Source organism: Bdellovibrionales bacterium (assembly GCA_018266295.1).
Classification (GTDB): domain Bacteria; phylum Bdellovibrionota; class Bdellovibrionia; order Bdellovibrionales; family Bdellovibrionaceae; genus JACMRP01.
Genome location: JAFEAQ010000008.1, coordinates 1 through 367,716 on the forward strand (window position 1 = coordinate 1; position 367,716 = coordinate 367,716).

At 47.6% G+C, this 367,716-nt stretch carries 350 protein-coding genes and 1 pseudogene; 199 read left to right on the forward strand and 152 right to left on the reverse strand.

All coding sequences use genetic code 11. The features are described from left to right. From JSU04_05990 to aroF, 3 genes are all read right to left on the reverse strand, one after another. A partial coding sequence (locus JSU04_05990; protein MBS1969836.1) for a hypothetical protein occupies nucleotides 1-1,415 on the reverse strand: 1,415 nt, incomplete at its 3' end. Nucleotides 1,416-1,594: 179 nt separating this feature from the next. Next, nucleotides 1,595-2,308 carry a bifunctional demethylmenaquinone methyltransferase/2-methoxy-6-polyprenyl-1,4-benzoquinol methylase UbiE gene (gene ubiE, locus JSU04_05995; GenBank protein MBS1969837.1) on the reverse strand — a complete coding sequence of 238 codons (714 nt, stop codon included), beginning with the start codon at nucleotides 2,306-2,308 and terminating at the stop codon, nucleotides 1,595-1,597. A 10-nt stretch (nucleotides 2,309-2,318) separates the two neighbouring features. Next, nucleotides 2,319-3,158, reverse strand: coding sequence for a 3-deoxy-7-phosphoheptulonate synthase (aroF, locus tag JSU04_06000; GenBank protein MBS1969838.1), 840 nt, complete (start codon nucleotides 3,156-3,158; stop codon nucleotides 2,319-2,321). Between the two features lie 388 nt (nucleotides 3,159-3,546). On the opposite strand from aroF, the gene JSU04_06005 reads away from it, so the two are divergent. The 5 genes from JSU04_06005 to JSU04_06025 all read left to right on the forward strand — a co-directional run bounded on the left by JSU04_06005 (nucleotide 3,547) and on the right by JSU04_06025 (nucleotide 9,203). Further along, nucleotides 3,547-4,359, forward strand: coding sequence for a chorismate-binding protein (locus JSU04_06005; GenBank protein MBS1969839.1), 813 nt, complete (start codon nucleotides 3,547-3,549; stop codon nucleotides 4,357-4,359). Further along, nucleotides 4,356-5,927: a 2-succinyl-5-enolpyruvyl-6-hydroxy-3-cyclohexene-1-carboxylic-acid synthase gene (menD, locus tag JSU04_06010; protein ID MBS1969840.1), complete on the forward strand. Its 1,572-nt coding sequence runs from the start codon at nucleotides 4,356-4,358 to the stop codon at nucleotides 5,925-5,927. Before JSU04_06005 ends, menD begins: the two co-directional genes overlap by 4 nt. Then, complete coding sequence (locus JSU04_06015; GenBank protein ID MBS1969841.1) at nucleotides 5,903-6,667, forward strand: alpha/beta fold hydrolase; 765 nt, start codon at nucleotides 5,903-5,905, stop codon at nucleotides 6,665-6,667. The genes menD and JSU04_06015 overlap by 25 nt, the downstream gene beginning before the upstream one ends. Nucleotides 6,668-6,771: 104 nt before the next feature. Further along, complete coding sequence (locus tag JSU04_06020; protein MBS1969842.1) at nucleotides 6,772-7,614, forward strand: S1 family peptidase; 843 nt, start codon at nucleotides 6,772-6,774, stop codon at nucleotides 7,612-7,614. 95 nt (nucleotides 7,615-7,709) lie between these two features. Continuing rightward, a complete protein-coding gene (locus tag JSU04_06025; GenBank protein MBS1969843.1) occupies nucleotides 7,710-9,203 on the forward strand; it encodes a hypothetical protein in 1,494 nt (497 codons plus the stop codon). 79 nt (nucleotides 9,204-9,282) lie between these two features. Here the strand turns inward: JSU04_06025 and JSU04_06030 are convergent, their stop codons facing one another. The 4 genes from JSU04_06030 to add all read right to left on the reverse strand — a co-directional run bounded on the left by JSU04_06030 (nucleotide 9,283) and on the right by add (nucleotide 13,817). Further along, complete coding sequence (locus JSU04_06030) at nucleotides 9,283-10,116, reverse strand: trypsin-like serine protease (GenBank protein ID MBS1969844.1); 834 nt, start codon at nucleotides 10,114-10,116, stop codon at nucleotides 9,283-9,285. A 129-nt stretch (nucleotides 10,117-10,245) separates the two neighbouring features. After that, nucleotides 10,246-11,199: a prolyl aminopeptidase gene (gene pip, locus JSU04_06035; protein ID MBS1969845.1), complete on the reverse strand. Its 954-nt coding sequence runs from the start codon at nucleotides 11,197-11,199 to the stop codon at nucleotides 10,246-10,248. A 428-nt stretch (nucleotides 11,200-11,627) separates the two neighbouring features. Continuing rightward, nucleotides 11,628-12,773, reverse strand: coding sequence for a metallophosphoesterase (locus JSU04_06040; GenBank protein MBS1969846.1), 1,146 nt, complete (start codon nucleotides 12,771-12,773; stop codon nucleotides 11,628-11,630). Nucleotides 12,774-12,782: 9 nt separating this feature from the next. Beyond that, entirely contained in the window at nucleotides 12,783-13,817 is a 1,035-nt protein-coding gene (gene add / locus JSU04_06045; protein ID MBS1969847.1) for an adenosine deaminase, read from the reverse strand. Nucleotides 13,818-13,900: 83 nt separating this feature from the next. Between add and JSU04_06050 the strand changes: the two genes are divergently transcribed. Continuing rightward, on the forward strand, nucleotides 13,901-15,919 hold the full coding sequence (locus tag JSU04_06050; GenBank protein MBS1969848.1) for a transketolase: 2,019 nt from the start codon (nucleotides 13,901-13,903) through the stop codon (nucleotides 15,917-15,919). A 65-nt stretch (nucleotides 15,920-15,984) separates the two neighbouring features. Here JSU04_06050 and JSU04_06055 read toward each other — a convergent pair whose 3' ends face one another. Next, nucleotides 15,985-16,470 (reverse strand): chemotaxis protein CheW, encoded by a 486-nt coding sequence (locus tag JSU04_06055; GenBank protein MBS1969849.1) that lies wholly within the window; start codon nucleotides 16,468-16,470, stop codon nucleotides 15,985-15,987. Between the two features lie 335 nt (nucleotides 16,471-16,805). Between JSU04_06055 and JSU04_06060 the strand changes: the two genes are divergently transcribed. From JSU04_06060 to JSU04_06080, 5 genes are all read left to right on the forward strand, one after another. After that, entirely contained in the window at nucleotides 16,806-18,782 is a 1,977-nt protein-coding gene (locus JSU04_06060) for a chemotaxis protein CheA (GenBank protein ID MBS1969850.1), read from the forward strand. Continuing rightward, nucleotides 18,779-19,663, forward strand: a complete 885-nt coding sequence (locus tag JSU04_06065; protein MBS1969851.1) for a protein-glutamate O-methyltransferase CheR — start codon at nucleotides 18,779-18,781, stop codon at nucleotides 19,661-19,663. The genes JSU04_06060 and JSU04_06065 overlap by 4 nt, the downstream gene beginning before the upstream one ends. A gap of 7 nt (nucleotides 19,664-19,670) precedes the next feature. Next, the gene (locus tag JSU04_06070) at nucleotides 19,671-20,729 is read left to right on the forward strand and encodes a chemotaxis response regulator protein-glutamate methylesterase (GenBank protein MBS1969852.1); all 1,059 of its coding nucleotides are present in this window, start codon (nucleotides 19,671-19,673) and stop codon (nucleotides 20,727-20,729) included. A gap of 9 nt (nucleotides 20,730-20,738) precedes the next feature. After that, nucleotides 20,739-21,833 carry a DUF2914 domain-containing protein gene (locus JSU04_06075; GenBank protein MBS1969853.1) on the forward strand — a complete coding sequence of 365 codons (1,095 nt, stop codon included), beginning with the start codon at nucleotides 20,739-20,741 and terminating at the stop codon, nucleotides 21,831-21,833. A gap of 127 nt (nucleotides 21,834-21,960) precedes the next feature. Then, nucleotides 21,961-22,572 carry a hypothetical protein gene (locus JSU04_06080; protein MBS1969854.1) on the forward strand — a complete coding sequence of 204 codons (612 nt, stop codon included), beginning with the start codon at nucleotides 21,961-21,963 and terminating at the stop codon, nucleotides 22,570-22,572. 65 nt (nucleotides 22,573-22,637) lie between these two features. On the opposite strand, the gene JSU04_06085 is transcribed toward JSU04_06080, so the two are convergent. Then, nucleotides 22,638-23,834, reverse strand: coding sequence for a poly(A) polymerase (locus JSU04_06085; protein ID MBS1969855.1), 1,197 nt, complete (start codon nucleotides 23,832-23,834; stop codon nucleotides 22,638-22,640). Nucleotides 23,835-23,919: 85 nt separating this feature from the next. Here JSU04_06085 and JSU04_06090 point away from each other — a divergent pair, with 85 nt between their 5' ends. Both JSU04_06090 and JSU04_06095 read left to right on the forward strand, forming a co-directional pair. After that, nucleotides 23,920-24,735, forward strand: a complete 816-nt coding sequence (locus tag JSU04_06090; protein ID MBS1969856.1) for an alpha/beta hydrolase — start codon at nucleotides 23,920-23,922, stop codon at nucleotides 24,733-24,735. 106 nt (nucleotides 24,736-24,841) lie between these two features. Next, nucleotides 24,842-26,539 (forward strand): DEAD/DEAH box helicase, encoded by a 1,698-nt coding sequence (locus JSU04_06095; protein ID MBS1969857.1) that lies wholly within the window; start codon nucleotides 24,842-24,844, stop codon nucleotides 26,537-26,539. Between the two features lie 16 nt (nucleotides 26,540-26,555). Here JSU04_06095 and JSU04_06100 read toward each other — a convergent pair whose 3' ends face one another. The 26 genes from JSU04_06100 to JSU04_06225 form a co-directional block, all read right to left on the reverse strand. Beyond that, nucleotides 26,556-27,491 carry a ThiF family adenylyltransferase gene (locus tag JSU04_06100; GenBank protein MBS1969858.1) on the reverse strand — a complete coding sequence of 312 codons (936 nt, stop codon included), beginning with the start codon at nucleotides 27,489-27,491 and terminating at the stop codon, nucleotides 26,556-26,558. Continuing rightward, the gene (locus JSU04_06105; protein MBS1969859.1) at nucleotides 27,484-28,716 is read right to left on the reverse strand and encodes an MFS transporter; all 1,233 of its coding nucleotides are present in this window, start codon (nucleotides 28,714-28,716) and stop codon (nucleotides 27,484-27,486) included. The genes JSU04_06100 and JSU04_06105 overlap by 8 nt, the downstream gene beginning before the upstream one ends. Before the next feature lie 12 nt (nucleotides 28,717-28,728). Continuing rightward, nucleotides 28,729-29,916 carry a hypothetical protein gene (locus tag JSU04_06110; protein ID MBS1969860.1) on the reverse strand — a complete coding sequence of 396 codons (1,188 nt, stop codon included), beginning with the start codon at nucleotides 29,914-29,916 and terminating at the stop codon, nucleotides 28,729-28,731. A gap of 2 nt (nucleotides 29,917-29,918) precedes the next feature. Next, complete coding sequence (locus JSU04_06115) at nucleotides 29,919-30,869, reverse strand: cupin-like domain-containing protein (protein ID MBS1969861.1); 951 nt, start codon at nucleotides 30,867-30,869, stop codon at nucleotides 29,919-29,921. A gap of 47 nt (nucleotides 30,870-30,916) precedes the next feature. After that, nucleotides 30,917-31,069, reverse strand: a complete 153-nt coding sequence (locus tag JSU04_06120) for a hypothetical protein (protein MBS1969862.1) — start codon at nucleotides 31,067-31,069, stop codon at nucleotides 30,917-30,919. 139 nt (nucleotides 31,070-31,208) lie between these two features. Continuing rightward, nucleotides 31,209-31,838, reverse strand: a complete 630-nt coding sequence (locus JSU04_06125) for an ankyrin repeat domain-containing protein (GenBank protein ID MBS1969863.1) — start codon at nucleotides 31,836-31,838, stop codon at nucleotides 31,209-31,211. A gap of 63 nt (nucleotides 31,839-31,901) precedes the next feature. Beyond that, on the reverse strand, nucleotides 31,902-33,206 hold the full coding sequence (locus JSU04_06130) for a hypothetical protein (GenBank protein MBS1969864.1): 1,305 nt from the start codon (nucleotides 33,204-33,206) through the stop codon (nucleotides 31,902-31,904). Next, on the reverse strand, nucleotides 33,176-34,237 hold the full coding sequence (locus tag JSU04_06135; GenBank protein MBS1969865.1) for a hypothetical protein: 1,062 nt from the start codon (nucleotides 34,235-34,237) through the stop codon (nucleotides 33,176-33,178). The genes JSU04_06130 and JSU04_06135 overlap by 31 nt, the downstream gene beginning before the upstream one ends. Beyond that, nucleotides 34,225-34,992: an outer membrane beta-barrel domain-containing protein gene (locus JSU04_06140; GenBank protein MBS1969866.1), complete on the reverse strand. Its 768-nt coding sequence runs from the start codon at nucleotides 34,990-34,992 to the stop codon at nucleotides 34,225-34,227. Before JSU04_06140 ends, JSU04_06135 begins: the two co-directional genes overlap by 13 nt. Continuing rightward, nucleotides 34,992-36,074, reverse strand: a complete 1,083-nt coding sequence (locus JSU04_06145) for a hypothetical protein (protein MBS1969867.1) — start codon at nucleotides 36,072-36,074, stop codon at nucleotides 34,992-34,994. The genes JSU04_06140 and JSU04_06145 overlap by 1 nt, the downstream gene beginning before the upstream one ends. Nucleotides 36,075-36,084: 10 nt before the next feature. Further along, entirely contained in the window at nucleotides 36,085-37,326 is a 1,242-nt protein-coding gene (locus JSU04_06150; GenBank protein ID MBS1969868.1) for an energy transducer TonB, read from the reverse strand. A gap of 12 nt (nucleotides 37,327-37,338) precedes the next feature. Then, complete coding sequence (locus JSU04_06155) at nucleotides 37,339-37,641, reverse strand: hypothetical protein (protein ID MBS1969869.1); 303 nt, start codon at nucleotides 37,639-37,641, stop codon at nucleotides 37,339-37,341. After that, nucleotides 37,638-40,580: a tetratricopeptide repeat protein gene (locus JSU04_06160; GenBank protein ID MBS1969870.1), complete on the reverse strand. Its 2,943-nt coding sequence runs from the start codon at nucleotides 40,578-40,580 to the stop codon at nucleotides 37,638-37,640. Before JSU04_06160 ends, JSU04_06155 begins: the two co-directional genes overlap by 4 nt. 20 nt (nucleotides 40,581-40,600) lie before the next feature. Continuing rightward, a complete protein-coding gene (locus JSU04_06165; protein ID MBS1969871.1) occupies nucleotides 40,601-41,083 on the reverse strand; it encodes a biopolymer transporter ExbD in 483 nt (160 codons plus the stop codon). A 6-nt stretch (nucleotides 41,084-41,089) separates the two neighbouring features. Then, a complete protein-coding gene (locus tag JSU04_06170; protein ID MBS1969872.1) occupies nucleotides 41,090-41,533 on the reverse strand; it encodes a biopolymer transporter ExbD in 444 nt (147 codons plus the stop codon). Between the two features lie 42 nt (nucleotides 41,534-41,575). Continuing rightward, nucleotides 41,576-42,250: a MotA/TolQ/ExbB proton channel family protein gene (locus JSU04_06175; protein MBS1969873.1), complete on the reverse strand. Its 675-nt coding sequence runs from the start codon at nucleotides 42,248-42,250 to the stop codon at nucleotides 41,576-41,578. A gap of 196 nt (nucleotides 42,251-42,446) precedes the next feature. Beyond that, the gene (locus JSU04_06180) at nucleotides 42,447-43,766 is read right to left on the reverse strand and encodes a HAMP domain-containing histidine kinase (GenBank protein MBS1969874.1); all 1,320 of its coding nucleotides are present in this window, start codon (nucleotides 43,764-43,766) and stop codon (nucleotides 42,447-42,449) included. Next, on the reverse strand, nucleotides 43,759-44,772 hold the full coding sequence (locus tag JSU04_06185) for a YcaO-like family protein (protein ID MBS1969875.1): 1,014 nt from the start codon (nucleotides 44,770-44,772) through the stop codon (nucleotides 43,759-43,761). Before JSU04_06185 ends, JSU04_06180 begins: the two co-directional genes overlap by 8 nt. Next, nucleotides 44,745-46,175 (reverse strand): hypothetical protein, encoded by a 1,431-nt coding sequence (locus JSU04_06190; protein ID MBS1969876.1) that lies wholly within the window; start codon nucleotides 46,173-46,175, stop codon nucleotides 44,745-44,747. The genes JSU04_06185 and JSU04_06190 overlap by 28 nt, the downstream gene beginning before the upstream one ends. Nucleotides 46,176-46,266: 91 nt before the next feature. Further along, nucleotides 46,267-46,509 carry a hypothetical protein gene (locus tag JSU04_06195; protein ID MBS1969877.1) on the reverse strand — a complete coding sequence of 81 codons (243 nt, stop codon included), beginning with the start codon at nucleotides 46,507-46,509 and terminating at the stop codon, nucleotides 46,267-46,269. A 398-nt stretch (nucleotides 46,510-46,907) separates the two neighbouring features. Then, entirely contained in the window at nucleotides 46,908-48,878 is a 1,971-nt protein-coding gene (locus tag JSU04_06200) for a hypothetical protein (GenBank protein ID MBS1969878.1), read from the reverse strand. After that, nucleotides 48,879-50,693 (reverse strand): hypothetical protein, encoded by a 1,815-nt coding sequence (locus tag JSU04_06205; protein MBS1969879.1) that lies wholly within the window; start codon nucleotides 50,691-50,693, stop codon nucleotides 48,879-48,881. It lies immediately after the preceding gene. A gap of 142 nt (nucleotides 50,694-50,835) precedes the next feature. Then, nucleotides 50,836-51,717 (reverse strand): trypsin-like serine protease, encoded by an 882-nt coding sequence (locus JSU04_06210; protein ID MBS1969880.1) that lies wholly within the window; start codon nucleotides 51,715-51,717, stop codon nucleotides 50,836-50,838. A gap of 585 nt (nucleotides 51,718-52,302) precedes the next feature. Continuing rightward, nucleotides 52,303-52,845, reverse strand: coding sequence for a hypothetical protein (locus JSU04_06215; protein ID MBS1969881.1), 543 nt, complete (start codon nucleotides 52,843-52,845; stop codon nucleotides 52,303-52,305). Beyond that, the gene (locus JSU04_06220) at nucleotides 52,842-53,849 is read right to left on the reverse strand and encodes a PD40 domain-containing protein (protein MBS1969882.1); all 1,008 of its coding nucleotides are present in this window, start codon (nucleotides 53,847-53,849) and stop codon (nucleotides 52,842-52,844) included. Before JSU04_06220 ends, JSU04_06215 begins: the two co-directional genes overlap by 4 nt. Then, complete coding sequence (locus JSU04_06225) at nucleotides 53,846-54,838, reverse strand: A/G-specific adenine glycosylase (protein MBS1969883.1); 993 nt, start codon at nucleotides 54,836-54,838, stop codon at nucleotides 53,846-53,848. The genes JSU04_06220 and JSU04_06225 overlap by 4 nt, the downstream gene beginning before the upstream one ends. A gap of 94 nt (nucleotides 54,839-54,932) precedes the next feature. On the opposite strand from JSU04_06225, the gene speB reads away from it, so the two are divergent. The 3 genes from speB (at nucleotide 54,933) to JSU04_06240 (ending at nucleotide 58,195) form a co-directional block, all read left to right on the forward strand. Beyond that, nucleotides 54,933-55,871, forward strand: a complete 939-nt coding sequence (gene speB / locus JSU04_06230) for an agmatinase (protein ID MBS1969884.1) — start codon at nucleotides 54,933-54,935, stop codon at nucleotides 55,869-55,871. 173 nt (nucleotides 55,872-56,044) lie between these two features. Further along, complete coding sequence (locus JSU04_06235) at nucleotides 56,045-57,109, forward strand: hypothetical protein (protein ID MBS1969885.1); 1,065 nt, start codon at nucleotides 56,045-56,047, stop codon at nucleotides 57,107-57,109. A 90-nt stretch (nucleotides 57,110-57,199) separates the two neighbouring features. Further along, entirely contained in the window at nucleotides 57,200-58,195 is a 996-nt protein-coding gene (locus tag JSU04_06240; protein ID MBS1969886.1) for a DUF1402 family protein, read from the forward strand. A 26-nt stretch (nucleotides 58,196-58,221) separates the two neighbouring features. Here JSU04_06240 and JSU04_06245 read toward each other — a convergent pair whose 3' ends face one another. Then, nucleotides 58,222-58,473 carry a hypothetical protein gene (locus JSU04_06245; protein ID MBS1969887.1) on the reverse strand — a complete coding sequence of 84 codons (252 nt, stop codon included), beginning with the start codon at nucleotides 58,471-58,473 and terminating at the stop codon, nucleotides 58,222-58,224. 265 nt (nucleotides 58,474-58,738) lie between these two features. Here JSU04_06245 and JSU04_06250 point away from each other — a divergent pair, with 265 nt between their 5' ends. Continuing rightward, complete coding sequence (locus JSU04_06250; protein MBS1969888.1) at nucleotides 58,739-59,113, forward strand: hypothetical protein; 375 nt, start codon at nucleotides 58,739-58,741, stop codon at nucleotides 59,111-59,113. A 396-nt stretch (nucleotides 59,114-59,509) separates the two neighbouring features. Here JSU04_06250 and JSU04_06255 read toward each other — a convergent pair whose 3' ends face one another. From JSU04_06255 to JSU04_06275, 5 genes are all read right to left on the reverse strand, one after another. Further along, on the reverse strand, nucleotides 59,510-60,913 hold the full coding sequence (locus JSU04_06255; protein ID MBS1969889.1) for a sigma-54-dependent Fis family transcriptional regulator: 1,404 nt from the start codon (nucleotides 60,911-60,913) through the stop codon (nucleotides 59,510-59,512). A 90-nt stretch (nucleotides 60,914-61,003) separates the two neighbouring features. Next, a complete protein-coding gene (locus JSU04_06260) occupies nucleotides 61,004-62,845 on the reverse strand; it encodes a HAMP domain-containing histidine kinase (protein MBS1969890.1) in 1,842 nt (613 codons plus the stop codon). Nucleotides 62,846-62,931: 86 nt separating this feature from the next. Beyond that, on the reverse strand, nucleotides 62,932-63,507 hold the full coding sequence (locus tag JSU04_06265) for a hypothetical protein (protein MBS1969891.1): 576 nt from the start codon (nucleotides 63,505-63,507) through the stop codon (nucleotides 62,932-62,934). A 115-nt stretch (nucleotides 63,508-63,622) separates the two neighbouring features. Continuing rightward, nucleotides 63,623-64,306, reverse strand: coding sequence for an HAD hydrolase-like protein (locus tag JSU04_06270; protein MBS1969892.1), 684 nt, complete (start codon nucleotides 64,304-64,306; stop codon nucleotides 63,623-63,625). A 6-nt stretch (nucleotides 64,307-64,312) separates the two neighbouring features. Next, nucleotides 64,313-65,026, reverse strand: coding sequence for a DUF2817 domain-containing protein (locus JSU04_06275; GenBank protein MBS1969893.1), 714 nt, complete (start codon nucleotides 65,024-65,026; stop codon nucleotides 64,313-64,315). A 48-nt stretch (nucleotides 65,027-65,074) separates the two neighbouring features. On the opposite strand from JSU04_06275, the gene glmU reads away from it, so the two are divergent. Together glmU and glmS are read left to right on the forward strand one after the other, a co-directional pair. Next, nucleotides 65,075-66,511, forward strand: a complete 1,437-nt coding sequence (glmU, locus tag JSU04_06280; protein MBS1969894.1) for a bifunctional UDP-N-acetylglucosamine diphosphorylase/glucosamine-1-phosphate N-acetyltransferase GlmU — start codon at nucleotides 65,075-65,077, stop codon at nucleotides 66,509-66,511. Between the two features lie 3 nt (nucleotides 66,512-66,514). Beyond that, complete coding sequence (glmS, locus tag JSU04_06285; protein MBS1969895.1) at nucleotides 66,515-68,398, forward strand: glutamine--fructose-6-phosphate transaminase (isomerizing); 1,884 nt, start codon at nucleotides 66,515-66,517, stop codon at nucleotides 68,396-68,398. A gap of 16 nt (nucleotides 68,399-68,414) precedes the next feature. Here the strand turns inward: glmS and JSU04_06290 are convergent, their stop codons facing one another. The 3 genes from JSU04_06290 to JSU04_06300 form a co-directional block, all read right to left on the reverse strand. Next, on the reverse strand, nucleotides 68,415-69,278 hold the full coding sequence (locus tag JSU04_06290) for a hypothetical protein (GenBank protein ID MBS1969896.1): 864 nt from the start codon (nucleotides 69,276-69,278) through the stop codon (nucleotides 68,415-68,417). 194 nt (nucleotides 69,279-69,472) lie between these two features. Next, nucleotides 69,473-70,831 carry a membrane-bound lytic murein transglycosylase MltF gene (gene mltF / locus JSU04_06295; GenBank protein MBS1969897.1) on the reverse strand — a complete coding sequence of 453 codons (1,359 nt, stop codon included), beginning with the start codon at nucleotides 70,829-70,831 and terminating at the stop codon, nucleotides 69,473-69,475. Nucleotides 70,832-71,079: 248 nt separating this feature from the next. Next, nucleotides 71,080-71,547 carry a low molecular weight phosphotyrosine protein phosphatase gene (locus JSU04_06300; GenBank protein MBS1969898.1) on the reverse strand — a complete coding sequence of 156 codons (468 nt, stop codon included), beginning with the start codon at nucleotides 71,545-71,547 and terminating at the stop codon, nucleotides 71,080-71,082. Between the two features lie 95 nt (nucleotides 71,548-71,642). On the opposite strand from JSU04_06300, the gene tadA reads away from it, so the two are divergent. Then, entirely contained in the window at nucleotides 71,643-72,767 is a 1,125-nt protein-coding gene (tadA, locus tag JSU04_06305) for a Flp pilus assembly complex ATPase component TadA (protein MBS1969899.1), read from the forward strand. A gap of 181 nt (nucleotides 72,768-72,948) precedes the next feature. Here tadA and JSU04_06310 read toward each other — a convergent pair whose 3' ends face one another. Together JSU04_06310 and JSU04_06315 are read right to left on the reverse strand one after the other, a co-directional pair. Continuing rightward, nucleotides 72,949-73,293, reverse strand: a complete 345-nt coding sequence (locus JSU04_06310) for a rhodanese-like domain-containing protein (protein MBS1969900.1) — start codon at nucleotides 73,291-73,293, stop codon at nucleotides 72,949-72,951. After that, nucleotides 73,293-74,537 (reverse strand): MFS transporter, encoded by a 1,245-nt coding sequence (locus tag JSU04_06315; protein ID MBS1969901.1) that lies wholly within the window; start codon nucleotides 74,535-74,537, stop codon nucleotides 73,293-73,295. Before JSU04_06315 ends, JSU04_06310 begins: the two co-directional genes overlap by 1 nt. Before the next feature lie 41 nt (nucleotides 74,538-74,578). Here JSU04_06315 and JSU04_06320 point away from each other — a divergent pair, with 41 nt between their 5' ends. Beyond that, a complete protein-coding gene (locus tag JSU04_06320) occupies nucleotides 74,579-75,742 on the forward strand; it encodes a hypothetical protein (GenBank protein MBS1969902.1) in 1,164 nt (387 codons plus the stop codon). On the opposite strand, the gene JSU04_06325 is transcribed toward JSU04_06320, so the two are convergent. The 6 genes from JSU04_06325 to JSU04_06350 all read right to left on the reverse strand — a co-directional run bounded on the left by JSU04_06325 (nucleotide 75,743) and on the right by JSU04_06350 (nucleotide 80,715). After that, the gene (locus JSU04_06325; GenBank protein ID MBS1969903.1) at nucleotides 75,743-76,090 is read right to left on the reverse strand and encodes a hypothetical protein; all 348 of its coding nucleotides are present in this window, start codon (nucleotides 76,088-76,090) and stop codon (nucleotides 75,743-75,745) included. It abuts the gene before it with no gap. Next, nucleotides 76,087-77,604, reverse strand: coding sequence for a pre-toxin TG domain-containing protein (locus tag JSU04_06330; GenBank protein ID MBS1969904.1), 1,518 nt, complete (start codon nucleotides 77,602-77,604; stop codon nucleotides 76,087-76,089). The genes JSU04_06325 and JSU04_06330 overlap by 4 nt, the downstream gene beginning before the upstream one ends. Next, on the reverse strand, nucleotides 77,601-78,431 hold the full coding sequence (locus JSU04_06335) for a hypothetical protein (GenBank protein ID MBS1969905.1): 831 nt from the start codon (nucleotides 78,429-78,431) through the stop codon (nucleotides 77,601-77,603). The genes JSU04_06330 and JSU04_06335 overlap by 4 nt, the downstream gene beginning before the upstream one ends. After that, the gene (locus tag JSU04_06340; GenBank protein MBS1969906.1) at nucleotides 78,419-79,150 is read right to left on the reverse strand and encodes a hypothetical protein; all 732 of its coding nucleotides are present in this window, start codon (nucleotides 79,148-79,150) and stop codon (nucleotides 78,419-78,421) included. The genes JSU04_06335 and JSU04_06340 overlap by 13 nt, the downstream gene beginning before the upstream one ends. 200 nt (nucleotides 79,151-79,350) lie before the next feature. Continuing rightward, nucleotides 79,351-79,749: a hypothetical protein gene (locus JSU04_06345; protein MBS1969907.1), complete on the reverse strand. Its 399-nt coding sequence runs from the start codon at nucleotides 79,747-79,749 to the stop codon at nucleotides 79,351-79,353. A gap of 105 nt (nucleotides 79,750-79,854) precedes the next feature. After that, on the reverse strand, nucleotides 79,855-80,715 hold the full coding sequence (locus JSU04_06350; protein ID MBS1969908.1) for a TIGR02147 family protein: 861 nt from the start codon (nucleotides 80,713-80,715) through the stop codon (nucleotides 79,855-79,857). Nucleotides 80,716-80,857: 142 nt separating this feature from the next. Between JSU04_06350 and JSU04_06355 the strand changes: the two genes are divergently transcribed. Then, nucleotides 80,858-81,328, forward strand: a complete 471-nt coding sequence (locus JSU04_06355) for a hypothetical protein (protein MBS1969909.1) — start codon at nucleotides 80,858-80,860, stop codon at nucleotides 81,326-81,328. 1 nt (nucleotide 81,329) lies between these two features. On the opposite strand, the gene JSU04_06360 is transcribed toward JSU04_06355, so the two are convergent. The 5 genes from JSU04_06360 to maf all read right to left on the reverse strand — a co-directional run bounded on the left by JSU04_06360 (nucleotide 81,330) and on the right by maf (nucleotide 84,422). Continuing rightward, a complete protein-coding gene (locus JSU04_06360; protein ID MBS1969910.1) occupies nucleotides 81,330-81,614 on the reverse strand; it encodes a YggU family protein in 285 nt (94 codons plus the stop codon). Nucleotide 81,615: 1 nt separating this feature from the next. Continuing rightward, entirely contained in the window at nucleotides 81,616-82,146 is a 531-nt protein-coding gene (locus JSU04_06365) for a DivIVA domain-containing protein (protein MBS1969911.1), read from the reverse strand. Between the two features lie 65 nt (nucleotides 82,147-82,211). Continuing rightward, complete coding sequence (gene proC, locus JSU04_06370) at nucleotides 82,212-83,042, reverse strand: pyrroline-5-carboxylate reductase (protein MBS1969912.1); 831 nt, start codon at nucleotides 83,040-83,042, stop codon at nucleotides 82,212-82,214. Between the two features lie 10 nt (nucleotides 83,043-83,052). Continuing rightward, the gene (locus JSU04_06375; protein MBS1969913.1) at nucleotides 83,053-83,739 is read right to left on the reverse strand and encodes a YggS family pyridoxal phosphate-dependent enzyme; all 687 of its coding nucleotides are present in this window, start codon (nucleotides 83,737-83,739) and stop codon (nucleotides 83,053-83,055) included. Continuing rightward, entirely contained in the window at nucleotides 83,736-84,422 is a 687-nt protein-coding gene (gene maf, locus JSU04_06380) for a septum formation protein Maf (protein MBS1969914.1), read from the reverse strand. Before maf ends, JSU04_06375 begins: the two co-directional genes overlap by 4 nt. Between maf and JSU04_06385 the strand changes: the two genes are divergently transcribed. From JSU04_06385 to JSU04_06410, 6 genes are read left to right on the forward strand one after another with little or no spacing between them, the layout of a single operon-like run. Next, the gene (locus JSU04_06385) at nucleotides 84,385-85,278 is read left to right on the forward strand and encodes a type II secretion system F family protein (GenBank protein MBS1969915.1); all 894 of its coding nucleotides are present in this window, start codon (nucleotides 84,385-84,387) and stop codon (nucleotides 85,276-85,278) included. The two genes, maf and JSU04_06385, sit on opposite strands and share 38 nt — an antisense overlap. 3 nt (nucleotides 85,279-85,281) lie before the next feature. Next, nucleotides 85,282-85,629 carry a DUF192 domain-containing protein gene (locus JSU04_06390; GenBank protein MBS1969916.1) on the forward strand — a complete coding sequence of 116 codons (348 nt, stop codon included), beginning with the start codon at nucleotides 85,282-85,284 and terminating at the stop codon, nucleotides 85,627-85,629. Then, the gene (locus JSU04_06395; GenBank protein MBS1969917.1) at nucleotides 85,616-87,289 is read left to right on the forward strand and encodes an FHA domain-containing protein; all 1,674 of its coding nucleotides are present in this window, start codon (nucleotides 85,616-85,618) and stop codon (nucleotides 87,287-87,289) included. Before JSU04_06390 ends, JSU04_06395 begins: the two co-directional genes overlap by 14 nt. Beyond that, complete coding sequence (locus tag JSU04_06400) at nucleotides 87,289-88,446, forward strand: FHA domain-containing protein (GenBank protein ID MBS1969918.1); 1,158 nt, start codon at nucleotides 87,289-87,291, stop codon at nucleotides 88,444-88,446. Before JSU04_06395 ends, JSU04_06400 begins: the two co-directional genes overlap by 1 nt. Then, the gene (locus tag JSU04_06405; protein MBS1969919.1) at nucleotides 88,446-90,440 is read left to right on the forward strand and encodes an FHA domain-containing protein; all 1,995 of its coding nucleotides are present in this window, start codon (nucleotides 88,446-88,448) and stop codon (nucleotides 90,438-90,440) included. Before JSU04_06400 ends, JSU04_06405 begins: the two co-directional genes overlap by 1 nt. Next, nucleotides 90,440-91,126 (forward strand): hypothetical protein, encoded by a 687-nt coding sequence (locus tag JSU04_06410; protein MBS1969920.1) that lies wholly within the window; start codon nucleotides 90,440-90,442, stop codon nucleotides 91,124-91,126. The genes JSU04_06405 and JSU04_06410 overlap by 1 nt, the downstream gene beginning before the upstream one ends. On the opposite strand, the gene JSU04_06415 is transcribed toward JSU04_06410, so the two are convergent. Beyond that, on the reverse strand, nucleotides 91,123-92,979 hold the full coding sequence (locus JSU04_06415; GenBank protein ID MBS1969921.1) for a sulfatase-like hydrolase/transferase: 1,857 nt from the start codon (nucleotides 92,977-92,979) through the stop codon (nucleotides 91,123-91,125). The two genes, JSU04_06410 and JSU04_06415, sit on opposite strands and share 4 nt — an antisense overlap. A 54-nt stretch (nucleotides 92,980-93,033) precedes the next feature. On the opposite strand from JSU04_06415, the gene JSU04_06420 reads away from it, so the two are divergent. Both JSU04_06420 and JSU04_06425 read left to right on the forward strand, forming a co-directional pair. Then, on the forward strand, nucleotides 93,034-93,669 hold the full coding sequence (locus JSU04_06420) for a MotA/TolQ/ExbB proton channel family protein (protein ID MBS1969922.1): 636 nt from the start codon (nucleotides 93,034-93,036) through the stop codon (nucleotides 93,667-93,669). 8 nt (nucleotides 93,670-93,677) lie between these two features. Then, nucleotides 93,678-94,079 carry a biopolymer transporter ExbD gene (locus JSU04_06425; protein ID MBS1969923.1) on the forward strand — a complete coding sequence of 134 codons (402 nt, stop codon included), beginning with the start codon at nucleotides 93,678-93,680 and terminating at the stop codon, nucleotides 94,077-94,079. 2 nt (nucleotides 94,080-94,081) lie between these two features. On the opposite strand, the gene JSU04_06430 is transcribed toward JSU04_06425, so the two are convergent. Beyond that, nucleotides 94,082-94,774, reverse strand: a complete 693-nt coding sequence (locus tag JSU04_06430; GenBank protein ID MBS1969924.1) for a Crp/Fnr family transcriptional regulator — start codon at nucleotides 94,772-94,774, stop codon at nucleotides 94,082-94,084. Nucleotides 94,775-94,940: 166 nt separating this feature from the next. Between JSU04_06430 and JSU04_06435 the strand changes: the two genes are divergently transcribed. Further along, on the forward strand, nucleotides 94,941-96,512 hold the full coding sequence (locus JSU04_06435; GenBank protein MBS1969925.1) for a DUF3365 domain-containing protein: 1,572 nt from the start codon (nucleotides 94,941-94,943) through the stop codon (nucleotides 96,510-96,512). On the opposite strand, the gene JSU04_06440 is transcribed toward JSU04_06435, so the two are convergent. Genes JSU04_06440 through JSU04_06455 form a run of 4 tightly spaced genes read right to left on the reverse strand, consistent with a single transcriptional unit; the run spans nucleotide 96,509 to nucleotide 98,965 of the window. Next, nucleotides 96,509-97,240: a putative DNA-binding domain-containing protein gene (locus JSU04_06440; GenBank protein ID MBS1969926.1), complete on the reverse strand. Its 732-nt coding sequence runs from the start codon at nucleotides 97,238-97,240 to the stop codon at nucleotides 96,509-96,511. The genes JSU04_06435 and JSU04_06440 overlap by 4 nt on opposite strands. After that, nucleotides 97,218-98,096, reverse strand: a complete 879-nt coding sequence (locus JSU04_06445) for a DUF692 domain-containing protein (protein ID MBS1969927.1) — start codon at nucleotides 98,094-98,096, stop codon at nucleotides 97,218-97,220. Before JSU04_06445 ends, JSU04_06440 begins: the two co-directional genes overlap by 23 nt. Next, nucleotides 98,072-98,353 (reverse strand): hypothetical protein, encoded by a 282-nt coding sequence (locus JSU04_06450; protein MBS1969928.1) that lies wholly within the window; start codon nucleotides 98,351-98,353, stop codon nucleotides 98,072-98,074. Before JSU04_06450 ends, JSU04_06445 begins: the two co-directional genes overlap by 25 nt. 30 nt (nucleotides 98,354-98,383) lie before the next feature. Further along, on the reverse strand, nucleotides 98,384-98,965 hold the full coding sequence (locus JSU04_06455; GenBank protein ID MBS1969929.1) for a polyisoprenoid-binding protein: 582 nt from the start codon (nucleotides 98,963-98,965) through the stop codon (nucleotides 98,384-98,386). 105 nt (nucleotides 98,966-99,070) lie between these two features. Between JSU04_06455 and JSU04_06460 the strand changes: the two genes are divergently transcribed. The 9 genes from JSU04_06460 (at nucleotide 99,071) to rpsI (ending at nucleotide 106,584) form a co-directional block, all read left to right on the forward strand. Further along, entirely contained in the window at nucleotides 99,071-99,661 is a 591-nt protein-coding gene (locus JSU04_06460) for a hypothetical protein (GenBank protein ID MBS1969930.1), read from the forward strand. A gap of 113 nt (nucleotides 99,662-99,774) precedes the next feature. Further along, nucleotides 99,775-100,440 (forward strand): hypothetical protein, encoded by a 666-nt coding sequence (locus JSU04_06465; protein ID MBS1969931.1) that lies wholly within the window; start codon nucleotides 99,775-99,777, stop codon nucleotides 100,438-100,440. Nucleotides 100,441-100,463: 23 nt separating this feature from the next. After that, nucleotides 100,464-101,318: a CDP-diacylglycerol--serine O-phosphatidyltransferase gene (gene pssA / locus JSU04_06470; protein ID MBS1969932.1), complete on the forward strand. Its 855-nt coding sequence runs from the start codon at nucleotides 100,464-100,466 to the stop codon at nucleotides 101,316-101,318. Beyond that, nucleotides 101,302-102,324, forward strand: coding sequence for an aspartate-semialdehyde dehydrogenase (locus JSU04_06475; protein MBS1969933.1), 1,023 nt, complete (start codon nucleotides 101,302-101,304; stop codon nucleotides 102,322-102,324). Before pssA ends, JSU04_06475 begins: the two co-directional genes overlap by 17 nt. A gap of 12 nt (nucleotides 102,325-102,336) precedes the next feature. Beyond that, on the forward strand, nucleotides 102,337-103,797 hold the full coding sequence (locus tag JSU04_06480) for a hypothetical protein (protein MBS1969934.1): 1,461 nt from the start codon (nucleotides 102,337-102,339) through the stop codon (nucleotides 103,795-103,797). Next, a complete protein-coding gene (locus JSU04_06485) occupies nucleotides 103,794-104,816 on the forward strand; it encodes a hypothetical protein (protein ID MBS1969935.1) in 1,023 nt (340 codons plus the stop codon). The genes JSU04_06480 and JSU04_06485 overlap by 4 nt, the downstream gene beginning before the upstream one ends. Before the next feature lie 25 nt (nucleotides 104,817-104,841). Continuing rightward, the gene (gene truA, locus JSU04_06490) at nucleotides 104,842-105,627 is read left to right on the forward strand and encodes a tRNA pseudouridine(38-40) synthase TruA (GenBank protein MBS1969936.1); all 786 of its coding nucleotides are present in this window, start codon (nucleotides 104,842-104,844) and stop codon (nucleotides 105,625-105,627) included. A 100-nt stretch (nucleotides 105,628-105,727) separates the two neighbouring features. Further along, nucleotides 105,728-106,171: a 50S ribosomal protein L13 gene (rplM, locus tag JSU04_06495; GenBank protein MBS1969937.1), complete on the forward strand. Its 444-nt coding sequence runs from the start codon at nucleotides 105,728-105,730 to the stop codon at nucleotides 106,169-106,171. 14 nt (nucleotides 106,172-106,185) lie between these two features. Next, nucleotides 106,186-106,584, forward strand: a complete 399-nt coding sequence (rpsI, locus tag JSU04_06500) for a 30S ribosomal protein S9 (GenBank protein MBS1969938.1) — start codon at nucleotides 106,186-106,188, stop codon at nucleotides 106,582-106,584. 474 nt (nucleotides 106,585-107,058) lie between these two features. Here rpsI and JSU04_06505 read toward each other — a convergent pair whose 3' ends face one another. Continuing rightward, on the reverse strand, nucleotides 107,059-107,451 hold the full coding sequence (locus JSU04_06505) for a hypothetical protein (GenBank protein MBS1969939.1): 393 nt from the start codon (nucleotides 107,449-107,451) through the stop codon (nucleotides 107,059-107,061). A 260-nt stretch (nucleotides 107,452-107,711) separates the two neighbouring features. Here JSU04_06505 and JSU04_06510 point away from each other — a divergent pair, with 260 nt between their 5' ends. Further along, the gene (locus JSU04_06510) at nucleotides 107,712-108,326 is read left to right on the forward strand and encodes a hypothetical protein (protein MBS1969940.1); all 615 of its coding nucleotides are present in this window, start codon (nucleotides 107,712-107,714) and stop codon (nucleotides 108,324-108,326) included. Between the two features lie 118 nt (nucleotides 108,327-108,444). Here JSU04_06510 and alaS read toward each other — a convergent pair whose 3' ends face one another. The 3 genes from alaS to JSU04_06525 all read right to left on the reverse strand — a co-directional run bounded on the left by alaS (nucleotide 108,445) and on the right by JSU04_06525 (nucleotide 112,391). After that, nucleotides 108,445-111,162: an alanine--tRNA ligase gene (gene alaS, locus JSU04_06515; GenBank protein ID MBS1969941.1), complete on the reverse strand. Its 2,718-nt coding sequence runs from the start codon at nucleotides 111,160-111,162 to the stop codon at nucleotides 108,445-108,447. Continuing rightward, on the reverse strand, nucleotides 111,149-111,640 hold the full coding sequence (locus tag JSU04_06520; GenBank protein MBS1969942.1) for a RecX family transcriptional regulator: 492 nt from the start codon (nucleotides 111,638-111,640) through the stop codon (nucleotides 111,149-111,151). Before JSU04_06520 ends, alaS begins: the two co-directional genes overlap by 14 nt. A gap of 145 nt (nucleotides 111,641-111,785) precedes the next feature. Continuing rightward, nucleotides 111,786-112,391 (reverse strand): hypothetical protein, encoded by a 606-nt coding sequence (locus JSU04_06525; GenBank protein ID MBS1969943.1) that lies wholly within the window; start codon nucleotides 112,389-112,391, stop codon nucleotides 111,786-111,788. Nucleotides 112,392-112,493: 102 nt separating this feature from the next. Here JSU04_06525 and JSU04_06530 point away from each other — a divergent pair, with 102 nt between their 5' ends. The 3 genes from JSU04_06530 to recA are packed head-to-tail and all read left to right on the forward strand — an operon-like array spanning nucleotide 112,494 to nucleotide 114,736. Beyond that, complete coding sequence (locus JSU04_06530; protein ID MBS1969944.1) at nucleotides 112,494-113,000, forward strand: phosphatidylglycerophosphatase A; 507 nt, start codon at nucleotides 112,494-112,496, stop codon at nucleotides 112,998-113,000. Beyond that, nucleotides 112,997-113,503 carry a CinA family protein gene (locus JSU04_06535; GenBank protein ID MBS1969945.1) on the forward strand — a complete coding sequence of 169 codons (507 nt, stop codon included), beginning with the start codon at nucleotides 112,997-112,999 and terminating at the stop codon, nucleotides 113,501-113,503. Before JSU04_06530 ends, JSU04_06535 begins: the two co-directional genes overlap by 4 nt. A 51-nt stretch (nucleotides 113,504-113,554) precedes the next feature. Continuing rightward, nucleotides 113,555-114,736, forward strand: a complete 1,182-nt coding sequence (recA, locus tag JSU04_06540; protein ID MBS1969946.1) for a recombinase RecA — start codon at nucleotides 113,555-113,557, stop codon at nucleotides 114,734-114,736. Nucleotides 114,737-114,898: 162 nt separating this feature from the next. Here the strand turns inward: recA and JSU04_06545 are convergent, their stop codons facing one another. Further along, complete coding sequence (locus tag JSU04_06545; GenBank protein ID MBS1969947.1) at nucleotides 114,899-115,684, reverse strand: ricin-type beta-trefoil lectin domain protein; 786 nt, start codon at nucleotides 115,682-115,684, stop codon at nucleotides 114,899-114,901. A gap of 248 nt (nucleotides 115,685-115,932) precedes the next feature. On the opposite strand from JSU04_06545, the gene JSU04_06550 reads away from it, so the two are divergent. The 3 genes from JSU04_06550 (at nucleotide 115,933) to JSU04_06560 (ending at nucleotide 118,646) form a co-directional block, all read left to right on the forward strand. Further along, the gene (locus JSU04_06550; protein ID MBS1969948.1) at nucleotides 115,933-116,388 is read left to right on the forward strand and encodes a hypothetical protein; all 456 of its coding nucleotides are present in this window, start codon (nucleotides 115,933-115,935) and stop codon (nucleotides 116,386-116,388) included. Between the two features lie 96 nt (nucleotides 116,389-116,484). Then, nucleotides 116,485-118,089: a hypothetical protein gene (locus tag JSU04_06555; protein ID MBS1969949.1), complete on the forward strand. Its 1,605-nt coding sequence runs from the start codon at nucleotides 116,485-116,487 to the stop codon at nucleotides 118,087-118,089. A 26-nt stretch (nucleotides 118,090-118,115) separates the two neighbouring features. Continuing rightward, complete coding sequence (locus tag JSU04_06560) at nucleotides 118,116-118,646, forward strand: GNAT family N-acetyltransferase (protein MBS1969950.1); 531 nt, start codon at nucleotides 118,116-118,118, stop codon at nucleotides 118,644-118,646. Between the two features lie 27 nt (nucleotides 118,647-118,673). On the opposite strand, the gene JSU04_06565 is transcribed toward JSU04_06560, so the two are convergent. Next, complete coding sequence (locus tag JSU04_06565) at nucleotides 118,674-120,689, reverse strand: hypothetical protein (GenBank protein MBS1969951.1); 2,016 nt, start codon at nucleotides 120,687-120,689, stop codon at nucleotides 118,674-118,676. A gap of 202 nt (nucleotides 120,690-120,891) precedes the next feature. Here JSU04_06565 and JSU04_06570 point away from each other — a divergent pair, with 202 nt between their 5' ends. Continuing rightward, nucleotides 120,892-122,520 carry a hypothetical protein gene (locus JSU04_06570; protein ID MBS1969952.1) on the forward strand — a complete coding sequence of 543 codons (1,629 nt, stop codon included), beginning with the start codon at nucleotides 120,892-120,894 and terminating at the stop codon, nucleotides 122,518-122,520. Nucleotides 122,521-122,526: 6 nt separating this feature from the next. Here the strand turns inward: JSU04_06570 and JSU04_06575 are convergent, their stop codons facing one another. Then, nucleotides 122,527-123,018 carry a glutathione peroxidase gene (locus JSU04_06575; protein ID MBS1969953.1) on the reverse strand — a complete coding sequence of 164 codons (492 nt, stop codon included), beginning with the start codon at nucleotides 123,016-123,018 and terminating at the stop codon, nucleotides 122,527-122,529. A 151-nt stretch (nucleotides 123,019-123,169) separates the two neighbouring features. Between JSU04_06575 and JSU04_06580 the strand changes: the two genes are divergently transcribed. After that, entirely contained in the window at nucleotides 123,170-124,693 is a 1,524-nt protein-coding gene (locus JSU04_06580) for a hypothetical protein (GenBank protein ID MBS1969954.1), read from the forward strand. 355 nt (nucleotides 124,694-125,048) lie between these two features. On the opposite strand, the gene JSU04_06585 is transcribed toward JSU04_06580, so the two are convergent. Continuing rightward, nucleotides 125,049-126,251: an aspartate kinase gene (locus tag JSU04_06585; protein MBS1969955.1), complete on the reverse strand. Its 1,203-nt coding sequence runs from the start codon at nucleotides 126,249-126,251 to the stop codon at nucleotides 125,049-125,051. Nucleotides 126,252-126,260: 9 nt separating this feature from the next. Next, the gene (locus tag JSU04_06590) at nucleotides 126,261-127,235 is read right to left on the reverse strand and encodes a lytic transglycosylase domain-containing protein (GenBank protein ID MBS1969956.1); all 975 of its coding nucleotides are present in this window, start codon (nucleotides 127,233-127,235) and stop codon (nucleotides 126,261-126,263) included. 252 nt (nucleotides 127,236-127,487) lie between these two features. On the opposite strand from JSU04_06590, the gene flgF reads away from it, so the two are divergent. The 15 genes from flgF to JSU04_06665 all read left to right on the forward strand — a co-directional run bounded on the left by flgF (nucleotide 127,488) and on the right by JSU04_06665 (nucleotide 139,925). Beyond that, nucleotides 127,488-128,309 (forward strand): flagellar basal-body rod protein FlgF, encoded by an 822-nt coding sequence (gene flgF, locus JSU04_06595; protein MBS1969957.1) that lies wholly within the window; start codon nucleotides 127,488-127,490, stop codon nucleotides 128,307-128,309. Between the two features lie 16 nt (nucleotides 128,310-128,325). Continuing rightward, the gene (gene flgG / locus JSU04_06600; protein ID MBS1969958.1) at nucleotides 128,326-129,111 is read left to right on the forward strand and encodes a flagellar basal-body rod protein FlgG; all 786 of its coding nucleotides are present in this window, start codon (nucleotides 128,326-128,328) and stop codon (nucleotides 129,109-129,111) included. Between the two features lie 5 nt (nucleotides 129,112-129,116). Continuing rightward, complete coding sequence (gene flgA, locus JSU04_06605; protein ID MBS1969959.1) at nucleotides 129,117-130,052, forward strand: flagellar basal body P-ring formation protein FlgA; 936 nt, start codon at nucleotides 129,117-129,119, stop codon at nucleotides 130,050-130,052. After that, nucleotides 130,049-130,795 (forward strand): flagellar basal body L-ring protein FlgH, encoded by a 747-nt coding sequence (locus JSU04_06610; protein MBS1969960.1) that lies wholly within the window; start codon nucleotides 130,049-130,051, stop codon nucleotides 130,793-130,795. Before flgA ends, JSU04_06610 begins: the two co-directional genes overlap by 4 nt. Then, nucleotides 130,788-131,780, forward strand: coding sequence for a flagellar basal body P-ring protein FlgI (locus tag JSU04_06615; GenBank protein ID MBS1969961.1), 993 nt, complete (start codon nucleotides 130,788-130,790; stop codon nucleotides 131,778-131,780). The genes JSU04_06610 and JSU04_06615 overlap by 8 nt, the downstream gene beginning before the upstream one ends. A gap of 299 nt (nucleotides 131,781-132,079) precedes the next feature. Continuing rightward, the gene (locus JSU04_06620) at nucleotides 132,080-132,772 is read left to right on the forward strand and encodes a rod-binding protein (protein ID MBS1969962.1); all 693 of its coding nucleotides are present in this window, start codon (nucleotides 132,080-132,082) and stop codon (nucleotides 132,770-132,772) included. 54 nt (nucleotides 132,773-132,826) lie between these two features. Beyond that, nucleotides 132,827-133,177 (forward strand): flagellar biosynthesis anti-sigma factor FlgM, encoded by a 351-nt coding sequence (gene flgM / locus JSU04_06625; protein MBS1969963.1) that lies wholly within the window; start codon nucleotides 132,827-132,829, stop codon nucleotides 133,175-133,177. Between the two features lie 46 nt (nucleotides 133,178-133,223). Next, nucleotides 133,224-133,754 (forward strand): flagellar protein FlgN, encoded by a 531-nt coding sequence (locus JSU04_06630; protein MBS1969964.1) that lies wholly within the window; start codon nucleotides 133,224-133,226, stop codon nucleotides 133,752-133,754. Nucleotides 133,755-133,803: 49 nt separating this feature from the next. Further along, nucleotides 133,804-135,216, forward strand: coding sequence for a flagellar hook-associated protein FlgK (gene flgK, locus JSU04_06635; GenBank protein MBS1969965.1), 1,413 nt, complete (start codon nucleotides 133,804-133,806; stop codon nucleotides 135,214-135,216). A 36-nt stretch (nucleotides 135,217-135,252) separates the two neighbouring features. Beyond that, nucleotides 135,253-136,323, forward strand: coding sequence for a flagellar hook-associated protein FlgL (gene flgL, locus JSU04_06640; GenBank protein MBS1969966.1), 1,071 nt, complete (start codon nucleotides 135,253-135,255; stop codon nucleotides 136,321-136,323). Nucleotides 136,324-136,429: 106 nt separating this feature from the next. Next, nucleotides 136,430-136,657: a carbon storage regulator CsrA gene (gene csrA, locus JSU04_06645; protein ID MBS1969967.1), complete on the forward strand. Its 228-nt coding sequence runs from the start codon at nucleotides 136,430-136,432 to the stop codon at nucleotides 136,655-136,657. Nucleotides 136,658-136,843: 186 nt separating this feature from the next. Continuing rightward, nucleotides 136,844-137,374, forward strand: a complete 531-nt coding sequence (locus tag JSU04_06650; protein MBS1969968.1) for a flagellar assembly protein FliW — start codon at nucleotides 136,844-136,846, stop codon at nucleotides 137,372-137,374. A 122-nt stretch (nucleotides 137,375-137,496) separates the two neighbouring features. Beyond that, a complete protein-coding gene (locus JSU04_06655) occupies nucleotides 137,497-138,156 on the forward strand; it encodes a TetR/AcrR family transcriptional regulator (GenBank protein ID MBS1969969.1) in 660 nt (219 codons plus the stop codon). An 8-nt stretch (nucleotides 138,157-138,164) separates the two neighbouring features. Continuing rightward, nucleotides 138,165-138,944: a methyltransferase domain-containing protein gene (locus tag JSU04_06660; protein ID MBS1969970.1), complete on the forward strand. Its 780-nt coding sequence runs from the start codon at nucleotides 138,165-138,167 to the stop codon at nucleotides 138,942-138,944. 81 nt (nucleotides 138,945-139,025) lie between these two features. Further along, on the forward strand, nucleotides 139,026-139,925 hold the full coding sequence (locus JSU04_06665) for a hypothetical protein (GenBank protein MBS1969971.1): 900 nt from the start codon (nucleotides 139,026-139,028) through the stop codon (nucleotides 139,923-139,925). Between the two features lie 210 nt (nucleotides 139,926-140,135). Here JSU04_06665 and JSU04_06670 read toward each other — a convergent pair whose 3' ends face one another. Further along, nucleotides 140,136-141,299: a DNA recombination protein RmuC gene (locus JSU04_06670; protein MBS1969972.1), complete on the reverse strand. Its 1,164-nt coding sequence runs from the start codon at nucleotides 141,297-141,299 to the stop codon at nucleotides 140,136-140,138. Nucleotides 141,300-141,358: 59 nt separating this feature from the next. Between JSU04_06670 and JSU04_06675 the strand changes: the two genes are divergently transcribed. Genes JSU04_06675 through JSU04_06690 form a run of 4 tightly spaced genes read left to right on the forward strand, consistent with a single transcriptional unit; the run spans nucleotide 141,359 to nucleotide 144,717 of the window. Beyond that, the gene (locus JSU04_06675; protein MBS1969973.1) at nucleotides 141,359-142,240 is read left to right on the forward strand and encodes a 1,4-dihydroxy-2-naphthoate polyprenyltransferase; all 882 of its coding nucleotides are present in this window, start codon (nucleotides 141,359-141,361) and stop codon (nucleotides 142,238-142,240) included. Beyond that, nucleotides 142,237-143,229 carry a hypothetical protein gene (locus JSU04_06680; GenBank protein ID MBS1969974.1) on the forward strand — a complete coding sequence of 331 codons (993 nt, stop codon included), beginning with the start codon at nucleotides 142,237-142,239 and terminating at the stop codon, nucleotides 143,227-143,229. The genes JSU04_06675 and JSU04_06680 overlap by 4 nt, the downstream gene beginning before the upstream one ends. Beyond that, entirely contained in the window at nucleotides 143,205-144,392 is a 1,188-nt protein-coding gene (locus tag JSU04_06685; GenBank protein MBS1969975.1) for an AMP-binding protein, read from the forward strand. The genes JSU04_06680 and JSU04_06685 overlap by 25 nt, the downstream gene beginning before the upstream one ends. Further along, entirely contained in the window at nucleotides 144,382-144,717 is a 336-nt protein-coding gene (locus tag JSU04_06690) for a (2Fe-2S) ferredoxin domain-containing protein (GenBank protein MBS1969976.1), read from the forward strand. Before JSU04_06685 ends, JSU04_06690 begins: the two co-directional genes overlap by 11 nt. On the opposite strand, the gene JSU04_06695 is transcribed toward JSU04_06690, so the two are convergent. The 4 genes from JSU04_06695 to JSU04_06710 form a co-directional block, all read right to left on the reverse strand. Beyond that, nucleotides 144,718-145,455, reverse strand: a complete 738-nt coding sequence (locus tag JSU04_06695; protein MBS1969977.1) for a transporter substrate-binding domain-containing protein — start codon at nucleotides 145,453-145,455, stop codon at nucleotides 144,718-144,720. 69 nt (nucleotides 145,456-145,524) lie between these two features. Next, entirely contained in the window at nucleotides 145,525-146,574 is a 1,050-nt protein-coding gene (locus tag JSU04_06700) for an AI-2E family transporter (protein ID MBS1969978.1), read from the reverse strand. After that, a complete protein-coding gene (locus JSU04_06705; GenBank protein ID MBS1969979.1) occupies nucleotides 146,571-147,023 on the reverse strand; it encodes a YkgJ family cysteine cluster protein in 453 nt (150 codons plus the stop codon). Before JSU04_06705 ends, JSU04_06700 begins: the two co-directional genes overlap by 4 nt. Next, nucleotides 147,016-147,441 (reverse strand): acyl-CoA thioesterase, encoded by a 426-nt coding sequence (locus JSU04_06710; GenBank protein MBS1969980.1) that lies wholly within the window; start codon nucleotides 147,439-147,441, stop codon nucleotides 147,016-147,018. The genes JSU04_06705 and JSU04_06710 overlap by 8 nt, the downstream gene beginning before the upstream one ends. Nucleotides 147,442-147,530: 89 nt before the next feature. Between JSU04_06710 and JSU04_06715 the strand changes: the two genes are divergently transcribed. From JSU04_06715 to JSU04_06735, 5 genes are read left to right on the forward strand one after another with little or no spacing between them, the layout of a single operon-like run. Beyond that, nucleotides 147,531-148,487: a polyprenyl synthetase family protein gene (locus JSU04_06715; GenBank protein ID MBS1969981.1), complete on the forward strand. Its 957-nt coding sequence runs from the start codon at nucleotides 147,531-147,533 to the stop codon at nucleotides 148,485-148,487. Then, nucleotides 148,484-149,569 (forward strand): prenyltransferase, encoded by a 1,086-nt coding sequence (locus JSU04_06720; GenBank protein ID MBS1969982.1) that lies wholly within the window; start codon nucleotides 148,484-148,486, stop codon nucleotides 149,567-149,569. Before JSU04_06715 ends, JSU04_06720 begins: the two co-directional genes overlap by 4 nt. Then, complete coding sequence (locus JSU04_06725; protein MBS1969983.1) at nucleotides 149,557-150,288, forward strand: class I SAM-dependent methyltransferase; 732 nt, start codon at nucleotides 149,557-149,559, stop codon at nucleotides 150,286-150,288. Before JSU04_06720 ends, JSU04_06725 begins: the two co-directional genes overlap by 13 nt. 2 nt (nucleotides 150,289-150,290) lie before the next feature. Then, complete coding sequence (locus JSU04_06730; GenBank protein MBS1969984.1) at nucleotides 150,291-151,487, forward strand: hypothetical protein; 1,197 nt, start codon at nucleotides 150,291-150,293, stop codon at nucleotides 151,485-151,487. A gap of 1 nt (nucleotide 151,488) precedes the next feature. Further along, nucleotides 151,489-151,947 carry a GNAT family N-acetyltransferase gene (locus JSU04_06735; GenBank protein ID MBS1969985.1) on the forward strand — a complete coding sequence of 153 codons (459 nt, stop codon included), beginning with the start codon at nucleotides 151,489-151,491 and terminating at the stop codon, nucleotides 151,945-151,947. Nucleotides 151,948-152,050: 103 nt separating this feature from the next. On the opposite strand, the gene JSU04_06740 is transcribed toward JSU04_06735, so the two are convergent. Continuing rightward, the gene (locus JSU04_06740) at nucleotides 152,051-152,341 is read right to left on the reverse strand and encodes a hypothetical protein (GenBank protein ID MBS1969986.1); all 291 of its coding nucleotides are present in this window, start codon (nucleotides 152,339-152,341) and stop codon (nucleotides 152,051-152,053) included. 146 nt (nucleotides 152,342-152,487) lie between these two features. Here JSU04_06740 and JSU04_06745 point away from each other — a divergent pair, with 146 nt between their 5' ends. Continuing rightward, complete coding sequence (locus tag JSU04_06745) at nucleotides 152,488-154,074, forward strand: carboxylesterase family protein (GenBank protein ID MBS1969987.1); 1,587 nt, start codon at nucleotides 152,488-152,490, stop codon at nucleotides 154,072-154,074. Here the strand turns inward: JSU04_06745 and JSU04_06750 are convergent. Genes JSU04_06750 through JSU04_06765 form a run of 4 tightly spaced genes read right to left on the reverse strand, consistent with a single transcriptional unit; the run spans nucleotide 154,071 to nucleotide 157,676 of the window. Beyond that, nucleotides 154,071-156,089 carry a response regulator gene (locus tag JSU04_06750; GenBank protein ID MBS1969988.1) on the reverse strand — a complete coding sequence of 673 codons (2,019 nt, stop codon included), beginning with the start codon at nucleotides 156,087-156,089 and terminating at the stop codon, nucleotides 154,071-154,073. The two genes, JSU04_06745 and JSU04_06750, sit on opposite strands and share 4 nt — an antisense overlap. A gap of 34 nt (nucleotides 156,090-156,123) precedes the next feature. Continuing rightward, nucleotides 156,124-156,504: a hypothetical protein gene (locus tag JSU04_06755; GenBank protein MBS1969989.1), complete on the reverse strand. Its 381-nt coding sequence runs from the start codon at nucleotides 156,502-156,504 to the stop codon at nucleotides 156,124-156,126. An 11-nt stretch (nucleotides 156,505-156,515) separates the two neighbouring features. Further along, nucleotides 156,516-157,208 carry a hypothetical protein gene (locus JSU04_06760; protein ID MBS1969990.1) on the reverse strand — a complete coding sequence of 231 codons (693 nt, stop codon included), beginning with the start codon at nucleotides 157,206-157,208 and terminating at the stop codon, nucleotides 156,516-156,518. Between the two features lie 12 nt (nucleotides 157,209-157,220). Beyond that, nucleotides 157,221-157,676 (reverse strand): hypothetical protein, encoded by a 456-nt coding sequence (locus JSU04_06765; protein MBS1969991.1) that lies wholly within the window; start codon nucleotides 157,674-157,676, stop codon nucleotides 157,221-157,223. Nucleotides 157,677-157,848: 172 nt separating this feature from the next. Between JSU04_06765 and JSU04_06770 the strand changes: the two genes are divergently transcribed. Next, nucleotides 157,849-158,550 (forward strand): response regulator transcription factor, encoded by a 702-nt coding sequence (locus tag JSU04_06770; protein ID MBS1969992.1) that lies wholly within the window; start codon nucleotides 157,849-157,851, stop codon nucleotides 158,548-158,550. Here JSU04_06770 and JSU04_06775 read toward each other — a convergent pair. Then, nucleotides 158,531-159,376 (reverse strand): CPBP family intramembrane metalloprotease, encoded by an 846-nt coding sequence (locus JSU04_06775; GenBank protein MBS1969993.1) that lies wholly within the window; start codon nucleotides 159,374-159,376, stop codon nucleotides 158,531-158,533. The genes JSU04_06770 and JSU04_06775 overlap by 20 nt on opposite strands. After that, complete coding sequence (locus tag JSU04_06780; GenBank protein ID MBS1969994.1) at nucleotides 159,373-159,876, reverse strand: transposase; 504 nt, start codon at nucleotides 159,874-159,876, stop codon at nucleotides 159,373-159,375. The genes JSU04_06775 and JSU04_06780 overlap by 4 nt, the downstream gene beginning before the upstream one ends. Before the next feature lie 274 nt (nucleotides 159,877-160,150). Here JSU04_06780 and JSU04_06785 point away from each other — a divergent pair, with 274 nt between their 5' ends. The 9 genes from JSU04_06785 to JSU04_06825 all read left to right on the forward strand — a co-directional run bounded on the left by JSU04_06785 (nucleotide 160,151) and on the right by JSU04_06825 (nucleotide 170,972). Next, complete coding sequence (locus JSU04_06785) at nucleotides 160,151-161,044, forward strand: SpoIIE family protein phosphatase (GenBank protein MBS1969995.1); 894 nt, start codon at nucleotides 160,151-160,153, stop codon at nucleotides 161,042-161,044. Nucleotides 161,045-161,114: 70 nt separating this feature from the next. Beyond that, nucleotides 161,115-162,254, forward strand: a complete 1,140-nt coding sequence (locus JSU04_06790; protein MBS1969996.1) for a citrate synthase — start codon at nucleotides 161,115-161,117, stop codon at nucleotides 162,252-162,254. Nucleotides 162,255-162,428: 174 nt separating this feature from the next. Beyond that, the gene (locus JSU04_06795; protein MBS1969997.1) at nucleotides 162,429-162,749 is read left to right on the forward strand and encodes a hypothetical protein; all 321 of its coding nucleotides are present in this window, start codon (nucleotides 162,429-162,431) and stop codon (nucleotides 162,747-162,749) included. A gap of 97 nt (nucleotides 162,750-162,846) precedes the next feature. Beyond that, nucleotides 162,847-164,397, forward strand: a complete 1,551-nt coding sequence (locus tag JSU04_06800) for a L,D-transpeptidase family protein (GenBank protein MBS1969998.1) — start codon at nucleotides 162,847-162,849, stop codon at nucleotides 164,395-164,397. Between the two features lie 75 nt (nucleotides 164,398-164,472). Then, the gene (locus tag JSU04_06805; protein MBS1969999.1) at nucleotides 164,473-164,868 is read left to right on the forward strand and encodes an HIT family protein; all 396 of its coding nucleotides are present in this window, start codon (nucleotides 164,473-164,475) and stop codon (nucleotides 164,866-164,868) included. A 371-nt stretch (nucleotides 164,869-165,239) separates the two neighbouring features. Further along, entirely contained in the window at nucleotides 165,240-166,973 is a 1,734-nt protein-coding gene (locus JSU04_06810; GenBank protein ID MBS1970000.1) for an Hpt domain-containing protein, read from the forward strand. Continuing rightward, the gene (locus JSU04_06815) at nucleotides 166,970-167,737 is read left to right on the forward strand and encodes a chemotaxis protein CheW (GenBank protein ID MBS1970001.1); all 768 of its coding nucleotides are present in this window, start codon (nucleotides 166,970-166,972) and stop codon (nucleotides 167,735-167,737) included. Before JSU04_06810 ends, JSU04_06815 begins: the two co-directional genes overlap by 4 nt. Beyond that, on the forward strand, nucleotides 167,730-169,298 hold the full coding sequence (locus tag JSU04_06820) for a response regulator (GenBank protein MBS1970002.1): 1,569 nt from the start codon (nucleotides 167,730-167,732) through the stop codon (nucleotides 169,296-169,298). The genes JSU04_06815 and JSU04_06820 overlap by 8 nt, the downstream gene beginning before the upstream one ends. Before the next feature lie 273 nt (nucleotides 169,299-169,571). Next, on the forward strand, nucleotides 169,572-170,972 hold the full coding sequence (locus JSU04_06825) for an aldehyde dehydrogenase family protein (protein MBS1970003.1): 1,401 nt from the start codon (nucleotides 169,572-169,574) through the stop codon (nucleotides 170,970-170,972). Nucleotides 170,973-171,014: 42 nt separating this feature from the next. Here the strand turns inward: JSU04_06825 and JSU04_06830 are convergent, their stop codons facing one another. Beyond that, a complete protein-coding gene (locus JSU04_06830) occupies nucleotides 171,015-171,206 on the reverse strand; it encodes a hypothetical protein (GenBank protein MBS1970004.1) in 192 nt (63 codons plus the stop codon). Nucleotides 171,207-171,387: 181 nt separating this feature from the next. On the opposite strand from JSU04_06830, the gene JSU04_06835 reads away from it, so the two are divergent. Next, the gene (locus JSU04_06835; GenBank protein ID MBS1970005.1) at nucleotides 171,388-172,092 is read left to right on the forward strand and encodes a hypothetical protein; all 705 of its coding nucleotides are present in this window, start codon (nucleotides 171,388-171,390) and stop codon (nucleotides 172,090-172,092) included. A gap of 44 nt (nucleotides 172,093-172,136) precedes the next feature. On the opposite strand, the gene JSU04_06840 is transcribed toward JSU04_06835, so the two are convergent. The 4 genes from JSU04_06840 to JSU04_06855 all read right to left on the reverse strand — a co-directional run bounded on the left by JSU04_06840 (nucleotide 172,137) and on the right by JSU04_06855 (nucleotide 175,933). Next, a complete protein-coding gene (locus JSU04_06840; protein MBS1970006.1) occupies nucleotides 172,137-173,234 on the reverse strand; it encodes a D-alanine--D-alanine ligase in 1,098 nt (365 codons plus the stop codon). Continuing rightward, the gene (elbB, locus tag JSU04_06845) at nucleotides 173,231-173,884 is read right to left on the reverse strand and encodes an isoprenoid biosynthesis glyoxalase ElbB (GenBank protein MBS1970007.1); all 654 of its coding nucleotides are present in this window, start codon (nucleotides 173,882-173,884) and stop codon (nucleotides 173,231-173,233) included. Before elbB ends, JSU04_06840 begins: the two co-directional genes overlap by 4 nt. A 67-nt stretch (nucleotides 173,885-173,951) precedes the next feature. After that, nucleotides 173,952-174,845 (reverse strand): hypothetical protein, encoded by an 894-nt coding sequence (locus tag JSU04_06850; GenBank protein ID MBS1970008.1) that lies wholly within the window; start codon nucleotides 174,843-174,845, stop codon nucleotides 173,952-173,954. Further along, a complete protein-coding gene (locus JSU04_06855; protein MBS1970009.1) occupies nucleotides 174,842-175,933 on the reverse strand; it encodes a GNAT family N-acetyltransferase in 1,092 nt (363 codons plus the stop codon). Before JSU04_06855 ends, JSU04_06850 begins: the two co-directional genes overlap by 4 nt. Before the next feature lie 167 nt (nucleotides 175,934-176,100). Between JSU04_06855 and JSU04_06860 the strand changes: the two genes are divergently transcribed. From JSU04_06860 to JSU04_06890, 7 genes are all read left to right on the forward strand, one after another. Then, entirely contained in the window at nucleotides 176,101-176,340 is a 240-nt protein-coding gene (locus JSU04_06860; protein MBS1970010.1) for a ferredoxin, read from the forward strand. Between the two features lie 11 nt (nucleotides 176,341-176,351). Next, a complete protein-coding gene (gene nth, locus JSU04_06865; protein MBS1970011.1) occupies nucleotides 176,352-176,987 on the forward strand; it encodes an endonuclease III in 636 nt (211 codons plus the stop codon). Between the two features lie 8 nt (nucleotides 176,988-176,995). After that, nucleotides 176,996-177,478, forward strand: coding sequence for a DoxX family membrane protein (locus JSU04_06870; GenBank protein MBS1970012.1), 483 nt, complete (start codon nucleotides 176,996-176,998; stop codon nucleotides 177,476-177,478). Nucleotides 177,479-177,485: 7 nt separating this feature from the next. Beyond that, nucleotides 177,486-178,526 (forward strand): thiamine ABC transporter substrate-binding protein, encoded by a 1,041-nt coding sequence (locus tag JSU04_06875; GenBank protein ID MBS1970013.1) that lies wholly within the window; start codon nucleotides 177,486-177,488, stop codon nucleotides 178,524-178,526. Beyond that, on the forward strand, nucleotides 178,523-179,983 hold the full coding sequence (locus tag JSU04_06880; GenBank protein MBS1970014.1) for an iron ABC transporter permease: 1,461 nt from the start codon (nucleotides 178,523-178,525) through the stop codon (nucleotides 179,981-179,983). Before JSU04_06875 ends, JSU04_06880 begins: the two co-directional genes overlap by 4 nt. Further along, nucleotides 179,958-180,608: an ATP-binding cassette domain-containing protein gene (locus JSU04_06885; protein ID MBS1970015.1), complete on the forward strand. Its 651-nt coding sequence runs from the start codon at nucleotides 179,958-179,960 to the stop codon at nucleotides 180,606-180,608. The genes JSU04_06880 and JSU04_06885 overlap by 26 nt, the downstream gene beginning before the upstream one ends. 158 nt (nucleotides 180,609-180,766) lie before the next feature. Beyond that, nucleotides 180,767-181,447 (forward strand): murein transglycosylase, encoded by a 681-nt coding sequence (locus tag JSU04_06890; protein ID MBS1970016.1) that lies wholly within the window; start codon nucleotides 180,767-180,769, stop codon nucleotides 181,445-181,447. An 8-nt stretch (nucleotides 181,448-181,455) separates the two neighbouring features. Here JSU04_06890 and JSU04_06895 read toward each other — a convergent pair whose 3' ends face one another. Then, nucleotides 181,456-181,737, reverse strand: a complete 282-nt coding sequence (locus tag JSU04_06895) for a helix-turn-helix transcriptional regulator (GenBank protein MBS1970017.1) — start codon at nucleotides 181,735-181,737, stop codon at nucleotides 181,456-181,458. 260 nt (nucleotides 181,738-181,997) lie between these two features. Between JSU04_06895 and JSU04_06900 the strand changes: the two genes are divergently transcribed. The 8 genes and pseudogenes from JSU04_06900 (at nucleotide 181,998) to JSU04_06935 (ending at nucleotide 189,818) form a co-directional block, all read left to right on the forward strand. Then, nucleotides 181,998-183,251 carry a D-alanyl-D-alanine carboxypeptidase gene (locus tag JSU04_06900; protein MBS1970018.1) on the forward strand — a complete coding sequence of 418 codons (1,254 nt, stop codon included), beginning with the start codon at nucleotides 181,998-182,000 and terminating at the stop codon, nucleotides 183,249-183,251. Continuing rightward, nucleotides 183,248-184,073: pseudogene (locus JSU04_06905) on the forward strand (hypothetical protein). The gene JSU04_06900 and the pseudogene JSU04_06905 overlap by 4 nt, the downstream one beginning before the upstream one ends. A 161-nt stretch (nucleotides 184,074-184,234) precedes the next feature. Then, entirely contained in the window at nucleotides 184,235-185,059 is an 825-nt protein-coding gene (locus JSU04_06910) for a flagellin FliC (GenBank protein ID MBS1970019.1), read from the forward strand. A gap of 368 nt (nucleotides 185,060-185,427) precedes the next feature. After that, nucleotides 185,428-185,904 carry a cupin domain-containing protein gene (locus JSU04_06915; GenBank protein ID MBS1970020.1) on the forward strand — a complete coding sequence of 159 codons (477 nt, stop codon included), beginning with the start codon at nucleotides 185,428-185,430 and terminating at the stop codon, nucleotides 185,902-185,904. 242 nt (nucleotides 185,905-186,146) lie between these two features. Then, on the forward strand, nucleotides 186,147-186,446 hold the full coding sequence (locus JSU04_06920; GenBank protein MBS1970021.1) for a hypothetical protein: 300 nt from the start codon (nucleotides 186,147-186,149) through the stop codon (nucleotides 186,444-186,446). 682 nt (nucleotides 186,447-187,128) lie between these two features. Next, nucleotides 187,129-187,953 carry a flagellin FliC gene (locus JSU04_06925; GenBank protein ID MBS1970022.1) on the forward strand — a complete coding sequence of 275 codons (825 nt, stop codon included), beginning with the start codon at nucleotides 187,129-187,131 and terminating at the stop codon, nucleotides 187,951-187,953. A 336-nt stretch (nucleotides 187,954-188,289) separates the two neighbouring features. After that, entirely contained in the window at nucleotides 188,290-189,303 is a 1,014-nt protein-coding gene (locus JSU04_06930) for a hypothetical protein (protein MBS1970023.1), read from the forward strand. Nucleotides 189,304-189,314: 11 nt separating this feature from the next. Next, on the forward strand, nucleotides 189,315-189,818 hold the full coding sequence (locus tag JSU04_06935; GenBank protein ID MBS1970024.1) for a DUF4442 domain-containing protein: 504 nt from the start codon (nucleotides 189,315-189,317) through the stop codon (nucleotides 189,816-189,818). On the opposite strand, the gene JSU04_06940 is transcribed toward JSU04_06935, so the two are convergent. Next, nucleotides 189,815-190,261, reverse strand: coding sequence for a hypothetical protein (locus JSU04_06940; protein ID MBS1970025.1), 447 nt, complete (start codon nucleotides 190,259-190,261; stop codon nucleotides 189,815-189,817). The two genes, JSU04_06935 and JSU04_06940, sit on opposite strands and share 4 nt — an antisense overlap. 421 nt (nucleotides 190,262-190,682) lie before the next feature. Between JSU04_06940 and JSU04_06945 the strand changes: the two genes are divergently transcribed. The 16 genes from JSU04_06945 (at nucleotide 190,683) to JSU04_07020 (ending at nucleotide 205,108) form a co-directional block, all read left to right on the forward strand. Continuing rightward, nucleotides 190,683-191,516, forward strand: a complete 834-nt coding sequence (locus JSU04_06945) for a flagellin FliC (protein ID MBS1970026.1) — start codon at nucleotides 190,683-190,685, stop codon at nucleotides 191,514-191,516. Nucleotides 191,517-191,682: 166 nt separating this feature from the next. After that, on the forward strand, nucleotides 191,683-192,063 hold the full coding sequence (locus tag JSU04_06950) for a hypothetical protein (GenBank protein ID MBS1970027.1): 381 nt from the start codon (nucleotides 191,683-191,685) through the stop codon (nucleotides 192,061-192,063). A 235-nt stretch (nucleotides 192,064-192,298) separates the two neighbouring features. Continuing rightward, nucleotides 192,299-193,252 (forward strand): hypothetical protein, encoded by a 954-nt coding sequence (locus JSU04_06955; GenBank protein ID MBS1970028.1) that lies wholly within the window; start codon nucleotides 192,299-192,301, stop codon nucleotides 193,250-193,252. Nucleotides 193,253-193,572: 320 nt separating this feature from the next. Further along, a complete protein-coding gene (fliD, locus tag JSU04_06960; protein ID MBS1970029.1) occupies nucleotides 193,573-194,922 on the forward strand; it encodes a flagellar filament capping protein FliD in 1,350 nt (449 codons plus the stop codon). A gap of 47 nt (nucleotides 194,923-194,969) precedes the next feature. Then, a complete protein-coding gene (fliS, locus tag JSU04_06965) occupies nucleotides 194,970-195,362 on the forward strand; it encodes a flagellar export chaperone FliS (protein ID MBS1970030.1) in 393 nt (130 codons plus the stop codon). Between the two features lie 8 nt (nucleotides 195,363-195,370). After that, complete coding sequence (locus JSU04_06970) at nucleotides 195,371-195,796, forward strand: hypothetical protein (protein ID MBS1970031.1); 426 nt, start codon at nucleotides 195,371-195,373, stop codon at nucleotides 195,794-195,796. Between the two features lie 180 nt (nucleotides 195,797-195,976). Then, nucleotides 195,977-197,050 (forward strand): tetratricopeptide repeat protein, encoded by a 1,074-nt coding sequence (locus tag JSU04_06975; protein ID MBS1970032.1) that lies wholly within the window; start codon nucleotides 195,977-195,979, stop codon nucleotides 197,048-197,050. A gap of 3 nt (nucleotides 197,051-197,053) precedes the next feature. Then, a complete protein-coding gene (locus JSU04_06980) occupies nucleotides 197,054-197,677 on the forward strand; it encodes a hypothetical protein (protein MBS1970033.1) in 624 nt (207 codons plus the stop codon). Nucleotides 197,678-197,742: 65 nt separating this feature from the next. Further along, nucleotides 197,743-198,924 (forward strand): glycosyltransferase family 9 protein, encoded by a 1,182-nt coding sequence (locus JSU04_06985; protein MBS1970034.1) that lies wholly within the window; start codon nucleotides 197,743-197,745, stop codon nucleotides 198,922-198,924. Continuing rightward, nucleotides 198,875-199,048, forward strand: a complete 174-nt coding sequence (locus JSU04_06990) for a hypothetical protein (GenBank protein MBS1970035.1) — start codon at nucleotides 198,875-198,877, stop codon at nucleotides 199,046-199,048. The genes JSU04_06985 and JSU04_06990 overlap by 50 nt, the downstream gene beginning before the upstream one ends. Continuing rightward, entirely contained in the window at nucleotides 199,020-200,474 is a 1,455-nt protein-coding gene (locus JSU04_06995) for a glycosyltransferase family 9 protein (protein MBS1970036.1), read from the forward strand. Before JSU04_06990 ends, JSU04_06995 begins: the two co-directional genes overlap by 29 nt. Then, nucleotides 200,455-202,503 carry a PAS domain-containing sensor histidine kinase gene (locus JSU04_07000; protein MBS1970037.1) on the forward strand — a complete coding sequence of 683 codons (2,049 nt, stop codon included), beginning with the start codon at nucleotides 200,455-200,457 and terminating at the stop codon, nucleotides 202,501-202,503. The genes JSU04_06995 and JSU04_07000 overlap by 20 nt, the downstream gene beginning before the upstream one ends. Next, nucleotides 202,500-202,865 (forward strand): response regulator, encoded by a 366-nt coding sequence (locus JSU04_07005; protein ID MBS1970038.1) that lies wholly within the window; start codon nucleotides 202,500-202,502, stop codon nucleotides 202,863-202,865. Before JSU04_07000 ends, JSU04_07005 begins: the two co-directional genes overlap by 4 nt. Further along, on the forward strand, nucleotides 202,862-203,431 hold the full coding sequence (gene rsmD / locus JSU04_07010; protein MBS1970039.1) for a 16S rRNA (guanine(966)-N(2))-methyltransferase RsmD: 570 nt from the start codon (nucleotides 202,862-202,864) through the stop codon (nucleotides 203,429-203,431). Before JSU04_07005 ends, rsmD begins: the two co-directional genes overlap by 4 nt. Continuing rightward, a complete protein-coding gene (gene coaD, locus JSU04_07015; protein MBS1970040.1) occupies nucleotides 203,424-203,912 on the forward strand; it encodes a pantetheine-phosphate adenylyltransferase in 489 nt (162 codons plus the stop codon). The genes rsmD and coaD overlap by 8 nt, the downstream gene beginning before the upstream one ends. Then, nucleotides 203,912-205,108, forward strand: coding sequence for a pyridoxal phosphate-dependent aminotransferase (locus tag JSU04_07020; protein ID MBS1970041.1), 1,197 nt, complete (start codon nucleotides 203,912-203,914; stop codon nucleotides 205,106-205,108). The genes coaD and JSU04_07020 overlap by 1 nt, the downstream gene beginning before the upstream one ends. Before the next feature lie 41 nt (nucleotides 205,109-205,149). Here JSU04_07020 and JSU04_07025 read toward each other — a convergent pair whose 3' ends face one another. Beyond that, nucleotides 205,150-206,487 carry a hypothetical protein gene (locus tag JSU04_07025; GenBank protein ID MBS1970042.1) on the reverse strand — a complete coding sequence of 446 codons (1,338 nt, stop codon included), beginning with the start codon at nucleotides 206,485-206,487 and terminating at the stop codon, nucleotides 205,150-205,152. Between the two features lie 185 nt (nucleotides 206,488-206,672). Beyond that, complete coding sequence (locus JSU04_07030; protein ID MBS1970043.1) at nucleotides 206,673-207,911, reverse strand: hypothetical protein; 1,239 nt, start codon at nucleotides 207,909-207,911, stop codon at nucleotides 206,673-206,675. A gap of 151 nt (nucleotides 207,912-208,062) precedes the next feature. Here JSU04_07030 and JSU04_07035 point away from each other — a divergent pair, with 151 nt between their 5' ends. The 7 genes from JSU04_07035 (at nucleotide 208,063) to JSU04_07065 (ending at nucleotide 215,590) form a co-directional block, all read left to right on the forward strand. Next, nucleotides 208,063-208,914: a DUF2802 domain-containing protein gene (locus JSU04_07035; protein ID MBS1970044.1), complete on the forward strand. Its 852-nt coding sequence runs from the start codon at nucleotides 208,063-208,065 to the stop codon at nucleotides 208,912-208,914. 111 nt (nucleotides 208,915-209,025) lie between these two features. After that, nucleotides 209,026-210,384 (forward strand): hypothetical protein, encoded by a 1,359-nt coding sequence (locus tag JSU04_07040; protein ID MBS1970045.1) that lies wholly within the window; start codon nucleotides 209,026-209,028, stop codon nucleotides 210,382-210,384. 26 nt (nucleotides 210,385-210,410) lie between these two features. Continuing rightward, nucleotides 210,411-211,490 carry a polysaccharide deacetylase family protein gene (locus JSU04_07045; GenBank protein ID MBS1970046.1) on the forward strand — a complete coding sequence of 360 codons (1,080 nt, stop codon included), beginning with the start codon at nucleotides 210,411-210,413 and terminating at the stop codon, nucleotides 211,488-211,490. 12 nt (nucleotides 211,491-211,502) lie between these two features. After that, a complete protein-coding gene (locus JSU04_07050) occupies nucleotides 211,503-211,895 on the forward strand; it encodes a YkgJ family cysteine cluster protein (GenBank protein ID MBS1970047.1) in 393 nt (130 codons plus the stop codon). 535 nt (nucleotides 211,896-212,430) lie between these two features. Continuing rightward, nucleotides 212,431-213,507, forward strand: a complete 1,077-nt coding sequence (locus JSU04_07055; GenBank protein MBS1970048.1) for a hypothetical protein — start codon at nucleotides 212,431-212,433, stop codon at nucleotides 213,505-213,507. Nucleotides 213,508-213,539: 32 nt separating this feature from the next. After that, a complete protein-coding gene (locus tag JSU04_07060) occupies nucleotides 213,540-214,274 on the forward strand; it encodes a hypothetical protein (GenBank protein ID MBS1970049.1) in 735 nt (244 codons plus the stop codon). Between the two features lie 92 nt (nucleotides 214,275-214,366). Next, complete coding sequence (locus JSU04_07065; protein MBS1970050.1) at nucleotides 214,367-215,590, forward strand: sorbosone dehydrogenase family protein; 1,224 nt, start codon at nucleotides 214,367-214,369, stop codon at nucleotides 215,588-215,590. Here the strand turns inward: JSU04_07065 and rfaE2 are convergent, their stop codons facing one another. From rfaE2 to JSU04_07110, 9 genes are all read right to left on the reverse strand, one after another. Continuing rightward, nucleotides 215,591-216,058, reverse strand: a complete 468-nt coding sequence (rfaE2, locus tag JSU04_07070; protein ID MBS1970051.1) for a D-glycero-beta-D-manno-heptose 1-phosphate adenylyltransferase — start codon at nucleotides 216,056-216,058, stop codon at nucleotides 215,591-215,593. 6 nt (nucleotides 216,059-216,064) lie between these two features. Continuing rightward, complete coding sequence (locus JSU04_07075; GenBank protein MBS1970052.1) at nucleotides 216,065-216,847, reverse strand: RDD family protein; 783 nt, start codon at nucleotides 216,845-216,847, stop codon at nucleotides 216,065-216,067. A 30-nt stretch (nucleotides 216,848-216,877) separates the two neighbouring features. Then, nucleotides 216,878-217,636: a 16S rRNA (uracil(1498)-N(3))-methyltransferase gene (locus JSU04_07080; protein MBS1970053.1), complete on the reverse strand. Its 759-nt coding sequence runs from the start codon at nucleotides 217,634-217,636 to the stop codon at nucleotides 216,878-216,880. Nucleotides 217,637-217,638: 2 nt separating this feature from the next. Beyond that, nucleotides 217,639-218,553, reverse strand: coding sequence for a 50S ribosomal protein L11 methyltransferase (locus tag JSU04_07085; GenBank protein ID MBS1970054.1), 915 nt, complete (start codon nucleotides 218,551-218,553; stop codon nucleotides 217,639-217,641). Between the two features lie 60 nt (nucleotides 218,554-218,613). Beyond that, nucleotides 218,614-219,213 (reverse strand): hypothetical protein, encoded by a 600-nt coding sequence (locus JSU04_07090; GenBank protein MBS1970055.1) that lies wholly within the window; start codon nucleotides 219,211-219,213, stop codon nucleotides 218,614-218,616. A gap of 87 nt (nucleotides 219,214-219,300) precedes the next feature. Next, on the reverse strand, nucleotides 219,301-219,624 hold the full coding sequence (locus JSU04_07095; GenBank protein ID MBS1970056.1) for a hypothetical protein: 324 nt from the start codon (nucleotides 219,622-219,624) through the stop codon (nucleotides 219,301-219,303). A 111-nt stretch (nucleotides 219,625-219,735) separates the two neighbouring features. Further along, nucleotides 219,736-220,482, reverse strand: a complete 747-nt coding sequence (locus JSU04_07100; GenBank protein MBS1970057.1) for a hypothetical protein — start codon at nucleotides 220,480-220,482, stop codon at nucleotides 219,736-219,738. 206 nt (nucleotides 220,483-220,688) lie between these two features. Beyond that, nucleotides 220,689-223,439 (reverse strand): hypothetical protein, encoded by a 2,751-nt coding sequence (locus JSU04_07105; protein MBS1970058.1) that lies wholly within the window; start codon nucleotides 223,437-223,439, stop codon nucleotides 220,689-220,691. A gap of 11 nt (nucleotides 223,440-223,450) precedes the next feature. After that, nucleotides 223,451-224,713, reverse strand: coding sequence for a collagen-like protein (locus JSU04_07110; GenBank protein MBS1970059.1), 1,263 nt, complete (start codon nucleotides 224,711-224,713; stop codon nucleotides 223,451-223,453). Nucleotides 224,714-225,003: 290 nt separating this feature from the next. On the opposite strand from JSU04_07110, the gene JSU04_07115 reads away from it, so the two are divergent. The 3 genes from JSU04_07115 to JSU04_07125 all read left to right on the forward strand — a co-directional run bounded on the left by JSU04_07115 (nucleotide 225,004) and on the right by JSU04_07125 (nucleotide 229,757). Further along, nucleotides 225,004-226,617: a S8 family serine peptidase gene (locus JSU04_07115; GenBank protein MBS1970060.1), complete on the forward strand. Its 1,614-nt coding sequence runs from the start codon at nucleotides 225,004-225,006 to the stop codon at nucleotides 226,615-226,617. A gap of 150 nt (nucleotides 226,618-226,767) precedes the next feature. Next, entirely contained in the window at nucleotides 226,768-228,648 is a 1,881-nt protein-coding gene (locus tag JSU04_07120; protein MBS1970061.1) for a hypothetical protein, read from the forward strand. 2 nt (nucleotides 228,649-228,650) lie between these two features. Continuing rightward, nucleotides 228,651-229,757 carry a cyclic nucleotide-binding domain-containing protein gene (locus JSU04_07125; protein ID MBS1970062.1) on the forward strand — a complete coding sequence of 369 codons (1,107 nt, stop codon included), beginning with the start codon at nucleotides 228,651-228,653 and terminating at the stop codon, nucleotides 229,755-229,757. Between the two features lie 108 nt (nucleotides 229,758-229,865). Here the strand turns inward: JSU04_07125 and JSU04_07130 are convergent, their stop codons facing one another. Next, nucleotides 229,866-230,429: a hypothetical protein gene (locus JSU04_07130; protein ID MBS1970063.1), complete on the reverse strand. Its 564-nt coding sequence runs from the start codon at nucleotides 230,427-230,429 to the stop codon at nucleotides 229,866-229,868. A 294-nt stretch (nucleotides 230,430-230,723) separates the two neighbouring features. On the opposite strand from JSU04_07130, the gene JSU04_07135 reads away from it, so the two are divergent. The 3 genes from JSU04_07135 to JSU04_07145 are packed head-to-tail and all read left to right on the forward strand — an operon-like array spanning nucleotide 230,724 to nucleotide 234,579. Continuing rightward, a complete protein-coding gene (locus JSU04_07135; GenBank protein ID MBS1970064.1) occupies nucleotides 230,724-231,410 on the forward strand; it encodes a response regulator transcription factor in 687 nt (228 codons plus the stop codon). After that, a complete protein-coding gene (locus tag JSU04_07140; protein ID MBS1970065.1) occupies nucleotides 231,400-232,761 on the forward strand; it encodes a HAMP domain-containing histidine kinase in 1,362 nt (453 codons plus the stop codon). The genes JSU04_07135 and JSU04_07140 overlap by 11 nt, the downstream gene beginning before the upstream one ends. Further along, on the forward strand, nucleotides 232,762-234,579 hold the full coding sequence (locus JSU04_07145; protein MBS1970066.1) for a hypothetical protein: 1,818 nt from the start codon (nucleotides 232,762-232,764) through the stop codon (nucleotides 234,577-234,579). 1 nt (nucleotide 234,580) lies between these two features. On the opposite strand, the gene JSU04_07150 is transcribed toward JSU04_07145, so the two are convergent. From JSU04_07150 to JSU04_07160, 3 genes are all read right to left on the reverse strand, one after another. Beyond that, nucleotides 234,581-235,096 carry a DUF2231 domain-containing protein gene (locus JSU04_07150; protein ID MBS1970067.1) on the reverse strand — a complete coding sequence of 172 codons (516 nt, stop codon included), beginning with the start codon at nucleotides 235,094-235,096 and terminating at the stop codon, nucleotides 234,581-234,583. 101 nt (nucleotides 235,097-235,197) lie between these two features. Further along, nucleotides 235,198-236,364 (reverse strand): hypothetical protein, encoded by a 1,167-nt coding sequence (locus tag JSU04_07155; protein ID MBS1970068.1) that lies wholly within the window; start codon nucleotides 236,362-236,364, stop codon nucleotides 235,198-235,200. A 115-nt stretch (nucleotides 236,365-236,479) separates the two neighbouring features. Next, nucleotides 236,480-237,559 (reverse strand): hypothetical protein, encoded by a 1,080-nt coding sequence (locus JSU04_07160; GenBank protein ID MBS1970069.1) that lies wholly within the window; start codon nucleotides 237,557-237,559, stop codon nucleotides 236,480-236,482. A 103-nt stretch (nucleotides 237,560-237,662) separates the two neighbouring features. Here JSU04_07160 and JSU04_07165 point away from each other — a divergent pair, with 103 nt between their 5' ends. Next, nucleotides 237,663-238,472, forward strand: a complete 810-nt coding sequence (locus JSU04_07165) for a TIGR02147 family protein (GenBank protein ID MBS1970070.1) — start codon at nucleotides 237,663-237,665, stop codon at nucleotides 238,470-238,472. On the opposite strand, the gene JSU04_07170 is transcribed toward JSU04_07165, so the two are convergent. The 3 genes from JSU04_07170 to JSU04_07180 are packed head-to-tail and all read right to left on the reverse strand — an operon-like array spanning nucleotide 238,473 to nucleotide 241,236. Further along, on the reverse strand, nucleotides 238,473-239,351 hold the full coding sequence (locus JSU04_07170) for a DMT family transporter (protein MBS1970071.1): 879 nt from the start codon (nucleotides 239,349-239,351) through the stop codon (nucleotides 238,473-238,475). Then, nucleotides 239,348-240,256, reverse strand: a complete 909-nt coding sequence (locus JSU04_07175; protein MBS1970072.1) for an rRNA pseudouridine synthase — start codon at nucleotides 240,254-240,256, stop codon at nucleotides 239,348-239,350. The genes JSU04_07170 and JSU04_07175 overlap by 4 nt, the downstream gene beginning before the upstream one ends. Further along, complete coding sequence (locus JSU04_07180) at nucleotides 240,211-241,236, reverse strand: hypothetical protein (protein MBS1970073.1); 1,026 nt, start codon at nucleotides 241,234-241,236, stop codon at nucleotides 240,211-240,213. The genes JSU04_07175 and JSU04_07180 overlap by 46 nt, the downstream gene beginning before the upstream one ends. A gap of 46 nt (nucleotides 241,237-241,282) precedes the next feature. Between JSU04_07180 and JSU04_07185 the strand changes: the two genes are divergently transcribed. Then, complete coding sequence (locus JSU04_07185) at nucleotides 241,283-241,822, forward strand: hypothetical protein (protein ID MBS1970074.1); 540 nt, start codon at nucleotides 241,283-241,285, stop codon at nucleotides 241,820-241,822. 37 nt (nucleotides 241,823-241,859) lie between these two features. Here the strand turns inward: JSU04_07185 and JSU04_07190 are convergent, their stop codons facing one another. After that, the gene (locus JSU04_07190; protein MBS1970075.1) at nucleotides 241,860-243,680 is read right to left on the reverse strand and encodes a thioredoxin family protein; all 1,821 of its coding nucleotides are present in this window, start codon (nucleotides 243,678-243,680) and stop codon (nucleotides 241,860-241,862) included. Nucleotides 243,681-243,812: 132 nt separating this feature from the next. Between JSU04_07190 and motA the strand changes: the two genes are divergently transcribed. Together motA and JSU04_07200 are read left to right on the forward strand one after the other, a co-directional pair. Continuing rightward, nucleotides 243,813-244,679: a flagellar motor stator protein MotA gene (gene motA, locus JSU04_07195; GenBank protein MBS1970076.1), complete on the forward strand. Its 867-nt coding sequence runs from the start codon at nucleotides 243,813-243,815 to the stop codon at nucleotides 244,677-244,679. Between the two features lie 6 nt (nucleotides 244,680-244,685). Beyond that, a complete protein-coding gene (locus JSU04_07200; protein ID MBS1970077.1) occupies nucleotides 244,686-245,672 on the forward strand; it encodes a chemotaxis protein MotB in 987 nt (328 codons plus the stop codon). 273 nt (nucleotides 245,673-245,945) lie between these two features. Here JSU04_07200 and JSU04_07205 read toward each other — a convergent pair whose 3' ends face one another. After that, nucleotides 245,946-246,665 (reverse strand): hypothetical protein, encoded by a 720-nt coding sequence (locus JSU04_07205; GenBank protein MBS1970078.1) that lies wholly within the window; start codon nucleotides 246,663-246,665, stop codon nucleotides 245,946-245,948. A 63-nt stretch (nucleotides 246,666-246,728) separates the two neighbouring features. Here JSU04_07205 and JSU04_07210 point away from each other — a divergent pair, with 63 nt between their 5' ends. Beyond that, nucleotides 246,729-247,559: an exonuclease gene (locus tag JSU04_07210; protein ID MBS1970079.1), complete on the forward strand. Its 831-nt coding sequence runs from the start codon at nucleotides 246,729-246,731 to the stop codon at nucleotides 247,557-247,559. Here JSU04_07210 and JSU04_07215 read toward each other — a convergent pair. Continuing rightward, nucleotides 247,534-248,460 (reverse strand): signal peptidase II, encoded by a 927-nt coding sequence (locus JSU04_07215; GenBank protein ID MBS1970080.1) that lies wholly within the window; start codon nucleotides 248,458-248,460, stop codon nucleotides 247,534-247,536. The genes JSU04_07210 and JSU04_07215 overlap by 26 nt on opposite strands. Nucleotides 248,461-248,539: 79 nt before the next feature. Between JSU04_07215 and dacB the strand changes: the two genes are divergently transcribed. The 6 genes from dacB to JSU04_07245 all read left to right on the forward strand — a co-directional run bounded on the left by dacB (nucleotide 248,540) and on the right by JSU04_07245 (nucleotide 256,369). Next, nucleotides 248,540-249,955, forward strand: coding sequence for a D-alanyl-D-alanine carboxypeptidase/D-alanyl-D-alanine-endopeptidase (gene dacB / locus JSU04_07220; GenBank protein ID MBS1970081.1), 1,416 nt, complete (start codon nucleotides 248,540-248,542; stop codon nucleotides 249,953-249,955). Nucleotides 249,956-250,061: 106 nt separating this feature from the next. After that, nucleotides 250,062-251,450, forward strand: coding sequence for a lytic transglycosylase domain-containing protein (locus JSU04_07225; GenBank protein ID MBS1970082.1), 1,389 nt, complete (start codon nucleotides 250,062-250,064; stop codon nucleotides 251,448-251,450). 86 nt (nucleotides 251,451-251,536) lie between these two features. Beyond that, entirely contained in the window at nucleotides 251,537-253,084 is a 1,548-nt protein-coding gene (locus tag JSU04_07230; protein ID MBS1970083.1) for a hypothetical protein, read from the forward strand. A gap of 7 nt (nucleotides 253,085-253,091) precedes the next feature. Next, nucleotides 253,092-254,798, forward strand: a complete 1,707-nt coding sequence (locus tag JSU04_07235) for a hypothetical protein (protein MBS1970084.1) — start codon at nucleotides 253,092-253,094, stop codon at nucleotides 254,796-254,798. Between the two features lie 2 nt (nucleotides 254,799-254,800). Continuing rightward, complete coding sequence (locus JSU04_07240) at nucleotides 254,801-255,550, forward strand: DUF4423 domain-containing protein (GenBank protein ID MBS1970085.1); 750 nt, start codon at nucleotides 254,801-254,803, stop codon at nucleotides 255,548-255,550. 135 nt (nucleotides 255,551-255,685) lie between these two features. Further along, entirely contained in the window at nucleotides 255,686-256,369 is a 684-nt protein-coding gene (locus JSU04_07245; protein ID MBS1970086.1) for a DUF4423 domain-containing protein, read from the forward strand. On the opposite strand, the gene JSU04_07250 is transcribed toward JSU04_07245, so the two are convergent. The 5 genes from JSU04_07250 to JSU04_07270 form a co-directional block, all read right to left on the reverse strand. Beyond that, nucleotides 256,366-257,604: a zinc carboxypeptidase gene (locus JSU04_07250; GenBank protein MBS1970087.1), complete on the reverse strand. Its 1,239-nt coding sequence runs from the start codon at nucleotides 257,602-257,604 to the stop codon at nucleotides 256,366-256,368. The two genes, JSU04_07245 and JSU04_07250, sit on opposite strands and share 4 nt — an antisense overlap. Nucleotides 257,605-257,683: 79 nt before the next feature. Beyond that, nucleotides 257,684-258,001, reverse strand: a complete 318-nt coding sequence (locus JSU04_07255) for a PilZ domain-containing protein (protein ID MBS1970088.1) — start codon at nucleotides 257,999-258,001, stop codon at nucleotides 257,684-257,686. Nucleotides 258,002-258,215: 214 nt separating this feature from the next. Then, a complete protein-coding gene (locus JSU04_07260) occupies nucleotides 258,216-258,644 on the reverse strand; it encodes a hypothetical protein (GenBank protein ID MBS1970089.1) in 429 nt (142 codons plus the stop codon). A gap of 165 nt (nucleotides 258,645-258,809) precedes the next feature. Then, nucleotides 258,810-259,304, reverse strand: a complete 495-nt coding sequence (locus JSU04_07265; GenBank protein MBS1970090.1) for a dihydrofolate reductase — start codon at nucleotides 259,302-259,304, stop codon at nucleotides 258,810-258,812. After that, entirely contained in the window at nucleotides 259,301-260,095 is a 795-nt protein-coding gene (locus JSU04_07270; GenBank protein MBS1970091.1) for a thymidylate synthase, read from the reverse strand. Before JSU04_07270 ends, JSU04_07265 begins: the two co-directional genes overlap by 4 nt. Nucleotides 260,096-260,256: 161 nt before the next feature. On the opposite strand from JSU04_07270, the gene JSU04_07275 reads away from it, so the two are divergent. The 8 genes from JSU04_07275 (at nucleotide 260,257) to JSU04_07310 (ending at nucleotide 269,548) form a co-directional block, all read left to right on the forward strand. Beyond that, nucleotides 260,257-261,825: a DUF4080 domain-containing protein gene (locus tag JSU04_07275; protein MBS1970092.1), complete on the forward strand. Its 1,569-nt coding sequence runs from the start codon at nucleotides 260,257-260,259 to the stop codon at nucleotides 261,823-261,825. Between the two features lie 38 nt (nucleotides 261,826-261,863). Beyond that, entirely contained in the window at nucleotides 261,864-262,574 is a 711-nt protein-coding gene (locus JSU04_07280) for a hypothetical protein (protein MBS1970093.1), read from the forward strand. Between the two features lie 98 nt (nucleotides 262,575-262,672). Then, nucleotides 262,673-263,881 (forward strand): DUF1669 domain-containing protein, encoded by a 1,209-nt coding sequence (locus tag JSU04_07285; GenBank protein MBS1970094.1) that lies wholly within the window; start codon nucleotides 262,673-262,675, stop codon nucleotides 263,879-263,881. 242 nt (nucleotides 263,882-264,123) lie between these two features. Beyond that, the gene (locus JSU04_07290) at nucleotides 264,124-265,821 is read left to right on the forward strand and encodes a DUF1592 domain-containing protein (GenBank protein ID MBS1970095.1); all 1,698 of its coding nucleotides are present in this window, start codon (nucleotides 264,124-264,126) and stop codon (nucleotides 265,819-265,821) included. A 4-nt stretch (nucleotides 265,822-265,825) separates the two neighbouring features. Continuing rightward, nucleotides 265,826-267,211 (forward strand): DUF1552 domain-containing protein, encoded by a 1,386-nt coding sequence (locus JSU04_07295; protein MBS1970096.1) that lies wholly within the window; start codon nucleotides 265,826-265,828, stop codon nucleotides 267,209-267,211. A 39-nt stretch (nucleotides 267,212-267,250) separates the two neighbouring features. Continuing rightward, entirely contained in the window at nucleotides 267,251-268,021 is a 771-nt protein-coding gene (locus tag JSU04_07300) for a hypothetical protein (protein MBS1970097.1), read from the forward strand. Nucleotides 268,022-268,036: 15 nt separating this feature from the next. Further along, the gene (locus JSU04_07305) at nucleotides 268,037-268,783 is read left to right on the forward strand and encodes a hypothetical protein (protein ID MBS1970098.1); all 747 of its coding nucleotides are present in this window, start codon (nucleotides 268,037-268,039) and stop codon (nucleotides 268,781-268,783) included. A gap of 87 nt (nucleotides 268,784-268,870) precedes the next feature. After that, entirely contained in the window at nucleotides 268,871-269,548 is a 678-nt protein-coding gene (locus JSU04_07310; GenBank protein MBS1970099.1) for a hypothetical protein, read from the forward strand. Between the two features lie 403 nt (nucleotides 269,549-269,951). Here JSU04_07310 and hpt read toward each other — a convergent pair whose 3' ends face one another. From hpt to JSU04_07325, 3 genes are read right to left on the reverse strand one after another with little or no spacing between them, the layout of a single operon-like run. After that, nucleotides 269,952-270,479: a hypoxanthine phosphoribosyltransferase gene (hpt, locus tag JSU04_07315; protein MBS1970100.1), complete on the reverse strand. Its 528-nt coding sequence runs from the start codon at nucleotides 270,477-270,479 to the stop codon at nucleotides 269,952-269,954. A gap of 10 nt (nucleotides 270,480-270,489) precedes the next feature. After that, entirely contained in the window at nucleotides 270,490-271,278 is a 789-nt protein-coding gene (locus JSU04_07320; protein MBS1970101.1) for a uracil phosphoribosyltransferase, read from the reverse strand. A 3-nt stretch (nucleotides 271,279-271,281) separates the two neighbouring features. Further along, the gene (locus JSU04_07325) at nucleotides 271,282-272,208 is read right to left on the reverse strand and encodes a hypothetical protein (protein ID MBS1970102.1); all 927 of its coding nucleotides are present in this window, start codon (nucleotides 272,206-272,208) and stop codon (nucleotides 271,282-271,284) included. Between the two features lie 268 nt (nucleotides 272,209-272,476). Here JSU04_07325 and rsmH point away from each other — a divergent pair, with 268 nt between their 5' ends. The 3 genes from rsmH to JSU04_07340 are packed head-to-tail and all read left to right on the forward strand — an operon-like array spanning nucleotide 272,477 to nucleotide 275,648. Next, on the forward strand, nucleotides 272,477-273,355 hold the full coding sequence (rsmH, locus tag JSU04_07330; protein ID MBS1970103.1) for a 16S rRNA (cytosine(1402)-N(4))-methyltransferase RsmH: 879 nt from the start codon (nucleotides 272,477-272,479) through the stop codon (nucleotides 273,353-273,355). Further along, entirely contained in the window at nucleotides 273,336-273,683 is a 348-nt protein-coding gene (locus JSU04_07335; GenBank protein ID MBS1970104.1) for a histidine kinase, read from the forward strand. The genes rsmH and JSU04_07335 overlap by 20 nt, the downstream gene beginning before the upstream one ends. Continuing rightward, a complete protein-coding gene (locus JSU04_07340) occupies nucleotides 273,684-275,648 on the forward strand; it encodes a transpeptidase family protein (GenBank protein ID MBS1970105.1) in 1,965 nt (654 codons plus the stop codon). Here the strand turns inward: JSU04_07340 and JSU04_07345 are convergent. Next, the gene (locus JSU04_07345) at nucleotides 275,629-276,300 is read right to left on the reverse strand and encodes a serine esterase (GenBank protein MBS1970106.1); all 672 of its coding nucleotides are present in this window, start codon (nucleotides 276,298-276,300) and stop codon (nucleotides 275,629-275,631) included. The genes JSU04_07340 and JSU04_07345 overlap by 20 nt on opposite strands. 37 nt (nucleotides 276,301-276,337) lie before the next feature. On the opposite strand from JSU04_07345, the gene JSU04_07350 reads away from it, so the two are divergent. From JSU04_07350 to JSU04_07365, 4 genes are all read left to right on the forward strand, one after another. Beyond that, nucleotides 276,338-277,822 carry a UDP-N-acetylmuramoyl-L-alanyl-D-glutamate--2,6-diaminopimelate ligase gene (locus JSU04_07350; protein ID MBS1970107.1) on the forward strand — a complete coding sequence of 495 codons (1,485 nt, stop codon included), beginning with the start codon at nucleotides 276,338-276,340 and terminating at the stop codon, nucleotides 277,820-277,822. Further along, nucleotides 277,819-279,240 carry a UDP-N-acetylmuramoyl-tripeptide--D-alanyl-D-alanine ligase gene (locus JSU04_07355; GenBank protein MBS1970108.1) on the forward strand — a complete coding sequence of 474 codons (1,422 nt, stop codon included), beginning with the start codon at nucleotides 277,819-277,821 and terminating at the stop codon, nucleotides 279,238-279,240. Before JSU04_07350 ends, JSU04_07355 begins: the two co-directional genes overlap by 4 nt. Nucleotides 279,241-279,256: 16 nt before the next feature. Further along, entirely contained in the window at nucleotides 279,257-279,766 is a 510-nt protein-coding gene (locus tag JSU04_07360; GenBank protein ID MBS1970109.1) for an NAD(P)H-dependent oxidoreductase, read from the forward strand. 170 nt (nucleotides 279,767-279,936) lie between these two features. Then, entirely contained in the window at nucleotides 279,937-280,845 is a 909-nt protein-coding gene (locus tag JSU04_07365) for a collagen-like protein (GenBank protein ID MBS1970110.1), read from the forward strand. A gap of 78 nt (nucleotides 280,846-280,923) precedes the next feature. Here the strand turns inward: JSU04_07365 and JSU04_07370 are convergent, their stop codons facing one another. The 3 genes from JSU04_07370 to JSU04_07380 all read right to left on the reverse strand — a co-directional run bounded on the left by JSU04_07370 (nucleotide 280,924) and on the right by JSU04_07380 (nucleotide 283,346). Next, a complete protein-coding gene (locus tag JSU04_07370; GenBank protein ID MBS1970111.1) occupies nucleotides 280,924-281,292 on the reverse strand; it encodes a hypothetical protein in 369 nt (122 codons plus the stop codon). A 211-nt stretch (nucleotides 281,293-281,503) separates the two neighbouring features. After that, nucleotides 281,504-281,773, reverse strand: a complete 270-nt coding sequence (locus tag JSU04_07375) for a hypothetical protein (protein ID MBS1970112.1) — start codon at nucleotides 281,771-281,773, stop codon at nucleotides 281,504-281,506. Nucleotides 281,774-281,900: 127 nt separating this feature from the next. Beyond that, a complete protein-coding gene (locus tag JSU04_07380) occupies nucleotides 281,901-283,346 on the reverse strand; it encodes a hypothetical protein (GenBank protein MBS1970113.1) in 1,446 nt (481 codons plus the stop codon). Nucleotides 283,347-283,448: 102 nt separating this feature from the next. Here JSU04_07380 and JSU04_07385 point away from each other — a divergent pair, with 102 nt between their 5' ends. The 7 genes from JSU04_07385 (at nucleotide 283,449) to murB (ending at nucleotide 290,998) form a co-directional block, all read left to right on the forward strand. Next, a complete protein-coding gene (locus JSU04_07385) occupies nucleotides 283,449-284,525 on the forward strand; it encodes a phospho-N-acetylmuramoyl-pentapeptide-transferase (GenBank protein MBS1970114.1) in 1,077 nt (358 codons plus the stop codon). Between the two features lie 6 nt (nucleotides 284,526-284,531). After that, the gene (murD, locus tag JSU04_07390; GenBank protein MBS1970115.1) at nucleotides 284,532-285,920 is read left to right on the forward strand and encodes a UDP-N-acetylmuramoyl-L-alanine--D-glutamate ligase; all 1,389 of its coding nucleotides are present in this window, start codon (nucleotides 284,532-284,534) and stop codon (nucleotides 285,918-285,920) included. A gap of 52 nt (nucleotides 285,921-285,972) precedes the next feature. Continuing rightward, complete coding sequence (locus JSU04_07395) at nucleotides 285,973-286,383, forward strand: hypothetical protein (protein MBS1970116.1); 411 nt, start codon at nucleotides 285,973-285,975, stop codon at nucleotides 286,381-286,383. A gap of 68 nt (nucleotides 286,384-286,451) precedes the next feature. Beyond that, complete coding sequence (gene ftsW / locus JSU04_07400) at nucleotides 286,452-287,597, forward strand: putative lipid II flippase FtsW (GenBank protein MBS1970117.1); 1,146 nt, start codon at nucleotides 286,452-286,454, stop codon at nucleotides 287,595-287,597. Beyond that, nucleotides 287,594-288,688 carry an undecaprenyldiphospho-muramoylpentapeptide beta-N-acetylglucosaminyltransferase gene (gene murG / locus JSU04_07405; GenBank protein MBS1970118.1) on the forward strand — a complete coding sequence of 365 codons (1,095 nt, stop codon included), beginning with the start codon at nucleotides 287,594-287,596 and terminating at the stop codon, nucleotides 288,686-288,688. Before ftsW ends, murG begins: the two co-directional genes overlap by 4 nt. A gap of 52 nt (nucleotides 288,689-288,740) precedes the next feature. Next, on the forward strand, nucleotides 288,741-290,102 hold the full coding sequence (locus tag JSU04_07410; protein ID MBS1970119.1) for a UDP-N-acetylmuramate--L-alanine ligase: 1,362 nt from the start codon (nucleotides 288,741-288,743) through the stop codon (nucleotides 290,100-290,102). Then, complete coding sequence (gene murB / locus JSU04_07415; protein ID MBS1970120.1) at nucleotides 290,102-290,998, forward strand: UDP-N-acetylmuramate dehydrogenase; 897 nt, start codon at nucleotides 290,102-290,104, stop codon at nucleotides 290,996-290,998. Before JSU04_07410 ends, murB begins: the two co-directional genes overlap by 1 nt. Nucleotides 290,999-291,758: 760 nt before the next feature. Here the strand turns inward: murB and JSU04_07420 are convergent. Then, on the reverse strand, nucleotides 291,759-292,415 hold the full coding sequence (locus JSU04_07420) for a recombinase family protein (protein ID MBS1970121.1): 657 nt from the start codon (nucleotides 292,413-292,415) through the stop codon (nucleotides 291,759-291,761). 119 nt (nucleotides 292,416-292,534) lie between these two features. On the opposite strand from JSU04_07420, the gene JSU04_07425 reads away from it, so the two are divergent. Further along, nucleotides 292,535-293,467, forward strand: a complete 933-nt coding sequence (locus tag JSU04_07425) for a hypothetical protein (protein MBS1970122.1) — start codon at nucleotides 292,535-292,537, stop codon at nucleotides 293,465-293,467. 267 nt (nucleotides 293,468-293,734) lie between these two features. Next, on the forward strand, nucleotides 293,735-294,562 hold the full coding sequence (locus tag JSU04_07430) for a hypothetical protein (GenBank protein ID MBS1970123.1): 828 nt from the start codon (nucleotides 293,735-293,737) through the stop codon (nucleotides 294,560-294,562). A 4-nt stretch (nucleotides 294,563-294,566) separates the two neighbouring features. Here JSU04_07430 and JSU04_07435 read toward each other — a convergent pair whose 3' ends face one another. Both JSU04_07435 and JSU04_07440 read right to left on the reverse strand, forming a co-directional pair. Beyond that, nucleotides 294,567-296,534 (reverse strand): hypothetical protein, encoded by a 1,968-nt coding sequence (locus JSU04_07435; protein ID MBS1970124.1) that lies wholly within the window; start codon nucleotides 296,532-296,534, stop codon nucleotides 294,567-294,569. Between the two features lie 200 nt (nucleotides 296,535-296,734). Further along, complete coding sequence (locus JSU04_07440; protein ID MBS1970125.1) at nucleotides 296,735-297,433, reverse strand: hypothetical protein; 699 nt, start codon at nucleotides 297,431-297,433, stop codon at nucleotides 296,735-296,737. Nucleotides 297,434-297,691: 258 nt separating this feature from the next. Here JSU04_07440 and JSU04_07445 point away from each other — a divergent pair, with 258 nt between their 5' ends. The 5 genes from JSU04_07445 (at nucleotide 297,692) to JSU04_07465 (ending at nucleotide 302,855) form a co-directional block, all read left to right on the forward strand. After that, complete coding sequence (locus JSU04_07445; protein ID MBS1970126.1) at nucleotides 297,692-298,438, forward strand: cell division protein FtsQ/DivIB; 747 nt, start codon at nucleotides 297,692-297,694, stop codon at nucleotides 298,436-298,438. A 111-nt stretch (nucleotides 298,439-298,549) separates the two neighbouring features. After that, nucleotides 298,550-299,812 carry a cell division protein FtsA gene (gene ftsA, locus JSU04_07450; GenBank protein MBS1970127.1) on the forward strand — a complete coding sequence of 421 codons (1,263 nt, stop codon included), beginning with the start codon at nucleotides 298,550-298,552 and terminating at the stop codon, nucleotides 299,810-299,812. A gap of 68 nt (nucleotides 299,813-299,880) precedes the next feature. Then, entirely contained in the window at nucleotides 299,881-301,632 is a 1,752-nt protein-coding gene (ftsZ, locus tag JSU04_07455; protein ID MBS1970128.1) for a cell division protein FtsZ, read from the forward strand. A gap of 3 nt (nucleotides 301,633-301,635) precedes the next feature. Then, on the forward strand, nucleotides 301,636-302,382 hold the full coding sequence (locus tag JSU04_07460) for a UDP-2,3-diacylglucosamine diphosphatase (GenBank protein ID MBS1970129.1): 747 nt from the start codon (nucleotides 301,636-301,638) through the stop codon (nucleotides 302,380-302,382). Between the two features lie 41 nt (nucleotides 302,383-302,423). Continuing rightward, a complete protein-coding gene (locus JSU04_07465) occupies nucleotides 302,424-302,855 on the forward strand; it encodes a hypothetical protein (protein ID MBS1970130.1) in 432 nt (143 codons plus the stop codon). Nucleotides 302,856-302,913: 58 nt separating this feature from the next. Here JSU04_07465 and JSU04_07470 read toward each other — a convergent pair whose 3' ends face one another. Further along, a complete protein-coding gene (locus tag JSU04_07470) occupies nucleotides 302,914-303,528 on the reverse strand; it encodes a hypothetical protein (GenBank protein MBS1970131.1) in 615 nt (204 codons plus the stop codon). A gap of 211 nt (nucleotides 303,529-303,739) precedes the next feature. Between JSU04_07470 and JSU04_07475 the strand changes: the two genes are divergently transcribed. Continuing rightward, nucleotides 303,740-304,297 carry an NUDIX hydrolase gene (locus JSU04_07475; GenBank protein MBS1970132.1) on the forward strand — a complete coding sequence of 186 codons (558 nt, stop codon included), beginning with the start codon at nucleotides 303,740-303,742 and terminating at the stop codon, nucleotides 304,295-304,297. Between the two features lie 94 nt (nucleotides 304,298-304,391). Continuing rightward, a complete protein-coding gene (locus tag JSU04_07480) occupies nucleotides 304,392-304,748 on the forward strand; it encodes a hypothetical protein (protein ID MBS1970133.1) in 357 nt (118 codons plus the stop codon). On the opposite strand, the gene JSU04_07485 is transcribed toward JSU04_07480, so the two are convergent. Beyond that, nucleotides 304,745-305,095: a hypothetical protein gene (locus JSU04_07485; GenBank protein MBS1970134.1), complete on the reverse strand. Its 351-nt coding sequence runs from the start codon at nucleotides 305,093-305,095 to the stop codon at nucleotides 304,745-304,747. The genes JSU04_07480 and JSU04_07485 overlap by 4 nt on opposite strands. 108 nt (nucleotides 305,096-305,203) lie before the next feature. Further along, complete coding sequence (gene hemB, locus JSU04_07490) at nucleotides 305,204-306,187, reverse strand: porphobilinogen synthase (protein ID MBS1970135.1); 984 nt, start codon at nucleotides 306,185-306,187, stop codon at nucleotides 305,204-305,206. A gap of 140 nt (nucleotides 306,188-306,327) precedes the next feature. Between hemB and JSU04_07495 the strand changes: the two genes are divergently transcribed. The 9 genes from JSU04_07495 to hemH all read left to right on the forward strand — a co-directional run bounded on the left by JSU04_07495 (nucleotide 306,328) and on the right by hemH (nucleotide 316,021). Beyond that, complete coding sequence (locus tag JSU04_07495) at nucleotides 306,328-307,197, forward strand: hypothetical protein (protein MBS1970136.1); 870 nt, start codon at nucleotides 306,328-306,330, stop codon at nucleotides 307,195-307,197. Continuing rightward, on the forward strand, nucleotides 307,188-308,678 hold the full coding sequence (gene hemC, locus JSU04_07500) for a hydroxymethylbilane synthase (protein MBS1970137.1): 1,491 nt from the start codon (nucleotides 307,188-307,190) through the stop codon (nucleotides 308,676-308,678). The genes JSU04_07495 and hemC overlap by 10 nt, the downstream gene beginning before the upstream one ends. Next, nucleotides 308,654-309,949: a glutamate-1-semialdehyde 2,1-aminomutase gene (locus tag JSU04_07505; protein ID MBS1970138.1), complete on the forward strand. Its 1,296-nt coding sequence runs from the start codon at nucleotides 308,654-308,656 to the stop codon at nucleotides 309,947-309,949. The genes hemC and JSU04_07505 overlap by 25 nt, the downstream gene beginning before the upstream one ends. Before the next feature lie 80 nt (nucleotides 309,950-310,029). Beyond that, entirely contained in the window at nucleotides 310,030-310,797 is a 768-nt protein-coding gene (locus JSU04_07510) for a HAMP domain-containing histidine kinase (GenBank protein MBS1970139.1), read from the forward strand. Continuing rightward, nucleotides 310,794-311,465 (forward strand): response regulator transcription factor, encoded by a 672-nt coding sequence (locus JSU04_07515; protein ID MBS1970140.1) that lies wholly within the window; start codon nucleotides 310,794-310,796, stop codon nucleotides 311,463-311,465. The genes JSU04_07510 and JSU04_07515 overlap by 4 nt, the downstream gene beginning before the upstream one ends. Before the next feature lie 12 nt (nucleotides 311,466-311,477). Beyond that, entirely contained in the window at nucleotides 311,478-312,500 is a 1,023-nt protein-coding gene (locus JSU04_07520; GenBank protein ID MBS1970141.1) for a uroporphyrinogen decarboxylase, read from the forward strand. After that, nucleotides 312,497-313,861, forward strand: a complete 1,365-nt coding sequence (gene hemN / locus JSU04_07525; protein MBS1970142.1) for an oxygen-independent coproporphyrinogen III oxidase — start codon at nucleotides 312,497-312,499, stop codon at nucleotides 313,859-313,861. Before JSU04_07520 ends, hemN begins: the two co-directional genes overlap by 4 nt. Beyond that, entirely contained in the window at nucleotides 313,858-315,063 is a 1,206-nt protein-coding gene (locus JSU04_07530) for an FAD-dependent oxidoreductase (protein MBS1970143.1), read from the forward strand. Before hemN ends, JSU04_07530 begins: the two co-directional genes overlap by 4 nt. Beyond that, nucleotides 315,050-316,021 (forward strand): ferrochelatase, encoded by a 972-nt coding sequence (gene hemH, locus JSU04_07535; protein ID MBS1970144.1) that lies wholly within the window; start codon nucleotides 315,050-315,052, stop codon nucleotides 316,019-316,021. Before JSU04_07530 ends, hemH begins: the two co-directional genes overlap by 14 nt. Here the strand turns inward: hemH and JSU04_07540 are convergent, their stop codons facing one another. Continuing rightward, nucleotides 316,022-317,236 carry a hypothetical protein gene (locus JSU04_07540; protein ID MBS1970145.1) on the reverse strand — a complete coding sequence of 405 codons (1,215 nt, stop codon included), beginning with the start codon at nucleotides 317,234-317,236 and terminating at the stop codon, nucleotides 316,022-316,024. It abuts the gene before it with no gap. A 104-nt stretch (nucleotides 317,237-317,340) separates the two neighbouring features. Further along, on the reverse strand, nucleotides 317,341-318,003 hold the full coding sequence (locus JSU04_07545; protein ID MBS1970146.1) for a hypothetical protein: 663 nt from the start codon (nucleotides 318,001-318,003) through the stop codon (nucleotides 317,341-317,343). 410 nt (nucleotides 318,004-318,413) lie between these two features. Between JSU04_07545 and JSU04_07550 the strand changes: the two genes are divergently transcribed. The 3 genes from JSU04_07550 to JSU04_07560 are packed head-to-tail and all read left to right on the forward strand — an operon-like array spanning nucleotide 318,414 to nucleotide 321,922. Beyond that, a complete protein-coding gene (locus JSU04_07550) occupies nucleotides 318,414-318,911 on the forward strand; it encodes an ankyrin repeat domain-containing protein (GenBank protein ID MBS1970147.1) in 498 nt (165 codons plus the stop codon). A gap of 2 nt (nucleotides 318,912-318,913) precedes the next feature. Beyond that, complete coding sequence (locus tag JSU04_07555) at nucleotides 318,914-320,350, forward strand: catalase (GenBank protein MBS1970148.1); 1,437 nt, start codon at nucleotides 318,914-318,916, stop codon at nucleotides 320,348-320,350. A gap of 60 nt (nucleotides 320,351-320,410) precedes the next feature. Further along, a complete protein-coding gene (locus JSU04_07560) occupies nucleotides 320,411-321,922 on the forward strand; it encodes an alkaline phosphatase family protein (protein MBS1970149.1) in 1,512 nt (503 codons plus the stop codon). A gap of 48 nt (nucleotides 321,923-321,970) precedes the next feature. Here JSU04_07560 and recN read toward each other — a convergent pair whose 3' ends face one another. The 6 genes from recN to JSU04_07590 form a co-directional block, all read right to left on the reverse strand. Continuing rightward, entirely contained in the window at nucleotides 321,971-323,668 is a 1,698-nt protein-coding gene (gene recN, locus JSU04_07565) for a DNA repair protein RecN (protein MBS1970150.1), read from the reverse strand. Nucleotides 323,669-323,691: 23 nt separating this feature from the next. Further along, nucleotides 323,692-324,579 carry an NAD(+)/NADH kinase gene (locus tag JSU04_07570; GenBank protein ID MBS1970151.1) on the reverse strand — a complete coding sequence of 296 codons (888 nt, stop codon included), beginning with the start codon at nucleotides 324,577-324,579 and terminating at the stop codon, nucleotides 323,692-323,694. Then, nucleotides 324,579-326,618, reverse strand: coding sequence for a M3 family metallopeptidase (locus JSU04_07575; protein ID MBS1970152.1), 2,040 nt, complete (start codon nucleotides 326,616-326,618; stop codon nucleotides 324,579-324,581). The genes JSU04_07570 and JSU04_07575 overlap by 1 nt, the downstream gene beginning before the upstream one ends. Before the next feature lie 77 nt (nucleotides 326,619-326,695). After that, the gene (locus tag JSU04_07580; GenBank protein MBS1970153.1) at nucleotides 326,696-327,253 is read right to left on the reverse strand and encodes a hypothetical protein; all 558 of its coding nucleotides are present in this window, start codon (nucleotides 327,251-327,253) and stop codon (nucleotides 326,696-326,698) included. A 164-nt stretch (nucleotides 327,254-327,417) separates the two neighbouring features. Continuing rightward, nucleotides 327,418-328,302, reverse strand: coding sequence for a polysaccharide deacetylase family protein (locus JSU04_07585; GenBank protein ID MBS1970154.1), 885 nt, complete (start codon nucleotides 328,300-328,302; stop codon nucleotides 327,418-327,420). Nucleotides 328,303-328,313: 11 nt separating this feature from the next. Next, nucleotides 328,314-330,500 carry a phosphatidylserine/phosphatidylglycerophosphate/cardiolipin synthase family protein gene (locus tag JSU04_07590; GenBank protein ID MBS1970155.1) on the reverse strand — a complete coding sequence of 729 codons (2,187 nt, stop codon included), beginning with the start codon at nucleotides 330,498-330,500 and terminating at the stop codon, nucleotides 328,314-328,316. A 175-nt stretch (nucleotides 330,501-330,675) separates the two neighbouring features. On the opposite strand from JSU04_07590, the gene JSU04_07595 reads away from it, so the two are divergent. Further along, complete coding sequence (locus JSU04_07595; protein ID MBS1970156.1) at nucleotides 330,676-331,479, forward strand: TIGR02147 family protein; 804 nt, start codon at nucleotides 330,676-330,678, stop codon at nucleotides 331,477-331,479. Nucleotides 331,480-331,496: 17 nt separating this feature from the next. Here the strand turns inward: JSU04_07595 and JSU04_07600 are convergent, their stop codons facing one another. The 4 genes from JSU04_07600 to JSU04_07615 are packed head-to-tail and all read right to left on the reverse strand — an operon-like array spanning nucleotide 331,497 to nucleotide 334,474. Beyond that, on the reverse strand, nucleotides 331,497-331,982 hold the full coding sequence (locus JSU04_07600; GenBank protein MBS1970157.1) for a hypothetical protein: 486 nt from the start codon (nucleotides 331,980-331,982) through the stop codon (nucleotides 331,497-331,499). Between the two features lie 47 nt (nucleotides 331,983-332,029). Beyond that, nucleotides 332,030-332,830, reverse strand: a complete 801-nt coding sequence (locus JSU04_07605; protein MBS1970158.1) for a hypothetical protein — start codon at nucleotides 332,828-332,830, stop codon at nucleotides 332,030-332,032. A gap of 6 nt (nucleotides 332,831-332,836) precedes the next feature. Continuing rightward, nucleotides 332,837-333,211, reverse strand: coding sequence for a hypothetical protein (locus tag JSU04_07610; protein MBS1970159.1), 375 nt, complete (start codon nucleotides 333,209-333,211; stop codon nucleotides 332,837-332,839). 12 nt (nucleotides 333,212-333,223) lie between these two features. Then, entirely contained in the window at nucleotides 333,224-334,474 is a 1,251-nt protein-coding gene (locus JSU04_07615) for a hypothetical protein (GenBank protein ID MBS1970160.1), read from the reverse strand. Between the two features lie 381 nt (nucleotides 334,475-334,855). Between JSU04_07615 and JSU04_07620 the strand changes: the two genes are divergently transcribed. Further along, on the forward strand, nucleotides 334,856-335,725 hold the full coding sequence (locus tag JSU04_07620; GenBank protein MBS1970161.1) for a sterol desaturase family protein: 870 nt from the start codon (nucleotides 334,856-334,858) through the stop codon (nucleotides 335,723-335,725). Here the strand turns inward: JSU04_07620 and JSU04_07625 are convergent, their stop codons facing one another. Beyond that, nucleotides 335,726-335,968 (reverse strand): hypothetical protein, encoded by a 243-nt coding sequence (locus JSU04_07625; protein MBS1970162.1) that lies wholly within the window; start codon nucleotides 335,966-335,968, stop codon nucleotides 335,726-335,728. It abuts the gene before it with no gap. A 3-nt stretch (nucleotides 335,969-335,971) separates the two neighbouring features. Next, on the reverse strand, nucleotides 335,972-336,682 hold the full coding sequence (locus tag JSU04_07630) for a DNA alkylation repair protein (GenBank protein MBS1970163.1): 711 nt from the start codon (nucleotides 336,680-336,682) through the stop codon (nucleotides 335,972-335,974). 106 nt (nucleotides 336,683-336,788) lie between these two features. Between JSU04_07630 and JSU04_07635 the strand changes: the two genes are divergently transcribed. From JSU04_07635 to JSU04_07645, 3 genes are all read left to right on the forward strand, one after another. Continuing rightward, complete coding sequence (locus JSU04_07635; protein MBS1970164.1) at nucleotides 336,789-337,328, forward strand: hypothetical protein; 540 nt, start codon at nucleotides 336,789-336,791, stop codon at nucleotides 337,326-337,328. A gap of 47 nt (nucleotides 337,329-337,375) precedes the next feature. Next, nucleotides 337,376-338,077, forward strand: coding sequence for a hypothetical protein (locus JSU04_07640; GenBank protein ID MBS1970165.1), 702 nt, complete (start codon nucleotides 337,376-337,378; stop codon nucleotides 338,075-338,077). A gap of 105 nt (nucleotides 338,078-338,182) precedes the next feature. Continuing rightward, nucleotides 338,183-338,395 (forward strand): hypothetical protein, encoded by a 213-nt coding sequence (locus JSU04_07645; GenBank protein ID MBS1970166.1) that lies wholly within the window; start codon nucleotides 338,183-338,185, stop codon nucleotides 338,393-338,395. Between the two features lie 49 nt (nucleotides 338,396-338,444). Here the strand turns inward: JSU04_07645 and JSU04_07650 are convergent, their stop codons facing one another. Both JSU04_07650 and JSU04_07655 read right to left on the reverse strand, forming a co-directional pair. Further along, nucleotides 338,445-340,244: a long-chain fatty acid--CoA ligase gene (locus JSU04_07650; protein MBS1970167.1), complete on the reverse strand. Its 1,800-nt coding sequence runs from the start codon at nucleotides 340,242-340,244 to the stop codon at nucleotides 338,445-338,447. A 3-nt stretch (nucleotides 340,245-340,247) separates the two neighbouring features. Beyond that, nucleotides 340,248-342,320: a serine/threonine protein kinase gene (locus JSU04_07655; GenBank protein ID MBS1970168.1), complete on the reverse strand. Its 2,073-nt coding sequence runs from the start codon at nucleotides 342,318-342,320 to the stop codon at nucleotides 340,248-340,250. A gap of 70 nt (nucleotides 342,321-342,390) precedes the next feature. Here JSU04_07655 and JSU04_07660 point away from each other — a divergent pair, with 70 nt between their 5' ends. Continuing rightward, a complete protein-coding gene (locus JSU04_07660) occupies nucleotides 342,391-343,002 on the forward strand; it encodes a dephospho-CoA kinase (protein MBS1970169.1) in 612 nt (203 codons plus the stop codon). On the opposite strand, the gene JSU04_07665 is transcribed toward JSU04_07660, so the two are convergent. After that, nucleotides 342,999-343,661, reverse strand: coding sequence for a thermonuclease family protein (locus JSU04_07665; protein ID MBS1970170.1), 663 nt, complete (start codon nucleotides 343,659-343,661; stop codon nucleotides 342,999-343,001). The genes JSU04_07660 and JSU04_07665 overlap by 4 nt on opposite strands. A gap of 38 nt (nucleotides 343,662-343,699) precedes the next feature. Further along, nucleotides 343,700-344,098, reverse strand: coding sequence for a hypothetical protein (locus JSU04_07670; protein MBS1970171.1), 399 nt, complete (start codon nucleotides 344,096-344,098; stop codon nucleotides 343,700-343,702). Between the two features lie 216 nt (nucleotides 344,099-344,314). Here JSU04_07670 and JSU04_07675 point away from each other — a divergent pair, with 216 nt between their 5' ends. Continuing rightward, nucleotides 344,315-345,505 (forward strand): hypothetical protein, encoded by a 1,191-nt coding sequence (locus JSU04_07675; GenBank protein ID MBS1970172.1) that lies wholly within the window; start codon nucleotides 344,315-344,317, stop codon nucleotides 345,503-345,505. Nucleotides 345,506-345,643: 138 nt separating this feature from the next. On the opposite strand, the gene JSU04_07680 is transcribed toward JSU04_07675, so the two are convergent. Continuing rightward, nucleotides 345,644-346,366, reverse strand: coding sequence for a hypothetical protein (locus JSU04_07680; protein ID MBS1970173.1), 723 nt, complete (start codon nucleotides 346,364-346,366; stop codon nucleotides 345,644-345,646). A gap of 234 nt (nucleotides 346,367-346,600) precedes the next feature. On the opposite strand from JSU04_07680, the gene JSU04_07685 reads away from it, so the two are divergent. From JSU04_07685 to JSU04_07705, 5 genes are read left to right on the forward strand one after another with little or no spacing between them, the layout of a single operon-like run. Next, nucleotides 346,601-347,641 carry a hypothetical protein gene (locus JSU04_07685; GenBank protein MBS1970174.1) on the forward strand — a complete coding sequence of 347 codons (1,041 nt, stop codon included), beginning with the start codon at nucleotides 346,601-346,603 and terminating at the stop codon, nucleotides 347,639-347,641. A gap of 17 nt (nucleotides 347,642-347,658) precedes the next feature. Next, nucleotides 347,659-348,492 (forward strand): hypothetical protein, encoded by an 834-nt coding sequence (locus JSU04_07690; GenBank protein MBS1970175.1) that lies wholly within the window; start codon nucleotides 347,659-347,661, stop codon nucleotides 348,490-348,492. Continuing rightward, entirely contained in the window at nucleotides 348,489-349,595 is a 1,107-nt protein-coding gene (locus JSU04_07695) for a hypothetical protein (protein MBS1970176.1), read from the forward strand. Before JSU04_07690 ends, JSU04_07695 begins: the two co-directional genes overlap by 4 nt. Nucleotides 349,596-349,613: 18 nt before the next feature. Beyond that, complete coding sequence (locus JSU04_07700) at nucleotides 349,614-352,355, forward strand: PD-(D/E)XK nuclease family protein (GenBank protein ID MBS1970177.1); 2,742 nt, start codon at nucleotides 349,614-349,616, stop codon at nucleotides 352,353-352,355. Beyond that, nucleotides 352,331-355,432, forward strand: a complete 3,102-nt coding sequence (locus tag JSU04_07705; protein ID MBS1970178.1) for a UvrD-helicase domain-containing protein — start codon at nucleotides 352,331-352,333, stop codon at nucleotides 355,430-355,432. Before JSU04_07700 ends, JSU04_07705 begins: the two co-directional genes overlap by 25 nt. Nucleotides 355,433-355,556: 124 nt before the next feature. Here the strand turns inward: JSU04_07705 and JSU04_07710 are convergent, their stop codons facing one another. From JSU04_07710 to JSU04_07720, 3 genes are all read right to left on the reverse strand, one after another. Further along, nucleotides 355,557-357,173: a phosphoenolpyruvate carboxykinase (ATP) gene (locus tag JSU04_07710; protein MBS1970179.1), complete on the reverse strand. Its 1,617-nt coding sequence runs from the start codon at nucleotides 357,171-357,173 to the stop codon at nucleotides 355,557-355,559. 159 nt (nucleotides 357,174-357,332) lie between these two features. Beyond that, nucleotides 357,333-362,267, reverse strand: coding sequence for a hypothetical protein (locus JSU04_07715; protein MBS1970180.1), 4,935 nt, complete (start codon nucleotides 362,265-362,267; stop codon nucleotides 357,333-357,335). A gap of 4 nt (nucleotides 362,268-362,271) precedes the next feature. Further along, complete coding sequence (locus JSU04_07720; protein ID MBS1970181.1) at nucleotides 362,272-363,114, reverse strand: hypothetical protein; 843 nt, start codon at nucleotides 363,112-363,114, stop codon at nucleotides 362,272-362,274. A gap of 245 nt (nucleotides 363,115-363,359) precedes the next feature. Here JSU04_07720 and JSU04_07725 point away from each other — a divergent pair, with 245 nt between their 5' ends. The 4 genes from JSU04_07725 to JSU04_07740 form a co-directional block, all read left to right on the forward strand. Continuing rightward, nucleotides 363,360-365,150: a hypothetical protein gene (locus JSU04_07725; protein ID MBS1970182.1), complete on the forward strand. Its 1,791-nt coding sequence runs from the start codon at nucleotides 363,360-363,362 to the stop codon at nucleotides 365,148-365,150. A gap of 20 nt (nucleotides 365,151-365,170) precedes the next feature. Continuing rightward, a complete protein-coding gene (rnhA, locus tag JSU04_07730) occupies nucleotides 365,171-365,899 on the forward strand; it encodes a ribonuclease HI (protein MBS1970183.1) in 729 nt (242 codons plus the stop codon). Nucleotides 365,900-365,904: 5 nt separating this feature from the next. Then, a complete protein-coding gene (locus JSU04_07735) occupies nucleotides 365,905-366,681 on the forward strand; it encodes an SDR family NAD(P)-dependent oxidoreductase (GenBank protein MBS1970184.1) in 777 nt (258 codons plus the stop codon). 424 nt (nucleotides 366,682-367,105) lie between these two features. After that, the coding region (locus tag JSU04_07740) for a hypothetical protein (GenBank protein MBS1970185.1) at nucleotides 367,106-367,716 on the forward strand (611 nt) is incomplete at its 3' end.

Genomic DNA, 367,716 nt, shown 5'->3' on the forward strand with positions numbered 1-367,716 from the left:
CTAATAGTTGGAAGCATTGCTGATTGGCTCGCCCATGAAAGATTGCCTGCACCATCAGTTTGTAAGAACTGATTGGCAGTCCCACTCGTTGTAGGCAAGTTCATTGTCATGTCCGTAGAACCAGTGAATCTTAATTTTGCTGTGGCACTGGATCCTTTAATATCAACACCAGCCACATAAGCATTCCCTGAAGAGTCTAATTGAAGAATCTTACTAGCTTGAGCTGTCTGAGTTTTATCAACTGTGACGTTACCAGAAGCAGAAACCGTCGCATCCCCGCTCAAAGTCTGAGCTTGTGCGCCGTTAGAAGCATTACCGATCCACACCTGGCCAGAGCCCAATGAAGAAGACTGCTTACTATTAAATGTATTCCAATCCGTTTGAGTCAAAAGACCTGAAGCACTTGAAGAAGCATTACTAATGTTAAACGTGTGAGTAGAGCCTGCAGAAGAGATTGTTAATGGCGTCGTACCAGAAGCAAAAGACTGAGTCGCGTTCGTTAAGCCATTCAAGCTCGTAATAGCACTCGTTGCAGCCGACTGCCACACGAGGTTTGTACCATTATATGTAAGTACTTTACCAGTATCACCCGTTGTTGGAGCAGTGACGGCTACGTTTTGGATTTTGCCAACCGTCGTAGAACCCGTCGCACCAGTTACGTCACCAGCTAAATTAGGAATCGTAGAAATATAAGCCGTGCCTGGGTTGTTCACCAAACGGAAGAACTCAGCCAGCTGAGTTGCATTGATATCGCTGTTCACTGGAGAAGCGATCGACTGATCGATTCTCAAGAAGTGGTTCTTGTCATAACCATTTACTTTTACAGAGTTGATCGCTTGCATTGCTAGTGGCACAGGAGTGATGCGCAACACAGGCAAAGCTTGGTCCGTACCAGTTGCACCAATACGGAAGTAGATAGCCATCGCACGACCTTCGTTTTTATCAGTCGACGTAGATGGATTGTAAGCACCGCCAGGGCAAGTGTAAGTGTTTGGAGCTAAACTCGTGAACGACTTACTGTTATCAAAGATATCAGCGAACGTAGCAGGGCCACCGCCCAATGGATTGTTCAATGAAGGAGTGCCATACAAAGTTGTTGGATCGTTAGAACCTACTTCGAATGCAAAGTTACCAGCAGAAGTAGACATATCTACTAAGCGTTGTTCCGTATATAACCAACATTTTTGATCAGGGTCCGTGATAGTGATTGTGAAATAAACTTGTGATGCAGTTACAGGTTGATCATTAGAATCAAGAATACGACCAGTATACGTAATACCTGAAGATGGTGCAGCCGCTTGAGTTTGTTGGGTTAACAAAAGCAACGTTAGCGTGAGGATAATCTTGATGTGGTTTATACATCCCGTTGCGATTCGGTTAAGATTCTCTGTAAACGTGCATGTAAGTGTTTTCATGTAATAAATATCGGCAAAGACATGAGATTTCTTGACCGCACGTTAACAAAAAGTCCCAAATTGGACCGAATTTATTTAATTCTCTGCTCCAGAAGGTCGGGGGAATGGGGGGCGGTCTCGATTTTGGACGTGTTCCCATGGTGTCCCAAGAAGAAACTTGGACCACCTCAGAATGAAACTTATTTCACTGTTCCTTGATAGATGTAAGCGATGCCCCCGGTGAGTCCTGTAAAAGACATTTCACTAAAGTCACCGGTCTGCTTCATCAAATTGAGAAACTCTTCGCGACACGGAAAAGCCGCTGAAGATTTTTGGAGGTACTCATAGGCTTCGCCCTGACCTGTGACCAGGCCGCCAATTTTTGGAAGGATTTTTTCAGAATAGAAATTGTACAGAGGCCCGAATACAGGCATTTGCACCTGACCGAACTCAAGAACCATCACACGGCCGCCGGGTTTCACCACGCGAGCCATTTCTTTCAAACCTTTCACTGGATCACCGACATTGCGGATGCCGAATGAAATGCTGGAAATATCAAAGCTGTTATCCGCGTATTGAAGTTGCGTGACATCGGCTTGTTCAAAGCGAATATCTAAGCCACGAGCCGCTGCTTTTGCAGGCGCCGGGATCAACATCTCCGCACAGAAATCAGTGCCTACAACCGAGCCTGAAGCTCCTACGGCCTTTTTGAACTCAATCGCCAGATCCCCAGTGCCCGTAGCACAATCCAAAACCGCCTGACCTGCACTCGCACCGCTCAACTTCACGAGCTTTTTGCGCCACAAGTGGTGGATGCCCATCGACAAGACGTTATTGCCTTTATCGTAGTTCGCCGCAACTTTGCTGAACATGCTGCGGATGACTTCTGGGTTTGGAGAGTGTTTTTGTTGCACGGGTGATTCCTTAAACGAAAGAAGCTTTTTGAAGGGGACGATCAAGAGCGCCAAGCACTCTTTCGATCTTACTCATCATCGTCGTGAAATCATCGAAAGTCAGAGCTTGAGGTCCGTCAGACAGAGCCTCTGCCGGACGAGGATGAACTTCGACGATGATACCATCGGCACCCGAAGCCGCCGCTGCAATCGCGAGGTCCGGAACCAAGGCACGAATTCCTACTGCATGAGAAGGATCCACGATCACTGGAAAGTGCGTGTTCTTTTTCACGTAGACAACAGCATTCAAATCCAAAGTGTTGCGAGTCGCCGTCTCAAAAGTACGGATACCGCGTTCACACAAGATCACGTTCGGATTACCACCAGCGGTGATGTACTCAGCTGCTTTAATCCACTCGTCGACCAAAGAGGCAAAACCGCGCTTCAAAAGAATCGGCTTATTGGTGCGGCCGAGCTCTTTCAACAAAGAGTAGTTGTGCATATTGCGAGAACCGACTTGGAACATGTCGACAACGTCAGCAACCTCTTCGATTTGACGAGGATCAGTCACTTCAGACACGAGGCCCATTTGCGTTTCACGGCAAACAGACTTGATAAAATCAAACGAGGATTCGCCCAAGCCCTGGAAGGTTTTCGCAGAGGTGCGCATTTTCCAGATGCCGCCACGGAGCATGCACGCTCCTTGAGCTTTGACAGCTTTCGCCGTTTCTAAAAACTGTGCGTGGCTTTCGATAGAGCATGGGCCAGCCAACACAGAGAATTGCGGCCCCCCCACTTCAATAGTCCCATAAGCCGTCTTGATCTTGACGATTTGGGTTGAGGGAGTTGTTTGCATACTTTCAATTTCCATATTACGAACTTCTTTTAACCAGTTAAGGTACTTAAGTTAAGCAAAGCAAAAGACTTTAGCAACGAACACCAATTCCTACCATGTTATTGACCCAAAGGGTCGAAAAACCGGGGTTTTTGTGGAAACGCAGACTAGCATGAAGCCATCAAATTTTACAAACTTTTTAGAGTCAGGAGCTGTCCTTCGCTCCGGTCCAAACAACTGGTTTTTATTGGAAGGTCCTTTCCGCGAAAGCGTTGACAAGCCCCACGACAAAGTGGCTCTGTTCCATCCGGACTTCTTCGCTGATGGCTCCGAGAAATATTGGATTCCAGAGTCCTTCTATAGACTTACCGATGAAGCTCTGTCGGCGTTATTGAACTCCTACTCGGCAGACTCCTTACCAGCGATGACTTGGGAGCCCGCAGAGCTTGAAAGTTTTTCGGCTTCATACAGAACGATTTTAGAGCGTATACACCATGGTCCCCTCCGCAAAGCGGTCCCGATTGTTTTCGAAAAATCTACAGAGACTCTCAGCCCGGCGCGGATGATTGCGATTCTCAAAGATTTACTCAAGGCCCCGCCGAACCTGTACGTGTTTGGTTCGTGGCAGAAGGGGAAGGGCATTCTGGGGGCGACACCGGAAGTACTGCTAAAGCAAGAAGGCCACACGCTCAAGACGATGGCGCTTGCGGGAACTTGTCCGAAGGAAGATGCCGCCGATAGAACGTCGTTACTTGAAGATGCAAAAGAGCGCCACGAACACGATCTTGTGGTGCAAGATATTGTGCAGAGTCTCGAGATCTACGGAAAGCTGCAAACGCAAGGACCGACGATTTTAGAATTGCCGGCACTTTTCCATCTGAAGACCGACATTCAATGTGAGATTCCTTCACTCAAAGATTTTTCGTTTTTTAATGCCTGCCGTGCGCTTCATCCAACGCCGGCCTTGGGAGTGTCGCCGCGTGATTATGGTTATGAGTGGATGAAGAGTTTACCGGAGCAAAGAGATCGTCGTGGCTTCGGCGCGCCTTGGGGATTATCTTGGAGCAAAGACGAAGCTCTGTGCCTAGTGGCTATTCGGAACATTCAGTGGGATCCTGCAGGGTCCAGAATTGGTTCCGGATGTGGTATCGTTGCACAGAGTGATTTAAAACAAGAGTGGAGAGAGCTCTTCCAGAAACGCAATTCAGTGAAGCAAGCTCTAGGATTGGAATCATGACAAATATGCAGTTGGCAGCCAAAGTGCTGCAAGGTTTGGTGTCATCAGGAATTCGTGAGTTCTGTCTTTGTGCCGGAGCTCGCAACAGTCCGTTCGTACACATCTTGGAAGAAAACAAAGACGTTAAGGTCTATTCCTTTTTCGAAGAGCGCTCAGCGGCGTTCTTTGCTTTGGGCCGTATGGCGAAAACGCAAAGGCCGATGGCTGTGATCACGACGTCAGGCACGGCTGTTGCCGAACTTTTGCCCGCTGCAGTTGAAGCGACTTACTCTTCATTGCCGCTGGTAATGGTGTCTGCCGATCGTCCGAAATCTTATCGTGGCTCCGGAGCTCCTCAGAGCATTGAGCAAGTCGGTATTTTCTCTTACTACATTGAAGCGTCGTTGGATATTGACTCTGAGAACAGTCACTTCTCAATGAAGGGACTGACTTGGAAAAAGCCGGTGCACATCAACGTGTGCTTTACGGAGCCGTTAATCGACGGCCCGGTGGCGAAGCTGGATCTGCAGATGAACTGCGAGTGGGTGAAATTCCCAGAGCAAGCAGAGCCAACGGCGGGTCATGATACGACTCACTTCTTGAAAATCTATAATCCGATTGTGATCCTCGGCACTTTGCCGCCGAAAGCGCAAGCTCCGATGGTGGGCTTTCTTAAAAAAATCCAGTGCCCGATTTACGCCGAAGGCATTTCAGGCTTGCGTGGCCATCCGGAGTTAAAACATCTCGAGATCCGTTCGGGTGAAAATTATCTGAATTATCTTTTAGACAAGGGTATTTGCAATGCGATATTGCGAATCGGCGGAGTGCCGACGATTCGTCTCTGGCGTGATCTTGAAGATAAGCGCAAACATTTGCCGGTTCTTTCTGTCGGATTTAATCACTACTCGGGTTTAAGCCGTGAAGTGAATCACTTTACTCACTTGGCGTCGCTCGCGATGATTCAAAGCCCTGAGCACTTTAAAGATCTTGGCCCGATTTTAAAAGAAGACCTGCAGCTTTCTCATCAAAAAGAAGAGTTGATGAAAAAGTATCCGCGCTCTGAGCAGGCGCTGGTGTGGGCCCTCTCTAAAAAGCTCAAAGGTCAGTCGGTCTATGTCGGTAACAGTTTGCCGATCCGTCACTGGGATATTGCTGCGGACTTTGAATCTTATCCTTCACGTGTCGTCGGTAACCGCGGTGCGAATGGGATTGACGGACAGGTTTCGACATTCCTCGGCTGGGCCGAGCGCGAGACTGAGAACTGGTGTATTGTTGGTGACCTCACTGCGATGTACGATTTGGCCTCTCTATGGATTACGCCGCAGCTCGAGGATAAAAAAATGCGCATCGTGGTGATTAACAATCGTGGTGGGCGGATTTTCCAACGCATGTTCAAAAAGGACATCTTCTTGAACCGTCATGAACTGGAGTTCAGTCACTGGGCGAAGATGTTTAACTGGGGTTACAACACGTGGGAAACAATTCCTGAGTCACTGAACCTTGGCGATCACGAAGTGATTGAACTCATTCCGGATGCAGAACACACCGATGGCTTCTTGAAGGAGTGGGAACAGGTTTGGAAAAAGTAGCGCCGAAGATCAAGATCATCTGTCTTCATGGTTTCTTGGGGCTCCCGGCGGATTGGGACCTCGTGAAAAGCTACTTTATGATCTCTCCACTGGCTCACCAGTTTGAGTGGTGGAATGTCGATTACATGAATACACCGGGCCTGGATCCTAGCAATGACTTTGCAACGTGGGCCCGCAATTTCAACGCGAAAGTTCGTCAGCAGTTTCCCGAAGGTCCGCGTATTTTGGTGGGCTATTCTCTTGGGGGGCGTTTGGCACTCCATGCCCTTCAAGCGGATTCAGCGCTGTATGAAAAAGCCATTTTCGTTTCAGCAAACCCGGGTCTTCAGCGCGACAAAGATAAAGAAGATCGTGCGCAGATGGATCTCAGTTGGTCACAGAAATTTTTAGAAATGCCGTGGGCCGCCCTCATGAAAGAGTGGGGCTCACAAGCGGTTTTTAAAGACAGCCTTTCGGAACCTCAGCGTTCAGAGGCTGCCTACAGCCGGGCCCTTTTATCCCAGTCGCTTTTGCAGTGGTCGCTGGCTCAACAGGGGGACTTCCGGAATTTGATTGCCGGCCTCAGCGAAAAAATTCTCTGGGTTGCGGGCGAAAAGGACATTAAGTTTGCGAGCATCTCGATGGACCTCAAGAAACGGTCGCCGGCGCTGGAATCGCTTCTATTGCCGAAGGCTTCGCACCGGGTGATGTTTGACCAGCCCCATGAGCTTGCTCAAGCCATGATTCAGTTCATAGAGTGATCAAAGTTTTGACAACCCTGTAGGGTCTTCATGGCCCATTTTTGCCATCTTTCGGGCCCTCACAGAATCGACTAGAATACTGTAACTTTGGAGAGGTTCCCACTGTGACAGTACGGACACTTATCACATTCTTAGTTCTGCAGCTGGCTTTGGTGGCCTGCACTTCCAAGAAGTGGGACCAGCCCGATGCCCAGCTTCAACATGAAGACGCCATCGTCGGCGGTTACGAAGTCACTCCTGAAAATCCAGAAGCCGCTTATGTCGTCATGATCTATGGTGAAAAGGCCAATGGTCAGTCGTATGTTTGTACCGGGACTTTCATTTCAGACTCGGTGATCTTAACCGCGGCTCATTGTCTGTCAGACCGACTTGAGTTGATGTCTGTGTTCTTTGGCGTAAAACCGTTTGAAGTGGATGCGACGACTCTGACGTTAACTGATATGAAAGCCTATGGTGCTGATTTGGAAGATTATAAGCCGGATGAGCGCGAAGATATGGCTCTCATCGCGTTCAGTGGCGGGCTCCCAAAAGGCGCGAAGATCGCTGAGCTTCCTGAAGCCGTCGATGGGCTCGAAAAAGCCGGCAACCTGCTGGCTCTTGGTTATGGCCGCACGGATGGCCTCGGTGACTCCGAGACCATGGGCCAAGATATCGGCATTCTTCGTGAGGTTTTGTTGAGACAAAAGAATGTTCTCATCAAAGAAAACGATTTTACCGTGAGCCAGACCGATAAGCGCGGAGTTTGTTACGGAGACTCTGGCGGTCCTGCGTTCGCGGTTTCAAATCACGGTAAGTCCGTGCGCGTGGTCGGTGTTGCTTCTGGAGTTTTTGGCTCCAACGGCAGCGGTGTCAAAACGGATGAGTGTCAGGGAAGTTCCATCTATATGAGAACGAATCATTACCTCGAATGGATTACGGGATACGTGGCCAAACAAGGAACGAAATAGACCTCGGCCATTGTCGTGATTGAGGTTGAGCCATCTTGGAGGCCCTCAGAGCAAGTGCTTTAATGAAACAGAAGCACTAATGCTTAGAGGTGAATGTGAAAAAGCGCTCCGTATCCCTGCTGCTTGTAGGAAGTCTCCTTTCCAGTCTAACAGTTCATGCAAAACCAACAGAAAAAAGAAAGCCCGATGCGATGGTGGATCGTCCGCCTCAGTTTGTCTTGCTGGCTTTTGACGGATCAAAAGATATCAGTTTCTGGGATGAGTCGATGGCGGCTGCTGAAGGCATTCCGACGATCGATAGCACTCGTAAAGTGCGTTTCACCTACTTCGTAAATCCGACTTATTATTTGGGCCCTGAGAATAAGAAGACTTATAAAACTCCTTATCTCGGCCCGGGCCATAGCTGTATCGGTTGGTCCAACGCGACGGGCGATATTCCGGCGCGTATTGCTCGCACCAATAAAGCTTTTGAAACAGGTCACGAAATCGGTTCCCACGCAAATGCTCACTGTGACCAATCTGGTAAAGACTCTGCCGATCCAATGTTCGGTCATCCTTGGGACGAAAGCGCTTGGAACTCAGAGTTTGATCAGTTCAACTACTTGCTCTTCAATGCTTTCCAGATCAACGGTGTGAAGCCGCTAACTCCGGGCAAGCTTGGTAACGGGTTCTCATTCGGGCAAGACGAAATTGTTGGTTTCCGTGCACCGAAATTGGCGGTGACTGCGGGTCTTTGGCCGACGCTCGCGAAGTTCAAATTCCGCTATGATACTTCAAGAACAAGTTCTCCTGACTACTGGCCACAAAAACAAACTTGGGGCGGGTGGAATTTCCCTCTAGCTCAAATCAAGATCGCAGGAACGAATAAGAAAACTCTTTCAATGGATTACAACTGGCTCTTCTATCACTCTGGTGGCCAAACAAAACCGGGAATTACTCCGGCGGAAGCTCAGAAGATGACGGACCAGATGCTCGATAGTTATAAGTACTATTTCAAAACGAACTACTTCGGTAACCGTGCGCCGGTTCATATCGGTCACCACTTCTCGAAGTGGAATCTGGGCGCATACTGGACAGCCATGCAAGCGTTTGCGAAGTTCGTTTGTAATAAACCGGAAGTGCGCTGTGTGACTTATAAAGAATATGCGAACTGGCTTGATTCTTTGTCTCCGGCAACTTTGGAGTCTTACCGCCAAGGTCAGTTTGACCGTTTGAAAGACGATAAAACAATTAAAGACATCGCAACTCCGATCTTAGCGGATGTTCGCGTAGAGTCTGATGCAAATCACTTCTCAGCAGTTGTTGCCGATGCTGATAAGATGAAAGTCAAAGCTCTCGGTTGGAAGCCTCAGTTGCAAATCAACTTCGTGAATCAGCCGGATATGAAAGTGGATCGCGCTGCTTTGATGGAGCAATATAAAGGCAAAAACATCATGGTGCGTGCGACTCTCGTGAACCGTTCGGGCAACGAGATGAACTGGCAGACGTATAAAGTGAATAACTTCGGAACTCCGCAAGAAACTACGGTGGGACCTCTCGAGGATAAATTGCTCGAAGGGGAAGGTGCTGAAGCTCACGACGGCGAGTAATTTCGAGATCAAAATTCGCACATAAAAAAAGGCCTGCTTATTACAGCAGGCCTTTTGTTTTTTTGAATATTGATAAAGACTAGAGGCTTTTCTTAACAAGCTCCATCCACGTAATGAACAGAGTTGCATTGGTGTAGATCACGCTCTTGTTGCAGAGGTTATCGACATCGTCTTTTGATGAGTGATTCGTGATACCCCAAAGGTAGTAGCTGCCGACACCTTGCTTATTCTTAAGGTAAACGAACGCGGGACCGCCGGAATCGCCGTGGCACGCACCCGTACCTTTGCTTTGATCGAGTAACAATTCTGTCGGACTGAACTTCGGATCGCTGATCTGCAAAGTCGTAAAGCGCAGCATGCCCGCACCTGTTTGAGTGGTCGCATTGTCGATGCCATAACCCAAAATGATCGCTGTCGTGCCTTTTTGCAGAACGGAATCATCTTCGAGGAACTTCACGGCTTCATAACCTTTTGGCAAACCATTACCGTCGAATTTAATCACGGCGATGTCGCTGGTGTTCTTATCTTCGTTTTGGCGAAGCTCCCAGTAAGGAGAAACTTTCGCTTTTAAGACTTGGCGGCGTTCTGTGTTCTTATTTGGTTTTGCCGCGAAGAACACATACATGTTTTCAGGATTGTCGACATCAATGCAGTGAGCAGCCGTGACTGCGAAATTTCCACCGATCAAAGCCGCTGAGCAGACTTCACGTGTGAGGGCATTGACCAGCAATACAACATTGCGAGAAAGATCTGAACCATCGGCGACGTTTTGGCCACCGATAATGCCGGTCTGGTGAGTTGTGGTTTTAGTGTCTGTGGCGTTGAATGAGGACTCTTTCGTTGGCGTACAAGCCGCCAATGAAAGGCCGAGTGTCAGACTAGTCAGAGCTGCGAACTTGTTAAAACCCCTCATGGCGATCCCCATTAATACCCCTCAAAACGCCCCACTTTATGCAAAGCGTTACGAGAGTTTCGCCGATCTTAGGGCTTTTCTCAATAGTAATGTAAAGGCCCGTAAAAACAGGCCTTTTTAGCATGAAACCTAGTAAACTTTACAAGCGTCCGAGAACTCCACTAGGGTGCTGCGGGTGCCGGGCTCCGCGGCCGCGTGGCCTGCGTCTGGAGTCATTATTAGCTTCGCTTCCGGCCATGCTTTATGCAGGTCCCAAGCGCTTCGGGCAGGGCAGACGACGTCGTAGCGGCCTTGCACGATAAAGCCCGGGATGTGGCGGATTTTATGGACGTTTTCGAGGATCCAGTTGTTGGTATCAAAGAACGCATTGTTGATGAAGTAGTGGCACTCAATGCGGGCAAAACTCATCGCATGATCAGGGTCATCGAACTCATCAATGGCCTCGCGGCTAACTATCAGTCGAGACGTCGCGGCCTCCCACTTACTCCAGGCTTTGGCGGCCTCTAAACGGACGTTGTAATTAGTATCTGTCAAACGTTTGTAGTACGCCTTGACGAGGTCATTTTGCTCTTCTTTTGGGATGGGTTTGAGGTATTCGTCCCAGATATCCGGGAAGATTTGCGAAGCACCTTCTTGGTAGAACCAGTGAATTTCTGAAGGACGGCAGAGGAAGATGCCTCTTAAGATGAGGGCAGACACGCGTTCTGTGTGCTTGATCGCATAGGTCAGCGCCAGGGTGGAGCCCCAGCTGCCACCGAAGACGACCCATTTCTCAATACCCAGTTTTGTGCGAAGAGTTTCGATGTCTTTGACGAGGTTCCATGTGTCGTTCTCGCGAAGCTCTGCAATCGGTGTGCTTTTGCCGGAACCGCGTTGATCAAAAAGAATAATGCGATAGTGGTTCGGATCGAAGAACCTGCGATGATCCGGATGAATGCCGCCGCCAGGTCCGCCATGTAAAAACACAACCGGTTTGCCTTTCGGATTTCCGACTTGCTCGTAGTAGAGCTCATGGATTTCAGAAACTCTCAGTCGGCCTGTTTCGTAGGGTTCAATCTCTGGATAGTAATCGCGTAATGCCATCTTCATTCTCCTTCGCGGCCTCTGAATTTTTCAGATTTTCTCTGGGGAGTCTAGCGAATCTTGTCCGCCAGCGAGAAATGCAGCACCGAGAAACGGACAGAACTTTGCTGTAGCATTATTAGTTTTCCTTTAGAGCTGAGACGACTTTTGCAAACAAAAAAAAGCGGCCCTAGAAGCCGCTTTTAAGGATGAGAGACTCCCTTAGCGAAGGAGACTCTTATGAGAAGAAAACCAAACATGATTTCTTTTCGGCTATTTGATAAAAAACTGCAGGTCCTGCTTTTAATGTTGTTATTACTGCTAAGCTGCTGCAGTTAGGTTTAGATGGATCCCCGATGGGCTTAGTTTAGAACTATAGTCCTGGTGAGTGGGCAACCAGGCTCTAAACTTGGAGTGCGATGCAAGGACGAAGCTTCTGGGGCCACCTCTTATTCGCGGCCTAAACGAATCTCCGCCAGTTCGCAGTAAGTTCCGAGGCGCAGACTAGGTCCCCAGTAACCTGTGCCTTGATTCACATAGAGTTGCAAATTCTGAATGTGGTAAAGACCCTTGCCGTATTTTTGAAAGAATCCAATCAGTAAATTCCATGGAAAGAACTGACCGCCATGGGTATGACCTGAAAGTTGTAACTGAATTCCCAGCGGAGCTGCTTGATCAGCCAGCGTCGGTTGATGCGAGAGCAGAATTTTAAACGCCGAAGGGTGCAAGGCTCGCGCGAGCTTTTCAAAATCAGGGCCTTCGAGCTGAAAGCCGTGGGCTGCGGGATCTGGAATGCCGCAGATTTGGAGCTCGGCATTTCCAAACTGCAGACTGCGAGCTTCGTTCAGCAAAACATTGAATCCAATATTGCGGAAGGCACCGATGGTTTGCGTACCTTGCCAGTAGTACTCGTGATTGCCAGGCACATAGAAGCTGCCATGCTTGCTCGGAATGTCTTTAAGCAAAGCGATGTCGGCTGCATAACGTGCCGGGATGTCATCGAGGATGTCGCCGGTAAAGACAACGAGATCTGCAGGGTTCTTCTTTGACAGCGCAACAAGCTTTTCGACGAAGCGAGTGGGGAGGCTGCGACTAATGTGCAAGTCGGTGATATGGAGAATGCGTAGACCTTCCAGCTCTTTTGGCAGGTCTTTGAATTTCAGATCTACTTTGAGTAGGCGAGGCCCTGCGCGCACAACGAGAGTGCCAAGTAAAATACAGAGAAACGGAATAGCCAGCATGACACCCATGGCGTTTGCGTCGTAGAGAGAATCCGTGCTGAAACCCACCGGTACGTAGTTCAACACGAACGCAGCAAGATCGCGTAAAATGATGAACACCATCAGGAAGTTCACATAGCCAATGCAAATATGTGTCAGCCTAAAAAACGTATCATGCCATGGCTTGTGGTCATTGCGATCTTGAGCCCAAAAGTAAAGCGGCAGCGCCAAAACAGCGCCAAAGACGAGAGCAAGAAAAAGCAGAACCGCTGCGTTCGCCAAAAAAGGCAAATCCGCAAAGCGAGTCAGCTGATGGGCCGAGTAAAAGAACAATCCAGAAAACAGAATGAGAACAATCGCGCGAAATAAGCCCATGAGAAGTCCTTAAACGAGAATTTTTCTTGGCCAGTGTTTCTGTTTTTCTTCAAGTTTAATAAAGCTCGCCGAAGCCGCCGTATCATTGGCTTTGTCAAAATCCGGCACGGTGAAGCCGTGCACGCGGTTCAAAACTTCGTAGTCGTCTGAAAGCTGCGTGGCAAAAATACCCGGATCATCTGAGTTGATGGTCACTTGAATCCCGGCATTGATAAGCGCGCGGATTGGATGCTCTTCATAAGTTTTAAAAGCCTGAGTCAGCCAGTTGCTAATCGGGCAGACCTCTAATGGAATGCGCTTAGAGCGGACGAACTCAAGAATCTCTGGATTTTTGATAATCTGAATCCCATGACCGATGCGCTCAGCCCCGAGAATTTCGATCGAGTCCTTCACCCATTGCGGGGCCACAGGATCGTTGGCTTCGCCGGAGTGAATGGTCGCGTGCAATCCGGCTTTACGCGCTTTTGCAAAGAGCGGCGCGAAAGGTTTTGGGTCAAAGCCCTCTTCGTTATCGGCGAGGTCTAGCGCTAAGAAAGAATCCTTATGCTCGATGGCGAAATTGCAAACAGCTTCGGCTTCCGCCAGAGGTTTAATTCTCTGCATGATGCAAATCAGCCCCACAGCCATAGGGAAGTTCTTCTTCGCCATCTCGACGCCTTTGTGGAAAGCTCTGTGGATTTTCTCATAAGTCAGTGCGCTATGCCCATCGGCAATAAAGCCCGGTGCATAACGGAGTTCGAGAATGCGAATTCCGTCGTTGTAAGCGTCTTCGCAGGCTTCATAGGCTAAGCGCGTAAGTACTTCTTCCGAATGGAGAATCTTCTGCGCTCGTAAGAATTTGTTTAATACTGCACCGAGATCTTTCATCTGTCCCGTTACAAGGAGCATTTCTCTTTGAGCAGAGTAATCTTTTGGAAGGTCGATGCCGACGTGGGGTGCAAGTTCCACCATCGTGCTCCAACGCATTGAGCAGTCGAGGTGGCGGTGCAAATCGACCTTAGGGAGAGCTCGCAAATCATGGGAATAAAGTTTTGTTGAATTCATGATTATTAAGCTATCACTCCTGCCCCGTCCTAAGCATCTCTTTTTGTTGACGCAAATATGAGTTCTATCAGAGTATATCGCCTATGACAGAACCAATGAAAATTCCGACGAAGCTTGCTGGAAATCCAACTCAAGAACCTCTCTTCAAAACTTACATTAGTGTTAACGACGGTAAGAAGATTCCGGCAGTCGACCCGCGAGCGACCCGCGCTTTGATTTCTTTGATGGATATGAATGCAGTGCTTGGTGGAGCCGCTTCGCACTACGGCGGCCCTGCAGCGATGGCTGAATTGATGTCAGCACTTCACGCTCTTGTTTTCCAGGAGGCGAAATCTTCAGGTAAACAATGGCATGAGCTCTACAACTTGGTGAACGACGCCGGCCACTGCGAAAATGGTTTGTACGCACTCAAAGCAAACTATGGCATGGCAGGTTTGAATATTAATTCTTTGAAAAAATTCCGCTCGATCGAAAGCCCGCTGACAGGCCATGGTGAAGTTCATTGCTTCCCACAGGGCGTGTTTATCAGCAACGGTCCTTTGGGTTCTGCGTTCCCGCAAACTCAAGGGGTGGCGATCGGCGATGCTTTGGCAGGCCGCAATCGCGTGACTGTGACTGTGGTTTCTGACGGCGCCAGCATGGAAGGCGAGGCGAAGGAGTCTTTCGCAGCCATTCCGGGTTTGGCAAAAACAGGTAAGGTTGCTCCTTACGTGATGATTATTAGTGATAACAACACGAAGCTCACAGGCCGTATTGATACGGAGAGCTTCTCGATGGTTCCGACGTTTGAATCATTGACGACTTTGGGTTGGAACGTGATCGTGCTTGAAAAAGCTCACGATCTTCAAGCGTGCTACGACACGTTGGTGAAGGCGATTGATCTTGCTCGTAAAAATCCAAAACAACCGGTGGCAATTCATGCAAAAACGATCAAAGGCATTGGCACCAAGAAAACGGCTGAGTCCGCAAGTGGTGGTCATGGTTTCCCACTGAAGAGCCCGACGGAATTGCCGGCGTTTTTGAGTGAAATCTACAATGGCGAAACTTATCCGACAGAATTTACAGCTTGGATTGAAGAGCTCAATAAACTGGAAGCTCACATCAAGGCGACGGCGGCTAAAGACACCGGCGAAAAAATCCAGAATGGTGTGGCGAGCGCCTTGATCCGTGCCCGCAAAGAAAACATGCCAGTGGTTTCTGTAACTTCTGATTTGCCGGGTTCAACAGGTGTGGCTTCTTTCCGTAAGGAGTTCCCAGCAGATTCTATCGACGTCGGTGTTGCGGAAAGTAACATGGTTTCAACGGCGGCCGGTCTTTCAAAAGTCGGTTATATTCCGGTGGTTGATACTTTTGCTCAATTCGGGGTTACTAAGGGCGCATTGCCTTTCATCATGAGCTCTTTGTCTGAAGCTCCGGTGATTGCGATCTTCTCGCACACGGGCTTCCAAGATGCGGCGGACGGTGCTTCTCACCAAAGCTTGAGCTACATGGCGATGCTGGCTTCAATCCCACATGTTGAAACGTATGCTTTGACTTGCAGTGAAGAGGCCGACGCTTTGGTTTACCAAGCGATCCGCAAAACGGCGGATGCGCGTCGTCAGGGTAAAGTGCCGCCTTCTTATGTGTTCTTCTTGGGGCGTGAGAACTTCCCTAAGTCTTATGCGGCCGGTTTGAAGTATGAGCTTGGCCGTGGCCAAGTTATTTTCGATAACACCGATAAATTCCCGAATGCGGTGACTCTGATTGCCGCGGGTTCGATGGTTCCTGAGACGTTAAAGGCGACTCAAGAGTTAGTGAATCATAAAATCGGCGCGGTGGTTTTGAATCCATCATGCTTGAATCATCTTGATTTGGCACTGATCGAGGAATGTCTCGAGAAAACTGACAACAAGTTTGTGACTATTGAGGATCACCAGTTGATCGGTGGCTTGGGCCAAATGGTTTGTCATGCTCTGGCAGAAGAGGGGATGACCTTCAAGTGTCATACTCTGGGTGTGCGTGGTGAATTCGGTCAAAGTGCCTACACGGCGTTGGACCTTTACAAGAAACACGGCATCGATAGCGAATCTATTGCAGACAGTGCCGTCGAACTTTTCGATTAGTTCTTAATAAAAAAGGAAGATCCTTTTGGGATCTTCCTTTTACTTTTTCAGTCTAGAAACTAAAACTAAGCAGCTTCTTGAGTGATATTAGACATACCAGTCAATTGCTCGTGTGAGAATGCGGATACGATATCCACCAAGATAATAACACGGTTGTCGACCTTACCCATGCCGCGAACGAAAGACATTGTGTGTTCGTTGCCGAGCACTGGCGATGGCTCGATTTGGCCGTCGTTCAAGTCCACAACTTCTTTGACAGAGTCTACGATCATGCCCACCTGACCGATTTCTGTATCAAGAACGATGATGCAAGTGTCACGAGTATGTTCTTGCGCTTCCATTCCGAATTTCACACGAAGGTTTACAACCGGAATGATTTTACCGCGAAGATTCATGACGCCTTTAACGTACTCAGGGGTCCGTGGAACCGGAGTAATCTCAACCACACGGTTGATCTCACGAACTGTTTCTATTGGTACGCCATATTGTTCATTTTTCAATTGGAAGGTCAGGTACTGGCCTGCTTTAGCTTTCTTATTCATTTCACTCATGGTCTTGCGCCTTTCATATAATCTCTCAATGCACCCCTATCTTTTCGATGGATTGAGCCGCGTACTTGAGCGATTTCCTGATGTTTTTCTGTTAAAATAATCCCATTCTCAGAATGAGACACTCCAATTAAACAAGCGAACAGTGAGTCTTGGAAAACGCTCAGATGTAAGGAAATCTTGACAAGTTTAGGTCCCCCAGACCAAGGGACATTTTCAGTCTTTTCAAGAAGTTGGACGGTAAGTTTCAGTCCAAAAGAACCGATACAAAACATGAGATTTTTAAGTACAGGAGTCACTACATGAGTGAAGACAATAATTTTTTTGCTGAACTTCAAATGGAGTTTTTGAATGAGTCAGCATTCCTTCTCGAGTCCTACGAAGAGTCTATGATGAGCCTCGAGACAGGCGCCAAGCCTTCAGAAGATCTTTCGCAAATTTTCCGCGTCGCTCACTCGGTAAAGGGTGGTGCCGCTGCTGTCGGACTGCAGGATCTCGGCAAGTTCGCCCATGTGATGGAAGACCTCCTTTCTGCTTTGCGCGCGAATCCTGATCTTGTGAATTCAAATTTGATTTCACTTTTACTTCGTTCAGGCGACGAGTTAAAAAAACGCATCTCTTCACTGCAAAAAGGTGAAGACACTCCGTGGGACCCTTCTGAGTTGAAGCAACAACTGATCGTTGCGCTAGAAGAAACAACGGGTGCAAAGATGGCTCATCATGATGGTCCTGCAGCTCCAGCTGCTGACGAAGTGAAGCTCGAAGTTCCAGATGATTTCTTCGCGGCAGCGACTCCAGCTCCGGCGGAGCCTGCTGGTGATGTAGCAAATCTTGATTTGATGGCTGAACTCTTAGCACAGATGAGTCCCGAGGCCCGTGCAGCGTATGAACAAGAGGAGGCGGCGAAAGCAGCTCCTGCTCCTGTTGCAGCACCTGCACTGAAAGTGGCTGCCCCTGAGCCAGCTCCGACTCCGGCGGCGAAGCCAACGACACCTGCAGCAGCAGCTAGTGGCGGTAATGGCGGTGGCGCTGCAAAATCCGGCACACCAATGAAGCAACAAAATGCGGTGATCAAAGTGGATACGGGTCGTGTGGACTCGGTATTGGATGCCGTGGGTGAGCTCGTCGTTCTTAAGAATCAGATCGTCCATGATGAGTATATTAAGGCAGGCGGTAACGTTCGCCTTGAAGCGATCGTGGACCAATTAGATAAAGCGGTTCGTGAGCTTTATGAAAAAACTCTCAGCATTCGTATGACTCCGCTGAAGTCTTTGTTCGTCAAGATCCAGCGTATCGTGCGTGACGTGTCTTTGACATTAAATAAGCCAGTTGATCTGCAACTCATCGGTGAAGAGACCGAGGTTGAAAGAACGGTTTTTGAACTTTTGAACGATCCATTGGTTCACTTAGTGCGAAATGCGATGGACCATGGAGTTGAAAATGGCGACCTCCGTAAGGAGCGCAACAAACCTGCGACGGCGAAGGTCACAGTTTCTGCAAAACAGTCGGGTGGTAACGTTCTTATTGAAATCGTCGATGACGGTGGCGGTATTAACCGTGAGAAAGTCCTCAAAAAAGCTATCGAGAAAAACTTAGTTCCAGCGGGTGTAGACCCTCAGACAATGTCAGATGAATCGGTTTTCCAATTCATCTTTGCTGCGGGCTTCTCGACAGCAGACAAGGTCAGCGATCTTTCAGGTCGCGGCGTAGGTCTTGACGTTGTGAAATCAAACTTAGAAAAGATCAACGGTAAGATCAATATCTCTTCGAAATTGGGTCACGGAACAACGTTCCGTCTGACAATCCCACTGAGCACAGCAATTACTGACGGTATCGTGGTTGCATTGGATGGCGAAAGATACATTCTGCCGATTCACTCGATCCGCGAAATCGTGCGTGTGATGCCGAAGGATTACACCGAGATTCCAAGTGCCGGCAAAGTAGCTAAAGTTCGCGAGGTTCTGGTGCCTGTTATCAGCATCGAGAACACTCTTGGTCACATCGCTCGTGATTTGAATAATAAAAATCCTTCTTGGGGTCAGCGTAAGACGGAATCTCTCAGCTCACGTCGTGAAGAGACTATGCTCGTGATCATTGAATCTATTACTGGCCAGATGGCTTTGCCCGTGGACGATGTCCTCGGTCAGGCTCAAGTGGTCGTGAAGCCATTAACAACAGGAAACAACATTCCGGAAGTCGCAGGGGCTGCAATCCTCGGTGACGGCCGTACAGTCTTAATTTTGGATCCTTCTATGATCGTAGCGAAAGCTGCGCGTGGTGGAAAAGACTTCGATATTAAGGAGCAGGCTGCATGAGTGCTGCCAAGAAAATCGACCCTAAGGCGTTCACTCAAGGTATCTTTGATTACCAAGAGCTAGAGCTTTCGAATAAATGCTACGAGCATTTTGCACAGAAGATGTATGACATCGCTGGCGTGGATTTGCCATTTTCTCCAAAGAATCATGCGCTTCTTAGAAACCGTCTTATTAAAATCCTTCGTCGTCGCGGTATTGCCTCTTACGAAGAGTACTGGGATATGGTGAAGGACGGCTCTCAGGAAGTGATTTCAGAGTTCGTGTCGGCATTGACGACGAATATGACTTCTTTCTTCCGTGAGTCCGCGCACTTTGATTTCCTAACAAAGATTTTGCCAGAACAGTTCAGTAAGGCTGAACTTCGCATTTGGTGCTGCGCGAGCAGTACGGGCCAAGAGCCTTATACGATCTCCATGACTTGTCGTGAGAGTCTTCCGGATGTACAGCTTGCTCGGACAAAGATCCTTGCGACGGATATTGACCAGCAAGTTTTGAAAAAAGCGTCCATCGGAGTTTACGATGAGAAGGACTTGCAGGGTTTAAGCCCGACTCTTCGTCAGAAGTATTTTACGAGAGTCAAATCGACGGATAAAAAACATGTCGATGATTATTTCCAGGCAAACGATGATATTCATAAACTGATTCGCTTCGCTTATTTTAATTTGATGAATGAAACTTACGTTTTCCAGAATAAGTTTCATGTGATTTTCTGTCGTAACGTTTTGATCTACTTCGATGAAGAGACGACAAAAAAAGTCATTAACAACCTGACGTCTGTGCTTGCGCCGGGCGGTTACTTGATTTTGGGGCACTCTGAGTCAGGTAATGTAAAACACGCAGGTTTAAAACCGCTTTCCAGAGCTATTTACCAAAAGTTGTAGGTGATAAATGAGTAAAATACGCGTTCTCATCGTCGATGATTCTGCCGTCATTCGCCGCCTTTTGGAAAAGTTCCTGACCTCTTCGCCGGATATCGAAGTCGTCGGTTCTGCGGCGGATCCTTACATTGCTCGGGACAAACTGGTGCAGTTAAAACCAGACGTCATGACTTTGGACGTTGAGATGCCTCGCATGGACGGTATTAGCTTCCTTGAAAAAGTCATGCAGCACATGCCAACACGAACCATCATCTTTTCGAGCTTGGCAAAGACGGGCTCAGAGACTTACTTCCGCGCTTTGGAAGCCGGTGCCATCGAGATCATGGAGAAGCCTTCGATCGACGTCAGCCAGTCTATGGAAAATCTTGCGGCTGAAATCGTTGAAAAAGTAAAAGTCGTTGCTCGCGCCCGTATTAGCCCGGTTAAAAAAGTGGCGGCGACGTCAGGTCCGGTTGTGAAATCAACAGGGACATCTCTGGCGCGCACAACGCATCAGTTAATCGCCGTTGCGTCTTCAACAGGTGGTACAGAAGCATTGAAAGTCTTCCTTTCGGGAATGCCGGCAAATATTCCGGGAACTCTGGTGGTTCAACATATGCCTCCAGGCTTCACGAAATCATTTGCTGACAACCTCAATAAGATGTTCCCCTTCGAGGTGAAAGAGGCGCAGGAGGGCGATCAAGTCGTTCCGGGCCGGGTGCTGATCGCTCCGGGGAACTATCATATGGAACTCTACAGAAGTGGTGCTTACTATCACGTAAAACTTCACCAAGAAGCTCCACTCCACTCAGTTCGCCCGGCGGCGGACTATATGATGAAATCGGTTGCGAAATTCGTAGGTAAAAATGCCTGCGGCGTGGTTCTGACAGGCATGGGTAAAGACGGCGCTGAAGGCCTTCTTGAAATGCACAAAGCGGGCGCTTACTGCGTAGCTCAGAACGAAGAAACTTGCGTGGTTTACGGAATGCCGCAAGCGGCGTTCAATTTGGGTGCAACCGACAAAGTCTTGGCGTTGGATAAAATTGCCGGGGACTTGCTCGCGAAAATCCAAGCTAAAGACGCGGCTTAGGGGAAACCCATGTTCGCAAGCCTCAAACAAAGGTTCGACCACATCCGTGAAAAGTACGAGCATCAGCTCGATATCGTATTTTTCATCGGAGGATTCATCTTCGATGCCTTCATGGTGGCGGAACCTGACGAGGTCTTTTCCATCGTTCAACAGATTGCGTACATTTTTATCGTTGCAGCGTTGATTCATTTTGAATTGCTGTTTCGGTTGCAAAAGTGGCATCCCACGGGACGTTGGGCAAAGCTCTGGGGCTATCGCAATCTTTTATTGCACTTCTTGCTCGGAACCATGCTCAATATCTATTCGCTTTTTTATATTAAAAGCGCCTCGGTTCTGAATAGCATTCTTTTCCTGGTGCTGATGGCGGGAATGATCGTCGCTAATGAGCTGCCATTCGTTAAAAAATCCCATGTGAGTTTCAAAGTTGGGCTCTATGCGATTTGCGTGTTCTCATTTTTCTCGATTTTAAATCCGGTCTTGCTGGGGTTCGTGGGTTGGATTCCTTTTGGCTTGGCCATCGCCGCAACTTTGTTAGTCTTTTTCATCCAGTTCAAGCAACTTAAGAAGCATGTTCCTGATGACAAGACTCTTTTCCGCGCGATTTTGTTTCCGGGGATTTCGGTTTTAGTGGTGTTTGGTATTTTCTATTTTATGAAGTGGATTCCTCCTGTCCCACTCAGTGTGCGAGAGCAGGGTGTTTATCACTTGATTGAAAAGAAAGAGGGCGAGTATTTGCTCTCGACTGAAAAGCCATGGTGGAAATTCTGGCAATCCGGCGATCAGGAATTTAAAGCCGAACCCGGTGATAAGATCTACTTCTACGCGCAGATTTATTCACCGGCCAAGTTTTCGGACCATGTCTATGTGCAATTCGCTTGGGATAATCCTAAGCTAGGTTGGCAAGGGGCGGATCGCATTCCGCTTAAGATCGTCGGTGGCCGTAAAGAGGGCTATCGAGGTTATGCCATCAAATCCAATTACACTCCGGGGGACTGGCGCGTTCAGGTTGTCACAGAGGGTGGTCTTGAGATTTCACGATTGTATTTCACCGTCGAGAGCGTCCCCAAAAACGAAACCCGCAGTTTTGAAGTCTTGAAAAAATAGAGCGCCCATCCCGTTCCCTTGACGATGGTGGATCACTAATGTTTGGCGTGAACATAGGTTCGAGCCCGTGGGCTTGCATTCCTATGACTGTGCGATTACGGATATTGCGAAGTCATAGGAGAAAAATATGAAATACATTTTATCGTTTGTTGCCATCGTCCTGGTGAATTTCGATGTCGCCCTTGCCGTAGATTTGAATCAATGTAGAAATCTTTTATCCTCAGTTCTAAAACAGCCAGCGGGCTACTATATTGTGTCGCAAGGAAAAGGCGAGCCTGCGAGCAGATTAAATATTTCTTCTGATTCGCTTCCTGTTTTGAGCCTTGCAAATGGCTGGAATGGGCAGCAGCCGCAAGGCTTAGGTCAAATTGCATTTGATTGGCAGACTCTGCTCAAGTACGCACCTCTTGCGAACTTTAAAGCTAGCAGTCAGGAGGGTCATCCCGGTACGAAAGTGAATCAAAAATTCTACAACGAGGTTATTAGCTGTGGGATTTCGTCTGATGGAGCTTTTTCAATGGAAGTTAAAGCTCGTGCGACAAGTACGGACTTTTCAAGTTGGCCCGTTTTCAAAGAGCTCTACAGATCTTCGCAGGTAGTTCGGATTAGCAAAATTTCGAATGATACTGTTCTATTACAGGGACAAGTTGATTATGTTGAAAATGGAAGATCGCAACATTATCAAAACGCAGTTCAGGGAACTCTCAAAAAAGTCGGCAAAGCGGATTTCTTTTATTAGTTTCTAGATAGCTATTTCGCTCAAAAGGCACGGTCTAGATAGACTGTGCCAGCAGCCCTAGGGCCCTAGTGCTGAGTCTCGGTGTTTTCGTGATTGCGAGGCTGAGGCTTGTTCTCGAAGCGCTTAAACTGACCAACCCAGAACGACAGCAAAGAACCTGATACGGTGTAATCTAGCTGAGCGAGTTTCAAAGCCAAAGGCAGAGCCTCGTTACGAAGGAAGCCCAGCTGACGGCGTTCTCCCTTACGCAAATAAGTATCCACTTTTTGCAAATTGTGAATCAATTGCAGAGCTTTAAAGAACGTGGCTTGTTCTTGTTTGAACATGCCAAGCTCTTCGCGCAAGAAAAACTGCAACTTATCTTCGTTTTGGATTCTTTCGAGATCCCAGCCGTCTTCTCCGTAGTGTGCCTTTAAGAAGGCAAACATGAAGCCAGAAAGAAGTTCTGTTGGATCTTCGAAACGGAATCCGCAAGCTTTCATGCGACGAAGGTGCGCTTCAAAGACGGCAAGTTTATCACTGTCTTTGTAAATTGCATCCAAGCCCGAAAGAATATTTTCAAGTACCTGGAGATCATGCAACTCCATGAAAGTCAGAGTCGGATCCGGCAGGCGCAAAATTTTGAGATATTCTTCGCGGCGGCGAGGAAGAACCGCCCGCTTTAACTCCGGAGCGCATTGCACGATGGCCGCGCGCATTTCAGGATCAATGGTGAAATTCAATTTATGAGTCAAACGAACCGCACGCAAAATGCGGATCGGATCCTCGATGAAACGCTCCACCGAGTTTCCGATCATGCGGAGAGTGCGGCTGGCGATGTCTTTTTGGCCTTCGCAGTAGTCGATGATTTTTTGCTGAATCGGATCGTAGAACAAAGCATTGATGGTGAAATCGCGGCGTTTCGCGTCTTCTTCGCAGGTGCCGAAGTAGTTATCGCCGACAACTTCTGATTCACCATCTTCGAGTTCTTCAGCGCTCACAGTACGGCGGAAAGTGGCAACTTCAAACTGTTGGTCACCGCGGCGGACAAGCACCAGACGGAAACGTTTGCCGATCACATAGGCATGAGGAATTTTACGGCGAACCTGATTCGGGTGAGCATTGGTCGCAATATCGAAGTCTTTCGGATGAATGCCGGCCAACAAGTCACGAACGCAACCTCCTACGAGGTAGGTTTCAAAGCCTTCATCCTGAAGGATGCGCACGATCTCGCGGGCATAAGGATCAATCCAGTCTTCGTGCAATTGGGGTCTAGTCGTCAAATTTCTCACCGTTTTCAATTATGTAGGAACTTTGGTTTTAACGGAAGGGCTAGACCGTGTCAATTTTTGGGGTATAATCCCGGCCATGTCTTACCTTGATTTGTATAATTATCAGCTGACGGGCCCCGAAACAGGGCGCAAATGGGTTTTCGTTCATGGTCTCATGGGATATGGAGCCAATTGGCGTAAAGTTATCGCGGGGTTAGAGAACACGGAACACGTTCTGGCCTATGATCAACGCGGTCACGGTCGCTCGCAAAAGCCGCCCACCGGCTACACTCCCGAAGACTATGCCGATGATATTTATAAACTCACCGAAGAACTCGGCTGGGATCGTTTTATTCTTGTCGGTCACTCCATGGGAGGCCGCAATGTTTTGAACTTTGCCTCTCGGCATCCTGAGAAATTGATCAAGCTCGTGGTCGAGGATATCGGTCCTGAGTCCGACCCAAACGCGGCCGAATACTATGAAACACTGCTGGGAATGGTGCCGACGCCGTTCCCAAATCGTGAGGCTGCGCGCGACTTTTTCCAGAAGGATTTTTTAGAGAAAGCCGCGACTCGCGACAAGCCTCAGGTGCTTGCTCAATTCTTGTATGCCAACATCGAGGATAAGCCGGATGGAACAGCCGACTGGCGTTTTTCTAAACAAGGGATTCTAAAGACCGTGGTCGATGGCCGAGCTTCCGAACGCTGGCATGAAGTGGAGTCCTTGAAGGTTCCAACATTGTGGATTCGTGGAGCCCAATCGCGCGAGCTGACCCATGCAAGTTATGAACGAATTCTTCAATCAAATTCGCTAATTACCGGCGTTGAAATCCCTAATGCGGGGCATTGGGTGCATTCTGAGCAACCTGCCGCATTTTTGCAAGCCTTGAAAGACTTTGCGGGAGGCTTTTAGGCTGTCGGGATAGAGGCCGTGAAACTGCCTGTTTCTTTGACTTTCCTAGAAGTTCTCATTACTTTGGGGCTTTTAAGACCTAATCCTGTCTCTTTGGAGTAAGAAATTGAATTTTTCTGAGTTTAATCTAGATCCTGTCCTGAATTCCGCTATTGAAAAACTCGGTTACACTTCGTGCACTCCGATTCAAGAATTGTCGATTCCAGTTGCCTTAGAAGGCCGTGATGTCGCTGGTTTAGCTCAAACGGGCACCGGCAAAACGGCCGCCTTTTTGATTCCGATGATGGAAAGAATTCTGCGGGCTCGTCCTTTGCCTCCTGATGCGAGTGAGGAAACCAAAGCTCTCGTGGCTCAGCGTGCTTTTACCGACTGGAAACCACAAAACTTCATTCTGATCTTGGTTCCGACGCGCGAATTGGCTGAGCAAGTTCAAGAAAACATTGAAAAACTGACTGAAGCTTCGGGCCTTCGCGGTTTTGCTATTTATGGTGGCACTGGTTACGACAAGCAAAAAGAGGCCCTCAAAAACGGCGTCGAGTTCATCGCTGCGACTCCGGGCCGATTGATTGATTTGTACAAAGAACACCTCGTTGATTTGAAGCAAGTTCGCGGCATTATCTTTGATGAAGCCGATCGCATGTTTGATATGGGCTTCAAAGACGACATGAAATACATCCTTCAGCGCGTTCCTAAAGAGCGCCAATTCTTGGTGTTCAGCGCGACTTTGAACTTCGATGTTTTGAATACCGCTTACCAATTCGGTGCAGATCCTGTTGAAGTCAACATTAGCCGTGACCAAGCAAAAGCTGAAAACGTGAAAGATGAAATTTTCCACGTCGGTCAGGATGAAAAGCCTCAGCACTTGTTGTCTTTGCTGAAGTTGCACAAACCTCGTCAGGCCGTGATCTTCACCAACTTCAAACTCAACGTTGATAAAATCACTCGCTTCTTGAATGACAACGGAGTGCCAGCAATGGCGATCTCGAGTTTGTTGACGCAAGCTCAGCGCACGAAAGTGATGCAGCAGTTTAAAGCCGAGAACGATCTCAATATCCTTGTGGCGACAGACGTTGCGGCTCGTGGTTTGGATGTTCAAGGTGTCGATATGGTTGTGAACTTTGAATTGCCGATGGATGCAGAGTCTTACGTTCACCGTATCGGTCGTACCGGCCGCGCCGGCACAACAGGGATTGCATTTAGCTTGGTGAGTGACCGTGATGTGGACTCACTCTCTCGTGTTGAGGAGTACCTCAAACACAAAGTGACGGTGGGTTTCCTCGAAGACAAAGATTTAATTAAAGATTACAAACCGTTTGTTTGGTCTGATTCTGCTTATCGTTCTTTTGATCGCGAAGGCGGTGGAGATCGTCCGAGCCGTCCACGCCGTGAAGGTGGTGGCGGTGATCGTCGCGGACCTCGTGGTGGTCAGCGCTCTAACGACCGTGGCCCACGCAGAGAAGGCCAAGGCCGCGGCGGAGATCGCGATCAACAACGCCGTGAGCACGGGCCTCGCCGGGAAGGCGGGGGCGATCGTGAGCATCGCAATGAAGGACGTGAGCCACGCAAAGAGGGTTCACACCAAAATCGCCCGCACCAAAAACGGGGACCTGAGCAACGTGGTTCTGAACAGCGCGGAGACCAACGCCGCAATCAACAGCACGGTAAGGGTCAACAGCATAGCGGACCAAGAAATCAGTCTCACGCAAATCGTGGACCTAAAAAACCACACACTTCACCACAAGTGGCGAAGCAAAAAACCATTGGCCAAAAAGTCAGCGGTTTCTTCAAAAAGCTTTTCAGTTAGTCTTTAGAGACAAATTTTAAATAGAATAAGGCACGATGAGTGCCTTATTTTTTATCGTCAGCTCGCCACCATACCCACTGAGGAACTTAAAGGCCTCAAGGCCCATCTGTGCCGCCGCAAGAGTGTTTGTAAAACACAGGCTTCCACGAACGATCTGTTGCTGAAAATGGGCAGCGTCTTTTGCCAAATTTCTGAAATTTGCATTTTGCTTTTGTAGCTCTACGGGATCCGTAAAGAGAGGGCCGATCACAGCATCTGAAATACCCACGGCACCAAACAGCACGGCGGTTTCGAGCTGCAAAGCGGTCTCGCCAACGATAGCTTGGATGGTATACATGGGCTGATCCACGGCGCACACAATGAGCTGAAGCGAGAAGCCTTTTAACATTCCAGTGAGTTGATCTGTGGATGACAGAAGTTCGTGGCGGGTGTGAAGTTCAAGGTCCGGTTGAATTTCAAGAAGTCGCTCTTTGAGCGCTTGAACCTTCGGCTTTCCCAAATCTTTTTTTGTAAAGTGCAGCTGGCGATTCAAATCCGGCTCATCGACAAGTCCCCCATCCACAAGCACCAGCGAACGAATGCCGGCGCGAACAAGGTGTTCTGCAATCAGGCCGCCGGTTCCACCGCAGCCGATAATTCCCACGGGCTTCGATTGCATCTTTGCAAAGACCTCTTCCGCATTCTGTGTTTGGTAAGAAAGCCAGTGGAGGGTTCTGTGATGAGAGTCTTCTTTGAAATCCTGAACTTTAAAAATCAGTCTTTCCTTTAAAAGGAACTCCTGAAATTTCTGTGAAGGCAAAGTAGCAAAAGACTTTCCTGCAGCAACGATTTCCAAGCTCTGAACGACAGAATCCGATAGTTGCTGGAATGTCCATAGACGTGTGCCCTCGCGAAGTTCTGCGGGTGCATTTGCTGATAAATGAACTCGGAGTGTTTCAACAGGTCTAAACATGAGAGATCTTTCCTGCTTTTTTGAAATAAACCCCGAGCAACACTAGGCAAAGCAAAGGTGGAATGCTCAAAAGAGACATCGCCTTCACGCCGAAGCCGTGATCCATAAAGTAGCCAAGTGCCATATAAGAGCAGGCGATACTAAGAGAGTTCACCAATGACTGAATGGAGATCAAACTGGCGCGAATATTCGACGGGACTTGTTGGTGCAAATAAGTATCCGTGAAAACAAACACCAAATTGGGAAAGCTCGCCAAGAAAATAAAAAGTCCGACATGAAGAGTAAGATTATAAGGCAGGGCATAGCCCAGCACGAGCAATGCAAAGAGCGACACACCACCAAGGATAATGTTCTTAAGCTCAAATCGCTTAAAGAACGATGTAAAAGTGTACCAGAACGAGTTCGCCAAGCTCGCTAGAGACATGATCAGGCCAATAGTTGCGACGTCCAATCCCTGAGCCTGGAAGTAAGATTGTGAAAAGATATAAAGGGGCGTCGCGCCGGCTTCGAAAAAACAAAGTGCGGCGATAAGTAACAGGAGGTATTTGCCGGTTGTCGAACTGAGATACTCCTTGATGCTGGCCGTGACTGAAGGGCGCTCTTCGTGAGAGTGCGATTCATGAGGTGTCTCTTGGAAGAAAAGAATGCAAAACCCGGCCAGGAAATAAGCGACGATGGCGGCGCCATAAGCATACGACCAGCCTTGCTGCTTTTCTAGGACACCGCCCAGCCAAATTGCAAAAGCCAGGGTCAAATTGCCGATGTTTCGAGACTTTGCCGACACCTGAAGATAGGTTGATTTGGCCTTTGAACCTTGAGTTTTAAGGTAATCATAGAGAAGGGCTGTGTTTGCACCGCTCGAGAAAGCCATGCCCAGGCCTTTCAATGCGAAAAGACCTGCAACAACGTAGAAATTTTTTGAAACAAGGACGCCGATAAAGCCGACAATCACCGTGGCTATGCCAACAAGAACACTCCATTTGCGGCGGTAGCGATCAGCGAACATTCCAGAGGGGAGCTCAAATAAAAGAATACTGCCAAAAAGGATGCTTTGGAAAAGACCGATTTGGGAATGATCAAAGCCTCTGCTTAGGAAAAAAAGGATAAAGATTCCACGCGTGAAATCCATGCTCGAGAACGCTGCAAAGAGGTAATAGAGCCAGATATTTTTCGTGAAGGTGTCAGTCGTTGTCTTGGTCAAACTTTGTACTCCGATGGTCTGCATACTAGCCTCTCATTATTTTAGGAATTTGAGCAGGGGGTTTTCGCTCAGGGTCCTGTTTAAGCTCAAGGATGGAATTTTAAAAAGGGGAATAAACGATGCCGCATCTTCAAGAAGGTGGTCGCATAGATAAATGGCTCCGGCGTCATCGATTTCGGCTCTTTCCCAGGAATCATAAACACGTGCTAAAGACTTTAAGGTGGCTTTGTTGTCATAAATGCCGGGCTCTTTAATTAGAGAAAGATATCTAAAGTAGGGATGTGCTCCTAGGCCTCTACGAATAATAAACTTCAAGTCATACTCTTGATAAGGTTGATAATAGTCATCAACGGCGAGTTCAACCTTGAAGCCTTTTGCAGTCAGTTTTTCCTGAACGGCCGTGCAGATCTCTTTATTGGGATAGAAGGGATCGAAAGCAATTTTGATTGAGCAGGGCTCTATTTTTCCATTGCTCTCTGAAGGAAGCGTCCAGGAATCGTATTTGCCGAAATGGATGTGTTCAAAGGAGACTGAAGAGATAAGATTCTGAAGAGATTTTCTACTATCGAGAGAAGTTAAATCATAAAATCTGCGAGACATTTCAAATCCTGCAAAGAGCCCGGTTTCATGCCTTTGAACCGGCAAGCCTTGAAAGTCCAAATGGAGTGGCAAAGCTGTATCTGAAGTAATATCGATCTCTCCCAGAAGAAAGGCCTTCATATTGTCCTCGGGGCTTTGAATGTGACGAAGAAGAATTTCTTGCGGGCCTGGCACACTTCTTTGTTTGGAAAATAGAAACTGATCCTCATTCTGTGAATCAAGTCGATAAGCTCCACTGGAGCCGCGAAGTTGGGATTGGGCTGGCGTCAGGAAGGGCATCTTTAGTATCTCAGAAAAGAAACTATTCTTCTTTTTTAAGAAAAAGCGAATTTTATCGTCTTTGCATTCCATCATTTTGAGGTCTTTAAAGAGGAGTTGCCTCAGCAAAGGTTTCTCAGCAAAGAGATGCTTAAAACCCAAAAGAAAATCGCTGCCAGTGACGGGGCTACCATCATCCCATTGCATCGTGCTTGGTAAACGGCATTCGTAGGTGAGTGAGTTCACTTCTGTGATCTCACTCTCTGCCAGGGCTGAATGACTCAAACTAAAAAATTGAATGCCGCTGTAGTCTGTCGACTGCGACAACGATTTTTTTAATGGAAGAGAGTCAATCGCGAGTTTCATGACTAGTTGGCCTTTGGCAGGCGGTTCAGGATATGATCATGCTTTGTGTGCATTTGTTGAATGTACTTTAAGAACGCCTTTTCGTTATCGACGTAACGGCAACTCTCCAGGGAGTCTTCACAATAGGCGAATTCACTATTGAGAATTTCTTGGCTTAGTTTTTCTAGTTTCACCAGCGGTGTCAGAATACGTCCACGAATCTGTTGTTCGAAGGGAAGATAGTTATTAGGTGATACAAAATTGCAAGAAAGGGCAATCGACTCATCATGATTGATCACATGATGCCACCAACCAGAAGGCATGAACAAAGTATCGCCTTCTTCAATTTTGGCTTCATAGACGGAAACGCCCTTTGCGATGAGATTCTCGACGATAGTGTCATTAAAGACATCAAGGCCATTGGTAATTCCAGGAGTGTCTCCGGGAATAAGACGAACTGTCTTAGAACCACGAATACAAGTCAGCCACGTCGATACGAAAAATGAGTCCGTATGAAGCGGGCTTTGCGAATACGCGTGACCGATGAAAAGAGACATCCAGTCGTACTGCATAATGGGCTGAATTTTATCAATCAGGTTGTTTTGAAAGAACTCCGGAATAACGATGTCTTGCGTGAGGCTCGAGAAGCTCTTGGCAAAGTGCCAGCCCGCCGCATACATGGGCTCACCTGTTGGCGGAGCGGTTCTCAAGGACTTAACATAGTCGACATACTCTTTCATATTTATGCGAGTTTTGTCTTTGTACTTCTGGTGAGCATTTGATTGGTAGTAACTCACAGGAAGCTCGGCAGAGCCGTAAGTTTCACTGAAGTAATCAAGGCTCCATTTTGAAAATGCCGGCCACTCTTTGCAGAGGCCTTTTAAGAGGGCAGGTCTATTTTCAGCAATGTATTTGCTGCGAAAGAGATTTTCTGTTTGAGATTTATTGAGGGAATCAACAGAGATGAGGTTCATAACGACTCCAAAAAAGAGGCCCCTGGGATTTCCAGAGGCCTTTGGGATTAGCAGCGACGGCCGCCCATTTCCATACCTACGAAATCAGACGTGTTTGTGAGGATGATTGAGAAATCATCTGGCTCATTCGTGACGTTGAAGATTTCAGTAGAAAACTCGATTTCTTCTTGGATCGGTTGTTGTTCGTTAGTGATTTCCATAGAACCTCCTAAGGTTTGTGCCAGCCCTCTATCGCAAGAGAGGTGCCACGAATTTGGAGGTTTTAAATGGCTTTAATTCGATTTGAAGGCTCTTGCCAGTCTGAATTCTGAATTTTAGGACTCAGTTTTAAGAAAAAGCCTATTTTAACAGCTTAGCTGCCGCTTCGTTTTGAATAGAGTTGGCGATGTCGAGGGGGATTTTCCCTTCGTTATTTTTAAGCGCTTTGTCGGCTCCGGCATTCAACAAAATCTGCAGGGTCTTTTCACTGCCGTAGCGAGCCGCCTCGTGCAGCGGGGCTTCGCCTTTTTGATTTTTCTGATTGATCTGCTCCGGAGCTTTCTTGGTCAGAAGCTCTAAGGTTTTAGTCGCATTCGTCGAAGCGGCGATGAACATTAGAGTGTTCTTATTCTCACCGCCAAGGACGTCGGTCTTGGCGCCGGCATTGATAAGGCTCGCGGCGATTTGATCGTGATCATTTCCCAGGGCCATCGCGAGAGCGGTATCGCCATTCTCATTTTTAAGCTCGAGATTTACTTTTTGCGACAGAAGATAGTCCACAGCCTTTCGCTGGCCATTCGCCACGGCTTGCATCAGGGGTGTCAGCCCATGTGAATTCTGGGTGTTCAAGTCGCCCTTAGAGGTCTTAAATTTCTTCAGAGTCACGACGTTCCCCACAGCAGCTGCTTCAAGAGCTTGCTCGGGAGTGACTTTGCTGCCTGCATAGGCGGAAACAGAGAGGATTACAGAGAAGATGATTTTTGCGAGCATGAGGCCATCCTTGTGATGCATTCAAAGAACAACGGCCCCATCTTTGGAGCCGTTTGATAATTACTAATTTAGGATAGCAGCTTTTAGGTCGACTGCGAAGCGTGCTCCGTCTTTATACTGATAATTAACATCACCAGAAAGGCGAACTGAGTTTTGATCCGGGTTGTACAACCATCCGCCTTTACCTTGCGGGATGATTTGGCCTTTGCCTGCGGCCAACTCCTCTGGAGTGCCGTAACGAACGCGAAGTTGAATCACGCCGTTTTCAACAACCGGCACACCGCGAGTGAGGAAGATCTCTTTAGCCATCGTTCTCACTTTAATATCAGCACCGATATTTGCCAAATCTGTACCGAAGTTACGGCTGATGATGCTCATGATGTACTTGTTTTTAATTTGGTCGTCGTTCGTGAGATCCGCACTTCTGTTAGCGCTTGCGATCAATTGCTCTAAACGTGTTGGACCGAAACCTGTTTGGCAACCAGGTTCGCTTTTATTCGTGATGCGCACTGGAGTTTTCTTCTTCATATCAAAACACTCAGAGTGATACTTTGGCAAAATACGAAGACCGTAATCCTTGTATTGATCTGAGTCTTTTGCGTTCACAAGAACGCCATAAACCGAGTACTTGTCTTTACGACCACCTTTGAAATCCAACAGGCGACGATCCACTTCATCCGGAGTGATGCTGGCGCTGCCATCATCTGCATCCGTCAAGAAGATCACAACAAGCTGAGCATCAGGACGGAAGAATCCGTCATTCACTTGGCCGTTGCCGGATTTATCAAGAGCTGCGAGAAGTGGAGAGAAGAACTCTTCATTCTCAGGACCGCCCTCAGCAAAAGGAGCCACACCGATGTCCAAAGTCGAGGCCATCAAGTCTTTTTCAGTGCGAGTGACGAAACGCTTATTGAAAGACTGATTTTTGCCGTCTTTGATAAAGCGCAATTCGCCGATACCGTATTGGTCTTTTTTAGTTGTAATAAAACGCTCAGAGCTGTCCCACGTAGAAACCACACCGATATGGTAATCGATCATTTTGTTACGAACGATGCCGTCAGAGAATTTGTCCATGTTACGCACAAGGTTCGCCTGCGCGGTTTTCATACTGTCTGAATTGTCTGTAACGAACAAAATATCAACCTGTGGATTGAAGTCGAGCTGGCTATTGCCACCATCTTCAGTGATCCAACCGGCTTTTTGTTCCGCAACGCGGGAATAGGTCGGTGGAGTTGGTTGAACAATCGGTTGTTGTGCTGACATGGAAGCCGTTTCGGGGCTGCAAGCCGCAAACAATGAAGTTGCTAGGATAAGGCTGCCGATTTTAAATGAAGTTCTCACATCTTCCTCCGAATGTTCTGAGGGCATGCTTTCGTACGTACTTGGTATTTATCGAGTTCATCGATCCAAGGACGGCCGTCGTCTACGAACACGAGCTGGTCAGAGTTCGTTTCGCTAAAGTCACCTTTTTTGAAGAGAGCTTTATCCATTTCAACGTCCGCATGGAGTCTTTGGATGGCTTCAACTTCGACAAGGTTTAATTTCTGAACGATTTTAAAGTTGTCATTGGTTTCAAGAGCCGCCAATTGCTTCATACGATTTTGCAATTTAGCTTGTGCGGTTGCTTTTGTTTTCTCGAAAGAAGCCTGAAGACTTTCCGATTTGCCTTCTGCTTTCAAGATGGCCAAAGCTTTTTCAGTGAGTTTCAATCTCATCAATTGGCGTTGGAATTCGATATCTTTGTAGAAAAGCTGTGGCAAATGGTTCGCGGCTTCACCGACTTCAGAGAATTGCATAGGGAACGTCTCAGCCGTCACCATGATTTTCGCCATGGAATCGTTCATGCCTGTTTTAGACAAGTTTTGGATTTCAACCAAACGTGGCTTTTGCTTATCTTTAAAGAGCTTATTTGTTTCGAAAACTTCTTTATAGTTGCAAGTCTTCAGGTTCGCCAAAGATTGCAAGAAGTAAGCTTCAGAACCGACGTAGCCCGCAAACTGAGGAGCCAGCAATGTTTTGGTCTGGCCCAAAGAAGCGTCCATTTGATTTTGACGGAAGTAAGTCCAAGCTTTTTCTTCAACGGCTTGCAACCAGTAAGCACTGCCTTTAGCGACTTGGTCGTAAAGAGCACGGGCCTCCTCGTATTGGCCTTTTGCGTAGACCTTACGAGCTTTTTCCATCAATGCTTTGTCAGCGCAATCGCTGCAGGTGTTGAGGTATTTCTTATCGAGTTTATCGAAGTCCACCATTTGCAGTGTTGCAGCGGTGTTTTTAGACTTCAAAGCTGCTGCGAAATCTTCGGACCATTTCTGCGCTGAAAGACGATCTTCAGCACGGGCGCCGATAGCAGCAAGAACTACTAAAGATGCTAAGATCGATTTGATCATCATAAGATCCATCCAAGGCCGATAGTGGCCGCAGCAGAGTTAATATCACGTGAACCCGTCACGATTTGGTCTTTGTAAGCTTGGTAACGGATTTCTGCGCGAGCAGAAACGTGTTTCGTCATCCACAAACCAAAACCAAGGCCCGCCGTCGCGATACCGGTAGGACCGCTCTCGAGGACGATTTGTCCACCACCTGCAAGCAAGTAGAAGTCGAATTGCGCAATCGCTTTATCAAAGAAGTTGATTTTACCGTAAACAGGGTACCAGTTGATCGTGCCCATAGTCGCATTTTGTGGTCTGTCGATATCTACGATCGTAGAGCTAAGACCATTGTTTTTATTTGCAAGAGCTTCATCGTAAATACGCTTACCTTCTGGAGTCTCTTGATTTTGGTAAGAGTAGTAACGAGCGCCGATCGACCAGCGTGGAGTCAAATGGAAGTCCAAGGTCGCACCGATATTTTGCGTTTGTACATACGTAGTCCCACCCATGACCCCGCCATAATTGATTCCTACTTCGAGGCGGTTGTGACGATCTACGATGCGATCTTGGACAATACGAGATTTAGTTTCAGGATTGAGTCTCTCTGACATTTCCATCAAAGCATCGTTACCACCAAGGCCGTCGACGTCTTTGTTGAAGTCGATTTGCTTAGCTTGTTGCTGTTGAGGAGCTGGAGCCGTTTTCTTTGTGGTTTTAGGGGCTGCAGCTACAGAGAGAGAAGCCAACAAAAGAGTACTGAGGGTTAAAACTTTGAGGGTTTTCATTACTTCTTACCTCCAGCTGTCTTTACGTTTTGTGGCTTTGCTTCAGAAGCCGGCGGGGTTGTAGGAGTAGCTGGTGTCGCCGGAGCTTCTGGTGTTGGACGATTGATTTTTACGCGGATCACGGTGCTTGGGCTTGCGTTGAAAGCAGAAACCACTCTCAAAGCAATGCGAGTTTGAGTGAAGTTGACGTTGGCAACAGTGCCATTTTTCAACTTTTGGTTTTCAACCGGCATGTTCTTCGTGTCGAAAACACGGTTGAACTTCCATTTGTAGTCACCGAGGTATTCAAGAGAAGGGCGGCTTGGGTCTTTAGAGACGTAGCGGGCCCCATCCATTTCCATATAGTCGGAGCCCACCACCTGAGTTGTTTCATCTTCGGAAGGTGACAAGCTTGGTTTTACAGCAGAGTTAGCATCAACACCTGGAAATTTCACTGTGATAGAGAAAGGAACAACGTCGCCTTCTTTAACTTCTTTATCCAAACCAGTCACCGTCAACTGAGAAGGCTTTTCTTGGTTTCTAAAGAGAGAGAAGAAAACAGTTTTTTCAAGAGACAAACCTTTAACTGTGTTTGCTTTTTCTTGTGTCTTAGCAGAGACAAGAACAGGAACTAAAGTCGCATTATAGACTTTAGGAGGTTGTTCGTCGTAAGAGATTGTGTTTGTCGCTGGAGTCCAGCGAAGCTCATAGGTGTTAGGTGATTGAGCTGTTGAAATGTCGCGGAATTCTGCTCCTGTTGGAAGACCTTTTGCAGTCAGCTTCATTTGGATATCAGAATCTTGTACGCGAAGAGTGATTTTGTATGAAGTTTGCTGGCCTTCGTAGAAAGCCATCATCTTATCGCCCAAGTCGATTTTGAAGTAGTTGTCGTTCAAAGTCGCTTGTTCTTTGATCACTTCTTTGTCTTTCGTGACATAGACGATCTTTTCAGGAACAGGAGTCGGGCCCGTTTGGAGTTGTTGTTTTGCGTTTTCACGGATTTGTTTGATTTCCGCTTCGCGAGAATCTCCGTAGTTGCTGCTGCCGCAGGCTGCGAACGTCAAACTAGCTGCCATCAGAGTGTAAGATAATACGTTCTTCATAAAACTCTCCTTATCGACTGCTCACGCGTGTCAGGTTGAACGGGTAGAGGACGTCGACATTGACCTTTCCTACAGGTTTAGGGAACTGCCATGTTCTCATTTTATCTAGCATGCAATTTTCAACGAGCTTCGAACCAAGGGAAGACTGAGCTACTTTCGCAACTGTGATTCTTCCAGCAGGGCCGATAGTGAAATCAACCGCGACGCGTCCGCCAATTGAAGGTTGCGCTTGCAATCCTTTTTCATAGCAGTAAGTGATTTGACCTAAGTGTTTGTTAATAACAGCGAGGATTTGGTCCTGATCCAAACCACCTTCAACAGTGGCTTCGTCATCAAGAGGCAAACTGATTGGAGACATACCACCAACCATCGAGATCTTACCGTAACCAGCGCGACCGCCACCAGCGCCACGAGTGCCGTAACCGCCAGCACTTTCAGCACGGCCACCTTCACCAGCGCTGCCGGCGATAAGACCGTTACCCGGCATCATTCCTTTTACGCCACCACGGCCAGTAGAACCAACACCGCCACCACCTTGGCCTTGGCCAGCAGAGCGGATGTTTTTCAAAGAGTTCATATCCAAGCCTTCAGCACCTTTGTGACCTTTTGCAACGCCACCCAAAGCTGCCAACGCACCGACACGGTGAACGTCCGTTGCTTTTGCAGTTTTCACTTTATATGGCTTCGTCAAAAGTTTCTTCGTCGCAACTGGACGGTAGACTTTGTTTGTCGGCTTGATTTTCTTTTCAGAAACTTTCACATGAGGAGCTGGAGCCGGTTTTTCAACAACCGGAGTTTCTTTCTTAGGAACGACGATTGTTACCAAAGCTGGTTCTTCAGGTTTTTGTGAGAAGTATTTAGCAGAGATCCAAGAACCCAACATTAAAATCAAAACGATGGCGATGTGGCCGATCATTGTTTTTTCGAGGATTGTCTTAAGTTCTTTCTCGTCTTGTTCCTTTGTCAGTTGATGGTCTGGGCTGTTGATAGCCGTTTCATCCATCAAGCGGAGTTGGCCTAAGCCAGAGAGCTTTACAGGCTTTTCGAGATCAGAAACAGTCAGAGTTTTCAGCAGAGTGTACTCAAGCTCGTTGTCCTCAAGAGTTTTGAGGTTTGCGACCGCTTCAACGCGGCGCTGGTCTTTCAAGAAGACGATATTCATTGAGCGTGAGTCCACCGCAAAGGTTCTTACCTTTTGGCCCAGCATATTCTCTAGGATCAGCAGTTGTGTGTTTTTCTTTGCAGTGCTCATGACTTTACGTCCTTAGTTTCTTTCAGTTTCTCTTTGGCTGCGGTCTTCAAACTGAGTTCTGCCGCCTAAGAGATCTTCCATAAATTTATCGTTCTCGACCGTCGCTGTAGAGCTCAGTGAGCTCTGGTACTTACCGCGGAGATTGGAACCGTTAAACTTAAACGAGGTTCCGAGCTTCGCTTGCGGGGCCGAGGTCCCCTTCGGAGCCGCCTTCTTGGCAGCAGCTCTTTTGTGAGCTGCCCCAGTTTCAGCGTGTGCTCCATTTACCGCGAATATACAGAGCAAGATCAGGGCCAGAGTTTTTGAATTTTTCATAGGCTTTTTCCTCTCTGAATTCGACTTAAACGAGCTTCCAGGTACGAAGGCATCAGCGGGTGGCCGATTTTCGTCTCTAGATTTTTCAATTTTTCAATATCACTCACGTTATCAGGGTTTTGCGCCACCGTTTTGCGCGCAGAAACCAAGTCATCCCAACTCAAAGTGCCTTCGTTCAAAGCTTTCTCGACGGCGCTGTGGTTGCGGCTATTGCTAGGCAAAGCAGCCAGCAAGTTCATTTCGCGGCGAAGAAGTTTTTTGATCTCAGGACGAACTGTGGAGAAATCTGTGAGTAACTGTGAAATCGCTGGAGAGCGTTCCCAGATCTCAGACTCACGTTGTTGCGAGAACTTCGCTTTCACATAGTAAGGTTTTGATTGTTGCTTCAAGATATCGAGGTATTGCTTTTGCTCTGCAGCAGTTAACTTCTTAGGAACCGGCAATGCCACGAGGTCACGGACCATGCGGTCGTTCTCAGAAGAAACCACGTTCAAAGCCAGCAATTGAGCTGTCACGTCTTTGAACTTCAAGCTTTCAGCCAATGTTTTATCAGCTTCTTTCAGGAGCTTAATACGCTCTTTGATCGTTCTCTGCATGGCAGAATCTGATTTAACGTTCAACTGGTGACGAGCGATACGTGCTTTAAACGAAATAACGTCAGAGTAGAAATCCTGTTTAGCAATGAAGTTCGGAGCCGATTGACGGCGGAGTTCCTTCATCGCAAGAACCGACTTCAAACCCTTTTTATCGCCTGTGCGAGCATAAACCAACAAAGTGATTTCGTTTAAAAGGCCTGCGTCTTTAGCCAATTCAGGAGCTTGAGCTTTCAACTCACGAACTGGGTTTGGCGAGAGCAATACCAGGCGTGATCTGACAGAGCGAGCGCTCTGACCTTTAAGACCAGAAGCCAAGGCTTTCTTATAGTGGCCAGTTGGGTTCAAATTCGCCAGATCAGCAAGAGTCCCCAAGCGCAATTCTTTATCCGCAGACTTCATACCTTTGAATTTCATTTTCAAAGCAGTGAGGTAAGCGTTTTTGAAATCGAGTTTCTTTTCGTGGAAAGCAACGATTTTACCGAGGCTTTCTTCACGACGTTCTTCCGACAAACCAGGTTGAGCCATCAAAGACTGCAATGAGCGAACGTAAACGTCGTCATTGTTCAAGCGTTGAGCCACGATGCTCATATTTGTATAGAGCAAAGTCTTCTCAGCAGCCGTTGCGCCCGCCATATTAGCTTTTTGCATTTGCTCCAAAGACTTGCTCAGGTCTGAGTTGCTTGCGTTCTTGTCATTTGCAATGCGAGCGACACGGTTCATCAAGGCCTTACGAGCCATTGTTGAATACTCGGTACGATCTTTCGGAAAGGCCTCAGCATATTGCCAAGCCCAGTCTTCTAGGCTGTCTTCGTATTTCATTTGCGCTAAGCAATCGAGTGAAAGATCCGCAGACTTCTTACGAAGGTTCGCAGGACCCGATTTATCCATCGCGAGCACATAGAAGGCTTGTGAAGCATCACGATGATTCTTCTGTCGGTAAGTTAAGTAAGCCATTTGGTAACGAACTTCAAAGCTCTTATCGCCTTTAGGCGCCACTTCGAGGTAGTGTTCGTAAGCAGCTTTTTGCAATACAGGATTTTGAGATTTCTCAGCCGTTGAGATCTCGCTCAACAGAGCGGTCTTTTGCACTTCAGGTTTTGTTTCTTTGTTGTTACTGACTGAACGGAAGAACTGCATTGCAACCGCATGTTTTCCCATATTGTCAGCGACTTGAGCCCCACGCTGAGCCATCTCCGTATCATTCGGGAATGTCTTGCTGTAGATGAGGTAAGAGTTCAGCAAATCGGCATCGGGTTTGAGTTTTTTAGAACGGTGAAGCTCCGTAACATAACGTTTCATTGTCTTTTCGAGTTCTTGGCACTTCGAAGCGTCTTTGCAATTCTTTTGGTATTCCTGAGCAGCTTTAGCGAAGTCTTGAGTCGACTTGCTTGTTTCGCCACCATCGTAGTTGACTTGCGCAAGCTTCACGAAAGCTGCAAGACGTTCTTCTTGAGTCAGAGTTGTGTCTTCCAAGTAGCGGTTGTAGATCGTTGCAGCGGCTTTCTTCTGACCGAGACGATCGGCTTCAGAAGCAAAGTGCAAGAGCAAGTCTTTACGGCTCTCTTTTGGTGAGAAGGCTTCGTAGCTTGTGATTTCTTTAGAGGTGATCGGACGGCGAGCATAGAACGTCGCTAAGTCCTTGATGATGTCGTTGTGGAAAACAGGGTCGTACTTAATGCCTTCGTTGTTTTCGCGAACGATGAGCTCAGGCTTTTTCAACAAGCCTTCCATTGTCGCGATACCAGCATTGAGTTGATCCAAATTCAACTGGCACCAAGCCATGTTATAAATCACTAAGCCGCGGCCTTCGAGGTTTTTATATTTAAGAGCCACTTCATAATGGCCGAGAGCTTCTTTGTATTTTGCTTTTTGGAAAAGAAGGTCACCAAGGCTTGAATGAGAACGAGCGACGATCTCTTCAGAGGTATTCTTGGTTTTAGCTTCTTTCAAGATGCGTTCGTACAGAGCGATCGCTTTATCCGATTGACCTGCCATCTCTTGCAAGTGGGCAAGCTGGAACAAAATTGGACCGTGATCGTTCAATTTAACTTCTTTTAAAAGGTCTTCATAGATTGCAACGGCTTTCAGGCGATCTGCTTTCGAGCCTTTGCAAGATTCGCAATTGGCTTCAACTTCTTGCATGAAGCGGAGGCGGGCGCGCTCTGAGAGCAAGTCCGCAAGACGTTGCTCCGTCGGCAACCAAGAAGCATCGGTTTTGTCCATGGCAGAAAGGACGCGTTCGAGTCTGTCTATAACCATGTCCTGAGTTTGCGCGCTCATTTTCTCAGCGTTAGCCACAGAGAGGCCGCCCAGGAAGATACCGCCAAAGACTGCACTAAAAATAAGGAGATGGTTTAAAGTTTTCATTTTGTGGGAATGACCGCAAAGCGGAGTTTTTCAATACCGGCCTCAGAACCTGCTCTCAAGAGAGGATCGAGGTCTGCGTATTCCATGTTTGTGTCGGCTTGAACCAAAAGTTCCATAGCCTCTTTCGTCGATTTTTTAAGTTCAGCGAGCTTTGTGCCCAATGAAGTGCGAGGCACAGGCTTTTCATTCAAGAAGTAATTGCCTTTCTCGATTTTGAGAGTGGCAATTTCTTTCTCGAGTGCCTGGCTGTGCTCAGCCGTTGGCAAGCTCATTTGGCCAGGGATCTTGCTCTCAACACCCGTCGTTTGTGTGCCGATGAGAAGATAAATCACGATAATACAAAAAGCGTCGATCAAAGAAGTCAAAGGCAGCGCAAGACCGAGTTCTTTGCCATGCGAAGTTTTCTTACCGTCTTTCTTCAAAGACATGGCTTGCATGAGGGGTGAACGACGTTGTGTGATGAATGTATTGGTATTCATGTGATCCTACCCAAGTGGGGACAAGCCCACTCCGTCGAATTGATTTTTCTTAAGCTGATCCATGATACGGATCACATCGCCGTAAGAAGCGCGGGCTTCGGGGCGAACGATACTTGTTTTCAGTTCCGGCACCTGAGCACGGAGCGCTTGAATCTTAGCTTCAAGCGCCGTCCAGTTTACGCCGGTAGCTGTTTTCACGATCGTGTCTTCCAAGTTTTTGATTTGGGGTACGTCACGAAGAGAAAGTTGAACGTTACCGTCCTTCGTTAAAACAACCCAGAGCGACGGAGGATTTTTCTGTCCAGCCGTGGAATTGTCGCCGATGGCTTGCTTCGTATCGATCGATCCGAGTTGCAACCAAACTGCGGTGAGCAGCAAGAAGCAGATCAGAACCGAAAGGATATCGAGAACTGGCAAGATGTTTAATTCGAAGTTAAGTTCTTTTTTCATACCGGACTCCATGCCCATTAACGTGAAAGAGAGAGTCTTAAATTAGTTCTTTGATTTCTTGTCTGTTACTGGGGAGTAGTGAAAGCCCAATTGAATGAAAAGGTTCAAAGCGGCTTTGTTAAGATCCTCAGTTAAACGAGTCGCACGGTTTTGCAAAACGGCGTACATGATCAAAGCAGGGACTGCGACGACCAGACCGTAAGCTGTCGTGTTCATTGCCAAAGAGATCCCTGATGACAGGATCGTTGCTTTTTCAGCAGCATTGGCGTTGGAGATACCAGCGAATGAGTGAATCAAACCAGTGATTGTACCCAAGAGACCCATCAGAGTTGCAACGTTGGCGAACATCGCCAAGAAGCCGATGCGTTTTTCTACGCGAGTCGTTTCCTCGAGAAGAATTTCGTCCATCTTGAGTTGGATCTCTTCTTTGCCGCCCATATCGATGGCAGCTTGGATACCGGCAGCAGCAACCACACCGAGGGGTTCTGTTTGACCGATTTGCTGAGATCTGCGAAGAGCTTTCTCAAGGTTACCGGCTTTGATATCGTCGGCGATGACCTTAGAAAGGGCCTTCTGGTTGTCTTTGCGTTTCATGAAGAGAGCGACCGCTCTTTCGATGATGATTGCCATGGACACGATCTGAGCGGCTAAAATAGCCCACATCCAGATAGCGTCAGATGATGTAAATGCGCGACCAAGTGATAAAAAGAATTCCATTGTAATCCTCCATTACGTTCCTCAACAGCCGGAATACAGCAACGGAGGTGCCAGCCCTGAGAGCGCATATAGAGGACCTGATAGCGCAAATTAGCCTTGAGAGCACAGAAGTGCCGCAAAAAGGCAGCCGCTGTACGGGAATTGGTCACCGGAGGGTAAAGGCGGCTTTAACTTGGGAGAGGAAAATGGTGGAAAATTATTTGGGGCGAAGGGGAATGGTAAGGGTTACGTTAGTGCCTTGGCCAAGCTGAGAAGTGATTGTGAATTTGCCTTGGATGCTATTGAGATAGTTTTTGGCATGGTAGATACCTAAGCCGGAACCTGAAATCTTTCCGTGAGATAAGCCTTTAGTACCAAGGTTTTTTAGAATTTCAGCCTCAATCCCCGGACCATTATCAATGATAGTTACCTGAGCAAAATCATTATAAAAACGGGTAAATACGGAAAGCTCTCCGTCTACTTTCGTATTGATAGCTTCAATGGAGTTATTGAGCAAATTTGAAAGTACCCTAGAAAAATCGCCTTTATTTCCGACGACTGTTCTATTATTAGAATTTGCATCTAAGTCCATCGTAATTTTCGAAAAAATCAATTTTTTCTCCATTACAATTTCACTAACAGTCGCATTTAGATCGAGAAATAGATCGTTCTTAGAATGGAGCTCCACTTTAGGATTAACCTTGGCCTTCGTTAGAAGGTCGTTGGCAATTTGCTCTATTCGCTTGCTGGCGTTAATTATTAGATCCTTTTCTTCAGCTTTTTCGTCAAGACTTCTAACTGCGATAGTAAGTGCGGAAAGTGGAGAACGAATATCATGTGCAACCTGACGGGAGACATCTAAAAGAGTATTTAATTTTGTCTGATCTTCAATTTGCAGATTGAGTGTTTGAACCTTTTGAAGGAGAGACTGAATTGGCTTTGATACAAGTTGGAAGTCCTCGGGCACAATCAAATTAGTTTTTTCTTCGCCAAAGGAGAGGCTCGTTAGGTAAACCAGAAGACCATCAAGATAAATTTTCAGGACCGAAATAAAGAAAAAGATAAATGCACATGCAAATAGAATGTTTGCAATAGCGATAGTTAAAAATAATGGATTTTTAAATAAAATAAAACTGTGTAGCTCGATATTAAACTGTACTGCAATTGACGTATTCGGATAAAGACAGATCAGCAAATTGTCTTTCTGAAATTCATACTCTTTGCCATCACATACAAAACTATCAGAATTAGATTGAGATTCGATGATTGTATTATCGATGTTATTTTTAAGGACTATATTTTTAACAAAGCCAAAATCTGTCTCACGATTACTTAAAGTCTCGAGATATTTTCTATAGTTTCCTTCATTCAAATCTGTGATTAATGAATCACTTAACAATGAAATAGTACCTCTGGCATTTTTTGCCAGTTGTGTCTTTTCGTAAAAGAACACTGTCGCCAACATAAAAAGAGCGTAACAACATGCGATTGATACTATTAAAAAGAGAGCTGCACGCTGGCGACTTAGATTAAGCAATGGGATGTACCTCTCCTAAAACTCTTTTGTAAAAACCGGTTTTTAGCTTACCTGATGTAAAAGGATGAAAATCATTGCGTTGAACTTTTAAGCTATAGCCAGCATATCCGATACCACTAAGATCAAACCAAAATAGGTCATCTATTTTAAGCGGTGGCGCAGTCATCGGAGATGCAGAGCCCAAAGCAAAAACTTCACTTGGATCAATTTTGTTATAGCAATAATAATCAAAGTGATCCTCACACGTAATAACATTTTTGGGTGCCCCAGTTTTCGAAGACTCTGTCTGAATTTGGAAGTTCCAAAAAAATCTCCATGCCTCCAAAAAAGCTTTTTCCATTGCTGAATCTATATTTTCGCTGCTGCCATAACCAAATATATTATATGGAGGCCGATCGTTGCGATGAAGGTTACAAACCACTACATGAAATCCCAGATCATTTTTCAAATTGAGAAAACGACATTTAATGTGTGCTTGGTATTTATAAAGAAATGAATCGACTGAGTACCTATTAAATTTAGTAATTTTTTGAACTGGAGTTTTTTTGCCCCAGTAATCGAGCACTACATGTCTCTCAACAAGTTCTTTGTAGCTCCTTAGTAAAGCCTCTTTAATGTTCAATCCAAAACTTAGGCCATTGGAATCCATTAAAACTGGAACTTTTCTTAGGTAAGTACTACCATCACCAACGGAGTGAGCTTCTTCCAAACCCTTGAAAATGGGGATTCTTTCGTAAAGCTCACCAAGTGCTCTAATAATCGCTTTATTTCTATGAAATGCTTCACCGCTGGAAGCGTGCGTGTTTAAAGAGCAACCATACCAATGAAATTTTGGTTTAAAAGGTGAATTGTAATACTCAAAGAGCTTAATACTGCCGCTATCCAGGTGTGTATTAAAATTCTCTTTGAATTCGCCAAATGCCGTCTTGTATTTCTCTATTCCTTGGAATTGATCAAGATAGGCATTTAATTGGAGGCTTATTGGTTGGCTTGAACCCAATCCCAAAGGTTGAATCCTCCGTCAAAGTGGTTCAGTTCTTTCATTTTATAATCGCCCTTTGCGAGATAGATCATACGTGTGTGAAGCAAAGGCAAAATTCGATAGTCTGCAAGTAAGTTGAAATGAATTTTCTTAATAGTTTCCAAATATTTTTGGTGATTGGTTTCTACTTTAGCGCTTTCTAGAAGCTGAGCGTTTTCTTGGTTTTTATAATTAAACTGAGTGATTGGATGTTTGAATAGATACACTAGCTCCGCAATTGGATCTAAAGCGCTAACTCCAGAATAAATGTACACAAAATCATATTCTTTCTTTCCAATCAGGTCCAATCCTTCGGGAATAGAAACAACTTTAATATTAAGATCGATGTTTTGTTTCGCAAGCATATCACGAAGCTGATATGGCAAAGGGGATTTTTTCATCCAATCAAAGAGAAGCATAGTATATTGCTCTTTATTAGAATTTTTTGGGACCTCGTAAAGTTTAGATACGGCCTCTCTGTCAACTCTTGCCACAGAATTAGTGACAAATATCTGATCAGCATGATCGGCAATATTATTATTGAATGAAAATTTTGATTTCAAATTTTGCAAAAGACTGAAGATATCTTTTCTCTTTTTTACCGAATTCAATTTGGGACTATCAATATTTGATACAATAAACTCGGTAAGTGCCGGTGCGCTAACATATTTTTTACCTTCAAGTTTATCTAACTCGGCCGCGCTCGAATAGTCCGAGCCAACTAATACAACATTTGAGTGACTATTGTAATAGTTAATAGAATCAGCAAAGTCCTTAATTTCGATAATGGATACTTTTTGTACGCTTGTAGGCGATAACAATGGATGTCCTGAAAAAGAACTTAGATCCATTCTTTCTTTTGTGAAGGAATCTACTTTATAAGGCCCGGAAAGGTTTTTGAGCCTTTCGTGGGTAACTACTTGGCCTTTGTAATAGGCTGGCGGAATAATTCCAAACTCAGGTGATGATAAACTATAAGTTAGTCCATTGACGGGTCTATTTAACCGGATGGTCACTTGGCCATCTTCAGCTTTAACGCCTTCACATGTACTATCCGAACAGATTGAGTCAAATAAATCTGAATGAGCAGCTTTTTGGGTGACGATAAGCCTTTTAATGCTCTCAGCAACGTCAATAGGAGTTATAGAGGTGCCATCATGAAATTTATAATTGCTACTTATTTTTAGTTTTAAAGTTTTCTTGTCGTCAGAATATACCCAGGACTCAGCAATGCCAGGAATATAATTAGATTGAGCGCCGATTCTTAGTGGACTTTCTACGATGTTATTAGCAATAAAGAGAGTCCACAAGCTACGTCCATTTGAAACGTCCCAATCTGCATCAAAATGAATATTTGGAAAAACAAATTCGAGACGTGTTTGATTCATAGGTTTTTTCCTAGAAAAAAAAATTGTAGCTGCTATTAGACAAATAATACCAACTGCAAACCAAAAGTATAGCCTAGGAACTCTCATTATATTAATTCTCTTTAACCACCGAGATTGTTGTTGGCTGAGACATATTTGCTTCACCCTTTTGGATGATAACTTTTGGATTCTTAACAAGATCGCTATTCAAAATTTCTTCAATTTCTTTTTCATCGGTTGTTGTATATTCGTGGCCGTCCCAAATAACTTTAATAAATTTTGGAAGCTGTGTGACTGCTGCGAAGCTAGTTGTGGCAGCCAGCATAACTGAAATAATCCCCAATAATTTCTTCATGAATAACCCCTTGTGTTGGTCAAAGTGACACTAGTTTACGTATTTGACTCCATTTATACACTATCTATGCCAAAATTTATGGTTCTGGATTGAATATGGAGTATTAGAAGGCAGTCTGATGAAAAATTTATAGTGCCGTCTTGGTATGCGTATAATTTGGGCATTTAGAAAAAATTGAACTTTCCCAATCCTTAAACCGATCCCCCTCGGGTTTAACGCTCTTTCGTAGGCCGGTGATTACGTTGGAGCCTTGAGAAGTAACTAACCAGTTTAGAAGCAATCCATGAGATTTTGATTGGGAAAGCCCAACTGGCTTTTTGCATTTCCGGGGCCAGGGTAGGGAAAAATTTAAATGATTGCAATGTCCGACGGGGCCGGTGATCGGATGAGAGAGTCCGTTAAGCAGCCTTAGCGTGCTTCTGCGCGACTTCGTAAAGACCCAACCACTTCTGCAGATTCGGGTTGGTGTGATCGAGCTTACGAATACCTTGATCCATCAGCTTAAAGTTCGGATTCAGTTGAATGTACTCGGGGCGCGCTTCGGCCCAATAATTATAGATCTTATAAGCCGCATACAGGCCCGAGAGCTGGAAGGCACTGCTATTGGAGCTAAACCAACCCATAATGCGCTTCACGTGATCGTCAGTCAGGCCTTCGATTTTCACGAGATCAATCAAGGCATCGGCAGCGACACGGTTGTCGTCGTTTCTAACGAACGCAGGCAGGTCGATGACTTCGGGCTTAAGACTTTGCAACGCCTCGCGGGTATTTGAAACCACGCGCTTATTCAGCGACTTCAGGCACTGCTGCAGAAGGCTCACGATCTCTCCATCGACGGACTCCATCGTTAGCAGATTCTTCGCAAGCAAGGTAATTCCCGAGAGAGCCTGCATGTTCTCGGACTTCATACCGATTTTCAGGAGGTTGCGGTATTGCTCGACGACCGCGTGACTCACGCGATGAATTTTCAGAGACGAAATATGCGCCCGCAACTGATGGAAAACGTGATTCTGATCATTCAGAACGGCGTTGGACATCTCTCGCAGCATCGCTGCTAAGTCATGGTCTGTGCGGAAGTATTTTAAGCGTGTCAGGCTGTCGACCGGGTTCTGATAGCCTTTAATAGAGCGAATGTATGCCAGGTGGAAAGGCTCATCGTAGTTCTTAACTTTCACGACATTTTCAAACTGTGTAGAGGCATGGCCATCAAACTTGCTCATCGCCTCACTTGGCAGAGTCAGCATCGAGAACTGCTTCTCATCGATGGTCGTCAGAAAACGAGCCGTGTTGATCAGCGGCTGACCTTCGGTTTCAGAGTTGCCTCCGAGTTTTTCAAGCTCCACAGAACCTGCATCGAGGGCAGCCTTCACAGTTAATTTGAGTTCCGGTAACGTGAGCTCATGCCCGAGGTCTTGAAAGATCTCAAACATCCCACGCACAGCGTGCAGGGCCATCAGCTCCGCATCCGGAGTTTCATTTTTAGGAACAAAGAACGAGATCTCATCGCCAGCAGCATTTTCTTTGTAGGCTCCGTAGCGCGCAAGATACTCGCCACCGCGATTAAAGAACGTTTGAACGATATATTGCAAAAGCTCCGCAGAGATTTTCTGCTTGAGGACTGTGTAGCCGTTGATATCAACACGTGCAGCGGTGATTTCAACACTCTTGGCACCGGCCTGGATCTGCTCGTGAGCCCAGTTAAGACCGCTGTACGAGTTCGCTCTGTACTCCTGCGCGAGTTGTTCGGCAAGCTGGCGTTTCTGTTCCACGCCGTGGATGTATTCTTTAAGGCGAAGGGCATCCTTCGAGATGATCTCGGAGCTACCGGCAGGGGAGCGTCCTTTGAACCACTGAATGATGTTCTTCACATCGAAGTTCAGGAAGTAAGAGGCCACCTGCTGGATGAGCAGGATGATGCCGAGAACGAAGATGATGAGGACTTCTTTTTGATCCTTCAGCACTTGCAAGAGGAGCGTTTGGAAAGGCACATCGTCTTTACCGAAGAAGACAATATAGTCTTGTCCTTGCACTCGGATACTGCGCTTTGTTTGATAGAGATCTTTAGGATCGTATTTGGACTCTTTGATCAGGGCATTTTCACTCGAAGGATAAATGAGCTGCCCTTTGCCATCACGAATAGTGTAGTAAGCAATAGTCTCGGTCTGGCGATAAGTATCAAACATATTCTGGAAAAGATCATCGGCCTTTTGGTCACTACTATGATCGAGCATCTGAGCGATAGCTTCGATGCGCGCCTCGTCTCTGTGATCAACGAGAGTCTTCATGCGCCAATACTGAACAACATAAAGAATCGGATAACCGATGAAGAAGGCGATAAGAAAGATGTATGTCTTCTTAAGGAGTCCCAATTACTTACCTCTCACGAGAACACCGTTCTTCTCAGTGTAGAGGACTTTAGTGCTCGGGGTTTCAAACTTATAACCATCCGCAAACTCAATCTGAACGCCCTTGTTACGGAGCTCCGTACGGTAAGCATTATCAGAAAGAAGTTTCTTACGAACTTTCAGCGCATACGCATTGTCGAGGCCTGGATCTGAGGAGAGACGGTTCGCGCTCTTGTTCACAGAGGCTACGTTACGTGAGCCACCTGATAAGCCAGAGCTTCCAAGGTTGGCAGTGTTACCGCTAGTAACCTCGCCACTACTGCTTCCGGAAGAAGAACCAGATGCAACTTCCCCAGTACGGCCAGTAGTCGCCGCAGCTTTGTTAACGGCTGCGGATTTCGCGACCGTAGTTGCGCTGCCAACGGCAGCAGAAGTGTCGCCGCGGTTGCCATTTTCAAAACTAGTTGGAGGAAGAGTTTGAGCGAAAGCCGGGCTCTCAACATAGCTCACAATTGGAGCAATTTTCTTCGCTACAGTGTTAACTGAAGCATCAACGTAAGTTTTTACGTTTTGATACTGAGCTTGTTGTTGAAGCGAAGGGAGCTTAGTATTTACTGAAGAACTTGAGCTAGTATTCACGGTGCCTAAGCTTGCAATACTACGTTGTTGAACAGTAGTGGAAGAGGATCCGGAGTAGTTATTGCCGCCAGCCGCCTCTGTTGCACCTGAAGTATCGTTAGCAGCAACTGCTGTGCCTTGATTCGTTACGGGTGTCGTAGCGCGCTCAGCGAAGGAGCTATAAGGGTTTGCAACATCACCAGCAAGTGTTTTCGCGCCGGTGCTCTTTGCATTTTCATCGGCAATGAATTTATTCTTTGATTCATCGATTTCGCGATTTCCAACGAACATTACATCCATTGGATTACAGTTGCCCTTTTCAAATTCCTTAATTTGTTTTTCTTTGAACGGATCAGGATCCCTAACTGTGTGCGCGAATTCATGTACGATAGCTTCCTGAGCTTTTTCTCTAAATTTATCTGGATTTTTTGTCAGGCAAGCAACATTAAGATGAATTTTAGTTTTGATACCTTCTTCAGTGATTCCACAAACATCACTAGTTGAAGGCGTCAAACTACAATTAATCGGGAATGGATTATTAATCTTTTCCTTCACTGCATCTTTGCTGTCAGTCTCAGAAAGTAAATTTCCTACCTTTGCGCGGAGGCTCGTAAATGGACTGAATAATAAGCTATTTGCGCTTTGTTTTTGAGTGCAACTCAAAATTGGAGGCTCTCTAATTGCTTCTAATGTATCTTCACTGGCTGCGAGAATTTCATAGGCCGCTACCGATAGAGCATCAAAATTCTTTTGTCCCAGCTTTTCTAAGCAGTCTTTTTCAAAAAAGAGCTGCTCAAACTTTGGCATTTTCTGATTATTATAAATGTCTAATAAACTATTTTGATTTTTAATGGCTGGAGGCACGGTGCAAGAATTTGTTTCGTCATCTAAATCTTTATTAAATTTCTCATATGGACGAAATGTGATTCCTGTATTTTCCCAAATGCTCTTATTTGCTACATACTTAAACTTTAGAAAACCAAGTTTTGTCCGCTTTTCCACCCACATGATAGATTCATGAGATGTTCTATCGACAACTATGCGAATAGCATTTTTCTCAACAGTTTCCCGAGAACCATTTCTTGTTTTGGTGAAGTTGTAAGAAAAATTTAGGTCGCCAGTTATAAAAACATTGGATGTGGCATTTCTAGTATTTTTATAATAGAAGTTTGCAGCGAATGCTTGATGCGCTGTAAATAAAACTGCAAAAAGAAGATTCAAAATTGCTTTAATACTGAAATCCCTTAAATGCTGACAAATCAATTAGTTAATTAACTATTAGATCGGCATTTAAGGGTAAATAGTTGAGAGGTGAACGGAATAAATCGGTTGTCTCAATTTGAGATTAAGTCGGTCCTAGGGTCTAGTTACAAGTGTCTTTATACTTTTGGTAGGCAGCCTTTGCGTTTGCCCAGTCAGCTGTGAAATTTACTGCTAAGCCTCTTGTCGCCGAAGCAACTTGCTGATTCATTACGCCGATTGCTCTTAACGAACCATCAGCTTCTCTGCAAAGCAGAGGACCGCCAGAGTTGCCTGGTGTTACAGGACAACTAACATTGAATGCTGTAAGTCCACTCATAGATGTATCTAAAGAACAGTTGCCTTGCCACCAGAGATTTTTTACTGATTTTTCACCTGGGTAGCCTGCTACTTCAAGAGTTTTGCAAGTTTGTGCGTCTTCAACACTATATTGGGCAGTTGTGATTTTTGGGATTCTTTGGCTAATACCTTTTTCTAACTTATCATTGAAAGATTTTTTGAGCTTAATAAGTGCCCAATCCTCTGCGCCATTGTCGGCACGATTAGCATCAGGGTTACCAGAAGCAACAACCTCACCCTCAATTGAATATTCAAAATCTTTGCCGGGAGTTTGACTTTGACCAACGTTGAAAGTCACTTTTTGACCGAGTACTTTCTGATTTCTGCCAAGAACATGCTTTGCAGTCCAAACAAGGCATTCATTTCCTAACCACGCAGAGCCACGACCAAGTTTCGTGTCAATCGCTCCAATACCGTTGTATTCTGGATTCTTGATTCTATCGAGAGGTTGGCGCTGATCATTGTCCAAGTGACCAACTGGTCCTTTGAATTCAGATACAACATAGTAGCTCTTCAAAGCAGGCAACTTCGAAAGACCGCTTTTCACAGTGAGGTTTTGAGCACAAGTTTTAGTGTCTCCAAATGATACACTTGCAGTGCCGATCAGAGTTGCCAAGATTGTGATAACTAAAGCTGTGTTTTTCATAACGACCTCACTTGCAAATAGGTATTTCAAGAATCGTGCAGTGCCAGATGCAAATGAGTGATAGTTTAAGACAAATAGAACTGTCAAGGACCCGAATCGAGGACCAAAATTGGCGCCTAAGTTATTGGAATTATTTCAGAGTGAGACACTTTGTGCGTTCGGTGAAATGCTAAAAAGCATGGCACTGAAGGGGGCTCTCCAATCCGTCCCTGGCCGATTTCTCCTCGGGGGTTCAACGCCCCTCTTAGGCGTGTACACGCTGGAGCCTAAAATTACCGGAAAAGTTTTAGCAAACGTTCAATGATCTCAATAGCCAAAAGAACCAGCCTTAAGAGCCGTTGAGCTATATTCAAAAAACGACGAACCTTACTATGCTTTGTAGTTAGATTCTGCATGGGACCTCCTAGGTAACGAGGAGACCTCTGCCCAAAAAGCGAAATTGGAAAGCCCAGTTTCGCTTTTTGCATTTTGTGCGCCGATGTCGGTGATTTCTATTTTGGATTTGAGATTGCAAGAAGGGCAACTTTCGGACGGAGAGACCGAGTTTTAGGATTTAGCGCTGCGTCCGGAAACAGGGCCTGGCACCTATTTCTTATTCCACTCAAAATTCTTCACGAGCTGGTTGCAGCTGGTGAGGGTTTTTTGGAAGCTCGTTTGGTTGTCCAAGCAGGTGAGGATCGCGACGTGCTGACCACGTTGCAAAATCACTTGGCGGATTTGCTTGCTCTTGCTTCTTTGAACCATGTCGACGACGAGGCCCGGGCTGCCAGAGACGGCGAAAGATTTTGCGCCTAAAACTTCAAAGCCGTAGCTTGGGTAATCGCGCATCCATTTTTTTGCGTAGTTTTCTAAAGTGCCCTGCTTCGACAATGTGTCAGTACGAACTGATAGAGAGGCTGTTGATTCGATCGAGCCCTTCGGAGTGAAGCGCACAGCCTCAAACATCGAGTCCTTATTTTGCGGAGTCGGTAGCCAATCCGTGCCCAAAGTGCGCAGATTAAATCCCTGACTCTGGAAGTATAGACCTTGCTGTGGATTGGTTAATACAGAAGTGCTGGTCGCAGGATGAGGTGCCGCCACCGCTACTTTCGCCATCAAAAAGAGAAGACTGATGATTGGGTATTTCACTTTTTCAGTGTATCTTGCGGCGCTTGCTCATTGCAAGGGCCAAGATCCACCGGCAAATCCCAGCGATACACCTGACTCTTATCAGCCCCCGCCACGCGGAAAAGCATAAGATTCGGATTTTTCACTGAAAACTGCATTTCAGAAAAGTTGAGTTTGTTTTTCAAAAGGGTCTGGGTGCAGAGCTTCGCTTCTTCGTACAAATCAATCTGGCTGTATTCCGCCCCCTCAGGGGTCCAGCTATACACGAGCTCGTTTTTCTTATTCATCACCACACTGTGAATAACGCCCTTCAGATTACGAACCACCGCGCGGTTCTTGCCCCACACCGTGCTCGTCACAATGTTCTGAGTCTTATCGACGAGATCTTCTTCGACCCAGTACAAAGTCTTGCCGTCCGGAGCCAGCGAAGCGCTTCGTTGCGGGCGAGCTCGGTCGAACTGGAAAATAATCACCTTATCTGTATCAAGGTCTAGCCAATAGAGGCCCGGAGTTTCCTGACGAGTTGAGGTGAAGAGCATTTGTTTTTTTGCAGGGACATACAGCATCTCGCCATCAAACCCCGGAGAGTTCGTTAAACGGCCAATGTCGTTCCCATAGGGATCGCTGTGATAGATTTCAGCCTTCGGATAACGAGGATCCGCATCGACTGCAAAAGGTTGCTCTTTGATTTCATCCGTCGTTGATGAATAGAGGATCTGATCTTTTTCTAGCGGAAACACGCTGAGCACTTCGCCGTCTTGGAAAGTAATGCGGCGATCCCGTTGCATCGTCAGATCGTATTCATGAATCTGAGTGTTCTTGTGGCCTTTGCGATTTTGGCTGACGTAGTAAATTTTTTCTCCATCGGGAGAAAAGACAGCCGAACGATTATAACCTTGTGATAATACCACGCTGGCATCTTTGCTTCGTAGGTAATCAACTTCCGCCGGAAGTTCTGGCTTTTTGGTTTTGGATTGGCAGGCGAGAAGGGCCATGCACAATCCAGTCAAAAAGAAAAATCTCACAAGGTCTCCACTTTTTTTAAAACTTTTGTCAATAAGCTCGAAGGATTCACTTGTTTCAGATTTCCGAGCTCCACCCACTGAGTTTCTTTGGAAACTTTCGGAGTGCGCGAATCCTTTTTAATCTGAATGTAAATATCATGATGAGTGATAAAGTGTTTAACATCAAAGTTTTTTGGCTTTTCTTCCTGAGTCAGGACTTTCCCCGGGAAAATCCACTGACCTTTTAAGAAAGGAGCATAATTGTTTTGGACCAAAGCCACCTGAAGTGAAGATTTATTTTTTCGAATATGGACTTCCGGCTGCCATACCCAAACTTCGCTTTCTTTACGCGGTTTTTTCAGAGGCAATTTTTCTACCAGATTTTTTTCACGAGCGACACAATCAGAACTCCACGGGCACAACAAGCAGCTGACTTTTTGAGGAGTGCAAACTGTGGCACCTAATTCCATCAGTGCCTGATTGATGTCTGCCGGTGAACCGGCTTCAGCCAAAGCATCTGACATTTTTTGCAACTCATCGCGAGCGGCAGAATTCCACCACTCGAGTTTCTTGCCATACTTACGTGACAGTACGCGAATCACATTGCCATCAAGAACGCCGACGGCTTCATCGTAAGCAATACTTGCAACTGCACGCGACGTGTAGGGACCAAATCCTGGCAGCTCCAAAAGACCGGCCGCCGTTTTTGGAAAGCCATTTTCCGCAATGGCTTTGGCCGCTTTATGAAGATTGCGCGCGCGCGAGTAATACCCAAGACCGGCCCACGCTTCAAGCACGTCCGATTCAGGAGCTTTAGCCAGAGCTTCGACTGTGGGGAAGCGCTTTAAAAACTTCTCGTAATAAGGAATCACGGCAACAACAGTGGTTTGTTGCAGCATCACTTCCGAGATCCAAATGCGATAGGCATCTTTGCTGCGACGCCAAGGCAAATCACGTTTGTTTTCCTGGTACCATTTCAGAAGTTTTTTGTGGTCCGTCATAGTCTTCATAGAGCGAGATCCTAGAGTATAAAGCCATTGTTTCCAAATGCTTTTTATCAGATAATCAGGACCTAGCCGGAGTGCTAAAAAGGGGAGTTTCATCATGGAATATAAACCGCTCAGTGGCCGTGAGTTTCCGCGTTTTTCAGGTATTAAAACTTTTTTCAGATTGCCCCATGTGCCTGTCGATGCGGACTACGAAGTAGGTATCTTCGGTATTCCTTACGATGGCGGCGTTTCTTATCGCCCAGGCCCACGCTTTGCGCCGACCGAAGTGCGTGAGATGTCGAGCCTCGGCCGTGGCTTTCATATGAGCCGCGAACTCAATTGGATTGAAAAATTAAAAGTGGCCGATATCGGCGATTGCTCGACAGTTCCTATTGATCAAGGTCAAACCTACGCAAACATCGAAAAGTTTGTCAGTGGCGTTCTTTCGAAAAATAAAAAATTCATCGCGTGCGGTGGAGATCACTCAACAACACTTCCGGTTTTGCGGGCGCTTCGCAAGCATTACGGCAGACCGCTTCAGTTTATTCACTTCGATGCACATTTAGATACTTATCCAGCGGCTTGGGGCTGCGAGTATCATCACGGAGCTTTCGCCCGTCACGCAGTGGAAGAAGGCCTTGTAGATCCTCGTAAGATGATTCAGATCGGTATCCGTGGGCCTCTTGCGGGCGGTGATGATTTGAATTTCGTGAACAACAATGGCATCCGTGTTTTCACAATGGATGATATCCGCGAGCTGCCAATCAATGAGTTCGTAAACCAACTTCCGGTTTGCGACGACACCCCAACTTATATTAGCTTTGACGTGGATTGCCTGGATCCAGCTTACGCTCCAGGGACGGGGACTCCGGTTCCAGGTGGAATGACAAGCTACGAAGCCCAACGCATTTTGCGTGCTTTGAAAATTCCGAATCTTGTCGGTGGGGACGTGGTCGAGATTTCTCCGCCGTTTGATCACTGCGGTATTACTTCCCTCATCGGCGTGGATGTCATGTTTGAGTTTCTTTGCATGATGGCCGGGAATAAAAAGTAGCTAGACTAAAGTCTTTGACACTTTCTTAGACCTCCATAATGGCGGGTCTAGTTGTGCTTATTTTTTGTACAAAACAGAGTGAAATTCGGATGCTTATTAAATAAACATCCCGATTTTGCTGGCCGTTTGTCTTTTTTCCGAAAGTTTTTCCTGGATCTGACGAAGAGACAGGTATGAAAACACAATACCTAAATCCTCAAAGACTTTTGGCCTGTTTATTAACCCCTCTGGTGGCGGTCTCTTGTGCCCAGACACGATTCTTACCTGTCGATCAAGGACAAGACGCTTCCAGCGTCGATGTTCCTAATAAGGTCGTGAACTCGACGGAAGTCGTGGCGGCCGGAAATAAGCAAGTAGACTTCCTCCTTGTCCTCGATGACTCCAATTCCATGTTGCCGGAGTTGAAAAAACTTTCTGCACGGATGGAAAGCTTCGTGACCTTCCTCGAGGCAAGTCAAATTGATTGGCAGATGTGTGTGGCGACGACTCGAGCTTCAATGTTCGGGACTCACTTACCTTGGAAAAACTATTCTCCCGCTTCGGGAACTCCTTCTTATGTATTGAAGAGAGGCGGCGGCGATCTGAATACGATCTTCACCTCGACGATCAATTCCATCACTATTGGTGGCGGGGACTCCGGTGATGAACGGGCGATTAAATCTGCTTATGTGAGCTTCCAAAATTTGGGGCCGTGCTATCGACCGGGTGCTGCAGTTTCTGTGATTGCGATCTCGGATGAAGACGAACGCTCTGTGGGTGGTGACCCATCGAAAGTAAAAGCAAAGGATGCCGCAGGTTCTTACCAGCCGCTTGAGAATGAAGACATGCCACTCAATCTTGTGGCGCGTGCACAAGCGTCGTTCGGTGCGGGTCTTCGCTTTACATTTAACTCTATTATTGTGAAGCCGAACGACAAGGCTTGTGAGGCGGAACAAGATATTGATACATCACCAAGTCATCCTGGATATGTTTACTCTGTGATGTCGAGTCTCACCGATGGTGGTGTCGGAAGTATCTGTGATGCTGATTACAGTGCGAACTTAAATACTTTTAAAGATAAAATCGTCAACTCACTCAACCAAGTTACTTTGCAATGTGATCCGGTAGCAGGATCTCTAAAAGTAAAGGTTAATGGCCAACTGATTTCAAATTTCAAAACAGACAAGAAGCTCTTGAAGTTTGCGAAATCCCTGGTTGAGGGCACACGTATCGAGCTGACGTATCAGTGCCAGGATTAAGTAACATGTAAATGATTTCTACACGGAGAGGGACAGGGAAGCCCTCTTCTTCATTTAGACGCGGCATAATTTCTGCTCTGAATGAAAGTCATGAAAAAGCTTCTCTTGTTCCCTTGTCTCTATTTGGTTTTTGGTAACATAGCGATGGCATCGGAGAATCCCTATCTCCAGTTGAAATCTCGCGATTGCCGCCAGAATCTCATCACCTTAAAGCCTGGGAATACCTTACCAAATATCCCTGAGCTGCCGGCCTTCACAATTGGCCGCGTTGCTGTTTTTGACCACACAGTTTTGAGAAATGCTCAAGACGAAGAAAGCACCCGCCAAGTGGTTCAATATGCCCGTAAGAAAATTCCCGGAGTTCTTTCTGCTTTACGCGCCAAAGGCCTTTTATCAGAGATTAATCGCGTGGCAAAAATCTACGGAGTCGATCCGTTACAAGTCTTAGCTCCGATCTTGGGTGAAAAAGTCTTTAATGGGTTCATCGATGCGGCTCTTCAGGACTCAGTCTCTAACTTCTTAAAGAGCGATCTCGATCGCATTGGCGGCGATATTCGTAAGCTCGGTGAAAAGCCCGAAGTGCAGGCGTGTATGCGCTCTTCGATCAGCAATTACTGGAAGTGGCAATGCGCTGTTTTCTACAATGCCGACGAGGTCGGAAATCCTCTGTTAGTGAAGGTCAAAAAAGCGGGAACATGCGGTATTGCTCAGTTCAACCCCGTTTTGCTGTGGTCTTTGAATGACGTGGTTGTTCGCGTTGGCCATCAGGAGCCGATTGTTTTTGGCGATATCAAAAAGTCTTTGGATGTGGTCTTAACTCCGCAGAAAATTCTGCACTACCTTGCAGCTTATGCGCTGGTGGCTCGCCAGGTTTACTTAGATGTGGCTTGTGTCGATATTTCGAAAAATGCGGGGATCGTGGCGTCGCTCTATAATTTAGGAGGAGAATACACTCGGGCGTATTACTTATCCCGGGCCCGTGCGGAATTTCCGGCAGAAAACCGCCGCCCTCAGGAGAACTATTTTGGCTGGTTCATTAATTACTTCGAAGGAGATCTTCGGAAGGAACTGCAAAAGGAGCTGTGAAACACAGCCCCTTTGCCAGCGTCGAATTACTTCTTAAGAACGCAAGTTGCAGAGATAGTAGAACCTTGACCGAAAGGTCTTTCAGTCAAACGGCACTCTTCAGTTTGCTGTTTGCAAACCGCTTTTACGTACAGTTGGCCTTGAGCATCTTCAGAAATAACGCTGTTGCCATCGCACCAAGAAAGGTAACGAACAGAAGGTTCAGTACGGCCGTCACCGATAGTCAAAGCCATTGCAGGAGCGGACGCCAATACTGCTAACATCAGGATAGATTTCATCTTTACGATCCTTTTTAATTGGTTGTTATTAACCTGTTGAAATTTGAAAATGCAATCTATCATCCCCGGGACACCTCCACAATGACCTTGAAAATTTTGGAGGTCTTTCGGTGTTTAAGCCTTTGACAGGGGCCTTTTTACGGCGGCTTTTCAGGGGTTTGGGGATCTTCAGGTCGTTTTAAATCGCCCTCCAGTGCCGTCCCGATTGGTCCGCGGATTGCTTTACCAGATATCGACTTTTTAATTTTTTTAGTTCGGAGGCATTATGAAGAACATGGTTGTTTCCCTGGCTTTGTTGCTCAGTACATCGTCTGCATTTGCGCTTACTCAGGATGTGAAAGTTTGCAGTGTGGGACGTGAAGGGCAAGTCTATACAACGGAGTTTCGTGTAGACGGCTCACAAGCGACAATGATCGTCGACGGAGAGGTTTTACCTTATACGGTAGACTCAGTGAGAGGTGCGGACTTGAAGCGCGCATCTGCCATTGCCGGAGAAAAAGTGGTCCAAGCTACGCAGTATGTAATCAGCTCGCCTCAAGGAACTACAACGCTTCAAATTGCCAAAGGCGTTTCAGGCGTCGACTATATGTTGTTCCCTCAGAACGGCATCTTGGGCGCAAGCTCTGACAACTGCCGATAGTATTGATTGAAATTTTTAAATGAAAGGGTCTGGAGAAATCCGGGCCCTTTTTTTATTTTCTGGTTGGTGGTGGCTCCGCATTTCCTCCTGCATCCTGCAATCGGGGCTTCCGCCCCGAACCCCGCTTCCTGACGGCCATCCGGGCCGTCAGGTTCCCATACACTGGGACCCTTCGAGTCGTATCTGCAACGCTTACACTTCAAGTACTTGTCTTCCGTCTTCATTCCCAGACGACCACGATGGTCGTCTGGTCCCGTTCTCACGGACGGATGGCCGTCGAGCAATCCGCGACTGGGCGAGCGAAGACGCACATTACGCGAAGAACATGCGCAAAATAAAAAACCCCACATCTCGTCAAAGATGTGGGTCCATTTCAGAGCAATATACGCGCTCAAACTAAACTTCGATCGTTCCATCCGGCGGGCGAAGACCCTTTTTCTTGATCTTCTCTACCAGGGTTGTGCGATTGAGCTTCAGCAACATCGCGGCTTGATTGCGATTCCAGCCGGTTTTTTCAAGTGCTCTTAAGATCAGAGCATTTTCGTAGGTATCAACGGCTGTATTGAAATCCAAACCGGCTTCCGGGATATCGACAACGCCGACTTCCTGAGCGATCGCTTTGCCGGCTTTGTATTTGAGCGGAAGGTCGACCACTTCTAATTGGCCTTGGCCCTTTAGAATCGTCATGCGCTCCATGAGATTTTCTAACTCGCGGATATTGCCTGGCCATGGATAATGGACAAGACAATCGAGGGCTTCTTCCGAAAAACCAGTCAGGCCACGGCCTTTGTTTTTGCCGAAAGTATCCATGAAGTGTTTCAGTAACAACGGAATATCACTCTTACGTTCACGAAGAGCCGGGATGGTAATAGGAATCACGTTGAGGCGGTAGTACAAGTCTTCGCGGAACTTTCCGGTCTCAACGGCTTCCTCGAGGTTCACGTTGGTTGCAGCAATCACGCGGACATTCACTTGAACGGTTTTTGTGCTGCCAACGGGTTCAAAGCTTTTTTCTTGAAGGGCGCGGAGGAGTTTCACTTGCAGAGTCGGGTCCATATCGCCGATCTCGTCGAGGAAAATGGTTCCTCCGTCAGCCATTTCAAAACGGCCCACACGATTGGCGATGGCGCCGGTGAAAGCACCTTTTACGTGGCCAAAGAGTTCACTCTCAAGCAATTCGCCGGGAATCGCGCCACAGTTAATAGGAATAAACGGACCTGTCGCGCGCGGGGAATTGTAGTGAATCGCGCGAGCGATCAACTCTTTACCAGTGCCTGTTTCACCATGCACAAGCACGGTTGAATCAGAATCAGCGACCCGCTCAACCAGGCGAAGAACACCTTGGATTTGCTCGCTGGTGCCGATGATTTGGTCAAATTTATATTTGCGATTGAGTTCACTGCGTAGCTGCTGGTTTTCTTGCTGCAAGTGTTTGTGCGCCAAAGCTTTATCAACCAGACTGATGAGCTCATCCAAGTTGAAAGGCTTGGTGACAAAATGAAACGCGCCTTTTTGAGTGGCGCGAACTGCGGCCTCGATAGTTGCATGACCAGTCAGGATCACGACTTCAATGGCAGGATACAGAGATTTCAGGAACGACATGAATTCGATGCCGTCACCGTCGGGAAGATTCAAATCGACGATAGCGAGATCAATAGCCGTATCACCTTGGCAGAGAAGTTTTGCTTCTTCGATGCGGTTTGCGGTGATGACATTAAGTCCTTTTCTGTCTAACACCCTAAAGAGAGCAGTACGTAAGCTTGATTCATCATCCAGAATAAGCACGCGATGAGTGCGCATGAACCTTCCTTCCTTGGTGGGTTCTCGTTACATTCTTAGAGTAGATGATTTCTGACAGGACTGTCAAAAAATCCGCATGGGAGCTGTGTTTCAGGACCTCAAAACTGGACGAGGGAAGGAAATTTTTGCCAGAGTCTCGAAGTTAGTCGAGGAAGAAATTTCCAACTTACCACCATGGTCCTCGACGATCTGCGAGGCCACCGGAATGCCAAGACCGGCACTCTCTTTTTCATAATTAATTCCGTTATTTTTAACCGAAATAACATACTTATCCGTCGTCAGCTGCAGACTCAAATCCAACTGTCCTTTAAAGTCCGCAGTGGATTTTTTCGCACGCACTTGGATGGAATCGACGGCCATCTGTAAAATATTTTTGATCGCTTGTGACAGCAAATTTAAATGCCCACGGGCTGCGCAAACTCCGTCCGGCAAATTCAAAGTCACTTCGATAGCTTGCGACTTGATCTGTAGCTCCATGATTTTGTAAGCACGCTTAATCACGTCACGCAGATCAAGATCTGTAATCTCATCGACGTTTGGATTTCGTGTGAAACCTAACAAGTTTTGAATAATATCTTTGCAACGAAGAGCGCCGGCTTCCATCTCGACGATGTCTGGGTACATCGGATGATCTTTTGGCAGGTCCATTTTTATCAGCTGCGTGAAAGAGAGAATTCCCCCCAAAGGATTGTTGAGTTCGTGCGCAATACTGCTGCCGATCGTACCAAGCTCGGCAAGCTTCGCTGTTTCAAGCAGCTGCTTTTCCATCAACAGGCGTTGAGTGATGTCGTGATAGATATTTACAAACACCGGCGGCTTTTGCGGTTCGAGCGACAGACTTTGGCTATAGACTTCAAAAGATTTTGTCGCTTTGCCGCTGTCATGATCGAGACGGAAGTTCTTACCGCGCTGGCAGCGTTCGCAAGGGCTTGTACGTCCATAGAGAACTTCATAGCACTTCTTCGCAATGACACTTCCCGAAGCGCGCTGATTGGTGATTGCGGAGTTTGCCTGAATGATGTCGTAATTACTATCAATGATCGCGACCGGATCCGAAACGGCGTTAAAGGTGGTTTCCCATTGCGTTTTGATTTCTTCAGATTCTTCGAGCTTCTGAATACGTCCTAACGCCAGGGATACGGCCTCAGCCACGCGATTGAGAAAGTCCACTTCATCACGTAAAAACGGGCGGTCCGGAGCGCGCATAAAGAAAATACTGCCGATACGGTCGTGCTGACGGAAGAGTGGCACGCGCTGCTGAGTAAAATTCAACTTCGTTTCAACTTGCTCCGAGAACAAATTATCTTGAGGCGCAAAGAAAATCCGAATCCAAGAAGTCTGAACGGTTGAAGCCATGGCCTCATTCAGAAATTTTTCGATTTCAACCAGCGAGCCCGCTTTATGCACGGCCATCAGGGCATTCTTCAATCCCTCAATGCGCACATTTGTTTGATAAAGCTTACGGCGGGCTTCGGTCAGGAACTTCGTACGCTTTTCAACACGCTCTTCAAGCTCGGCCTGCAGGCGAACCAGCTTTTCTTTTTGTTCGCGGATCAGCTTTTCGAGATTCTTATCTTGCTTCTGGCGATTGACCTCTTCAAGGGCGCTAAAGAAGTGCGCTTCGATGTCAGTTTCTTGATAAGAAGAAATCACACGGAAGAGTGGATAAAGCTCGTGAATATCGGCGAGTTGCTCAGGCGCGAAGTCTTTGGGAACCACCGCAATCCACTGAGCCGCCGGGTTATGATCCAGAACTTGATGATAGAATTGGCCGAATTTCTTTTCGAGGATCGACGTGATAGACAAAGCTACCACGTCGCAGAGCGCGTCCTTACTCCACAGGAGAGCCTGTGAAAGGTCGGGCAGGATTTGGGCGCCGAGGTCGACAAGTCGTTCTTCCCACGGCCCAATCAGCAAAAAACTGGTTTTCATTGCGCGCATGAATGGATTTTATGCCATTTCATACGCGCCGTCCAACAAAGACCCGCGAGAAAAACCCGCTAGATGAACGTCTAGCGCTATCTGCAGAGCTGTGGCGCGATCGAGCGCAAATACGCACGGATGGCTTCCATCGGGACTTTTTCGCGATCGAGATTTTTGAGTTCGCCACCGGCAACAATCAAGTCACGAGTCGAGTGGGCTGTCACGCGCTCATAGACAAGGCCCTTCGAAGCAAGAACGGCTTGGCAAGCACCTTCGCCCGTTTGCTTGTAACGGCAGCCTTGGATTTTCGCGATACCGAAAGTAAATTCTGTGATTGTGGTTTGGTTGTAGAAACCTGTAGAGCCACTGGTGTAAAGCTCGCCAAGGAAAACTTTTGGCAGCTCTTGGCCCTTCATCACTAAGAGATAGTTAAAATTCTCGCGTTCATTGATATATTCCGGAACTTCCTCAAATGGAGTCGGATAATCATTGACGCCCGCTTCATTGGCGAAGAGAACCTTGACGCCTTGAGAGGCGAGTTCGCTGCGGATTGTTTCACGAAGTTCGTCTTTGAAGCGGGAACTCGCCAGAATAGAGCATTCTTGCGCGAGGGCCGAACTGCCAATCATTGCCACGCACGCACCGATAAAGAGCTTTTTAAAAACAGTCATGAAATCACCTCAAAAATGGGAATGAAAAGGCGACTTTACCGGCTCGGACCGCGGAGTTCCAGAGCTGGCTTGGGACTATGAAGAAGATACCAAGCTGTCAAAGCTTTGGACGGGGCTACAGGCCGCAGGCGCGCATAAATTCGCTATGCTTGTAGATGGTAAAATCCGGGTAATCTTCGCGCTGAGCGGGCTGCTCGCCGACGTGCTCGCCGTGGCAGAAATAGCAGGTTTTGGCTCCGCAGAGTTTGGCGTGACGGATCTCTTGTGACAGACGGTTGCCAATGCTGAGCAGTTCTTCAGGCTGAATATTTTCTGTTTTCAGAATATCGAGAAAGGCGCCCTTTTTTTCTTCTTTTTTGAAGTTATTCACAAGATAGATCTTCTTGAAGAAGCGCTCAATCCCGGCGGCTTGAATCTTGCGCTCTTGAGCGACAGGTTCGCCGGAGGTGACCAAAAACAACGTGTACTTTTGCGAAAGCTGGCGCAGATTTTCCTCGGCGCCCTCCATCAGGGGCAGGCGCTCGGGAACTTCCGGATTGTAGAAAGCCTTCAAAGCCGCTTGCAGAGCCACATTCGGGGTGGTGCTGCCGTATTTATCAATAAACGCTTGGAAGATTTCCTGATGAGTGAGCTCGGCGGCTTTGCTCGCGCGCCAAGCTAAACAAGTATCGATATCGCCTTGGACGCCGTTATTAATCATGGCTTCGCAGGCATGGCGTGCCGCTAAGGGGACGAGCAACTGGCTGGTGTCTACCAGAGTATCGTCCAAATCAAAAGCGATGCACTTGATCGAGGTCATGGAGCCTTACACTGAAAAATCAGATGTCATGAGTTGAGTGAGGCCGGGTTCGAAATGAGGCCACACTTGATCCAAATGAATTCTCTCTTGTTCTTCGATACAGATCACGGGAATTTTTCGATCCAGCCAGCCATATTGACCAAGGCTGCCGGGAGTTGGATAGCCAATGTCCTCGCGGACTTCGTAGCCGGTTTTTCCGGCAATAATCGTTGAAGCTTCCTTACCGGGCGCTCCTGTATAAACAACGCAAGGCTCCCAGGAGTGGAAGTGAACAATCAGTTTTGGTTTTTCACTATCGATCAGCTGTACGAGGGCCTGGACCTCGGGCTCGCTACCAGCTTTAGCGCCAGGGAAGTAACGCGGGCCTTTGGCGTTGGGACTCCAGTCCGACGAAGGAAAGTTGCGGTTGAGATCCACGCCGTTGTCGTTGGTGCGCACATTGCGGAGGAAACCATCGACATTAATGCAGGGAACAAGCAGCCAGGAGTGCAGAATCTGCTCCGGTGAGGTCTCTTCTGTTTTCTGCAACCATTTCAGGAATTCCTGAGCAAGGCGCACGCCTTCGGGCTCATCACCGTGAACGCCGCCAATGAAGAGGATGGGAGCCGGATTTTTCGGTGTGGCTTTTCCATCACTGTTGTGTGTTTTTTTATACAATTCTATGGGAGTGCCGCGGGAGCTTCGAGCCCAAGAAGTTTGGTGAAAAATTTTTGCTTGCATATGATAATTAAGCCTGATTTTTAGAAGCTTGAAAAGGACAGAAACTTCATGGCAAAGAATGACAAAAAAGAAGCTATAGAACCCAACAAGTTGGCGATGATTATTTTGGCGGCGGGTAAAGGCACACGTATGAAGTCCCCACTTCCAAAGGTCCTTCATCCAGTGGCAGGTCGTCCCATGATCGAAAAGGTCATCCAGGCTTCTAAAAAGGCCGGTGCCACAGACCTGCGTGTGATCGTGGGCCATGGACAAAACCTCGTGCGTTCTGTGGTTGAACCCATGGGTGTGAACTGCTTCGTTCAAGAAAATCAGTTAGGCACGGCCGATGCAGTGAAATCTGCGAAGGTCGATGATATCGAAGGCGATGTTGTGATCATGAATGGCGACCATCCTTTGATCGAGGCCGAAGACATCATGAAGTTTGTTAAAATGTTCCGCGATGAAGGCTGCGACCTCGCAGTGGTCACTTCTGTTGTCAAGAAACCGGGTGTGTTTGGCCGTATCATTCGCCACAAAGGGGATTTGAAAGCCATCGTTGAAGCCAAAGATGCTTCTGCCGATACTTTGAAAATCCGCGAGATCAACACAGGCATCTACATCGCAAAAGCAAAGATCTTGGCTGAGTATTTGCCACAAATTAAAAATCATAATTCAAAGCAAGAGTACTACATCACGGATTTGATTTCTTTATGCATCGAAGACGATTGCAAAGTGATGGCGATCAAAGCGTCGCCAAAAGTGGCCGTGGGCGTGAACGATCAAATCGAATTGGCGCATGCAACGAAATTGCTGTTCAAGCGAAAAGCAAAGCGCTTGATGGAAGAAGGCGTTTTGATGATTGATCCAAATGCCACTTACATTGAAGAGTCTGTCAGCATTGGCGCGGGCTCTGTGATTTATCCAAACGTGGTCTTGCGTGGAGCGACTCGCATTGGTTCATTCACGGTGATTGAGCCGAATGTGTTCATGTCGGACTCAGACGTCGGTGACAGTGTGCAAGTGCGTGCGGGCAGCTATCTTGAACAGGCTGTGGTTCATAGCCGTGCTTCTGTGGGGCCTTACGCGCGTCTTCGCCCAGAGACCACTATCGGCGAAGAAGCTCACGTGGGTAACTTCGTGGAAATGAAGAAAGTGAAGTTCGGTAAGAAGTCCAAAGCAGGACATTTAACTTACCTCGGTGATGCAGAAGTTGGCGAAGATGTGAACATCGGTTGTGGCACCATCACTTGCAACTACGCTGCGGATAAAAAGAAATACAAAACGAAAATCGGGAACCGCGTCTTTGTTGGTAGTGACACTCAGTTTGTTGCTCCCATCGAAATTGGCGATGATGTGGTGATTGGTTCTGGCTCGACCATCACAAAGAGCGTGCCGGCGAAAGCTTTGGCCGTGGCTCGTGGTAAGCAGATCATTAAAGAAAATTACACTCCGAAGGCGCCGGGCGCTGAAGCTCCTCAACCAAATAAAGAACAAGAGCAGGGATAAACTATGTGTGGAATCGTTGGTTACTTGGGTCCGCAAAACCCAAAAGATGTTATTATTTCCGGCCTTAAAAAATTAGAATATCGTGGTTATGACTCTGCCGGTTTGGCAATCCTTGATGAAGGTAAAACCAAGCGCGTGCGTGCTTCTGGGAAATTGAAAGCCCTTGAAGACAAACTCGCGACTGAGAAGTTCGATGGTCACATCGGAATCGGCCACACTCGTTGGGCGACTCATGGCGCTCCGACCGAGCGTAATGCCCATCCACATCAAGTCGGTGGCATTAGCCTTGTTCACAACGGTATTATCGAAAACTACGTTGAGATCCGCGAAGAGCTTTTGGCAAGTGGTGCAAAGATCACTTCGGACACAGACTCCGAACTTGTCGCACATTTGATTGCGCGGGAGATTGAGCAGACCAAAGATCTCTTTAAAGCCGTTCAAAGAATCCTTGGTAAAATCCGCGGTGCTTTCTCGATTGTGGCGCTGTGGGAAAAGAATCCAAACCAACTCGTGGCTTTCAAAGATGGACCGCCCCTCGTGGTCGGTCTTGGTGCGAAGGAAAACTTCGTGGCCAGCGACGTGCAGGCCCTCCTTCAGTACACTCGTAAGTTCATGTATCTTGATGATCGCGAAGTCGCTGTCATTGACGGCACAGACGTGAAAATCTTCTCGGCAAAGGGAGAGCCCATTCAGAAAAAAGTTGTGGAGCTGAACTGGGATCCACAAATGGTTGAGAAGCAGGGTTTCTCTCACTTCATGCTAAAAGAGATCTATGAGCAGCCGCGTGCGGTGGCTGCTGCGATGGAGCCGCATCTGAATCCTGAAAACTTCACGATCAAATTGAAAAACGTCGGCTTCGGCGCGGCAGTGAACAAGCTCGACGAACTTGATAGCCAGCAAGACTGGGCAAAAACGCAGGATGTACTAAAAGGCATTGAGCGTATTTTCATTATCGCCTGCGGGACTAGCAGCTACGCCGGCAACGTGGGTAAATACTTGATCGAAAACATCGCGCAAGTGCCGGTTGAAATCGATATCGCGAGTGAGTTCCGTTATCGCAATCCGGTCATTCCACCAAAGTCTTTGGTGATGACGATTTCTCAAAGTGGCGAAACGGCCGACACATTGGCGGCGATTCGTCTTGCTAAAGAAAAGGGTGCGACCACATTGAGTATCTGCAACGTGCGCAGTTCGACAATCGATCGCGAAGCTCATGGCCACTTGTACATGAACTCCGGCCCTGAAATCGGCGTCGCCAGCACGAAGGCCTTTACGAGCACGCTCGCGGTTCTTAACTGCTTCGCAGTGGCTCTCGGTCGCGTGCGTGGCGCGATCAATGATAAACAAGAAAAAGAATTCGTTCAGGCTTTGTTGGGCGCTCCAAGCCAGATGGAAGTCGTTCTTTCTTACGACAAGTACTTCGATGAAGCTGCTCATAAACTCCGCGCGTTCCGTGGTTTCTTATACCTCGGTCGTGGCGTGAGCTTCCCGATTGCGATGGAAGGGGCTTTGAAACTTAAAGAGCTCGCTTACATGCACGCCGAAGGTTATGCCGCCGGCGAAATGAAGCACGGTCCTTTGGCTTTGATCGATGAAGACATGGCGATTGTGATGCTCGCACCAAGCGATGAGCTTTATGAGAAATCTATCAGTAATTTGGAAGAAGCCCGCGCTCGTGGCGGTAAAATTATTGCGATCGGAACCGGGGATAATGAGAAGCTGAAGGCGATCAGTCAGTATTACCTGTCTTTGCCGAAGGCTCACTGGACGATCAATCCGCTCTTGGAAGCAATTCCTTTGCAATTGATGGCGTTTCACCTGGCAAACAGCTTAGGTTACGACGTCGACCAACCTCGCAATCTCGCGAAGTCGGTCACCGTCGAATAAGGTGTAAGGCAGAGGATTACTTTTTAAGGCTGTAAGTTGCAGAGAAGGTCTTTTTCATCACAGATCCTGTTTTCTCGTCTTTGATAGACTTTTGAATACGGATCGTGATGTCAGAAGAATCTGAGTGCTTAAGAAGCAAAACTTTTCGGCCCTCAGCTTCTTTCTCAACGAGATTCGTCAAGTTACCTTCTTTGGCTTTCAACACTGTCAAAGCCGTGCTTTGGTTTTTATTTTTCAGCTCCACTTTATCGAAACGAAGAACTTTGATCGCACCGTCAACTGTGCTGATTTCATAAGGAACAACCAATTCACCAATCATTGTTTGTGACGAATCGTCTGCCAAATTGATGGTGTGGCAGTTCACCATGACAGCTTGGCCTTGAGCCGTGTCTTTAAAGTCTTTAGGCAAATCAAACGAAGAACCTGCCAAAACCATTTGATTTAAAATCTTAGAATCTTTGTCTGTACGCTCAGCAAAGAGGTCTGTGGATTTAAGAACGTAAGAGCCTTTTTCTTTCGTGATGATATCTTTAAGTTGAATTTCTTCTTCTTTATCATCTTTATTTACTTCCATAGCGAGCTTGTTTTCGCAAGAGTCCGCGTAGGTTTGCTCAAGATCACCTTTATAAGCATTTGCAACTGCTGATGACTTATCTTTTTCTTCAGTCTTTTTAGTGCCATCGGGATTTGTTGTCACGGATGTATCAGCGGTATCTTTTCCAGTCGGAGAAGGGGTCGGTGTTGGCTGTCCGGCTTTTTGTTGGGCTGCTTTTGCTTCGCCGGCTTTTTTCGCAAAGTTATTATCGCGTTTTGCACATGCGACCATCGCGAGAACCAACAACGGGGCCATATAGTAGTAGCGCATTCTGAATGAGTTCATATCCTCTTCTCCTTTTTGGGGCCTTTTCCGCTTTTCAACCGTCGACGAGTTCGACAGAGAGTCGCTGGTGATCGGATCCCAAGTCCACCTTATAGAACTTGGAATCTCAGGCCATATATAAGAAGAGGTTATTTCAAGGGATGTGCCGGAAAGATGTCTCAGAATGAGACAAGAACGAAGGCTGAATTCAGAGCTTAAATCTGGGTTGCAACCATCAGATTATAGAAGCCGGTGACGCGCTCAACGAACTCCACCGTTTCAGTGCCACGCGCACAACCATATTCGAGTTCGCTTTCATAAGAGCGATCTTCTAATAAAGGAAGAACTTCGCGCAGGTGACGCCAAGAGTTCGGATTCATGCCTTTGCGCTCAGCTAACTTCTGAGCGTCACGCAAGTGAGCATAACCGATATTGTAAGCGGCGAGTGCCAAATACAAACGATCTTTAAAGTTCATGTAGTTCGGCGTCTTATTAAGCAAGTAGCGCAAGTACTTCGCTCCTCCATGAATGCTCTGAAGCGGATCCGTGCGATCTTCAACGCCCAAGTGATCTGCCGTGTCCTGAGTCAACTGCATGAGGCCTTTAACGCCGGTGTAGCTGACAGCTTCGTTATTCCACTGAGATTCCTGATAAGCCACGGCGGCAATGAGTTGCCATGGTAGCTTGTGCTCGCGAGCAGCATTGCGGAATTCAGTTTCGAAATCCGGCAAAGTGCGACGGCTGCGCTTCATAAAGTGAAGGACATCATGACGATCCAGCTCAGACAGATACAGCTTATAGCGATCGTGCACGCGCATGATTTCATCATCACGGCTCGCTTTTTGGAACCAAGCCTGCAGCAGGCGATTCAGATCTTCTTGGCCCGGACGAATCAACCAGCTGAGCGAGTACTCGTCTGTGAGAGATGTCACCTTTTCAATATTGCGGTAGTAGCGGGTGAAGAACTCACCTTCGAGATTTTCGGCAATCACGCAATCCAAGGCCTTCGCAGCCATGCGCTCAAATAAGACCTTTGGCGACGAAGAGGTCATCATTTCGATACGAGTCTCAGGAGCCAATTGGGTCAAACGGTCTGTCAGGCCGCCGATATTGTCTTTTGAAAGGATGCCGATGTTCTTGTTGCGGAGATCGGAGATGTTCGCAACCTGGGATTTCGTTTGGCAGAACAAACCGAGGAAAGTCTCTTCATAGCTCGGTCCGACCAGGAAGCCCGAGTTGTTACTTGGTGTGGCCAGGCGGCCGGCCGCAATGTCACCCATGCCGTCGATGAGGGCTTTCTTCATTTCGATTTCGTTGGCAACCGTGATGAAGCGGATCTTCAAACCGTAGTGGTGTGCGAAGTTTTCCAGCAGATCGTGGTCGATGCCAAACTTGTGGCCCGTCCGATCGGTGGAATATGTTAACGGGTTCTTAAGGGTCAGAACCTTGATTTCAGATTGGCTATTTACCTGATTCAAGCTCGCTGTTTCATCCCAATAAATGGCATCGCAGCCATTCATTGCCAATGTCGCGAAACCGAGAATACTGGCAAATATCAAATGCTTGAACTTCATCATGTAGGGTCGGTCTAGTCGCTAGGGGCCCTGGGCGCAAGCTTTAGAAGGTGAATTCTTGTGCATTTATGGTCAAAAGCGGACAAATCCAGCGTTCTCGACCCCAATTCCTGAAAAAAATATAGAGGGAACAAGGAGTTAGAGTGCGGACGAAAGTGATCTTCTTTGTTTAGAATTACGCGCATGCTCTTTGTTTTGCCCTGCAGAATCCGGGGATTTATGGCGGCGCAAGGAAACGACGAAGTTGTCTAAGATTGCGCCCAGACAAGGATTCCGTGGCAGGCGTCTTCGCAATAATCGATCACTTTTTCGAAAATAGCGGCGTCGGAGTAGTACGGATCGGGAACTTCGCGAGCCGGATTCTTGGTTGCAAACTCCATCAAGAGCTTCACTTTATGGGAATACTTGCCCTGTGGATCGAGCTTCTTCACGTTGGCGAGGTTGGTTTGATCCAAACAAAGGATCAGATCGAAGTGCTCAAAGTCGCGTTTCGGGTTGAATTGCTGGGCGAGGCTTTCAAATCGGTACCCGCGTTTTTTGCCGTGGGCTTGAGTGCGCGGGTCCGGCTCTTCACCGATATGGTAGCCGGCTGTTCCCGCACTCTCGCAGGAAAGCAGATGGTCTAACTTCGCGTCAGCAATGAGTTTGTTGAGAACCGCTTCGCCGGTCGGGGAGCGACAGATATTTCCGAGGCAGACAAAAAGAACTCGTTTCATTCACTCATTTAAGAGCTTTTCTGGGTGACAATCAACACAGACATTGGCCGAGGTCTGAATTGACAATGGATAATAACGGATAATTAATATTATCCATGGACAATGAATACCTGGACTTTGACGAAGCCGTTAGTTTTTTAAAGACAACTCCCAGCACGCTCTACAAGTGGCTGCAATCCGGAAAGGTGCCGGCGCATAAGCTCGGCCGTCAGTGGAGATTTTTGCGGGACGAGCTAGACCTCCACGTTTCTGGGAAGGCGCCAAAGATTCAGCTGCAGAAAGAAGTTTTGCAATTAACAGAGTTCTTAGGAAAGAGAGCTCATTTACGTTCCAAGGAGGGACCCACCATGAACCTACAAAATGAATTGCCCGAGAAGTTGATCTGGGATGCCTTTGATCACGGCTGCAGCGAAATCCATTTTTCGCCAAGCCTTGGCAAATACGAGATCACTTATCGCAATACTAAGAGCGGTTATGAGAAGCTCACCAAAATCGAAGAAGGCGTTTTCCGCCTGATGGATGATTTCTGGGTGGATCATTCCACACCGATTAAGAACGAGCACTCGCGCCGTATTTATCTTCATCGCAGTGAAGAAGACGTGCTGCAAATTCGCTATCAGAAAGTAGAAACGGTGTCAGGTCCTTGTTTGACGCTGACTTTGTTGCAGCCGAAGCTTGCTTACTTTGACTTTGAACAGCTCGGTTTGGAGCGCGAGCAGAAGGATCTTTTAAAGAAATGGTCTGAGGCTCCGAAGGGTTTGATCATCGTCAGTGGCCCAACAGGCTCCGGAAAAACGACAACGGTTTATTCATTGATGAACGAGATGAAAAAACAAAACCGCGTGATTTACACTCTCGAGAATGCAACGTCTCTGGTGATCGACGGGATCAATCAGGTAGAGTACTCTTCGCGCGACAAAGAAGACTTTGGCCGAAACTTCGAGGCCATTACGTTAGCAAATCCAAGCGTTATTTGCTTGGGGCTTGGTTTGACATTTGGCCTAGAGAAAGACATTTACTCCGCCGCTTATCATGCGGCTTCGACAGGAACCCTGGTGATTTTGCAGATCCACTCGGATTCGGCAAAAGAAGCCGTTGAGATGTTTGAAAAAGAAGTCGGGCAACCGGTAAAGAAAATCCTCGTCGGCGCCAGCTGGCAAAAGCTTGTGAGCCAAGGGGGTAAGATCAAAGCTCATTACGACTTTATCGAAAGAATCTAAACTAGTTATGTTCATGTGATGCGCCCTATGTGTAGGAGATGAACATGCTCTAGGGCAAGGTAGCGCTATTCGCACCACGGGGGCGTATGGTGCTACCTAGCGTTGGAGAGTCTTGGCGATATACGCAAGCTACGCCAAAGGCTCGAAGAGCTTCTATTTTTATAAAAGAGAGAAGCGTTTTTTAAGTGCGGTCTTTGAGGAACTGGTCCCAGCCGCCTTTGACGTAAAAAGTATTGATAAATCCGGCGGCTTCAAGGGCATTGGCCAGTTTCTCAGAGCGGACGCCTTGTTGATCCAACACAATCACGGCGGATTCTTTCGGCTGCTGTGACATCACCGAAAGAATCTGCTCGTCAGTGGCGGTTGAAAGGTCGCCTTCTGGCAATTGCAAAAGCTTTTGTTCTAAGTGCATTTTGAAAACGTGTGGATAGACGGCGTTTGTATCAATCCCGAGGTTGACGAAGATAAAACCCACGCGCCCGCGGACGAGATTATCAAACTGGAAAAAACCAATGGATTGAGCCATTATGTTGCCGCCTTTTTGCCAGAATCAGGCAAGTTTTTGGAAACTAAAATCACCGTCACAAGACCCGCCAGGGCCAAGCAGCCAGAAATAATAAATGGCGAAGAAATTGAAATCTTCTCATAGACAAGGCCGCCGAGAGCCGGGCCCAAGATACGTCCCAGTGATGCCAAGCTTTGCGCGACACCCATGGTAATGCCTTGTTCAGCAGCGCCAGCGAGCAAGCTAATACTTCCTAACGCGGAAGGGTTCGTGAAGCTGGTGCCGATCGCTAAGAAAGTCATGGTCACGCCCATCCATGGAATGGTTGGCGCAAAGGCGATTCCAGCAAGACCAATCGCAAAGCTTGTGAGGCCGATGCGCAAGGTTTTACGCTCTCCCAAGATGGGAATCAAACGGCGCACGAGGAAGCCCTGACAGAACACGGTGATCACACCGATGTAAGCAAAACCGAAACTAACCTGTTTGAGTTCCCAGCCGAATTTTTCGCCCATGAACAAAATCAAAGTTGCTTCCATCCCTGACATCGCAAGGGATGAAAGGAAATAAACAGAGAGCATCGCACCCATGGTTTTTTGTCCCAGATAGTGAGCGAGCAATTGAAAGCGTTTCTTGTTGTGAGTGTTTTTATTTTTCTCAGTCAGTGATTCTTTCAAGAACTTCAAACCGAAGAGGAAGTTGCCGATACAAAGAGCTCCGACCCACAAAGCGCAGAAGCTCATCTGGAATTGGTGAACATTTGTTTGCAACTCGTAAGCTTCCACAATGTGCTGGCCCCAAATTGCCAAGCCGCCACCGAGAGCTGGGCCAACAACAAAGCCGAGACCAAAAGCGGCGCCGATCAAAGCCATGCCCTTAGAGCGTTCATTTGGGGGAGTGATGTCGGAAATATAGGCAGAAGCTGTGGAAATGCTTGCGCCAAAGAAGCCCGCAAGAATGCGGGCAACGAAGAGCAGCTCCAGATTTTTTGCGTACGCAAACACCACGTAAGAGAAGGCTTCGCCGACGAGACAGAAAAGCAAGATCGGGCGGCGGCCCATACGGTCGCTGAGCTTTCCCCAGAACGGAGCAAAAATAAATTGCATAAACGAATAAACCGACATGAGAAGGCCGGTTTGCAGAGCGGTTGCGCCAAATTCACGACTAAGGATGGGGATGATTGGAATTAATATTCCAAAGCCCACGAGGTAGATGAAAACGGTGAAAAATATGATACCAAGTAGGGATTTATTAGGGGGCGTGGACAAGTGCTTTACCTCGTTTCTATTCCTGTTAATATGGGAGAGTTATGAAAATTGCAATGATGTTATGCCTGCTAGTACTCACCGCGGAAACCTCCTGGGCGGCCTTTGACGATTACCAACGTTTTCGTAAAGGAACGTACGAGTTTGAGTTTGAAACGCAGTATTTTAAGACGGATGCAAATTATACCGATGGCGGCGGCTCTTACCAGAAGCTGCTCTACGGGCAATCTTATGAAATTTTCAATTTTTATCTGAAATCCAGTTACGATTTGAGTAAAAACAGCTCTTTCTATGGCAGCCTCAATTTAGCCAATGCGACAAGTAATGGTATTACGACGACTCGTTCGAACTCGTCGGTGACGGGGGCGTACTTGGGTTACGCGTATCGTCCTTACAATGAATCCTTTGATCTCGTCACGGATTTCAATGTTTTGATTCCTTTTCAGAAAGTTGATCAGAACACGGACACGGTGATTAACGCTGAGGGCGTGATTGAGGCCACGGGTTTGTTGCGTGCGCAAAAGGACTTTACGACTTTTTCAGCCTTGGGTTACATCGGGGTGACTTATCGCCAGGCACGTTCCTCTTTGGTCCCGTGGGGCGTCGGGGTTGAGGCCAATTACGCGAAATGGGCGTGGGGCGGAAAAGTTTTTGGTTATCAAAGTGTGACCGATGATCCAGATACCAATAATAAAATCCAAAGAACCATCGTTACGGATCGCGTGAATGCTTCGAGTTTGTATTTCTATTCTGTGAATCCTTCGGTTGTAGATTCCGAAGCTTGGGTGCGTTTTAAGTTTGATAATGCATGGGCCCTGACTGTGGGCGGTGGTACGACAATCACTGGTTCGAACACGGCGGCGGGATTTCACGCCGGCGCAGCGATCAGGTATACTTGGGATAGTGAGCCGAGCTACTACATGAAGCCGGGGATTTCGACCCAAGAAGATAGTCTGAGTTCTGAAAGAAAAGTTCCGAAGTTTAAAGAAGAGACCGATGACGGTGTGAACCAGAAGCTCTTCCAGAAAAAGGGAATCACTCCGGGGGCGCCAGCGCCCCGTCCGGGCGGAGACATCACTCCGGCGGCAGACAATGTCGCAATGAAAAAGACCGGCCCACAGCCGACGCCATCGCAGATCGAAGCCAACGATGGCGGCGAAGTTCAGTTGAAACTAAAACGGAAGCGTAAGAAAAAACCGACGACTTAGTTACTTTTCGAAAGTTCCAGGAATGAATTCAACTTTTCCGGTATTGATGTCGAGATAAAAGGGTCTGCCGCGACTTCCTACCATGAGCTTACCTTGAACCTCCAGTGCTCCAATATAGGCACCTTCATATCCCTGGTCACCATGTTTAAAGAATTCTGCTTTTTCGATCTGCCATAATAGATTTCCATCAGCATCAAAACAAAATACGTTTCTTCGTCCAAAATCTGGGTCGAGAGTAACAATGCATTTATTTTTGTATTCTAAAACGGACCAGATCTTGTCTTGCAAATCGATTTCTCGATCATTGATCTTGATTGTTTTAGCGCCTTCTACGTATTCGATTTTCATTTTAGACCTCTAAATACCTCAGTGATAGGTTTTGGATTTTTAAAGAAGCTGGGTGAAGACTTAGGAATAAAATATTGAATTGCATTCTCATTTCCTCCCCACTCATTCTTGCCAACAAAGCCTACATGCATTTCGGTTCCCTGTGGAATAGTAGCAGTTGAGTGATAGTCCGGTACATGTTCTAGAGCAAACATTTCCTTAATTTCTTCTGGGGTTTTCCCAACGACATCTTTTGCATCAGCCACCCAAGAACCATGCATGTCTTTTCCATTCTGAAAGAATCGAACAAACTGCTGCTCAGATTTGGTTTGAGCTGATACTACTGGTTTGCTCTCTGACCATGCAAGTTTAACATAGTTTCGCTCTTTGATTAGCCTTTGATTCTCTTTAGCGCCGTCCAGAAATTTAATGTTTTTGAACCGATCTTTTAAGCGCTTGGCTAAGGCTTCAAATGAAGATCTATTCTTGGCATTTCTGGCGACTAAGTTTATTTCTTCTTCTGCTGGATGGGCTATTTTGGCTATTGCTCGAACCCAAGGCTTTGCGGCATTGCTACCTCCGAGAGTTACAATTCCTACGACAAAGAAGCCTCCAGCTACAGCTCTCTCCCAGGTAGCAAGAGGTTCCCCTGTCATAGGATCTTTGCCGACAAATGCTCTGTAGAAGTCCTTTGGTGCCGATGTGAGCGGGATCATATCGGTTGCGATATCAACGAGTATTTTGCCAGCGTTTAAAAGGCCATTACCAAGTTCTTGATCGTTCTGGGTGTAAGCATTGTCCGCTTCATTCAGAACAGAATAGCCGACTCGTTTTGCGTCTTCCTGTTGGGGCGTTTGAGATTGATGGTTGTTTAAGCGGTCGCGCAACTTGTCGAGTTCATCTTTATGATCGCTTTGGTAATCGTGATCATCGTGTAACTGCCAGCCGGCTTGATCGGGCGAAAAGCCTCTTCCAGGGTATTTTCCCTGGATAGAATCATAGATAGAAAACGCCGGATCGGTAGAGTTCAGTTGCCCATTTGAGCGAGGATCTGCCACCTGACCTGCGTTTTGAATTGCTTGATTTAGATCACCAACCTGTTTTTCAAGTTCGGTTGTGGTCGCGCCAGCATCTGCGGCTGTTTCTGCATTCAGCCGATTGACGATTTTTTCTTGGATTCTATGGAGGCGTTCACGTTCTTCTTTTGTGAGCCGATCTGAATCTTCAAAGCCTGTCAGATCTCGACCAGTGAGGCGTTCGCTACCCGGCGGCTCGTGATCAAAGGGTGCACCGGCGACATCCCCACCACGGTTGAAGACAGGATGAGCCTCCCACATAGGAGTTCCTTCCGGGTCATGAAGTTTATCCAAAACCCAGGTTCTTCCGTCTACTTCAACTTTGGATCCAACTGGTGAATTTTTATCGACACAATTTTGGCAAATCACATTGTTTTCGTCGACAGCGCTATAAGCTCGCAGAGAAGAGAATTGGATCAATAATACCACTGCCAAAAGATTTGTAATAAAGAATCTCATGAACGGCCTCCGGCGATTTCGAGCCATTGGATTGAGTAAGGAGTCAGTGGCAATTTGCCGCAGGTTTCAGTCGTAAGGCCAGATTTCACTGATGGTTTACTACAAACGACTTTTTTGTAAGCGCTGAATGCATTCGGAGTGAGTTGAGCGCTGAGTTGTTTTGAGACTAACTCAAGATTTGCAGTATTGTAAGATTTCTTGCAAACAGGAGCGATCTCTCTAGATAGTATCAATGTATTTTGAAGTCTTAAGTTTTGTTTGTACAACAGAACAAACGAAGACTTGGCTTTCGAGGCGAATTGCGCGAGTTGTACTAACGTATCTATCTCTGCCTGTAAATTTCCACAATATTGATTTAGCTTTGCATTTGCATTCGCATCACGGCGGGTTTGTTCAAATTGCTTTTGCACGTAAACCGAGTTCATTGCAAAAAGGGCATTTGCTGTTTTCAAAGGAGTCTCAATGACTAGAGATAGTATTTTGTCGGTCTCAGCAAGCGCACTGCTAAGAGAAGTTTTCGCAGTGGAAAAACTACTTGGCAAGGCGGCAACTACTTGTTGGGTATTTGCTTGAGATATTTTTAATGATTGTAGCTCGAGATTCATTTGCAGATAATTCTGACCGCATCCCAATAGAGCTGGTTGTGTATCGATATTTTTTGGTGCACAAGCCTCAGTTAGTTTTTTAAACCTAGCTTGTGCTTCTCCGACTTTAATGACATGCGCTTTTGTTGCCGCCACTGCATTGGTGTGAAGATTGAGCATTGAACGAAACTCGCCACCGGCGAAGGCCATGTGCATAACACCGAGATAAATTAGAAGTTGCATGACTTACGTTCCTCTTGAGCGGACCAATCGCCATTCAGCTGGTTGATACTTCCTTGAAGTTGATTGACTCTATCTGTGTGATAGCTGATTTCGGTTTCTGCTTGTGTAAGTGAGGAGGCATTGTGAGCTTTTTCCTCTGCTAGCATCACCTGTGTGGTTCCTATTAAAATGCTCATTTGTTGAACGAGCGCTTGGCCTTGATTATTTTTTAAAAGTTCGTCTATCTCAGTAGCGTTTCTGCTAGTCATACTTCGGATCAAAGATGCAAGTTGCGTCATCTGAGGATGGCTTGGATCATTTTCCATCGAGGAAAGAATTTCGTTGAGTGATTGTGCAGTTGCACTTGATTGAATGTTGGAAAGCCCTTGGCGTAATGAAGCTTCGCTAAAGATAAGTCCTTGATTGATATTTTGAAACTGATTTAAAAGGCTTTCTTGTTTGAACAGAACTGTCTGTCTTTGCGTAAGGTCTTCTTTTCGTTTTACAGCTGAATTCAATGAGTAGTTGGCGTCATTTAAGTTCTGGCTTGCGATATCTAGATTTTGACGAATAGTAGCTTGGTGGCGGTTGGCATCGTTACGAATATCTTCGCATTTTATGGATCTAGGACTTATAGGGGCTGCGTTTTCAATACCCCGGCGGATATCTTCAAAGAGGCCTGCATGCGCATTTGGATGCAATGTCAGTAATAGAGAGGCTAAAAGGATGCTTTTTTTCATAGAGATCTCCAGTTTCTTTGTTAATGGAGAGGTCTATGAGCAACTGATATGCCTAAGGACTATAGAGATGAGATCAAATATAGACGTTTTAAGGCCATTTTAATCGCAAACAGTCTAGAATTTAAGAATTCAGATTCCAGCTTTTAAGACAAGAACCCGGTGTAGCCGGGTTCTTTAAAGGTATAATTGGAAAACGCTAATTACTTCAGCTGGCAGTTGTATGAAAGCAGCCGCACAGACTTCGTATTGCCCGAGATCATCTTCACATCGCGAGTAGAAGCAATCACGTGAACCTGAGAAGCGCCCTTCAAAACCGCAGGTGACACCAAGATGTCTACCTTTGTGCGGCCTGTGATTTTGAGGCTAGAATCCTTAATCACCACAAAATCGCCCATGAAAGGGATCTGCATTTTGCTGAGGTTCGCAACCGACGACTTGTAAACTGTGGAAGTCTTCAGGTTCGGGGTGAACTCCAGAGTTTTGTCGCCGACCACTTTGAGTTGGCCGTAGTCGTTGTTGGCAGAAGTGCAATTGTAAGTCGTGTCGGCGAAAGCAACACGCGCAACGAAGAAAGCGATGATAGCTAAGACGATTTTCATTTTGGGGGCTCCTGAAAAAGGAGCCCTTATTTAGTGGAAATTCCTAAACACCGCAAGGAAAACACAAAGTCCCTCTCGAGCGGCGGTTGTCGGCAGCTAAATTTTTCAAGCTGGGGCTTCTGGTTCAGCGGGGACCGCCGGTTTGGTCACACTATGAACGTTGAAATTCACCTGGTAAAGCTTGCGCCCGCGGTACTCGTTGGCCTGAAAGCGGGCCAGTTGCTCAGAGGCAAAGGTATTCATCAGCTCATAGAACTCAGTCAGCTCATCCGGGGACAGCGGCAGCAAAAGGCTGCGGTAGCGGCGCTCCTCCTTAGGTTTGTGGAAGGCTTGGATCGACTCGAGCAGGCTTTGCTCATGAAAACGCATGAGGGGAACACTGCCGATATTGTCAGGCACTCGGAAGAGGTTGTGGGTGGTCTTCCACAGAGTCTTACCTGTCGTGGAATCTGGAGCTGCGAGCTCCATTTCTGACAGCTTATGAAGGGCCTCTTCGACAACCAGAACTTCTTCATCCAAAAGTGACGCTAAGTTTTCAGTGGTCGCTTCGATGTCGTTAAAACCAAGCATCGTGAGAAGGCGCACGTACAAGGGCTTTGCCACGAAGTCGACGTGATTGTTGATCTCGCTTCTGGCCATGACGGATTTTAAAATCTGTACAAGCTTGGTTCCGTACATCTGCTTTTCGCTCGGAGTGCCTGACTGCGAGTATCTGACTAGAACATAGAAGTACTCTTCTTCTTGCTCATTCAGTCCGGCGTTGCGAAGAAAGCTCACGCAGAAGTCCGGAGAGATCTTTCGCTGACCGTACAAAATCATGCGAAGGCTAGAGCGACTTTTAAGATTGAGTTCATGCGCCCAAGTTTCGTAGGAGAAGCTGCTCCCGGAGTTTTTTCGGAAGCTGTAGTAGGCACGCAGAAACTGAAAAGCATCGAGGAAATCAAAGATGACGGGTTTCTGATTCATAGCCCATTTGACTGAGAGAAACCTATGTCGGTCAAAAGTTTTTTTGTGCTCATCAATGAACACGGAACAGTTGTCTGGCAAGGAAAAGCGGGTTTTAGATTTTTCTTGCAAGGAACTTTAGAGCCTGAGTTAATTCAAAAATATGAAATACATCATTGTTTTGTCGACACTCATTTTTGCGACTTCTTTGAAATCATTTGCAGGTAACGGAGACGTTGGATCCGCCGACGACAATGTCTTTTCACGAACCACGATGTTGCATGAGCCTTACAATTCGCAAACCGAGGCCCTGCGGATGAGTGAGCTCTGTCAGAAGCTTGAGTCTGGAAAAATCACAGCAGGCACTTGTCTGGTGCAATGCCGACGCATTAGTGAAAACGTTCTCGGAATGTTTGTCGCTAAAGAGGGGCTTCCTCCGATCGTCGTTGAATTTCAGCCGGAAGATCAGACTTTGATGACTTTTTGGGGGGCCGGCCAGCAGCACGAGTATCTGAATTCAAAAAATACTTATATGAATATTTGGCTTTACGGACAAACAGGTGCAAGTATTTCCATGGATATCAGGAAGGGCACCGAGTTTCAGCGCTCTTGTGGAAAGACGATCGCTCACTAAATTACTTCATCCCAAGTTTTGCAGCGACTTCTTCAGCAGTGAGTCCGGTGATTTCAACGGTTTTATTGCGGCCAGTTTCACCTTTTAAGATTTCAATTTGGCGTTTGGGAATTTCGAGAATTTCAGACAGAAATTCAACGAGTTCGGCATTGGCTTTGCCATCGACGGGCGGAGCTGTGATCTTAACTTTAAGGGCCCCGTTGTGGGGCCCTATAATTTCGTTTTTTGAAGCTTTCGGTTGAATGAAGAGGGTGAGTTTCACTCCTCTGTCAGTCTTCGTGATCATTTTAGCGAGCAGAAAGCGGAGAAATCTCTGTCGATTTATCGCCTGTTGGCGCCATATTCATGTTCGGAAGCTGCATTTGCGGCATGTATTTCTCGCCTTGATCCAAAAGGGTCAAGTGAGCTTGAACAAGCGCCTTCAAGTTGGCTTCGAATTGCATACGAGCACGCTTCAACTCAGTGATTTCTTGGTACATTTTCTTTAGTGAATCACGAGAGTCGCGCATGATGATCTCAGCTTTTTGGTTCGCATCAGCGATGATGAGCTTGGCCTCGCGCTCAGAATCCTGGCGAAGACGCTCTGTCATTTGTGAAGCTGTCGCGATCGTGTTTTTCAAAACTTGGTCGCGCTCTTTGTATTCCAAAAGGTTGAGCTCTTTTTCACGAAGAGCTTCTTTCAAAGAATTGCGCTCTTGAATCAAGGCTTCCATTTGCGACGCAATTTGCGCCATGAACTCGTTCACTTCTTCGGCATCGATGCCCATCATTTTTTTACTGAAAGATTTGTGAACGATATCGATAGGAGTAATTTTCATCCTGAGTTCCTCCATGAAACTTTAACGAAAAGGTATTGAAATCTACTTTTTTAGGATACGGCCTGTTACTTGATTTCGCGAGAGATTTCTTTACTTCGCATCGCCGCTTTTTCGAAGCTGATACGCAAAGCACGTTCAATCTCGAGCTCTCTCATGGACTGAAGTCCAGCTGCCGTCACACCCTTCTTAGAGGTTACGCGGGCTTGCAGCTCTTCAAACGGAATGTCCTTTGATTGAGCGGCGAGCATGGAAGCTCCCATAAAGGTCTCAAGTGTCATGCGTTTAGCAGTTTCTTCATCAAATCCATGTTCGATGATCCAATCCTGCCAGTACATCATCATTTCGAGAACGAAACCTGTTCCTGATGAGCAAGACACCATCAAAGCTTCGAATTGATCTTCGTCTTCTACTTTGAGGGTGTAACCGAGCGGTGAACACATATCGTCCATCATCGCTTCGAGGGCTTCGTCGACTTCATTGAGGAGGTAACCGATCACACCACGGCCGATGATTGAAGGAGTATTCGGCATCATGCGCACAAGGCGTGCATTTGGAAGATACTTTTCAAGTGTTTCCATCTTAATACCGGCAGCAAGGCTGATTACAATCTGATCGTCATTGAATGAACTGGCGATCGGTTCAATGGCCGTGAGCAAATCCTGCGGTTTTACCGCTAAGATGACGATGTCAGAGTTTTCAACGAGAGATTCGTTATTATCGATAACTTGGATCTTGTATTGGTCCGCAAGCTTTTGCAATTTTCCTGGAGTGCGGTTTGAAGCCAGAATCTGGTCGCTTGTGGCAACACCACTTTCGAGCATACCCTTCATGATCGCTTGGGCCATATTGCCGGCTCCGAGGAAGCCGATCTTTTGGCGCTTTAAGAGTTGATTCATTGTTGGTCCTTTAGTTCTTCCTTGGCCTCTCTCCGAAGAGTATCGTCCCCAGTCTAACAATGGTAGCTCCTTCCTCTATAGCCACATGATAGTCGTGGCTAGTTCCCATGGATAGCTCGTGCAGTTGATGCCTGCCCGCGCCATGCTTTTGTAATTCCAATTGTAGTTCTCGCAGCTCCCGAAAATACGGTCGAACATCTTCGGGATTATCTGTCAGAGGAGGCATGGTCATCAATCCGGTTATTTCCAAACCCGGAAGAGCGGAGACTTCTGACCATTGAGCCATCAGGGTTTCGCGACTGTAGCCACCTTTGGTGACTTCTTGTGCGAGGTTGACCTGAAGAAGAATTTTCTGAGTTGTTTTGATTTTTTCCGCGTGGTTTGAAATGGCACGTGCTAACTCAAAAGAGTCTACGGAATGAATCAGCACGAATTTTCCGACCACTTGCTTCACTTTGTTTTTTTGCAAACTGCCGATGAAATGCCACTCGATATCGAGGTCCTTCAACGTATCTTGTTTTAAAAGAGCCTCTTGCACGTAGTTTTCAGCAAACAGCCTGTGCCCGGCAGAGTACAAACGACGCATTTTCTCAACGGTCTGCAGTTTTGAAACCGCGAGGATCTTCAAACTCTCCCGGGTGCGGTGGAGTTTTTTCAGAAGGTCGTTGCATTCTTGATGGATAGCTTCGAGACTCATTTTCCCACTCTTTCGACAGACCACTTCATTTTCGCCAACATATTTTCGAAAGCTTTGACGGGAAGTCCGACGACATTGTCATAATCGCCGATAAATTCTTTCACAAACTTGCGTCCCAGACCCTGAATTGCGTACGCACCGGCTTTATCCATGGGTTCACCAGACTGGATGTAGGTCCAGATTTCATCATCACTCAAATCACGAAATATCACTCGGGAAGTCTCAATGTGAGACACCTGCTGGCCGGCTAGACTTTCGACAAGGCACAAACCTGTTTTCACTTCGTGGGTTTTCCCAGACAAAAGTTTTAGAAATTCGTACGCCTCCTGGGTATTCTGAGGCTTTCCGAGGGTCTGAGTGTGGTAAACTACCATTGTGTCCGCTGTCAGCAGTAGGAAGTTCTTATGGGATGCAGATTTCAGCTCGGAAAAAGCCGCCTTAGCCTTACGTCCAGCTATGTCCAAAATCTGCTCATCAATATTCAGGTTTTTATCAGGTGTTTCCGATACTTTAACTGGGTGTACGTCAAAGACAAAACCAGCGGTTTGGAGAAGTTGTCGGCGGCGTGGAGACTCAGATGCCAAAATTAATTGGTACATAACATAACTTGAACACAAAGAGAGATAAATGGGAAGCGCAGATTTAATGCTTATCGCAGGCTTCGTGTTGGGAGGACTCAGCATCTATCTCTTTATTTCTGCTTTGTTTTCAAGCAATCAAGATACGCAACAACTCTCTTGGGCAAACAACAGTGAGCCTGCAACTTCGAAATCGCCAATTATAAATTTCTCTCGTCCGCTTGTTCACCAATTTACTCTGCAACACGCGCTCCGAATTAAGAGCGTGAGTTATCGTAAGCGCGTTCGTAAATACATTCTTACTTCCGGCTTGTCATCGGAGTTGAACGAAGATGAGTTCATCGGCTTGCAAATCCTTTGGGGTTTCATGTTCCCGGTGTTCTTAGGTGTGATGAACTTTGCTTTGGCGTTGGACTTGCCAGTGCCACTTTTGATCGTGATGGGTTTTGCCGGTTTCTTGTTCCCGCAAATGCATGCGTCCGCGGAAAAGAAACGTCGTGAGATTTCAGTTCGTGGCGACTTACCGTTTTTCATCGACCTCCTGGCGTTGTCGGTGGAAGCAGGCCTTGATTTCTTTGCCGCGATCCAAAAGATCGTCGACAAGGCCAAAGGCACGGATAGTGTTTTGGCGGATGAGTTTGCAACCGTACTCAAAGACGTAAAGATCGGTGCTTCAAAGACTCAAGCTTTGAAAGACATGTCTGAGCGCTTAGATATTTCTGAGATCACAAGCTTCGTGGCGGTCTTGATCGACGCTGAAGCCAGCGGCGCGAGTATTTCCCGCGTTTTAAAAGACCAATCGATTCAAATGAGACTGGAACGCTTCGTGAGAGCCGAGAAAGCCGGTGCGAAGGCTTCGCAAGCGATTCTGATTCCGTTGATGTTATTTATTTTGCCGGCGGTATTTATCATGGTTTTTGGACCGGTTGCCGTGAGTTTCATTTACGGTGGCGGGAAATAGAGGATGGCAGTGTTAACTAGTAGAACGCGTAACCAACAACTTATAGGTGACTTAGAAGTCGCTGCGACCGAATGGGCTCGCGGCAAGGGACTTCTTGGCCGTAAGTCATTGGGGGCTGAGCAAGCTCTGTGGATTAAGCGTTGTAACTCCATCCATACGTACTTTATGAAATTTACGATTGATTGTGTGTTCTTGGACAAACAGCAACGTGTGAAAGCGATTTACCCTCAGGTAAAACCTTTCCGCATTGTCTGGCCAGTGTGGGGAGCGAGCTCAGTGATTGAGTTTCCCGCAGGTCGCGCTCAAGAATTGGGGATTCAAGTAGGAGAAGAGCTTCATGTGGGCAATTAGGGTCTTAACAGGCCCGCTTGCGGGTCAAATATATGACTTAAAGTTAGGCCGAAATCTTGTCGGTCGGGCTCCGCATTGCGATGTGAAGATCTCCAGCAATGGCGTTTCGAAAGAACATGCCGAAATTCACGTTTATAAAGACAAGATCATGATCACGGATTTGAAATCCAGCAACGGAACCTATATTAACGGTGTTCGGGCACAAAACGGTCTCATCCGTTTGGGTGACAAGGTCAGCGTGCATGACGTGATCTTTGATATTATTCCAGCTCCGGATATTCGTCCGACGCCGCAGGCAAGCGCGCCGGCACGGGCCGCCGGAAATCCGCGAGGGATGCCAGTTCCAGTGAACGGCGGCAATGCGGCTCCGAACTATTATCCACAAGGTTATCAACAGCCCTATCCGCAGCAAGCGCCGCAGATGATGGGGGCGATGCCTGCGGGAATGCCGGAACCAGCGGAAATGCCAGAGGTGGAACCTCCTCAGGGCTTCCTTCAGAATCTTTTGTTTCAAGCGCAAGACTATATGGAGCGCGTGGCTCTTCCGGGCGTCTATAAGCTGCCGCAATTGGCGGAGTTTAAATACGTTCTCGGTGGTTTTGTCGGTGTATTTATTTTTGCGGTGACATTATTGTCGATGATTCCGATGGTGCAGATCACAAGATCCAGTATCTTGGCTGAAAGTAAGCGTCGGGCGCAATCCATTGCCAGAAACGTGGCGATGGCGAATCAGCAAATGCTTCTCCAAGGCAATGTTTCGGCCCTGAGCACTCATTCAGCTGAAACCGAAGACGGCGTAAAACAAGTGATGATCGTACAGCAATCCGACGGGATGATTCTTGCGCCGGCAAGCCGTGCAGGGGTGACTCCGGATATTCCGTTTGTCCATGTAGCCCGACGTGAAATGAAAACTCAGGTCGAGCAAGTCGATAGTCAAACGATCGGAGCGAGCTTCCCAATTGGTCAGTACGATCCAAATACCGGTGAGCCTTCGGTGAAAGCCCATGCGATTGTCCTTTATGATATCGGTAGCTTGGCGTTTGATGACGGCCATGTCTTGAGCTTGTTCTTCCAGACACTGATCTTAGCGTGCTTGGTGGGTCTGTTACTCTTCTTCTTTATGTATAAGCTAATTGAGTATCCGATTGTGAGCCTCAATAAGCAGCTCGACATCGCCATGCGCGAGAAGAAAGATGCTGCCGACGTGGAATTCCAATTCCCGGCATTGCAAAACTTGATCGCGAACATCAATAGTCTATTAACTCGCTACTTACATGGTGGCGACGAGGCTGGTGGCCAAGTGAACATGGTCAGCCGTGATTCCGAAGCTGAAAATCTGGTGCAGCTGATGGGTTATCCAACAGTAGCTGTCACAGGCGAAGGCCGCATCGTCTCTGTCAATGCGAACTTTGAGCAGCTTGCGCATGCTTCGGCTTCGCAACTGGTAAATCAGACGGTTTCAGCCATTCCAGACATAGCTTTGCAGCAAAATATGCAGCACTTGATGGAGAAATCTCGTGTGGCACCTGGTTCGATCCAAAGCGATCAGCTCGAGTTTAGCGGTCATAACTGCCAAATTCACTGTCACGCGATGGGAGTAGAGAACGGCACGATTTCTTACTTCGTTATTTCTATCACGCCAGTTGAAGGGGGAGAGTAATGTCAGCAGCTCCTCAGTTAAAGACTGGCTTGCAGTTTAAAGTTCAAATCCAGCGCGGTCCGCTGGCAGGGCAAAGCTTTAGCTTTAACAAGGCGATTGTTGAAATCGGCCGAGGATCTGACAATGATTTGATTCTTTCAAATGATATTCGTGCGAGCCGTAAGCATGCTGAAATCCATTGGGATGGGCATCAGCTTCGGATAGTGAATATCAGCTCGAAAAGCTTCTTGGCTGTCAATGGCAGCCAAGTCGAGAGTGCGACACTGGAACCGGGTTCTATCATTCACATTGGTGAAACGGAGTTCCGTATTGATTTCCGTCCGCCGGCTCCCGAAGTCCCAGAGGACATGAACCTGAATGAGCCGCCAGTGCCAAGTGATCTTGCTGAGCCTAAAACCAAAGTGCAATTTGAACCAGAAGCCGTCGTCGTGCAAATGCCGATCCTTCAGGCGAATCGTCCGTATCCAGTTCAGCAATCTCCGATGTCACCGATGCCTCCCTCTGGAATCTTGGGCGGCGCCGCTGGCGGACATCCGAACTATGGTACGAATTTGCCGGGGCCGATGGGGATTCCAAGCCCACGTCCGCGCAGCAGTGGTCGTCGCCGTAAAGTCGCCGGTGGTGGCAGCTCCGGCCGAGTTCGCTTCTATGCGATCGTGGCTGTGATCGGTATTTTCTTCTATTGGATGATGACTTCGACTCCGGCAAAGAAGAAGGAATTAACATTCCGTTCGTCGGAGCAAATTGAAAAAGACATTGAAACCTCGAAAGAGGATCTTAAAGAGTTCGAAGCACGTCGTGAAAAGTTGGATAATGTTCAATACCGCCGCGCTCAAGAGAACTATATCCGTGGCTTCCGTGATTACAAACAAGGGAATTACGGTCGCGCACGTGAATCTTTCCAAGTCGTTTTGAATCTGGATCCTGATAACGAGCTGGCAAAGCGTTACTATCAGCTCGCGAAACTGAAATTTGATGAGACTGTGAAAGCCCATATGCTGCAAGGAAATCGTTATCGTGAAAAGAAAAACTGGCGTATGTGCTCTTCGGCTTACTTTAACGTCATGACCATGGTTGCGAATAACCAGGATCCGATTTTTAAAGAAGCCAAGCAATACTACAATGAATGCATCTTAGCGCAATCGGGGAGATACTAATGGCCCGTTTGCGCGTCCGTCTTCGCGGTAAAGTCACTCAAGATTTGCAGTTAGCTCCCGATCGTACATACCTTGCCGGTCGTAAGGACGATTGCGACATCGTTCTAGTGAACGAAAAAGGTATTTCTCGCGAACACTTTAAAATCTTCTTCGCTGGCGATAAGTGGAACCTTGAAGTTCTTTCTCGTTTCGGCGATGTGCTTGTGAACGGAGAAAAGATTCAGCAAGAAACTCTCGAAGGCTCAAAATTGTTCTACCTAGGCCCTTATGAGTTTGAATACTCTGAAGTTTCGTCAGACCTCGTGGCAGTGGCGGCTCCAGGCTTGCCTGAGGCGGCGGGCCCGGCGTATGCAGAAGTCGACGTGCACGAGAAGACTTTCATTGGCTCGAATAATACGGTTCCTTACATTAAAGTCGTGAACTCTGAAGGCGATGTCAAAGAGCTCTTTAAGCTTGAGGGCGGAGACACTTGGATCGCAGGTCGTGAATCATCGTGCGATATCGTGATTCGTGACCAACGCGTGAGCCGACGCCAATTTGAAGTCCGCCGTCAAGGCAGCTTCTTCCAGATTATGGATTTAGGCAGCGTGAATGGAACTCTGGTGAACGGGAATCCTGTTCCTGCAACAGATCCGATCATGATTAAAAGCGGTGATGCGATCAGCGTTTTAGATAATCATTTGTATTTTGAATTGCACGATCCTGATTTTAAAGCGCGCATGGAACTCGTGAAGTCCCAAGCGCCAAATCCGCTTGTGGCCATTCATCAAGAGGCCGTGCCGATGCACGCTCAGTATGGTCAGCATGTTCCAATGCCGATGCCAATGGGCGAAATGCCGCCGGCGCATCTTGGTTATGGCTATCCGGCGATGGGGCCGGGCGGTTATCAGCAGACTCCAGAAAATAAAAAATTCGATTTTGAAAAGCACCGTGTGAAGCTCATCGCTGGCGCGGTTCTTTTATTGGGATTCGCGTACTTCTTCAGTGATCAAGGCGAGAAGCCACCTCCAACTCAGCAGCAACAAGGGGTTGCGATGAAGCCGGGCGAAGCTTTCAATAAGCTTTCTCCGGAGCAGCAGATTTTGGTGAAGCAGACTTATATGCTTGCGAAAAACCTTTATATGCAGGGTAAGTACGAACTTGCGAAAGCCGAAGTCACAAAGATCTACGAGCTCGTTCCTGACTATGAAGATACCAAGGATATTGAGCGCCTGGCGAATGAGGCCCTCGTTATTCAAGAGCAGAAGCGTCAGCAAGAGCAGCTCGAGCAAAAAATGGCAGAGAACCGCGAAAAGATCGAAAAGCAGACAGCGGTGTGCCAGGCAAAGATCACTCCTGAGTTTACAATGGCTCAGTTAGATGAGTGCTTGGCTCCAGTCATTGAGTTTGACCCTGCCAATGCTAAATTTACGGATCTTCGTCGCCAGGTGGAAGAATTTGCAACGCAAAAGCAAGTGCGTGATGCACAGAAGGCTGAATACAATACTCAGGTGGCAAGGCTTCGCGGCCTCTTTAGCCGTGCAGAAAGCAGTCACAAAGAAAATCAGTATTTGCGTGCGATTAAAGAATACCAAGCTGTCACGACTTCGAGCTTGCCGGACCCGAGTGAGTTAAAACCGCAGGCCCGCCGTCAGATAGCGGCGATTCAGCAGACACTCAAACAGAAAATCGACCAGCTGACAACTGAAGCGGATACTTTCTATAAAGATCAAAAATTGAAAGATGCTATTTTGACTCTCAGAAAAGCGGTGGATGTGGATCCTGGGAATGAAGACACCAAGGACAAAATCAACCGCTACGTTCTTGAACTCAAGAAGCAGATGATGGTTCTTTATCAAGAAGGCGTGCTTGAAGAGAGCTACGGCAACGTCGAGGGCAATGAAAATCGTCCTGGCGCCAAAGACAAGTGGAAAAAGATCATGGATTTGGATATTCCAGACGGCGAGTACTATGGTAAAGCTAAAATCAAGCTTAAGAAGTATGGAGCTCTGTAATGAGAATTACCGAACGTTCATACTCCACCAAGAACTTTCGCCCGCGTCCTGAAATCTATGTCGAGCCGGATGGTTCCTTTATTGTTGTAACCACTTCCTGGGGCAGCCCAGAGCATGCGGCTCGACTCAATGAAGACGTGGCGAAATATGTTCAAGCGGCGAAGGCCGACGTTGAAGTGACTTCTCCCTTTGAGTTTTTGACTTCTCTGACGAACCAGGCAAATTACTTGCGCATTGCGACCCTGATCGCCAATGAGTCTTTCTACCGTAGCGAGAACAAGGCAGACTATCAAGCGGGCCTTGAAACATTGCTTTTGCTTCGGACTGGATCACAGATGGCTTATGCCCAAGTGGGATCTCCGCACCTGCTCATTCAAAAATCTGATAAAGTGATGGCGCCGATTTCGGTGAACTTCGATTCCAGTCTCGAGATGAGCGGAGAAGATGGTGCTTTGATGCCGCCATTGCCGCAAACTCTTGTGGGCATAGATACAAGCCTTAATATCCGTGTGGGTGATTTCCGAATTGAAGACAGTGATCGTTTGATTCTATATGCCGGTGGTATTTGGCCGGAATCTATTTGGAACTCGAGTTACTCAGCTGATTTGCAGCAGATGACTCAAAAACTCGTTCAGAAAAACCCCGATGCGCCATTCTGGCTCGGGATCGTCGAGCTCGGCGATTAGTCTTCGTCCTGCCAAGTATTGCTGTTTTGGAGTGCCTTCATCAGGCTTGCACGTTGCTTTTGAAACTCCGGTAAGCTCAACACTAAGTCCACAAGTTCCGGCTTCAACTGAGCCTTCGTCGACGTATCCCAAATCAGCGACGTTGCGAGATTGCCTTGCTTGATATTCTGGTCGACGAGGTAATTCAAGTAAGCCCGCTCAAAGCGGCGCTTCTGGGTATCACGCGAAAGACCACGAAGGTCCGAACGTTGCCAGTCAATGAAATCCAGGAATAACGAATCGTCGCATTTCTTGATGTCTGCTGAATCGAGGTGCGGCACCTCCAGTAAACGCAAGCAGGTATCCTGAAACATGTTAAAGTGTGAACTGTTGCCACTCGCGCCATTGCGTTCAGCAACGTATTGCCAAAAAGGCTGTTCGGCTTTTTGCCCAAGGCTCTTGAGGGTGCTCCAGTCTTTCAGCTCAAACGCCAAGAAACCGGCCCAGCGAAGCGTGTCGGCATCCGGATTTTTCCCGCTGGCACGTGCTTTCAAATCTCGGAGTAACGCGGGCTTTTGATCTACTCGCAGCCAGCGATAAAATCCCGGAGTGTATTTTCTAAAAGTGTCTTTATCAAGACCCAGCCAGGGCTCACCCTCAACCGCATCGAGTGCTGCAAGAATCTGATTGCGCTCTTCTGTCGACATCTCGGTGCTACGAAGGGGATTGGTTTCAAGCCGGTCGGTGAGTGTATTAAAGAACTGCGGTTCTTTATCATAAATCAACAGCGTATGGCCGCTCAGCACGGCGGAACGGCGATTGCTAAAGCCGCGCCACTGAGCCCAGTCAGACTCCATCAAGATAAGACGGTTTTCAGGCCACTCCATCTGATTTTTTTGCACGAGCTGTTTGAGAGATAAAACAGGAAAGACGCCAACAGGTTTATTCGGATTGCTGCCGTTGCCGATCAGTTCAAACAAACTTTGCCCGAGATCCACGAGACTGACGTTACGGTCGATCTTCCACTGCAAAGCTTCGTCACGGACTTTTTGCGCCGGCTTTACAAACAACGCCACCTGGGTGTTTTCACTGTGCAGATTCAGCGGTGTGAGTTCTCCGGGACGGTCATCACTGGTGTGACCATTGAGTCCCACAACCACCAAAGTCGTCGAGTTCCAGCGATGAGTAGACTTAAGCTCGCTAAAAAGCTGATAGAGATTGCTGTCGAGTTCATCGAGCTGGCTTTCGTGCGACAGATTTCTTGCTTCGCCGAACTCATTCATGGTGACGGTATTGGTAAATATCAAGTCCGGCGCATAGATCATCGCAAAGAAGGAGCTATGCCCGACATCCTGACGCAACCACTGCATCAAAGACTTTGTGGAAGATGAAAACGGACGATAGAGGTTTTGCCGAGTGGGAATGATATTATCGTCAAAGAGTTCAAAGCCCTGATTCAGTCCAGACTTTCTCCACACTGGCGGACCGCCGGAGAAAAAGGCCGTTCTATAGTTTTTTGACAAAGCATATTCGGCCACCGTGGTGAATTGTGGATCCAAACCCGGAAAGCCATTATTGCGGACGCGGTGTTGAAACGGATAGACGCCGGTTAAAATGCTCGCAAGCGTAGGAACCGCTAAAACCGAAGGATTAAACGCGTGGGTAAAGCGCACTGATTCTTTGCAAAGAATTTCAAAGCCGGATCTATTGGCATTTGTCATATCTTCGTTGCACAAAATATCCAAAACACTGAGATCATCGACGGCGATGACCAAGACCGAGGGGCTTGATGAAGGTTGGCAAGAGGTCTGGACTAGACTTGCCGCCAGTAACAATACAGTTGCAATGATAGAGGATGCCTTGACCGGTCTCATTTGATCTAGTGATAATGATTTAATTATTGAAGAGAGTCAAAGAAAGGACCATCCATGCCAGTACTTAGCGAGAAAATTTTTGCCGTCGCGCATTTGGCGGATCAAGTTGTTTTATGGATCTTGGTTATCTTGAGCGTCCTCAGTATCGGCATGATTTTAGAGCGCTTTTTCGCACTTCGTAAAGTAGGCAATCAATCGGCTCAGATCCGTGCTCGCATCCGCATGGCTTTGCAAAGCAATAGCGTAGAAGACGTTGAAACGATCGCGAAAGATATCGATAGCCTTGAAGGTCGAGCAGCCAGCTACGCGTTGAAGCATATGAAAGACAGTGGCAGCAAAGGTTTGGAAGAAGTCTTCAACACATTCTCACTAACTGAGCGCCCGGAGCTGGAAAGATTTTTAAGCTTCCTCGCAACCGTGGGTTCGAACGCTCCTTACATCGGTCTTTTGGGGACGGTTTTGGGTATCATGAAAGCCTTCAATGATTTGGCTCAGGCTCCAGAAGCAGGTCAGCAAACCGTGATGGCGGGGATTTCTTTGGCCCTTGTTGCGACGGCAGCGGGTCTTTTTGTGGCGATCCCAGCGGTCATCTCTTACAACTACTACAGCAAAAAAGTTCGTGGTGTGATGCAAGGTCTTGAGAGTGTGAAAGAGCTCTGCCTTGCGTACGCTAAGAAAAAAGGTGTGTAGTCATGGGGATGAAGTATGATGTAGAAAACAATGAATCCATCGCGGACATTAACGTTGTCCCGCTCGTGGATATCATTCTCGTGGTTCTGATCATCTTCATGGTGACAGCACCGATGTTCATTAAGCCGACGATCAATGTGAACTTGCCAAAGGCGGCGAGCGGCGATCAAACGGCCCCAAGCAAACTCAATATTGCCCTGACTGCGGACGGTCGTATCAACCTCAACGGGACTTTTGTTGATGAAGCCACCGTAAAGCAGAAAGCGATGGACGAAGTGGCAAAGAACGCCGACATCCAAGCCATCATCTCTGCGGATAAAGACGTTCCCCACGGAAAAGTGGTAGGGCTCCTCGACATCGTCAAATCAGCCGGCGTTAAAAAATTCGCCATTTCTATCGATAAGAAATAATCTTACAGGCGGGATTTGGCTAAGAGCTTCTCCCGCTCAAGAATTACAATCGATCGTCCTTCACGGCGGATGATATGCTCAGATTCTAATTCGCTAAGTTGTCTAGACAGGCTTTCAATGACAGTGCCTGCGAGCTTGGCGATTGTATCGCGGTCGACCTTTACGTCGATACGAATGCCTTCTTTGCTTTCTTTGCCAAATTTTTCCGAGAAACTCAGTAGCACGGAAGCAACCCTGTTTCCAACCGAGTGATTTTCCAGTGCTGAGATACGCTCATCCTTGATGGAAAGAATATCACAGAGAACTTTTATCATCGCCTCTTGGAGGGTTGGTGAACTATGCAAGAATTTCTGAAAGCTCTCTCTTTGAAAGATAATGGCTTCGATAGGATCCAGCGCCTCTGCAGTATGGCGATGCTTGAAATTCCATTCGCCATAACCCAAAAAGTCTCCAGGGCCACAGATCCGAACCGGGTGAAGGGTGTGTGTTTGATATCCCAGCCTTGCATGTCCTTTTAGGAGGACGTAAAAACAAAACTCATTTTTATTTGATAAAAATAACAACTCTTCTGAGGGTTCAAAGAGAACACGCGTGGCCAATGTAGACAGGTGAACAATCTCATGTTTTGAGAAATGAGAGAACGCAGGAATCGTCGAGATGCAGTCTACAAGTGAGCCGGTTGTTATTGTCTTCATAAGCGAACTCTAACATATGTGTGTAGCGCTGTTAAATACTCAACAAGATGTCCCGAATTATTCAGCGAACTGTTCAAAGTCGCTGGCATAAATAGCGAATCGTTGTAATTGATTTATATCAATCTTGTCATAACCGGCTCTTTCGAATTTGCAAAAGGCCGATCTAATGAGTGTTGGTTCAAGCAAAAGAATTTCAAAGGTGGTTGGAGTGAAGTTCGCAAATCGTGTTCTCTTAAGTATCATCGTGGCTTGTGTTATCTGTGTTGGAACTGCCATTGTGGTATCGACAGAACAAATTCAAAAAAGCGGTAACAAAGCACTCATTGAAAAGGCTCAGGCAATTCTAAGTCGGCTTGAAGTGGTTCGCTCCTATATTGCCCAGCAGGGTGGGCTTGATGTCGCCATAGCGGACTCGGTTCAGAAGTATCCAGATGGAAACTTATCCAAAGAAACTAAGCTTTCTGTTCTCAAACAGGTCCCTATCTTTGCATCAATGAAAGTCGGGATGGAGGGCGCCGAGAAAGAACATTATAGTTTCCGCGTCTTTTCAGATGAACCGAGAAATTCTAATAACAAAGCAAATGAATCAGAGCTAGAGATTCTCAAACGATTTGGCAGCAGTCCGGACCTAGGCGAGATTGTGCAGGAGACTGACGACGTGGTGATCGTCTATCGCCCGGTTCGCCTTTCCGAAGCCCAAGGATGTTTAAGATGCCATGGAGATCCGCAAACAAGTCCATGGCATAACGGTAAAGATATTCTCGGTCATCAAATGGAGAACTGGAAAGACGGCAAACTTCATGGTGTCTTTGCTGTGACTGCGAGTAAAGCAGATGCGAAGCAAGCGGCAATGACGACCTCGTTGAGTATTGTCGGATGGGCTGGCGGGATTTCACTGGTGGTTATAATTGCCGTTTACTTCCTGTTGAAAGGGCCGCTGGCGAATCTCACGGAAGTGGTGCGCCAGTTGCGCGAGTCCGGCACGAATGTTTCTCAGGCTAGTTCAGAGATCGCACGTGCCTCTCAGAGTTTGAGTTCATCGGCAACGGACGCTGCGGCTTCGATTGAAACAACGTCTGCTTCAGCAGAGCAGGTTTCAGGCATGATCGAGATCAATTCAAAAAATGCCGAAGAGGCAAAGAACCTGTCGCAATCAGCTCAGGACCGAGCGAACAAAGGCAAGGAAGAGGTTGGAAATTTAATTCACTCTATGAACGAGATTGCCGAAGGTTCTAAAAAAATCGAGGAGATTGTTTCGGTGATAGATGACATTGCTTTCCAGACAAATTTACTGGCTTTGAATGCCTCCGTTGAAGCCGCCCGCGCGGGAGAGCAAGGCAAAGGGTTTGCAGTGGTGGCCGACGCCGTTCGTACGCTCGCTCAAAAGAGCGCGGTTTCTGCAAAGGAAATTGATGAGCTGATTAAAGACAGCAGCGTCAAAATTGCCCGTAGCTGCTCAGTGGCAGAACATAGTGGAAAAGCGCTCACTGAGATTGTGAGTGTTGTTGAAAAGGTCAATCACCTGAACGCCGAAGTTTCTTCTGCAAGCAGAGAACAGTCCGCGGGAGTTTCCTCTATTAACAAGGCGATTGTCGATTTAGATAAAACAACCCAGACAAACGCTGCCGTTGCCGAAGAGTCTGCCGCCGCGGCAGAGGAGTTGTCTAATCAATCGCAAAAGCTGCATACACTGGTTGAGTTACTAGATAGTTTTATTGTGGGCCGCAAAGGCGCTTAAGTCATCTTAGCCCAAATAAGACAGCGCGCACTTCCCAGGAATTCAAACAAGGCCGTGATTTCCTGGGGAGAAAGCTTCTCGCAAGCCTCTAGAATATTCATTCCGGCCTGCAGGTTTTCGAAGAATTCTGTTTCACCCGCAGAGATCTCACGTACATAAACCTGATTGTCCATTTTGTAGAGCGCGAGGTTCTGAGGCTCTTGCCAGTTTTCCGGCAAAGGACCTTCTTCTTTTAAAACTTTCCAAATATCAAATAAGCGATAGGCAGATTTCAGAATGGCAAAGTTGGGCGTGAGCTTCACATCCTCAGCGCGCTCACTTAAAGCGCTCATCAGCTCTTCACCACCAAGGCCGATATCACCCATGCCATGAAAGACTTCTTTGTGAAGCCAACCAAGATGCGCAAGATCCGGTAAGAATGGAAAGTCTGCCGTCGCTTCATGCGAAATCATAAAATCGATAAATTTCACAGAATAGTCTGACAAGTTATAGGATTGCGAAGGGCTTCTAGTAATAAACTCTTCGCAAGCTTCAAAGAACAAATCATCGCCAAGCACGCGCCAAACGGACTCGTAGGTATCGCCCAGTGTCTCAGTCAGGCGCGCGATGTAACCACGCTGATAGACAGCAAAGCCACCTTCAACACTCAAAGAGCCTGCCGCCTTGAAGCCCTCCGTAGGAGCCTTCTCCGCACCAGTCACAACATTATAAAAGAACCGGTTTTTCATGGGCTCCTTTCGTTGCATGCGCGAGCTTCCAGTGGGCCTCGGCTTTTAAGAGTTCATTCTCAAGACGGTTAAAATTCGGAATATCATCATCCCACTCTATCAACACCGGAGTGTTAGAAAGTTCGCGGGCTTTATACTCAAATAAAGTCCAAACGTCGTCATGCACAGCTTTAGAATGAGTATCAAACAAGTAGTCGCCCATGTCGGTGAAGCCGGCCAAATGGATCTGGCCAATCAATTCCGCTGGGATGGCTTTTAAATAAGTTTTTGGATCAAAACCAAAATTCGAAGCGTTGACATAGATATTGTTAATATCGAGAAGAATCTTACATCCCGTACTGCGTGCGACTTTCACGAGGAAATCCCATTCCGTGTAATCAGCTTCAGAGGATTGGATATACGCGGAAACGTTTTCGATCAAAATCTGACGACCCAAGAAGTCTTGAGCATGATCGATATTGCGGATCAAACCGCGGAGGCTTTCTTCGGTGTACTCCACCGGCAAAAGATCATGCGAGTAATGTGAGCCGAATTTGCTCCAGCACATGTGATCAGAAACGATCATCGGATCAATTTCATGCACGAGAGTTTTCAAACGAGAAAGATGTTCGTAGCTCAAACCCTCAGGCGAGCCCAAAGACATTGAAACGCCGTGGAGAGCCACAGGAAAGTCTTCGCGGATTTTGTGGAGAATTTCGCGGGGACGGCCGAAGGAATCCATGTAGTTTTCAGAAATCGCTTCGAACCACTGAACAGAACCCGCACCTTGAGAAAGCAAATGCGGATAGTGGGTGGGCCGTAGACCCACACCACCGAAAAAATCATCAGAAATTACATGTACGTTCCGGCTTTCCATTTGCCTTTCTTCGCGACACAGTCTTTCTCTGACATTTTCATCCAGCCTTGACCTTTGCAAGCATTTTTACCAGCGCACTCGTGGCCTGAACCGCCGCATTCGCCTTTACCTTTGCAAGAGTTTACGCCAGTGCATTCGCCCATTGCTACAGCTTTAGTGTCCGCTGGAGCTGCTTTTTTTGCCGCATCTGCTGCTGAAGCAGTGCTTGCTGCCATAAGCCCAGCTGCTGCTGCGCCAAGAATCATCATCTTATTCATAAAGTTCCTCCTTGATAGAATAAGTTAAGTTTATTTTTTCGCGGCAACGGGATTTGCTTCACCTTCGATGGAGATGCTGACTTCGTCGCCCACAGTCACGCCGCCTTTATCGAGAGCTTTATTCCAAGTAATCCCGAAGTCTTTGCGATCGATCTTTGTCGTCGCAGCAAAAGCCAGCTTGTTATTACCCCAAGCATCCATGATCGAACCACGATAGTCTAGATCCAAAGTCACAGTTTTTGATTTATCGCGAATTTTCAGAGTGCCGATCGCTTTCACGGGTTTATCGCCAGAGTATTCGATCTTGTCGCTCTTAAAAGTCATCTTTGGATACTTATCAACGCCGAAGAAATCGTTCGAACGAAGGTGCTTGTCGCGATCAGGCTCGTTGGTGTCGATGGAAGTCGTATCGATTTCAACATTGATGTTGTTCAGTTGATTCTTTGCCGGATCGAAATCAAATGTACCTGAGAATTTTTTGAAGCGTCCTTTAACGTTCGAAATCATCAAGTGCTTGATCGAAAAGCCAACATCGGTGTGGGAAGGGTCGATAGAGTAAGGCGCTGCCGATGCCGTCGCGGCCATCAAAAATGTCAGAATAAATGCTTTCATATGGAATCCTCCTTGCTGATTCAAGACGTAAGTTTTGTATTCCTAGGCTAGAGACTTGCTTTGGTCGAAGTCAAATGAAGAATCTTCAGAGGGAAGAGTCTCAAAATGACACGCCTAAAGTCCCGTCAAAAATCCGCCGAATATTCCTGCATGAGTATCAAGAACACGGAATGGAAATTCTTAGCAACGACGGCTTTTTTGGTAGCGACCATCGCAGTGCCGACGCTTGCATCTTTGATGACTCCGGACGAAAACACTCCGCAAACAACGATGGTGCTTCGTCCGACAGAATTGAAGTCACGTCAGCCAGCCAGTTTGCCATCGTTAGCAAGCCACGCGCCTAAAAAATCTGTTGTGATTCAAGACACGAAAAAAGAGCTCAATAATCTGTTGAGTAACAATCTGATCAGCTTTGATTTCTCTTGCGGGAAAACGAAAACCACGGACTTCAAGGTGGAGGGCGGCTACCTGCAATTAAAGGGTAAAGATTGCAATAAAGGGGCTCAGGCTCCGAAGCTCAGCATCACAAACAAATCGAATGGCTTTACGGCGTCGGTTTTCATGCTGAACGAGAAAGAATATCAAACCGATTTGATCCAGCTCCAAGAAGGCGAAAATCAGATCTCCATTCAATATCAAATGCCGTCGGGACAAATTGAGGAGCACCTCCTCAAAGTCAAAGCCGGCGCGATCTAAACTGACGAAAACTCGTAATAATTTCCTTCCCAAACACAATCTTAACGCGCAATATACAAAACAGTGATTTAAGGTTTGATCATAGGGCCTGGCTTCCTTTATGGTGGCTGCCGATGACAGAATACGTATTGGATAATTTGAATCAATTGGAACTAAAGAAACGGTCTGACATTCATTGGGCGCGTAAAATTTGGCACATGGCGGGAGTCTTCGGCATGTTTGCTGTCTATGTTCTTGCGCCCGAAATGGTTTCTTATTCTATTTTGGCCATCGCGACGCTTTTGTTTCTGCCAATCGACTTCCTCCGTCATAGATATCCAGCCCTCAATGACTGGATGGTTCACGCTTTTAAACCGATCATGCGCACCCACGAAATTCACAGAATCGCCGGTACGACGTACTTACTGAGTGGCGTTTGCGTGATCGTGGCTTTGTTCCCACGCCCGGTGGTGGCATTGACCTTGTTGTTCCTGGCATTTGCGGATCCGATCGCTTCGTTCGTGGGGATCAAATACGGTAAGGACAAAGTTTTCGGTCACAAATCCATTCAAGGGTTCATGGCGGCGTTCGGTGTCTGCGCACTTTTGACAGCGATTTTCTTGAGTTACTTCAATATCATGATCGATCGAGTGATCGTTGTGAGTCTCTTGGCCGGCCTCATTGGGGCTTTGGCGGAATTGATTCCTATCGGTAAAATGGATGATAATTTCACGTTGCCGGTATTGAGTGGCTTCGGGCTTTATATTTTATTTTATCTATTCGGCCTTTTTGCGGCTTAAAGCAAAATCAAAGGAAGATTTCTATGGCAAATTATCCAACAACTCCTGCTGAATCGAATGAACCCGCCGGCAAGAAGCTGGCGATCTACATCTACGTTCTTCCGAATTTGATGACGACGGGGAACTTGTTCTTCGGTTTCTTCGCGATCATCCAAGCTTTGAAATCAAACTTCCTCTATGGTGCTTACGCGATCGTTGCGGCAGCGGTGTTTGACTTGCTTGACGGCCGTTTGGCACGTCTGACTCGTTCAACATCAAAATTTGGTGCTGAATACGACTCCCTCTGTGACTTGGTCAGCTTCGGGGTGGCTCCGGCAATTATGTTGTATCAATGGGCTTTGAATCCGTTCGGTCGCCTTGGTTGGATTGCGTGCTTCTTGTTCGCAACCTGCGGTGCTCTTCGCCTGGCGCGTTTCAATGTTCAAGCCGGTATTGTTGAGAAAAACTACTTCCAAGGTTTGCCAATTCCAATGGCGGCGGGGATCGTGGCTTCGTCAATTTTGGCGGTTCAAGATCTCGAGATGGAGGCCAGCGGTAACATCGGCCTTCTCATTATGACAATCCTCTTGGCGCTCGTGATGGTGAGTAACTTCCGCTATCGCAGCTTCAAAGATTTGGATTTGAAAGAACGTCTTCCATTCCGTTATTTGCTTTTGGGTGTTGGTGTAATCGTGGTCGTGGCTCTCCGTCCGGAGGTCATGCTCTTTGTTCTCTTCTTCGGTTACGCTGTTCTCGGTGCCGTTTTCGGCGTCTTTAAGTTAGGAAAAAATGCCCGCAGGATCCGTCCTAGCGTGTACGCTCCAGCGCAAACCAACGAAGAAGATCTCGTTGAAGAAGACGAAGAAACGGAAAAAGCGAAAGATGAGAAAAAACCTTAAAGTCGGTGTTGTCGGCGCTACCGGAATGGTAGGCCAAACGTTCATGAACATCCTCGAAGAGCGCAAGTTCCCTATGGCGGAACTTCGCCCGTTTGCCAGTGATGCCTCTGCAGGTAAGAAGATTCACGTGCAAGGCCAAGATTGGACTGTTCAGACTTTAAAACCAGGCTGCTTCGACGGTTTGGATCTTGTGTTCTTCTCTTCAGGCGATGACATCAGTAAAGAGTGGGCTCCGCTAGCGGCAAAGGCCGGCGCTTTTGCCATCGATAACTCAGCCGCTTTCCGCATGGATCCATCAATCCACTTGATCGTGCCTGAAGTGAATGGCCACCTCGTCAACTCGAAATCTCAGCCGCAAGTGATCGCAAATCCGAATTGCTCCACCATTCAGTTGGTTGTCGCCATGAAGCCGCTCGCAGACAAATTCGGCCTTGAAGAAGTGCGTGTCAGTTCTTACCAAGCGGTGAGTGGTGCGGGGATCGCGGGCTACGATGAGTTGCTCAATCAAACCGAGGATTACAAGAATCCGTCGCCAAAGCACACGACATTCCCGCATCCAATTCTGTTCAATTGCATTCCGCAAATCGGTTCTTTCAACGATGAAGGCTTCTGCTCTGAAGAAGTGAAAATTATGAAGGAAACACGCAAAATCCTCGGCCTTCCAGACTTGAAAGTGTCGGCATTCACCGTGCGTGTTCCGGCGCTCAATGCCCACAGTGAATCGGTGTGGGTGACGCTCAAGCAGAAAACGGATCGCGCCAACATTGTGGAAACGATGAAGAGCTTCCAAGGTCTCGTGATTCAAGATGAGACACAGAAATCTGTGTATCCAACTCCACGCAATGTGTCAGGGCAAGATCCTGTTTACGTCGGACGCATCCACAGAGACCCGGAGAACCCTTATATGTGGCTCATGTGGGTGGTGTCGGACAACATTCGCAAGGGCGCTGCTTTGAATGGAATCCAAATCGCCGAGCATATTTTTGACATCAAGCCCCAGGCGTGATCTCATAAATATGTGGAAGTATCACGGACGATTATTTCAAAACTTATTCTAATCTCATCCCTCGTGGTTGGCAGCTTTGCGGCGGCACAAACAGCCTCGCCAACGCCGACCCCAACGACATCAGGGATGCGGCTTTCTGGCGACGCGGCTCCTACGGGCCTTTCCTATTTCGTGCCAGCAAGCACGAATAGCTCCGGCTCTACCACAATACCAGTTATTTACGGTGGTTATGCAGGCGACTCGGGCGGATGCGCTACGAACCAAAGAGATAATAGCTCCACTTGTAATTCCTGTGACGGCTCCTTTGTTGGGACTAATCAGAAGTGGTGCAATCAAACTTCGATCTATCCCGACTTGGTTTTACGAATCACTTTAGTTTCATCGACTACAGCGACCTTCCAAGGAACTCCACGCATTCTTTATCGCCTGTCCGGAAGTGGCTCGACAGCTTCTTTTTATACGCCTGACAATACGACAGCCCCAACATTGGCTACGGGACAACCGTTTACTATCGAGATCAAATGGAGCAGCCTTTGCAAGAATATCGTTGGTGCGACGAATTCAACCTGCGCCACTGGATTTTCCGGTGTCACCCTGAGTGCAGGGATTGACAATAACAACGATGGTGAACTCGAAGAGAAAGTAGATTTCACTTTGGTTTTACGCTCGATTGTGACCGAAGCTGGTACCAGCGCAACAGTTACAAACTGCCCAGTAGGAACAACTCCGACAGATACCACTCAAGGCATCTGCGACTATAATGTGACTGCTGGTGATGAAAAAGTTTATATCCTTAATTACGCAGCTTCCAGCTATGACCTCGTAACGGCCGACTCTAACGTGAAATACAACCGTGTGGTGATGTTCTATCAAGAGGGTGTGGCTGACGCGAAGGCGATTCCTAATAATGCAGACAATGTTGTTTTGAATTTGCAAAACAACTCGCCAAGTCCGCCAAGTATTTCTGACCCGCGTATTCGTGGTTTGCAAAACGATGTCAACTATTGCTTCTCTTTGGCGAGCATGGATATCACCGGCAACATCATGTATTTCGCAGATCAAACGGTTTTGGGCACGGCCTCGAAAGTCTGTGCAACACCTTCACAAGTTGTCGGTCTTTTGGATGACAAGCACTGCTTTATCGCGACAGCGACGTACGGCAGCTCGATGGCTCCGGAAGTTCAAACTTTCCGTGAGTTTCGTAACAAGTACCTTCTGACGAACTCAGCGGGGCAGTCTTTGGTGAAACTCTATTACAAGTTTGGTCCAGAAGCGGCGGAATGGATTTCTCATAGCGAAGCTTTGAAAACGGCGAGCGTTATGGGGCTTTGGCCTGTGCTTCTGTTTGTAAAACTCAGTCTTTGGATCGGCATTATTCCGGCATTTCTTGTGGCTCTTTTAGGTACGGCACTCTTAGCAAAATTCACTCTGTGGGCCCTTCGCAATAGAAGCTCTTTGAGGGGGAACGCGTGAAGATTTTTGTGAAAGCGTTTATGGTTGCTGCAGTAGCAACCTTCAGCGCGCATGCTTTTGCCGCTCCTCAAGAAGCCCCGCCACGTGAACCACCTTATACAGATAGCAATGAATTTGATTCTGTCCTTGGTGAAGACCCGACAGCAACCAACGCTATTCCTGTGAGTCCTGCACCGACAAACTCCCAGCCTCCGGCAGCTTCGCAATCTACTTTGGATGACTGGTCAGCAGAAAACCCGCCTGTTCAGCAAGCGGCTCCTAAGAAACAACAGCCAAAGAAAGTCGCGACTGGCTACACTTCTTCGGCAACTGATGAAGTGGACAGAACTCCGCAAAAAGGTGTGAAGCTGATTCATCACCCGGATGCAAAAAAAGGTCTGATTCGCATCGAGCAAGATGGAACCTACGTTTACAAGATCAAAACCACTCCGAAAAATCAGACAGGGATTGTGCGTTTTGGGATGATGGATCCACCGAAGATCGTTTCAGCGGATGGCTATACGGATTTCAAAGGCATGTACGGCAGCAGCTCGATCGGGACTTTGATGTTTGATTACGAGTGGCAGCCATTCACCGGCTTTGGCAAACTCGGCGTGCAAACAGGTTTTGATTTCGCGATGGCAAATGGACATGGTCACTTCTTGAAAAACGGGGCGCAGGCTCAAGAGAAATACACCTTTGTGATTCTGCCTCTGAATCTGGGGCTTATATATCGCTTGGAATATTTCAAACGTCAGTGGATCGCTCCTTATATTTCAGGCGGCGGAAGCTATATTGCCGTCGCAGAAATGCGTGACGATGATAAGAATAACTTCAGCGGCACTCCGGCTGCTTACGGCGCCGGCGGTTTGATGTTTAATCTGACGGCGATTGATAAGAGCATGGCGTTTAACCTCGACAGCGAATACGGCGTCGGCAATCTCTGGATTGTGGCCGAATACCGTTATCAAAAAGCTTTTTCCGAGGACCTTGATTTCACCGGTGGAATCATGAGTATCGGAATCAGCGCTGACTTCTAAGCCCAGTTCTGCTATAAGATCGCCCATGCAGAGAATCCGATTCCTCGTATCCTATGACGGCACTGACTTTTGCGGGTGGCAAAAACAAAACCACATGCCGAACAAAAGCGTCCAACAGACCCTCGAAGAGGCTCTGTGCAAGGTCTTCCAGGAAAAAATTACTCTATCTGCCAGCGGCCGAACCGATGCCGGAGTTCACGCCATCGGCCAAGTTTGTCATTTCGATACGGCGCGTCCACTGAGCCGCCTCGAGAATTGGGACATGGCTTGGGCCCTCCGACCCCACCTTCCGAAGTCGATTTCGGTCAAAAAAGCCTGGTTGGCGCCCCCGGATTTCCATGCGACTTTGTCAGCGGAGCGCAAAACCTATCGGTATCTTATATATAATAAGCCGCGCGCCGGGGCGATCATGCATCGTTATGCGGACTGGGCAAGATTGCCTATTAAGCTTGAGCACCTTCAGGAGAGTTCCCGGTTTCTTTTGGGAAAACAAGACTTTAAGAGCTTTCAGTCAGTCGGCACAGAACTCAAAAGCACCATCCGCGAGATCTACCAAGCGGACTGGGAGTGGCGCAAACCGGGCCTTTTGCAGTTCACGATCACCGGCAATGGCTTCATGAAGCAGATGGTTCGCAACATCGTGGGAACCCAGCTAATGCTTGAAAAAAAGGGTTTCCAGCCGGAATCCATGAAAGACATTATAGCGGCCCTGGACCGCAAACAGGCCGGGCCGACGGCGGCGGCCGAGGGTCTCTATTTAATGCGCGTTTATTATCCTCGAGATCTTGACATTAGGTGCCGCGAAATTTAAAACATCCCTTCTTGCAGTTTTGGGGCAAAGAATGTATCTACTGTGCCTCGCAAACGTTTTGCTTAGAAATTAAGAAGATATAGTTATTTTTGGAGTCATCATGAAGACTTGGAATGCAAAAGCCGATGAAGTTGAAAGAAAATGGCACGTTATCGATGCTACTGGTTTGAAAGTAGGTCGTTTGGCTACTCACGTAGCAACTCTCCTCCGTGGAAAAAACAAGCCAATCTTCACTCCTAACGTAGACACAGGCGATTTCGTTGTTGTTATCAACACGGATAAAGCTGAACTTACTGGCAACAAAGCAACAGCTAAAAAATATTACAGACACTCTCGTTTCTTCGGTTCTTTGAAAGAGAAAACTGCTGCTCAAATGCAAGCAGAAGATTCTACTTTCATCATCCACGAAGCGGTTCGCGGTATGCTTCCTACAAACAAGCTTTCTCGCGATGTGATTGGTAAATTGAAACTCTACACTGGCGGTGAGCACCCACATGCTGCTCAAAAACCAGCAGTATACACTGTTCCAACAGGCAAGAACTAAGAAGGGTATAGTCAATGGCAGCAGCAGAAAAATTCTACTACGCTACTGGAAGAAGAAAAACGAGCTCAGCACGTGTTTTCTTGAAGCCTGGTAAAGGCACCATCACAATCAACGGCAAAAAAGCAAACGACTACCTTAAGAGAATGCAATCTCGCATGGTAATCTTGCAACCAATCGATGCTGTTGGACAAACTGACAAGTTCGACGTTCGTGTAACAGTTGCTGGTGGCGGTGAAAACGGTCAAGCAGGTGCTGTTCGTCACGGTATCACTCGCGCACTTGTTGCTTTCAACCCAGAGTTCAAAACTGTGTTGAAAAAAGCTGGCTTCGTTACTCGCGACCCTCGTATGGTTGAGCGTAAGAAGTACGGAAAAGCGGGCGCTCGTCGTCGCTACCAATACTCAAAACGCTAATCGTTTTGTTTGTATCAAAACTCGGAAAGAGGATCTGGAAACAGATCCTCTTTTTTTTTGCCCGACGAGGCCGGCCTTCAGCCTGCTCGTCGGTGGGTTGGATTCTGAAAAGGTACCAGGTCGCTTTTCCGGATCAGAGTTTTTATATTGGGTTTGGGAGTTTGGGATGGCTCCGCAGATCTTCCTGCATCCTGCAGTCGGGGCGACTGCCCCGAACCCCGTAAAGGTCGGCCGTCGTGGCCGACCTTTCGACGTAACTTAAGAAAAATATATCGGCATCAGTACTTGTCTTCACTGTACGGAGAACTGACGGCCTGGATGGCCGTCAGTACGCGGAGCTCGAGGCTGGGGCCTCGATTCACATGGATGGAGAAAGAAGTGCGGAGCCACCACAGACTCGCAAATTCAAGACACAAAAAAACCCGCAGAGGGGGAGCTCGTGCGGGCTTTTTCGTTTTTTATTTTCAGTGCTAACTACAATTTCGTGCACTCAAGCGGATACACGTTGCCCTTTGCTGAGAGCAAGCCCGACCACTTGCCGTTGTCGAGGCCCACTGCCAAGACGCCGGCGTCGCGGATCACGCCGTCATCGCCTTGCTGGAATTGATCGCCCAATGCCAGTGTCGTTACTTGGCCGGCATCCACTTGCTTTTGGAAGCTGCCTTTTTCCATCTGCATGAATAAGTTTGAAACCGATTTGTCGTTTACGTCGATCGTGACGAAATCAACCGCTTCACTATCTGAGACAGCGATGTCTACGGTGACCGTCGAAGTTTTTGCAGGAACAGTGCACTTGAATACAGGAACTTGTGCCGCATGAGCAGAAAAACCAGCAAGCAATGCGAGACCGAAAATAGCTTTTTTCATTTTGAGACCCCTTAAGTGGTTGTCAGTTGTTTTTGTGGGCCTCACGCTATTTCAATTCACATATCCCAGCAATGGAGAACCCTTGAAGTTCTGGTTACGGCTCTGTCACGGAAATTCCCGGCGTTTCAGAGTGAGAATTGCTAATAAGTACCGTAGACAGCGTCAAGTTTCTAGCCGCCCTAGCCGAATATATTAAGACGAGAGTCGGTATCGGGATTGCATTCTAAAACACTGAAAGAAGCAATCACGTTGGGGGATTAATGAAAAGGTACGTATTTGCAGGTTTCGCATTTTGCCTCGTTGTAGGCTTTCAAAATTGCAGCCGCAATCAGCTCTCCGATAACGTTAATAACGATGCTTTAAGCAATCCGGCGGAGGTTACTCCTGCTGAGAAGGTCGACGTGTCTCAAACTGAGGCGCTCGAAATTCCGGAGAGTGCTTATCTCGAAGCTCAGCTTCAGGCTGATATTACTCAGTCAAAACCAACTTCGACATTCGCTAGCCATCACCTTGAAATCGACGTTAAAACCGGCGTAGTTCACGTCGTAGATCAAAACAATGAAGTCGTTGCAGGTGTTCAATACTGCCTGTCTTCTTCAGATATGAGCGAATTGCGCAGTATCCTTGCTTCATCTAAAGTGTGTGAAGACAAAGCTGCGGTGGATGAAAACCTCAACTGCACAATGGAATACAAATTCCCTTATGCAAAACTTCACTTCTCGGATTCAGAGCTGGCTTTGGGTGAGTCTATGAGTGGTTGCCATAAGGGTCCTGACCTCTGTGGTGAATCGAAAGACTTGCTTCAGGGTTTCTTGGCCCATGTTCAAAACAACTTGGCTGCTAAGAAGTGCGAGTTCCAAGTTGTTTCTAAGTAAGTTCATTGAGTGGGCGATGAGTCCGCTAGCAACGTGAGAAATAAAAGAGGCCCTCGAAAGGGCCTTTTTCTTTTTGTATTTCAGCTTAAAAATTTATTTTTTGAATTCTCAAGAGGGCTTATTGCAAGCCGACCATCTGCTGCACTTTTTTGAAGGCATCGGCGATCTTCGTGCGATCCGGAGCCGCGCCTTGAGCGAAGTCTGGGCGACCTCCGCCTTTACCGCCCATCACTGCCGCGACCTCTTTCAACAAGTTCCCGGCAGAATATTCTGTCGAGATGTCTTTGCTGACGGAGACGATCACTGGATGTGAACCATCGCCTTGGCCGATCACAACCACGATCCCTTTTTGGATCTTGTTTTTCAAGTGGTCCGTTACTTCAGCCAAGACTTGACGATCATCCAAAGCGACATCTGCAAGAACGAGCTTCGCAGCGCCTGCTTTTGTCGTAAAGTTCTGAGCCTTGCTGGCAAGATCGTCGACGTTGATTTGACCACCTTGGAGTTTTTTGATTTCTTTTTCAAGGTTCTTGATCTCGGTCTTTTTGTTTTCAATCCAAGGAGCCAGCGATGTATCGGTGCTTGCGCTTGTAGAGAAGTGCGACCATGCAGATTCTAAGCCTGCAGCCACGCGGGCTTGTTGATTCTGCTGAATTCCGTAAAGTGCGTACTGAACCGCAAGGTCACCGGTAATAGCTTCGATACGACGAACGCCGGCGCTCACGCCGCCCTCGGAAACCACTTTGAACATGCGAATCTGAGACGTGTTTTTTACGTGAGTACCGCCGCAAAGTTCGCACGAGAAATCGCCCATCGTAAGAACGCGGACGTTGTCGCCGTACTTTTCACCGAACAAAGCCATGGCGCCTTTTGCGATCGCTGCTTTGTGGCTCATGTTATCCACCTGAACGTCGACGGCTTTGCCGATCTCGTCATTCACGAGGCTTTCGATTTGTGCAATTTCTTCCGCTGTGAGGGCCTTGTTGTGAGTAAAGTCAAAACGTGTACGGGTCGGGTCTACTAAAGATCCGGCTTGAGTCACGTGAGGTCCCAAAACCTTACGAAGAGCCGCGTGCATCAAGTGAGTTGCAGAGTGATTCGACATGGTATTGCGACGAGCACTTTCAGCCACTTGCACATGCATTGTGTCGCCAACTTTGATTTCGCCGGAAACCATTTCCACGTGGTGAATGTGAACATCCGAAGACTTCGTGGTGTTATGTACTTCCAAAGTCGTCGAATCATTTTTCATGGTGCCTTGGTCGCCGACCTGACCGCCACCCTCAGCATAGAACGGGGTCTTGTTCAAGATCACTAAGCCGGACTGACCCGCCTTCAAGCTTGTCACAGTTTTTGTACCATCAGAAAGAGCCACAACATTGCACTGACCAGCCATAGAGTCATAGCCAGTGAATTGGGTTGGACCACTTTTGGTCGCAGTATCTTGGGCGAACTTGATCAGGTGAGCTTCGTCAGCCTGCATGCCTTTGCCCTTCCAAGAGGCGCGAGCTTTGGTACGAGCGGCCTCCATTTCTTTTTCGAAAGCAGCTTCATCGGCTGTCATACCTTTTTCGGCAGCAATCAAAGCCGTCAAATCAGCAGGGAATCCGTAGGTGTCATAGAGTTTGAAAATAACTTCACCAGAGAGAGATTTTTGGCCTTTGGCCTGAGCTTTCGCGATTTCATCATTCAAGATGTGTGAGCCTTGATCCAGAGTCGCCATAAAGCGAGTCTCTTCATCCTTCACAGTCGTCAGGATGATTTGCTTGCGAGCTTTCAACTCAGGGTAAACATCACCCATATGGTCGATCAACGATTCAACCATCGCTGGCAAGAACGAGTGTTTGTCATTGAGCTTATGACCGAAACGGATTGCGCGTCTCATGATACGGCGAAGAACGTAGCCGCGGCCTTCATTCGAAGGCAAAGCGCCGTCGGCAATAAGGAATCCAGTCGAACGGCAGTGATCCGCCAAAACGCGGATCGCGGCTGTGCGCTCGCGAACTTCAGGATTTTTTGCAAGCACGTCAACGTCAGTGATGTATTCGAAGCCGCCGATTTTGCAAGCGCGCTCAATCATCGGTGCGAATAAGTCTGTATCGTAGTTATTAAACTTACCTTGCATTGCTGCCGTCATACGCTCGAGACCGCCGCCAGTATCGACAGACGGTTTCGGAAGTGGAGTCATCGTGCCCGGAGGATTCTCGAAGTATTGCATGAAGACCAAGTTCCAGATTTCAACGAAGCGGTCTTCACCAGCTGCGATCCCTTTGTAAGGATCGGATTCTTTACCGGCTTTTGGGCCGTGATCGTAGAAGATCTCAGTACAAGGACCGCAAGGGCCTGTGTCGCCCATTTTCCAGAAGTTGTCTTTGTCGAAACGGAAGATGCGCTCGCGAGGAACGCCTTCTTGGTTGTGCCAAATGTCTGCAGCTTCATCGTCAGACAAGTGAACAGTCACATAGAGTTTCTCTTTTGGAATTTTGAGTTCTTTTGTGAGGAATTCCCACGCAAAGTGAATCGCGTCTTTCTTGAAGTAATCGCCGAAAGAGAAGTTCCCCATCATTTCAAAGAATGTGTGGTGACGAGCTGTGAAGCCGACGTTTTCCAAGTCATTGTGTTTACCACCGGCGCGGACGCATTTTTGAGCTGTCACGGCGCGAGTGTAATCGCGTTTTTCAAGACCTAAGAAAGTGTTCTTGAACTGATTCATGCCGGCGTTCGCGAAGAGCAGAGTCGGATCGTTTTCAGGAATCAAAGAAGAAGAAGGCACCACGGTGTGGCCGTTCTTTTTGAAGTAGTTAATAAACGCGCTTCTGATTTCAGAGCTCTTCATAAATCACCTTTCGCACAGTATCTGGATCAAATCCCCGCGCCGCTAAAAAGCGTGCGACCCGGGCCTGTTCTTTGCGTTTGTCTTCGTAAGACAAAGCTTCAAAACCGGAAAATTTATTCTTCACAAGAGTGAGGGCCTTTTCAAGTTCCAAATCACGATCTGTAGAAACCGCGGGAAGGCCCTTTTCTTTGAGTTTGTTATTGATGTAGGCAATGCCCTTGTTTTTACGGTGAAGAATCCCTGCCATTTTGCCGGCAAGGACCTCTTCATCACCGAGCCACTTGTTATCGCGGGCAAATTGAATCGCATTCTCGATCGCCTCTGCGATCTCTTTGCGATTCTCTTCAGTGTCTTCGGTGAATTCGCGACCGTCTTTTTGAGCAGCCCGTTTGCGGAACATGAGATTGCGGCGGAAGTATTCTTTGAGCTTCTTACGCAATTCCAGTTCGGAATGGTCACGCATCGCTACGAGGTCCATGACCTTGCGTTTAGCGTAACTTTTATGGCTGTAAGGGGTTGACGACGTCGGTTGCGACATCCCAAGGTTTTAGCATTTTTTCGAGAGTGGAGATAGAGGGGAGTTCCGCACGCGCTGCGTCCGGAAACAGGGCCTGGCACTTATTCTACCATTCGTATTTTAGGAACATTTGCGTTTTGCTGTCGGCGGTACGGTGCTCAACACCGAATTTGGTGTTGTGGCTGAGAGTCTGTGAGAGATCGACGCGGGTGTTACCCGGATCGGCGGTAAAATTCATGCAGGTGTTTTCGCCGAGTTCGTATTTCAAAGAATTGACTCGCATGAAGCGGAGATTCTGTCTGGTTTTATGGGAGTCAGAGGACGCCTGGACCGGCTGAGAAGAGTTGGCAGCAGCACTCTGTCCCGGCGAAGGAGCTTCGTTTTCGGTGTCGTCTTTGTGAGTGATATCCTGAACCCACGAGTTCAGTTTATCGTTCATCGCTTTTTCAAGTTTTTTATCGTAGCCATTCAATAAAATGGAACCTTGGCGCTGCATCCAATCATTGCGGACGGATTCAAAATCACTCCCACCTTGGGGCGTGGCGAGAGTTTCCGGAACTTTGTCGTGAGCTTGAAAGGCATTCATTTCATTGATGATTTTAAGAGAGCTCGTCGAATCCCAATCGCTCGGGCTGACGCTCGAGAAATTCTGGTAGCTGATGAACAGCATAAAGATCGCAGCAAGTATAAATACTCGTGGTATGAGTCTCATGATCAAAGTATAACATAAGGGGTTGTTTGCTCAGAGGATTCCCCAAGGGAATCTCAATTTGAGACACCATTTGTGGACGTAGAATTGTTGAACGAGATAAAAATGCTTGAAAACGCTCAAGGGCTTAGAAAATTCCTTAAAAACTTAGCGACATTTTTCGGCGTCGGTTTCTTTCCGAAGGGACCCGGGACGGCCGGAACTGTGGCGACGATTCCGCTGGTTTTGCTGCTTTCGTGGGCAGGCCCACTTGTTTACATGGCGTTCGTGATCATTCTTTTACCGCTGGCAGTCATTTCTGCTCAGGTCTACGAAGACGATAAGGGCGGCCACGATCACAAAGAAATCGTGATCGATGAGGTGCTGGGCTTTATGATCGCGATGACATGGCTTCCCATGACATGGAAAGCAATGCTGGCGGGCTTTTTATTATTTCGAGTGCTGGACATCTTCAAGCCTTTTCCCATAGGATATTTAGATAAGAAAATTCCGGGGGGACTCGGGGTTGTGCTTGATGATGTCGCAGCAGGAATTATCGCGAGTATAATTTTGCAATATCTCTATCAGCACACCGATTGGTTAGGTGCTCAGGTCATGGTGTTCACTTCATGAATGATTATCAAACCGGCATTCTCCTGCAGGAACTTTTGAGGTTACTTCGCTCACGCACTCTGAAAATCGGATTTGCTGAGAGTTGTACCGGTGGACTTCTTTCCGCGACCCTGACCGCTTTACCAGGTGTTTCGGATGTCTTTATGGGGTCCATAGTGAGTTACTCCTACGAAGCCAAAATGGATTTGTTGGAGGTCTCAGCCAGCACTTTAAAGGATGAAGGTGCTGTGAGCGAATCCATCGCTCGTCAAATGGCGCAAGGAGCGCGCAAGCAGTTAAAAGTCGACGTTGCGGTTGCAATTACCGGAATAGCTGGTCCGACGGGTGGAACCCCGGACAAGCCAGTAGGCACTGTATGCTTTGCAGTCAGTGGCCCCGGAGTTGCTAACGGAGAAACTAAAGAGGTTTCAGTGCGCAAGCACTTCTCCGGTGGCCGCGAGGAAGTTCAACAAGCTTCTGTCCGCTTTGCGCTGGAATTTGTGATTGCGAGTTTAAAAATTTAACAGTTCTAACAACAGGTTCACTCCCGGGGATGGGGGTGAGGAAGGAATAAAATGGCAGCTCCTACTAAAGAAAAAGAGTCTGGCGATCAAAAAGCTCACGGAGAAAAGGTGAAAGCCCTCGAATTGGCGGTTTCAACGATTGAAAAGCAATTCGGTAAAGGCTCCATCATGCGTTTAGGAGAAAATGACAGTCTTGTAAAAGACGTTGAAGCGATCAGCACAGGCGCATTGAGCTTGGATATCGCTTTGGGTATCGGCGGTTTGCCAAAAGGTCGTATCGTAGAAATCTACGGTCCTGAATCTTCTGGTAAAACAACGATTGCATTGTCGACAATCGCTCAAGCTCAGAAAAAGGGCGGCGTTGTTGCTTTCGTCGATGCAGAACATGCTTTGGACGTAAACTACGCTCGTAAATTGGGTGTTAACACAGAAGATCTTTTGATCTCTCAACCAGACACGGGTGAGCAGGCTCTTGAGATCACTGAAACTTTGGTTCGCTCTGGCGCGATCGACGTTCTTGTTGTCGACTCCGTAGCTGCCTTGGTTCCACGTGCCGAGATCGAAGGCGAAATGGGCGACAGCCACATGGGTCTTCAAGCTCGTTTGATGTCACAAGCTCTTCGTAAATTGACAGGTGTGATTGCTCGTTCAAACACTCTTGTTATCTTCATCAATCAGATCCGTATGAAAATCGGCGTGATGTTCGGTAACCCAGAGACGACAACGGGTGGTAATGCATTGAAGTTCTACGCTTCTGTTCGTTTGGATGTACGCCGTGTGGGCGCGATCAAAAACGGTGAGGACGTGACTGGAAACCGTACTGCGGTGAAAGTTGTGAAGAACAAGATGGCACCTCCGTTCACGAAAGTTGAATTCGACTTGATGTACGGTGAAGGGATCTCTGAGGCGGGCGACTTGCTCGACTTGGCAACAACTGCAAACTTCATCGAGAAGTCTGGCGCATGGTACTCACACAATGGTGAGCGCATGGGTCAAGGCCGCGACCAAGCGAAGCAGTTCTTGAAAGATCACCCAGAGTTGATGAAAGAGCTTCGCGCGAAGATCTTGGCTTCACACGGTATCGGCAAACTTTTGATGTCGACTCCAGAAGCGGGCGCTGAAGGCTCTGAAGCTGAAGCACACGCTGAAGAAGCAACACCAGCTGCAAAGTCTGCAAAGAAAGCGGACAAAGCAGAGAAATCTGAAAAGTCAGACAAAAAATCTAAGCACTAGTGCGCGGAAGCGCAGGAGGTGGCGGGCCAGCGGCCCAAAACCGGACTATGCCAGATTAAGTTCAAAAAAAGGAAACCCGCCGTCGCTATTGCTACGGCGGGTTTTTTATTTGGAACACATGCAGGCGGAGGGATTGGGGGCCGATCTGCATGTTTTGGGACATTAGAAAAAGAAGAGCTGATTCGTCTTGGTTGCACTACAAGTTGAAATATAAAGTTGCTGCCCAAGATCACCGGCAGGATCGAATGCCGGATAGGTCAGGCATTTCTGACTATTCATATCTTTCAGTTTGAAACTGCCATCACCGTTACTAATATATTGCCACGTTTGATTCAAAGCTCCCGCTGTGCACGACCATTGCAAAACACTTGAACCGCTTGTTGTCGAGGCTCCGCCGACATCGAGACATTTGTTGCTGGCATTGGCGACAAGCATGTAAGTCGAACTGCCTAACGAGTTAAAACTAAATTTTTGATTGATGCCACCGTTGCAATCATACTGAATAATAGCCGCGCCATCGCCTGTGAGTCCTTGATAGACATCCAAGCAAGCACCTTCGTAAGTTCTTATTGCCATCGCAGTCGCAGGGACCATTGTCGGCGTTGCTACCGGCGTTGGAGTGGGTGTGGGCGTCGGAGTCGGAGTTATCGCCGGAGTTGGTTTTGGTGTCGGTGTTGGAGTCGGTGTCATCACCGGAGTCATTGTCGGAACTGGCGTTGGAGTTTGTAGGGGCGTTGGCGTGAGCACAGGAGTCGGCACCGGTGTGGAACCCGTGTTGTTTGGAGTAAGAGGTGTATTGTCCTCGGCAACTGGAGTTGAAGGTGAGTTTGATGTGGATGAAATACTTCCTGAAACTTTTGCGGGTGCGCAGTTTTGAAAGAGAAGCAGCATTGGAGCGAAAGCGATGACGAGCAAAAGTGCGCTTCGGATGCGGTTCTTCTGGTCCATTTATTCCCCCTAGTCTCCATAATATTCAGTTTTCAAAATTTCTTCTGAAAAACCGTGTGAAACCATCGAATGTGTGTCCGACTGAAATGGTGCCTAGAGGAACCATCTCGAGTCGTGTCAGTACCGTTCGATTTCCCCACTGAGGTCTTAATTAGGTCCAGGTCTCTCGCGACAGGAATCACTCCGGAATAATTTATTTTGGTCGGCCCCAGAGCTTTGTTAGCCTAAGAATAGCAAGGGAGCTTTGTATGAAGGGTCTCGTTTTAGCAATTTCATTGATAGTCACTGCTTTGCAGGTCAACGCTGCCGGAGCGAAAACTGCCGATGGCATTGAAGGGAAGTGGCTGGGGTTCTGTTCGCCGCAAGCGACCTCAAACACCGGCAAGATTTGTAACTACACTTTTCAAAAAGGTGTGGGCACTTATCAGTGTGATATCTTTAAAGATCTCCGTTGCACGAAGAAAGATAAAAGCACTTCGTCTGCATTTCGTTACACAGTTCAAAGCAGCAACGAGCAAAATTTAAAACTAAACATTGAGTACACGGACCGAGAAGATATTCGTCAGGAAAAAGCTCGCGCTTACGTCACCGGCAATGTTCTCCGCCTGCAAATGTATGAAATCTTCAGATTACCGGATACCAAAGAAGAAAACTTGGAAGCTCAGGGCGTAATTCCGTTCTTCGAGTTTACCAGGAACAAGTAATTCCAGGACCTAGGTCTTGATAAATGCTCTTTAGTTTTTTGAGCGAACCTACTTTTTTCCGATAAGATCCACATGCAAAAGTGGATCTTTTTTTTCATGTCAATGCTTCTCCCGATCGTGGTCTCAGCCAAGAAGAATGTCTGCACGATCACGCTGAATTCTGATAACGAGAAAAAGCTCTTTCAATCCCGTTATAAGGGTGAAGACATTCAGTTCACTGAACTCACGAATTTCAAAAAAGGCCTTAAAAATGAAAACGACTGGTTCACAAAGGCCTGCGAAAGTGGCATTCAGTGCGATTCGCTAATCATCTCGGGTCATTTCGCCGGAACTTTCTTTGGTGAGCATACCGATCTGACTTTGCCGCTGGAAACTTTGGATGAGAAATCCTGTTCTCGCAAATGCCAGGGGATTTTGAATAATCCCTCGGAAGTCTACCTGTTTGGTTGCAACACATTGGCGGACAAGGGCAAGGACTCGCGCTCGCCGGCTGAATATAAAAAGGTGCTCTTGGAACACGGTATTTCCGATGAGTACGCGGATCGGATCGTGGCATCTCGTTATAGCCCGATCGGACAGTCTTTTAAAACTAGCATGGAAAAGATTTTTTCCGGCGTTACGAAAATATATGGATTTGATTCCGTCGGTCCGTTGGGCCGGGATGTCGAGCCAAAATTAAAAAACTACCTCGATCAAATTCCAAATTACTCAAATCGCCTGGAAGAGCTTTCGGGAATGAAAGTCATGGCGCTTATTTCTAAAACCACGGAGATCGGAAATAATTTTAATCTCCAATGGGGTAAAGCTATGAACGGAACCAATTACTCTTCTTGTGCGGGAAGGCTGACGGACGACCGTAAAGAGTGTGGATTGTTTGATAAGAATAAAACCATGCAGGAAAAGCTCTTGCTGGCGGAATCATTGCTGAATGGAGAGAATCGCAGCAGTTACTTCCTTTCTGTAGAAGAGTTTTTGAAAGATAAAGATTTCAGTAAATTGAGCGAAGATGAAATGACGATCGTAAAGCGTATCAGTGCTCAGTCACTGGCGGCGGCTGACTTACGGGCGGCGATGCCGAAGCTTGAGGCCACTCCCGAGTTGAAATACAAAATGATGGATCTTGGAAAACGTTTTGGCTGGATGGATCAGGGATTCATGAACAGCGAATATGAAAAGCAAATGCGCGCGGCCGCGAAAAACGGTTTCCGTGGTGAAGTAACGACAAGTCTTTGCAGCATTAAGAATCCTCCGGAAATCACTCCGGCGAATATTAAGAGCGAATGGTTTAAAGCACCTGGTTTCGTTTACATTTTGGGATGCTGGCAAAGCTCCAGTGGCGGAAAGCTCAGCGGCTATGCGCAGACTGAGTTGAGTAAGCAGATCAGTAACCCTGATTCGGATGTGGCGACGGCGGCCATGACAATGCTGACGGATGCAGGTCGTGTAGATCCCGACACCCAAGTCAGAATTGCCGAACAGCTTTATAGCCGGGATAGCGGTGTTGCGGCGTCAGCAATGACGAATGTGGCTAAGATCAAGAATCCCGATAGCCGGGTTCTTCAGGTTGTGGCTCGCGGATTGTCTTCGTCCAATCCTGACGAGCGTCGCCGCTCTGCCTACACGGTTCGAAACCTAAAATTGCAGGATCCGGCGCTAAAACAAAAGGCACTTCAAATTGCCCCTGACATGCAACCCTGGTAGGATGGCCCCAGTTTTGGGGGTTTCTTATGAGCTGGGAATTTATTCAAGCACACTCTTCGCAATCGATCGAAATTAATGAACTGGTGAATTCCGCCTATCGTGGTGAAAGCTCAAAACGTGGCTGGACGACGGAAGCGGATCTTTTGGGCGGGCAAAGAACCGACAGCGAAGGCATCAAGGAACTCATCAATCGTGAAAATTCAGTGGTGCTCATTGCTGAAAATGAAAACAGCGGCAAGATCGAAGGCTGTGTTCACCTGGAAAAGCACGAAGAGAAATGTTATCTCGGCATGCTGACGGTCAAGCCAACTCTTCAGGGTAAAGGCTTGGGCGGGATGATTCTGGAAGAAGCAGAGGCCTTTGCTCAGTTTTGGGATTGCAGTCATCTTTACATGACGGTGATTGCTCAACGCAAAGAACTGATCGAATGGTACGAAAAGCGTGGGTTTCATCAAACCGGCGAAACCAAACCTTTTCCTTATGGTGATGAGCGTTTCGGTTTACCCAAGATTGAAAATCTGCACTTTGTGGTTCTGGAAAAGAAAATCATGGAATAAAAAAAGGAGGGTCCCCCCTCCTTTTTTTTATGGAACTTGCGGTTGCAAATCAGAGCCATCGTATTCCGCGGCGGCTTTCGGAGTGATTTCTCCGTCCTTGCCGATCAAGAGGCGCAGGTCGTAAGAGCGGCTGGTGACCACTGTTTGAATATACACCAGGGATTCGTAAAGATCATAGTCTTCGAACTTTCCGAACTCCTGGTAAACAGTATCAACACCCTTTGCCGACACCGTCAGTTTATAAGTTAGCAATCTTTCAATATCATTCGGCGGCAACAAGCTGATCAAGTAGCCCGCAATAGTTTCGCGGTACAAAGGAATGCCCTTCAGCTTGTAGTAGGCGTCGTAGCGTTTTTGTGAGCTATTTGCCGAATCAAAAATGATATCGAGATTTTTAGCGATCTCTTGGATGTCATCACGATAAACTTCGATCCAGTCAGGGCCAATAAAACGGCGTGGATCCAACGGGATTCCATAACGAGGCATCGATTTAGGATTTCCCATATGGAGTAAATAGTCCGTGTAAGTTTTAACAATGCCACGCTGATCGCGTGCAGTGATCGCGGCCATTGCTTGAGGCTCCATAAAGATCTCTTCTTTGAAGTAACCGTTCGGCAAGGAACCTTTTCCGAAGCTCCAGTGCTTCCAGTCAATTTGTGAGTACAGGCGCGCCGGTAACATGAGCTGAACGTGACGGCGGATTTCATTGTAGTCATCATCAGACATAGATCTCATCTTCGCTTCATGAGTGAGGACCAATGAAATGAACTTATCCGGCGTGAAATCCTGATTCGCACCGTACATCAAAGTCGTATTGTCGATGTTCTCATCACCATACAGACCGAACAAAAGCTTTGATTTGCTAAAGAGAGAATAAATATCCATCAGATAGTAGTTCTGAACTTCGTTCAAATCCGTATTGATGATCTTGTTTTGACCGAAGCCGAAACCTCTTTCATATTTTGCAAGGCTGATACCGATTTTCATGCGCGCACCCGTTGACGTCAGGGAATTTGAACCCTTAAACACACGGTGAATGCGTCTTTCCGTTGGTTTCAATGCTTTGTCATCGGCAACGATTTTCTCTGCTGAGCTGATATCTGTGATAATAGCATCGCGAAGCTTATTGTCGCCGCTTAATGGATTGGAAATCTCGACATCTTTGAAGCGGAGTTTATTTTTGACGACATTCGTGAAAGCCTGGGCCGCTGATGGATCGTTCAGATCGAAAACGTAATCGATCATGAAAAGATCATGCTGGTTTTTACCAGTTTCGGCTTTAAATGGCTCGACGTCCACCAGGTCTTTGATTCTGTTATTAGCCCATTTGAAGCCAATGATCTTGACCCCGGGGATCAGCTCAACACGGCCGTCAACTCCAACGCCTTTGCTGCGGATAGCGATCATCTTCATACGGATGTGATTGTTGGGCATCTTGTAGAAATGGATCATGAACTCGCCCGAGATAAAGGCGTGGGTCGAAGCTCCTAAGCCGACAGTTCCACTCAGCTCTGGGAAAGTTCCGACAGAAAGAACGAGGCTCAAGTTCGTTTGGAAGGCAACAAAGTCACCGACATTCATACGGCGGATCGCGCGGTCTGCCGTCAGTGGGAAGTTCTTAAATGTGTAAGGGATCGCCGTCAGAGATTGCTTTTGGCTCTTGAATTGGCGAGCAAAGATAACTTCAACGTCCTTGCGAATATCGAAGCCAAAAGGCGTGTTATCGTCATCAATCAAATCTCCGGGAACCAAATCTACACGCAGACGGTAGCGATCCAAGCGTGTGTAGTAACCATCGATGTAAGAAGGCTCAGATTGAATTCTGTAACTCAGAGCTGTCGAAAGCCCTTCGTAGATGCCGGCTTCAACAATATTGACCTCTTTGCCTATACTGATTTTAGCGACTTCTTTTTTGACTCGGTCAACGAGGCTGGCTGGCTCAAGAATCCCATCAGCGGCTTGGAGGTGGATCGGGAGAGCAAAGGTTGTAGCAACCAAGGCCCCAAGGATAAGCTTTGTGGGCGAACAGATTTTATTTTTCATGTGTGTAAAAAAATTTTGTGAGGACTTCTCATGTATGTCAAACAACTTTTGTTAAGTAGCAGGCCTGGGTTTTTGATGACTAGTGTGTTCCCACATAGCAAAATGGGTTCGTATGTGTAACACCAAGCTTATCTTTTTCATCTTCGTAGCGTTGACATTTTCTTCTTATGCGAACGCAGCTCCTAGTCCACAGCAGTCCTTCATGCGCCGTTTTCAAACCTCTCGAGTGCAGTTTCCTGAAGAGGGATCTCCTTATGCGGACAAGACGGCCGGACAGTACCCGTGGCTTTTGCGAGCATTGTTACAGGATGTTCTGTCTTGGTCACCGAGCGGAGAAGGGCGTTCTGTTTCTGCGAAATGTTCTCCAGAACTTTGGGGCTCTCGTTTGCAAGACCCTCGCGTCCGCGTTTCTGTTCAACTGCAGGGAGCCCTTGTTCAGAAATATTTGAAGGACTGTGCCGAGGATATTGAAACCGGTAACAACAGTTTGTCCACAAGTCTTACAAAGATGATGACGATGAGTTATCAGCCCCAAGAGCATCCGTTCTTGCATCGGGTGGTATTTAGTCTTCCGGGTAATATCAAGCTCAAAGGTCTTTTGGGTTTGAAAGGGGATTTGAAGAAGCGTCCCTTGATTGTTTTACGTTTAGGGATTTTTGCGAATGTTGAAGAGTTTATGCCCGAGCGAGCATGGCTCATGATGCTGTTTGAGCAATCGCCGTTCAATGTGTTGATGGTTGAAAACATGTCAGGGACGGACTTCATTGCCGATAACACGCGCTTTTCTTTCGGCGGATATGATGAAGGCATTCAGAATATTTTGCTCGCGCAAATCCTCAAAGACCCGAATGAACCTCTGAGCCGTTTGGTGGATAGCCTGCACCTCTTTGGTGTCAGTCTCGGTGGACATGGAGTCTTGTACGCATCAATGCTCAATGAATTGAATTCTCCGAAAGGACAGCCACTTTATAACAGCTTCTTTGGCATGTGCCCCGTGGTGAACCTGCAAAACAATATGAACGTGGTGACGACGAATAAGCCGTTTGCGTACCTCGTGGATCTATGGAGTCAGAAGCGTCTGGCGGGTATTGTTAAGAGCTTGCCGGCGCTTGAAGATCATGAATCTTTTAGTTTCTTAAAGAAAACGGTTTCTGAAGTTGTTCGCACTTACCACGGAGGCCTTTCGTATGTGTCTTCGGTGAAGTTACCGGCCGGTCTTGAGGATGGTGCGGATTTTTGGCAGCTCAATGATTTCTGGAGGTACTATAAAAACGTTCAGTCGCCGGTGATGATCTTTGCGACTCATACGGATCTGCTGGTACCATTTGCGGTGAACTCGCAGCTCTTGCAGAACAAAAGCATGAACGTAGAAAGCTCTAACATCAGTGTTGTTGATTTTACCTATGGTATTCATTGCACGTTGCCGATTCCATATGACTGGAAGGCCATCAGTACAGTTTTGCAATCATACTTCATGTCACATTCGCCGGGCTTTAAAGTAAAAGAGCAGTCTTTGGATATGGAGCTTGGCGATGATGGGAATCGCGAGTTCTTTAAAGGACCGGTCAAGGTGAGCTTTAAGACCCAAAAGCCGGCACCGAAAGATGCGTTTGTCAGAGTGGCGGTGGAGTTTGAAAATGACAAGGGTAAGACCGACAGCATGAAACTGAATTTGCCGCTCTCACAATTTGATTTTCATTTCTTTAATCCGGAACTCAGTTTTTCTGAGCAGGCGATGATTGAGCGCTGGGTGAATCAGAATTTGAATCTGAAAGTCCTTGAGCAGGGCGGGAAGCCGGTTCTTAGAGCCACGTGGACCGTGGCTCCGTAATTTGGATTAAGCTTTCAGGGCCTTTTCAATGTCTTCTGCGATGTCTTTAGGCTCAACGTTCGGAGCATAACGTTTTACGACCTTGCCGTCTTTACCCACGAGGAACTTGGTAAAATTCCACTTGATCATCTCAGTACCGAGAATGCCGGGGGCAGATTCTTTGAGCCAATCATAGATCGGAGCTGTGTCAGAGCCATTCACGTTGATTTTTGCCATCACCGGAAAGCTCACGTCATAAGTGAGTTTGCAAAAGCTTTGGATCTCTTCGTTGTTGCCGGGCTCTTGAGCGCCGAACTGGTTGCAAGGGAAGCCCAAGATCGTGAAACCCTGGTTTTGGTATTTTTCAAAAAGTTGCTCGAGGCCGGTGTATTGCGGAGTGAACCCGCATTTGCTGGCAACGTTTACGACCAGGACAACTTGTCCTTTGTATTTGTCGAGGGAAGTATCTTGGTTCGTGGCATTTTTAACTGTGAATGAGTAAAGATTTTTATCAGACATAAAGAGCTCCTTGTTAGAGGGACTTTCTCATTCTGAGACAGGTCCGAGAAAATGGCAAAAACTCTTCCGTAGTCATTACATTATTTGTCCCATTACGGGATTGCGCTTCAATTCCTGCTCTGAAAAGCCGATACTAAACCTAGGGGAATACATGACAAAATACGCATTTTACACTCTTCAATTATTTCTATTTTGTTTCATCGCTTTTGATTTCTCCGAAGCTTTTGCGGCAAGCGCGGATACGTCTTGTGTAAGTTCATGTGATTCCTGGAATTATCAATGTATTTCAGCTTGCCGTGGTGGCACTGCTCAAACCACGAGTGCGTCTCGTGTTCGTCCGCGTTCAGCTAAATCAACGGCGTCCGCAAAACCAAAAGCCAAAGCGACTCCCGATCAGACTTGCGATATTACTTGCAGCATCCCTGGGCAGGAGCCACAAAGAATCGGCGGTAAGTGCGGATGTTATTATCCTGCGGATTACGAGGGCATACAAGGAAACCAAAATCAGAATAGCGGCAACACGAACAGCCCTGCGCTGACTGATGCTGTTAACAAATGTAATGAAGCTCGCACACAGGCCCTCAATGATTGTGATCAAGATCAGGATACGGGGATGCAAGGCGCGCAGTCTGCTCTTACGAACTTTGCATCTCAGGCCGGTGCGATGGGTATGGGGGCTTGTACCAAACTCGCTCCGGTATTGGCGGGTGCCAATGCTGCAACGGTTTACTTTAATCAAAATTGTTCCAGTGGCCGGACGTCATGTATGAAAACGTGTACGACTTCGGCAACGAACTTAAGACAAATGGCAGGCACTGGAATTGATGGCGGGTATTTGGCACAACAGCAAGGCTTAGTTGATTCCTATTACGACGAGTGTAAGAAGCTCGATTCTAAAGTGGCTCAATCACAACAAGCAATTCAAGGGATGGTTCAAGCAATTCCTGGAGTTTCAAGCTGCGCGACAGCGACGAACACGGATCTTTATTCTTATTGCACGGCGAACCCGACGGCGTTGGGTTGCGAAACGGCGGCGACAGATTGTTCCAACCCGCAAGTGGCGGCGAGCAATCAGATTTGTATTTGTAAAAACAATCCAAACGCGAGTGGCTGTATTGGCGCTCAAGCAAAAGTTTCTGATATGGGAACTGCTGGCAGTGCCGATGTTTCTAGTCTTGCGAGCAACGCAGGGGCGGGCTCTGCGAGCTCCGATTCTCCATTCTCAACTCTGGGTTGGGATGGCAATGGCATGACACCGTCTAAAGACAAAGCCGGCGACATCGGCGGTAAGATGGGTAAAGGTGCGAACCTCGGCGATGGCGGCGGCGGAGCTCCCGGTGCTGGCGGAGATGGCAAAGGCGGCGCGGCTGCTCAAGCGGCGCAAGTCAATGCAGGTTTCCGTGGCGGCGGTGGCGGCGGCGGAGGCTGGGGCAATGGTGGTGGTTACGGTGGCTATGGTGATGATCGTCCTTATGATCCGAAAGATCCGAAGGCAGCAGCTGCCGGTGGACCGGATTTAAAACAGTTCTTGCCAGGCGGAAAAATGGATCCAAAAACGGCGAATCGTGGTCTTGCCGGGATTTCAGGCCCGGACGGCATCACCGGCCCACACTCGGATATTTGGAAGAAAATCCAAAATCGCTATCAGATTAAAACTTCTGAATTAATGCCTTAAATAGGAACCGGAGCTGGGTTGTGGAATTTCGCGTATACGCCCAGTCGCGGACACAGCGACGGCCATCCGTCCGTGAGAGCGGGGCCAGACGACCATCGTGGTCGTCTGGGAATGAAGACTTAAAGGCAAGTACTTGAATTGTAGCTCTGATTGCCAAGATCCTTCCCATCAAATGGTCTATTATACGACCGGGTCGTCTTATAGACGATTCGTTCTAAAGGGTCGTCCGATGGTACGAGAACCTGACGGCCCGCCCCCGATTATCAGGATGTAGGAAGAAGCGCGGAGCCAATACTGTCGAAGGCATCCTAACGTCAGTCCGCAAGTTCTATCTCAACATCAAAGAAAACACTTTTTAAATAAGAGTATGCAACGCTTGAAGCGTCGTCTTGCGGGTCGCTGAATCCACGAGCACGGTCACGCTCATTGCGTGAATCATCATCTTGTGTGCCTGAACCTTGGCGCCATCCAACGTCTTCATTACTTGCTGAGGAATTTCCGGTGCGGTCGAGCCCGTGCAAGTCAAAGTCACTGTGGAAAAATCCGTGGGATTCAAAGTAAAATCCTGGTGTTGATGAAGAGCGCCCTTGATGGCTGACATGATTTCTTGCGGACCAGTCATCAGAAGAACCGTCTTGCCATCTTTTCTTTCAAGATCCAACAACTGCGGGAATGCGATCTGTTTGACTTCGAAGTATTTTTTCAAAGAATCCAAAGCATGATTTGAAGAATGATGAGAGGTGATTTGTAAAACCGTTTCATGGGAATTCAATGAAAGAGCTTTGCAGGATTCAAACATATTCAGTCCTTCCTCAACCAGAGTGCCGTCAGAAGTTTTTGTGGCCGCAGGGCCGATATAGAGACTCACTTTGCGGATCTTCGCCAGTTCCACAGATCTGTAATGCAAAACCTTAGCGCCCCAGAAAGTCATCTCCATCAGTTGATCGTAATTTAATTGCTGAAGTGGGCGGGCTTCTTTCACCACATTGGGATCTGCCGTGAAAACCGCCGGCACGTCTTTCAAAATTTCGCAGCGAGTGGCCGAGAATGCCGCTGACATCGCAACGGCTGAAGTATCAGAGCCACCGCGACCGAGAGTGGTGATTTCTTTTGTGACCGGCGAAACTCCTTGGAACCCGGCAAGGATCACGACTTTGCCTTGATCCAAGGCCTCTTGAACACGGAAGGCTTTGACATCCACGATGAACGCATTCACGTGGGAATCATTCGTCAGAATCCCGGCTTGGCTGCCAGTGAAACTGATGGCCTTACAGCCGAGATCATTCAAAGCCATACTCATCAACGCCATACTGATACGTTCGCCGACGGTGAGGAGCATATCCATTTCGCGCTGGTGGGGATTCGTAGAAACCTGGCTTGCAAGATCAATCAAAGAATTGGTTGTTTTACCCATTGCACTGACGACAACAACCAAACGAGTACCAGACTTTGCTTGCTCGGCAATTCGTTGAGCGACCGCTTTAATTTTGACAGGATCGGCAAGAGTCGCGCCACCATATTTTTGGACGATGATTTTTGGTGGTTGAGAGGTCGCCATGCGTAGGGTTTACTCCGCGTTTTTGCCAGTGGCCTGTTGGCTGGTGAAACTTGACACCATACGGCCGGCACCTTTTGGTACGCGGATATAATGTCTTTCGATCTGACGAGGAATGTAACCCAAAAGGATCTCAGCGTTCAAATCTTTTAATGATTTTCGCGTAACCCCAAGATGATCGGCAACTCCATCTAGATCAGTTCCTCCAGGAACCGAGACAACTTCGTAATCTAACGGGTCCAACTTCTCGACGTCGCGGAAGCCATATAGGTTTGGCGCTTTCGCGATCAGCATCGCGGCAAGAATTTTTGGAACATACTCCTGGGTCTCTTCGGGCAGAGCGCCTTTTTGCACCAGGGTCCAATAATCTTTGGTTTGATATTTCTTAATCTGACGGCGAAGACCCGCTTCACCCATGTTGTAGCTCGCAGCTACGAGGTACCAAGAGCCGAATTCTTCACGCAGATCTTTCAAGTAACGAATGGCAGCGAGAGTGCTTTTCTTCAAATCGCGGCGCTCATCAAGCCACCAGTTATTTTGCAAACCATAGCGATTGCCGGTGGGAGCAATAAACTGCCACGGGCCGACCGCGTCCGCGTGACTGACGGCCGCTGATGAGAAACCACTTTCAATCATCACCATGAAGGCAAGATCTGTCGGCAAGTTCGCACGCTGTAGTTCAGCTTGAATAAAAGGCATATACTTCGAAGAACGGGCCAGCCACTCGCGAAACCATTTTTGTCCGCGGGACTGATAGTAATGGACCCACTTGCTGACCTTTTTGTTGTAGGTCACGGGCAAGTCAAAGATCAAAGTGTTGTTATTAGCCGCATGGGTATTTTTTTGCGTCAAAGTTTGCAGCTTCTCTTTCAGGCTCGGAGTTTTAATGCTGGACGTATTCAGCACGGGCTTTTCATCCACAGTTTTTTGAACTGCGGAAGCTGCCAGGGGAATACATGTGATTAAAGCCGCCAGAAAGCGTTTCATAAGTTTTATTATGAGTTTACTTACGAACCAGCGTCGAGCCCTAGAGTGAAAACTAGGCTTCGCTGATTTTGACGGTTTCTATAACAGCGACAATATTCTGTCACCTCGACAGAGGTCGGGGAAAAGATTTCCCTCGGCTCAGATCCAAATAACTTGAGTCCAAATTCAGAATTGCAAAATGAAACTAGACGTTCGCTTGGTGTGGTCTGAGTGGCACACCGCTTGCTCACTTGAATGCTTGGAGGGGTTTAAATGAGTACAAAAGGTGTCTATACAGCGCTCAGCGGAGCTCTCGCACAAAGTTTGAAACTCGATACGATTGCCAATAACTTGGCAAACGTGAACACTCCAGCCTTTAAACGTGACCAGCAATTATTTAATGAATACCTCACGGCCAACGAAAAGCCACCTGAAGTCATTCAGGTTCCGCGCGTGCCGGCCTCCATCGAAAGTTTTTATGACATGCAAGGTGGCGATAAGAGCTACGTTGATTCCAAAGGCACCTTCACAGATTTCTCGCAAGGCGGCTTGAAGCCGACCGGCAATACTTTAGACGTGGCGATTGACGGTAAAGGCTTCTTTGAAGTGGCAACTCCAAACGGTGTTAAACTTACTCGCGCCGGAAATTTCACAATGGATGGTAACGGCCAGCTTGTTACGAAAGACGGCTTTCCGGTTCTAAGAAATGGCGAACCAGGAGCAGATCCCGCGTCGCGCACAATCCGCTTTGATGCGGGAGCTGGCGCCGTCACTATCAATGATAGCGGCGATATTTTCCAAGGCACTGAAAACGTGGGCCGCTTGTCACTGGTTGAAGTGAAAAATCCAGAGTCGTTGCAGAAAACCGGAAACTCTCTCTATGGTTTTAAGCCGAATATGGCTCCAGAAATGACAAACGTGGCGGCGCCAAGTTTGAAGCAGGGATTTGTAGAAACCAGTAATGTGAATATCGTTCAAGAAATGACGGACATGATTCAAACGAACCGCGTTTTTGAGAGCACTCAAAAAGCGATCGGTGCGTATGACAGCATGTCTGAAAAATTAGTAAATGTCGTCGGCAAGACTTCGCTCTAAAGGATTGAGGTAGGAAATGTTGAAAAGTCTTAATACCGCAGCAACAGGCATGGCAGCACAACAGACCAATATGGATGTGATCGCCAATAATATCGCCAACGTCTCAACCGCAGGGTTCAAAAAATCTCGTGCTGAGTTTGAAGACCTTGTCTATCAAACTCAAAAAGAGCCTGGAACTGCGACGGGAATGAACTCTTATTCTCCAAATGGTGTGCAAACCGGTTTGGGTGTGCGTACAGCCGCTGTTCAAAAAGACTTCGCGATGGGAAATGCTCTGGTAACGAAGAATCCTCTTGATATTCAAATCGAGGGTTCGGGCTTTTTCCAAGTTCTAACTCCAGATGGTCAAGTTGGCTTTACTCGTGACGGCGCTTTCAAAAAAGATCCTAACGGGAAGATCGTTGATAAAAACGGCAATGCACTTCAACCGGAAATCACCATCCCGCCAAATGTAGCGGGCCTCGAAGTGTCTCCGAGTGGTGAAGTGCGCGTGATTCAGGGTTTGAACGATGCGCCTCAGGTCATCGGTCAAATTGATGTTGTGAACTTCATTAACCCAGCGGGCCTCAAAGCGATGGGTAAGAACGTATTTACACAAACACCTTCCAGTGGTCAGCCGCAAACGACTCGCCCTGGTTTGAATGGTACAGGCTATCTTTCACAAGGACAGCTTGAATCCAGCAACGTAAACATCGTGGACGAGATGGTGAATATGATCACGGCTCAGCGTGCTTATGAAACGAATAGCAAAGTGATCCAGGCGTCGGATCAGATGCTTCAATCCATCAATAACATGAGGTAATGGGGATGAACTTCGTGAGAGCTCTTTTGGTTGGAGTCACAATGATGGCAAGCCTGGCATGGGCTCGTCCTGAAGTGATTTTTCCCAATGAAGCTGAAGTTTCAAATACGACGGTGATTTCGGTTTTTCAAGTTGCCGAGTTAAAAGAACTCAGCGGCGTTGCATTTAATGAAATCGCTAAAATGCCTCTGGTTGATAAAATTGAAACGCAAGACACCCTGACCTTGTCCGGTGAAGATGTTTCCAAAAAACTTCGCGCGCTTGTTAGAAACAGCGAAGTGCTTAAGAAACTGAACCCCGCATTTAAAATTCCTTCTGAGATCCGAATTAAGATCCGCCAGGATGGCTTCTCGAAAATCGATCTTGAAAGATCGTTGCGTAATGTTTTGGCGGCTCGCTGCGGAGAGTGTACTTTTCAAATCCGTTTCAACAACTTGCCGAAAGTGGCTAGCAGAGGTTGGAACATCGATTGGGATCAAGAAATCAAATACGGCTCCTTCATGATTCCGGTGCTTGAAGAAGGTCAGTTTGCCAATAAATGGATTACAGGAACTGCCCGCGTACAAAAACAAGTTCCGGTGGCAAGAAAGCTCATTCGCTTTGGCGAGCGTCTGCAGGTGGAAGATCTTGAGATGCTAGAGGCAGATATCACATTTGTGAAAGAAGAAACGCCATCGATGGATCAGATCGTCGGCTTGATTGCAAACCGCAGTTTGACTCCGCGTTCGCCAATCGTTTTGTCGGATCTTAAGCGCGAGCCGGCGGCTCGTCGCGGCCAAGTGGTTAAAGCTTTGGTTGGTGATCAGAACTTTGAAGTTTCTATGAATGCTTCTGCCGAAGAAAACGGTTTTATTGGCGATGTGATTAAGATCAAAAACACTGAAACGCAGAAAGTAATGTCGGCAACCGTGATTGAAAAGGGCGTGGTGAAAGTACAATGAGTCGTTGGTTTTTAAGCTTCATGATGATGACAGCCGTGTTGATGCTTTCCGGCTGCGCGACAATGAATGAATTCTGGACGCGTGTTTCCGGCAAGCAAGAAGAAGCTGTGGTGACTCCAGATGCTGATGGTGGGTCTGTTCGCTATTCTGAGAACCCTCAGATGAGTGTGCCATCAAATCGTCAATATAAGCGCATGACTCGCTCTCGTATGGAAGAAGAGGCAGACTTGGGGGCCCAGGCAGGTTCTATGTGGGTGATGGAAGGCCAAGGAGCCTATCTGTTTGCTCAGAATAAATCTCGCCGCGAAGGTGATGTGCTCAATGTTAAACTCGATGGTCCATCACTCAAGCAAGTTGAAACAAAAGTCAATGTGATCAAAAAGCTCTTAAAGCAACTTGAAGAGCAAGAGCTTGCTAATCAAGGTGGCGGCCTCGCGGCAGCAAGCGAAGGCGATGCGAATCGTGCTCCAGCGGCGGCAAAGCCCGACGAGAAAAAGGATGATGCTAAAGAAGAATTGGCAAACATCCAGCAGATCGGCACAAAAATCGTCGAGAAGCTCGCAGATGGAAACTATCGCGTGCGTGGTGCTCAGCCATTCATGATCGGCAAACGTGAATACAAAGTCATCGCGGCGGGCCTTGTTCGTCCAGAGGATTTCAATGACGAAGGCGTCAGCTCTACAAAGCTGATTGATCCTCAATTTGACGTTGTTAGCATCAGAAGGAAGCCAACCAATGAATAAGACTCTTCTAGCTCTTCTTGTGACACTCATCGGTTATACGGCGTCGGCGGCACGTCTGAAAGACATCGCCAGCATTCGCGGTGTGCGTGAAAATCAGTTGATTGGTTACGGTATCGTTGTCGGTCTTAAAGGCACGGGCGACGGTAAGAGTGAATTTACTTCGAAATCGATGCTACGTATGCTCGATAAGCTCGGCATGAAGCTTGATTCTCCGGATTTCCAAGGTAAGAACGTGGCGGCTGTGATCGTGACAGCGACGCTGCCTCCATTCGGTAAGGCCGGAAATCCAATGGATATCACTGTGAGTGCGATCGGCGAATCACAGAGCTTGCAAGGTGGTACGCTCTTGCAAACTCCGTTGCGTGCAGCAAATGATCAGGTCTTCGCAGTCGCTCAAGGGAGCATTATTTTGGGTGGCGACGGTAAAGACGTTCACACGACGTCAGGCAGAATTCCGAATGGTGCGATCATTGAACGTGATGTGACAGGCGACTTTGCCTCTCGCAAAATGTTCAGAATGACTTTGCACAATCCTGATTTTACGACGGCCGCTCGTACAATTCTGACAATCAATAAAGAGCTTGGCGGCGTGTACGCAACTGCGAAAGATGCCGGCACAGTAGACATCATTACTCCTGCTGCGTATGAAAATCGCGGCGTAGAATTGCTTGCAACGATTGAAGCAATTGAAATTAATCCTGACAGTGTTGCTAAAGTTGTTATCAATGAAAAGACCGGCACGATTGTTATCGGTGATAAAGTGAAGATTTCCAAAGTGGCCATTTCGCATGGAAGTCTCGCATTGAAAGTTGGCGATGGTAAGAAACCATCGGATGACAAAGTGGCGGTTTTAGACACGGGTGTGAGTGTTGGAGATTTAGTCCAGGCTTTGAATAAGCTCGGCGTCTCTCCAAAGGACCTGATTACAATACTTCAGTCCATCAAGGCAGCTGGAGCTTTGCACGGGGAACTCGACGTTTTATGAAAAATATGTTTCGAAATGAAACAGAGAATATTAAAATGAAGTTATTAGTTTCAGAGACATGGATGTTTTTGAAACGCGGGGAGGGTGAGGAAGAGATCGCGAACCATGGATGGTCAAGAGTCGAAAGTTTCTCGCAGGAAACGGTAGCAATAGGTCAGCGAACGTCAAGGAATGACGAACACGAGCCGAAGCTTAGGTCCTTCGCAAGAAGGGCTACTCAGAGTCAAGTGCAGGATGCACGAGATTCTCGAACTCTAACTCCCCTTTTTTTTCTCTTCACGTGAAGCAGGGCACGCACTATGAAAATCCCTAGCAATAATTTATCAGCGCCACCACAAACGAAAACTCCGGAAGAAAAACTCCGCGAAGTTTCTGAAATGTACGAGAAGCATTTTCTTGGTGAAATGACCAAGGCGATGCGCTCGACGATTCACGAAGGTGGCTTTATTCAGAGTAACCAGGCGGAAAAGATTTTCCGTGAGCAACTCGATCAAGAGTACGTCGACAAGTGGGGTCAGCAAGGCGGGATTGGTCTTGCGGATTTGATCTACAAACAGATGGTTGAAAGATACGGCGTGCAGATGGGGATCAAGAACCCTGTGCAAAAACCTCAAGGTCCATTGCCACTGACGCAAAAAGATGAATTTACAGCAAAGCCATTTCATCAAAACAAGAAATCGGAAAATCTTTCTTTCCGTTTCGATAAAAGCCCGCAAGCGATGGCTGAAAATAAGAAGCCTATGGAAGTCTCGAACCCATGGCAGGGAGTTCTTCTGGATAAGAAGACTTTATTAACCGGCGAGAACCTCTTAGAGGTCGAACATGACAATGGTCTAAAGAGTCAGCTGGTTTTTAAAGGAAGTGTGAATTCCTTAAAACCCGGCCAGAAAATCCAAGCTGGCGAGACTGTTGGACTTTTAAGCCCTGAAGCAAAAACTTTCTTTTGGCATACCCAGACTGGACCTCAAGACCAGGCGGCTGTCTCAGAATGAGTTAGTAGATAGTGTCTCATTGTGGTACTATCAAAGAATGAGTAGGAGACTCTTATGAAAATTACGCACAATAAAGTTGGCCAGAATCTGAACTTGGTTGATGGTGCAAAAACAGAGCGCGCGAAAAACAGTGCGACTTCTGCAACAGCAACTCCTGCAAATGCAAAAGCCGATGCACTCTCTGAGCTTGGCAAAAATGATTCTTCTGCAAAAGTAGATGTTTCTCCAAAAGCTCAAGAAGCAAAACGCATTAAAGAACTTGCGATGGCTGCACCGGATATCGATGAAGCAAAAGTTGCGAAGTTCCGTCAATTGATTGATGACGGAAAATACAAAGTCGACGCCAAAGCGGTAGCAGACCGTTTGGTTGACGAACACTTATCAATGGAAGATCTGAAAAGCTAATTCGGCTCGATCCAGAATTTAGCTCAATCAAGGAAGACAGGGGCTTATGGAATCAACAATCACAGAACCAACCAAAGACAGAAGCTTTCAAAGACTGGTTGCCAATCTTGAAGAGATGACCAAGCTTTATCGTCAGCTTTTGGATCTTGTCAGAAAAGAAAAGCAGTTGCTCATCGATGCAGATATGGAAAAGCTGCAAGAGAACAACGAGATCAAAGAAAATCTTTTATATAAAATCAAATCCATCGACGGTTTGCGTATGCGCTATGCTGCGGAACTTGCAAGCCTCGTTCATGCGGATCATGAGAACCCACGTTTGTTGGATATCGCAAAAAACCTCGGCGGAGCTGAGGGCGATCGTCTGCGCGTGATTCACTCTGCATTGGATCTATTGATAAAACGTCTTTCAGAGCTCAATAAAGAGAACGAAGGCGTTGCTCAATCCGCTCTGAAAAACTTGAACGGTGCTTTGGGTAACATCAAAGACACTTTGAGCGGTAAGAAGACCTACGGAGCTAAAGGCCAAGTCCAACGCGGCCCAGAGCAAGCAGGTCACTTCGTTTCTAAAGAAGGTTAGTCGGCGTACGGGCCTAACAGGATGTTAAGCCCAAACAAAGAAGGACAGGATGTCTAAAATTTCTGCAATGATGGACGTGGGTAAGCGCTCTCTGATGAACAGTCAGACAGCTCTCCAAACCGTCGGCCATAACATCGCGAATAAATCCACCGAAGGCTTTTCTCGCCAGCGCGTGGAACTCATGACAAATGAACCTTCGGGCGAAGGAAATCTTCGCATCGGGATGGGCGCCCGTGCCGGCGTCGTCACTCGCGTCAACAATCCTTGGCTTGAAAAGCAAATCCAGCGCGAAAGCACCAATATGGGCTATGCGGACTCCCGCGCCGATGCTTTGAGCCGCGTCGAGCAAGTTTACAACGAACAAACTAATAAGGGCCTCAATCAATACATGACGGGTTTCTTCAACTCGTTCCGTGAATTGAGTAACAACCCAGAGTCCCTGGCATCCAGAACGATGGTTCGCGAGGCCGGTGAATCCATGACCAAAGAGTTCGGTCGTGTGGTGACTCAATTGAAAGACGTGCAAGACGATATCGATGGTCAGTTGCTGACAGTCACTCAAGAAGTGAATCAGATGGCCAAAGAGATTGCGCAACTTAATGAAAAAATCCAAGTGGTGGAAGTCCAAGGGATGCCTGCCAATGATGAACGCGATCGTCGTGATTTGTTGCTCAAGAAAATGGGCGACAAAATTGATATCTCTTGGGCGGAAGGCACTGATGGTCACGTCAGTGTCACGGCCGGCAAAACAGCGATCCTGGTTTCAGGAACGACTGCCAACGAATTAAAAGCGGCTCGCACCGATGACCGTGACCGCGTTGAAATCTTTTTCCAATCCACAGCCAATGGCACGCCGGTGAATATCACCAATCAAATCCGCGGCGGCCGTATGGGTGGTGCTTTGGAAGTTCGTGATGAAGTGATTGAGCAATTCTTAGGTAGCATCGACAATATGGCTTACCAAATGGCGACGGAAGTGAATAAAGCCCACGTTGAGGGTTTCGACCGTTACGGCAAGGCGGGCGTGTTGTTCTTTGAACAGCCTGAAAACGTAAAGGGTGCCGCAGAAACTCTTTCAATGAATCGCACGATCTTCAATGACGTGGGTCGTATTGCTGCCGGTGCTGAAGCGAATGCACCGGGCGATAATACCGTTGCGAACATCATTTCGAATTTGCAAAACCGTCAGATGATGGACAATGGCTCTGCGACTTTTGATGACTACTACAATACTCAAGTTGGCCAGATCGGTACGGTCACTCAGCGTGCAATGCGTTCGCAGGAATCTCAGAAGAACGTTCTAAGCCAGTTGCAGAATATCCGTGAAAGTATCAGCGGGGTGAGTCTGGATGAAGAGACCACCAAAATGATCGAGTTCCAAAAAGCTTACGAAGCGTCTGCGCGCGTGATTAAAACCGCAGACGAAATGTTTGATACCGTCTTGAACTTGAAACGATTGTAATAGCTGGGGTAGTGGGCCGTGAGAATAGCTGACAAGATGTCATACAATCAAGTGAATCAGAATCTGACGAAGAATCGTTCAGAGATGAATGAATTGCAGAATCAAGCGGCCACTCAGAAACGTATCAACAAGCCTTCGGATGATCCCTTGTCTTCAGCCCGTGTCCTCGCGGCGCGAACGGAAGAGCGTGGCAATCAGCAGTACATTAAAAACATCAATAACGTAAAATCCTTCTTGGAGTTCTCGGATCAGTCCCTGAGTGAACTCAGCGAGATCTTGATGCGCGCGAAAGAACTCGCGATCAGTCAGGCCAATGATGCCAGCGGTAATGAACAGTCCCGCGAAGTGACGGCTTCAGAGGTCGAGCAGATCTACAATCAGTCGATCCAAATCGGAAACCGCAAACTCGGTGAAAGATATATCTTCGGTGGCTCAAAGACTCAGACGGCGCCTTTTAATCAGTCCGGCGAGTACTTCGGTAACGACGGAGACATGAAGATCGGGATCCACAAAGACTCTTTCGTGGCGATGAATATGCCTGGCGACAAGGTCTTTTTGGGTAAAGGCCTCAGCGGTGATGGCATTGTTCGCTCCCGTTATGAAACTCCGAAAACGGCCGAAGACGTCCAAGAATTCAAGCATCAAGAGATCGAGCGTAAAGAGAAAAACCAAGAGTTCGAGGAGAACTATGTTCAAACTCGTGCTCCGGCCAGTGCCTACCGCGCTCAGCGCATCGGGGCTCCAGCTAAGGATCCGGTGACCAACGGGGCGGGAGTGAATGTGTTTGAGACCCTGAAGGGGTTGGAGATCTCGTTACGTACCAATGACAAATCGGGGATTCAGGAAAGCTTGGATACCTTGGACCAGGCTATTTCTCAGGTGGTCCTCGCCCGTTCTGAGGTCGGGGCTCGTGTGATGGCCGTGAATAGTACGGCGGAGTCCCTGCAAAAAGCGATTGTAGATAACAAAACGACGGCTTCCCAGCTGGAAGACGTGGAATTATTCGATGTTGTGTCTAACATTAACAAGACTGATAGCGCCCTGCGCGCAACTCTCGAGACTTCTGGCAAGGTTATTCAACCAAGCCTTCTTGACTTTCTAAAATAGAAATTATACCTACAGTTCCGCTTAAACCATACCGATAACTCTTTTGTGCATAGTTATCTGTGCGGCTAGGGCAAGAAGTCCCTGCTAGGAATAAAGGAGTAATCCTATGTTGGTTCTCACAAGGAAGTTGGGTGAAAGCATCGCGATTGATGATCACATCAAGATTCGCGTTGTACAAATCAAGGGCAAACAGGTCCGTCTCGGGATCGAAGCGCCTAAAGATACCAAAATCCATCGCGAAGAAGTTTATTTGGCGATTCAAGAGCAGAATCAGCAATCGGCTACTGTTTCCTCTGACAAAACTCGTTCAGTCGCAAAACTGTTAAAACCTTAATATCCCTCTGAGCCGCTCGGCTCGCGCATGTCCGGTAGGGCGCTTTTAGAAGCGCTCTGTCATGGGGCAAATTTTTCAATTGAGTAATCCCCGATTTAGGTCCAGATTTATAGCTAAGTTAACCCTTTTCTGAGGTCTTTGTGTCTGTATGAAAGGGTCTACTTGTCTCAATTGCAGGGGGGCTGCGTGATCATCAATACTTCCAGATTTGGCCGAGTTGAATTGCAAAACAACGATGTTTTGACTTTTCCAGAGGGCCTTTTGGGATTTGCAGATCTTCGCCAGTTCGTTCTCCTCGATGATCCAAGCGACGAAATCTTTGCTTGGCTTCAAAGCTGTGAATCAGCTCACATTGCATTCCCAGTCTTGGAACCGGAACTTTTCACTGAAACTTACAAAGTCACTCTTACGAAGAGTGACCTTGAGGCTTTGAAACTTCAGACTCAGGAAAAGGCTCGTTACTTCTCAATCGTGACGATTCCAGATGATCCAACTCAAATGACTGCCAACTTGAAAGCTCCTATCGTGGTGAATGTGGCTGAAAAAGTCGCTCGTCAGTGTGTGCTTCAAGATAATAATTTGGCGATCCGCGAGCCGATCTTCGCCAAGCTTCAGCAACGTGTGGTTCAAAACCCATCTATCTCCATTAAGAATCAATCTGCGGGGATGGACGTGGCAATCAAGCTGGGCGGCAAATCCCCAGATCAGTCTCTATAGCTCTTGGTCCTATAAACAGGACATTTAACAAATTTAGCAGTGACCTGTTCGAATTCAGGTGATTTAATCGTAGACAACTTGAGAATTTTGTTCGATTAAACACGTAAAGGCACCTGGGGTCCATGAACAAAAAAAAGTCCACATCGACGGTTGAGCCACGTAAAGAGCCTAAACAAGAGCGCTCTCGGCAGACCTATCAAGTGATCTTGCAAGGCGCGTCAAAAATCATTCGCAAATTCGGTGTGCAAAAGTTCAGTACCAATAAGGTGGCTGAAGAGTCGGGTGTGAGCATTGGCTCTCTTTATCAGTATTTTCCCTCCAAAGAGGCCGTGATAGCGGCTTTGATCGATCAGACCTTTGAGTATGAGTATGGCCGTTTGAAAGTGCGCCTCAGTGAGATCTCGCCAAAATTGGGAGCACGTGAGGTTATCACGCAGCTATTTTCTCATTACTACAAAGTGAACTCTGAGGATCTGTCTTTCCGCAAAGTGATGATTGGGGCTGTGTCGATTGTTGATAAAAACAACGAGGCTTTGAAGTTTCACCGAACGATGGCAGAACTGATTCTGGATTTTATGAAAGAGCATTACGGCGTGAACAAAACGGGGAAGGACTACGAGACGACCCTGTTCATCGTGCAGTACATGCTTCGTGCGACGGCTTTGTCTTCTGTTGATGAGAATATTGATCAAATTGACATAGATCAGCTTGTCGAAGAGCTCACCGAGACATTGATGAATTTCATAAAAGTTCCTGCTGAATACCGCGAGCGCATGTCCTAAGATAGGGCATGTCACAAGATGCCTGGAATCCAAAACAATACGAAAAGTTTAAAGAGGAAAGGTCTCAGCCTTTCTTCGATCTTATGAACCTTCTCGAAACTCCACGCTCACGCATCAAGGTCATCGATCTTGGCTGCGGCACCGGAGAGCTCACGGCGGAGCTTCATCACTTCATTCGCGCCGATCAAACCACGGGGCTTGATTCTTCTGAGCAGATGCTCGCGAAGGCGCAGGTCTTTGCCGAGAATAATCTGAACTTCGTGAAGGGGGATATTCAAACGTGGTCGCCGAGCGAAGACTACGACATCATCTTTTCAAACGCGGCTCTGCAGTGGTGTGGTGAGCAGCACGCGTTGTTCGCGCGATTGACGAAAGCTCTGCATGCGGGCGGGCAGCTCTGTGTGCAGATGCCGATGAATCACGATTACCCGACGCACACTCTGGCGGCGACGATGAGCCTGGAGCAAAAGTGGCGCGATCTGCTAGCGAATCCTTACGATAAAACCGCGACGATGCTGACGCCGGAAGAGTATGCGCACATGATGTACAAGTTGGGATTCCAGCGCCAGAAAGTTTTCGTGAACGTGTATGGCCACGTGCTTGAATCTCGCGAAGGCGTGATTGAGTGGGTGAAGGGCACGATGCTCACGCATTTCCAAAAGCAGTTGTCGGAAGCCGACTTCGCAGCCTTCATGAACGAGTACAAGCAACGTCTGTTTGCGATCCTTCCCGACGAGAAACCGTTTTTCTATCCGTTCAAGCGGATTTTTATCTGGGGCCGGTTGTAAAAACTGAGGGCCAAAATAGCTCCGATCTCGGTGGCATGGGTATTGCTCAGTGGTGCGATGAACACCACTGGGGGGTATTTCATGAAACTTTTAAAAACGCTTGTCTTGATGCTGCAGCTTTGTTGTAGCTTCACTTTTGCTCAATCACCTAATCAATCCATTTCAACATCTCATCCGCTCTCGCAAATCATTGCGCAGGCTGCTGATAACGGCTGTAAATCAAACAACGATTGTTCTTTCGGCGAAGTCTGTGTTCGAAAATCTTGCCAACCTAAAGGTGATACTTGCTCTTACGACTTTGACTGCGGCACCGGTTTGAAGTGTCGTTCTGGCCACTGCTCTGGCGGTGATAGTGGTGACTCTTGTACTTATGATTTTGATTGTGGCACAGGTAAGAAGTGCCGAGCTGGAAAATGCTCTGCCGGAGAAAATCACAGTACATGTCAGTATGACTTTGACTGTGGCACCGGTATGAAATGTCGCTCGGGCACGTGCTCTGCGGGTGGCAATTCAGATACTTGTCAGTATGATTTTGATTGCGGTTCAGGAATGAAATGCCGCTCTGGTAAATGTTCTTCGGGTGATAACGGAAACACCTGCCAATATGATTTTGACTGTGGTACCGGTATGAAGTGTCGTAGCGGTAAATGCTCTGCGGGTGGCAATTCCGATACATGTCAGTATGACTTTGATTGCGACGGTGGGATGAAATGCCGTAATGGACAGTGTTCAAATGGCAGCAATGCAGATACTTGTAATTATGATTTCGATTGTGGTTCTGGGATGAAATGTCGCTCTGGCAAATGCTCTGCAGGTGGCCGTGCGGATACTTGTCAGTACGATTTTGATTGCGGTACAGGAATGAAATGTCGTTCGGGCCAATGCTCAGCAGGGCAAAATACCGATACCTGCCAATATGACTTTGACTGCGGCACAGGTTTGAAATGCCGTGCAGGACAATGTTCTGCGGGTGGAAACTAGCTAGGAATGGATAATGCCTTTGCTGATGACGGTGAAGGCATTCACTCTCTAGAGGACGCTAAAAATCCTTTTTTCTTTTTCGCCCAGTAATGAGTCGTCAATCGATTCGACATCGTGATACTTTTAGATCACGAATCTTGACCTGCCCCCAGAGTTCATACCACTTATGAAGTGAATATTTTCCCTAAACTTAACAAATAAATTTTTGAGTTATCCCTCAATCTGCGGCAATGACTTTTCAGTCTTCGCGCCCATTGCTTTCAACTCATCCACTTGGCGAATAAGATTACCCTTGCCAGTCGCGAGTTTTCCCATCACGTCGTCGTGAGCTTTTTGGGCCGCCGTCAACTTGTCGCCGAGAGCTTCGATGTCTTTTACGAGGCCTACGAATTTGTCATAGAGAGCGCCGCCGCGTTTCGCGATATCAAGCGCATTCTTCTGTTGGCGATCTTGTTTCCACAACGCTGCCACAGTTCTGAGAGTCGTGAGAAGGGTCGTAGGGCTTACCACCGCGACTTGCTTATCCCAAGAAGATTGGAACAAGTCTGGCTGCAGTTTAAACGCCAAGGCGAAGGCTGGTTCTAGTGGCATGAACAGAATCACGAAATCCGGAGTCACGAGTTTGTCGAGGGCGTAGTACTTCTTATCACTTAAACCTGCGATGTGCTTTTTCAAAGATTCTACGTGCAACTTACCCATGCGCTCTTGCTCCTCAGGAGTCGTTGCTGCGGAATAAGCTTCGTAGGCCGTCAGAGTCATCTTCGAGTCGACGATCAAGTGCTTGCCGTCTGGAAGATTCACGATCACGTCGGGTCTTAGCACGTTGCCGTCGTCGTCGCGCAGGTCCATGCCTGTGCCTTGGATGATGTACTCTTCGCCTTTGCGAAGGCCTGAGCGCTCAAGAATGTTTTCGAGGATCAATTCGCCCCAATTACCTTGGGTTTTGACTTCGCCCTTCAGAGCTTTCGTCAAATTGGAGGTCTCGCTCGACATCAAACGGTTCAATTCCATGAGCTTTGTTAATTCACCGCGGAGGGCGCCGCGTTCAGAGCGCTCGTGGCCGTAAGTGTCTTCGACCTTCTTTTCGAAATCTTTGATACGCTCTTTGAGGGGTTCTAAAACCGTTGTCAGATTTTGCATGTTTTGAGTGGTGAACTTGGAGCTCTTTTCTTCAAAGATCTTATGAGCCATGTTTTCGAACTGTTGAGACATCTTGCTTTGCAACTCACTTTGTTGCTGCTGCAATTGTTGAAGGCTTTTTGCGGTAAAATCGTTTTGCAAATCGAAGCTCTGTTGCTTGATTCGATAGAGAACCCACGCAGCAGCGGCGGTGAGAAGGGCTCCGGCAAAAAAGGCTAACACGATCGATAACATAAAAGTCTCCACAGGCGATTTAAACTCTGATACTACTATAAACCATAATCGAGGCTCTAATGCAAAGTATCAAAAATTGGCTCATGGCATTCCGTCCAAAAACTCTCACCGCTTGTTTAGTTCCTGTTGTCGTAGGGACGGCACTGGTGAAAGCGATGCATCTTCCCATCGATGGCGAAGTCGTGCTTTACGCTCTGCTCGCGAGTTTTCTGATTCAAATCGGCACGAACTTAGTCAATGACGCCGTGGATTTCAAAAAGGGCGCGGATACGGAAAAACGTATTGGCCCTCAGCGCGTGACTCAGTCGGGGCTTTTCTCGTATCGCCAAGTGATGTTCGGAGCGGGGCTTTGTTTCTTGCTCGCGGTTCTTTGCGGAGTTCCGCTTGTGATGAAAGGCGGCACTGCAATTATTGTTATTGGGATTCTGTCGGTGTTGATGGGCTATGGTTACACCATGGGGCCGATGCCGTTGGCATATTTTGGTCTTGGTGATTTGTTCGTAATTATTTTCTTTGGCCTGATTGCTGTGATGGGAACCTTCTATCTGCACACGCACGAGTGGACCTTCCAATCGTTCTGGTTGGGGCTGCAAATTGGCTTTCATGCAACGGTTTTGATTGCGATCAATAACCTTCGTGATGCTGACCAGGACCGGACCGTGAATAAGCGAACCCTGGCAGTTCGCATGGGGAAAAGCTTTGCTCGTTACGAGATCGCAGCCCTCGCTTTTGCTCCGTTTGTGATGAATGCGTATTGGTGGACGGTGGACTATAAGACGGCGGCTTTGATTCCACTTTTGACCTTGCCTTTAGCCCTGGTCGTTACAAAAAACGTATTTCAAACTGAGCCTGGCTCAGTTTACAATAAGTTCTTAGGACAGTCCGCGCTTTTGCATTTATCATTTGGATTGCTCCTTAGCTTAGGACTTTTCTTAGAATGATTATTAATTATAGCCCTTACACACTCAAACCGGTTCAACATCTCAACAACGTCGCCCACATGGGAGACCGCAAAGGCGTTTTACTAAAGATTGAGTGGCCGGACGGGCTTATCGGGTTTTCGGATCTTCATCCTTGGCCTGAGCTCGGAGATGCTTCCTGGGAAGATCAACTCGCAGGAGTTCGTCAGGGGCAGATTTCGCCGATGATGGAGCAAGCTATCTGGCTTGCACGCAAAGATGCCCAGCTTCGTAAGCAAGGTAAGAATGCTTTCGAAGGTCTCGCGACCGTAAAAAATAACTACATCGTCACCGATATTGCGAGCGAAGCCGAAGGTTTTGCCGATCGGATGAAAGCCGATGGCTTTGAAACGGTTAAAATCAAAGTCGGCCACGACCTGCGTAGAGAGGCTGAGTTTATCAGCCTGATCGGCCGGGACGGAGCCTTTAAGCTGCGTTTGGATTTCAATGCCATGGGAAATTGGCAGACCTACGAACGTTTTATGTCTTCGATCGATAAGGTCGCCCTGCAACGTGTTCAGTATGTCGAAGATCCGTTTCCTTTCGATGTACAAGCTTGGACTGAAGCAAAGCGCTTTGCCCCGATTGCCATCGATAACGAACTTTCTAAAGTGGATTTGAAAAAACTCAAAGGAAAGCCCTTTGATGTACTGATTTTGAAACCGGCAAAGACTGACGTGAATTCGGTTCTGCATCAAAGTGTGATCCATGATTTCAAAATTACAGTCACAAGCTATATGGATCATCCGGTGGGCGTCGTACACGCACTTGCAATCGCAAGTGAATTGAAAAAAGCCCATCCGCAACGCATCCTCGATGCGGGCTGCATGACCTTAAAGCTTTTCCAAATGGACTCTTACTCAGCTGAAGTGGTAACCTCTGGGCCATTCTTGAAACGGCCGGCCGGCAAAGGCATTGGCTTTGATACGCTGCTGTCAAGGGAACCATGGGCTCAACTAAAACTTCGCTAAATCCAGATGTGATCGATTGGCAGAGCACTGAGAACTCAGCTCTTCTGAATCCGCGCTGGACAGAGGCTGAGAGAGACGCACTTTTTGAAGTCGCGCAAACGGTGAGTGAGCGCCGTGGATTGCAAGGCCATCTTTGGCTTGCCACATCGGGATCGACCTCTGAATCTGTGGGCTACATCAAGCTCGTCGCTCTTTCTAAGCAGGCTTTTCTTGCATCAGCAAAATCCGTGAATCAGCATCTGAATGCCACTCCGTCAGATACTTGGTTGCAAGTCCTGCCACGTTTTCACGTCGGCGGCTTGGGTGTTGAAGTGCGTGCGATGCTTTCTGGGAGCAAAGTCGTTTCGGATTTTGAAAAGTGGAATCCGCTGCGGATTCATAAGCTCATGACGGAAAATAAAATCACCATTGCCTCGATGGTGCCGACTCAAGTGTTTGATTTGGTTCAGGCCGAGTTGAAGTCGCCATCAAGTCTGCGCGCTGTGATTGTCGGCGGTGGAGCTTTGAATGAAAGTCTTTACCACTCAGCGCGCTTGCTCGGCTGGCCCTTGTTGCCAAGTTATGGAATGACGGAGACTTGCTCGCAGATCGCGACGGCGTCTTTGGCGACGTTGAAATCTGAAAAGATGCCGCTGGCGCAAAGATTGAGTCACGCTGAATGGCGCGCAACTCCTGAAGGGCTTTTGCAGGTGCGTGGGCCTTCGTTATTGACTTGTTATGGCCAGCTTCAGAAAGATGGACAGATCCGCGACTGGGATCCAAAAGATGACGGCTGGCTCGAGACCGAAGATTTTGTCATTCTTGAAAACGACACCGTTCGCTTTTCAGGACGCAAAAATGATTTCATCAAAATCGGCGGAGAAGGCAGTTCCATGGGCCGCCTGCGCGAGATCTTTGATCGCGTCGTTGCAACGATGGATGCGAGTGTCAGCCAGCAGGTCTTGCTTGCAGATGCACCGTCAGAACGTCTGGGCAGCGAGATTCATTTAATTACGACAATGCAAAATAAGAATGATTTCATTTCTCAGTTACAGGAAAACTTCAACCGTGAAGTGCTGCCCTTTGAAAGAATCCGTGAAGTAAAGTATATTTCTACTATTCCCCGTTCTGATTTGGGAAAGGTTCTTTGGGTGCAATTGAAAAGGAATTTATATGGCCATTGAAAAACAAGAAAACGCCTGGTCCGATGCCGTCGTATTGATCTGCGAAAAGTGCGGTAAAAGCCTTGATGGTTTGAAGCTCAAAGAAGAGGGCAATGCCTCTGAGAACTTGAAAAAATATCTCAAGAGCCAAATGAAAGAGCTCGGTCATGGCAAACAAATCCGCGTCATCAATTCCGGCTGTTTGGATATTTGCATTAAGAATGAAGTGGCCGTGAGCTACAATCCGGTGGATTCACACAAGCATCCCCAACAGACTTTCACGGTTCATCCCGAAGAAGATCGCGAGCAGTTATTAAAATATCTCGTTGGTACTTTGAAGAAATAATTAAGGCTTAAAAATCTTGTCGAGTGTGCCGTTCTTTTTCAGGGCGGCAATAGCTTTGTTCAATTCGCCAAGTTCGATCCCGGCTTTTTTAGACAGCGCACATTTTACTTTGACGGTGTCCAATCCTAAGTCGTAGGAACGCAATTCGGGATTTTTCTTTTTATAAAAATCATATTCCAAGTTAGAGATAATCATGTACTCCATGCGCCCATGAAGGAGTTTTTGAATATTGCTCGCAGTGCTGGGGCCGGTTTCTTTGGTAATCTTTCCGCTTTCAAAGTAGGGATCCATTTTTTTGTAGTAGTAATTAACGATGGCGCCAACCTGTTTGCCGAAGAGGTCTTCGATTTTGCTGACTGGCTTTCCTTTGATCGTGGTAATAAGATTGGTGTTGGAAGTCAGTTCATCACTCCAAAGAAGCTGATTGGTCAGCTCGGGCGGGAACCAGGATTGGTGAACGAAGCAAACGATTCCGAGCTCGCCAGAGACAAGATCGGGCCCTACACGTTTTTGCGGGAGAAGAATAATACCGGGCTTTAGATTGAGTTCGTTAGTAAGGGCGTCGGCGAGTTTTTTGAGAATCCCACCGGTGACTTCGGCGCGGCCGTTGCTGTAATCCACTTCCACAAATGGCAGATTGGTCTCGTTAGCGACTCCGTAATAGAGCGTCTTTGTTTTGGCAAACGCAGCGCCAGCGAGCAGAACCAAGGATGTCAGCACAAGTAAACAGATCCGCATGGACCTAGCATGCGGCTATCTCGAGGGCTTTGTCACGAGTTCATATTAAGAACCGTTCGATTCGAGTATTTACTTATAAAGGGGGCTCGCGAAATATTTACGGCGAACGTGTCTCATCAAGACAACGATCACAGAGGCTGCTGGAATTGCGAGGAGCATTCCGAAGAAACCGAACAGCTGGCCACCTGCAAGAATCGCAAAGATCACAGCCACGGGATGCAGACCCACTTTATTTCCTACCAAGTAAGGGATCAAAACCCAGCCCTCGATGATCTGTCCAATGCCAAACACTGTCCAAACCCATACCACCGGCAGAAAATCCTGGAACTGAAAGATCGCGGCTATCGTTGCGATCACAATACCAATCGTAAAGCCGAAGTAAGGAATGATGCTGCCAAGGCCCGCAATCAAGCCGACAATGACTGCGATATCAAGCCCGACAACCTTCAAGCCCAACGCATACACGAGGCTCAAGCAGATCATCACGATAAATTGTCCCCGGAAAAACGCGCCAAGAACCTCGTCGATTTCGCCGGCGATGGTTCTGACGTTGCCTTCAATTTGTCGAGGTAAAAGTTCATAGAAAGAGGTCATCAATTTTTGCCAGTCGAGCATTAGGTAAAATGCTACAACCGGAATTAGCGCCACACTCGCCAACGTTCCCACGATGGCCATACCACCTTGAGCGACACGAGTGATCACTTGACCGGCGACAGAGCCGGCCTCTTGCCAAGAGTTGGTCAGCATTGTCGTCAGAGTCTCAACATCGAAATGCATGAGATCGACCTGGAATGTTTTTCGAATCCAAGGAATCGCTTGGGTGTTAATCCACTTCACGAAATCCGGCATTTTTGTATTGAGGTAGATGATCTGATCGCGAATCAACGGAACCAAGATACCGATCAAGATTAACAAGACGAGTGTGATTCCAGCAAAAACGATAGTGACGGAAAGCACGCGGGGAAGTTTCCAGCGGCTCAAGCGTTCAACAAGAGGGTTTCCGAGGTAAGCCAGCAAAAAGCCTACTACAAATGGCATCAAGATCGGCGCAAGAAGATAAATCAAACCGCCGGTAACTGCGATGAGGACCAAGGTGAGCCACTTTTGTGAATCTGTCATTTACCAAACCCTTTTTCGCTTTTGATTTGTTCGTTCAGGATCTTTTCGATTTCATCGCCAGACCAAATTTTTCCTTTGCCGACGCCCGGGCAGAATTCGACAACGTCTTTCTTCCACGCTTTGGCTTCCATCACTTCAGGCCAGAACGGCCAAGTACGGCATTGGGTAGGTCGGCCTTCATAGACGCCGCAGCGTTTGCCTTCAAGGAACATGCAATCTGGTTTGCCTTTTTCCTCGATCAGATGATAGATGCCGCCGGTTTTTTCACAGTATTTTTTTGTGAATTCAGAAGTGCGCATTTTTAAAACTTTGGCCATGCGCTTGCGGTCTTCAAGAGTCATGAAGACGAAGCCAAACTCGCCGTGCGATGTGCAACATTGGCCCGAGCCCTGGCATTGAAATTGGACTCCGGCTCTCCACCATTCATTTTTAGTTTCAGCTTTAGACATTTGCAGGCGCCTCAAGGTAAGGACTCAGGCGTTGCTTCATGATCTCAGGCAACGGCATTTTGTCTTTGGTTTTAGGATCCAAGACAGCATGAACCATATGGACGGTTGCATGCAAGCGACCGTTCTGCTCAAACAGGTATTTCATCTTGAAAGAGGTGCTACCCATGTGCTCCACCGTGGCTGTCACATCATAGGTTTGCCCTGGAACAAAGGGGGCTTTGTAGTCCGCCTCCACGTGACGAATCGGGATGAGATGTTCGTTTGGGCTGAACCATTCGCGGTACTTGTAACCGGCAGCCACAATAAACTCCTCAAAAGTGTCATGGGCGAGGCTAAAAACGTTAGCGAAATACATGATTTGGGCTGGATCGGCCTCACGGAACTTAATGCGGATTTGGGTCTTGAATTTTAGGCTCATTTTTAACTTGTAAGATGAAGGACTCCTTGACAGCAAGCACATAAATTTGAAATCTTACGACCTTCCGAAACGGACCCTAGGAGCTTATTTTGCAGCGCAATGTCATAGATCTCAAAGTCTACGATTCAAAGGACTTTCCAGCCTATCTTCCCAAATTGAATTCGCTTTATGACGACTTGTTCAGTGGCGGCAAAGGCTTCCGCGCAAAAATGATCTGGATGATGAGCGATTCTTTGAGACTCGCTTCAAAAACCGAGCTGCTTTTAGCGCAGACGATTGAGTTCATCCATAACGCCTCTCTTTTGCATGATGACTTAGTGGACCGTTCCCACCTTCGCCGTGGTAAAACGACGGCGTGGATGAAGTACACTCCGGAGTACGCGGTGCTTGCGGGTGATTATTTGCTCGCCCGCGTGATGGTGAACCTTTCAAGCTTCGGCAATATCAAGCTCGTCGCTTACACCTCGCAGGTCATTTCCGATTTGCTCGAAGGGGAGTGGTTACAGGACTCCGTCGTCGGCGACTTCTTCGTGACTCTCGATCAGCTCGATCGCATTCATAATCTGAAAACGGCGTCGTTGTTTAAATGGTGCTTGCGTGCGCCGTTTATCGCGCTGGAGCGCTATGACGATGATCTTCATCGCACGCTTGAAGAAATGGGTACCATTCTCGGTCAGCTTTTCCAGCGCAGCGATGATTTGCTCGATTACGATATTCGTAACTACGAAGGCAAAGCGATCTTAGGAGATTTAAAATCGGGCTACTTGAATTCCTTTGGCGCTTTCGTTTGCGCGGGCCTGACTCGTCACCAGATCGACCAAGTGGTGCGTTCTCGTGATATGGATTCTTTCTATAACAGCATTGGTGGCAAGGCTTACTTTGATGAGAAGCTAAAAGCATTCGATGCGGCTAATGAAAAGCTGATTCAGTTGTATTTCCATCACATGGACCGTTTGAAGCCTCACTTGCGTCCTGGCGAAGAAAAGCTTTTCACCTATTTGAATCCTCTGACGGATCTTCTCTACTGGAGAAAGAAACCATCGTGAGCGAAATCGTTACGCTTTCTAAAGGTTCTGCGAACTTTGAGTCTTATCTTTTGGGCACGTTCTCAAAGGACCAGCGAGCTTTGCCTTTGCAGACTCTGAATGCGAACTCGTCGCTTGAAACAGTCACTTTCGAAGTAAAGCCTGTCAGCGAGATCCAGCGTCCGATGTTGCCGGTGATCTTGCTGCATTTATTGAAGGTGCGTGCCTTTATTTTGGTTCTCTTCCCGATGTATCTCATTCTGGTCAAGAACACGGCAGATAAAACCATTCGCGATCCCTTTGTGGTGGTCTTAAGCACACTTGGGATTTTGTTTGCCTACATTGCCGTGAACCTTCGCAATGATTTTACCGATCACATGAAGGGCATTGACCGCATCAACGCCAAAGCGGGGAGCCGCGTGATTCAAAATGGTTGGATGACGGCGGCTCAAGTAAAAAGCTGGGCGAATTTCTTTGTTGTGATGTCGTTGCTATTCGCGGCGATTGTGATCTTTGCTTTTCCGGTCGTGATTGGCGTCGTTATGCTGACCTTCCTTGTAGGCGTGTGGGCGCAGTTCCTCAAAAAAGGTTCTTTCAAATATCACAAGGGTGGTGAGATCTTTGTGTTCTTGCTGCTCGGACCTCTCTTGACGACGGGTTATCACATTTCTATTGCCGGCTCTTGGGATTTAGAGTCTCTATACCTCGGCGTGATGTGGGGCTGGATTGTTGTTTTCCTTCAACATATCAAAAATTTTGAATTCATCATGGTGAACTCGCAAGCCGGTTTTCATAATACGGTGACTTGGCTGGGCTTTGATAAGTCGAAGGTCTTACTCAAAGTTTGGTGGATTTTGTTCCTGGCGATGTTCATTTGGTATCACATGCGCTACGCCGGCGATTTCTGGACCTGGTTTGTGGGGGCCACTGTGGCGTTTAGCTCATTTCCATTTTTTATCGGTATCAACAACTTGCATAGCCCGGCGGGCTCCGATCTTTTGCGCGTTCGCCGTCGTGGCTACAACCTGGTTCTCGTGACGATCTTCTTGTGGGCGCTAGAAAATATTTGGTACTGGGCCCAGTGGCAGGCATGGGGAGTTTAGCCTGTCTTTCTTTTTCTGAAGCGTCTTTAGCGGCGAAGGCTCAAAGCCTCGCTGAGTTTCTGCAAATTCCCGTAAATCCCGAACATCGCGAAGAGTTTTCTTTCTGCCTGGAGTTATCCAGCGAAGGCGTTCGCCTGGTGGATGCACAAAAGCGTGTCCTGGAAATCGATTTCATCAAGGATCACCTCAATTACCAGCGCCGCGGTCTTCGTGGTAAGAACGAGCTACTTGCTAAAGCTCTCGGCTATTCGAAAGGTGTTCGTCGCGTGTTGGATTTGTCTGCCGGTATGGGAATTGATGCCGTCTTTATGACTCAGCTCGGGTTTCAAGTGACTTCGGTGGAAAGATCCAAGCTGTTATTTGTTTTGCTCAATGAAGCCTTAGGGCGCGCTCCGGAGCTTCAGCCAAAGCTGCAATTTGTTTCTGCTGATAGTTTTGAGTACCTGCATGCGGCGGAGAGTTCGCGTGAAGTCGATGCGATCTTCTTTGATCCGATGTATCCGCACAAAAAGAAAACGGCTTTGCCGAAACAAGAGATGGTGGTCTTTCGTGAACTTGTCGGTCACGATGAAGATGCCGCTCGAGTGTTAGAAGAAGCGATGAAGTGGCCTGTGAGCCGCATAGTTGTGAAACGTCCTTTGGGTGCTGAAGAGCTTTTACCTGGCGTTCGCCATGCCTTTGAAGGCAAGGTCGTCCGCTATGATGTCTATATGAGGTAGTTATGATTTTGACGTGGTTGGGACCTTTGATTTTAGCAGTGTATTGGCTCCGCCGGTTTGCTATTTCAACAAGTATGGCTCTGTCTGGATTGCAAAAAAGATTTTTGGCTCTTACAGAGTCTGCGCCGAAGGTGAAAACAATGCTCACCACGAAACTCTGCGGAGTCTCTGTTGGCAGTTTTGTGCGAACTCAGTATAGCGCCGTGGCCTTACTCAACTCGCGAGCTTTTTCACGCAGTCATGCTCTTTTACTTTTGTGTCTTAGCAGTGCAGGAACCTGGGCCACAATGCTGGTGATATTACTTTCGTGGCAGTTTGAACCTCTATTACTGCTTCTTCCATGGCTAGCCGGTGCTATTTATGGAATGTGGCGCAAGCGCACTTTGACTTGGTACCGTCCATTTGGTGATTTTGCCTTGGTGTTGATCGCTATGCGCTGGGTGCTTCAGAATCAGTCGGTTTTGATGACGAGCCTTGGAGAAAGTGATCTACACTTCCTTTTGGCTGACGGGCGTTTCCCGGCTCAGCTTCTGTGGTTGGCGGTGGCTTTTACGATGACGCTTTTGATTGGTATCGAGTCTTGGGCTGTGATCTTGGCGCTGGTGTTGGTCGTTGCGGGATCTTTATCGTTGAACGGCGCGGTGGCGCTGATCATCGGCGAGATGCTAGGTCATGTTTGGTTGCTGTGGTGGCGCTCGCGTAAATTGAATCAAGATGTCCGCGAGATTACAAAATCCTACGCCGTGGTAAGTTCAGTGGGATTGGTTGTGGCGTTTTTTGTTGCGGGCTTATTGCGAGACGCTTTTGCCTGGAACTTTACTTTCGAAGGCAGTCAGCTGACTGAGAAGAGTTTGCAGTTTTTTAGTCTGTATTTTGTGATCGTTGTTGTTCAGGCGTTCGCCGTTTTAGCTTGGGGCCACTTTGCTGCTCAGAAGAAAGTCGACGAAGTTCAAAAAGGAGAATATTTTCCAATTAGCTGGATCACTTTCATGCTGATTTCGAACGAGATCCTGGACTTTATACTAAAGAAAATTGCGACTCGTTTGGACTTGTTGATTGCGCAGAAAAAAGAACTAGATTCAAAGGATCGGGCTCAGATTCCGACAGCGTTCCTTGCTGAGCACGAAAACGAAATTACTCAATTGGCTTTGTGGTTGCCAAAAGCTCTCGAAGAAAGCCAAAACGAAAAAAGGATTTAAGATGGAAATCTCTGTTATCTCAGCTCAGCATATTTTGAATGAAATCAACGAATTTTATCAAATTCACTCGCGTACAGCAGAGATTGCCGCCGAAGAAGAGCTCGTGGTGGCCTATGCAGATCAAAAATTCATCGGTTCTGTTCGTCTTTGCAATGAAGATGGTGTGTATACATTAAGAACCATGCAGGTTGCTGAAAGCTACCAACGCCGTGGTTTGGGTTTGGAAATTCTAAACCGTTTCCGTCAACGTGTTGAAGAGTTAAACCTCACCGAAGTTTACTGTATTCCATACACTCATCTTGAAGATTTCTATGGCAATGTTGGTTTTAAAAAGATTGATGCTCATCAGGCACCTGAATTTTTGCAAGAGCGAATTGCCACTTTTAGCTCAAAGTACCCTGACAAGAAGTACATCCTTATGAAACTGACTTTGACCCCGGATTTGCTCGAAACTCATTAAAACTAGACTTAGCAATCGTTTAGTAAAATCCAAGAAACGTCGAAACTTCCTATTTGGGACCAGCGTTTCTGGCTATTAGAAATGTTCTAGTGTCCGAACACCGTTAATAGTTCCGGCCGGCGCACCAGTTGGCGTATTTCACAAAGCGACTCAGCATAGAGCAATCATCTTTTTGGTTGCAGAGAGTGCGCACGCAGGTGCCGTCTCGAACGAACTCGCAGGCTTTCGTGATTGCTTGAATGTCTGAATCAAAATCACAGTGACCATAGAAACAACCTAACTGCACACAATCGCCGTTGACTCCCCATCGAGGCGTCGGCGAGGGCTGCGGACGTCTGGCAAAACCAGGTTCAGCAAAAATAGCCAGTGCCAAAAGAATGGTGAGGATCTTCATGGGACCTCCTGACGGAGCGAGTATCTAAACTATTTCAACAATTTGTCGCAGATAACAGCATCAAGAGAGAAGTTTTCGTCAAATCTTGAAAGCAAGGGAGTATCTCCGTCGACTGTTTGTGGTTTGCTAGGAATGTGGGGGGAGCAATGAAAACTTACCTTGTGGTGCTGAGCCTTTTGGTCTTCGCCGGTGCAAAGGCTGCTGAGCCAAAAAAAGCGACCGTGGTTGAGCTCGACACAGGATTTATCGAAGGCGCGGTGAATCTTGATGTCATGTCATTTAAAGGAATTCCCTATGCGGCTCCACCGGTGGGGCATTTCCGCTGGCGAGAGACTCAACCCATGCCACCTTGGATTGGTGTGCGTAAAACCATGGACTACGGATCTGATTGTATGCAGAAGCCGGATCCGCAAGATGCTGCTCCGCCAACAGTTCCTTCTTCTGAAGATTGTCTTTACATGAATGTCTGGCGGCCGGCGATTGTGCCGATGGGACAATCGCTGCCAGTCCTGGTATGGGTTTACGGCGGTGGATTTGTGAATGGAGGCTCATCTCCCGCCATCTATGATGGGTCAAGCTTTGCGAAAAAAGGCATGATCTTCGTGAGTTTTAATTACCGGTTGGGACGCTTCGGCTTCTTTGCTCACCCCGCACTGACGGCCGCTCAAGAAGGACCTCTCGGCAATTACGGCCTTATGGATCAGATTTATGCCTTTCAATGGGTTCGCAGAAATATTGCAGCCTTCGGCGGTGATCCGAATCAAGTGACAGCCATCGGCGAATCTGCGGGTGGCATTTCGATTTTAACAATGATGACATCACAGCAGGACAAAAAACTCTTTGATCGCGCGGTTGTCATGTCGGGTGGCGGGCGCAGCACAATTCTTGGCGGCTTGCCATTGAATACAGGTCCAACAAAAACTGCAGAGACAGTAGGGATTAACTTTGCCGTCGCGCATGGGGTCCAAGGGGCGGGAGTACAAGCGCTGGCAGCACTGAGATCTTTACCGGCAGAAGATGTGCGCGGTGACTTGAATATGTCGTCATTGATTTCAGGAGCTGAGTCGCAAATTTACGCCGGCGGTCCGATTGTCGATGGGAAAATCTTTATTGCCCAGCCGGGAAAAGTTTTAAGTAATGGAAAAGCGGCGAAGATCCCGCTTGTGATCGGTACAACGGGTAGAGACATCTCCGCCATTTTGGGTAAAAGCAAAGAAGAGGTGTTTGCTCTTTTTGGTGCGAAGGCTGATGAGGCAAGGACTGTTTATGATCCCGATGGCCTGAAGACGGCTGATGAATTGAATCAAGAGGTGGGATCTGACCAGATCATGAATGAGCCTGCAAGGTTTGCAGCAAAGGCAATGACCAGTGCGGGAAATAAAACTTGGGTCTATCGTTTCTATTACGTCGCAGATGTTGAGAAATCCAAAGTAAAAGGAGCGGGTCATTCAAGTGAGTTGCCATTTTTGTTTGAAACTCTCGAAGCTCGCTTTGGTAAAGATGTCTCGGCCGCCGATCAATCCATGGGAAGCATGCTCAATAACTACGTCAGCATCTTTGCAAAAACCGGAGACCCAAATGGTTCTGAGCAACCGATGTGGATGCCGTTTGATCCGGGGCAGTCAAATATCTTAAGCTTTCAGCCGGATGCTTCGATCCTGATGGGGAAAGATCCGTGGAAAGCTCGTCTCGATTTGATGGAGTGGCTGAATAACAACATGAAAACTCCTTAGCCGTTGGACTGGCAATACTGGGCTATCATGTTGAGTAAATCTCCGCGACGAAAAGGCTTACAGAGAAAATCATTGCAGCCTGAATGCAGGCATCGTTTCAGATCTTCTTTCATCGCATGAGCCGTCAGTGCAATGATGGGAGTCTTAAAACCCTTATCTCGTAGTTCGAGGGTGGCGGTGTATCCGTCCATCACCGGCATTTGCATATCCATCAGCACAAGATCGAAAGTATTTACGGTCATTGCCTGTAGCGCTTCAAGGCCATTGTTGGCAATAACCACTTCCGCACCTTCTTTAAGTAGATATTGCTGCGCTAAGAGCTGATTGTCCGTAGAGTCTTCAACGACTAAAATGCGCTTTCCATGAAGGTTGGTCGAACTTTCTGTCGGAGTTTGTCGGTTTTTGGCTGGAGCCTCCGCAGTAGTATCTGCATCAAAAACGATGGAGACTTCAAATTCGCTGCCACGTCCAGGTTCACTGTGTTTTAGAATGACATCACCGTCCATGAGATTCGCCAAGCGGCGCGATAAAATCAGCCCCAGCCCGGAGCCGCCATACTTTTTACGGATCGAGAGGTCTACTTGTGAAAAGGGCTGAAATAATTTGTGCCGGCTTTCAACCGGAACGCCGACGCCGGTATCCTGAATGTTACAAAGGAGTTTTTGTGCCTCAGTTCGAAATGTCACTTTCACTCCACCTTGAGAGGTGAATTTGATCGCATTGCCGATGATGTTGATAAGAATCTGCTTAAGCCGGCTTTGGTCGGTGACAATTCTTTTCGGTAAATCAATCATTTCAAAATTCAGCGTAATGCCTTTTTCTTCACAGCGAAGTCTGAGCATAGCCTCTAAATCCGAAGCAATCTGTTGTGGAGAGCAAGGAGCTTTTTCGATCTCAAGTTTGCCCGCTTCGACTTTTGAGATATCTAAAATATCATTGATGATCGTGAGCAGACCAAGGCCCGTGCGTTCAATGATCTCGAGGTATTTGCCGCTTTCACTGCGGGGAAGGGAGGTGTCCTTCAGCAGGTCGGCAAAACCCAGAATCGCATTCAGTGGGGTGCGGATCTCATGGCTCATATTTGCCAAAAACAGACTCTTGATTTGGTTTGAGCGCTCTGCAATTTGCCGTTCGCTGTGCATTTCTTGAAGCTCTTCAGTCATTTTGTTGAGAGCAGCCGCTAAGTGTCCAAGTTCATCATTGGACCGCACAGGAACCTTCTTGGAAAAATCACCGGACCCTACTTTTTTGGCAAAGCCATTGAGCTCGTTTAGGACTCGGGTAAGGCCTTTGCTGAAGGTGATCGTTAAAAGCAAACCGGTGCTTTCAACTGTAATTACAGCGATAATCAAAAGAATCATCAGCGTGCTTTCAAGCCACCGTGATGCTTCTCCGAGAGTCGATGAGAATTGATTTTCAAACTCCGTGATTTCTTTGTTGATGACTAAAATTTTGTCCATCAGAGCCTGAACCTCTTCATCACTGGCTCGGCGCCCTCCGGACTGATTGATGAGTTGATGCAGCTGTTCGGAGGCATCAATAATAGCAAAAATCTGCTGGTCCGCTTTCTCCCAGGCGAAAATAGCTTCACGAAGATAGGATACTTCGTTAAATCGGCGCATGAGTTTCACCATGGGCACAATATCCTGAGGATGGACCTGACCTTCAAGAAATGCTTGAGTGACGACGGCCATATCCATGTTAGGTTTTTGCATCTCGAGGCGAGCCGCGTGATCTCCGAGCGGAACTTTAAGGTGTTCACGAAAAGCTTGATAGTATTTTTCGTCGCGGGTGCGGGCATAGGTTTGAATTTCAAGCACCGCATCTTTCTGCGCTTTTGACCAAAGGCCTTCGCCACCCACGAAAGCCCGCACGGCAGATAAGATATTCATTGCAAATAGCAGAGTGAAAAGTTCGGTGGCAATAAGCACTGCCATGACTCCCACCACCGCATAGAGTTTGTGGGAGACCGACAGGTTTTTCCATTGATTCTTAAACGGCACTAAACGTTGCATACGGGCCTCGCTTCTCCTGGCCGCAAAGGGGACGTTACTTCCTTGTTGAGTCCACAGTCATGAGTGCTTTTAGCTCGTGGGAAAAAGTTGAGAGCTTTGCAATCGATAACTGAATTTCTTCTATATCCTGATCAAGAGCGGCTTGCTCAAGGTCTTTGCCGATGTCGGTGATGATTTGAAAACCATATCCGAGTCCGGTGCCTTTGAGCTTGTGGCCGACCGACTTGATAGCCTCGAAGTGCCGGAGTTTTAAATAGTCCGACAACTCGGTCACTTCACTTTCTCGTCGCGCTAAAAACCCAGGGAGGAGATGAAGCAGCTCTGGCGGCACCATTGCGAGCAAGTCGTCATTGGTGTCTGTATACTCATCGTCGCTTCCCCAGTCTAGAGCAGTGTTGGTATGGAACTTACTCATGGGAACCTCCTTTATTTTGCGGTCAGCAAGCCTGAGGCTCGCTCGATCGCTTCGCGGAAGGGCATGGGCTTTTGCCAATGATCAATATGCTTGAAGTAGTGTTTCCCAGATTCCGGCAGCAGAGTCTCTGTGCAATCCAGCGAAGAGTAAGTCACAATTCGCGGTGGATGGATCTCAAACTTGTGGCGGAGATCTGCGAACTTATCGATCAGCATATTCGTTTTCTCCATGACCTGTCCTGCGGTGACATTGTTGTCGAGCTTCCAATCGAGGAAGATATAATCCGCATTGCCTTCCGCGATGGTGTGATGCAGATTTTCATGCTTGTTGGCGACGTCAACGTGATAACCCAAATCGGTCAGCGCCGTTTGCATTGCTAAAGCAAGGTCCACATCGTCATCGACGATTAAAACTCGCGGCGGCGGATTTGAAATATTTAGGTTTAAGAACCGCGTCTTATGCCAGTGATCGAGCTGTTGCATGATCAGCTGGCGGGCCACCATGAAAGCTTCGTGCGGGCTTTGCCCGACGCCGGTCGCATGAAAGCTTCCGCCCACATGATTGCAGTCAAATTGAAAGCGCCAAAGATCGTTCTCCATTTGAAAGCTGTTGTCGATCCAAGAATTCGCCGGCAACTTGTCAATGAGCTCTTGGAGCTCCACTTTATCTAAAACTTGTGTGAATGGCTTAGGTGTGTACAACATAAATCCTCCTTACTAGCGGTGGAGCTGATTCAAGAGCCCAAGGGCTCGAATCAGTAATTCCCGCTGGGGTATGGGTTTTTGCCAGTGATCCAAATGATCAAAGTACGGAGTTTGTGGTACATTAATTTCCGCGTCCGTCAGACTTGAATACGTAATAACTTGCGGCCGGTTCTGCGTACGATATTTCATGGAACTGGCTTGGCTATTAAACTTTGCAAACGTCTTTGAGCAATGTTTAATGACCTGGGCCGCATTCACTTCGTGATCTAGAAGCCAATCCATAATGATAATGTCAGGCTTGGTGGCGCACATTTTCTTGAGGGCTTCGCTCCAATTCAGAGCACACGTCGTTTGGCAGCCCAGGTGATGAAATATCGTTTCGACCTTCAGTGCTGAATCAACATCATCATCGACAATGAGGACCTGAGTACGAAAATGATGGAGTTGATGAACTCGTTCCTTGTGCATATCTTCCTCCTGGTACACCAATAGTTTCCCAAAAAAATGCTTAAGGCAGGGTTGTAAGAAGGTCGTGAGAACTCGACATTTTTGTTTCAAGCTAGGATGAAATCTCATTTTGAGGCGGCATTTTCTCATAGCGAAAGTGGGCTATAAACAAGCAAAATGATAAAATAGTGGTATGGCTGAAATCCTTTTAATTGATGATAATCAGGATATTGGTGACTTGATCACCATTGGCTTAAAACCCAGTGTGGTGACTCATGCTCATACTTTCAGTGAAGCCGAAGAGGCTTTGAAGGCATCTTCTTTTGACCTCCTCATCATCGACATTAATTTACCTGACGGAAACGGCTTTGATTTCTGTGTCCGTCTTAGTCAAAATCAACTTTATCAAAACGTACCTAAGATTATTCTCTCGAGTGAAAACGAGGTGGCGGATAAGGTCTATGGTTTCAGCTGTGGGGCAGATGATTATATGACGAAGCCTTTTCATGTGGTTGAGCTCCGTGCCCGGGTTGAGCGTCTTTTGCGCCGGATGCAAAACCCTATGAAAAACACCGTTAACGTTGCCGGTTTTACTTTCGATACTGAGTTTTTGAAATGCTACAGAGTGGGCGATAGCAAAAGAGATCTTGAGTTGACGCCGACGGAATTCAGAATTTTCTTAACGCTTGTGAAGAGCGAAGGTCACGTAGTGACTCGTAGAAATCTTGAGCAAGCAGCCTGGGAGCCTCAAGGGTCCCATATCAAAATTCGTGGCATCGATACTCACATCGCCCACTTGCGCAAAAAACTGGGCGCCGAAATGAATATGATCGTCTCGGTTTATGGCCAAGGATATTCATTTAATAGCAAAGAACCTAAATCTGAAGCGGCTTAAGCCGTCCCTTCGCGAGATATTTCTTATAGATAACAAGAGCGAGAACGCCATAGATCACGGCGATGATCACGCCGGACTCTCCGCCAAAATAAGGATCCAGAGCACCTGGTTTCAGGAAAGTTGGGTAGATCATCTGTATCCAGAGATTGTGAACTCCATGGGTCAGTGCTGCGGGAAATACGGTACCTGATTTTTCTCGGAGCCAGCCAATGAAGACACCAAAAGAAGTCACCGTCACCGTAAAGAGCGCGACACTGAGAGCTGGCTGATCCGAAGTCGCGTAGTTTGAAAAAAGAATCAGCGGCCAATGCCAAACGGCCCAAATAAATCCTGTCAGAAGAAAAGGGTGGGGCAGATTGAGCGCGATCATTTTTGAATGTAAAAATCCGCGCCAGCCGATCTCTTCACCGAATGCACTGACTGAGCCAATCAGAGCACCTAATACAGGCGACACAAGCAGAACCAGCATGAGTGCTTTCGGCGTACTGCCGGCTTTTTCAAGAAGCTTCGGGCTTAGTTGAAATTCGCCAAGCCCTGTTGTGATAAGCGCAATCAAAATTAGCACCGCTGTCACGGCCGGAACCAAATAGGCCCAGAGATAATAGCGCCATTTGCCAAGTTTGAATCCAATGTCCTTGAATCTCCAGCCAAAGACCCAAGACAAAACTAAACCGACAAGTCCCGGTGTCCACATCAGTGCAAAAACACGGGCATTGTCTTTGATGCCGGCTTCGGCTTTGGCAATGAAGTAGACTTCAATCCAAGAAATCAGGAATGTGATCAGCAAAAATGTAATCAGCTGGGCTTTGAGGGAAACTTTTGTCAACTAGGAGCACCTTTGAGGAAGTAGCTTTCATAAAGGGTTCGCGGCCGATAGGCGAGATAACCTATGGCCGCGAGGTGGTTCAGTATCAATGCATCTTTGGCCAATGAATAGGCCTTTTTAAGCTCTAAAATCCGGGTCCAGGGACGGTAATCCCAGAACTTTTCCTTCAGTTTCGTGAGCTTATTCGCCTTGGTCACTTGCAAGGCGATTGTGCCACTCAAAGCCCTTATAAAAGGCGCAAAACTTGCCCGGTTTTTAAGCCGTATTAGCAAATGCAAATGGTCGCCGGCATTGCCGAACTCATGAATCTTGATGCCGTATTCTTTGGCGAGTCGCCTCAGTATTCGTTCAACAATTTTCTGATTCCGCAAATTCCGTAAAGACCACTCGCCCGTCGCCCTCGACGACCGCAAAACCACATGCATGGCCTTTTTGGTGCTGAGAGGACGGGCGGTTTTGGCGTTGCTTTTCTTGAGCAATGAGCCTCCGAACTGAAACATTCGTCTCAGCTCGGAGGCCCTGATCGGACCTTGAGATCCTGCGTTTTCGTACCTTTGCTCGTTTCGGGAGGAGCGCTTTGCCATGAAAAAACTGTACAAAAGTAGCGATGGTATTTCAAGATTGATTTTTGAAAACTAGACCTTTTATTTGTGGAGTTTTTTGTGAATGAAAATGGAACCAGGACGCACGGCGAAAGTCGGGAAATGTTCCAGGTTCCGCGAAGCTCATTTTCCGTGCTTGGCCGGGTTTAGAATCGGTTCTAAGATAGTGGCGATGGCAAAAGAAATCGATCAGCTCAAAGAACGTATTCAAGAACTAGAAATGGAACTTGTCGCAAAGGACCGCGAACTTCTGAAATATCGTCAGGAGCTCGGCCGAGCCAATGTTTCTTTGGAAAATCTGATTGGGCAAATCACCGAAGAGATCCGCATGGCGGGACTCATCCAAAAAATGCTTTCACCCACTCAGCTCCCGAACATCGCCGGCTTTGACTGCAGCACAAAATATCAACCAGGCGATCGTTACGGCGGCGACTACTTCGATATTTTTGAGCACGAAGATAAGCTGAAGTTCGGCGTCGTGATCGCCAGCGCTTCAGGCTACACGATGTCAGCACTGTTTCTGTCGGTGCTAATTAAGATTTCCTCGCAGATTGAGGCCCGCCGCGGCCTGGAACCCCACAAGATGATCGAACTCCTGGCAAAGGAGCTGGTCCCGAATATTCAGAACAATGACAAGGCCAGTGTGTTTTATGGTGTGATCGATCGCCGTTCGTATGAGCTCAGCTATTGCGGGGTCGGCCGAATAGAAGCCTGTTTACAGGTTTACGGTCAGGAAAGTCTGCAGACGCTTGAGTCCTGTGGGCCGGCGTTTGCGAAGGATTTTAACACACAGCCACATAGCATGAAACTGCAACTAAACCCGCGCGATCGCTTGATTCTTGCCACGGAGGGATTGACTCAAGCACAGGATACTCAGGGTAAAATGTGGGGCGGAGAAGGCATGCGCGAGGCGATTCGTATGGCGCCACGTCAGGGAGTTCATGAACTCCGCAACGAGATTCTCCACCAGAATGAGAAATTCACCGGCCGCCAGACTCCTCTCCGGGATCAGACGGTGATTGCGATGGAAGTTAAAGACCGAGTCATTAAGCTTGCAAAAAATTAAGTATGTGACTTGTTTAGTAAATTTTTGATAAGACGAATTGTTTAAATTGATGGTCAGAAAGGACACTCACATGGCAGACGTGACTATTTACGAAGGCGCCTTGGATAAAGGCTTAGAGGGCGTAGTAGCCTGTACAACAAAAGTATCATTCATCGTTGGTGATCACTTAAATTTCCGTGGTTACACAATCGACGACTTGGCAGCTAATTCGACTTTCGAAGAAGTAACTTATCTTCTTTGGAACGACAAACTTCCAAATGCTTCCGAGCTTTCTGCGTTCTCAGCAGAGCTTCACAAAGAAATGGCGTTGAGCCCAGACTTCATCAAAGTTTTGAAAGGCATTCCAACCAATGTTCATCCGATGGGCTGGTTGCGCACGGCTGTTTCTTTGATGGCTCACTGGGATTCAGATGCTAACGACAATTCCCCAGAAGCAAACTTGCGTAAGTCAGTTCGCTTGACGGCAAAAATGGGCACCCTTCTTTGTGCATTCGATGCAATCCGCAAAGGCAAAGAGCCTGTGACTCCTAAAGCTGACAAATCGATCGCTTGGAACATGATGTACATGTTGGGCGGCGGTACTGAGCCTAAAACTGAGCACGTAAAAGTAATGGACACTTGCTTGATCTTGCATGCGGACCACGAATTGAACTGCTCGGCGTTTGCAACTCGCGTGACGGCTTCTTCGTTGTCTGATCTTCACTCTGCAATCGTTTCTGCAATCGGCGCTTTGAAAGGTCCTTTGCACGGCGGAGCGAATGAGCAAGTAATCTTGATGCTGAAAAAAATCGGCAACATGGAAAAAGCTCAGCAATTCGTTAAAGATGCTTTGGCAGCTAAAGAAAAAGTGATGGGTATCGGTCATCGCGTTTACAAAAACGGTGATCCACGGGCTCGTATCTTGCGTGGCATGTCTGACAAGCTGACGAAAGACGCCGGCATTCACCACATGTACGAAATGTCGACTTTGATCGACGATACTATGTACAAAGAAAAAGGCTTGATGCCGAATGTGGATTTCTATTCTGCGACAGTTTACTTCGCAATGGGCATCCCAACTGATTTGTTCACGCCAATCTTTGCAGCGTCTCGTATTTCGGGCTGGTGCGCTCATGCGTTTGAACAATATGCGAACAACCGTATCTACCGTCCTCGCGGTAAATGGGCTGGTAAAGAAGGCCTTACTTGGAAGCCAGTAGCTCAACGCTAATTGACTTCTCAATGTTAAATATAGAAAGGGAAACGGAAACGTTTCCCTTTTTCTTTTCCGTTTCGGGTTTTGCGGAAATCAATTCCTTTCTTCGTGGCTTTCGTCTGAACGTAACTGGGCTTTTGCTACGGACGGTTTTATTCTAAGACTGTAAGCCCCACAAGGAGGCATGCCGTGAGTTCCTTCCGCAAAGCTTTCATTGTACTGTCTGTGTTTTTCCTGAGTTCTATTTTTGTCCAAGCGCAACCAGAAGACACCATGCGAGCAGGCTCTGGAGGTTCGGCGGGAACCACACAGCAGGGGCCGGTTTATGATGGTGGTGTTTTGGGACCGAATAGTGCCATGGGTGGGCCTGATGTGACCGCTGTCGATCCCGAGGGCGCTTCTTATCGCCGCAAGACACTTAAGAAGAAACCTGTAGGAACAATTCGTGTTGATGCTGAAGCTCCGCAGGCGCCTGATCAACAGCAGTCGAAGCCCTCGACGACAAAATAGGTTCTTTAAAAATTCCAGAATCTCTCTATTTGCTTTCTAAAGTTTTCATAGAAGGGCGAATTAGGTTTCTTTTAATTAAGACATCTAAGGAGATACTATGGGAATCTTTCTTACTCTGATGTTGCTGCTTTCTCTTTCTCCAGTCGTTCATGCCTTGCCGCTCGACTACGACGAAGAGCTCACGGCGCAAGTCAAACTCCAATATGATACTGTGATTGACGTGCTTCCTCTTGATGATATGAGGGCGGCCATCGGCGGAGTCTGGCAGCACGGGCTTAATCCGACGCAATACTGGACGGCCGATATGGAAAAGACCTACATGAAAGGACCTGATCAGCGCGTGAAAATGAAAAAACGCGTGAATCAGAACTTCTTACGTCTGCTGAGTGATATCTCGGTGGGTTCCGTCGATCCTGAAGCTCTCACGGGTGATATTAAATTCAAGCGAAAAAAATTCTTAACGCCACAGCAATTACAGACGGTGATTGTGTCAACGGGACAGAAAGCCGATTTGTTGATTGAATCCTTGGCGCCTCAGAATTCTCCGTATGTGTCGTTACGAACGACGTTATTGAAAATCTATCCCGCTTGTAGCAATGGACAGTGGGCGCCCATTGGAAAAACCAAAAAAGTTCTTAAGCTGGGAGTCAAAGATCCGGCGGTTCCATCCATTAAGAGCCGTCTGATGTTTATGGGTTATGCGATTTCAAGCCCTGACGACACCTTTGATCAAGAGTCTGTCAATGCAATCAACGATATTGAGTGGAATTTACACCTCAAGCCTGATAGCGCGGTTCATCCCAGCGGCAAGGTGACGAAATTCCTCAACGTCAGCTGTCTGGATCGTGTCCGCCAATTACAAGCAGACATGGAAAAGATGCGCTGGTTCCCAAGTCAATTTGAAGATCGCTATATCTTTATTAATCTGGCCATGACGTATTTTGTGATGGTCGATAAGACACAAAATCCGGCGTACATTACAAGCTTCCGTACGATCAATGGCCGTGCGGAAAGAAAATCTCCAACGATGAAAGATAAAATCGTGCGTGTGATTTTGAATCCTTCTTGGATTGTGCCGCCGACAATCTTTATCGAAGATAAAGTGACAGAGATCCGCAATCTGCCGCGCTATCAGATTAAGTACTATTTTGATTCGCATAACTATGAAGTCTGGAACAAAGATATGAGCCGCCGTTTGGATCCGACAACGATCGACTGGTGGTCTTTTGATGCCAGTCTGGATGCGGATATCTACATTCGTCAGAAACCGAACTATTGGAATGCGCTCGGCGTGATCAAGTTCGAATTGACGAACTCATTCTCGGTTTACCTGCATGATACCAATCAGCGCGAACTCTTTTGGGAGCCGCAGAGATTGCTGAGTTCGGGTTGCATCCGCTTGGAAAAACCGTTTGATCTTGCGGAGTATCTCTTAAAGGGAACTGCATGGGATCGTGCAAAAATTGAAGCTTCGACCTTGAAACCGGGAGAAGTGGCGGATAAATCGATTAAGATCGATCTCACGAATCCGATGCCGGTCTATACGGCGTTCCTGACATCGTTTTTGAGCAGTGATAATATCATTCGCTTCACCGATGACATCTACGGCCAGAACACCGATATTCTTAGCTCGATGAAAGCGCTTTGATTGTGGTTTGGGGCGTAAAGTGTTGCTCCTTGAAATACCTCTGTGAATAATAAACGGGATTTTAAGGAGAACACCATGGCATCTGTATTTACGAAAATCATCAGTGGCGAATTGCCTTGCTATAAAATCTATGAAGATGAAGAGATCTTTTCATTTCTGGCATTGGATCAAGTGAATCTTGGCCACACGCTCGTGATCTGTAAGCAAGAAGTCAACCATTGGACGGAAGTTCCGACAGATGTCTACGCAAGACTTCATGTTGTCTCTCAGAAAATCGGTAAAGCGATTTTGAAAGCCTCGGGCAGTCCACGTGTGGGACAAATTGTTGCCGGCTTTGAAGTGCCTCATTATCATTTACATCTCATTCCAGCGTGGTCCATTCCAGACCTCGATTTCAAAAGAGCACAGCGCCGTTCTGAAGAAGAGATGAAAAAAATCCAAGCAGAAATTATTAAGCATTTAAGCGTTTAGTTAGACGCGTCTCATATTGAGAACTGACAACTAGACCTCTTTCTTGTAGCGATGAAATTCGCAAAAAGGTAATATGAAGTAAAGCTACTCTGGTGGCTGGGAAGGAGGTGGTGCTTATGGTTCAATCATATGACATAACCAAGGCGGAGGTGGCGGCTTCTTAGCCGTACTAGACCTTCGCCAACTTTGTCAGGCGGACGGCTGAAGCGCCGAAAGGATCCAGGCCGTCCCGCCACTATCGCTTCTTGTTTACAGCCCATTTCTAACCGACTTTTCTGTCAAATTCCAGTGACTTCGCATTTCCATCGTTAAGGCAACCTCTTGTAATTCCGATAACTTATCAAACAGGTTAAGATTGATCGCAAGGGTGTATGTCGGATTCTGAAGAGAGTAATAAATCACAGCAAATCATTGAACTCGATTTCGATTTCAATGAGGTTCAAGTTGTTTCTGAGGCCTTCTTTAAGGAGTCTGAAGAAATACTTTCTGATCTTGATGATCATATTTTGCGCCTTGAGGCTCATCCTCATGATGAGATTCTGTTACAAGGACTTTTCCGCAAAGTTCATACCCTTAAAGGCAGTGTTGGAGCAGTTCCTGGTGGTCAGCTTTTGGGATCTTTGTCGCACGAGTTTGAGACGTTGCTGGAACGCCTGCGTAAGCAGAAAATCTTGCCGACAAAAGAGTGCATTGAAATTTTCCTTCATAGCTCACGCATTTTGAAAGTTCTAGCGGAGAACTTACGCACTCATCGCGAAATCTATCCCGAAGAGCTCAGTGAGGCGATCGAGCTGATCGCTCGCTATGGAGCGTTCCAGCTTACGTCGACAGAGTCTGCAACCACAGAGCGCAGCGCTGTTGTGGAACCTGAAATTGAAGCCTCTCGCAATAAAGAAGATGGGATCTGGCTCTCACAAGAACATATGGCGTCACTTATGCAGCTTTCAAGCGATTTCATTCTGTTGAAGAACTCTTTCCAGAACATGCTGGATACAAAAGAAGACGCCGCGGAAAAACTCACGGTTAAAAAAGTGCTCGAGCGCCAAGGCACATTGTCGCATTCTTTGAATGCGCTTTCAGATCAATTCCAGGGCATTTTGGATAAAGCCCAGAAGCTGCCGTTAAAAGAAGCTTTTGCGGGACTTGTGCCTCTCGTTCGCCAAGCCGCTTATGAATTAAAGAAAGACGTTCGCTTTGAAGATGTCGGCTTTGAGCTCGAAGTCGATAAGGTCCTGGCGCACGATATGTATAAAGCTTTAATGCACATGGTGCGAAACTCTCTCGATCACGGGATTGAAAAACCCGAGGATCGAACCGCTGCCGGTAAGCCTATGCAAGGGGTGTTGCGTATTTCTCTCGAAGAGAAATCTTCTGTGATTCACTGTGTGGTGAAGGACGATGGGCGTGGTCTTGATAGAGAACGCATTTTGCAACGAGCTCTTGCCAAGGGCTTGACGAATGCTTTGGAAGCATCACAAATGCCCGAGGAAAAGATTTTCTCTTTCATTTTCCATCCGGGTTTTTCGACGAAAGAAAAAATCACCACGATGTCGGGCCGTGGTGTTGGTATGGACGTTGTGCAGAATATAGTCACAAAGTACGGTGGCCAGATTGAAATCAAATCAAAAGCAGGCGAGGGATCTGAGATCTCTTTGCATATTCCTGTGCCGAAGAAGCTTTTGGTTGAACGCTGTCTCCTGGCGAGTTGGAGCGAGTTTACGTTTGCGTTCCCGCTATCTGAAGTTTCGCATATCAGCTCTTGTGATGAGTTGCATATTACTGACGTTGACCATCTGCGCTTCTGTCAGTTTGAAAACCGCACAGTGCCGCTTATGACTTTTGAAGAAATTTATCAGTTTAAGAATTTATTGCCTTTGGATCATGTTAAGAAGATGTCTGTTGTCTTCTTGCATGTTCAAGATTTCCATTTGGGAATTCTTGTCGACAAGATTGATCATCAGACAGACTTAGTGATCAAGTCTTTCGGGGGCCTCATTAAGAAAACCCCTGGCTTTAAGGGCAATTCCGTTTTGACGGATGAAGAAATCGCTTATGTCGTAGATTCGACGGAGCTGCAGACCTTGTTGCAGAAGGAGAGCGCATGAGTGCATTAGCTTTAGATGAATTTGCTCTTGAGATGCGTCAGCATTATATCACGACGACAGTGGAGTCGTTGGAGCGCTTTAAGACCTTTGAAAATTATTTTGGTGAAATTAAGCTCGCAGTCGACGATTGGATCGCGGAAGCGCGTTCTAATGAGATGAGCCATTTTGTCGGACTATTGGAAATTCTAAAAAACGCCGTTGCAAACGGTGATATTGGCGGCAAAGAAGACTCTCTTTGGGTGTCAGCTGCTTTAATGGAATACCTGGAATTATTGAAGACCCGTGCTGATTCGCCGGTTTTCTTTGAAAAATATCATTCAATTTTCCGCAGCCACTTAGACGAAGGGGCTCAGCTTTATTTGCAATGCGTGCGAGATCAGCATGCATTTCTAGTTCCGGTTAAAAACGTGATTGAAATCGTTGGCGGTAAGAAGGTTTATGCATTGCCAATGGCGCAAAGTGGAGTGCGTGGCCTCATGGGTTTCCGGGGGCAGGGGATTCCAGTTATGAATTTGGCGGATTTTGGTTTTAACAAACAAAATGAGAGTAGCGGCGCAAAAACCTATTTTGTGGTCTGTGAGTACGAAGACTCTTTCTTCGCGCTCGAAGTGAATGCCACCGAAGATGTTTTAGAAATAGAAGCCTCTCAATTTCAAAAATGCTCAGAGTCCAACTTGCTTTCTCCGATCGTTGATCAATTTGTGATTCACGAAGAAAAATCTCTGATGCTTTTAGATATCGAAAAATTGGTGGGACATGAATAAGCACTATCTTTTTCCTGGCAAGCTTGCGGCTTTTAGAGAAGAAACCCAGATTTCGACTCTTTTGGGTTCTTGCGTGTCCGTGGCGCTCTTTGATCCAGAAACAAGAATCGGCGGATTGAATCACTATCTTCTGCCGGAGCTGGGTCCAAATGATGTTGGCAATCCTCGTTATGGAACCTCGGCCATCACTATGTTGATTGAAGAGATGGTTCGCCTTGGTGCTTCAGAAAAGCGCCTTCAGGCAAAAATCTACGGCGGTGGGAATGTGATCGCGGTGTCTCCCATGGGGGAAAGCATCGGCCGTCGCAATATTGAAGTCGCTGAACAAATGATGCGGGAACGAGGAATTCGCGTTGTTGAGAAAAACGTTGGCGGTGAGTCCGGCCGGACTTTAAAGCTTAATACGGCGACCTTTGATGTGCTTCACAATTTTAGCAATGAAGGAGCGGGGGCCAGTGCGACGGTGGACGTCTCTGGTTTTAAACCGCTCGCAGTTGCAAAGTCTGTAAAGGTCTTGATTGTCGATGACTCGGCAACGGTCAGAACGCTGTTTACAAATATTTTCCAGAAGAGTGGCCTTGAGGTCGTGGGCGCCGCTGCGGATGCTTATCAGGCTCGCGAACTGATTGCCTCCAAGAAACCGGATGTTTTGACTTTAGATATCGAGATGCCGCGGATGAGCGGCGTGATGTTCCTTGAAAAGCTTATGAAGTTCCAACCGACTCCGGTGGTTATGGTGTCGTCACTTGGAAGTACCGGGGAAGCAGCGATGAAATCGTTGGAGCTTGGCGCCGTGGAGTTCGTTCATAAGCCTTCGCAATTTGACCCGCAAATTCTGAAAGACCTCGCTGGGACGCTTGTTGAAAAAGTGCGTGCAGCGGCGTCTGTGAATGTTTTAAAGAAAATGAAAGAAAAGCCGGCACCATCTCCGATTGCTGACATGAATATTTCAGCCAGTGCGAAGATGAAAAAGAAAACGGCAGAACTCAAGGTCGTTGTGATGGGCGGAAATGCCGGTAGTGCAACAGCGGTAGAAAAAGTTTTGGAAGGCCTCGCGGTGGATACTCCGCCGGTGGTGATCTCTTGCAGTATCGTGACGAACTTCTTGGAAAGCTTCCTTCAGAAGATGAAGGGAAAAACGAAGGTCACGTTATCGGCTGCAAAAGACGGCGACTGGCTCCGTATGGGGAATGTTTACTTCATTCCGGCGGGCCATCATGGCAAAGTCCTCAATACGGCTAACGGTCCGCAATTGAAGCTCGAAAAAGGCGCTCCTGTGGCGTCGCAAATCCCGTCAGCCAATGTCCTTTTCCAATCAGCAGCGCAGGCATATGCGGGTGGCGTGTATGGAATTCTCCTTGGAGGCTTTGGTGTGGATGGAGTGGATGGCTTGACCGCTATTCAAAACAAAGGCGGAATGACCGTGGTTCAGCATCCTGAGGAAGCTCAGTTCCCTTACGCTCCACAGAAAGCAATTGAAGTTGGTGTGGCTGAACAAATCACCGAAACCAACGAAATCGCAGCTCGCCTTATGCAATACCGTAACCAAACTGTATTCTAAAAAGGTACCAGGTCGCTTTTCGGAATTGACTTGGTACCCAAACGGGGATTCGGAAGCAAGGCAAAGTACTTAGCAGAAAACTTCGCAGGCACGCCCTCCAGGCTCGACAGCGTCCGCCCTTTGGGCGGATTTGCGCCTCCTGCGCCCCTGAGTCCCACTCAGTTCTTTGCCTTGCTTCCGAATTGTTTAGATATGTCAATTCCGAAAAGCGACCTGGTACCTTTTCGGGGGCTTTTCTTGCTTTTTGGGGGGAATTGCAGGATCTTGGGGGCCATGGGCGCACAGGAGTTTCTCAATTTTATTGATGGCGAATTTTCTCAATCTCAAAGCAAAGCCAGCTTTGCAAAGACCAATCCGTTTAATGGCGAGGTTCTCGGGAATGTCGCAGCGTCTGATGCCATGGATGTGATCCGTGCGATTCAAGCTGCCAAACGCGCCCAAACTGAAATGGAAAAATGGACTCTCGCCCAACGAGCGGAGTTGTTGACCAGCATCGCCGCGAAGCTTGAAGAAAAAGCCGAAGAGTACGCCTACGAAGAAGCTCTTCACCAAGGCTTGCCGTTAAACTTTGTGCGTGAGAAAAGTTTGCAGTACGCCATTCAACAATTCCGTACGGCGGCTGAAGCTGTTTTAAGGTTTGAGCAAAGCAAATCACAAAACTTACAAGCACAGCCGACGGGAATTATTTCGATCGTTCTTTCCTGGAATCTTTCACTGCGTTTATTGGCGGAGCGTTTAGCTCCAGCACTGGCTGCGGGAAATATCTGTCTTGTTAAGATCTCAGAACTTTCTCCGGTGACTGCGAAAATCATGGGCGAAGTGCTGACAGCGGCAAATGCACCGAAAGGTCTTGTGCAGTTGATTCAGGGCCGTGGTTCAGAAGTGGGCGCATTGCTTGCGGCTCATCCTTCGATCCGTGCGGTGAATTTCGTCGGTAAATTAACGAATGCAGAAAAAATCACGCAGGGGGCTTTGCCACAGTTTAAGAAAGTACAAATCCACTCGGGTGTTAAAAACAATATCTTTGTTTTGAATGAAGTCGATTTCCAAAACAAGATGCCGCAGATTCTTGAAAGTTTTTTGATCGGCCAGGGGCAACTCTGCTGGAACACGACCAGAATTTTCGTTCTGGAGTCTTTCCAGAAAGAATTCACTGAAAAGTTAAAAGAATACTTAGCGAGCCTCAAGCCCGCGACGTCACCAAAAGATTCAAGTCCTTGGTTACCGGTGATCCAAGCGGAAGTTTTGCAACAACTCGAAGCCAAAGCTCAGCAAATCAAAATGGAAGAAGGCAAGCTGATCGCCGGTGGCGCAAAGGCCGACAGCACTGGTTACTTCTTCCAGCCGACGGTGAGCCTCGATCTACCGAACTGTTCAGAGATGCAACAAGAAGAAATCCGCGGTCCAATTCTGATTTTAACGGCGGTGAAATATCAGCACGAGATGGTGAAGTGGGCGAATACCGGTTACTACGGTCATTCGGCTGTCATCTGGGCGCCGAATTCAGAAAAAGCGCTGAAGGTTGCCGAGAAGATCGATGTGGGGACGGTGTCTGTGAACTCTTGGTTCCCTGTGAACTTTGAGCCCGGTCATCGCCAAACGACGTTTGGCCTTGTGGATATGGGGCCATGGGAAAGATTCTATTCTGACGTCAAAGTCTTGACGGGTCTCTAAAACCGGCAAAACTTTGGCGAAACAGCAGTCAGGGATTTGTCGTTAATTCAATGGATGGAAACGAGCGCGGGTACGAACTTCGCAAGAAGGGCAGTGAGCTTCTTCGCGGATGTGGCCAACGATATGATCTACGGCATGTGAAAGTTCCAGAACGGTGCCGCAAAGTACGCAATTGCTTTGGGAATTTATAAACTCACGATGCTTGTCACAATCTGCTTTTTCAAAATATTGCATCTTCTCTATAATGTTTTGCGATTTATCCAAGATGTAACTCCTCTGTACTAGAGACCTCACTGCAAGATCCGTTCACAGGCCAAGGTCCGGACGCCCTCCGCTTTCCGGATACTAAAACGCAATTAGGTGAATCAGACCTTGGTCTAAGCTTTGTAAGCAACCCCGAGCTGGAGGGATTGCAATGAAACATAAAATTTCCGTTTTGATACTTCTCTGCTTACAAGCCGGCTGCGCTGTGGAACTGAAAGACAAACCCAAGGACGAGCCGAAGGTCCAGACGGCAGCGGTGCCTGACTATGTGATCGATGGGCCAGTGAAGCTGACTCAGCATTTAAAGGTTGAGGCGGATCGCGTGGTTTTAACTGAGAATGCTGTGATAACCACGGAAGATAAGACTCTCACTATTATTACTAAGGAGCTAGTCACCGAAGGTGCAATGATCCGTAATTTTCCGTCGGGTGCGAAAGCTTACTTTGCAATGAATGGAAGAACTGGGGGAGCTGTGATCATTTCAGCGCGGAAGGCGCGTGGCACTCTTGATGTTCAACTGAATGGCGAAGGCGGCGGTCATGGTAAGAATGGCTATCTGTCTGAAGGAGGGCATGGCGGGTGTCCTACTGATGGAGCTAATGGCGGGAACCCGGGGAGCCTCAACTTGGAGGTCGTTGATAATAATAGTTTCAATATTAACTGGACGAACACAGTCGGAGAAGCGGGTGAAGCAGGAGTCAAAGGAGCTGCCAATGACAGCACACCGAGAGACCAAATCGGTCCGGGTGGATGCTCTCGAGATCGTGCAGACTCAGTGCCAGGGCTGCCAGGACAGTTTAAAGGTCAAGTTTGTTTAAAATTAGGAAATGCGGAGGCCTTCCGCTGTCAGGAATAAAAAAAGCCGGGGTTCACCCGGCCTCTTTTTTACTTAGAGCTGTTTTAGTTCAAAGCTGCGTAGCTGAACATCAGCTTCTCATCTGCGGCGTGCTTTTCGAAAGCGAAGCCGATGAGTTTAGAAATCAGCTCGGTGTAACCGACACCGGTTGCTTCCCACATCTTTGGATACATCGAGATCTTCGTGAAGCCAGGGATCGTGTTGATCTCGTTCACGTAAAGGTCGCCGTTCTTTTTCAAGAAGAAGTCGACGCGGGTGAGACCGTCGCAGCCCATCACTTGATAAGTCTTCACAGCCATCTTTTGGATCTTTTCAACTTCTTGCGGAGTTAATTGCGCAGGAATCACAATCGAAGCGCCGTTTTCATCCGTGTATTTCGCATCGTAAGAATAGAACTCATGGTGCGCGATCACTTCGCCGGGCAAAGAGGCCTTGGCAGTCGCGTTCAGACCCATCACAGAGCATTCAATCTCGCGGCCTTGAATGAATTCTTCAGCCAATACTTTTGTGTCGTAAGCAAAAGCGTCTTTCAAATCTTTTTCAAAACCCGCTTTGTCTTTGATTTTGTGAACGCCGACAGATGATCCCGCGTTGGCAGGCTTAATGAAAAATGGCGTACCGAGTTTTTTCACAAGTTCGTCGTAAGAAGGTGTGTGCTCTGGAGTCAGAAGTTCGTACTTCGCATTCGGAACCTGCGCGACAGCGAGCAAACGCTTCATCACTTCTTTATCCATGCCAGCTGCTGATGACCAAACACCGCAACCCACAAATGGCAAGTTCATCATTTTGAAAAGACCCTGAATCGTACCGTCTTCACCGAAAGTGCCATGCAAAACCGGGAAGGCACAATCGACCGTCGTCTTTGTCTGGTTTTTCAGAGAGAAAAACAAGGGCTTACCGCCTTCAGAGATCAAGGCCACGGGGTCCGAGCCTGCAGGCAAAGATTTGTCAGACAAGCGCACCACTTGGTCGAAAACTTCAAGGCCACTAAAGCGATACCAAGAGCCTTCTTTGCTGATGCCAACCAAGATGAAGTCATATTTTGTCTTATCAAGAGCGTTGGCTACGTTTTTAGCCGAGCGAATGGATACTTCGTGTTCTGAAGATCTTCCGCCAAAAATGAGTGCTACTGTTTTCTTCATGCCATCTCCACAAGTTCTTTTGCTAATCCAGAAATCCCTTTAAAGATTTCGTGAGGTTTTGCATTACCATACATGTAAGCCGGTGTTGTAATGACTTTTGTTTCGCGATCAGTGACATAATCATCCACTGGGCAAACTTCGTGCTGCGCTCCGGTTTTCAAAACTTCAGCGATAGTTTCTTTATCATCACCGAGAGTCACAGTGACTCGTTCGCTGCCCAAAACTTTCGCCAGCAGAACAGGCGCGATGCAAATCGCCGCGATCGGTTTAGTTTCTTGGTGAAAAGCTCTGATGTTTTTTTCTACGTCAGGAAGAACCGTGCACTTCGAGCCTTTGAAGGCCCAGTCACTCAAGTTCTTCGCCGCGCCAAAGCCGCCGACGAATGCTAAAGCATCGTACTTTTTAACGTCGAGAGTTTTCAGATCTTGAATATTGCCACGAGCGATGCGAGCGGCCTCAGTGAGGACGTTGCGTTTCTGGCCCATGGCTTGATCAGTGGTAAAATTGAGAGCTTCGAACTCCACGCTGGGAGCAAAACACATATACTCGGCACCATTTTGGCTGAGTGCAATCAAGAGGCTCACTGCTTCAGTGATTTCAGCCCCATCTTTGTTGCCACAACCCGCAAGAACGACGGCTACTTTTTTCAAAGGGTCCTCCGTGAGAGTGAAAGAGATCTTTCAACTCTAACGAAGGCTCCGCAACTTGTCTATGAATCTAATTCTGTCCAGGTTCGAAATTTTGGACGCGATTGCAAATCTTAACGAGAACTTTTTGAGAAGAAGTCGGTACCATGCCTTGATAGCAGAATTCCGTCAGGCGCGAGAGGTAAGGAACATCGGGGCTGAAAGTCATTTCATAGACGACTTTCTCAGTGCGCGTGCTGCCAGAGTCTTCGTCTTTAAAGTTGACGACGAGATCAAACGCGACTTTTTTGTAACGGATCTGGCAATTCGGAATGCCGGCGCAATCTTGCTGACCGGACACTCCTGTTGGCGGAGACATCATGCCTTCTGAAGTTTGCAGGTTGTGACATGTTACATCCCAGTTTTCGCTTTTAACGCAAGCACTCAGCATGTTCTGCACCATGAGGACGCCGAGGAAATGGCTCGTGCCAGTTCCGGAGCGAACACCCACAGTTCCGTTAGCCATCGATTTTTGCAGCTCCTCAACAGAGCCGGGAAGACCTTTACCCTGAATCGCCGATGTCGTTGGAGCCTCGGTCACCGAGGGAGTGGTCTTTGTAACAGAAATATTGTCTTCATACGATGTCACAGGTTTAAAATTGCCGTTTTCCATGGCCTGTGAACGAATCAAAAACTTGTAATCGATCGTGTCGGTATTTTCGGTACGGGCAATAATTTGACTGGCCTCTTTGTAAACCACTTTTGGATCCAGAGTGCTGATCTTCTGGTCTTGCTCGACGTACAAGAACTCATTGAGCTTGATCGAGTTAAAATCAGCGTTGTCCCATGCGGAAAGAACTGCTTTTTGCACTTCGTCCGCCGCCACTTCGGGACCGTTATCGTCGCTTAAAGAAGGCGGCTTTAAACAGCTCGTCGCTGCAATGAGGAGCACTAACAAAGCGGAACGGCGGAGGAACTGAATCATATAGAATCCCAGCCCCAGATCCACAAGTTCAGAGGGAGGATTTTAGATAATTTCTCGGCAGTCTCGGGTTTGAATACTTCGAGTTCAGCGATATCCACGGGACCGAAAAGCAGGTGAGTCAGATTCTGCTCGCCACCCAAAACCGCGAGGTCTTGGCCGCAACCAAATACAAACTTACCATTTTGCTTTTCCAGCACGATGTCAGAAATACCTTCAGCGCGGAAGGCGCGTTTAATTTTTGCCGAGAGCTGATCGAAGTTCAAAATCTTGATCATACCCAAGTAACCTTGGTTGTAAGTAACCGGTTTTTCGCGCAGGCGTTGAATCAAGTTTTGTGAGTGGCGCGGAACAATGATTGTGATCGGCTGCTGCTTTTCACGGCGGATAAAGCTCAGCAAAGTCATAATCGCAGTGACCGAGCCGCCCCATTCGTGAATGTAGCCGCCCAAGTCGACGCCTTTGCCTTCAATCGCATACGCTGCGAGCTGGCCCGAAGAGTCCCAAGCCGTATAAACCTGGGTTTGCGGAATTGCTAAATACTTACGAGTTTCTTCAACTGTGCGCACTGAGTTCACTGTATGAGTCGAGTAAAGACGGTGAATGGCCTCGGCCGCGACCTTCGAGTCTTTTGATAAACGCAAAGAAGGATCTGGGGCTTGGAATTCTTCTTCCACCACGATGCTGATTTCAGTGCCAGCGAGTTCAAAACCGATGCGGCGATAGAAGTCATACAAATCCGTCCAAAGGATCGCGATATCGCATTGTTGGCGAGTCGCCTGGGCAATGCAATCCTCGATAATTTGGGTGCTGAGTCCCTTATTGCGATGATTTTCATTAGTTACAACCGACCCGATAGCGCCCACTTTGAAAATTACATGGGGAGATTTTACAACAAGGGGCTTTAAAACGGCGTGCGAAACAACCTCGTCGGCTTCGGTAATAATTCTCATGTTGTGGAGGTTCGAACTCGATAACGCCGTCGGGTATTCGGCGGCTATAGACCAATTGGCTTCAGAACGAAGGCTCTGGGTCAAAAAATTGAGTACTGACGGCAATTCTGACTCTGCGGGTGAACGCGGTCCTTCCATGGATCCTCCTTAGAATGTCCCTTTCAGTTTAACGAAATCGGCCCCTTTCTTCAGTGTTTGTTAGGGGTTTTAGCCGCCATCCGGCCCTAAATGCGACCTCGGTCCTGAGGCGGAATTTGACTTTTTCCGGTCTTGCATTATATTGGGGCCCTCTTGGAGGCATTGAGATGGCTGAGTTAGATCAAAAATGGAAAGAAAACGCGCACGGCAAGATGTTCGTAGATCAATCTTGTATTGCTTGTGATGCCTGCGTTTTAACAGCTCCCAAGAACTTCTCAATGCACGAAGAAGACGGCCACGCCTTTGTGACCAAACAGCCTGAAACTCCTGAAGAAGAAGCAGCCTGCAAAGAAGCAATGGAAGGTTGCCCGGTAGAAGCTATCGGCGACTTTGGCGATAAAGCCTAGGACCTAGGTCGGTGAAAAAAGCACCGGCGAACGCCGCCATCGTTCTCAAGTTATTACCCAGATATTATCCCGATGCTCACTGTGCCCTTGATCACAAGAATGCCTTTGAGCTCCTGATCGCAACCATCCTTTCTGCACAATGCACTGACGAACGCGTGAACATCGTTACGAAGGGGCTTTTTGCCAAGTATCCGACGCCGGAGAAAATGGCCAAAGCTAAGCAGGAAGACCTTGAAGAGCTCATCCGCTCTGCGGGCTTCTATAAAAACAAAGCTAAAAATATCAAAGCGTGTGCTCAAGCGCTGGTCGAAAAGCATCAAGGTCAGGTTCCTGATAAGATGGATGAGCTTGTCGAGCTTGCGGGGGTTGGCCGTAAAACTGCGAACGTTGTGCTCGGAAATGCCTTTGATATCGCCAGCGGTATTGTTGTTGATACTCATGTCACTCGTTTAAGCAATCGCCTGGGCTGGGTGAAAGGGGAGGACGCTGTGGCGATCGAGAAGCGTCTCTGTGAGTTCGTCCCCAAAGATCATTGGATTAAGCTGTCACATGAACTGATTTTCCACGGCCGGCAAATTTGCAAGGCGCGCAAACCTCTCTGTGAGAGGTGTTTTCTTCTTGAGCATTGCCCGCAAAAAGGTGTCTAATCAGACACATGTTCGTAGCCTTTTTTGAAAGCGTTAAATACGTCGGCCATCTATTGCCAATTTCGTTCCTGAGAGTTTTCTTGGGCTATTATTATTTGCAGCAAGCGATGAGCAAATTTAAGGGCGACTTTTTGTCCCGTCCGCGCATTGCAGATCAAATTGCCGAGTGGCTTCCGGCAAGTCATGCTCCTAATTGGTATAAACTTTTTGTGAGCAGCCAGATTATTCCTCACTGGCAGACCGTGGCTTTCATTATCGTGGGTTTGGAATTCACGATCGCGATTTCTTACATTGCTGGATACGTGGTTCGTCCCGTAGCACTTTTAGGTGTTCTGCTTTGTTTTAATATGTTGTTCTTCTCAGGTCCGATGAACGAGGATCTCTATAAGACCTTTTTAGCAATTCACTTTATCATGGCATGGGTGGGAGCAGGTCGTTGCTTGGGCTTCGATTATTACTTCTTTAAGCGTCGCCGCGGTATTTGGTGGTAACTGAAGCATGAAGCATTTTATTTTATTCGTCACAGTCGTTTTTGTCGGCCTCTTCTTAGCGCTTCTGAATAAGAACGATGAGAGCAAGCCGCAAGAGGTGAAGCCCACTCTGCGTGTGTTTGGTTACAGCTCGTTTACGGGACAATGGGGCCCGGGCCCGGGTTTGAAAGAGCTTTTCGAAAAAGACTGCGACTGCCAAGTTCAGTACATCGAAGGCAGTGATTCTGGAATTCTTCTTCAGCGTTTGAAAATCGAAGGTGACAGTCTTGGTGCCGATCTTGTTGTCGGATTGGATCAATTTGATTTGCAAAAAGCATTGGCAGAGCAAAAATGGCGTGAACTCAATATCTCCGGCCTTGATGCTTATGATGAAGTAAAGCCAGCGTTGCAGAACAGCTACTTCGTTCCATTTGATTGGGGCGTGATTGCTTTTGTTGCGCGTAAGGGTGAGATCAGCAAGCCGCCACAAAGTCTTGATGATTTGATGGAGCCGGAGCTGAAACGCAAGATCGCCATCGAAGATCCGCGCACGAGTTCTCCGGGCATGCAGTTCTTGTATTGGGTGGTTCGTGCTAAGGGTGAAGAAGAAGGTTTCAAGTTTATCCAGAAAACCATGGACCAAGTTCATAGCTACTCACCGACATGGTCCGCGGCTTACGGTCTTTTCACAAAAAAACAAGCCAAGCTTGCTTTGTCTTATGTGACGTCGCCAGTCTATCACCAGGTTGAAGAAAAAAATAATGACTATGTCGCCTTGGAATTCAAAGAAGGCCATCCGATTCAGTACGAGTTCATGGGCATTCCTGATTTCTGCAAAAACTGCGAGCTGGCTGAAAGATTCGTAAATCTGATGCTGTCGGATCAAGGTCAGAAACTCATCATGCAGAAGAATTACATGTTCCCGATTATCAAAAACGTGAAAGAGGGAACTCCATTTGCCAACATTCCGCAGTTTAAAACTTTGGGCGACTTCCAAATTCCTTCTGCACAAGAAGTTGAGAGATTGCTGAAGAAGTGGTCTGAAGTTCGCCGCGGAGACGGCAATTGAGCCCACGCAATCTGATTCGTTCCGCATTGCTGATTTATTTGGTCTTTCCGTTTTTGTTCCTGTTATCGCATTTCTATATTACCAGTTGGCCAGAGTGGCGTGAGCTCCTCTGGGCTTTTAAGAACTCTTTTCTGCAAGCATTCTTCTCGGCGGTTTTCTCACTGCTGCTGGGAACCTGGGTGGCCTTCGGGCTTATCTGTTTTACGGATGGTTTCCGCCGTCATTACAGAATGGTTTTGGAAGTTCTATGTTTGCTTCCGAATTTTTTGCCGCCGCTCTTTACGCTTTTATCTATTTTGAATTTCATCGATCCATTCCCTATGGGGATTACTGGGATCACAATTGCACACACCATGATCAATTTTGGCTTGGTGGCTGTGATGATGGCGAATATTATCGAAAACAAAATCGGGAACCTCGCAGAACTAGCCTATATCGAGGGGTCGACACGTTGGCAGTTTCTGCGAGGGGCCTTCTGGCCCATCCTTAAGAACGATATTTTTCTACTTTTCCTTTTTGTCTTTGCGGTTTGCTTCGGAAGCTTTGCGATTCCGCTGATCGTCGGTGGTGGCAAGGGTACGACGATGGAAGTTCTGATCTATGAAAAGATCCGTCTTTCCAGCAACTGGAGCGAAGCAGTCGTGCTTGCGGTGATTCAGTCTGCATTTATTTTCACGGTTTCGTTTTTTGCCAAACGTGGGGGCACAGTGAGCTCGAGCCGGGTTGTGAACCTGCGGATTCTTCGCTCCTTCTCGGGTATCGGCGTTTTATTGCTGATCACAGTTTTTGGTTTCTTAGGCTATGCTCAAGGTGTGGTTGAGGGCTTTCGCCAGATCAGTGCCTTTTATGAATTGCAATCGCCGCTGCTGTGGAATTTCTGTGGCAGCCTTGTCATGGGCATCTTGGTGGGGTTGCTATCTTACGGCAGTCTTCTGGTGATTGCTTACTGCTGGCCCAAGGCGTGGTTTGAAAAGTTTCTTGCCGGCTATGTGGCTCCGAGCACGGCCTTGTGCTGTTTCGCTTTTCTGATTATGGGCACGAATGAATCGTTCTGGCCGTTTATCAAAATTCCGCTGGCGTTTAATCTGCTCTGCCTGGCGAGCTTGTATCGCATGGGCTGGGACGGAGTTCTACGCTCGCTGGAGGGACAGATCACGATTGCGCGCACCCTCGGCGCGAACAGCACGCAGATCTTTAAAGAAGTGCTGATGCCACAAATTTCAAAGCGCGCGGCCCTGTTTGCGGGAGTCGCGGCGGTGTGGGCGTGCGGCGACTATTCGGTTTCGCGAATTCTTGCTCACCGGGATGTGACGCTGGCGATGATGACTGAGACTTTGATGTCGAGCTATCGCCTGGGGCTAGCAACGGTTTTAAGTTTGAGCCTGGTTGTCTGTGGCGTGATTTGTTTCTTTGTCATTATGGGAGTGGGAAATGTCTTTAGTCGAAAATCTATTTAGAAATTACGGCGATTTTAAAATCGACATTCCCTCTTGGGAAATCCTTGATGAAGGAGTGACGGTTCTTTCCGGTCCTTCGGGGTCAGGGAAAACATCGGTCTTTCGCTTGCTCATCGGACTAGAGACGGCGCCGAATTTTCGTTGGATGTTTAAAGATCATGACCTGGCAAAAATGGCGGTTCCGCAAAGACGCTTGGGTGTTGTCTTTCAAACGCTGGATCTTTTTCCTCATATGACGGCCGAAGAAAATATTCTGTTTGCGGCAAAGGCCCGCGAGATTCCGCCGGAGCAGGCTTTTGAAAGGCTTCAAGAGCTCACCAAGGTGCTTCAGATGACCTCGTTCTTAAACCGCCCTGTCAGTGTCTTGTCGGGCGGCGAAAAGCAGCGCGTGGCGATTGCACGCGCTCTCAGCGGAGATCCGCGCATTCTGTTACTGGATGAGCCGTTCTCAGCGCTGGATCAGGAGCTTCGCCAAGAAAGCCGGGCCCTTATTAAGAGCGTGATCGAGAAAGAAAAGATTCCGACAATTCTTGTGACTCATGATCCGGCAGACGTGGAGGCGCTCGCCAACAAAGTCAGCGTCATTCGCAATGGGTCGATCGTTGAAGACAAAAGGATCCGCTGAGTAAGGCTAGATGCGAATACAGCCCCTCCCTCTGGTGTCGAGTCTTTGGACACTCCCGTAATAGTTACAGCTATGACGGGTGCTTCAGGCTATTTTCACCAAAACAAGATATGATCCGCATTGGACTTGTTAGGCCTTCATGGTAGGTCCAATATCTTATGGCGAGATTAATTTTGGTCTTCCTCATTCTGCCTCTGCTGATTGCGGCTTGTTCCCGCAGTGTGGGCGACAATTTGCCAATGATAACGCCGACCATTTATTACAAGCCGGTGATCTATAAAGAAAAAGACATCTGTGCGAGTAATGAACTCAAAGATCTCATCGACGAGAACGACAAAGTTTTGATCTCACTTTGCAAAAAGAATTACGATAACTGCTTGCTACAAGGTTCTTGTTACGTGGTTGAAGACCAGCACACCCGCAATTTTAATTTCACAAAAAAGAAAGATGGCATTAATCGCTTTGCTGAGAAAAAAGAAGCGCGTTGTCCTTATGGCTATGGGGTTCAAGCGCTGTGCTTGGATCCTTTCTATTCTGTGGCCGCGGATCTTACTATTCACAAAGTGGGGGATGTGATTTTTGTCCCGAAGTTGGTGGGAGTGCGGTTGCCTGACGGAACAGCTCACAACGGGTACTTGGTGGTACGCGATCAAGGCGGCGCGATCCTCGGAGAAGGACGCTTTGATTTTTTCACCGGCTTTTTCGGCCCCTTTGATAAGGGCAACGTTTTTGCACAATTAGGATTAGGAGATAAGAATCATCGATTCGGTTATCAAAAAGTGAGTGAGGACATCGCTAGGATGGTTAGGGAATACCGGGCATACCCAAATATTCCCTAATTGCTCCATTAGCCTTTGCCTTTTTTGCCGTAGAATTTTTTGCGCAAGTCCACGGTCACCTGATTGATCATCGTTTTAAGAGTGATATCGAAAAGCATGTCAGGAGGAATTTGATACAGCTCACTGAGCTTTCTAAGAGTGTGAATCGGAGGGCTAGAGAGGCCACGTTCCCAGTTGGAAACGAATTGAGCTGAGGTGTAACCCAGCTTTTTGGCGATGTCCATTTGAGAGTGTCCAGATTCGATCCGCTTATCTCTCAGGAAATCGGCCAGAAGTTTATTCTCTTTCATATTAATCCTGTGCTTCGAGTTGTTACATCAATGTTGTTTTATCTGAGTATGACTAATCTAACTGAAAATAAAAATACCCTTATTGTTGTAAATGATAAGGGGCCGTCAAACCAGAAAAAAAACATTTAAAGGCAATTTTTCTAACCCTTTAGAGCGATTTTAGAAGGGCTCTAAATGTGATTTTCGCAGAAGAATTTATAACTTTTATATATTGCTGAGGGCGATAACGTGCGTATAGATGTCTTTGGAAAGGGGATAATGTGAAGGGAATAGTTCTTTTCAGCATTCTATTGGGCCTTGCTGTTCACGCAGAGGCGAAAACGAGTCTCAACTCCGTTTGCTATATGCTCGATGAAGGCGCTCGCTCAAAAATCCAAGGTGAACACACCAATGAACTTTTTGAGATTGCTTCAGTTTCTAAAGTCGTCACTTCTTATTGGGCCCTTCATCAATTAGGCCCTCAATTTCGTTTTGGTACTCGTATTTTTATTACCCCGGTGGGACGTGATGTTTTCGACGTGCACATTCAAGGGGCCCGAGATCCCTTTTGGGGCCGCCAGTTAACTCACTTTTTATTTTCACAGTTGAATCGAAATGGTGTTCGCGAAATTCGGAGGCTGAGTTTTGACGAGAATCTTGGTTTCCGCTGGCTTGTTATCTCAGACAACGTGGAATCTGAGGTGCTAACTCCGCAGGAAATTGCCGATTCTATTGCTCGGCACATTCGGGCGCTGGCGAGTGAATATCCTCGAACACGTCAAGAAGCTGCGAACCTCGGAATGAGCTTACCTAAGACTCTCAGTTTAAAAGCCCAATCCGTTGAATTTATACCAGCAAACACGTTCCAGCCGTCTTCTGGCACGAAGTCGTTCGTTGTGAAGTCTGCGCCACTTTATCGTTACCTCAAAGAAATGAACACAGTTTCGAATAATCATGTGGCGGATAAACTTTTTGAAATCCTTGGCGGAGTTCAAAACTTCCGTAACTTTGTACAAAGCAATTTAAATCTAAATGATCGAGATCTCGTGTTTGTGAATGGATCTGGAAACTCCATTGGCGGAGCGAATGGTGGGGTTAAAGATTATAACAGAGCCACCTGCGAGGCGATCCTGCGTGTTCAATATCAAATGCAATCCGAGCTTCATACGAAGCATGGTATGAGTTTAAAAGACGTGATGTCAGTTTCCGGTGCTGATGGTGGGACTCTGAGTCCGCGGTTTGATTCCATCCGGAACAGTATGGTGGCGAAAACGGGCACTGTAGATCCTGCCGTCACTCTGGCGGGAGTACTATCCACCAACCAAGGCGAAGTCTATTTCGGTGTTTTCATGAATACCGATAGTCCTGCGGATTGGAACAATGCTCGCGATCAGGTTCGAAACAAAGTCATGGATTTGATTCAGCAATACGGCGGCCGCCGCACGTTTGATTATGCAACACGAAGTTTCTTGCCGTTCGATAGTTCTTCTGGTGTTGCTTTTGAAGAGCCGCCCATCCTAACGGCCTTGCCATGAATGAAGCGTCCTCCGGCTATCGCATAGAAAAAGATCTGCTCGGAGAGAAAGCGGTTCCTGCGAGCGCCTATTATGGCATCCACACTTTGCGAGCGATGGAGAATTTTAAAATCTCTGGACGGGTGATCGCAAACCTCGGGCTTGAACTCGCGGGTCATAGCAAAGTATTACAAAATTCTTCATCCCCATGATCACGTGAATAAATGCCAGTCGATGAAGGGTCTAATGGCGGCGATGGCGAATCTTCAAGAAATGTTTACGAAAAAATCCAATGAGTTTGATCGATTCTTGAAAATGGGTCGCACACAATTGCAAGACGCCGTTCCAATGACCTTGGGTCAAGAGTTCGCAGCGTTTGCCACACTCATACGCGAGGATCAGAAAATTTTGGCGATGGTTGGTAAGCTGATCCTCGAGGTAAACTTGGGAGCAACAGCGATTGGCACAGGAGTGAACGCACCGAGGGGCTATGGGCCGCTTGCGGTGAAGCTTTCAAAAATTTGCAACGACTTACGGTTGCTCTCATCCGGGCCGCGCGCAGGTTTGAAAGAAATCAATCTGCCGGAACTCCAAGCGGGTTCTTCGATCATGCCGGCTGAAGCGGGGCAGTTACAGTTAAATGTCATGGAGCCTTTGATTGCGGAAAGTCTTTTTGAATCTATTCTGCTTTTGCAAAATGCTTGCATCGCTCTCGGTGAAAAATGCGTCGCGGGTATTGTGCGCGAGGTGGCCCTCGCTCGCGGCGTGGTCACTGAAGAGCAGCTGGATGAGGTCTTCTCGTTAGAGAACCTGATGAAGCCGAAATACGATGTCTCAAAATGAGTCGTGAGATCCAATAATATACAATGATCCTAAAGTTTTAACGCAATGCGCCGAAAAGATTCCTGACTGCTAGACAAAGGTCTTAAGAGTTTAAAAGTGGGCGCTTTTTTCCTTCCATAATGTCTCGGGGCGAGACACTCGGGGAAGGGGAGGTAGCTTCAATGTTACGTATTTCTCCTGTTTCGGCATCTCTGATGGCACAGCGATACCTGGGCTCCACCCAGCGTTCCACTGAAAAGGCCATGAAGGATTTGGCTTCTGGAACCCGCTTTAATACGCCCGGCTCTGATGCCGCCGGCGCTGCCATTGCAGAACAGCTTAAAGGTCAAATGAGGGGCCAGCGTGCCGCCCTCAACAATGCCGACAACGCCACGAGCTTTATTCAAGTCGCTGAGGGAGCCCTCAACGAACAGAATAATATTCTGATCCGCATGCGCGAGCTCGCAGTTCAGGCGGCCAGTGATACATACTCTGATAAAGAGCGCGAATATTTGAACTATGAATACACGCAGCTTTCGCAAGAGTTGGATCGTATTGCAAAGACCACCACTTTTGGTTCTACCCCATTGCTGAGTGGGAAATCGAAAGATTATGAATTCCAAGTCGGCACTTCGGGTGGGAGCGATAGTATTATTAAATATACTTCAGACACCGATACCACAGGCTCTTCATTGGGAGTGGATGGCGGTGATATTGAATCTAAGAGCGATGCCCGCAGTAACCTGAAAGACATCGATGAGGCGATGATGAAGGTGGCAGAGGCGCGCGCTAAATACGGAGCCGTCCAATCCCGCATGGACAGCGCCGCCAACAATCTCGCGGTGGGCATCGAGAACATCGAAGCCGCGCACTCGCGCATGGCCGACACCGACGTCGCTCAAGCGGTGAGCGAAGTTCGCCGTGGCCAGATCCTGCAGCAGTATCAAGCTTCGGTGTTGGCTCAGTCCAACATGTCGAATGAAGTGCTGCTGCGACTGATCGCTTAGGTGCCAGGTCCTGTTTCTTGGAATAACGCATAATTTTTAATTCAGGGGCGACAACTCGAGGCGAATAACGTCCATGGCGTTGTTCGCCTTTTTCTTTTTCTTGCCTGCACGGGGATTTCAAGGGGAAGGGGCTTAGGCTCTTGAATCATCGGGGACGGGCATCCAGCCGCTCACGCCAGCGTCCGCGCTTTGCGCGGATTCGCGCCATCCGGGCGCCGCTGGAGCCCCGCTGCTCCAAGAGCCTAAGCCCCTTCCCCTTGAAATTGTGCACTCAAGAGAAATAAAAATTCGATAGCACTCTTCGTTACTTGTTTGCGTTGGGCGGGTTCGTATTTAGAATTAACCTTCGCTATCTCGGAGAGTGGAATATGTCTGAATCTAAGAAGCCTGTTGCTGTTCAATCTTTAGATGTGCCTTTGCGGGTGAAGCCTTCGAATTATCCGGAGCCTTTTGCTTCGATGATGAATGGGCGCGAGAAGAGGCAGCTCGGGGATGTTTTTGGTTTGAATAATTTTGGCGTGAATCTTACGCGGTTGAAGCCAGGTTCTCAGTCTTCGCTTTTTCATCAGCATTCGAAGCAGGATGAATTCATTTATATTCTGGAGGGCGAAGCGACGCTGATTACGGATCATGCGGAAACTCTTCTGACTCCGGGAATGTGCGCGGGCTTTGCAGCTGGCGGAACAGCTCATCAGCTTGTGAATCGGTCTTCTGGGGATGTCGTCTATCTTGAAGTCGGCGACCGCACGCCGGGCGACGAGGGCTCATACCCGCGCGATGATCTTAAAGCGGTGATGGTGAACGGGAAGTGGGTTTTCACTCGCAAAGATGGCACGCCTTACTAAAATATAAAATCAAGTTGTGATAGCTCTAGTTCACGCCTCCGTCGAAGGGGAATACGATGGTGGTTTCAATATTTTGAAAACATAAATGATGTTTTTTAATTAGACACCGCCTTGCCAAATTCAGTCTGTTTTGTTGCCTGGCTGTGCCTTTTAATATGGAGGCTACTATATCCGTTTTCGCATGGTCTTGTGATTGCATGGGGGTTGGTATGTAAACAACATAACAATCAGGAGGATATCCTATGAAAAAGTTAACAGCATTTTTGGCTCTCGCAATCAGCATGACTTCAACAATGGCTTTCGCTGACAGCCAGGTCGAAGTTCAAACAGCTAAGAACCGTGAAAACACGATCAACATCACAATCACTGGCGAAGCTGCAGAACAAATCTCAGCTCAGCTTTCAAAAAACGGCATTAACATGAGAAGAGAGCCTTTCTCAGGCGCCATGGTTCAGTCAGGCACGGGCATCCGCTGCATCACTGAACACAGCAGCAAGCCCCTCTACTGCTCAATCTCCGTAGTAGGCACAGAAGTAAATTAAAAAGAATCAAGCACAACAGCTTGTACTGAAGCCACTGAGCACCACTCAGTGGCTTTTTTATTTCTAAATAACTTTCCCCGAAACGCCCTCGCGCTAGTTTCAGTGATATTTACGGAATTGAGTGATGGAACAAATTTGGGGGCGGAGGCAGGGAACTCCTCTGTGGGGGCCTTCGGTGGCGCATGGATGCGCGAACCCGCCCGAAAGGGCGGGCACCGACGAGCGAGGAGGCGTGCCCCCACAGAGGAGTTCCCTGCCTTCGTCACCAAATCCTTGTTCAAGACCATCCAACTCCGTAACATAATCACTGCAAGGTCTAGGAAGACCTAGACCTAAGTACGTAATTCTAAAAATATTTTTTTAAGCCCCAATCCCAATGCTTTCGCACACAAGACGCGCTGAGCCAAAGATCCAACTGGACCAAGGGCCTAAAGTTTCCTGGACCAAGGCCGAGAAGTACGGTGTACACGTTGGAGCTAAAACCTCGGGACCTTTGTCTAGCAGTCACTCGGCAAAACCTCCTTAGGCGGATAGCTCGCCTCTCTGAAGGGACAGTCACCCCGTCAGAGAGTGCGAGCCCGCTCCAATCTAAAAAAACATTTTAACGTAACTATTTTTTTAGAACTCCAGCGCGAGCTTCGGTGGGTCGGAACCGCGTTGGCTTTATCCTAAGGAGGATACAATGGGCTTAAGAATTCAGACCAATATGGCGTCTATCTCGGCACAAAGGGTGTTGTCGGTTCAGCAAAAGAGAGCTGAACATGCGACGGCGGCCTTAGCTTCTGGTTCGCGTATCGTGCATGCATCGGATGATGCTGCCGGCCTCGCGATCTCTGAAAATATCCGCGGTCAGGTTCGTGGTATTGCTCAGGCCAGAAACAATGCGTTCAATGCAACTTCAGCAATTCAAGTGTCTGAGGGTGGATTGAACGAAATCAGTAACATCTTGATCCGTTTGCGTGAGTTGGGAGTACAAGCTGCTTCTGACCATATCGGTGAGCGCGAACGCGGATTCTTGAATCTAGAGGCAACACAACTCACTCAAGAGGCCGATCGTATCGCTAAAACCACAGTGTTTGGTGATAAACGACTCTTGGACGGCTCCGGCGGTAAGATGGAGTTCCAGGTGGGTGCCTTCGCCGGTGATGAGAATATTATTAAGTACGATCTGGGTGCGAATGCAACTGGCTCTGAACTGGGTATCGATGGTCTTGAAGTCGGTACGAAATCAGACGCTCGTTCCGCTTTGAAAACAGTCGATGATGCCCTCGTGAAAGTCAGCTCCCTCAGAGCGAACTTCGGTGCGGTCCAAAGTCGCTTGGATTCAACAGTGAGCAACTTGGATATCCAGTACGAAAACTTAACGGCTGCGAACTCTCGTATCCGTGACACAGACGTAGCGAAAGAAACATCTGAGATGACGTCTGCCAATATCTTGCAACAAGCAGCGGTAGGGGTTTTGGCTCAAGCCAATCAAACACCAGCGGTTGCATTGAAGCTCTTATAATAAAATTTCACTGAAAGTTTCAGTGATACAAAATGGTGGGTCTGTGAGAGTGAGTGCTCGCAGATCTGCCAAGCCTTCAAGAATCTGGTTTGTCATTGCGGACAATATTTGAGGAGTTGGTGCAATCCTGACCGATTGCGCGAACTCTTGAGATAAATTTTAAAGGAGCTCCAGCGGGAACGGAGTTTCGAAATTATTACGAGTAGTCGCCCACAAAAACTACTCTTAAGCCCACCCCGGGAGGCGCAAGCCTTTCGGGGTTTTTTATTTTTGCGGCTTTCCTTGAATTTCCTCGCGCCTCTGTTTCTAATATTGAAATCATACAGAGGAGTCCGCATGCGCCAATGGGTGTTTATTCTTTTATCTACCGCGTTTCTATTGTCCTGCCAAACCACACCGAAGTGCGGGCCAGAGGTGCGTGCGGCTTTTGACGTGGGCTCAGGCTCAACCAAAATGAAAGTGGTGGAGTTCAATACCTGCACGCAGGATGTAACGCAAACGGTGCTCGAAGATCAGGTGAAGGTCGATTACCGCGAGGCCCTTGAAAAGAATGCGGCTGGAGAGTTTCCAGAGTCTGTTCAAACCGAAGGCTTAGCAGCTTTGGAGAAGTTGAAAGGCGAAGCTCAATCTAAAGGAGCTAAGAAGTTTACAGGTATTGCAACAGCAGCTTTTCGCCAAGCTAAAAACGCCGAGAGTTTCGTGAAAGCCATTGGCGAGAAGCTGGCTATTCCCCTAAAGGTGATCTCGCAAAGCGAAGAGGCCTTCTTGGGCTTTCAAGCAGCCCGTGGGAAAGTCAAAGTTTCTAGTGCGGATCTTGTAGTTTGGGATATCGGCGGCGGTAGCATGCAGATGACGAGCGTCGACGATACGTTAAAGCCAACTGTTTATTACGGCAATCTCGCTTCAGTCAGTTTTAAAAATCAGGTCATTGCAAAAATTCAGAAAAAAAATCCCGACAAGGTTACTTCACCAAATCCGTTAAAGAAAAAGAATGTAAAGCCATCTGTCGCTCTTGCGGAAGCAGAAGCGTCTGCGACAGTGCCGGCTAACATCAAAAAGAAATTCGCAAATCCTGAAATCGTGGTTGTCGGTATCGGTGGTGTTTTAGCAAAATCGCTGCCTCGTCAGATGATTGCCGGCAGTGCAATGACTCAAGAAACGATTCAGGCGGCACTCGAGATTCGCTCAAATATGACTGATGCTCAGATTAATGACCAATATGCGGCGACCGAAGTGACAAACCTTGCGTTGGTATTTGGCTTTATGAAAGCATTAGGTATGAAGTCCTACCAGCCGGCTGATGTGAGTCTCGTGGATGCGCTTTGGTCTGATCCGTTGGTGTGGCAGTAGAAGGAAAAACGATGACACCTGAGTCCTTAAAAACGCGATTCTTCAGATACGGCATTAATCTTTATCCGATGTTCTTCGGCACCGGTGGCAAGGTGCTGTTTATCGCGGGCGACTGGAAGAAGGTGGTTGTGCGTTTATCCTTAAACATGTGGACGCGCAATTATGTTGGCACGATTTTCGGTGGCAGCCAGTTTTCTGCCACGGATCCAATGTACATGGTGATGCTGATTAATATACTCGGTGATGAATATGTCGTTTGGGATAAATCGGCATCGATTCAGTTTAAAAAGCCCGGCAAGGGAAAGCTCAAAGCTGAATTCATATACACGGACGACGAGCTCGAACTCATCAAACGTGTGACTGCTTCTGAAGGGAAATATGAGTTCACCAAATCCGTCAGCTGGTTTGATGAGTCTGGGGCGATCGTTTCAACGATTGATAAGAATATTTACGTGGCAACCAAGACTTTCTATAAAGCCCGTCGCGATCGCCGCGAGAAAGCTGACAATAATTAGTACGGTGCCAGGTCCTTACATTGCTGCAGCGTCAGCCCAATAGGGCTGCTTAGCTGCGAATCGGGGAATGAGCGCACCCAAGAGTGGGCCGAGATCTCGATGCTCTTAAACTTGATATTGCGGCTTTTAGGGTACTTGAGATTCACAATGGTTGTGTTTTTGTCGAGCCAGCTTTTTTGCAGGCCTTCGGTCTGGATCTCTTTATCGTTTTCTGTCACGCGGATCTTGTACTTAAACATACGGATTTTGTAATTTTCATCCTGACAATCAAACTTCAACTTAATCGAAATCGCGTTGGTGTTTGGCAACTCAATCACTGACACACCCAGGGGACGGGCTTTGAGCTTTGTCATCGTTTCACCCGTTGCAGGATCCGTCTGCGCGCTTTCAGAAGAGGCGCACGCTGTGATTATCAGTGCTACTAGCAGAAGAGTATTTTTCATTTTCACTCTTAGAGTTTTAGCAGCATCCATTGCGCTAGACCAAGCCTTTCATCCGCCAAGACCAAGATCTCTTAGTATATAGTCCTGCATCCACCCGACGAGACTGTGGTCGGCCGTGGAAATTTCCTAGACCTTGATCCTGAAAATGCCGCCTAAAAGTCCTAAAAAGCAAAACCTTGGTCTAGTTCGCGCGCGACGATGGTCCAGTTCTGCTAGACGCGACTAAAGACTTCCACGACCTCGCCGAAAGGTATGTCAACAGCAACGACGACACCTCGACCTGGACGGGCTGAGAGGGACTTAAGGAGTGACTGCCGAGAGTTCATCGCTAGCAGGCTCTAGAGGAAGAAGTGAAGTCACCAACGTGTACAAACAGGCGGTCTAAGTAGGTATAAGACCGCCAAAAAAATGGAGGTCCCTCATGGGAATCAGAATTTCGACGAACGTAGCAGCTATCAATGCGCAGAGAACAATGGCTAATGGCCAGCGCGAAATCCAAAAGAGCATGGCTCAATTGGCTTCAGGTTCTCGTATCACTAAATCTGCAGACGACGCAGCAGGTTTGGCAATCAGTGAAAATTTAAAATCTCAAGGCCGTAGTATGGTCCAAGCTCAACGCAATGCCAACGATGGTATCTCAATGGTACAAACTGCTGAGGGTGGTTTGAACGAAGTGAGCAACATCTTGACTCGTATCCGTGAGTTGGGCATCCAAGCAGCTTCCGACACAGTAGGTGATCGTGAGCGTGGTTTCACTGATAAAGAGGTTCAACAACTTAAATCAGAAATGCAACGTATCTCTCAAACAACTCGTTTCGGAAATACACAGCTTCTGAATGGTTCAGGTAATACATTCGATTTCCAAGTCGGTATCAACAATAACGACTCAGAAGATCGTATCAAGTATGATTCTTCTATGACAAATGCATCTATCGATGAGTTGGGCGTAGATGGTCTCGATTTCACAACTAAAGAAGGCGCACAATCAGCTTTGGCTAAATTGGATGACGCTCAATTTAAAGTGAACGGCTACCGCGCAAGTCTCGGTGCGATTCAAAATCGTTTGCAATCGACATCTGACAACTTGGGTGTAATGTATGAAAACATCTCTGCAGCAAACTCTCGTATCCGTGATACAGACGTTGCAGCAGCAACTTCAGAGATGACTAGAAATAGCATTCTCTTGAACGCGAACACAAGCGTACTTGGTCAAGCTAACTCGACTCCACAGCTTGCTTTGAAACTCTTGGGTTAATTTTTAGAATTATAATAAAAAGATTTAAAAAGTTCTGGGAGGATGTTCTCCATTATCCTCCTAGTACCAACCTACCAGGGGAGTCGTCTCGGCTCTCCTGGGTACTTAGGTCCTGATTTTTGCTCGAAATTTAATCAATCTCGAGTAGAGACCGATAAGTAGGTTGATGAATATCAAAGGTCTTTTAGGAAACATACTACCAACGAGTCCGATTCGGGGCGCCTCGAAAACTGAGAGAGCGATCAAATCCGATTCGACGACGGACCGCGATGCCAATGGGCAGCAGGCCGGCGGCGGTAATCAGGAACATCGTGAGCCGATGACTGATGAGCAAATCCAAAAAGCCCTCGAGCAACTCAGAAATCTTCCTGGAGTTAAAGACCACAACTGGTCTGTTGAACTCACTCTCATCGAAAATAAGAAATTCGTCCTTGTCAAAGATACCAACGGCACAGTGATCCGCCGTATTCCTGAATTAGATCTATGGACTCTTCCCGCGGGCAATGACCCTGGCGCGAAAGGCCAGCTCCTTAAGAAATCAGCTTAAATCCGTTTATAGCCTCCTTTCGAAGAGGGACGAGCGCTTCCACACTTCCAAGCGAACTTTTTAAATAGCGAAAAAAAATCAGACACTTCAAAAAAGGAACACTGGGAACGCAGAAGTTCTATTCGAATATTTTTTGAAATCTGCCGCGATTTTTGACGAATTATATTTATTTTGGCTCGAGTATTTCTATTTTAAAAAGTCGGAGCTAACCTAATTACATCAAGGAGAATTCATTATGAAATCACGTTACTTGATTTTAGGTATCACAGCAGCTTCTATGTTATCTGCTTGCGGCGGAAAATTTAACGCCCCTAATTCCGTGGAATCTTCTCCGGCCAATAATAGTGCCTCAATCCCGGACTCTACGACTGGCAATACAGTTCCATCGAACAAAGTATTGCAAACTTTTGGCACAAGCCTTCGTCAAAAGTCTTCATTATCAGAGTCGCAGGTCCTAGCGCTTTTAAATTCCGGAGCCGTTGCTATCAACGCCAGTGGTCTCGGTTCAAGCACTGATGTGAATGCCTTAATACCTATTATTATTCAGGGAATCAGCCAAAATATCGGTACGACCATTCCTGGTTTGAACAGCTCACAGATCGCGACTCTTATCTCGGGACTTGGAACCTCTGCGATTGAAGCCTCGTTGGTGTCTTCTGGGGGCGCGATCTCCAATAGCCTGATTCAAAATATCTCAACGACGCTGTTTCAGAATCTTTCCGCGGCTGGGGTTAGCAATGGAAATCTGTCTTCGGTATCGAGTGTTTTAATGAGCTCCTTGGTTTCTTATCTCGGAACCTCCGGCTTGCCATCGGCAAATCTGTCGGCCTTGTTGCAAAGTCTCTCTTCAGGTGCGGTTCTTGGTGTCGGTAATCTCAATGTTGCTAGTCTTGGTTCAGTTATTTTATCTGATATTTTAAATAAGATCGGCGCAGGATCCATTCAAGGGCTTTCAGGTATTTCTAGCAGTAGTAGTGTGTTACAAACGCTTATAAACTCTTTGACTGCGGGATCTCAATCGGGCCTGTCTCAAGTTGTCAGTTCAAATTCATCACTGGGTTTGAATCTTAATCAATTGCTCTCGAATGTGATTTCCGGACAATCAGCCAATTTGGGCAAACTGGGACTCAACCCGACAGAACAGCAAGTAATTTCAGTTTTGCTGCAATTGTTGCTGGCAAAAATTTAATAGCAGAGACCGTTGATTTATCGCAAGAGGGGGCTTTCCACAGCTTGGATCCAAGCAAGCCCCTCTCTGTCATGGCTTTAAGTACTGGGCTTTACGACCGGTGCTTCCACCATAGTCCCGTCCAGTGTCAAAATTCCCTCTGAAAATAGCTGTTTTAAGCGGTTTTCGAGCTTTGTCCAGGTCATTTGATTGACTCACGGTTTTATAAATATTCTGAGAGAATAAATGTATCAGGGACGCTCTGATTTTAAGAACTAGGATGGTTCTTAGATAAACGAGTCAGGAGGACTCACAACGTGGCTGGCATTCGTATCTCCGGAATGGCCTCAGGATTACCGCCGAACATCGTCGATCAGTTGATGGACGCTGAGCGTATTCCTGTGAAAAACATGGAGCAAACGAGAGTCAAAAACGAAGACAAGCTCAAGCTTGTGACAGACCTCGAAACCAAAGTGAACGACATCGTAAAAAATCTCGGTGAGCTGACGAATACCAAGGGGTTCTCTGATAAAAAACTCACGAGCGGTGACCCGAATATCGCTGATGGATCTTTGGATCCAAACTTCGCGGTTCCAGGCGATTATAGCTTAGAAGTTCTGCAGCTTGCAGAGAAGCCTTCGGCAATTTCCAACGGCTTTCCTGATAAAGACAAAGCTCAGATGGGTGTCGGTTACATCAAGTTCAAAACTCCTGAAGGCACCAAAGAAGTTTATATCAATGGTGAAAACTCGACCCTCACAGGCGTTGCGGATCAAATCAATGCTGCCAACGCTGGTTTGCGTGCTTCAGTCATTGAAGACCGCAAAGATCCTGAAAATCCCTATCGCCTTCTTGTGGCAGGTTTGGATACGGGGAGTGACAAACAAATCGAATTTCCGAAGATCTATATGCTCGACGGGGATCAGGATATGTACTTCGACGAATCTCGCCCGGCGAAGAACGCGAAAATCAAAGTTGATGGCTTTGAAATCGAATTGCCTGAAAACAAAGTGGCGGACCTCTTCCCGGGCGTGACTCTGGATTTGAAGCAAGCAGCTCCGGGCAAACAAGTACGTATTAACGTCAAAGAAAACTACGAAGTTATTAGCGGCAAGATCAAGAGCTTCGTGGATGCATATAATGCGGTTCTTGGCTTTATTCAGCAGCAGCACAAACTCACGGCACAGAACGGCAGTAAGACGCCGACAATGGGCCCGTTGGGCGGTGACGGTCTTTTGCGCACGGTAGAGAGCTCTCTCCGCAGTGTGATCATGAATCCAATGTATGCGAACGAAAGTCCGATCAAGCTCATCAACGAACTGGGTATCGAGTTTAATCGTAACGGTACTTTGGATTTCAAACAGGACAAGTTCAATAAGGTTTTGCAATCAAACCCGCAAGGCGTTGCCGAGTTCTTCCGCGGTGACGGGTTTAAGACGGGATTCGTGGTCAACGTAAAGAATGCCGTGAACAACATGGTGAATTCCCAGTTTGGTCCCATCGGGAACCGCAAAAAAGGGATGCAGGACAAGATTGATCAGATCAACAAGCGTATCGACAACAAAGAACGTCAGTTGGTGCAGAAGGAAGAAAGCTTAAGAAAAAAGTTTGCAGATTTAGAATCAAAAATGTCTCAGCTGAACCAGCAAATGGGCTCTGTCCAGGCGATGGCTCAAGGGGCAAAAGGTTAATAACGAATTGAAACCGATTACAGGGATGGAGGCATAGAAGGAGATTTATGAAGAACGCCTATCAGAAGTACAAAACTACATCAATTCAAAGTGCGAGCAAAGAGAAGCTGTTGTTGATGCTTTATGAAGGAGCGATTCGCTTCGTCAAGCAAGGGATCAAAGCTGCTGAAGAAAAAAACATTGCCGAGCGTGGTTACAACATCGGTAAGGCCTTTGATATCGTCATGGAACTGAACAATACGCTGGACCACAAAGTTGGAGGCGAAATTGCGAAGAACCTCGAGCAGCTCTATATGTTTTTAATGGAGCAGTTCACGAAAGCCAATATCTCCGGTTCACCAGAACCTCTTTATGCAAGCCTCAAGGTTTTAGAAAACCTTTATGACGGCTGGGTACAGGCAGTGGAAAAACTTAAAAAAGAACAAGAAGTTAAGAAATAGGAGAGTGTATGCAAAGAATCATCAGTTTATTGCAGGAAAAGAACCACTACTTGGAAAAGTTCTACTCTCTGAACGAGACGGAAATTCTAAATTTCTCTATGGGAAATTTTGAAAATCTCGAGAACTTCTACAACACGCGCGAGCGTATTTTGGAAATCATCAGATATCTTGACGGTCAACTTGAGCAGGAAAACTCAGAGACGCATGACTTTAGCGGTATGAGTATCGAAGATCGCCGTCAAGTTGTTGAGTCGATGCGGACGAAAGACGAATACGTCAGCCGTATTATCGAGCAGGACCTGGAAGTTCTTGCCTGCATCGAGGCTGCGAAGTCGAACATCATCCGTGAACTTCAGGATGTGCGTCGAGCCCGTAAAGCCGTCGGTGGCTACAAGAGCCCGACCTTTAATAAGCGCCTCGACGAGGAAGTTTAGTCAATTTCATGACGTCTGGTGCCCGGTCGGAGTCAAACTTGTGGCTCATCTGTAATGATATGGGCGCCAGATCAAATTTAGATTCAATTCAGAAATAAAATTCTTTGGCATTGCGGTTGCTTTTCTAATTTTAGGACGCGTGATTCGTCTTAAAAAGGAGAAGGCCGAACAATGAACCAGTTGCTTGAATTACACAACCTTCAAAAGTCCAGCGATCTTTCGGCTGGTCCTGAAACTCATCCAGAAGCTGTCGTAGAAACGGCCGCACCGGCGGTCGCACCCACGGTGTATTTTGACCGTGCCGAAGCCATCCGTGATTTCGATCGCGAAACCGAGATGGAAAAACCGAAGGCGAGTACTGAGATCTTGGATGAGAAAGCCGCACTTCTCGTAGCCAACGCTCGCGTCTTGATGAAACATCGTGAATTCGCTCTGGCGCTAAATCTTCTCCGTAGCGCCAGCAACCGTCAGTCTAAGAACACGGTGATTTTAAATCTGTTGGCAGAGTGTCTTGAGCGCACTCAACGTTTTGACGAAGCATTGATCGTGCGTAGTGCGGCGGTAAAAGTAGCGTGCAACTTTGAGCAAGTGCATAAGCTTGCGACACTTTACTACAAGCTGGGTAAAGATGAAGAAGCTCACGGCCGCTACTTCGAGGCGCTGTCTTTGTTGACGGAAGAAAATGAAGCACTTTTTGAAATCTATAAGAATATCGGCAACATTTTGGTTCGCCAAGGCGATTTTGAAGGCGCCGAGGAGTATTATAATAAGGCCTACACGTTGAATCCGGGCTGCGACACGCTTTTGGTCAACTTCGGTACACTTGAAGTTCAGCGTCAGGATTATGACAAGTCTTTGTACTGCTTCCGCCAAGCCGTAAAAGCAAATCCAAAAAATGACAAAGCATGGGTGGGCCTGGCAATGGTTCACGCGCAGTTCGGCGATCACGCTTTGGCGTGGGCAAATCTGGAGACTGCGGTGGATATCAATCCTAGTAATCGCACAGCTGTCTTGCTTTTGGCCAGCTGGGGCGTTCGCGATCGCCGCGAAGATCAAAGCATTGAAGTTCTACAAAATTACCTCGGCCAAGTTGAGTTTGATGAAGACATGTCTTTGGCACTCATCAATCTCTATTGCAGCAATAGTCAGATCTCTGAAGCCAAGCTTGAGTGTGAGCGTGTGCTTCTATGGAATCCTGAAAATCAAGAAGTCGCTTCTTTGCGCGAGAAACTTAAAAATATTAAGAGAGCATAAGATATGAGCATTATTTCTTTTTCTGAGAACTCTGCAGGTTATTTGATTCCATTTGAAGACGGCAAGGCGCTTTGTGATTTCAATAGTCCCATCGAAGAGGCGGAAGCCTGGGTGGCAAAGCAAGATTTATCGATTTCTAATGAGATCGTTGTTTTGGGCCTGGGTGGCGGGTTTCACGTCCAGGCATTGAAAGAAGCGCACCCATACTTGAAAATTCACCTGATTGAATGCCGCGATCAACTTTTACCGATCTATAAAAAGCAGATTCAATCCCAGGTCGAAAACTATTCTTGTTTTCAAAGCCTCGAGTCTTTGTTGGACTCTGAAGTTTTTGAAACGGTCGTCATGAAGTCTTTGCCTGTTTATTTCATGCAAAATACTTGGGGCACGCAGGAAGATCTTTTCTATTCACTTTGGAAAAACTTAACTGGACGCTCAGTTTATGCGATTGCAAAGCATTTCGCGAACTTGGGCATTGAGATCGATGAAGGCACTTTGACTTCGCTCAAAGCAACAGAGAAGCCCCTGACAATCAAAGATGCAACGGACATCATTGCCAACTCTAACAGCCCGGCAGCTCAAGAAAGCCGCGGCTACTTTGAGACCTTGAAAGAACTTTTGAGATGATGATTTTAGGAATCTCGCTATTAAGAATTGGGGATCTGGTCCTCCAGAGGCCTCTGATTGAGGGATTGCGTAAGATGCATCCTCAAGGCGAGATCCATTTGCTTGTGAACAAGCAATTCTCTCAGGTTGAGTTCCTCTTTGCGGGACTTGTCGATAAGTTTATTTATTTTGATCGCGAGGCTTTTCAAAAAAGCTGCGGCGAAAAGGAATACAATATTCTTTGGGGTTTTAAACACCTTCGCGAGTTCGTTGAAGGTGTGAACCAGAATTCTTACGACACGGTTTACAATTTTACTCATAACCGTCTCACAGCACACTTGTCAGGACTGATCTCGGCGCAAAAGCGCGTCGGTATCTACTCTCAGAACGGTGCCTTCTACGGGCTGACAAGTCCGTGGATTCAATTCTTTAATAATTACTTTGGCCGCCGGGAAGCCGCCGGTTTCCATTATACCGAGCTATTGGCAAAAGCTTTGGATATCCCGCTTGAGCAGGGTGCGATTCAATGGCGTCGTCCTTCCGGTAAAAAAACCGTGTTAATCCAGCCGCTGACCAGTGATGCGAAAAAGAACTGGGATCTGCAAAAGTACAAAAATCTTCTCGAAACTTTGCAGCAGAAAACGTCCTACCAAGTTCAGGTCCTCGGAGCGCCCTTTGAAAAAGAGCGGCTTTTGCAGCATTTTTCAGAGGAGAATTTACTGATTTGCGATTTTCAAGGAGCTGAAGCAGCCCTTAAAAATGCAGCCTTGCTGATCACTGGCGACACCAGCATCAAGCACTTGGCGGCGCTTCATGATCTACCGATTCTAGAGCTGGCGTTGGGAAGCAGTCAGCCGTTACAGGTGGGAGCGTACTCGAACAATTCAGTGATTTTACAGAGCCGGGTGAGCTGTGGCCCTTGTCCACATTCAGAAAAATGCTCTCAAGTGAGTCATCGTTGCGGTGAACAGTTGCCGGTGACCGCGGCTTATGAAGCCGCGCGAATGCTGTTAAACTTGGATCGCCCCGCGTGGGAAAGTTATGCGCAGAAATACGTAGAGCTGAATGTATTAAAGACGGAAATCCGTCATCTTATGGGATGGACCGTGCAATGCCTGTCGGTTGCCCAGAAAAATCAATTTGATGAAGTTATACAAGCGAAGACGATGATCGTCGAAGAACTGAATCGTCGTACAGAATCAAGTAAGGGAGTTGCAAATGAACAACGAACTCGAAAGCTATCTGTCAGTGGCGCTGAAGCGTCTTGAGAAAGCTTATAAAGAAGTTTTAAAAACCCAAGGTTACGATGAACAAGCAGAGAAGTTGAAGCTTTTGGCGGAGCTCGTTAAAGAACAGGGACCACATGAAAATTCTAGTCATTCAGCTCGCTAGGCTTGGCGACATTTATATGAGCTGGCCTGTTTTGCGGGCGCTCAAACGGTTGCATCCGAATTCGGATTTGCATTTTTTAACCCGTTCGAAGTTCGCGGCGGCCACTGAAGGCGTGCGCGTCGTTGATCGGCACATTCAGATGCCGACGTCGAATATTCTAGAGCCCATGATTCAACCGGCGGCTGATGTCGATGGCTCGCTGGCGCGTTTGGATCATTTCATCGCGGATCTTCGTAACGAAGAATACGACTGGGTGATTAATTTGACCTTCTCTCCGGTATCAAGTTACTTGGTGCACGCGATTTCGAATCCAAACACCCGAGTGACGGGATATACCCGCCATGCTGACGGTTTCCTGAATATTCCGGATGAAGTCAGCGCCTACTTCTACGCCCAAGTTGGTGTCCACAGTCAGAATCGTGTTCACTTGACGGATATTTTTATTTCCATGCTGGGTTATGAGTACAAAGAAGAAGACTGGCTCGGTCCTCAGCTGGACGGCCGTGATTTCGGCCTGCCGCCGAGTTTTGTGCTGGTTCACATCGGTGCCTCGGAAGCGAAGAAATCTCTGCCGCCATTTAAGTGGGCAAGAGTTCTAAAAAACTTCTTCGATCACAATTTGGAAACTCCGATTGTGATGATCGGTGCCGCGAATGAGAGAAATCTCGGTGAAGCGATTGAAGCGGGTGTCAGCCGTGGCCGCATCATCAATTTGATCGGTCAGACGCATCTTCGTGATATTTTCCATCTGCTTAAGAATGCGCGATTGTTGGTGGGTTGCGATAGTGCGCCGATGCATATGGCGAGCCTGACAAACACGCCATGTTTGAACGTTAGCTTTGATTCGGTCAACTTCTGGGAGACCGGCCCCAAGGCAACGCAAAGTTATATCTATAAAGCGAGCTTTCCCGAGGACGTGGTTTCAGAAGAACTCGGGTTGTACATGCACCAGGTATTGTGCGGGCAATCTCCGGCAGGCCTTATTCAAAGAAGCGCCGGACTTGCAAGCTATCAGGTTCCTCAAGAAGATCCCCGAGAACTCTTCACATGGAATCTGATTCAGGCACTTTACCTGAGTGGTGATTTCCCGATCGTGGATGATCTGCAGTTTGTTCAGGCCATCGAGAAGATTTCCGAGGTCAACAAGATCGCTCAGGAAAACATCCGCGCCATCCCAGACAAAGGTCTGGACGTGATGGGACCTTTGCTGGACCGTGCAGATGAAGTGATGGCGGCCGTGGCACGCATGATTCCGACGGTAGGACCGATCATAAGATGGTACCAGACGGAAAAGCTACGTATCCCACCTGGCACGCAAGAGAGCGTCGCTAGCCGCAGCTTGGAAATCCACGAAAAGCTGCAAAGAATCTTGAGCGTTTATATGCTTGAAGATAGCATTAAAGCTCATGAATCTAGCAAAGACTGACGCTGTAAAACCATTAAGAAGCGCCGATCCGATACTCTGGATCTCAAAGGATCCTTTGCCTCCAGAGTACCGGGCTTTATCGCTGATCGCGCGAGTGGATTGGGCTGAAGCTCAGTCCGCCGTTCAGGCTGAGCGTCTTTTGCAGGCCGGCCGTTTCTCTGTCATTCTGATTTCAGCCGATCTTGGCGAAAATGTGGCGCTTGATCTCGTTTACGTTGCCAAAGTTCATCAGGTTTTTTCAAGCCGGATCATTCGTTCGCAAGATCTTAACGAGCGTGTTGTACGCGAAGGAATTAATCGCGGCCAGGTTCAGCGAATTATTCCGCAGGAACTCGATGTTCAAACTTTCCGTGGCTTCCTGAACAGTGCCCTTGAGAAACATCTGCAGAGATCGCAGCAATCGCAGCTTCTCAAAGAATCTTCTCAAAGAAACCGTGAACTCGAAATTCTGACCAGCGGGCTGGAACAAATCGTTGAAGAACGAACTTTGCATATTGAGATCTCGCACACCGAAGAAAGCGAAAAACTGAGCCGCGAGCGCCTTTTGATCCGTTTTATCAAAGAACTCGCGGGACAGAGCTCTTTCGAGGATCTTTTGCAGGTTCTACGCAAAGAGCTTCGTAAGTTTCACAAATTAGGTGATCCGATTCTTGCTTATCGGGTGACCGGCTCAAAAACATCTCTGATGAGTTTTCATGGCGGCCAGTTTAGTCAGTCAGAGACAGCTCTTGAAATCGAATTCCCTGATAAGTATCAGCCGAACCATCCAGAGATGGCAAAACACTTTGCAAATCATTATGGACGGCCTTTTATTAAAACTTTGATTTTCCCTCTGGAGTTGAAGCTGATTCGTCAGTTCGCCGAGGGCAAGGCCGAAGCGATTTTGTGTTTTGAGAGTTCACTTGTCGACAAGGAACTGGGGTTTTTCCTCGAATACATGAATGACCGCCTCGGTCCTTTGAGCATGGCCTTGGATCGGGTCTTATTGGACAATCAGCTTTCAAGTTTCTCTTATCGCTGGGAAAAAACTTTCGATAGCATGAAAGATCCTATTGCTATCGTTGACGTCGACTATGAAGTCATTCGTGCCAATAAGAAGTTTTCGGTGATCGGTCACGAAAAATGCCACGAGAGTTTTGCCGGGAGTAAAAAAATCTGTACCGGCTGTCCTGTGGCCCAGGCGCTGAAGGAAAAAACTTCGGAAAGCGGGCAGATCAAAGTCGGTCCGCGCACGTATCAAGTCTATAGCTATCCTATTGCCAGCGAAGACGGTGGCCGCTCAACAACCGTGGTGAATCAGTATGTGGATATCACGGAGTCTCGTGAGCTTTACCTAAAAGTTCTTCAGAGTGAAAAAATGGGTGCCATTGGAAAGCTGGCCGGTCATATCGCGCATGAGCTGAATAATCCGCTGACGGGCCTTCGTTCTTTGGCGCAGGTTTTGTTGCACGAAGCTCCCAAGGGAGAGGCTTTGCATTCAGACCTCGTCGAAATTGAAAAGGCAGCGGTTCGTTCGCAAAAGATTATTAAAAACCTTCTTGAATTCTCGCAAAACGATACGCAGCCTCAGGCGCTTATTTCGGTCGATGAGATTGTTGAAAAAACTTTGCCGATGCTGAAAACCGCTTTGCGCTTGCATCGCTTTCAGTTGCATCTCGATGCTCGTCAGGCGCTGGTTGAAGTGGAGCCGCATCTTTTGCAGCAGGTGGTGTTTAATCTCGTGAATAACGCCTGCCAGGCGATGAAAGATCCGGGGACGTTGACCGTGACCTCGGGAATTTCCGGGAAGAATCCCCGCATGGTGGAGTTGCGCGTGTCAGACACCGGCCCAGGCATTCCCCAGGAAATTCAAAACAAAATATTCGAAGCTTTCTTTACAACCAAAAAAGAGGGATTGGGCACGGGCCTTGGTTTAAGTATGTCGAAGTCCATCGTTGAAAGATTCGGCGGCGACATCCACTTTGAAACCGAGTCAGGCAAAGGGGCCGTGTTCTGTATTACTTTGCCTATTAAAGAGTTCGCAGCATGAAGATCTTAATCGTCGATGATGAACCTCTTGTTCGCCGTTCACTGGGCCGCGCTTTGAAAAGCCATGGCCACGATATTCTTGAAGCCGAAGACGGTCTGCAGGGGCTGCAAATGTGGCGCGAACAGAAGCCGGACTTGGTCTTTTTGGATGTCCTTATGCCGAAAATGACGGGCCCCCAGGTGCTGTCCGAGGTCGGTAAGCAGAGATCTGGCAAAGTTATTCTGATTTCAGCGTTTTCTGGTGAGCATAATATGGAGACGGCCTTGCAAATGGGCGCGGATCTTTTTATACCAAAGCCGTTTGATGATATTTTTTCGATTGTTGCAGTCGCCGAGAAAATGGCTGAGGGTTTGCAGAAATGAGAATTATTTCCGGAAAGTACAAAGGTCATCCGCTTGTGGATTTTCAAGCAAGTCACATTCGTCCTACGACAGACCGTGTGAAAGAGACCCTGTTTAATAAACTCATGTTTGATATCGAGGGTTCACGCGTGGTGGATTTATTTTCGGGCACCGGCAATCTGGGGCTTGAGTCTTTATCTCGTGGCGCACGTGAAGTGATTTTTGTAGAAAAGCATCCGAAGTCGCTTGAAATTCTTCGTCAGAATCTAGCAAAGCTCAAGGTTCCAAGCACGGATTACAAAATCGTCAATATGGACGTTCTTGCCTATTTAAAGAGCTATCAAGGGGAGACCTTCGATATCATTTTTGCGGACCCTCCGTTTACTGAGAAAATGGCTCACGCAGTCATGGAACATGCGAGCCAAAGCGCTGCTTTTGGGCCGCAAACTTTGATGGCCATTGAATCTGAGCGCCGCGAAAGAATGGAAGACCTTTACGGCGATCTAGAGCGTTACGACCGCCGTGAGTTTGGCGACAAAATCCTATCTTTCTTCTCGAAAAAACAGGATAAAGAGAGCCATGAGTAAGATCGCTGTTTATCCAGGAAGTTTCGATCCAATCACCCTCGGCCACGTAGATATTATCCAAAGAATTTCGCATCTCTATGAAGAGACCGTGGTGCTGATTTCGCAATCTCCGAATAAAGCCTCACTCTTTACAACTCAAGAGCGCAAAGAGCTCATCGAAAAAAGCTTGTCGCATTTAAAAAATGTTAAAGTCGATATTCATGAAGGCCTGACCACGGACTACATGAAAAAAATCAAATCCGATGTCATCGTGCGGGGCCTGCGTGCGGTTGTGGATTTCGAGTATGAGATGACGATGGCCAATATGAACAAGATGCTGGCCCCGAGTATTGAAACGCTGCTCGTGTTCGCAGATCCCAAATATTATTTTATTTCTTCTCGTGGAGTGAAAGAAGTTGCCCAGCATGGCGGCGCTCTCACTGGTTTAGTCACAGACGTCGTTGCTGAGGCATTGGCGAAAAAAATGAAGAGGTCCAAATGATGTTATCAAAAAGAGCACAAAATTTAAAAACCTCTCCCACTCTGTTCCTCGTTGCTAAAGCCAAAGAACTTCAAGCCAAAGGGCATCCGGTGATTTCGCTCACTGTGGGCGAACCGGATTGGCCGACGTTCCCAGTGGCAGCCGCTGCGGGTAAAGAGGCCATCGAAAAAGGCATTACAAAATACACTCCAGCCAACGGCACTGTTGAGCTTCGTCAAGCTGTTGCAGATAAAATCAAAAGTGAAATCGGTCTTGAATACACGGTTAAAAATGTGACGGTTGCTTCGGGTGCGAAGTTTATCATCTTCGGCGCTTTGCAAATGCTCTGCAGCCCTGGTGATGAAGTGATCATCAATTCTCCGTACTGGGTGAGTTACCCCACGATGGTGGAGCTCGCTGACGGCGTTCCCGTGGTTGTTGATTGTGGCGAAGATGTGAACTTCAAGATGACTCCGGAAAAGCTCGAGAAAGCGATCACGCCAAGAACCCGCGCGTTCTTGTTTTGCTCGCCGAGCAATCCAACGGGTCTGGTTTACACTCGTGAAGAGCTGAAGGCCCTTGCTGAAGTTTTGAAGCGCCATCCACAAGTGGTGGTGATTTCTGATGATATGTACAACCGCCTGATGTTTGATGGTACAAGCGTAGCTCCGCACATCTTGCATGTGGCGCCGGAGCTCAAAGACCGCGTGGTTCTCGTGAACGGCGGTTCTAAGGCTTATTCTATGACCGGCTGGCGTATCGGCTGGGCTGTGGGGCCTGAGAAGCTGATTACGGCGATGGGTGACTATCAAAGCCAGTCGACGGGGTCACCATCCAGTATTTCCCAATACGCTGCCGTGGCGGCGATTAAGCATTCCGAGCCGGATATCGCAGAAGTCGTAAAGACCCTCATTCAACGTAAGAAGGCTGCGATGGCTGCTTTTGCCGAAGTTCCACAGCTTCGCGTGATTGAGCCGCAAGGGGCGTTCTATCTGTGGGTCGAAATGAAGTCGATCTATGGCAAGTCTTATAAAGGCCGCAAGATTGAAGGCTCGAAGGACTTCGCGGATATTCTGCTCAATGAATATTTCGTAGCGACAGTGCCTGGATCTGAGTGCGGCTGCGACGGCTATTTGCGCCTGAGCTTTGCGTGCTCGGAGGCTCAAATGAAAGAAGCCATCCAGAGGATGGCTTCTTGTTTGGCTCAGTTAAGTTAATAATCCGTTATTAAAATTCTGCTTTACTGTGCACGCTTACATTACTGTGCACAGTGGTATTGCAATGAAACCCAGTCGTTTTGTTGCAATGCTGGATTGAAAGTAATCACCGCACCACTCACGCTATAGGCTGATGCAGGTAATGCCGCCGCAGACGCAAGACCCGCTTGAGTCGAGGCCTTTTTCACTGTCAATGAAGTCGGAGCGCATTCCATCGTCAGCTTAGAGAGCGTGTTCACAACCACGTCACTGAACAAATTCAGTTTCAGGTCTGAAGAACACAAGCTCGCTACGCCACCGCCAGTTAATGCTGATGCCTGTTTGTAAACAGTACCAGTGTAGTGTGGTGAGTAGTAAGGAACACCGTCTTTTACGAAGCTCGCGTTGTTGTTCAACTGAGTCGTACAAGCATCTGTGTCTGAGATGATCGAGTTAAATGTAAAGCGTGACGTATCTCCGAACACAGCATTTGCCTGAGATACCAGGTTTGACGGCTGATCTTGGAACTCAAGAACACGCAATGCGCCTGTACCATACTCACGGCAAGATGGAATCTCTTTGTCACCCAAAGCTGTATTTACGCGAGAGCAATCACCGGCAACAGAGCGCTCATCTTCGTCAGACAAAAGGATTACGGCTACTGAAGAACCTGCGCGATAACAGCTTGATGTATTATGCTGTCCGCTGGCTTTCCAGTTTGCAAAGTGGTTGTAAGCCGCTTTAATACCGCGTTCGTCACCAGTACCAGAGTCGCCGGAACCGATTTTAGGAATGGTGTTATTAAAGATATTGGCATCAGCAGAAAGATCCGTTTTGTTGATTGCGTACTTACCGTTCACCCAAGGAAGTGAAACACCCCAGTACCAGTTACCGCCAGTATAAGTACCTGTGCAGTATCCACCAGTACAAGTGTGAGTACCTGTGCCAGAAGCAGTACCACCTTTATTCATGTCAGTAGTGACTGTTAAGCACATTTGCCAATCGATATTCAATGAGTTCATTTGTGAAGCCAATGCCGACATTGATTGAGCCATCTTTTGTTGGACTGCAATCATTGAAGCGGAGTTATCGATAACCAACAAGAAGTCGACTTTGTTGCTCGCTGCAGGAACCTGCAATGAGTAAGAAACGTCGCGAGCACCGCTTGGTGGTGGAGTCGGAGTTGGTGTAGCGCCTGGTACGCTGCCGTCATCGCCTGGGCGAGGTCCGCCATCATTACCTGCGATCGCGCCATCATCGCCTGGTGTGCCGTTGGTGCCAGAAGTGGTGCCAGTTCCATCAGTCGATGAACTCGCAGAAAAACGTACGTTTCCACAAGCAGCCAGAAAGGACATCAAGAGTAAAGAAACAGTTACACTCTTAAAAAGATTCTGAGCCATGGTTATCCCCCTGAGGACAAGTTAGCATAGCCAACTAAATACACAAAGGTATTAATAGGGGGTTCCTACTTTGGGACGTGAGTATCCAAGAGGCTAGACCACTGACTGTACAGGGGTTTTTCGGGTGTAGACTCCCTGTACAGGGGGTGTTCAGTGATTTTACGGGTGTAAAATCACCGACAAAATTACGGATTACACTTATAAGTCATCGTTACGCGTTTGCCTTCAACAACAGCGTTCGTGAATTTCAAGTTCGCGCCATTCAACGTGTAGGCTGTTGTGTTAACTCCATCGATCGCAACCACAAGTGTTCCCGAAACTGGAGCACATTCTAATGTGAGCGATGAGACCGAGTTCAAGATCTTGTCTTTAAAGAGGTTCAGATTTGTCGAGAAGTCATCAGCACAGATACTGCCGACACCGCCATTGGTCAGGTGCGAGGTCTCGATGTACTTCGTGCCTTGATGGCTCGGAGAGCGTTGGTTCAGCTCATCCGGTGTCTCATCTTGAATCTTTTCACAAGCTGAATCCGCCACGACGATGGAGTTAAAGGTGAAGCGCACGTTTGTACCGAAGACTGTCTTAGCTTGAGACAAGAGGTTGTTCGGCATGTCCGCCGCCTCGAGTGGCAAGCACGTTTTTGGATCTTCATTCATATTCGTTTTTATGCGGGAGCAGTCGCCACCCACACTACGTTCATCTTCATCGGAAATTACGATCACAGAAACTGCTGCCCCACTACGATAACAGCCGCTCGTTCCGGCAACGCCCGGTTCACCGTTATAGAAGTGGTGATAAGCCGCTTTAATGCCACGTTCATCACCAGACCCAGGAACGCCGGCGCCGATGGCATTGATTGTTTGAGTGAAGATATTGTTGAGGTTCGATGTGCCCTTTTTCAAAACGTACTGTGGTGTGCCTGCAGCCGGTGAGTATCCCACCCAGTTTACGGAAGCACCCCAGTAGTAGTTATTGCTGATCAGCTGACTGCGAGTCACAGTCACACACATTTGCCAGTCCATTGGAACGCTTTGGCTTTCAAGCAAATTTGCGAAGCCAGAAAGTTTGCTAGCAAGCTTTAACTGATCGGTTTTCATTGAGCCGGAATCGTCGATCACTAACAAGATGTCGACTTTATTCGGATTTGCAGGAACCACTTCAGAGTAAGTCACTGTGCGTGGAGTACCTGTTGGCGTCGGTGTTGGTGTTGGTGAGCTTCCGCCTGGAGGAGTGGCTGTAGGGCTTGTTCCTGGAGAAGGTGTTGGAGTTGGACCACCACTGTCGTCGTGGATGCCATCGCCATTCGTACCGTCGCTACCAACTTTCTCGGTTGAGAAACCTGTGAATTTAACATTCCCGCAAGACGCTAAAAGCATAGCGGAGGCGATCAAAATGATGAGTCTCTGTAAAATAGACGGCGTCATGAATTCATTCTCCCTAAGCCTGAGCTTAGCATAAGCTGTCTCATAAACATGCGCCTACGAAAACTTTTGTCTTAAACTGAGACCTTGGTCCATTGTAGGTCCAGGCGGTTTTCCTCTAAACTGGTCTGTATAAGGACACGACGGAGGCCCTGTGAGCTTTTGGGTATTAACGCAAGTATTTGTGGATTTGATTCTGGTCGCGGGATGCGTGGGTGCGTGGATTCGCCTGCAGCGCCCTCAAAAAGATGATCCGCGCCTCAGCAAAGGCCTGCAGCTTTTGCAGAGTAAGATTGCTGTCCTCGAAGACTTGTCTGATCGTACGGAAGTTCAGGTTCAGCAGTTGACGACCTTGCTGGAACAAAAAGTGCGCGAGATCCAGCAGCAAGTACAAAACTCCGATAAGCAGCTTCAGAAAATTGAGCAGGCCATGCAGAAGAGCCTCGAAGTTGCGAAGATCTTTCAAGACCGTATCCCCCACAATGAAATCGTCGAAAGACAAAGCACCATTAAATACGTGAAAGCCGCACGTCTGGCCCATCAGGGGATGAGCGTGCAAGAGATCGCGGCTCAAGTAGATCTTTCTTTGGGTGAAATCGAGATGATCGCGCAAGTGAATAAAGACCAGCTGATGTTCTGTGAAGAGAGTCTGCCGGAATGGGCGCAAGCTTCGACGGAACCACAGGCGGCGATGATGGCGGCGGCGGGGGATGCCGATGTGGATGCTTTTCAGGAGTCACGGATTGATCTAGAAACTCCGCTCAGCCGTGAAGTGCCGGTGGATTTGACGAAGGCATTTGAAGTGCCTAAGGCCGATCAAGAAGCTCTGAAAAAGTTGGGCGATGCTTTCCGCCAGGCTTGCGAAACGGCGAACCACCTGCAGCAAGTGACCCAAGGTTTTGTTGAAGACAACAAGCCTGTTACGAAAACCGAGATAAAACCTGAGGCCAAAGCAACCGGCCCGGTGATTCGTCCCGTCACGTTTCCACGCATTGATTCCCTCTAAAATCTAATTGAAGTCTCTGTTGTTACGGCGGTGTTACCGCCGTAATAAGCTTTGTTCCAGCACTCTCTGCTCGCTATGCCGCAGGTTGTGGTTTGTGGCATAACGGGCTTCATGGAAAAGTTATTAGAAAGCAAAGTAGAAAGAACATTTCAGGCGCGCGACTTTCTGGCTCTCCTTAAGAGACACGTTAAGTTGTTTGTGGGGCTTTTTGTAAGTCTCTTAGTTATTTCTCTGTTACTTTATATTTTTAAAATTCCTTACGTGGGAAAAGGGCGACTATTAGTCAACGATGCCCAGAACAGTCCTCTCCAGGCCTTTTCAACTGCTTACTTTGGCATGACCAAATCCGTTGCCGACGGGAAAAAAGGCAATACTCAAATTGGTAAGCAAATCGAAGTTCTGAAAACCCGCGAATTCTACGAAGAACTTTTAAAGCGCATCGATGTACGCGGAAGAAGTCCTAGCCTGCCAGTCGAAGAACAAAAAGCTTACGAGTATATTAAAGACAAGTATCTCAATGATGCCATGAAGGATGAGGCAAGCAGGCTCGCCTTTATTATGAAATTGGATTCTTGGTCTCAGGCGAAGCTCGAATCGGACTATGAAATCAAAGTGTCTTTTGCAACACCCTCCAAGGACCTTTCGATGTTTTTGACGAACACGGCTCTGGAACTGTCCTCTGAGTACCTACGCAATCGCGAGATGTCCGAGATCAACGAAGTTGAAAAGTTCATCGTCGACCAAAAATCGCAAGTCGATAAAAACATCAAAGAGCTCACCGAGGAACTCGCGAATTTTCAGGCTCAGCCCGAGAATTTGATCTCGCTCACCAGCCGTGAGAAAATGGGAGAGTACCTTTCGGATCTCATGGTGCGAATGAATGAAGCGCGCCTCAAAATTTCTGAAAATAACCGCGACATTGAGTTTCTTCAGGACGGCAACCCCGTTGAGAAGAATACCGGCAGCTCGTTGTACGGTGTCGGTGGTCGCATAGAGGCTTTGCGTTTAGAAAACAAAATGCTTGAAAGCCGGGTTGTACAGATAAAAGACTCAGTGGATAAGATCGGCAAGCATCTTAAGGTGCTTCCGGTGGCGGCCCAAATGCTTGAAGACAAGCGCAAGAAATCTGAGCTCGAGTACTTGAAGTACAAAGAGCTGACAGAGACTCTCGCCAAAGTCGAAGCACAGAAGCTGTCGGTCAAAGACCGCTTCGAAATTATTGAGCGGGCCCGCAATGACAATACGACTCCGCAAATAGACCTCGTGACCTTGTGCTTTTTGTGCATGGTTTTATCGTTATCTTTGGGTTTGACCCTCGTGTATCTGCAGCACCTTTGGACACCCATGGTGGTGCAGAAGGAAAGCGTTCGCAATGTGATGGTCTTCGACGATCACAATCAAGATCCGCGGGTCGTTATTGAAAACGCCAAAATCAAATTTCAACTAGGGAACCACGGTTCCGTGGAGTAGGTAAGATGCTAAAAAAATGTTACATAATGCTTCTGGCATTAGGCTTTGTCGCGTGCACAAAACCAGTGCACAGAGAAATCCAAGAATCCGTCGACAAAAATCAAAAAGCTAAGAGCATTCTTGAGTGGGAGAGCGCCGATGAAAATCCGCGCAACCTGTTTGCACGTTTGCGTGAAGAGGTGAAAACCAACGCCGGCTTAAGCAAGGAAGTCTGTGACGGTCTCTCTGAGTTAAAAGGTCAGGATCTTTCCTTGTTTGAAGAAGAGATTAACAGACCCGAGAACTTACCTATCCTGAAGGACTGCCGAGACTCTTTAAAACAATCGCTGGAAAAATACTGGCTAGAGCAAAAGCAACTGCTGGAAAAAAACTCTGGCTTGAATTTTCAGTTTCAGCCGCGCGTAGAAAAGCGCGATCTTTCAAAAGGCTATCGTGCAGCAACGGGTGACGTTCAACCGAAAGAGCTCATACTGACCTTTGATGACGGCCCTAACACCGAGCTGACGCCGCAGATTCTGGATATTCTTAAGGCCGTCAATGCCAGGGTAATGTTCTTCACGCTGGGACCCCACGTGCGCGAGAATCCGACCATTGTTTACCGTGCAGCTACCGAAGGCCACGTGATCGGCAGTCACTCGCTCACGCATCGCTGCCTTGCCAGCAATGCCATGTGCACGAAGGCGAACAACGGGACTCCGTTGACGTTTGATGAGGCAGTGAGTGAGATTCGCGGAGGGCATCAGGCGGTGTATGATATCTTGGGATTTGTGGATCCCTTCTTTCGCTTTCCCTACGGTGAATCGGATCCAGCTCTGGTGGCGTACTTGGCCGGGCGCCAAGTGGCGCAAATGTATTGGAGTATCGATTCCACCGACTGGAAAGCGCAAAGCAATCCGGATTTGCTGAAAGTGGTTCTCGATCAAATCGACAAAAACCAACGGGGGATCGTTTTGTTTCACGATATTCAGCGCCGGACCCTGGAAGTTTTGCCGGAATTTTTGAGGGCGATTTATGACCGCGGTTATACCCTCGTTGTTTTGCAGTCCATGGATGACAATGCTCGCTACGACAGTCAGCTCGTGACAAAGGCCCCCATCGTTCCGTAATATGAGCCCTGTATGGCTCACGTCGATATTGACCGTCCTTCCACTTGGAAATTCTACCGCAAAGGAATGTGCGATGGCTGCTTTGGCGGCTGTTGCACGATGCCCGTTGAAGTGAAGCTCAGCGACCTCATCCGTCTCGAAGTCGTCAGCCCAGACGAAGCCGCGGGCTCGATCAAGAAACTCGCAAAGCGGCTTATGAAAGAGGGCATCATCAGTAGCTACCGTCAGGGGACGGAGCTCTTTATGCTGACGCAAAAGCATGGCCGGGATTGCTACTTCCTCGACTCAAAAACGCGCCTCTGTACAGTGTATGAAAAGCGTCCTGGGGTCTGTCGGGACTTCCCGAGCATCGGTCCACGCCCGAGCTTCTGTCCTTGTACGCCGAAGGCGCAGCGATCTCGGTAGCTCCGCTTCCTGACGGCCGTCCGGGCCGTCAGGTTTCTGTAGTTTGGGAACTTCCTTCGATCTTATTTTGGATATTTAAACCAAGGGCCTTTCCTGCGAATCGTCTATTATACGACTGGGTAGTCTTATAGACGATTTGTCCTGAACAATATGAAAAGATCATCAAAGACTCTTCTTTAGAAATAAAGAATTCCCGTTAGACTTAATGAGCGTTTCAGTGAAATGGTATAATAGACGACTCACTCGTATAATATACCATTTCACCCAAAGGACCCTTTCTGCAAATGGCGTAACACGATCACGTGATCGCACTACGATCTCTAATGCACTTCGCTGTTCTTCTCACTGGGCGTGCGTGCACACAAGTCCTGAATGAGAGTGTCTCAGACTGAGACCGTCTAGCGGCTATACACACGTGCGCGCAAATTGCTCCGGTTGGCATTCCTTCCCAGAGTGAGACCTCCAGATGCTCTACAATCGAGCACCCATGGCACATCCTTGGCTTATTGAATAGTTATAACCAAGTGAGGTTTTTATGGGTAACACAAATCGATATGTAACAGGAATGATTCTGGCTGCAGCGATGATTGCCTTTGCAGGATTCTTCTTTCTGAGAGGTGCCGTAAGAACCGTTAAACATGCAGATTTCGACATGTCCTACAGCATGCCTCGTCCTAAGAGCGCGCTTTATAACTTCTTTTTTGGTCTAGAAGGCCGCGAGATCGAGCGCACTGAAATCAATCCATTCAAAGACAAAAAAGACGCTAAGAAACTTCCTGACGCTAAAAATGCACCTAAAATTGATCCTAAAGCTCAGGCTGCAGAAGCGGCAAAGAAAGCAGCTCAGCAAAAAGCGGCGGCAACAGCAGCTGCGGCTCAGAAAAAGCCTGAGATGAAAGTGACTATTAACAATGCGGCTCCAACGGCTCCATTGGTATCTAGCGATTTAAATCCAGAAACTCAGACTCAGTCGGGTGGCGCAATTGGTGCGATGCAAACGGCACAGGCAAACGCTAATAACCAGCAAAAGGCCGATACTTTGAGCGCAGCTCAGTGGCGTGCCTTGGTTGTGGGTCAGCCTACGAAAGAAAATGTGAACAAGCTTATCAACGCTTTCAACAACAAAGAAGTTGATGCGAATACATTGTACTTGATCATGAACGATTTGATCCAGAGTTCAAACACGGAAACTCAAGCGATGGCTCTGGTGATCGCTCAAGCAGTTCCAAGCTTGAAGAGCTTTAGCACAGTTTCTACGAACTATGACAAGTTGGACGCAACTAATAAAAAGACCGCTGACACATACATGATGAGCTACATGTCCGGTTCAAAACTTTCGATCTTGGCCTTGGCACTTCAGTCTGATGACACTCAAGTAGTGACTCACGCGGCACAAGTGATGGTGACAGGTCTTGAGCAGGCTAAAAATGGTCAAAACGCAGGCGGAACTCGTGCAAACAGCGGCGGCCGCGGTGTGGTAGCTTCGGGTACGAAGAACACTTATAGCCAGTTCGTTTCTATCTTCGAGAATTTAACGAAGAGTGGAGACTCTACAGTTGCTGGTCTTGCTCAAAACGCACTGACCCAAATCCAATCCCTCTCAAACACCTAGACTAATTCATAGAATTGGTTTTTGATGAAGAGATGTCGAGAATTCTGATCGCGCTCTTCATCTTAGGCATTTCATGGCAAGTATCTGCTGCCACGACACTCAGTTTGCCAACGGGCTTAACGGCCTCCGACCGTGAGGCCGCTCTGGGTATTTTAGGTTTTGGTTCTTCGGCCAAACTTCTTGCAAGTCCTTATCCTTTGGGCGGTTACGATGGGGTCGAGATTGGCCTTTCCAGCGAATACATTCCACTCGCCGATGTTGCTAGCCTCGGCAATAAAACAAATTCGAAAAGTGATTTAAATTATTTGAACCTGACTGTCGGTAAGGGCCTTTTTTACAATGTCGATGTGCTTTTGCAGTTTATTCCGCTGCCACAAGACGAAGCCATCTCTGGCTATGGAGCGCAGCTTCGCTGGGGCTTTTACGAAACCAAATTTATGCCGGCGGCCCTCAGTTTGGTCCTTCACGGCTCGGCGATGAATTTCAATAACGTTTTGGGGGCGCACACCACGGGCGCCGACTTGATTGCTTCAGTGAATATGAAAGACGTGTCGTTGTTTTTTGGTGCGGGTCAAGCTCGCTCTGTCGGAACTTTTGTCGGCGGAACTGGCGGGGTCACGGATTCAGGTGCGACAGAAGCGACAGATGTTGCTTCACCGCACACGGTTTTCGGCATCAGCATTAAAATGTCGAATGTCTTTGTTGCACTCGAAGTAGATCGCTACGTTCAATCGACCTATGCTGGAAAGCTGGGTCTTCGTTTCTAAGTCATCGATTATTATTAAAAACGGATTTCCAGTGCTATACCGCCGTCACAATTTTCTCTGACGATATTGCCTTCAACACGAGGGAGGTTTTCGTGAGAAAATATTGGCTGCCAATCTTTGTATTGTCTGTTGTTGCCGGCGCGGGCTTCCGCGTGTTCGCTGAAAAAAATCCAGTTTTGCCCCCGCCGTATCAAACGCCTTCGACTCCGAATGAGTCGAAAGTTATTGGCTGGCCTGCAGGAAAAACGCCGATCGCTCCGGCCGGGTTTAAGGTCACTCTGTTTGCAGAGATGGCGACGCCGCGCTTGATGTATCAATTGCCATCAGGAAATGTCCTGGTTTCCCAAGCCGAAAAGAAACCCGGAGATAAAGGAGACACTTCTCCGAATCAAATCACCGTGCTGAATATGAATGGCTCGGAACTTTCCAGCAAAGATGTCTTTGCCAAGAACCTGAAACTCCCTTTCGGCATGGCCGTCTGGAAAGATCAGATTTTTATTGCAGAACCTGAGCAAGTTTTATCTTTTCCATTCGATGGCACGCAAATCAACGGCCCGGGCCGGGTGATTGCGACACTGCCGTTTCCCGAGCCGCAACGTCACTGGACACGTGATTTGCTGATCTCAGAGGATGGCAAAAAACTTTATGTGTCAGTTGGCTCTGTTTCGAATGTTGGTGAAGCTCCGGATCCACTTGATCCGCACAATGCTGCAATTTTGCAAATGAATCTCGATGGCAGTGACGAAGTTATCTATGCCAGCGGTCTTCGTAATGCGGTGACCATGGCTTGGGAGCCCACAAGCGGAAAGCTTTGGGCCGTCGTGAATGAGCGCGATGAGCTCGGCGATGATTTACCGCCGGATTACCTGACTCACGTTGAAGAAGGCGGATTCTATGGCTGGCCTTACGCTTATTGGGGACCGCATGAAGATCCTCGCCGCAAAGGCGAACGCCCCGATCTCGTAGCAAAAACGATAACTCCAGACTTCGCTGTCGGCGCGCACACGGCTTCGACCGGTCTCGCGTTTACGACAGGTACCAAGATGGCGGCACCGTTCAATGAAGGCGCTCTGGTCACTCAGCATGGCTCTTGGAACCGTTCAAAGCTTGCCGGCTATAAAGTGATCTATGTACCGTTTAAAAACGGCGAGGCTGTTGATGGCGAGAAGGACTTTCTCACGGGCTTCATTGCCGATGAAACGACAAGTACGGTTTACGGCCGCCCGGTCAGCACATTGGTGCTTCCCGATGGCAGCGTTCTTGTTGCGGATGATGCTGGTGGAAAGATTTGGAAAGTATCACCAGAAGTGAAGTAGTTACTTTTGAGCTTTTTCGATGAGCTTGGTGGTGGACTTGCCATCCACGAATTGCAAAGACATCACCTTGCCGCCGTTGGCGATCACGAAATCGCTGCCGACGATCTGATCGATCTTCCAGTCGCCACCCTTAACGAGGATATCGGGCTTCACGGTTTCAATCAGCTTGAGCGGAGTGTCTTCGTTAAAGATCACAGTGTAATCAACGGCACCGAGTGCTGCCAAGATCTCTGCGCGGTCGGCTTCGATCTGCACAGGGCGGGTAGGGCCTTTTAAAACTCTCACGCTGGCATCGCTATTCACACCGACAACGAGAACGTCGCCGAGCTTTTTAGCTTCTTGCAAATAGCGAACGTGGCCGACATGAAGCAAGTCAAAGCAGCCGTTCGTGAAGACGATTTTTTTATTTTGAGATTTCAGTGAAGCCAGATCCTTGGCAATTGATTCGAATTTAGAGACCTGGCCCATGTGGAATTAAACCTTTTTAACTAACTTAGCTCCGGTGACTTCGCCGGCAAGATCGCGGTTCATTAAAGCGGACAGAATTGGCAATACGATAAAGCCAGTCACGATGACCAAAGCACTGCGAGCCAAAACGCGGATCGAATACATTGCCGTCGTGATTTCTGCCGGTTGACCGATACGTTGCTCAAACGCCCACTCACCCGGAGTCGCGCCCAAGAACATGCGGTTCACTAACAAGTAAATGAAAGCAACAGAAGCCAGCAAAGAGAACGTTGCAACGTAAACCATGCCGGACTCATCTGGATTTGCGAGGTTCGCAATCAAGTCCGCTTTTGTAACCATCAAAACAACGATCATGCAAAGCAGGCTCGCAGCGATGACAAGCATTCCGTCCAACAAAGCAGAAGAGAAGTTCCAAACATCTGGTTTGTACTCTTCAACTTTAGGAGTTGTTTGCTGTTGGATTTTTGCAGCCGATTTGTTTTCGAAATCCAAGCGGCGGTTCTTTTGCAAAGTCTTAAGGATTTCATCCACCGCCGAAGAAGACGGAGACGTTTCAGGCTCAACAGGCATTACCGGAGTTGCCGGCTTGCGTGGGAGAGGTGGACGCAAAGGATCTACAGCCTCTTCCTCAATCAGGGAAAGACCGGTTTGGTTCAAGCTCATGCCTGGCTTAGTCACTTCAAAAGAAGAATCGAGATCGGCTGCTTTTTGTGCCGTAGATGCTTTCTTTTTGTGAAAACCCAGACCTTCCGTGAGGGGCTTAAACTCAAACTCTTCAAATGGATCCATTCCATCTCCTTTTCCTGACGGGCAGAAACATCAACACATCAGATCAAAGTCATACTTTAGGACGGAGACTAGAGCCATGCAAGCCGTTTCCACTCTCAAAACTTGCGGTCCGAGGGTCACTGGATGAAGGGCCAGGTTGCCCATTTTTTCGACTTCAGCGTGGGAGAAGCCCCCTTCGCTGCCAACGAAGATCCAAATGTCTTTGATGGTCCCGAGCTCTCGCTTTTTTTCGGTTACATAATGCTTAATGCTGAGAGTCGACGGACCCTCATAAGCAAAAAGACCCATGACGGAGGACTTTTGGTTAAATGTTTTAAGGAAATCATCCATTTGCACAGCGGGAGTGATTTGCATGAGGTCACCACGGCCACTTTGTTGGGTCGCCGAGCGCACGATCTTATCCCAGCGGTCGACTTTATTGGCCGATAAAGCGCTCGGAGTGCGCACAAAACTGAATTCCGTGAAGAGCGGCTGAACGCTCTTTACACCCATTTCCACAGCTTTCTCAACAATCGCGTCCATGACAGGAAAGCGCGAAACCGCGAGAGCCAAGTGGATGTGGGGTTCTGGGAGGGGAGGAATCACGCGCTCTTCAAGCACGCGGGCTTCAGCAGCTTTTTTAGAAACAGAAACAACTTCTACGAGAAAGGCTTTACTGTCTTCGTTGAGGACTTCGAATTTCGATCCGACTTCTTGGCGGCACACATCGAAGATGTGATGAAAAGTGTCGCCGGTGAAATTTACGCGATCACCGTAGAGGTCTTTAGACTCAATCCAGTAGCGGCGCATGTTTATTCCCCAGTCGCAGCGTCGGTTTCAGGTTTTTGCACCCAATAGCCAACCCATTCTTCTTTTTCCAAACGGCGGAGGACTTTCAAGTTTGAAGCTTCGATGAATTTCTCGAAGAAAAGATTATCTCTTTCAGTCAAAATACCCGTCAGGAACAAGAAACCGCCCGGTTTCAAAACGCGGAGCAAGTCTTTACGGATATTGATGAGCACGCCATCGATGATGTTGGCGATCACTACATCGTATTCGCCGCGCACTTCTTCAAGAAGCGCATCGGAGATTTCGATTTGGCTCAGTTTGTTCAACTTCACATTTTCTTTAGCAACACGGCGAGCCTCTGGATCGATCTCGATGCCAGTCACAAGGCCGAAGCCGCTCTTCTGAGCCAGCATCGCAAGAATCGCCGTGCCGGTGCCGACGTCGAGCAATGTCCAATCAGGAATTTCTTTTTTGTATTTTTCAGAAAGCTTGTGCACGAAGTACGAAGCCATCTTCGTTGTTGCGTGCGTGCCGGTACCGAAGGCCATACCTGGATCAATGAAAATGGGCTGCTCGCACTCTGCTGGAGTTTCTAACCATGAAGGCACGATCCAGAAAGGACCCACGAGCTGGAATGGCTTAAAGCCTTTCTTCCATTCTTCGAGCCAATCTTTGTCTTCTTCTTCGAAGATACCCCATTTGATCGCTTGATCGATTTCGCTGAGTCCTTTGAAGAAATCTTCTGCCGGCTTCTCGAGGAAAAATACATCGAGGTCATGACTCTTCACTGGAACGAGATCTGGATCGTAAGTCAGATCAGGTTGAGTATAGGCCAAAGCTTCGGTCACACCGCTGGCTCCATGTTCAAAGGAGTGCTGAGTAACGTCGTCTTCGAGAAGGGTAGGGACTTGGCTTAAGCGAACGCGATAGTATGACATAGGGACGTAGTTGTGCCCTAAAATCCCGTTGGGGTCCAGCGGGGAGTTAAGATCTTAATTTTACTGAATTTTAGGGGCTGCAGCCTCTGCAGTTTTTTCAGTCTTTGGTGCTTCAGGAGCTAAAGATGCCGGGGCAGGGCCTTTTGCCATAGCCGGAGCTGGGGCCGCCGTCGGAACGACAGGTGCCGTTACAACGGCCACAACCGCTGTTTCTGGCTTCGCAACATGCTCAGCTGTTTTCTTTTTATAGACCGGTTTTGCGTTATCAACGAAAGCGCCTTTGAGGTCAATACGATCGCCGTTCATCATGCCGATCTGTTCAAGCATCGGGAGTTCATCGCGCGAAAGAAGTTTGTATTCGCGAGCCACAGAAACTTTGCCGTAGGTTGCGATCACACGAAGTTGACCGACGGGGATGAGAATTTCTCCGTAAGATTGTGAGCCGTTGGCATCACGGACTTGGATTTTTCTCATGGCAGTGACGACGAGGTTCTTTTTCAAGCCGTCGGATTCGCCGCCGCTGATATAGAAGTCTTTGTAAACTACGTCGTCGTCAGCAAGAGTGATATTACGACGGACATCGACAATACTCAGATCCTGGGCAAAGGTCTGCTGGGTTGCCGCTAGTGACGCTAAAATTAAAAATCCCCAAGGTTTCATAGTCTACACTCCCTGGGGATTTGATCGGTTGTTTTATTTTGAAACTATATTGGGCGATCGGCTAGCTTTGGCCCAAAATGAGAAGTGCTATTGGGAAACGATGGCACCTTGAACAGTACCATAGACCTTATAGCCGCCACTGGTTTGGTAGTAGAGATTGGTGTTGTTCGCGTTTGTCGCGCCCACGATACCGACAGACGAAGAGACCTTGTACTTGTTAAGGCCCGTGCCGACTTCAGAAGTCGCCTTCATTTGGCCGGAACCAGAAGTAATACCATGAGCTTGTCCTGGAGCTTTGAAGATTTCAATATCAGGCACGAGACTCTGGATAGAAGCCTCCATAGAACAGGCGGTCAGCATCAGTGCTAACATTGCAAAGACAATTACAGACTGTAACTTTGCGGTTCTCATGTGAACCCTCCACTACATAACTTATCGGTTAAAAAGCAGTGAAGCTTGAAGAATCTAAAGAGCGTCTCACATTGAGACGCTCTTTACGGAAGTGTTGGAATTAGATCAGTTTTACTTAGAGGAAAACGGGTACTTTTGGCAATGATCGTTCTTGATGACCATCGAGCTTACGTGGCCGTTACCTTCGACGTTATAGCGGGCGCCGATACCACAGCCATATCCTGGATCCGAAAGCCAATCCATATTTTCAATCACGACATCCGCTGTTCCTGGGTGTGACACGGTTCCCGAAGCTTCAATAGTCAAATTGCCATACAAATTCTTTGCAGTCAGTTTCAAATGGCCACCAAGGTCGCCATTTGTAATGAGACCTGTCTTAGCGATAATGGTATTCGCAGTAATTTCTAAGTCTTCGCCGCCGGTTTGCAGTCTGGCCCAGTCTTCGAAGATAAGCATATCGACTTTAATGTGTCCGTTGGCGTGCAAGGAAGAAAGCGGAGTAAGACCACTAATGACAAGCTGAGTTTTTGGGATGGGGTTAGGAAGAGTTTCTGCTTTGGAAGGATCCGCGGGGTTTTCAGAGCTGCTACCTTTGGGATGTAAAAGTTCATTGGCGGGGCCTGAGCCAGAGTATCCACCCTTATCACAAGCTGCTAAGAGAAGAGTTGTTGCGATTACGATAGATGTGATGAGTTTAGGAATGACAACTACTTTACTTTTCTCTGCCAGAGGATTTTTTATCTCTGCTGCTAGTTGGCCTTGGTATTCAAGGTTTAGAAAAGTTTCGATATCTTCGTTGGTTTGGCTAAGAGTTGATTCATAAGTATTAGGTACAAGTGCAAATAGATCTTTATTCATAAGTTTCCCCGTTTGGATTTTAGTTTCGCCTCCCAGTAGAGCAAGGGCTGGGCCAGGGCTTTGATGGGGTCAGAGTTAATATATCGAAGCTGGGCACTAAGTTCGGGGGATTTGTCTGAGATTTCGGAAAGTCTCAGTCCTAGGATTTGGACCGGCATAAAGAAAAAAGCCCCGAGGCGGAGGGAGCCATCGGGGCTTGTGAGAGCTTATTGAGTCGGTTGCTTGAACAAAATCAACTCTGTCAGCAACTGCTGTTCTGGTGGTTTCAGGCTGTTGGGAACGACCTTTACCAGTTCGTCGGCCACCTTCTCTTGCATTTTTACGAGCAGAGAAAGCTCTGGCGGATAGTTGATTATTCCTTTAGTCAGGTCCTCCGGTTTAGGGAGGCTGATTGAAACCTTGGACTCCGCTTTCCATACGAGACTCACGTTCGCGGGCGCTTCAAGATGGCCGATAAACGGAATTCCAAGAGCCTTCACCATATCCTGAACGGAGTTTGTACTGAAAGCCTGAGTATAAGCGGCGACAAAGTTGGGATCCTTTGCGCGTAGGTAGAGGTAGTAATGCAAAAGATTTTTCGCCATCACTTCATTTTCACGAACGAAGCAGTACTTGCTGTCTTTTGCTTCACAACTCACAGGCTCGGCAACGATCGTCTCCATTTTGCCAACCAAGTTCGTCAGAAGAGGTTCGCCAGCGAGCAATGACTGTTGAGCAATAGCGACTTGAATAGTCTCAAGCGCTGATCTCAACCAGAACTCAGATTGATTTTGCTTCTGTGCAACGGCGCTTGATCCGTTCCATGAACTTTCAACAGCATTCGGAAGGCTGTTCCAAGCTTCGCCCGAGACAGCGAGCATCGGATGCAGAGCCAACAACACAGAGACATATCTTTCGAGGGCATAGATCGACACCATCTCGCTTAAGTCTGTTCCTAAAGAATTGTCTTGCGAACCCAGAGAACGTTTCGCATAGAAGTCTTTACGGTCGAGACCGCTAAAGTTTGCTGCAGGCAAATGCAGGGCCATTTTCTCATAGTTCTTACCTTGATTTGCAGAGGCCAGAGTGAGTAATGCGGGATCAAAGCGCTTTTTTCTGAGCTGAAGCGGTGTTGCTACACCCGGCTTGCCATCCAAAGCCGCTTTAAGAGGGGTCTCGACAATAGCTTTATGCGAGAACGCATTTCCCATGGCAACTCCACAGCGGGCAAAAGATTGGCGCAACGAAGATTCATTCAGAAGCGCTTGACGGACGCTAGGCACAGCGAGTGCTTGAGCCAGCGTGTTTTGTACGGTTCGTGTCGAAAGCATATTCACTGGAACATTCACGCCGCTGTTGCTGATGGAGTTCACGCGATTGACCAGGTTTTTACAAGCGGACAAATCACTGTCGATTTGCATGCGGATGGCACTGCGGTTTTCAAGCACTTCATCTTGAACTCCTTCAATCGCCAGCATTTCCTGATTGTGGTACTCATCGAGCTTGTGGCTGAGGTCATCTAACTTCGCGAGAGTTTGTTTTTGTAAATCGAGAATCTGCTTTTGCATCTCGATGACTTTATCGAGCTTCATGTTTATTTTGCCGAGCTCAGCATTCATTTGCATTTGTCCCACGGCCATCGCTCCTGCTCCCACGGGGCCCATGACAAGGGCCGCGCCACCAGGACCGGCGAGCGCGCCAAAGGCTCCCATCAAGCCATCAGAGGCAAAGGCACTTGCAACTTGTTCGGCGACCTGAACGCCTTGTGTGATTTTCTTCGCTGTATTGAGGGCGTCTTCTAAACCTGGATCAATCTGAATACCGAGAGTCTGTGCGATCACGCGAGCACCATCGATCATTCCGTCGACAGCTCCGGCGGTTTTAGCAGCTCCTTCAAAGAAGGTCTTTGCATTTTGACTGAGAGGATGAGGTTTTGAAAGGAAGCTTTTTTCTTCTGGGGATGCCGGATCATCTTGACCGAGCAAAAGATCCGTCACGAGTTTGACAGAAGCTTTTTTGCTTTCATCAGTGATTTTGAGATTTGGGTCGATATTCCAATCGGGATTATTCTGAATATCCTTTTGAATCCCTTGCATGCCGGACTTCATTTTCTCCCAGCCTTCGGCCAGCGTGTCGTTGTACTTGTCCATTGAAGCCAAAATGAGGCGAACCTCTTTGACCTTTTCGCCGACAGCACGGACTTCATCGACTGTATGAACGATGTCTTGAACCGTCGGGTGATCTTTTAAGTAATCATAGAGTTCGGCTGCAATGTAGCCATACAAAAGGAGTTTGTGGGCGTCTTGATCTGCGAAATCATAGCCGGCCAAGCGCTGGTCCCATTGCTTGAGGACCTGATAGATCTCCTGAATAGCGGCTTTCGGGTTTTTGTTCTTTGTATTGTTGATTTGCTCAAGAGCTTTAGGACCCAATCCTGCGACGACTTCGCGGCCGATCTCTTTTGCATCTTTTTTGATTTTTTCGTTAAAGGCAGCTTGGACTTTCATGTAAGCCTGAGCTTGAGCTTCAGCCGCAGTTTGCAGGCGGATCTGCAGTGCAAAAGCACCTTGGGATTCTAATTGAGTGACCTGACTGAAGACCGCTCCTTTGAGCAGGGTCTCATCTTGAATAAAAGAGTTTTCGCCGAAAATCATCGCCTGCTTTAAACTGTCGAGCTTCGTCTGAACGGCATCGCGAACAGAGGGATCGAGATCACCCGAAATCCTACGAGAGCGGATCGATTCGAGGCTCTTGCTATCCAAAGACCACAGCCAGGGAGTCAGAAGTTCTGCCAGGGCGAAGTTTGGGTTTTCCGAGGCGGTGAGTTGAATCCATTTTTCTTGGGCGACTCCAAGTTGCGACACTTGATCCTGAACCGTCGGTTGGGTGATCCCCGCGGGCCCTCCTGAAGAAGAGGTGCAGGCAGAGACCGCCATAGAGACTGCGAGCATTCCTGAAATTAGTTTCTGATTTTTCATAAATGACTCCGTTATTCGGTTTTGCCGTTAATTGTTAAAACTGGTTTTAAGCTTTCTCCTGCAAATCCAGGGGCACCGGTCTCGCCGGCGTCACCGGCTGGTCCCTGAGGACCTGCAGATACATTAGATCTGCAAACTTCTGTGCGAATAGCACCGGGATTTCCGCCAGCACCACCGGCACCGCCTGGGCCGCCGGCTCCTGCTTCACCGCCGGCACCCGGAATCAACTCAACGCTGATCTGGTCGCGGGTCGCCTTCGTTGCGGAAAAGTTGAGAGTTCCCGTAGAGCCGCCTTGAGCTCCTGAATTTCCTTTGTTACCAGGAAGACCTTTGGCTCCGGGTTCGCCGTTTCTTGCATATTGTGGACAGTACTGCGAGCAGTGTTCATGGGGCGGGCGTTCAATGAGGGCCTGCACCGGCGGACTTACGAGCAATCCACTCCAGTCACACGCAGCATGGTCGGCAGAGTCACGGCCAGGAGCCGCTTGAGGAGGAACTTCCGTCACGGGAATCCCATCCATACCTTGTCCGCCTTTTTGCCCACGCATAATGAATTTCAAATTACCGGCAAGCAGATTTGTTTTAACGACGATGTCGCCGCCGTTTTTTCCGGTGTGACCTCTGATGGCGGAGGTGCCGGCATATTCTTCAGAGAGAGTTTCGATCCGGCCGTTATTAGAAAGAATGTTCGTTGCTGTGATCGAAATACTTTCCCCTCCTGTAACCAGGCGAGAATCTGTGTCGATAAAAAGGGTGCCAATGTCCAAATCAAGAGAGGTCAAAGGTAAGCTCGCGAGGTCCACGGTGCCTATGATGACGAGATCCGGTTTGATAGAGAAATTGATCGGCTGCAAGAGTTTGCCGTTACTAGAGATCTGATATTCGAACTTTTGTGTAGCAAGCTTTGCATCCTGGAGATTGATTGCATCAACGAGAACAGCTTGGTTGCCGTCGTACTGCACACCCGATGTATTCACATATTGATAGGAGCGAGCATTTTCGCTGAATTTTTTAATTTGAAGCTGCCCGGTTAGATCCTTGGGTATTTTAATCTGGATATAATAGATATTGAGGCTGCGCTCGAATTCCTCCAAATTTGAAAGATCCTCTTCGAGGGTAACTGCACGAGCCACTTTGAATTCAATGCCGTCAGTGCGAATCGGTTGTTCGATTTTGACTTCAGGTTTTGCTAAAGTTTTTTGTGAATCGGTTCCGCCGCTGCATGCAGTGAGCACGAGAGTTGTTGTTATTAAAATGGTCATTAGAGTTTTCATTTTTGGTTCCCCGTTTTTAAAAGTCGGACTTAAAGTTCGGATTTGGAGTAAAGCAATGTGGAGGCCACCGGATAAACAGGGCGAAGTCGAACGTATTTCAGCTGGGAGCAAATTTTCGAAATTTTGTCTAAGTTTTTGGAATATGGAATCCTAGAACTAGGAAAACTGACATGCCTTTTTGAACTTTGACAGGTCACTAAAAATTTGACGCCCCAATCAAAACCACAGGTGGACAACGGTGGTTTGGGTTTTGCTTTAGTAATTCTTCAGAATCGGGGGATTCCATGGTTATGGCAGTCAGACACCTTTTGGGGCTTTTCTTCTTAGTTGCTTTTTTAGTGAGTTGCGCAAAGAACAATGCGTCTCAGTCTGAGAAAGTGAACATCGACCTAGAACAACTGGCTGCCACTAACCAGGATTTTGCCGCCGCCAATTCTAATAAAGATATCAGTTCCGAAGATGTGGTTTTGCCTTCGGGCACCCAGCTCGTTGCGGTTGTCAGTAAAGATTGCCGCGATATCAAGAAGCAAAACGGAGCCGATACATCAGAAGATATCTCTGAAATCGTTGCAGATCCTCGCCAAGATTTGAGCCAGCTGAAAAAGCAGGCCTACTCCGTTATTCTAGACAGTGAAATTAAGTTGAGCGAGCTCAAAGAAAAAGCGGGTAGTGATGACTGCCTCATGGAGATCTCTAACGAAGGCGTTGTTCACACGACGGCGGCCTCAAATGATCCGGGATTTTCTTCTCAGAAACATATGGCAAATATCGAAGCGGCTGCGGGCTTTGATACCTTCTTGGCAGATGGCGCTTTAACTAAGGAAGTGGTTATCGCCGTGATCGATACCGGTGTTGATTTAAATCACGAAGATTTGAAAGCGAACCTTTGGGACGATGGCGCAGGGAATGCGGGCTATGACTTTGTTAATAAAGATAAAACACCGATGGATGATAACGGTCACGGCACCCATGTGTCGGGACTAGCAGCCGCCGTCACCAATAACAGTGTTGGTACGGCGGGTGTCTCTGCAAAGAACACCAAAATCATGGCTCTGAAAGTTTTAGACTCGAAGGGAAGCGGTAGCGATACGGACATTATCAATGCCATCCGCTTTGCGATTCAGAACAAGGCTGATGTCATTAATATGAGCTTCGGTGGTTCCGGCAAGTCTCCAGCAACTTTGACGGCTCTGAAAGAAGCGGCGGCTGCAGGCATCGTTCTTATCATGGCAGCAGGTAATGAAACGACTCAGTTGAGCGCCACGAACTTCTTCTCTCCGGCGAGCTACGCAAAAGATGTTGCCGGTGCGATTGCTATCGCGTCTTTGGATACAGCGACGAATAAAATCAGCTCTTTCTCGAACTACAGCACGACTTATGTGGAACTCGCTTCGCCTGGCTCTACGGGCATTTTGTCGACGATGCTGAACAATAAGTACGGTGAGTTGCAAGGCACTTCGATGGCTTCACCGATTGCGGCAGGTGCTGCGGCTTTGACTGTGAACTGGTTAAAGAGCCACAACTACGCTGTTGATCCAGCTGTTGTGAAGTCCATCATGCTGAACGGTTCTAGCACGAATGCTAATCTCACAAACTTAGTGACGGGTGGCCACGCCTTGAACCTTCGTACTTTGGCTTCGTACTTGAAGACCAACTATATGACAGGCACAGCTCCAACACCGACTCCGACGCCAACGGCAACTCCTACGCCAATCCCTACGCCGACTCCAACTCCAAAGCCAACGGCGACACCGACTCCAACACCAGTGATGACGCCAACACCGACTCCGACGCCGGTCATGACTCCAACACCGACACCGACTCCAAAACCGAGCCCAACAGTGTCGCCGACACCACGAGCTCCTTCTTGGTGGTGGAGACACTTCAGAGCACGTCACTCATAAGCTAGCACATCGTCCAGATCATCGCTGGGCGATGTTTACTTTAAGGTTTTTTAGACCAGTCCAGTACAGATTTACCCAAGTGCGCCGATATGACTCATAGTGAGCTGATCGAAAAGGTTTTCGATCGTGAGTTAATTATGGAGGACGTCCTTGTCGGCGCGACAGAAAAATAGAAAAACCATTCTGCTACTGGCGATTGCAAGCTTCTGGTTTGCATACGTTGGCATTGTGTCAGCAGAATACTATTTTAATATCACGTCGCGCGTGGACCGAGTCATTCAAGATCGCAAGAAGGACGTAGACTTCGTCCTCGAGTTCTCTGGCAATCTCATTATCAAAGACAATATCGACTCTCTGTCAGAACGTCTGAAGCAGGCCCGCGAGTTCCGCATGGTGGACTTCTATATTCTGCAGAAGAAAGACAAAGTCGTTACGTTCTATAATAAACAAAACAATCCGGATGAGCTGAATCAGGAATACTCAAGCTTCAATCAGTTTGTTGAAAATTCTGACGTTACTTATAAAACGATCCAAATCTACGACTATCGATTAACAGTCGGTGTGAACACGTCTAAGAAATCGCTTTCTCGCGTAGTTTTCGGCGAGCAGAAGTACCTGGTCCTTCATAATCTCGCGATCGTCAGCCTTTTTGCCGGGGTTCTTTTCTTCTTTATCTATAGAGACGCCGTCAGTTTCACGAAGTTGCGTGGTCTCAAAAAGGTCGAACCGGATGCGCCACTCAAATCTGTTACCAACGTTGTTCCGATCACGGCAAAAGAAAGCCACAAGAGCCCTCTGGCTTCGGCTCTTTTGCATGAAGTGAAAAACAAGACCTTTGCGCCTTCGACTTTCGAAGTGACCGTGGTTCGCGTTGATCTGAATACCGAGACACAACACTCACTTGTGTCGAGTGATCAATTGACAGCGATTCTTAGTAAGTATCAGACCGGTGCTCAAGAAATCGTTGCTCGTTACGGTGGTTTGACTTGTCCAAGCACGGGTAGCGAGATGGTTTTCCACTTTAAAGGAACACGTAAAGCAGTAGAGCCCATGGCGGTTGCCTGCGTTCGTTCGCTCTTTGAACTGGCAGAAGAGATGGAAAGAACTCTGCCGACATCTGCTGGCAAGATGTTTAGACTGAAGGCAGCTCTTCATAGTGGGAACGCACACTTTACAAAACTTGAAAGTGGCTTCAACTTAAGCGGTCTGCCGTATTCAGAATCTGCTAAGATCCTGACTCAAGTCGAAAATGGTTTTACATACTCAGTATTGGGTCTTGCGGATTCATGCAAAGAGTATGTTTCTAACGTCTGCAAAATCAGTTCACTGAAACCTGGCTTCAGTACGGTTGAAAGCTTTACGACACAAGAGAGCTTCTTACAAAACGACAAAGCTGAGTACTGCACTTATTTCCGCAGCGATGTGAACTTGATGGCGTTGATGAAGTACATGGAAAAACTCGTTGAAACTCAAAGCGATGAGCTGTTTTTCCGTGTTTTTGGCGATTTAAAGCATGTAAAGAATCACATTATTTCGACGGACCTCGAGCGTTCTTTCACGAACTTCCTGGAATTCACTTATAGAAGATCTCACATTAAGCCGGTAGATCCTAAGATCCTGTCGGCAGTGGTGTCTTTGACTCAGAACTTAATCCCGCAAAGCAGTGTTTCTGAAAAGCTCACTGAAATTCTGAAACTTTATTTGCAGTTCTCAGATGCTCGTGTTCAGGCGAACGCCGTATTGGTTCTGGGCGAAGCTCCGTCAAATGTTCGCTTCCTGAAAAAGTTTATTCACTCTGATCATAATCGTCTGTCTGCGGATGCGTTGCTTGTCACGGGCAAACAAGTCGTGGATAAAGAACTCGTCGGCCGCGTGCAAAGCTTGTTGCGCTCTTCTGACAAGGTTCACCAGGCCAGCGGCCGCTATGTGGCTTTGAAACTGGTAGAGCATTATAAGCAACACGATATGTTGTACTACAACACCAATCCTCATTTGAAGAAACTTGAAGAACTTCTAGGAAAGGCTGCCTAGCGATGAAAATCGAAAAAGAAGTTGTTCATTTTGATTCACAGTTCGCAGGTCTTCCTGATCTGACGGATTTGCAGAAGTTGTATCTGCAGATTCTTCAGGGTGGAAAATCTATCGAGGGCGTGGTTCATCACTTCTTGCAACAGGGCTGGCTTGTGAACTTTGTCGAGTTCGCAGATCTGATGGAGAAGCTTGTAACCGCTAAGGCGGTTCGCAATACAACTTTCTACGCGTATTTCGATCGCATGAAGCCGGTTTCTGAGAAATCTTTGTGGAACAAGATCATGAATCTTGATACTCCTGAGAGTACGATCGGTTCATTGCGTTCTTATAAGGAACTTCCGTTCTTCCGCTCATTAGAGCCGCAATTGACAGATTTCTTGTTGTCAAAAGCGACCATTCACCACGTGCCGCCGAAATCTTTGATTTGCCGTCAAGGTGAAACGACACGTGACCTCTTCGTGATTCTTAAGGGGACTGCGGGTGTCTACAAACCACATCAAAATGGTGGAAAGTACCTCGTTGCTTCTTTGGCGGATCATTCTGTGTTTGGTGAAGGCGCCTTCTTGCTCGGCCAACCTCGCTCTGCCGATGTGATCTCGATGACGGATTGCCGTATCTTGCGCATTCCTTGCCTGCCTGAGATCTTCGATCGCTTCTTAAAGAAGGACAAAGCTCAAGGTCTGCAGTTCCGTTTCTGGGTCCAGCATGCTCTTTTGAACTCTCCGCTCTTTAAAGAAGTGCCTTCGGATTGCTTCGATGCTTTAAGCCATTCGGGTAAGTTTGTTCGCTGCTCTGATGGTCAGGTTCTCTTTAATGAAGGGGACAAGGGCCAAAGCGCTTACGTTGTCGTTCAAGGTTCGCTCGTTATCAATCAAGGTGGAAAAAATATCAATGTGATGAACCAAGGCGCCTTTCTCGGTGAGATTGCATTGCTTGCAAATCAAGGTGTTCGTTCTGCATCAGTTCTTGCGCAACGTGAGACTTTGCTTGTGGAAATCAACCAGTCCGAATTCTATCGCTTGCTCGCACAAAATATCTTCCTGGGAAAATATCTACAGGAATTGGCGCACAGTCGTCTTGTTCGTGACGGCCAGCGCGACGCCGCTTAGTCTCCTTTTCTAAAAATAAAAGACCCCTCTTTCATGTTATGAACTTCGTGTGACCATTATGGAAGTAGACAGAAAGCCTTTTGGAGACCACGAAAGAGGGGCAGAAAATTATTTCTTAGCCGGAGTGGCTGTTGGACTTGCTGCCGGCGTCGCGCTCGATGACGGTTTTGGCGTTGGTGAGTGTTTCGCAGCCGGAGTTGGAGTAGGAGTAGGGGCTACAGTTGCTTTTGGTGTTGCAGTCGGAGCTGGCGTTGTCGCAGGTGTCGTTGTAGCAACCATTGTCTTTGCAACGGTTGCTTCGCCGCCGCTACAATTGAATTTTGCCTCTTCGAGGTGGCCTCGGATTATTGTCTGCACTTTTTCACAGTGAGTATTTGCAATTTTTGACGAAGCAACGGGATCTTTAGTGCTGTAATGCGAATACCAGAGTTTGCAGCCTTTAGGCTCCACGGCTTCAATGTAAAGTGTGCGTTTTTCCTGTCCGCGTTCGCAGACAATTTCATTTTGTTTCGACTCGGTCTTAGCTGAGGGTTGGGCAACGACTGGGATTGTTACTTCCTTCGTTGTTTGGACGATTGTCGCCGGCATCGTCGCCTCTTGCTTTTTTTGGCCGCTAGAGCAAGCAGCAATAGCCAAGAGACCGCCTATGAGAAATAAAAACTTTGATTGCATTCTTCCACCTTTCCGAGGATTGAATATCTATTTGTTGAGCCCGATGACTTAAGGCTTCACAAAATTAAAATTAAAGAATTTTTTTAAAACCGGATTTAGAATGACGTAGACACAAATGAACTGCAACTCGACCGATGAAGAGGTGTTTTTAAATCAAGTTCGAAAAATATTTGTAATATCGGAATCTTAAGTCTTATAAAGATAGAAAATCTTTAAAGATAAATTTTAATTTAGGGATTCTCGCCGGAGGAATGTTGGTTCTTTCCAGCATCTTTCTTAAAATAGAAGGTGCCTATGATAAAAGAAACGAATTCAAGTGCACGCATACTTGTCGTTGAAGATGAAGTAAAACTTCTGCAACGACTTTCTGAAACTCTGCAAGAGCAAGGCTATTGGATTTTGCCTTGTGAATCCTATCAGCACCTAGAAGAGCTGGTTTTGCTAAATGATCAAAGATTCGATGTTATTATCTTGGATCGCCTGCTTCACAGTAAAGACTCGGCGGGTTTTATCACGGCGATTAAGCAGCGCCAGCCTGAATGTAAGATACTAGTACTTTCGGCAATTAGCACTTCTGCTGAAAAGGCAGCGATTCTCAACATGGGGGCGGATGACTATATGTCGAAGCCTTTTGATAGTGATGAGCTGGCGGCGAGGGTTCGTGTTCTGCAGCGCCGCAGCCGCCCAGAAGTTCGTTTTGGCAACCTGGTACTGAATATTGAAGATAGGACGCTCATTGCTGATGACCAAGTCGTGCCTCTGCAGAATAAAGAGTTTGCACTTTTACGCACCCTCATTCAGTCGCCTGGAAAAGTCTTTAATAAGAATGACCTCTATGAACAAGTCTGGGGTATCAGTACAGATGTCGAAAGCAATGTAATTGAAGCGACTGTTAATAAACTGCGCCGGCGACTTAAAGAGGTTGATGCCGGCATCACGATTAAAAACATGAGAAACATCGGTTACTGGATTGAGGAATAGATTTTTTATTATTATTTTAACGACGCTTGTCTTTGCCGCGGTTGGAATCAATCTCGTGCATGTTTATTTTTTTCAAAGTCAGCGTCTGAAATTGATCGATAAGCAGATCGGCGAGAGTTCCGAAAGTCTAATAAGTTCGCCTGAGTTTATCGTGGCCACCAGTCATCTTGACACGATTGAAGACGTTATTTCAAAAGTTCTAGAGGGAACCCGTATTGGGAAGGTTTTTATACTGAGGGATTCCCATGCGAAAATTCTGTATCAGAGCTTCAATGTTGGTTTGCTGAAAACGGAACTGCCCATTCATCCAGAATGGGTCGCCGTGAAGACGGAAGAAGAATATGTCCGAGTTCGGAATATCGAATTACCGGGGCCAAGACATCTTACGCTTCAGGTGGGTCTTGTATTGGATAAGAATTTTCTTAATTGGGAAATTCTTGATTCTCACGTCATTAACTACATCACAGGCATTGTTGTCGCTCTGTTTTTTGCTTCAGTTCTTCTGACGTTGGTTTTGTTGTCGCCATTGCGGCTTCTCATCCGGCATTTAAGTGAGATCACTTCGAATCTGGGAAATTTGCGAGATCTTAAACCTCTACCGCGAAAAGTTCTGAAATTTGGTAGCGTCTTTTGGGCCAGCGCCGACGAGTTTTCGAGCCTCGTAAGTACGACGCAGAAACTCATTGATAGAATTAATTTGAATCACAAGCTAACCCGCTCATGGACATTGCAAATGGCTCATGAGCTCAAGACCCCGCTGGCGATTCTCCGGGCTGAAGTTGAGTCCAAGAAGAAAATGGGACTTTTGCCCGAGCCTTACGCGCAAGAGACTTTTAAAGAAATTCATCACATGTCTGAAATCATCACGCAGTTCTTGGACTGGGCCGATCTTGAAAATTCTGAAGTACAAAAAAATCTTCACGCCCTCAGAGTAAAGGCCCTGGTCAAGTCGTTGGTCGCAAGACTGGATAAAATTGCACCCGAAAGAATTCATATTCACGCCCTCTCCGATTTTTCAGTTTTTGCTAATCCAATCCACTTAGACTTGATGGTAATGAACATTCTGACAAATGCTTTAAAGTTCTCTTCTTCAAATACCTCTGTGGATATCATCATCGAAGATCACGTATTAGTGATTCGTGATCGGGGAATTGGTATTTCAAAAGAGGTTATAGAGCGGCTAGGACAACCTTTCAACGTCGGCATTCACGAAGAAGAGGGACTGACAGGCAACGGCCTTGGTTTAGCCTGGGTTACGACGGTCGCGAAAATATATGAGTGGAAACTTGTTATTCAGAGCAGCTTTGATGGAACAGAGGTTAGAGTGGATTTTCCAAGAGAAGAGGCTTAGATGAAAAAAAGTGCAGTCATTTTTCTTTTAGTCTTAATTATACAAATTTTGGCGAGTTGTGAGTCTGCGGTTAAAAAAGAAGAGCCAGAGACCATCACCAGCTTTTCATCGGATATTTTTCACACCGCAGCAGAGGCTCCTCAATGTAAATCGATGCTCGACTATTACTGCAATTATCTATATTCGCCAGTGGCTGGTGGGAATTTAGAAATTAAGAGATCAATGGCTACGACAAGGATTCTGCAGGGCGAGACACCAAATCAGTTCAGTCAGGTTTTTTACAGTTATTCAAAAGCCAAACTTCAAAATAGAGATTTGTTGCCTAAAGATTTTCAAAGAGTTCTAAATCGTCATTCTTATTTCCCTAAGCTTGAGGGCTTTCTACAAAGAAAACCAATACCTAAAATGAACCTTTCTGAGCGCTTGATTATAGAACAACAAGATTTTGAGCTCGGCTCTATTTGGTCCGCTGCTTTTAACGAAACAGTAATTCTAAGAATGAGCAAAAAATTTCCGGGATTTCATACGCTTCCAGAAAAACTCATTCCACTGGAAATTTCTCTAGAGCAAAGCCGGGTCCGCCGTTTGCTGATTACCGAGATCTCCAAAGCAATTTGGAGCGGCAACGATAACTGGCGCCAAGTGGAAATGACCTTTGATAAGTTGAAGCTCAGCTATCTAAAGTTGATTCAACGATTGGATGCGCCAGACAGTTTGAAGGCCAATTGGGCTCAAAGAATCAAAGATGTTCAGTTAGCTCTTCCGGGCTCATTGCCGGCCATTTCCAACGAAGAATGTTCAACAGTTAAAGCAAATGCCTATTATTATACCTATTTAAATGTGATTACGGTCTGCGCGGGAGATTTTAACAGTGAAGATATCTTACAGACTTTAGCGCATGAGATGGGGCACTCATTGGATATCGATCGTACAGCTTATCTATTTGAAACCAACTCAGAGATGGGAAAACAAGTCCGCGATCTCAGGGCTCAAGTCTGCAAAGCAGAAAAATTTTCCTGTGAAAAATGGAATGAATTTCAAGGAAAGTTCAGCGATTCTTTGAGCTCGCTTGATGGGTTTCAGCCGGATTTACCCGAGTTTCAAAGATGCCTTAAGCGCCGACCGACGAGCAAGGCTCTCACAGGCGAAGACATCAAGCGCTTTTCCAGCAGTATGGCGAGTGACCGCGTGTCGCAGCTGGCGACGAGCGATCGTTTCCTCCGTATCACGAAAGAAAGAATCCCCATGCCGGATGGAAGCACGCAGAAAAATCCAAATTACTTGAATCCATGCAGCTATTATCTCTGGAGCCAAGGTGAAGAGCCGGTGAATGACGAGCTCACCACGCTGATGTTCTTTACAGCGGCCTACAGATGTTCCGCCGAGGCCCCCGCGCAGAAAATGCGCTCTTCGATCGAGGTCGCAAAAAACATGACGAGACAGATTATCGAAAAGACACTGGCGATCGAGGGTGAGTTCTCGGGCTTAAATGAACTTGAAAGCGGTGGCTATTCATCACCTCCGGGAGAGCGCTTTGCCGATGTTATCGGCAGCTACGCAATGGCGGATTTCTTGACTCAGCTGCCTTTTCAGTGGGATCGCAGAAATAAGTTTTTAGCGGGAGCTTCTTGGCTCTGTTCGGAACCTTCATTGGCGAGCCATTATCCGGATGAAAGCTCAGCCGAGAAAGAGTTTGCCTTCAGCGCGCACACAGAAGGGGATCAGCGCCGAAAAGAGCTGTTCTCGCAACCTATCCGCGAAGTCATAGGCTGCGAGAAAGACTTTCAGTTTAACGAGTGCAAGTTGCCAGTGAAATAGCCTAATGGAACATTGTCGGTTCGCGGTGCTCGCGTTCGTAGCGTTCTTGGATGCTGGCCTGCTCGGAGTTCATATCGACGCCGACTTTGTCTTTCTGAACCATTTGCCATCCATAGAAGCCGGCGCCAACTGTTAACAAGCAACCGATCGCGCACAAAGCGATCGGTGCGCCCAGACTTGTGGTGCCAGTCTCCCAAGTGCCTTCAAGCAAGAAGGCATTCACGATATAAAGAGCCAGGGTGGTAAGGTTCAGCGACATATGAATCAAGCCGCGGGTTTTTGCCGCTGTTTGATTTGGAATGCCCAGAGCCCAGTCGATAAAGCCGGGAATGGCCGCACACAACGCCGTGACGATAGCGGCATAGTTCGCAAAGTAGCCCATTTTGAACCAGAAGATATCGGGGCTCGCGGTTTTAAAGATGACAAAACTTACGAGAGTCAAAACGTAAAATGTAATTGGAAATCCCACCAGCATGGGATGAATAGGATGGTTGGCGATTTTTGCCTTGCTATACATAACTCCTCCTTATTGATGGAATTATCTATAGCAAATCCATTTGAAACAGAGCCGATCTCAGTGTTGTAAAATCGTCTACGAAAATGTGAATTTTCTGCGAATTAATTCTTAGCGCCGACAGCGAGACTCGAAGATCCTGTGTTAGCGACCTTACTCCAGTTAGTTTTACCGCCAATCTGCACTGGAGTGCTGCGATTTTGTAGAGAGCTATTGCCAATTGCTCCGTAGCCGCCAAAGCCCCAAGCCCAGAGTGTGCCGTCTTTTTTGATCGCAAGGGCATGCGTCGCTCCGGCAGCGACGCGGGCAAAACCGGTGCTTCCCACAAGAACCGGAGACGACTTGTTGGCGATGGTGCCGTCGCCAAGCTCGCCCTCGCCGTTGTAACCCATGCCATAGGCAGTGCCATCCGTTTGAATCGCGATCGTGTAGTCTGCTCCACAAGAGACATCTTGCCATGTTGTCAGCGTGCCGACTTGAGTAGGTGAGCTCTTAGAGGAGACATTGCCTAACCCCAATTGCCCAAAAGTATTTCCGCCCCAGGCCCAGAGAGTCCCGTCATCTTTTACGGCCATGGTGTGCGATCCACCCGCTGATATTTTTTCCCAACTAGTAAGAGCACCAATTTGAACGGGGCTGCTTCGTCGCGAGGTTGTTGACACAAGACCCAACTGGCCATCTGAGTTTTCGCCCCAGCCCCAAAGCGAGCCATCAGTCTTAATGCCAAAGGAGTGAAAATCACCTGCGGCGGCTCTGCTCCAAGCCGACGCCCCTACCTGAATGGGCGCTGATTTTGAGGCGATTGTAGAATCGCCCAGTTGGCCGCGGTTATTGTACCCCCAAGCCCATAGGGTTCCATCTTTGCGAATGGTGAGAGAATGCGAGAGGCCTCCTGCGACATCATTCCATGTGAGATTGCTGCCCACTTGGATCGGTGACGACCTAGATGTAGTCGTCGAATCGCCGAGCTGGCCGTTATCGTTCAGGCCCCAGCTCCAAAGCGAGCCATCTAGTTTTGTTGCGAGAAAAAAGTTTCTGCCGCCGCCAATGGCACCCCAGCCGATAGAACCGATCTGTCCGGGGCTGCTTTTATCAGTACCTGCCGTACTATTAGCAAGTTCACCGTTGGTATTCCCACCCCAAGTCCAAATTTCAGAGGGCGAGGATTTCCAAAAACTAAAGGGAATAAGCTGTGCGAGGGATTTGCGAGAGTAAAGAAAGCTGAAAGACAAAAAGCCCAGTAGAAATTGGCGCCGAGATTGTTCATTCATTCTCACTCCTTTGCATACTGTCCGCAGTTAGTATGCAAAGGAGGAGAACAAATCACTATTGAATAGAATTCAATTAGCCTGATCGACTTTTACAAAATGTAAAAGTATGGAGAATCTATTGCTGGACGATTGGAATTGTTAAATCCCAGAGACGATTCAAGTGAAAGCGAAGATCATCATAAATATACTTTTGCATGTCTTTGAACTCGCGATCGAAATCTACAAAAGTATTGATCTTTCCGATCTTTACATTTCCTTCGATAAGAATGTTCCGGCTGACATCGAAGTCTGAACTTGCCAGAACCTCTTGTGCAAGATCGCGGTCAGAAAGAACGTCTGTGTTGCCAAACCACTTTTGCACCCAATTTTCGAAATATAATTTTTGTGGATGAAATTTGCTTTTTGCACAGACTTGAGTCGTGATGGCCCGCTGCTTTATTAAGTAACTGTTTTGTTTTTTATAAAGCGCCTTCGTTGAAATCGAGAAAGGTCTATCTGTGAAACGCTGTTCAATAATGACAAGAGCATTTTCGATTTTTTCGGAGTTAAAACAAAGAAAGTCCCAGCCAAGATCATATTTGGGTCTGTTGTTGTAGTCCGCAACACCATCGCCAAGATTCATACTCTGGCGAGTCATATAATCCAGAACATTCCATGCTTGCTCGGACGAGGAGTTCGCAAATAACGGCGTAAGCATGTTTTGCAGAGCGGTCGCTTTTTCTTCGTCAAAGCCTTTTAAATGAGAATATTCATGGGCTACGAGGGCGAGTATTTGTGCGCGGGCGTTGTCAACCGTGAGCTTCTCGCTGAGGTTCTTTAAGCTGATGCAAATCGTATTAGGAACAGGTGAGTGAATACTGCCATCGCGGCTGTTCCCGAATGAGTCATGACAATCGCTTTTATTACCGTAGATCTGAGTTTGGTAAATGAGTTGGTAGATATTATCATCACCAGAAAAAAGCTCGGGCCATGGAAAATTCTCGACAGTCTGTTCTTTCAGAGCGAGAGCCATATATACTTCCAGACGTGCTTGCGAAAGTATTTGAGCGACTTCTGCTTGAGTAATAGCTCTGCCGGGAGAAGTTCCGCCGCCGCCGCCACCACTCATGCCGCCGTCATTTAGATCCGCTGCTGATGTCGTTGTGGCCATTACGGAAAATAGCAGACACATCAAAAGGAATTGCATTGATCTCATAAAATGCCCCCTGAGTAAGAATTAAACTTGCGATTGCGCTTTTGCAACTACTCAATTAGCATTTTCAAAAATGTGAATATCTACTTATACAAAAAGTAAAATTATGAAATCAAACTTGTTCGAATATGCAAGCTACAAGAAGTTTCTTAACGACCTGATTCGTACTTATCCCTCTGGAGGCAGAGGACAACGTAAGATGCTCGCTGAGTTCATCGGTTGCCAGGTCGCCTATGTGACTCACGTTCTTTCTGGCGACAGAGATTTTAATCTGGAACAGGCTGAATCAGCATCAAGGTACTTTTCTCTTTCGCGTGCCGAAACAGAATATTTTCTTTTCCTGGTGCAGGAGAATCGCGCTGCAACTACGGAGCTACGCCGTTTCTTCGAACGTCAGCTCAAAGAGATTCGTGAACGTAACAGTCGATTGAAAGAAAAGTTGAATACGAAAGAGCTGGTTCCAAACGAAGCGAAACTTGTCTACTACAGCAGCTGGTTGTATTCAGCGGTACACATGTCGCTGACGATTCCCGGGCTGCGCACGGTGCCGGCTCTGTCAGAAAAGTTCCAAATAACTTCTTCAAAGATTCTCGAAATTCTAGATTTTCTCTGCAAGTACGGCTTGGCCTACAAAGAGAATAATTTTTATAAAACGAAATCTGTCTTGTTACATCTAGAGAAAGAATCTCCACTCATCGCTCGCCATCATTCGAACTGGCGTTTGCGTGCGCTGAATTCGCTGGATGACGCGCAAGAGACTAACTTTCATTACTCTTCGGTATTGACGATTTCAAAGAAAGACGTCGCACGTGTGCGTGAACATATGATGAAGGCGGTTGTTGAGATCGCTGAAATCATGAAGCCCTCAAAAGAAGAGGAACTCGTAGGACTCTGCATGGATGTCTTTCATATCTAATTATTTTCCAGAGCGCAAAATACTTAGAATTAGACAGGCCAACACGATCAGTGCGCCGGTGACTTGCAGAGCGCTCATACTTTCATTCAGTAAGAGACCTGCGGCGATCGCTGCCGTGACAGGCTCAAGCATAGTAATCAGTGCCGCTTGAGAACTTTTTAATTTTTGTAAGCCCGCCAAAATCAAAGTCATCGGAAAGATCGTCGAGATGATGGCAATCCCTAGAACGTATTCCCACTGCGAAGGTGTCAACACGACCCACATACGCAGATCGGGTTGATGAAAAACAGCAAGTGCCATAGCTGCGAAGGTAATTACATACAGGCTTGAGGAAATCGGTTTTACATTCCTCTGATAGCGCGCGGAAAAAAGAATATAAGCAGCATAAGTCATGGCAGAACCCAGGCCCGCAATGAGCGCGCCCATATTGCTTACGTGAAACTGACCCCACAGCAGACAGGTGACGCCAACGAAAGCGCCAAAGAGCAAAAGCCATTGGGTTTTATTCATCCGCTCGCGCAAGAAAAAATGCCCGAGCAAACTGACCCAAAACGGATAGGTATAAAGTAACAAAGCCGCAAGCCCGACGCTCATCCCGGCAACCGCGGTAAAGTAAAGGGTCGCAAACACAGCATAACCAAAGATACCGAGTGCCGCTGAGATTAAAACTTGTGAGCGAGGAAGAAAGATTTTATCGCGCTGAAAGATAAAGAGGACGATCCAAAGAACAACAGCCGCGATGATGAAGCGATAGGTGAGAAGTTCGCCAACACTGAGGCCGCTAGCGAAGGCCCATTTACCAAAAATCCCTAGAAAGCCAAAACCGAGGCTTCCTAGGGTGATTTCAATAATTCCAGTCAGAGATGTGCGATTCACTATCTCTTATTGAAAGATGTTTTTTCTTTTCCGCCAAATGATTTCTTAGCAGGACCGTTCTTTTTAGCAAAAGGCTTTTTGCCGCCTTTTTTCTTATCAGCCGCTGCACGTTGAGCAACCGCACGGCCTTTGTAGGTCTTCTTCACTTTCAACTCGTCTGGAGAATCCGGCAAGAACACGCGCTCAACCGCAGCGTCGTTCAAGTACACGAGTTCACCGCGCTCAACATTGCCGATGCGCAAGCGGCCGATGGCCACACGTTGAAGTTTCATAACGTCGAAGCCGATTTTCTCAAACATCTGACGGATCTGACGGTTCTTACCTTCAGTGATGACCATTTTGTACCAGTCATACTTGTCGGAACCTTCTTGGCGTTTGATTTTTTCGATGTGCTTTGCCGCCACTTTACCGCCGATGATCGTGACACCACGGAGAAGCTTTTGCAGATCTTCTTTCGTTGGCTGACCGTCAACCTTCACCAAGTAGGTCTTAGTGACTTCCGCTTTTGGATGAGTGACTTTGTTAGCGAATTCGCCATCGTTCGTGAGGAGCAACATGCCCTCAGAGTCCCAGTCCAAACGACCGACCGGGAACACGCGGCCCGGAACGCCTTCAAGGTACTCAGCGATGGTTGGACGATCGAGAGGATCTTCCATCGTCGTCAAAACGCCACGTGGCTTGTTGAAGAGGATGTAAACGTGTTGCATTGGTTTTTTCAGAGGCTTGCCGTTGACCATGATGTTGTCATGGGCTGGGTCCACTTTAATACCCAACTCGTACACGCGCTTACCATTGACGGTCACTTGACCCTCTTCGATCATGCGGTCGGCATGGCGACGGCTTGCAAGGCCGCTGTCTGCGATTAGTTTGTTAAGTCGTAATTTGTTCTCGGAGTTATTTTCAGACATTCTTCCGCCTCATTCATCGCAGAACCCAATTTCAGGGATGGGTCCAATTTGCGAGTAGTTTCACTAGTATGACGCAGATCTCTTACCAGAAGAGAGAGCAACTTGTCACCTGTGAACACGTTTTCGAGGGCGGTTTCCGCCTGAGTAAGAATCATCGAGCTCCAGTTCAGAGCTTCACGATCTCCTTGCTGAATCAGAGCCAGAGTTCTTTCGAGCTGGCTGATAAGATCTTGATAATAAGGATCTGTACGGCGATCGACGAAGAACTGCTCAACACGCTTGATAGGGTAAAGCAGGCGAGTCTGCTCTTTCAGAGATTCCCCTTTGAATTCAAGGAGTTTCTGATAGACGTAGCCGCGCAAGAGGCAGCCATAGACTTTGTCGTTCTTTACACGGAACTCAGAAATGATGTAAGGAGCGACCTCGATCTTCTGTTTATGGTCGGGGCTCAACTCCAAGTTCGGTGTGTAATAAAGTGCGAGATCCTTACGAAGCGGCTCAAGATGGCCGTCGCGGATGGTGAATTTTTTATCATACATGCGCACGCTGAGGCTCTTGTCCTCATGGAGAATGATGGCGATCATGCGCTTATTCTGATCGTTGATCAGGCGGATTTTGTCGGCCTCCGCATACTGACGTTTCAAATAAATCATCAGTACATCTTCGAGATCGTTCGGGCGTTCAATCTCCAACAGCTGCATCGTTTGTGGGAAACGGATGAGGCTCAGATCGAAATTCTGTTGGTAGAAAGTGTTGAAGTTTTCAAGAAGATACTGGACCTCGTTCCCAAGCTGATTCTTGTTGGCTGCCCAGTGTGGGTAGTCCATGCAGTAAATGAAGAAGGATTCGATGAGTTCCGGTGTCAGAGCGTCTTCGGGATTCGGAAAGCCACGCAAATAGTTATAGAACGACAGCTTCGCAGGAGTATTCTGCGGGTTCAAACCGGCTACAAATCTGATGAGCTGCCCAACTTTTAGCATGGTCCCTTTTTATGAAGAATTGATTTTAGTGTCCAGAAGAAATAGCATGGTGTTCGTAGCAAATTCTCGAGGAGGAGTCATGCAAAAGGAATTGAATCCCGAACTTTTCGGTGAAAAGAAGAGCGCCTCACCAGCCCGTAGAGAGGCTTTGGTGCCGCCTGCTCCGAGCACGGACCCTGCTTACCTGAACACAGATCGCCAGATCTTTGAGCTCAAGACCCAAATGATGAGTGTGAACGAGCAGTTAACTAAGCTCACCCAGGCCTTGAATGAGGCCAATAAGACGGGTGGAGCGCGTATGGACCGCTACCAACAAAGCATGAGTCGTTTGGAAACTAGCCACAACGGCCTTGCGATGGAAGCTGGCCAAAAAATTCAACAAATCAATAACAAGCTCGCAGAACGCAAAGCTCTTGATGCCAAAATTCAAGAAATGGTCGATCGCCACAATAATGTGATCAAAAGCTTCGAAGTGCGTTTGAACCATATGCAAAAGCTGCTAACTGAGAAAGAAGCTCAGACCCAGGCGGCTTATGCGGCTTTGAATGAAGCCAAAATGGAAATCGCCCGTCTCAAGCGCTTCTAAATTCGCTATTTAAATGCATTGCGTTAAGAGCCCAGAGTTACTCCTGGGCTTTTTTCATTCTCGATAAGAAGGCCGGAGCTTCTTCAAAACGGGTCAGGGTCAGAGGCTCAATCCATTCACCCTTGCTGTTATAAAACAGTAAAGTTGGAAGGCCCTGAATACGGTATTTCTTTTTCAACTGGCGAAGTTGTTCCGAATCTTTAGTCGCATCGAATTTTAGCAAAACGAACTTTTCAGACTCGGCACGGATCGTTGGGTTGGTGAACGTGAACTGTTCCATTTCATGGCAAGCAGCACACCACTCAGCCCAGAAGTCGATCAGCACCGGGCTATGTTCTTGAGCGGCCTTTTGCAAAAGCTCTTCGCTGTAAGGTTGCCATGCGAGCTGCTGATCTTTTTTAACGGCGTCTTCAGAAATAAAACGCTGACCGACGAGTTGGCGCAAATCAAAAACACCGAAAGCGATGTAACCGATCCCGACGAGCAAGGTTGTCATCATCAAGCCTTTGATCATCGCTTGGCTCGCGTTTTTCACCGGCTTGAAGGCACCATAGATACTTGCCACGATGACAAGACCCAAACCGAGAGAAGCATCGAATGCACGTGTCGGAATGAGTAAGCTGAGATAGTAGTAGAACGCACTCAACATCAAAGAACCCAAAACGAATTTGATTCCGTTCATCCACACACCGGAACGTGGCAAGAGGCGAATCAACTGATTGCTAAGACCCAGAGCCAAGAAGATCAACCCCAAGCCGAGAGCATACGTGAAGAGCAGAAAGAAACCGAGGACCTTGTTTTGGTGAGTCGCTACGTAAGCCAAAATCGTGACAAGCACCGGACCCACACAAGGACTCGCGACAATACCTGCAAATAGTCCCGTCAGATAAGTTTTCAAATGCAGGTTTCCGGTTTCAACTTTGCCGCCGAATTTCTGGCGCATCCACGCGGGCACTTGAATGTCATAAAGACCATACATTGAAAGAGCCATCGCCAAGAAGACAAAGCAAATCACAGACAGGACATATGGATTGCCCAGGCTTGCGCCAAAAAGCATTCCACTGGACGCCGCGATGAGACCGAGAACCGAGTAGGTTGTCGCAATCCCTAAAACGTAAATGCAGCTGATGAGGAAGTTTTCGCCACGCGAGCGTTTTTCGGAATCATTCCCCAGCACGGCAAGAGTGATCGGAATCATTGGGAAGATGCAGGGAGTAAAGCTCGTAAGAACGCCGGCAAAAAAGGCGAGGACGAAAATAAAGAAGCCGCCCTTATTGAGCATTTCCGCAAAATAATCTGACGAGAAGATACTCGTGTGGTTTGATGCAGTTTCATCCGACGACGTCGAAGCTGCAGCGATCACGGGTTCTGCGGGAGCGCCTATTAACTTGATCGGAGTTTCAATCTTCTTAGTGACAGGGAAGAGGCAGAAAGTATCCGAGCAGGCTTGGTACGTCATTTCAAACAAAAGCTTGGTGGAGTTTTTTTTGAACTCCAAGGGTGCTTCGATATGCGCGACCATCGTGCCGTTTTCTTCGACGCCACGGCGGTTTTTTTTAGTAAACTTATCATAGAACTCATGAACAGGTTTTAGCTTAAACGCCGCCATCTTGAAGCCATCCGGCTCCACCAGGGTCAGGCGGAACATATCTTCGTAAGCGTGATAACCTTTAGGAAGTTTGAGCTTAATGGTGAGATCACCGCTCTGTCCCGGATTCCATTCATATAAACTGAGGGAAAGCTCCGTCAGCAACGGATCTGGATTGTCTTCAGGACCTTGAGCCCAGACCAAAGTCTTTGGCAAAAAGCCCATGAACAGCGCGAGAATGATGACAAAACAAAAGCGGGTTTTTTTCATAGCTCATTCTACTTATCGGTCGAAACAGCTCGAGGATGAAGTGATCCTGGACCCTCGACCATGGACAAGTTTATCTCAATGTCTCTAAATAGCATAGGCTTCTCTTCCGATAAAGACCTTAAGAGGTAAATCATGGGATTTGTCGGTATACTCATAGTTTTTGCAACGGTCTTCGGTGGTTACATCGCCGGGGGCGGAAAAATGCACGTCATCATCGAAGCCGCAGCGCTCGAGATGGTGATCATCGGAGGTGCGGCCTTCGGAGCTTATGTTATCGCCAATCCTATGAAGATCGTAAAGATGGGTATCAAGCTTTCAATTAAAGCGATGACATCTAAAGGCCCTCAGAAAAAAGATTACGTAGAACTTTGCCAAATGCTCTTCCAACTTTTCCAAGTCTTCAGAAAAGAAGGACCTCAAGGGATCGAGAAACATATCGAGAATCCTGAGCAGAGTGATATCTTTAAAGCTTACCCAAGCTTTATGCACAATCACCACGCGGTTCACTTTCTTTGCGATACGATGAAGATCACATTGTCAGCGGAATTGTCTCAATACGACGTTGATGATTTGTTAACTGCAGATATTAAAGGTATCCACGCCGAAGAACACTTAGCACAACATGCCGTCGCGGCGGTTGCCGGTGGTTTCCCGGGTCTGGGTATCGTTGCCGCCGTTCTTGGTATCGTAAAAACGATGGGTCACTTGACGGAAGGTACTGAAGTTATCGGTGAGCACGTAGCCCACGCCCTCGTGGGTACGATGTTAGGGGTATTTTGCGCCTACGGTTTGATCGAGCCAACCGCTACTAAAATGGCGGCGGACATCGAAGCCGAAGGCCGTTACTTAGAAGTGATCAAAGCAGCAATGGTTGCCTGCCAACGTGGTGCGCCTCCATTGGTGTGTGTAGAGTTCGGCCGTCGTACAATCATGCCTGAAGAGCGTCCGTCATTCGAGGAAATCGACAAGGCTACTAAAGAAATTAAGAAAGCAGCGTAATAGCACATGGCTGAGAAGAAGCAGACGATCGTCATTAAGAAAATCACAGTTGTTGCCGGCGGGGGCCATGGCGGTTCCTGGAAGGTGGCTCTTGCGGATTTCATGACGGCCCTCATGGCCTTCTTCCTGGTTATGTGGCTGTTAGGTCAATCTGACGACACGAAAAAAGCGGTCTCAGACTATTTCTCAACGCCTTCTGTGATTGAATACAATTTTCAGAACTTCGGGGTTGAAATCACGCTCGAGAAACTTTTCTTGGATTTGATCAACGAACCTTTGAAAGCGTTCCAGCAATTCATTGAGCCGGCTCAGAAGACTCCGAATCTTTTGGACATGGGTTCTGCGAAAGTGGTTTCTGCTTTCTTGGCAGATCAAATGACCGACTACGCGAAGAACGTGCAGGTGAGCCCAGATGGTTTTGATTTTGATATTCCTGATACGGTGTTGTTTGAACGTGGAACTTCAAATCCACTTCCGACATTCGTTGACGTGATGGATAAGATCAAAGGTGTCACGACGGGTTTGCAAGACGCTGAGATTAAAGTGACTTCGGGCTTGTTCGTGCAGGCAGTGCCTGGATCAAACCCAACGGTGGCGAATAGAGTGTCTTCAGAGCGTCTGGATCTTGTGAAGAACAAAATTCAAGCAGGCTTAGAGTTTAATACGGTAGCGATCAAAGGCTTCAGCAGCGTAAAAGAAAAGCGCGGCGAAGTGGATCCACAAAAGTTGATTGGTTTCATCCGTATCAGTATAAAGCAGAAAGACGTGACGAGCTCGGGCCGTAAGCCGCGCAAGCTTGAAACGGTTTTCGGTGATCCAAACGTTTCCATGTCGGTCTACGATAACTTCGTGAAGCAGGCCGCAGAACGTAAGAGCATCGAAAAAGCCGAGACGAAGAAATTCGGGAAGGTTGAAAAGATCAAAAACCCGGTGAATGAAGAAATAGAAAATCAGCAAAAAGCACTCCCTCCAGCCGAAGGCCGCGAGGAATAAAAAGAAAGCCGGGTTGTCCCGGCTTTTTTCTTTTCAGGGCGCGTTCACGCTCTTCATTGCGGGCCATATCCGAGATGTGAATAATAAATCAAAGCACCTACGGAAGTGACGGAATAAGTAGTTATACTACTACTTGCCCCTGAATAGGGTAAACTTATAGGTTGACCTTATTCAGAGGGGGCCTTCATCTCACGCTAAGACTGACCGCTCTTCGCCGGAAAAACACGGATGCGGGTAGTGCTGAGGCAAAGAAAGAAGTGCTAAGCCAAGTGCTTAGAAACTCGTCGAAGCGCCAACGTATCCAAAGACATCGCCTTGGCCGTGGAACTGTGACGGTGATGAAGTGGCAGTCCCGCTAATTTGGTAAATGATGTTGCTGCCGCCCTTGTATAGGAAAGAGGTGCGCAAATCGAAGAAGTTCTCGATGTTCGGGACATCTGAAATCATTGTGTAGCCGACTTCGTTGTCCCATTTCCAACTTTGATTCAGATCGAAGGTTTTGCCGAAAGAGTAGTACGTCGAGCTTTCGTCAGTTCCTTCCCAGTTGCTGTTCCGCTCGTAACGGATGCGATAGCCATGGGATGTAATGACCAAATAAGTTGTATTGCCGTTACGGGTATCTGTCTTAAAATACTGATTGCTGAAGTAACCCAGCTTGAAATCTGTTGTTGTTGAGACCTGAACTTTTAATTCCGCATTGATCTTTAAAAGGAAATGCTCCGTGGAATCAAAGTTGACGTTAGATCCCCAAATACCCATTTTGAACTGCGGACCGAAATTAAACCCGAACGCTGCCTGCAAAGACGGATCTTTATCTGTTTGGGTAAGCCCGTGCTCTACGTAGTTGCTTAAGAGCGAGACTTCTCCATTCATCTTGAAATCAGGAATATTTCCTTTAGAGTCTTCTTGTGCAAAAGAAGTCAGACAAAAGAAAGTGCTGCTGAACAGCAAGGCAGTTTTTATGATAAGATGGCGATAGTATTTAATATTCATAAACCTTTTGTCTTCCTATTAATTTGACTCAAATCGTTTTCAATGACAAACACAAACGACTATATGGAAACTCATAGACCTTGGACCGAATATACTTATGTGGCTTTTGATACTGAAACGAGCGGAGCTTATCCCATCGGATCCGATATCATTGAGTTTGGTGCCGTTAAATGGAAAGATGGCAAAGAGATCGCTTCCTACCAGACTTTGTTGAAGCCGCGTGAGCTGCTTACTGAATTCAACATGAGTATTCACGGCATTACTAATGAGATGGTGGCGGATGCCCCTAAAATGTCTGAAAAAATCCGCGAGATCTATGACTTCATGAATGGCTCTGTGCCGATGGCCCATCATGCGCCGTTTGATTTGGGGTTTGTCGCGGTTGAGTTTGAAACGCACGCGCTGCCGCTACTGACAGGTCCAGTTTTGTGCACGAGTCTGCTGTCGCGTAAATGGATTCACGGAACTGAGAACCATAAACTCCAAACTTTGGTCAAGTTCCTGAATATCGAGGGCGGAGCTGCTCATCGCGCTTTGGATGATGCCCGTTCTTGTTTGATGGTAGGACTTGAGTGTTTTAAACGCATGGGCGAAAACGCGACGTTGGCGGACGCAATGAAAAGCCAGGGTAAAAAGCTTGAGTGGAATGACTATTCATTGCTTCGTTGGAACAACCCCGTCGTGAAAACTCTGATCGAAGCGACTTACCAGAAAAAAGACCTCGAAATTGTTTATGAAAAATCCGCGGCAGCTACCGCCGAGCCACGCAAAGTTCGCCCGATGGGAATCGTACGCAACCCGGATGGGGATTATCTGCAGGCTTTCTGCCTCCGCGATAATATTGCTAAGAGATATTACCTCAGTAAAATTAAGGACGCGGCTCTTGTGTACTAGGATCTTCAGGCGGCTTGCGACGGCGAAGTTCTTCACGGACTTTCTCGGCAAGCTCCTCAAGATGTCTGAATTCGTCGCCTGAACGCAATTTCAAGCCACGATCTTTGCCCTCAAGCAAATTATCAATCAGGAATCTTTCAAAAGCATAAACCGGTCCCGCAATACGATGCGAGATCAAGCGGCCGACCGCAAACAAGATCGCGCAGAACGCGACGCAGATGATGGCGTAGGTAATCACAAACGGAATCAGGAATTTATTGAGCAAGAACTGATTATTGCCGACGAGTTCTGAGATCGTCACTCGCAAGTAAGTATAAGAGAAGACAAGGCTGATCAGAGTCAGGCTGAGGCCCACCGCCATCAAAACCAAGCAGTACTTCAATTGGAACTTTCTATTAATCCAGTACACTTTGCGTGCATTGTTTTCCGGCCAAAGCAAGTCGCCCTCCCGAATGATCGCGAACACGATCATGCCATAGCCGACCCACTGGAGAGCATCTGCCAAGTTAAATGCCGGGCTTGAAAGACTTGGCGAACCGAGAACGATGAAATCGATGACGTAACCATAGATGATTCGATCGGCAACGTTGCCGAGGATACCACCCAATAGGATGGATAAACCCGAACGCAACATAAGACTACGAATCGGCAGCAAGTATTGCACGATCGCGTAGGAACAAATTAGAAATGCGCCGCCGGTTGAAAGAGACACGATACGAAGAACAGCTGGAAGATCAGAGAACAGGCCTAGCATTGCACCATGATTGTGGTGCAAGATAAAACTAACTGGACCATGGGTGGACGATCCCGGCATATTTGACGCTGCAACCTTGCTTACACGGTCAATTATCCAGGTTACAATCAGTGGTAGAGTTACAAGGAGCCAGTCACGTTTTCTCATATCTTTTCAATGTACCAAGTGATTTTCCTTGAGAGCAACTAAGCTCATAGATACCATTTTTTAGTCCAGGGAGATTTTCATGAGATATCTGTTTTTTGTTTGTTTTTTAATTCTAGCGCGTCCAGTTCATGCTCAAGAGTCTTCATTCAAGGCGGAGCTTCAAAAAATTATCAAAAAATCCGGTGTTCCCGAGTCTGACCTCGGAATTTACATCACAAGCGGCGAAGGCGAGCATCAAGAGGTCATTTTTGATTTGAACTCAAAAAAGAAAATGATTCCTGCATCCATTTCAAAAGTCGCGACGTCTTCTGCGGTTCTTGAGTACTTCCCCCCTGGATATAAATTTAAAACTCAACTCGTTTCTGCTGGAACAATTCAAGATAAAACTTTGAAGGGTGATTTGTACCTAAAAGGCGGCGGTGACCCAAGTTTTGTCTCTGAAAACATGTGGTTCCTCGTGAACAACTTCAAACGCAATGAGATTCAAAAAATCGAAGGTGATATCGTTGTCGATGATTCTCTTTTCGATTCAAAACGTTACGATTCCAGTCGTCAGCCCGAACGTGTAGATCGTGCCTATGATGCTCCGGTCGGCGCGATGTCGTTTAACTGGAATTCTATCAATATCTTTGTGCGTCCAGCAGAAAAAGCGGGCGCACCCGCCGTGGTGTTCTTAGATCCTGAAAATGAGTACGTTCGCCTTGTCAACAAAACGACGACAACCAGTAGCGGTGAAAGCAGTGTTGTCGCGTCTCGTGTTGAAGATAAAAACTTTGGCGGCGATGTGATTCATGTCTCTGGAAAGATCGCTAAAGGCTCGAAGGAAGTCGTCATTTTCAAAAACATTACACAACCTGATATCTGGTCCGGCTACAATTTGAAATCCTTCCTCGCACAACGTGGAATCACTGTGACTGGAAAGATTCGTATTGGTAAAGCGCCGCTCAATTCAACAGTCATGGCCGAGGCTGAAAGCAAGGGGATCGAAGGTTCCCTCGCGGATATGAATAAGTTCTCGAATAATTACGTTGCTGAAATGCTGACAAAGAATCTGGGGACACTCAAAGGCGGGCAAGGAACATTGGACGCAGGCATGGCAATGATCAATGAGCATTTGAAAAAGCTCGGTCTGCCGGAAGATCAATATTATTTCCAGAATCCATCGGGGCTGACTCGGGACAATCGCATCAGCGCGTTTGGTATGTGGAAGATCGTGTCGCACTTACGCAATGATCTTAAGGTCCAGCCGGAATTCTTAACATCGCTCCCAATTGCCGGCATCGACGGGACGCTGAAAAAGAGAATGAAGAATTCTCCTGCAGAACGCTGGGTTCGCGCGAAGACAGGATTCTTGACGGACGTTGTCAGTCTTACAGGATACGCTGGACGTAGCGACGGTCGAGTTTTCACCTTCACTTTTATCTTCAATGGTACAAAAGATGAGGGGAGTGTGCGAAACTTCTATGATCAGATGCTCATCGCTCTGACAAAGTAGTTTTTGACGGCAAAGCCATGGAGGGTCTTGCTTGAAAGCCTTGGTGACAGCTCTTGTTCTGATTTTAGCAGTATCTTCCACGAGTCATGCTTTCGATTTCTTTGGGATGTTCTCCAACGAGCCTGCTGTCAAAGATGAAGATGCCGCGGCTGAAAGCACGACGCCGGACGAAGACAAAGTCAGCACACTTGATGAAGATACTCCAGTCGTACAGACGGATGTTGCCGGCGGAAAAACTCTGACAGGAACACGTCCTTTCCGCGCGCCGGATTATAGCGGCCAAGATAAAGCTCTCGGTTATAGCGCAGACGCCTTTGCGACACCTAAGGGCATGGAGCGCCAGCTTGCTTTCTGGATTGATATCTATTCAAAGTACACCACAGATCAAGGCTTGATTCACGATACGGAAAACTTGGATATCGTGTATGCCGAAATCGACTTCAAAGACATCGTGAATGATGAATCACTAAGCGCTCGCCAGAAAGAAAAGAAAAAGAAGAAGATGGTCGACGATAAGAAAAAAGAGATCGTCGATATCCTGCATAAGCTTGATAAGTTGGATTCGCCTGAGGGCTTGAGTGAAAGTGAAAAGCGTATTTGGGATTTTTATAAGAACGACAATGAGCCGCATAAATTCCGCGAGGCTTCTCACAAATCCCGTATTCGTTTCCAACTGGGGCAAAAAGACCGCATGCAAGCCGCGATCTTCTTTTCAGGCCGCTATCTTGAGAACATGGAAAAGATTTTCCGTGAAGCCGGATTGCCGATTGAGCTGACTCGCTTGGTATTCGTAGAAAGTTCATTCAACGTTCTGGCGCGCTCAAAAGTGGGTGCAAGTGGTTTGTGGCAGATCATGCGTTACACCGCTCGCCCTTACAGAATGATTAACGATGCAGTTGATCAGAGAAATCATCCGATGGCGGCGACGAAGCTCGCGTCTCGTCTGATGCGTGATAACTATAATATGTTGAAGGCATGGCCTCTGGCGATGACAGGATATAATCACGGTCCAACAGGCGTTCGTAAGATGACTGAGAAATATAAAACGCGTGATCTTGCCGAACTGATTCAAAACGTAAGATCCCGCCGCAGTTTTGGTTTTGCATCGAGAAATTTTTACGCATGCTTCCTCGCCGTTCTTGAGGTGGAGAGAAATGCTCCGAAATATTTCCCGAAAGTTGCTTGGTCTCAACCACTGGACCTCGAAGAAATTAAACTTCCAGTCTCAATTAAATATAGAGATTTGCTGACTTGGTTTGACGGCAATGACGAGAAGGCCGAGGTCTTCAATCCTCATATCTCACGTCAGGCAAGACGTGGTAGCATTTCGATCCCAGCTAAGACATTAATTTCTATTCCTAAAGATCGCTACAACCAAGCGCTCATCAGTTTAGCGCGCGGCGAGTTTAAATATGCGGCGAACATGGGCCCTGAAATCAAAGCTCCAGAGGAGACAAAAGGTCCTGAGATTAAAGCTTCTGACCCCGCAAAATAAACCGGGACAGAGCGCTCTCAGCTAGGGGACAGATTTCCATAAACTGGACTAGTGAATCGCTCCCATCGAGATGAAAATTAAAAGATATGGGAAAAAGTAAAAGTACTTTAGTATTCCTCGGTATTTGCGCATTCGCTTTGGTCGTTTCATCTTTAATCTACTTCCAATACTCCCAGCGAAATGAAACCGGCGCAGACTTATCAAGTACTGCCGCTGCAACCACGCCCTCTTCAAATTATCGTGGTCCTTTGGATGATTGCCTTCAGAACGCTGTCCTTTACGGGCGGGCCAATCACTTAGCGGCTGATTGTACGACCAACTACGTGCACTTCTATCCGGATAATATGAATCCACGTATGGCTGAAAGCACCAACGGGGAACTGCGTATTGGTTCTTTTAATCTTTTCCATTTGGGTGACAATCAATCTTCGATGAAGCATTACGGGCTTGTCGCAAAGATCATGAATCAATGGGACGTCGTTGGTGCTCAAGAGATGATGCCACTGCCTGGTGATTGGGCGACGGCAAATCAAAAGATCTACGAACTTCTTTCCGACGGCAATGGTAAAATGGTGACATTCCCATACGATAACTGGTCCGTTGCAATGCCGGGCTATTTGCGTTTGTTGATGGAGCTGCAAGCTTTAGATCCAAGCTGGGCTGTGATTCTTCAGCCGGTGCCTGAGGGCGAAGGCAGCAGCGGAGAGATGGCGGGATTCTATTACCGCTCTAAAAGAGTGCGCTTAAAAGACTGGGGATATTGCCCATCAGATCGCGCGGTTGATATCAAAACAAATAACCAAGTTGGCAATTTCGCCTGCCTATTGCAAATACCGAACGATCAACGCCGTTTGATGTCGCGTGTGGCATTCACAGCGTACTTCCAAGCGGGCAAGTTTGACTTTGTGGGGGTAACCACTCATGTCAGATTCCGTGCCGCTGATGCAGAAGCAGATTTAAAAGAGCAAACGGACGACATTTGTAGCTTCCACGAAAACGCAGCGAAATGTAAACCGGCAAAAGATGAAGTCGGTCGTTTCTTCGAAGTGGCGGCGATTGTAAATCAGTTTAAAGATATCAAACAGATCACAGGCGATAACGATATTATCTTTACCGGCGATTTCAACTTACAAGACGATCCAAAAAGCAAAGCTCTTTGGGAATCTGCTTTGAAGCCGGCTCCGGGATTTGTTGTGACTCAAACCGGTTTGACGACTTTGAGTATCAAGGGCTCAAAGTTGATCAGCAACTACGATCACTTTATTTTAGATCCGAAGGCGACATCGGAGTGTGATATTCAAAGCATTCGTCCTTTTGACTTTACGACTGCAGATACAAGCTCCGACCCGGTTATGAGAGAGATCGCAAAATTCCTCAGTCCTTCGATGCAGCAGATGTATCTTGAGGATGCACAAAACGCGATTGCGACTTTGACAAAATACCAAGCCGGCCGCGGTAATACCGGCGGCAGTGTCCGTCCTCTGAGCGATAAAGAAAAAGCGGACATAGTTCGCAGCTATACTGAGGCCGTTCAGCGTATGAAGGCCAATAAATACGGTGCATTGATGGAGCTGATCAGCGATCACGTTCCAATCGAAATGCGTTGCCGCATTCCACTGCGTGATGATGATTAGGAGTTATATGAAAGCAAAGTTTTTAATAACACTCGGAAGTGGTTTGGTTTTGGCTGCGGGCTTCACAGCATGCACGCAAACTGAGAAAACTCCAATGACGACGGAATCCGTGCGCGCACCTGCAGGGATTCAAGATGATGCCGCTCGCTTGGTTTATGTGACTTACGGAAAAGACGGCAAAGCGAATCGCGAAGAGATCACAGCCGCTCGCTGGCTCGGGCAGAACGGTGGATTCAGTGCCGGTGGCCGTGAGGACTATCTCCTTAAAATTTACTACTCAAACACTCGCGAAACTTCGTTGAAGGGCCTTCGCCACGCGTCTTGCTTCTTTGGTGATGCAGCGAGTGTGGCAAAAGAGTTCTTCCCGGCAGGAAACACGGCGGCCGAGATTCGCAACTTGCGTACGGCGGTTCCTGAAGTGAAGGCAAGTTCTGACGGCCGTATGCTCGGTATCGCTTTTGATCATAATGCCAAAGGCCGTGTCAGCTTTCGCTTAGCTCATTGCGAATCCGGTAAATCAACAATCTCTGACAGCATCATTTCAAACTGGGCGGACGGCAAACCATCTAAAAAAGTCAGTGATATGAAAGCGACAAAAAAGAGAACTGTTGCCGGCAATCAGCGTGACGACGGTTTCCAGATCTTCGATGATACTCCATTCTCAGAAGATCTACCGCTTTTCAAGTTGCGCGCAGACTACGACAAAGCTCCTCAGCGTCCGGATGCGAAACCTTGGGCAGGATTGGATTTGAAAGATCCAAAGCAGGCGTTGAAATTCACTTTGTTGGTTCAAAAATATTTCTATGAAAATATGGCGAATCAAAATCCGCGCAATGCGAACTACAACTTCATTGCACAAAACAATAAGAACCGTTTCTGGTGCCATATGCCTTGGATGCATGTTGGTCCTAATGGCCGCGAAGCGATTCATGGAATGACAAAAGAGCGCGACTTGATTCCGTCGATGCTGATTCCGACATATAAGAACGCAACTCCGGGTTCTGATTGGGGTGTAGCGTACTTCAATAACACCGGCTGTAATTCGATTGAACAGGTTTTTGGTACATCGACAAATCCAAAGCGTGATCCAAACTTCATGGGTGGTAAGTTCGGCGATGGAACTGTGATCATTAAGATGCTCTTCACAACGGCGGACTTCCCCGAAGTTAAAGGTGCTTACACTTGGCGCGCGACGGTCAGCGGCCCTGGAGAGACAGAGCGTAAATTGCAAAACGTCCGTCATATCCAAATGGATATCGCGGTCAAAGATTACTCTTTGAAAGGCACGAGCCCGGCTTTAGAAAACTGGGTGATGGCGGGCTTCTACTACGATCCTAATTATGACTTCGACAAAGAGCTGCGCACAGTGCTCGGTGAAGAAAACCCACTGAAGAGCATTCCAAATGTTCCGAAGGAACTCTTTAAAATGCGTCCAATGGGTGTTCAAACGGGATTTGATTCTCCGGATAAGGGCGAGTCTATTATCTTCCCGGGTGCTTACGCCAACGGCTCCGGCGGTCGCTTGAACGGTCCTGCAGATAACCCGAAGACCAGCTGCTTAGGCTGTCATGGAGCTGCGGGAACGGGTGCGAAGATGATCCCTGGATTCCTTTCTATGAGAATGTTTGAACCCTACAAGGGCAATACTGTTCTGGATTTCAACCAGCAGTTTGCTTTGGCGAAGGAAAATTTCGAAACGGATATGCAGCAATAGTTATGAAGCATCAGATCGTCGGCGTACTTACGAGCATCTTTAATAAGCGAAAGCAGCGAAACCCAAAGTATTCGCTGCGTTCATTTGCAAGGGATCTAGAGATCTCTCCGGGGCGCCTGTCACGTATCTTGAACGAAAAGGATGAACCGGGCCCTAAGTTTATCGATGCTATCTTAAAGACAAAGACTCTCGGACCGGCAGAACGCGAAGAGATCCAAAAGAGTGTTCAAAACTCCCGTAATCCATTTACTCACATCCGTGATAATGAAGAACTCAGCCTCGACAAAGATGAAATCCAAATCATCTGGAGTTGCATGGCGATCTTCAGCCTTTTGAATGCTCACCGCAAAGGCTTCTCGGAGCATGTGATCGGCGAGCGCATGGGGCTGAACAAGACTGAGACTAAAGAGTGCCTGGCCTTTCTTTTAAAGAATAAAGCTATTAAGCAAACCGCCAACGGAGACTATGTTTCAGCGACTGATAAAGTGATGCTGCCACGAAAGCAGATGGTGGATTTATACTATTCCCACGTCGATTTCCTTAAAAATACCTTCGCAAGAAGCCAGGAAATCGCCCGCGGCGAGACCCTGTACGGCAACATGACAGCGGCTTTGACGGAGGAAAGTGTGAAGAAAGTGAAAAAAATCCTCATAGCCGCCCTGACAAAAATTACCAAGGAAGCCTCCACAGCAGGGGAGAAGCGGGTCTTCCATATCCTCGCAGAGGTCTTTCCAGTCGATAAGGGCCAATAACTGTTTCGTGAAATCGGAAAACACTTTCGTGGTGTTTCGAACCCGATATACACGTTGCCCATGAGTAAACAAAGAGTAGCTTCCATAATCAAAAAGGCTTTCGCAGAACGACAAAAAAAGAACCCGCAATATTCATTGCGATCTTTTGCCCGTGACTTAGATGTTTCTCCTGGCCGTCTTTCGCGAATTTTGAATGGTAAGGATGAAGCCGGAAATCGTCTAATTTCGGCCGTTCTCAGATCCAAGGTTTTCACCGAGGAGGAGCATCAAGAGCTCACTCAGTGCCTGAAAGAAATGGAAAATCCATTTACAGGTGAATACCAATATCAAGGTTACGATCTTGATCCACAAGATGTGGCAGCGGTTTGGCATCACCTCGCGGTTTTCAACCTGATCACGATTCCTGGTGCTGAATGCACTGAAGAAGTGATTGCGAAACGTCTGAACATGCAAATCGACGACGTGAAGCGCAGTATTGATTTCTTGCTCCGTCAAAATTCAATTCAGAAGCACGAAAACGGTCACTACGTTTCTCACTCTGAGCAAATGTACTTCTCACCAAAGCAATTCAACGAGATCTATGAAGCTCATTTGAATTACTTGGTTGAGAATAAAAAAAGAGCCCTCACTGGGGGCTCTGAACAGACATTCTTTGGCTTAGTAACTGTGACTTTGAGTGATGAGGCCTTCCAGCGTGCGAAGCTCATGCTCAATAAGACCATGGCTAAGATTTGCAAAGAAGACCAGCAAAGTCCTGATAAAAAAGTCTTCCACGTGAGCGCGCAACTCTTCGCGGTTGACGAAGGCCCTACCACTTAGTGGATAGGGTCGATACTGACATCGAGTACGCGGTACGGGTTGTCTGCGTATTCGAGTAAGTATAGTACCGGCTCCAGATTTTTTCTTTCAACATCTGGAATGACTCCCGCGCCTGGATAGAATCCGGCACTTCCTCCCCAGCCGTTATTGGTTGGATCCAATTCAAAAGTAAATGAAATGATTTTGTGCTCACCGTAGGCCCAATCGGTGGTATCGCCGCTGGCTTGATACAATGACGATGACTGCTGCGGGCTATAGTTATTCCACGTCGCCATTTTCTCAGCCATCTTTTGGTGAACTTGCTGGTCGCGGGAAATATCAATGCCTGCGTATTTGTAGCCCCAAGGATAAAGGATCAGTTCTGAGAACGTGTGGAAGGTGAGTAGAATCGTGATGTTCTGATGAGCTTCGACGTAATTCTTAACTGCGACTGTTTCAGGTTCGCTGAATGCGCGAGGCCCTTTGTAAGTTTCGCTGTTTGTATTGCCGCTCGAGCCACCGGTGCCCCACTGATAACCATAGTTACGATTCAGATCGACACCGTAAGTACCGTCACTATTGCGGCTACGATTCTTGCGCCACATTTTGTAGTTGCCGCTAGCGACGTCGAACTCCAAACCATCCGGATTCACGGCAGGGATGATGTGAATGTCACGACCGTTCAGCAAATTCACGATGCGTGGATTGCCTTTCGTGTATTCGCTGAGGAAGTATTCGGCGTAGTAAAGCGGAAGCTCGACTGACAAGTGCTCACGCGCATGGTGACCGCCCATGTAGATCGCTGCCGGCAGGCTGTCGGCTTGCGCCAGATTTCCAGAAATACGCAGAACCCAGATCTCACGGCCTTCAACCGATTTGCCAATCGAAGAAAGTTTCACGAGATTCGGGTAGGTCGCTGCGAGCTCTTGAACCTTTTGAGTCAGTTCCGCGTAGTTGTGATATGCAGCATCTTTCGCGGGGAAGTCCATCGCGTCTGTGAGGGGGAAGCTCACATCGAGCCAGCCGAGTTTTTCGATGGCGTTCTTTTCTTCGAGGGTGCCGGTGGCGGCAACGAAGTCTTCGCGCACGCTCTCGATAGATACGCCGGTATTAGCAATTACGCTGCGCTGGAATTGATCCTTCGCACGAATTTTCATCCAATAGAGATTTGTATCCGAGGTGTGAGCTTTTTGAGTGAACAGAGTGAGAGTCAGAGCGGCAAGTCCGATTGCCGTGATGTACTTGAGAGCCTTCATGGTTCTCCTCCTTAGAATGTAGCCCAAAGGCTAGCATAGCTGAGAAAGGAGGCAACACGACGAAGGTCTAGGATTGGCTTTACTGGGAGCGGTTTCGGGACAGCATCTTTGTCATCGTCTCTTGGCGATTGAGGAAGCAAATGCCAAGTCCGAGACTTTTTCCCCAGACAACTTCCGCATTCACGCTGTGCGTGCGACCAAGAGTTTCGAGTGGGATCGTGACACGGATGATGTCACCTTTTTGTGGAATGTAATCGCCTTGAATGATTTCAAGGAAGGCGCCGGTGAGTGAGAGATTTTTCATTTCAGCAATCAGGGTGCCCATGCGGCCGAAGATCTCAAGATAGGCGCGCTCTTGGGTCATATATCTCTCAGTAAAAATATTGCTATTCATCATCGGTCGGTCCCTTTGCTTGAGTCTACCTTCCTATTATCGGCGATAACTTTGCGGAAACTAAGCTCTTTAACGGACCGTGATGGTTATTCTCATTCTGAGAATGTCGAAATTAGAAGATCGAAGAAAGTGTCAAACTTGTTAGCTTGCTCCACCGGTAAGATTTCACAGTAGCGAAACTTGAAAGCCCAAGTTTTTCGCTTGGGCTTTTTCTTCATTACTCGACATGAATAGTTTTATGAAGGTAGCGGTTCACTTTTTCAGGGCTGAACTTGCTGGCGAAGACACCTGTGTGAGAGCAGTGCAGATCTACAGCGAGATTGCCGTCAGAGCTTTCTGCTGAAACTCCGAGTTTGCATTGCTTTCCCCAATCTTGACCGCAATTATTTCTGTAGACCGAGGTGACTTCAAAGCGAGTTCCCGCAGAGACAATACGTGATGGTGAAGGATTGTTTTTGTCTGTCACTTGAAACGCGCAATCAGTGTTGAAGACTCCATTACTTGCCTTATAGACGAGATCTTTTTCTGCGCCTTTAACTGGAAACTTCGCAGGGAGTAGTTCGATATCTTTCTGCAATGTGATTGAAGTAAATGCGAATGAATTCAAAGTCAGCAGGGTGATCGCAAAGAATAAAATTTTTTTCATAAGATCTCCTTATTTTTATCTAAACCTATTAAATTCGAAATGAGAGTGGCGCATTCAATCTTGAAATGAAAATTGAAGCAACGGTGAAAATAAGGAGTTTCACCGCTTTTAGGTTTTATCGTTCCCCAAAAAGGGGGATGCTAGATGGAACGTGTAACTAGTGAATTACTTTTTCTTTTCGTAAGTCAGGAAAGAGAATGGTACCGGCTCCGTGCGATCTGATTTTGCGACCAGTTCAAAATTCGCGGGGATCTCAGGGTAATGAGTGTCGCCTTCGAAATCTTTGTAAATCACCGTCAGGTAAATTCTGTCGGTGATGTTCATTGATTGCTTGTAGATTTCGCCGCCGCCGACGATGAAAACTTCGTCGCCCCATTGAGCTGTCAAAGGTTTTGCGGCTTCGACCGCTTCTTCAAGCGTCTTTACGTATTTCACGAGTGGATTCGTTGAAACCAAATCCTGACGAGTGATCACGATGTGGTAGCGCTGAGGCAAAGGCTTGGCACCGATCGAATCAAAGGTCTTGCGGCCCATGATCATGATGTGACCCTTGGTAGTATCGCGGAAGAATTTCAAATCTTCTGGCAAACTCCATGGCAAAGTGTTGGCAGCGCCAATCACGCGGTTTTGGGACATTGCTGTGACGTGAGTTAACATCATACGGCCACCTCGCCTTTGATTGCTGGATGTGGATCGTAGCCTACGATTTGGATATCTTCGAATTTGAAATCGAAGAGATCTTTGACGTCAGGATTTAAAACTAATTTTGGTAGCGGACGGCACTCGCGTTGCAACTGCGTTTTCACTTGTTCTAAGTGGTTGTTGTAGATGTGCGCATCGCCCAGTGTGTGAATGAACTCGCCGGCTTTCAAACCACAAACTTGCGCGATCATATGCACAAGGAGTGCGTAGCTTGCGATATTGAATGGCACGCCCAAGAAGATGTCAGCGCTTCGTTGATAGAGCTGGCAAGAAAGCTTGCCGTTAGCGACGTAGAATTGGAAGAAGGCATGGCATGGAGGCAAAGCCATCTTGTCGACGTCCGACGGGTTGAATGCCACGACCAACAGGCGGCGGGAGTCCGGATTTTTCTTAATTTGCTCAACCACGTTGGTGATTTGGTCAATCTTGCGGCCATCGGAAGTTTCCCATGAGCGCCATTGCTTACCGTAAACGGGGCCGAGGTTGCCCTCTTCATCCGCCCACTCATCCCAAATCGTGACTTTGTTATCTTGAAGATACTTGATGTTGGTATCGCCCTTTAGGAACCACAAGAGCTCGTGAAAGATCGCGCGAGTGTAAAGCTTCTTGGTTGTCAAAAGCGGGAAGCCCTCTTCGAGATTAAAACGCATCTGATAGCCAAACACGCTGATCGTGCCAGTGCCTGTGCGGTCTGACTTCTGATTGCCGTGGGCAAGGACGTGTTTTAATAGATCATGATATTGGCGCATAGGACCTCCGGAATTGACGGCTCCCATTCTATGAGAGCCGGTTCCATTGTCTGCCTTTTTCGCGCTGGGTAAGTGATTTTTTTACCGTTGTTTAGGCTGTTCCCAGGGCTTTAAAAGCCATTTGCTTGATTTCCCGGCAATAAATTGGTTTAACGCTCCCCATGCCTGCCAATCCCCAAAAAGACATCCTGTTAGTGACCCTCAATTCGACGTACCAGCACTGCGCTTTCGGGCTTCGTTATTTGTACGCGAATCTTGGGGAATTGCAGCCCCGCGCGCAAATCCTGGAGTGGACCATCCACGCCAGCCCCCGCAATGTGGTTGAAAAAATCCTGAGCTTTGATCCCAAAATTGTGGGTTTCGGTGTGTATATCTGGAATACGACAGAGATCTTTCAAGTCGTTTCCGTCCTCAAGAAAGTCGCACCTCACGTGACAGTGGTTTTGGGCGGGCCTGAGGTTTCCTACGAAACTGAAAAGCAAGCGATCTGCCAGACGGCGGATTACGTTATTAAGGGCGAAGCAGATTTCCTTTTCCGCGAGTTCTGCGAAAAAGTTTTGATTCAAAACGAAAAGCCCGAGCAGAAATTCTACGGCGGCGTTTTGCCAGACATCACAAAGATTCAATCGCCGTATAGTTTCTATACCGATGAAGATATCAAAAACCGTATCATCTATGTCGAAGTATCGCGCGGTTGCCCTTACAAGTGCGAGTACTGTTTATCGTCGCTCGATAAGCTCGTGCGCAGTTTTGATCTCGAGCAATTCCTGTCGGATATCGATAGTCTCATTCAGCGCGGAACGAGACAGTTTAAGTTCGTCGATCGTACTTTCAATCTGAGCATTCAAACGAGCAGCCGCATTTTGCAGTTCTTCTTAGATCGCATTGACTTGGGTTTGTTCCTGCACTTTGAAATGGTGCCGGATCGTTTGCCACCGGAACTCAAAGAGCTCATTAAAAAGTTTCCAGCTGGTTCGCTGCAATTCGAAGTCGGTATTCAAACGTGGAATCCAGAAGTTGCAAAAAATGTCAGCCGCCGCAATGACTACACCAAAGTCCGCGAGAATTTCAAATTCTTGTCGCTTGAAAGCGGAGTGCACACGCACGCCGATCTTATCGTGGGCCTTCCGGGTGAAACCGTGAAGAGCTTCGGTGTGGGCTTTGATGAGCTCGCGTCTTGTGGCCCGCACGAAATTCAAGTCGGCATCTTGAAGCGCCTTAAGGGCACTCCGATCGTTCGCCACGACCGCGAGTTTGAGATGACTTATCAAGAGCATCCACCGTTTCAAATTCTCAGAAATAAAGACATTTCTTACTCTGAAATGCAGCAGATGAATCGCTTTGCTAAATTCTGGGACTTGATCGCCAACAGCGGAAACTTCGTAAACACGACCGAGTGGTTGCGTGCTCAATCGCAGACCCGCGAAGATAAATCCTTTTTCTGGGAATTCTACGCACTCAGTGATTTTATGAGCCAGCGTTTTGCCGAAACCCACAGCATTGCGCTCCAAACTTTGTTAGAAGCGCTCTGGACCTACCTCACTGAAGTGAAGTTGCATGACAAGGTGGCCGTGCGTGATTTGCTCCTCAGCGATTATATGCGCGATAAGCCTCGCAATATTCCAAGCTTCTTGCGTGATGGTCTGGGTGATACGGCTTATCAGTTGCACCAAAAGACTCAGAACGCGAATTCATTGCCGGAACGCCAGCAACGTCACATGCATAAATAGTGATTGTCGAAATCAGTCCTCGGTGCTTCAATTTTGATATGAGCACGAGTCAGAAATACCTTTTTGCCGCTATTGTCGTTGGCCTTTTAGGCTTTTTCTATTTTCAGCATCAGCAAAAGACGGTGGAAGCCACGACGGCTTCGCAGAGCACTCAGCCGCTGCAGGCCTTGCCCGCAGTGAAGGCCTCCGTTTCAACAACAGAAAAGCCTATTGAGATCACGAAGTCTTCGGCCCCCTCCCAAGCAGCGGCGGCTCAGCCCGCAGCCGCAACCAATGATGCGACTGGTGAGATGAGTGAAGAGATGCGCCAGAAAGTTTACTCAGAAATTAAAGTTCAGCTATCTTCGCTGTATACCGCCGAGAAGGCCTTTTACGCCGAGTACAACCGTTATTCATCGGACCTGAAGACCATCGGTTGGTTGCCAGATCCAGGCGAGATGAACATTAAGGTCGGCTTTGCCGAGGCCAGTGTTGGCGAGGTCAACGACGGGGAGGACCCGGAAGGCCGCATGGACTCGGATTTTCTCCAGGCGATCTCTGTTCCCGACGCTTCTTATGGGTATTCCAAGTGGGCTCAGGGGCTTTCTTTGAAAAATCTATCTGGTCAATGCCGAAACGGCTGCCGGGCCTCAGAGCATAGATTCGAAATTATGGCGGTTTCCCGCACCGGCCCCGGGGGTGAACCCGAGGTTTGGGTCATGAACGACGATAAAGAGATGATAAAGGTCACCGAGCCCTCCCACCAATAGGCGCGGGTCTTTTATTCGCTTGAAGCATAGTAAATAGAAAAACATACAGTGGAGGAATCCGGCCGGAACGTGTAAAACATCCGGATCTCGGAGGTTCCATGAAGTTCTTCGTATTGATGGCGACATTGATGCTGACGCTCGTAGCGGAAGCGCGTATTCAGGTTCTTTTCCACCCGCATGACCCCACTTTGGAGGCGATTGCCGGTTGCATCTCTGATGCAAAATCCACTGTCGACATCGCGATGTACAACATGGATATCACGGATCAGTCTCCGATTATTCAAACTTTGAAATCTCCAGAAGTTCAAAAGCGCATTCAGTCCGGGGACCTTCGCATCCGCATGGTCTTGGAACTTTATGCAACTCCAGAGGAAAATGATAAAAAGCGCCAAGCTGTTGAAGCCCTCGGCATCGACGTTCGTTACTTAGGTAAGGCCGTCAAGGTTCATCACAAGTTTGCTGTCATCGACGCCGGTGGAGCTTTAGACCGTGTCATCACGGGCAGTGCGAACTGGTCTTTGTCTTCTTACAAAAACTATAACGAAAATATTTTGTTCTTCACCCAAGAGCCTGAAGTGACTTCTCGCTATCAATTTGAGTTCAACCGCCTGTGGAATGCTTCAAAAGAATTCGGCGTTGCAAAGAATTATCCGGACGTTCCTGTTCCAGCGTACAAAGATCAGCCGGATATCGACATCTATTTCAATTCGCCAAAAACAATCGATCCGACCTCGGCAGAGCCAAGCAATATCACAGAGCAAATCGTTGCTTTGATTAAAGGCGCGAAGAGCACTTTGCAAATTGCAACAACTCGTGTGCGTATTCAGTCAGTGATGGAAGAGTTGCTTGCAGCTGCTCAAAGGGGCGTGAAAGCGCAGATCATCATCAGCCAAGATGATTTTTCTCAGCTGATGCCACGTGCGAAGTACTTGCTCAATAATCCCAACATTCAGTTGAGAATTAAGTTCTACAACTTGAACGTGGGTAATTATCTGACATACCAAATGCACAACAAGTTCATGATCGTCGACGGTCAGACTTTGGAGACAGGTTCTTTCAACTGGTCTGACAGCAGTGAGAACGGTCACATTGAAAATGTTGTTGTATTGAGAAACGCAGCAGCTCAACAAGTTCTGCCTGCGTACAAAAAAGAATTCGCTGATATTTGGGACATGGGCCGCACGGAATATGCAGCGACGCTTGAGTCTTTGCAGAAGGGCCAACATCCTGAATGCGTGATTCCGCAGATGGTTCTGACACAACCAGAAATTCGTCAGCTTTTGAATTACGGCCGCAACTGCAAATAACATTTTTCCTCTCGGAATCCTGGTGCCTGTCGGCACCAGTGCCCTCAAGCACCGTTGTCTGTATGCGAGGCAAAGTTCAAAGTGAGATTGCCAGAATGCTCTTAATTCACACTCTCGTAAAAACACTGTTGTCTCTCCTAAAGAATAGAAAATAAAACGCCGACATCCTATCATAAATAAAAGTCCGTTACTCTCTGTACGTTTCTCGAAGAACTCAAGCGGACTCTTAGGATGGGTGGGGAATGTATCAGTTTTTGCGTCAATCCAAGGCAAAGAGATCTCTTGTAGTTCTCTTGGTGAGTGCTTCCGCTTTGATTTTTCTTTTCACAAACTGTGGCCGCTTTGGCGGTTTTATTATTCCCGATGTTGAGGGAACGAATTCTCTTGGCTCGGCGGGCGTGAATCCGCCGCTGCCTCCAGTAGATCAAAAGCTTTGCACCACAACGTCCGTACCGGGCCGTGTGGGGCTCCAGCGCCTGACAAGCCGTCAGATGGAAAACACTCTGCGCGACCTCTTAGGTATTAGTAACATAGTTCTTCCATCCACTTTTGCTCGCGATGATCAAATGGGCGGCTATGTTTCATTGCCAGAGACCCAATTGATGAGTTCACAGTTCGTTGAAATGCAGATGGATTTTCTTTTTGGTTTAGCAGACCAAGTTGTTACGCAAGCCCCGGCGGTTGTCATCAGCTGCGCTTATGCGAACTCCGCAACATGTGTTGATAAAATCATTTCAGACTTCTTGGTGCGTGCTTATCGCCGTCCTCTGCGTGCGGACGAAAAGTCGCGCTTTATCACTCAGTACAATAACTTCAGTGGCACCGCACAAGAGAAGATGAAAGTCGTGATCGCTTCGATTTTGTTTTCTCCGCAGTTTTTATATCGTGAGTTGACGAATCCTCCTGCGGGTTCAGGTAACTATCTTGCCTTGAACTCTTACGAGCTTGCCAATCGTCTTTCATATTTTGCATGGGAAACCATGCCGGATGCGCAACTTTTCGCAAAGGCGCAATCAGGTGATCTCAGTAAGCCTGAAGTGTTAACGGCGGAATTGCAAAGAATGATACAAAGTCCGCGCATTGAGGCATTAGCGAGATCTTTGGCTGAGCAGTGGTTTGGTTATGGAAGTATCTGGCAACATTCACTGAATTCGACGACCTTTCCGAACTTCAATACGCCGATGAAGCAATCCATGTATGGCGAGAGCGTTCAGTTCATTAAATATCTGATTCAGCAAAATCGACCGCTGAGTGACCTTGTGATTGCTGATTATTCCTTTGTGGATTCGAATCTTGCTACGCTTTACGGCTTAAGTGTTCCAGCAAATACGCCGATGACATTAACGAATATCGTGAATACTAAGCATCAAGGCGTGTTAGGGCAACCTGGAATCTTGGCTTTAACATCAAGTGGAGAAAAGACTTCGATTGTTCGCCGCGGTCTTTGGGTGAACGAAAAGCTTTTGTGTACGACTTTCGGGGCCCCTCCAGCAGGAGTTGATACGAAGCTTCCGACGAATTTGCCAGCGGATGCAACTCCTCGCGAACAGATGGATGCCCATCGTACGATTGCAAGCTGTGCTGCTTGCCACAATTACATCGATCCTCCGGGATTAGTGCTTGAATCCTTCGATCCGCTCGGTCGAAGCCGTACGATTTATTCGACGGGAAGAACGATTGATACCTCAGCGAAACTTGTCAGCGGTGTGAGCTTCTTGGATGCCAAAGATTTGAATGCTTACTTATCCAAGGACAAGAATTTCAATGAGTGCGTAACGAAGAAGGTGATGCCAGTGATTGTCGGACGTGTGTCGAAGTTTGAAGACGCGTGCTCCGTAAAAACAATTGCGGCAGGGAAAATTCCAACAGATTTAACTTTTGGTCAACTTTTTGAAAATATGGTTAAAAGCATGGTGTTTACTATGCAGGCGGGGGAGTAAGCCTATGAAGCCAATGAATCGAAGAGCATTTTTAGCCGGATCAGCTAAGACAATTATTGCTCTACCGCTGTTAGAGGCAATGTTCTTAACAGACAAAGCTATGGCACAGGCCGCTTCGACAATGATGCCGCGCTTTTCATTTATGTATTTTGCAAACGGCGTCGTTAACTTTGAGGGCTCGCCGACGTCGATGGATAAATTGACGGGAATTTTAGCGCCCTTAGCGCCCTACCGGCAGCATTTAATTTCGGTGAATGGTCTTTCAAACCGCGAAAATTCGAGTTGGGACCAAACGGGTGGCCCTATTGGTGGTTTGGGAACTCCGCATGAGACCGAAGCAGCAACCTTTTTAACATGCTCTAAACTGGCAAGCTTAAACGAGCTTCGAGTCTATAATTCTTCCATCGACCAGGTCATCGGCATGTATTTGCAAAACAAATATAGCACGAAGACATCCGCCCTTGTGATTGGTGCTGGTGATGCCCTTAGCGGTATCGGTCAAGGGGATGTCAACATGGCTTATCATACTTTAATGTCGTGGAAGTCTGGGACTCAGTATGTGGCCCCTTTTATGACAGTCAATTCTGTTTTTAAAGAGATGTTTTCTTCGACTCCGCCAAGCACGACGAATCCGGATCTCGTAAAGCTGCAAAACCAAAAGAAAAGTATTCTTGATGCGGCTCTGTCGCAAATCTCTGTAATGAGAACTCGCCTCGGCAGTGCGGATCAAGTTCGTTTGGATCAATACCTTACGGGCGTGCGTGATGTGGAAAAAAAGGTCAACGCCATTGTGACAACAGGTCCGGCCTGCCCAACGGTGACTGCGCCGACAAATTATAATCCTGGTGATAGCGGCCAATTTGAAAACTACATCCGCACAATGATTGATATGATTACGATTTCATTTCAGTGTAATTTGATTCCGGTTGCAAACTTCATGTTCACTCGCGGAAATGGTGGTGCTCGCTCGGGTGTAGGGGGAGTGCCGGATGACCAGCATGAGGTGTCTCACTATGCGGACGATAGCACGAAAAAAGACAAACTGAGAAAGATTAATACTTTCTATTATTCAATGTTTGCTTACTATCTGAAAAAACTCAGCGAGACTATGGAGCTGGATCAGCCGATGATTAAGAACATCCTGTCGCTTTATGGATGCTCAGCGAGTGATTCGCAACTGCATGATGGCAGTAACTGTCCTATCATGCTGGCCGGTGGTCAGAACATGGGTGTGGTTACAAACCGCGTATTGGACTACGGCCTTATCGCTGACAAGCCTTATAATACAGGCAAGCCTTTGGCCAATCTGTTCTTGGGAATGTCCAATGTCGCCGGTGTGGGACTCTCGAAGTTTGCGAATTCAAACGCAGCGATCAATCTGAAAGCCTAAACTCTTGTCCTCGAGGTTATTATGACATAACCTCGAGGCATGATTCTCGAATGGCTCTCATACTTACAAACCAAAGGCACACAAACTGCCAAAGACTGGGGATACATTTATCAAAATGTATCCCTCAGATTTCGTGCTCGTCGTTGCGCTAAAGCCTGGCAACCGCATGTCGCAGCTTCTCATAAGTTTATTCAAGATCATTTCGATAAAGTAAATCCACGTTCAATACTCATTATTGGCAGCGGCATCTTAATGGAGATTCCTATAGAGGCGCTTTTAGCCAAGGCCGAGAAGATCTATTTGGTGGACCTTGTGCACTCCCGCCAGGTGCGCTCTTTGGCCCGTCAGAACTCGAAAATTGAATTGATTGAGCGGGATATCTCAAGCCTGCTGGGCATCCTTAAAAAGGGAACAGGGCCGTTTCAACTCAAGAATATTCCATGGAAGCAATTGCCTGCGTGGGATTTGCCGAAAGTTGATTGGGTTATTTCGGCGAATTTGCTTTCACAAATACCTCTGATGATTTCAGAAGTGCTGCCGATGACGACCGAGACTTACGAAAAATTTGCACGCTCTGTCCGTGACCAGCATATAGAAAGACTTTTGGAGCAGGCGCCGAAAGTTTTGCTTTTTGCCGATTTTGAAACCCGTTATATTGATCGCGCCGGTGAGATGATCAAGTGCGAAACTTATGAAGCCAACCTTCGCGGGCTTAAATATGATCGCGAATGGTTGTGGGAGATCGCTCCTTACGGCGAGACTTCAAAAGATTATAAAATTGAGATGTTAGTAAAAGGTTATTCGAACTAATTCTATATGCAGACGATGAAGAAGTTTTTTACCAATATTTTTAATATCGCAGCCATTGCGGGCTTTGTGCTGACGATCGCGATGATCATCGGGATCTTTGGCTCCTCTTATCACTTGGTCAATAAAATGGCTGAGCAGGGCAAGAGCGAGCTGCCTAAAACTCCATCTAAAAAATCACAGACGAAAGCTCCGGAAGATAAGACAGATAAACCCGGTGGCGATATCAAAGTCACAGAAGCCAGTAAAACTCTGCAAGCACTTTCGCAAAAGCTTGCAAGTTTTAATGATGTTGATGTGATTGAGCAGGAGATGACCAAAACCGCGATCCCGCCCATTTGCAATATCATCTGCGATCAAAGTGCTTTTGATTTCAGGGCCGCTGAAGGTGCCGCGCGCGAGAATCCGGTTCTGTATCTGAGTGATTTCTACAAACAAGAAGGCCGCCGCGCGTTTGCGGATCCTAAATTCCGTTTAGCATTAGAAACGACACGGGTTTATTCAGATTTCTTTTCACCCTCCACGCGCCAGACAATTTTCGAACTCGGGCAAGACATGGGCCACATCGGGCAGATGAGCGAAACAGAAAAGATCGCGCTCTCAGCAAAACTGCCGTTCATGGTGCTGAAAGTCGGCACTCAGTTCGCATCGCGCATCACTGATCTACAGGAGCGCGCAAATCGTGCGAGCGAAATGAATCAGCTTCGCAAGAGCTGCGACGGTGGCAAAGTAAAAGACGTCGTTCGAGAGTGCGAATCGCTTTAAGACCTAGGTCTTGTTGTCTCAGATCTTTGTTTACTTGAAGTCACAACTTTTTATGATGTCTTGGTAACAACATAAAAAGAGGTCTCAATGAAATTCGCATCCATCTTAGTTTCTCTCATGGCTGTCAGCATATTTGCTCAAGCTCAAACTGACGAGTTCCAACAATTTGATATGGCAAAATCCACTCCGTCCGTCGATGAAATGACGTTGGTTGCTTCAAACACTGATGAAGCCACTGCGGGTATGCAAACAATGCAAACTCCTGAGCAGCAAGCTATGTTTGGTAAAGAGACTTCGACTTGGAATTTCAACTTGGGCATGAGTGAGTTTGATAGCAGTTATGGTTCTCTTGGCGGCTTTAAAGGTAAGGGCCTCTCTTTCGAGGTTCAGAAGAGATTCATGGATATGTTTTATGTTGGTGCTGCTTATATGAACTATACAACTGAAGGCAGCACTTCATGGTCTGGTGAGTATGGAATGTCGACAACAAAAAGTTCTGTCGGTGTCGGCGCCTTTTCACTGGAAGGTCACTTGATTCGTTTACCTCTCCCGGGCCGTTCGGAGTTTTTTGCCTCCGTCACAGGCGGTTTTTTAACTGCTATGAGCTTCGGATCTGAAGATCAAACATTTATTCCACGCGCGGGTGTATTCTATGGTGCGGGTATTGGCTTGAACATTAGCAATCAAATCGGTATTCGTGCAGACGTAAAATCGACAGCAGATGTTCGTTCATATAACTCTGTTTCTTTAGTCGGTTACTACTAATCAGATAATAATATCTGACACGGAGGCCGTGCCGGCGAGCCGAATATTTATAGCCTTGATTCATGACCCATGTCTTTCATTAGATGTGGGTTTTGTTTTTTGATGGGATTCCAAGGGCTTCTGTGTCTACGTTCGCCTCTATTATACGAGTAAGTCGTCTTATAGACGAGTTGCTCGGAAGGGCCCTTACGGCATTTGATAAAAAGGATCTCTCAAACGAAATGGTATATTATGCGACTCACTCGTACCGTATACCATTTCAGTCGAAGGGTCCTAAGGTTTACAGGAGCCTGACGGCCTGGATGGCCACAACTCTACACGCAGCCCACACGCCAAAAAAAACCCTGGTTCATCACCAGGGCTTTTATATTTGTTTTAATCCGGAAAAGCGAGCTGGTACCTTTTATTGGAAGTTCTGAACTTGGCCGATGAATGGAAGATTGCGGTAGTAACCTTGGTAATCCAAGCCGTAACCAACAACGAACTCGTTGGTGATTTGGAAGCCAACGTAGTCCAATTTGCATGGCACTTTCAAAGCTTCTGGTTTTTCAAGCAACGCCACCGTTGTGAGTGACGCCGGCTTGCGAGCCATGATCGAGTTTTTCAAGTAGTTCATTGTGATGCCGGTGTCGACGATGTCTTCAACCAACAAGATGTGTTTGCCTTCAACCGGGCTTGCTAAATCCAAAGTCACTTTTACTTCACCTGAAGAGGTTGTGCCATGGTAGCTGGAAACACCGAAGAATTCGCAGTTGATGTCAGCATCAATCGCGCGGATCAAATCAGAGTAAAAAACAAAAGAACCCTTCAAAACACAAACAGCAACAATTTGTTCGCCTTTGAATTTCTTAGTGATCGCGGCGCCAATTTCAGCCACTTTTTTCGCGAGTTGGTCTTCAGTGATGTAAGGTTTGATTTGCAGGTGAGTCATGTTTGATCCTTTAAACGAAGGAGTTATTCATTATTTCGCCAAAACCGCCGCCGCCAGGCACGATATAGTCATGATCATTCAGACCCTTTTCTTGGTCCCAATGGAGCCCTGGAGGAGACCTTAAAACTGCCTTATCGGAAAGGCCCCGGTCAAGCCTCAAGGCATAGATCACGACCTCCGGGTGAGCGCTTAGAACTTTCTTCAAATACTCCGGGGTCACGATCAAATGCATGGCGATATATTTCTTCGCCGGACCAGCGACCTTTTGTTTGTAGTAGTCGATTGTGGACACAATCGTACTGCCGGTAGCGCCCATGGGATCGGGGATCATGACGTAAGCATCTTTCACGTCGCCACCGATTTTAAGACTGCCGAAATGAGCTCCGGTGACGTGCTGATCAGCGCCAGTCATGCGGGCAGCAAAGATATGATCCTGACGGATATTTTGAGGCTCCAGCGCCCAATGTAATTGGTTATAGCAGAGGTGGCTTGGGTAAGTACCAGCGCGAGCTAAATTCACCGTGACGGCTTTTTGTGACTTCGCAATTCCTTGGCTTTCCAACAAAATATCAGGATGGACTTCGGTCATTCGGGTTGGAACGCGGAAGGACTCGAGCTCGAACTCTTGGCCGATGACTTCGGCGATCATGTGCGTATAAAGAGGTTCGACCAGACGGTTGATTTCAGGCTGAAAGGTGTTCGGAGAACAAAGCTTCGCCAGGAGATCGTTTAAAAGTGGGTTGTCGATAATGTGAACTTGTGGGCCGTAGTGATGCTGAAGATATCGCATCCGAGCAATATCTTAAGGTTTTTTCTCAAACTCAATAAAAATGACGAACTCAGTCTCTTTATTTTGGAAGGCTGGAGAACGCAAAACCTCAAAAGGACCTTTGCGGCTCAACTCTTCTTCATGGGCGATGCGCGTCTTACGCGGAAGCACGCCGGCGATAAAGAAGCCGCTGCCAGGTCCCATCTCAAAAATAGCCGGGTAAGAGTTTTTCTGAGGAGCCGGGGCTGCCGCTGTTGCATCGACTGCCGCCAAAGCACGCTTGTCAGTGTCGGTTTCACGCAGAGTGCGAACGATTTCAAGATTGCCGCGGAAGACGTTGCTGTCGGTCTCAGCAAGTTCAACAAATGTGCTAAGGCCCATATCTTCATCAAGCTCATTGTCGTGAAGACCTGTGAACCACTGCTGATTCTTTGTGATCGTCTTTTCGCTTTTTTCAAGAATGCGGATTTTCAGACCCTCCGCGGTGATGCGTTTTTGCACATCCGGTAAAATACCCGCCGTGTAATCGCCGAAGGAGTTAAACTGGCCTGTCGCTTGGCTCTCTTCATAGAGGCGTTCAAGAGCGCGGCGTGGAACTTCAGCATAATAAATGTAAGCAGTTGTGGTGCCTGATGCGACAGATGCAGTTGCAGCCGGCGTCGCGGGAGCCGCAGTCGTTGCGACAGACGCCACGGGTGCCGGAGATGCGGCCTCGGCGGCTGCAGCGGGCGGAGTCTCTTGTTCAGCGACAGCTTCTTTCTTTGCGTCGTGACCATTGGTGCTGGCGATTTGCAGTGTGCCTTTAAGGAACTTCACTCGTTGCGCAAGATCCGTTTTGTCTTTTTTGTAGAGAGTCGTAATAGAAACGCCAATGACCACAAGAGCAATGATCAGATACATCATCGGATCTGTCGCATAGCGCTTGAACGCCGATTGACGTGGTGGCTTGAACGCCATCATGTCGATTCCGCACTGGGCGCAGTATTGATCTTTTGGTTGTGAAAAGCCACAACGTGGACATTTGACTAGCATTATTAATAGCTTAAATCATAGGCTCTTGACCCACAAACATTTTGTTCATACCTTGGGAATCACAGAGAAAAATTTCAATTCTAGACGGTCTAGTCTTCATTAAAGCGAGAGCCTTTTGTCAGAGCCCAACAACCCTTCCAGCAGCGCCTTTCCTGATCTAACAAAAGTCGAGTTCGCGCCAGAGCACTATCCGGTGATGGTGCGTGATATCCTCGAGAATTTCGCTGTTTTCAGAGACAAAAAAGACCTCCGTTATTTCGACGGAACCTTCGGTCGCGGCGGTCACTTGCGTGCCGTGCTTGCGAATTTTCCGCAAGTCAAAGCCGTGGTGATGGACCAAGACGAAACCGCGGTGAAATTCGGTTATGAAAATTTCAGGACTGAGGTCGAGTCTCAGCAAGTACGCATAATTCATGGAAATTTTTCAGAGTTTCAGGAGCACAATTTAGGTTCTTTTGATATGATGTTGTTAGACCTGGGAGTCAGCTCACCCCAGTTAGACACTGCAGACAGAGGCTTTAGCTTCAATAAAGACGGCCCTCTGGATATGCGTATGAACCAAACACGTGGCGTAACGGCGGAATATATTTTGAATACATCGTCCGAGCAGGAACTCAACGAAATGTTCAAACAGTATGGAGAGATCCATAGGCCTTTCCGTGTTGTCCGCGCTATCGTTCACGATCGTAAAACCAAAGCATGGCAAAGCACGAAAGAACTCGCGGGTCTTATTGAGCGCGTTGATGGCTGGAGACACAAAGGTTTCCATCCGGCGACTCAGTATTTCATGGCGCTTCGTTTGCGCGTGAATGCCGAGCTTGAGGTTTTAGAACACACATTGCCTGCAATGATGCAGGCCTTGAATCCGGGCGGACGCTTGGCCGTGATCAGCTTCCATTCCTTGGAAGACCGAATCGTAAAGAACATTTTTAGAAGTGATAAAGAGTTTGGTGAACAAACTCATAAAAGAATTTTACTACCCACTCAGGAAGAGTGCGATATGAATACTCGCTCGCGTAGTGCGAAGTTGAGAGTTTTTGAGAGGAGAGTTCAGGATGAGCTCGGAAAATTTTAGACAGCTAAAGCCTTTTTGCAGCGTTTTGATTTTGATTTTTACATTCTTCTCGTTGGTGTTCTTGCAAATGGAAGAGCGCCGTCTTGGTTACAGCGTTTTGAAGCTGAGCCGCGAACATAAGAAAATTCTCGAAGATAAACACGTTCGCGAAATCCAACTCGTGAAAGTTACGCGTCCACAACTTGTGGAGCACATGGCTCAATCCAAATTTACGCTTAAGAAAATTCAAGCTGATCAAATCATCCATCTGAGTGGAAGCACGGCAAGCGTTGTTGATATGACTCCGGCAACAAAAGCGGCTCCAAATGTGGCAAAGAAGGAGCTCTAGTTGAAATCTCGTATTATTGCAGTTTTTGCCGGTGTGATGGTTCTTTGGGGGGCGCTGATTCTGCGTGCCGCCTATCTGCAGTTCTTGCCGAATGAAAAACTTCAATCATTGCAAAACCGCCAGTTCCAAACGGTGGTGACATTGCAAGCCCGTCGTGGCGCGATCATTGATCGCAATGGCCGTGATTTGGCGATGTCAGGTACAGCGTACTCTCTTTATGCCGATCCGAAGCTTCTTGAAAAGCGCAAGCCTTTGGCAAAAGCGCTGGCAAAAGAACTCGGAGTCACGGCTGAAAGTATTTACGGAAAAATCAAAGACGGCAATAAGCGCTTCGTTTGGATTCAGCGTCTGATGGACGAAGACAAAGCCAATAAAATCAAATCCTGGAATATCCGCGGTCTTTCTTTCGTTGAAGAGTGGCGCCGCGTTTATCCGAATGAAACTCTCTTGGCTCATACATTGGGATTCCTTGGCAGTGAAGGTCAAGGCTTGGAAGGATTGGAAAAATCTTTCGAAGGCGATCTCAAAGGAAATGCCAAGAAAGTTTCTGTTCGACGTGATGCCCGCGGGCGTCCTCTCATCGCAGACGGCTTGCTCTTTACCGAAAATCCAGACGGCAATGAAATCAAGCTCACAGTGGATTCTGATATTCAGTACAATCTTGAAAATGAATTGGCTCAAGCCGTGCAAACTCATGAAGCAGACTCGGCAGTGGGTGTGATCCTTGACGCAGAAACGTCAGCGATTGTTGCGATGGCGAGTGTGCCGACATTTGATGTGAATAAAGCGATGAAAACATCCGCTGATGTCCGTCGTGATAAAGTGGCAACAGACGCATTTGAACCAGGCAGTACTTTAAAGACGTTCGTGATCGCGTCCGCCTTGCGCCAAGGCCTTGTCGCTCCGAATACGAAGTTCTTCTGCGAAAACGGTTCTTTCCGAATTGGCGACAAAGTGATTCACGAAGCTGAAACGCACGAGAGTTTTGGCAATCTCTCGGTCAGCGAGATCTTGGCGGTGTCTTCAAACATCGGTACGACTAAGATTGCTTTCAAAATGGGTGCAGACAGCCTTCGTCAAGGTCTGTTGGATTTTGGTTTCGGCAGCAAGCTCGGCGTTGATCTGCCGGGCGAAGCGCGCGGGGCGGTTCAGCCGTTGCCTTGGCGTCCGCACTTGCTGAGTAATATTTCTTTCGGTCACGGTATTGCAGTGACTCCTTTACAGATGGCGAATGCGTATGCGGCGATTGCAAACGGTGGTGTGTTGAATACTCCATTCATCGTTTCATCAATTCGTGACAGCGAAACCGGTCAAGTTCGCGAGATGCAGCAAAAGCCGATTCGCCGTGTGCTTACTCCTGAGCAGGCATCGCAGATGCGTTTGATGTTAAGCGGAGTTATTTCTGACGGCGGAACCGGTAAAAATGCGCGTGTTCCGGGATTTCTTGTTGCTGGTAAAACAGGGACTGCGCAAAAAGTAAATCCAAACGGCCGCGGTTATATGAAGGGCGCTTATATTTCGAGCTTCGCTGGTTTTCTTCCAGCAAATAATCCAAAATTTGTGATCTACGTAGCGTTGGATCATCCGCGCAAAGGTTTCTATGGTGCGGCTGTGGCAGCTCCGATTTTCTCGCGTGTTGCTTCATATGTTGTTCGTAAAGAAGGTTTAGCGCCGGTCCTGTTGACTGAGAAAAACATTCTGGCAGGAAAGCGTAAGGCGATTAAAGTGGACGGCGAAAAAAGCCGTGGCCTTGCGACTGTTACTGAAGGCGACATCGTTTCAACCAGCCTTGAGCTTGGTGTCGTGCCAGATGTGACGACAATGACGTTGCGTGAAGTTTTACGCCGCTTTAACGGTAAAGATATCAGTGTGAAGTTCCGTGGGCAGGGAGTTGTGACGGGAGTTGAGCCTCCTGTTGGTGCTCCACTCCCTGAGAACAAAGAAATTACAGTGATTTTGCGCTGATCTGCGCATTCAAGTATTCGCTGAGTTTTACCAACATCGTAGGAGGGATTTCGTGCCCTCCTTGAAACTCAAGACACCCGCCCTTCATACCACCACTATTTAGTAATGACTCTAGTTGGCGAGCGCTGCGCATTTGCAACACTTGATCATTTGCGCCATGACATTGGAAGAATTTTTCACCTCGGCGTTTTTCGACCAAAGGTTTAAGCTCATTTTTATTGATCAAGGCGCCAGACATCAAAACCAGTCCCGCAGGCGTTTCCGGAGCATGAAGGTAAACATCTGTTGCCAGCATCGCGCCTTGAGAAAATCCGCCGAGAATAATTTTGCTCCAGGGCACCTTGAGTGCGTCGATCATGTTCATAATTTCGCTGCGAACTTTTTCGATGCCTTCTGGCTTTGTCGCACTGAAATCACTCTCGAGAGTACTCATTTGCAAAGGCCACCAAGCTTTTCCTGTCCAACCAGGACCAATCGGCACATCGATGAGTCCTTGAGGAAACAACCAGTTTAATTTTTTCTGAGTTGGAATGTAATCCTTCAGAGGTTCGAGATCAGATGCATCTGCGCCGTATCCATGAAAAAGAATGACCCATGGGGCGTTGTCATCATGATATTCGTCGAGGCAATATACTTTTGCGAGTTTTCTCATTTTAGGATAATGTGTTTAGGAACATTAAAAGGTCAATATGAAGCTGCAGCATTTATTTTCAATATTTCCAGGAATTCCCGAGAATGCGTTTTCGCATCTCGAGGTCACGGATATTTGTTACGATGCTCGGAAAGTCACTCCCGGTGCGGTTTTTGTAGCTATCAAAGGCTCGAAGGCGGATGGTCATGATTTCCTTGCGGATGCGATTTCAAAAGGTGCTGTGGCTGTTGTCCTTGAAGATCGCGCTAAACTTCCAGAAGGTTTTTCTGGTTTCGTATTGCAGGTTCCAAACTCCAGACAAGTGCTGGATATTCTTGCGAGCCGTTATTTCTGGGATCCAGGTCGTGATTTGTTCTGCGTCGGTGTGACGGGAACAAACGGTAAAACGTCGATCACCTATATGGTGGAGTGCATTCTTGATTACGCGAGAATGCCCGTGGGCGTAATCGGCACTGTGAATCATCGTCTGGGCGACAAGGTGTGGCCCTCTGAGATGACGACGCCGGACCCCGTGAATGTCCAAAGACGTTTAAATGAGTTCCGTCAAGAGGGTGCTTCCGCAGTTGTGATGGAAGTATCGAGTCACGCACTGGAGCAAAAGCGTGTGGACAGCGTTCCGTTCAACGCCGTGGTCTTCACAAATTTGACGCGTGATCATCTCGATTATCACGGAACAATGGAAGAGTACTTCAAAGCCAAGCAAAGACTTTTCACGGATCTTCTTTGGAAGACCAGCAAGAGCCCTTGCTTTGCGATCATCAATACCGATGACAAATGGGGACGTCAGCTGCGCGTGGCAGATCCTGCCATCTTGTGGACGTACGGTCATCGCGAAGGTGACTTCCAATATGAAATCCTGAAAATGGATTACACGTCGACGCGATTTAAAATTCAAACTCCGGCGGGTGAGGCCGAAGTGCTATTGCCGATGTCTGGCACTCACAATGTGATGAATGCGTTAGCGTCCATTGCGGTGGGTATTGCCGCCGGCGTTTCTTTGCAGACCTGTGTGAAGGCGCTGGAAAACTTTAAAGGAGTTCCGGGTCGTCTTCAATCTGTGACAAATGACAAGAATATCTCGGTCTTTGTCGATTACGCACATTCTCCGGATGCCTTGGAGAATGTTTTAAATGCGATCATCAAGGTGCGTGAGACGATGCGCACGGATTCAAAAATCTGGACGGTGTTTGGCTGCGGCGGTGACCGCGATAAAGGCAAACGCCCGTTAATGACTCAAATGGCTCTGAAATATTCAGATCATGTGATCATCACCTCTGATAATCCTCGCACGGAAGATCCACAGGCGATCATCCGCGACATGACGGAAGAGTTGCCAGCGGGCGAGCAGTACAAAATTCAAATCGAAGTTCAGCGTCGTGAAGCGATTCAAAAAGCCATCAAACAAGCCAAGGTCGGCGATGTGGTTTTAATCGCGGGTAAAGGGCACGAAGATTATCAAATCATCGGCACCGAAAAATTACCATTCAGCGACTTCTTGGTCGCTCAGGAGTTTTTGAAATGAGAACAATGGAACTGAAAGATGTTCTAACGGCCACGAAAGGCCAAGCCCTCAGTGAAGTAAAGCAAAAATTCCAAGGCATCGGCACCGACACCCGCCAATCTCTCGAGGGCCAGCTCTTTGTGGCTCTGAAGGGTGACAGCTTCGATGCACATAACTTTCTCGATAAAGCTGTGGCTCAAGGGGCGGCGGGTTTGCTGGTGCACGAAGATTCTCCGATGGTGCAATCGCTGAAAGGCAAAGTAAGCATCATTAAAGTTGCTGACACTTTGAAAGGCCTGCAGGATCTTGGCAACTGGGCCCGTAAAACGGCGAAGGCCACGATCATCGGCATTACCGGCTCTAACGGCAAGACCACGACAAAAGAATTCACCGCAGCTATTTTAGATAGTTTTAAAACAGTTCACTACAGCAAAGGCAGCTTCAATAATCACTGGGGAGTGCCGTTTACTTTGCTTCAGCTCGATCCGCAGAAAGAAATCGCGGTGGTTGAGATGGGGATGAATCACGCCGGTGAAATCACAGAGCTCGTGAAAATCGCTGAGCCTGATATCGTTGTTTGTACGATGGTGGGCCGCGCTCACATTGAGCACTTCGGCACGATTGAGAAAATTGCTGAAGCTAAAGAAGAAATCTATGAAGCGGCAAGCCCAACGGCAACCCGTGTTTACAATCTCGACAATCCACTGACACGTAAAATGTACGAAAAAGCGCAAAAGAGATTCCCGCAAGCAAAGCTTGTCACTTTCTCTTCGCAGGATCCCAAGGCTGACGTTTATTTGAAACTCGAAGCGATGGGCTTGCAGAGTTTGAAGGTCGCCGGCCACATCGAAGATGAAGACGGCGAAGTGACAGTGCCGGTTTTTGGCGCGCAGAACCTCACAAACTTGATGGCAGCTGCAGCAATTGGTGTGGCAGCGGGATTAGATCCGGAGCAAGTTTGGACGGGACTCAGCCATTGCAAAACGATCTGGGGTCGCAATCAGTTGCTGGAGCTTAAATCCGGCGCGCAGATGATCTTTGACGGTTACAACGCGAATCCCGATTCCATGAAAGCTTTGTTGGATAACGTAAAAATCCTAACCACCAAGGGCCGCAAAATCGGCGTGTTTGGCGAGATGCTTGAAATGGGAACGCTCGCGAACTCATTGCACGAAGAACTCGGCGAGCTGGTTGGCAAAACAGGTTTCGATAAAGTGTACTTCATCGGCGCAAGCTATGAAGCTTTCGAAAAAGGTCTTAAAAAATCCGGCTACAAAAACGCTTTCAATATCGCCAAAGATTTCAAAGACGAAATCGCCCGCGAATTCGCAAGCGATCTCCGCCCAGGCGACATGGCCATGGTGAAAGGCTCCCGCGGCATGAAGCTTGAGCGCTTTGTTTTGCCGTGTGAACCGAAGGATTTCTCCGTTAATAAGTAACTGCAGATAGGACGATATGAAAATACTGTCCTTATGCGGCAGCATCCGCACTGATTCTTCAAATCACAATTTGCTCTTAGCAGTTGAGGGGCTCTTGCCCCAAGATATAGAGTGGGTGGGTTTTCAGATCAAGCAGCTCCCTTTTTTTGATCCCATATTGCAATTTAAGAATGTCCCTGACGTTGTTAGTAGCTTTCGTAAGGCTGCCTTTGAGTCAGACTACATTGTTATTTCGACGCCCGAATATGCCCATGGCATTCCTGGTATATTAAAGAACGCCCTCGAGTGGCTTGTATGTGAAGAGACGATGAAAAAGAAAGTCGTCGTATTTATCGCTACAAGCAGTGGCGGCGAATTCGTGAGGGAATATCTACTCGAAACTCTTCGCACGATGGATATGCTCGCAAGCATGGATGCAATCTTCACTGTGACACGGGCTCGAGCATCCATTTCTGCGTCAGGTGAAATCCTCGATGCTGACTTACGAGAAAAGCTTAAAATATTCCTGAATAAGACTTTCCAATAAGGCTGACACTCAAGCGAAAATCGAAGATATAAAAGTAAATTTAATTCTGAAAAAAGACGCATTTCAGTCTTTGATTGAGATGCTTCTCCCTTTGAAACGTGACCTATAAACATCTTTAGTTGAGACTGGATGTGCCGAAAAGTATGGATACCTTACAAAGGAGGTATTCAGTGAAAACTTCGACGTATATTCGTTTTGCTGCCTTACTTTTTGTAATGTCCTCTGCGGCTTGCTTAGATAAAGGAACTCAAGACTCCGCATCTGCAAGTTCAAGCGAGACCTCAGCCTTCTCTCAAAGTGTCTCATCCATGGACGCGGCAGGAAACTGCACGCCTGGGAAAGAAGGTTCAATAATCTATGATATTGCAACGAAGGCATTCTACATGTGTGCCGGTAAAAGCTGGATGGCGATCGAAATCAATAGTGTGAAAGGCGACAAAGGAGACACGGGTGCAACAGGTCCTCAAGGACCACAAGGTGTCGCCGGAGCGCAAGGTCTTCAGGGTATTCAAGGTGCGCAGGGTCCACAGGGGCCGCGCGGGCCAACGGGTTCTGGTGGGCCGTCGGGTTTTGTAATTCGTGATGCCAACCATGACGTAGCGGCAAGAGTTATTCAATTCAATACCGGAGGGTATATGTCTGGAGTAGCGCCTGGGCAAAGTGCACTTGTCATGTATGATGGTGGTGAACTTATTTGGGTGAATACGCTCACGGGTAAGTTTGATGGAAAAGCTGACATGGTCTTTTTCTCGGGCCCGAATTGCACGGGCACCCCATATAAGCGAGGTTTAGCGGAATATGGTTCTCCGGATGTGCTCAATAGGATTTATGTTGGTAAGTCTGATTATGGTAGTTATATAGCTTTTTACAAAGCTGTAGGTACAGCTACAGGTGTTATTTCAACTGTTAGTCAGCGAACCTTCAACCAAACGCCAGGGATGGGAACATGTTCAGAAGGTGGCCAAGCTTTTAATACGAGCTTATCCGGGGTAGGCCCAATGGTCGTTTTACAGCAGATTCCTATAGACAGCCTCAAAGATCTTTCGAGTGTTGCACCATTGAAAGTGGAGTTCGAATAACAAGAGCTGAAAATTTTAAGACAAAAAAAGAGGAGCCTCATCAGCTCCTCTTTTTATTTGTGCCGTGATCAGAATGATTTACGGGCAAGGAATCAAGGCGTGAACTTTTGGCGCATCGTTGTTCTGCCAGAGCTTCACAACGTCTGGAGTTACTTCGAAGTTCATGTTTGTAATGGTGTAGCCATTAGGTCCATGCATCGTAAGGCCAGAAACTCTGTAGCCCGTTGGGAGTGCGTTGATTTCGCGGCCAGTAATTGTCGCAGTCAAGCCACTCCAGCTGCCATCATCGCCCATATAGTCGATGCTTGCGCTGTCAGTATTCATCACAATGCGACCAGTATAGATTTTGTTTGGCTTAATATCTGAAAAGCAGACAGTAAAGATGTTAGAGGCATAAGCAGAGCTCGTAGTAATAAGAGCGAACATTACAAAGAGGATATTTTTCATGAGGGGGTCCTTTTTGAATTCTTTGATTGGGTTTTGTCCGGCGAATATAGACTAGATGCAGTTTAATCACAATGCGGGGCTGAAAAAATGAACTGAGCTTGGTAAATCTTTCCCGTCTGTGTTCAGGTTAGCCATTATCATGAACTTTTAAAGAGGAGCCTCAGCAGCTCCTCTTTTTGCATGGCGTCCGGAAACAGGGCCTGGCACCTAACTAAGCGCCGCCGGTGTAGGGGTCGTATACGCAGCGGGTGCCGCATTTGATCCAGCCTTTACCGCGTTTGTGGCAGTAAGCTTGCTCTGGCTTATAGCCCGTGCGGCAGCAGTTGTTCATTGGCTCGTATGAAGCCGGAGCCAAGCCGTTGAGAACCTCTTCTGCCGTTGGAACAGGTGTCGAGGAGTCGTTACTGCAAGTGCCATTTGCCATCGCATGAGATGCGAAAACACAGCTAGTTAATAAAAGAGCTGAAAAGAACTTCTTCATAAGAGCCTCCATTTTGGTTGTCTTGTTGTTTGAGGCTCTGAACATAGTGTCTTTAGAGAAAAACAGGCCTGTGAAAAACTCAGGATACTGCCTGTTGGCAAAGGCTTTTTGTTGGCTTGCTGATGCCTTACTGCTTGCAGCCGTAAATCCAGAGAGGCGAGCGGCGCACGTTGTTCTCTGGATTGAACTTATAGGCAATGGACTCAATCACATTCACATCGAATTTTTCGAGGAACGTATAGTTCGCAGCCAGGAAGTCTTTGTTGGTTTCGTAAGCTTTTTCATTCAGCGCGATCACAAAATCGCAAGTCTTGTTCAGGTTGAGCTTTACGAAGTCCTTCGTGTAGACGTGCGAAACGTTGTAGTAAGCATTGCGCATAAATGCATCGGGGATCCATTCAATCGTTAAATCAACACTGACGATGTAAGTGTACTGCGGATGTGAATCCATATAGCGAGCCAGATCCGTAATATTTTTTTGCGCCGGGAAGAATGAAGCCGGCACCCACAACACAAAATTCAGCGCAGCCATCGAAATGAGGCGCGCTTTACGCTGCTGCCAGTTTTCTACAAAGTATGTCACAAACGGAGTCATCAAGAAAATCATGACCGGAATCATTGAAATCAAAAAGCGTTCAAACTTATTTGCAAACATCGAATGCAAAACCAAGAAGAGAGCAAGAATGATGAACAGAGAGCGGTAACGGCGGAAGTAATCTTTCATGAATCCTTGTGGATACTTCGCGATCAGCCAAGGGATCAGCATAAATACGAAAATCAACGGAAAGAAGAAATACCACGGGCGGCTGCCGTAGTCGGCGCCGTGCTTGAAATTGTATTCTGCCAAAGCTCGCAGCGAATGATGGAAGCTGCCGCGAAGGAAAATATCGGGAACACCACTCAAGACAAAGAATCCAAGACCTGCAACCCCAGCGATCAAGAAGTGCTTCCATTGTTTATGCATGAGCGGAAGGATCATAAATACCAGCGCACAAAAGCCGGTCTGCTGGCGCAACGTAAAGGCCATCGAAGCGCAGAACACTCCGAAGAGAAGGTCTCGCCAATTTTTCTTCTCATCATAAAGAACTGCAAAGGCGCAGGAGAGCGCAATCCATGGCGCGGACAAAGCTTCAAACATCGGACGCGTTAGCAAACCCGGAGCTGCAAAGTGGAACGCCAGCAGAAGCACGGCGATCTTTGTGAGGTTTTCGCTTCGGTTTCGGAACAGCATGACCGCGGCCCAGGCACTCAAGGCAAAGCCAACGAGGCCCCAGAAGATAATAACAAAGTGATATTGATTGAAAGGCGCTTCGATTCCCAGCTTGTAAGCTAGCTGAGCCGCCATATGCATTGGCAGAATCTGCAGAGGAGTTTTCACGTCATCCGGTTTAATCAACGTCGCAACAGTCGCCTTCTGCGCCGGAAGGTAGCGAGTAATCCCATCCCAGTATTCGTCGGTCGCAATGAAGCCGGTATTAAAGATCACGACGAGGACGTAAACGACCAAAGAAATGAGGATGCAGTTGCGGAGTGAAAGATGCTTCATAGTCTTAGTAAATATAAGTGATTTCAATATCTTGCAAACATTTTCTTGCTTTTTGTTTGGGCTTTGTGTTACACAACGAATTCCAGGCACAAATTAATCTTATCTTTAAGAAAAGGGATTTTTAAAAAGATGCTTTATCAGTGGCTCTATTCCTTAGCGGACCAGTTTTCTCCTTTGAATATCTTCCGCTACATCACCGTTCGCACTTTTATTTCATTCTTTACTTCTTTCTTCATGGCCTGGATGTGGGGTCCTTACTTCATCAACCGCCTCAAAGAAAAACATTTCGGTCAAAGTATTCGCGATGACGGTCCCCAAAGCCATAAAAAGAAAGCCGGCACGCCTACGATGGGTGGCGGGTTGATTTTGTTGAGTGCGATGGTGCCGTGTCTTTTGTGGGTGGATCTTTTGAGCCCACTGGTTCTGGCGGTGATTGCAGTGACGGTCGGTTTCGGTTTGATCGGTTATGCCGATGACTATTTGAAAGTGAGCAAAAAGAACACCAAAGGTCTGTCGGGCAAGATTCGTCTGCTAGGTGAGTTTCTGATTGCGGGGATTACTGTTTTTATTTTGGTTCATTTCAATGATCTATCGACTGTTGTGGCAGTGCCGTTTGCAAAAAATCTGAACATCGATCTTGGTTATTTCTATGTGGTGTTTGCGGCGCTTGTGATCACAGGCACTGCGAATGCGGTTAATTTGACAGATGGTCTTGATGGTCTTGCGATTGTGCCGGTGATTATTTCTGCGAGCACTCTGGGTTTGTTCGCTTATGTCGTCGGTCACTACTCGATTGCGACTTACTTACAGATTCCGCATGTTGTTGGCGCCGGGGAGTTGACTCCTGTAGCGGCTGCGATGGTGGCGGCAGGTCTCGGGTTTCTTTGGTTTAATACTTATCCGGCTCAGGTTTTCATGGGCGATGTGGGGAGCCTTAGCATCGGTGGCTTCCTTGGTATCATGGCGGTGATTACCCGCAATGAGCTCTTGATGGTTTTGCTCGGCGGCGTTTTCGTTGTCGAAGCCTTGTCCGTTATCACTCAGGTGATTTCGTTCAAGCTCACCGGCAAGAGAATTTTCAAGATGGCGCCGATCCATCATCACTTCGAGTTAAAAGGTCTCACTGAGACAAAGATTATTGTGCGATTTTGGATTATCTCCATTTTGTTGGCAGTCCTAAGTTTAGCGACATTGAAATTAAGGTAGGCAGTCATGTTCAGAGAAGTTAGTGAATTAAAAGATAAGAGAATTCTTGTCGTCGGTTTAGGAAAAACCGGTGTGAGCCTCGCGCACTTTTTGTGCAAATACGAAGCTCAAGTGACTGTGACGGATCACAAATCAAAACCAGAGTTGTCAGCACAACTCGAGCAGTGCGAAGGGTTGCCAATCAAGTTTGATTTGGGCGGCCACAGCCCGAAGACATTCTTGCAACAGGATCTCGTGATCTTGAGCCCAGGCGTGCCTTCAAACTTGAAGATCTTCGACTATGCTCGTAGCCAGGGTATCAAAATCACTGGTGAGTTCGAATTCAGCGCGGGCTTTATTAAAGAGCCTATCATCGGTATCACGGGGACTAACGGTAAAACGACGGTAGCGCGTTTGATCGAAGCTTTCTTGAATAAATCAGACATCAAATCATGGGTTGGGGGTGCGAGTGAAAAGCCTCTCGTTGATTACCTTCGCCTGGATGACAAAGCTCAGGTTGTGATCGCCGAAGTATCAAGCTTCATGCTTGAGCACAGCGAGAACTTCAATCCAATGAATGTTGTTTTCACGAACTTGGCTGAAAACCACTTGGATCGTTATCGTTCCATGGAAGAGTACGTGAACGCAAAACGCCGTATCTTCAAAAACACGAACCAAGCTACTACGAGTATTTTGAATGCTGACGACAACGCGGTTGTCGAGTTGGCGCGTGATCCTCAGGTTCAGCGCGGAAGAATTTTCTACTTCTCTCGCAAACCGGCTTTGGAGCCGCAAATCATGAACATCGGTGGCGCCGTGAATATCGGTGATGAAATCCGTGTTCGTACCGGTCCAGACATCGAGTACTACACGATCAAGGGCATGAAGATGAAAGGTAAGCACAACATCGAGAATTTGATGGCGGCGATCCTTGCAGCTCGTGAACATGGTGCTAAGCACGATGCGATCCAAACTGTGATCAACGGTTTTGCCAATCTTGCTCATCGTATCGAGTACGTGCGCAAAGTGGGTGGCGTTCAGTTCTACAACGACTCGAAAGCGACGAACGTTCACGCCGTTCTTCGTGCGTTGGATACTTTCGATGAAAACGTGATTCTGATTGCGGGTGGTAAAGACACCAACCTCAATTACGAACCGCTTCGTAACATCGTGAAGCGCAAAGTTAAGACCTTGATCCTGGTCGGTGAAGCCAAAGAGCGCATCAACCGCGATCTTGGGGATTATAGCGAAACTTTCTTGATTGGCACTTTCGAAGAAGCGGTCTTGATCGCTTATCAGAAGTCCAGAATTGGTGACATCGTCTTGCTCTCTCCAAGCTGCTCGAGCTTTGATATGTTTGATAGCTTTGAAGAGCGCGGTGATTACTTCAAGGAAATCGTTCGTAAGTTCCATTAATTAAAAATCACCGCTTTGCATGCGCCGCCTACGGGGCGGGGGAGTAGAAGCTGTGATTAAATTAATTTCTGTATTCGGCATGTTAGGTCTATTGGCTCTGACGGGATGCGCTTCCAGCGCGTACAAAGCCCGTCAAGAGCAACGCGAGAAGCTCGCAAATTCTGCGGGCCTCTACTGCGAGTGGATTAACGGCGATAAACATTCTGATATCGACGTTGAACTCAATCTGCAGATGGCAAAACGCTGTGATTCATCTCGCCCCTTCACTTTGACTCCTTATAAAAACACAGCAGACCAAAACGGAATCATGTATTGCTGTGCCATGGCAGGCGCCGAGCAAAAAGTAGCTCGTAAGGCGGCTCCGGCTCAGTCATCTACGAAAGATGCTGCTGCGGCGGCAGTGACGGCTCCAGCGGGAAAAGTAGCTGGACCTCAGTCCGAAGATATCGTCGAAGACAAATAGTCTAGTTTTATTTTGACTGGAAGACGGCCTGCGAACTCCTTGCTTACAATAAAGCAGAGGAGTTTCGCATGCTTCGCTATCTTTCCAGTAGTCTCTTTCTGTCAGTGATCGCCTTGATCGGTATCGGTCTTGTTCAAGTCTATAGTTCTAGTTTCATCTTCGCGATCGAATCCTACGGCGATGGGCTCTTCTTCTTCAAAAAACAATTGGTGTTTGCCCTCATCGCTTTTGCCGCGTTGATCGGCGCGATTCACATTCCATTTAAGTACATCGAAAAATACGGCTGGCTCATGTGGGTTGGGGCCGCAGGTCTTGTGCTTTCAACTTTTATCCCGGGCGTGGGTGTTCGCGTCGGTGGGGCGATTCGTTGGATTCAATTACCACTCGGAATTCGTTTCGAGCCGGCAGAGCTTTTGAAAATTTCTTTCAGTCTTTTGTTTGCAAGTCTTATCTGTCGTCAGCAAAACTTCCTGGCAAAATTAAAATGGCCGGTGCTTGTCGCCTTGGTCCTCGTGCCAATGGGTTTGCTTTTGAAGCAACCTGACTTCGGAAGCTTCGCGATCATTCTGATGGTGGGCGTGGGTTTGCTGTTTGCATTCGGTCTTCGCTGGCGCTATATCGCGGCGGCGGCTACGGTGATTCTGCCTGCGGTTTACTTCCTGGTGATGGCGGTTCCTTATCGTCGTGCGCGTGTTCTTGCCTTCTTGGATCCTTGGTCAGACCCGGCATCACGCGGCTTCCAGGTGATTCAAAGTATGTTGAGCTTTCACTCCGGCGGTTTGACGGGAGCAGGGATCGGGCAAGGCCAAGGAAAGCTCTTCTTCTTGCCAGAAGCGCACACGGATTTCACATTGGCAGTGTTCGGTGAAGAAATGGGTTTCGTAGGATTCTTGATCATTCTCAGTCTTTACGGTTTCGTAGTGATGCGCGGAATTCAAATCGCTGTTCGCGCGGAAGAGCCGTTCAAAAAATCCATGGTGCTCGGTTTGACTCTGTCTTTCGCTCTGTCTGTGTTTATCAATGCAGGCGTTGTCATGGGACTTTTGCCGACGAAGGGTTTGACGTTACCGTTCTTAAGTTACGGCGGAAGTTCTCTCGTCGTTTTGTGTTTTACATTTGGCCTGATTTTAAATGTTGAAAATTCGCTGGAATCGGGGGACCTTTCTAAAAAGTTTGGAAGAGCCCGATGGGATCAATCAAAGGTAAAAAAATAATGAGTCGCAAAAATGTCGTGATCGCTGGTGGCGGAACCGGTGGTCATATCTATCCTGGAATTGCTATTGCCCGCGCCATCAAAGCTCAACACCCTGATTTTGAAATTCATTTCGTTGGAACACCGGCCGGCCTTGAAAATAAAATCGTACCGCGAGAAGGCTTCCCTCTGCATCACATCAGCATCGGTAAGTTGAATCACGCCGGTGGCTTTAAAAGTAAAATCATGACGATCCTCGGAATGCCACGTGCATTCGTGCAGTCGATTGCTCTATTAATGGAGCTAAAACCGCAGGCCGTTCTCGGGGTGGGTGGTTATGCTTCAGGGCCTTTCGTTTTGGTCGCAAGCCTGCTGGGATTCCGCACGGCGATTTGGGAACCGAATGCGTTCCCAGGAATGACCAATCGTTGGTTGTCCCGAGTTGTGGGTAAAAGCTTTGTGGTCTTTGAAGAGGCCGCAAGGTTTCTAAAAAGTAACGCGATCTCACAGGTGGGGCTTCCGATTCGTAAAGAGGTCGAAGCTCTGGCTAAAAAAGATTCTTCGAACAATGTAGGGAAAGACGGACAGGAATTTCACATCCTCGTGTTTGGCGGCAGCCAAGGAGCCCGTAGTATTAATATGGCAGTGCAAGAAGCCGTATTAAAGGGGGGATCGTGGCTTTCCAATACCAAAATTATTCATCAGACGGGTCCCGCGGATTACGCCAATGTCTCTGAAGCTTACAAGGGACACTCTCAAGTCGAAACTCACGAATATCTCTATCAAATGGAGAAGAACTACGAGTGGGCGGATATCATTATTTGCCGCGCCGGCGCGAGCACTGTGGCGGAAGTGGCGGCGTGCGGAAAGCCTGCCATTTTCATTCCATTGCCATGGGCTGCCGATGATCATCAGCGTAAAAACGCCGAGACTCTCTTTGAGCAAAAAGCCTCCGCCATGATTCTGCAGAAGGATTTAACTCCTGACACTCTGATACAGCAGATCGAATTTTTGAAAAACAATACACAAGCTCGTGAAGAAATGAGAAAAAACCTAACGAAGTTCTACAAGCCTCAGGCCGCAGAGAAAATGGCCGAACTTCTCTTGGCTTAACTTGCGAGTTAATTTGCGAATTGAGCCGGTTTTTTTAGAATAGGAAAATCCAATGCGTTTAGAAAAAACAAAATTCCATTTTGTCGGGGTCGGCGGGATCGGCATGTGCGGTCTTGCGGAGTTGCTTCACAATATGGGTGCGATCGTTTCAGGCAGTGACTTGTCAGAAAATGCCAACACCGAACGTTTGAAAGAAATGGGCATTAAGGTTTACAAAGGCCATGCAGCTGCCAATGTGGGCGATGCGGATGTGGTGGTGTATTCCAGCGCTGTTCAGAACTCGAATCCTGAAATCGCCGATGCCCGTGCAAAGCAAATCCCTTTGATTCCGCGTGCAGAAGCTTTGGCTGAAATCATGCGTATTAAACGCGGCATCGCCGTTGCGGGAACTCACGGTAAAACCACAACAACAAGTATGACTTCCGCTGTGTTCATGGAAGCAAACTTAAAGCCGACAATTTTTGTGGGCGGCCGCTTTGAGTTGATCAAATCCACAGCCTTGCTTGGCGATGGTGAGTGGATGGTCGCTGAGGCTGATGAAAGCGATGGCAGTTTCCATAAGCTCAGCCCCGAGATCGCGATCATCACAAATATCGACTCGGATCACTTAGATCATTTTAAAACTTTCGAAAACTTGCAGAAGTCTTTCTACGACTTTGCTTTGCGTGTTCCTTTCTATGGCGCCACGATCATTTGCGGCGACGATCCGAAAGTGCATGCGCTATTTGAAAATTTCCCAAAGCGTGCGTTGTTTTATGGTTTTGAAGACAAGAACGACTTCATTCTTCAAGGTGAGCAAGGCAAATACAGTCTTTTCCGCCGCGATTATAAAACCGGCGAAAAAACAAAGATGGGCGACTTCGGTTTGAAAGTTCCGGGCCGTCACAATGCTTTGAACGCGACCGCCGCAATCCTTGCGGGGATCACGGCTGGTGTTGATTTCGCGACCTGTGCAAAAGGTCTTCAGCGCTTTGAAGGTGTTGATCGCCGCTTCCACTTTAAGGGCGAGAAAAAAGGCATTCGTATTTACGACGATTACGGACATCATCCAACGGAAGTGCGCGCAGTTCTGCAAGCCTTCCGCGAGAAGTATCCGGATAAGCGCTTGGTGGTTTACTTTCAGCCGCATCGTTATTCTCGTACTCAGCACTGCTGGCATGATTTCACGACGTGCTTCTCGCAAGCCGATCAGGTCTTGGTGACGGATATTTATCCAGCAGGAGAAACTCCGATTCCAGGAATTAATTCTGAGAAACTTGTTGAAGAGATGAAACACAAGCAAGCCGAATACTTTGTGCGTGATACTCAATCTTCAGACAAGATCCTTGGCCGGTTGCAACCAGGCGATGTGTTCATCACTTTGGGGGCGGGCGACGGTTGGAAACTCGGTCTTGAGGTTTTGAATAAAATCTAATGGAAATTAAGAAGAACGTCTCCTTAGCAGAATACACATCTTGGATGGTTGGCGGGCCGGCAGAATACTTCTGTTTGCCTGAGACTGAAGCAGACGTGCGCGAAGCTTTGCTGTGGGCTCATAACAACAACCAGCCAGTCACCTTGTTTGGTGGTGGGACGAATGTTCTGATCTCTGATAAAGGCATTCGCGGTCTTGTGATGTGCTTACGCCGCTTCTCGGGCGTTGAGAGCAAAGAAGTGAACGGCCGCCTTGAGATCACCGCGATGGCAGGGACTGCAAAGTCGGAACTCCTTAAGGTTTTCCTGAAAAACAAACTCGCACCGGCGCTGTTCCTCGCAGGTCTCCCTGGAGATGTCGGTGGCGGTGTCGTGATGAACGCGGGTGTGGCCGAGGGCTTTGTGCCTCGCGAATTCGTTGAAATCACCGACTGGGTTGAAGTGCTGCGTTTGAAAGACGGGCAGTTTATAACTCAGAGATTCACCAAAGATCAAATTCACTGGGAATACCGTCACTCGAAAGGCTGGCAGCCGGGCGTGATCACTCGCGTAGGACTCAGCTGGCCGATGCAGCCGGATGCAACGATCTTGGATCAGGTGAAGAGCGCCAACAAGACTCGTCTGTCGAAGCAACCGCTCGATATGCCAAGCTGTGGTTCAGTGTTCAGAAATCCCACCGGGCACAAGGCCGCGCAACTCATCGATGGCTGTGGGCTTAAGGGTTACACCGTCGGTGGCGCACAGGTTTCGTTAAAGCACGCAAACTTCATCGTGAACTTAGGAGAAGCCAAAGCCATGGATATGTGGCACATCATTGAACACGTTCGTAGCACGGTGAAGAGTCTTAAGAGCGTGGAGTTGCAAACAGAAGTCGTCCGACTCGGCGAATGGAATTAGGTGCCAGGTCCTGTTTCTGGTTGCAGCGCTTCTTGATTGCGGCGAAGCGATGCGCCACTGAATTTATCAACTAAAAGCAAAAAGCCCTGGCTTGGAAGTCAGGGCTTTTTTGATTGAGCAGTGTATCGAAGACGAGGTAAATATTCAACTCCTTGGGACAGGCGTTTTTTAGCATGAGTTATGATATTACTCACTTCTTTTTAAGAGTCTCGTATTTTGACCACAAAGTGTGCCAAGCCAATGGCGCAGCAGATTTCCGGTGTCGCTACCCTGAAGCCGCGCTCCCGGCGCCCCTCACTGGAACCAGCAAATACTCGACATGCAATCGCCGGTCTCATATAGAACGACCACGAACTTACTTCAAAACGTTTATATTGAATTGTTTTTGCGTGGCAACTCGTTAATATCTGTGCTGCTTTTGGAGGCCGACATGCAACGGACATTATTGAGCTTAGTTTTTGGAATTCTACTGGTAGGGTGCGCTAGTCATTCAGTAAAACCTCAAGTATCAGCAGAACGCTCTTCAAAAGAGGAAGAGTGCCTTCGCAAGATCGTCGGCGATCGCACCTACGGAAACGAGGTCCCCGCTGAAGAAATACTCGCGTATTCAGGTGGAGAATGGAAAGTTCGGCAAGTTCGAGTCTTTCAAAAAATTATCGTAGGAAAATCGCCTGCCATCTATTTTGCCTACGTCGTAGAGCCCATCAATGCAGCGAAAGACATTGACCAATCCAACACCAAGATAACACTTCTCTGTGAATCAAGTCCTGAATATCGAGCTCAAAACAACTCGATTATGTTCCCGACATCTTTTGATGCGGTCCATGGGTATTATAGTGAAGTCGCGAAAGTCCAAGCGGATCTTGATCAATATTCGGTGTTTAATAAAACGGCCTGGTTTAGCGCGCAAAAGGGAAATTTTATGATCGACCTTGATAAAGTTCAGGCATCTGGTCTTGTAACAAAAGTCATTAAACTCACTTCTAAAGAAGCTGACATTCGACATCAGGTTGAGGCAACTACCGACGAATACTATGCAGAGATACTCAGCTCTGCGTCCTACGAGCTTCGTGGTTTGCCTAGATAAAATTATGCTAAAAATCTCACCAAGCGATAAGGCTCTGCCACTTCCTAGCTTATTTTGGTCGATTTTATAACCCATCGGAAAAGAGCCGCCATTATAGAGCCCTCGTTTTGCACGTGCCAAGAATGAATGGGAAATGCGTTTAGCCGTTTGTTCCCTTTCAAACTCCGCAATATTTGCCATCATGTACCTGACAAGCTCGCCAGCCGCAGTGGAAGTATCAAAATTTTCTTTGACACTTAAAACATGCACTGATGCTTTTCTAAAAACTCTTTTAGAATTGAGAAGTCCCGAATAGTGTGTGAACCTTGAGAGTTCCGTTACAAAGATCATATCAAGTATAAAATCCAAATATTTTCGATTCAATCTATGATCAGATTTAAGCAGACCTGTTGACGGTAGGGCGCCGCTTTGTCGTGGACCCTCCAGATAAAACCACTTAAGATGCTTTCATGGCTAAAAAGATGCTCGCGCGCCCTCAATCTGAAGTTCGTTATTTTTTAAAAGATGTCGAAACAATTGCGGCGCTGCCGACTTCAAAAAAATATCAGAAAATGGTTTTGCCGGAGTATCCTTTCGATGCGCAGCTATTACATGCAAGCCGTCTATACCGTGAAAGCCGCAAGCTGTACTTATCTGTGGGCGGAATTTATTCGCCGCGGGTGTGTTCGACCATGCGCTCGCTCAGTGCGCAGGATTTATTTAAAGACGAGATCGAGTACACACCGTCGCTGTCGGAAGTGATGTGGTTTAAAGATCACTTTCAGGAAGTCGCTGATCCTGAGGCCGAGGTCAAAGCGTTGATTCGCTTTAATGAGATCTCGCTCTACCATGAACAAAACCACCGTGTGCTGTGGCGTTTATTGCCACCGGCACCCACGGAAGAGCGTGATCTTTCCCGCTATTTGAATTTTGCGGAAAGCCTGGTCGTGGTTTTGGACTTAGCATTGGGTGATGAACTCGGCCGCAAACTTTCTCCGGTCTTAGAAAGCATGAAGGTCATTTATCGGCCTGGCGGCGAACATGCTTGGCATCGCAAATCGAAGTCCGTGTATCGCCAGTACTTGCTGGCGTTATTGTGCACGACTTATTTAGCACTCGAAGTGGTGCACAACGACGATATCTTAAAGGCCGTGGATTATCTTTTGCCGGGGCAAAAAACTATGAACAAACAGGCGGTCCCTCGAGGCCTCCAGCTCAGTGAGCTCTTCACGCGGGTCACAAACCCCGAATGGCAAAAGCGCTACTGGAAAGACGCTGCGAAGAAGCTCCAGAAAATGCACAAGGGCTCAGAGGAGAATACGCTGTACATGCCAGAAGATCCCTTGGATCTTGAGGCTGAGTTTTTTTACGCCCATCGCGTGTTTGATTACTACGGGTTGTAGAAGTATCAAAGACCTTACCCCCAAGGCTTGGATTTTTCGTTTTTGTAGGGAATAAGAACGTTTCCTTCGAGGACAAGAACGCTCTTGTTTTCGCATTCATAGCTTTCGTTTTTTTCTCGCGCATAATTTACGTTGATGTGTAGAGAAAAAATAAAATATCACCGACGCTTATTGGCACTTTTAATACTTGTTTGCTGCTCTCGAGCATATTCGCAAACACTTCCGTTTACATTTTGGAAAAAACCACCCAGTCCACCTATTGTGATCGTGATTACCTCAGGCCCTTCGTGGACTGTGCCTTCAGACTGGAACAACTCGAATAATAAAATAGAGCTCATTGGCGGCGGAGGCGGATCAAAGAGCAGCGGCGGTTGCAATAATGGCCGTGGTGGCGGTGGTGGGGGAGCGTACGCTCTTAAGAATAACTACACACTCACTCCAGGTGCTTCGATTAACATTCAGGTGGGCGCGGCCGGAGCCGCCACCGGCACTGCCGGAGGAGATACTTGGTTTGTTAGCAGCGCAACGATTCTTGCTAAAGGCGGCAGTGGGGCTACGAGCTCCAGTGGCGCCGCAGGAGGAGCGGCTTCGCCGACGAGTCTTGGTGATGTGACTTACGCCGGTGGCAATGGCGGCAGTGGCACGAGTTGGGAAGGTGCCGGCGGTGGCGGTGCTGCCGGGCCGAATGGAGCAGGCAAAAATGGCGGCTCTGCGGGAAGCGGTGGAGCGGGCGGCGGAGGCGGCAGTGGTGGTGGCTCCGCGGGAAGCAATGGAACTGCCAGCGCTGGCGGTGCCGGAGGAAATAATTTTGCCGGCGCCGGTGGAGGCGCTGGTGGAACTGGCAACGGCACGGCTGGAACTGATGGTGCCGGCGGTGGTGGTGGTGCTGATAGTAAAAGTGGTGGCAATGGTGGTTCAGGATCGGACTTGTCTTCAGTAGACGGTGCCGGAGCTGGTGGCGGCGGCGGAGGAGGTGGCGATAGTCGTCTTGGTGGCAATGGTGGCGGTTATGGCGGCGGAGCGGGCGGTTCCGGTGATTGTGCCGGAGGCGCCACTGGAGGAGCGGGCGTGATCGTTGTTACATACACGCCCTGAGTTTTTAGTTCAGTTTTAAACCTGCAGAACGCGCCAACCAGTAAACATACAAGTAGTCGACAGCGTTGTTGGTGCTACCGCGTGAAGAGCTGCCTTGGTAACCGAAGTACAGGCCTTTCCACATGAAGTTGTCGCTGATACCTGCACTTTCAAACGCAGGGTAAGAGTACAAGCTTTCGAAGAACCATTCGGTTGCGCCAATTTTTTTGTTGGCAGCTTTCCAGAACATAGCCGGAAGGGGGCTCACGCACCATTCATTGCTGATAGTGTGATCGTAAGTAAGATCCATTTGCGGGCGCGGATATGGGAACTCACGCAATGTCCACGACGAGAAATCCACGGCGCTCATGAAGTACGTGTCTGTGAATCGTTTACGAAACTGATCACCGCGAGTGCCTTTTGAAAAAGCGTATTTGTAAGCCGCAAACGTATAATAGGCATGACGAGTCGGCGAGTAAGTCACCCATGCATCCATCAAGCGCTCGCGCAGACGGTCGCGGATTTTATTTTCGCCGAGCATATCAGCCAGAGTAATTTCATTAATGAAATTCAAGATGTTGAGATTCACTCCGCTCCAGTCGCCAATTCCGTTCCAATAGAAAGTGGTGTTGAAAAGGTAACCGCCGAAAGCGATGTCTTTATCGCGATACATCTTGTGGAATTTTGTTTTATAAACTGGATCCTTTAAAATTAATGCCGCGATTCCATAAGCTGCCGGTTTATTGCCTTCTTTCTCTTCAAGAATATTGAGCTCTAAAAGGCGCTTGGTTGCTTGAACCATGTCAGCGCGGAATGGATCGTTCTCAGGAATCACGATGTGGGCCCACAGCAACGCGTGCGTAATCCCGCGAACCATGTCGTTGTTACCGCCATCCAGCCAAGTGATATCCGAGTAGTCACCGGTGCCACGATGCCAGCGCTCGCCCAGATTTTCATTGCCTTTGTAAGGCATGATCGAGCGTGCGAATTGTTTTTTATCGCCCGTGATATTGAGCAAGATGAAGATCCCACGGAGTGAGCGCTTCATGTTCTCGATTGCTTTTTGATCTTTTGTTACTTGGTAGCGCATAGCTTCGGTCGCTACATACATGCCTGTCCAAAGACACGCATCGTAGTCGTTGTGCTGACCGGTCATGTTGCCATTGCCGTCAAAGGACGCGTAGCTCACGATGCCGTATTCGTTCAGACGATATTTTTGCATATCGACGCCAAAGCCGTCGGCTTTTTGATCCAGAGTCGAAGCATAGGCATTTCTGCGCATCAGCGATTCAGACAAGCTGATGGTATCCACTGGCTTATTCGCAACGCGAATGATGTCGTGATTTCTGCGATAGAAGTTAAAATCCGTTGGATCAAAAACCACGATGGGATTTTCATTCTTAAATTCAGGACGGTCTGCATATTTCTTAATCGTAGGATGCTCATCAAACTTGATGCGCGTTTTTGCGATCTTCATTCCGAGGCGAACCACGGCGGGAACGCCTTTATCACCTTTAGCATCGAGAAGTTGGCGTTCATTCTGATAGGGAGCTTGCGCGCCCACAGCTTGTGGGTTGCTGATTTTTTCGTAGAAAGAACCACCTGCCGGTGTGCTGAACTGAGCTTGGTACTCGTCACCCTTCGCTTCGTAGCTCACAGAGAAGTCCGTTGTCGTATTGTAGAGCTTCGGATCGCGGGTGAAGCCTTCGGCGCTCACCATGAAGTCGCTGTTTTTCAGAGAAAACTTCGGGTTGCCTTGGGCATCGGTGTCACCTTGCCACACTTCCTGAACTTTGAGGTTTTGGAATTTGTATTCGTCGTAAGTGATCACGCGAGTGACGAGGGTACCGCCATCATAAGGACGAAATTCGATTTGGCCGGTGTAAGAACCGTGCTGGCTATTGATTCCGCGCACTTGCCAAAGGCCGGCAGGAACCGCAGCGAAGCTCAGGATGGGGGCGAAAAGTAGACTCGTAAACACAAGCGTTTTCATAGGTTTTCTCCTCGGGCTCCTCTATACAAGAAGGAGGCCAAAGAGTTCGGGAGCAAGCTGACACCTAATTCCACGTAAAGCCCGGGAACGTGTAAAATTCACCGGGCTGTCTAGGGATTGGTCAGTGAGAAATCAGTGCGAGTCAACTAGCGTTCTTTGATCGCGATGACAGCGCCGAGATAGCGATTGCCTGAGGTGCTTCAGCCAGTCGTTGTGAGATTGCCCGTGGCTTGAGGGTTCAGATAAAGACGATCGAAGATGTAGATCGACTGAGCATTCGTCGTGTCGACGTTGGCAGCTCTTTGAGTGAAGCCTGTGGGGGCTGTGAGTGTGCTTGCGCGCGAGGTTTCGGTTGTGCAGTGAACGACTCGGGTCGCTGTTGAGACTGTTGTCAGGCCCGTCATCGATACAGAGCTCGTGCTTACAGTGCCTGCGCTGAAAACGGGGGTGGTATCTTCGGGGGTATTTGTGTCTGGCGATGAGTAAGCGACAATCACACCCATCGAGTAATTCGCAGATTCCGTGAAGTTAAATGTGAAGCTAGCAGCCTCAGAGCCGTCGACAATTCTGCGGTAAACGGAGGTGATGTATTGATTTCCACTTGATTGAATTGAACCAAGAAGTGTCCAGCCTGAAGGAGTTACTGTTGAATTTGTCGTGTCATAATCATTGGTCCATATACATGCGTAAAGAACATCGTTGGTAATGACGCCACTGGGTTTTGCGAGGACGATACTTGCGCCGCTGGCTTGAGAGATAGCGGCGCCGGCACTTCGAAACTCCGCTCCATGCTTGCGCCAAAATCCGAAGGGGATGGTGCTGCTACTGCCATGAAATGAAAATAGGAATAGGATTGAAAAAGCGAAGACACGAAGCCATACAGAGGTTGAAATACGCATTCTTAAATTGTCCGACTTTTACTTTTAAATAAGCAGGGAAAACCAAAACCTGCTTTTAATAAATGATTTAAATCGTGGGGAAATTTTTCGAAAATTTGGTAAGGAAATGTAACGGTACACTTTTTGGTAGAGGAACCTCTCAAAAGGTCAATCAGTTTTTCTGAGACATTTCACTCATCCAAAGTCCAGACGGTGTAAATGCCGTCCACAACTCGTAAGCGTTTTTGTTATACTGGAGGCACTTGTGAGGTTCTCAAATTGAAAAAGCTCATCCTGAAATTGTTCGTAGCATTTTTTGTTCTCCCGTCGGTGATTGCGGGTTCGATGTATTGGCTCAATCAAAAAGGTTTTTTCAATATCAACGAAGTGCAAATCGTTCTTGTCGATTCGCCAGAATCTCAGTCGAATTTTTATTCTCCAATGGCCGATAAACTTGAAAAGCAGATGCTCGAGTTCAAAGGGCAATCGCTGTGGTCCGTGAAACTTTCAGAAGTTGTGGGTTTGCTCAACTCGCAAAACTGGATTGAGCATCACAGCATCAGTCGCAGCTGGCCGAGTGGTTTGACGGTGAAAATCAAACCTCATGACATCAAGCTCGTTTACCTGGGAAAAAACGGCAAATACATGCCGATCATTTCTGACGGCAGCTTTTTGGATACGGTGGATTCCAAACAAGCTCCAGATGTAACCCTGCTTGAAGGCGAAAATTTCTTGCAGAAAAAAGAGCTTCGCCAAAAAGCTGTGCAAGTTCTTAAGGAAATTCCGAACGAAGGAACCTTCAGCCGAAAAACAATTTCGGAAATCAGATACGATCAAAAAGATGGTTTTTCGATGACGATGATGAAGACCGGAATACAGGTCAAGATCGGCGAAGAACAGGTCGGAATTAAAAGTGCTCGAGTCTCACAAGTTGTTGATTATCTTCAGACTCGTCAATTTGACGCGCGCGTCATAGACGCCAATCTGTCAAAGAAAGTTCTTGTCAGGTTGCGCAACGATCCCTAAGCTAAAGTCAAGGCAAACTGAAGTCCAGAGACTTTTGTCTGTCTGAATTCCCTGAAGAATTAGGGAATTAATGAGGACCATTTGGTCGGACTTTATTGTTAGGACTTAAGGATGAGCAACATAAAACCGAAAGCACCGGTGCTGGCTGGCCTTGATATTGGTTCCACGAAAGTTTGTTTTGTCATCGGCACGGTAAATCCTGAAGGTAAGATTGATGTCGCGGGAGTCGGAACAGCTCCTAATACTGGCATCCGACAAGGCGTTGTCGTTAACATCGAAGCCACTACTGAATCCATCAAAAAAGCAAAAGAAGAAGCAGAACTCATGAGCGGTTATTCCGTGAATGAAGTGTGGGTTGGCGTGTCCGGCACACATATCACTTCTTTTGATTCTAAAGGTATGGTCGCGATCAAAAATAAAGAAGTGACCAACCAAGACATCGAACGCGTGATCGAAGCTGCGAAAGCAGTGGCGGTCCCAGCGGATCGCAATGTCCTTCACGTATTGCCTCGTGAATACAAAGTCGACGGCCAAGACGGGATCACAGATCCTATCGGTATGTCGGGTGTGCGCTTGGAAGCAAGCGTTCACATCGTGACCGGCGGCCACACAGCTTTGCAAAACTCTGTAAAATGTGTCGAGAAAGCCGGCCTTCGCGTCAGCGGTCTTGTCTTGAATCAGCTCGCAGCTTCTGCGGCCGTGTTGAGTGAAGATGAGAAAAACCTCGGAGTCTGCGTTGTGGATATGGGCGGCGGCACTTGTGACGCTGTTTATTTCTCAAACGGCAGCGTGGCTCACACATCTATTATTCCGATCGGTGGCCACCACTTCACACACGATGTGGCGGTGGGCTTGAGAACTCCTCAAGTATCGGCGGAAGACCTTAAGAAAAAATATGGCTGCGCAATGGCTTCTATGGTGAACGAAAACGAAACCATCGAAGTGGAAGGTGTTGGCGGTCGTAAATCCCGTTTGATTCCTCGCAAAGATCTCGCGGATGTTTTGGAAGCACGCGCTGAAGAAACTTTGAACCTCATCGCAAACGATATGCGTATGAGCGGATTATTGCCTATGATGGGATCTGGCTTGGTACTGACAGGTGGCGCGAGCCAACTCGATGGCCTAGTTGAAATGGGTGAATTTATTTTTGATATTCCTGTTCGTCGCGGTGGCCCTAGTAAAGTGGGCGGACTTATTGATGTGGTGAAGTCCGGCGAATTCTCTGCGGCGGTGGGATTGTTGTTGTATGGCCTCAGTCAGCGTAAAGATCTGATTGTGCAAAGCCAGCAAGGACAAGGTGAAATGATTAATTTGGGCGAATCCATCGATGGCTTGGCTCAAAAAGTAAAAGATTTTTTTGGACAGATTTTTTAAAAGTTTATCTCTCAAGTGTTTAATAGTTATCAGCGCAGGGATGCGCATAAAAGTTTTAGGAGGAGCGAATGTTTGAATTAGAAGAGAATATCAGTATCGGGGCCAACATTAAGGTTGTTGGTGTCGGTGGTGGCGGTAGTAATGCAGTCACAACCATGATCGAGTCAAATATGGGCGGTGTCGAGTTCATCGTAGCAAATACTGATATCCAAGCGTTGAACGCGAATAAAGCACCTTCTAAAATTCAATTGGGTCTTGATTTAACAAAAGGTCTTGGTGCAGGAGCCAACCCCGATATCGGTCGTCGCGCGGCGATTGAATCTTACAATGAAATCGTCGAAAAACTTGAAGGCGCTGACATGGTTTTCGTCACTGCCGGCATGGGCGGCGGTACTGGTACCGGGGGAGCTCCAATCGTAGCGAAAATCGCTCGCGAATTGGGTGCACTCACGATCGGTGTAGTGACTAAACCTTTCTTCTTCGAAGGTAAAAAACGTTCTAAGCACGCTGACGGTGGTTTGGCTGAGCTGAAAGAAAACGTTGATACCCTCATCGTTATTCCGAATCAAAAACTTCTTTCGATCGCGACCGAAAAGACTCCACTTTTGGAAACTTTCAAAAAAGCGGATGAAGTTCTTTTGCAAGCGGTTAAAGGGATCTCTGATTTGATCAACATCCGTGGTTTGATCAACTTGGACTTCGCAGACATCCGCACTGTCATGGCTTCTAAAGGTATCGCAATCATGGGTACTGGCACAGCGAAAGGTCAAAACCGCGCTGTCGAAGCGGCTACTGCGGCGATTTCTTCTCCTCTTCTCGAAAACATCCGTATCGATGGCGCTACTGGCATCATCGTCAACATCACGGGTGGTTCTGACCTGAGCCTCCTCGAAGTGAACGAAGCGACTATGTTGATCACAGAAGCTGCTCATGAAGATGCTGAAATCATCTTCGGTGCGGTGATCGATGACAACATGAGCGATGAAGTTCGTGTCACTGTGATCGCAACTGGTTTTGCTCAAGAAGACCGTCAAATGGCTTCTGATACCATCAACCAAATGCAGCAGTTCTTGAACGGCACAGGCATCCAGTTCCCTGGTATGAATGCATCTTCTAGTATGAATATGCTTCCACCAATTCCTGCGATTCCAAACATGCCGAATATGATGCCGCAAATGCCACAGATGCCGGCAATGCCTCAGTATCACCAGCCACAAGCTCCGGTGATGCCAGCTGAATTGCCACCTATTCAAACGGTACAAACTTCTGTGATGAACTACACTCAAACTGTTGAGCAGCAACCAGCAGCTCCAGCGGTTCCGGCTTATGTTCAGCAAATGCAACAGATGCAGCAACAGCATCAGCAGCAAGTAAGCCAACCGGTTTACCAAGCTCCTGCTCAACAAGCGGCTCCTGTAGCTCCGCAAATGCCAATGCAGCAACCTGTTCAACAGCCGATGCAACAAGAGCAAGTGGCGACTCCAATCGCTCCGATTGCTCCACAGCAAGCAGTTCAGCAGCAAGCCGCTCCGCAAATGCAACAACCACAAATGCCACAAGCTCCAAATCCAGCGGAAGCAGCAATGTCTCCTCGTGATATGTTGATGGCTAAAGCACGTGCTTTCAAAGAAAGCCAAGATTTGAAAGCTCGTCATACACAACCAGAACAATTGTCTATGAACGTGGATCATGAACAGCAATCTCTCGAAGAAGCCCGCAAAATGGCTCGCGAGGTGCTGAGCTCTCCATTTTCTGGACAAAACCTCGAAGTTCCTGCTTTCATCCGCAAGAAACAAGGTTTTGACCTGAATAAAGAATAGAAATTGGAAGCCTGGTTTTTATCTGACATTCACATAAAAACAATGCAAGAGCGCAACAGTGACATCCTGTTGCGCTTTTTGCATTCTCTGCGCGAGAAAAACCCCCAAGAGATTCACTTGTTTTTACTCGGAGATATTTTTGATCTTTGGGTGGGTGGTTCAAATATCTTTGTTAAAAAATTTCAGCCACTGGTTGATGCGATTCGTGATTTGAAAAATGCCGGCGCGAGAATCACCTACATCGAAGGCAATCACGACGTCCACATTGATTCTTTCTGGAAAAAAAAATTAGGTGTCGAAGTTTTTGTCGAAGCTCAGTTTTATAACATCAATGGTTTAGAAATACGAGTAGAGCACGGTGACCTCATCAACCTCGATGACCACACTTACTTAAAATACCGTTCCTTTATTCGCAGACCTTGGGTGAAGCCACTCAGTTGGATTGTCCCCGGTAAATTCTGGGATGAGGTAGGGAACTATGCAGCCCGTAAGAGCCGCAAGCGCAGCCATGTCTATAGAGTTCGCAATGAAGAAAAGCTTAGTCAGATGATCCGCGCTCACGCTGAACGTGTGTACTCTGAGCATCCTTACGATGTCATTATCTCTGGCCACATGCACGTGTACGACGATTATCAGTTCCATGTTGGGGACAAAACGGCCCGTTCCATCAATCTCGGCAGCTGGTATGGCCCCGAGGTCAAAGTGTTAAAGCTTTCCAAACAGTCTCTGGAATGGGTCCAAATAAATTAAAGCGAGTACAAGTTTATGGTTTAGTGTGATGAGATATTCACATGGAACTAAAACTAGATAATTGGGAAAGCTTTCTCTACGAATCACGTCCTTTTGCCTATGTCGCGCTTGGTGCCTACGCACTGGCTGCCGATAAGCCGGATCTTATATGGATGGCAGCTGCGGCGATTCTGATCTTCTGCGGGATCGTTGTGTTGCGAATGAGATTCGCGGCTCGCGCGGGATCCACGCTCGAGTCTCTCTATTACGAAAGCTTGCCTTTTCTCTATCTCGGCATTGGCGTGTATGCATTGGCATTTATGAACTTCTCGAAGATTGCGGTGGGCAGTGGAGTGATCTTACTGTTCTGTGCGACCCGTGTTTTCCACTGGCGGATCCGCAATCGCCGTGCGGTTTTGAGGGTGATCGGTAACAAGCCTGCCGATGTTAAAAAGAAAGCAGCTGAGAGCACAACGACTCAGCCGCAGCCATAGAAAATAAAAAAGCCGGTTTTCCAACCGGCTTTTTTCATTCTTATATTCTAACTTAAAATTAGAAATTCAAAGTGTAAGCAATGCTACCTTGAATACCTGACAAAGTGGTTTTCAAGTCGCTGCCGTTGATCTCAACTTCTTGGTTCGAAGCGGCTTGAGAAAGACCAGGAACAGTACCGCTGGCTGAGCTTGCAAGGTTTCTTTCGATTGGCAAGTAACGAAGATTTCCTTCGATGCTCAAGCAGTGTTCTGGAGTAAAGCAGAAGTCTACACCGAGACCACCCATTGCACCGAAGGCGCTACCAGCAAACGCGATCGAGTTACCACCAGCGCTGATATCACCGCTCATGCGGCCATAGCCAAGACCGGTTTGCATGTAGAATTTAATGAAGCTGTTTTCAAGCGGGTAAAGACGGAAGATTGGAAAAACCGTCAAACCAGAAAGTTTGTAGTCATAAGAGTTACCGCCGCCAGAACCTGTCGCGCTTTGCATGACGTATGAAGGGCGGAAGGCAATCGCAAACATGGTACCGCTAAAGCGATATTGATATTGCGCAAAGAGTTCGTAAGCAGAACCCATGTCGCCGGTGTCAGCTCCTGCTGCGCGTGCTGTTTTAATCAAAGAGTTGATGTCGTCTTGTCCAGCAGTTAGAAGACCAAGACCGAATTCCATCGAGTGACCACCACCACCGCCGCCACCGCGGGCTGCAAATGCATTAGGTGCGCTAAACGCAATGATAAGAATTCCAACTACGGCGGAAAGCATAGATTTTTTGAATAAAGACATTTCGTATCCTCCGTGAAACGTTTTAGATCTATAATAGGTTCTAAGAGGAGAGTGCGCTGAGCAAGTTAAGTCTCCTTGTCATAGACAAAGGGCCAGCATGAAAAAAGTGAGCGGAAAATTAGTCGAAACAAAATTGAAATCAGATCTTGTCTACCAAGGCTCTTTCTTGAAAGTTCTCCGAGACGAGGTCGAGCTTCCAGACGGTAATAAGGCCACTCGTGAATACATTCCTCATCCTGGAGCGGCAATGATTATCCCTGTGACGGATCAAGGTCAGCTCGTGATGATTCGTCAATTCCGCTATGCAGTTCAAAAGATTTTTATCGAGTTTCCTGCGGGAAAAATTGATCATGGCGAAGACGCGCTTGAAACTGCGAAACGAGAACTCGAAGAAGAAACCGGTTTGGTGGCGAAAGACTATCGTCACCTCACAACGATTCATCCGGTGATTGGTTATTCCAATGAACGCATTGAGCTTTATTTAGCAAAGGGCCTCAGCGCCACAAAGCAACGCCTTGATCACGGCGAGTTTTTAGATGTGTTTGAAATTCCCTTCGCAGAAGCGATGACGAAACTCCAGAACGGCGAGATCACTGATGTGAAAACAATGGTGGGTCTCTTCTGGTACAACCAAGTCGTTAACGGGAAGTGGTAACTTGCTCGGACACTTCCGCCTTTCGGATATCGCGGCGCTTCTATGAGTAATACGGCCCGGTATTGTTTTTGATAGGCCTCTGCGAGGAGGTTTTATGATTTACAATACGCCCTATCAAGACTTGATTGCGGTCAAAGGCATCACGCAAAAATTTTTAGAGGAATACAAAGAAGAAAATGGTTTTTACCCACAAACCAAGCCTGGTATTTTCTTCAATAGTACTTTCGTTGGCCTTCAAGTAGAGGGATATCGGCACGAGCTAGTAACAAGAAAACATCCAACGAGAACTAAGTGGGAAAATCTTCTAGAAATGTCTCCAGATTTTTATACCTCTTATGAAATAAATCTGGTTCGAGAGGTCTTAGAGGAAATTACTAACTTAGAAGTTTCAGTTCGTGAACAGCCTGCAGAAATTGCCAAGGCTTTTAGGTTTAGGCTAAATCTAATTTAAGAAACTTTTGAGAGCTTCATAACATGCCAAATTTCGATAGCAATATCGTCGCCTTTTAAATGGAACTCAGCATGTATTTCTTTGCCGTTGAGCTCGCTGAAGAATTCCTCTTTCTTCTCAATAAGAAGACGCGGGCTGAAAGTATCTCTGTTTTCTACGAATTCACAGTACTTTTCAAAATTGGTGAACTCGAAAACTCTTTTAGGAGTCATCTCGAACTCATGGAACTCTATAAGATAGTAGATATTTTCAGATTTCTTCAGGATAAAATCTAAGAGGCAGCGTTTGATTTCAACGCTGAGTTCGACTTCATTTTCACGATAGCCTGAGAAATATTTTTCGATCATGGCTTCTTATCGGAAATAGGGGCTATCGCCTCAAGAGCCAAGGCTTAGGTCTGGGGCGAATGGTATAATATACGAGTGAGTCGTCTATTATACCATTTGATTGGAAGACTATTTTTTCTTCGCAAGAATCTGAGCCGCTTCTTTCGCGAAATAAGTTAGAATCACATCAGCGCCTGCACGGCGGATCGCCATCAAGCTTTCCATCATTGCTTTTTCGCCGTCAAGCCAGCCATTTGCAGCAGCAGCTTTGATCATCGCATATTCGCCACTCACGTTGTAAGCGGCCACAGGGACTGTGAAATTTTGCTTTAGTAATTGAATGATATCCAAGTACGCCAACGCCGGTTTCACCATGATCATGTCGGCACCTTCATTCACGTCAAGACCTGCCTCCAGCAAGGCTTCACGCGAATTGCGTGGATCCATCTGGTAAGTTTTCTTGTCGCCGAATTTAGGTGCTGAATCGAGAGCATCACGGAATGGACCATAGAAGCTCGAAGCATATTTCGCAGAGTAAGCAAGAATGCCGGTATTCTCAAAACCTTCGGCATCCAGAGCGCGCCGGATTTCACCGACACGTCCGTCCATCATGTCAGAAGGTGCGACCATATCAGCACCTGCGCGAGCTTGAGCCAAGGCCATTTTCACCAATACTTCAATCGTTTCGTCATTCAGAATTTGGCCGTCGCGAACGATGCCGTCGTGACCGTCGCTGGAATAAGGATCCAGGGCGACATCAGTAATCACGCAAGCATCCGGGAACTTGTCTTTAATTTTTTTCACGGTTGTTGGCAAAAGGCCGCTCGGATTGAAGGACTCATCCGCCGTGGAATTCTTCAAAGAATCGTTGATCGCAGGAAAGAGGGCGAAGGAATGGACTCCTAAAGCCTGACATTCTGCTATTTCTTTAAGCAGATTGTCAGCGCTCAGGCGGAATTGACCCGGCATCGACTTAATCGCGATCTTTTGATCCTGACCCTCGCACAAAAAGACGGGATAAATCAGGTTGTCGGCACTGATAGCGGTTTCAGCGATCATGTTACGGAGGGCTGGAGTACGACGATTGCGGCGGGGGCGATTGATAATGTCCATAGAACCCGTTTTCGCAGATTCCAGCGGGAAGTAAAGTCTTCTCAGGACCTTCGTATCGCTTTGAGTCAATCGGTCCTAAAATTCGCCGTAGATGACAATTAAATGACAATTCAAGGCCGAAAATGCAGTACATAAGAGTAATGGAAGACGTCTCTATTCTACATCGCCGTGGCCACGGCAAGGCTTTGCCAGAACTGACCGAAGGTCTGGTTTGGAAGACTTGCTTGCGCCAGATTGCCTTTGTACCAGCCGGTGCGAACGTGATTCCTTACGAAGAGGGCGATGAGATCTATTCTGGAAAAGACGCCTTCGCATTCTTGCTCGAAATCATCTGCGGCTTGCAATCACCGATCGTGGGCGAAACCGAAATCTTCGGTCAGTTCAAAAACTTCGTTGGGACCGCACTTGAAAAGCAAACCTTTCTGACTTTGCAGCTTCGCGGTTTCTTTCAGTCGTTGATTCAAACGGCGAAGAGCCTTCGCGCCGAACACTTGGTGGGCTTGGGCTCACAAGGTTACGGCAGCCTCGTTCGTAAGCTTGCGAAAAACGACAAAGCCGTGACTTTGCTCGGTTCAGGTCAGTTGGTTGAAGAAGTTCTTCCTTGGGTTGCGAAAGAGAAATCACTGCAAGTGGTTTGCCGCAATCCCGAGAAGGCACAGAGATTTGTTGAAAAATATCCGGCATTGAAAATAGATTCTGTTACAAGTGCGCAAGAGGTCTTCTCTTGTGTGGTTGTGGCGGCGCCGCTTACGGATGAAGCGCTTCTTCAATGGCTGAAGTCTTACAAAGTTCAAAAGATTCTCGATCTGCGTGGTGAGCTGGAAAAGCCTGAGCTTTTCAAAGATTACCAGTTCATTGGCCTCAAGGACGTTTTCAAGAACATCGAAGAAAATAAGAAAGATCTCAGCCAGAGAGTTGTTGCTCTCAAGGAATTGGTGCAGAGACGCGCGCAAGAATATTTCGAGCGCACTTTGCATCGCCCTTATGGCTGGGAGGACCTGTGCATCTAAAAATCTCCGCGCGAAAAAGTGACCTCGCGCGGTTGCAAGCTTACCAAGTCGGTGAAGCTCTTCAAAAGAAAATCCCTGGAACAGAAATTCAATACAACTTCCGCGAATCCCTCGGAGACAAGAATCTCAATGATCCTCTCTGGCGCATGCCTGAGAAGGGTGTTTTCACTGAGGACTTCGTGCAGGATCTGCTGGATGGCAAGACCGATATGGTTGTGCACTCGTGGAAAGATTTGCCGACAGCTCCGCGCATAGGCACAAAAATCATTGCGACTCTGCCACGCGCAGATCAGCGTGATTTATTCTTGTTTAAGAAATCCTCTGAGGCGCGCGTTCGCTCGAGTGGTGAACTGAATGTGTTTAGCTCATCGCCTCGTCGTGCTTACAATCTTGAAGGCTTTTTGAAAGACCATCTGCCTTACAACTTGAGCAAAGTTCAATTCCACAACGTGCGTGGCAATATCCAGACGCGCGTTCGTAAAATGCTTGAAGATGACTCTGTTGACGGCCTTATTGTGGCAAAAGCGGCGATTGATCGCCTGCTAACGGTGAAAGCCTCTGAGTTTAGTGAAACTCGTCAGTTCTTGCGTGAAACTTTGAAAGAACTCAATTGGGTGGTTCTGCCTTTATCGGTAAACCCGAATGCGGCGGCTCAGGGCGCGCTTGCGATTGAAATTAAAGAGGGCCGTGAGGATCTTGAAAAGGTTCTCGCGCAAATCGATTGCCGTGAGACTTTCGCTGCTGCTCAGAAAGAGCGCGATGTGCTTGCGAGCTTTGGTGGTGGTTGCCATCAAAAAATCGGTGTCGCGGTTTTGAAGCGTTCTTACGGAGATGTGTTCTTCCTAAAGGGGCTGACTGATGCGGGCCAAATCTTAAATGAAAAATCATTGCTTCGTGCTTATCAGCCAAAGAAGTTTGCGGCAGATATGCTCGCGAGTTCAAAAGAACTCAAGGTCGAGCGCACTCATTCCTTGAAATTTGAAATTCCTCCGGGTGTTCAAGGCTTGTGGATCGCGAAAGCTGAAGCCTTCCCTGAGTCTTTATCATTTAGCGGTCTTGTTTGGACCGCGGGTTTACAAACCTGGAAGAAAATCGCCAAGCTTGGTATTTGGGTCCATGGTTCGAGCGAAAGCCTTGGCGAGGACGAGAACCCGCAAATCGAAACTTTGTTTGGCTCCGCAGTTCGCTGGGCTAAATTAACCCATAAAGATGCTCCGCAAGAGCCCGGCAAGGACGTCGTTGCGACATACCAAGTCGCCGTTCACGCTGAGAGCTGGAATATGGGTGCTCGCGAGGCGTTCTATTGGAATAGCGGGTCTCAGTTTTTGGCGGCACTCGCAAAAGAGCCTGAGCTGCGGCACAAAAGACATGCCTGCGGGCCAGGAAATACGTATAAAATATTACGCGACCAATTGGGTCCTCAGGCCCCTATTGAAATTTATTTGGATGAAGAGGATTGGAGAAAATCATGCAGTCTTTAGAACTTTTTGAACGTGCAAAGAAAGTAGCCCCAGGGGGAGTGCATTCTCCGGTTCGTTCTTTCAAAGGCCTCGATCACCATCCTATCTTTTTCAAAAAAGCTCAGGGCGCTTACCTGACAAGTGTTGAAGACAAGCAGTACATCGATTTCTGCCAAAGCTTCGGTCCGTTGATCTTGGGTCACCGTGATGCAGACGTCGCTGAAGAAGTTCATCGCATGATTGATACGGCTTGGACTTTTGGTGCTTGTGAGATTTACTCACTCGAGCTTGCTGAGTGGATGACTTCGAACTTGCCATGGGTGGAGAAACTCCGCTTCGTTTCTTCTGGCACAGAAGCTGTGATGAGTGCGCTGCGTGTAGCGCGTGCTGCAACTAATCGCTCTAAGATTTTGAAATTCGAAGGCTGCTATCATGGCCACGCCGATCAGTTGCTTGTAAAAGCGGGCAGCGGTCTGGCGGGTACGGCGGCTTCTAGCAGCGCCGGTATTTCTCCGGAAATCGCGGCGACAACTTTGGTTACTCCACTCGATGATATTGCAAAGCTTCGTGAGGTGTTCACGGCCCAAGGCAAAGACATCGCGGCTGTGATCATTGAGCCATTGCCGGCGAATTACGGCCTTTTGGTTCAGCGCCAAGAATTCTTGAATGAAGTTAAAAACCTCTGCAAAGCTAACGGAGCGTTGTTAATCTTTGATGAGGTGATCTCTGGATTCAGAACGGCTTTCGGCGGCATGGTGGAACTCACGGGTATTCAGCCTGATCTTGTTACCTATGGTAAAGTCATCGGTGGCGGTTTCCCTGTGGGTTGCTACGGCGGTCGCAAAGACTTGATGGATCTGGTTGCTCCGAACGGCAACGTTTATCAAGCGGGGACTTTGAGCGCAAACCCTGTGGGGATGCGTGCGGGTCTGACGACTTTGAAGAAAATGAAATCTTTGGACGGCTGGAAAGTTTTGAATCAAAGAACGGCAAGCTTCTGCCAGAAATTGCAGAAGGGTTTTGATGAAATCAAAGCTCCAGTGCAAATCTCTTCGCACAGTTCATTGTTCTGGATCCACGGTCGTGTGAACGAGCCCATTCGCACGATTGAGCAAATCCCGCAAGCTCAAGGCGAGAACTTTAAAAAGTTGTTCTTAAAATGTTTGGACAAAGGTGTTTACCTTGCTCCGAACGCTTACGAAGTTGGTTTCTTGTCGATGGCTCATACAGATGCCATATTGGACGAAGCTGCGAGCAAAATCTTGCAAGCTTCTCGTGAGGTTTTCGGATAGTGGGGAAAGTTAAGACCCTTCTTGCCACCGTTTGGTTTTTCTTTGTCGTCTCTTTAGTCGGCTGGTGGTGGATTTATTTCATGAACTCGATCGTTGCGGCAAGCGGACAAGAAATGAGCCGCACGCATCGTATGTTCATGTGGGAAGGGAGTATTCTTCTAGCGGCTCTCGTGATCGGGGGGCTTGCTTTGATTTTCCTTTCTTATCGCGATGAAAAACGCCACGAGCAGCTCAGAACTTTCTTTGCGACTTTCAGTCACGATATTAAAACTTCTATTACGCGCTTGCGCCTGCAGGCTGAGGTCCTGGAAGAAGACGGTGCTTCTCAACAAAGCCCGGTGCTTCAACGTCTGATTAAAGATATCTCTCGTTTGGATCTGCAGCTTGAGAACTCATTGCTGCTTTCTACCAGTGACGCGCAGAAATTGTTGATCGAGAAAATGTCTTTGTCGAAGTTGATCGAATCCATGCGTATTCAGTGGAGCGAACTCGATTTCCGTTTGCAACAAGATGCCGAAATCGTCGCGGATAAACGCGCGATGGTCAGCGTTCTTCGAAATCTGATTCACAATGCAGTCTTGCACGGCCAAGCAACATCAATCGAGATCTCTGCAAAAGCAGTCGGATCCGAGCAAATTGAAATTGCGGTTCAAGATAATGGCAAGGGCTACAACGGTGACGTGGATTTGCTGGGGGCTGAAGTGCTGCCATCAAAGAACGAGCGCGGCAATGGCATTGGTTTATATCTCTGCCGTCGTTTGGTTAAAAAGATGGGCGGAGATCTTCGCTTTGAACATGCAAAGCCTGGCCTTCGCGCCGTTGTTCTGATCACCGGGAGACCTCTATGAGAAAGATTCTTCTCTTAGAAGATGATGTCTCCTTGGGCGAGACACTGAAAGAGCGTCTCTCGAAAGAGTATAATGTGTTCTGGGCGCAGAATGTGCGCACAGCAAAGGAGATCCTCGGTAAAGAATCCGGTCTTGATCTTGTGATCTTGGATTTAGGTTTACCTGATGGAACTGGCTTTGATGTTGCGGAATATATCCGCACGCAGGATCAACATCCGCTCTTTATTTTTCTGACGGCTCAAGCAGATGCTGAAGCGCGGCTCAAAGGTTTTGAACTCGGCGCTGAAGAATTTATTCCAAAGCCGTTTCACCTGAAAGAGCTGCTTATTCGCGTAAAGCACGTTTTAGAATCGCATGCGCCTCAAGCGGAAATTTCAATTGAGGGCACCGTGATTAATTTCACGACGATGTCGGTGAAGAAGGCCGATGGGCCGATCGAGTATCCGCCTTTGACGGATCTCAAGATTTTACAGTTATTAATTGAACGCGCGCCTCGCGTGGTCAGCCGTGATGAGATTATCAACGAAGTGTGGGGGCAGGATAAAAATCCGAGCCATCGCACGATTGATAATACCATCGTTCGCCTTCGCCAGTTGTTTGGCGATAAAGGTGAGGAATTCATTCGCTCCGTTCGCGGTGTCGGATACCAATGGTTTAAAGAGAACTAAGGAAGTAGTACTATGTCGAATATTCTTTTTCAAAATGCCCTTCAACGTAAACCGCAAAACACGCCGCCGATTTGGTTCATGCGCCAAGCGGGCCGCTATCATAAGCACTACCAAAACCTCCGTAAGGATCATAGCTTCGACGATCTTTGCAAAAAGCCAGAGTTGGCTGCGCAGGTCGCTTTAGGTCCGGTTGAAGATTTCGATTTCGACGTGTCGATTCTCTTTAGTGATATCCTTTATCCATTGCAAGCTCTCGGTATGGGCTTGGAATACACTGATCATGGCCCTCGCTTGGGCTTCCAGCTGACTCCTGACAATATTCAAAGCTTAAAGCGCGGCGAAGACGTTGTCTCTTTCATGAACTTCCAGAAGGAAGCTCTTCAGCAGACACGTGCTGTATTGCCAAAGAATAAGTCTTTGATCGGCTTTATTGGCGGCCCGTGGACTTTGTTCGTCTATGCGGTTGAGGGTTCTCACGCCGGTAGTTTGACACAATCTAAGAAGTTGATCTCGCTCTTCCCTGAATTTTTAAAGAAGATGTTACCATTATTGAAAGAAAACATCCGCTTGCAGTTAGCTGGCGGTGCTGAAGTCGTGATGATCTTCGATACAGCGGCAGGCGAGTTGTCTCCGCTAGATTTCAAGAAGTGGATTCAACCTGTTTTGAAAGAACTCAACGCCTTGGCGCCGGGTAAAATCGGTTACTACTCGAAGAGCACACAAGCTGCGTACTTCGACCAAGAGTTTTTGAGCTTGCCGTGGGCGGGGATGGGTTTTGATCACCGCTGGAACCTGACGAAGTGCTTTGGTTTGGCGAAACAGGGTTTCGTTCAGGGCAATTTCGATCAGAGTTTGTTATTTTTAGACAAACCCCAGTTCCAAGAGGAATTGGGAATTTATTTAGAAAATATGAAGTCACTGTCTGTTGAGGAAAGAGCAGGATGGGTGAGTGGCCTTGGCCACGGCGTCTTGCCGAAAACTCCAGAAGACAATGTTCGCCTCTTTGTCGAGACAGTACGAAAGGTGTTTGCATGAGTTCAAGCTCTGATATTTCAAAGCTCATCGCGAAATACGATGTGCAGGTACCTCGTTATACGAGTTATCCCACTGTGCCTTACTGGGAAGAAGCTCCTCGCCACGATCAGTGGGTGGATCATCTTCGCCACACATTGCAGGATTCTAACAGCCGCTGGTCGATGTACATGCATCTTCCGTTCTGTGAAAGCCTCTGTACTTTCTGTGGTTGTAACACCAGCATCACGAAAGATCATAAAAAGGAATCACCTTACATTGATTCCTTGTTGAAGGAATGGAACGCCTACAAAACACAAGTGCCGGAGTTGATGCAAAGTCCGCTGACGCATCTTCATTTGGGTGGCGGAACGCCGACGTTCTTCTCGCCAGAGAGCTTGAAGACTTTGATTTCTGCAATCTGGAAAGACATCAAGAAGGATCCTCACCATTTCGAGGCGTCCATCGAGGTCGATCCGCGTAGAACAACGGTTGAGCACTTGAAAGTTCTCAAAGAACTTGGCTTTGACCGCGTCAGCATGGGTGTTCAGGATTTCAATCCTGAAGTTCAGCGCCTGGTAAATCGTATTCAGCCTTACGAGATCACTGCCAAACTGACTGAAGAAGCCCGCGCCATGGGTTTCCGTTCAGTGAATTATGACCTCATTTACGGTTTGGCTAAGCAAACAGCAGAATCTTTCGCGGAGACTGCGAAACTGACTGTGGCTTTGCGCCCGGATCGTATTGCGCTATATAGCTTTGCTTTGGTTCCGTGGATTAAGCCGGCCCAGCGCCTGTTTAAAGATGAAGACCTTCCGGCGGGAGCTGAGAAGCGCCGTCTTTATGAGATCGCCCGCGAGATCCTGATGAATGCAGGCTACGTTGAAATTGGTATGGATCACTTTGCCTTGCCTTCGGAAGCTCTCAGTATGGCGGCGCAAAGTAAGAAGCTGCATAGAAACTTCATGGGCTACACGGATCAAAAGAGCGAAGTGCTTCTTGGTTTGGGTGTCAGTGCGATTTCTGAAACTCCGTGGAGCTTCCATCAAAATGAAAAGCTTTTGAATATTTACCAAGAGCGCGTTGAAAAGGGCGAAATCCCTACTCATCGTGGTCACGTTCACACGGAGGAAGATCGTGAGCGCCGTCAGCAGATCTTAAGCCTCATGACTCAGTTGCAAGTCGACTTGAACAGTCCTTCGCAGGCGGCTGCGGCTAAGAGCTTCTTAGGTGAGATGATGAAAGATGGCCTGGTTGAAGTGACTGAGAAAGAAATCCGCGTCACCGAGAAAGGGCGTCCTTTCTTGCGTAATGCTTGTGTCTTCTTTGATGAGCGTCTTCGTAACAAGCAACCACAGACTCAGGTCTTCTCGAAATCTATATGACGAAAAAAGTAGTCGTTGTCGGTGGCGGTTTTTCAGGTCTTGTGACGGCTTACTACTTAAGCCGCCGCGGGATGGACGTGGAACTCCATGAAGCAAGCTCCCGTTTGGGGGGATTGCTTGGCAGCGAAAGACTTGAATCCGGCCTGGTTGAAACCGCAGCCAATGGATTTATTCTGAACGACGCTTTAGTGGAATTGCTGGAGGACATCGGCCTTGAATACATTCGCCCACTCAAAGGAGCGCGTAAAAGATTTATTTTTCGTGACGGGTTTAAACGCTGGCCTTTGAATATTTTTGAAACTTTCGGTTTGATCTCGAAAGCTCTGCCACGCTTTTTCTTCCGCCGCCCTTCGTTTAGACCGCAGACAGATGAAACTGTGTGGACCTGGGGGCTTCGTTGTCTCAATAGAGCGGCGACGAGATATCTTTTAAGTCCGGCTCTGCAAGGAATCTACGCGGGGGACGTTCACAGAATGAGCGCAGAACTTATTCTCGGTCCGATGTTTGGCGGTCAAAAGCAGAAATATCGTGGAACGGTGTCTTTCAAAAAAGGCATGGGTGAATTCGTCGCAGCGATCGAGAAGAAACTCGTTCATCAGGGCGTGAAGATCCATTTGAATTCATTTTATCAAATTGAAAACTTCGCAGTTCCCCATGTTGTTTGCGTGTCAGCAGCCGCGACGGCAAAAGTACTTGAAAAAGCCGCGCCTGCCGTGGGTGCAATGCTGTCGCAGATCGAAGTATTGCCGGTGCTCAGTGCGACGGTCTTTTTTGAAAAGCCGCGCTTTAAGATTCAAGGCTTCGGCGTTTTATTCCCGGATGATCAGCAGTATCGTGTGTTGGGGATTTTGTCTCCGACTCATATCTTTGAAAATCGTGGTCCTGAATACAGCGAAACTTGGATTTTCGGTGGCGCACATTCTCCGGAAGTTCTCGAGAAGTCAAATGAGCAGATCCTGGAGCTTATTCAAAGCGAACGCACGCGCATTTTTGGTCTGACGGATAAAGTGCGTGAATACCGCATGCATCCGTGGCCGAAGGCGTTGCCACACTATACTTTAGAACATAAAAAACTCCTCAGTGAACTACAGTTGCCAAAAAATCTATATTTGAATGGCAACTATATGGGCGTGATTGGTCTTAGCAAAATTCTTATTCGCAGCAAGGAACTTGCTCAGAAAGTTATCAATGGCATCAACTAAGGGCGTATTGCTCATCAATATTGGCACACCGGATTCTCCAGAAACGAAAGACGTTGCAGTTTATCTCCGAGAATTCCTCATGGACGGAGAAATCTTGCCGATTCCAGCATTCTTTCGCTGGATTCTTGTTCATATCGGAATTGTCTGGAGACGAGCGCCGGTTTCGGCAAAAAAATATCAATCGATCTGGACCTCGCAAGGTTCGCCGCTGATGGTTCACTCGCTTGCGGCAAAAAAGAATTTGCAGGCGGAACTCGGCGATGACTATGCGGTTGAAATCGGCATGCGCTATGGGAATCCGTCGATTGAAAGCGCACTGCTCCAGTTCAAAAACCGAGGCGTGAAAGAGGTTTTCATTTTGCCTCTGTATCCGCAATATTGCCGGGCCACGACGGAGTCTTCGTTCAAGAAGGTGGACGAGATGATGCAAAAGCATGGTCTCACTTTCCATTTGCATAAATTGCAGTCATTCTGGTCCAACCATCAATTCATTCAAGCTGTGGCGGATGAAGCTAAAAAGAGTCTGCAGGGAAAAAAGGTCGACTACTATTTGATGACCTATCACGGCCTGCCAGAAAGTCAGAATAGCAAAATGGATCCAATGGATTCGTATAAGCTCCGCTGCCAGGACACTTCAAAGCTGGTGGCCGAAGCCCTGGGGCTTGGTCCACATCAGTGGAGCGTATCCTTTCAGTCCCGCGTAGGAGTTGAGACTTGGATCAAGCCCTACACTGACGAAGAACTCAAAGCTCTGCCGGGCCGAGGCATCAAGAACCTCGCAGTTTTGTGCCCAAGCTTTGTTGCTGATTGCTTGGAGACCGTTGAAGAAATCGGCATGGAAGGCAAAGAGACCTTCTTGCACGCGGGCGGAGAGAACTACTATCTTGTGCCGTGTGTGAATGGCCGTGCCGATTATCTAAAGAGCCTCGTTCGAGAGCTGGAAAGTACTGAAAAGTAGTTATCTCTTCCAAACTTGCATGCAAGAGACGCGATCCACGCGTCGTCCTTCGATGCGCGGATAAATGCGGGTGTAACCCCATGGATCGCGCGAGCCAGAGTTGTAATCATAGATGTCGTTTTTAATTTCTGAAGTGCGGGATTTGAATTTATTCGGAAAGAGGACGGCTTCAGTTGCAATTCTGACCGTGTTTTCCCAGATCGCTTGCTCGTCTTTGCCAGGTTTAAAGTTCTGCCACGAAGCTTTGTTCGGATCCGAAGGCGGGCAGAGAGCTTTTTGCAGGCTGCCGTTGATTTGACCACCCTCGTGGTATTTCATCCAGACATTAAACTGCGACGGTGTCGTCACAACCCGAGCAATGTCATCGACCTTGTCGCTGCGGCTGGCATCAGAGCCAATAAACGCCTTCTTCGTTTTATCAGGCGCATCGGCACGATTGCTGGCAATCTTTGCGATCGCCATCGGATACTGCAAACCGTGCTTGTAGCACCCGGCCATTTCACCATAAAGCGTGCGAGCCAAGGCATCAATATCCGCAACCTGTTGCAATGTCACCGGTTTGCCATCGGGACCAAGAATTTTTGGCATTTTTCTCTGAAGGCTTGGCAAAACCATGCTGTCGAAGGCATTGCCGGCAGGATATCTGGAAGGCGGTTTTGCAGGATTAATCACGCACTGACCAACGACCTCGCTGAGTGATTTTGCGATGTCTTTGACGCCTTGATTGCCAACGGCCTTTGTTACAGGTGCCATTTTCTTTTTTACGTCAATGATGGCTTGATTCGGATCGCCTGGAGGACAGTCTCTTTCGGGTTTGCTATTGCTATTGTCATCGCCGAAGAACGTTTTGTTCTTTATCTTTGAAAGATAAGAAGCATCCACCCAGCCGGTGTCATGTTTTTTATAAACGACACCTTTCACAGTGCGTTCATACGAAAAGTCGACGAGGACGAACTCTTCGTTTTCCATTTTCCCCGTGTAAGGGTCTTCGACTTTCATCTTTTTAGGGGCGGAAATGATTTTGATCTTTGCTTTGTTGTCGAGCCAGCCGACAGGGTGGCAGGTTGAGTCGCTTTTGCAGGTCTTCCAGTTGTTGCCGGGCTTTGCGAAGACAGAAACGATCTCATCGTCTTCGACGTCGAGATAGGCGGCCTGTTCAATGGACCAGGCGTTCAGAGCTGTCAGCAATACCGCAATAAGAACTGGAAACTTCATCAGAAGTTTATCGAGTTTTTAAGAGCGGAACTTAAGGAAATAGATGTCTTATATTGAGAAAGTGAACGCGAATGAGAGGTCACTCGCGTCCTTAGAGTTTAGAACTAGAAAGAAGCGCCCAAATAGAAGCGTAAGAACTGATAGCTTGTAACTTTTGCGATGTTATTCCAGCTTTTCTCAAGATCTGCGCGATCTGAGTCATTCAAGTTTGTGCCGGGATTGTAAGTCGTTTTCAAGACGGCGATTGGAGGATTCACACCGATCCAGTCGCAACCCATTGTGAAGTTTTCCCATTGCCATTGATTACCGATAGCCACATTGCCAACCAGAGACTCTGCTTCTCCGATGGTGCCTGATTGTTTTGTGTAACCTGTATCGATATCAGAAGCAGAGATGCTGCGGTAGTCGGCACCGATTTTTCCATAGAAAGAGTTGCCGAAGAAACGCTTGTAGTTTGCTCCTAAAGTCGTTGCATTCATATTGAAGAACCAAAATGGCAGAGTTCCTTTCGAGAACTCCGCTTGTAACATGGAGTTGCGATCTAAGAAGAGTCCGAAATTCACACCAGCAGCGGGAACCGGAGAGACCGCGAAACCTGTCAGCTGTGCCGTCAAGGTATAATCTTTATTCATACGACGATGCTCACTAGAATCCTCGAGGATGCTTGTGCGTTTGACAAGGGTGACATTTTCCGACCGTGCGGCCTGTGCGTTGACTGTTGCCATTGCCGTTAAAAATGCCGTCATAACGAAATACTTGAGTTTCATGCTTACTCCTTCATGTGATCATCAATCGTTTGCTATTCCCTCATTTGCTTTTGCAATGTGGAAGCCAAACGGGCCCGCCGTCTCAAACTGAGACAGCAGGCAGGAGCTTGTTTTTACTGAGTAAAAATAGAACTCGGCGGTGATTTTAAATGTTGATGTAGACTCGCGTATTACACCATTTCGTCTAAAGAGTCCTTCCGAGCGAATCGTCTATAGGACGACCGAATCGTATAACAGACGATTTGATCTAAACGATCTTTGTAATCCAGGTCAAAGCGAAATCTCCTATTCTGTTTGATTTTTAGGGGTTTTAGAAGTCTATATAGTTAATTTCTATAACTGTATAGGTTTATAATATTTAAAATCTATACGTTTTTCGCCGATCCTAAATGGGTAAACAGGAGGCGAAAATGAGAAGCTACGACGAATACATTCAGCAGAATCCTCAAGATGTGCAGTTGTTTGAGTATGCTCGTACTGGCAACCTTCTAGCGGTTCGCAAAGAACTGGCCGAGAATCATTCTCTCGATATTAATTTGAAGGACCACAAGGGCTATTCAGCATTAATGTATGCCGCCTACAACGGTCATAAGGACTTAGTGATTACACTGATCGCCCAAGGTGCAGATATCGAGAGCCCTGACAAAGGTGGCAGCACGATCCTGATGGGTGTTGCCTTTAAAGGTCATACAGAAATAGCCGAAATCCTCATCGAAGCGGGAGCTGATATTCATGCGACGAATTTTACCGGCATGACGGCTCTGCAGTTCGCACAAATGTTTGGGCGTAATGAGATTATTGCGCTCTTAAGTCAGCACGAGCCAGGGTATTTCACCCGCAAGTACGATCAGCTTCGCACGTGGGGATATTACCTCAGCCAGAAATTGCAATTTAATAAGGAGACGTAGTCATGAAGAAAACACTCACCACCGCCGGTGGCCAGCCGGTTTCGCAAAATCAACATTCCCTCACAGCGGGCGCTCGCGGACCGGTATTGCTGCAGGATTTTCATCTCATCGAAAAACTTGCGCACTTTAATCGTGAGCGCGTTCCAGAACGCGTCGTTCATGCGAAAGGCTCCGGTGCTTACGGCACATTCACGGTGACTCAGGATATTTCAAAATATTCTCGCGCCGCCGTTTTCTCGAAAGTCGGCAAAAAGACAGATGTCTTTCTTCGTTTCTCGACGGTGGCCGGTGAAAAAGGCTCTGCTGATACAGAACGCGACCCGCGTGGGTTCGCTGTGAAGTTTTACACAGACGAGGGCATTTGGGATGTCGTTGGCAATAACACGCCGGTTTTCTTTGAGCGTGATCCGCTCAAGTTCCCGGATTTTATTCACTCCCAAAAGCGGGATCCGCGAACGGGATATAAAAATCCATTCCGCATGTGGGATTACTGGGCGAAGTCACCGGAAGGTCTTCATCAGATGACGACACTGTTTAGTGATCGCGGAATTCCAGATGGCTATCGCTTTATGCACGGCTTCGGCAGCCACACGTTTAGCTTCTGGAATAAACAGGGTGATAGATTTTGGATCAAATTCCATTTCAAATCTATGCAAGGAATTAAGAACCTAACTCCAGAGCGTGCAACAGAGCTTGCCGGCAAAGATCCTGACTATGCAGGCCGCGATCTCTTTGAGGCGATTGAAAAAGGTCAGTTCCCTCAATGGCGTTTGATGATCCAAGTGATGCCAGAGAAAGAGGCTGAGACCTATCACATCAATCCATTTGATCTCACGAAGGTCTGGCCACATAAGGATTATCCGCTTCAAGAAGTCGGGATTATGGAGCTCAACCGCAATCCGCAAAACTATTTCGCGGAAGTCGAGCAAGCGGCGTTTTCTCCGTCGAATTTGCCACCGGGTATTGGTGCCTCTCCGGATAAGATGCTACAGGCGCGTTTGTTTGCTTACCCTGATGCGCAAAGATACCGTATCGGCGCGAATTACCAGCATTTGCCGGTGAATCGTCCGAAAAACGATGTGAACTCGTATCAGCGTGATGGAGCCATGCGCTTTGATGGCAACGGAGTCGCGGACAACTACGAGCCGAATGGTTTCGGCGGTCCGGTGCAGGATGAAAGCTTTGCGGAGCCACCGCTGAGAATCTCCGGCGATGCTGCTCGCTATGATGCGCACAAAGGCAACGACGAATACACACAGGCAGGTGATTTATATCGCCTGATGAGCAAAGACGAGCGTGATCGCTTAACTTCGGTGATCGCAGGCACAATGCAAGGCTTGCCGGAGAATATCCTGCGTCCGAATATTGAGAACTTTGCGAAGTGTGATCCCGAATACGGAGCTGAAATCGCGCGCAAAGTCGGCCTAAAATTAAAATAATCTTAATTTGTCTAAACACAGGAAGGTCAGTTAGCATTATTGCTTACAAAGGACCTTCCTGTGATTAGATTTGTTCTATTTGCCGCTGTCTGCTTCGGCATGATCAATGCTCAAGCGCTGACTCTTGAAAAGTACTCGAAGAAACCAAAATTAGTTGTGTTATTGGTGATTGACCAATTCCGTGCGGACTATCTGACAAAATATAAAAATGAGTTTATTCCTGCCGTTGGTAAGAACGACGTCGGGGGTTTTAATTACTTGATGAGCAAAGGCGCCTATTATCCTTTTGCTGAGTACGACGTCGTTCAATGTATGACTTGTCCGGGCCACGCCATGATTGCAACGGGAACTCATCCTTATTTCACGGGCATTCCGTTGAATGATTGGTACGACGTTGCCGGTAAAAAGAAAACTTACTGTGCTGAAGATGCAGAGTTTGGAATTTCTCCGCGCCGTTTAAAGACAACCACATTCGGAGACGAGCTTAAAAATATTTCCGAGAATTCAAAAGTCGTTTCTGTCGCTTTGAAAGACCGATCTGCTGTCATGATGGGCGGACATCGTTCGGATGTGTCAGTATGGATGGACTTTGATCAGTTTGCATGGACGACAAGCAAGTACTACGCGAAAGAAGCGCCAGCATGGGCTCAGCAAGCAACAGAAAGTCTTCGTAAGGCTGGTACGCTGAAAAAAGATAATAAGACAGAAAACCTCAAAACACTGATCACTCCGGTGGGTGCAACGGTCACTCGTGAAATCGCAGAAGCTGCGCTCAAAGGTGAAAACCTTGGTAAGAATGGCCGTACAGATATTTTGGCTGTCAGCTTTTCATCGCACGATATGGCCGGGCACCAGTTCGGTCCAAATTCACCAGAGCTCAAGGCGATGACGTTGGCTGAAGATAAAGAGATCTCAAAGCTTCTGAACACAATCAAGAAGCACGTGGGCTCTTTGAATGACGTCGTGATTGCGCTGACTGCGGATCATGGTGTTGCGCCAAGCGTGGACTATGCTCAAGCAAATAAGCTTGATTCAGGCCGTATTGAGTACTTGGCATTGTATAAAAAAATCTACGAAAGACTCGACGCTAAGTTTGGTAAACCTGCAAAAGAGTGGATCGTTGCAGGCGTGAGCTACAATTTCTATATCAATCCGGAAGCTTTGAGTGACCGTAAAGTGAGCTCTGAAGATGTTCAGGCTGAAATCAAAGACGTGATGAAGACTCAGCCGGGAGTTTTCGAAGTTGCGACTCGCTCAGAAATCGCGAAAGGCATCTTGCCAACAGGCGTGCTGGCAGATCAGGTGTCTCGCCAATACATTCCAGGCACCAGCGGCGATATCCTTTTGATTCCGAAGCCATTCTATATCAGTAAGGGTGAGGCGCCTGTGAATCATATGACGGGTTATGCTTACGATAGAACGGTTCCGTTGATTGTTCTCGGCCCGAATATTAAGCCAGGTATTTACAACGTCGGCAAAGTCATCGACCTTGCACCGACATTAACATTCATTATGGGTGCGATGCCTCCGGCATCCGTGACGGGTCGAGTATTAAAAGAGATCTTTGAGTAAAACGAAGATATAAAAAAAAAGCCGGCTCTTAAGCCGGCTTTTTTGTAACTAGTGAGCTTCTTTTAAAAGCTGCTGGGCATGATCCAGACTTGTTTTTGAGATCTTCTCACCAGAGATAAGTCTCGCGATTTCTTTCACGCGCTCTTTATCAGCAAGTCCGACGACTTCCATCGTGACGGAATCCTTCTTCGGAGCCTTCTGAATAAAGAAGTGAACATCACCGAACGCCGCCACCTGTGGCAAGTGAGTGACACAGATAACTTGCTGGCCTTTTGCGATGCTCTTCAACTTACGGCCAACCTTTTCAGCGGTTTGACCGGAAACGCCGGTATCCACTTCGTCAAACAAGTAAGTGCGTGGCTGGTTCGAAGAACCTACAACGCGCTTGAGTGATAACAAAATACGCGACAACTCACCACCGCTGGCAAACTTCGCCAGAGGGCGTTTAGGATCCTTCGCAGACGTTTGGCTCATGAACTCAACATCGCTGAAGCCAGAAGCTGTGAGGTTTTCAAGCCTCGTAATAGAAACCTGGAAAGTCACACCTTTCATGTTTAAATCCAAGAGCTCAGCATTCACACTGTCTGTGAGGAGCTGAGCGCCCTTTTCACGACGTTTGTGAAGATCCAAAGCGATCTTTTCCATTTCTTTCATCAATGCGGTTGATTCTTTTTTCAGTTCTTCGATGCGGGTTTCAGAGTTCTGCAAATTGCTGATCTCTGTTTCCATTTGCATCAAGGCCGCCAAGATATCATCAACCGTCGGACCGTATTTCTTTTGCACTTTACGAAGATCGCTGAGGCGCTCTTCCAAAGATTCGAGGCGTTGCGGATCGCCGTCGATTTTATTGACGTACTGACGAAGATCATAGATGCAATCATCGATCAAAGTCTTCGCCTGTTCAAGTACGTCGATTTTACCAGCAAGCTGCGGATCCAAGGTCGCGATCTCGGCGCCACGCTTTAAAATCGTGTTAATGCGGTTCATGGCAGAGTCGTCGTCAGAGTACAGAGCCTCTTCCGCTGTATCCACAAATTGGAACAGACGGGAAGCGCTTTTGAGTTTCTTCACTTCGGCTTCGATCTCAACATCTTCGCCCGGAGACAAATCCAAAGCCGCGATCTCATCGCGCTGGAAGGTCAAAAAGTCCAAGCGTTGGGCTTTTTGTTTGGCGTCGCTTTCAAGTTGTTGGATCTCAGTTTTGATTTCCTGATAGCGCTCAAAGTGTTTCTGATAAGCATGGCGCTTATCCCATGTGCCCGCATATTGATCGAGCAAATCCAAGTGATAAGCCTTCGATAGCAGGTGGCGATTTTCGTGCTGACCGGTCATTTCAATCAAGGGAGCTGAATGGCCCGCGACTTCAATGAGTGGCGCCACGATATCACGCAGATTCGCCAAGGTGCTCAACGTGCCGTTCAGGTAAACCTTCGACTTGTCGCTGCCGGCACTGATGGTGCGACGAACGATTAAAGTACCTTCTTCGACTTCGATGCCGAGCTCTTCAAGGTTCTTGCGAATGTCTTTACGATTGCGGATGTCAAAGGCGCCTTCGATGGTCGCCATCTGCGCGCCTGTACGGATCGTGTCTGCCGAGGACTTTTCACCCATAAGCAGGGCCAAGCTTTTCAACAGAACGGATTTGCCGGCACCGGTTTCACCGCTCAGGATGTTCAAGCCTTCTTCGAATTCAATATGAAGATTATCAATGATAGCGAAGTTTGAAACTTTGAGTTCTAAAAGCATATTCCCCCTCAAATACCAAAATACTAGGCTCTGTCGCCAAATTTCAATTTCTCACGCAGCAAGTGGAAGTAGTTGTGCTTCGGCGCACGCACCACCCAGTGATCGTACTGGCTGCGTTTAATGACCACTTCGTCTTCCGGAGTGATCTCAGTTTCATTCTGTCCATCGACAATGAGCTGCGCTTTTTGCGAGCGCGCATCCATCTTGAAGGACATGTGCAAATCGTCCGGTAAAATCAGCGGACGACTCGTCAGGCTGTGCGGCGCCACCGGAGTCACCACGAAGACTTTCGCCTCAGGGTGCAGGATTGGTCCGCCGGCCGCGAGATTGTAAGCCGTTGAGCCTGTAGGGCTTGCGATAATGAAACCGTCCGCCTTCACTTCGCTCACCAGGAACTTCTCGCTGTAGATGGCCGTACTGATCAGGTGACTGCCTTGACCTCTCTCGATGACCACGTCGTTGAGAGCGTGGTACTCAGCGCGGATCTTGCCTTTTCTACGAACGAAGACGTGAATCATCGAGCGCGGGCGAAGGTCCATTTTGTTTTCCAAGGTCTCTTCCAGAACTTTGAAAGCGTCCTCGGCACGGTTGCCGGTCAAAAATCCGAGAGAGCCCATATTGATTCCGACAATCGGAATCTGGCGTCCCTCAAGAATGCGTACAGCGCGCAAGTAAGTTCCATCTCCACCAAGAGCAATTACCAAGCCAATCTTGTCCAAAGACGCAGCTTTGCCTTTGATCGGCTTCGTGCCTGCAATCACAGTCTGTTGAGGAGCTGTGAATACATTGTAGCCTTTGTCCTTAAGCCAAGCCGCGATCTTCTTAGCAAGAGCCACGGCTTCAGCCGTTTGCAGGCGATAGACAAGGGCGATGTTTTTATTATCTTTCAGGATCAGCTTCTGCTCGGCCATTAAACCAGACCGTCCCTTCGCAAAAGAGCGTTAGGATCCGGCTCACGACCGCGGAATTTTTTATAGAGATCCATCGGATGCTCAGTCCCGCCACGGCTCAAAACGTTTTCTTTAAACTTCTGAGCGACCTCCGCATTGAACAAACCTTTTTCCTGGAAGTATTCAAAGGCATCGGCATCCAAAACTTCAGCCCACTTGTAAGAGTAGTAACCAGCAGAATAACCGCCGGCGAAAATATGGCTGAAAGAGCAAGACGTGTTCGTACCAGCGACTTTCGGCATGATGCGAGTCACTTCCGTTGCTTGAGTTTCGAAAACATCGACGTCAGCAATCTTAGAAGGATCTTGAGAGTACCAAGCCATATCCAAAAGACCGAATTGCAATTGGCGCAGAGACATCCAGCCGGCTAGGTATTTAGACGACTTTTTGATCTTCGCAACAAGGTCCGCAGGAATTGGCGCATTCGTCTCATAGTGTTTCGCAAACACATCGAGGCCTTCTTTTTCACCAACCCAGTTTTCCATGATCTGTGAAGGAAGCTCTACGAAGTCCCAATATACATTGGTACCGCTCAAAGAACGGTACGTGCAATCTGAAAGCATGCCGTGCAAAGCATGACCGAACTCGTGGAAGAGCGTGCGCACTTCATCATAAGATAACAAAGACGGCTTTGTCGGAGTTGGCTTCGTGAAGTTACAAACGATGCTCACATGCGGACGTTTCACATCACCATTGAGCAAGCCTTGATCGCGGAACGTTGTCATCCATGCGCCACCTTTTTTAGTCTCGCGTGGGAAGAAGTCTGTGTAGAAGAGGCTGATATATTTACCAGTCTTTTCTTCAAACACTTCGTAAACCTTAACTTCCGGGTGATAAGCAGGAATGTCTTTGTTTTCTTTGAACGTGAGGCCGTACAAGCGGCGAGCGTGCTCAAACACGCCTTCCACCACGTTTTCAAGTTTGAAGTACGGGCGAAGATCTTCCTCGTTGAAAGAGTACTTTTTTTCTTTCAATTTTTCAGAGTAATACGAGAAGTCCCAAGGCTGAATGTCAGTAACGCCTTCAGATTCCATCGCGAACGCACGGACTTCTTCAAAATCTTTCAAGGCCGCTGTTTTTGATGGCTCCAAAAGTTTCGTGAGGAACTCACGAACTGTGCCTGGATCTTTTGCCATACGCTCAGCCAAGACGAAGTCAGCGTGGCTCTTAAAGCCGAGCAACTGCGCGCGCTGATGACGAAGAGTCGTCAGACGCTTGATGGTCTCTTGGTTATCGAACTTGTCGTTGAATGAACGAGCGCCATAGGCACGCCATAGCTTTTCACGCAGCTCACGATTTTTAGCGTAAGTCATGAATGGCAAGTAGCTAGGGATTTGCAAATTGAAGAGCCATTGGCCTTTGTGGCCTTTGGTTTCAGCTGCGTGAGCCGCCGCTTCAATCGCGCCTTCAGGCAAACCTTCGAGCTCTGATTTCTTATCAAGAAGCATTTCAAAGCTGTTGGTTGCTTTCAACACGTGCTCAGAGAATTTCGGGCCAAGAACAGAAAGCTCTTGATCGATCGCGCGAAGTTTTTCTTTGCCTTGGTTATCCAGCAAAGCGCCGTTGCGTGTGAAAGAGAGGTAAGTCTTTTCAAGCAACTTCATTTGTTCTTTGTTGAGATCTAAAGAGTTGCGCTTGTCGTAGACGACTTTTACTTTTTTGAAAATTTCTTCATCCAAAGCAACGTCCGAGCTGAACGCAGTTGCCACTGGATAGAGGTCTTTTGCCAAAGCTTGGTGCTCTTCGCTGGCGTGAGCAGATTCGAGGTTGCCGTAGATGCCGACAACGCGCTCAACGAGTTCGCTACAAGTCTCAAGCGCGACGATGGTATTTTCGAAGCTGGGTTCAGACTTGTTTTTTTTGATGGTTTCAATGTTTTGTTTGGCAGTTTGAATGGATTGCTCAAGGGCCGGAAGGAAGTGCTCAGTTTTGATTTGATCAAACGGAACGGCTTGGTCTTTGAGAGTGAATTTTTCGAGTAATGGATTTTGATTTGTCATAGGGTTTTGTGTAACACAAAACCCTTTACCCATCAGCATTTAGGGCAGGTTGCGCAGGGTGACAAAACAACCTAAAATTAGCGGTATCCACCCATGCTACCAGCAGACGTATTTGTTGCGCCCGGCGCTACGCAAATACCGAGGCGAGAACCGCCACCTGTGGTCTGACAGACGCGACCGGCGCCGCAGGCGTTCAATTGGTCTACGAAACAGCTTTGAGCAACATTTTGGAAGCAGCCGTTATTTTGTTGTGGATAGCCTTGCGAGTTGCTGATCTGTGGGATGTTCACCCACTGATTATTGTTCGCTCCGTAACCCCAGTAAACCGCTCCGTAAGCATAAGTGTTGAACGTGCTTACGCTCACACAGCCCATGCCGAACTGACCGTTGTAAACAGGGCGTGAACCCCATGGGCAGTTACAGAAATTACCGTTGGTTTGATAGTAGTAAGGATTGTAAGGGTATGCTTGATATCCGGGATACGCAGCATACTGATTGGAGTTGCAATAAGTTGTCCCATCCACACAAGAAGTTGGTGGTGGAACCGTAGCAACGGTAGAGTCTCCGCCTTTGTCGCCCGCACAGGCAGCAAAAACGAAAGGCATCACTAAGAATGTAAAAATCCAGCGCTTCATGACGGACTCCTTTTGGTTCCTTGATCCATCCACAGTCATACAAGCTCTATGCCAGGGACGATTCCCGTCAGCACATTGTAAAATGGAAATGATAGGGGATTTCCCTCTGAAAAAGGACCCTTAGGAGACGATTTGAGGCCGCTGTAAAGAACTTCGACAACCGTTTAAGGAGCGGCTTCGAAGTAGACCGTTTTGTAGTTACGGTTACGGAGTTGTTCGAGCACGTAAGGCAGAGCCTTTACGCCGGCTGGATGTGTTTCATGCATCAAGAACAAGCCGCGGTTGTATTTATCAAACATACCCACAGCCGTATTCAGAGCGACGTTGCCATCCTGAGTTTCAGAATCCTTCATCGACATAGACCAGTGGAAGTTCGCAAGATTGCGGGCTTTCAACAAGGCTTGCAGTCTTGGCACACTCGCGCCCGCACCGTAAGGGAAGCGGAAGAACGGCTGAATACGATAGTTGTGACCTGGTTCTGCTTCATTGAGCTCTTTGACGATCTTTTGCAGAAGGGCGTTGGTTCTATCAATTTCTTTTGCGGCAGCTTCCTCAGAAAGCTTTGTCATATCCGGGTGCGACCACGTGTGAATGCCGACAGCATGGCCTTCGCGCAGGATATTTTTAACCACTTCAGGGTAAGTTTCGACATTGCGGCCAACGAGGAAGAACATGGCTTTGACGCCATGATCTTTCAGCGTCTTGAGAACGAAGTTGTTAATCTCTGGCTTTGACGGGCCGTCGTCGATGGTGATGGCGATTTCATCACGTTTCATATTGGCGTAAGTCAGAGGTGCCGGCACCATTGGCTGCGGAATCACGCGAAGTTCGCTCTCGAGAGTGAACTGACCGACAGGGCCTTCGGCTTTAAGCTTGCCGTTTTTAATCAGGCCACCAGGAACATTGATTTCAGACGCCGGTTCGCGGTCCGCAGTGCTTTCAGTTTCCCAAGTCCAGCCTGTGGTTGCGGGCTTATTCTGAAAAGACACGCAGCCAAAAAGAGTCAGGGCTGCCACAGATGCAAATGCGACCTTCTTTGCCGACATCATATCGATTCCTTTTAGAAGTAAGAATCCGCCCAATCAATCAGAGTTCCGTTGATCCACGAGATCCGTTCCTCTTGAGTGATTTTACGACCACCTTCATTGATAAAGCTTTGGATCTGAGCACGCAGACTGAGCGCCGTTTTCTCATGCAGAATCAGGACGCCGCTTTCCACGTCGTGCAAGAAGCTACGACGGTTCAAGTTCACGCTGCTGACAAAGCCCATTTTTTTATCTACGACAAACATCTTCGCGTGCATGATTGAATAATTATCCGTCCACTCATAGATGTCGACGTTCTTGAGCAGGCGATTGATACCCTGTTTGTTGACGTCCTCTGCGATTTGCGGAACGCCGTCACCGGCCAAGTGAATACGAGTCAAAACCTGGATCTTCACGCCACGAGCCGCCGCACGGTCAAAGGCCGCGGCAATCGCCACAGACGGGCGGAAGTACGGAGTCGTAATCATAATCTCAGAACGAGCAGAGTCGATCATTTGGACATAGAACTTCTCAAGCTGATAACCGTCAAAGTAAGGCAGTGACAGCAAGTGACGAATCATCGGCGTCTTATTTGGCAGAGCCATCAATTTATCAGACTCGATGTAGCTTGCCATCTTAGGAACGTTGATTGTCGTTGAGCGGAAGCTTTGATTAGATGGATCTCGCATCCAGAACGCAATCATCTGACCGAGCACGGATTTCACGAACTCTTGGCCGCGAATAAGAACTTCGAAGTCCCGATAGAAGATGAAAGACTCTTCGCCGTCACCATAGCTCTTGAGTGAAGAGTAGGCTCTATAGACCGGAGCTTCTTTAAATAAGTAAGAGTCACGGATATTACGACCGCCAGTGACGAGGAAGCTCGACTTTGGATTCGCTGACGAGTAACCAATCAGAAGCTTCGTATGGCTCACGCGATGGAAGCGGTCCAGCCAAGTGCCGTCTTTACCGTCTGACAAGTGATACTGATAGTACTGCACTTTGATGTTCGGAACGCCTCTTTGCAGCTCTTCGATGATTGCTTTGTCTTTTTTCTTCATCGTCGCTTCAGCGGTCAGGATGCGGATCTGTGTGCCACGTTCCGCGTGATAGCGAAGTGCGCGAGAAAGAACCGAGCCATAGAAGTCCGCGGAATAGTTCAGTGAAGAAACCCAGATCACGTCAAACTTCGGAGCTTTTGTGAAGTCGAGTTGAGCCATCGGATTCTTGTCGTCAAAGTCCTTCTTTTTCAGAGGAGAACCCGTCAACGCCAAGATTCTTTGATTGATAGAATTGTATGGGTCATCAAGATTGATCAATTCATCATAGGTCTCAGTGCAGCTCGAGAAGTTGAAATCCTGCTGCCAGAAGAATGCAGCAACTGAGTCCTTCATCGAGCCTGTGGGACGCGCGCAGATCTCTGTTTGAGTGCTGAGTTTGTACCAGTCGATGTTTTTGGTGAGTAAGTCCACCAAAGTCATGCTGTGGGTCCAGGTTTTTGAAACCAGGGGATCATAGAAATACAATTGGCAGCGAGAAACGCTTGGCGTGAACTGAACGCTAACGTTCTGGCCATTTTTTTCATTGTAGTACCAATTGAATTCGTAAACTGGGCTGTGCTTTTCGCTTTCGAAAAATAAGAAGCCTTTGTTGTAAATCATGTCGCCATCGCACTCGAGACGCGCTTTCAGATAATACTGACGATTGTCTTTATCGTCGTGCATATCATTGCCAGGGTAAGGCAGCATGTTTTTGAGTCGAAGTGAGTAGTTAGCGTAAAAACGATGCTCCAGCGGGAAAGGTTGCAGAGGTGGTTTTGCCAAAGCGTAGTCTTCGAGATGCTTCATCTCGAAAACTTCTTCTTTCACTGAGCGTCGATCGCGAAAGGTGGCTTCGAACCAGGCGCCAATTCCATTCCAATTTTCTAACTGCAATTTAGCTGAAAGTTCGTTGATAAGATTTTGTCTTTCAGTGCGTAAACGCTCCACCGCAGCGCGGGTTTCAGGATCGTTCATGATGTCGCGGTCATAGACCGGCTTTACCAGAGTTGATTGCGGATTCATCTGGAAAACTTTTTGATCCGTTTTCCAGTCGTTGTTCCAATACTTCGAGAGCTGCAAATCAATTTCTTGAATGCGATTGACGCGATCGTTATCAAACGTCACCGAGCTGGGAGCGCGATCCGCACTCGTGCAAGAAAAAGAAGCAAACGCCAACAAAATGAGTAAAGAAAACTGAGTTGATTTCACGAGTTACTCATCGGTGAGTTGTTAATGAACATTGAGGTCCAGGTGGATTCTCTGTACCGCCGTATTTTCAGTATGGGCGAAGGTCTAGACTTTGCGAAAATAGTTATTAAAAAAGTAAACCATTTGGTTAACTCTTAGTGTGTGAGCTATGTCCATCTACCAATTCGATGACTATAAAGACTTTTTTAATCATTGGGTGTCGTCCCTCCCTAAGCAAGGCCACGGCGAATATCGCCGAGTGGCCTTGGCACTCAATGTTTCGACAACAATGATTAGTCAGGTCTTTAAAGGGGACAAAGAGCTCAGTTTGGAACTGACCTGCGACCTCTGTGAGTATCTCAACATGTCAGAGGACGAAACCGATTACTTCATTTTACTGGTTGAACATCGTCGCGCAGGTTCAGTCAAACTCCAGAAACGACTGGGGAAGCAGATCAAAGATCGCAAAGAAAAAGCCCAAAAGTTAGAAAACCGTCTGAAGAAAGAGACCGAGCTGACAGAAGAGCAGCGCGCGGTTTTCTATTCAAGCTGGATCTATAGCGGCGTGCGGATTCTTGCCTCTTGTGATGACTTCAATGATGCCGCGGCGATTGCGCAAAGATTGAATCTGCCGCGCAATCAAGTGCAGCGGGTGTTAGATTTTCTGCTCGGCAATGGATTGCTGACCCATAATAAAGGTCAGTTGGCGCTAGGACAGACGAAGACCTTCATTGGCTCTTCAAATTTGCTGACAGTGAAGCATCATCAGAACTGGCGCTTGCAGGGTTTTAACCGCATGGTTCAAGACGACAGTAAGAATCTGTTTTATACCGGCCCCATGAGCCTCTCGCACGAAGTCGCTGAAAAGCTTCGTCAGGAGCTCTCGAACCTGCTGGATAATGTCTATAAGGTCGTTCCGCCTTCGGCGTCTGAGACGACACGCTGTCTGAATATTGATTGGTTTGAATTCTAAAATCCGATTTACAAAAATTATTTATACGAGAGCAAGCCGGCGTCCGGAATTCCTTGCGGATCGACGCTGATACTCCAGCTCGGGATCTTTCCGTAGCAGGGAGTTCCCTTCGGGCAAGCCGACGTCGGATCGAAGCCCAGGAATTCTAATTCGCACATTTTATGATCGGGTTTTTCTACGCTTGCGTACGCTTTGGTGCAATTGAGGCGGACTTTTTCGCCTGATTTGATGGGCCGACCGCCGATGGCTTTCATGGTGAGCGATCCCGGCTTCACAGTGCCGTCGTCGAGTTCAACCTGCACGGAAAGTCCTGGGATTATTTTACTTTCAACTTCGGATTTCAAAAAAACAAGACTGCCAGTGACCAGAACGACGTTGGAAATAAATCCGCAAGCCGAAGGTTTGCCTTTTTCACAGGAAGGACCTATGGGTGCGATGGGAAAGCTGAGGAGGAAGAGTGCAAGGATAGCAGCGACAAGGACTACGATTTTCTTTAAACCCATAGCCCATTGAAACAGGACCCGATTCTTCTGTAAAGAACCGAGTATTACTATTTAGCGTATTTGCGGAATCCGCGAGCAGCCATGTAGTCTTCAAGCTCTTGCGGGTCGAAGGAATCGATTCTTGTGAGCAAAATACTTGTGATATCGCGGATCGTTTCATAGTCATAATCTTCGAGCTTGATATCTTTACCCAAGCCGATGTTATCACCGATATCCGAAGCATTGCGGAACTTTCTAAAACAATCGCGACGAGCTTCTTTGTACTTGTCTTCGTTGTCAGGCACCAATCTCATGATCGAGATGTTCACCAAGCACTGATCCAAAAGATTGGTGAACTCAAGCAGTCGCACGCCCATGATGAGTTCGTGCAATACCAAAGTTTCTTGTTCACGCGGAGCCATCTTTGAGAAGAGTAAGTCATTCACCCAAACTTCTTTCAGCTTTTGCAACGCGATTTGATCGGTTTTGAAGCTGACACCAATACGAGCCGCAGGGAGGTTGCGGAGTTCCGTCGGAATCAAATACCACGCACGTTCTTCAGAAATATGCATCAAGTCTGCTGCAAGTTTCGGGAAGCGCACGATCAATTTGTTAATCACTTCTTTTTGGACAAGCTGGAAAGACGTTTGTTGTGAAAGATCCACGCGGAAGCTCTCGAGGGGTTTGCCGTCAAGACCGTTGCCGCCGCCGCCGCCGTCAATGCCGCCTTCTTGGTGACTCGGAGGAACAGGCAAGCCTGTGCCGTTCTCGTTCACGTAGTGCTTCTCTACGACGGTCTCTTTGCCGCCTTGGCAGGCCGCTAGACCGAGAAGCATTAGAATGTTGAAAAGGACGTACCACTTTTTCATTTTATTTTATCTCGTGACAAAGACTTGTTTTTGCAGCGTTGTGAGGTTGTAAACTTCTTCCGTCAAAGTTCCTTTTTTATCTATGCTTTGCAAAACAAGCTGGTTACTGCCGAAATCCAAATAGCCTTGAGATTTAACGGATCTTTCAGTGCGGCCTTTGGTTCCAATTTCCACTTCGACATCTTTCATGAAATAAATCGGCTTCGCTGAACTGACTTGCGCCTGCGGTGCTTTCACCGTCAGGCACGTGTCACCTTGGCTTGCGCAGTTCTGGATCTGAACATTCTGCATCGTCATATCGGCAGAAGCGCTCTGAGCCAGAGGCATGATGATGATCATCATGCCCAGGGTTTTAGTTAAGAGAGAAGTCGATTTATTCACGTTTCTTCCTAATTATTTCTTTTGAGGAATCTTGCTGATATCGCCATCTGGGAACAAGCCGCCAAATGTGCTGTCAGACCAACGAGTCACTTTACCTTCTTGATCCACCGACTCAGGCAACAAGTTTTTCAAATCTTGTGGAGGGTTTTTCAAGAAACCAACCAAGTTCACACGGATTTGATCGATTTGCTGATCGTTATCGTCTTTGATCGGTGCAGTGAACACGCCACCCAAAGCTTGGTCTAAGACTGCAAGAGATTTATCCAACTCAGTTGCGTTCTCGATGCAGACACCGTCTTTGAATAAGAAACCACGGCGTTGGTTACGACCGCTAATGCCTTTAGGGCAAACGCGATCTTGATACTGCTTCACCCATTTTACAGCCGCGCTGAAGTCCACGCCAATTTCAGGGATCAAGTTCAATGTATTGTCAGCATTTAAACGAGCGATGCTTGGCAATGTTTTGTAGTAAGCCAAAGCCTCTGGCGGAGTCATGTGCTGAAGTTGTTCGTTTTTGCTGATTTGCTCGATCGTCGTCATATCGTATGCAGTGTAGATCGACCAGTAGAGCATCTCACCCCCCGTTGCTTGACGAAGAGCGATCAAGTCCGCAGAGTTCAGCTTCTTTTGAGCAACGCCAGATGAATCGCAGTTCACGTCAATGGAACCGTCCGCAACTTCTTTCCAAGTGCAAGAGTTCGCATATTCTTCATTGATCTCTTGTTGGAAAACGTGTGGATTCAAGTTCAAAGTCAGTTCCAACGTAGAGTTCTTTTTCAAGAACAAGCGGAACTCATTCAAAGCTTTATTGTAATCAGCAACAACGCGAGTTGCCTTAGCATAAGTATCGATATCCTCAGGACCATCCATCAAGAAAGTTTTGAGTGGAGACTCTGGGAAGTCTTTTTTCCATTTCGCGTAGTCCGCGATTTGTTTTTGATCACCTTTATTCATCAAAGGACCAATTCTGCGAGCGATCCCTTTAAACACCATCAAGCGTTTAATGAAAGCTTTGTAGAATTGAGCTTTTGGATTCGCAGCATCCTTTTCTAAAGCCATGTCGAAAGCTTTATCAGCCAACATGAAAGTGTAGGGACTTACTAGCTGTTCACCTGCATCCGCAAGATCGTTAGATTGCATTTGATTGTTCAAATGAATCTGCTTTGCTTTCTCGGAAGCACTTTGATCTTTGCTTTGTGAGCAAGCCGTCAGAGCAAGCACGAGGCTTGTTGCAAGGACTGTGGTTTTAAAAACTGTTTTCATATCTATCTCCTGGTTTTGTTACGCGGTCTTTAAGGTGCCGCTGTTGTATGAGCTAGTTATAGCCCGCGTAACGCATCGACCATAGATTTCGTTAGTAAATTGTTTCTATAAATATTAACCATTTGGTTAACATTTCTGACCCCAAATCAAACCAATACCTTTTGGGGACCCGCCGGGTTTAATACAAGCTTTATGCCCCGGCAAAACGGGACGAGGAACTCTTTAAGAGGTCTTGAGGAAGGTCCTGCTGAAGATCCTCTGAACACGGGCCGTAGATTGTCACGGGTGCCATGTCACGGGTGCCAGGTCCTGTTTCTTGCTGCGCAGAGTCCGGAAACAGGACCTGGCACCTTAGGAAGGGAGGTGCGAGAATGAAAGGATATGAAATCCGCGGTCTTTCTCGTTCGCTGTCTTTATTATCCTGTGCTCCTGATAGGGGCGGTGGCTCTTTTCTTTGCTTACAAAGATCAGTTTCCTGATGAAAAGCTTCCGATGTTAACCGCAATGCTTTCCATCGGTGCGATTGCGATCATTCATATCACGGAACGTATTCTTCCGTACCGTAAAGAGTGGAATGTGCCGCGTGGTGATCGCTTGAGCAACTTCATCTTTACCAACATTGCGCTTCCGGGCCTCTCGAAGATCGTCGAGATTTTACTGACGTTCTTGTTCTTAACAAGCACTTCAGGATTCATGCAGGCCCATATTTTTAGTTTGTGGCCTCGGCACTGGCCGTTGCTGGCGCAGCTCCCGCTGGCGTTGTTGATTGCAGAGTTCTTCTTTTATTGGATTCATCGCTTCGGGCACACCTGGGTGAAGCTGTGGAAGTTTCACGCCATCCATCACGTGGTGGAAAGACTTTACTGGGATAATGCCGGGCGCTTTCACCCTGTGGATTTATTCTTGAACTGGCTAATTTACTTTTTCCCGCTCTTCTTGCTGGGAGTGCCGTCGGAGTTAGTGGCGTTGTTCTTGTTGGTGAACGCAGTCACGGGTCTTTTGGAGCATGCGAATATCGATTTCGAGATGGGGCCGCTGAATTATATTTTCAATACGGCCCAGCTTCATCGCTGGCATCATTCGGTCGTACCCGAGATCTCATCGCAAAATTTCGGTAAGGTGCTTTCTGTGTGGGACTGGGTTTTTGGCACGTGGTACATGCCGAAAGACGAACACGTCGGTAAGATCGGCGTTGAGGGCGAACCTATTCCAGCCGATGTCTGGGGTCAGATGAAGTATCCATTCAGATAGTTAGTCGTAGCGGCGGTAGTAAGCGTAAGCAGTGACCGCTGCGCCAAATCCCCAGACAGCCCAAGAGTTGTAAATAAAAAGCGGGTAGACCATCAACACAATCCCAAGAATCAGATTGCGAGTGTTGCCGTTTTTGCGGCCTTGATTAAACAGCCAAAGCCCAATACCACTAAAGACAATCGCTCCGGTGATGCTACCGAAACTAAGGGCTGAACTCAGCGAGTCCTGAGGAATGTCTTCCATGGCTTAGTCTTTCATCTTCATATATTTTTTACGCTCAGCTTCGGGAAATTTTTCGATCGCGTATCGTAAAGCCGTCCGAGGCATTGTGGCGGCGTGCTTATTCAGGAATTTCTTTTCAGTCGCAAGATCACGGTTACCAATTTCACGCAGCATCCAGCCCACAGCTTTGTGCATAAGATCGTGCTTATCGTGCAAAAGAATCTCCGCGATCTTCAAGGCATCAGCAAAATCCTTCTGGCGGATAAAATGAAATGTGGAAAGCATCGCGATCCGCTTTTCCCAAAGATTTTTCGAGCGGGCGAGTTTGTAAAGAATCTTGCGGTCGCGCTCTTCGAGATAGGGGCCAACAATGTAAGGAGCCGAGCCATCAACGAGGTCCCAGTTGTTAATGCCTTTGACGTTCTTAAAATAGAATTTATAAATTTTTGTTTGCTGGACCTCATCCGCTTTTTTGAATTGCAGAGAAAGAATCATCAAAGCAATCGTGCGCTCCTCATGAATCGGAGAGCGAATGAGTTTCTGAAGGTCGCCGAAGCTCAAGTCTTTGTATTTCTTTGCGAGTTCGCGGCACGGAGGAACTTTAATGCCTGCAAAGATATCGCCTTCGCCGTATTCTCCGGGGCCTGTTTTGAAAAAACGCTGGAGAATCAGCGCGTCCGCGGGGCGAGATAATTTTTTAAAATCTTTTTTAAAGTCGTTTAAAGCTGCCATCATTAAAAATTTAGCACTAAGTACGTGTAATCACGAGAAAAAGTTTTATTGACCCTGTGCCTATTTCCAGGTCAGACTTAAGAGTGTCCTCTGAAAAGGAGTTCTAAGGATGAATAAATTTGTTTTCGCTGCAGTTTCTGCAGCATCTATGATTTTCTCTCTGCAAGTTTCTGCAGCTATTCCACCAAAACCAAAAGCTCCTACAGTCGGTCGCATTCTTGTTAACGAAGGCGAAGCGATGGGTGGTGTTGCAGGTACTGGTTTCAGCTTAATGGATTTACGCCGTACTGCGGATTCCGGTAAAAATGTCGAACGTATCGTTCTTGATTTCGGTGATTTGCAAGGGAATCCACAAAAAGGCCTTCCTGCTTATTTCCATGCGGAATTGAAAAAAAATCCTAACCGTTTGGTCATGGATTTCAGTCAAACACCTAATAGCCGTTTGGATGACGGGCGTTTGGCAAGCCGCTTTAAGAATTCCCTCTTCGTAAAGAAGAGCTCCATGATTTTGGATCCAGAGGATAAAGCTTTGAATCTGACGTTGGATCTCAAGCCTGGAACAGTGGCGCGCGTATTCCAAGTGCGTGGCGAAAAGACGACTGCAAAAGTTGTCGTAGATCTTTTTGTTCCTAAGACTGCAAAAAAATAGAGGTCTGATTGAGATTTCTAGGGCTCGTACTTTCATTGTGCTTTGTGATGACTCGGGCGGAAGCCCGGGTTTTTAACATTACCAGTGAAAAATTCGCGAGCTACTTCCTCGTGACGGGGGGCCCGTCCACGATCAAGAAAAATGCTTTTGCCGGTGAAGCGGCGATGACCGATACCTATGACGGCTCGGTGACATACAATTATACGGGTGAGTTTGGCTTTCTGTATTCAACTCCCGCGGTGAGTTTCCGTTTCGGTTTTGAGGTTTTCAAGCCGTCACTTTTAAGTAATGTAACGGCAACCAACGCGGGCGCCACAGACATGTACAGCATCAAAAGCAATATCACGGGCTATGCTCCGAAAATAGGGCTTGAGCTAAATCTGCAATCATCTCCGACGTATCGGGCGTTCCTGTCGGCCTATGCCGGTTCGGGCAATGTCAGCTATAAAAATGATTACACGATTTTAAACTATCCAGGCGTGAGCGATCACTCGGTCGAAGCGAAGGGGAGCGGCATGCTCTATGGCGGTTCGCTCGGAGTGGAATCACACATGACGGATACAACAACTTATATTTTCGAGTTTGGTTATCGTCAGATGAAAATCGATAATTTAAAGTACTCAAAAGATGTCAGTACATTTAGCGGCGCAAAGACTGCCGGTGATCCTGTTGTCGATGCCAATGGTGATAAACGTATTCTTGATTTTACCGGTGGCTACGTCACGATTGGCTTTCGTTTCTATATGTAGTTAAAAGCTGTTGAATGGCAGCAGTTTCTTCGTCGTACTTTCCAAGTTACACCTCAGACTCAAGAAACCTTCACCCTATCCTAGGCGCACATGAAGGAGGCTCGTATGGGCAGTCAAGATACAAAAAAACATGGCAAAACTATGAATCAGAACCAGCAATCCAATAAAGGTTTTGCTTCTAGTGATCGCCAACGTGACAGCGACATATCAAAACAAAGTGGTCAAGAATCCACCAGTGGTAGCCGTCGCGAAAGTCCCAATGCAAATAGTAATGTGGGACGAGAAGAGTCCTCGAAAGCTAACAAACAAAATCGTTAGCATACAACTGAATAGCCTTTTTTAGGCCAGCCCCGGCGGGGTTGGCCTCTTAGTTGTAAAGGCTGTCGATTTCTTTTTGGTAACGCTGAGTTAAAACCTTGCGTTTAACTTTGAGAGACGGAGTGAGTTCGCCGCCTTCGATGGTGAACTCCACCGGCAAAATCAAGAATCTTTTAATGCTTTCATAGCTTGCAAGATCTGCATTGGTTTCCGCAATATGATCGCGAACAATGTCTTGCACCCAGGGACGCGAGACTAGTTCTTTCCAATCGCTGAAGCTTTCGCCACGCTCTTTGGCCAAAGCCTGCAGATAAATCGGGTCCACCGTCAAGAGTGCCACGATATACTTCTTCTGATCACCGGCAATGAGTGCCTGAGTGACCATCGGACTGAGTTTGAGTAAGCCTTCGATTTTTTGCGGAGCTACGTACTTACCACCGGCTGTTTTAATCAGGTCTTTCTTGCGGTCGGTGATTTTAAGATCGCCGCCTTGAAGAATCTGGCCGATATCGCCGGTATGGAACCAGCCGTCTGTCATGACTTCGGCAGTGGCTTCAGGATTTTTATAGTACTCTTTCATCACTTTGTGACTGCGCACGAGGATTTCGCCGTCTTCAGCGATTTTTAATTCAACGTCACCGATTGCGCGGCCGACGGATCCAAATCTGTAATTGAATGGAGTATTGACGGTAATTGCAGCTGTTGTTTCTGTCAGGCCGTAACCTTCCAGAATCAACACGCCAGCAGCATGAAAGAAGCTAGAAATATCTGAAGCGAGTGGGGCGCCACCACTAATTGCAAAACGCAGGCGACGGCCGAAAGCAAGCTTGATCTTATTAAGCACAAGCCTTTGCGCCAATTCATAGGTCGCCAGCAATTCCAGAGGAATCGTCTGATGAGTGAGTTTTAATTCAGTGATGCGGCGGCCGACACCCATTGCCCAAGTAAAAAGCTTTTTCTTTACCGGTGAAGCGTCGATTTGCGTGCTGATAGCTGCGTATACTTTTTCAAAAATACGCGGCACGGAGATCAAGAACGTCGGTTCGATTTCGGCCAAATTAGAGCGCACTTTTTCGACACTTTCGGCAAACGCCATAGTGTAGCCCATGTAAGCATGAGCCCAATGCTCAATACGGCCTAAGATGTGTGCGTAAGGCAAGAACGTCAGAGAGACGTCGGTATCATCCACTCCGAAAATCGGAAAGGCTTCGCTGATTTCAGAGATAATCTGCGTATGAGTGATCACAACCCCTTTTGGCAAACCGGTGGTCCCCGAAGTGTAGAGCAGGGTTGCTGTATCAGACATTTTTTGCGAACGGCAGAGATCTTCAAACGCTGTTGAATTCTTTTTAAGAGTGGCGCGGCCTTTTTCTTCGATCTGAGACCACGAGAAAATATTTGCTGCCGTCTTGGTCTTAGGAGCTTCCATCAGGATAATGAATTCAACGGACGGGCACTTTGGCTGAACCTCGTTCCAAACACGCAGCAGAGCTTCATTTTCAAGGATCAAAACTCGGCTTTCAGAATTGTTCAGAATGTATTCAACATCCGCCGGCGTATTATTCTGATAAACAGAAATCACAACGGCGTGAACGCCCATTGCCGCATGATCGGCCACAGACCATTCATACCGAGTATTGGCCATGATGGCCACGCGTTCTTTGGGTTTGACCCCCAAAGCAAGAAGGCCTGCACCAAAAGCTTCGATGTCGGAATAATATTCCGGCCATGTTTTACTGATCCAACGATCGCGTTGTTTAAACATGATTGCTTTGGCGGCTGTTCTTGTTTTAAACGCAAGAAGACTATGTCCGAGCGGTGTGGTTGGGGTGGTGTTTTTTCGGTTCATAGTTTACTGGCCTGAAGGCTTTCGTTGATCCACTCCGAGGATCAGATCCACGGATTTCTTTTGGTTCGCCTCGACCTTCACAATCTGCTCCGCAGAGAGTTTCGAGAATGGATCGTAAGCATTGATTCGCACGGGAGTACCGGCAGGAATAGCGTATTTCTGAATTGGTGGCTTTTCACCGAGTCGGATGCCATTCACATAGATCACTGTATTTAAACCGCCATTAGCAACGGAGATTGAAATGTAAGCGGCTTTCTGGGCCGGTTGCATCGACATAGTGAAAGTCGAGCCGTTTTGCATAGCGCGGATCGTGCCTTCATAGTTGAGGTAACCTTCTTTTTTCAGAGTCACAACATAGTCTTTGAAAGATTCCAAAGAACGGCGGTTCGGAGTGTAGGCTCCGGTATCTTCGCCATTGATGTAAATTCTTGCACCGATCGGTTCACTCACGAGCAAGACGGTGTATTGAGACGTCGAAGCAGATGTTGTCTCTTGTGGCGTTTGATCCGGCGGCAATTGTTGTTGCTGCGGAGGCGGTTGCGGCTGTTGTTGCTGCGCTTGTTGTTGGTGCTGTTGAACTGGAGGCGTGTTCACGGCAACTGGCGGCTGACCTAAAATTCCGCGAACCACTCTTTGTCCTGCTGGAGTATTATAGAAGTACCAGCCACCAAATAGAGTCCCAGCAGCAATGACGGCAACAAGACCCCACGTCACAGCTTGCTCTACCAAGAGAGAATGACTGGAGGTGGTTTTGAACTTCGTCGAAGTATAAGTGTTCGTAACACGGGTGTTTGGATTAATGCCTGTAGTGGCGCGTCTTTCCGCTTCACCTTTATAGAATTGTTTGCGAGGAGACGCGGCTTCGCCGGCCCCTTTCAAACTATCCAGGTTGATTTTAACGTCATTGCTGGACACGTTCAGATCGAGGGCCTGATCATCTTCAACAGTGAAGCTCGCATCACCAGGCATTCCCGGTGTTGGGGCGGTATTAGTATAGACAGTAGTAGGAGCTTGGTTCGGGATCTGCGCGATTTGCGCTACGACCTCGGTTTTGTTGCCCACCATGCGAGTCACCAAAGTTTTGTCGTCCTGAGTTTGAACAGCAAGCTTTGAGTACTCTACCAAGCGGCGTTTTTGCTCCAGGTAAATTTGCGAGAAAGCCGTTTTCACAAACACCGAGAAATCATGCGGAGAGAACTCCGGATACTGTGTATTCAAGAAGCGGTTCAAATCGCGGTGCAGAGCTGCGGCTGTTTGATAGCGCAAGCTCTTATCTTTTGCCAAAGCCTTATTAACGATACGTTCAAGCTCTGGCGGCACTGATGGATTGATTTTACGGATGCTTGGGATTTGGCACTCGCGGATTTTACGCAAGATCGCCGCCTCACTGCTGGAAGTGAAGAGACGGTCGTTTGCCAACAGTTCCCATAGAACGATACCAAGTGAGAAAATATCCGTGCGCAAGTCGATCGGCATGCCGTCAGCTTGCTCAGGACTCATGTAGCCGAATTTTCCTTTAAGAGTGCCGGCTTTAGTGGCTTCCATCTGAGTTTCGGCTTTCGCGATACCGAAGTCGATGATTTTTACTTCACCCTCGAAGCTGACCATGATGTTCTGCGGACTCATATCACGGTGAGTGATATTGAGCGGGCGGCCCGTGCTGCCATCGATACAACGATGGGCGTGATCAAGACCTGCAGCAACTTCTTTTATGATGTAGACGATTTGATCGATCGTGAATTGCACGTTCGACTTTTTCATCTCGTTCACGATTTGGCGAAGGTTGCGACCTTCAACATATTCCATGACAAGGAAGAACTGCTTATACTCAACCCCGAAGTCATAGATGGAAACGACGTTCCCGTGATTCAAGTTCACGGCGATTTTCGCTTCTTCTTTGAACATGTCGATGTATTCTTGGCTTTCGGAGTGTTGTGGGAGGATGCGCTTCACAGCAACGAACTTGTTCACGCCAACGGCACCCACGGATTTCGCAAGGTACACCTCGGCCATGCCACCAGTGGCAAGCTTCTCGAGCAGGAGATATTTTCCAAATTGTTCGAGCTGTGAAGACATTAAATTCGTTTCCTCTTATGAAAAATATCGGTAAAATGGCGAAAGCACTTAAGGAATCTGGACCTTTAAAATGATGAAATGGATTGGCCTCACAGGCGGTATCGCTACCGGCAAAAGCACAGTGACCAAGCGTCTTAGGACCTTGGGCTATGACGTATTGGATGCAGATGAGGTCTCTCACCGGGTCACAAGTCTGGGCGCTGATCCAGCCAGGAGCGCTTTGCCGCAGATTTTCCAGACCTTTGGAGAGTCCGTGAAGAATTCCGACGGAAGTTTGAACCGGAAGGCTTTAGGGGCCCTCGTCTTTGGTCATACTGAGGAGCGTAAGAAACTTGAGGCTATCATCCATCCTTTGGTCCGGGCTCAGGTGGCCGCAGAAAAATCACGTCTGGAGAAGTCCGGTAAGACTGTCGCGTTTTATGACGTTCCTTTGTTGTACGAAAAACAAATGGAAAAGGATTTTGATGCCGTGGTCTTGGTTTCTACGACTGAGAAGCTACAACTAGAGCGCTTAAAAAATCGTAACGGTTTTACCGAGACCGAAGCTTTGGTGCGGGTCCAGTCGCAAATGCCGCTGAAAGAAAAAGAAAGCAAGACTCCTTATGTGATTCATAACACCAAGGATCTTGCTTTCTTAGATTCTGAGATCGACCGCGTTTTGCGCGCTCTTAAAATTTTTTAAAAAGAATAGCCCGCGCTTTTTGCCAAGCCTTCATCTGGAAAGAACACGCGATTCCAGACGGGAACTTGCGCACTGTCCTCTGGGGAGTACAAACGCTTTGTTTGTAAATCACCGACGATATTGAGGCCGATTTGATGGCGAGACGTTAGACGGAACTCATAGGGCGGTTGGGTTTCGCGGAACTTCGCCGAGAACAGGCCGAGCTGATTGTCGACCGCGAATTTTGCCAGCGCGCTGTATTCCACGGCGATTTTCTTATCAAATGGAAAAATGAAATAGAAATAGCCCCAGCCATTTTTTAGCATCTCTCGGTTTACTTCAACGCCGTCTGCAAAGATGCGCCCAAGGACACGGTTGTGTTTGTCAAAGCCATCGCCATCGAAGTCAACTGTGGCTGTTGAGCCCACAGGAACAAGGCTGCGCAAAAAATCACGGGCCGCGAAGGCCGCTTCGCCTTGAGTGTGTTCAAAGAACTCCACTTCGGGAGTATCCACGCCCAGCATGCGCACTTTATATTTTTTATTATTTTCTGATGGAACTTGAATCGTCAGAGTGTCACCGTCATGGACATCCACGACCTTGCCGGTCAGGCTGTCGGCAGAGCTTGCGAGGGATATAAATAGAACCAGCAGACAAAGAAGGGGCGAGAGTTTTTGCATGGGGCGAAAGCTAGCAAATAAGCCGCCGAAAAGCAGCTTTAGAAAGCAAAGCCTAAAGACATTTCAAATTGAGGGCCGATCAGGGCGTAGCTCACTCCCACTTCGCCCTGAAGGCGCTGATCCAGCTTAAAAAGGTCATCAAGACCTACAAGGGCCATCGCCTGGATCTTTTTTATATTGAAAATGGAACCTAGACCATCTGTCGAGTCGATGAGGTCACCCACAGCGAACTTGTAGTAGGGCATGGTGACGTCTTCGAGTGGGAAATAGAACTTCTTACCGACAACAAGGTGAATAAAATTATCCTTTGCCGTCGCGATTTCGATCTCCCACGTGTTGAGGGGCTCACGCAAGAAGTCGTATCTCAATCCATAGTAATAAAGCTGTGCGGATTGATTGGTTTCTTTGAGTGCTCCACCGATAAAGCCCGCGCGCACCGACCAGTTTCTTTCGGTTCTTTCGGAACTAAAGATGGGGTCACTGTTTTCTTTGGGGGAAAGTTCAATAGAAGGCGGTTGAGTCTCTATGACGGGGGCAGAGTATGCTGCAAGCCCGCTCAAGACCAAGGTCAAAAAAAATATGGAAGCATAAAGACGCATACAAGAAAGTATATTTTACGAATACAATTTTTGGAAAGTCTTATTGGAGGAATTATGGTTCTTGGGAGAGGGAAGCTCCTTGTGTCGGTCCTTGCGGTTTTAGCTTCTGGACCTTTCAGTTTTGCGGCTGATGACACCGGTGTTAGTTTTAGAATTCATCATCAATATCAATCGCCACGGGCCCTGAGTATGGGTGATGCTTTCGTTGCAGTGGCGAATGACTACAGTGCGATTTTCTATAATCCGGCGGGCCTTGCTCGACGCACGGACGGCGAGGTGAATCTTTCTTTGGATGTCGGTGCGACGCCAAAGTTTGCCGATTTCTCCAAGCAAATCGAAGATGCGCAAAACACTCCTGGATCTGATTCCGATAAACAGCAAGCGATCATGAATGTGATCAATGCCAACGCCGGTAACTCTTACGGCTTGCGCGTGATGGGTCCTTCGGGAATCTGGGTTCGCCCGAATTGGGGGATTGCGGTTTTGCCTGCGGATGTGACTGTTCAGATGGATCTTCATAATCAAGTCGGTCCGGCGATCAATACGACGGTGTATGCGGATACGACTCTGGCTTACGCTTATGCACGCGACTTTGACTGGATTCCTGATTCTCGTTTCTCAATGGGGATCACGGGTAAATTCGTGAACCGTGGTTACTTCAGTAAACCGATCACGGCGATCGAAGCGGCGACGGATCCTAACCTTATTAAAAAAGAAGACTTGCTCGAAGGTTACACAGTGGATGCGGATATCGGTGCCTTGTGGACTCCGAATATTCCTTCAGAGGGTTTGCTGTCTTGGTTGTCGTTGGCGAAGCCGACTTTCGGTGCAGTTGTTCGTAACGTCGGTGAAGTGGGTTTCGGTCAGTCTTTGAAACTCATCAATAAAGAGAAAACAGCAGCTCCTGAGAAGCTCTACCGTGTTTTAGATCTCGGTTCGCGTTGGGAGTATCCGTCTTTGTGGATCTTTAGCGGCCGCGGGACTCTCGACATCCGCGATATCGGTCATCCGCTCTTCAGTCTCCGTAAGGGTTTGCATGCCGGTCTTGAATTCGACTGGACCGTGTTCAGCTGGTGGAAGGGTCATTACAACGTCGGTATCAGCGAAGGTTATCTGACAGCCGGTTTGGGCGCCCAATTCGCCCTCTTCAACTTAGACGTTGTCACCTACGGCGAAGACGTCGGCCCTCAAGGCACCCCACAAGAAAACCGCACCTACATGGCCCGCCTCAACATCAACTTCTAAAAGGTACCAGGTCGCTTTTCAGAATTGACTTCTGAAAAGCTCCGAAATGCGGATCTTTAAAAAACAAAACCCCCGAAAATATCGGGGGTTTTTTATTTGTACTTATATTGTCAATTCCGAAAAGCGACCTGGTACCTTTTAGTTGGACCACTTGGCGATGACTGCGGCGCCGACGGCTGCTGGATCGCTGATGTTTACGCCGTTCAAGGCTTCGTCGAGCTGTTCGCAGATGGATTGGTTCGAGGCGCTGCCTGATTGGCAGCTTGCTGCATAAGTTGAAGAAACCACTGTGCCGATGGCTGAGATTGTTGCGGCGTTTGTTCCAGAGCTAGGATTGTTTTTCAGATCGTTTAACGCATTGTTAATGTCCGTCGATGTCGGTGTCGTACCTGTTCCGCTAAGGGCATTTGCCACTTTCGCGAGAGTCGTTGAAGTACTGGCCATCGTTCCCAACAGCATTAAACCTTTTGAACCGGTTTTGTTGCAATATTCGAAAGTCTGATTCGCGACCGTCAAGTTTTCATCCACCGTGGAGCCACTGTTTTTGAATGTCATGACACTCATGAAAGCTTCCGTGTTACTTGTCGAGTTGTTATCAAATGCATCGAAGGCTTGTTTGAAGCGGGCAGGCTGAGTGAAACCCTCTGCAATAAAATTCGCAGAGCAGCGGATTGCGTAGGCGCCGGTTTTTTCGATGCCATCGACCATCGCTTTGCACTCGGCCGCAGTGGCTTGTGTTGCTTTATCTAAGCACAATTGTGCTTCACCGATTTTGTCGGCGTCTTTTTTACCGCAAGACACGAGAGCCGTGGTTGCTGTTAGGGCCAAAATTGTAGCTAGGTTCTTTCTTCCATTGATCATCGAAAACGTCCTCCGCAAAGCAAATGTCTCTCTATTATTCTACGGCAGTTTCCCGGCGGGGACTAAAATTTATTCCTCAAGACCTAAGTTGAGCCAGCCGCGACCTAGGCCAGTATTTCTGGGCGATGTCTCAACTTGAGAGGCATTTCTGCCGATGGGAAAAGCAACGTCTATGAGGACGTGGGATATAAGATGAAAAGGATTTCGACGATATTCTGGATATTCAGTGGATTGCTGCTCAGCGCGCACACGACGTGGGCCCGCGAGCTGCATCCATTCTATGAAGGCGTGCGCGGGCTCGGCATGGGCGGAGCGCAGATCGCCACGGTGAACGACGAAACAGCCTTGCTGATCAATCCGGCGGCTCTCGGAAAACTGCGCGATTTCTACGGTACGGTCTTCGATCCAGAACTCGATTTGTCGAACAACTTGAATAGCATGAATCAAACTTCTTCCATCACGCAACCATTTAGCATCTCTTCAATTAAAGACACCGTTGCGGCTTCACCTGAAACTTACTATCACGCGAAATTTCAGCTCTTCCCGTCGATGGTAGCGAAAAACTTCGGGATTGGTATTTACACAAACTATCTTTTGGATACGGAAATGAATGCCGCCGGTACGAGTATGGATACTTACTACCGTAATGATCTCGCTTTGGCATTAGGATACAACTTCCGTTTCTTTGATGGCAGGGTCAAATTGGGTTTTAATGCAAAACTCATCAATCGTATCGAGGTTGATAATCAGACTTTGGATCCGAGCGGACCTCTGGATTTAAAGTCGATCGCTTCGGAAGGCACGGGACTCAGTACAGATGTTGGCTTGATGCTAACAGCACCGTGGTCATTGCTTCCGACAATCAGTGCGGTTATGCATGATGTGGGAAATACGACTTTTGATAAAGCAGACGGGGTTCGTCTCAGCGCGAACAGCCGTCCCAATATGGTGCCTCAGGATGTCGATGTGGCAATGGCGATCTTTCCAATACACTCGAACAGAGTGCGATCGTCTTGGACGGTGGAATACCGTGGCTTATTAACATCATCTCAAGTGGATGATAAATCCAAATTGATACATGGAGGAGTCGAATTCAACTTCAGCGACATCTTCTTTGTGCGCGCGGGTTATAATCAAAGATATTACACAGCAGGTTTAGAACTGGCTTCGGAAAAACTTCAGTTTCAGCTTGCGACTTACGGCGAAGAAATCGGTAACGGCACAGTCACTCGTGAAGACCGACGAACCGTCTTTAAGTTCTCGTATCGATTCTAATTTGGAGAGATCGAAAAATGAGATGGAATTTGTTTAAAATACTGCAGATCCTGATCATCGTAGCCGGTACGCTGTCGTGTACGGGCTCGAATCTCTATAAGGATCTTGCATCTAATAAAGAATCTGACGAAGCGCTGTTTGAGGACGCGCAGAAGTTGATCGATGACGGCAATTACACTGCCGCCATTACAAAATTGCAGTCCACGACGACGGCGTTTCAAGCGGAATCCCGTACTAAAGAAAGTCTCGCGGGAGCTTATGCCGCTCGCTGTGGGATGGAGTTCTTACCCTTTGTCAGAAACTTGACCGGCGGCAGTGCGACCGGGCTTTTTAAGCTCGCAATGAACGGGTTTGTCGGTGTGGATACGGCTAACTATGCGGACTGCCAGACGGCGGAGGCCCTCATCGAGGGCATTGGAGCTATCGGATCGAGAACTCAGAGCCAGAATTTATTTCTGATGATTCTGGAGCTGGCTAAGATGGGAAATCGCATTCGTTCTGTTGCCGACATCGCGCCGACTTCTACGGGCGATGGCACGGTGGATGGCACCTACAACTGCAGAACCAGCGTTCCTATTGCCACAGTTCAAGAAATTATGGCGAGCTTTTATAAGTTCATTGCCCAATTTGCCGTCGTAGGTGGAACTCTCAGTGGTGTTGGTGATATCACCACGTTCATTCACGATTATGGCGCGGCACTTCCGGCATTGGATTATAGTGGAGGCAGTGGCGCCGGTGCAGATGAATTAGACAGTCCGATCATCATTGGTCGTGCTTTGATGAATGCTCAAAGTTTTGGAATTGGAAGCTGTAATAATCCTGATCCTACACAGTGTGTTTGCCCGCCATGAGAAGTCTCGTAACGGCCCTCCTCATTCTAATTTCGGCACGCGCGCAAGCCGGCGAAGTCATTGAGACTCACCATAACGTGAGGGGCAATGGAATGGGTGGCATTTATATGTCCATCGTGAACGACTCCAATGCTATCTTTGTCAACCCCGCGGCGCTCGGCAGAACTTCGGGGCTGAACTGGCAAGTGATGAATGTGGAGTTCGGTATTAATGGGGTCGACGTTTATAATGACTTCCGTGATATCGACACAAGTGATCCAAACAGTTTCAGTCAATTTTTCGGTAAGGATGTTTGGATTCGCGCCGGCGGTAAAACTGCAGTGACGTTGCCATTTTTCGGAGTGGGTGCCTACACGGATACTCAGACCCACTTGGTGCTGCATAATCCGGCATTTCCGCAGTTTGATACAACTTTCTTGAGCGACTATGGCCTTGTTGCTGGCGGAGCATTTCCGCTGGGACCGACTTCCTATGGCGGTATTTCATTTAAGCGCATCACGCGCTGGGGTGGTCAGCAAGACATCGATTTGGGTGTGATCGCGAGCGGAAGCCTTTCCAGCATCGGTGATCAATTTCAAAACAAAGGAAATGGTTACGGTATCGACTTGGCGGCGCAAACGACGATCCCCGTGCCACTCTTCAACCCGACGTTCTCGCTGGTATGGCAGGATGTGGGCTCGACGGCATTTACGAAATCAGCAGGAGCTGATGCGCCACCGCGTATTCATGACAATTTAAGTTTGGGTATTTCCACTCTGACGGATTTGCCGGGGCTCGATTGGACAATGGGGTTTGAGTATCGTCATATTACAGAGAGCGAATATCCATTGGGGCAGAAACTGCATCTCGGTACGGAAGTGTCTTTGCCGTTCATTGATTTGCGTGGCGGTATCAATCAGGGCTACGCAACCTATGGGGCAGGCATTAACTTTCTCTTTATTCGTCTTGATGCTGCGATGTACACAGAAGAAATTGGGGCCTATCCGGGCCAGACTCCTCAAAATCGAGTTGAGATCGGCCTCAGTCTAGATTTGAGTTTTGACGCCGATTTTAATCTGACAAGCGCCGACGGAAAAAAACGTAAGTTGAAACAACGTCGTTAGTCTTTTATAGTCTGGGGAATGTTGAAGATCGTCCAGATTTCCTCACCTTCGCAAATCGAAGAACTTTTTGCTTCGTTCAATCCTCAGACCCAATCTTGGGTGGTGTCGGATCTTCGTACAAAACTCGAAATGCAAAAACTGCTCATCGCGCGCCAAGGTTATTTTTTGGACAGCGCCGTTTTGCGTGCGAGCGATCTGTGGAAGCAGTTGCTGAAGCGACTTTCACCGGACCTGCGTATTGTCTCGAAAGACTTTGCGCGCTCATTGCTACGCTCTTTTGTTGATCAAAACAGCGAGGCTTTCCAAATTAACTCCACATCCGAGAAGAGCTTGTTTAACTACATGACTCAGCTGGCGCCATTGGCATTGGCGGCGGATTCTGATGAGCAGATTTCAAAGTGGTTTGAGGATCATCCCGAAATTTCTTTGCGCTGGCAGAGCTGGTACCTCCTTGCCAGAATTGCTCTGCGCTGGATGATTCACGAGAAGAAAGTCATTATTGCCGATTGGATTCCTAGTTACCTGCAAGAGATCGACGGGCTTGAGACCGCTTGGGATCATGATCTGATTGTTGACTTGGGCTCGGAAGTTTCAACGGTTGAGGCCGAAGTCTTTCAGCGTTTAAGCCACAAGCAAGAAGTGCTGGTGATTGAGCCGCGTCCTGTCTGGCATGAAGAATTCAAATATCTTTTGCAGCCTTACGAGTACTTACGACCACAAGCCGCCAAGGTTGAAGTGCTGAAGCCGTTAGGGGGCGCCCCTGCACCGGTAGAAACCCTGCGCCTTTCCGGAATGTTGGCCGAAGTAAAAAACACCTGCAGCCAAATTCGTACTTGGCTTGCCGCCGGAGTAAAGCCCGCACAGATCGCGGTGATTGCTCCGGATATCGAGATGTACTGGCCGGTGATGAGTTCCTATCTTGAGCAAGAAGGAATTCCTTTTCAAAAAGATCTCAGTGTGAAGCTGCAGAGCTTGCCAGCGTTACAGCAGTGGATTGCGACTTTGCGTGCGCAGACTTCGCGGGTGACGTCGGCCGATCTTGAAGTCTCATTTTACGCGCGTCCTGAAGCTCAGATGCTTCGCTATGAGGAATTCGTGGCGCTTTTTAAAGCCATTTATGGCGAAGAAGATCTCGCGCGCGAAGAGAAAGTCTACAAGCTTTATCACGGGATCGATGATCTCAGTAAAACTTTGTCGCGGGATCAGTTCTTAGCTCAAGCTTTAAAATCCTGGCAGCGTGGTGAAAAGCAAACCGATATGTTGATCGTGGTTTTGCGTGAGGTTTTCCAGAACGCCGCTGCAAAGATTGAACTTAGCTATAAAGAGTGGATGACTTACCTCGAAAACATTCTTGCCAATAAAGAGATGAAAGCTGTCAACGGTTCTGCAGAGGGCATAGTTGTCACGCAGCTGATGTCAGCACAATCGTATAAAATGTCTTACAAGATTTTCCTCGGCCTTTGCGATGAGAATCTCAAGAACCGCGAACGTAGCCATATCCTGGGTGCGGATTTGAACCGCTTGGCGTTGGATCTTGGTTTCTATTTGGAGCATCCGGATCATTCGTTTAAGGAGTTCCAATTGCGTTGGCTGGCGGAAGCTCCTGGCGAAAAGAATCTCTACTGCTTTGGCTTGGCGGATTTTTCCGGCGGCCTGTTGTCACCCTCGAATTTCTGGATGAGCTTGAAGCCCGCTGAAGCGATCGCTCTTCCAGGCGCCACTCGCTGGGATGCCCTTCAATGCGCGCAGGACGAAAAGATTTTGGATCTCCGTGGCCGCACCACCAGCGAAAAAGAGCTCTTTAATACACGCCTCGAGATCGACCGCGGCCGTATGTCGATTCCAAGTTTAGAACTCAAGCAAACTCCAAGTTTGTCGGCTTCGCAGATTGAACGTTATTTGCAATGTCCGTTTGTCTTTGCATCACAAAAGATTTTTAAGCTCCAAGATCATCCGGATCTGGATCTCGATGAAGATGCGCGCAGCAAGGGGACTCTGGCCCATGCACTCTTTGAGAAACTGACTTACCCGGAATTCCGTGGCGATTTAGACGATGCGCAGATTGATCAGGTCCTTGAGGAGCTGAAAGCGGATAATAAAGTGACGCTGGCAGATCCACGTTTATGGACGTCGATGAAGCGCCGGTATCTGGCATTGGCAAAACGATTCCTGCAGTTCGAAAAAGAATGGCGCCGTGAGTTCCCGGACACGGTGACTCTGGCTGCTGAGAAGGCGTTTGAATTTTATTTCAACCCACAAAACGGCGAAGTTCATCGCGAAGCCAAAGAAGGCACGCTCAAGTTTTCAGGCAAGATCGACCGGATTGACCGCCATCGCTCGACAGACCATCACGTCGTCATTGATTACAAATCGAGCCACGCGGCTTATAAAAATCATTCGGCCTGGCTTGAGAACCAAGAGCTGCAGTTGCTGTTTTATATGTGGGCGCTGGAAAAGGAAATGCTCGAGGAAGTCAGTGGTGAAGTGGTCGGAGCTTTCTATTACAGTTTTAAAGATTTCCACCGCGAAAAAGGTTTCCAGCTCGAGGAGCATGCGGGGCCTTTGTTCAGACCCGCAGGCCGTAAAGGTGTCAAAGCCTCAGGCGAAGACAAGAAAGAGCTCCTCACCAAGTTTGAGCAGATCATTCTTGAAGTCGTCGTTAAAATCCAGAAAGGCGAAATTGAACCGCGTCCTTTCGATGTTAAAACATGTCAGTCTTGTGAATGGAGTGTGCTGTGCCGGGCGCCGCATCTGAATTAAGAGATATCATCCTCAGAGCCGGTGCCGGGGCGGGTAAGACCACGACTCTGACGCATTTGTTTTTGAACTATGCTTCGGACTTTAAACAGAAAAACCAGCGTTTTCCACGCATTGTAGTGACGACGTTCACGCGTAAAGCCACGCAGGAATTAAAAGAGCGTTTATTGCTGCTGGCTCTGGAGCAAAAGCGTGAGGATCTGTTTCATTACATCACGAACAAATCCCAAGTGCAGATCTCGACAATCCACGGGGTCTTGAGCCTTTTCTTAGGCCGTTATGGCAATAAGATCGGTCTCAGTTCAGATTTTAAACTCCTCTCGGGACCGCAAGAGGTCCTGGTACGCAGAAAGATTCTTCGCCGCTTGATTCTGTCTGAGCCCGAGTACGAGTCTTTATTAGAAAGCTATAGCTTCCGCCAGCTCGAAGGAGCTTTGCAGAAGCACTACGAAAATTCGTTTTTGTACAAAAACTTCCGCTACATTCGTAAAGAAGAGTTCGCTCAGGATTTACAAAAGCACCTTGCAGAGCTCGAAGCCCTTCGTAAAGAATGCAGCCAGCAAATTCTGGCTGAAACACAGCAGGCCTCGTGGGTGAAATACGCCGAGGGTCTGCAAAGATTTTCACTGCGAGTCGAAGTCGCAAAAGCGCCTGAAGCGATTCTAGCGATTAAAAATTTCTTTGCCGACAATCCACGGAAGCCTTCACTCAGTGCCAAGAGTCCTGCGGTGAGTACCGAGACGGGTGATATGCTGGCAAGCTTGGTTGAAGCCTTAAAAGATCTTTTGGATTCTCCGGAATACATGCCTTCTTATTGGGAAGAGCATGAAAAAAAGAACGAGATCTTCCATAAACTCGCGGAGAATTTCACCAAGGACTTGTTTGAAACGAAAATGACTTCGGGCTCGATCACCATGGGTGATTTGGAGCTTCTATCGCTAAAGCTCGTCAATGAGTCTCCGGAAGCCTGCCAAAGCTTTGCCAGCGAGTGGGATTACTGGATGATCGATGAATACCAGGACACGAGTCCGATTCAGGTGGCTTTGCTGAAAGCAATGGTCGGCGATCGCAAAAGTTTCGTGGTCGGGGATCCTCAGCAGAGTATTTATCTTTTCCGTGGTGCGCGCTCTGAAGTTTTCCAAGAGAAAATGCTTCAAGTTCATGAATCGGGTGGCGAGGTTCAGGAAAAGCTCGTGAACTACCGCTCGATCCCGAGGTTGTTGCATTTCATTAATTATTACTTCTTAAAATCCAGCGATCAGTTTGCCGCCATGGAACCTGCTCCGGGGAAAGAACTCGGAGATGTGCAAAGTCCGGTGGCCCAGCTGCGATTGATTGAAAAGGCCGAAGCCCTTTCAGGTTTGAGTGAGGAAACTCAAGCAGCTCTTGAAAGAATTCAAGAGCTCATGGCGAACGGTGTAGATGCGGAAAAGATCTGCGTTCTTTCGCGCACTCGCAGTGCGCTGGAGTCTTTGGCAAAAGCGGCGGAAGCTTACGGTGTGCCGGTACAGATTCACGTGGCTGGTGGTTACTTTGCCCGCCGTGAAGTGAAGGATGCTTTGGCGTTCTTAAAGTTCCTGGTGAATCCGCATGACAACGTGAACTTCCTGTCTTGCCTGCGTTCGCCATGGTTGCCGATCAAAGATCAGGATATTTTAAGCTATTGCCATAGCAATGCCTTCTCATTCTGGAGTCAGGCTCTCAAGGTCGTGCCTGAATCTGAAACTCGTCATCCAGTGAACGTGATGAAGAAGTACCTGCAAATGTCACAGGGGCTGGGTTTTAGTTTCGTCCTTCGCCGAATGCTGGTGGAACTGGGGCTTCTGGATTTTGCGCAAAAACTCGATCCAACGGGCCGCCGTGAGGCCAATCTTTGGAAGCTTATTTCAAATCTGTTTGAGCAAGAGCGCAGTCCTGGATTTAACTTCCTCGATTTCCTTGCGGGCTTGCAAGAAAGCCCGGACCTGGAATCCGGTGGCGAGGACTCGGATGCGACTCCGGTCATTGCGCCAAAACGCGTGAATCTGATGACCATCCATGCTTCGAAGGGCTTGCAGTTTGAGCAAGTGATTTTGCTGGGCATGACTTCAAAGCCACGTCTAAGTCAGTCCGAACTTTTCTCAGTCGATGAGGAAACCGGGCAATGGTCTTTGTCACTCATGAACGAAGAGGAGCGTAAAGCTCAGCCATCACGCCTTGCCATCCGCGTGAAAGAGAAATTCAATCAGCGCGAATTGCAAGAACACTTGCGCGTTCTTTACGTGGCACTCACTCGGGCCAAAGACGGCCTGACGATGACTTGGTCCGGAAAGCCGGAGAAAAATTCCTGGGCAGCGACCTGTCCGTTGCAATTGACGACCGGCACTCATCAAGAAAAAGATTTTGCTTATTCGATCCTTGAAGGCTCGTTTGAGCCACAAGTTCAAGTGCGCGAAGAGTTGCAAGAACAACAAGATCCCGGTCCATGGCAAAACGAGAATCTTGAAATCACTCATCAAACGATGGCGGTGACAAAGCTGATCGCTTCGGAAATGGAATCGGCTTCAAAGGCGCAAGCAATCCCTGCAGCTGTCTTGCAAAAAGCTCTTGGAAAAGCTTACCGAGGAACCGAAGCGCACAGAATTTTTGAATCACTGAAGTACACCGATGCGGAAACTGTGATTGAAACTCTGGACGATGAAGAGCTCAAAGAGGCGGTGAAGTTTATTGCCGCGACCAAAGAAATTCCGTTGTTAGATGTGATCCAGCAGGGGCATGTGGAATGGGGATTCAGCTTTCAGCATCAAGATTTCTGGATTCAAGGGCAGATCGACTTGTGGGGAAAAGTCGGTGCAGATATCTGGATTGTTGATTATAAAACCGGCTCCAGCGATTACGCCGCGACGGCCTTTGATCAGCTGAAAGCCTATACGTGGGCTTTGCACCGCATGGGCTTTGTGCAAAAGGATTCGCAAGTTCATCTTGCTGTGGTTTACCCGTTTGAGAAGAAGATCAAAACAGAAAAAAGCCTCGACCTAGTTCAGCTCGAGGCCTCGATTGCCGCTCGCACAGGCTCTGCTTTGGTGGCAGAACTGGCTTGATGGCGGACTGTGAGGTTTTGCGTTGTCTGTGGTGGCTCCGCAGGTCTTCCTACTTCCTGATAATCGAGGCTCTGCCTCGAGCTCCGCTTCCTGCCGGCCGTCCGGGCCGTCAGGTTCCTACTACTTAGTGGCGGAACTTTGCCAGCTGGTTGTTAAAGCTTTCTTTGAGAGTGTGGGCGACTTTTTGGTACTGCTCTTCGGAGCTCCAGGCTTTGATCGGATTGAGGATCTTGGCGCTGAGGTCGCGCACCTTTGTTGGAATCTTTAAACCAAAGAACGGCTCTTCGTAGAAGTCGGCGGAATCGAGTTCGTGATTCTGAATGGCGCGGATGATTTCACGCGTGACCGGAATCGGGAAGCGCTGGCCTTTGCCGGCGGCGCCGCCGCTCCAGCCGGTGTTGATCAACCAGATCTGAATCTGGTTCTTTTCAGCATATTCGGCAAAGAGCTTTGCATATTCCATCGGGTGTCTCAGCATAAACGGAGCGCCAAAGCACGGCGAGAAAGTGGCCTTTGGCTCTTTGACGCCAATTTCAGTGCCCGCAACTTTTGCGGTGTAGCCGAGAATAAAAAAGTCGACGGCTTGCTGCAGGCTTAAGCGTGCAACAGGTGGAAGCACACCAAAGGCATCAGCACTTAAGAAAAAGATATTCTTAGGAATTAAGCCTTCGCCGGTAGGAACGCGGCGATGAACAAACTCTAGAGGATAACTGGCACGGCCGTTTTCAGTGATCGTGGCATCATAAAAGTCGATTTCATTCGACTCGACATCCAATTTCACATTTTCAAGCAAAGACGAAAACTGGGTGGAGGCTTTGTAGATGTCAGGCTCATGATCCTGACTGAGACGAATCGTCTTTGCATAGCAACCGCCTTCAAAGTTGAAAAGGCCACGGTTAGAAAGCCCGTGTTCATCATCACCAATCAGTAAAGTATCTTCATCGTGAGACAAAGTGGTTTTGCCGGTTCCAGAGAGGCCAAAGAAAGCAAAAGTTTCGCCATGACGATTCATATTGGCTCCCGCGTGCATCGGCAAAATGCCTTCTTCCGGAGCCAGGAAATTCATCACCGAGAACATGCTTTTTTTGATTTCTCCGGCGTATTTCGTGCCGACAATCACCACACATTTATGTTCAAAGGAAGTGGCGATCACAGTGTCTGAGCGTGTTCCGTATTTAAAAGGATCGAGCTCAAAGAACGGCGCATGCAGGATTTTAAAGTTATCGTGAGCAAAGACTTGCTTGCTCTTAAACATATATTCTGTGAACAGAGCTGCGTGGGGCATTTCAGAGACGAAATCAATGTTCAAAGCAAAGTGATTGGCTTTTCCGATTGAGCGGGTGGTCGAGAACAGCTCCGGCAATCTATGGAGATAATTATGGACATCGCGGTAGAGAGTCTCAAAGATCTCTTCGCCCATGGGTTTAATATTATTTTCCCACCAGATTTTATTTTCAGTGTGCTCAGTGTGGACGACGTACTTGTCATCCGCAGCGCGACCCGTATGGGAGCCGGTCAGAACGACGAGTTCACCATGCGGGCCGAGTTCCGCTTGCTGCATGGAAATCGCTTTTTGCATCAAAAAGCTTTTCGAAGCGTTCTTGTATATCTGAGTATGCACCTCGGAGTTAGACAGCAAAAGGTCTTCGGCCGAAACCGGTGCTTCCTTTGGCGGGCGAATATCCCAGCCGTCGATTTTGTGAGTCACTTTAAATTGAATCGGATCATTAACTAAAGACATGGCATCCCTCCGTGATTAAACAGAATTACAGCTATGCCTCTATTTTGCCCAAACGGAAAATCAAAATCCGGGATATGACGAAAATGTCATTGGTCAAAAAGAAAAGGAGCCTGTTTTAGACAGACTCCTTTTAGAAAATTCTTAGTTTCTTCCAAAACTCTATTTTGCTCTGAGCTCTGGATTTGTCATTGCACTCAAGGTATTCAAAAACTCAACGTTTTTCATGATGATACCGTATGAAAGTTCCAGGGCATCGCCATTCGTTACTTTCTTAGCGGCCTGACCTAAATCAGCCAAGCCTTGAGTTTTTTCATTCTTCGCAAACTCTTCGCCGGCTTTATCCAAAGATGCGACCAAGCCTTTTTGAGCGATCGCGAACAATGGAAGGTTGTCAGCTAACTGAGAAGCATTCGCTACGAGTGGTTGAAGTTGATCAGCCATATCCGGGCGCAAAATTAATGTGAACGCGGCTTGGATCAATTGGTCATTCAAAGACACAATCGCATTCAACTGATTTTCGATCGTCAGGTTCGGATTTTGTTTCAACAACTCAGCCGATACCAATTCGCCGTTCTTGTTTAAGTCATTCAACTTCGCCAAAGTCTCAGCTTTTACTTTTGCTGCGTCAGCCGCCGCTTTGTCAGCAACGTCTTTCGCTTGATTTTTCGCCAAAAGAGCATTCAGTTGAGCCGCCGCCAATTTCTCCATAGACGGCTGGATCTGAGGAGTCTTTTGGATGAATGCGTTCTTCGCAGCCGCTACGTTAATAATATTGTTCGCAGCAACCGCGTTGTCGTTTGCCCAGTAGCTCAAACGAACCGCGCTTGTATTCGATACGCCCAATTGACTCAAGCTCACACGGTCTTTCAATGACTTGCCGAGGCTCGCACCCACTTTGAACATGTTTGCGAAGTTGTCTTCGCCTCTCAAAGTTGAAGATTCCAAGTTCAAGATACTGAAGATACCAGCATAAGCACGCATTGCTGAAGTCACGCTTGCCGTCGCATCAGAAATTGGTGACAAGTTTGCCTTGTCATTCGTGAAGCTAGGTTGCAATTGGTTCAACATAATTCCAGTAATAGTATTCATGTAGATACTAGTGTCCGGAGTCATGCCCAAGAGCTTCTCGAAATCAACAAACGAGAACTCGATGCTATTTGATCTGTATTTGTAAGCTGGGAAGCCCTTCATTGTCAGGAAGTTCATCGCCATCAGCTTATCTTGTTCAATACCGATCGTGTCGACACGGTCTTGACGGATCGCCAGAGTTTGCAGCGCACGTTTTTCAACAACCTCAACATCTTGAACTTCTTTTGGCTGACCATCAGCGCCTTTCACTGTGTAAGTGTAAGGAACCGCCATGAAACGAGCTGGATCTTGGAACAAGTTGTTCGCATCCGGAGTTTTGATCAGCTGGATGAAGAACAAGTAGATCTTTACGGACGCCTGAGCGTAGTCGCTGATCTCTTCTTGTGAAGATGCAGAACCCGTTACTAACTTAAAGAATAACTCGTCCATGAACTGACGCATTTCAAACATGTTCATGACACTGTTACCGGCTGCAGCGCTTGCAACGTCGATACCGAAGTTGTTGCGGTCCCAGCTGTGGTAGTTGTTCACGTAAGCATTTTCGTACTCAGCAATCATATTTGTGACGATCTCTACAGCCGATGTCCCAGTGTCGAAGCGTTGGCACACAGGCTCGTAACCGACATGGATATCCGTGCAGTACTTGTAAGGCTTCAATACGCCTGGGATCTGACGAATGCTGAAGTTATTCCAGCTCGTAGACGTGTCTTTAGGATCACGCTTACCAAGAATGTCAAAGACCGAGAGGTACTTGCCGTTGACGATGCCTTTGCCGCCGGATTGCTGGACGTATTCCGGTGTCGCTTCCAAGAGACCCAAGTGAGAAGCTCTCAAAGCATGGATGTCGTAAGTACCGATACCGTCCCAGTTAAAACCACCTGGCTGGAAGTAGTCCATGATCGAAGAGTAATTACGTTTCGAAGCAGAACCGTCTTCATTAGTAAAGTTTGCTTTATCGAATGAACCGATAAAGTTATGTGTCAAGCCCTGGGAGTGACCCATCTCGTGACCTAAGTCGAACATCAACATGATCTTCATAGCGTCTTTGAATGAAGCCGCAGTGAATTGGCGTCCCAACGGAGCATCTGAAGACAGACGGCAACCTGGAGAGCTTTTCATGCTTGCATTCATTTTCGAACGCATTTGACCGAAAGTAACCACACGTTGCAAGCGAGCTTTGTCCATATCAGATAGAGACTGCGCTTTTGCATTCAACATTTCTTGAGCAACCAAACCAGTCAATTCAGCATTGTCCAAGTTCGGAGTCTGAGACAACTGACGGATGACTTTTTCAACCCAAGAGCTTTCCATCGCAGATGGAGAGTATTGGAAGGAACCAGAGCCACCGACCGCTTTGATGTCACTCACGGTTTTCTGAGCAATCGATTTCATCTGGCTCAAGTTACGAAGGTTCATAACCGCGCTCATGTTAGCTTTTTGACCGCGAGCCAATTTCAGCATTGTGCTTGAAATTTGGTTTGCAGCTGCCGCTGTTTGTTCAGGAGTTGCTGTAGCGCCTTTGGCTTCAGCTTTTTTTCCTTCATCAGCCGCTTTTTGTTTTTCAGCCAACTTAGCCAAAGCTTGTTCGCGGAAAGCTTTCTTCTTATCAGCCCAGTCTTGGGCGATCTTCATGTTGCGCTGGTAAGTCGCAACGAACTTCTGAAGGTTTCCTGCGTAAACAATCAATTGGTCGGCAACAACGATACCCGAACGTGGGTTGTAACCCACTTGGGAAACGCCCAAGCTGCCGGTGTTGTCATTTACTTTGTTTTCGAAGTGGATGATGTTTCTATCCAAGTCACCAACGTGAGCTTCGATACCGTTTTCACCAGCTACTTGGAATTCAACGTAACGTTCTGCGCGTTCAAAGCGAGTGCCTTTGAATGCTTGTCTGTAAGCGAGGTCCCAACCGTTAACGATTTCACCGATAGCTTCGATGTACATCTTACGGAGTTCAGGATCGATCTCACCATTTCTGTTTTCAAGACCAGTCACTGTATAAAGCAACTTTTTACCATTACGGAAGTCCTGTACCACAGGGATGCTGTTTTCTTGACCATCACGGCCATAGATACCTTGATCCGTTGGGTTCAACTTACCGATAGTCCAAACACCATAGCCCAAGTCATTTTGAATTTTGAATGGAACTTGCGGAGCAAATGGCGCATTTGTAGAGCCGTCGTTGAACTTGAATGAAATACGCTCTTTCACTCGAGCTGTCGTCGAGTAGCTTGCAGTTCCATTGTAGTCGTTCACGCTGTAAGGGATGATGCAACCTGCATTCAAACCCACAGAGTAGTCGAAGCTGAAATTGAGGACGCCTTTGTCCAATCTCATGTCAACGTCTTTAACTTTTGTATCAGCAACAGATCTGATGCAACCTTCAGCGAGAACTTCGTAAGGAGAGAAGTCTGAAGACAATGTGTTTCTTGTCCAGTCAAGCTCGACGTATTCAGCATCCGTGCGAGTTGCAGGAACGATGCGTGGAATAGCGTATGGAGTGCCTGAAGCGTCTTTCAACTCACGTTTTTTATACGTGATAGGAATAGACATCATTTCTTCGTAAGAAGTCTCGTTAGAACCGCGTTTGAAATCAACGAGTCTGTCGGCTTTACGAACCACCAAGCGTGACTCTTCAAGCTCGAACTTAACGATTGTCAAGTTACCAGACATACCCGCTTCGAAAGGCACCGTCTCAGGAGCATCTTCCATCGTGCGTTTGAAGAAGAACTCTTTGTCTTTGATATCAATGATACGAACCGTTGTATTCGGGTCGAGTTCGTTATTGCTTTCAACCTTTTTAGGTTCAGTGTCTTTTGGGATCTGTACCAAGCCGATATTTTGGCCGGCAAGAACCGGTTTGAAATTCAATTTAGAGTCTTGGTTACCGTCGTAATCAACAACTGGCAATTCAGGACGCACGTAAGTCACGTCCACATCGTAACGGAGGATCAAGATACAATCAGCTTGCGCGTCTGCAGGCAATGCTTTCACAACATCCGCAGGGCAAGAGCGTACGTTGCCAGTGCCGCCGTTTTGCAATTGACGACGTTGAGAATCCGTCAAATCAGCTTTGCCGGATTGAGTGATCTCAAATACATGCAAAGATTTAGTATCGAGCAATGTCAAAACGCGGGCGTCTTGAGCCAAGTTCAAAGGAATTTGGAACTCGCTCGTCAAAGTGCCTGCTGTCATGATCTTGTTGTTGATTCGGTCCATCACGAAAGTGCGGTCCAAATCACCAGATTGAGATGGATCCAGGCCCACCGGCAAGCGGCCTTCTTTGGTCGTGTTCAAAACGATATGAGTTGCTTGAGACCAGTCCGTCTCAGTCAAATCCAAAGTCGAAGTATCTTCATTCAACTTGTTCTTTTGCTTTTGCAGAACACCGAACTTCGCGATCTTATATTTGAACAAAGGAATGAGCAAAGCACCGGCGCCGGATTTCTGGCTCAACAACTGAACCTTGCTGTCGCGGGCCTTTTGCAAAGAAGCAAGCAAAGCCTTTGCTTTTGCTCTGTCATCGTTCTTTTGCAATTGTTTTTGCAAAACGACTTCATCTTGAACTTGAGCCAATTGTTTTTCAAGAATAGTCAATTCATCTGGATTGTTGACGATCTTATAAGCTGTTACGAACTGCTTATCCACGGAGAACGTAATAGGATAAGTGTGATCCGTAAGACCTGTGATCTCAAGACCGCTGAACATGTATTTAAGACGGCTTGGAACCTTGACGGTGTCCAAAGCAACAACGCCTTTTTCAGCAGTGGCTTTTGATGCGTTTCCGAGGCTCAACTGACTGACGCTGTCGTCTGTTGCAACGCTATATTGAGTGTTTTCGGTTTGAGTTTCACCGAATTCACTAATAGCAAAAACAGATTTTTGCATCTCATATGGGAGCTCGGCATCGCGTGATTTCGTACAACCCACCGCGAACATCGCGAAGGCTAATACGGTCACCAGGGCCTTTGAGTACGGAAGCTTTTGGCTCATAGCGTTCTCCATTCCTTTAGTACTGCATGCTCACTTTGGCGTAGACCAAAGAGTTTTCTTCATCAATTAACTTATAGTTTGAGGAGTATCCGTCCTCTTTGAACACAGAACCACCGTTGGTGTGGCCGAGAGTGAAGGCAAAGTTTCTGCCGATTTCCACGGACGCCTCTTCGCTGTGTTCATACGATTCTTTCATGTTCCCTTGGTAGGTCCATGCATTGATATGAGTGAAATCGAGGTCAAACGAGAACAAACCGATGGAGTAGCCACCAGAAAGACCCTGTTTCGATGAGTATTGTTTAAGGACTGTTCCGTCCAAAGCCGTTTCGTAACGATGGAAGTTGCGATTAAAACTGACACTGCCGCCAAAACGGAAACCAGGAAGCAAAAGCTTTTCTTGTATAGAAGCCGAGAGCTTACCGGAGATCGCGGTTTGAAGATTTGTGTTTATTCTGGACTCTTTAGACTGAGGCAAAACAATAGTCACAGACGGTCTTAATTTAAAGCTCTTGAAATCCCAACCATTAAAAGATGTTGCCAAGGCAATATCGCCCATATCGGAGTTGCCAGGATCGCGGACATCATCAGAGAATGTGAAAACGGCAAGGGTTTTGCCGAAGCTCCAATTATAAGATGGAATCACCTCGAGATCGTTGGTCTCTTGGCGGTCGCCATCTTTATGATCAACAAGGCTAAAGGATTTAGAAAGACCGGCAGAGATGCCGAATGCCGGTGGAGTCTCCTTTGGAGAAGGAGGCCCAGCAAGTGATGTAGTAACAGATGCTGACACCGAGGTGCTTGACAGCATCAAACCACAAAATAGAGCAAAAAATGTTACACTCAACGTGCTAGTCCGCATATAAGTACTCTCCAACGGAAGATACTTCCGTCTTTGTGACTTATTGCATGGTACGGGCCATCTCATATAGGGACGAAATGCAACCAATGAGACCTGGTAAGAAGGACATGGCGAAGAAATAGACAGAGGACGATCTTTGGACTTTAGAAATCCTCGCATTCTTCAATGAGATACGTTATGCCTATTGCTCTACTGGTCTCATTTTGACACACTTAGAACCTGATAAGTTTTTTGGGGGGAAATCTTTGAATCGTTTGGTCATCTCATCTACGGGTAGAAAGCTTCTGACGCTGACGTTGTTGTTCAGCTCCGTAGTAACGTTGATAGTGACCGTGGTTCAGCTGTATTTGGATTTCAACAACGAAGTTGATCACCTCGATAAGCGCTTTCACGAGATCAACGATGTTTTGAGTGAGTCCCTCACAGCGTCCACATGGGCATTTGACCAAAACCAGATTCAAAAACAGCTCAAAGGGATCTTGCGATTCGAGCAAGTGGCTAAGGTTCACCTTGCGGTGGAAGGCTTCCGCGATTTCGAGTTTGCGAATAGCGTGTCCGCGGATGGCCCTAAGAAGACGTTGCCGCTGAACTACGTTGATGCCCGCGGGGCTCATGATATCGGTTTGCTGACGGTGACTTTTACCATGGAGCAAATCTACGGCGGCCTCATACAACGAGGCATGATCATGCTTCTGAGTAACTTCTTAAAGACGTTGCTCGTGAGTTTCTTCATTCTCTATATTTTTAATCGCCTCGTGACGAAACCATTCCAGCAACTTGCGGCCCGTGCGCGAGAAGCTTCGATTGCGCAGCTCGGTTTGATGCAGCCTCAGGATCTTGAAGGCAAAGCACAGTCCTCTAAAGGCCACAACGAGATCGACGAGATGGCGCACTCGATTTCATTGATGCACAGAAACTTCCAAGGTTCTTACCAAGCCTTGAAGATGAGTGAGAATCGCTTCCGCGATATCATTGCTGATAACTTTGACTACGTCTTCGAGACTAACACAACCGGTGAGTACACGTTTGTGAGCTCGAACGCGGTTGAGACCGATCCATTGAAGAAGCTTGTGGTGACCGGTCAGTCTCTGTTCCAGTTGCCGCTTGAAGAAGACCTCAAAGAGGCCTTGAAGGCGCAGGCGAAAATTCAGGACTACTCCTTGCCGTTCCCGCGCGGATCTGAGCGCCACTATTACAACCTCAATATCAATCCCGTATATGACCTTGATAATAAGTTCGTTGGCTACCGTGGTTTGCTGAGTGAAATGACTGAGACCGTGCTGGCGAAAGAACGCATCGAAAAGCAAGAGGATCAAATCCGTCACATTCAAAAGGTCGGTTTGATCGGGGAGCTTGCTGCGGGCTTTGCGCATGACTTTAATAATATTCTTGCCATCATCCTTGGCAACGTAGCGATTCTGAACAGAGTATCTAACGATAATCCGGCGATGACGAAATCGTTGACAGGCATTCAGAGCGCGACTTTGCGCGGTCAGAACTTGATTCAAAGAATCTTAACCTTTGCTCGCCGCCAAGGTGTAGAAACCAAACCGGTGGATTTGGCCTCGGTGATCAATGCTATGTCTGAACTCATCCAGGTAGCGGCTTCGAAGCGTACGAAAGTGACTTTGGATATACCGAATGGAATCTGGCAGGTGCGTGTGGATGTGAGCAGTTTTGAAAACGTGCTGATTAATCTCTCTATCAACGCCCGCGATGCGATGCCTGAGGGCGGGGATTTGATCATCCGCCTTGAAAATAAAACTCTCACTGAGAATACCGACTTCTGCGTTGCGGGTGATTACGTCACGATCGCGGTAGAAGACACCGGTATTGGTATTCCAAAAGATATGCATGAGAAAATCTTTGAGCCCTTCTTCACCACGAAAGAAGAGGGCCAGGGAACTGGTTTGGGCCTCAGCACAGTTTTGAACTTCGTTCAGCAAAACTATGGTGCCGTAACTGTGGACTCGGTTGTCGACCACGGTACAACCTTCACCATTTATCTCCCTCGCTATCAGGAAGCCTCTGCGTGATCTCGCAATTCAAAGACATCATTGTTTTCACAGACGGAGCTTGCTCTGGAAACCCAGGCCCTGGCGGCTGGGGAGCCGTTGTCGTTTTGCCCGAGGGGAAAGTGCAAGAACTCGGTGACGGCGATCGCTCGACCACCAACAATCGCATGGAGATTTCCGGTGTGTTGGGAGCTTTAGCATATTTAAAAAATATCCCGGGCGATGTGCGTATCTATACGGATTCTACTTATGTCATTCGCGGTATCACCCAATGGGTGTGGGGCTGGAAGCGTAACAACTGGCTGACTGCTGAAGGCAAAGAGGTTCAAAACAAAGATCTGTGGGAAGAGCTTTCGTATCTTGTGTACAAACGCAAAACCCTCGGCGAACTCTCATGGCATTATGTGCGTGGGCACACCGGCGTCCCCGGCAATGAACGCTGTGATGAAATCAGTGTCGCTTATTCAAAGGGACAAAGTTTCCGTTTATACAGCGGCCCTTTGTTGAAGTATGATCTGCCGATCTTGGATTTGCCGGAGCCGGAAGGCCTGCCTGAAATGAAGTCCTATAATAAGGGCGAAAAAAAGGCGGCGCATTCTTATCTTAGCAATATCGGCGGCGTGGTTTATCGCCACAAAGATTGGGGCTCCTGTGAGCGTCGAGTGAAAGGGCAGTCCGGAGCCAAGTTCAAAAAAACAATGTCCGCCAGCGAAGAGCAAGACGTTTTGAAATCCTGGGGTTTAGCTGGGGCTGTTATCAAAGAAGGATAGTGAGCATGGAAATCAAAGGCGCGCACATCATGATCACGGGAGCCAGTCGCGGAATTGGTCGGGCCTTTGCAAAGTCCTGTGCAGAAGATAAAGCGCATCTGCATCTTGTGGTTCGCAAAAAAGATGCCGCTCTTGTGAAAGAGATGGAAGAGGCCGGTGCTGAGTCCGTGACTTTGTGGACGGCGGATCTTTCAAGCCCCCATTCCATTGCGAAACTTATTGAAGCGACATCTGATTTAAAGCTCGATATTCTATTCAATAACGCCGGTGTTTTGACAGGCGGAGTTCTGGACAAACAGAGCGAAGAAGACATCGCTAATGTCTTTCAAGTCAACGTCATCGCCCTTGTGCAACTGACACGTGCCTTTCTTCCAGGAATGCTTCGACGTAAGCGCGGAAAAATCATTAATAACTCAAGTGTTTCGGCAATCATGCACATTCCAGGGGCCTCCACTTACAGCGCGAGTAAGGCAGCTGTCTTGGCTTTTACGGAATGTTTGAAAAACGAATTGCACGGTACGAAGGTGACGGCCCTCAGTCTCGTCACTCCGGGAATTAAAACCGGCATGTATGATGAGATCGCTGAAAAGTACGGCGATCATTTCGAAGAAATTCCTGGTGATGCTATCAGCCCGCAAACTTACGCGAAGATGATTCGTGAAGCCGTGCTCAATGATCTCACTCTCCTCGAGCCGCAGGGGCTTACCGGCGTGGGGTTGAAAATCGCTAAGTATATTCCTCAAGTCTTCGACTGGGGCGCTCGCCGTAAATTCAAGCGGTGATATCGCCTCCATCGCCCTCGCGGACTAGATATTTTTTTGTTTAAAATGGCCAGAAATGTTCCATATGTCTTTAAGAGGTACGCCCCGTGTGAGACAAGACTGGCGCGAAAATTAGGCCTGTTCCAGAAAATTCCATTCGACGAAATTTCAATTCTTTTTGACACATGTTCGAGCGAAAGGTGAAAAAAACTAGTTGGCCTTCTCAATCTCGGCCCGTTTTCAAGAGGAAGTCTTGTAATTTCGGCTCAAACAGACCTGTAATAGGGGGAAATTCTCATTTTGAGATGCGTCCATTGTCGCAAACGTCCCCATGTTCGAAAATTTAATCAAATTTCGATTGTATAGTTTCTGCACCGAAGTACTTAATAGAACACATATTTTTACCGATCTTTAACTCATGGGTTGTTGTAACAGGTTAAACTCCATGGTTGGTGGGTTCCAAATAAAGCGCCTTCTGCGTGCTTTAGGCCTGTTATTTGTTGTTGCCCTATATATCTCCTTCTCATTCCAAAACGCCTTTGCTGCCTCGGGCATCACCTACACCGGACGAATTTTTAAAGGTGATCAACCACTGGATAGTGGTGTTGTCCGCTTCGATGTTTGGGTAAAAACAAAAGACAACTGCGTGCTTTACTATGAACGCCGCAATATCGATATGACGGGTTCTAGTGGTACTTACGCATTTGAAATCGGTGATGCGAATATCATTCCTGGTTCACAGAGCTTTCCGCAATCAGGTATTCAAACCATTGGCGACATTTTTAATAATGCGAAGTCACGCGCTAATGGTGACGTTGATACAAGTCTTCCGTGTTCAACCTTCAATCCTACTTCAGATGAAGGCCGCTTGATGACAGTGTCGTTCACTCCGCAAGGGGAGACGGCGCAAGCATTGCCAGACTTAGCGATCACTGCGGTGCCTACGGCATTCCAGGCTTTCAATGCAAACAAAGTCAATGGCTATGGCACGGGCGATCTTTTGAAAGTAGATCCGACGGTTGTTCAAACGACATACGCCAATGGCGCTTTGACACA

Coding starts and splice junctions, on each gene's coding strand:
- aroF (MBS1969838.1), bottom strand. CDS start 3,158: ATGGAAATTGAAAGTATGCAAACAACTCCCTCAACCCAAATCGTCAAG.
- JSU04_06005 (MBS1969839.1), top strand. CDS start 3,547: ATGACTTGGGAGCCCGCAGAGCTTGAAAGTTTTTCGGCTTCATACAGA.
- menD (MBS1969840.1), top strand. CDS start 4,356: ATGACAAATATGCAGTTGGCAGCCAAAGTGCTGCAAGGTTTGGTGTCA.
- JSU04_06030 (MBS1969844.1), bottom strand. CDS start 10,116: ATGAGGGGTTTTAACAAGTTCGCAGCTCTGACTAGTCTGACACTCGGC.
- pip (MBS1969845.1), bottom strand. CDS start 11,199: ATGGCATTACGCGATTACTATCCAGAGATTGAACCCTACGAAACAGGC.
- JSU04_06040 (MBS1969846.1), bottom strand. CDS start 12,773: ATGGGCTTATTTCGCGCGATTGTTCTCATTCTGTTTTCTGGATTGTTC.
- add (MBS1969847.1), bottom strand. CDS start 13,817: ATGAATTCAACAAAACTTTATTCCCATGATTTGCGAGCTCTCCCTAAG.
- JSU04_06050 (MBS1969848.1), top strand. CDS start 13,901: ATGACAGAACCAATGAAAATTCCGACGAAGCTTGCTGGAAATCCAACT.
- JSU04_06055 (MBS1969849.1), bottom strand. CDS start 16,470: ATGAGTGAAATGAATAAGAAAGCTAAAGCAGGCCAGTACCTGACCTTC.
- JSU04_06060 (MBS1969850.1), top strand. CDS start 16,806: ATGGAGTTTTTGAATGAGTCAGCATTCCTTCTCGAGTCCTACGAAGAG.
- JSU04_06065 (MBS1969851.1), top strand. CDS start 18,779: ATGAGTGCTGCCAAGAAAATCGACCCTAAGGCGTTCACTCAAGGTATC.
- JSU04_06070 (MBS1969852.1), top strand. CDS start 19,671: ATGAGTAAAATACGCGTTCTCATCGTCGATGATTCTGCCGTCATTCGC.
- JSU04_06075 (MBS1969853.1), top strand. CDS start 20,739: ATGTTCGCAAGCCTCAAACAAAGGTTCGACCACATCCGTGAAAAGTAC.
- JSU04_06080 (MBS1969854.1), top strand. CDS start 21,961: ATGAAATACATTTTATCGTTTGTTGCCATCGTCCTGGTGAATTTCGAT.
- JSU04_06090 (MBS1969856.1), top strand. CDS start 23,920: ATGTCTTACCTTGATTTGTATAATTATCAGCTGACGGGCCCCGAAACA.
- JSU04_06100 (MBS1969858.1), bottom strand. CDS start 27,491: ATGTTTAGACCTGTTGAAACACTCCGAGTTCATTTATCAGCAAATGCA.
- JSU04_06105 (MBS1969859.1), bottom strand. CDS start 28,716: ATGCAGACCATCGGAGTACAAAGTTTGACCAAGACAACGACTGACACC.
- JSU04_06110 (MBS1969860.1), bottom strand. CDS start 29,916: ATGAAACTCGCGATTGACTCTCTTCCATTAAAAAAATCGTTGTCGCAG.
- JSU04_06115 (MBS1969861.1), bottom strand. CDS start 30,869: ATGAACCTCATCTCTGTTGATTCCCTCAATAAATCTCAAACAGAAAAT.
- JSU04_06120 (MBS1969862.1), bottom strand. CDS start 31,069: ATGGAAATCACTAACGAACAACAACCGATCCAAGAAGAAATCGAGTTT.
- JSU04_06125 (MBS1969863.1), bottom strand. CDS start 31,838: ATGCTCGCAAAAATCATCTTCTCTGTAATCCTCTCTGTTTCCGCCTAT.
- JSU04_06130 (MBS1969864.1), bottom strand. CDS start 33,206: ATGCCCTCAGAACATTCGGAGGAAGATGTGAGAACTTCATTTAAAATC.
- JSU04_06135 (MBS1969865.1), bottom strand. CDS start 34,237: ATGGATCTTATGATGATCAAATCGATCTTAGCATCTTTAGTAGTTCTT.
- JSU04_06140 (MBS1969866.1), bottom strand. CDS start 34,992: ATGAAAACCCTCAAAGTTTTAACCCTCAGTACTCTTTTGTTGGCTTCT.
- JSU04_06145 (MBS1969867.1), bottom strand. CDS start 36,074: ATGAAGAACGTATTATCTTACACTCTGATGGCAGCTAGTTTGACGTTC.
- JSU04_06150 (MBS1969868.1), bottom strand. CDS start 37,326: ATGAGCACTGCAAAGAAAAACACACAACTGCTGATCCTAGAGAATATG.
- JSU04_06155 (MBS1969869.1), bottom strand. CDS start 37,641: ATGAAAAATTCAAAAACTCTGGCCCTGATCTTGCTCTGTATATTCGCG.
- JSU04_06165 (MBS1969871.1), bottom strand. CDS start 41,083: ATGAATACCAATACATTCATCACACAACGTCGTTCACCCCTCATGCAA.
- JSU04_06170 (MBS1969872.1), bottom strand. CDS start 41,533: ATGAAAAAAGAACTTAACTTCGAATTAAACATCTTGCCAGTTCTCGAT.
- JSU04_06175 (MBS1969873.1), bottom strand. CDS start 42,250: ATGGAATTCTTTTTATCACTTGGTCGCGCATTTACATCATCTGACGCT.
- JSU04_06190 (MBS1969876.1), bottom strand. CDS start 46,175: ATGAATCAAACACGTCTCGAATTTGTTTTTCCAAATATTCATTTTGAT.
- JSU04_06195 (MBS1969877.1), bottom strand. CDS start 46,509: ATGAAGAAATTATTGGGGATTATTTCAGTTATGCTGGCTGCCACAACT.
- JSU04_06210 (MBS1969880.1), bottom strand. CDS start 51,717: ATGAAAAACACAGCTTTAGTTATCACAATCTTGGCAACTCTGATCGGC.
- JSU04_06225 (MBS1969883.1), bottom strand. CDS start 54,838: ATGAAGACTATGACGGACCACAAAAAACTTCTGAAATGGTACCAGGAA.
- speB (MBS1969884.1), top strand. CDS start 54,933: ATGGAATATAAACCGCTCAGTGGCCGTGAGTTTCCGCGTTTTTCAGGT.
- JSU04_06235 (MBS1969885.1), top strand. CDS start 56,045: ATGAAAACACAATACCTAAATCCTCAAAGACTTTTGGCCTGTTTATTA.
- JSU04_06240 (MBS1969886.1), top strand. CDS start 57,200: ATGAAAAAGCTTCTCTTGTTCCCTTGTCTCTATTTGGTTTTTGGTAAC.
- JSU04_06245 (MBS1969887.1), bottom strand. CDS start 58,473: ATGAAATCTATCCTGATGTTAGCAGTATTGGCGTCCGCTCCTGCAATG.
- JSU04_06250 (MBS1969888.1), top strand. CDS start 58,739: ATGAAGAACATGGTTGTTTCCCTGGCTTTGTTGCTCAGTACATCGTCT.
- JSU04_06255 (MBS1969889.1), bottom strand. CDS start 60,913: ATGCGCACTCATCGCGTGCTTATTCTGGATGATGAATCAAGCTTACGT.
- JSU04_06260 (MBS1969890.1), bottom strand. CDS start 62,845: ATGAAAACCAGTTTTTTGCTGATTGGGCCGTGGGAAGAACGACTTGTC.
- JSU04_06265 (MBS1969891.1), bottom strand. CDS start 63,507: ATGACTGTTTTTAAAAAGCTCTTTATCGGTGCGTGCGTGGCAATGATT.
- JSU04_06270 (MBS1969892.1), bottom strand. CDS start 64,306: ATGACCTCGATCAAGTGCATCGCTTTTGATTTGGACGATACTCTGGTA.
- JSU04_06275 (MBS1969893.1), bottom strand. CDS start 65,026: ATGCAAGCAAAAATTTTTCACCAAACTTCTTGGGCTCGAAGCTCCCGC.
- glmU (MBS1969894.1), top strand. CDS start 65,075: ATGGCAAAGAATGACAAAAAAGAAGCTATAGAACCCAACAAGTTGGCG.
- glmS (MBS1969895.1), top strand. CDS start 66,515: ATGTGTGGAATCGTTGGTTACTTGGGTCCGCAAAACCCAAAAGATGTT.
- JSU04_06290 (MBS1969896.1), bottom strand. CDS start 69,278: ATGAACTCATTCAGAATGCGCTACTACTATATGGCCCCGTTGTTGGTT.
- mltF (MBS1969897.1), bottom strand. CDS start 70,831: ATGAAGTTCAAGCATTTGATATTTGCCAGTATTCTCGGTTTCGCGACA.
- JSU04_06300 (MBS1969898.1), bottom strand. CDS start 71,547: ATGAAACGAGTTCTTTTTGTCTGCCTCGGAAATATCTGTCGCTCCCCG.
- tadA (MBS1969899.1), top strand. CDS start 71,643: ATGGACAATGAATACCTGGACTTTGACGAAGCCGTTAGTTTTTTAAAG.
- JSU04_06310 (MBS1969900.1), bottom strand. CDS start 73,293: ATGGCTCAATCCATTGGTTTTTTCCAGTTTGATAATCTCGTCCGCGGG.
- JSU04_06320 (MBS1969902.1), top strand. CDS start 74,579: ATGAAAATTGCAATGATGTTATGCCTGCTAGTACTCACCGCGGAAACC.
- JSU04_06325 (MBS1969903.1), bottom strand. CDS start 76,090: ATGAAAATCGAATACGTAGAAGGCGCTAAAACAATCAAGATCAATGAT.
- JSU04_06330 (MBS1969904.1), bottom strand. CDS start 77,604: ATGAGATTCTTTATTACAAATCTTTTGGCAGTGGTATTATTGATCCAA.
- JSU04_06335 (MBS1969905.1), bottom strand. CDS start 78,431: ATGCAACTTCTAATTTATCTCGGTGTTATGCACATGGCCTTCGCCGGT.
- JSU04_06340 (MBS1969906.1), bottom strand. CDS start 79,150: ATGAAAAAAAGCATCCTTTTAGCCTCTCTATTACTGACATTGCATCCA.
- JSU04_06345 (MBS1969907.1), bottom strand. CDS start 79,749: ATGAAAATCGTCTTAGCTATCATCGCTTTCTTCGTTGCGCGTGTTGCT.
- JSU04_06350 (MBS1969908.1), bottom strand. CDS start 80,715: ATGAATCAGAAACCCGTCATCTTTGATTTCCTCGATGCTTTTCAGTTT.
- JSU04_06355 (MBS1969909.1), top strand. CDS start 80,858: ATGAAATACATCATTGTTTTGTCGACACTCATTTTTGCGACTTCTTTG.
- JSU04_06360 (MBS1969910.1), bottom strand. CDS start 81,614: ATGATCACGAAGACTGACAGAGGAGTGAAACTCACCCTCTTCATTCAA.
- JSU04_06365 (MBS1969911.1), bottom strand. CDS start 82,146: ATGAAAATTACTCCTATCGATATCGTTCACAAATCTTTCAGTAAAAAA.
- proC (MBS1969912.1), bottom strand. CDS start 83,042: ATGAATCAACTCTTAAAGCGCCAAAAGATCGGCTTCCTCGGAGCCGGC.
- JSU04_06375 (MBS1969913.1), bottom strand. CDS start 83,739: ATGAGTCTCGAAGCTATCCATCAAGAATGCAACGACCTTCTGAAAAAA.
- JSU04_06385 (MBS1969915.1), top strand. CDS start 84,385: ATGCTTATCGCAGGCTTCGTGTTGGGAGGACTCAGCATCTATCTCTTT.
- maf (MBS1969914.1), bottom strand. CDS start 84,422: ATGCTGAGTCCTCCCAACACGAAGCCTGCGATAAGCATTAAATCTGCG.
- JSU04_06390 (MBS1969916.1), top strand. CDS start 85,282: ATGGCAGTGTTAACTAGTAGAACGCGTAACCAACAACTTATAGGTGAC.
- JSU04_06395 (MBS1969917.1), top strand. CDS start 85,616: ATGTGGGCAATTAGGGTCTTAACAGGCCCGCTTGCGGGTCAAATATAT.
- JSU04_06400 (MBS1969918.1), top strand. CDS start 87,289: ATGTCAGCAGCTCCTCAGTTAAAGACTGGCTTGCAGTTTAAAGTTCAA.
- JSU04_06405 (MBS1969919.1), top strand. CDS start 88,446: ATGGCCCGTTTGCGCGTCCGTCTTCGCGGTAAAGTCACTCAAGATTTG.
- JSU04_06410 (MBS1969920.1), top strand. CDS start 90,440: ATGAGAATTACCGAACGTTCATACTCCACCAAGAACTTTCGCCCGCGT.
- JSU04_06415 (MBS1969921.1), bottom strand. CDS start 92,979: ATGAGACCGGTCAAGGCATCCTCTATCATTGCAACTGTATTGTTACTG.
- JSU04_06420 (MBS1969922.1), top strand. CDS start 93,034: ATGCCAGTACTTAGCGAGAAAATTTTTGCCGTCGCGCATTTGGCGGAT.
- JSU04_06425 (MBS1969923.1), top strand. CDS start 93,678: ATGAAGTATGATGTAGAAAACAATGAATCCATCGCGGACATTAACGTT.
- JSU04_06430 (MBS1969924.1), bottom strand. CDS start 94,774: ATGAAGACAATAACAACCGGCTCACTTGTAGACTGCATCTCGACGATT.
- JSU04_06435 (MBS1969925.1), top strand. CDS start 94,941: ATGAGTGTTGGTTCAAGCAAAAGAATTTCAAAGGTGGTTGGAGTGAAG.
- JSU04_06440 (MBS1969926.1), bottom strand. CDS start 97,240: ATGAAAAACCGGTTCTTTTATAATGTTGTGACTGGTGCGGAGAAGGCT.
- JSU04_06445 (MBS1969927.1), bottom strand. CDS start 98,096: ATGGAAAGCCGGAACGTACATGTAATTTCTGATGATTTTTTCGGTGGT.
- JSU04_06450 (MBS1969928.1), bottom strand. CDS start 98,353: ATGAATAAGATGATGATTCTTGGCGCAGCAGCAGCTGGGCTTATGGCA.
- JSU04_06455 (MBS1969929.1), bottom strand. CDS start 98,965: ATGAAAGCATTTATTCTGACATTTTTGATGGCCGCGACGGCATCGGCA.
- JSU04_06460 (MBS1969930.1), top strand. CDS start 99,071: ATGACACGCCTAAAGTCCCGTCAAAAATCCGCCGAATATTCCTGCATG.
- JSU04_06465 (MBS1969931.1), top strand. CDS start 99,775: ATGACAGAATACGTATTGGATAATTTGAATCAATTGGAACTAAAGAAA.
- pssA (MBS1969932.1), top strand. CDS start 100,464: ATGGCAAATTATCCAACAACTCCTGCTGAATCGAATGAACCCGCCGGC.
- JSU04_06475 (MBS1969933.1), top strand. CDS start 101,302: ATGAGAAAAAACCTTAAAGTCGGTGTTGTCGGCGCTACCGGAATGGTA.
- truA (MBS1969936.1), top strand. CDS start 104,842: ATGCAGAGAATCCGATTCCTCGTATCCTATGACGGCACTGACTTTTGC.
- rplM (MBS1969937.1), top strand. CDS start 105,728: ATGAAGACTTGGAATGCAAAAGCCGATGAAGTTGAAAGAAAATGGCAC.
- rpsI (MBS1969938.1), top strand. CDS start 106,186: ATGGCAGCAGCAGAAAAATTCTACTACGCTACTGGAAGAAGAAAAACG.
- JSU04_06505 (MBS1969939.1), bottom strand. CDS start 107,451: ATGAAAAAAGCTATTTTCGGTCTCGCATTGCTTGCTGGTTTTTCTGCT.
- JSU04_06510 (MBS1969940.1), top strand. CDS start 107,712: ATGAAAAGGTACGTATTTGCAGGTTTCGCATTTTGCCTCGTTGTAGGC.
- alaS (MBS1969941.1), bottom strand. CDS start 111,162: ATGAAGAGCTCTGAAATCAGAAGCGCGTTTATTAACTACTTCAAAAAG.
- JSU04_06520 (MBS1969942.1), bottom strand. CDS start 111,640: ATGGACCTCGTAGCGATGCGTGACCATTCCGAACTGGAATTGCGTAAG.
- JSU04_06525 (MBS1969943.1), bottom strand. CDS start 112,391: ATGAGACTCATACCACGAGTATTTATACTTGCTGCGATCTTTATGCTG.
- JSU04_06530 (MBS1969944.1), top strand. CDS start 112,494: ATGCTTGAAAACGCTCAAGGGCTTAGAAAATTCCTTAAAAACTTAGCG.
- JSU04_06535 (MBS1969945.1), top strand. CDS start 112,997: ATGAATGATTATCAAACCGGCATTCTCCTGCAGGAACTTTTGAGGTTA.
- recA (MBS1969946.1), top strand. CDS start 113,555: ATGGCAGCTCCTACTAAAGAAAAAGAGTCTGGCGATCAAAAAGCTCAC.
- JSU04_06545 (MBS1969947.1), bottom strand. CDS start 115,684: ATGGACCAGAAGAACCGCATCCGAAGCGCACTTTTGCTCGTCATCGCT.
- JSU04_06550 (MBS1969948.1), top strand. CDS start 115,933: ATGAAGGGTCTCGTTTTAGCAATTTCATTGATAGTCACTGCTTTGCAG.
- JSU04_06555 (MBS1969949.1), top strand. CDS start 116,485: ATGTCAATGCTTCTCCCGATCGTGGTCTCAGCCAAGAAGAATGTCTGC.
- JSU04_06560 (MBS1969950.1), top strand. CDS start 118,116: ATGAGCTGGGAATTTATTCAAGCACACTCTTCGCAATCGATCGAAATT.
- JSU04_06565 (MBS1969951.1), bottom strand. CDS start 120,689: ATGAAAAATAAAATCTGTTCGCCCACAAAGCTTATCCTTGGGGCCTTG.
- JSU04_06570 (MBS1969952.1), top strand. CDS start 120,892: ATGCGCCGTTTTCAAACCTCTCGAGTGCAGTTTCCTGAAGAGGGATCT.
- JSU04_06575 (MBS1969953.1), bottom strand. CDS start 123,018: ATGTCTGATAAAAATCTTTACTCATTCACAGTTAAAAATGCCACGAAC.
- JSU04_06580 (MBS1969954.1), top strand. CDS start 123,170: ATGACAAAATACGCATTTTACACTCTTCAATTATTTCTATTTTGTTTC.
- JSU04_06585 (MBS1969955.1), bottom strand. CDS start 126,251: ATGGCGACCTCTCAACCACCAAAAATCATCGTCCAAAAATATGGTGGC.
- JSU04_06590 (MBS1969956.1), bottom strand. CDS start 127,235: ATGAAACGCTTTCTGGCGGCTTTAATCACATGTATTCCCCTGGCAGCT.
- flgF (MBS1969957.1), top strand. CDS start 127,488: ATGAGTACAAAAGGTGTCTATACAGCGCTCAGCGGAGCTCTCGCACAA.
- flgG (MBS1969958.1), top strand. CDS start 128,326: ATGTTGAAAAGTCTTAATACCGCAGCAACAGGCATGGCAGCACAACAG.
- flgA (MBS1969959.1), top strand. CDS start 129,117: ATGAACTTCGTGAGAGCTCTTTTGGTTGGAGTCACAATGATGGCAAGC.
- JSU04_06610 (MBS1969960.1), top strand. CDS start 130,049: ATGAGTCGTTGGTTTTTAAGCTTCATGATGATGACAGCCGTGTTGATG.
- JSU04_06615 (MBS1969961.1), top strand. CDS start 130,788: ATGAATAAGACTCTTCTAGCTCTTCTTGTGACACTCATCGGTTATACG.
- JSU04_06620 (MBS1969962.1), top strand. CDS start 132,080: ATGAAAATCCCTAGCAATAATTTATCAGCGCCACCACAAACGAAAACT.
- flgM (MBS1969963.1), top strand. CDS start 132,827: ATGAAAATTACGCACAATAAAGTTGGCCAGAATCTGAACTTGGTTGAT.
- JSU04_06630 (MBS1969964.1), top strand. CDS start 133,224: ATGGAATCAACAATCACAGAACCAACCAAAGACAGAAGCTTTCAAAGA.
- flgK (MBS1969965.1), top strand. CDS start 133,804: ATGTCTAAAATTTCTGCAATGATGGACGTGGGTAAGCGCTCTCTGATG.
- flgL (MBS1969966.1), top strand. CDS start 135,253: ATGTCATACAATCAAGTGAATCAGAATCTGACGAAGAATCGTTCAGAG.
- csrA (MBS1969967.1), top strand. CDS start 136,430: ATGTTGGTTCTCACAAGGAAGTTGGGTGAAAGCATCGCGATTGATGAT.
- JSU04_06655 (MBS1969969.1), top strand. CDS start 137,497: ATGAACAAAAAAAAGTCCACATCGACGGTTGAGCCACGTAAAGAGCCT.
- JSU04_06660 (MBS1969970.1), top strand. CDS start 138,165: ATGTCACAAGATGCCTGGAATCCAAAACAATACGAAAAGTTTAAAGAG.
- JSU04_06665 (MBS1969971.1), top strand. CDS start 139,026: ATGAAACTTTTAAAAACGCTTGTCTTGATGCTGCAGCTTTGTTGTAGC.
- JSU04_06670 (MBS1969972.1), bottom strand. CDS start 141,299: ATGTTATCGATCGTGTTAGCCTTTTTTGCCGGAGCCCTTCTCACCGCC.
- JSU04_06675 (MBS1969973.1), top strand. CDS start 141,359: ATGCAAAGTATCAAAAATTGGCTCATGGCATTCCGTCCAAAAACTCTC.
- JSU04_06680 (MBS1969974.1), top strand. CDS start 142,237: ATGATTATTAATTATAGCCCTTACACACTCAAACCGGTTCAACATCTC.
- JSU04_06685 (MBS1969975.1), top strand. CDS start 143,205: ATGGGCTCAACTAAAACTTCGCTAAATCCAGATGTGATCGATTGGCAG.
- JSU04_06690 (MBS1969976.1), top strand. CDS start 144,382: ATGGCCATTGAAAAACAAGAAAACGCCTGGTCCGATGCCGTCGTATTG.
- JSU04_06695 (MBS1969977.1), bottom strand. CDS start 145,455: ATGCGGATCTGTTTACTTGTGCTGACATCCTTGGTTCTGCTCGCTGGC.
- JSU04_06700 (MBS1969978.1), bottom strand. CDS start 146,574: ATGACAGATTCACAAAAGTGGCTCACCTTGGTCCTCATCGCAGTTACC.
- JSU04_06705 (MBS1969979.1), bottom strand. CDS start 147,023: ATGTCTAAAGCTGAAACTAAAAATGAATGGTGGAGAGCCGGAGTCCAA.
- JSU04_06710 (MBS1969980.1), bottom strand. CDS start 147,441: ATGAGCCTAAAATTCAAGACCCAAATCCGCATTAAGTTCCGTGAGGCC.
- JSU04_06725 (MBS1969983.1), top strand. CDS start 149,557: ATGGGGAGTTTAGCCTGTCTTTCTTTTTCTGAAGCGTCTTTAGCGGCG.
- JSU04_06730 (MBS1969984.1), top strand. CDS start 150,291: ATGATTTTGACGTGGTTGGGACCTTTGATTTTAGCAGTGTATTGGCTC.
- JSU04_06735 (MBS1969985.1), top strand. CDS start 151,489: ATGGAAATCTCTGTTATCTCAGCTCAGCATATTTTGAATGAAATCAAC.
- JSU04_06740 (MBS1969986.1), bottom strand. CDS start 152,341: ATGAAGATCCTCACCATTCTTTTGGCACTGGCTATTTTTGCTGAACCT.
- JSU04_06745 (MBS1969987.1), top strand. CDS start 152,488: ATGAAAACTTACCTTGTGGTGCTGAGCCTTTTGGTCTTCGCCGGTGCA.
- JSU04_06750 (MBS1969988.1), bottom strand. CDS start 156,089: ATGCAACGTTTAGTGCCGTTTAAGAATCAATGGAAAAACCTGTCGGTC.
- JSU04_06755 (MBS1969989.1), bottom strand. CDS start 156,504: ATGAGTAAGTTCCATACCAACACTGCTCTAGACTGGGGAAGCGACGAT.
- JSU04_06760 (MBS1969990.1), bottom strand. CDS start 157,208: ATGTTGTACACACCTAAGCCATTCACACAAGTTTTAGATAAAGTGGAG.
- JSU04_06765 (MBS1969991.1), bottom strand. CDS start 157,676: ATGCACAAGGAACGAGTTCATCAACTCCATCATTTTCGTACTCAGGTC.
- JSU04_06770 (MBS1969992.1), top strand. CDS start 157,849: ATGGCTGAAATCCTTTTAATTGATGATAATCAGGATATTGGTGACTTG.
- JSU04_06780 (MBS1969994.1), bottom strand. CDS start 159,876: ATGTTTCAGTTCGGAGGCTCATTGCTCAAGAAAAGCAACGCCAAAACC.
- JSU04_06785 (MBS1969995.1), top strand. CDS start 160,151: ATGGCAAAAGAAATCGATCAGCTCAAAGAACGTATTCAAGAACTAGAA.
- JSU04_06790 (MBS1969996.1), top strand. CDS start 161,115: ATGGCAGACGTGACTATTTACGAAGGCGCCTTGGATAAAGGCTTAGAG.
- JSU04_06800 (MBS1969998.1), top strand. CDS start 162,847: ATGGGAATCTTTCTTACTCTGATGTTGCTGCTTTCTCTTTCTCCAGTC.
- JSU04_06805 (MBS1969999.1), top strand. CDS start 164,473: ATGGCATCTGTATTTACGAAAATCATCAGTGGCGAATTGCCTTGCTAT.
- JSU04_06810 (MBS1970000.1), top strand. CDS start 165,240: ATGTCGGATTCTGAAGAGAGTAATAAATCACAGCAAATCATTGAACTC.
- JSU04_06815 (MBS1970001.1), top strand. CDS start 166,970: ATGAGTGCATTAGCTTTAGATGAATTTGCTCTTGAGATGCGTCAGCAT.
- JSU04_06820 (MBS1970002.1), top strand. CDS start 167,730: ATGAATAAGCACTATCTTTTTCCTGGCAAGCTTGCGGCTTTTAGAGAA.
- JSU04_06825 (MBS1970003.1), top strand. CDS start 169,572: ATGGGCGCACAGGAGTTTCTCAATTTTATTGATGGCGAATTTTCTCAA.
- JSU04_06830 (MBS1970004.1), bottom strand. CDS start 171,206: ATGCAATATTTTGAAAAAGCAGATTGTGACAAGCATCGTGAGTTTATA.
- JSU04_06835 (MBS1970005.1), top strand. CDS start 171,388: ATGAAACATAAAATTTCCGTTTTGATACTTCTCTGCTTACAAGCCGGC.
- JSU04_06840 (MBS1970006.1), bottom strand. CDS start 173,234: ATGAAGAAAACAGTAGCACTCATTTTTGGCGGAAGATCTTCAGAACAC.
- JSU04_06850 (MBS1970008.1), bottom strand. CDS start 174,845: ATGATTCAGTTCCTCCGCCGTTCCGCTTTGTTAGTGCTCCTCATTGCA.
- JSU04_06855 (MBS1970009.1), bottom strand. CDS start 175,933: ATGGAAGGACCGCGTTCACCCGCAGAGTCAGAATTGCCGTCAGTACTC.
- JSU04_06860 (MBS1970010.1), top strand. CDS start 176,101: ATGGCTGAGTTAGATCAAAAATGGAAAGAAAACGCGCACGGCAAGATG.
- JSU04_06870 (MBS1970012.1), top strand. CDS start 176,996: ATGTTCGTAGCCTTTTTTGAAAGCGTTAAATACGTCGGCCATCTATTG.
- JSU04_06875 (MBS1970013.1), top strand. CDS start 177,486: ATGAAGCATTTTATTTTATTCGTCACAGTCGTTTTTGTCGGCCTCTTC.
- JSU04_06885 (MBS1970015.1), top strand. CDS start 179,958: ATGTCTTTAGTCGAAAATCTATTTAGAAATTACGGCGATTTTAAAATC.
- JSU04_06890 (MBS1970016.1), top strand. CDS start 180,767: ATGGCGAGATTAATTTTGGTCTTCCTCATTCTGCCTCTGCTGATTGCG.
- JSU04_06895 (MBS1970017.1), bottom strand. CDS start 181,737: ATGAAAGAGAATAAACTTCTGGCCGATTTCCTGAGAGATAAGCGGATC.
- JSU04_06910 (MBS1970019.1), top strand. CDS start 184,235: ATGTTACGTATTTCTCCTGTTTCGGCATCTCTGATGGCACAGCGATAC.
- JSU04_06915 (MBS1970020.1), top strand. CDS start 185,428: ATGTCTGAATCTAAGAAGCCTGTTGCTGTTCAATCTTTAGATGTGCCT.
- JSU04_06920 (MBS1970021.1), top strand. CDS start 186,147: ATGAAAAAGTTAACAGCATTTTTGGCTCTCGCAATCAGCATGACTTCA.
- JSU04_06925 (MBS1970022.1), top strand. CDS start 187,129: ATGGGCTTAAGAATTCAGACCAATATGGCGTCTATCTCGGCACAAAGG.
- JSU04_06930 (MBS1970023.1), top strand. CDS start 188,290: ATGCGCCAATGGGTGTTTATTCTTTTATCTACCGCGTTTCTATTGTCC.
- JSU04_06935 (MBS1970024.1), top strand. CDS start 189,315: ATGACACCTGAGTCCTTAAAAACGCGATTCTTCAGATACGGCATTAAT.
- JSU04_06940 (MBS1970025.1), bottom strand. CDS start 190,261: ATGAAAAATACTCTTCTGCTAGTAGCACTGATAATCACAGCGTGCGCC.
- JSU04_06945 (MBS1970026.1), top strand. CDS start 190,683: ATGGGAATCAGAATTTCGACGAACGTAGCAGCTATCAATGCGCAGAGA.
- JSU04_06950 (MBS1970027.1), top strand. CDS start 191,683: ATGAATATCAAAGGTCTTTTAGGAAACATACTACCAACGAGTCCGATT.
- JSU04_06955 (MBS1970028.1), top strand. CDS start 192,299: ATGAAATCACGTTACTTGATTTTAGGTATCACAGCAGCTTCTATGTTA.
- fliD (MBS1970029.1), top strand. CDS start 193,573: ATGGCCTCAGGATTACCGCCGAACATCGTCGATCAGTTGATGGACGCT.
- fliS (MBS1970030.1), top strand. CDS start 194,970: ATGAAGAACGCCTATCAGAAGTACAAAACTACATCAATTCAAAGTGCG.
- JSU04_06970 (MBS1970031.1), top strand. CDS start 195,371: ATGCAAAGAATCATCAGTTTATTGCAGGAAAAGAACCACTACTTGGAA.
- JSU04_06980 (MBS1970033.1), top strand. CDS start 197,054: ATGAGCATTATTTCTTTTTCTGAGAACTCTGCAGGTTATTTGATTCCA.
- JSU04_06990 (MBS1970035.1), top strand. CDS start 198,875: ATGAACAACGAACTCGAAAGCTATCTGTCAGTGGCGCTGAAGCGTCTT.
- JSU04_06995 (MBS1970036.1), top strand. CDS start 199,020: ATGAAAATTCTAGTCATTCAGCTCGCTAGGCTTGGCGACATTTATATG.
- JSU04_07000 (MBS1970037.1), top strand. CDS start 200,455: ATGAATCTAGCAAAGACTGACGCTGTAAAACCATTAAGAAGCGCCGAT.
- JSU04_07005 (MBS1970038.1), top strand. CDS start 202,500: ATGAAGATCTTAATCGTCGATGATGAACCTCTTGTTCGCCGTTCACTG.
- rsmD (MBS1970039.1), top strand. CDS start 202,862: ATGAGAATTATTTCCGGAAAGTACAAAGGTCATCCGCTTGTGGATTTT.
- coaD (MBS1970040.1), top strand. CDS start 203,424: ATGAGTAAGATCGCTGTTTATCCAGGAAGTTTCGATCCAATCACCCTC.
- JSU04_07020 (MBS1970041.1), top strand. CDS start 203,912: ATGTTATCAAAAAGAGCACAAAATTTAAAAACCTCTCCCACTCTGTTC.
- JSU04_07025 (MBS1970042.1), bottom strand. CDS start 206,487: ATGGCTCAGAATCTTTTTAAGAGTGTAACTGTTTCTTTACTCTTGATG.
- JSU04_07030 (MBS1970043.1), bottom strand. CDS start 207,911: ATGACGCCGTCTATTTTACAGAGACTCATCATTTTGATCGCCTCCGCT.
- JSU04_07040 (MBS1970045.1), top strand. CDS start 209,026: ATGGAAAAGTTATTAGAAAGCAAAGTAGAAAGAACATTTCAGGCGCGC.
- JSU04_07045 (MBS1970046.1), top strand. CDS start 210,411: ATGCTTCTGGCATTAGGCTTTGTCGCGTGCACAAAACCAGTGCACAGA.
- JSU04_07050 (MBS1970047.1), top strand. CDS start 211,503: ATGGCTCACGTCGATATTGACCGTCCTTCCACTTGGAAATTCTACCGC.
- JSU04_07055 (MBS1970048.1), top strand. CDS start 212,431: ATGGGTAACACAAATCGATATGTAACAGGAATGATTCTGGCTGCAGCG.
- JSU04_07060 (MBS1970049.1), top strand. CDS start 213,540: ATGTCGAGAATTCTGATCGCGCTCTTCATCTTAGGCATTTCATGGCAA.
- rfaE2 (MBS1970051.1), bottom strand. CDS start 216,058: ATGGGCCAGGTCTCTAAATTCGAATCAATTGCCAAGGATCTGGCTTCA.
- JSU04_07075 (MBS1970052.1), bottom strand. CDS start 216,847: ATGGATCCATTTGAAGAGTTTGAGTTTAAGCCCCTCACGGAAGGTCTG.
- JSU04_07080 (MBS1970053.1), bottom strand. CDS start 217,636: ATGCGCCGCTACTGGATTGAGTCTAAAGACCTCTACGGTGATCGCGTA.
- JSU04_07085 (MBS1970054.1), bottom strand. CDS start 218,553: ATGTCATACTATCGCGTTCGCTTAAGCCAAGTCCCTACCCTTCTCGAA.
- JSU04_07090 (MBS1970055.1), bottom strand. CDS start 219,213: ATGAAACCTTGGGGATTTTTAATTTTAGCGTCACTAGCGGCAACCCAG.
- JSU04_07095 (MBS1970056.1), bottom strand. CDS start 219,624: ATGAGAACCGCAAAGTTACAGTCTGTAATTGTCTTTGCAATGTTAGCA.
- JSU04_07100 (MBS1970057.1), bottom strand. CDS start 220,482: ATGAATAAAGATCTATTTGCACTTGTACCTAATACTTATGAATCAACT.
- JSU04_07105 (MBS1970058.1), bottom strand. CDS start 223,439: ATGAAAAATCAGAAACTAATTTCAGGAATGCTCGCAGTCTCTATGGCG.
- JSU04_07110 (MBS1970059.1), bottom strand. CDS start 224,713: ATGAAAACTCTAATGACCATTTTAATAACAACAACTCTCGTGCTCACT.
- JSU04_07115 (MBS1970060.1), top strand. CDS start 225,004: ATGGCAGTCAGACACCTTTTGGGGCTTTTCTTCTTAGTTGCTTTTTTA.
- JSU04_07125 (MBS1970062.1), top strand. CDS start 228,651: ATGAAAATCGAAAAAGAAGTTGTTCATTTTGATTCACAGTTCGCAGGT.
- JSU04_07130 (MBS1970063.1), bottom strand. CDS start 230,429: ATGCAATCAAAGTTTTTATTTCTCATAGGCGGTCTCTTGGCTATTGCT.
- JSU04_07135 (MBS1970064.1), top strand. CDS start 230,724: ATGATAAAAGAAACGAATTCAAGTGCACGCATACTTGTCGTTGAAGAT.
- JSU04_07145 (MBS1970066.1), top strand. CDS start 232,762: ATGAAAAAAAGTGCAGTCATTTTTCTTTTAGTCTTAATTATACAAATT.
- JSU04_07150 (MBS1970067.1), bottom strand. CDS start 235,096: ATGTATAGCAAGGCAAAAATCGCCAACCATCCTATTCATCCCATGCTG.
- JSU04_07155 (MBS1970068.1), bottom strand. CDS start 236,364: ATGAATGAACAATCTCGGCGCCAATTTCTACTGGGCTTTTTGTCTTTC.
- JSU04_07160 (MBS1970069.1), bottom strand. CDS start 237,559: ATGAGATCAATGCAATTCCTTTTGATGTGTCTGCTATTTTCCGTAATG.
- JSU04_07165 (MBS1970070.1), top strand. CDS start 237,663: ATGAAATCAAACTTGTTCGAATATGCAAGCTACAAGAAGTTTCTTAAC.
- JSU04_07175 (MBS1970072.1), bottom strand. CDS start 240,256: ATGTCTGAAAATAACTCCGAGAACAAATTACGACTTAACAAACTAATC.
- JSU04_07180 (MBS1970073.1), bottom strand. CDS start 241,236: ATGCTAAAAGTTGGGCAGCTCATCAGATTTGTAGCCGGTTTGAACCCG.
- JSU04_07185 (MBS1970074.1), top strand. CDS start 241,283: ATGGTGTTCGTAGCAAATTCTCGAGGAGGAGTCATGCAAAAGGAATTG.
- JSU04_07190 (MBS1970075.1), bottom strand. CDS start 243,680: ATGAAAAAAACCCGCTTTTGTTTTGTCATCATTCTCGCGCTGTTCATG.
- motA (MBS1970076.1), top strand. CDS start 243,813: ATGGGATTTGTCGGTATACTCATAGTTTTTGCAACGGTCTTCGGTGGT.
- JSU04_07200 (MBS1970077.1), top strand. CDS start 244,686: ATGGCTGAGAAGAAGCAGACGATCGTCATTAAGAAAATCACAGTTGTT.
- JSU04_07205 (MBS1970078.1), bottom strand. CDS start 246,665: ATGAATATTAAATACTATCGCCATCTTATCATAAAAACTGCCTTGCTG.
- JSU04_07210 (MBS1970079.1), top strand. CDS start 246,729: ATGGAAACTCATAGACCTTGGACCGAATATACTTATGTGGCTTTTGAT.
- JSU04_07215 (MBS1970080.1), bottom strand. CDS start 248,460: ATGAGAAAACGTGACTGGCTCCTTGTAACTCTACCACTGATTGTAACC.
- dacB (MBS1970081.1), top strand. CDS start 248,540: ATGAGATATCTGTTTTTTGTTTGTTTTTTAATTCTAGCGCGTCCAGTT.
- JSU04_07225 (MBS1970082.1), top strand. CDS start 250,062: ATGTTCTCCAACGAGCCTGCTGTCAAAGATGAAGATGCCGCGGCTGAA.
- JSU04_07230 (MBS1970083.1), top strand. CDS start 251,537: ATGGGAAAAAGTAAAAGTACTTTAGTATTCCTCGGTATTTGCGCATTC.
- JSU04_07235 (MBS1970084.1), top strand. CDS start 253,092: ATGAAAGCAAAGTTTTTAATAACACTCGGAAGTGGTTTGGTTTTGGCT.
- JSU04_07240 (MBS1970085.1), top strand. CDS start 254,801: ATGAAGCATCAGATCGTCGGCGTACTTACGAGCATCTTTAATAAGCGA.
- JSU04_07250 (MBS1970087.1), bottom strand. CDS start 257,604: ATGAAGGCTCTCAAGTACATCACGGCAATCGGACTTGCCGCTCTGACT.
- JSU04_07255 (MBS1970088.1), bottom strand. CDS start 258,001: ATGATGAATAGCAATATTTTTACTGAGAGATATATGACCCAAGAGCGC.
- JSU04_07260 (MBS1970089.1), bottom strand. CDS start 258,644: ATGAAAAAAATTTTATTCTTTGCGATCACCCTGCTGACTTTGAATTCA.
- JSU04_07265 (MBS1970090.1), bottom strand. CDS start 259,304: ATGATGTTAACTCACGTCACAGCAATGTCCCAAAACCGCGTGATTGGC.
- JSU04_07270 (MBS1970091.1), bottom strand. CDS start 260,095: ATGCGCCAATATCATGATCTATTAAAACACGTCCTTGCCCACGGCAAT.
- JSU04_07275 (MBS1970092.1), top strand. CDS start 260,257: ATGCCTGCCAATCCCCAAAAAGACATCCTGTTAGTGACCCTCAATTCG.
- JSU04_07280 (MBS1970093.1), top strand. CDS start 261,864: ATGAGCACGAGTCAGAAATACCTTTTTGCCGCTATTGTCGTTGGCCTT.
- JSU04_07285 (MBS1970094.1), top strand. CDS start 262,673: ATGAAGTTCTTCGTATTGATGGCGACATTGATGCTGACGCTCGTAGCG.
- JSU04_07290 (MBS1970095.1), top strand. CDS start 264,124: ATGTATCAGTTTTTGCGTCAATCCAAGGCAAAGAGATCTCTTGTAGTT.
- JSU04_07295 (MBS1970096.1), top strand. CDS start 265,826: ATGAAGCCAATGAATCGAAGAGCATTTTTAGCCGGATCAGCTAAGACA.
- JSU04_07300 (MBS1970097.1), top strand. CDS start 267,251: ATGATTCTCGAATGGCTCTCATACTTACAAACCAAAGGCACACAAACT.
- JSU04_07305 (MBS1970098.1), top strand. CDS start 268,037: ATGAAGAAGTTTTTTACCAATATTTTTAATATCGCAGCCATTGCGGGC.
- JSU04_07310 (MBS1970099.1), top strand. CDS start 268,871: ATGAAATTCGCATCCATCTTAGTTTCTCTCATGGCTGTCAGCATATTT.
- hpt (MBS1970100.1), bottom strand. CDS start 270,479: ATGACTCACCTGCAAATCAAACCTTACATCACTGAAGACCAACTCGCG.
- JSU04_07325 (MBS1970102.1), bottom strand. CDS start 272,208: ATGATGGCGTTCAAGCCACCACGTCAATCGGCGTTCAAGCGCTATGCG.
- rsmH (MBS1970103.1), top strand. CDS start 272,477: ATGGTGCGTGATATCCTCGAGAATTTCGCTGTTTTCAGAGACAAAAAA.
- JSU04_07335 (MBS1970104.1), top strand. CDS start 273,336: ATGAGCTCGGAAAATTTTAGACAGCTAAAGCCTTTTTGCAGCGTTTTG.
- JSU04_07345 (MBS1970106.1), bottom strand. CDS start 276,300: ATGAGAAAACTCGCAAAAGTATATTGCCTCGACGAATATCATGATGAC.
- JSU04_07350 (MBS1970107.1), top strand. CDS start 276,338: ATGAAGCTGCAGCATTTATTTTCAATATTTCCAGGAATTCCCGAGAAT.
- JSU04_07355 (MBS1970108.1), top strand. CDS start 277,819: ATGAGAACAATGGAACTGAAAGATGTTCTAACGGCCACGAAAGGCCAA.
- JSU04_07360 (MBS1970109.1), top strand. CDS start 279,257: ATGAAAATACTGTCCTTATGCGGCAGCATCCGCACTGATTCTTCAAAT.
- JSU04_07370 (MBS1970111.1), bottom strand. CDS start 281,292: ATGAAAAATATCCTCTTTGTAATGTTCGCTCTTATTACTACGAGCTCT.
- JSU04_07375 (MBS1970112.1), bottom strand. CDS start 281,773: ATGAAGAAGTTCTTTTCAGCTCTTTTATTAACTAGCTGTGTTTTCGCA.
- JSU04_07385 (MBS1970114.1), top strand. CDS start 283,449: ATGCTTTATCAGTGGCTCTATTCCTTAGCGGACCAGTTTTCTCCTTTG.
- murD (MBS1970115.1), top strand. CDS start 284,532: ATGTTCAGAGAAGTTAGTGAATTAAAAGATAAGAGAATTCTTGTCGTC.
- ftsW (MBS1970117.1), top strand. CDS start 286,452: ATGCTTCGCTATCTTTCCAGTAGTCTCTTTCTGTCAGTGATCGCCTTG.
- JSU04_07410 (MBS1970119.1), top strand. CDS start 288,741: ATGCGTTTAGAAAAAACAAAATTCCATTTTGTCGGGGTCGGCGGGATC.
- murB (MBS1970120.1), top strand. CDS start 290,102: ATGGAAATTAAGAAGAACGTCTCCTTAGCAGAATACACATCTTGGATG.
- JSU04_07420 (MBS1970121.1), bottom strand. CDS start 292,415: ATGATCTTTGTAACGGAACTCTCAAGGTTCACACACTATTCGGGACTT.
- JSU04_07425 (MBS1970122.1), top strand. CDS start 292,535: ATGGCTAAAAAGATGCTCGCGCGCCCTCAATCTGAAGTTCGTTATTTT.
- JSU04_07435 (MBS1970124.1), bottom strand. CDS start 296,534: ATGAAAACGCTTGTGTTTACGAGTCTACTTTTCGCCCCCATCCTGAGC.
- JSU04_07440 (MBS1970125.1), bottom strand. CDS start 297,433: ATGCGTATTTCAACCTCTGTATGGCTTCGTGTCTTCGCTTTTTCAATC.
- ftsA (MBS1970127.1), top strand. CDS start 298,550: ATGAGCAACATAAAACCGAAAGCACCGGTGCTGGCTGGCCTTGATATT.
- ftsZ (MBS1970128.1), top strand. CDS start 299,881: ATGTTTGAATTAGAAGAGAATATCAGTATCGGGGCCAACATTAAGGTT.
- JSU04_07465 (MBS1970130.1), top strand. CDS start 302,424: ATGGAACTAAAACTAGATAATTGGGAAAGCTTTCTCTACGAATCACGT.
- JSU04_07470 (MBS1970131.1), bottom strand. CDS start 303,528: ATGGAATTCGGTCTTGGTCTTCTAACTGCTGGACAAGACGACATCAAC.
- JSU04_07475 (MBS1970132.1), top strand. CDS start 303,740: ATGAAAAAAGTGAGCGGAAAATTAGTCGAAACAAAATTGAAATCAGAT.
- JSU04_07480 (MBS1970133.1), top strand. CDS start 304,392: ATGATTTACAATACGCCCTATCAAGACTTGATTGCGGTCAAAGGCATC.
- JSU04_07485 (MBS1970134.1), bottom strand. CDS start 305,095: ATGATCGAAAAATATTTCTCAGGCTATCGTGAAAATGAAGTCGAACTC.
- hemB (MBS1970135.1), bottom strand. CDS start 306,187: ATGGACATTATCAATCGCCCCCGCCGCAATCGTCGTACTCCAGCCCTC.
- JSU04_07495 (MBS1970136.1), top strand. CDS start 306,328: ATGGAAGACGTCTCTATTCTACATCGCCGTGGCCACGGCAAGGCTTTG.
- JSU04_07510 (MBS1970139.1), top strand. CDS start 310,030: ATGAACTCGATCGTTGCGGCAAGCGGACAAGAAATGAGCCGCACGCAT.
- JSU04_07515 (MBS1970140.1), top strand. CDS start 310,794: ATGAGAAAGATTCTTCTCTTAGAAGATGATGTCTCCTTGGGCGAGACA.
- JSU04_07520 (MBS1970141.1), top strand. CDS start 311,478: ATGTCGAATATTCTTTTTCAAAATGCCCTTCAACGTAAACCGCAAAAC.
- hemN (MBS1970142.1), top strand. CDS start 312,497: ATGAGTTCAAGCTCTGATATTTCAAAGCTCATCGCGAAATACGATGTG.
- JSU04_07530 (MBS1970143.1), top strand. CDS start 313,858: ATGACGAAAAAAGTAGTCGTTGTCGGTGGCGGTTTTTCAGGTCTTGTG.
- hemH (MBS1970144.1), top strand. CDS start 315,050: ATGGCATCAACTAAGGGCGTATTGCTCATCAATATTGGCACACCGGAT.
- JSU04_07540 (MBS1970145.1), bottom strand. CDS start 317,236: ATGAAGTTTCCAGTTCTTATTGCGGTATTGCTGACAGCTCTGAACGCC.
- JSU04_07545 (MBS1970146.1), bottom strand. CDS start 318,003: ATGAAACTCAAGTATTTCGTTATGACGGCATTTTTAACGGCAATGGCA.
- JSU04_07550 (MBS1970147.1), top strand. CDS start 318,414: ATGAGAAGCTACGACGAATACATTCAGCAGAATCCTCAAGATGTGCAG.
- JSU04_07555 (MBS1970148.1), top strand. CDS start 318,914: ATGAAGAAAACACTCACCACCGCCGGTGGCCAGCCGGTTTCGCAAAAT.
- recN (MBS1970150.1), bottom strand. CDS start 323,668: ATGCTTTTAGAACTCAAAGTTTCAAACTTCGCTATCATTGATAATCTT.
- JSU04_07570 (MBS1970151.1), bottom strand. CDS start 324,579: ATGGCCGAGCAGAAGCTGATCCTGAAAGATAATAAAAACATCGCCCTT.
- JSU04_07575 (MBS1970152.1), bottom strand. CDS start 326,618: ATGACAAATCAAAATCCATTACTCGAAAAATTCACTCTCAAAGACCAA.
- JSU04_07580 (MBS1970153.1), bottom strand. CDS start 327,253: ATGAAGCGCTGGATTTTTACATTCTTAGTGATGCCTTTCGTTTTTGCT.
- JSU04_07585 (MBS1970154.1), bottom strand. CDS start 328,302: ATGATGTCGGCAAAGAAGGTCGCATTTGCATCTGTGGCAGCCCTGACT.
- JSU04_07595 (MBS1970156.1), top strand. CDS start 330,676: ATGTCCATCTACCAATTCGATGACTATAAAGACTTTTTTAATCATTGG.
- JSU04_07600 (MBS1970157.1), bottom strand. CDS start 331,982: ATGGGTTTAAAGAAAATCGTAGTCCTTGTCGCTGCTATCCTTGCACTC.
- JSU04_07605 (MBS1970158.1), bottom strand. CDS start 332,830: ATGAAAAAGTGGTACGTCCTTTTCAACATTCTAATGCTTCTCGGTCTA.
- JSU04_07615 (MBS1970160.1), bottom strand. CDS start 334,474: ATGAAAACAGTTTTTAAAACCACAGTCCTTGCAACAAGCCTCGTGCTT.
- JSU04_07620 (MBS1970161.1), top strand. CDS start 334,856: ATGAAATCCGCGGTCTTTCTCGTTCGCTGTCTTTATTATCCTGTGCTC.
- JSU04_07625 (MBS1970162.1), bottom strand. CDS start 335,968: ATGGAAGACATTCCTCAGGACTCGCTGAGTTCAGCCCTTAGTTTCGGT.
- JSU04_07630 (MBS1970163.1), bottom strand. CDS start 336,682: ATGATGGCAGCTTTAAACGACTTTAAAAAAGATTTTAAAAAATTATCT.
- JSU04_07635 (MBS1970164.1), top strand. CDS start 336,789: ATGAATAAATTTGTTTTCGCTGCAGTTTCTGCAGCATCTATGATTTTC.
- JSU04_07640 (MBS1970165.1), top strand. CDS start 337,376: ATGACTCGGGCGGAAGCCCGGGTTTTTAACATTACCAGTGAAAAATTC.
- JSU04_07645 (MBS1970166.1), top strand. CDS start 338,183: ATGGGCAGTCAAGATACAAAAAAACATGGCAAAACTATGAATCAGAAC.
- JSU04_07650 (MBS1970167.1), bottom strand. CDS start 340,244: ATGAACCGAAAAAACACCACCCCAACCACACCGCTCGGACATAGTCTT.
- JSU04_07655 (MBS1970168.1), bottom strand. CDS start 342,320: ATGTCTTCACAGCTCGAACAATTTGGAAAATATCTCCTGCTCGAGAAG.
- JSU04_07660 (MBS1970169.1), top strand. CDS start 342,391: ATGATGAAATGGATTGGCCTCACAGGCGGTATCGCTACCGGCAAAAGC.
- JSU04_07665 (MBS1970170.1), bottom strand. CDS start 343,661: ATGCAAAAACTCTCGCCCCTTCTTTGTCTGCTGGTTCTATTTATATCC.
- JSU04_07675 (MBS1970172.1), top strand. CDS start 344,315: ATGGTTCTTGGGAGAGGGAAGCTCCTTGTGTCGGTCCTTGCGGTTTTA.
- JSU04_07680 (MBS1970173.1), bottom strand. CDS start 346,366: ATGATCAATGGAAGAAAGAACCTAGCTACAATTTTGGCCCTAACAGCA.
- JSU04_07690 (MBS1970175.1), top strand. CDS start 347,659: ATGAGATGGAATTTGTTTAAAATACTGCAGATCCTGATCATCGTAGCC.
- JSU04_07695 (MBS1970176.1), top strand. CDS start 348,489: ATGAGAAGTCTCGTAACGGCCCTCCTCATTCTAATTTCGGCACGCGCG.
- JSU04_07700 (MBS1970177.1), top strand. CDS start 349,614: ATGTTGAAGATCGTCCAGATTTCCTCACCTTCGCAAATCGAAGAACTT.
- JSU04_07710 (MBS1970179.1), bottom strand. CDS start 357,173: ATGTCTTTAGTTAATGATCCGATTCAATTTAAAGTGACTCACAAAATC.
- JSU04_07715 (MBS1970180.1), bottom strand. CDS start 362,267: ATGGAGAACGCTATGAGCCAAAAGCTTCCGTACTCAAAGGCCCTGGTG.
- JSU04_07720 (MBS1970181.1), bottom strand. CDS start 363,114: ATGCGGACTAGCACGTTGAGTGTAACATTTTTTGCTCTATTTTGTGGT.
- JSU04_07735 (MBS1970184.1), top strand. CDS start 365,905: ATGGAAATCAAAGGCGCGCACATCATGATCACGGGAGCCAGTCGCGGA.